At 45.9% G+C, this 461373-nt stretch carries 426 protein-coding genes, 1 pseudogene, 1 riboswitch and 2 other annotated features (1 of these 430 only partly in view); of the genes and pseudogenes, 73 read left to right on the top strand and 354 right to left on the bottom strand.

Annotated elements, in window-relative coordinates; translation table 11 throughout:
- The first annotated feature begins 156 nt into the window (after window positions 1-156).
- Window positions 157-843 (top strand): response regulator transcription factor, encoded by a 687-nt coding sequence (locus MKY01_RS19175; RefSeq protein ID WP_036613325.1) that lies wholly within the window; start codon window positions 157-159, stop codon window positions 841-843.
- Window positions 828-2294, top strand: coding sequence for a HAMP domain-containing sensor histidine kinase (locus MKY01_RS19180; protein ID WP_339283172.1), 1467 nt, complete (start codon window positions 828-830; stop codon window positions 2292-2294). Before MKY01_RS19175 ends, MKY01_RS19180 begins: the two co-directional genes overlap by 16 nt.
- Window positions 2295-2390: 96 nt before the next feature.
- Here MKY01_RS19180 and MKY01_RS19185 read toward each other — a convergent pair whose 3' ends face one another.
- A complete protein-coding gene (locus MKY01_RS19185) occupies window positions 2391-3203 on the bottom strand; it encodes an ATP-binding protein (RefSeq protein ID WP_339283175.1) in 813 nt (270 codons plus the stop codon).
- 525 nt (window positions 3204-3728) lie between these two features.
- Between MKY01_RS19185 and MKY01_RS19190 the strand changes: the two genes are divergently transcribed.
- Window positions 3729-3881, top strand: a complete 153-nt coding sequence (locus tag MKY01_RS19190) for a DUF1540 domain-containing protein (protein WP_074095586.1) — start codon at window positions 3729-3731, stop codon at window positions 3879-3881.
- Window positions 3882-4083: 202 nt separating this feature from the next.
- Complete coding sequence (locus MKY01_RS19195) at window positions 4084-5541, top strand: 4-hydroxyphenylacetate 3-hydroxylase N-terminal domain-containing protein (protein ID WP_127549544.1); 1458 nt, start codon at window positions 4084-4086, stop codon at window positions 5539-5541.
- A gap of 21 nt (window positions 5542-5562) precedes the next feature.
- On the opposite strand, the gene MKY01_RS19200 is transcribed toward MKY01_RS19195, so the two are convergent.
- From MKY01_RS19200 to MKY01_RS19210, 3 genes are read right to left on the bottom strand one after another with little or no spacing between them, the layout of a single operon-like run.
- Window positions 5563-6129: a nitroreductase family protein gene (locus MKY01_RS19200; RefSeq protein WP_100527275.1), complete on the bottom strand. Its 567-nt coding sequence runs from the start codon at window positions 6127-6129 to the stop codon at window positions 5563-5565.
- 52 nt (window positions 6130-6181) lie between these two features.
- Window positions 6182-6988, bottom strand: a complete 807-nt coding sequence (locus MKY01_RS19205) for a hypothetical protein (RefSeq protein ID WP_127549546.1) — start codon at window positions 6986-6988, stop codon at window positions 6182-6184.
- A gap of 5 nt (window positions 6989-6993) precedes the next feature.
- Entirely contained in the window at window positions 6994-7446 is a 453-nt protein-coding gene (locus tag MKY01_RS19210; RefSeq protein WP_017687802.1) for a flavodoxin, read from the bottom strand.
- 227 nt (window positions 7447-7673) lie between these two features.
- Here MKY01_RS19210 and MKY01_RS19215 point away from each other — a divergent pair, with 227 nt between their 5' ends.
- The 3 genes from MKY01_RS19215 to MKY01_RS19225 all read left to right on the top strand — a co-directional run bounded on the left by MKY01_RS19215 (window position 7674) and on the right by MKY01_RS19225 (window position 9808).
- Window positions 7674-8537 (top strand): class I SAM-dependent methyltransferase, encoded by an 864-nt coding sequence (locus tag MKY01_RS19215; RefSeq protein ID WP_017687801.1) that lies wholly within the window; start codon window positions 7674-7676, stop codon window positions 8535-8537.
- Between the two features lie 2 nt (window positions 8538-8539).
- Window positions 8540-9271 (top strand): RNA pseudouridine synthase, encoded by a 732-nt coding sequence (locus MKY01_RS19220; protein WP_127549548.1) that lies wholly within the window; start codon window positions 8540-8542, stop codon window positions 9269-9271.
- Window positions 9272-9463: 192 nt separating this feature from the next.
- The gene (locus MKY01_RS19225) at window positions 9464-9808 is read left to right on the top strand and encodes an MGMT family protein (RefSeq protein ID WP_036613313.1); all 345 of its coding nucleotides are present in this window, start codon (window positions 9464-9466) and stop codon (window positions 9806-9808) included.
- A 104-nt stretch (window positions 9809-9912) separates the two neighbouring features.
- Here the strand turns inward: MKY01_RS19225 and MKY01_RS19230 are convergent, their stop codons facing one another.
- From MKY01_RS19230 to MKY01_RS19345, 24 genes are all read right to left on the bottom strand, one after another.
- A complete protein-coding gene (locus MKY01_RS19230) occupies window positions 9913-11424 on the bottom strand; it encodes a DHA2 family efflux MFS transporter permease subunit (protein WP_339283182.1) in 1512 nt (503 codons plus the stop codon).
- Window positions 11421-11867 carry a MarR family transcriptional regulator gene (locus tag MKY01_RS19235; RefSeq protein WP_036613308.1) on the bottom strand — a complete coding sequence of 149 codons (447 nt, stop codon included), beginning with the start codon at window positions 11865-11867 and terminating at the stop codon, window positions 11421-11423. The genes MKY01_RS19230 and MKY01_RS19235 overlap by 4 nt, the downstream gene beginning before the upstream one ends.
- A 275-nt stretch (window positions 11868-12142) precedes the next feature.
- Window positions 12143-12583: a MarR family transcriptional regulator gene (locus MKY01_RS19240; RefSeq protein WP_315371381.1), complete on the bottom strand. Its 441-nt coding sequence runs from the start codon at window positions 12581-12583 to the stop codon at window positions 12143-12145.
- A gap of 228 nt (window positions 12584-12811) precedes the next feature.
- Window positions 12812-15274, bottom strand: a complete 2463-nt coding sequence (gene gyrA, locus MKY01_RS19245) for a DNA gyrase subunit A (protein WP_339283185.1) — start codon at window positions 15272-15274, stop codon at window positions 12812-12814.
- A gap of 12 nt (window positions 15275-15286) precedes the next feature.
- Complete coding sequence (gene parE / locus MKY01_RS19250) at window positions 15287-17266, bottom strand: DNA topoisomerase IV subunit B (protein ID WP_282320949.1); 1980 nt, start codon at window positions 17264-17266, stop codon at window positions 15287-15289.
- A 76-nt stretch (window positions 17267-17342) separates the two neighbouring features.
- On the bottom strand, window positions 17343-18332 hold the full coding sequence (locus tag MKY01_RS19255; protein WP_036613298.1) for an ABC transporter permease: 990 nt from the start codon (window positions 18330-18332) through the stop codon (window positions 17343-17345).
- Window positions 18325-19290 carry an ABC transporter ATP-binding protein gene (locus MKY01_RS19260; RefSeq protein ID WP_339283187.1) on the bottom strand — a complete coding sequence of 322 codons (966 nt, stop codon included), beginning with the start codon at window positions 19288-19290 and terminating at the stop codon, window positions 18325-18327. The genes MKY01_RS19255 and MKY01_RS19260 overlap by 8 nt, the downstream gene beginning before the upstream one ends.
- Window positions 19291-20163, bottom strand: a complete 873-nt coding sequence (locus tag MKY01_RS19265; protein ID WP_305955651.1) for a GDSL-type esterase/lipase family protein — start codon at window positions 20161-20163, stop codon at window positions 19291-19293.
- Window positions 20164-20463: 300 nt separating this feature from the next.
- Window positions 20464-21279, bottom strand: coding sequence for a CAP domain-containing protein (locus tag MKY01_RS19270; RefSeq protein WP_339283189.1), 816 nt, complete (start codon window positions 21277-21279; stop codon window positions 20464-20466).
- Between the two features lie 316 nt (window positions 21280-21595).
- Window positions 21596-22054 carry a GNAT family N-acetyltransferase gene (locus tag MKY01_RS19275; protein ID WP_017687788.1) on the bottom strand — a complete coding sequence of 153 codons (459 nt, stop codon included), beginning with the start codon at window positions 22052-22054 and terminating at the stop codon, window positions 21596-21598.
- On the bottom strand, window positions 22044-23231 hold the full coding sequence (gene purT / locus MKY01_RS19280; protein ID WP_339283191.1) for a formate-dependent phosphoribosylglycinamide formyltransferase: 1188 nt from the start codon (window positions 23229-23231) through the stop codon (window positions 22044-22046). Before purT ends, MKY01_RS19275 begins: the two co-directional genes overlap by 11 nt.
- 252 nt (window positions 23232-23483) lie before the next feature.
- Entirely contained in the window at window positions 23484-24506 is a 1023-nt protein-coding gene (locus tag MKY01_RS19285; RefSeq protein ID WP_282320947.1) for an NAD(P)/FAD-dependent oxidoreductase, read from the bottom strand.
- A 62-nt stretch (window positions 24507-24568) separates the two neighbouring features.
- The gene (locus MKY01_RS19290) at window positions 24569-25558 is read right to left on the bottom strand and encodes an ABC transporter substrate-binding protein (protein WP_339283193.1); all 990 of its coding nucleotides are present in this window, start codon (window positions 25556-25558) and stop codon (window positions 24569-24571) included.
- A gap of 131 nt (window positions 25559-25689) precedes the next feature.
- Window positions 25690-27330 (bottom strand): AraC family transcriptional regulator, encoded by a 1641-nt coding sequence (locus MKY01_RS19295; protein WP_339283195.1) that lies wholly within the window; start codon window positions 27328-27330, stop codon window positions 25690-25692.
- Between the two features lie 210 nt (window positions 27331-27540).
- Window positions 27541-29391, bottom strand: a complete 1851-nt coding sequence (locus MKY01_RS19300) for an ABC transporter ATP-binding protein (RefSeq protein ID WP_036613270.1) — start codon at window positions 29389-29391, stop codon at window positions 27541-27543.
- The gene (locus tag MKY01_RS19305) at window positions 29388-31160 is read right to left on the bottom strand and encodes an ABC transporter ATP-binding protein (RefSeq protein WP_036613268.1); all 1773 of its coding nucleotides are present in this window, start codon (window positions 31158-31160) and stop codon (window positions 29388-29390) included. The genes MKY01_RS19300 and MKY01_RS19305 overlap by 4 nt, the downstream gene beginning before the upstream one ends.
- Before the next feature lie 324 nt (window positions 31161-31484).
- Complete coding sequence (locus MKY01_RS19310; protein WP_339283197.1) at window positions 31485-33479, bottom strand: dynamin family protein; 1995 nt, start codon at window positions 33477-33479, stop codon at window positions 31485-31487.
- The gene (locus MKY01_RS19315; RefSeq protein WP_339283199.1) at window positions 33367-35172 is read right to left on the bottom strand and encodes a dynamin family protein; all 1806 of its coding nucleotides are present in this window, start codon (window positions 35170-35172) and stop codon (window positions 33367-33369) included. The genes MKY01_RS19310 and MKY01_RS19315 overlap by 113 nt, the downstream gene beginning before the upstream one ends.
- A gap of 308 nt (window positions 35173-35480) precedes the next feature.
- The gene (locus tag MKY01_RS19320) at window positions 35481-35753 is read right to left on the bottom strand and encodes a hypothetical protein (protein WP_017687779.1); all 273 of its coding nucleotides are present in this window, start codon (window positions 35751-35753) and stop codon (window positions 35481-35483) included.
- A 23-nt stretch (window positions 35754-35776) separates the two neighbouring features.
- Window positions 35777-36472 carry an endonuclease III gene (gene nth, locus MKY01_RS19325; protein ID WP_036607558.1) on the bottom strand — a complete coding sequence of 232 codons (696 nt, stop codon included), beginning with the start codon at window positions 36470-36472 and terminating at the stop codon, window positions 35777-35779.
- A gap of 163 nt (window positions 36473-36635) precedes the next feature.
- Complete coding sequence (locus MKY01_RS19330) at window positions 36636-39374, bottom strand: S-layer homology domain-containing protein (protein ID WP_339283201.1); 2739 nt, start codon at window positions 39372-39374, stop codon at window positions 36636-36638.
- Between the two features lie 72 nt (window positions 39375-39446).
- Window positions 39447-40127 (bottom strand): GerMN domain-containing protein, encoded by a 681-nt coding sequence (locus tag MKY01_RS19335; protein ID WP_339283203.1) that lies wholly within the window; start codon window positions 40125-40127, stop codon window positions 39447-39449.
- 35 nt (window positions 40128-40162) lie between these two features.
- Window positions 40163-41572, bottom strand: a complete 1410-nt coding sequence (locus MKY01_RS19340) for an N-acetylmuramoyl-L-alanine amidase family protein (RefSeq protein ID WP_339283205.1) — start codon at window positions 41570-41572, stop codon at window positions 40163-40165.
- Window positions 41573-41830: 258 nt separating this feature from the next.
- Window positions 41831-43237 (bottom strand): N-acetylmuramoyl-L-alanine amidase family protein, encoded by a 1407-nt coding sequence (locus MKY01_RS19345; protein WP_339283207.1) that lies wholly within the window; start codon window positions 43235-43237, stop codon window positions 41831-41833.
- 276 nt (window positions 43238-43513) lie between these two features.
- Between MKY01_RS19345 and MKY01_RS19350 the strand changes: the two genes are divergently transcribed.
- From MKY01_RS19350 to MKY01_RS19360, 3 genes are all read left to right on the top strand, one after another.
- On the top strand, window positions 43514-44188 hold the full coding sequence (locus MKY01_RS19350) for a response regulator transcription factor (RefSeq protein ID WP_036607568.1): 675 nt from the start codon (window positions 43514-43516) through the stop codon (window positions 44186-44188).
- Window positions 44173-45270, top strand: a complete 1098-nt coding sequence (locus tag MKY01_RS19355) for an ATP-binding protein (protein WP_127549572.1) — start codon at window positions 44173-44175, stop codon at window positions 45268-45270. The genes MKY01_RS19350 and MKY01_RS19355 overlap by 16 nt, the downstream gene beginning before the upstream one ends.
- A 180-nt stretch (window positions 45271-45450) precedes the next feature.
- Window positions 45451-46794 carry a serine hydrolase domain-containing protein gene (locus tag MKY01_RS19360; RefSeq protein WP_339283210.1) on the top strand — a complete coding sequence of 448 codons (1344 nt, stop codon included), beginning with the start codon at window positions 45451-45453 and terminating at the stop codon, window positions 46792-46794.
- Window positions 46795-46993: 199 nt separating this feature from the next.
- On the opposite strand, the gene leuD is transcribed toward MKY01_RS19360, so the two are convergent.
- The 5 genes from leuD to MKY01_RS19385 form a co-directional block, all read right to left on the bottom strand.
- On the bottom strand, window positions 46994-47596 hold the full coding sequence (gene leuD / locus MKY01_RS19365; protein WP_036607574.1) for a 3-isopropylmalate dehydratase small subunit: 603 nt from the start codon (window positions 47594-47596) through the stop codon (window positions 46994-46996).
- 31 nt (window positions 47597-47627) lie between these two features.
- Complete coding sequence (leuC, locus tag MKY01_RS19370) at window positions 47628-49049, bottom strand: 3-isopropylmalate dehydratase large subunit (protein ID WP_036607575.1); 1422 nt, start codon at window positions 49047-49049, stop codon at window positions 47628-47630.
- 372 nt (window positions 49050-49421) lie between these two features.
- The gene (locus MKY01_RS19375; protein ID WP_282320939.1) at window positions 49422-50879 is read right to left on the bottom strand and encodes a glycoside hydrolase family 1 protein; all 1458 of its coding nucleotides are present in this window, start codon (window positions 50877-50879) and stop codon (window positions 49422-49424) included.
- A 45-nt stretch (window positions 50880-50924) separates the two neighbouring features.
- Window positions 50925-51764 (bottom strand): PRD domain-containing protein, encoded by an 840-nt coding sequence (locus MKY01_RS19380; protein ID WP_282320938.1) that lies wholly within the window; start codon window positions 51762-51764, stop codon window positions 50925-50927.
- Between the two features lie 36 nt (window positions 51765-51800).
- Complete coding sequence (locus tag MKY01_RS19385) at window positions 51801-53699, bottom strand: beta-glucoside-specific PTS transporter subunit IIABC (protein ID WP_100527258.1); 1899 nt, start codon at window positions 53697-53699, stop codon at window positions 51801-51803.
- Window positions 53700-54060: 361 nt separating this feature from the next.
- On the opposite strand from MKY01_RS19385, the gene MKY01_RS19390 reads away from it, so the two are divergent.
- A complete protein-coding gene (locus MKY01_RS19390) occupies window positions 54061-54981 on the top strand; it encodes a LysR family transcriptional regulator (RefSeq protein WP_315371254.1) in 921 nt (306 codons plus the stop codon).
- Between the two features lie 234 nt (window positions 54982-55215).
- On the opposite strand, the gene MKY01_RS19395 is transcribed toward MKY01_RS19390, so the two are convergent.
- The 4 genes from MKY01_RS19395 to MKY01_RS19410 all read right to left on the bottom strand — a co-directional run bounded on the left by MKY01_RS19395 (window position 55216) and on the right by MKY01_RS19410 (window position 59208).
- Window positions 55216-55401 (bottom strand): hypothetical protein, encoded by a 186-nt coding sequence (locus MKY01_RS19395; RefSeq protein WP_017687767.1) that lies wholly within the window; start codon window positions 55399-55401, stop codon window positions 55216-55218.
- 91 nt (window positions 55402-55492) lie between these two features.
- Entirely contained in the window at window positions 55493-56314 is an 822-nt protein-coding gene (locus MKY01_RS19400) for a carbon-nitrogen family hydrolase (protein WP_315371255.1), read from the bottom strand.
- Window positions 56315-56387: 73 nt separating this feature from the next.
- Window positions 56388-58010 carry an AraC family transcriptional regulator gene (locus MKY01_RS19405; protein WP_339283216.1) on the bottom strand — a complete coding sequence of 541 codons (1623 nt, stop codon included), beginning with the start codon at window positions 58008-58010 and terminating at the stop codon, window positions 56388-56390.
- 202 nt (window positions 58011-58212) lie between these two features.
- Window positions 58213-59208 carry an ABC transporter substrate-binding protein gene (locus MKY01_RS19410; protein WP_053061609.1) on the bottom strand — a complete coding sequence of 332 codons (996 nt, stop codon included), beginning with the start codon at window positions 59206-59208 and terminating at the stop codon, window positions 58213-58215.
- A gap of 261 nt (window positions 59209-59469) precedes the next feature.
- Between MKY01_RS19410 and MKY01_RS19415 the strand changes: the two genes are divergently transcribed.
- The 7 genes from MKY01_RS19415 (at window position 59470) to MKY01_RS19445 (ending at window position 66897) form a co-directional block, all read left to right on the top strand.
- Entirely contained in the window at window positions 59470-60678 is a 1209-nt protein-coding gene (locus MKY01_RS19415; RefSeq protein WP_339283219.1) for a pyridoxal phosphate-dependent aminotransferase, read from the top strand.
- A gap of 64 nt (window positions 60679-60742) precedes the next feature.
- Window positions 60743-60957 (top strand) — a binding site (T-box leader).
- A gap of 82 nt (window positions 60958-61039) precedes the next feature.
- Complete coding sequence (proB, locus tag MKY01_RS19420; protein WP_339283221.1) at window positions 61040-62143, top strand: glutamate 5-kinase; 1104 nt, start codon at window positions 61040-61042, stop codon at window positions 62141-62143.
- Window positions 62144-62201: 58 nt separating this feature from the next.
- Window positions 62202-63449 (top strand): glutamate-5-semialdehyde dehydrogenase, encoded by a 1248-nt coding sequence (locus MKY01_RS19425; RefSeq protein WP_339283223.1) that lies wholly within the window; start codon window positions 62202-62204, stop codon window positions 63447-63449.
- Window positions 63450-63485: 36 nt separating this feature from the next.
- Window positions 63486-64346, top strand: a complete 861-nt coding sequence (proC, locus tag MKY01_RS19430) for a pyrroline-5-carboxylate reductase (protein WP_076317455.1) — start codon at window positions 63486-63488, stop codon at window positions 64344-64346.
- Window positions 64343-65566 (top strand): 2,3-diketo-5-methylthiopentyl-1-phosphate enolase, encoded by a 1224-nt coding sequence (locus MKY01_RS19435; protein ID WP_339283226.1) that lies wholly within the window; start codon window positions 64343-64345, stop codon window positions 65564-65566. Before proC ends, MKY01_RS19435 begins: the two co-directional genes overlap by 4 nt.
- Window positions 65563-66240, top strand: a complete 678-nt coding sequence (locus tag MKY01_RS19440) for a 2-hydroxy-3-keto-5-methylthiopentenyl-1-phosphate phosphatase (protein ID WP_315371259.1) — start codon at window positions 65563-65565, stop codon at window positions 66238-66240. The genes MKY01_RS19435 and MKY01_RS19440 overlap by 4 nt, the downstream gene beginning before the upstream one ends.
- Before the next feature lie 3 nt (window positions 66241-66243).
- Complete coding sequence (locus MKY01_RS19445; protein ID WP_315371260.1) at window positions 66244-66897, top strand: methylthioribulose 1-phosphate dehydratase; 654 nt, start codon at window positions 66244-66246, stop codon at window positions 66895-66897.
- Window positions 66898-67048: 151 nt separating this feature from the next.
- On the opposite strand, the gene MKY01_RS19450 is transcribed toward MKY01_RS19445, so the two are convergent.
- The 25 genes from MKY01_RS19450 to MKY01_RS19570 form a co-directional block, all read right to left on the bottom strand.
- Entirely contained in the window at window positions 67049-68344 is a 1296-nt protein-coding gene (locus MKY01_RS19450; protein WP_339283229.1) for a multi-tm2 domain protein, read from the bottom strand.
- Window positions 68345-68381: 37 nt separating this feature from the next.
- Complete coding sequence (locus MKY01_RS19455; RefSeq protein WP_339283231.1) at window positions 68382-68834, bottom strand: hypothetical protein; 453 nt, start codon at window positions 68832-68834, stop codon at window positions 68382-68384.
- Window positions 68827-69327 carry a sigma-70 family RNA polymerase sigma factor gene (locus MKY01_RS19460; RefSeq protein WP_152416945.1) on the bottom strand — a complete coding sequence of 167 codons (501 nt, stop codon included), beginning with the start codon at window positions 69325-69327 and terminating at the stop codon, window positions 68827-68829. The genes MKY01_RS19455 and MKY01_RS19460 overlap by 8 nt, the downstream gene beginning before the upstream one ends.
- A gap of 247 nt (window positions 69328-69574) precedes the next feature.
- Window positions 69575-70279: a DnaD domain-containing protein gene (locus MKY01_RS19465; RefSeq protein ID WP_339283233.1), complete on the bottom strand. Its 705-nt coding sequence runs from the start codon at window positions 70277-70279 to the stop codon at window positions 69575-69577.
- A 20-nt stretch (window positions 70280-70299) separates the two neighbouring features.
- Complete coding sequence (gene asnS / locus MKY01_RS19470) at window positions 70300-71595, bottom strand: asparagine--tRNA ligase (protein ID WP_017687752.1); 1296 nt, start codon at window positions 71593-71595, stop codon at window positions 70300-70302.
- 101 nt (window positions 71596-71696) lie between these two features.
- The gene (locus tag MKY01_RS19475) at window positions 71697-72902 is read right to left on the bottom strand and encodes an acetate kinase (protein WP_036671987.1); all 1206 of its coding nucleotides are present in this window, start codon (window positions 72900-72902) and stop codon (window positions 71697-71699) included.
- Window positions 72899-73771 (bottom strand): 3-hydroxyacyl-CoA dehydrogenase NAD-binding domain-containing protein, encoded by an 873-nt coding sequence (locus tag MKY01_RS19480; RefSeq protein WP_017687750.1) that lies wholly within the window; start codon window positions 73769-73771, stop codon window positions 72899-72901. The genes MKY01_RS19475 and MKY01_RS19480 overlap by 4 nt, the downstream gene beginning before the upstream one ends.
- A gap of 133 nt (window positions 73772-73904) precedes the next feature.
- Window positions 73905-75407 (bottom strand): AAA family ATPase, encoded by a 1503-nt coding sequence (locus MKY01_RS19485; RefSeq protein WP_036671989.1) that lies wholly within the window; start codon window positions 75405-75407, stop codon window positions 73905-73907.
- Window positions 75400-75927 (bottom strand): hypothetical protein, encoded by a 528-nt coding sequence (locus tag MKY01_RS19490; protein ID WP_036671991.1) that lies wholly within the window; start codon window positions 75925-75927, stop codon window positions 75400-75402. The genes MKY01_RS19485 and MKY01_RS19490 overlap by 8 nt, the downstream gene beginning before the upstream one ends.
- Window positions 75928-76229: 302 nt before the next feature.
- A complete protein-coding gene (locus MKY01_RS19495; RefSeq protein ID WP_047843541.1) occupies window positions 76230-76760 on the bottom strand; it encodes a DUF5590 domain-containing protein in 531 nt (176 codons plus the stop codon).
- A gap of 37 nt (window positions 76761-76797) precedes the next feature.
- A complete protein-coding gene (locus MKY01_RS19500) occupies window positions 76798-78105 on the bottom strand; it encodes an amidohydrolase (RefSeq protein ID WP_036671995.1) in 1308 nt (435 codons plus the stop codon).
- A complete protein-coding gene (locus MKY01_RS19505) occupies window positions 78092-78745 on the bottom strand; it encodes a redox-sensing transcriptional repressor Rex (RefSeq protein WP_076317448.1) in 654 nt (217 codons plus the stop codon). Before MKY01_RS19505 ends, MKY01_RS19500 begins: the two co-directional genes overlap by 14 nt.
- A 219-nt stretch (window positions 78746-78964) precedes the next feature.
- Window positions 78965-81826: an ATP-dependent DNA helicase DinG gene (gene dinG / locus MKY01_RS19510; RefSeq protein WP_339283234.1), complete on the bottom strand. Its 2862-nt coding sequence runs from the start codon at window positions 81824-81826 to the stop codon at window positions 78965-78967.
- A 142-nt stretch (window positions 81827-81968) separates the two neighbouring features.
- Window positions 81969-82616: a tetratricopeptide repeat protein gene (locus tag MKY01_RS19515; protein ID WP_339283236.1), complete on the bottom strand. Its 648-nt coding sequence runs from the start codon at window positions 82614-82616 to the stop codon at window positions 81969-81971.
- 93 nt (window positions 82617-82709) lie between these two features.
- Window positions 82710-83093, bottom strand: coding sequence for an aspartate 1-decarboxylase (gene panD / locus MKY01_RS19520; RefSeq protein WP_017687742.1), 384 nt, complete (start codon window positions 83091-83093; stop codon window positions 82710-82712).
- Window positions 83086-83982 carry a pantoate--beta-alanine ligase gene (panC, locus tag MKY01_RS19525; protein ID WP_076317445.1) on the bottom strand — a complete coding sequence of 299 codons (897 nt, stop codon included), beginning with the start codon at window positions 83980-83982 and terminating at the stop codon, window positions 83086-83088. The genes panD and panC overlap by 8 nt, the downstream gene beginning before the upstream one ends.
- Window positions 83979-84857, bottom strand: coding sequence for a 3-methyl-2-oxobutanoate hydroxymethyltransferase (gene panB, locus MKY01_RS19530; RefSeq protein ID WP_036672039.1), 879 nt, complete (start codon window positions 84855-84857; stop codon window positions 83979-83981). Before panB ends, panC begins: the two co-directional genes overlap by 4 nt.
- Window positions 84858-85201: 344 nt before the next feature.
- Window positions 85202-86179, bottom strand: coding sequence for a biotin--[acetyl-CoA-carboxylase] ligase (locus MKY01_RS19535; RefSeq protein WP_036672005.1), 978 nt, complete (start codon window positions 86177-86179; stop codon window positions 85202-85204).
- Complete coding sequence (locus tag MKY01_RS19540) at window positions 86166-87464, bottom strand: CCA tRNA nucleotidyltransferase (protein ID WP_339283239.1); 1299 nt, start codon at window positions 87462-87464, stop codon at window positions 86166-86168. The genes MKY01_RS19535 and MKY01_RS19540 overlap by 14 nt, the downstream gene beginning before the upstream one ends.
- Before the next feature lie 62 nt (window positions 87465-87526).
- On the bottom strand, window positions 87527-88687 hold the full coding sequence (gene bshA / locus MKY01_RS19545) for an N-acetyl-alpha-D-glucosaminyl L-malate synthase BshA (RefSeq protein WP_036672009.1): 1161 nt from the start codon (window positions 88685-88687) through the stop codon (window positions 87527-87529).
- Between the two features lie 99 nt (window positions 88688-88786).
- A complete protein-coding gene (bshB1, locus tag MKY01_RS19550) occupies window positions 88787-89485 on the bottom strand; it encodes a bacillithiol biosynthesis deacetylase BshB1 (protein ID WP_076317443.1) in 699 nt (232 codons plus the stop codon).
- Complete coding sequence (mgsA, locus tag MKY01_RS19555; RefSeq protein WP_017687735.1) at window positions 89482-89922, bottom strand: methylglyoxal synthase; 441 nt, start codon at window positions 89920-89922, stop codon at window positions 89482-89484. Before mgsA ends, bshB1 begins: the two co-directional genes overlap by 4 nt.
- An 11-nt stretch (window positions 89923-89933) precedes the next feature.
- Window positions 89934-90737, bottom strand: a complete 804-nt coding sequence (gene dapB, locus MKY01_RS19560; protein WP_036607633.1) for a 4-hydroxy-tetrahydrodipicolinate reductase — start codon at window positions 90735-90737, stop codon at window positions 89934-89936.
- Window positions 90738-90817: 80 nt separating this feature from the next.
- Complete coding sequence (locus MKY01_RS19565; RefSeq protein WP_017687733.1) at window positions 90818-91342, bottom strand: tetratricopeptide repeat protein; 525 nt, start codon at window positions 91340-91342, stop codon at window positions 90818-90820.
- Between the two features lie 50 nt (window positions 91343-91392).
- On the bottom strand, window positions 91393-91722 hold the full coding sequence (locus MKY01_RS19570; protein ID WP_017687732.1) for a nucleotide pyrophosphohydrolase: 330 nt from the start codon (window positions 91720-91722) through the stop codon (window positions 91393-91395).
- Window positions 91723-91893: 171 nt separating this feature from the next.
- Between MKY01_RS19570 and MKY01_RS19575 the strand changes: the two genes are divergently transcribed.
- On the top strand, window positions 91894-92763 hold the full coding sequence (locus tag MKY01_RS19575) for a YitT family protein (protein WP_036607636.1): 870 nt from the start codon (window positions 91894-91896) through the stop codon (window positions 92761-92763).
- Between the two features lie 120 nt (window positions 92764-92883).
- Here the strand turns inward: MKY01_RS19575 and MKY01_RS19580 are convergent, their stop codons facing one another.
- The 55 genes from MKY01_RS19580 to MKY01_RS19850 all read right to left on the bottom strand — a co-directional run bounded on the left by MKY01_RS19580 (window position 92884) and on the right by MKY01_RS19850 (window position 140849).
- Window positions 92884-93753: a sporulation protein YpjB gene (locus MKY01_RS19580; RefSeq protein WP_282320923.1), complete on the bottom strand. Its 870-nt coding sequence runs from the start codon at window positions 93751-93753 to the stop codon at window positions 92884-92886.
- A gap of 66 nt (window positions 93754-93819) precedes the next feature.
- A complete protein-coding gene (locus MKY01_RS19585; RefSeq protein ID WP_091018277.1) occupies window positions 93820-94446 on the bottom strand; it encodes a DUF1405 domain-containing protein in 627 nt (208 codons plus the stop codon).
- A gap of 113 nt (window positions 94447-94559) precedes the next feature.
- On the bottom strand, window positions 94560-95444 hold the full coding sequence (locus tag MKY01_RS19590; protein ID WP_127549609.1) for a menaquinol-cytochrome c reductase cytochrome b/c subunit: 885 nt from the start codon (window positions 95442-95444) through the stop codon (window positions 94560-94562).
- A 21-nt stretch (window positions 95445-95465) separates the two neighbouring features.
- The gene (locus tag MKY01_RS19595) at window positions 95466-96137 is read right to left on the bottom strand and encodes a cytochrome b6 (RefSeq protein WP_017687726.1); all 672 of its coding nucleotides are present in this window, start codon (window positions 96135-96137) and stop codon (window positions 95466-95468) included.
- Window positions 96138-96152: 15 nt separating this feature from the next.
- Window positions 96153-96692 carry a ubiquinol-cytochrome c reductase iron-sulfur subunit gene (locus MKY01_RS19600; protein ID WP_036607648.1) on the bottom strand — a complete coding sequence of 180 codons (540 nt, stop codon included), beginning with the start codon at window positions 96690-96692 and terminating at the stop codon, window positions 96153-96155.
- Window positions 96693-96884: 192 nt separating this feature from the next.
- Window positions 96885-97307, bottom strand: a complete 423-nt coding sequence (locus tag MKY01_RS19605; RefSeq protein ID WP_282320922.1) for a DUF2487 family protein — start codon at window positions 97305-97307, stop codon at window positions 96885-96887.
- Window positions 97308-97460: 153 nt separating this feature from the next.
- Window positions 97461-97640, bottom strand: coding sequence for an IDEAL domain-containing protein (locus MKY01_RS19610; protein ID WP_017687723.1), 180 nt, complete (start codon window positions 97638-97640; stop codon window positions 97461-97463).
- 23 nt (window positions 97641-97663) lie between these two features.
- The gene (locus MKY01_RS19615; RefSeq protein WP_036607653.1) at window positions 97664-98170 is read right to left on the bottom strand and encodes a gamma carbonic anhydrase family protein; all 507 of its coding nucleotides are present in this window, start codon (window positions 98168-98170) and stop codon (window positions 97664-97666) included.
- A gap of 44 nt (window positions 98171-98214) precedes the next feature.
- A complete protein-coding gene (locus MKY01_RS19620; protein ID WP_127549613.1) occupies window positions 98215-99333 on the bottom strand; it encodes a hypothetical protein in 1119 nt (372 codons plus the stop codon).
- Between the two features lie 235 nt (window positions 99334-99568).
- On the bottom strand, window positions 99569-100168 hold the full coding sequence (locus tag MKY01_RS19625; RefSeq protein ID WP_076328398.1) for a histidine phosphatase family protein: 600 nt from the start codon (window positions 100166-100168) through the stop codon (window positions 99569-99571).
- A gap of 43 nt (window positions 100169-100211) precedes the next feature.
- Window positions 100212-100847 (bottom strand): zf-HC2 domain-containing protein, encoded by a 636-nt coding sequence (locus MKY01_RS19630; RefSeq protein ID WP_036607660.1) that lies wholly within the window; start codon window positions 100845-100847, stop codon window positions 100212-100214.
- Window positions 100844-101437, bottom strand: a complete 594-nt coding sequence (locus tag MKY01_RS19635) for a sigma-70 family RNA polymerase sigma factor (protein ID WP_036607662.1) — start codon at window positions 101435-101437, stop codon at window positions 100844-100846. Before MKY01_RS19635 ends, MKY01_RS19630 begins: the two co-directional genes overlap by 4 nt.
- A 726-nt stretch (window positions 101438-102163) precedes the next feature.
- Window positions 102164-103258: a prephenate dehydrogenase gene (locus MKY01_RS19640; protein WP_074095636.1), complete on the bottom strand. Its 1095-nt coding sequence runs from the start codon at window positions 103256-103258 to the stop codon at window positions 102164-102166.
- Window positions 103259-103284: 26 nt separating this feature from the next.
- Entirely contained in the window at window positions 103285-104385 is a 1101-nt protein-coding gene (hisC, locus tag MKY01_RS19645) for a histidinol-phosphate transaminase (RefSeq protein ID WP_282320920.1), read from the bottom strand.
- An 86-nt stretch (window positions 104386-104471) separates the two neighbouring features.
- Entirely contained in the window at window positions 104472-105278 is an 807-nt protein-coding gene (gene trpA / locus MKY01_RS19650; protein ID WP_076250004.1) for a tryptophan synthase subunit alpha, read from the bottom strand.
- Window positions 105275-106474, bottom strand: coding sequence for a tryptophan synthase subunit beta (gene trpB / locus MKY01_RS19655; protein ID WP_047843556.1), 1200 nt, complete (start codon window positions 106472-106474; stop codon window positions 105275-105277). Before trpB ends, trpA begins: the two co-directional genes overlap by 4 nt.
- Window positions 106471-107172 (bottom strand): phosphoribosylanthranilate isomerase, encoded by a 702-nt coding sequence (locus MKY01_RS19660; protein ID WP_036607903.1) that lies wholly within the window; start codon window positions 107170-107172, stop codon window positions 106471-106473. The genes trpB and MKY01_RS19660 overlap by 4 nt, the downstream gene beginning before the upstream one ends.
- A gap of 35 nt (window positions 107173-107207) precedes the next feature.
- Complete coding sequence (trpC, locus tag MKY01_RS19665; protein ID WP_036607671.1) at window positions 107208-107996, bottom strand: indole-3-glycerol phosphate synthase TrpC; 789 nt, start codon at window positions 107994-107996, stop codon at window positions 107208-107210.
- On the bottom strand, window positions 107986-109026 hold the full coding sequence (gene trpD / locus MKY01_RS19670) for an anthranilate phosphoribosyltransferase (RefSeq protein ID WP_339287214.1): 1041 nt from the start codon (window positions 109024-109026) through the stop codon (window positions 107986-107988). Before trpD ends, trpC begins: the two co-directional genes overlap by 11 nt.
- Before the next feature lie 68 nt (window positions 109027-109094).
- Window positions 109095-110663, bottom strand: coding sequence for an anthranilate synthase component I (gene trpE / locus MKY01_RS19675; protein ID WP_036607674.1), 1569 nt, complete (start codon window positions 110661-110663; stop codon window positions 109095-109097).
- 730 nt (window positions 110664-111393) lie between these two features.
- Window positions 111394-111771 (bottom strand): chorismate mutase, encoded by a 378-nt coding sequence (aroH, locus tag MKY01_RS19680; RefSeq protein ID WP_036607677.1) that lies wholly within the window; start codon window positions 111769-111771, stop codon window positions 111394-111396.
- A gap of 5 nt (window positions 111772-111776) precedes the next feature.
- The gene (gene aroB, locus MKY01_RS19685) at window positions 111777-112871 is read right to left on the bottom strand and encodes a 3-dehydroquinate synthase (protein ID WP_282320916.1); all 1095 of its coding nucleotides are present in this window, start codon (window positions 112869-112871) and stop codon (window positions 111777-111779) included.
- A 1-nt stretch (window position 112872) separates the two neighbouring features.
- On the bottom strand, window positions 112873-114042 hold the full coding sequence (aroC, locus tag MKY01_RS19690; protein WP_017687707.1) for a chorismate synthase: 1170 nt from the start codon (window positions 114040-114042) through the stop codon (window positions 112873-112875).
- A gap of 178 nt (window positions 114043-114220) precedes the next feature.
- Window positions 114221-115015, bottom strand: a complete 795-nt coding sequence (locus MKY01_RS19695) for a protein-glutamate O-methyltransferase CheR (RefSeq protein ID WP_127549785.1) — start codon at window positions 115013-115015, stop codon at window positions 114221-114223.
- Window positions 115016-115040: 25 nt separating this feature from the next.
- On the bottom strand, window positions 115041-115484 hold the full coding sequence (gene ndk, locus MKY01_RS19700; RefSeq protein WP_282320915.1) for a nucleoside-diphosphate kinase: 444 nt from the start codon (window positions 115482-115484) through the stop codon (window positions 115041-115043).
- A gap of 154 nt (window positions 115485-115638) precedes the next feature.
- Window positions 115639-116613: a polyprenyl synthetase family protein gene (locus MKY01_RS19705; RefSeq protein WP_017687703.1), complete on the bottom strand. Its 975-nt coding sequence runs from the start codon at window positions 116611-116613 to the stop codon at window positions 115639-115641.
- A 343-nt stretch (window positions 116614-116956) separates the two neighbouring features.
- On the bottom strand, window positions 116957-117577 hold the full coding sequence (locus MKY01_RS19710; RefSeq protein WP_017687702.1) for a flavin prenyltransferase UbiX: 621 nt from the start codon (window positions 117575-117577) through the stop codon (window positions 116957-116959).
- Entirely contained in the window at window positions 117578-118444 is an 867-nt protein-coding gene (locus tag MKY01_RS19715) for a UbiA-like polyprenyltransferase (protein WP_047843561.1), read from the bottom strand.
- Window positions 118437-119165 (bottom strand): demethylmenaquinone methyltransferase, encoded by a 729-nt coding sequence (locus MKY01_RS19720; RefSeq protein ID WP_036607690.1) that lies wholly within the window; start codon window positions 119163-119165, stop codon window positions 118437-118439. Before MKY01_RS19720 ends, MKY01_RS19715 begins: the two co-directional genes overlap by 8 nt.
- Window positions 119166-119180: 15 nt before the next feature.
- Window positions 119181-120044, bottom strand: a complete 864-nt coding sequence (locus MKY01_RS19725; RefSeq protein WP_282320914.1) for a heptaprenyl diphosphate synthase component 1 — start codon at window positions 120042-120044, stop codon at window positions 119181-119183.
- A 101-nt stretch (window positions 120045-120145) separates the two neighbouring features.
- Window positions 120146-120697: a hypothetical protein gene (locus MKY01_RS19730; protein ID WP_339283244.1), complete on the bottom strand. Its 552-nt coding sequence runs from the start codon at window positions 120695-120697 to the stop codon at window positions 120146-120148.
- A gap of 121 nt (window positions 120698-120818) precedes the next feature.
- Window positions 120819-121040 (bottom strand): trp RNA-binding attenuation protein MtrB, encoded by a 222-nt coding sequence (mtrB, locus tag MKY01_RS19735; protein WP_017687697.1) that lies wholly within the window; start codon window positions 121038-121040, stop codon window positions 120819-120821.
- A 169-nt stretch (window positions 121041-121209) separates the two neighbouring features.
- Window positions 121210-121482: an HU family DNA-binding protein gene (locus tag MKY01_RS19740; protein ID WP_024630670.1), complete on the bottom strand. Its 273-nt coding sequence runs from the start codon at window positions 121480-121482 to the stop codon at window positions 121210-121212.
- Between the two features lie 217 nt (window positions 121483-121699).
- Window positions 121700-122686: an ABC transporter permease gene (locus MKY01_RS19745; RefSeq protein WP_017687695.1), complete on the bottom strand. Its 987-nt coding sequence runs from the start codon at window positions 122684-122686 to the stop codon at window positions 121700-121702.
- The gene (locus tag MKY01_RS19750) at window positions 122683-124200 is read right to left on the bottom strand and encodes a sugar ABC transporter ATP-binding protein (RefSeq protein WP_076250000.1); all 1518 of its coding nucleotides are present in this window, start codon (window positions 124198-124200) and stop codon (window positions 122683-122685) included. Before MKY01_RS19750 ends, MKY01_RS19745 begins: the two co-directional genes overlap by 4 nt.
- A gap of 112 nt (window positions 124201-124312) precedes the next feature.
- Entirely contained in the window at window positions 124313-125410 is a 1098-nt protein-coding gene (locus MKY01_RS19755) for a sugar ABC transporter substrate-binding protein (RefSeq protein ID WP_036672016.1), read from the bottom strand.
- Window positions 125411-125626: 216 nt separating this feature from the next.
- Window positions 125627-127105 carry a stage IV sporulation protein A gene (gene spoIVA, locus MKY01_RS19760; RefSeq protein WP_036607700.1) on the bottom strand — a complete coding sequence of 493 codons (1479 nt, stop codon included), beginning with the start codon at window positions 127103-127105 and terminating at the stop codon, window positions 125627-125629.
- Window positions 127106-127559: 454 nt separating this feature from the next.
- The gene (locus MKY01_RS19765; RefSeq protein ID WP_339283245.1) at window positions 127560-128339 is read right to left on the bottom strand and encodes a hypothetical protein; all 780 of its coding nucleotides are present in this window, start codon (window positions 128337-128339) and stop codon (window positions 127560-127562) included.
- 46 nt (window positions 128340-128385) lie between these two features.
- Window positions 128386-128736, bottom strand: coding sequence for a 2Fe-2S iron-sulfur cluster-binding protein (locus tag MKY01_RS19770; RefSeq protein ID WP_076249998.1), 351 nt, complete (start codon window positions 128734-128736; stop codon window positions 128386-128388).
- Window positions 128737-128753: 17 nt separating this feature from the next.
- On the bottom strand, window positions 128754-129371 hold the full coding sequence (locus MKY01_RS19775) for a hypothetical protein (protein ID WP_339283246.1): 618 nt from the start codon (window positions 129369-129371) through the stop codon (window positions 128754-128756).
- Window positions 129372-129454: 83 nt separating this feature from the next.
- Window positions 129455-129634, bottom strand: a complete 180-nt coding sequence (locus tag MKY01_RS19780) for a DUF2768 family protein (protein WP_036607705.1) — start codon at window positions 129632-129634, stop codon at window positions 129455-129457.
- Between the two features lie 173 nt (window positions 129635-129807).
- Window positions 129808-130083 carry a stage VI sporulation protein F gene (locus tag MKY01_RS19785; RefSeq protein ID WP_017687687.1) on the bottom strand — a complete coding sequence of 92 codons (276 nt, stop codon included), beginning with the start codon at window positions 130081-130083 and terminating at the stop codon, window positions 129808-129810.
- Window positions 130084-130186: 103 nt separating this feature from the next.
- Complete coding sequence (locus MKY01_RS19790) at window positions 130187-131227, bottom strand: NAD(P)H-dependent glycerol-3-phosphate dehydrogenase (protein ID WP_339283248.1); 1041 nt, start codon at window positions 131225-131227, stop codon at window positions 130187-130189.
- Complete coding sequence (gene plsY, locus MKY01_RS19795; RefSeq protein WP_036607711.1) at window positions 131220-131843, bottom strand: glycerol-3-phosphate 1-O-acyltransferase PlsY; 624 nt, start codon at window positions 131841-131843, stop codon at window positions 131220-131222. Before plsY ends, MKY01_RS19790 begins: the two co-directional genes overlap by 8 nt.
- Window positions 131844-131854: 11 nt before the next feature.
- Window positions 131855-133177 (bottom strand): ribosome biogenesis GTPase Der, encoded by a 1323-nt coding sequence (der, locus tag MKY01_RS19800; protein WP_017687684.1) that lies wholly within the window; start codon window positions 133175-133177, stop codon window positions 131855-131857.
- A gap of 185 nt (window positions 133178-133362) precedes the next feature.
- Entirely contained in the window at window positions 133363-134577 is a 1215-nt protein-coding gene (rpsA, locus tag MKY01_RS19805; RefSeq protein ID WP_036607712.1) for a 30S ribosomal protein S1, read from the bottom strand.
- Between the two features lie 142 nt (window positions 134578-134719).
- A complete protein-coding gene (locus tag MKY01_RS19810; protein ID WP_036607713.1) occupies window positions 134720-135307 on the bottom strand; it encodes a lysophospholipid acyltransferase family protein in 588 nt (195 codons plus the stop codon).
- Window positions 135304-136008: a (d)CMP kinase gene (gene cmk, locus MKY01_RS19815; protein ID WP_339283250.1), complete on the bottom strand. Its 705-nt coding sequence runs from the start codon at window positions 136006-136008 to the stop codon at window positions 135304-135306. The genes MKY01_RS19810 and cmk overlap by 4 nt, the downstream gene beginning before the upstream one ends.
- 103 nt (window positions 136009-136111) lie before the next feature.
- Window positions 136112-136336 (bottom strand): hypothetical protein, encoded by a 225-nt coding sequence (locus MKY01_RS19820; protein WP_036607715.1) that lies wholly within the window; start codon window positions 136334-136336, stop codon window positions 136112-136114.
- 63 nt (window positions 136337-136399) lie between these two features.
- The gene (locus MKY01_RS19825; protein WP_315372454.1) at window positions 136400-137053 is read right to left on the bottom strand and encodes a flagellar brake domain-containing protein; all 654 of its coding nucleotides are present in this window, start codon (window positions 137051-137053) and stop codon (window positions 136400-136402) included.
- Window positions 137054-137201: 148 nt separating this feature from the next.
- Window positions 137202-138548: a germination protein YpeB gene (ypeB, locus tag MKY01_RS19830; protein ID WP_036607717.1), complete on the bottom strand. Its 1347-nt coding sequence runs from the start codon at window positions 138546-138548 to the stop codon at window positions 137202-137204.
- Between the two features lie 121 nt (window positions 138549-138669).
- The gene (locus MKY01_RS19835; RefSeq protein ID WP_164783335.1) at window positions 138670-138840 is read right to left on the bottom strand and encodes a hypothetical protein; all 171 of its coding nucleotides are present in this window, start codon (window positions 138838-138840) and stop codon (window positions 138670-138672) included.
- 114 nt (window positions 138841-138954) lie between these two features.
- Window positions 138955-139650: a glutamic-type intramembrane protease PrsW gene (gene prsW, locus MKY01_RS19840; RefSeq protein ID WP_017687676.1), complete on the bottom strand. Its 696-nt coding sequence runs from the start codon at window positions 139648-139650 to the stop codon at window positions 138955-138957.
- Window positions 139651-139693: 43 nt separating this feature from the next.
- Window positions 139694-140308, bottom strand: a complete 615-nt coding sequence (locus MKY01_RS19845) for a genetic competence negative regulator (RefSeq protein WP_017687675.1) — start codon at window positions 140306-140308, stop codon at window positions 139694-139696.
- Between the two features lie 187 nt (window positions 140309-140495).
- The gene (locus MKY01_RS19850; protein ID WP_036607724.1) at window positions 140496-140849 is read right to left on the bottom strand and encodes a hypothetical protein; all 354 of its coding nucleotides are present in this window, start codon (window positions 140847-140849) and stop codon (window positions 140496-140498) included.
- Between the two features lie 94 nt (window positions 140850-140943).
- On the opposite strand from MKY01_RS19850, the gene MKY01_RS19855 reads away from it, so the two are divergent.
- Complete coding sequence (locus tag MKY01_RS19855; protein WP_076249993.1) at window positions 140944-141840, top strand: polysaccharide deacetylase family protein; 897 nt, start codon at window positions 140944-140946, stop codon at window positions 141838-141840.
- Window positions 141841-141885: 45 nt separating this feature from the next.
- On the opposite strand, the gene MKY01_RS19860 is transcribed toward MKY01_RS19855, so the two are convergent.
- From MKY01_RS19860 to MKY01_RS19870, 3 genes are read right to left on the bottom strand one after another with little or no spacing between them, the layout of a single operon-like run.
- Entirely contained in the window at window positions 141886-142683 is a 798-nt protein-coding gene (locus tag MKY01_RS19860) for a metallophosphoesterase (protein WP_339283254.1), read from the bottom strand.
- Between the two features lie 29 nt (window positions 142684-142712).
- Window positions 142713-143165: a hypothetical protein gene (locus MKY01_RS19865; protein ID WP_315372560.1), complete on the bottom strand. Its 453-nt coding sequence runs from the start codon at window positions 143163-143165 to the stop codon at window positions 142713-142715.
- Window positions 143162-143755, bottom strand: a complete 594-nt coding sequence (locus MKY01_RS19870; protein WP_339283256.1) for a type II CAAX endopeptidase family protein — start codon at window positions 143753-143755, stop codon at window positions 143162-143164. Before MKY01_RS19870 ends, MKY01_RS19865 begins: the two co-directional genes overlap by 4 nt.
- A gap of 335 nt (window positions 143756-144090) precedes the next feature.
- Window positions 144091-144321, top strand: a binding site (T-box leader).
- Between the two features lie 199 nt (window positions 144322-144520).
- Between MKY01_RS19870 and serA the strand changes: the two genes are divergently transcribed.
- Window positions 144521-146116 carry a phosphoglycerate dehydrogenase gene (gene serA, locus MKY01_RS19875; RefSeq protein ID WP_047843574.1) on the top strand — a complete coding sequence of 532 codons (1596 nt, stop codon included), beginning with the start codon at window positions 144521-144523 and terminating at the stop codon, window positions 146114-146116.
- A 195-nt stretch (window positions 146117-146311) separates the two neighbouring features.
- On the opposite strand, the gene MKY01_RS19880 is transcribed toward serA, so the two are convergent.
- The 45 genes from MKY01_RS19880 to MKY01_RS20100 all read right to left on the bottom strand — a co-directional run bounded on the left by MKY01_RS19880 (window position 146312) and on the right by MKY01_RS20100 (window position 202753).
- Entirely contained in the window at window positions 146312-150856 is a 4545-nt protein-coding gene (locus MKY01_RS19880) for a collagen-like repeat preface domain-containing protein (RefSeq protein ID WP_339283258.1), read from the bottom strand.
- 194 nt (window positions 150857-151050) lie between these two features.
- Window positions 151051-152448, bottom strand: coding sequence for an ATP-binding protein (locus tag MKY01_RS19885; protein ID WP_255319938.1), 1398 nt, complete (start codon window positions 152446-152448; stop codon window positions 151051-151053).
- Window positions 152449-152503: 55 nt separating this feature from the next.
- Complete coding sequence (locus MKY01_RS19890) at window positions 152504-153220, bottom strand: response regulator transcription factor (RefSeq protein WP_036607918.1); 717 nt, start codon at window positions 153218-153220, stop codon at window positions 152504-152506.
- Between the two features lie 139 nt (window positions 153221-153359).
- Complete coding sequence (gene ccsA / locus MKY01_RS19895; RefSeq protein WP_339186697.1) at window positions 153360-154622, bottom strand: cytochrome c biogenesis protein CcsA; 1263 nt, start codon at window positions 154620-154622, stop codon at window positions 153360-153362.
- A complete protein-coding gene (locus tag MKY01_RS19900; RefSeq protein ID WP_127550939.1) occupies window positions 154619-156292 on the bottom strand; it encodes a cytochrome c biogenesis protein ResB in 1674 nt (557 codons plus the stop codon). Before MKY01_RS19900 ends, ccsA begins: the two co-directional genes overlap by 4 nt.
- 14 nt (window positions 156293-156306) lie before the next feature.
- On the bottom strand, window positions 156307-156834 hold the full coding sequence (locus MKY01_RS19905) for a redoxin family protein (RefSeq protein ID WP_017687661.1): 528 nt from the start codon (window positions 156832-156834) through the stop codon (window positions 156307-156309).
- Between the two features lie 134 nt (window positions 156835-156968).
- A complete protein-coding gene (locus MKY01_RS19910; RefSeq protein WP_339283260.1) occupies window positions 156969-157718 on the bottom strand; it encodes a pseudouridine synthase in 750 nt (249 codons plus the stop codon).
- 196 nt (window positions 157719-157914) lie between these two features.
- Window positions 157915-158733: a serine protease gene (locus MKY01_RS19915; protein WP_339283262.1), complete on the bottom strand. Its 819-nt coding sequence runs from the start codon at window positions 158731-158733 to the stop codon at window positions 157915-157917.
- A gap of 63 nt (window positions 158734-158796) precedes the next feature.
- Window positions 158797-159330 (bottom strand): spore maturation protein, encoded by a 534-nt coding sequence (locus tag MKY01_RS19920; protein WP_017687658.1) that lies wholly within the window; start codon window positions 159328-159330, stop codon window positions 158797-158799.
- Between the two features lie 6 nt (window positions 159331-159336).
- On the bottom strand, window positions 159337-159963 hold the full coding sequence (locus MKY01_RS19925) for a nucleoside recognition domain-containing protein (protein WP_036607746.1): 627 nt from the start codon (window positions 159961-159963) through the stop codon (window positions 159337-159339).
- A gap of 31 nt (window positions 159964-159994) precedes the next feature.
- Window positions 159995-161182 carry a D-alanyl-D-alanine carboxypeptidase family protein gene (locus MKY01_RS19930; RefSeq protein WP_339283264.1) on the bottom strand — a complete coding sequence of 396 codons (1188 nt, stop codon included), beginning with the start codon at window positions 161180-161182 and terminating at the stop codon, window positions 159995-159997.
- A gap of 162 nt (window positions 161183-161344) precedes the next feature.
- Entirely contained in the window at window positions 161345-162148 is an 804-nt protein-coding gene (locus MKY01_RS19935) for a sigma-70 family RNA polymerase sigma factor (RefSeq protein WP_076251194.1), read from the bottom strand.
- Between the two features lie 66 nt (window positions 162149-162214).
- The gene (locus tag MKY01_RS19940; RefSeq protein ID WP_339283266.1) at window positions 162215-162835 is read right to left on the bottom strand and encodes a lytic transglycosylase domain-containing protein; all 621 of its coding nucleotides are present in this window, start codon (window positions 162833-162835) and stop codon (window positions 162215-162217) included.
- A gap of 63 nt (window positions 162836-162898) precedes the next feature.
- The gene (locus tag MKY01_RS19945; protein ID WP_127550950.1) at window positions 162899-163114 is read right to left on the bottom strand and encodes a hypothetical protein; all 216 of its coding nucleotides are present in this window, start codon (window positions 163112-163114) and stop codon (window positions 162899-162901) included.
- Window positions 163111-163485 (bottom strand): hypothetical protein, encoded by a 375-nt coding sequence (locus MKY01_RS19950; RefSeq protein ID WP_051449827.1) that lies wholly within the window; start codon window positions 163483-163485, stop codon window positions 163111-163113. The genes MKY01_RS19945 and MKY01_RS19950 overlap by 4 nt, the downstream gene beginning before the upstream one ends.
- Before the next feature lie 78 nt (window positions 163486-163563).
- Complete coding sequence (locus MKY01_RS19955; RefSeq protein ID WP_036672268.1) at window positions 163564-163950, bottom strand: hypothetical protein; 387 nt, start codon at window positions 163948-163950, stop codon at window positions 163564-163566.
- 136 nt (window positions 163951-164086) lie between these two features.
- On the bottom strand, window positions 164087-164653 hold the full coding sequence (locus MKY01_RS19960) for a sigma-70 family RNA polymerase sigma factor (protein ID WP_127550955.1): 567 nt from the start codon (window positions 164651-164653) through the stop codon (window positions 164087-164089).
- Window positions 164654-165250: 597 nt separating this feature from the next.
- A complete protein-coding gene (locus MKY01_RS19965; RefSeq protein WP_127550957.1) occupies window positions 165251-165667 on the bottom strand; it encodes a Na-translocating system protein MpsC family protein in 417 nt (138 codons plus the stop codon).
- Window positions 165668-165901: 234 nt separating this feature from the next.
- Complete coding sequence (locus MKY01_RS19970) at window positions 165902-166099, bottom strand: hypothetical protein (RefSeq protein WP_127550959.1); 198 nt, start codon at window positions 166097-166099, stop codon at window positions 165902-165904.
- A complete protein-coding gene (locus tag MKY01_RS19975; protein WP_127550961.1) occupies window positions 166068-166391 on the bottom strand; it encodes a hypothetical protein in 324 nt (107 codons plus the stop codon). Before MKY01_RS19975 ends, MKY01_RS19970 begins: the two co-directional genes overlap by 32 nt.
- Window positions 166392-166550: 159 nt before the next feature.
- Window positions 166551-167465, bottom strand: a complete 915-nt coding sequence (locus MKY01_RS19980; protein ID WP_339283270.1) for a hypothetical protein — start codon at window positions 167463-167465, stop codon at window positions 166551-166553.
- 15 nt (window positions 167466-167480) lie between these two features.
- Window positions 167481-167876, bottom strand: a complete 396-nt coding sequence (locus MKY01_RS19985; RefSeq protein WP_036672279.1) for a hypothetical protein — start codon at window positions 167874-167876, stop codon at window positions 167481-167483.
- Complete coding sequence (locus tag MKY01_RS19990; protein WP_076251180.1) at window positions 167873-168433, bottom strand: hypothetical protein; 561 nt, start codon at window positions 168431-168433, stop codon at window positions 167873-167875. The genes MKY01_RS19985 and MKY01_RS19990 overlap by 4 nt, the downstream gene beginning before the upstream one ends.
- 13 nt (window positions 168434-168446) lie before the next feature.
- On the bottom strand, window positions 168447-169238 hold the full coding sequence (locus MKY01_RS19995; RefSeq protein WP_127550969.1) for a hypothetical protein: 792 nt from the start codon (window positions 169236-169238) through the stop codon (window positions 168447-168449).
- 16 nt (window positions 169239-169254) lie between these two features.
- Window positions 169255-170208, bottom strand: coding sequence for a hypothetical protein (locus tag MKY01_RS20000; RefSeq protein WP_076328292.1), 954 nt, complete (start codon window positions 170206-170208; stop codon window positions 169255-169257).
- Window positions 170209-170211: 3 nt separating this feature from the next.
- Complete coding sequence (locus MKY01_RS20005; protein ID WP_339283271.1) at window positions 170212-171288, bottom strand: hypothetical protein; 1077 nt, start codon at window positions 171286-171288, stop codon at window positions 170212-170214.
- Between the two features lie 13 nt (window positions 171289-171301).
- The gene (locus MKY01_RS20010; RefSeq protein ID WP_339283273.1) at window positions 171302-171634 is read right to left on the bottom strand and encodes a hypothetical protein; all 333 of its coding nucleotides are present in this window, start codon (window positions 171632-171634) and stop codon (window positions 171302-171304) included.
- 22 nt (window positions 171635-171656) lie between these two features.
- Entirely contained in the window at window positions 171657-173423 is a 1767-nt protein-coding gene (locus MKY01_RS20015) for a hypothetical protein (protein ID WP_339283274.1), read from the bottom strand.
- 59 nt (window positions 173424-173482) lie between these two features.
- Complete coding sequence (locus MKY01_RS20020; RefSeq protein WP_339283275.1) at window positions 173483-174616, bottom strand: hypothetical protein; 1134 nt, start codon at window positions 174614-174616, stop codon at window positions 173483-173485.
- 16 nt (window positions 174617-174632) lie between these two features.
- Window positions 174633-179288, bottom strand: a complete 4656-nt coding sequence (locus MKY01_RS20025) for a hypothetical protein (RefSeq protein ID WP_339283276.1) — start codon at window positions 179286-179288, stop codon at window positions 174633-174635.
- A 45-nt stretch (window positions 179289-179333) separates the two neighbouring features.
- Window positions 179334-185132, bottom strand: coding sequence for a hypothetical protein (locus MKY01_RS20030; protein WP_339283277.1), 5799 nt, complete (start codon window positions 185130-185132; stop codon window positions 179334-179336).
- A 101-nt stretch (window positions 185133-185233) separates the two neighbouring features.
- Window positions 185234-186370, bottom strand: coding sequence for a hypothetical protein (locus MKY01_RS20035; protein WP_339283278.1), 1137 nt, complete (start codon window positions 186368-186370; stop codon window positions 185234-185236).
- Window positions 186371-186383: 13 nt separating this feature from the next.
- Complete coding sequence (locus tag MKY01_RS20040) at window positions 186384-188303, bottom strand: hypothetical protein (protein ID WP_339283280.1); 1920 nt, start codon at window positions 188301-188303, stop codon at window positions 186384-186386.
- 11 nt (window positions 188304-188314) lie between these two features.
- Complete coding sequence (locus tag MKY01_RS20045; RefSeq protein ID WP_076251166.1) at window positions 188315-188725, bottom strand: hypothetical protein; 411 nt, start codon at window positions 188723-188725, stop codon at window positions 188315-188317.
- An 18-nt stretch (window positions 188726-188743) separates the two neighbouring features.
- Window positions 188744-189160: a hypothetical protein gene (locus MKY01_RS20050; RefSeq protein WP_339283281.1), complete on the bottom strand. Its 417-nt coding sequence runs from the start codon at window positions 189158-189160 to the stop codon at window positions 188744-188746.
- Window positions 189160-192300, bottom strand: coding sequence for a M23 family metallopeptidase (locus tag MKY01_RS20055; protein WP_339283283.1), 3141 nt, complete (start codon window positions 192298-192300; stop codon window positions 189160-189162). Before MKY01_RS20055 ends, MKY01_RS20050 begins: the two co-directional genes overlap by 1 nt.
- Window positions 192301-192315: 15 nt before the next feature.
- Complete coding sequence (locus tag MKY01_RS20060; protein ID WP_339283285.1) at window positions 192316-193653, bottom strand: hypothetical protein; 1338 nt, start codon at window positions 193651-193653, stop codon at window positions 192316-192318.
- Window positions 193654-193768: 115 nt separating this feature from the next.
- The gene (locus MKY01_RS20065) at window positions 193769-194419 is read right to left on the bottom strand and encodes an S-layer homology domain-containing protein (RefSeq protein WP_036672295.1); all 651 of its coding nucleotides are present in this window, start codon (window positions 194417-194419) and stop codon (window positions 193769-193771) included.
- A 23-nt stretch (window positions 194420-194442) separates the two neighbouring features.
- Window positions 194443-198297, bottom strand: coding sequence for a hypothetical protein (locus tag MKY01_RS20070; RefSeq protein WP_339283286.1), 3855 nt, complete (start codon window positions 198295-198297; stop codon window positions 194443-194445).
- 67 nt (window positions 198298-198364) lie between these two features.
- On the bottom strand, window positions 198365-198697 hold the full coding sequence (locus MKY01_RS20075; protein ID WP_223199730.1) for a hypothetical protein: 333 nt from the start codon (window positions 198695-198697) through the stop codon (window positions 198365-198367).
- A gap of 20 nt (window positions 198698-198717) precedes the next feature.
- The gene (locus MKY01_RS20080; RefSeq protein ID WP_339186672.1) at window positions 198718-199197 is read right to left on the bottom strand and encodes a hypothetical protein; all 480 of its coding nucleotides are present in this window, start codon (window positions 199195-199197) and stop codon (window positions 198718-198720) included.
- Between the two features lie 128 nt (window positions 199198-199325).
- The gene (locus MKY01_RS20085; RefSeq protein WP_339283287.1) at window positions 199326-200147 is read right to left on the bottom strand and encodes a hypothetical protein; all 822 of its coding nucleotides are present in this window, start codon (window positions 200145-200147) and stop codon (window positions 199326-199328) included.
- A gap of 255 nt (window positions 200148-200402) precedes the next feature.
- On the bottom strand, window positions 200403-201041 hold the full coding sequence (locus tag MKY01_RS20090; RefSeq protein ID WP_339283288.1) for a hypothetical protein: 639 nt from the start codon (window positions 201039-201041) through the stop codon (window positions 200403-200405).
- The gene (locus MKY01_RS20095; protein WP_339283289.1) at window positions 201025-202116 is read right to left on the bottom strand and encodes a glycosyltransferase; all 1092 of its coding nucleotides are present in this window, start codon (window positions 202114-202116) and stop codon (window positions 201025-201027) included. Before MKY01_RS20095 ends, MKY01_RS20090 begins: the two co-directional genes overlap by 17 nt.
- A complete protein-coding gene (locus MKY01_RS20100; RefSeq protein ID WP_253501509.1) occupies window positions 202094-202753 on the bottom strand; it encodes a hypothetical protein in 660 nt (219 codons plus the stop codon). The genes MKY01_RS20095 and MKY01_RS20100 overlap by 23 nt, the downstream gene beginning before the upstream one ends.
- Window positions 202754-202943: 190 nt before the next feature.
- Between MKY01_RS20100 and MKY01_RS20105 the strand changes: the two genes are divergently transcribed.
- The 4 genes from MKY01_RS20105 to MKY01_RS20120 all read left to right on the top strand — a co-directional run bounded on the left by MKY01_RS20105 (window position 202944) and on the right by MKY01_RS20120 (window position 204911).
- Window positions 202944-203684, top strand: coding sequence for a GT-D fold domain-containing glycosyltransferase (locus tag MKY01_RS20105; protein ID WP_127550998.1), 741 nt, complete (start codon window positions 202944-202946; stop codon window positions 203682-203684).
- Window positions 203685-203868: 184 nt separating this feature from the next.
- Window positions 203869-204138: a hypothetical protein gene (locus tag MKY01_RS20110; RefSeq protein WP_036607821.1), complete on the top strand. Its 270-nt coding sequence runs from the start codon at window positions 203869-203871 to the stop codon at window positions 204136-204138.
- A 175-nt stretch (window positions 204139-204313) separates the two neighbouring features.
- Window positions 204314-204541, top strand: a complete 228-nt coding sequence (locus MKY01_RS20115; RefSeq protein WP_076328272.1) for a hypothetical protein — start codon at window positions 204314-204316, stop codon at window positions 204539-204541.
- Between the two features lie 181 nt (window positions 204542-204722).
- Window positions 204723-204911: a hypothetical protein gene (locus MKY01_RS20120; protein WP_339283291.1), complete on the top strand. Its 189-nt coding sequence runs from the start codon at window positions 204723-204725 to the stop codon at window positions 204909-204911.
- A 24-nt stretch (window positions 204912-204935) separates the two neighbouring features.
- Here MKY01_RS20120 and MKY01_RS20125 read toward each other — a convergent pair whose 3' ends face one another.
- From MKY01_RS20125 to MKY01_RS20205, 17 genes are all read right to left on the bottom strand, one after another.
- On the bottom strand, window positions 204936-205703 hold the full coding sequence (locus tag MKY01_RS20125; RefSeq protein ID WP_339283293.1) for an N-acetylmuramoyl-L-alanine amidase: 768 nt from the start codon (window positions 205701-205703) through the stop codon (window positions 204936-204938).
- Entirely contained in the window at window positions 205700-206125 is a 426-nt protein-coding gene (locus MKY01_RS20130; RefSeq protein ID WP_036607828.1) for a phage holin family protein, read from the bottom strand. Before MKY01_RS20130 ends, MKY01_RS20125 begins: the two co-directional genes overlap by 4 nt.
- Window positions 206126-206286: 161 nt before the next feature.
- Window positions 206287-206769, bottom strand: coding sequence for a GerW family sporulation protein (ytfJ, locus tag MKY01_RS20135; RefSeq protein ID WP_036607830.1), 483 nt, complete (start codon window positions 206767-206769; stop codon window positions 206287-206289).
- Between the two features lie 147 nt (window positions 206770-206916).
- The gene (locus tag MKY01_RS20140; protein WP_339283295.1) at window positions 206917-207648 is read right to left on the bottom strand and encodes a DUF2953 domain-containing protein; all 732 of its coding nucleotides are present in this window, start codon (window positions 207646-207648) and stop codon (window positions 206917-206919) included.
- A 377-nt stretch (window positions 207649-208025) separates the two neighbouring features.
- The gene (gene scpB / locus MKY01_RS20145) at window positions 208026-208682 is read right to left on the bottom strand and encodes an SMC-Scp complex subunit ScpB (RefSeq protein ID WP_127551004.1); all 657 of its coding nucleotides are present in this window, start codon (window positions 208680-208682) and stop codon (window positions 208026-208028) included.
- Window positions 208651-209451: a segregation/condensation protein A gene (locus tag MKY01_RS20150; RefSeq protein ID WP_127551006.1), complete on the bottom strand. Its 801-nt coding sequence runs from the start codon at window positions 209449-209451 to the stop codon at window positions 208651-208653. The genes scpB and MKY01_RS20150 overlap by 32 nt, the downstream gene beginning before the upstream one ends.
- 104 nt (window positions 209452-209555) lie before the next feature.
- Complete coding sequence (ribE, locus tag MKY01_RS20155; protein ID WP_017687651.1) at window positions 209556-210023, bottom strand: 6,7-dimethyl-8-ribityllumazine synthase; 468 nt, start codon at window positions 210021-210023, stop codon at window positions 209556-209558.
- A 102-nt stretch (window positions 210024-210125) separates the two neighbouring features.
- Window positions 210126-211358, bottom strand: a complete 1233-nt coding sequence (locus MKY01_RS20160) for a bifunctional 3,4-dihydroxy-2-butanone-4-phosphate synthase/GTP cyclohydrolase II (protein ID WP_076318983.1) — start codon at window positions 211356-211358, stop codon at window positions 210126-210128.
- A gap of 32 nt (window positions 211359-211390) precedes the next feature.
- Window positions 211391-212059, bottom strand: a complete 669-nt coding sequence (ribE, locus tag MKY01_RS20165; protein WP_127551008.1) for a riboflavin synthase — start codon at window positions 212057-212059, stop codon at window positions 211391-211393.
- 61 nt (window positions 212060-212120) lie between these two features.
- Window positions 212121-213224, bottom strand: a complete 1104-nt coding sequence (gene ribD, locus MKY01_RS20170) for a bifunctional diaminohydroxyphosphoribosylaminopyrimidine deaminase/5-amino-6-(5-phosphoribosylamino)uracil reductase RibD (RefSeq protein ID WP_164783406.1) — start codon at window positions 213222-213224, stop codon at window positions 212121-212123.
- Between the two features lie 323 nt (window positions 213225-213547).
- Window positions 213548-213716, bottom strand: a riboswitch (FMN riboswitch).
- A gap of 168 nt (window positions 213717-213884) precedes the next feature.
- The gene (locus MKY01_RS20175) at window positions 213885-215192 is read right to left on the bottom strand and encodes a hypothetical protein (protein ID WP_339287218.1); all 1308 of its coding nucleotides are present in this window, start codon (window positions 215190-215192) and stop codon (window positions 213885-213887) included.
- Window positions 215193-215303: 111 nt separating this feature from the next.
- The gene (locus MKY01_RS20180; protein ID WP_017687646.1) at window positions 215304-215735 is read right to left on the bottom strand and encodes a peptidylprolyl isomerase; all 432 of its coding nucleotides are present in this window, start codon (window positions 215733-215735) and stop codon (window positions 215304-215306) included.
- A 248-nt stretch (window positions 215736-215983) separates the two neighbouring features.
- Window positions 215984-217315, bottom strand: a complete 1332-nt coding sequence (lysA, locus tag MKY01_RS20185) for a diaminopimelate decarboxylase (RefSeq protein ID WP_017687645.1) — start codon at window positions 217313-217315, stop codon at window positions 215984-215986.
- Between the two features lie 103 nt (window positions 217316-217418).
- Window positions 217419-219086 carry a spore germination protein gene (locus MKY01_RS20190; RefSeq protein WP_036607848.1) on the bottom strand — a complete coding sequence of 556 codons (1668 nt, stop codon included), beginning with the start codon at window positions 219084-219086 and terminating at the stop codon, window positions 217419-217421.
- Window positions 219087-219110: 24 nt separating this feature from the next.
- Window positions 219111-219539: a stage V sporulation protein AB gene (locus MKY01_RS20195; protein ID WP_026080996.1), complete on the bottom strand. Its 429-nt coding sequence runs from the start codon at window positions 219537-219539 to the stop codon at window positions 219111-219113.
- Complete coding sequence (locus tag MKY01_RS20200; RefSeq protein WP_036672319.1) at window positions 219520-220176, bottom strand: stage V sporulation protein AA; 657 nt, start codon at window positions 220174-220176, stop codon at window positions 219520-219522. Before MKY01_RS20200 ends, MKY01_RS20195 begins: the two co-directional genes overlap by 20 nt.
- Window positions 220177-220765: 589 nt before the next feature.
- Window positions 220766-221674 carry an AraC family transcriptional regulator gene (locus tag MKY01_RS20205; protein ID WP_339283298.1) on the bottom strand — a complete coding sequence of 303 codons (909 nt, stop codon included), beginning with the start codon at window positions 221672-221674 and terminating at the stop codon, window positions 220766-220768.
- Window positions 221675-221782: 108 nt separating this feature from the next.
- Between MKY01_RS20205 and MKY01_RS20210 the strand changes: the two genes are divergently transcribed.
- Window positions 221783-222712, top strand: a complete 930-nt coding sequence (locus MKY01_RS20210) for an EamA family transporter (RefSeq protein WP_339283300.1) — start codon at window positions 221783-221785, stop codon at window positions 222710-222712.
- 86 nt (window positions 222713-222798) lie between these two features.
- On the opposite strand, the gene sigF is transcribed toward MKY01_RS20210, so the two are convergent.
- The 11 genes from sigF to MKY01_RS20265 all read right to left on the bottom strand — a co-directional run bounded on the left by sigF (window position 222799) and on the right by MKY01_RS20265 (window position 231448).
- Entirely contained in the window at window positions 222799-223554 is a 756-nt protein-coding gene (gene sigF, locus MKY01_RS20215; RefSeq protein WP_036607856.1) for an RNA polymerase sporulation sigma factor SigF, read from the bottom strand.
- A 14-nt stretch (window positions 223555-223568) separates the two neighbouring features.
- A complete protein-coding gene (gene spoIIAB / locus MKY01_RS20220) occupies window positions 223569-224024 on the bottom strand; it encodes an anti-sigma F factor (protein ID WP_036672324.1) in 456 nt (151 codons plus the stop codon).
- A complete protein-coding gene (gene spoIIAA, locus MKY01_RS20225) occupies window positions 224021-224374 on the bottom strand; it encodes an anti-sigma F factor antagonist (protein WP_017687636.1) in 354 nt (117 codons plus the stop codon). The genes spoIIAB and spoIIAA overlap by 4 nt, the downstream gene beginning before the upstream one ends.
- Window positions 224375-224518: 144 nt before the next feature.
- Window positions 224519-225640 (bottom strand): D-alanyl-D-alanine carboxypeptidase family protein, encoded by a 1122-nt coding sequence (locus MKY01_RS20230; RefSeq protein ID WP_235193874.1) that lies wholly within the window; start codon window positions 225638-225640, stop codon window positions 224519-224521.
- A 304-nt stretch (window positions 225641-225944) separates the two neighbouring features.
- Window positions 225945-226769 carry a purine-nucleoside phosphorylase gene (locus tag MKY01_RS20235; protein WP_036607861.1) on the bottom strand — a complete coding sequence of 275 codons (825 nt, stop codon included), beginning with the start codon at window positions 226767-226769 and terminating at the stop codon, window positions 225945-225947.
- A gap of 129 nt (window positions 226770-226898) precedes the next feature.
- Window positions 226899-227789, bottom strand: coding sequence for a tyrosine recombinase (locus tag MKY01_RS20240; RefSeq protein ID WP_036607863.1), 891 nt, complete (start codon window positions 227787-227789; stop codon window positions 226899-226901).
- A gap of 75 nt (window positions 227790-227864) precedes the next feature.
- Window positions 227865-228107, bottom strand: a complete 243-nt coding sequence (locus tag MKY01_RS20245; RefSeq protein ID WP_017687632.1) for a DUF4227 family protein — start codon at window positions 228105-228107, stop codon at window positions 227865-227867.
- A gap of 158 nt (window positions 228108-228265) precedes the next feature.
- A complete protein-coding gene (locus MKY01_RS20250; protein ID WP_036607866.1) occupies window positions 228266-228733 on the bottom strand; it encodes a Fur family transcriptional regulator in 468 nt (155 codons plus the stop codon).
- A gap of 107 nt (window positions 228734-228840) precedes the next feature.
- Window positions 228841-229470, bottom strand: coding sequence for a stage II sporulation protein M (spoIIM, locus tag MKY01_RS20255; protein ID WP_017687629.1), 630 nt, complete (start codon window positions 229468-229470; stop codon window positions 228841-228843).
- Window positions 229471-229631: 161 nt separating this feature from the next.
- The gene (locus MKY01_RS20260) at window positions 229632-230852 is read right to left on the bottom strand and encodes an endonuclease Q family protein (RefSeq protein ID WP_339283302.1); all 1221 of its coding nucleotides are present in this window, start codon (window positions 230850-230852) and stop codon (window positions 229632-229634) included.
- Between the two features lie 2 nt (window positions 230853-230854).
- The gene (locus tag MKY01_RS20265; RefSeq protein WP_127551024.1) at window positions 230855-231448 is read right to left on the bottom strand and encodes an NUDIX hydrolase; all 594 of its coding nucleotides are present in this window, start codon (window positions 231446-231448) and stop codon (window positions 230855-230857) included.
- A 122-nt stretch (window positions 231449-231570) separates the two neighbouring features.
- Between MKY01_RS20265 and MKY01_RS20270 the strand changes: the two genes are divergently transcribed.
- Window positions 231571-231705, top strand: a complete 135-nt coding sequence (locus MKY01_RS20270; protein WP_100527202.1) for a Z-ring formation inhibitor MciZ — start codon at window positions 231571-231573, stop codon at window positions 231703-231705.
- Between the two features lie 141 nt (window positions 231706-231846).
- Here MKY01_RS20270 and MKY01_RS20275 read toward each other — a convergent pair whose 3' ends face one another.
- On the bottom strand, window positions 231847-232980 hold the full coding sequence (locus tag MKY01_RS20275) for a M20/M25/M40 family metallo-hydrolase (RefSeq protein ID WP_127551026.1): 1134 nt from the start codon (window positions 232978-232980) through the stop codon (window positions 231847-231849).
- 305 nt (window positions 232981-233285) lie between these two features.
- Between MKY01_RS20275 and prli42 the strand changes: the two genes are divergently transcribed.
- Window positions 233286-233387 carry a stressosome-associated protein Prli42 gene (gene prli42, locus MKY01_RS20280; RefSeq protein ID WP_017687624.1) on the top strand — a complete coding sequence of 34 codons (102 nt, stop codon included), beginning with the start codon at window positions 233286-233288 and terminating at the stop codon, window positions 233385-233387.
- 26 nt (window positions 233388-233413) lie between these two features.
- Here the strand turns inward: prli42 and lipB are convergent, their stop codons facing one another.
- The 5 genes from lipB to lpdA all read right to left on the bottom strand — a co-directional run bounded on the left by lipB (window position 233414) and on the right by lpdA (window position 239307).
- The gene (gene lipB / locus MKY01_RS20285) at window positions 233414-234121 is read right to left on the bottom strand and encodes a lipoyl(octanoyl) transferase LipB (protein ID WP_076251122.1); all 708 of its coding nucleotides are present in this window, start codon (window positions 234119-234121) and stop codon (window positions 233414-233416) included.
- A gap of 111 nt (window positions 234122-234232) precedes the next feature.
- Window positions 234233-235678 (bottom strand): dihydrolipoamide acetyltransferase family protein, encoded by a 1446-nt coding sequence (locus tag MKY01_RS20290; RefSeq protein ID WP_036672332.1) that lies wholly within the window; start codon window positions 235676-235678, stop codon window positions 234233-234235.
- Between the two features lie 47 nt (window positions 235679-235725).
- Window positions 235726-236712, bottom strand: coding sequence for an alpha-ketoacid dehydrogenase subunit beta (locus tag MKY01_RS20295; RefSeq protein WP_017687621.1), 987 nt, complete (start codon window positions 236710-236712; stop codon window positions 235726-235728).
- A gap of 2 nt (window positions 236713-236714) precedes the next feature.
- Window positions 236715-237743 carry a thiamine pyrophosphate-dependent dehydrogenase E1 component subunit alpha gene (locus MKY01_RS20300; protein ID WP_017687620.1) on the bottom strand — a complete coding sequence of 343 codons (1029 nt, stop codon included), beginning with the start codon at window positions 237741-237743 and terminating at the stop codon, window positions 236715-236717.
- A 139-nt stretch (window positions 237744-237882) separates the two neighbouring features.
- The gene (lpdA, locus tag MKY01_RS20305; protein WP_339283305.1) at window positions 237883-239307 is read right to left on the bottom strand and encodes a dihydrolipoyl dehydrogenase; all 1425 of its coding nucleotides are present in this window, start codon (window positions 239305-239307) and stop codon (window positions 237883-237885) included.
- 230 nt (window positions 239308-239537) lie between these two features.
- On the opposite strand from lpdA, the gene MKY01_RS20310 reads away from it, so the two are divergent.
- Complete coding sequence (locus MKY01_RS20310) at window positions 239538-239849, top strand: DUF2627 domain-containing protein (protein ID WP_036607881.1); 312 nt, start codon at window positions 239538-239540, stop codon at window positions 239847-239849.
- A gap of 63 nt (window positions 239850-239912) precedes the next feature.
- Window positions 239913-240260 carry a potassium channel family protein gene (locus MKY01_RS20315; protein WP_036607883.1) on the top strand — a complete coding sequence of 116 codons (348 nt, stop codon included), beginning with the start codon at window positions 239913-239915 and terminating at the stop codon, window positions 240258-240260.
- An 8-nt stretch (window positions 240261-240268) separates the two neighbouring features.
- Here the strand turns inward: MKY01_RS20315 and MKY01_RS20320 are convergent, their stop codons facing one another.
- Window positions 240269-240481, bottom strand: coding sequence for a hypothetical protein (locus MKY01_RS20320; RefSeq protein ID WP_076318970.1), 213 nt, complete (start codon window positions 240479-240481; stop codon window positions 240269-240271).
- A gap of 177 nt (window positions 240482-240658) precedes the next feature.
- On the opposite strand from MKY01_RS20320, the gene MKY01_RS20325 reads away from it, so the two are divergent.
- Window positions 240659-241258 (top strand): thymidine kinase, encoded by a 600-nt coding sequence (locus MKY01_RS20325; RefSeq protein ID WP_017687615.1) that lies wholly within the window; start codon window positions 240659-240661, stop codon window positions 241256-241258.
- A 121-nt stretch (window positions 241259-241379) separates the two neighbouring features.
- Here the strand turns inward: MKY01_RS20325 and MKY01_RS20330 are convergent, their stop codons facing one another.
- From MKY01_RS20330 to MKY01_RS20350, 5 genes are all read right to left on the bottom strand, one after another.
- Window positions 241380-241856 (bottom strand): hypothetical protein, encoded by a 477-nt coding sequence (locus MKY01_RS20330; RefSeq protein ID WP_017687614.1) that lies wholly within the window; start codon window positions 241854-241856, stop codon window positions 241380-241382.
- A 534-nt stretch (window positions 241857-242390) separates the two neighbouring features.
- On the bottom strand, window positions 242391-243041 hold the full coding sequence (locus MKY01_RS20335; RefSeq protein WP_221822108.1) for a hypothetical protein: 651 nt from the start codon (window positions 243039-243041) through the stop codon (window positions 242391-242393).
- A 393-nt stretch (window positions 243042-243434) separates the two neighbouring features.
- Window positions 243435-244472, bottom strand: a complete 1038-nt coding sequence (locus tag MKY01_RS20340) for an NAD(P)/FAD-dependent oxidoreductase (protein ID WP_047843595.1) — start codon at window positions 244470-244472, stop codon at window positions 243435-243437.
- Window positions 244473-244631: 159 nt separating this feature from the next.
- Window positions 244632-246605, bottom strand: coding sequence for an AraC family transcriptional regulator (locus MKY01_RS20345; protein ID WP_127551791.1), 1974 nt, complete (start codon window positions 246603-246605; stop codon window positions 244632-244634).
- Window positions 246606-246793: 188 nt separating this feature from the next.
- On the bottom strand, window positions 246794-248755 hold the full coding sequence (locus tag MKY01_RS20350; RefSeq protein ID WP_339283307.1) for an AraC family transcriptional regulator: 1962 nt from the start codon (window positions 248753-248755) through the stop codon (window positions 246794-246796).
- A 206-nt stretch (window positions 248756-248961) separates the two neighbouring features.
- Here MKY01_RS20350 and MKY01_RS20355 point away from each other — a divergent pair, with 206 nt between their 5' ends.
- A complete protein-coding gene (locus MKY01_RS20355; RefSeq protein WP_339283309.1) occupies window positions 248962-249774 on the top strand; it encodes a hypothetical protein in 813 nt (270 codons plus the stop codon).
- A gap of 265 nt (window positions 249775-250039) precedes the next feature.
- Here MKY01_RS20355 and MKY01_RS20360 read toward each other — a convergent pair whose 3' ends face one another.
- The 26 genes from MKY01_RS20360 to spoIIIAA form a co-directional block, all read right to left on the bottom strand.
- Window positions 250040-250996 carry a GGDEF domain-containing protein gene (locus tag MKY01_RS20360; protein ID WP_339283311.1) on the bottom strand — a complete coding sequence of 319 codons (957 nt, stop codon included), beginning with the start codon at window positions 250994-250996 and terminating at the stop codon, window positions 250040-250042.
- 415 nt (window positions 250997-251411) lie between these two features.
- Window positions 251412-252221 (bottom strand): sporulation transcription factor Spo0A, encoded by an 810-nt coding sequence (gene spo0A / locus MKY01_RS20365; protein ID WP_036614349.1) that lies wholly within the window; start codon window positions 252219-252221, stop codon window positions 251412-251414.
- 195 nt (window positions 252222-252416) lie between these two features.
- Window positions 252417-253745: a SpoIVB peptidase gene (gene spoIVB, locus MKY01_RS20370; protein ID WP_036675010.1), complete on the bottom strand. Its 1329-nt coding sequence runs from the start codon at window positions 253743-253745 to the stop codon at window positions 252417-252419.
- 120 nt (window positions 253746-253865) lie between these two features.
- Window positions 253866-255584, bottom strand: coding sequence for a DNA repair protein RecN (gene recN, locus MKY01_RS20375; RefSeq protein ID WP_036614354.1), 1719 nt, complete (start codon window positions 255582-255584; stop codon window positions 253866-253868).
- Window positions 255585-255861: 277 nt separating this feature from the next.
- Window positions 255862-256311 (bottom strand): transcriptional regulator ArgR, encoded by a 450-nt coding sequence (gene argR / locus MKY01_RS20380; protein ID WP_017687604.1) that lies wholly within the window; start codon window positions 256309-256311, stop codon window positions 255862-255864.
- A gap of 84 nt (window positions 256312-256395) precedes the next feature.
- Entirely contained in the window at window positions 256396-256881 is a 486-nt protein-coding gene (locus tag MKY01_RS20385; RefSeq protein ID WP_036614357.1) for a hypothetical protein, read from the bottom strand.
- An 84-nt stretch (window positions 256882-256965) separates the two neighbouring features.
- A complete protein-coding gene (locus MKY01_RS20390; protein WP_127551269.1) occupies window positions 256966-257811 on the bottom strand; it encodes a TlyA family RNA methyltransferase in 846 nt (281 codons plus the stop codon).
- A 22-nt stretch (window positions 257812-257833) separates the two neighbouring features.
- Entirely contained in the window at window positions 257834-259741 is a 1908-nt protein-coding gene (gene dxs, locus MKY01_RS20395; protein WP_036614362.1) for a 1-deoxy-D-xylulose-5-phosphate synthase, read from the bottom strand.
- Between the two features lie 282 nt (window positions 259742-260023).
- On the bottom strand, window positions 260024-260947 hold the full coding sequence (locus tag MKY01_RS20400) for a polyprenyl synthetase family protein (RefSeq protein ID WP_100527187.1): 924 nt from the start codon (window positions 260945-260947) through the stop codon (window positions 260024-260026).
- Window positions 260922-261179, bottom strand: a complete 258-nt coding sequence (gene xseB / locus MKY01_RS20405; RefSeq protein ID WP_017687599.1) for an exodeoxyribonuclease VII small subunit — start codon at window positions 261177-261179, stop codon at window positions 260922-260924. Before xseB ends, MKY01_RS20400 begins: the two co-directional genes overlap by 26 nt.
- On the bottom strand, window positions 261169-262533 hold the full coding sequence (gene xseA, locus MKY01_RS20410; RefSeq protein WP_127551271.1) for an exodeoxyribonuclease VII large subunit: 1365 nt from the start codon (window positions 262531-262533) through the stop codon (window positions 261169-261171). Before xseA ends, xseB begins: the two co-directional genes overlap by 11 nt.
- 10 nt (window positions 262534-262543) lie before the next feature.
- Complete coding sequence (gene folD / locus MKY01_RS20415) at window positions 262544-263401, bottom strand: bifunctional methylenetetrahydrofolate dehydrogenase/methenyltetrahydrofolate cyclohydrolase FolD (RefSeq protein ID WP_036675001.1); 858 nt, start codon at window positions 263399-263401, stop codon at window positions 262544-262546.
- A 117-nt stretch (window positions 263402-263518) separates the two neighbouring features.
- The gene (gene nusB / locus MKY01_RS20420) at window positions 263519-263971 is read right to left on the bottom strand and encodes a transcription antitermination factor NusB (RefSeq protein WP_017687596.1); all 453 of its coding nucleotides are present in this window, start codon (window positions 263969-263971) and stop codon (window positions 263519-263521) included.
- A gap of 222 nt (window positions 263972-264193) precedes the next feature.
- Window positions 264194-264427 carry a DUF2273 domain-containing protein gene (locus tag MKY01_RS20425; protein ID WP_017687595.1) on the bottom strand — a complete coding sequence of 78 codons (234 nt, stop codon included), beginning with the start codon at window positions 264425-264427 and terminating at the stop codon, window positions 264194-264196.
- A gap of 14 nt (window positions 264428-264441) precedes the next feature.
- Complete coding sequence (gene amaP / locus MKY01_RS20430) at window positions 264442-264981, bottom strand: alkaline shock response membrane anchor protein AmaP (RefSeq protein WP_017687594.1); 540 nt, start codon at window positions 264979-264981, stop codon at window positions 264442-264444.
- A 146-nt stretch (window positions 264982-265127) separates the two neighbouring features.
- Window positions 265128-265538 carry an Asp23/Gls24 family envelope stress response protein gene (locus MKY01_RS20435; RefSeq protein WP_017687593.1) on the bottom strand — a complete coding sequence of 137 codons (411 nt, stop codon included), beginning with the start codon at window positions 265536-265538 and terminating at the stop codon, window positions 265128-265130.
- Window positions 265539-265755: 217 nt separating this feature from the next.
- Complete coding sequence (gene accC, locus MKY01_RS20440; protein WP_036614375.1) at window positions 265756-267099, bottom strand: acetyl-CoA carboxylase biotin carboxylase subunit; 1344 nt, start codon at window positions 267097-267099, stop codon at window positions 265756-265758.
- A 55-nt stretch (window positions 267100-267154) separates the two neighbouring features.
- Window positions 267155-267619, bottom strand: a complete 465-nt coding sequence (accB, locus tag MKY01_RS20445; protein ID WP_076251231.1) for an acetyl-CoA carboxylase biotin carboxyl carrier protein — start codon at window positions 267617-267619, stop codon at window positions 267155-267157.
- A 139-nt stretch (window positions 267620-267758) separates the two neighbouring features.
- On the bottom strand, window positions 267759-268589 hold the full coding sequence (locus MKY01_RS20450; protein ID WP_282320865.1) for a SpoIIIAH-like family protein: 831 nt from the start codon (window positions 268587-268589) through the stop codon (window positions 267759-267761).
- 66 nt (window positions 268590-268655) lie between these two features.
- Window positions 268656-269294 (bottom strand): stage III sporulation protein AG, encoded by a 639-nt coding sequence (gene spoIIIAG / locus MKY01_RS20455; RefSeq protein WP_036614381.1) that lies wholly within the window; start codon window positions 269292-269294, stop codon window positions 268656-268658.
- Between the two features lie 15 nt (window positions 269295-269309).
- Complete coding sequence (gene spoIIIAF / locus MKY01_RS20460) at window positions 269310-270140, bottom strand: stage III sporulation protein AF (RefSeq protein WP_282320864.1); 831 nt, start codon at window positions 270138-270140, stop codon at window positions 269310-269312.
- A gap of 31 nt (window positions 270141-270171) precedes the next feature.
- Complete coding sequence (gene spoIIIAE, locus MKY01_RS20465) at window positions 270172-271362, bottom strand: stage III sporulation protein AE (protein ID WP_036674993.1); 1191 nt, start codon at window positions 271360-271362, stop codon at window positions 270172-270174.
- A gap of 20 nt (window positions 271363-271382) precedes the next feature.
- Window positions 271383-271772 (bottom strand): stage III sporulation protein AD, encoded by a 390-nt coding sequence (gene spoIIIAD, locus MKY01_RS20470; RefSeq protein WP_017687586.1) that lies wholly within the window; start codon window positions 271770-271772, stop codon window positions 271383-271385.
- Between the two features lie 31 nt (window positions 271773-271803).
- Window positions 271804-272007, bottom strand: a complete 204-nt coding sequence (gene spoIIIAC / locus MKY01_RS20475) for a stage III sporulation protein AC (protein WP_017687585.1) — start codon at window positions 272005-272007, stop codon at window positions 271804-271806.
- A gap of 29 nt (window positions 272008-272036) precedes the next feature.
- Window positions 272037-272555 (bottom strand): stage III sporulation protein SpoIIIAB, encoded by a 519-nt coding sequence (gene spoIIIAB, locus MKY01_RS20480; protein WP_036614389.1) that lies wholly within the window; start codon window positions 272553-272555, stop codon window positions 272037-272039.
- Window positions 272548-273552 (bottom strand): stage III sporulation protein AA, encoded by a 1005-nt coding sequence (gene spoIIIAA / locus MKY01_RS20485; RefSeq protein ID WP_036674989.1) that lies wholly within the window; start codon window positions 273550-273552, stop codon window positions 272548-272550. Before spoIIIAA ends, spoIIIAB begins: the two co-directional genes overlap by 8 nt.
- Before the next feature lie 263 nt (window positions 273553-273815).
- Here spoIIIAA and MKY01_RS20490 point away from each other — a divergent pair, with 263 nt between their 5' ends.
- Window positions 273816-274565 carry a 2-phosphosulfolactate phosphatase gene (locus MKY01_RS20490; RefSeq protein WP_076251020.1) on the top strand — a complete coding sequence of 250 codons (750 nt, stop codon included), beginning with the start codon at window positions 273816-273818 and terminating at the stop codon, window positions 274563-274565.
- An 86-nt stretch (window positions 274566-274651) separates the two neighbouring features.
- On the opposite strand, the gene MKY01_RS20495 is transcribed toward MKY01_RS20490, so the two are convergent.
- The 5 genes from MKY01_RS20495 to MKY01_RS20515 form a co-directional block, all read right to left on the bottom strand.
- Complete coding sequence (locus MKY01_RS20495; RefSeq protein WP_036614392.1) at window positions 274652-275905, bottom strand: aspartate kinase; 1254 nt, start codon at window positions 275903-275905, stop codon at window positions 274652-274654.
- A 190-nt stretch (window positions 275906-276095) separates the two neighbouring features.
- On the bottom strand, window positions 276096-276653 hold the full coding sequence (efp, locus tag MKY01_RS20500) for an elongation factor P (protein WP_036614394.1): 558 nt from the start codon (window positions 276651-276653) through the stop codon (window positions 276096-276098).
- Window positions 276654-276946: 293 nt separating this feature from the next.
- A complete protein-coding gene (locus MKY01_RS20505; protein ID WP_036674988.1) occupies window positions 276947-278020 on the bottom strand; it encodes a Xaa-Pro peptidase family protein in 1074 nt (357 codons plus the stop codon).
- A gap of 39 nt (window positions 278021-278059) precedes the next feature.
- Complete coding sequence (gene aroQ / locus MKY01_RS20510; RefSeq protein ID WP_036614400.1) at window positions 278060-278503, bottom strand: type II 3-dehydroquinate dehydratase; 444 nt, start codon at window positions 278501-278503, stop codon at window positions 278060-278062.
- A gap of 76 nt (window positions 278504-278579) precedes the next feature.
- Window positions 278580-279158 carry a YqhR family membrane protein gene (locus MKY01_RS20515; RefSeq protein ID WP_074095698.1) on the bottom strand — a complete coding sequence of 193 codons (579 nt, stop codon included), beginning with the start codon at window positions 279156-279158 and terminating at the stop codon, window positions 278580-278582.
- A gap of 213 nt (window positions 279159-279371) precedes the next feature.
- Here MKY01_RS20515 and MKY01_RS20520 point away from each other — a divergent pair, with 213 nt between their 5' ends.
- Window positions 279372-280364 carry a DUF1385 domain-containing protein gene (locus tag MKY01_RS20520; protein ID WP_062835280.1) on the top strand — a complete coding sequence of 331 codons (993 nt, stop codon included), beginning with the start codon at window positions 279372-279374 and terminating at the stop codon, window positions 280362-280364.
- A 5-nt stretch (window positions 280365-280369) separates the two neighbouring features.
- A complete protein-coding gene (locus MKY01_RS20525; protein ID WP_036614407.1) occupies window positions 280370-280702 on the top strand; it encodes a hypothetical protein in 333 nt (110 codons plus the stop codon).
- Window positions 280703-280763: 61 nt separating this feature from the next.
- On the opposite strand, the gene MKY01_RS20530 is transcribed toward MKY01_RS20525, so the two are convergent.
- From MKY01_RS20530 to mntR, 3 genes are all read right to left on the bottom strand, one after another.
- Window positions 280764-281765, bottom strand: coding sequence for a patatin-like phospholipase family protein (locus tag MKY01_RS20530; protein ID WP_076327966.1), 1002 nt, complete (start codon window positions 281763-281765; stop codon window positions 280764-280766).
- Between the two features lie 91 nt (window positions 281766-281856).
- Window positions 281857-283467: a family 10 glycosylhydrolase gene (locus tag MKY01_RS20535; RefSeq protein WP_339283319.1), complete on the bottom strand. Its 1611-nt coding sequence runs from the start codon at window positions 283465-283467 to the stop codon at window positions 281857-281859.
- A 210-nt stretch (window positions 283468-283677) separates the two neighbouring features.
- On the bottom strand, window positions 283678-284106 hold the full coding sequence (gene mntR, locus MKY01_RS20540) for a transcriptional regulator MntR (protein ID WP_036614415.1): 429 nt from the start codon (window positions 284104-284106) through the stop codon (window positions 283678-283680).
- 192 nt (window positions 284107-284298) lie between these two features.
- Between mntR and splB the strand changes: the two genes are divergently transcribed.
- Entirely contained in the window at window positions 284299-285369 is a 1071-nt protein-coding gene (gene splB / locus MKY01_RS20545; RefSeq protein ID WP_076327968.1) for a spore photoproduct lyase, read from the top strand.
- Window positions 285370-285515: 146 nt separating this feature from the next.
- On the opposite strand, the gene MKY01_RS20550 is transcribed toward splB, so the two are convergent.
- From MKY01_RS20550 to adhE, 17 genes are all read right to left on the bottom strand, one after another.
- Complete coding sequence (locus tag MKY01_RS20550) at window positions 285516-286229, bottom strand: cytochrome c biogenesis protein CcdA (RefSeq protein ID WP_017687570.1); 714 nt, start codon at window positions 286227-286229, stop codon at window positions 285516-285518.
- A 49-nt stretch (window positions 286230-286278) separates the two neighbouring features.
- On the bottom strand, window positions 286279-287082 hold the full coding sequence (locus tag MKY01_RS20555) for a metal ABC transporter permease (RefSeq protein WP_017687569.1): 804 nt from the start codon (window positions 287080-287082) through the stop codon (window positions 286279-286281).
- A gap of 52 nt (window positions 287083-287134) precedes the next feature.
- Window positions 287135-287893 carry a metal ABC transporter ATP-binding protein gene (locus tag MKY01_RS20560; RefSeq protein WP_036614907.1) on the bottom strand — a complete coding sequence of 253 codons (759 nt, stop codon included), beginning with the start codon at window positions 287891-287893 and terminating at the stop codon, window positions 287135-287137.
- 99 nt (window positions 287894-287992) lie between these two features.
- Window positions 287993-288982, bottom strand: coding sequence for a zinc ABC transporter substrate-binding protein (locus tag MKY01_RS20565; RefSeq protein WP_339287220.1), 990 nt, complete (start codon window positions 288980-288982; stop codon window positions 287993-287995).
- Between the two features lie 313 nt (window positions 288983-289295).
- Entirely contained in the window at window positions 289296-291356 is a 2061-nt protein-coding gene (metG, locus tag MKY01_RS20570) for a methionine--tRNA ligase (protein ID WP_084650513.1), read from the bottom strand.
- 417 nt (window positions 291357-291773) lie between these two features.
- Window positions 291774-292025, bottom strand: a complete 252-nt coding sequence (yidD, locus tag MKY01_RS20575; RefSeq protein WP_339283321.1) for a membrane protein insertion efficiency factor YidD — start codon at window positions 292023-292025, stop codon at window positions 291774-291776.
- A 2-nt stretch (window positions 292026-292027) separates the two neighbouring features.
- The gene (locus MKY01_RS20580) at window positions 292028-292492 is read right to left on the bottom strand and encodes a Fur family transcriptional regulator (protein ID WP_017687564.1); all 465 of its coding nucleotides are present in this window, start codon (window positions 292490-292492) and stop codon (window positions 292028-292030) included.
- 338 nt (window positions 292493-292830) lie between these two features.
- Window positions 292831-295086, bottom strand: coding sequence for a stalk domain-containing protein (locus MKY01_RS20585; RefSeq protein WP_339283324.1), 2256 nt, complete (start codon window positions 295084-295086; stop codon window positions 292831-292833).
- Window positions 295087-295361: 275 nt separating this feature from the next.
- Window positions 295362-296990, bottom strand: coding sequence for a beta-N-acetylhexosaminidase (nagZ, locus tag MKY01_RS20590; RefSeq protein WP_339283326.1), 1629 nt, complete (start codon window positions 296988-296990; stop codon window positions 295362-295364).
- A gap of 28 nt (window positions 296991-297018) precedes the next feature.
- On the bottom strand, window positions 297019-298650 hold the full coding sequence (locus MKY01_RS20595) for a response regulator (RefSeq protein WP_339283327.1): 1632 nt from the start codon (window positions 298648-298650) through the stop codon (window positions 297019-297021).
- Window positions 298647-300482, bottom strand: coding sequence for a sensor histidine kinase (locus MKY01_RS20600; RefSeq protein WP_339283328.1), 1836 nt, complete (start codon window positions 300480-300482; stop codon window positions 298647-298649). The genes MKY01_RS20595 and MKY01_RS20600 overlap by 4 nt, the downstream gene beginning before the upstream one ends.
- A gap of 32 nt (window positions 300483-300514) precedes the next feature.
- Entirely contained in the window at window positions 300515-301345 is an 831-nt protein-coding gene (locus MKY01_RS20605) for a carbohydrate ABC transporter permease (protein WP_339283330.1), read from the bottom strand.
- Window positions 301345-302229, bottom strand: coding sequence for a sugar ABC transporter permease (locus tag MKY01_RS20610; RefSeq protein ID WP_282320858.1), 885 nt, complete (start codon window positions 302227-302229; stop codon window positions 301345-301347). Before MKY01_RS20610 ends, MKY01_RS20605 begins: the two co-directional genes overlap by 1 nt.
- Window positions 302230-302280: 51 nt before the next feature.
- Window positions 302281-303648: an extracellular solute-binding protein gene (locus tag MKY01_RS20615; protein WP_339283332.1), complete on the bottom strand. Its 1368-nt coding sequence runs from the start codon at window positions 303646-303648 to the stop codon at window positions 302281-302283.
- A gap of 189 nt (window positions 303649-303837) precedes the next feature.
- Window positions 303838-304590: a pyruvate formate-lyase-activating protein gene (pflA, locus tag MKY01_RS20620; protein ID WP_076215706.1), complete on the bottom strand. Its 753-nt coding sequence runs from the start codon at window positions 304588-304590 to the stop codon at window positions 303838-303840.
- 89 nt (window positions 304591-304679) lie between these two features.
- On the bottom strand, window positions 304680-306938 hold the full coding sequence (pflB, locus tag MKY01_RS20625) for a formate C-acetyltransferase (protein ID WP_076327975.1): 2259 nt from the start codon (window positions 306936-306938) through the stop codon (window positions 304680-304682).
- A 786-nt stretch (window positions 306939-307724) separates the two neighbouring features.
- On the bottom strand, window positions 307725-310337 hold the full coding sequence (gene adhE, locus MKY01_RS20630) for a bifunctional acetaldehyde-CoA/alcohol dehydrogenase (protein ID WP_339283335.1): 2613 nt from the start codon (window positions 310335-310337) through the stop codon (window positions 307725-307727).
- Between the two features lie 430 nt (window positions 310338-310767).
- Here adhE and MKY01_RS20635 point away from each other — a divergent pair, with 430 nt between their 5' ends.
- Window positions 310768-311484 carry a Crp/Fnr family transcriptional regulator gene (locus MKY01_RS20635; RefSeq protein WP_339283336.1) on the top strand — a complete coding sequence of 239 codons (717 nt, stop codon included), beginning with the start codon at window positions 310768-310770 and terminating at the stop codon, window positions 311482-311484.
- An 87-nt stretch (window positions 311485-311571) separates the two neighbouring features.
- Here the strand turns inward: MKY01_RS20635 and MKY01_RS20640 are convergent, their stop codons facing one another.
- The 6 genes from MKY01_RS20640 to MKY01_RS20665 form a co-directional block, all read right to left on the bottom strand.
- On the bottom strand, window positions 311572-312285 hold the full coding sequence (locus tag MKY01_RS20640) for a hypothetical protein (RefSeq protein ID WP_017687552.1): 714 nt from the start codon (window positions 312283-312285) through the stop codon (window positions 311572-311574).
- 197 nt (window positions 312286-312482) lie between these two features.
- Entirely contained in the window at window positions 312483-313214 is a 732-nt protein-coding gene (locus tag MKY01_RS20645) for a hypothetical protein (protein WP_127545613.1), read from the bottom strand.
- A 194-nt stretch (window positions 313215-313408) separates the two neighbouring features.
- Window positions 313409-313705, bottom strand: a complete 297-nt coding sequence (locus MKY01_RS20650) for a helix-turn-helix domain-containing protein (protein WP_074096966.1) — start codon at window positions 313703-313705, stop codon at window positions 313409-313411.
- A 331-nt stretch (window positions 313706-314036) separates the two neighbouring features.
- Window positions 314037-314765, bottom strand: a complete 729-nt coding sequence (locus MKY01_RS20655) for a trehalose utilization protein ThuA (protein ID WP_017687549.1) — start codon at window positions 314763-314765, stop codon at window positions 314037-314039.
- A 24-nt stretch (window positions 314766-314789) separates the two neighbouring features.
- Window positions 314790-315758, bottom strand: a complete 969-nt coding sequence (locus tag MKY01_RS20660) for a sugar phosphate isomerase/epimerase (RefSeq protein ID WP_339283337.1) — start codon at window positions 315756-315758, stop codon at window positions 314790-314792.
- A gap of 201 nt (window positions 315759-315959) precedes the next feature.
- The gene (locus tag MKY01_RS20665) at window positions 315960-317072 is read right to left on the bottom strand and encodes a Gfo/Idh/MocA family oxidoreductase (protein ID WP_339191531.1); all 1113 of its coding nucleotides are present in this window, start codon (window positions 317070-317072) and stop codon (window positions 315960-315962) included.
- Between the two features lie 190 nt (window positions 317073-317262).
- On the opposite strand from MKY01_RS20665, the gene MKY01_RS20670 reads away from it, so the two are divergent.
- The gene (locus tag MKY01_RS20670) at window positions 317263-318081 is read left to right on the top strand and encodes an AraC family transcriptional regulator (protein WP_017687546.1); all 819 of its coding nucleotides are present in this window, start codon (window positions 317263-317265) and stop codon (window positions 318079-318081) included.
- Window positions 318082-318106: 25 nt separating this feature from the next.
- Here MKY01_RS20670 and MKY01_RS20675 read toward each other — a convergent pair whose 3' ends face one another.
- Both MKY01_RS20675 and MKY01_RS20680 read right to left on the bottom strand, forming a co-directional pair.
- Window positions 318107-318421 (bottom strand): hypothetical protein, encoded by a 315-nt coding sequence (locus MKY01_RS20675; protein WP_036674958.1) that lies wholly within the window; start codon window positions 318419-318421, stop codon window positions 318107-318109.
- A gap of 32 nt (window positions 318422-318453) precedes the next feature.
- Window positions 318454-319392, bottom strand: coding sequence for a Gfo/Idh/MocA family oxidoreductase (locus MKY01_RS20680; RefSeq protein ID WP_100527167.1), 939 nt, complete (start codon window positions 319390-319392; stop codon window positions 318454-318456).
- A gap of 199 nt (window positions 319393-319591) precedes the next feature.
- Between MKY01_RS20680 and MKY01_RS20685 the strand changes: the two genes are divergently transcribed.
- Both MKY01_RS20685 and msrA read left to right on the top strand, forming a co-directional pair.
- On the top strand, window positions 319592-320203 hold the full coding sequence (locus MKY01_RS20685; protein WP_036614914.1) for a VTT domain-containing protein: 612 nt from the start codon (window positions 319592-319594) through the stop codon (window positions 320201-320203).
- A 181-nt stretch (window positions 320204-320384) separates the two neighbouring features.
- A complete protein-coding gene (gene msrA / locus MKY01_RS20690; RefSeq protein WP_339283339.1) occupies window positions 320385-321347 on the top strand; it encodes a peptide-methionine (S)-S-oxide reductase MsrA in 963 nt (320 codons plus the stop codon).
- 103 nt (window positions 321348-321450) lie between these two features.
- On the opposite strand, the gene MKY01_RS20695 is transcribed toward msrA, so the two are convergent.
- The 3 genes from MKY01_RS20695 to MKY01_RS20705 all read right to left on the bottom strand — a co-directional run bounded on the left by MKY01_RS20695 (window position 321451) and on the right by MKY01_RS20705 (window position 324314).
- Window positions 321451-322686, bottom strand: a complete 1236-nt coding sequence (locus MKY01_RS20695; protein WP_339283340.1) for an MFS transporter — start codon at window positions 322684-322686, stop codon at window positions 321451-321453.
- Between the two features lie 81 nt (window positions 322687-322767).
- Window positions 322768-323376 (bottom strand): TetR family transcriptional regulator C-terminal domain-containing protein, encoded by a 609-nt coding sequence (locus MKY01_RS20700; RefSeq protein WP_339283342.1) that lies wholly within the window; start codon window positions 323374-323376, stop codon window positions 322768-322770.
- A 137-nt stretch (window positions 323377-323513) separates the two neighbouring features.
- Window positions 323514-324314 carry a lipid II flippase Amj family protein gene (locus tag MKY01_RS20705; protein WP_036614460.1) on the bottom strand — a complete coding sequence of 267 codons (801 nt, stop codon included), beginning with the start codon at window positions 324312-324314 and terminating at the stop codon, window positions 323514-323516.
- Window positions 324315-324705: 391 nt separating this feature from the next.
- Between MKY01_RS20705 and MKY01_RS20710 the strand changes: the two genes are divergently transcribed.
- Window positions 324706-325176 carry a DUF2188 domain-containing protein gene (locus MKY01_RS20710; protein ID WP_339283343.1) on the top strand — a complete coding sequence of 157 codons (471 nt, stop codon included), beginning with the start codon at window positions 324706-324708 and terminating at the stop codon, window positions 325174-325176.
- A gap of 125 nt (window positions 325177-325301) precedes the next feature.
- Here the strand turns inward: MKY01_RS20710 and MKY01_RS20715 are convergent, their stop codons facing one another.
- Window positions 325302-326036: a YitT family protein gene (locus MKY01_RS20715; RefSeq protein WP_282320852.1), complete on the bottom strand. Its 735-nt coding sequence runs from the start codon at window positions 326034-326036 to the stop codon at window positions 325302-325304.
- A 949-nt stretch (window positions 326037-326985) separates the two neighbouring features.
- Between MKY01_RS20715 and MKY01_RS20720 the strand changes: the two genes are divergently transcribed.
- The 4 genes from MKY01_RS20720 to cysK all read left to right on the top strand — a co-directional run bounded on the left by MKY01_RS20720 (window position 326986) and on the right by cysK (window position 330223).
- A complete protein-coding gene (locus MKY01_RS20720) occupies window positions 326986-328023 on the top strand; it encodes a nucleotide-binding protein (RefSeq protein ID WP_083677397.1) in 1038 nt (345 codons plus the stop codon).
- Window positions 328020-328253, top strand: coding sequence for a hypothetical protein (locus MKY01_RS20725; protein ID WP_017687536.1), 234 nt, complete (start codon window positions 328020-328022; stop codon window positions 328251-328253). Before MKY01_RS20720 ends, MKY01_RS20725 begins: the two co-directional genes overlap by 4 nt.
- A 467-nt stretch (window positions 328254-328720) precedes the next feature.
- Window positions 328721-329104 carry a hypothetical protein gene (locus tag MKY01_RS20730; protein WP_127545591.1) on the top strand — a complete coding sequence of 128 codons (384 nt, stop codon included), beginning with the start codon at window positions 328721-328723 and terminating at the stop codon, window positions 329102-329104.
- Between the two features lie 162 nt (window positions 329105-329266).
- Window positions 329267-330223 (top strand): cysteine synthase A, encoded by a 957-nt coding sequence (gene cysK / locus MKY01_RS20735; RefSeq protein WP_127545588.1) that lies wholly within the window; start codon window positions 329267-329269, stop codon window positions 330221-330223.
- Between the two features lie 481 nt (window positions 330224-330704).
- Here the strand turns inward: cysK and MKY01_RS20740 are convergent, their stop codons facing one another.
- Window positions 330705-332669 carry an ATP-dependent DNA helicase gene (locus tag MKY01_RS20740; RefSeq protein ID WP_339283346.1) on the bottom strand — a complete coding sequence of 655 codons (1965 nt, stop codon included), beginning with the start codon at window positions 332667-332669 and terminating at the stop codon, window positions 330705-330707.
- A 205-nt stretch (window positions 332670-332874) separates the two neighbouring features.
- On the opposite strand from MKY01_RS20740, the pseudogene MKY01_RS20745 reads away from it, so the two are divergent.
- Window positions 332875-334365: pseudogene (locus MKY01_RS20745) on the top strand (catalase); the annotation flags it as partial.
- Between the two features lie 654 nt (window positions 334366-335019).
- Complete coding sequence (locus MKY01_RS20750; protein ID WP_339283347.1) at window positions 335020-336396, top strand: right-handed parallel beta-helix repeat-containing protein; 1377 nt, start codon at window positions 335020-335022, stop codon at window positions 336394-336396.
- A 137-nt stretch (window positions 336397-336533) separates the two neighbouring features.
- On the opposite strand, the gene MKY01_RS20755 is transcribed toward MKY01_RS20750, so the two are convergent.
- The 3 genes from MKY01_RS20755 to MKY01_RS20765 form a co-directional block, all read right to left on the bottom strand.
- A complete protein-coding gene (locus MKY01_RS20755; protein WP_339283349.1) occupies window positions 336534-336815 on the bottom strand; it encodes a DUF6809 family protein in 282 nt (93 codons plus the stop codon).
- Window positions 336816-337280: 465 nt separating this feature from the next.
- Window positions 337281-337892 carry a hypothetical protein gene (locus MKY01_RS20760; protein ID WP_339283351.1) on the bottom strand — a complete coding sequence of 204 codons (612 nt, stop codon included), beginning with the start codon at window positions 337890-337892 and terminating at the stop codon, window positions 337281-337283.
- A gap of 132 nt (window positions 337893-338024) precedes the next feature.
- Window positions 338025-338177 (bottom strand): hypothetical protein, encoded by a 153-nt coding sequence (locus tag MKY01_RS20765; protein WP_339283352.1) that lies wholly within the window; start codon window positions 338175-338177, stop codon window positions 338025-338027.
- A gap of 256 nt (window positions 338178-338433) precedes the next feature.
- Between MKY01_RS20765 and MKY01_RS20770 the strand changes: the two genes are divergently transcribed.
- The gene (locus MKY01_RS20770) at window positions 338434-338592 is read left to right on the top strand and encodes a hypothetical protein (RefSeq protein WP_339283353.1); all 159 of its coding nucleotides are present in this window, start codon (window positions 338434-338436) and stop codon (window positions 338590-338592) included.
- A 235-nt stretch (window positions 338593-338827) separates the two neighbouring features.
- Here MKY01_RS20770 and MKY01_RS20775 read toward each other — a convergent pair whose 3' ends face one another.
- Window positions 338828-339334 carry a hypothetical protein gene (locus tag MKY01_RS20775; protein WP_339283355.1) on the bottom strand — a complete coding sequence of 169 codons (507 nt, stop codon included), beginning with the start codon at window positions 339332-339334 and terminating at the stop codon, window positions 338828-338830.
- Window positions 339335-340283: 949 nt separating this feature from the next.
- Between MKY01_RS20775 and MKY01_RS20780 the strand changes: the two genes are divergently transcribed.
- The 3 genes from MKY01_RS20780 to MKY01_RS20790 all read left to right on the top strand — a co-directional run bounded on the left by MKY01_RS20780 (window position 340284) and on the right by MKY01_RS20790 (window position 342421).
- On the top strand, window positions 340284-340703 hold the full coding sequence (locus MKY01_RS20780) for a T9SS type A sorting domain-containing protein (protein WP_307415100.1): 420 nt from the start codon (window positions 340284-340286) through the stop codon (window positions 340701-340703).
- 15 nt (window positions 340704-340718) lie between these two features.
- Window positions 340719-341141, top strand: coding sequence for a hypothetical protein (locus MKY01_RS20785; RefSeq protein ID WP_339283357.1), 423 nt, complete (start codon window positions 340719-340721; stop codon window positions 341139-341141).
- A gap of 758 nt (window positions 341142-341899) precedes the next feature.
- Window positions 341900-342421, top strand: a complete 522-nt coding sequence (locus MKY01_RS20790; protein WP_339283358.1) for a GNAT family protein — start codon at window positions 341900-341902, stop codon at window positions 342419-342421.
- A 351-nt stretch (window positions 342422-342772) separates the two neighbouring features.
- On the opposite strand, the gene MKY01_RS20795 is transcribed toward MKY01_RS20790, so the two are convergent.
- The 7 genes from MKY01_RS20795 to MKY01_RS20825 form a co-directional block, all read right to left on the bottom strand.
- A complete protein-coding gene (locus MKY01_RS20795; protein ID WP_339283360.1) occupies window positions 342773-343267 on the bottom strand; it encodes a hypothetical protein in 495 nt (164 codons plus the stop codon).
- Window positions 343268-343539: 272 nt separating this feature from the next.
- Window positions 343540-343869, bottom strand: coding sequence for a hypothetical protein (locus MKY01_RS20800; protein WP_339283361.1), 330 nt, complete (start codon window positions 343867-343869; stop codon window positions 343540-343542).
- A gap of 175 nt (window positions 343870-344044) precedes the next feature.
- The gene (locus MKY01_RS20805; protein WP_339283363.1) at window positions 344045-344440 is read right to left on the bottom strand and encodes a hypothetical protein; all 396 of its coding nucleotides are present in this window, start codon (window positions 344438-344440) and stop codon (window positions 344045-344047) included.
- A 71-nt stretch (window positions 344441-344511) separates the two neighbouring features.
- The gene (locus tag MKY01_RS20810; RefSeq protein ID WP_339283364.1) at window positions 344512-344949 is read right to left on the bottom strand and encodes a hypothetical protein; all 438 of its coding nucleotides are present in this window, start codon (window positions 344947-344949) and stop codon (window positions 344512-344514) included.
- Window positions 344950-345059: 110 nt separating this feature from the next.
- Window positions 345060-345545 carry a hypothetical protein gene (locus tag MKY01_RS20815; protein WP_339283366.1) on the bottom strand — a complete coding sequence of 162 codons (486 nt, stop codon included), beginning with the start codon at window positions 345543-345545 and terminating at the stop codon, window positions 345060-345062.
- A 395-nt stretch (window positions 345546-345940) separates the two neighbouring features.
- Window positions 345941-346540, bottom strand: coding sequence for a pentapeptide repeat-containing protein (locus MKY01_RS20820; protein ID WP_339283368.1), 600 nt, complete (start codon window positions 346538-346540; stop codon window positions 345941-345943).
- A gap of 12 nt (window positions 346541-346552) precedes the next feature.
- On the bottom strand, window positions 346553-347773 hold the full coding sequence (locus MKY01_RS20825; protein ID WP_339283370.1) for a WXG100 family type VII secretion target: 1221 nt from the start codon (window positions 347771-347773) through the stop codon (window positions 346553-346555).
- A gap of 652 nt (window positions 347774-348425) precedes the next feature.
- Here MKY01_RS20825 and MKY01_RS20830 point away from each other — a divergent pair.
- Window positions 348426-348989, top strand: a complete 564-nt coding sequence (locus tag MKY01_RS20830) for a DUF4879 domain-containing protein (RefSeq protein ID WP_036614488.1) — start codon at window positions 348426-348428, stop codon at window positions 348987-348989.
- Window positions 348990-349191: 202 nt separating this feature from the next.
- Here MKY01_RS20830 and yaaA read toward each other — a convergent pair whose 3' ends face one another.
- The 5 genes from yaaA to MKY01_RS20855 form a co-directional block, all read right to left on the bottom strand.
- Window positions 349192-349944: a peroxide stress protein YaaA gene (yaaA, locus tag MKY01_RS20835; RefSeq protein ID WP_339283371.1), complete on the bottom strand. Its 753-nt coding sequence runs from the start codon at window positions 349942-349944 to the stop codon at window positions 349192-349194.
- 214 nt (window positions 349945-350158) lie between these two features.
- Window positions 350159-351037, bottom strand: a complete 879-nt coding sequence (locus MKY01_RS20840) for a prohibitin family protein (protein ID WP_081746030.1) — start codon at window positions 351035-351037, stop codon at window positions 350159-350161.
- Between the two features lie 352 nt (window positions 351038-351389).
- Window positions 351390-351671 (bottom strand): DUF3139 domain-containing protein, encoded by a 282-nt coding sequence (locus MKY01_RS20845; protein ID WP_339283373.1) that lies wholly within the window; start codon window positions 351669-351671, stop codon window positions 351390-351392.
- Between the two features lie 62 nt (window positions 351672-351733).
- Window positions 351734-352093 carry a hypothetical protein gene (locus tag MKY01_RS20850; RefSeq protein WP_339283375.1) on the bottom strand — a complete coding sequence of 120 codons (360 nt, stop codon included), beginning with the start codon at window positions 352091-352093 and terminating at the stop codon, window positions 351734-351736.
- 256 nt (window positions 352094-352349) lie between these two features.
- Window positions 352350-353024: a hypothetical protein gene (locus MKY01_RS20855; protein ID WP_339283376.1), complete on the bottom strand. Its 675-nt coding sequence runs from the start codon at window positions 353022-353024 to the stop codon at window positions 352350-352352.
- Between the two features lie 399 nt (window positions 353025-353423).
- Here MKY01_RS20855 and MKY01_RS20860 point away from each other — a divergent pair, with 399 nt between their 5' ends.
- From MKY01_RS20860 to MKY01_RS20875, 4 genes are all read left to right on the top strand, one after another.
- Window positions 353424-354194 carry a hypothetical protein gene (locus tag MKY01_RS20860; RefSeq protein WP_339283377.1) on the top strand — a complete coding sequence of 257 codons (771 nt, stop codon included), beginning with the start codon at window positions 353424-353426 and terminating at the stop codon, window positions 354192-354194.
- A gap of 321 nt (window positions 354195-354515) precedes the next feature.
- Complete coding sequence (locus MKY01_RS20865; protein WP_339283378.1) at window positions 354516-355451, top strand: LytTR family transcriptional regulator DNA-binding domain-containing protein; 936 nt, start codon at window positions 354516-354518, stop codon at window positions 355449-355451.
- A 138-nt stretch (window positions 355452-355589) separates the two neighbouring features.
- Complete coding sequence (locus tag MKY01_RS20870; protein ID WP_076328011.1) at window positions 355590-356435, top strand: ABC transporter ATP-binding protein; 846 nt, start codon at window positions 355590-355592, stop codon at window positions 356433-356435.
- Window positions 356432-357142 carry an ABC transporter permease gene (locus tag MKY01_RS20875; protein ID WP_339283380.1) on the top strand — a complete coding sequence of 237 codons (711 nt, stop codon included), beginning with the start codon at window positions 356432-356434 and terminating at the stop codon, window positions 357140-357142. The genes MKY01_RS20870 and MKY01_RS20875 overlap by 4 nt, the downstream gene beginning before the upstream one ends.
- Before the next feature lie 123 nt (window positions 357143-357265).
- On the opposite strand, the gene MKY01_RS20880 is transcribed toward MKY01_RS20875, so the two are convergent.
- From MKY01_RS20880 to MKY01_RS20905, 6 genes are all read right to left on the bottom strand, one after another.
- A complete protein-coding gene (locus MKY01_RS20880; protein ID WP_339283383.1) occupies window positions 357266-358153 on the bottom strand; it encodes a cell wall hydrolase in 888 nt (295 codons plus the stop codon).
- A gap of 277 nt (window positions 358154-358430) precedes the next feature.
- Complete coding sequence (locus tag MKY01_RS20885; RefSeq protein WP_036614537.1) at window positions 358431-359648, bottom strand: MFS transporter; 1218 nt, start codon at window positions 359646-359648, stop codon at window positions 358431-358433.
- Window positions 359649-359761: 113 nt separating this feature from the next.
- Window positions 359762-360577: a carbohydrate ABC transporter permease gene (locus tag MKY01_RS20890; RefSeq protein WP_017687488.1), complete on the bottom strand. Its 816-nt coding sequence runs from the start codon at window positions 360575-360577 to the stop codon at window positions 359762-359764.
- A 49-nt stretch (window positions 360578-360626) separates the two neighbouring features.
- Complete coding sequence (locus MKY01_RS20895) at window positions 360627-361499, bottom strand: sugar ABC transporter permease (RefSeq protein ID WP_017687487.1); 873 nt, start codon at window positions 361497-361499, stop codon at window positions 360627-360629.
- Between the two features lie 3 nt (window positions 361500-361502).
- On the bottom strand, window positions 361503-362777 hold the full coding sequence (locus MKY01_RS20900; protein ID WP_339283384.1) for an extracellular solute-binding protein: 1275 nt from the start codon (window positions 362775-362777) through the stop codon (window positions 361503-361505).
- Between the two features lie 228 nt (window positions 362778-363005).
- Window positions 363006-364208 carry an LLM class flavin-dependent oxidoreductase gene (locus MKY01_RS20905; protein ID WP_282320829.1) on the bottom strand — a complete coding sequence of 401 codons (1203 nt, stop codon included), beginning with the start codon at window positions 364206-364208 and terminating at the stop codon, window positions 363006-363008.
- Window positions 364209-364875: 667 nt separating this feature from the next.
- Between MKY01_RS20905 and MKY01_RS20910 the strand changes: the two genes are divergently transcribed.
- Window positions 364876-365748, top strand: a complete 873-nt coding sequence (locus MKY01_RS20910; RefSeq protein WP_339283388.1) for an AraC family transcriptional regulator — start codon at window positions 364876-364878, stop codon at window positions 365746-365748.
- A gap of 257 nt (window positions 365749-366005) precedes the next feature.
- Here the strand turns inward: MKY01_RS20910 and MKY01_RS20915 are convergent, their stop codons facing one another.
- The 6 genes from MKY01_RS20915 to MKY01_RS20940 form a co-directional block, all read right to left on the bottom strand.
- The gene (locus MKY01_RS20915; RefSeq protein WP_339283389.1) at window positions 366006-366926 is read right to left on the bottom strand and encodes a hypothetical protein; all 921 of its coding nucleotides are present in this window, start codon (window positions 366924-366926) and stop codon (window positions 366006-366008) included.
- Window positions 366927-366934: 8 nt separating this feature from the next.
- Window positions 366935-368302: a nucleotide sugar dehydrogenase gene (locus MKY01_RS20920; protein ID WP_036674926.1), complete on the bottom strand. Its 1368-nt coding sequence runs from the start codon at window positions 368300-368302 to the stop codon at window positions 366935-366937.
- 152 nt (window positions 368303-368454) lie between these two features.
- The gene (locus MKY01_RS20925; protein ID WP_036674925.1) at window positions 368455-369258 is read right to left on the bottom strand and encodes a response regulator; all 804 of its coding nucleotides are present in this window, start codon (window positions 369256-369258) and stop codon (window positions 368455-368457) included.
- Window positions 369259-369532: 274 nt separating this feature from the next.
- Window positions 369533-370933, bottom strand: coding sequence for a glycosyltransferase (locus tag MKY01_RS20930; RefSeq protein ID WP_174806433.1), 1401 nt, complete (start codon window positions 370931-370933; stop codon window positions 369533-369535).
- 22 nt (window positions 370934-370955) lie between these two features.
- Complete coding sequence (locus MKY01_RS20935) at window positions 370956-372164, bottom strand: HEAT repeat domain-containing protein (protein WP_036614555.1); 1209 nt, start codon at window positions 372162-372164, stop codon at window positions 370956-370958.
- 26 nt (window positions 372165-372190) lie between these two features.
- A complete protein-coding gene (locus tag MKY01_RS20940) occupies window positions 372191-374416 on the bottom strand; it encodes a hypothetical protein (protein WP_339283391.1) in 2226 nt (741 codons plus the stop codon).
- An 856-nt stretch (window positions 374417-375272) separates the two neighbouring features.
- Here MKY01_RS20940 and MKY01_RS20945 point away from each other — a divergent pair.
- Both MKY01_RS20945 and MKY01_RS20950 read left to right on the top strand, forming a co-directional pair.
- The gene (locus MKY01_RS20945) at window positions 375273-376517 is read left to right on the top strand and encodes a DNA polymerase IV (RefSeq protein WP_127545487.1); all 1245 of its coding nucleotides are present in this window, start codon (window positions 375273-375275) and stop codon (window positions 376515-376517) included.
- Window positions 376514-376855: a YolD-like family protein gene (locus tag MKY01_RS20950; RefSeq protein WP_047843669.1), complete on the top strand. Its 342-nt coding sequence runs from the start codon at window positions 376514-376516 to the stop codon at window positions 376853-376855. Before MKY01_RS20945 ends, MKY01_RS20950 begins: the two co-directional genes overlap by 4 nt.
- Before the next feature lie 215 nt (window positions 376856-377070).
- Here MKY01_RS20950 and glsA read toward each other — a convergent pair whose 3' ends face one another.
- The 9 genes from glsA to MKY01_RS20995 all read right to left on the bottom strand — a co-directional run bounded on the left by glsA (window position 377071) and on the right by MKY01_RS20995 (window position 388023).
- Window positions 377071-378012, bottom strand: coding sequence for a glutaminase A (gene glsA / locus MKY01_RS20955; RefSeq protein ID WP_282320826.1), 942 nt, complete (start codon window positions 378010-378012; stop codon window positions 377071-377073).
- A gap of 143 nt (window positions 378013-378155) precedes the next feature.
- Complete coding sequence (locus MKY01_RS20960; RefSeq protein ID WP_100527131.1) at window positions 378156-378638, bottom strand: GNAT family N-acetyltransferase; 483 nt, start codon at window positions 378636-378638, stop codon at window positions 378156-378158.
- A gap of 259 nt (window positions 378639-378897) precedes the next feature.
- A complete protein-coding gene (locus MKY01_RS20965; protein ID WP_036675050.1) occupies window positions 378898-380133 on the bottom strand; it encodes an OFA family MFS transporter in 1236 nt (411 codons plus the stop codon).
- Between the two features lie 180 nt (window positions 380134-380313).
- Window positions 380314-381114, bottom strand: coding sequence for a LytTR family DNA-binding domain-containing protein (locus MKY01_RS20970; RefSeq protein ID WP_047843671.1), 801 nt, complete (start codon window positions 381112-381114; stop codon window positions 380314-380316).
- Between the two features lie 10 nt (window positions 381115-381124).
- Window positions 381125-382786 (bottom strand): sensor histidine kinase, encoded by a 1662-nt coding sequence (locus tag MKY01_RS20975; RefSeq protein ID WP_282322139.1) that lies wholly within the window; start codon window positions 382784-382786, stop codon window positions 381125-381127.
- A 542-nt stretch (window positions 382787-383328) separates the two neighbouring features.
- A complete protein-coding gene (locus MKY01_RS20980) occupies window positions 383329-384882 on the bottom strand; it encodes a sugar hydrolase (protein ID WP_339283394.1) in 1554 nt (517 codons plus the stop codon).
- A gap of 13 nt (window positions 384883-384895) precedes the next feature.
- Window positions 384896-385732: a carbohydrate ABC transporter permease gene (locus MKY01_RS20985; RefSeq protein WP_017687468.1), complete on the bottom strand. Its 837-nt coding sequence runs from the start codon at window positions 385730-385732 to the stop codon at window positions 384896-384898.
- Window positions 385729-386607 carry a sugar ABC transporter permease gene (locus MKY01_RS20990; protein WP_036614579.1) on the bottom strand — a complete coding sequence of 293 codons (879 nt, stop codon included), beginning with the start codon at window positions 386605-386607 and terminating at the stop codon, window positions 385729-385731. Before MKY01_RS20990 ends, MKY01_RS20985 begins: the two co-directional genes overlap by 4 nt.
- Window positions 386608-386691: 84 nt before the next feature.
- Entirely contained in the window at window positions 386692-388023 is a 1332-nt protein-coding gene (locus MKY01_RS20995) for an extracellular solute-binding protein (protein ID WP_339283395.1), read from the bottom strand.
- Between the two features lie 131 nt (window positions 388024-388154).
- Between MKY01_RS20995 and MKY01_RS21000 the strand changes: the two genes are divergently transcribed.
- Together MKY01_RS21000 and MKY01_RS21005 are read left to right on the top strand one after the other, a co-directional pair.
- Window positions 388155-389963, top strand: coding sequence for a sensor histidine kinase (locus tag MKY01_RS21000; protein ID WP_339283397.1), 1809 nt, complete (start codon window positions 388155-388157; stop codon window positions 389961-389963).
- Window positions 389964-389970: 7 nt separating this feature from the next.
- Window positions 389971-391551, top strand: coding sequence for a response regulator (locus MKY01_RS21005; RefSeq protein WP_339283399.1), 1581 nt, complete (start codon window positions 389971-389973; stop codon window positions 391549-391551).
- Between the two features lie 531 nt (window positions 391552-392082).
- Here MKY01_RS21005 and MKY01_RS21010 read toward each other — a convergent pair.
- From MKY01_RS21010 to MKY01_RS21025, 4 genes are all read right to left on the bottom strand, one after another.
- The gene (locus tag MKY01_RS21010) at window positions 392083-392370 is read right to left on the bottom strand and encodes a stage VI sporulation protein F (protein WP_339283400.1); all 288 of its coding nucleotides are present in this window, start codon (window positions 392368-392370) and stop codon (window positions 392083-392085) included.
- A 115-nt stretch (window positions 392371-392485) separates the two neighbouring features.
- Window positions 392486-394531 (bottom strand): ATP-dependent DNA helicase RecG, encoded by a 2046-nt coding sequence (gene recG, locus MKY01_RS21015; protein WP_036674906.1) that lies wholly within the window; start codon window positions 394529-394531, stop codon window positions 392486-392488.
- Between the two features lie 10 nt (window positions 394532-394541).
- On the bottom strand, window positions 394542-395405 hold the full coding sequence (locus MKY01_RS21020; protein ID WP_339283403.1) for a DegV family protein: 864 nt from the start codon (window positions 395403-395405) through the stop codon (window positions 394542-394544).
- A 28-nt stretch (window positions 395406-395433) separates the two neighbouring features.
- Complete coding sequence (locus tag MKY01_RS21025) at window positions 395434-397242, bottom strand: DAK2 domain-containing protein (RefSeq protein WP_339283404.1); 1809 nt, start codon at window positions 397240-397242, stop codon at window positions 395434-395436.
- 637 nt (window positions 397243-397879) lie between these two features.
- Here MKY01_RS21025 and rpmB point away from each other — a divergent pair.
- A complete protein-coding gene (gene rpmB / locus MKY01_RS21030) occupies window positions 397880-398068 on the top strand; it encodes a 50S ribosomal protein L28 (protein WP_017687459.1) in 189 nt (62 codons plus the stop codon).
- Between the two features lie 194 nt (window positions 398069-398262).
- Here rpmB and spoVM read toward each other — a convergent pair whose 3' ends face one another.
- From spoVM to MKY01_RS21125, 19 genes are all read right to left on the bottom strand, one after another.
- Complete coding sequence (gene spoVM / locus MKY01_RS21035; protein WP_017687458.1) at window positions 398263-398343, bottom strand: stage V sporulation protein SpoVM; 81 nt, start codon at window positions 398341-398343, stop codon at window positions 398263-398265.
- Window positions 398344-398510: 167 nt separating this feature from the next.
- Entirely contained in the window at window positions 398511-398762 is a 252-nt protein-coding gene (locus MKY01_RS21040) for a hypothetical protein (RefSeq protein WP_047843680.1), read from the bottom strand.
- A 3-nt stretch (window positions 398763-398765) separates the two neighbouring features.
- Entirely contained in the window at window positions 398766-399425 is a 660-nt protein-coding gene (rpe, locus tag MKY01_RS21045; protein ID WP_017687456.1) for a ribulose-phosphate 3-epimerase, read from the bottom strand.
- A 1-nt stretch (window position 399426) separates the two neighbouring features.
- Window positions 399427-400335, bottom strand: coding sequence for a ribosome small subunit-dependent GTPase A (gene rsgA / locus MKY01_RS21050; RefSeq protein WP_339283406.1), 909 nt, complete (start codon window positions 400333-400335; stop codon window positions 399427-399429).
- Between the two features lie 61 nt (window positions 400336-400396).
- Window positions 400397-402607, bottom strand: a complete 2211-nt coding sequence (pknB, locus tag MKY01_RS21055) for a Stk1 family PASTA domain-containing Ser/Thr kinase (RefSeq protein ID WP_339283408.1) — start codon at window positions 402605-402607, stop codon at window positions 400397-400399.
- Window positions 402604-403380, bottom strand: a complete 777-nt coding sequence (locus MKY01_RS21060; RefSeq protein ID WP_036614606.1) for a Stp1/IreP family PP2C-type Ser/Thr phosphatase — start codon at window positions 403378-403380, stop codon at window positions 402604-402606. The genes pknB and MKY01_RS21060 overlap by 4 nt, the downstream gene beginning before the upstream one ends.
- A gap of 7 nt (window positions 403381-403387) precedes the next feature.
- Window positions 403388-404428 (bottom strand): 23S rRNA (adenine(2503)-C(2))-methyltransferase RlmN, encoded by a 1041-nt coding sequence (rlmN, locus tag MKY01_RS21065; protein ID WP_017687452.1) that lies wholly within the window; start codon window positions 404426-404428, stop codon window positions 403388-403390.
- Between the two features lie 252 nt (window positions 404429-404680).
- A complete protein-coding gene (gene rsmB / locus MKY01_RS21070) occupies window positions 404681-406159 on the bottom strand; it encodes a 16S rRNA (cytosine(967)-C(5))-methyltransferase RsmB (RefSeq protein WP_339283410.1) in 1479 nt (492 codons plus the stop codon).
- Window positions 406156-407109 carry a methionyl-tRNA formyltransferase gene (gene fmt / locus MKY01_RS21075; protein ID WP_339283411.1) on the bottom strand — a complete coding sequence of 318 codons (954 nt, stop codon included), beginning with the start codon at window positions 407107-407109 and terminating at the stop codon, window positions 406156-406158. Before fmt ends, rsmB begins: the two co-directional genes overlap by 4 nt.
- A gap of 12 nt (window positions 407110-407121) precedes the next feature.
- Window positions 407122-407610: a peptide deformylase gene (def, locus tag MKY01_RS21080; RefSeq protein ID WP_017687449.1), complete on the bottom strand. Its 489-nt coding sequence runs from the start codon at window positions 407608-407610 to the stop codon at window positions 407122-407124.
- Window positions 407611-407726: 116 nt separating this feature from the next.
- Complete coding sequence (gene priA, locus MKY01_RS21085) at window positions 407727-410276, bottom strand: primosomal protein N' (protein ID WP_036614614.1); 2550 nt, start codon at window positions 410274-410276, stop codon at window positions 407727-407729.
- A gap of 3 nt (window positions 410277-410279) precedes the next feature.
- The gene (gene coaBC, locus MKY01_RS21090; protein ID WP_074095764.1) at window positions 410280-411515 is read right to left on the bottom strand and encodes a bifunctional phosphopantothenoylcysteine decarboxylase/phosphopantothenate--cysteine ligase CoaBC; all 1236 of its coding nucleotides are present in this window, start codon (window positions 411513-411515) and stop codon (window positions 410280-410282) included.
- Between the two features lie 300 nt (window positions 411516-411815).
- Window positions 411816-412028: a DNA-directed RNA polymerase subunit omega gene (rpoZ, locus tag MKY01_RS21095; RefSeq protein WP_036614619.1), complete on the bottom strand. Its 213-nt coding sequence runs from the start codon at window positions 412026-412028 to the stop codon at window positions 411816-411818.
- A gap of 157 nt (window positions 412029-412185) precedes the next feature.
- On the bottom strand, window positions 412186-412758 hold the full coding sequence (gmk, locus tag MKY01_RS21100) for a guanylate kinase (protein ID WP_017687445.1): 573 nt from the start codon (window positions 412756-412758) through the stop codon (window positions 412186-412188).
- 13 nt (window positions 412759-412771) lie between these two features.
- Entirely contained in the window at window positions 412772-413032 is a 261-nt protein-coding gene (locus tag MKY01_RS21105) for a DUF370 domain-containing protein (protein ID WP_006209218.1), read from the bottom strand.
- Window positions 413033-413083: 51 nt separating this feature from the next.
- The gene (locus MKY01_RS21110; protein WP_076211386.1) at window positions 413084-413983 is read right to left on the bottom strand and encodes a YicC/YloC family endoribonuclease; all 900 of its coding nucleotides are present in this window, start codon (window positions 413981-413983) and stop codon (window positions 413084-413086) included.
- 19 nt (window positions 413984-414002) lie between these two features.
- Window positions 414003-415892, bottom strand: coding sequence for a bifunctional homocysteine S-methyltransferase/methylenetetrahydrofolate reductase (locus MKY01_RS21115; protein ID WP_047843687.1), 1890 nt, complete (start codon window positions 415890-415892; stop codon window positions 414003-414005).
- A gap of 214 nt (window positions 415893-416106) precedes the next feature.
- Window positions 416107-416940, bottom strand: coding sequence for a diaminopimelate epimerase (gene dapF / locus MKY01_RS21120; RefSeq protein ID WP_339283414.1), 834 nt, complete (start codon window positions 416938-416940; stop codon window positions 416107-416109).
- A gap of 182 nt (window positions 416941-417122) precedes the next feature.
- Window positions 417123-419981 (bottom strand): calcium-translocating P-type ATPase, SERCA-type, encoded by a 2859-nt coding sequence (locus tag MKY01_RS21125; RefSeq protein ID WP_339283415.1) that lies wholly within the window; start codon window positions 419979-419981, stop codon window positions 417123-417125.
- A gap of 356 nt (window positions 419982-420337) precedes the next feature.
- On the opposite strand from MKY01_RS21125, the gene MKY01_RS21130 reads away from it, so the two are divergent.
- Both MKY01_RS21130 and MKY01_RS21135 read left to right on the top strand, forming a co-directional pair.
- Entirely contained in the window at window positions 420338-422110 is a 1773-nt protein-coding gene (locus tag MKY01_RS21130) for an NFACT RNA binding domain-containing protein (RefSeq protein ID WP_339283417.1), read from the top strand.
- 205 nt (window positions 422111-422315) lie between these two features.
- Window positions 422316-422762 (top strand): GNAT family N-acetyltransferase, encoded by a 447-nt coding sequence (locus MKY01_RS21135; protein WP_339283419.1) that lies wholly within the window; start codon window positions 422316-422318, stop codon window positions 422760-422762.
- Between the two features lie 143 nt (window positions 422763-422905).
- Here MKY01_RS21135 and MKY01_RS21140 read toward each other — a convergent pair whose 3' ends face one another.
- The 8 genes from MKY01_RS21140 to MKY01_RS21175 all read right to left on the bottom strand — a co-directional run bounded on the left by MKY01_RS21140 (window position 422906) and on the right by MKY01_RS21175 (window position 431197).
- Window positions 422906-423775, bottom strand: coding sequence for a PHP domain-containing protein (locus MKY01_RS21140; protein WP_339283421.1), 870 nt, complete (start codon window positions 423773-423775; stop codon window positions 422906-422908).
- A gap of 66 nt (window positions 423776-423841) precedes the next feature.
- Entirely contained in the window at window positions 423842-424765 is a 924-nt protein-coding gene (locus MKY01_RS21145) for a selenium metabolism-associated LysR family transcriptional regulator (protein WP_036614641.1), read from the bottom strand.
- Window positions 424766-424897: 132 nt separating this feature from the next.
- Window positions 424898-425335: a hypothetical protein gene (locus MKY01_RS21150; RefSeq protein ID WP_017687436.1), complete on the bottom strand. Its 438-nt coding sequence runs from the start codon at window positions 425333-425335 to the stop codon at window positions 424898-424900.
- Between the two features lie 165 nt (window positions 425336-425500).
- Window positions 425501-425764, bottom strand: a complete 264-nt coding sequence (locus tag MKY01_RS21155; RefSeq protein WP_026080981.1) for a YlbG family protein — start codon at window positions 425762-425764, stop codon at window positions 425501-425503.
- A 30-nt stretch (window positions 425765-425794) separates the two neighbouring features.
- Window positions 425795-426232, bottom strand: coding sequence for a YlbF family regulator (locus MKY01_RS21160; protein WP_036614642.1), 438 nt, complete (start codon window positions 426230-426232; stop codon window positions 425795-425797).
- A 152-nt stretch (window positions 426233-426384) separates the two neighbouring features.
- Window positions 426385-428103 carry a helicase-associated domain-containing protein gene (locus tag MKY01_RS21165; protein WP_339283423.1) on the bottom strand — a complete coding sequence of 573 codons (1719 nt, stop codon included), beginning with the start codon at window positions 428101-428103 and terminating at the stop codon, window positions 426385-426387.
- A gap of 36 nt (window positions 428104-428139) precedes the next feature.
- Window positions 428140-429834: a DNA repair helicase XPB gene (locus MKY01_RS21170; protein ID WP_339283424.1), complete on the bottom strand. Its 1695-nt coding sequence runs from the start codon at window positions 429832-429834 to the stop codon at window positions 428140-428142.
- A gap of 193 nt (window positions 429835-430027) precedes the next feature.
- Window positions 430028-431197, bottom strand: a complete 1170-nt coding sequence (locus MKY01_RS21175) for a M20 family metallopeptidase (RefSeq protein WP_076318910.1) — start codon at window positions 431195-431197, stop codon at window positions 430028-430030.
- Window positions 431198-431407: 210 nt separating this feature from the next.
- Here MKY01_RS21175 and MKY01_RS21180 point away from each other — a divergent pair, with 210 nt between their 5' ends.
- Both MKY01_RS21180 and ftsW read left to right on the top strand, forming a co-directional pair.
- On the top strand, window positions 431408-431755 hold the full coding sequence (locus MKY01_RS21180) for a YugN family protein (RefSeq protein ID WP_036614650.1): 348 nt from the start codon (window positions 431408-431410) through the stop codon (window positions 431753-431755).
- Window positions 431756-431768: 13 nt separating this feature from the next.
- A complete protein-coding gene (ftsW, locus tag MKY01_RS21185; protein WP_127545425.1) occupies window positions 431769-433058 on the top strand; it encodes a putative lipid II flippase FtsW in 1290 nt (429 codons plus the stop codon).
- A 128-nt stretch (window positions 433059-433186) separates the two neighbouring features.
- Here ftsW and MKY01_RS21190 read toward each other — a convergent pair whose 3' ends face one another.
- The gene (locus MKY01_RS21190; RefSeq protein WP_017687428.1) at window positions 433187-433549 is read right to left on the bottom strand and encodes an Asp23/Gls24 family envelope stress response protein; all 363 of its coding nucleotides are present in this window, start codon (window positions 433547-433549) and stop codon (window positions 433187-433189) included.
- 184 nt (window positions 433550-433733) lie between these two features.
- Here MKY01_RS21190 and cax point away from each other — a divergent pair, with 184 nt between their 5' ends.
- Window positions 433734-434804 carry a calcium/proton exchanger gene (gene cax, locus MKY01_RS21195; protein ID WP_036674882.1) on the top strand — a complete coding sequence of 357 codons (1071 nt, stop codon included), beginning with the start codon at window positions 433734-433736 and terminating at the stop codon, window positions 434802-434804.
- A gap of 186 nt (window positions 434805-434990) precedes the next feature.
- On the opposite strand, the gene MKY01_RS21200 is transcribed toward cax, so the two are convergent.
- The 5 genes from MKY01_RS21200 to MKY01_RS21220 all read right to left on the bottom strand — a co-directional run bounded on the left by MKY01_RS21200 (window position 434991) and on the right by MKY01_RS21220 (window position 440063).
- Window positions 434991-435284, bottom strand: a complete 294-nt coding sequence (locus MKY01_RS21200) for a YlaN family protein (RefSeq protein WP_036614657.1) — start codon at window positions 435282-435284, stop codon at window positions 434991-434993.
- A 225-nt stretch (window positions 435285-435509) separates the two neighbouring features.
- Entirely contained in the window at window positions 435510-435755 is a 246-nt protein-coding gene (locus MKY01_RS21205; RefSeq protein WP_036614658.1) for an HPr family phosphocarrier protein, read from the bottom strand.
- 96 nt (window positions 435756-435851) lie between these two features.
- Complete coding sequence (locus tag MKY01_RS21210; RefSeq protein ID WP_076328038.1) at window positions 435852-436967, bottom strand: aminopeptidase; 1116 nt, start codon at window positions 436965-436967, stop codon at window positions 435852-435854.
- Between the two features lie 111 nt (window positions 436968-437078).
- The gene (locus MKY01_RS21215; RefSeq protein WP_339283425.1) at window positions 437079-437969 is read right to left on the bottom strand and encodes a hypothetical protein; all 891 of its coding nucleotides are present in this window, start codon (window positions 437967-437969) and stop codon (window positions 437079-437081) included.
- 102 nt (window positions 437970-438071) lie between these two features.
- Entirely contained in the window at window positions 438072-440063 is a 1992-nt protein-coding gene (locus MKY01_RS21220; RefSeq protein WP_315372640.1) for a sensor domain-containing diguanylate cyclase, read from the bottom strand.
- A gap of 465 nt (window positions 440064-440528) precedes the next feature.
- Between MKY01_RS21220 and rpsD the strand changes: the two genes are divergently transcribed.
- The 3 genes from rpsD to MKY01_RS21235 all read left to right on the top strand — a co-directional run bounded on the left by rpsD (window position 440529) and on the right by MKY01_RS21235 (window position 446747).
- The gene (gene rpsD / locus MKY01_RS21225) at window positions 440529-441128 is read left to right on the top strand and encodes a 30S ribosomal protein S4 (protein WP_017687421.1); all 600 of its coding nucleotides are present in this window, start codon (window positions 440529-440531) and stop codon (window positions 441126-441128) included.
- 188 nt (window positions 441129-441316) lie between these two features.
- Complete coding sequence (locus MKY01_RS21230; protein ID WP_282320805.1) at window positions 441317-443422, top strand: methyl-accepting chemotaxis protein; 2106 nt, start codon at window positions 441317-441319, stop codon at window positions 443420-443422.
- Between the two features lie 229 nt (window positions 443423-443651).
- Entirely contained in the window at window positions 443652-446747 is a 3096-nt protein-coding gene (locus tag MKY01_RS21235; RefSeq protein WP_282320804.1) for a transglycosylase domain-containing protein, read from the top strand.
- Between the two features lie 238 nt (window positions 446748-446985).
- On the opposite strand, the gene acsA is transcribed toward MKY01_RS21235, so the two are convergent.
- Complete coding sequence (acsA, locus tag MKY01_RS21240) at window positions 446986-448710, bottom strand: acetate--CoA ligase (protein WP_339283429.1); 1725 nt, start codon at window positions 448708-448710, stop codon at window positions 446986-446988.
- Window positions 448711-449008: 298 nt separating this feature from the next.
- Between acsA and MKY01_RS21245 the strand changes: the two genes are divergently transcribed.
- Complete coding sequence (locus tag MKY01_RS21245) at window positions 449009-449641, top strand: GNAT family N-acetyltransferase (RefSeq protein WP_282320802.1); 633 nt, start codon at window positions 449009-449011, stop codon at window positions 449639-449641.
- 135 nt (window positions 449642-449776) lie between these two features.
- Here MKY01_RS21245 and MKY01_RS21250 read toward each other — a convergent pair whose 3' ends face one another.
- The 4 genes from MKY01_RS21250 to MKY01_RS21265 form a co-directional block, all read right to left on the bottom strand.
- Window positions 449777-450472, bottom strand: coding sequence for a 5'-methylthioadenosine/adenosylhomocysteine nucleosidase (locus MKY01_RS21250; protein ID WP_091014256.1), 696 nt, complete (start codon window positions 450470-450472; stop codon window positions 449777-449779).
- Between the two features lie 119 nt (window positions 450473-450591).
- Window positions 450592-451605 carry a catabolite control protein A gene (ccpA, locus tag MKY01_RS21255; RefSeq protein ID WP_036614690.1) on the bottom strand — a complete coding sequence of 338 codons (1014 nt, stop codon included), beginning with the start codon at window positions 451603-451605 and terminating at the stop codon, window positions 450592-450594.
- A 92-nt stretch (window positions 451606-451697) separates the two neighbouring features.
- Window positions 451698-452045 carry a bacillithiol system redox-active protein YtxJ gene (ytxJ, locus tag MKY01_RS21260; RefSeq protein WP_036614693.1) on the bottom strand — a complete coding sequence of 116 codons (348 nt, stop codon included), beginning with the start codon at window positions 452043-452045 and terminating at the stop codon, window positions 451698-451700.
- A 122-nt stretch (window positions 452046-452167) separates the two neighbouring features.
- Window positions 452168-452581: a hypothetical protein gene (locus MKY01_RS21265; RefSeq protein ID WP_017687413.1), complete on the bottom strand. Its 414-nt coding sequence runs from the start codon at window positions 452579-452581 to the stop codon at window positions 452168-452170.
- 276 nt (window positions 452582-452857) lie between these two features.
- On the opposite strand from MKY01_RS21265, the gene MKY01_RS21270 reads away from it, so the two are divergent.
- Complete coding sequence (locus MKY01_RS21270; protein ID WP_036674874.1) at window positions 452858-453382, top strand: type 1 glutamine amidotransferase domain-containing protein; 525 nt, start codon at window positions 452858-452860, stop codon at window positions 453380-453382.
- Window positions 453383-453502: 120 nt separating this feature from the next.
- Here the strand turns inward: MKY01_RS21270 and ptsP are convergent, their stop codons facing one another.
- The 4 genes from ptsP to aroA all read right to left on the bottom strand — a co-directional run bounded on the left by ptsP (window position 453503) and on the right by aroA (window position 459126).
- On the bottom strand, window positions 453503-455263 hold the full coding sequence (ptsP, locus tag MKY01_RS21275) for a phosphoenolpyruvate--protein phosphotransferase (protein WP_036674873.1): 1761 nt from the start codon (window positions 455261-455263) through the stop codon (window positions 453503-453505).
- Window positions 455260-457140 (bottom strand): glucose PTS transporter subunit IIA, encoded by a 1881-nt coding sequence (locus MKY01_RS21280; protein WP_036674872.1) that lies wholly within the window; start codon window positions 457138-457140, stop codon window positions 455260-455262. Before MKY01_RS21280 ends, ptsP begins: the two co-directional genes overlap by 4 nt.
- 196 nt (window positions 457141-457336) lie before the next feature.
- Window positions 457337-457771 carry a CoA-binding protein gene (locus MKY01_RS21285; protein ID WP_017687409.1) on the bottom strand — a complete coding sequence of 145 codons (435 nt, stop codon included), beginning with the start codon at window positions 457769-457771 and terminating at the stop codon, window positions 457337-457339.
- 59 nt (window positions 457772-457830) lie between these two features.
- Window positions 457831-459126 carry a 3-phosphoshikimate 1-carboxyvinyltransferase gene (aroA, locus tag MKY01_RS21290; protein WP_339283432.1) on the bottom strand — a complete coding sequence of 432 codons (1296 nt, stop codon included), beginning with the start codon at window positions 459124-459126 and terminating at the stop codon, window positions 457831-457833.
- Between the two features lie 105 nt (window positions 459127-459231).
- Between aroA and MKY01_RS21295 the strand changes: the two genes are divergently transcribed.
- A complete protein-coding gene (locus MKY01_RS21295; protein WP_017687407.1) occupies window positions 459232-459537 on the top strand; it encodes a rhodanese-like domain-containing protein in 306 nt (101 codons plus the stop codon).
- A 136-nt stretch (window positions 459538-459673) separates the two neighbouring features.
- Here MKY01_RS21295 and MKY01_RS21300 read toward each other — a convergent pair whose 3' ends face one another.
- Together MKY01_RS21300 and gndA are read right to left on the bottom strand one after the other, a co-directional pair.
- The gene (locus MKY01_RS21300) at window positions 459674-460183 is read right to left on the bottom strand and encodes a shikimate kinase (protein WP_036614703.1); all 510 of its coding nucleotides are present in this window, start codon (window positions 460181-460183) and stop codon (window positions 459674-459676) included.
- Window positions 460184-460775: 592 nt separating this feature from the next.
- Window positions 460776-461373: the 3' end of an NADP-dependent phosphogluconate dehydrogenase gene (gene gndA / locus MKY01_RS21305; RefSeq protein WP_036614715.1), read on the bottom strand. The gene runs 812 nt beyond the window's last position; 598 of the gene's 1410 nt are visible here — the last part of the coding sequence; the start codon falls outside the window, past its right edge; it ends in the stop codon at window positions 460776-460778.

Here is a 461373-nt window from a genome sequence, read left to right on the forward strand (position 1 = left end):
CTTCTTGGAGTGAATCATATCAATTGAATGTGTCAGGAAGAAGTCAAGATAAGATAAGTCCCATATTTTTTTGAAATCCGTAATACAGGATTGGCTTTACGCTCTGGCTCATGTAAAATCAGTACAAGTTTACAAAGCGAAAGGAGAACGCTTTTTTTGAAATCCATACTTATCGTCGAGGATGAGCAAGCTATTGCACGAGTATTGGCTGCTTATCTGAGAAAAGCAGAATTTGAAGTTCATCATGCAGCAGATGGACCGACTGCACTTACCCTTTTTGATACCGTAACGCCTTCCCTTGTATTACTTGATGTGATGCTGCCAGGAATGGACGGATGGGATCTGCTGCGAATTATTCGTGAAAAAAGTGCTTGTCCCGTGATCATGCTAACTGCACTGGATGACATTTCAGACCGTCTCAACGGACTAAATGCCGGTGCTGACGATTATATGAGCAAACCTTTTGTACCGGAAGAAGTGGTTGCCAGAGTTAATGCGGTGTTGCGCCGTAATCCACATTGGACCTCAGGTGGCGAAGAGAAGCGTTCTTTTGGAAATCTCGTCATTGATCTTGCTGCCAAGCAGGTGCTGCTGAACGGTGCAGAGGTTGCACTCACACCTCGTGACCTGTCGTTACTGTTCTTCCTGTCCGATTATCCGAATCGTACATTTACCAGAGATCATCTTATTGAACAGGTATGGGGGATGGACTATGATGGCAGTGATCGTGCTGTGGATCTATCGATTAAACGACTACGTCAAGCCCTCTCCCACTGGTCGCCAGAGACGGGAGAAATTCGGACGTTGCGAGGAATGGGGTATCAATTTTGGATCGCCAACTGAAACAGAAGAAACCCAAACGAACGATATCCATTCTGTCACACTGGACACTGCGATATTTTCTCATTTTGTGCATTGGTTTCACGATTATTGCGGCAGGGGCACTCTACTGGATTCGAACAACTTCCATTGAGAAAAGCCTCAAAACCGCAGAACTGCTTGGTCTGGAGATTGCCGATCGAGTGACCAGTGAGAATAATATGCTTCGAGTTCCACCCGATCTGGACAGACTGGTAACCAAGCGAGAGAAACTATTCAACACAGATAATTATTTTTGTGTCATGATCTTGGACAATAACAATCAATTGATCTTTTCCCAGCCTAAAATGGAGCAAAAAGATGTGCATTATCGACTGTCAGACGACTATCTTGAACCGCGAAACAACAAATATGCAGGTGTAACGGTCAACATATCCGAGGGCGATCAAACCTTGGGCAAAGTGTGGGTCATGCAGTCCAAACAATCCATTACATTTGGTCCAGAGACGATATGGCTCGTGGCTCTAATCCTCGGAGGACTAATCCTCTGTGGATGGTTTACAATCTATCTCCTGTCCAAAAAGTTATCCAGACCGATTCGTCAGGTCGCCTATGCCGCTGAACAGATTCGAGGTGGCAATTATGATGTGAGTCTTGACTTGAATACACGAGAACGTGAGATCAATGAACTTGTAAATTCATTTCGCGATATGGCCACTCGTCTCCAACAACTTGAAGAATGGCGTACACTTTCGCTGGCAGGGGTAAGTCATGAACTCAAGACACCGGTAACTTCCATCAAGGGGCTCGTTATGGCAGTACGTGACGATGTTGTGAGTCCACAGGAAGGTAAAGAATTTTTGGATATCGCTTTGAAGGAATCTGAACGCATGGAGCGAATGGTCGCAGATTTGCTTGACTATAACGCCATGGCTGCAGGAAGTGTTACCGTTCGAAAGGAACGGACGGATCTGAAACTGTTGGTCGGTGAGATCATCTATCAGTGGAAGATTGCGTACGAGGACAAAATGCCAGAGGTTCAGCTGCACGCACCTCCAATTAACTTTTTTACCATGGGGGATGCTCTCCGCATTCAGCAGATCATTGTCAATTTACTCAATAACGCACTTCATGCCACAGCTCCTGAACAGAAGGCTGTCTTCGATATTTATCTAAGTACAGAAGAACAGATGCTGTACGTTGATGTTAAAGACCACGGCACAGGCATCGCAGCCGAAGAACAACCCAAAATCTTCGAACGGTTCTATCGTGGAGAACTCAAAAAACGTCGTAACCGCGGTCTGGGTCTAGGATTAACATATAGCCGCCTACTCGCTCAGGAACAGGGCGGTGAACTGACACTTGTCTCCAGCAACCCGGAAGGCAGTATATTCAGATTAAGCCTGCCACGCTGGACTGCAACACAAGAAGCTATGAATACAGAAAAAGCATACGGAGCAGCCGTTAAGGTGTAACGCACCTCGCTAACATGACAACTAGCCCAGAAATCCATTCAGGAGACTGGGCTAGTTCAACGTTGTTCTTTGTTGCTTTATCCAGAACGGAAGCAATCAACACTCTAATACACGTGGTCTGTATTCATCGTAAGCATCCGAGATCAGTTGCTTATGAAGTGCACTACTGGCAATGATTGCTTTCCGCTTTGCTTTCAGAACGATCTGCTCTATATCCGCATAACTGCACCCAGTCAAGCGTTCACATATGTAATCTTCCAGCCGAGTCTCCTGTTCAAATGCCCCTACCAATTTGCTGATATACAATTTGCGACTCGAATCATCAGGCATACCGTAGGTCATCTTCGTATCAAACCGCCGCCAGATGGCGTGATCCAGCTGGGTTTCCAGATTCGTCGCAGCCACCAGAATACTGTCCCCATCGAATTCGTCCAGACATTGCAACAACGTATTGACGACACGAGCCATCTCTTTCACTTCATCATTGCTCTCACGTGTCCGGCCTATGGCATCAAATTCATCCAGAAATAACACACAGGGATTCATTCGTGCATATTCGAATAACTTACGTACGTTACTCCCCGTCTCACCAAGATGGCTATGAATGATCGCATCTAATCTCACAAGAACCAATGGCAGATCAAGGCGCTCCGCCAGATGTGATGCCGTTAATGTTTTTCCCGTACCGGGAGGCCCGAACATGACCATTTTGTTGGGGATTGATACATCATGCTCTCTGAACTTCTCTTTCATGCCCAGAATGGTGACAAATTCATTAATGATGCGTTCATTTTCAGCGGAAAATACAATATGCTGGGCTTTGCGTCTACACTCTTTCGGCGTGTAAAAAGCAGCCATATCGATCCCTTTCGCGCGGGGAATCCGGTTCATATGGTTTATTTTGCTCATGTATTCACATGCTCCTTCATTTATAGTTTCAGTCCATGATTCAAGTTATATAAGTTGAACTAATGAATATTTACACTGACCACTTCGTTGACAGAACAACCTTCCGATCGCTGTTATCCCCAGATTTTTTAATTATTTCCCTAGAGGGGAAATCCGGGGATAAAGGCGAACGCTCCGCTTCTTCAGCTTCTTTCTGTCCTCTCCGTTTTCGTGTAAATGTTTAGTTCAATTTACATAGAATCAATTAGACTTTTAATCGTAATTATTACTATTAAATAATAACACACTACTGCCTTTTTGCAAATATAATCACAGCACGTCCACTATTTTGCCACAGATGGGGGCATTTGGTTGCAAGCATCAATAAAATTTGCTATTCTAAGTATGCATCGTTGTGTATAACGCAAAAAAGCCCTCCGAATTTCGTGAGAGCAACAAAATTTTCCAGATTAACAAGCGGCAACTTGTTATATCCGGATTCTTTATACCAACGACTGTAATCCAATTAAAGTGAGGTTAACAATCATGGCAAAAGACGTATTGTGTGAAGTTAATTCCTGTCGTCACTGGGCTCAAGAGAACAAATGTAACGCTTCTTCGATCTACATTGTGAGTCACAGTTCCAAAGAAGCAAGTCAGTCTGCTGAAACAGACTGCAAGACTTTTGAAGTAAAATAAGTAATTTCAATTGATCCACTTAAAGGAGCCCTTACCGGTTCCTTTTTTCTTTGTCTATTGTAACAAGAATGATAATTATTATCAAGCCCTATTCTGTAAAAATCCTTCTCACCTCTTCAATGCACATTGGACAGATGACCTACGTACACTACGTAAGAAGTCAGTATGCCCATGAACGATTAGAACCAAGAGGTGAATAACAATGCCTGTTAAAAGTGGCACACAGTATCGCGAACGAATTGATGCACAGTCCGTCCCTTGCTGGTACAAAGGTAACCTTATTACTGGAAAACGCTCTGAACATGTAGCATTTGCTGGTTTAATGGAGACTCAGATGTACATGTATGATCTGCAATCTGATCCTAAATTTGCAGAAACGATGACGTATGCCTCCCCGGCAGACGGCAAACCTGTGGGCATATCCTTCCTGCCTCCAACCAGTGCCGACGACCTCCGTAAACGACGCGAAGGGATGAATATCTGGGCAAATGTGCATCATGGCTTTCTTGGTCGCTCACCCGATTACATGAATACAGCCATAATGTCCTTTTACACAGGTGCCGATCTCCTGAACGAACTATCTCCCCAATATGCAGAAAATCTCAAAAATTATTATGCGTACTGCCGTGATCATGATATCACGTTATCCCATGCCTTCATTCAGCCATATGCCAGCAAAATCTCAGGGCAATTGGATGCTACTGAAGATGCTATTGCCGCAAAGGTCGTGGATCGCACCGAGGAAGGTCTCATTATTAGCGGTGCATTCATGATGGCTACACAAGCTGCCACTTCGGATGAGATATTTGTCTATCCGTCACCTTCACCCGCCCCATTTGATGACGAAAATCCATTTGCATTCTCTTTTGCTGTCCCCAATGATCTTCCAGGAATCAGTCTGGTATGCAGGGACACCTACGCAGCCAAATCTCACACCAACTATCCCCTGAGCTCCAGATATGAAGAAATGGACAATATCGTCATCTTTGACCGGGTGCTCGTTCCGCATGAACGAATATTTTTTGCAGGAAGTGAGGAAATGTCCTCGCGTCTCTTCAGTGGTAGTAACTTTCATATTCACGCAGGTCATCAGGTATTGTGTCGTTATATTGCCAAGACGGAATTTGTTCTCGGTACAATCCAGCTTCTCACGGATACGCTGGATCTGAATACGGAAGCACATGTTATAGAGAAATCTGCACGTGTGTTCGCAGGTCTTGAATCGTTAAAAGCATTGGCCTTGGCCGCGGAGGCAGGTGCAATACCAGACGGAAGAGGATTTGTATTACCTGCACCCAAACCTTTGATGGCAGCCAATCTCCTCTTTCCGAAACTTTATCCTGAGATGATTGAAATTCTGCAACTCTTGGGTTCGAGCGGGGTGATTATGATCCCTCAGGAAGAAGAGTTTCAATCCGATATAGCTCCTTCACTGAATATATATCTGAAAGGGAACGATATGGCTTCTCACGAACGCAACGCTCTGTTCCGCCTGATCTGGGAGCTTGGATCTGGTTCATTCGGGGGCAGACAGACCCAATTCGAACGATTCTTTTTTGGCAATGTCCTTACCGTATCCAATCGGTTGTTCTCCGTCTACAACAAAGATCAGACGAATCGTCAGCTCGTTCGTGATTTTCTATTCAACACCAGCAAATAAGAGAACTAATGAATCAATTTTTTAGACCAGATGGTCATATACCGTCATCAGTTCAGAGGCTGGTCTGCTTGCATCCATATCCCGCAATGCAGGCTGGTCTCCGTAACCGATATGGAATACCCCCAGCACCTTCTCTTCACTTGTCAAACCCATTAAATTCATAAACACAGGATGTTGTTGATAATCATTGATCTTCCAGACCGCATTCAATCCCTGTTCCGCAGCCAGAATACTAAAGCGTTTGCTCCAGGCTTTGGCAGGCAGAAGATCATCCTCACGGGCATTTTTAGGCGCCACGACAACCAGATGGGTAGGGATTGCTTCCGTGTATTGATATGTAGCCCAATCGCCGTAGCGATCAGCCAGATGGGGTGGATAGCTCTGTCTGACCGCTTCCAGATAAAGCTGTCGTCCTTCGCCTGCAAACAACATAAACCTCCAGGGTTCTGAACTCATTACATATAATGAAGGATCTGCTTCATCAAGCAACTTTCGTATAACCGACTGGGGTACTGGCAACGGACTGAATTCGCAAGTTCCTGCACGTCTCTTGCCGCTGCTTATATCTTGACCTAGACCGGTAGACATGGCAACTTTCCCTCCTCTATCTGCATGATATATTGTTATCCTTCAACTGTCTTCACATCAACCATGTTTTCTTCGGTTCAATGGCTTCCGTTCTCCAGCGATCTACCTCTTCGTGTATGCGCACTTTATCACGCGTCGTAAACTGTTCTGACTCCGCCACTTCTGCTTGCGGCATGCTGTCACGTATCAAGCGAATGTAGTCCATGGAACGTATCAGAGACTGGCGTCCAGGGATGTACCTTATTTTGCGTCCTTCCAACAAACAGTATATCTCGATCATACCCGGTAATTTTCCGAAGGCTTCCCAGCAGAATGCACTGACCATATGCTGAAATGCCTCAACTACGTTTGGATCATGGACAACCATATATTTCTGAATAAGCAGCGAATCCCAGCCTTCTGGCTGCCAGGCCGCCTGAAATATCATCGACAAATGCATGGATAATGAAGGTAACTCCGTTCTCCACTGTTCAAAAAGAATGGCTGGATGCTTCAGATCATCGTTCATTGCAATGGCGAGTGACAATTCATCCGTAATCTTGTTCTTCACATCCCAGTAATGGAGAACAGATTCGAAACCATCCGTCTTTCTGGGCCACCACTTCTCAAGTAAATACTGTACAGGTACCTCTTTGCGAACATCGGGGTCGAGACTGTAAAAGGCATTGACTGCATGGCTCACCGCATATTGTACACGGTGCCTCCATTGCAGTGGAAGACGCTGCTCAGACACTGGTTCAGGGCGGATGAATCGGTGTGGGCTGCGCAGCATTTCTTCCAATCTGTAATCTTCAAGCAGACGTTCAGGAAGGTCATTCCTTCCGACTGGCATCGCTGCCTGAACATTATGTCTTAACATGATCTTTAGGATACCTGTAATCCGGCAGCAGCGAAGCGTTTGCCAAAGTCACGGCATGTTTCTTTCTCCTGCTCAAGCGGACTATATTCAATTTTCAACATCTCTGGAGATACCTCCGCCCCACGCTCCTGCAGCTTGGCAGCCGCGAGATCAACTGCACCGCAGAACTGCTCATACGAGGTGTCACCACTTCCAAACACCGCAGCTCTCTTACCACTCAAGTCTAGTTCATCCAGCTCCTCATAGAAATCAAGGAATTCATCTGGCAACTCCCCGTCTCCCCAGGTGTACACACCGATCATGAATCCGTCATAGTCCAATACATCAGATGCATTACAATCCGTTACGGATTTCAGGTCAGCCTCGTGGCCTCCCTGTGTAATTCCTTCCACGATCAGTTCTGCAATTTCTTCTGTATTTCCTGTCATGCTCGCATAAGCCACTAACAATTTAGCCATCTATTTTTCCCTCACTTTAATTTGATCATGTTATATTCTCTCTATGAAGAAAGAATGAATTTTGGATTAACAAAATCATATGTGATAATGATTATCATTGTCAAATTAAATTTTTGGTTATCTTTGTTTTTCAGTATATGGCGCACTCCCGTCCCCCAACTGGCGTACAAGCCCTTTTTTGTTGTACAATAGTATCCAAATGACTTTTGAAGGATGGATAAATCATTATGTACGTAGCTAAGAATTGGAAGGACTATGAAGTAATCGATACAGGAGGCGGCGAGAAACTGGAGCGTTGGGGAGATGTGATTTTACGCAGACCCGATCCACAGATTATCTGGCCCCTTGAGCAAGAAACCAATGAATGGCGTCAGGTGCATGGTCACTATCATCGCAGCTCTTCCGGTGGCGGTAACTGGGATATGAAAAAGCCCATTCCCGAGCGTTGGACGATCGGATACGAAAACCTGAAATTCCACATTAAACCTACCAGCTTTAAGCACACTGGTCTGTTCCCTGAACAAGCCGCCAACTGGAGCTGGATGATGGATAAAATCTCCAATGCAGGACGCCCTATTTCTGTCTTGAACCTGTTTGCCTATACAGGCGGAGCAACGGTAGCTGCTGCTTATGCAGGCGCATCTGTTGTGCATGTGGATGCAGCTAAAGGCATGGTTCAATGGGCCAAGGAAAATGTTCAATTATCCGGACTGGCTGATCGCCCTGTTCGTTTTATTACAGATGATGTATTCAAATTTGTACAACGGGAACAACGTCGCGGAAATCGTTACGACGCCATTATTATGGACCCTCCTTCATATGGCCGTGGCCCTAATGGAGAGACATGGAAACTGGAAGAGAACCTATATCCTTTCCTGAAGTCGTGTATGACGATCTTGTCGGATAATCCATTATTCATGCTGGTTAACTCCTACACTACAGGCATTTCCTCTACGGTTCTGCGCAACATGTTGACCATGACGATGTCTGCTCAGTACGGTGGTGACATTACTGCAGGTGAAATTGGTCTGCCGATCACACGTAGTGGTCTTGATCTGCCTTGTGGTATTCTGGGCCGTTGGGAGTCTTAATCATGTCAGAACAACGGCATGACCACGATGCGATTCCGATTCTGTTCGAAGACAACCATCTGTTAGGCATTACGAAGCCGGTCAATGTACCTACCCAGGAAGATTCATCAGGTGATCCGGATTTGCTTACATTGCTCAAGCAGGATCTGAAAGAACGATACAACAAACCTGGCAATGTTTATCTCGGGTTAGTACACCGACTTGATCGTCCTGTTGGAGGGGCAATGATTTTTGCCAAGACTTCTAAAGCAGCTTCGAGATTGTCCGAGACTGTGCGGGGACGTCATTTCCGTAAAATATATGCGGCTGTTGTACATGGCAAGTTACCTGCACAGCAGGGAACGTTAAAACACACGCTCCTGAAAGATGCACGTACAAATACCGTTACTGTTGTACCTAAAGGTACGGCTGGCGGTAAGGATGCCGTTCTGGATTACCGTGTTATCGGCGAGACAGACCGTTACAGCCTCGTCCATATCGAACTGCACACCGGCAGATCTCATCAGATTCGGGTGCAAATGAAAGAAATCGGCTGTCCTCTGTACGGGGATCAGAAGTACGGCGCAAGCGTGAATAAACCCGGGCAACAGATTGCTCTATGGTCTGCGATTGCTGCTTTTCCTCATCCAGTTACTAAGGAAGAAGTTATTCTGCAATCTCTGCCTGCAAGAGAATTCCCCTGGGCAGAATGGCCCGCTGCCGTGTACCAAAAAGCTTTTGGACAACCTCAATAAGTACGTGTTCAAAAGACTGGTTTTCAGTACCGATACGATGGGATCAGAAGCGGTATTATCGAACAACCTCTATAAGTGCACAGGATCAGGTTACATCTGTCCATACAACGTGTCGTTCAGATTCTGTATATGAACGACACGTTTTTTCATATTTTCAGCTATATACCTAAGATACAGAGAGGAGACATCATGATGACCCCGTTTACCAAACAAGTCGTTGCGATCATCGCAGCGATTCCTGAAGGTAAAGTGATGACTTACGGTCAGATTGCAGCCCATGCCGGAAGTCCAAGAGCCGCGAGACAAGTCGTACGTATTCTGCATTCGATGAGCCGCAAGGAACGTCTGCCCTGGCACCGTGTCGTCAATGCAAAAGGCGAAATCTCCATACCGGACGAACACTCGCGCATGATGCAGGAAACAGAACTGATTAGCGAAGGTGTGGAGTTTCAACTGAACGGAACCATTAATCTCAAACAGTTCGGTCATGAGCCCGATCCTGTATTTCTTATCGATCCAACGATCCAGCCCGAATAATAAAGTACTCTCCTCCTATCGCGCACACCAAAAAAGAGAACTCAGGCAGTTAGGGTTACCCCTTCGACTGCTAGAGTTCTCTTTTTGGTTTTATCTGATATTCGTTATGCTGTAGCCGTCGCTTTTTCCTGTTCTACAGTTACAGGTTCAACAGCTGGTTTTGTTTTCCGAATAAAGAACGCCATGATCAAAGCAACCACGGTCATTCCAGTAGCCACGATGAATGCATAGTTAACACCGTAAATCGTTGCATCTGCTGTAGCTGCTAACATCACTGTCTTATTATTAGGGTCAACTTGGCCAGCAGCCACTGCATCCGCCAGATGTGTTTTGAGCTTACTACTCATGATAGTAACCAGAATGGCTGTACCGATCGCACCGGCAACTGTACGCAATGTATTGGACATCGCTGTACCATGCGCGTTCAGACGTTGAGGCAGTTGATTCAGACCTGCTGTCTGGATTGGCATCATCAGCATCGACATACCGAACATACGAGCCGTGTAGATAAACATCATGTAGCCGTAGGTAGTATCGATTGCCAGACGACTCAGTCCAAAAGTTGTAATTGCCGTAATCGCAAGACCTGCAACCGAAAGCCAGCGTGCGCCCACTTTATCAAATATGCGACCTGTAATTGGAGACATAATCCCCATCAATATCGCACCGGGCATCATCAGAAGTCCTGATTCAATCGGTGAGAATCCACGAATGTTTTGCAGGAAAATAGGGAGCAGGATCATACCAGCAAACATCGCCATGGTCACGAGCATATTGATAATCGTTGTTAATGTGTACATGTTGTACTTGAAAATACGGAACTCAAGGAGCGGATGATCTGTTGTCAGTTGACGAATAACGAACAGAATCAGGGATATCGCACCTACAACGAGGCATCCAATGACAATTGCACTGCCCCATCCATCGGTACCCGCATCACTGAATCCGTAGAGCAAACTACCAAAACCAAGTGTAGATAAAATAACGCCTGGATAATCCAGTTTAGGTCTGGACTGACGTGTTACGTTTTTGACAAAAGCAATACCAATTGCCGTTGCAATAATAGAGAATGGCAAGATGATGTAGAACAACAATCTCCAGGAATAATGCTCGACCACATAACCTGAAAGTGTAGGCCCAATCGCAGGAGCCAGAATCATCGCAATCCCCATGGTTCCCATGGCCTGACCGCGTTTCTCAATCGGGAAGATGGTCAGGAATACAACGGTCATCAGAGGCATCAGGATACCTGCACCTGCCGCTTGAATAACACGACCTACCATCAAAATGGTGAAGGTTGGACTAAGACCACAGACTAATGTACCTATGGTAAATAGAGTCATGGCTGTAATGAAAATTTGACGCGTTGAAAATTTGGCAATCAGATATGCCGTAATTGGAATCAGCACACCGTTCACAAGCATATAACCCGTAGTTAACCATTGGGCTTTGTTTGGCCCGATGCCGAGGTCATCCATGATTTTAGGAAGCGCTACGTTCATCAGGGTTTGGTTCAGGAATGCCACAAAGGCACCAATTAACAATGCCGCTACAATAGGGCCTTTCTTGATGTTGTCCATCGCTGAGGATGGAGCTGCAGCAGTAGTCGTACTCATATGTTGTTCATCTCTCTTCCTTCTAACTTTTCAATCATTTGACTATGAATTCTAAGTAGGTGCTCAAGGTCTTCCTTCGATATATCCAGAATGGGTGACACTCTTTCCATCCACAAATGGTGCGTTTCCTGTTGGGCCTGTTCCCCTTTATCCGTAATCTGAAGCTTAACGGATCGGCGGTCAGCATCCGAACGTGTCCGAACGATATACTCGCCTTTGACGAGCCGCTCCACAACAGCGCTCATGGAACTGCTGCCCATATGGCATAGCTCAGCCACTTCGTTGATGCCAATGGAAGGACGCTCCCTCAGGATGGATAACACCATAAACTGGATCGAAGTCAGCTCGATCTCCTTGTTTTCATTCCAAAATGCTCGAAAAAGCATTTGATTCACTTGGCGGAACGAATTAATAATATAGAATACTTCATACGTATCAGTCATTGTTTCACCCTTTTACTTTTGGAATATAATATTTCGTACACGAAATATCAGGGGAACAATTATTTATTATAACAAAAATATTTACATAGTCAACTCTTTACATATGAATTTACAAAAATAATATTAGGACATACTAACTGTGTTACATCCATGCCTTTACTCAACTAACCTGGACACAGTGTGTAGCATATGTAATTTGTAAATAAAATAACCATAGGGCTCCTGCATGAAACGAGCAGGCACTCCTATGGTTATTCATAAGAATCAGCATGGTATCATACCGAAGTAGATAAGGCAGGCTCTTTGGTCTTGGGTGTTGTCATTTTGCCTAACAGATATACCAGCAATTGTTGATTGTGCATCGAAATGTTACTGAGAACAGAGTTCATGAATTCATTACGGATGGTGATTCCCCGCGCTGTCTCCATTCTTCCTTTCTCTGATAGAGATACCCACACAATGCGTCGATCCTGATTATCCCGATTCCTGCGAATCAGATCATTCTTCTCCATTCGATCGAGCAGCATGGTTACAGCAGCTGGCGTAGTTGACAGATAAGGAATCAGATCCGAAGGTTTCATCTTCTGATGGTCTTCGAGTACCTCCAGAACAGCCAGCTGAGCCTCCGTTAATGAGGGTGCCAGCTCTTGATCCATATGCAATTTATAATCTTTGGTCAACCTGGACCAGCACTTGGCAAAATCGGAATTATACATCTTCCATCGCTCCTCTCTGCAACCGGTTATCACTTCACCTGCTTAAGTTTTCGCGCTCCAAAGCCGCATTCCTGCTGCCTTTTTTCAATTTCCTAGCGATCGACCGTAATCGACGAAGGTTGTTAAACTTCGCATGAATACCCTCTTCTAATCCGCCTTTGAACAACAAAAAAAGACTCCTCGCATGACAGGATTAGCTGTTCTGCGAAAAGTCTCGTTTGTTTGTTTTTATGAAGATGATGCTGGTTGATTCTCGTTGAAGTCCCTTAGAAGTTCAACGATCTCGTCCTGTTTGTCCACATGAACGATTAGCTTGCCAATATGTTTGCGCTCTGTAATCGGAACACCTTCCGAAGAGATCGGGAACACTTGGCCTTCTTTGGTCATTACAGTGATCTTACGTTGCTCTTTGCAATAAAACGCTCCAACAATACGGCTACCATTCGGTTTCACACGTTTGCCTTCTTTGAACTCGAATGTGGCAAGCCCCTTGCCTCCACGGCTCTGTATAGCGTAATCCAGAAGTAATGATCGTTTACCATATCCCAGATCGGACAACACGGCAACTTCACCTTCATCTCCTTCTACCCATAGAGCGGATACAACTTCATCTGTATCTCTTAACTGAATACCACGAACACCACCGGATACACGTCCCATTGGATTAACCTCATCCTCTCGGAAACGAATCGCCATGGCTTCTTTTGTAATCAACATAATATCTTGACCACCTGTACTTAGATGTACAGATAACACTTCATCGTCCTTGCCAACTTTACAAGCCGCAACTGCACCGGAACGTTTGGTAACGTAATCCTTCAGCTCCGTTCGTTTCACCTGTCCTCTTCGCGTAACGAAGACCAGACTGTGATTTGACTCTTCAAAGGATTTCACAGCAAGCACACTTGCAATACGATCATCTTTAGCAAGGGGAATGACATTCACAATGGCTGTGCCTGGATCTTTCCACTTGAATTCAGGTACCTGGTGAACAGGTAACAGGAAGTACTGACCTTTCCTCGTAAAGACAAGCAAGTTCTCAAGCGTATTTACTTCCAGAACCTGAGCGATATAATCGCCGTCTTTTACACCACTTCCGCTTCGTTCACCACCAGAACGTGTAAAGGACTGCATGCCTGTACGTTTCACATATCCCTCTTTGGATAACGTAACAAATACATCTTCCGCATTCACAAGTACTTCGAGATTAACCTTAAGTTCTTCCACTTCACCCTGGATCGCAGAACGACGGTCTATGCCGTATTTCTCACGAATCTCCATCAATTCCTTGCGGATGACTCCGATGAGCTTGCGGTCACTATCCAGAATGGATTGTAATTGTGCAATCTTTTTCATCAGTTCACCGAGTTCCTTCTCCAGAGAATTGATCTCCAGATTCGTCAAACGGTACAATTGCAACGTAAGGATGGAATCCGCTTGGCGTTCCGTGAATCCAAACATCCACATCAGGTTGTTTTGGGCATCTTGACGGTTCTTCGACGCTTTGATGGCCGCAATGACCTCATCAAGGATGTTAAGTGCTTTTACCAAGCCCTCGAGCACATGCGCACGGTCTTGCGCCTTCTCCAGCTCAAACCGGGTACGGAATGTTACAACCTCCCGCTGATGGGCAATGTAAGCCTCGAGAATCGATTTCAATCCTAATTGATGAGGTGCTTTATTCACAATCGCAACCATATTAAAATTATAGGTGACCTGCAGGTCGGTTTTCTTCAGCAAATAAGCCAAAATACCTTGTGCGTCCGCTTCTTTTTTCAACTCAACCACGATTCGCAGACCTTCACGTCCGCTCTCATCACGCACTTCGGCAATACCTTCAACCTTCTTCTCAAGTCGGATGTTCTCCATTGCTGTAACCAGACGAGATTTCACGACCTGATAAGGAATTTCGGTAATGACGATCTGCTGTTTGCCACCGCGCATGTTTTCAATCTCGGTTTTGGACCGGATATAGATCCGTCCCTTACCTGTGCGATAGGCATCCAGAATGCCGTCACCGCCCATAATCAATCCGCCTGTTGGAAAGTCAGGACCCTTCATAAACATCATGATTTCGTCCAGCTCAATCGACGGTTTCTCCATCACAGCGATCGAAGCATCAATGACTTCACGTAAATTGTGTGGAGGAATCTCCGTTGCAAATCCGGAGGAAATACCGCTGACACCATTAACCAGCAAGTTCGGATAACGGGATGGCAATACAACCGGTTCTTTGGCCGTATTATCAAAATTATCCTTAAACAGAACCGTCCGTTTCTCGATATCGCGAAGCATCTCCATCGCGATGGGCGACAAACGGGCCTCCGTATACCGCATCGCCGCTGCCGGGTCATCATCCTGTGATCCCCAGTTACCATGACCGTCCACGAGCATATGGCCCATTTTCCATGGCTGAGCCATCCGCACCATGCCCTCATAGATGGATGAGTCACCATGTGGATGATAATTACCCATTACGTCCCCAACGGTTTTGGCAGACTTGCGGTAAGTCTTGTCAGGCGTATTACCTGAATCGTACATGGCGTATAGAATACGCCGTTGTACTGGCTTCAACCCATCCCGGACATCCGGAATGGCTCGATCCTGAATAATATATTTGGAGTAGCGACCGAAACGGTCCCCAACGACCTCTTCGAGAAAGGCCGGCATAAATTGTTCTGATGGACTCATTCCAAGCACCTTCTATTCTTCGTACTCTGTAAAGTCGACGTTCTCTACAATCCAGCGTTTCCGCGGATCAACCTTATCACCCATGAGCGTAGATACACGACGTTCTGCTTTTGCTGCATCAACAATCTGTACCTTCAGCATCGCACGAGTTTCCGGATTCATTGTTGTCTCCCACAGTTGATCCGGATTCATCTCACCAAGACCTTTATAACGTTGAAGCTCAACATTATTACCGAATTCCTTCATATAATTCGCCAGTTCTTCATCCGTCCATGCATATCGAACAGTCGCAAGCTTACCAGACTTACGAGTAAGTTTGTACAATGGCGGCTGAGCAATATATACTTTGCCTGCATCAATTAAAGGCTTCATATAACGATAAAAGAAGGTCAACAGCAGCACCTGAATATGTGCGCCGTCCGTATCCGCATCGGTCATAATGATAATTTTGGAATAATTGCTGTCTTCAACTGCAAATTCGGTTCCTATGCCCGCACCGATCGCCGCTGTAATGGCGCGGTATTCTTCATTTTTGAGAATGTCGGCCAGCTTTGATTTTTCCGGATTGAGCGGTTTTCCCTTGAGCGGCAGAATAGCCTGAATCTTCGAGTCACGTCCCTGTTTGGCAGAACCACCTGCGGAATCCCCTTCGACAATAAATAACTCATTTCGGGTAAAATCCTTTGATTGCGCCGGCGTTAGTTTGCCGTTCAGGTTGGAACTTTCGCTACGTTTCTTGCCTGTGCGCATATCATCACGTGCTTTGCGGGCTGCTTCTCTGGCTCTGGAGGCTTGGACCGCTTTGCGAATTAACGTTTGCGCTACCTGCGGGTTTTCTTCCAGAAACCGTTGAATATTCTCGGACACGACCGAATCCACTGCACTTCGAGCGGAAGCGCTACCGAGCTGATCCTTGGTCTGACCTACGAACTCAACCTCTGACATCTTGACACTGATGACGGCCATCATACCTTCACGCAAATCATTACCTTCGAGGTTTTTATCTTTTTCCTTAATCATGCTGGTACGCCGCGCGTAGTCATTCATTACACGAGTGTACGCAGCCCTGAATCCGGTCTCATGTGTACCGCCACCCCGAGTAGAGATCGAGTTCACGAACGAAGCCAGCGTTTCAGTATAACCCGCGTTATACTGGATTGCCACTTCGACTTCAATGTCATCCTTCTCCGCATAGAAGTGAATAACATCATGCAGCACATCTTTATTTTCGTTAAGAAAAGCAACAAACTGGCTTGCTCCACCTTCATACATGTATTCATCCTGATTGCCCGAACGTTCATCCTTGAGCACAATTCTCAGACCCGAATTCAGAAAAGCAATCTCCTGAAGCCGTTCTGCCAATGTATCATAATTAAATTGAATACCGCTCTGGAACACCCGAATATCCGGTTTAAATGTAACTTTTGTACCTGTCCGATTGGTATTGCCTAACACTTCGAGACCGGAGACCGGTTCACCGACATGTTCAATCCCTTTTTTGTCCTTCCAATACTCGAATCGCTGACGATGAATCTTGCCATCACGGAAAATCTCGACTTCAAGCCACTCGGACAATGCGTTTGTAACTGACGCACCTACACCGTGCAAACCGCCTGATTTTTTGTATCCTGATCCACCGAACTTTCCGCCTGCGTGCAAAATCGTAAACACGACCTGGGGAGTAGGAATCCCTGTTTTATGTATACCTGTCGGAATTCCCCTTCCGTTATCCTGAACCGTAATAGAACCGTCCTTATGCAGCGTGATATCGATTTTGGAGCAGAATTTGGCGAGATGTTCGTCGACAGCGTTGTCGACAATTTCCCATACCAAATGATGTAAACCTGAAGTGCTGGTGCTGCCGATGTACATCCCCGGCCGTTTCCGTACCGCTACCAACCCTTCAAGTACTTGAATGTCGTCCGCGTCGTAGCCTGAAGACCCCTGTCCTCCGCCTGTCGAACCTGCCGACATATCGATTTGCTCGACCATTCATGCTCCCCCTTCTTAACTTGCAACTAAAAAAATGCCTAAAATGCAAACAGATGTTTTCTTATCCTTGTCCATTTTAATTCAAGATATCCCGTTTCGTAAAGACAAGGAATGACACAATGAGTGAAGCAATGCCCCAAACACTAAGCACAATAAGGGAAAAACCTAAATTCATACCCTCGATTGGAGGTAACCCGCCAGACAAATAATTCGGAAGTTCGAGGTTAACCATGAACAAATACTTCGCGGTCTGCCAGGACGCTGCCATACTGGTCAAGATTGTTCCTGCAATCAAAGCGGCCATCATGATAACGATACTTGCAGCAGTACTGCGCACAAGCACAGATACCATAAATGCAAGCATAGCCACAATTACACTCACAAACCAGATCAGTCCTGCCTGCATAAGCATGTACAGCCACTGGTCTACAGCATGCACTGCCGACATATCGACATCTGTTCCCACAACTTTGAATCCTGTGAAGATTGGCATGTTGAAGCCTTTATAACCAAAGACCGCACCCGATATGACATAACATATAATGTAGGCTGATACCACTATGATCGAAACAAACATAATCAGCGTAATTAATTTACTCAAAAGCACTTTCCAGCGTCTAACCGGACGCGTTAAAAGCATTTTAATCGTACCTGTCGTACGTTCACCAGAAACAAGATCTGAAGCAATAGCCATGATTAACAGTGGAATAAACAATCCAACCGCGTTGTTCATGAACTCCCGCGTAAAGGTGACACCGCCCGGTTCTTTGGGATTGATGTCATTCTCAAGATAATACTGCATCTGCTGGATGTATACTGTTCTATATTTTTTGTACTCTTCAGGTACCCGATCGCTACCGAGCGAATTTTGATTGTCTGTGATGGCCTGTTGCAGTTCAAGACGCCAATCGCCGCCAAACTTGTCGCGATTATTCTCCGCAGATTTCATCTGGGCATACGTAAACATCGGTACGAGGACCGCAAGTACAATAAATATAATATAAAGCCGTTTTTTCTTCACCATCTTAATCGTTTCATTGCGGATCAGCGGCATGATATTACTCAATGGATTCACCTTCTGTCATTTTTAAGAATAGTTGTTCAAGCGTAGGCTGAATCCGCTGTACCCCTTCAACCTGAATACCTGCTTGAACCATCTGCTGCACCAGATCAGGAATTCGATCTTCATGCATCTCGGCAACCACAGCGTTGGGACCAAGTCCCGCAACAATGGTATCATCCATCACATCCGCAGGTCGACCTACCAGAGCAATGCCTGCATCCTGTAACATCTTTTTGCCTTGCTCCAGTGGTGAAACGTGCCATATAGCCAACTTCGAATGATCTTCAATCAGTTCGCTTACACCTCCAACAGCAAGCACACGCCCAGCACTGATAATGGCTACTCTGTCACAGAGAAGCTGGATCTCACTTAACAAGTGACTGCTGACAAATACAGCCATACCTTCACTGGCAAGTTGCTTAATAAAGACACGAAGTTCCTTAATGCCTTTTGGATCAAGACCATTCGTCGGTTCATCCAGAATGAGCAGACGCGGTCGCCCAAGCAGCGCTTGTGCAATACCGAGCCGTTGACGCATACCCAATGAGTACGTTCTGACTTTATCGTGAATCCGCTGATCCAGACGCACAATATCTACAACTTCCTGAATTCGTTCATTGTCCACACCTGGTTGCATGCGAGCGAAATGCTCCAGGTTCTCCCACCCTGTCAGATATGTATATACCTCCGGATTTTCAACAATGGAGCCTACATACTTCAAAGCACGCTCAGGGTCCCGATTCACATCATAACCACAGACTTTAATTTTTCCTTCTGTTGGTTTGATCAGATCGACCAGCATCCGTATCGTAGTTGTTTTGCCGGCACCGTTGGGACCGAGAAATCCGAAGATTTCACCAGGTTTTACGTCAAATGTAACGTCCTTAATGATCCATTTGCGTCCGATCCGCTTTTTCAGATTCTGTACGGATAGGACGGAATCATACTGCTGGTCTGCCATTTAATTTCCGCTCCCTTCTGCCGGTGTATCTGCCTGAAATTCCTGTGCAATCCGAACTGCAATTTGTTCATAACCTTGTCCGTTGGGATGGAAATGATCTGACGAGAGATACTCCCCCAGATGATTTTCAAACAAATCGAATGTAGGGACCAGTGTCATCTTGTCCTCGTTGTTCAAAATAGCCAGTGCAGCATCGTTCCATGCAGCAACCACTGCATTACCCGGCTTCTCCAGTTCCTTCACATCGCCAAATGGATTGTACAGCCCTATGTACGCAATCTGTGCATCGGGATTAATTTCTTTGACTTTCTTCAATATCTCTTGAAGGCGCTTCGACGTTTCCGGTAAAGCCGCAGCCAGCTGCTCTGCTGTTGGCGGATCTTCCCCCTGTAGAACTTGTCCTCCCTGGAACAAATCATTTGCGCCGATCGAGAGCAAAATAAAATTGGATTGTTGCAGGACATAACGCACGCCTTGCTCATCGAGTTTTTCCAATAAAGCATCTGTTCTCAAACCGTTTACACCCAGATTATTAAGAACCTGAACGTCATATCCTTTATCTTTAAGCAGATTCCCTGCACGTCTCACAAAACCGAGTCCTTCATCATCGCCCGTGCCTCTTGCCAGAGAATCACCGATGACGGCCATCCGAATCTTGCCATCTTCCACGACAGCCGGTTCCCCCTCGATATCCTTAGATGGAGCAGTTGCCTCCTGGCCTGTCGTTAATGCGGAATCTCCCTCGGGGAAAATCACGTCTTTTATGGCGTATCCAAATCCAAATAACAACAACAAAGTTGCCAAGATGGATACTGTACTAACAGTTCTCCAGATCCAGGGTGCTGAATCCAGGCTTTTTTTCTTTTTCATCATCACATCTCCACTCATGTACACCAGTTCGGGTGCTTTATAATTTTATAATTTATAATGACTTTACATTAAGGCGTGTCTGAAAATCCGATTACTTCGGAGTTTTCAGACACGCCCTGATGATGCTATTCCTAAATAACATAAATGTTCTGTCGTTAATTTGCAAACTTTGGCGCTGCATTCGCAGAATTCATTTTTTATATGTCATTTTACGGAAAAAAGGTTATGCCATACACAGATATGAACTGTGTACTGGCATAACCTTGTGGAAAAGAAAATCATACTTTCTTCATTATAAATCGATTACTTACCGATAAACTCTTGTGCCCAGTACCCGTTGTAGAAACCTACACCGATATGCGTAAAGTTTTTGCTCAGAATATTGGCACGGTGACCTTCACTATTCATCCAAGCTGTAACCACTTCCTGTGGTGTTTTTTGTCCTTGGGCAATGTTCTCACCTGCATAGCTGTAAGTTACTCCGAATTGTTTCATCATATCAAACGGAGAACCATACGTAGGTGACTGGTGATCAAAATAGTTGTTGTTACTCATATCTTTTACTTTAGCAACAGCTACTTTGTCCAGAAGTGCATCTGAAGTCAGTGCGTTCAGACCTGCTTTAGCACGCTCAGCGTTCACAAGTTTTACAACTTGAGTAGCAAAGTCGGATTGTGTGCTTTCGCTACCATTATTACTTGTATTGTTACCTGTATTACCTGTGTTACCCGTGTTTGAAGGATCTTTAGCCGGTGTAGTTTCCGGTTTTTGTTCTTGAGCTGGTTGTGTTGGTTTAGTCGGTTGCTCAGGCTTAGTTGTAGGCTCAGCAGGTTTTGTTGTTGGTTGAGTTGGTTTTGTTGTCGGCTCAGCAGGTTTCGTCGTTTGATCAGGCTGCGTAGCAGGTTTCTCTACAATTTGCCCCTCGGATACGGTGTATCCATTTTGTTTGAGCCATTTCTCAATGTAAGCTTTCAAGCTGTCTGTGCTTGTAATTTTGTACGTTGTGATAGTCTTATATGTTGAATCTGCAGCAGACGCGGAAGCAGGAAGCATTACCCCTACGGCCAGTACGGCTGTCAGACTACTCGTTACGACAGTTTTCATCCATTTCTTTTTCAAATTCATTCATCTCCTTAAGATTAGTTATTACAACTTTGTAATTAATACTCTAGCAGTATATCAATTCGACAGGAGATTGTGAACCTATAAAATATGGAAAAGTAACTTTTTTGTCATTTTTTAGAGTGTTACAGATTTGTCTGAGGGCTTATCCTGTAAGGCTCTACCCCCGTTGACAAAATCATAAAAAAAAGACATTCGGACTAAAAATGCTAGTCGAATGTCGCTTCACCATCTATTTATCATTCACCACACAAGAATGTGCAGATCAGGATATCATGAGAATTTCCATGCAATAGAAGAAACTTTATTTGTACTATAGAAGAACTTTACTGAACCGATAACCTCTCTTCTGAAAACCAATGTGCTCATAAAAAGAGTACGTTGTTGAAGTCACTTCACGGTTTGCACCCGTGACAAACAGTTGTTTACCACCTTGCTGTCTGCCCCAATCTTCGGCACGAGCCATCAGACGACGGCCAATCCCACCACCACGATGTTCTTGACCTACAATCAGGGAAGTAATTTGTGCGGCAGGTTCTGGATAGGCATGACTTTGCACACATTGCAAGCCAATCACACCAATAATTTGTTCATCCACTTCGGCAACAAGCATGCATGCGTTTGGATTGGTTTCCAAACATTCAATACGTTCTTTCATGACATTGGTTGTTGTCGGATAGCTGACCTCTCGCATCAGTCCCGTTACCGCTTCAGCATCTCGTAGTTCACACTCTCGGATCATCAGTACAGGGGCCTCAACATTATTGGACATGATTTACCTCCACTTTCAGCATATTAGCGGCTTGCACCGCTGTTTTACGAGCTTCTTCCACATCTTGACCAGCACTTAAAGCTACAGCCATTCGGCGTCCTACTTTGGTCTCAGGTTTGCCAAATACACGAATCTGAGTACGAGGAAGAGCCAGTGCTTCTTCAATCCCGCCTACAGTAAAGTCAGATGTTTCATCATTAGCCTTCAGCGTTGCTGAAGCTCCCGGTGTCAACAGATGTACACCTGTGACCGGAAAACCAAGAATTGCACGTACATGCAGCGCAAACTCAGAACTGTCTTGCGTCACCATTGTAACCATACCTGTGTCATGTGGACGAGGAGATACCTCGCTGAACACAACACCATCCGATGTGAGGAACAATTCCACTCCAAACAGTCCATACCCGCCAAGTTCATCCGTGACGGATTTGGCAATATGACAAGCTTGCTGCCATTGCTCAGGAGTCATTGCATGAGGCTGCCAGGATTCGACATAATCCCCATCCTTCTGAATATGACCAATCGGAGGACAAAATACGGTGCCTGATACAGACCTAACGGTAAGTAATGTAATCTCACTGTCAAATTGCACAAAGCTCTCCACAATAACACGAACGGATTTGCCACGAGCCCCCGAAAGAGCAATGTTCCAGCAATCCTCCACGTCGCCCGGTGTTCGGCATACACTCTGCCCTTTGCCGGAAGAACTCATTAATGGTTTAATGACACAAGGTGTGCCAAGCTCACGTACGGTTTCCTGAAGTTGTTCCAGGTTGTCCGCAAAAAGGTAATCAGCTGTCGGAAGTTTCAATTGTTCGGCTGCAAGCCGACGGATGCCTTCGCGATCCATCGTTAGACGTGCAGCTCGGGCAGTAGGTACTACACAAAATCCCTCTTCCTCAAGCTCCAGTAAAGCTTCTGTTGCAATAGCTTCAATCTCAGGTACGATGTAATGAGGTTTTTCTTTACGGATCAATTGTTTCAAAGCTTCGGCATCCAGCATGTCGATGCAGTAAGACCGGTGCGCGACCTGCATTGCAGGTGCGTTCTCATAACGATCAACAGCGATCGTCTCTACTCCCAGTCGTTGGGCCTCAATAACGACCTCTTTTCCCAATTCTCCACTGCCTAGTAGCAGCATTTTTTTGGCTTGAGCCGTAAAAGGAGCACCCCACATGTTCTTTCCAATCCTCCCAAAGAGAAATCTTCTATATCTGTCTCTCTATTTTCGGGGTTTTGGTTAAAGATTGCAAGAGTGCTCCCTATTTTTCTTGTGAATTTTACAAGATTTTTTGTGTTTTTTCGATCAAATTTTACAATTATCGCTTACAGATTCGTCAACCTTTCCATTCTTCCCAGAAATAAGGATATGTTGAAACAGCAGATTTTAATACTCCAGTGAACATGAATAAGCAAACAAACCCCAAGTTTAGAACCTTGGGATTTGTTTGTTTTTTTCTCTGAAAATTTCATTATGGGAGGAGACGTACGCCATCATGGGAGCATCTGGAGTCAAGTATTTTTTCGCACTATTTACAGCTAAAATCGCATCGTTGAAGGCTCCGGCAATAAGTCTGACTTTGCTATCGTGAGTTGCACAATCCCCTGCAGCAAAAATACCCGGGAGGTTCGTATTCGCATGTTGGCTCATTAGAACCATTCCATCGTCCATTTCTAAGCCACAACTGGCAAGATCACTTAAATTGCTTTTATATCCATGACTAACTACGACTTCATCCACATCTAACAATACATTTTCCTGACTCTCCATATGCGTAATTACAACCTGATGGATACGTTCACCATGATTATGAAGCCGTGTGATGCTATATGGTGTTCTGACATCCGTTACATTGTTCATCTCGCTAACATTGCGTTCCATTGCACGAAACTCATTTTTTCGGTGGACGACCACTACGCTCCGTGCAAGTTGAGCAAGTTCAATTGCCCAATCTACTGCACTGTTGCCTCCTCCTGAAATGAGCACACGCTTCCCGGAAAAATGTTCTGGATTTTGCACGGTGTAATGAAGATTCTCATGCTCATATTGAATCGGCTCCTGAAGCTCCAATTTCTGAATTTCTGCGATACCGCGGCCTACTGCGACAATGATTGTACGCGTATAGTGGATGTCGCCTTCAGCAGTATACAGAGCCAAAATATCGTTGTCCAGTCGAGCGAACCGATCTACTTTGCAATTCAATTCAACCGTTGGATTAAAGGTATTCGCCTGCTGAACCAGATACTCAATCAACTTTGAACACTTCATTGGTGGCAGGCCACCCACATCCCAAATAGTTTTTTCGGAATAGGTATGCAGAAAACCACCAAGTTGGTCTTTGCCGTCAATGATCTTAACTCTCATATCACGCATCCCGGCATAAAAGGCCGCATATAATCCTGCCGGTCCGCCTCCAATGATGGTTACATCATAGATATCTTCTTCATTCATTTTGGACACATCCTGTTATTTAGTAGTGAATTTAGAGATATGTGTAACATGAACCGTTTGCTTTATTTATTTTTCTCTTCAAAAACAGCTACAATGTCATCAATAACATACTGATCAGCCAGTGGAGACATCCCCAGATTGAGCCATTCTTTACCACCAACCATGTACACATGATCATTTTTGACTGCTTTCAGATTTTTCCATAGTGAAGTTGCCAACATCTCTTCAAATTTCTTCTTAATTTCAGGATTCTTATCGTCATCCAGTTGAACGATCAAGTGATCTGCATCGTATTCAGGCAACACTTCCATGGATACGGACATGGCAACTTGATCTTTCGGGAAATTCGGGAGCGGATTCATACCCAGACGCTTGTGCACGAAGTTTCCACGGTCAAGGTTCTCCCCGTGAAGGACGATTTCTTTTTCCATGACTCGAATATAGAGAACTGTTTCTTCTCCGATCATCTCGTTTAATTTGTCGGCTGCAACTTTTTCCTTCGCTACCAAATCTTCAATAACCTTTTCTGCCTGTTCTTCTTTGTCCAGAATTTTGGCAATATCACGCAATTCGTCCCGCCAATCATCACGTTGTGGAAGAAGTACAGTCGGTGCAATCAGAGAAAGCTGATCATAATCCTTTTCGGACCACCAGTCAGGAGCTATAATCAAATCAGGCATTGTCTCCATAACCGCTTCAAAATTCGGCGTTCGTGCGATGCCCATTTTCATGGTATTCGCGAATGGCTCTTCCAAATAAGAAGGATGATCCTCGTGATAGTTCTGCACAGCAACAGGTACGATGCCAAGTGCATACAAAAACTCCGGATATACAAGGGACAGACCCACTACTCTTTGTGGTTCAACCGGGATTTCAATTTCTCCCATCTTTGTAGTCACTTTTTTTACCTGACTTGTTTCTGTTGTGGATGTATTGGCAGAACCAGTCTTCTGTCCTTCGCTCGTGGCCTCATCTTTCCCCGCTGTACCGCAAGCCGCAATAATGAGCACCAACATCATGGTGCATAGTACCGTTAACCATCTGAATCTCATTCTTTATGTACCCCCTATATGGCATTTAGTTATGACAACGTCTAATTAATAATAATTATCATTATCATTTGATATAGGAGTAAGTATATTAAAATATGTTCAGGTATGATATTGACTATTCAGACTTTTTGCTATGGACGATCTTGCCATAACTTTAATATTTCATCCAACATAAGCTCATGAGTAAACGCAGTGTAGTCCAGCAGGACGCTCGACAAAAGGATATCCATTCTGCCATTCTGTACCGCTAACAACTCAAGCCATTCTTCAGACTTACGTACAGCAGACCATGTCTGCCTGGATGTCTCATCATCACCCACAATCAATAATATTCTTTCCACGTTGAGAACAGATAACTCCTTAATGGTTACTGTGCCCCGTTCCCAATAAGTCTCAACTCCTTCGGGACCCTCCATTTGCATATCAACGTAAAAAACGGAAGCAATGCTCCTTGGGCCTAACATCTGCAACGCTTCACCATAAACTTTGAGTACAACTAATCTGTCTTTTCGTATGAAATCCTCAAGCTGGCCCTTTATGGTCGTTGCCTTCTCTTCATATCTTTGAAGCCATACCTCTGCAATATCAGACCTGTCCAAAAAGCTTGCAACATATCTCAAATGCTCTCTCCAATCTCCTTTTTCCCACGGGAGGTCACACACAGGAGCAGTGGAATGAAGCTGTCTTTGCAAATCCTCAGACTCCGCCCCAACAGTAATAATATAATCAGGTTTAACTAATCGAAGCTGTTCCAGCCAGGTGGTCTCACTCTCTGCGAGTGGCATAACTTTGTCCGTTTCATATTTACGTCGGTAATAGTATGTCCACGGATGACTTGCCGGCGCGGCACAGGGAATGATCTGCAATGCAAGCAGTATACCAATGCTCACAGAATGAACTGCAGCAATTTTTTGTTTGCTATTACGTATAAACGCTGCTGGTGGAATGCCAGAGATTTGCTTGAATTTACGCCGGAAATACGTCTCATCCTGATAACCCACGTACGATGCCACATCCTTGAGTCGATAACTGTGATCATTTCTCATTAAGATCTGGGCTTGTTTAATTCGGTATAGCGTTAGATAGTCCACTGGACTATAACCATACCTTTTCTTGAATAAACGCATGAAATGTCGAGGGCTCATTCGTGCCACATTTGCTAATTCCTCAATGGTTAATCTCTTCGAATAATTCTGCTCCATGTAACCTTTGACATGTTCAATTGGTGAAGCCAGGTCCGTCTTTTCGGTAAGGGCCACGTCGTAAAACATGGTATACAACAGTTCCTGAAAACGAATCTGACCATAGTACCTTTGCAAACCATCCTTCTTCAACGTGTGGTGGTAAATCATCTGACAGATCACGCCAACAGCAACGGGTGAAGATGAGCTGACCTCGCCATTTACTTCATTACGTAAAAGTTGCTTCATCATTTCAAGGGCTGTTCCACCCTCCTGCTCCAGTGCGTACATGACATCAAAACTCATGTGATACATGCCTCTTTCATCCAACGAATGCACATTTGCCTCAACCAGTTGCCCCGGGAAGCCTACATACAGTCCGCCCGCCTTTAATTCAATGAAACTGCCATCTATCTTTAACCACCCTTGCCCACTGGCTACAAATAATAACATGTATGTTTCAATGAAGTGTTTCCTCAGAAGCCACTCCGTCGCTGGATCACTTGTATAATTCACGTGAAGGAGCCTAAAATTCATATGATCCAGGTGATCCAAATGCTCTGAATTTATTTCGTTGTTGTCCATCTGCATTGATCTCCCTCCAGCCATGAACGATTGTATTGATTTCATTCTTCAAAAATATAACATACCACACTAACGAATAAAAAAAACACTCCGGCTATCCTCTAACCTGTCTTCAATGAATAAGATGCGCTTATTATTGAAAGATCAGGCTATAGAACGCCAGAGTGTTATAAGTTCATATGTGTTCAGACGCTTCACAGGCGTCCGAAGGTTTCATCACAAAAATCTGTATTGAGCTTCAATTAATCCATTATACACGCCTTGTTTTTGGATAAGCTGCTCATGGTTACCCTCTTCTTTAATTTCACCATGATCCAGGACGATAATGTTATCTGCATTCCGGATGGTTGAGAGACGGTGAGCGACCATAAAGGACGTTCTTCCCTGCAACAGCACCTTCAACGCTTCCTGGATTTTAAGCTCTGTCTCCGTGTCAATACTGGCTGTAGCTTCATCCAGGATCAGTATGCGTGGATCAGCAAGCAGCGCACGGGCAAAGGATAACAGTTGTCGCTGTCCCATGGATAATACGTTCCCGCGTTCCTCTACTTCAGTATCATATCCGCCAGGCAGCTTCATGATGAACTCATGTGCATTGACTGCTTTGGCTGCGTCCTCCACCTCTTCATTCGTTGCGTCCAGTCGTCCAAATCGAATATTGTCACGAATCGTACCCGAGAAGATGAAGGTATCCTGTAATACAATGCTGATCTGGCTGCGTAAACTCTCTACCGTTACATCCCGCACATCCTGTCCGTCAATGGTGAGACGTCCGCCGGATATATCATAGAAACGACTGATCAGATTGATGATCGTACTTTTACCTGAGCCCGTATGACCAACAAGTGCAATCGATTGTCCCGCAGCCGCTGAGAAGCTGATCCCTTTTAGCGCCTGTCTGCCCTTCTCGTATTCGAACACCACATTTTCGAATGCGATATCTCCTTTAATAGAAGGAAGTGGCTTGGCACCTGGTTTATCCGCAATACTTGGTTTTTCATCCATGAATTCGAAGATACGCTCCGATGATGCCATTGCAACCAGCAACTGATTGTACATCTGTCCCAGACGGTTGATTGGGTCCCAGAAGTTGCCGACATAGTTGGCAAAAGCGACAAGTAATCCCACGGTCAACTGACCTTCCTGAATCAGGTAAGCACCAAACCAGAAAAGGATTAACGTACCGAATCCGCCGGTAATCTCAATCAGCGGTCCAAAGCCCTGGTTCATCGCTGATGCTCTATCCCATGACTTTTTGCTGGACAGGTTCATGTTGTCAAAATATTTCATGTTCTCTTTTTCCTGTGTGTAAGCCTGAGTCACTCGAATCCCCTGAATGGATTCATTCAAGTGGGAGTTTATCCGAGAGTTCTTCATGCGCACATCCTGCCAAGCCCGACGGATCAGCACCCGCAGTTTGGTCGAGATGATAAACATGATTGGCACCGTAATGATCACGGCAAGACCCAGTTTCCAGTTAATCAACAGCAAGATCACAATGATCCCGAGCAACTGTACGCAGTCGATCATGACGTTCACTGCACCATTGGTGAACAGATCCTGAAGGGAGTTAATATCATTCGTAACACGCACCAGTACGGAACCTGCCGGTCTTTTGTCAAAAAAGTTAAAGGACAGCTTCTGGATATGCTTGAACAGATCCGAGCGAAGATCATAAATAACGCGCTGTCCGATAATGTTTGTCAGTTTGATCCGGTACGTATTGGCTGCCCATTGAATCAGATACAACACAAATATGGAGCCAGCGATAAGATAAAGCATGGTCATACTTGGCAACCCCGTTGCCGGTGCGATGGCACGGTCAATCGCCAGACTGATCAGAAAAGGTACGGACAATTTTGTAATGGTACCCAAGATCATCATTAGAATAACGAGTGGTAACAGTTGTTTCGCATAAGGTTTCATGTATGCAAATAAACGTCCGAACTCTTTCCAGTTAAACGGTTTTTCAATAATTTCATCATCCTGATACACAAATCGTTCATTCAGTTTCTTCTCAGAGGCCACTTTTGCCTCGCGCCTGTCTGCTATCGTTTCTGCACTCATGAATTCACCTGCTCCCCAGCCTCCCGCTTACCGCGGGCAATATAATCTGCATATTGAATTTTATAAACATCCTGATATGGTCCAGGCACTTCAATGAGTTCGGTATGTTTGCCACGTTGTACCACGCGACCTTCATCGAGCACCAGAATCTCATCTGCATGTCGTAGTGAAGATATCCGGTGTGCAATAATAAATGTCGTTCTGCCGCGCATAACTTCCTGGAAACCGGACTGAATCTCGTGTTCTGTCTCCATGTCCACGGCGCTGGTTGCATCATCAAGTACCAGAATTTTTGGATTTTTCAGCAAAGCCCTTGCAATCGCAATCCGCTGTTTCTGTCCACCCGATAATCCCATGCCGCGCTCACCAACCACCGTGTCATATCCGTCCGGGAACTCCATAATGAAGTCATGAGCCTTGGCCAGCTTCGCTGCACGGATGATCTCATCCATGGTGACGTTCTTAAGCCCGTAGGAAATATTATTGCGAATGCTGGATGAGAACAGGAATGTTTCCTGGAAAACAGAAGCGATCTGACTCCGCAAACTGCGAATACCTATGTCTTTAATGTTTTTGCCATCTAGCTTGATCGTTCCCGAGTTGACGTTATAGGCACGCATCAGAAGCTGAATGATGGTCGATTTACCTGACCCTGTTCCCCCGAGGAAACCGATTACAGAACCGGGTGCAGCGTCAAAATTAATATCGGTTACTGCTGGCATTTTGTTGCCGTAGGCAAAGGTAACGGATTCAAATGTCACATGGCCGTTCACTTGGTCTGCCTCCACAATGACCGGATCTTGCGTTTCTTCCACGTCCACTGGCGTATTGAGCAGTTCGAGCACCCGTTCACCTGAAGCTTTGGATTGCGTATAGTTGTTGATATGGAACCCAAGGTTCCACATTGGACCGATTATGTACCAGATCAAACTGAAAAAGGCAACGAGTTCACCGAGTGTCAGCGTCTTCTGTATAACCATTCTTCCACCGATCACCAGCAACAGCACGATACTCACCGAAGCAAGAATCTCCATGATCGGAAAATAGCGACTCCACAATGTTGCGGCATGAATCTGATTTGTTTTGTAACGCTCATTACGTATGGAGAATTTCTCCACTTCATAAGGCTCACGTGCAAAGGATTTTACCGTACGTACGCCAGTAATATTCTCCTGTACCGCTGTTGTCAGTGAACTGAGCGCCAGCCGCATCTCCTGAAACGCAGGGTGAATTTTGGATTCGAATCTCAGCGCAACGAAGGCAAGTAATGGGATGCATATGAGCGTGAACAACGTAAGCTGCCAACTCATGGTCATCATCATGATTGCGCCAAATACGACCATGAAAACCATGTTAAGAATCTGGGCGAAACCAAATCCGATAAAGTTACGGATGGCTTCCAAATCTCCCGTGAGGCGGGACATCAGATCACCTGTCTTGGCCGTATCATAATAACGGAAGGATAAAAATTGAAGCTTTTCGTAACATGCATTACGAAGTCTGTACGCCAGGAAGTTACCCAAGCGTCCTCCAAAAAAGCCATGTAAAAACTGCATTCCCGCTTTCAAAATAACTACACCTAACACAGTCAAGGCAATTATGGGAACGTCTTCAAAAGTTCGCGGAACAATGATGTCATCAATCAGTATCCTCAGCATGTACGGATACACCAACCCAAGTGCGGTCGCTAAGGCGAGGAACAAGATTGATACAAATAAATACGTTCGCTTTTCCCAAAAAAAGGTTTGCAGTTGCCTAAGAACATCCATGTTTCTCCTCCTCTTATGTCGTTCAAAAATACTATGAACATTTATGAAGTTTATCACCGTACCCCATTCGCGGCAAAGCGAATAACAGACCATATTCTGCCTGCTTTCAGCTTATTGACGCATTAACGAAGGTAAATACCCACCTTTCAATCAAATGTTTGAATATTCTCTTTATTTCAGGTTGTTCGTACCAAAAAAAGGCTCCCTATATGCCTTTTCGGCAGGGGCCCTTTTGGGTTGATTTTCGCAACATTTTCAATGTGTTGCTGTATCATTCATTTTGTTTTACAAAGACTTCCAGAGAATACGCGTTATGCCGTGATTTTAACTGCGTTCAATCTGTTCCAGTTGGTTAGACAAGCTGGTCCATTGCTCCGCCGGAATTCCGCTCTCCAGTGTATCTTGAATTCCACTTACCGCCTCGTCCAGACGTTCTTCCAACTGACGGGATTGGTGTTGCAAGGATTGACAAATCTGGTTGTCATAAAACTGAATCAGTTTGTCTTGCGCAGCAGGAAGAACTTCAATGATCATCTGTTTGAGGACAGGATCAAGTTCCTCCTGTAATCGCTGACGTCCATCTCCTTCGAAGAACTGTTTCGGATTGCGGAAATAATTCAAATAGCTTTTCCATCCAGACGGTTCTTCCAGACGAACTTCTTCAAGCACAGGTGTACTCCAGCGTTCGTTCAGTGGCAGTGACACATCCACGCCCCCTGATAACTGCCTAACCTCATCTATACATTCCGTAACTTGCTTCATCAGCCAGGTCTGACCCGCCTGTTCAAGTCTGAGGGTGGTAGCAAGCAGTTCCTGCTCCAGTTCAATGGCAATCATACGTAACAGTTCACGTCCACAGGCTGCAAAAGCCATCTTCAGATTGCCCCGATCCTCCCGAAGTACGGATGGATGGAATGCTTCTGCCATGAATAAACCAAGGCGATAGGCAAGCCGCTGCCGCACATGGAAGAGTAATTCTGCTGTTTCCTGTGACAGTTCTTCCTTCATGGATCTTGCTGCAAGTTGCTGTATGCGTTGACGTGACTGTCCCTGAATAGTCCCTAGTTCATCCCGCCGCTGCTGCAATACTTCTTCACCCTGAGCCGCATCCTCTGCACGATTCTTCAGCCGCTGAATCACACGTGCCATCTCTTCGGAAGCTCCACCTACAGCAAGATCGGCTAATTCTCTGCCTGCAAATTGGTTAAACTCTTCCTCAAAACGGTTAAAACCAGATTGCTCAAGCAGCTTCGAATCCCCTTCCATCTTGCCTTCCATCGCCAGTATGCTGGATACCGGGAAGAGTCGTGGTGCCCGAATTCCATTACTGCGCAGTTGGGTACTCACATGATCGAGAACCTGCTCCAGTTCTTCCTCAGAGGAAGACAAGTCACTGGCATTCACAACAAAGAACATCTGATCCATGGCAGAACTATCTTTAACACGTCCCAACTGATTCAGGAACTGTCGATCTCCTTGTGAGAAAGCATGGTTGTAATACGTTACAAAAATGAGTGCATCCGCATTCTTCATATAATTGAAGGTTACACCCGTATGACGAGCATTCACGGAGTCCGCTCCTGGTGTGTCTACCAGTACAATGCCTTGTTCAGTCACATCGCAACTGTAATAGAGATCGATACTGTCTACAAAACAGGACTTCTTCTCGTTTGCGACAAAGTTACGATAACCGTCCAGATCCACCAGCACATCCTGACCTAACTGGTCCGCTGTTTCTTCCCAGCCGGCTGCCGCTGCCTGCAAAAAGCTGTAATGCGGGCGCCCCGCCGGATGCACATCCTGTGGTGAGAGGGAGCGTACTCGCTTCTGCCACTCCGCTCCAGGCTCACCCAGTCCGAGCAATCGGAAGGAATAGCCGAGATCTTCCTGGAAGGCTTCCCGGGTCTTCATCCGGACCCGGGCTGTTCCATGCTCCGCGCCCCCGGCAGGAGCCATGATTCGGTTAATCGCCGCTGTTGTTGGATGCGGCGAGACGGGTAGTACAGCTTCGCCCAGCAACGCGTTGGCGAAGGAGGATTTGCCGGCGCTGAATGCTCCGAACAGCGCCAATGTGAACGTGCCGCCCGCAAGCGAAGCCGCGCGTGCACGCAGATCCCGTACCGCCGACCCCATGGCGGGGTACGGCTCTACCAGCGCAGCAGCGGCTTCGAGTCGTGCCGCTGCTGCGTCCAGGCGTCGGCGTCGTTCAGCGCCAGCCGACGACGATGGCCCAGGCACCGCCGCCGCGACTGCGCGCTGCGCTGGCGGTGCCTCTGGCGTCTGTGGGCGCGCGGCCCACAGACGTTGACGTGCCCGCATGCGAACCGGGAGCTTCGCCCGGTTCAGGCACCGCGGGCACGTGCGGGCCCTTCACCTCCGGCAATAGCCCGGAGGGGAGGGGGCCCGCATAGGGCAGCAGGCTGCGCAGCCCTGCTGCCTCTGCGGCGGCGCTGCGCTGGAGCGCCGTGTAGCGCGCCGCCGCCGCGGATTGCGCCAGCAGCGCTGCGCGGCTGGCGTCCAGAGCCTGGAGCGCGGCTTCGCCTCGCGCTGCCAGCGCCTCCAGCATGCGGTCGGCCAGCATCATGGCCGACTTGCGATAGCGGGCCTCAATCTCGCCCCGCACATCTTTACTGAACTGAATCACATACTCTGGAGATACCTCTGCACTCGCACTGCGTTTCATCTCCAGCAGTGCCTCATCTACAGCAGGCAGTTCCGTATTGAGCGACTGCTCCCACTCCGCTCCCCATAGCTGATGGGATTCACCCAGCTGTCTAAGCATTGTACGAATATGTACCTCAACTTGTCCGGAAGCCTGATCCTGCAATAACCGCACCAGTTCAGAAGCACGACGTTGTTTCTCCTGCTCGGTTTTGCCACCTGAGAACAATAAGCCTACCCTGAAACCTGGTTTGCGGCTCTCCAAATAGGCGGCAGCCGACGCACGAATATCCGCAGGAGTAAGATTTGCATTTGCCAGAAGAGGTTCCAGCTCTGCCCGGAATTTCTCACGCACTCGCGAAGGCCCGGTACGAATGTCTGCTGCTTGTTGATCAAGAAGCTCCAGCTCTCGTTCCAAGCGTTCAATTCCTTCCTTGCCACCAATCTCATCCAGCAGGGAATTCTCTTCGTCTTCACGTTTCTCGGCTTCTCTCGTCAAGTGTTGCTCCGTTACATGACTGGCCGAACTTGCCAAACTGTGCGTAATTAACGCTTCCTTCTCTTGCATCATGTGTCCAATGAGTTCCGGAAGCACATCCCACTGGTTATAGCGATGCTGCTTGTCGCGGAGGGAAGTAAACAGCAGTCCGTCATATCTAACTTCCCAGGCCGCAAATATAGCTTCGACACCTTCGGTATATTGGTCAAAAGAGAGCTCACGCTCCCGATGCTTGTCGATCTGGTTCACGATCAAAAACAACGGTTTGCCCCAATCCGACAGACTCTTGGCAAATGAAAGGTTTGTCTCGGACTGGACATGGTTATAGTCCATGACATAGAACACCACATCGGCCAGATGGAGCGCTGAATGGGTTGCGAGACTATGTCCGCGATCTGTTGAATCCACACCTGGTGTATCCAGCAGGACAGCATCATCTTTCAGCAGAGGAATATCATCCCATACCTCAATTGAGCTATAAGCTCCACCATTTTTGCAATACGCCTCCAATTCCTCTGGAGAAACTTCAAGTGTTCCTGCTCCATTGTCAGCGCTTACGTTTGGAGTAGTATAAATAAGCGCTCTTGGCTTACCATTACGTATGGATACCACATTTGCACTTGTTGGCACGGGACTTGAAGGCAGCACCCGCTTACCGCATAAACTGTTGATGAGACTCGATTTGCCTGCAGAGAAATGACCACAGAACGCAATCGTCAGATGTTTCATTTCCGCCTTGCTGATTAAATCCGTTATAGCCTGTACAGCCGTATGGTCCCCTGTCTGCTCCATCGCTTCACGCAGCGGAAGCAGAGGTTTGGCCATTTCTTTTGGGTAATCTGTTCTGGACATGACTGGCCTTCCCCCTGGCTCCTCTAATTTGACATCCGTTTCGACGTCTATCTCTTTTACAACATTTATTTTAACATTATCAAGTTTGAATTTGAACGGTTGGAATTGAATATACATAAATGAACGTATAAGTCCTATAATCTAAAAAAAATAAAACCGAACAAGTCGGTTTTATCTGTAATACGTTTTATACTTGGTATTTAGTAAATGCTTACGCCAAGTGTCTGTTGCATGAATGCGATGCGATCATCTTAACCACAACGATCATCATGACATTAATACAACAGAACCAATAGTGTAATCACTTCTTATGAAACTGCGTTCTCCATGGAAGGCAGCAAGATTTCAAATACTTGTCCATGTTGCAGAATTGTAATGTCTCTGCCTTTGTCTCTCATAACAACAACTTCTGGTTTAACGGACATACGCTCCAGATAATGTTCAGGCACGTCGCCAGAGTGGCTTACTGTGATGCCTTCTACTTCTTTTTCTTCATTTTCAGCCATTTCCTGTTCAACGATTTGTTCAAAGATATCGGAGAAGGCCTCAAAATTGTCAGTGTACACGGAAATGCATTTCATGATTATTCATCCTTTTCTGCTCATTAATTTATTTTTCGTTTTCGGGTGGTGACACGTTCCTTATCTTTCCTGATTTGGGACGTTTTCATACGTTTTTTCCCTTCCCTGCATATGTCCAGCAATGGACAGATATGACACGCAGGGTTCTGTGCCTTGCAATGGTAGCGTCCAAAAAATATAAACCGGTGGTGAGTTAAAGTCCACTCGTCCCGGGGTACGCGCTTCATTAGTTTCTTTTCGACTTCAAGTACGGAGTCATCCCAACCTGCAAGCGCCAGCCGCTTGGATACACGTTCAACATGAGTATCTACCGCAATTGCCGGTACTCCAAACGCATTGGAAACAACTACATTCGCGGTTTTCCGCCCGACACCTGGTAGCGTCACAAGCTGATCATGTTCCTGCGGTACATCACCGCCATACTGCTCTATTAAAATTCGGCACATGTTCTGAATATGCTTGGCCTTGTTCCTGTACAAACCGATTCGCCGAATATCCTGTTCCAACTCTTCGAGAGGAACTGCCAGATAATCTGCAGGGCTTCTGTACTTCTGGAACAAATCTGCGGTTACCTTGTTCACCGTTTCATCGGTGCACTGGGCAGACAAAAGGACAGCTACCGTCAATTCAAATGCATTGCTGTGATTTAATTCGCAATGTGCATCAGGAAACATTGCTTCCATAGTTTCGAGTATATGTCTAACCGTCGCTGCATTCATGAAGAGCTACCTCCCACAAAATGACTCCACTCTGCGGAGCCTTACTTCGAAGCTTCATCCGAGTACTTTGCGGGGACCTCAAAAAGCTTGCAAAAAAAACGTCTTGATGCGGGAAAGATCCCGTATCAAGACGGTCATTCTTTTGATCCTCGAAAAGAAACGATTACTGTTTTTGAATCTCCAGAATAACATTGTTCAGGAGATACAATACAATATTATCATTATCTCTGAGAGATTGCACGCTTAAAGTATTGTCACCCTGGTGAACAAATACACTTGATCCGAGTGCAAAACGATAGTTTGTGTCTGCTGTCGTTTCCCGTTTAACCAAAATCTGGTTACCAACGCCATCATAAGACCAGAATTGTTTGCTCATGACAGTTAGTACTCTGAAGCGTGTGGAATTATCCGTATCTTTTGTCATTTCCACACGATCTCCGACCGTAAGACTAGTCAGTGAAGTTAATGTGGAGCCAGATTTTACGACTTTAACAGAACCGCTAACAGGCACGGTTTCAGTCTGGCCGTTAAACTGTTTGAGTGTTACAGATGAAGCATCCACCGCTGTAACTTCAGCCAGCGTACGCTTCACGACTTGAACCGCTTTTGGCGTAGCTCCTTCAAACGTTACATTAATCAGGTTGCCTGCTGTCAGTTGTGAAGGCGTGATCGTCTGACCACTCTCTCCTGTCAGTACGGCTTGATCCACGTAGAACTGACTTGTCAACAGATCGGATTTTACTCGAATACGACTATTTGCTTCCAAGGCAACCACTTCGAATTGAGCCACAGTGTTCAGTGAAACCTTCTGAACTACATCCTGATTTGCTCCAAGCGTTACGGTCACTTTGTCACCAATCTTCAAATCTCCCAGACTTGCGCCCGATTTGTTATAGATCTCAACCGTAGGTAAGGTAGTATAAGGCACTGTAATCGTCTGATTACCAGACAACACACTGATTTTTCTGCCCGTTGTGTCAATGTTGCTGATCGTACCTTCGTACTTGTAAATCACTTTAACGGACAACGCACGTGTTCCCACATAGGTCAGATCCAATTTGCGACCATCATTTAAAATCGACTCCAGACCAGCGAGTGTAGGTTTGGTCGTATTGTAGTCCAGTTTGGTTTTTTCGTCCAAAGTAAATACAAACGGTTTTTTGTTGTTGTCCAGTACGGTAAGTACCTTTGTTTTGCTGTTGTAAGATACAACCGTTACTCCGTTCATAGGTTCCATTTGACGTCCAATCACCTGAATACGTGTTACCTGATCGTCAGAGTTCAATGACAACTCTACCTGATCACCGTTCGTTGCATCTGTGATGAGATCATTTAGCGTTGCATCCTGAATACCATTAATAATAACTTCCGGCTTTTCAGTCAGTAGTTTCGCCTCAAGGGAACCCCCTTCACGTTTGAACGTTAACGTGGACTGGTTGCCACCGATCTCAACCAATGTTCCTCGCACAGATTGCTCCACACCTTGAGACAATGTGATAGTTTGCAAAACACTGTCCTTTACGGTGTATTTCACGGCACTGCCAGCTTTGAGATCAGCCACTGACATGATACGGTTTTGATATGTGATAAGCAGATTGTCATTGTATGCAAACTGTTCTGTTGCACCCGCTGCATTGACAAGTTTAATCGTTTTGCCAGAAGTGGATACTTCAGCAACTACGCCATTGTCACTCTTGTTAACAATGCCGGATTTCACACGAATAGCAACTGTTTTTTTGTCAGCCGAGAACGTCTCACGCTGTACTTCGATGATGCTATCTGCCGTAATATCGGACAGTTTGATTGCATTACCATTCTGATCGATGAATGCAGTTGCCTCATCATAACTGTACGTTTCGTAATTCTCGCCCACAAAGATACCAATTTTATTACCAGACAATGAACGTGCAAATGTACCTTCAACACTTTCCACCTGCGGTGTAGCATCCACAACTTCCACATAGGAAGCCCCACCTGCCGAACCTACAACCATAACTTTCGTATACAGCTTCACATCTGTGGCGGAAGCACGAGTCTCACTGTCTTTCGTAAAGTAAGGCGTACTGCTGTTCACTGCGAAGTTAACGGCTTTGCCGTCCACAACCAGCGTGATCTGCCCATCTTTCAATCCTGTGACATAACCCGTGGATGTGTTCGGGTACGTTGTATCCGTTAACGATTCACCACGACTAAAGAAGGTAGCCAGTTGAGCACGGGTTACGGAACCAGTTGGATTGAATTTGTTGCCTTCCACACCTTTGGCCAGATCCAGGCTAACAGCCAGATTGACATAACCTTTACCACTTTCGGAAATACTTGCATTATCAGCAAATCCGGTAGATTGATTGTTTTGTGCCTTCGCTTCAGCATCCTTGTCCAATGAACGGATTAACAATTTCGTAATCCATTCCCGTGAAGCCGGCTTTTGACCCCAGGAGGTCTTGGATACATCCACCGTTGATTCTTCCGTTTTGTCAATCAGTCCCAGTTGAAGTGCCAGCGCGACATATGGCTTGAAATAATTTCCCACTTCCATGTTTGTCGGTAATGCCGCAGCCGTGTCGGTATTCAACTGGCCCTCTTGATTCATAAAACGGATTGCCATCGTTACAGCTTCTTGCTGTGTTACCGCGTCTCCTGGACGGAACAGGCCGTTGTTACCGAGAAGAATACCTTGATATGCCAGTTTGTACACATGTTTCTCAGCCCAGTATCCGGCCTTGATGTCACTGAACAAACCAGTTGGTGCAGCCGTATTTGTTATTGCAGCAGTCTGACCCTGCCCCGTTTCTGTTGATTCTGCTGCCATGGTAGCTCCGCCGGCGCTAAGGGCCATCATGCCTGCAAGCACGGCTGATACTACTTTTTTAGAGTGTGATGTATGGTTATATTTAAAAGTCACCTATGATTCCCCTCTCTCATGTAAAACGACCCATATTCCGTGGATTCACGGTACAAGAGCATGCTGTACAGCCTATTCGGATCTTGTCATTGGATGTTCAAGATCCACATGGCCCATCAGACTCTCAATCTGCTGACCATCCACCAGTAAATCAAGTGATTTCACTTCATCAAACTGGAAGAACGTTTGTTTTAGAGCATCCAGCGCATAAGATTCTCCACCTGCTCCAAGACGTGCCGTATCTGGCATATGAATATCCAGCGTAAGAGCTCCATCCTTGAACTGAACAGACTTCAATTCAATTTCTTTAGACCACAGCGGAACCAGTTTAGCGTCTTTGCTCTGTTGCAGTGATTCAAAGGCAGCCTTATATTTGGCATCATCCGATGCGTATGAAATCTCAGCCGAAGCTTTGTGCAACTCCAGTTCTTCTTCATCCGTATAGAATACAGTGATTGTTTTCTTTTCATTACTTTCGGAAGTTGCCGGCTTCTCCGTAGACGTTTCGCTTGGCGGAGTAGTTGTAGTCGCTTCCTCTGAGCTGCCTTCCTCCGTGGATTCTGTAGGCGTTGTATTCTCTTCAGGCTCAGCAGTTACCGGTTCGGTAATTGTTTCACCTTCAACCTCGGTTACATTGTTTTCAGTTCCTGCGCCTTGCGTCTGATTCGGAGCAGCTGTTGGCTTGCTTCCACATCCAGCAGCAACTGCCATAACCGTTACCAGCAAGGCTGCAATCCATATTTTCTTGTTCATTCTAACTCCGCCTCCTCAACATAAGGGCTTGTCCCTTATTTAATTCCCAGATACTCCTTGATTCCTGCAACAATCCCTTTGGCAACACTGTTCTGGAAACTCTCAGTGAACAGGGCTGCTTCGTCACTCTTATTGCTAAGGAATCCACCTTCCAGCAGAACTGCTGGCATTGTCGTTTCACGGGTCACATGGAGACTTGCCGTTTTCACTCCACGATCTTTCAGTCCGGAAGACTGTAAAAGATACTTGTGCATCACTGTAGCAAGTGCTTTGCTGTTGGAGCGTGTATAGAATGTCTCTACACCGTTCGCAGCAGCAGGGCCACTGTTAGCATGAATGGAGATGAAAATATCCGCTTTTATGTCTTGTGCAATCTTCACACGTTCTTTCAATGCCAAAAATGTATCATCGCTGCGCGTTAACACAACGTCAATTTTGGATTCTTTTTTCAACAAGGCTTCCACTTTCAGAGCCATTGCCAGATTGAAGTCTTTTTCACGTTTACCAGTTACACCGATTGCCCCAGGATCTTGATCTCCGTGACCTGCATCAATAACGACAACTTTTTTGCCATTATTACCAACTGGAGGAGCAGGTGTACCACTTTGATTCTCGAGGTTAATCATAACCAGTCCAGAATCATTTTGCACACTGTACCCTTTTGAACTGGACAGATCTATTACAAAACGAATTGTAGATGGACTGTTGCTGTATAACGAGTAACGAATCTTCGACACATCCGGATAGCCGCTAACGACGAGTTGTCCATTCTGGTTGCTGTCTAGAGCCTGTCCTTCACTGAACGAATCAGCAAATGCGGTATTCGGCAAGTCTATAACGATTCGATCTGGTCCTGTCATCGTGAAGACGTTCGGCTTCGTACTTCCGCTTGTTGCAATCATGAAGCGGTTGTCGCTGAAGCTGATGCCGTTCACCAGTACAAGACCTTCTTGATCCGATCCTCCGCCTTCATTGCCAGAGTTCGGAGGTGTGGTTGTCCCGTTTCCGGAACCTGAATTCTGGGTAACTAATGTTACCGTCTTCGTGGTATTGTTCCAACCCACCTTAAGACCCATTTCCTCACCAATAAATCGGAGAGGTACGAGCGTAGTACCATTTTTCACGAGTGGCGGGGCATCCAAGTTTACGTTACTGCCGTTCACCGTTGCCGTCTTCTGTCCAACAATCATCTGCATGGCAGTGTTGTCTTTGCTAATAGTCACTGTTTGAGTTTGCTGCTTCCACTCCACGCTATATCCAAGATTTTCGGACACAACCCGGATCGGAACCATCACCTTGCTGTTGATAATTTCCGCTTTTGTATCCGATGGCTGTACGATTTCTTTTCCGTCTAGGATAATTTTCGTGTCTGTTGCTGCGTGACTATAGCCCGGGAATACGAGCCCAAAGACAAATAACAGTACCAAAAAACCGAACTTCTTCATCCTTCACCCCTACCATTCTCATATTTTTTTGCCGCATGTTGTCATTTTCCAACTCCGACTGACCGCTTGGGCATTACCAGACACCTATTAGACGCCCCTCGCTCTCAAAAGTTGCGAATATATTCCAACATAACAGAAAAAAAACGTTGTCAGATCAAGCTTTTTTTACATTTTAATGTCTTCTTTTTTCCTTATTTATCAAATATACATCTCTAAACAACGTAATACCCTAACCTTCATATTTGCGCACAATTCAATTTACAGTCCCAAAAATTCAACAATTCCGTCCACAATCGCCTGTGCACATTTGTCCTGGTATTCTTCCGTGAGCATGACTGCTTCATCTGTAGGGTTACTTAGAAAACCAAGTTCAAGTAACACAGCAGGCATGGTTGTTTCACGCGTCACATGCAGACTAGCCGTTTTAACCCCACGATCCTTGAGTCCTGTTACCGGCAACACATATTTGTGAAGAGTGTCAGCCAAAGTTTTGCTTTCTTTACGACTATAGAGCGTTTCAATGCCGTTTGGTACCGGTGTAGTGAATTTGTTTCCATGAATGGATACAAAAACATCTGCCTGATTCAATTCAGCAATATCCACACGCTGTTTGAGCGAAAGTTCTGTATCATCCTGGCGTGTAATGACCGTTTGAATATTTGGGTATTTTTGAAGGGTTGCCTGTACCTTCAGTCCTACAGCCAGATTAAAATCCTTCTCATAAGCTCCTGACAAACTCACTGCACCCGATTGACGACCACCATGTCCCGGATCAATGACCACAATCGTTTTGCCATCATTGGTAGGTAATGCCGGTTGGCTTGTCGGTTCTCCACTCGTGGCTGTCAGGTCAACGAGCAAGACATTGTTATCTCCAACAGACCATTTGGCTGTAGCCGTCTGATTCAGATCCAGAACGACACGCACGGTGGAAGGCGATTTACTGAACATGGCATACCGAACTTTGGAAACTATTGATGAATCCGTAACGAGAATCTGTCCACTCCCATCCGGGTTAGAGGCTTGTCCCTGAATGAATTCCTCAGAAAATGTCGCTGAAGGCAGATCAACAATAATTCGATCTGGCCCACCAATACTGGATACTTTGGGGCTAATATTACCGTTTGTTGCTACAATCAAGCGATCTCCGCTGAAGCTGATGCCTTGAAGCTCTGTCAAACCATCCGGGACAGGTGCCTCGACGGGGTCACTGTCACCTTCCGTTTCAACTACGGGAGGAATACTAAACAGGCTTACTGTCTTGGTTCCATTGTCCCAGCCAACACGCAGACCCATACCTTCCCCAACAAAGCGTAACGGAACAAGCGTAGTTCCCTGTTTGATCAGTGGGGGCGAATCCAAGTTCACCACGTTTCCATTCACTGTAGCTGCATCTTTGCCAGCCGTCATTTGAATCATGCTGTTTCCTTTTTGAACCTGGACTGACTGAGTTTCCTTCTCCCACTTCACCTTATAACCCAGGTTCTCGGATACAATTCGAATTGGAACCATGACCGTTTTCCCGATATTCTCTGCAGGTGCACCCGTCTGCTGGTTAATGGTTACACCGTCGAGTACAATCGAGGGCGTGGTGTCTGCATGGGCCATGATTGGGAATAAACATAGGAACAGAAGAAAAACGACTGCTGCCGACCATTTTTTCATACCTCATCCACCATTCTTTTTGTCTTTTGAACATCCGACCTGATACTCTGCAGCGTAACATCAATGACAATATGTAACCTTCCATAATCTACTAATCAGTTTATCAGATATTGTCTGATCATCCGGTTACAACGTTGTCATATTTAGTCGGAAACTGAGTGGCAAGAAGGTTACTTTCTCCATTCGTCCAGTACCCGAAATCATATGGAAATTACATTTCTGATCCATTTTTGCTATGCTGAGTTCAAATACTTGAATACAGGAGATTGAGACTTGATGCCTAAAATACTGATCGTGGACGATGAAGCAGATCTTCGAAAGCTACTGACTGATTATTTTGAAATTAACGGATATTCTGTGATGACGGCCAAGGACAGCAGGGAAGCGCTGCGGAAAGTGGAAAAACAACCCGATCTCGTTTTGTTAGATATCAACATGCCTGAACAGAACGGCCTTCAATTATGTGAAAAAATTCGCGACTTTGTCTCTTGCCCGATCTTATTCTTAACGGCTCGAATCGAAGATGCTGATAAAATAGCGGGATTTCGTGCCGGAGGCGATGACTATATCCTGAAACCTTTCAGCATTCGCGAGTTGGGCGCCAGGGTCGAAGCACATATACGCAGGGAACAACGAATCCAAACTAAATCTTCGGTAAGGTTTAACAATGAATTGGTCATTGATTATACGGCCAGGGAGCTCTACTACCTGGATAAGCGAATTTCACTGCCCAAAAAAGAGTTTGATATTGTCGAATTGCTGTCCACGCATCCTGATATGGTGTTTGGAAAGGAACGCATATACGAAAAGATTTGGGGCATGGACGAGCAAGGTGACAGTAACGTCATCGCAGAGCATATACGGCGAATTCGCTACAAATTAAAGGAATACGGCTGTGATAATCAAATCGAGACCGTTTGGGGAGTAGGGTACAAATGGCCAAGTTCATGACTAGACTCCTGTTTTTAAAGCGATTGTCCTTGCTACAATCTTTTATGCTGTTGTGTGTGGTCACACTCATTGCCGTGCTTGCCGTTATAACTATGGAGTTTGCTTGGGCGGAGAACCTGCGGCTGCGTTTCGGAGAAACGGATTGGGTGATGCCCTCCCTCGTCACGGCGGTTCTGCTCACCGTAGCGACTGGTATTGTCACCATGGCCGTTCTATTTTACAGATGGAAGCTAAAACGTCCGCTGGAGCTATTAAAACGAGCATCCAAGAACATTTCGGCCAACGATCTAGACTTCCGCATTTCCTATGACAGCCAGGATGAGATGGGCGAGCTGATCGCGCTATTTGAAAACATGCGCTCACAATTGGAAAAAAACCTTAAGACACTTTGGCGTTCGGTTGAAGAGCGCAAGCAGATCAATGCTATTTTTGCCCATGATCTGAGAACACCCCTGTCCGTGTTAAAAGGAAACGCCGAGCTTCTCTCCACCTATCTTCCTGAGAAGAAGTTGTCGGAAGAAAAGGTGCTGGACTTGATCCATACTATGAACCTTCACATCTTGCGTCTGGAGAGTTATGCAGAGGCCATGAACTCCATTCAGAGGCTGGAGGATGTGCCGTTGAACATCCAATCGATGGATACGATTTCATTGACGGCTTTGCTGGATGGCAGCGCTGAACAAATCGCGAAACAGTTCGGTATACGTTTCGTCTCATCCGTGGAATATGATAATGCCTCAGTACATGTAGATCCCTATCTCGTCATGCAGATTTTCGAGAATATAGTGGCTAATGGGGCGAGATACGCAACCAGTCAAGTGAACGTCCATTATGACGTTCAGGGAGGCATTATGAAGATTACCGTCTCAGAGGACGGTACTGGTTTCTCTGACGAAGCCCTGAGTAAGGCTATACTCCCTTTTTACCGAGGCGAAGTATGGGATGCGAGCGAACATCGCGGGCTGGGCCTTTACGTTTGCAAGGTGTTTTGCGAAAAACATGAAGGTAGTCTTCAGATTGCAAACGGTCCTAACGGAGGTGGAAGCGTCACGGCAAGTATTGGGACCCAAGTTGATAAATAGTTGAAAATGATCTGATAACATCTCCTTATCTTGAATTCAAGGAGTGTTATCATGCTAAAACTAAAAAAAAGAATGTATATCACAATTAGCTGTTTGTTGTTATGTACCGGGTGGGCGTCCCCCTTATCCGCCAATGAAGCCAGAGACAGGACAGAAGTGCTGCAGGAGATCGACGAATATATGAATCGGAGCATGAAGGCCAATTACATTAAGGCTGCTTCACTGGCGATTGCCAATAACGATGAGGTCTTTTACGCAAAAGGCTACGGGACATTGGCGGACGGCCAGAAGGTTACGGGCAACACCCCTTTTCCCATTGCTTCACTAAGCAAGTCCTTTACTGCATTAGCCGTTCTGCAGCTGGTGGACAAGGGTCAGATCGACTTGGATGCGACTTACGCTTCCTATTTTCCAGAGCTTTCTCCACAGGACCCCCACGTTCTTGATATCACGGTCCGTCATTTACTGAATCAGACAAGTGGTCTCAATGACAAGATTAATCCCGATATGACAAAGACTCCGCAATTCCAATCACTGGCTGAAGCGAACCAATTATTAAACACGGTTCAACTTGCCCATTTCCCCGGAACAGCCTACAGCTATCATAATCCCAATTACGTGCTTCTGGCGAACCTCGTGGACAGTGTTAGCGGAGAGCGCTTTTCGGATTATCTGAAAAAACATATTTTTGAACCGTTAGGAATGAATCATACCTTCAGTGTCAATACAACGCAGCAATTCTATGAGAATAATACTATCCCGCTAGGACATTACCTGAGCTTGGGACGCGCTATAAGTCAATCCGAACCGCTTTGGTTCATTGAGGGTCCCGCCGGCATCGTTTCAACCGCAGAGGACATGTCCCTATGGATGCTTTCCCAATATAATGGCCGCCTCGTTTCCCCTGTGCTGATGAAACAATATCATGCCTCAGGAGCGATCGGTCCGTACGGCATGGGCTGGCTTGCAAACCAAGATGCGTCTAACGGCCAAACGATCTCCCACAGCGGCATTTTCTGGACCTACAAGTCCGAAGAACAGGTTTATTTGAACGAGCAAATGGGCATTGCCGTAATGTTTAATTCTGGTATAAACGCTTATGTGAATTACTCTTCATTTATTGATGGAATAGCGGACATTATGAGGGGGCAGGAACCCCAAACCTCTTTTGTAAACGGTCGGAATATGGAAACGATTATGATTGCACTGATCATCGCTACTCTTGCATGGGGCATCTACGTCTATTTTCGCATACTTCGGAAAAACCACCGCCTAACGATCAGCAAATTGATTATGATCACGGTTGGTAGACTGATCCCGGTTCTAATTCTCTTATCTCTGTCCCCCTTGGTTACGTTTATCGGCGGAGGACGTGTGCTGCCTTGGTTTGGCATCTGGACTACCCTATCAACTCCAATCATATGGCTTATGGTATGGTCACTTGTGAATTTCGTGCATTTGGCTTGTTATATCTACGTCTATTTTCAGAATACAAAAAACGACCCATTGGAGCTACCTCAGTAATCGATTTTTAGGTTCCTCTATTTAGTCGGCTGTTATAGTATCTGTTGAAGTATTCGGTCAAGAAAAATCAGGAGTTCTATGTATAGCTGACTTATTGAGCTAATTTAGCTTCTGAAATTACAAAAAGCTTCTGTCTCACCGATGGGAACAAGGTCCCTTTGGCGAGGCAGAAGCTTTCTGTTATGCAATACTTTAACGATTAACCGAACAGTTTTGCCGCGTGGCGTTGTTCGTAAGCAGCGATCTCATCATCATGTTGAAGAGTCAGACCGATATCATCCAATCCTTGCAACAGGAATTGACGACGGTGCTCATCCAGATCAAAATCGATATGCAGTCCGTATGCATCAGTAATCGTTTTGTTTTCCAGATTTACATTCATCTCATAGCCTTCATGTGTCGCTGTACGTTGGAACAAGTCTTCAACTTGCTCTTCTGACAGCTTGATTGGCAAAATTCCGTTCTTAAAGCAGTTATTATAGAAGATGTCTGCATAAGATGGAGCGATGACACAACGGAATCCATAGTCCAAAATCGCCCATGGCGCATGCTCACGGGAAGATCCACAGCCAAAGTTAGCACGTGAGATCAGGATGGATGCCCCTTCATAACGAGGTTTGTTCATTTCGAAGGAAGCATTATTGTTGCCCTCTTCATCAAAACGCCATTCATAGAACAAAAATTGTCCAAATCCGGTACGTTCAATCCGTTTCAGGAACTGTTTCGGAATGATTGCGTCTGTATCTACATTGACCCGGTCTACCGGTGCAACGATGCCTTGTAATGTTTTGAATTCTTCCATATTAAACGTTCTCCCTTCTGTCTGTTATAGATTAGATCGCTGCTTCTGTTTTGAAATTCCAGTCCCGTACGTCCACAAAGTGGCCCTTAACCGCTGCTGCTGCTGCCATTGCCGGAGATACCAGATGCGTACGTCCTCCGCGTCCTTGGCGTCCTTCAAAGTTACGGTTGGACGTCGAAGCACAACGTTGACCTGGCTTCAATACATCCGGGTTCATTGCCAGACACATACTGCATCCCGCATCACGCCATTCAAATCCAGCTTCCGTAAAGATTTTATCCAAACCTTCTTGTTCAGCCTGAATTTTAACACGTCCTGAGCCTGGTACAACAATTGCTGTAACCTGACTGGATACCGTGTGACCTTTAGCCACTTGTGCTGCTGCACGCAGATCTTCGATCCGTCCATTGGTGCAAGAACCGATAAATACATAATCAATTGGAATCTCGGCGATTGGTGTTCCCGGTTCAAGTCCCATATATTCAAGCGCTTTTTCAGCCGCTTTACGTTCGTTTTCTGTAGGCAGTTCAGCCGGAACAGGAACTTTCGAAGAAATGTCGGTTCCCATACCTGGGCTTGTTCCCCATGTCACTTGCGGAATCAATGTCTCCACATCAATTTCAACCACATGGTCGAACTCGGCACCTTCATCTGTTACAAGCTGTTTCCAACCTTCTACAGCTTCATCGAATTTCGCATCCGCTGGTACGTATTCACGTCCACGCAGATATTCAAATGTTGTTTCATCCGGAGCGATCAATCCCGCTCTTGCTCCACCTTCGATGGACATGTTGCAGACCGTCATACGCTCTTCCATGCTCAACTCACGGATGGATTCGCCTGTGTACTCAATAACATAACCTGTTGCAAAGTCTGTACCGTATTTGGCGATGACTGCGAGGATCATGTCTTTTGCGGTTACACCCGGGTTACGTTTGCCGACAAAACGAACTTCCATCGTTTTGGCTTTTGCTTGTTGCAAACATTGAGTTGCCATAACGTGCTCAACTTCACTTGTTCCGATTCCGAATGCCAGTGCGCCAAACGCACCGTGTGTGGACGTATGACTGTCACCACATACAATCGTTTTACCCGGGTGAGTCAGACCCAGTTCAGGTCCCATAACGTGTACAACGCCTTGATCAATCGTGTCCAGATCATACAATTTCACGCCGAAATCACGGCAGTTTTGCGAAAGTGTATCAATTTGTTGTTTGGAGATAGGATCTGTAATGTTGAAACGGTCTTTCGTTGGAACGTTGTGGTCCATTGTCGCAAATGTCAGTTCAGGGCGACGAACTTTACGTCCGCTGAGACGAAGGCCTTCAAATGCCTGTGGAGAAGTTACTTCGTGCACCAGATGCAGATCGATATACAGAATGCTTGGTTTGCCTTCTTCTTGATGAATTACGTGATTTTCCCAAATTTTCTCAAACATCGTTTTTTTACTCATCATTTTCACCTCATTATAAGTTCGGTCCTTGGAAGAGCCTCGTGTTTTCTTTAAAAAGTGAAGCTCTTGAATGACATAAATATATCACCCCGTCCTTCATTGTTCCAAGATATAATATCTATAGATGTAATAGGTTTAACCTATAATGTGAGAAAGACAAATAAACCACTGCTCATCGCAGAGGTTTTAATTGATAACAATTATCATTATCAGATAAGTCTTATACTACGTTTCCGCTGCTTCGCTGTCAATGCTTTTTATCTAGAACATAAAAAACAGCCCTGAATCCAGAGCTGCTTTGCTAGTTTCTGTTATGAAATGAAAATTATCATATCAACGCCTTCTATAGAGAGTACTTGTCCGACTACTGTATTACAAACCGTTATTCGCAATCACATCTTTGTACCAATAGAAACTCTTCTTGCGTTTTCTCTCCAGTGTTCCATTGCCGTCATTATCCTGATCTACATAAATAAAGCCATATCGTTTCTCCATCTCTGAAGAAGAATAACTTATCAGGTCAATCACTCCCCAACTGGTATAGCCCAGCAGTTCAACACCGTCCAGAATCGCCTCATGCATCTGTTCAATGTGAGAGCGGAAATAATCAATACGATAATCATCCTGAATGCTACCATCAGCTTCAATCGTGTCTACCGCTCCAATTCCATTCTCAACGATAAACAAAGGCACCTCGTAACGGCTGTACAGTTCATTTAGTGAGATGCGCAGACCTACCGGGTCAATCTGCCAGCCCCAATCATTCGTTTGCAGATACGGGTTCTTCACCCCTCCAGTTGTATTGCCACTCACCTGCTCCAATCGGTCGCCATCCACACTTGATACCAGGGACATATAATAACTGATTGAGATAAAGTCCACAGTGTGTACTTTCAGAATCTCTTCATCCCCCTCAAGCATATCCAGGTTAATCCCTTTTTCGGCAAAAAATCTCTTCGTAAAGTATGGATACGCTCCCCGCACCTGTACGTCCGTAAACATAAGATTGAATTGATTATCCCGGGAAGCAACGAGTACGTCTTCGGGATTACATGTATGAGCGTATGTTGTCAGTTTGGTAAGCATACATCCGATCTGGGAACCGGGAATGATCTCATGACAGTATTTCACTGCGAGCGCACTCGCTACAAATTGATGGTGCAACCCCTGATATACGGCCTGCTCCACATTTTCGAATCGCTCCGGAACAATACCACCACTCGTAAACGGATGACGAACAATGCTGTCAATTTCATTAAATGTAATCCAATACTTCACTTTGTCCTTATAACGGGTAAACACGGTTTTGCAAAAGTGAACAAAATACTCGACGACTTTCCGATCCGTCCATCCACCATGGTGATTCACCAGATACATCGGCATTTCATAATGCGATAACGTAATCAAGGGTTCGATCCCTTGTTTCAGCATGCCATCAATAACACGGTCATAGAACTGCAACCCGGCTTCATTCGGCTCAGTTTCGTTGCCATTAGGGAAAATTCGGGTCCATGCAATGGATAGTCGCAACGTTTTGAGACCCATCTCCCCAAACAGGGCCAGATCCTCCTCATAGCGGTGGTAAAAATCAATGCCTCTGCGTTTCGGATATTCTCTGTCCGAGGTAGACTCCATCGCAGTTTTGATCTGTTCTTCATTGATCGCATTATGTTTTTTATACTCACTCTTGGCTACACCTTTTCGATAGATAGCAATGTCAGCTGTAGACAGACCTTTGCCATCCACATTCCACGCTCCTTCTGCCTGATTGGCAGCAATCGCTCCTCCCCATAGAAATTCTTCTGGAAACGTTCTTGTTGTATTGGTCATTGTGTATTCCTCCTTGGATTATCTCTGTGACTCTTTCATTCTTGCTCAATTGCGACTCATGACCCGATTGATATGAATAATCAAATACATCATCTCTTCATTGGAGATCGTATGTTCAAAGCGGGCTTCAATATAATCCTTGATTAGCAGTACGCAGGCTTCTTCCTGCGGATATTTATTCGCGATCTGCTCAAAGAGCTCATGATCCTGCGTGTTTAATGTTTTATGTTCAAAAAGTCGTTGAATGAAAAACTGCAAATGGGTCAAAAAGCGTGAATAGTTGATGCTGTGTGTATCCAGCTCCACTTGATAGTGAATTTTGATAATATTGAGTACATCCTTGACGGTATTGGTCATCATCATGACCTGATTCATATTGTCATCATTCTGCTGCGCATTAACGAGATGAAAGGCAATATTCGCCGCTTCCTCTTCAGGTAGGGAGAGTCCAAGCTGTTTTTGAATGAGAGACAGGCCATGCAACCCGATACTGAACTCCTGCGGATAGAACTTTTTCACTTCCCACAACATTCGGTTCTGGATCGTCATATTGTCCTTGAATCGCTTCATGGCCATATACAGGTGATCTGTTAATGAGACATAGAGATGATCACTCAGATGGCGGGACAATGTATGTTTGGCGTGGGAGATGATTTCATCAGCCAGAATCAGATATTCTTTTGGCGTTTCCTTCATCAGGGCGGTGAGATCCGAAGAGATCGTTTCATTTTCAAGGACATAGATCTTCTCGATCTCATCCTCCCCTACGACATCTCCCGGTTTGCTCCTGTAGCCGATGCCCTTTCCCATCACAATAATTTCCTTGTCATCCTCACCACGTCTGGCAAGAACAATGCTCGAATTCAATATTTTTATGACTTCCATATCAGGCAGCCTGCCTTTCATTCATATTTCAGCGAGTTATAACACCGTAATTAATGGTTTCCCCGGTCCTGTTGTCGCCGCAGTTTCATTGCCCAGTATCTCCAGATAATCTGATGAATTGGTCACAATTACAGGGGTCGTCGTGTCATAACCTGCGGCTTGTATAGCTTCAAGATCAAATTCAATCAGGAGTTGACCATGAGAGATCTGTTCTCCTTCATTCACTTTTACATCAAAATGCTGGCCTTTCAGTTTCACCGTATCCAATCCGACATGAATCAGAATTTCTACACCTTCTACCGATCTCAGACCGATGGAATGTTTAGTGCGGAACACCGTCTCAACGGTACCATCAAACGGGGCAAACACCTTGCCAACACTTGGCTGAATGGCCATACCTTGTCCCATGGCTTCTTGCGAGAAGGCCTCGTCCTTCACCTCTCTTAATGGCAGAACTTTACCTTCCAATGGAGCAAAAACGATCTTTTTCGATTTGATCCCTTTGGATGGCTGGATTTCAGATTCGCCTCTCGCTTTGTTTGTAGGACTGCCTGCTATCGACACTGCTGTTGGAACAACATCCTGAAATCCAATGACATATACAGCGACAAACGCGACAATGGCAGAGATCAGCATGGTAATGATCGCATAGATAATATTCATATGATCTTCACTGATAAACATAGGCATAGATGCAATCCCCGGACCCACGGCAGCATATGCCTTGAGATTCACAATACCTGCGAACAACCCAGCGACTCCGGCGCCGATCATGCAGGCAAACAGCGTTTTCTTGAGCCTTAAATGTACACCGTAGAGAGCAGGTTCCGTGATACCGAATACACCTGAAATTCCTGCAGACAAAGCGACTTGTTTCAGCTTGATGTCTTTGGTTTTGAATGACACCGCCAGTGCGCCTGCTCCCTGCGCCATATTGGATGCCAGCATCGCGACCAGCACCAGTGTTTCATATCCAGGTGAAGCCAAGGCTGCGAAAATAATGGGATAAAATACTTTATGCATACCGAACATGACAATCAGAGGCATCAGTATAGCCATAATGACAACGGTCAACCATCCAATCTTATCCTGAATCCAATAGATCAGGTTGGACATTCCCGTTCCGAGATACATCCCCAGAGGTCCAAGTACAATCAGGGCAACTGGAGCAACAATGAGAATAACAATCAAAGGTTTAAGGAAAATTTTGACTGGTCCTGGTGAGATCTTGTCCGCGAACTTTTCAATGTAAGACATGAACCAGACCGTTAAAATAATCGGTACCACGGATGTCGCATATTGAACGGATGCAACAGGTATGCCAATAAAGGACACCGGATCTTCACCGCCAAGTAGACCAATCATATTCGGGTGTAACATGATTCCACCAAACAGAACGGCAACAAAGGGGTTCGTTTTAAATCTATTTGCACTGGAATAGGCCAGTAGAATCGGAAGAAAGTAAAAGGCAGCATCAGACATGACACTCAAAACGGTATATGTCTGGCTCTCTTTAGACATCAGGCCGGTCACGGTCGCCAGTAGCAAAAGTGCCTTAAGCATGCCCGAGGCAGCAATGGCTGGGATAATAGGTTGGAAAATGCCTGCAATGACACTGGCAAAAGTATTAAACAGTCCTTTGGGGCTATAATCCGCTTTTTGTTTCTCCTGAATTTCGTTTGATTGCCGAGTATCCATCATCTTGGCAAGTTCATTGTAGACGTACGCGACGTCATTACCGATAATAACCTGATATTGTCCGCCGCTATTCACTGCGCCAATAACACCATCAAGGCTCTTAATTTCTTGGGTCTTCGCCATATCCGGATTCTTCAGGGTAAGTCTGAGCCTGGTAGAGCAATGAATTAACGTGTTGATATTATCATTGCCACCGACCAGCTCCATAATCGATTGGGCTAATTGTTTGTAATTCATGGTGCACCTCCGTTTCTTGATGGGAACAAAAAAAGACCTAAAAAGGGTAGGAAAAGAGAAACTCTTCCCACCCAATCTAGGTCTTGCCTGCCGAACAGTAACACGCCATCGTTGGATGAATGTTATTCAATTATATGAACGAAAAAGAATATGAACATTTGAAATGGTTCTGTGCTAACACTTGAAACTGGTACACATGAAAACGTTGATTTTGTTTTACCCGGGTAAGTGGTTCTTATTAAGCGTTTTCAAAATTAGTATAGCAACTCTTCTGATGGAGTGCAAGCGGTTAAGCGAAATTAATGATTTCTTCATCTGTAATGATATAATGGTGGCATAACGAAAGGAATGACCGATGACGATGGAATTCAGACAACTTCAATATACGCTACAAATTGCGGCCGAACGCAATTTCTCCCGGGCAGCAGAGAAGCTACATATTGCCCAGCCTTCATTAAGCCAGCAATTATCCAAATTGGAAAAAGAATTGGGTGTGCTGCTGTTTCAGCGTAATACAAGTACCGTGGAGTTAACCCATGCGGGTGTTACGTTTGTCGAGCAAGCCCAGAAGATCGTAGATGCTGTGGAGCTATTGCGTCAGGAAATGTCCGATATCTCCCAGCTTCGCAAAGGTAAAGTCGTTGTAGGCAGCATGCCGATCACGGGCTCACACTTGCTCCCACATGTGCTTCCTGCGTTCCAACAAGCTTATCCCGAGATTGAGGTTACCTTATTGGAAGACTCCGGGCTTACGCTTGAGAAATTGACAGCAAGCGGCAAAGCAGATCTTAGTCTGTTATCTCTTCCTTTACAAGAGCCAAGTCTCGCCTACGTTGCCATTGGAGAGGAAAAGATTGATCTGGCAGTTCCCCCGAATCACCCTTTGGCATGCAGGGCAGATCCGGAACATCCGCTTCCTGTGCGAATTGAAGAGCTTCGGGATGAACCCTTTGTTGTGTTGAAAAAAGGTCAGGGCTTTCGCAAACTTACATTCGATCTCTGTGAGCAGGCTGGTTTTGATCCCCAAGTTGTGTTTGAGAGCACCAATATTGAAACCGTTCAGTCGCTGGTCGCCACTGGTATGGGCATTACACTGGTTCCACGCTTTATCGCCCGTGCGCCGCGCAGTGAGTTCGTGCCTGTGTATGTGCCACTTGCTGAGCCTACTCCTAGCAGAACACTTGTTGTGGCTTATCGTCAAGGAAGAGTGTTGTCGAAGGCAGCCGAAGCATTCATCCATACGTTTCAACAAACCGTGACCGAACTGTCAAAGGGAGACTAAAAAATTTCTCCTATGGGTATGGGTACATTTCATACTGAAACAAAACAAAGGCTTGACCCTTATGGGCCAAGCCTTTGTCATATACTCGTTTCCCGCATCCGCAGGATAGAGTTCTTACATTGCAATCACAGTAACTGGTTACAGTACAATGTTGCTTGTTAAGTTGTTTAGCTACAATGCTAATTTATAATGTTAACGTAGAAACGTACATAAGAAAACTTCATGTCTGGCGGTTTATTTACGCAAATTACGATCGCTTGTCAGCCTGTTTTGCTGATTCATTACACGGCCTTCGTCCTGAACAGTTGAATCAGGGGGTGATAGCCCTCCTGCTCCATTCTCTAAGAATGCCCTTAAGTGATCTTCCCTTGTGTTATCCTGTTCCAGTCTCCTGAGCGTATCTTTCACATGGTTGTCCATTGATTGATCATCCTCCTTGGTGACGGGATAGTTATCATTACCCGCGTCCTGGAAGAATAAACACTTTTTCTGAAGAATTTTATTTCAGTTTTTATTTTTTGCCAAAATAAACGCCAGGTCGACGGTCTTCAAATACGGGAATCCGTCCGCGAACCTCATCTACCAGAGATGGACGAATAATTCCGGTCACGATCTCTTCCCCTTCGCCACCTTCAGCCACAATCTCACCCCAAGGATCAATGATGAGGGAATGTCCGAAAAATTCGGTCTCTCCCCCTTTACCTACACGGTTACATGCGATCACATACATCTGGTTCTCAATCGCTCGTGCCGTAAGTAACGTACGCCAGTGGTGCAGACGAGGGTTCGGCCATTCGGCGGGTACAATCAATGCTTTGGCCCCGTTTAGAGCAAGGGTACGGGCAAGTTCCGGGAACCGGATGTCATAACAGATCGAAGCACCCGCTGTAAGACCGTTCTGCAATTCAAAAATTTCAGGTTCCGCACCTGGCTGTAAATATTTCTCCTCGTCCATCAGACGGAACAAATGTAATTTATCGTATCGTGTTACCTGTTTTCCTTCACGATCATAAGCGTACATTGTATTGTATATTTGACCATCCCGTTTTTCGGCAATCGAACCGCCAACGATGGAAATTTGATGTTTTTGAGCAAAAGCAGACAGCCATTCCCGTGATTTCTGGCCTTCCGGGTCAGCGAGTTCATGAATTTGAGTCAAAGCGTATCCGGTATTCCACATCTCAGGTAACACAGCCAGCCCCAGATCCGGATATTGTTCTACCGCACGCTTAAGCAACATCTGCATATGTTTATGATTGGCCTCAGGGTCTCCGAGCTGAATATCGCCCTGAATCAGGGCTACACGCATTTCTCCCTGTTGTTTTTCTGTCATGACAAGCACTCCTCTGAACCGTAATACCTGCTATCATAGCTTGATCCTCCTGAGGACTGCAAGCCTGTTTTTGTTATGAACTTGCACACAACAACTCAGGGAGCAGGGTCAACAATCGATCACTCGTGAGCGCATCACCCACATTCCATGTTGACTCCTCCACAGGATATACCCGTCCATTCTGCACAGCCGGAAGGGCCTGCCAACTGGGACTTTTCAGCAGCATCTCTGTAGCCTGTCTTGCCACAACTTCCTCAGGCAGCATAACAAACACATGATCTCCCGCGTACTGACGTACCGCTTCAGCCGAGATTTCCTTATAGGCTCTGCCTGCCACAAGTGCTTCCTTCACTTTGGTAACTGGCCTGAATCCCATTGGATGATATAACATAGGCGCCAGACCGATATTGCCCATAACAAATAATCGTGCACCCCGATGGTATGTAAATACGGATGCCGTTTCCCCCTCTTCAATCACAGTATGGATCTTCGCCCACATCTGCTCGGTACGCTCCGCATAGGAGGTTAGCCATTGTTCAACCTGCGGTTGTCTGCCAAACCAGCTGCCCAATCTGCGCATTCGTTCTTCCAACGTGGCATGTGAATTGTAAGCAAGCGTCGGTGCAATCCGGTAAAGTTGTTCATACTGTTGTTCATTACTACTATCAAAAATAATCAAATCCGGCTTCATGATAACAGCAGCTTCCACATTAACCGGAGCGACCGCGTCATATGTCCGATCTTCCAGCAACTGAATACCCAGCATCAGCAGATCCCCAGCGGAATCTCCGTAATACATAATTCGGTCCGGATTTACTGGAATATTCACATCATGACCCAACCAATCCTGTACCAATCTCTGCTGCTGAATCGATCTGTCATATTGACGAGGAGATAATCCCGTCATTTGGCGAAAACGCCTGCTGAAATAATACTCATCCTTAAACCCCACGCGACTCGCAATATCCCGAAGTGGTTCATCTGATTTGCGAAGCCAGTCCTTGGCATGTTTGATGCGTACATGATTCACATAATCGAGCGGCTTGTGACCCGTGAGTTGTCTGAAAAGGGTCGTATATTGTACAGGTCTGATCTCCGCAAGTCGTGCCAGTTTCTGTACAGTGATTTCTTCAGCATAATGGTCGTCCACATACTGAATCGTACTGTGTAGCCTTGCTTCCATACTCTGTTCCGTCTTTGGAGAAGTGTACCGGGTAATGATCATCTCCATCCATTTTTGGAACTGTGCATTCAGATGGCTGTATTCAGCATCTGTTTTATAATTCCGAATAACATACATCTGCTCCAGCAGCCCACTTAACGGAGCATAGGGATAGCCATTCAATTGGTTTCTGTGTTCAAAAACAGTGCGTGTAAAGAGCTCAGGATCACCCGTCAATACATGAATAACATCAAAAGCCATTATGATATATTTCAATTGCGAGTCATTACGATGTTCAATCTGGTACCCCTCTCCCGGAGAAAGCGGATAAACACATCCCGTAGCAAACGGAAAATGTTCATGTCCAATATATAAACGCCCATCCCCTTCTTCACAGATCAGGAACGCATGTTTCTCGCAAGCAACTTCCAACATCACCTGTTCAGGTGCTTCAATTCGTCGTACCAGATGATCCAGCCGAAACATGAATGCTGAGTAGAACAACGCTCCCCCATCGGCATCCAAAGCCTGCATGTCGGTTCACCTCGTTTTTCTAAAATGAGAATAATTATCAATCATTCTGTATGGTCTGATTATAAGCGAGAGATTGTTAATAATCCAGATATGAGTTTATTCAGCAAAAAAGAGCGTTCAACGAAATGTTGAAGGCCCCTTTTACTTTTTTTATAACTGCATTACTCAAAGGTGTTACTGCTGCCTCACTAGCTCGTCACCATTATTGAATCATCTGTTTTGGCAGCTCTTGTAACAGCCACTCCCTCGAAAGAGCATCACTAGAAGCTTTTACGATATTAAAACGATATACTTTTCCTTCTTTCACCGCAGGCAGGTTCTTCCAGATTGTACTATCCAGCAATTCCTTGGTGGATTGTTTCGCATCGTCGGTCACAGGATCCAGAATAAATATCCGATCACCGGCAAATTCAGATAATTTTTCAGTCGAAATCTCTACAAATCCCATGTCTTCATCCAATACTTTCTGGATTTCCGCGGTTGGCTTCAGCCCGTCTTTTCCGTATAACAACTGTGGCAATCCTGCACCCGCCATGACAAACAGACGATTCCCGGGATACATGGTGAATACCGAAGCGGTCTCCCCTTCTTTTAATCCGTTCTCATGAAGTTGCGTCCACATCTCTTCCGTCGCTTTTTGATGAGCTGTAACCCATTCCTCCGCTTCTTGCTTCTTATTCAACAAATCGCCAAGGATACGCATGCGATCTTCTATTAAACCAAATGAATCAAATGTAACCGTGGGTGCAACCTTTGCGATCTGATCATATTGAGCCTCGTCACTGTTGGAAAAAATAATCAGATCGGGATTCAGGTCTAACGCCTTTTCCACACTGATCGGAAATCCTACATCTTCTGCCTGAGCAACCTGATCATCAAATACGGTTCCCTCTTGACGAAGTATGCCGACAGGAACAACACCAAGCGCGAGTAGATCCCCTGTAACTTCTCCATGATAGATAACTCGCTTCGGATTTACAGGAATCTCAACTTCGTGGCCAGTCCAGTCTTTGAATATCCGGGTCTCGCCCTCATTCGTCTCTTCCGTTGCAGTTTGGGTCTCTGTGGTTTCTGTGGCTGCTTTGGAATCATCTGCGCCAGCAGCAGGTGTTGCAGCCTGATTTCCACAAGCCAGTAGCAGGATGGATAACCATGTGATCGTTAATAATACTCCCGTATTTCGTATGCCCTTTTTCATTTCTATTTCTCCCCCTATATCATGTGCGTTGTGCTATAAATTAATGATATTGATTATCATTATCGGATATTATCATAAAACATGGTTTCTCTCAGCTCAATGGACAAAACTAAATGAGCACTTTCAGTTTTGTACAATACTCCGCTCTTTGCTCCTATGTACTGTATATTCAAGTGCATTTCCCTCTATACAGCTCGGGATTGGCGTGATAAATTAATGAGAACTATTTGCCATTTTTAATAAACCGGAGTGATGAATCTAATGACCCATTCAGACCATATAACTGCTCGTTCAGCTTTTAAGATACCGACTTCTGATGTGATGACACAGCTGCCAACGCAATTTTTTGCTACCCTTGTTCAAAATGTAAATCGTGAAATCGCAAGTGGACATGACGTGATTAATCTGGGTCAGGGGAACCCGGATACACCTACACCACCTCATATTGTGAAAACACTGCAAGAGTCGGCTGAGAATCCCCTCTACCACAAATACTCCCCTTTTAGAGGGCACTCTTTCCTGAAGGAAGCTGTCGCCAAACGTTATAAGGAAGATTACAATGTTGATCTGGACCCCGAGACTGAAGTAGCCATTCTGTTCGGAGGCAAAACCGGATTGGTTCAGTTACCTCAGGTTCTGCTTAACCCCGGCGATACCGTTCTCGTTCCAGATCCCGGCTACCCGGATTACTGGTCTGGTGTTGCACTCGCCAAAGCAAACATGTCATTTATGCCTTTGCTCGAGTCCAACGCATTCCTGCCGGATTATGAAGCTGTTACAGCCGAAGATCGGGAGAAGGCCAAGCTGATGTTCCTGAACTATCCTAACAATCCAACGTCAGCAACGGCACCACTTTCGTTCTACGAAGATACGGTTGAATTTGCCATTCAAAATCAAATTGTTGTTGCCAGCGATTTTGCTTACGGTGCGATTGGATTTGACGGACATCGTCCCGTAAGTTTCCTGCAAGCCCCTGGTGCCAAAGAAGTGGGCATTGAGTTCTATACGTTATCCAAAACATACAATATGGCTGGATGGCGTGTTGGATTCGCACTCGGCAATGCAGAGATTGTCTCTAAGATCAATCTGCTTCAGGATCATATCTATGTCAGTCTCTTCGGTGGAATTCAGGCTGCGGCAACGGAAGCACTTACTGGCTCACAGGAATGTGTTGCCTCACTGGTTTCACGCTACGAATCGCGTCGCAATACGTTTTATGACGCTCTTTCCTCGATTGGCTGGCAAGCTTCGAAACCCGCAGGTTCATTCTTCAGCTGGTTGCCTGTACCTGCCGGTTATACCTCCGCTTCATTTGCAGACTTGTTACTGCAAGAAGCCAAGGTGGCCGTAGCCCCAGGTATTGGTTTTGGTTCGCATGGCGAAGGCTATGTGCGCGCAGGACTGCTAAGTGATGAAAACCGATTACGCGAAGCTGTGGAGCGGATTGGCAAGCTGAATTTATTCAAGTAATTTACAGGACCATAACCCCTTTGCATATGCCAAGTTTCCATGGTATGTTATAAGAAATATTGAACGAAACGTGATGACGGGACCAGTAAGAGAATATCAGTCGCGCCCAGAGAGTAAATTCCACCCTGCTGAAAGAATTTACCGTGACTCTTCTCTGAAACCTACCCCTGAGCGGCCTGTTACGTACAGGACAGTGCCTTCTGTTACAGGGCATGAAGCCGGATGATCTAATCATCAATAAAGGTGGTACCGCGGAAGTAACGAACTTTCGTCCTTTTTAACTAAAGGGCGGGAGTTTTTTTTGTACCCGCTAAAGCCTGCTCCAGAAGCACTTATTAATCATGTTTAAGGAAGTGAAACCATGACTTCACGTATTGTAGTTAAGATTGGAAGCAGCTCGCTTACAACGGAAGAAGGCGGTCTGGATCGCAGTTCGATCACTTTTTTTGCCAGAGAAATTGCAGCATTGGCTGATCAGGGCCATGAAGTGCTTTTGGTCACGTCTGGAGCGGTAGCGGCCGGATTCCGGGAGATCGGTTATCCTCAGCGCCCCAAACTGCTACATGAGAAACAAGCCGCAGCAGCCGTTGGGCAGGCATTACTGATGCAGGCATATCAACAGGCTTTTGCAGCGCACCGCGTTACTACGGCGCAAATTCTGTTAACTCGTACAGACTTTCACAGTCGTAAACGCATGGGTAATGCAGGTATGACTGTGGAGGAACTGCTCAATCAGCGAGTGATTCCGATTTTTAATGAGAATGATACGGTGTCGGTGGACGAATTGAAGTTTGGTGATAACGATCTGTTGTCCGCATTGGTTGCAAACCTGGTGAAGGCACAGCATCTGATCATTCTTACCGATACCAACGGCCTGTACACCGCAGATCCGCGTAAAGATCCTTCTGCCATGCGTTACGACCGTATCCCCGAAATCACGGCTGAGATCTATGCTTTTGCCGGTGGTTCAGGATCAACGGTTGGTACAGGCGGAATGCGATCCAAAGTCGATGCAGCCAAGGTTGCTACACGTGGAGGCGTACCTGTATTTGTGGGAAGTGTTAAAGAACCCGGAGATATGCAGAAGGCAGTTGATGGCACGGGCAAAGGAACTTACTTTGAGACACGACTCGCTTCGCTATCCCGTAAAAAGCAGTGGCTTGGCTTCATGTCTACTCCGCTGGGAACAGTCGTTGTGGATGATGGTGCTGAAGAAGCCCTTGTCCATGGGGGGCACAGTCTTCTACCTGTAGGGGTCAAGCGGGTACTGGGAACTTTCCATGCAGGAGACGTCGTAGAGGTCATTGGTATGGATGAAACCTTGCTCGGTCGCGGTATTGTCAATTATGATGATGACCAGCTTCGACTCATTGCCGGACTTCCCAGTGGTGAAGTGATGAAACAACTCGCTAGCATCCACAGACTTGAAGTTATTCATAGAGACGAATGGATTACGTTAAAATAAACATGAAGCTATATAGTGGTTGGAATACTCAACTTTATATATATGAGGAGGAATTACGATGAGTGAAGTCAGAGAAAAAGCCAGCAAAGCCCAAGCAGCGGTTCCACAGCTGAACCGATTGAATACAGAACAGAAAAATACGGCCCTGCGTGTCATGGCAGATGCTTTGATTAAGGGAACGGATTCCATCATTACGGCAAACGCCGAAGATCTGGCACGCGGCAGAGAACAAGGCACGCCGGAATCCATGCTGGATCGACTCGCCCTTAATAAGGAGCGGATCGCAGGCATTGCTGAAGGGTTACGTCAGATTGCAGATTTGCCTGATCCAGTCGGCGAAGTGTTAGAGACATTTACCCGTCCAAACGGATTACATGTTGAAAAATTAAGAGTGCCGATTGGCCTGATTGGCATCATCTACGAAGCTCGTCCTAATGTAACTGTAGACGCAGCCGGATTATGTCTCAAAACAGGTAATGCAGTGCTTCTGCGCGGCGGTTCCTCTGCCCTGTCCTCCAATCGTAAAATTGTGGAGGTGCTGCATCAGGCACTCACAACGACAGACATGCCTGCTGATGCTTTGCAACTGGTTGAAGATGCAGATCGTGCTTCCGTAGATGAGATGCTCAAGTTGAACGGACTGCTGGACGTTATCATTCCACGCGGCGGTGCTTCCCTCATTCGTAATGTGGTTGCCAATGCAACGGTACCTGTCATCGAAACTGGGGCGGGCATCTGCCATACCTATGTGGATGAATCAGCCGATCCAGTTATGGCAGCCGAAATTGCCATCAATGCCAAGGCACAACGTCCATCCGTATGTAACTCCATGGAAACGTTGCTACTGCATGCCGCATACGCGGAAGAGCATCTGCATGCTCTTGCCGAGCAATTCCGTGAGGCCAATGTGGTCTTGAAAGGTTGCGACACGGTGCGCCGTCTTGTTCCTTCTGCCCTTGAGGCAACCGAGGAAGACTATGCGACCGAGTACAACGACTACATTTTAAATATCCGGGTGGTCGAGAACCTGGACGAAGCGATGCAGCACATCGCACATTACGGAACCAAACATTCCGAGTGTATCGTAACCCGGGATACAGCCCATGCAGAGCGCTTCATGCATGATGTGGATGCAGCAGCCGTCTATCACAATGCGTCCACACGTTTCACCGACGGATTTGAATTTGGCTATGGAGCCGAAATCGGAATCAGCACTCAGAAACTGCATGCTCGTGGACCGATGGGACTACCAGCACTGACATCAACCAAATATCGGATTACAGGCAATGGACAGATTCGTCAATAATATCCCAGCACCAGTTATATAGGAGGAACGATAAATATGAGTCAAGAGCAACAGACGTTACTACAACAGAAGATTACTTTCCACGGAGCAGGCGCGATGGCTGAAGCCATCGTGCGCGGACTGATCTCCCGCCTAGTCGTTCGTCCTCAGGATATTACGATGCTGAACCGCAGCAACCAGAAACGTCAGGAGGAGCTCAGTACCCGTTATGCTGTACATACCGGAACTGCCTCGCAATCCTTGGATCACCTTGCCTCCACTCCGGTCATTGTACTCTGTATGAAACCCAAAGATGCTGCCGCAGCGCTACGCGAGCTTGGTCCGCTGTTATCACCTGATCAACTGATCGTATCTGTCATTGCCGGATTATCAATCCGCACGATGCAGTCCTTGCTTGGTCGTAAACAACCGATCGCGAGAACCATGCCGAACACATCCAGTACCATTGGACTCGGTGCAACCGGGCTTGCCTTCTCTACGGAGATTACGGATGAACAGCGTAGTACGGTGATGACCATGTTTGAAGCGGTTGGTATCGTAACCATCGTACCTGAAGATAAACTCGAAGTGCTCACTGGGATTTCCGGAAGCGGCCCTGCTTATGTATACTATTTAATGGAGGCCATGATTGCGGCAGGTATTCGTGGTGGCTTATCCAGCCAGCAATCTCGTGATCTCACTGTTCAGACGGTGCTTGGCGCATCACGAATGGTACAACAAACCGGTTTGGAACCGATGAAACTTCGTAGTGATGTGACATCCCCGGGAGGGGCGACCCAAGCAGCACTGAAGACGCTGGACGAAGGAGATTTCTTTGAAAATGTAATCGCAGCCGTCAACCGCTGTGCAGAGCGCTCACGGGAGATGGGAGCTGCTTTGGAAGGGGATTTAAAATGAATAACATGTGCACAGCCACATATCGTCTGCATGATGATCATGCAGACTTTCGCAAGAAGGCTCAGTCTATCGCGATTGGCATGACCGTGGGTAGCTGGACGGAGTTGCCGCAAGCCCAGCGTGAAGCGATGCAGAAACATCTGGGTGAAGTAATCAGCGTAGAAGTAAATGAAGCTGAAGGAATGGCTGCGGGGGAGCGTTACGCCGATATTACCATCGGATATCCTGATGTTAACTTCAGCCGTGATATCCCTGCCCTGCTCGTGACGGTCTTTGGCAAAATCTCAATGGATGGCCGGATCAAATTAACAAAGCTTGGTTTCTCGGATGGCTTCCTCAGTGCATTCCCGGGACCCAAGTTTGGACTGAATGGTGTTCGTGATCTGCTTGGTGTACATGATCGTCCACTGTTAATGAGTATCTTTAAGTCAGTTATCGGACTGGATGCAGATGAACTGCGTGAACAATTTATTCGTCAGGCCCTTGGGGGCGTTGATTTGATCAAGGACGATGAGATTCTGTTCGAAAATAAATTGACACCTATCGAAAAAAGAGTCGAGGTCTGCATGAAAGCTGCCGAACAGGCACGCCAGGAGACCGGCAAGAAACTTCTGTATGCAACCAATCTTACAGGACCTACATCTCGTCTGAAGCAACAAGCTGAACGCGCTATTGGTGCAGGAGCCAATGCCCTGTTATTCAACGTATTGTCTTACGGATATGATGTGCTGCATGAACTCAGCAGTGATCCTGACATCAATGTGCCAATTATGGCTCACCCTGCTCTTGCAGGTGCACTGTATCCTTCACCACATTACGGCATGTCCGCTTCGGTTGTACTAGGCCAGTTAATGCGTCTTGCGGGTGCCGATCTGGTGCTCTTCCCTTCTCCTTATGGTTCGGTTACGATGCCGAAGGAAGAAAATATGGCGATCACAGAGCAATTACTGACAGCCGATCTGCCAGTACGAACCAGTATGCCAGTGCCTTCAGCCGGTATCCATCCAGGCCTTGTACCGCTCATTTTGCGCGACTTTGGCACGGATGTCATCGTTAATGCTGGTGGCGGTATTCATGGACATCCTATGGGCACTGAGGCAGGTGGACGTGCATTCCTGCAAGCCATTGAGGCAGCTCAACGTTCCATTCCACTCGCGCAGTATGCAACCGAGCATCCGGAGCTGAAAAGTGCATTGGATCTGTGGGGGGGCGAACGATGAGAAGTGATAAAAAAACAGTCATTTTCTGTGACTTTGACGGTACGATTACGCTCTCGGACAATATTGTCGCAATCATGAAACATTTCAAGCCTGAGGGCATTGAAGCGATTATGAAAGATACAATTGAGCAAAAAATCTCGTTGCGTGAAGGTGTTGGAGCCATGTTTGCTCTGTTGCCTGCATCGCAGAAAGATGAAATTGTGGAATTTGTGCTTGGACAAGCGGGGATCCGTGAAGGATTCAGCGAGTTTCTTGACTACGTTCGCAGCGAAGGGATCGAATTCAATGTGACCAGCGGTGGTATGGACTTTTTCATTGAGCCGTTACTCGCACCATTTCATATCCCGCAGGATCATGTCTATTGCAACGGAGCTGACTTCTCGGGTGAAACCATTAAGATTGAATGGCCAAATCCCTGCCAACCTCCTTGCGAGAACGGCTGCGGCATGTGCAAAACAACAGTGATTCGTACCTTCCCGGAAGAACAATACAATCGAATCCTTATTGGAGACAGTCTCACAGATTTTGAGGGTGCCAAAATTGCCGATCTCGTCTACTCCCGCTCCATTTTGACGGATAAATGTATTGAACTTGGTGTGGACCATGTGCCATTCGTTACCTTTTACGATATCATCGAAGATATGAAACAGAAGCAAACACAAGGAGTGCTGTAAACGATGGGCTTTGAAAAGATTACATTGGAACAAAAACGTCAGGTCCTTGAAGAACTGGCTGATATTAAAGCGTTGTTTGCCGGTCGTAACTGGTTCCCCGGAACAAGTGGCAATCTGTCGATGCGTGTAGGAGACTTTGACCCGGAGCAATTTTATTTTGCGGTTACCGCCTCAGGCAAAGACAAATCTCTTCGCACTCCGGAAGACTTTCTTTTTGTGGACAAACACGGCAAAGCAATTGAAACAACAACGTTGAAACCAAGTGCCGAAACGTTGATTCACTGTGAAATCTATCGTTTGACTGGTTGTGGTGCTGTATTCCACGTGCATACTGTGTTTAACAACCTGATCAGTGAATTCTTTGGAGCAGATGGACACGTACCGATTCAAGGAATTGAATTGATCAAGGCTTTCAACATCTGGGAAGAAAATGCGGAGATTCGTGTACCCGTCCTGCCTAACTTTGCAGATATTCCATCTATCGCTGAATTGGTGCCAGGTGTACTTGATGCCAACGTACCAGGGATCTTGCTACGTAACCACGGTATATATGCGTGGGGCAAGGATGCTTTTGAAGCGAAACGTCATCTGGAAGCGTTTGAGTTCTTGTTCGAAGTGATGTACCGTCAACTTCTGCTGAAGGGCGCTACGAAATAGCAATCATTTATTCGAAATCAAAGTTGCACAACCAAAAACACGCCAGAGGCTGATATACATAGCCCTTGGCGTGTTTTTATGTTGTTGGATAACAGCGATTAGAAGGTTGCTCTGTCATCGTAGTGTCAGTGTAAATAATCTTTAGGTCACTCTACAGTCGATCATCCCGATCCTTGAATAAAAAGAGACTGTCTGCTCCCTCATCATTTTGATGAGCAGCACTTTGGATACCCGTCCCCCGTTGCTTGCCAAACAGCAGTTTCAAACCGCCAAAAATGAGCAGCAAGGATACGATGACGGTGTTTAAATAGGAACGTATCTCATACGTCATAAATGCATTAGGGAAGAGCTCATTCAGCTGTGGAATGACAAGACGGATCGTCAGGTAATATAGACCCAGCGCGGCAATCCCGAATCCAATCAGACGCTGATGGCGGGCCCAGTCCTTGAAGATTGGTTGATCAACCAATGGTTCGCGTCCATAACGACTGGAGCACTGGAGCCCGTCAAAGAAGCTGTAGAACCAGATCAACGGAATCATGAACAGAAACACCGATAAGTGAAGCAGGTCCAGAACATAGATGCTACCCAGGAACAGGAACATCAATTGCATGCCTCTTTTCTGCAATCCCAGATAGAGATGACCTGCACCTGGAAAAGCGGATAGCAGCGTTGCAAGCACTTTGCTACGTCGTCCGGCTACTCTGCCCATCTCCAATTCTTCGAATAATGTCCGATCCTGCAATATCTCACCAGCCTGCTTACGGTGGACATGCTGCACCGCGTCAAACATGCAGTATACCCATATTACAGGCAGTATGAGTAGGAACATCAAAAATACCGATTCATTCGTGATCGAAGCTACAAAAACCATCATGGCAAATGAACCAAAGAACGCCATCAAGAACGACAAACCGCGATGCAACAATCCCAGATGAAGGTGGCCCAATCCCGGAACAAATGAGAGCAAAATGGTGAAGAATCGTTCACCCTCACTGCCTTTTCGGTACATGGGTTGACCATAGGGGCCCTCAGGATGGCCATATTCACCACCTGGATGTTGATGATGCATCTCATCTTCATTCATCCGCTCCAAAGGATCTCCCTGACCAGCGAATGGTCCTTGTTGATAGGCTGCTCCTTGATTTTGAGCTCCGTAATGTGCCCCATAACCTTGGTAGCGAGCATCACGTGGAGATGGCGATCGGAGCAGAAGTATGCTGATATCCAGCATACTGACTCCCCAGAAGAACATGGCACATAGTGCACCAAAAATCATCAAGTCCTGTTGACCAAACGCCCATGCCAGCATGAATGAGCCAACAGCTGTTCCGAAGAAAAGCAATGGATAGATCACGGCTCTTGCGGCTCGACCCCAATACATAAAACCAAGACCGGGTATCAGGTTTAATAGAAATGCGAGTAATTTGTTACGATCTGAGTGCACAGTCGTCATCCTTTCTTTTCAGGCAATGCGAAACCATTTATGGTTTAGGCTTGAGGTTATCCAGCCATGAAGTGGCTGCCTCCGTCCATTTCTCGGTAAAAGACCCTCTGTGGTCGCCATCCTGGAACTTGTGATATGGTGCTACCTTGTCAAAAAGTCCAGACGAGAGGAAGATCAATGTCAAACAGGCCGCTACTGCGTAATGGAACACTTTATGATCAAGCCAGCGCCGGTTTCGTCCAGCACGGGATTTGCGTTGTACCTTGGGTGATTGAATGCCCTCAATCCGATGCATGACTGAATCCGCAAACCCTGTTGGGTCATGTAGCGGAGGCAGTTCTCCATGGATACCAAGCGCTTCCAGATAGATGTCCATCGCATCCGGATCTTCCATCAGAAACTGTTCCATTTGGTTCGCTTGAGTTTCACTCATGTGGCCTTCAATATAATCAGTCCATTGCGCAGCGGTATACTTCTCCTGTTTACTCACGCCATTCATCCTCCTTCCAATGTTTTCGAATCCACTGCCGTGCACGATACAAGCGGGATTCCACGGTCTTCACAGCCACCTGTGCATCACTGGCAATCTGCTCATAATTTTTTTCGCTTAGATAATACGCAGTGATAATGTCACGATGCTGAGCAGGCAACTGATTAATTCGTTCGCGAAGTTTATCCTGACGCTCTTCACGAACGAGACGGGTAAGAACGTCTTCATCCCGTCCGGGCATATTGATTATTTTTTCTTCTCCACCCAGATCCTCAGCAGTTCGTCTGCCCAGCTTGCGTTTGGCATCAATCGCTTTGTGAAAGGCAATTCGGGTTAACCACGTTTTGAAACCTTCAGAACGGTAGTCGGGGAGAGACTTATACATCTGTATGAACGCCTCCTGAGCTGCATCCTGTGCTTCCTGATCGTTCCTGAGTACGGAATAGGCCACATGGTATACATGCTGGCTATACTTATCAATCAGAGTACGCATCTGGGATGTATCTCCTTGACGGATTTGTTCGATTACGCGCGCTTCATCAATAACTCTCCCCTCCTCTCCAATACAATAGACGACAGCTTGTGTGTTAACCCCTGCGTGATCTATCAAATTTTTGTAAAACAAAATGAAATCATTGCCTGAAAGGTTGATGTTGCTGATCACTCATCCAATCTTTAATCCAAAAAAAACAGGCACAGAATGACTTCTGGCCTGTTTCTTGTCCCTGCCTACGCTGGAATTAACGTCCACCATTACGAAACCGCTGTGTGTACGCCTTCGCGTCTTGAACGGTCTTAACACGATTGCGACTCCACTCAAGCAGTATTCGATCGATATACCGGAAATGTACTTTGCCTGCAAAAACCGCTTCCTTCAGAGCCATTAGAATCAATTCCTCTTGATAACGGTCCTGATCCAACCAGCCGGATATCGTCTCGCACTCCATTGGAGAGAGCGGACGTCCAAATTCTTTTTCAAAGATGGAGAACATGTTCCGTTCTTCCTCTTCTTTTTGAACACTGTTCGAATCTTGACGTGCTGAATTGCTACTCTGCTGCTCCGCACGGAATGCGGCTACTTCTTCAGCAGTGCACTTTGCAAGCTTGGCATATAATCCATGTAAATCATATCGCTCGTACTGGATGTCCCGTTCTTCGTCACGGTGCTCGTCAATAGCAATATACCCATCCCTCATCAGACGTTGCAACATTCTGGCAATGCCTTCAGGTACAAGTCCCATGCGCGCCGCAAGCTCTTCAAGCGTGGGAAACTCATTGAACTCTGCCTGACGGAACCCTAGCAGTTGAATCAGAAGAAGCACTTCTGCATCTGATAGGCCAAGCTGGTGATAAAAACGTAACAAGGCATACGGCAGATGGGCTGTACCCGAAGTCATGCCATAAGCTGCTCCATCCAACCAAGCTTTGGATGTGGTGTCTTCCATAGATGCTCCTCGGTTAAACATTAAGGGTACAGACGATAGAGCATACGTGGGAATGCGATTGTTTCACGTACATGATCCAATCCACAGATCCATGCTACCGTCCGCTCCAATCCCAAACCGAAACCGGAGTGAGGAACCGATCCGTATTTACGCAAATCCAGATACCATTGGTAAGCTTCATCCGAGAGATTGTGCTCCTCAAAACGTTGTTGCATCAATTCCGGATCATCGATACGCTGCGAACCGCCAATAATCTCTCCGTAGCCTTCTGGTGCAATCATATCAGCACAGAGAACAACTTCTGGGCGATTCGGATCTGGTTTCATATAGAAAGCCTTGATTCCAGCAGGGTAATGCGTGATAAAGACAGGTGTATTGTACTTCTCAGCAATAGCTGTTTCGTGTGGTGCACCAAAGTCTTCTCCCCAAGGAATATCAAAGCCTTGTCCATGCAGGAATTCAATCGCTTCATCATACGTAATACGCGGGAATGGAGCTACGATGCCTTCGAGTTTGGATACGTCACGACCGATAGATTCAAGTTCTGCACGGCAGTTTTTCACCACGGATTGAACAACATGAGCGATAAATTTCTCTTGTACGCGCAGACTTTCCTCGTGATCTACAAATGCCATTTCCGGCTCAATCATCCAGAACTCAATCAAGTGACGACGTGTTTTGGACTTCTCTGCGCGGAATGTTGGACCAAAGGAATATACTTTGCCCAGAGCCATGGCTGCGGCTTCCATATACAATTGACCACTTTGTGTCAGATAAGCATCTTCATCAAAGTATTTGATGTGGAACAGGTTCGTTGTTCCTTCCGCAGACGATGGTGTCAAAATCGGAGGATCAACTTGTGTGAATCCGTTACCATCAAAGAACTGCTGAACAGCGCGAATAATCTCTGCACGAATCACCATAACAGCACGTTGCTTCGTAGAACGAAGCCACAGATGACGATGATCCATCAAGAAATCGACACCATGCTCTTTAGGCGTAATTGGATAGTTTTCAGTCAGGTGAATGATCTCAACCCCTGTAACAGTCATCTCGTAACCGGACGCACTGCGAGGTTCTTCACGAATAATACCTGTAACATACAAAGAGCTTTCTTGAGTCAGGCTCTTGGCATTGTTCCAGATCTCTTCACTAACTTCACTTTTCACAACAACCCCTTGGATATATCCGGTTCCATCACGTAGCTGCAAAAACTGAATTTTACCGCTGGAACGTTTGTTGTTAATCCAGGCACCGATTGTTACGGTTTCGCCCACATGCTCGTTCACATTACGAATTACACAATTCGTATTCATGCCCATATCTCCCCTTGGTTCCTGAATTTGAAAATGCAGCGGGCAGGCTTATGCCTGTCCTCTGCACTTCCTTGTCATTCTATATTTACTTTACAGTTAGATTACTGAGAATTCAATACGATTCGGTGTGTATCACGTGCAATTACCAATTCTTCGTTTGTTGGCACAACGAGAACTTCCACTTTGGAGTTCGCTGTTGTAATCCGGCGTGGTTCGCCAGAACGAATGGCATTCAACGCTTCATCCAGTTCAACACCCAGATAAGTGAGTTGCTCACATACTTTTTGGCGAAGTACAACGGAGTTCTCACCTACACCAGCCGTAAAGACGATCACGTCTACACCGTTCATTGCAGCTGCATATGAGCCGATGTATTTACGCAGACGGTATTCGTACATTTCAAAAGCAAGCGTGGAGTTGGCATCGCCATTCTCCATACCTTCCGTAATCTCACGCATGTCACTGCTGATTCCGGAGATCGCAAGCAATCCACTGTGTTTGTTCAACATGGAGTTCACTTCACTTACGCTCAGTTCTTCCTTGTTCATTACATAAGGTACGATGGCTGGGTCAAGGTCACCAGAACGCGTTCCCATCATCAATCCTTCAAGCGGAGTCATACCCATCGAAGTATCAACGGATACGCCACCTTTAACTGCTGTTACACTACCGCCGTTACCGACGTGACAAGTGATAATTTTCAGATCTTCCACTGGACGATCCAGATATTCAGCAGCTGCCTTGCTTACGAAATCATGGGAAGTACCATGTGCGCCGTAGCGACGTACTTTATATTTTTTGTAAAGTACACGCGGAATAGCATACAGGTAAGCTTTTTCAGGCATCGTCTGATGGAATGCTGTATCAAAGACCATAACTTGTGGCACACCAGGCATATTTAATTCAGCCGCACGAATACCCATCATTGCTGCAGGGTTATGAAGTGGAGCCAAGTCGAACAAACGACGAATTTCAGCTTTGGCAGCATCATCTACTAATGCAGATTCTTTAAATGCTTCACCACCGTGAACAACACGGTGTCCAACAGCTTGAATTTCACTTACAGAATCCAGTACACCATTTTCTTTGTGAGTCAAAATATCAATGACTTTACGGATCGCTGTTGTATGCTCCAGAATCTCACTAACTTCTGTAACATCCTCACGGCCTGTCGGTTTGTGTGTCAAGATGGAGGAATCCATTCCGATCCGTTCTACCAAACCTTTAGCCAGTACAGATTCGTCAGTCATATTATACAGTTGATATTTGAGCGAGGAACTCCCCGCATTAATTACGAGTACTTTCACAGTCGGTCACCATCCTTGTCGTACTTGAAGAATCCTTCGCCTGTTTTGGCACCCAGGTGTCCTGCACGCACCATTTTCTTCAGGACTGTAGAAGGACGATATTTCAATTCTCCGAATTCACGGAACATTCTTTCGAGTGCAGCTTCAACAGAATCCAATCCGAAACGGTCAGCCATTTCGAGTGGTCCATGTTGGAAGTTGTATCCGATACGCATTGCATCATCGATATCTTCAGCAGATGCAACACCTTCTTGCAATACATGCAACGCTTCGTTAATCAGCAGGCAGATCAAGCGGGAAGTTACGAATCCAGGTGATTCATAGATCATGACTCCTTTTTTGTCCGCTACTTCTTCAACAAAACGTCTGGTCTCTTCGAATGTTGTATCCGAAGTTTTCAGTCCACGAATAATCTCTACAAGATCAACCCGGGATACCGGGTGAATAAAGTGCATACCAATAACACGCTCTGGGTATTTGGTCGAGCTTGCAAGCTCGGTCAAACTCAGCGTGGATGTATTACTTGCCAGAATGACATTGCTTGGACAAACTTGGTCCAGTTGGCTGAATACTGCTTTTTTCGCATCCAGATCTTCTGAAATTGTCTCAATGACCATGTCGCAAGTTCCAAGTTCAGCTAAATGAGCTACCTTGGTGATACGGGAAAGAATTAATTTCTTCTCCGCTTTTGTAATCGCCCATTTCTCCAGTTGTTTATCCAGATTGGTTTCGATCATGTCATATGCATGATCCAGCTTTTGTGTTGTATGCTCCACGAGAAGCACATCAAGTCCTTTGGCTGCGAGCATCTGGGAAATACCTTGTCCCATCGTACCGCCGCCGACAACTCCTATTTTTTTGAAAAACATGGTTCTGCTCCATCCTTTCGGTTCTCTATTTCTCTATTGTACCCTGTTCGCCGAAAATTACAAATTTCGACCCAACATATAATAATATCTTAGCACGAGTGAAATGTAAAAAAAAATAACCAGCATAAATAAATTATGCTGGTAGAAGGGCACTGTCACGAAATTGACAACGAAATTGTTCGCCAGACAAAACTTCCTCACGAATCAAGATGTCGAGTGAATTGTCGAAAATTGTCCTTTGCTCTTCAAGCAACTGCTTTGTCTGTTCCATCAGTTCTTGCAGAATTAATTTATTCTCTCGCATCAGTTCCTCGGTTGTGACCATATCCATGTTCACAATCCCAAGTGAAGTCAACCCCGAAGCCATCATCGTCTGTACAACATTGGTTGCCTGATCAAAGTCATTGCGTGAACCTGTGGAACGACCACCGTAGTACATTTCCTCCGCAGCTGCTCCTCCGAGTGCAATCATGATCTGCTCTTCCAGAAAGCGCTTCGTATAGAGGAACTGTTCCTGTTGCGGGTTATGACGTACATATCCCAGCGCCTGACCACGCGGACTAAGTGCCACCTGACTAACACTACCTGGACGAACGAGTTCAGCCATAATGGCATGTCCCAACTCATGAATGGCGACCCTTTTCTTCTCTTCCACGCTGGACTCACGGTCTGTCTTCTCACCCATCATGACTTTATCAATAGCCAGGGACAGATGCCGCTGTTCAATGTTTAACAGCCCGTCTCTCATGGCGTATATTGCTGCTTCGTTCATCACACTTTCGAGCTGTGCACCGGAGAAACCATATGATTCTTCTGCTGTTTTCTCCAGATTAACTTCCTTCAACAGAGGTTTGTTCACCGCATGCAGTTCCAGAATATGCTTTCTGCCCTTTTTGTCAGGCAAGTCCACTTGAATGTGGCGGTCAAAACGTCCCGGTCGCGTCAGGGCGCTATCCAGCATCTCTTTACGGTTCGTTGCAGCGATAACCAGAATTCTTGGCGTATCGGAAGAATAGATTCCATCCATTTCCGTCAGGAGCTGATTCAGGGTCTGATCATATTCACGCTGTTGACCACCCTCACGTTTCCCCCCGATGACATCGATTTCATCGATAAAGATAATAGCGTTTTCCTTATTTTCCTTGGTGGCACGGGTTCTCGCGTCCTTGAACAAATCCCGAATTCTGCTGGCACCCACACCAACATACATTTCCACGAACTCACTACCCGATGCTGCTACAAAAATAGAATCGGTGTAATGGGCAGCAGCCTTGGCCATCAACGTTTTCCCTGTCCCTGGAGGGCCCGTCAGCAAGATCCCTTTTAACGGGCGAATCCCGAACTTCCGGATTTCTTCATGTTTGATCAGAAAGTCAAGCGCTTCACGCAATTCCTGCTTAGCACTGTCTTGTCCGCCAATTTCTTCAAAAGTAAGCTTGGAAGGTCCTTTTTTCTTCCGTTTACGTTCCTGTGCAGCGCCTACTGTAATCCCGCCACGCATTTGCATCATGAACAGCAAAGCTCCGACAAGCACTGCTGCAATCAGGATCGGAACAATATTAACACCAGTAAAAGCAAGGAAAATAATCAATACGGGAAAAAATCCGATGGCAACTTCTTTTGTCCACTTAGGCATTAGGCCACACTCCTATCTGACCGGGCACACGCGGCAGAATAATAAACTTGCTGGCATCTCCGTCTCTGAGACTGACATATACATTGTTGTCATCCATCGCTGTATTTACCTTAATTCCATTCGTCGCCATCTTTGACAACGTTGGTGTAATCTCGGTGTATTGCTTGTTCTCCATCGCCTGAGCTACGGTGAACATCGCATCACCCCACCAACTTTCCAGTGCTTCACTGGAATGATCCACAACATCCAACTTTAGTGAGCGTGTTCCAATCAGGGTCTGTCCTTCTTTGTGAATATATTGTACCAGTCTGCCCAAATCAACATCAGGTTGCAGATCAAGTTTCAATTGTACGTCATTGCGGTTAATAGTTAATTGAACGTCATTGACTCCATCGTACTGGGTTACCATTTTTTCAATCGGATTCTGCACAGCCACCTGACGATATACAAACCAACCTCCAAACAACACAACGGCTGAAATGACGGCAGTTATAGCAATAGGCAATACTTTTAGCTTCAAGTGAATTACCCCTCCCAGATTTTGGCCCAACCTACTGGCTTATTGGTATATACGAATATGTGTACATTGACTCCTGCGAGAATTTCGACAGGATTATTTGTTTTTGAATGTAACTTTGAGTACATATCTGAGTATATCACATCGTATATACAATTTCGAAGGCGAAAATATGAATAAATTATTAATTTTAACTATTTAAATCAAATATGTTTACAGACAACACAAAGAACCGGTTCAGTCGGATATCCGTCTGCCGGTTCTTTCATTTCTTTAATTCTCTAGTTATCTCACTCTATCTTGTTCTAGCTGTTCGGGAGTGTGTAGACCAGGTCCACCTGTTCTCCGTTGCTAAAACGATAAAAGCGATAGTGGTTGTGCGTACCATCTTTATAATACACTTGCCACACATATATTCCATTCACAACTCCGGGCATGATTCGTTTAATCTCACCGGCAGGAACTTCAGAACTGAAGCGATTGCGTATCTGCGCTTCGGACATGCCATTCTGCAGCAGCTCACTGTGTACAGCGTTTGCACCCTTAACCGGCTGATTGTTTGCGTCGAACTTAACCCAGACCATAACATCCTGGTTATCCTTGTTTTTGCCGATCAGGGTCCAGTAGATGTTGTCAGAGCCTTCTTTGTCTCCCCAGATGTACTTACGCAATTCATCATAGGATGTAATGCCCAGTTGCTCCTGTGCTGCCTGTATGGCGAGCGCTTCTTCCTTGCGTTGGTCCTGCGTGACATGGACGTAATAACGCTGAAGTCCAAACAGAATCAGAACCAGTGCAAGCAGCGAAATCCATATCCACTTCTTTTTTTTCTTCAAAAGCCGAACTTCCTTTCCCTATGATGCTGTCCTGCAATTAACGAGCAAGCAGACCATCAAATGCCAATTGAGACTCACGCAAAATGCGTTCTTCATCCAGCGTCAGACATTCGCCATGTTTCACCACTTGTTTTCCATCCACCCATACGTGCTCAACATCTTTAGCAGAAGCCGAGTAGATTGTATGTGAGATCAGGTCTGTATGTGGATAGAAATGTGCCTGTTCAATGTCCAAGGCGATAAAGTCAGCCTTCATGCCGACCTGGAGTGCTCCGGTATTGTTCAAGAAGATAGATTTGGCACCGTATGACGTTCCGAGTAATAACGCTTCGCCTGCTGGCACTGCCGTCGGGTCACCAGATACACCTTTGTGGATCAATGCAGCCAGTCTCATTTCCTCGAACATATCCAGGTTGTTGTTGCTTGCCGGTCCGTCTGTTCCGAGTGACACGGTAACTCCTGCTTTCAGCAACGCAGGTACCCGCGCAACACCGGAAGCGAGTTTCAGGTTACTTCCCGGGTTATGGGATACAGCCACATCATGACGGGCCAGAATCTCAATCTCTTCGTCATTCAGATGCACCGCATGTGCAACCAGGGATGGACGAGAGAAAAAGCCCAGTTTCTCCAGATGTGCCACAGGACGCAGTCCATAATCAGCCACGTTCTGCTCGACTTCACGAAGCGTTTCCGACATATGTGTATGAAGGGGAAGGTTTAGGTCGTTCGCGACCTGCACAAGCTTCTCTATGTAGTCAGGAGGGCATGTATATGGTGCATGTGGCGAGATTACGGTTGTAATGCGACCATCTGCCTGTCCATTCCACTCACGCGCAAACGCAGCCGACTCCTCCAGCTTCCGCAATTGTTCTTCTTCCGAGCACAACCCGATTACACCACGTGCCAGTGCTGCTCTAACGCCGGATTGCTCCACAACTTTGGCAACTTGATCCATGTGATCGTACATGTCCAGGAAAGCTGTAGTTCCGCCTTTCAACATTTCAAGCACCGATAGCGAAGTTCCCCAATATACGTCTTCTGAAGTCATTTTCGCTTCCATCGGCCACATTTTTTCCTGCAACCATACTTGCAATGCAAGATCGTCTCCGTGCCCTCTGAGCAACGACATCGCTGCATGACCATGCGTATTGATCAGACCCGGCAGGAAGAACAGTCCTTTTCCATCCACTTTGGTACAATTTTTGTCTTCATCCGGCAATGTCTCACCAATATGCACAATCTTGTCATTCTCAACAACCATGTATCCGTGGACCACGTTCCATGTTGTGCCGCCTTCATTAACGGCAAATTTGCCGTTGTGAATTACCCATCTATTTGTTGTCATCTTCCTCGTCGTCCTTTCCAGTCTCCAAGTAATAGGCCAAACTAAGCAGATCCGTTGTAAAGTCAGCATGGTGAATGCGGATATGCGGCGGTGTTTTTAGAATGGTTGGTGCAAAATTAAGGATCGCTTCAATTCCTGATTCAATAAGCTGATCGGCTACATTTTGGGCTTCCGTATCCGGAACCGTGATAATTCCGATGCGAATGTTTTCCATTTTAACCGCTTCCGTCAATTCATCCATTGGTTTTACCGTCAAACTGTTGATTTGACTACCTATCTTCGGTCCATATGCATCAAATACAGCAACAATCTTCATGTTGTCTTTCAGATATGCGTTGTAGTTGGACAAGGCTTGACCGAGGTTACCCGCTCCTACCAGAGCTACATTAATTTGCTGATCGATTTTGAGAATGTGACGAATTTTCTCGATCAAATAGGATACATCATACCCGATCCCTTTACGACCAAAATCACCGAAGTAAGCCAGGTCTTTACGAATTTGGGCCGGATTCAGATCCAGCCTCTGTCCAAGCTCTTGAGAAGAAACAGTAGCCACCTCACGCTGATGCAACTCGTTCAAATAACGCAAGTAAACAGGCAGACGTCGTACCACCGCTTCCGAAATTTTATCCGATTTCATTCTTGCTCCCCCTTACCAAGGCCACGATAAAATAATAGATGAAAAGATGAGCATTCTGTATAAAACTCAAAGATAAACGTGACATTTTATACAGAATGCTCCTTGTAATTTAGGTTATAAGTTCTTACGTGCAACTGCTTTAATCGGATACGGAAATATCTAATAAAGTTTAACGCCAAACGATAGTGTCATGCAATGATATAACGAACAAAACAACCATTATTTTTGTTCATTAGCAGGTTTTTCCAACCACTCAGTAATTCGTGGAACCATTTGCTCCGTGAGCATATGCTCCATTTTGGGACCAGGTAATGAATACAAAAAGAATTTACCATAATACGCTTCAATCACCCGTGTATCATAAACAATGACAATTCCTCTGTCCTTTGCTGTACGTACCAATCGGCCAAATCCCTGCTTGAAACGAATGACCGCTTGTGGCACGGACAGTTTCATGAACGGATTTTTCTTCTGTTCCTGGAGCAACTCACTCTTGGCTTCCACCAACGGATGATTCGGTGGCTGGAAAGGCAGTCGCACAATAGCGAGACAAGTTAACGCCTCTCCCGGGATATCTACACCCTCCCAGAAGCTACTTGTGCCCAGAAGTACCGTTGCTTTGGCATCTTGAAACCTGCGAGTCAATTTGGAACGACTTCCACTGTCAACGCCTTGCCCAAGCAACGAGATGTCGTTGCCAGACAGTGCCTCCTTCAGCGGATCATAGACCTGTCGCAACATCTTGTATGAAGTAAACAGAACCATCATGCGTCCACGCGTAGCAATTGCCGTCTCTGCGAGTGATTGCACCAGCATATTAACAAAGTGCGCATCACCCACACTTCCCTTCACACTTGGGAAATCACGCGGAATCACCAGAAGTGCCTGATCGCGATAGTTGAAAGGTGATGGCAACATCGACGTTAATAGCCGATTGTTCTCGGCGGCTTCCTGCAAGCCAAGCTGTTCAATCATGAACTGGAATGACTTATCTACCGAAAGCGTAGCCGATGTAAGCACAACACTTTTCTTTTTATCAAAAAATAAATCCTTAAGTTGTGCACTCACATCTACAGGTACGGCATACAGCTGGAGAGATTTGCTGCGGAATTGGCCGCTGGCTTCCATCCAGTACACCGTTTTGGCGTCATCCATACGCATGAAGAAACGTAGATTCTCCTTCAATGTGGTCAGATCTTTCAGCAATCCTGTAATGTCCGTGATCAGACTATCCGATTGATAATCATCCTGATCCTCTTTCACTTCAAGCAGCAATTTGTCCCCTTTGCGAACCAAATCGCCCAGAGTCACATAGATCTGGTTCTCCAGATCCTGCAACTCCTGCCATTTTGCAGGTTTCTGAGATGCTTTCAGACGCAGTGAAAATTGCCCCGTCTCTCCCGGTGAAGCATCACTTCGTTCAGGCAAGAGACCAAACAAGGCATCGCTCATACGATCCCACAGCTCCTTAACTTCAAGAGCGAGCGGGAACATCTGATCCACCATGGAGCCCCATTGCACCGAATTTTCATGCCCGGAAAACTGCGAACGAAGCATAGGTAGCTGACCATTACGACTGTCTTTAAATAGGCGGGTCAGTGTATGAACCAAGGTGAAATATTTCATATGCATTCCAAGATGTTTACCAGCGACATCCTCCAGATGATGTGCCTCATCGATCACAAGACTCTCATAGGCCGGCAGCAGCTGATGCGCGGCTTTCACATCCGTAAATAATTTGGAGTGATTGGTGATTACGATATCAGACAACCCTGCTTCATGTTTGGCACGATGGTAGAAGCATTTACGGAACCATGGACAGGATCTTCCCAGACATGATTCGGATTCACTCTGTACGGTCTCCCAGAAGTCCCCTCCGCGTCCGCTAAGGTTAAGTTCCTCATCATCTCCGGTTTCGGTCTGCGTAAGCCAGACGATCATCTGAGCAGCTGTGAAATAATCCTCTTTCGGTGTGGCGAATTCACGTTTATTGATTTTGTGTTCAAATTTGCGCAGGCACAGGTAATGTCCACGTCCTTTGAATACAGCAGCCTTAAACGGGAACGGAACCACTTGAGTCAGCATCGGAATGTCCCGCTCTCTCAATTGCTCCTGCAGATTGATCGTATGCGTGCTAACCATAACTTTCTGTTCTTGCTTCACACTTTCATAAATAGCAGGCAACAGATACCCTAGAGATTTACCGGTACCCGTTCCAGCTTCGATCAAGAGATGTTTCTCTTCATCCAAGGCTTGCCTTACACTGCTGAACATCTGAGTCTGCGCTTCACGCTCTTCGTAATGATCCAGTGTATCCTTCAGATTCTCCCGAACCTGGTCCATAAACTGTTCGAAGCTTACACCATCGAGGGGGTTAGCCTCCCGCTCATCGCGTGGTGCACCAATATCGGTCCAATCACTTACATTAAGAGCAAGCTGACGATAATAGGTATGTCCGTCCAGGTCCTGAATCGGCTCTGCTTCCTTCTCACTGCGCATTCCGTCCAAAAACCAACCCAAGTCACTGTCTTCTGGTGCAAACAGGTCACTGAGACGCTGAATCGTTATGAGCGGTAATTCCTTTAACTCATCCAGACACTTGAGTAGCACATAGGCTGTCGCCAGTGCATCACTGTCTGCCTGGTGAGGGCGATCATGTTGAAATCCAAATTCGGAAGACACATAACCGAGTTGATAAGAACCCAGTGATGGGAATGTGATCTTCAGAAAATCAATCGTGTCCAGAATGCGGCCAGTGAACGGCAAATAACCGCAACGGTCAAGAGCATTCTGCAAAAAGTGAAAATCAAAAGCGACGTTGTGTCCAACAAGCACCACATCATTAAGCAGCGGAACCATCTCCATCATCATCTCTTCGAGTGAAGGAGCGTCCGCCACATCTGCATCGGTAATACCCGTCAACCCCGAAATAAACGGGGGAATCGGTACACCAGGGTTCACATAAGAACTATATATTTGAGTTATGCTGTAGTCATGATCTATGATGGCAAGTCCGGCCTGTATAATCTCACCGTCGGACTGCGTGCCGGTTGTTTCGAAATCCAATACGGCAAATTTCATTGCAATGTACGGTCCCTTCCATTCCAGTCTATGTTACAGCATAGCAAAAAAAAGGGGATTTGAAAATTAACTGACAAAAAAGCGGTGTCCCCGCCGCTATGCCAAAGGAGGGAACACCGTTTTTTTGTCGCCGAATTCCCGCTTAATGAAGGGTCGTCAGCTGATTAGCATATTGCAATTTTCCCCTGTTCAACCTGCAAGCTTCCATGTTGTACAGTGGTTCGGTCAATGTCGGGTCATACTGAAGGGCCTGTGCAAAGAGTGAACATGCAGCTTCGGGATTCGCAAGCTTGACTTGAATACAGCCCAGGGCGTTACACACAAGCCCTTTCAAGCGAGGTGAACCTTTAAGGTACATGATCTGCTGTAAATGTGTTCCGGCTTCCGCCATTTGTTCCAGATTCAGATACGCCAGCGCCAGGTAAAAACGAGTTAATGCACTCTCCGGATGGTCGGTCACAACCCGGGAGAATTGCATGATCGCCTGCGGATACATCTGTAATTTGAAATAACCCTGACCTCGACTGAAACATTCCAGATGGAGTTCAGGCAGAGCGGTAACAGCTCCCTGTTCCGGTTCAAGGGAAGCAGGCTTATCCATCTCTCGCTCCCTCACCTGGCTCATCTTTTCTTCAAACATCAGCCATTCATCCAGCATCCCGTCACTCATCCGCTTAAGCAAGTTCCACTTTTGCAGCAATTCTTGTTTGTTCAGGCCTTCAGCGGAAGGATAGCTCTTGATAATTTCATCTAACATGTCGTTCATTTCTGCGAAAACATGCTGGAACATCGATGCATCCCCACCCTTGAAAAAATGGATTAGTGCAGTGACCTGTACTCATTTTTTGCTTCAAGGGCCGATTTCATTCTCCTTACCAGTCGATTACATAATTGTTGCGTGGACTTCCTGTTTCATCGTTTGTACAGGTTTATTCTGCCCATCTACAAATACAACGGTTGGTTTGTGAGTATTTGCCTCTTCTTGTGACATCATGGCGTAAGAAATGATAATGACGTTATCTCCAGGCTGTACCAGACGTGCAGCTGCGCCGTTAAGACATATGACCCCGCTTCCGCGTGGTCCTGGAATCACATATGTTTCCAGACGTGCACCATTGTTGTTGTTCACAATTTGCACTTTCTCGTTTTCCATCAAGTCGGATGTTTCCATCAAGTCTTCATCTATGGTAATACTACCCACATAGTTCAAGTTGGCTTCCGTTACCGTAGCCCGGTGAATTTTGGATTTCATCAGTGTTCTAAACATGGGACAGTACCTCCGATTTTTGCAACCTTATATTGTCAATCAATCTTGTTTTTCCGAATTTCACCGCAAGTGCAATGAGCAGATCGTCACGGCCTTGAACTTCTTCCTGATCTGTGAGCGGCTCCAGACTTGGAAAAGCCTGAATCTCGGCGTAGTCGATAACGGCAAGCGGTGAGGTTGCAATGTGCTCGCGCAGAATACGACGGATATCTGCGGCTGTAGTAGCTACACCTGTATCTGTGGCTTCCTGAGCTGCACGTAGTGCCTTCGATAGAACCAAGGCCTGTGTACGCTGTTCTGGGTTAAGGTAGACGTTACGTGAACTGAGGGCAAGGCCATCCTCTTCGCGAACAATCGGACAGGGTACAATTTCTACAGGCATATTCAAATCATTCACCATCTGTTGAATGACCGCAACCTGCTGAGCGTCTTTCATACCAAAAAATGCACGCTGTGGCTGTACGATGTTGAAGAGTTTGGAGACTACGGTCGTTACCCCGTCAAAATGTCCTGGACGTGAAGCGCCACATAAGCGCTCCGTCAGTTTTGAGACAGATACGGTCGTTTGCGTTGCCTGTGGATACATCTCTTCAACAGAGGGAATAAATACGATATCCACTCCTTGTGAGCGTGCTGTTTCCACATCTCTGGCTTCATCCCGCGGATAGCTGTCAAAATCTTCATTAGGGCCAAATTGAATTGGATTAACAAATATGCTTAATACCACGATATCGCTCTGTTGTCTGGCTGCCTGCATCAAGCTTGCATGACCTTGATGAAGATAACCCATTGTTGGTACAAGACCTACAACAGACGCACTGGACCGAATCGCTTGACGCTTCAAGCTTAGTTCCTGTCTTAACTCTGCGATTGTCCGTAATACTTTCATGAGTTACTCCCCACCTTTTCCTTGCGTTGTCCGCCGTACAGTTGATCCAGAACACCATCCGCCGCATTGAATACATGCTCTTCGGCCGGGAACGAACGATCTTTCACTTCTTTCACGTAAGCTTCGATGCTGGTTCTGATTAATGTACCCACATCTCCATAGGTTTTGACAAATCGTTTGGGCGTATACGGAGAGGCGTATTGAACCACATCGTGGAATACCAGTACCTGACCATCACAGCCTCGTCCTGCTCCAATTCCTATGGTAGGGATGGACAGTTCCTCCGAGATCGCCCGTGCAACTTCTTCCGTAACCAGTTCAAGCACAATGCCAAACGCACCTGCAGCTTCCAAGGCTTTGGCTTCGTCCATCAGACGTTTCGCATCCGCTGCATCCTTGCCCTGAATGCGGTAACCACCAATCTGATTAACCGATTGAGGTGTCAGTCCGATATGTCCAAGAACAGGCACGCCTGCTTGCACAACTGCTCTAACGGTGTCCGCTATCTCGACTCCGCCTTCCATTTTAACCGCATGGGCATGCCCCTCTTGCATCAGTCGACGGACACCCTTAAGCGTCTCATCCACGCTGCCATGATAGGTCATAAAAGGCATATCAGCCACAATAAATGTCTTCTCAGCACCGCGCACTACGGAACGTGTGTGGTATACCATGTCGTCGATGGTCACCGGAAGCGTCGAATTATAACCCAGTACTACATTGCCGAGTGAATCACCAACCAGGATCAGATCAATACCTGCTTCCTCTGCTAGGAGCGCTGTTGGATAATCGTAAGCCGTGATCATGGTAAGCGGCACGCCATCCTGCTTATATTTTTTCATTTTCACAATATTCAACGCTTGTTTGTTCGCCATTTTTTTTCATGGCTCCTTTCTTCTTTTCAAATAAACGCAACAAAAAAACCTTTTAGTTTTCCACTAAAAAGTCCCGAAAAGTCAAAAAAGAGTCACTTGCGATCGTCCCTTCTGTCTCGGTCCTCTTCGGCTCAGAGCAGAATCCAACAACTCACTTAAACGTATTTCATTCTTGCACTGCGGTCTGCTTATATAAAACACATCAAAGCAGAACAAAGGTTACTGTTACGGGAGTGCAATTCGGTCTGCATTAGCCGATATCGCCTCACGAACACAGTATACCAAAGTTCTGCTCAAACTTCACGTCTTATGTTCATTTTACCAGTGAAAATTCGACAAATTGTTTATGATTTCCAGGAAATCTCACCAGAGATGATTAGCGTATGTTCTCCATCGTGCTTCTCCACGATAAGTGCACCAGAAGGGTCAAGACCAATTGCCTTCCCTTCAATGACACCATGAGGATTCGTCACTGTAATCTCTCGATTCATCGATACGGACAGGGCCTCCCATAGAGCTGAGATCACGCCAAATCCTTCTTTTTGATACAAAAAATACAACTGTTCAAGCTCCGTCAAAATGGCAGCCGTTAGTTTGGTGCGATCAACGGATTGACCCGTCTCCATCTTGAGCGAAGTAGCGATTGTGGTCAGATCTTCCGGATAATCCTCGGGATCAAAGTTCACGTCAACGCCTATACCTGCGATACAGTATCTGACTTCATGATCTTCTACCGTAGATTCAAGCAATATGCCACATACCTTGCGTCCGTCAATCAACACATCATTTGGCCATTTGATGCCCGCATCAGCTCCTGAACAAGCTCGAACGGCACGACATACAGCCACTCCTGTTAATAAAGTTAGCTGCGGCGTATGCTGAAGTGGTAGATCAGGGCGTAACAGGACACTCATCCAGATTCCTTTACCCGGAGGAGAGAACCACTGTCGACCGAAACGTCCTCTTCCTCCTGTTTGTTCTTCCGCAATGACCACAGCGCCTTCTGCCTGCCCTTGCTCAGCTAGCTTGAGAACATCCCCTTGCGTAGACAGGGTCGAAGCCAACAAAACAGCCTTACGGCCAAATACGGTTGTATCCAGGGCCAATTGGAGGCCAGTAGCGTCAATGCTATCCGGCTTCGTTACCAGACGGTATCCTTTGCGGGATACCGCTTCAAACTCATAACCCATGTCTCGCAACTTGTTCACATGTTTCCACACAGCGGTCCGACTGATGGACAGATTACGGCTGATCTCTTCACCCGATACGAATCGTCCTTCTGCATTTAATAACATATGTAACAGATCTTCATGTTTGGTCATCTTGAACCACCCGCTTCACTTCTGCACTTAGTGCTTCATGCTGATTCACTATCGTTCCAATCGCCGTTTCTCGTAACAAATGTTTCATTAGTTGCCCCAGCCAAGGTCCGCCTTTGCGCTGCACCATTTGTAACACTTGTTCCCCTGTAATATCCAACTCTTTCAAGTCATGCACAGGGATCGATTGACTCCATTCGGCTGCAAGCTCTTGTACTAATACAACCTGCATTTCTGCCGGTTCGGACTGATTCCGCCATTCTGCTGGCAGTGCAGACTGTATTCGAAGCCAATCATCCGCCGCCTGAACGCCACAAGCCAGAACAGTAACGATCCAATCGGAACGGAGACTGACCGTATCCTTCGGCTCCTGAACGGAAGTATGAATCAACTGTTCCACCTGAAGGACCCCTGTTATACGAGAACGATGTTCATTGGAGAATGTCCACTGACGTAATAATACATCTGCTTCATCCTTGCTATAACCGCCAGCAATCAGGATGAGTGACCAACGAAGCAACACATGCTGACCTGACAATTGTTCCAAATTGGATAACAACATCTTGTTAAATCGGGTCGAGCTTACCGGCGCTTTGATATGCGCAAGGGAATCACTTCTGTATAACAGCTCCAACCCTCTTAAAGGATGCGGTCCAGACATCATTTTTACCATCTCGGTACGTACCCGTTCCATTGCTATATGTTGAAGCAGGTCTTTCTGCCTTACAAGACCCTTCCACGTGTTATGGGCAATTTTGAAATCAAATACGGAAGCAAACCGGACACAGCGGAGCATCCGCAGTGCATCTTCACCAAATCGTTCCATCGCAGAACCCACACATCTGACTCGCTCTTCCTTGATATCTGCCTGTCCACCGAACGGATCAACGATTGTCCCAGTGACGTCCATAGCCAGAGCGTTCATCGTGAAGTCGCGCCGCTGTAAGTCTTCCTTGATATCCTGAACAAATTGAACCGCAGCAGGTCTGCGATTATCCTGATATTCGGATTCTGTTCGAAATGTGGTCACTTCAAAGTAATAACCGCCTGAACGAACGGTAACCGTACCGTGTTGTAAACCTGTAGGAATACAATCGTCAAACAGTTCCATGACTTGCTCAGGAGAAGCAGATGTCGTGATATCCATATCGTCCACAACACGTTCCAGCAATTCGTCACGAACGCAACCACCTACCCAATATGCCTTGTAGCCATGTTTGTTTAATGTTGTGAGTACATTCTCACTTTGCATTGCCATTTCACGATCTACCTGTGTCCATTGAACCACCACATATCACCTCTTCTCTTGCCTGTTGTGGTATGCACAGTATGATTTCGTCTAAGAAATGATTAACCGCAAACCGGCTTCAGATTCGGAACTTCCCTTCCCAACACCCGGTAATATATCTGTTCATATTCATGCCGAATAGCATCATTGCAAAAGTCGTGATGCGCGCGCTGAAGACATGCTTCCCTGAACTCAGCAGCCAAACGATCGTCCGTCAACAAACGAATGGTGTTCTCGGCCATGGATTGTGTATCCCCAATCGCGGATAAATAACCTGTCTTACCATGTAAGACCAGTTCCGGAATTCCTCCGGCCTGTGAACCGATCGTGGGTACGCCACAAGCCATTGCTTCGAGCGCCACAAGTCCGAAACTTTCCTTCTCCGATGGAAGCATCAACACGTCCGCCATGGAGATGACCTGAGCAATGTCATCCTGTTTGCCAAGGAAATGAACTTTATCATTCAAGCCGAGATCATTAATCTTCCATTGCATCTTCGGCAAATCAGGTCCTTCACCAACAAATAACAGTTTGGCAGGAACCTGCTCCTGTACCTGACGGAAGACCTCTACCACATCCTGAGTTCTTTTCACCGGTCGGAAATTGGAGATGTGCATTAATATTTTTTCGTCAGGCGTAGCAAAGTCTCTTCGCAGACTGGCAGCATCCCGCGGATAATATATTCGTTTGTCAATAAAATTATAGGTTAGATCGATTGGACGCTGAATATCCAGCAATTCGACCGTTTCTCGAATCAAATCTTGTGATACGGCAGTAACCGCGTCACTTTCATTAATGGCTAGACGGATCAGATCCTTCAGAGATTCATCCTGAGCCAGAACCGTAATATCCGTTCCATGTAACGTGGTAACCACTTTAAGGCCGTCCCCTACCATTTGTTTCGCCAGAAAGGCACATACTGCGTGTGGCACGGCATAATGAACATGCAGCAGATCCAGCTGCTGTGACTTAGCCACCTGAGCCATCTTTGTTGCCAGTGACAGGTCATACGGAGGGTAACGGAAAACATAATAATCATTTACTTCAACTTCGTGATAAAAAATATTTTTCTGGAACGTACCCAGTCTGAACGGGATACTGTTGGCAATAAAATGAACCTGATGCCCCTGTTCGGCAAGTAATTTGCCCAGTTCCGTTGCGACAACGCCAGACCCGCCGAGGGACGGATAACAGGTGATGCCGATTTTTAGCTTTTTATCCATCCTGTGGACGCTCCTTTGATCTCCCGCTTCATGCAGGTTGATATAATGCAATGGAATAATGAAACCCTTCGTTTCATTAAACGTAAAATGTGAAATCGCTTATTGGGCACCCGGGCCAAATTGATGAACCACGTAAGGTGTAATTGTAGCAAAACCTTCTGCAAACGGGATGAGACTGCGTTGTCCGAGCAAGGAATCGCGGGCTCTTACACGTTCAATATACCCTTGATTCAATGGCGTCGAGACCGCTCCGTCTCTCAGTTCGAATTGGGAACGATAAGAGAGCAGTGATGCTTCTTTTTGCTCATAGTGTTCCGTAATATCGACAATCAAATCCGTAGGCCCGATGTCATTAATAAAGTAAAAATAAAGTTCCTTCACCTGCAAGGCAGGCATGTCCGGCATATAGTTGCGAAGCTTAGCGTTAAATACAGCCTCCTGCACAAGCTTACTGCAATTGACATGATCCGGATGACGATCTTCCCAATACGGAGCAAACACCATCCGAGGGGCATGACGCCGTATCTCAGCCGTCACCGCCTGTACATGTTCAGGCGTAAGATATAAGCCACGATCAGGAAGCCCCAGATTCGTTCGACACGAAAGACCGAGGACGCGGGAGGCTTGCTCCGCTTCCTCGGTTCTGCGCTCTACTGTTCCGTTGGAAGACATCTCAGCACGAGTCAGATCACACACGCCTACTTTCAAGCCGGCAGCGGTATGTTTGGCAATCGTTCCACCCATACCAATCTCCGCATCGTCTGCATGTGCTCCAAAGATGAGAATATCCAGACTCATTCGGAATCACCCGAATTCAATCCAGCCTCCGGCTTGTATTTATGTACCAGCTCTCTCCAGGCAAAATCGCCACGATCCAGAGCCTTGACCAGAATCTCAGCGGTTGCGATATTGGTGGCAAGTGGAATTCCTTGCACATCACAAAGACGTAGCAACGCATTAATATCCGGCTCGTGAGGTTGTGCCATCAGTGGATCGCGAAGGAAAATAATCAGATCCATCTCATTTTGCGCAACCAAAGCTCCAATCTGTTGATCTCCGCCCAATGGGCCTGATTCGAATCGATGAATCTTCAGAGACGTTCCTTCCATAATACGAAGGCCTGTTGTTCCTGTAGAATATAATTGATGGTCCGTAAAAACAGGCTCATATGCCGTCACGAAGTTAACCATCTCTTCTTTTTTACGATCATGGGCGATAAATGCTATTTTCAACATGACAATCTCCTTTAGTCGATAAAGTGGTCAAATCCGTAGATCATTCCTGTATACTCCATAACCTTTTGCACACCAATCTTAACACCAGGCATATAACCTGCGCGCTCGTAGGAGTCATGCCGAATTTTGAGTGACTGTCCATAGTCTCCGAAAACAACTTCCTGCTGCGCGAATACACCAGGCAATCGTACACTGTGAATTCGGAAGCCATTGTAATACCCGCCGCGTGATCCTTCAATCGTTTCTTCTTCATTCGGATTACCTTGACGAAGTTCTTCCCGATTGGCAGCAATCAGTTCCGCTGTTTTGATCGCAGTTCCTGAAGGAGCATCCAGCTTCTGATCTCCGTGATATTCGATGATCTCCACATTTGGCATATGTTTGGCAGCCTGTGCTGCGAATCGCATCATCAAAATGGCACCAATCGAGAAGTTAGGGGCAATAAGCCCTCCAATTCCTTTGTCCTGGCACTGCTTGTCCAACTGTTCGATCTGCTCCGGCGTGAAGCCAGTAACACCCATGACAGGTCTGACTCCATGACGGATCGCGATCTCAGTATGTGCAAACGCAAATTGTGGTACTGTAAAATCAACCATAACCTGAGGTTTTGTTTCGGCAAAAGCCATTTCGATATCATCAGTCACCAGCACCCCACACTCTGGCAAACCAACAAGGGTTCCTGCATCCGTGCCTGCTCCGGAGCGGTTGACAGCCGCTGCAAGCTCCAATTCCGGGTCCTGAAGTACCAATTTCACAACTTCACGGCCCATACGGCCAGCCGCTCCGATCACGGCAACTCTGATTACTTCACTCATATTGACTGCATCTCCTCACTATGTTGGATCATATCGTAGAATCCATTTCAACTCGAAAGAAATCTTTGCAAAATGAATTCTTATTGAATGGATTTCATACGTTGCTTGATTTCCTGTAACATCTGATGCAGTTGCCCATTCTGCGGATCCAGCAAAATTGCCTCACGCAGCGCCTGAATTGCATAGTCAAATTCATTCAAATCACTGTAAGCCAGCGCAAGCATAACATGAGCTTCCACTGAGAGCGGATCAAGTTTGACCGCTTCTTGCAGAAGCGTAGACGCTTCCACATAGCGCTCCTGTGTTGCAATACCCGCCTGCTCCAACAGCAACTTCGCTCTGGAGGTCAATTGTTTTGCTTCCAACGTCTGCAGATGCAAAATATACTCTTCTGTTCCTGGCGACAATTCAACCGACTTGCGCGCATATTCAAGCGCTGGAACCAGATGTTTGCTGCGGGCGTGTGTAATGGAACAGCGATAATATAACTCCGCATGTTTTGGATGAGCGTGAATGGCTGACTCGAACCAACGAATCGCCTGCTCAAAATCATTTTGCAATATACAGCGGTAAGCCTGCTGCATATATTCTTCCGGTTTCATCATTAAGCTGACCCTCCCCGATCGGGTGATGGTACAGCATATGTAATCTACGCCTAATCGGTGTTTTTGGGAGTCCACCGATTGGCATCGCGGGTGTTAAATTTATGCATGACTTTATCGTGCGCCTCAGCCAGATCAATTCCCAGTGAGTTCGCAAAACAAATCGTGATAAATAAAATATCTCCAAGCTCAAGTTCAATGGAATTGGCTGCTTCGGAAGATTTCTTCGGCTTCTCGCCGAATTCATGATTCACTTCCCTGGCGAGCTCCCCAACCTCTTCAGACATCCGGGCCAACATGGCCAGAGGACTGAAGTACCCCTCCTTGAACTGGGAGATATACTGATCAACCTCACGCTGCATTTCTGCGATGCTTTTCTCCATGAGAACGGATTCTCCTTTGAAATGATGTCGTATTTGTTCCTAATAATATCAGTTATTTAGATTCACTTCCACCATCATCAGCGACAAATCATTTTTAAAGAATCAATAAACAGGTATACTAGATGGGAATGATTGCTTCTTCATTCTAATTTATCTACAGCGAGGGATCTTATGAGCACTGCCAAAACCTGGATACAAGTTAAACTGGTTCTTCCCATCGTACTGGGTACAGCCTTATATGCCTTTGGGCTCCTCTATTTCATTATCCCCAACCAGCTTATGGAAGGTGGCCTCACCGGGGTTACGGTGCTGATCAATTACGCTTTTGGCATCTCACCTTCACTTACAACCTTGATTCTGAATGTTCCCCTCTTTCTGATTGGGCTCAAAATTTTGGGCGGCAGACAGATGATCTATACGGGTATCGGAATCGGGGCACTGACCGTTTTTCTATGGTTGTTTGAGAAGTTGATTCATCTGGGCTGGATTGAACCATTACATACCGAGAATGACCTCCTGCTCGCAGCCCTATATGCAGGTGTCACCCTTGGAGCCGGCCTTGGCATTGTATTCCGTTGGGGCGGAACGACGGGCGGTTCAGACATCATTGCCCGTATTCTGAACCGCAAGTATGGATGGAGCATGGGCCGAGTATTACTGGGCATCGACTTTGTCATTATCGGGCTCTCTCTCATCTACATCCCCAAAGAAAAAATTCTGTATACGCTTGTAGCTGTATTCATCGCCTCCAAAGTCATCGACTTTATTCAGGAAGGTGCATATTCTGCCCGGGCATTTATGATCATTAGTGACCATGCACCCGAGATTGCGGACCAGATCACACGGGATATGGATCGTGGCGTCACCCTCATTCCAGCCATTGGCGCGTACTCTAAACAGGCCAAACACATGGCCTACTGCGTGATCTCCAGGCAAGAGTTCAGGCGATTGCAGACCATTGTACGTTCCATTGACCCGAGAGCTTTTGTCATCATCAGCGATGTTCACGATGTACATGGCGAAGGTTTCAAAGAAAGCTGATATAACACAGAAACTACAAAAAAACCTCTTTTACATGAAGAGCCGTTAGCGTGGCTACTCATGCGGAAAGAGGTCTTTTTTTATATACCACTTATAGACCAGGATCAAGTTCATGTTCTATTAACGCCGAAAAGGAAAAATCCCCTGCTGCTGCGCACGATATTTACGATATCCGGCGTAACTAAGCGTTGCCACAATGACCGAACTGATGAGCAACCCGGCCGCCCTGCGATCAGGGCCCTGTACAAATGGTACGAAAGCACTCTCATCCTTCTCCCGACCAAATAACTGGTTCACCAGTTCCTCACCATGGCCCACCATGCTCTTTAACTGAGCCAGATCTGGCTGCTTTGCATTGGTAAGCCCTTTGGTATGAGATAACCAAGCGTCCATCTGAGCAATTTCATACGGTTCACGGCGAATCAGTGCGGCAGGACGAATCGTCTCATAATGCTCCTCCAGAACGGTGTAGCGGTTTGCCAGTACGGCCGCAGTTTGCCCTTGATTTGTAGCAGCGGATAAAGCGTCCAGATCGTTTTTCACGATTTTATAATACTGAAGCCATAAAGGCTTGGTTGGATTCGCGAGACTATCTGCTGCAAGTCTGAGTTTGGCTGAGGACTGCTGAAGAGAAGCATCGTCATTTTTCACCTTCACAACGGCTTGTTTCACTTCAACTATGGTTTCGGACAAGGCGTGTATGCCCTCGACTGTTGTTTGTCCCTCAAAGGAGATATGCTCCAGACTTTTACTGATACGCAGAATGCTTCCTCGCACTTCTTCAATATTATTCTCGAGCGCCTGCCGATACAATATGGCTGCTTCCTCGTTCAGTTGTGCAATTGAATTGCTTGTGGACACTTGCTGATCTGAATTCGAATTCAATGCTTCACTTTGCGCGGATACACGATATGCTAAGTTCGTCCACAGCATTATAGCTATAAACGATACCACCAATAAGCCAGTTTTGATCCCAAACGTTCTCTTCATGGACATCCCTCCCACCACCAATGTATGGCGGGGGACAGTTCATTAGAACAAGCTCAAGATCGGATATCAGGTTCGTTTCGCCTGTCTTAAGGCCAGCCACGCGCACAGAATGCTTACCAGTGTCAGTCCGAATGTGAAATTACGCACACCATCTACATGATCATAGAGGGAAGCGGGTAACCAAGGGTAAATATCATATGTATAATCCATCGTATCGTTCAACAGCGTCCAAAGACCTGCAACGACAAGGGAAGCCCAGCGGAAGCCGAAAAAGCGTACATAAATAAGAGCTTCAATGGCCATCGCACTATGCGAAGCAATCAACATCCAGTCTTGCCAGTGCTGTGTACCACCTTGCATCCAGCCAGCGAAAATAATGGACACCGCCCACACGCCATATTTCACAGATGTGACCACGGCAAGCGCCTGAATCACATGTCCGATCCGTTTGATAATGATGGACCGTGGTGGGTACAACACCCATAACAACGCTAAAGTAAAAAACAAACTCGCTGTTGGGCTATCCGGCACAAATACGATCTGCCACACCGGTTGCTCAGCCAGCGTCAATTTCATTTGCTCTCCGTACCAGATGTATCCGTATACCGTTCCTACCGCATTACACCAAAATAATAGCCACAGGAAATAACGATTGGTTAGAAATTCCCTACTCCAGAAATACGATAAAGCCACATTCCCTGCCCCTTCCTTCATCAATATTGTGCACGATACAGTGCTGTCCAAAAAAAACACTTCAAAAAAAACCTGACCGCATAAACGATCAGGTTTCATTGGTTATTTCGATTTTACTGTTCTGCTTTCTGTTTCGCAAGCCATTCGGTCAGATGAGTAATCTCTTCATCCGTAACACCTTGAGCAATAGCTTGATTGTACATCGCAGGCATCTCGTTATAACCATCTTTAATAATGGTCAGAATCTCTTCTTGGCTATGCTTGTCACCGACACCCCGAAGTGAAGGTCCACTTGCGCCCTTCATATCAGCCGCATGGCAACCAATACATCCAGCCTTCTTGTACGTTTCCATTGCAGGATCATCCTGTTCCACGATCGCAACTTCTTCTTGCTGTCCAGGTGCATTGGAAACGGGTGGGAGCCCCTGTTCACGCCTCTCCAGCGCTTCTTCTTCACGTTGAATATGTTCAGGCTTCTGTCCACTTGCTTCCAACTCATGCTCGTAGTGCGTCCACGCTACATTTGTCAGGTAGAATACAGAAATGACCGACAAAATCATCAGTGATGAAGCAATTGGGCGTTTATAGAAACGCCGCTCCTTGCCTGTATCCAGGAATGGTGCCAGTAGCAAAGCTCCAAAAGCAACTCCGCTGACTCCCAGTACCCCGAGCAGAACGTAATCGCCCGATGCGTATGGATACTTCAAGTACTGATACAGAAAAAGGAAGTACCAGTCCGGCATAGGAATTACGGATGCGCTCGGATTGGCCGGATAGCCTAAAGGTGCAGGTTCTGAGATCGTGAGAACCAGAATCCCCACCAATACAACGACACCAACCATCCATTCTTTCAGCAGGAAGTTGGGGATAAAGGCTTCTGATTTGCCGGGATACGCCGTGTAATCAGGAGGGGTAATAAATCCCGCCCCTTTACGGACCCGTGAATCACCGACAAAGATAACCTTTTCCTCATCATCCTTCTTATGTCCGTGAGCCATTGCTATTCCTCCCTTCTCAGTTTATAGTGGTCCCGAAATGCCCTGTCTGCGGATCATGATAAAGTGTCCGACCAGAAGCACCAGAAGCACAGCGGGGAGGAAGAATACGTGCAGGGCAAAGAATCGGGTTAGTGTCTGTGCACCAACAATCGTACCGCCTTGCAGGAATTCTTTAATAATCGGTCCCAGCCAAGGAACCGTATTGGCAATCTCCAGTGTTACTTTTGTTGCAAAATAGGCTTTGTTATCCCATGGCAACAAGTACCCTGTCAGCCCCAGGCCCAACATGACGAAAAAGATCAGCATGCCGACAACCCAGTTCATTTCACGCGGTGCCTTGTAAGAGCCTGTAAAGAACACACGCATCGTATGTAAGAACATCATTACGATAACCAGACTGGCTCCCCAGTGGTGCATGCCGCGAACAATTTGGCCGAAGGCTACTTTGGTCTGCAGGTACTCCACACTAGCGTAGGCATTGATAATATCAGGTACATAATACATGGTCAGGAACATGCCTGACAGAATCTGAATAACAGTAATAAAGAACGTCAATCCACCAAAGCAGTACACGAATGCGGAAAAGTGATGAGCCGGATTTACATGCTCTGGAACTTCATGATCCGCAACGTCCCGCCAGATTGGCGTGATGTCAAGACGCTCGTCAATCCAGTCATAGACATTTTTAAACATCTGCGTTCACGCCTCCTAATTCACTCGGGTGTTCGGAACAATGTCGCCCAGATATACCCAACCCTGCTCTTCCTTGACTACGTACTCATCCAGCGGTTTGGGGGCTACGGCAAGATTCTTCCCTTCCTTGTCATAGTGCGCGCCATGGCAGGGGCAATGATACTCGTCAGGGTATTGCTTGTCACTATTCCAGCCTACTGTACATCCCAGATGTTTACAGATAGGTGAGAGTGCATAAATTTTACCCTGCTCGTCTTTGCGAATCCACGCCACTAACGATGCATTACTCAGATACCAACCATCCTGTTGTTTAAGTTCAAAGGTGAATTCTTGAGGCTCATTCGTAATTTTGCTGATTTCAGCTACTTTGACAGAGGTGCCTTCTCCCTTATGTTGCAAAATCGGGTCCACCGCAAAACGGACCATAGGAAGGATTGCACCGGCGGCCATGTAGGCTGTAGCTCCACCAAGCGTGTACGTCAAAAACTGCCTGCGTGACATCTCCATGCGGCTTGGCAATTTCAATGAAGCTTCGTGGTCATGCTCACTGCTCATACTGTCTCCAACCCCCTTTTTCAGCCAACTCTCTCAAACGTTTTCATTTTCATAAATTCCACGACTTACTAGAACATACATAATCATATAGTAGCCCTAGAACACCGTCAAGAATTTGTCACACATTTTTAAGGTTCAATTGTAAGCGTTATTAAAAAATTGTTGTAAAATTGTCACATTTGTCGCTAAAAACTATTTTTTCCACAACTCTCGTATCTTTTCCCCTATAAATCTCGCAATCCCTTCTTCTCCGACCTCATGAGTTAAGACGGACCGACTCAAAACCAGATCAGCAGCTGGAATTTCCATGCCATCCAAATGACCATCCGATGACATAATAACCACATATTTGAATCCTGAGGATTTAAGCTGTTCGGACAAGGAATTTAATGTCATTGACAATTCCGAATTAGCATAATGAAAGGCTGGATAAGTCATGATTCTCCCTTTGAAAGGAATTTCGACCAGATCCAGAAAATCTCTCAGCCGCTCCAACGCCTCGGTAGCTTCAACTGGCGACTGCTCACCGCTAAGAGCTGTGTATGGAATAAGGCATGTATCCAGATAGAGTTGCAGTTCAGCCCAGCTGTCTTGAGTCATCTCACTGAATTTCAATTCCCTATATCCCCTCTCTATCCATTTTATTCCCATATTATATATGACTATATCTTATAAATCCAGACATTCATTTCGGAATTACACATATCAAAAAAAGGAAACACGCATCTGCGCATTCCCTTTTATCTCAGAAAGGAACTATTTTGCTAATCAGTTTATGGTCCTCAGTTCATCCGTCAGACTCCGGAAAGCTACTTCGTCTCCGGTAGCTAACGCTTTATCGATTTCCAAATAGAGCTTCTCGCTGCGCTGTTTGCGAAGCGCTTCGTCCCAAACCATCTCAGCTGCCAGCCCCAACATGACTTCATACGTAACTTTCATTTTATCCAATAGGATGCACCTCCAAAACGGATTTAAGAGCTCCTATATTCTTTTCCTTTGGTAACATAACCCAGTGAAGTTCTGGACATCCGCTCCAGATCGGCATCAGTCAGCTCACGTATCACTTTGGCAGGTGTCCCCAAAGCAAGAGTATAGGGCGGAATTTTACTATTCTCAGTAACAACAGAACCGGCTCCAATCAGCGTATATTCGCCAATATCGGCTCCATTCAGCAGAATGGCTCCCATGCCGATTAATGATCCTGTTCCAATACAACAACCATGAATGATCGCTGTATGTCCTACTGAGACATCATCTCCCACAATCAAAGGTTGATCAGTATTGACATGACCGACAACGTTATCTTGAATATTACAGCGCTTTCCAATGATAATAGGAGCCAAATCAGCCCGCAGGACTGCATTGAACCAGACGGAAGACTCTTCTCCCATTCTCAAATCACCGATCAGTTTTGCACCTTCAGCCATATATACCGAAGGATGTAACTGAGGTTGTAGACCTTTGTATGGAATTATCATTATTATCACTCCTTAATTTGGGAGTGATTTTAGCAACTTGTCCTTCACTTGTCAAACATAATAGGCGTAATGTCTCCTGAGATGGAGCGACAGGATGCAGCAAGACGTGTGCCCCAGGCTGTCATTTGTATAGTCCTGCCTTCCTCATGTTCCCCAATACGGACCATGCCAAGATGCAACATCATTTTAACAATTCTGTTATCATAAATGGCCTCGGCCGTATCATAGTAAAACGGCTGAATGAACGGACCGATCTGACGAAACAGCGACTCGGCGGTTGACCATTCTTGGGCACATTCGCCTGTCCAATACACAATAGAGGACAGATTGGGAATAGCACCTTTATACAATCTTAACCAAAAGCTAAATAGCTGTATCATTTCGGCTGTTTTCTCAGCTCCCAGCTTGTCTTCTCCAGCTGGTGATAACTTCAGCGTGCCTTGCTCCTCACGAACCAGCCGATGGTGAAATGCATAGTCGTAGAGAAGTGCGAAACGATCCGGGTAATCCTTGAAGGAACGGCCATATCCGAATCTCCATCCACCTTTGCCCACCAATTCCTCACTAATGTGCAGATGCTCCATAATCTGCTGTTGAGAGCGACGGTACATCATGCCTTCAGCGTTAAGGGCAATTTCGTGCTGCTGGACAAACTGCAGGAACAACTTGAGATCATCCGCTAAGAGATGATACTCATCCCGATACATGGGTGGCTCCGTTGTTTTGGTAATCCCTGCTCGCAGATGTGTGGATAACACATCCCTGAATCTTAATTTCAGATCCTGGGGTACCTGATACAAATACCTGGTCTGCTGCGTTGTCCCATTGAACAACCATCCACTCTTATTGAAGCGAACGATGAGATCACGTGGACTCGCGCCAGCCTCACTCTCCTTTTTGTCCATCGATTGACGGGCTATGGCAATGAGTTCTTCCATACCATAATACTGGCGAGGATCAAACAACAAGTTGTTCAAAAAGCGCTGATCTGCTTGATTCAGTTGACGTACCTGCTGCTCAAAAAAGGGTCTGCTGCCCAATGTAGTGAGAATACTCTGGATGAGTTCATGTTTGGAATTGGGCTTGCATTCACATTGGTAATAGTCTGCTATTCGATTAAGCTGGCCAATATCGGCAAAAGTAAGCATATCCGCTAGATTCATGGGTCCATCGCCTCGCCCGTTAACTACTTCGACTACTGATTCAGAGCCTGAAATAGTTTGGTTTTGTAAACATCGTTGACGGAATTCCCATAATCTAAACCTCTTTTTGGAAATCTTTTATGTTTTAAACCATACTATGCCCCGAGTTGGTCAATCAGAAGAAAAATGAGAGGTTTGAAATCATATAAAGTCTTTATTTCCCCATAAAACGCAAAAAAAAACAACCCAAGTTGGATTACTCAGGTTGTTTCGCTGTGTCCAAAGACAGATGTCGTGTGCAATTATATAACAGTGGACTCCAGTCATCACGTTCCTTTTCCAGGATCGTCAGTGACAGGTTTCCAATCCGTTCTGTATACCGATCTTTAAACAAAGCTGTTAAAAGGTTGGCTAAGAAAGCTCCGTGAGTGACAATGAGTACGTTTTGGTCAGAATAGGCCGACCATAGATCTTCCAGAAACGCCAGTGCACGAATCTGGATATCCGCTATCTGCTCCTGTCCCAAGTCTAATGTCTCCCAGGCTTGACCCCAACGGGCAACCCGTTCTTCTGAAGTCAGACCTTCAATCTGACCAAAAGCCCTTTCTTTCAACCGTGCGTCTGGCTTGAGCAAAGGTACATTCAACAGCTTGGAGATAATCTCCCCTGTTTCCTGTGCCCGCGATAATCCACTTGTGATGATATAGTCCCATTGGTATTCTTCCGTCAGCAGACGTCTTCCCAGGCGCTCTGCCTGTTCACGACCTTCTCCATTCAGAGGAATATCCGTCTGACCCTGTATACGGCCCGCCGCATTCCAGTCTGTAAGACCGTGACGAATAAGCCCGATTCGCACTTACATCCCTCATTTCTCCACACGGCGAACGAAAGGTTATTACCTATGCACTCGCACCTTGTTTGCGTTTATTCGTTGTTCGATGCATACGTCCAAGAGAAAATAACGCCATTCCTATTGCAAGTAAAGAGAGGGCCATCCAATACTGCGGATATGCAGGTCCCATGCTCACAACAAAAGGTTCTATGATACTTCCTCTGTCCGCTCCAGTCATGTTGTACTGATACATTCCAGAGGACGATGGTCCGCTTCCGGCAACCCCTGTCTCCAGGATACCCGTAGTAACAACTTTGGTTTGCTCAGCTTCTGATACATCTGGCTTAAACATTGCCATATACAGAAAGCTACATAAAAAAATAGCCAGGAACGCGGCAATCCACAGAGACATATGCTTGCGGATCACAGCAGAGAAACGATTAACCTTTACCTCTTCCGGCAGTAACCATGGAGACTCCGCGTAGATCCGGTCCATAACGTTACGGTTCACTCTCTCTGCTTGTTGTTCTGTCACTGGAACCGGAATGCTGTGCAGCAAGATCTGAGCTTCTTCCCAGACCTCAAACTGCTCGGAGCACTCTTCACAACCAGCGAGATGAGCATGAAATGCAATCCGCTGAGGATGAGTTTCCGGCAAGTCCCAGACCAGTGCAAACAGTTCCTGGGCTTCATTGCAATTCATCGGTTCTTCATCCCTTCATATGGCTCGTACACCGGTTCGAAGAAATAAGGTTCCAATTGAGTTTTTACGCTTGATCTTGCTCTGAATAATAGCGATTTCACAGAACTGACGCTCTGCCCAAGAATATTCGCGATCTCTTGGTAGTCTAGTTGATCATACTCACGGAGTATAATCGCAGAACGCTGCTTCTCCGGCAAATTGTTAATCGCATCCCTAACCAGCATCACCCGCTCGCTGCGTAGTACAGCATACTCCGGTGTATTCTCCGAAGGAGCAACGGGAACAATCCCGCTCTCTTCAAGTGGGACATTTCCGCTACGCTGTTTGCGAAGCTCACTCAGTACCGTATTTCTCGCAATGGTATATAACCATGTTGAGAATGAGGCATCCACCTCACGGAAAGAGTGCAGACTGCGGAACGCCTTATAGAAAGTCTCAGAACAGAGATCTTCCGCAAGCAGCTCCATATTGGAACTTTTCAACATATGATATACGAAAGCCAGTATTTTACGCTGATAACGACTCATCAGCTCGGAATATAACTCCAGGTTACCTTCCTTGATCTCTCGAATCAACTGGGAATCCGTCATTTGAGTGCGACCCCTCCTCGCCCATCCATGTGCTTCTCCCCGTTCGACTCTATCCATGTATTACCGAACAGGCACAAAAAAGTTGCGGTTCTCACCGCATATAAAAAGCGTTCAGCGCCATAACTGGCCTTCCCGCCAAATTCCCCTATGTAATGGCAATTTCCCCAACGTTTCTACATTAACAGTATTTATTGTACAACGGTCTGCATCATCCTGGCAAATCCATTGGCATCCACAAAACCCGACCTGTCATTCATATGCGGTCATTTTCACGTTCATGACTTCATTTTGAGCCTTTTTGGTAACCCTTGCTTATATAGACGGACGATATACTGAAAAGGTTACAAAAATGTGATATTTATTGGATCTAAGGTATCCTAACAGATTAAGGAGGGAGATGTAAATAGAGGATGTAAGTCCAAGTGTAACTATTCACATATCAATGCCTTTCCCAAAACTTTTTAAGACAAAAAAAAGACCGCTTACATAAGCGGCCATTGCTCACGTGGAGCAATACAGTTATTGGATAGGAGTGGAGAGAAACCATACTGTACCCTTATTATATGTATACGTTTTCATTTTGTCAACACTTTCAGTAAAATTGTTTGAATTAATTATATCTTTCGGTAAATAAGGATAATACATCCTTTTTTTCTGTGACTGAAAATCAAATAACAACTCCAATATAACCTCACAAAAAAGAGGGCTTTCGCCCTCTTTCTCGTCTTATATCCACACTTGATAGCCTAAGGAATCCAATAACGTCTTGGCTCGTTCCATATCTTCTTCCTGACGGAAAGACAGACGCATAATACCCGGCACATCCACCCGGTTTTCGATAATCTCCAAGTTGCTCAAGTTGATATCATTCGCCCCAAGCTCAGTTGCTATCTTACCGATCATACCCGGTGCATCCTGGACATCAGTATACAGATCAAATAACGGCGAAATCATGCCTTTGCGTCGTTCTGGTAATATACTGCGGAACTCGCGGGCCTGACGGAATGCCTCCTCTATGCCTTCACCGTTCTTATGCTCCAGCATATCCGTAAAGGCCGTCATCTGGCTATTCCAGTCCTTTAGCAAGCCCAGCAGTACATCACGGTTGCTAAGCAAGATATCTCTCCACACAATCGCATCACTGGACGCAATCCGGGTAATATCCCGAAAACCGCCTGCAGCCAGCATTTTATACAGTGGATTCGACTCATTATATTCACGCACCTGATTCACAAGCGCAACAGCAATAACATGTGGCAGATGACTAATCGCCCCCACGATGTCATCGTGCAGCAGAGGCTCCACACGCACGATCTGTGCCCGCGTATACGCAAGCAGCTCAGACAGCCTGCTGTAGGCTTCCTCAGGTACATGTTCTGAAGGGGTTAAGACATAGTATGCATTCTCAAACAATACAGCTGAGGCCGCATCTACGCCTGCACGCTCCGACCCTGCCATAGGATGACCACCAATGAAGTAAGCGTCAGTCAACCGCACATGCTCGGCACAAGCGGCAATGGAAGCTTTAGTGCTTCCTACGTCCGTGATGATACATCCTTTTTTCAATGGCAGCTTGGAGAGCTTTTCGAAATAGGATTCAAGCAAACCTACGGGAACGCACAAAAAAATAAAGTCGGCATCCTCTACCGCTTCTTCCAGAGAGAGCGTAGCATCATCCACTACACCGCTCGCTATGTACTTGTCCTTCAGTTCATCCAAGTGGGCGTAGCCCATCACGGTTACACCTGGCTTGCCTTTGAAGCAGAGTGCCAGTGAACCGCCGATGAGTCCTACACCAATCATTGCAATTTTTAGTTTCATGGGTCCTCACTCTTTCATCGCCAGTATTAAGGGCGTGCTACCGCCTTCTCAGCCAGCGTGTTCTCCAGTGCCGTGACAAATGCACGGTTCTGTTCTGATGTTCCGACGGACACACGAATGTAAGTTGGGTATACGTGGAATCCTGAGCGAACGATAATGCCTTGTTTGAGCAAGGATTGGAACGCAATTGCCGAAGGCATATTCAGGTCAACCATAATGAAATTACCCTGTGAAGGGAAATACGACAACCCGAGCCGTGTAAATTCATTTTGCAGGTAATCCCGATCCGTTGCATTCCGCTTCGAGCACTCTTGAACAAAATCCTGATCCAGTAGTGCAGCTTTTGCCGCAACCTGTCCAAAACGGGAGGTGTTAAACGGTTCACGTACACGGTTAATCAAATCAATAATTTCGGGACGTGCAATACCATATCCGATCCGAAGCGAAGCCAAACCGTAAATTTTGGAGAATGTCCGCAGGATGACCAAGTTCGGATACCGTTCGATCAATGGTATACTTTGCGGGTATGCTTCATCGGTTACGAATTCATAATAAGCTTCGTCCAGTATGACCATCACATGAGCAGGCACACGGTCCATAAAGGCTGTAAGTTCCTGCTCGGAGATGATCGTACCTGTCGGATTATTTGGATTACACACCCATACTGCTTTGGTTTTGTCGTTAATTTGCGCGAGCATCGCGCTCAGATCATGCGTGCCATCTTTCAGAGGCACTTCGATGGACACGGCACCCTCAATATCTGCATTGCTTTTATATACAGAAAATGTTTGATCTGCCATGATGGTCTCGTCACCCGGCAAGAAGAAAGCTCTCGTGATCAAAGCAATAATCTCATCGGAACCACAACCAAATATTAAGTTGTTCCGTTCAACGCCAAGATGCTTGGCAAGAACTCCCGTCAGCTCAACCGAGCTACCGTCTGGGTATATGCTTATATTAGTCATTTCTCTCGTAATGGCTTCCAGGGCGGCAGGAGAACTGCCGTACGGGTTTTCGTTGGAGGCCAGCTTGATGACTTGTTCAAGCCCCAGTTCACGTTTCACTTCTTCAATCGGTTTGCCCGGCTGGTACACAGGCAGATTGACAATCTGGGATTTCGGTTTCAACCCGACCGCCTCCTGTTATTGAAATAATGTTAGACACGAATCAGCGTGCACCTTACGTGTCCAAAAGATGTCCTTTCAGGACATCTCTATCCCTTTAATTGTGCCACAAAGTTGCGAATTTGCAACAGTCCCGCTGCACGCGTATCCGGATTTTCAAGCAGAGGAATCGCATCTTCCACCTGACGAACAATGGCACTACCTACAACAACGCCATCGCAGATGCGGGAGAAATGTGCCACCTGCTCATGACTGGAGATACCAAAACCCACCGCTACAGGGAGGTCTGTCAGACTTTTCACCGTCTCAATAAAGCTCTCTACGCCATCAAAGAAAGAAGCTCTCTCTCCGGTTACCCCAAGGGATGATACACAATAGATAAAGCCCCTCGCGCCCGTTACAATCCGCTCAATCCGGGCATTAGATGTAGGTGCAACAAGCGGCACCAGATGCACACCAGCACGATTTGCGCGTTCTCGCATCTCTTCCGCTTCCTCAATTGGCAGGTCCGGAATGATCATGCCACTAATATCGTGTTTGACCAATTCATCAAAGAATACATCCAGGCCTGTCTGCAATACCGGATTATAATAAGTGAACAGTACAAACGGCAGTTTCACACCTGCCTTACGAGCTTTTGCAGCGGTTTCCATCACAGTACGAATGGTAATCTGGCTTTTCAGCGCACGTTCGGAAGCGCGCTGAATGACTGGGCCATCTGCAAGCGGATCGGAATAGGGAACACCCAGTTCCAAAATATCCGCTCCAGCCTGTTCAAGCTCCTTGATGATATCAATCGTTGTGTCCACATCCGGGTCTCCCACGGTTAAAAATGGAATAAGTGCCGTACGATTCTGTTCCTTCAATTGCTGGAAGGTCTGGTCCATCAGATTCATCCCAAGTCACCTCCCGTGTATTTCATGATGGATTCAACATCCTTGTCTCCACGTCCCGACAGACAAATGACTACAATATCATTTGCTGTAAGTTCAGGCGCCAGTTTGACAACTTGGGCAACCGCATGTGCAGACTCCAGAGCAGGAATGATTCCCTCCGTCCGACATAGGAGTTGCAGGGCATCCAGTGCTTCCTGATCCGTGATCGGTACATATTTTGCCCGTTCAATATCCTTGAGATAGGAATGCTCCGGACCAACACCCGGATAATCAAGTCCGGCCGAGATGGAATGCGCTGGCTGAACCTGTCCATACTCATCCTGCAACAGGTAACTCATAGAGCCCTGGAATACACCATGCGTGCCTTTGGTCATCGTTGCAGCGTGATACTCGGTTTCGACCCCTTTGCCTGCGGCTTCAACACCAACAAGCTTCACATCCTGATCACCGATAAATGGATAGAACATACCGATCGCATTACTTCCTCCACCAACAGCGGCTACAATTACATCCGGCAAACGCCCTTCGATCTCCTGAATCTGACGACGGGTCTCATCACCAATCACACGTTGGAAATTCCGCACCATCATCGGATATGGATGAGGACCAACCACTGATCCGAGCACATAGAACGTATCCTCTACATTGCTGACCCAGTAGCGAAGTGCTTCATTACCAGCATCCTTCAGTGTCCGTGTTCCGGACGTCACCGGAATTACTTCTGCTCCGAGTAGCTTCATCCGAAATACGTTTAACTGCTGACGTTCTGTATCTTCTTCGCCCATAAATACTTTGCATTCCAGTCCAAGCAATGCGGCTACGGTTGCGGTCGCAACGCCATGTTGACCTGCACCCGTTTCGGCAATAACTTTCTTTTTGCCCATCCGTTTGGCAAGCAAACCTTGTCCAATGGCGTTATTAATTTTGTGCGCGCCTGTATGATTGAGATCTTCACGTTTCAGATAAATTTTCGGTCCGCCCAATCGGCGTGACAATTGCTCTGCATGATACAATGGCGTTTCACGTCCAGAATACTCGCTTAACAGATAGTTCAGTTCCTTGTTAAATTCCTCATCTTCAGAGAAGTGGCTGTATGCCTCCTCCAACTCAATAAGTGCGTTCATTAGTGTCTCAGGTACAAAGCGGCCTCCGAAGTGACCGAAACGCCCGTGTTGATCCGGCAATTGATGTGTCATGCCTGCTTCACCCTTTCTACGAATGCTGTAATTTTGGCAATATCCTTCACACCTTCAGTCTCCACGCCGCTGGATACATCGACGCCGAAAGGTGTATATGTCTGTATTAGTTGTTGTACATTGTCCGGCTGCAACCCTCCTGCAACGAACAGAGCAATTTCGCGACTTTTTGCCCATTCAGCATAGGCAGGGATTCTCTCCCAGGCAAACGTTTTCCCGGAGCCCCCTCCATATAGAGGATCATGGGTATCAAGCAATATCGCATCCACGTATTTATCATAAGTATCAAGAGCCCTTATGGCTGCATCATCAGCTTCCGGTCCCGTTTCATCTTTGGGAAAAGAAAAAACTTTGAACACTGCGGCATTCCACCGCTGCTTCACCTGCTGGCAAAATTCCGCAGTCTCCTGTCCATGCAGTTGAATAACATCCAGCTGAGCAATGTCCATAATGTGTTCCAGTTCTTCGAGCGTAGGATTCACAAATACACCCGCAAGCTTCGGCCGATCATAGGTAGACCATTCGAACAACACCGTTCTTAATGCAGCAGCCTGCTCGGGTTCGATTCGGCGGCGTGATTTGGCAAAAACAACACCAATGTAATCCACAGGCAAGTTTATCATCGATTTTAGCACTTCAACGTCCTGAAGTCCACATATTTTTACGGCCGCTGGCAGCGGGTTTCTCAGTTCTGACATACTGTCGCCTGTGCCATCGTGTAAGGAAGTATTCATCATTTGGGTCCCATCAGATCATATACAGCCGCCTCGACATCATCCTTGCGCATGAGATGCTCACCTACGAGAATACCATGAACACCGGCCTGGATCAGAGGTACTGTTGATTCTGGTCCGTCAATACCACTTTCGCTAATCAAGGTAACGCCACTTGGAATCAATTCCATCAAATCCAGTGTCGTGTTCAGGCTGGTTTCGAATGTTTTCAAATTACGATTGTTGATGCCCACAAGTGTTGCCTGCGGAATCTCCAATACCTGCTCCAGTTCTGTTCGATCATGGACTTCAATCAAGGCATCCAGCCCCAAACTTTTGGCAAATTCCAGATATTGACGAATCTGTTCAGGTGTCAGAATACTGGCAATCAGCAATACCGCGTCCGCACCCAGCAATCTTGCCTCGGCAATCTGTCGTTCATCTATAATAAAATCCTTGCGCAATAGCGGAATGTTCACTGCTTGATGGATAGCCTGCAAGTACTCGTTGCTGCCTTGAAAATACGACACATCTGTTAATACGGAGATGCAGTCTGCACCCGCTCGCTCATAAGCAGCAGCAATCTCTACCGGATGAAAATCCGGACGAATTAACCCTTTGGATGGCGAAGCTTTTTTCACTTCAGCAATAAGGCCAAGTTTGCGATTGCGTCCGCTTGATAATGCTTTTTCAAACCCTCGAGTTGCGGGTAGTTGTTCGATTTTTTGGATAGCTTCATCCATGTTAAATGTTTGTGCAAGAACTTCAACTTCTTTATGTTTGGTTGCAACGATTCGATCAAGATACATGACTATACGCCTCCGTTGTATGAATTAACTGTTCAAGCTTCCCGGCAGCTTTGCCCGAATCTACCGCTTCTGCGGCAAGTGTCACCCCTTCAGCAATGCTATCTGCAAGACCGGATACATAGATGCACGCTCCGGCATTCAACAGAACGACATCACGATAGGCACTCTGCTCACCCTGGAAGATCCTCTTAATAATTTCGGCATTCTGTGCCGCATCTCCTCCAAGTACCGCTTCAAGCGGATGTAGAGACAAACCCATATCACGTGGATCAATATCATAGGTGTGCACTTCACCATTGCGAAGTTCAGATACCTGAGTTGGTGCCGAGATACTGATTTCATCCAGACCATCATGGCTGGCCACAACCAACGCTCTTTTGAGACCAAGACGATTCAGTACTTCAGCAATCATCGGCGTCCGGGAACGATCATACAGGCCAAGCAGTTGGCAATCTGCTCCCGCAGGATTCGTTAACGGTCCGAGCATATTGAAAATGGTACGAACCCCCAGCTCTTTTCTTGGTCCTGCTGCATGTCGCATGGAAGGGTGATATACCTGGGCAAAACAGAAGCAGATTCCGATATCATCCAGACATTGTCTGGCCTGCTCCCCGTTCAGATGGATATTTACACCGAGTGCCTCTAATACATCTGCACTACCCGCTTTGCCTGAAGCTGAACGGTTGCCATGTTTGGCGACCCGAACCGAGACGGCCGAAGCAATGATCGCGGATGCTGTGGAAATGTTGAATTTGTGAATACCCGATCCACCTGTTCCACACGTGTCCAGCAAGCCGCTGCCATCCGTTAGAATTCGTCCGCCCTGACCACGCATGGCTTCAGCAAAACCGGTGATCTCATCTACCGTTTCACCCTTCATCCGTAGCGCCATCAGCAAACCTCCGATTTGAGCCGGCGTTGCCTCACCTCTCATGATCGAGTACATCAAATCTCTTGCTTCGGCTTGCTCCAGATGGCTGCCCTCTAGAATCTTCGCCAGGCCATTTTTCATGCCTTCCTCACGAGTAATCTCAGCAATAGGGGTTACAGGGCTCTCATTCATTATTGGGTTTATGTTCATCTCCGGTCTCTCCTCTCTCAGTTCTTAGCGGCCGCTGGTGTGACAAAGTAGTCTGCATTCGCCAGTCTCAACGTGCTGTCCTTTTCTTTGGCAGGAAACATTGCTTCTGCTGTTCGAATCGCCTTGAGCAATGCTTTAGCTTTGTTAACCGTTTCCTCATATTCATTCTCAGGCACAGAATCCCATACGATTCCCGCTCCGGCCTGTACATACGCTTTTCCTTTTTTAAAAATAATCGTACGAATCGTAATACAGGAGTCCATGTTACCCGAGAAACCAAGGTATCCGATTGCTCCTGCATAAGCTCCACGTGCCTCTTTCTCCAGTTCCGCGATAATCTCCATTGCACGCAGTTTCGGTGCTCCGGATACAGTACCCGCTGGCAAGCAAGAGAGGAATGCATCGAAGAAATCCTTATCTTCTCTAAGCTCGCCCGTAACGTTGGATACCATGTGCATAACGTGAGAATACCGTTCAATCTCCATGAACATGTCACACTTCACACTGCCGAAACTGGATACCCGGCCCAGATCGTTACGCCCCAGATCAACTAGCATCAGATGCTCCGCGCGTTCCTTCTCATCCTGGAGCAGATCAGCAGCGAGTGCACGATCTTCCGCTTCTGTTGCCCCTCTTGGACGTGTACCTGCAATCGGTCGTGTCTCCACACGATTCCCGTCCACCTTGACCAGCGCTTCTGGCGAAGTACCCACGATAATCTCATCATCCATTTTGAGGTAATACATATAAGGTGATGGATTCAGGGTCCGAAGCACACGATACACGTGAAGCGGAGAAACTTCCGTATCAATGTGGAAACGCTGGGATAATACCACTTGAAAAATATCACCTGCGCGAATGTAATCTTTGGCTTGCTCTACATTACCGATAAATTGCTCCTTCGTGAGGTTGGAGCGAATATCCCCCAGTTCCACGTCTCCCGGAATGGAACGCGGATTCAGGTTCTCTCCTGGTCCTTGCTGCTGCAAACGTTCTGCGGCCTGCTCCAGCTTCTCCGAAGTCACTGCATACGCTTGACGTATCTCGTCATCCGTTGCACCGTCCTTGACGTGTACATTACCGACGAGCAGCATCTGCTGCTTCACATGGTCAAACACGATAATCTGGTCACAGAACATAAAGCGAATGTCATCCATATTCAGGTCATCCAGCGCGTGAGCTGGAAGTTTCTCATAATAGGACAGCAGATCATATCCGAAGAAACCAATTGCCCCACCTGTGAATGGTGGCAGTTCATCATCTTTTGGACTGCGATACTTACGCAGCAGTGCTTTCAGTTCTTCGATCGGTTTACCTGGCAATTCACGAGTCTTCCCTGCTTCTTCTACAACAATCCGGCCCTTCTTGGCCGAAATCATCAGGAACGGATCTGTACCGATGAACGAGTATCTCGCCCATTGGATACCGCCCTCTACACTTTCCAACAGGAATGCCCGGTCGTTGTCAGCATAACGGCGGAATATTCGAATCGGAGTCTCCATATCTGCCAGAATCCGTTTGACTACCGGAATCAGATTATACTCATTCGACATTTTCAGTACTTGATTAACGTTTGGCGTTATCATCAGATCACGTCCTTTCAGATTTAGGTAAGTTCAACTAAAGAGGTTTACACTGAGCACTCCGATGACAGAACAACCTTCCGATCGCTGTTATCCCCAGATTTTTTTGATTCCCTTTCTAAAGGGAAAATCCGGTGATAGCGTATGCTTCCGATGTAGCTTTCTTTCAGAAAGCTTTTAGGCGAACGCTCCGCTTCTTCACGTTATTTCTGTCCTCTTCGTTTTTGTGTAAAAGTTTAGTTGAACTTATAGGGGGAGAAGAAACAATTCAATGTACAAAAAAACCTCTACCATCAGGTAGAGGTTTGGTTATAAGCTGTATTTAACAGGGTGATGCTTCATAAATAACAAGTCCCTATACTTCGCTGTCGGATTATTCACAGGTCGCTGAATTGATGCACCTCACATCATCCAAATCGGGAAAATAAATTAGTTATAACACTTCAACTACTCATTCCAATATTACGTAAAATATAGGAGAGTGCATTGATTGTGTTTGTACAAAAATATATCAAAACAAAAGATGTCCTATGACACGTTTGTTTTCCCTGTTCCTGTTACCTATTCCGTAGCACGACGTACCGTGAATCAGTTGACCGGTTTCTGTTGCCCCGGTTACCACCCACTGGACTCTGCTATATACTCCACTAGCTCAGCTGCTCTCAGCTCAATCTCTACTCTACTCAACTGGTTCTCACTATACATCATTATGATCGGTTTGACAACCCACTACTTAAGAACCAGAAGGTGTTGCCAAATCCGGACGTAATGCCTGTGCACCGTTCAGATATACATGGTTGATTTCATTCTGAGCCTTGTTTGTATTGACATGCACCATGAAACGAATGCACTGCGCCAAGGCACCTTTAACAGGAACCTCCAGTGCACACATTAGTGGTACGAGTTCCCAGCCATCCAGTTGGCGAATAGCTTTTGCCGGGAAAGCAGCATCCAGATCCCCAGTTAACGTAATCCACACACTGCAGATATCTTCCGGTTGGATCTCATTGCGATCCACGATCTCCTGCAACAATACTGCCGTTTCCTTCAAAATCTGTTCTTCGTTGTTCTGCGTGACTGTTGTAGCCCCGCGAATTCCCCGTGTGACCATCGCTGTTATTCTCCCTTCCTGAGCATTTCAATGACGTCCCGAACTGCCAACACAGGTACGTCCTTCACAATTCTTGCAGCCCCAATCCGATCAGGAATGATAAACACCATATGACCTTCACGGAACTTTTTGTCATGCATCATCGCTTCCATTAATGCATCCGTGTCGAGATGCGCAGGCATCGTTGTTGGAAGGCGAAGTGAACGCAACATGCGGACCGTATCTTCATAGAGCCCTGCTGGCGCACCAAGCTTCTCACCAAGCAATGCTGATCCAGCCATACCGATCGAGATCGCTTCTCCGTGCAGAAATTCTCCATAACCGGCAATCGCTTCAATGGCATGACCAATCGTATGTCCCAGGTTCAACAACGCACGTTCTCCATTTTCACGTTCGTCTCTGGATACAATCTCCGCCTTAATGCCACATCCACGTTCCAAGCCGTATCCAAGTGCTTCCGGATTAAGCGCAAGCAGTTCTTCCGCATGTTCCTCACACCAATGTGCAAAAGCCTCATCACGGATCAGCCCGTGCTTCAGCATCTCTGACAACCCTGCCGATACATCTCGTGGCGGCAAGGATTGAAGTGTGTCCACATCATAGAGCACTAGCTCGGGCTGGTGGAATGCACCAATCATATTTTTGGCCAGCGGATGATTGACAGCCACCTTGCCGCCTACACTGCTGTCATGCGCCAAAATCGTTGTAGGTACTTGAACAAACTTGATTCCACGCATATATGTAGCGGCAACAAAACCAGCCAGATCACCTACGACACCACCACCTAAGGCCAGAATCGCAGAACTCCGATCCAGTTTGCCTTCAATAGCAACGGTCATCATATCCTGGTACACCGAAAGGGATTTCGATGTTTCACCAGAGGGTACAACCGCCGATACGACTGTATAACCAGCCGTACGCAGCGTTTGCTCCAAACCTGACAAGTATTTGGGAGCCACATTTTCATCTGTAATGATGAGTAACGGACTTTTTTTGGTCAACCCATATTGCTCAAAATATTGAGGGGCTTGTGCCAATAGACCGCTGCCAATCAGAATCGGATATGAGCGTTCCTCCAACTGTACCGTCAGCTGACGCATATTAGTAATTCTCCAGTTGAGCGTTATAACTAGCAACATTGGCACGGATCTCTTCCATGGAATCCCCGCCGAATTTCTCCAGGAATGCTTTGGCAATTTCCCACGCTACAACATGCTCCATAACCACACTCGCTGCTGGTACAGCACAAGCGTCCGAGCGCTCAACCTGAGCCGTAAATGCTTCTTTTGTATCGATATCGACACTTTGCAGTGGCTTATACAACGTTGGGATCGGCTTCATCACACCACGTACAACGACTGGCATACCGTTTGTCATACCACCTTCGAATCCACCCAAACGGTTGGTTGCCCGGTGGTAGCCGCGCTCATCCGTATGCATGATTTCATCATGTACCTGTGATCCTCGAATGACTCCGGCTTCGAATCCGATACCAATCTCTACACCTTTGAATGCATTAATGGACATTACGCCTTGAGCGATTCGTGCATCCAGTTTGCGATCGTATTGAACATAACTACCAAGACCAATAGGTACACCTTCAACGATACATTCCACTATTCCTCCGATGGAATCACCTTCTTGTTTAATCTGGTCGATGTAGGCTTCCATCTTCTTCTCTGTCTCAGCATCCGTAACACGTACAGAGGAAGCTTCTGTCACTGCGATCAGTTCATCAATCGGAAGGTCCTGATATGGAGCTTCGATCTCTCCAATGCGAAGTACACGTCCAGCTACCTTGATTCCGAATTCAGCCAGGAATTGACGTGCAATGGCACCACATGCCACACGTACCGTTGTCTCACGTGCACTGGAGCGCTCCAGTACGTTACGCAAGTCTTTAAGATTATACTTGAGCCCACCGTTCAGATCAGCGTGTCCGGGACGTGGACGATGAACGCGACGTTTCTCTTCGTCACTGCCTTCAATCGGCTCAATATTCATAATATTCTGCCAATGTTTCCAGTCGTTATTTTGAACAACCAGCGCTACCGGAGCACCTGTTGTATATCCGTGACGGATACCACCAACGAAATTCGCCTGATCCTTCTCGATCTGCATCCGGCGTCCACGGCCATATCCCTTTTGGCGGCGGTGAAGCTGGAAATTCAGTTCTTCAAAATCAATTGTCAAATTACTTGGCAATCCTTCAATAATAGCGGTCAATTGGGGTCCGTGCGTCTCCCCTGCGGTTAAATAGCGTAAACTCATAATACGTTCCCCCTTTAAACTGTTAAACTTCACATTGCTAAAATCCCATAATTTCTTTGCTTATTATAGTATAGCTGACCGGCTTTGACAAGAAAGTCGGCTCTTTCTTGTACTTGGTATACAAATAACCGCCTGAACACATGTACATGTGCTTCAGACGGCTGAACAACCATTATCATTATTTTTTCCGATAGAAGAATGTCTCTGCTGTCTCCAGACCATATTGTCCCGGGGAGAAGATCTGCTCCGTACTACCCACAAACAAAATACCGCCTGGACGCAAACTTGCTGCAAATTTGTGATACAACAGGTTTTTGGCTTCCTCGGTAAAATAGATCATGACATTTCGGCACACAATCAGATCGTAACCATCGTCAAAACGGTCCACCAGCAAATTTTGTTTCATGAACTTGATCGAATTTTTGAGTTGCTCATCAATACGGTATACCAAGCCATCCTGCTTGAAGTAACGGTTCGCCGTTTCCTTTGGCACATCCTTAAGCGAGCGTTCCATATAACGCCCTTCCTTGGCTTTGGCCAATGCACCTTCATCCAGATCACTTGCCGTAATGGAGCTGTCCTTCAAAATGCCCATCGTGTCCAGAATCATGGCAAGTGTATAAGGTTCTTCACCTGTTGAACAGGCCGCACTCCAAACTTTAGCACGACGCTTGGACCCCAGCAGCTCAGGCATGATCTCGTCCCGTAGCACTTCCCAACGATTGGGATTACGCCAGAATTCCGACACGTTAATCGTCATACGATCAAGGAATTCGTAAAACAATGATTTATCTTTCTGCATAGCTTCAAAAAAGTTAGAAAATGTATGAAACCCGTTTTTGTTGCGAAGTGTGGTCAGCCTTCTTTTCATCTGGCCTTCCTTGTATTGAGCAAGATCAATGCCTGTGCTCTCTTTGATTTTACGAATGAATCCGGTGTAATCCGGGTCTAGTAGTTGTTCTTGCTCCAGCATCGTGTATCACCCTTTTGGCTAATAATTACAACCAGGCTGCGATGCTCTTGTCGTATACCACCAGTTCATCTGAAGCAAAGAAATTTGTTGCTTCACGGGAAGCACTTTCCGGTGAATCTGCCCCATGAATCAGATTATGTGGTGTGTGGCTGGCGAAGTCTCCGCGAATGGTACCCGGAGCTGCTTCCTTCACATTGGTTTTTCCGATGACGATGCGCGCAAGCGCCACAATATCGTCGCCTTCCCACACCATGGCAAATACAGGCCCCGATGTGATAAAACGAACCAGATCATCGAAAAATGGTTTACCCTCATGTTCAGCATAATGGCGTTTTGCCTGATCCTCAGACATCTGCACCAATTTGCCTGCCACCAACTTAAATCCTTTGTCTTCCAGACGGCTAATAATTCGACCGATCAATCCACGCTGCACACCATCCGGCTTCACCATCAAAAATGTACGATCCATCAGCTCACTCCTCACTCACGGTTCAAAGTTAATCACTATGTAAACGCAATCCCTCTGATTGTAACATACATGTCCAAATCCTCCCAATGAGGAATCTCACAGTTCTGTTCATCTTTGGGTATGAGTAATCTGAGAGTCGAAGGTCATACATTGTTTAATGTGTACGTTTAACCACAAAATGAGCGATATCACGCAGGTTTTTGGTCGTCTTGATGTTAGGTAGCTGATCGAGAGCATCGAGCGCTTTCTTCATATATCGGTCAGCAAGGGCTTCAGCTTTAGCAATTCCTTGACTTTGGCGAATCATTCCAATTGCATCCGATGCACTTGCTCGTCCTTCTTCATGCTGGACACGGGAAATCTCCTTAAGCAAAGGTTCCCGCAGATCGGATTCTTCCAAGGCATAAAGTACAGGAAGAGTGATATTTCCTTGCTTCATGTCACTGCCAGGTGGCTTGCCAAGTTGTTTCTCGGTACCTACCAGATCAAGTACATCATCTTGAATCTGGAAAGCCATCCCCACATTGTATCCGTACGTATACAGCAGGGAAGATACATGCTCAGGCGCACGTGTAGCCAATGCCCCTAACTGACAACTAACTGCAATCAGAAGTGCTGTTTTGCGGCGAATCCGCAGCAGATAGTTACGAACACTTTGTCCCGTATTGAAAAAGTCGCGAATTTGCTCCATCTCACCAATGGACATCTGTACCATAGCTTTGGCAAGGATACGATGAATCGCTGGATCGGATAATCCGGCAGTCATTTCAAGTGCCTTACCGTAGATATAGTCTCCAGTGTACATGGCAATCCGGTTATCCCATTTTGACTTCACCGTGGGTTTGCCTCGGCGTGTCTCCGCATTATCAATGACATCATCATGAACGAGGGATGCCGAATGGATGAGTTCCAGCGGAACCGCAACCAGCTTCAGACGTTCAATGTCGTATGTACCAAATTTCCCACCAAGTAACACAAAAACGGGCCGCAACCGTTTTCCTCCTGCTTTGAGCAAATGAAGTGACGTTTCACTCAGCAGCTTCTGTTCTCCTCGAACACTGCGATACAATTCTTTCTCAATGTAATCCATGTCCTTTTTTAACAACCCGAAAATATCCAATAGTTTCATTCGTTCACCCGTATCAGCGTATTGTCAGTCCATAAATTCATGCTTACCTTCCCCTCCAGCAAGTCGGGCCTGCAGGCATTACGAAAAACCCGGCTTACCGTTCTTGCTTGTGTTGTTCTATAAGGTAATCTAACGTGTTTTTCTTCTCCGAATGTCATAGCCGACACCCGAAAATTAAACTCTGCGACTTGTTCTGAAACAAAATACAGAAGTTGCCGGAGCATGGGTCAAGACTGTGGTTCATGAAGACTCACCATCAGTGCTCACCAATACCCCGGGATTCGGGGGACAAATAAACCGAGCAACACTTTGGCAAAAAACAGCCTTGTATCGAACTCAGTCGTTATCCCCGTTCATCCGGTTCTCCCCATCTTGTAAACAGTTGATGTGGGATGCGCAAGCTATCCAGCACTTTCCCCACCAAAAACAGAATCAACTCATCCATAGTCTGAGGTTTGTAATAAAAAGCAGGCATAGCCGGTATCATTCGTACACCAAGACGAGAAAGCTTCAGCATGTTCTCCAGATGGATTGCATGAAGAGGCGTCTCACGTGGTACGAGGATCAATGTTCTTCCCTCTTTCATCATAACATCGGCTGCGCGAGACATCAGATTATCCGACGATCCCTGCGCGATGGACGAAAGGGTTCCCATCGAACATGGCATGATAATCATGCCGTCGGCCAGATAAGAACCACTTGCAATGGAGGCCCCTATATCACTCACAGGATGATAGATCAGAGAACCGGCACGGTTGCCGAATTTTTCTTCCAGCACCGCGTCCCGATTCGTCACATCCCAGTCCAATTCTTCTTTCAGTACACGCCACCCTGCATTGGATATGACCAGATGAACGTTATATTCCAAATCAAGCAGCGTTTCAATTAATCGAATGCCATATATGCTGCCACTCGCTCCGGTAATTCCGACAACCAGTCGTTTATTGTCCGGCTGCTGCACCATTTATTTCACCGCCAGATCAATCAGAGTGAACGTAAATACAATTAAACTAAGCAAACTGTTCATGGTAAAAAACGCCGTTTGAACACGGCTCATATCATTAGGCGATACAATATAGTGTTGATAGAATAGAATTCCATACGTCACCAACATGCCTGCGCCATACCACCAGCTCAGATCTGTCATCAACAATAACGCAAGAAAACCAATTGCAGTAATCACATGGAAGAACTTAGCGATCTGCAAGGATTTAACCAGGCCAAAACGGGAAGGTATGGAGTGAAGACCCTCTCCCTGATCGAATTCCAGATCCTGACATGCATAGATAATATCAAAGCCCGCTGTCCAGAACACAATCGTAACGTACAGCACAATCGCTGTCCAATCCATCGTTCCTGTTACAGCTACCCAGCCACCAAGTGGTGCCAAACCAATCGTCATTCCGAGAACAATGTGGCATAACCATGTGAATCGTTTGGTGTACGAATACAGTACCAACATAAACACAGCAATAGGTAACAGCTGCATCGATAATACATTAAGATTGGATGAGGCCCAGAATAACAATATAAATGAGATAATGACAAATATAACAACTTCCCCATTTTTCAACAGTCCTGCCGGGATGGCTCTCATCGCGGTACGCGGGTTTTTGCTATCAATCGCTTGGTCGATAATTCGGTTCAAACCAAAAGCCGCACTACGTGCGCCGACCATCGCAAGCAATACCCACATGATCTGCATCCAGCTTGGGAAGGTATCATTCACTACCATGGAGCCGAGGATCGCCCCCATAAATGCAAAAGGTAAAGCAAAAAGCGTGTGTTCAATCTTGATCATTTCTAAAAAGATGCGAATTTTCCTAAACATGCTGATTCTCCTTGGTTCCAATATGCAGTGCCGCGATACCTCCGGTCAGAGGGTAGGCCTGCACTTGTTGTAATCCAGTTTCTGCAAAAATGTCTGCCAGTTCCTGCCTTCCCGGGAAAATGGCCAGTGAGTCCGGTAGCCATTTGTACTGCTCAAAACTTTTAGCAAACACTTTGGCAAGATTCGGTAAAACCTTCTCAAAATAAAAATAATAAATGCCTTTGAACGGCTGCCATGTTGGCTTGGACAATTCCAGGCATACAACCATACCGCCCGGTTTGACCACACGTTTCATTTCAGACAACACTTGTCTGAGATCAGGTACATTACGCAACCCAAACCCGATCGTCACATAATCAAACGAATTGTCTTCAAAAGGAAGTGACATGGCATTTCCCTGTGTCAGGGTAATCTGTTTTTGACGTTGCACCGCATTGATCTTTGTCTGGCCGACCTCCAGCATGTTGCTACTGAAATCAAGTCCGTGCATGTGCCCCGTTTCACTTGCCTCTGCCATAGCAAGCGTCCAGTCACATGTGCCGCAGCACAAATCAAGACCGGTATCGCCTTTGGACATATTCATCTTTTTCATGGTGAATTTACGCCAAGCCTTATGCCTGCGGAAACTTAAAATATCATTCATGACATCATATTTTCCGGCTATACTCTGAAAAACCGAATGGACATATTCTTCTTTCGGTTTGGTCTCTCCGCTCCCCATTCGTCTGTCTCCCCCTCAATCTTCCCTTACTGCCGCATGTGAAGGCTGCAAATATGCCAAGTAAGGCTCTAGAATTGCATGTATCTCATGCAAGCCCATCCGCCCTTCCTCATCTTGCAACAACAGTTGAATGCGGTGTGTACACTCGCGAAGCTTGTCCAGCAAAACCTCGCCAACCCTATGCTTCAGCACCATAGTGTTCCATGCACGTGCATCCGGTTCAGATTGACGCAACACATTGCGCTCATCGTCATTACCATGCTCGTATATGTGCCAATATGCATAGCTGTGAAGATATCGTTTTGCGTCATTCATCCGCTTCAGTTCTTCCACGATCGTTTCGCAGGAGCTGAATTCGGTCAACAGGCTGTTCCATAATGACTCTTCCTTATGTTGAATCATGCCTGTAAATGAAAGAAACAGCTGCATTCTCAGCTGTACCGTTTCACGCAAGTATTCGTCAGCCGAAACGAGAAGCTTCTTCATCCGTTCATACAGCGTCATCTTGCGTGCGTTCACTCCGGATACAGCACCACTGAGTTTGCCAATCATTTCAATTCTGCCCGCTTGGGCAAGCAATTGATAAAAACGGCTACTTAAATAATCCCCGGCGAGTACATTCAACTGACGTGAACGCATCTCCTGCTCTTTCCGCTCACCGGAAATGGTATCGATTCGATCATGCGTATCCATGGCCAACTGAACGAGCGAAGTTGCAAGAGCATATAACTCTTGATGCACCTTTTCGTCTGTGCGGCCCACAAATACCTGCAACAGACGTGCTCGGCTATCCGGAAATGATGGGATTTCCGTATGTTGTCGAATCATGTCGTAATCCGTATATTTCTTTGCTAGTTGGGGTACGCGATATGAATTCATTCTCAGCCTCCGAGCCTTAACATTGTTAAACCTTTTCTGCACTACAATCTTATATATTATAGCATATGTTGAACGGGCACGCACTGAATCCTGCTATTCTATTACCCCTGACTTGTCATTTCGAATTGCTTCTTCCAGAGTTCGGTCTCCATCAAATGAAACCAGTCCTTCAATTCATCTGAAAAGGCCGCACTTTTCCAGTTCCGTAATGTTTCAATCGCATACAGAGGCCACTCTCCACGCCGAATATCAGCAGCAAGTAACAGATGTCGTTTATGCATCCATTCATCTTCTGCCATCACACGTAGCAGCACCTGATCCACGTTATCCAGACTCCGAAAGCCCAGATCTGCTACAGCTGCCATGTTCTCATAGATTTCAGTGTAACTTGTACCTGTTCCTTTAACTTTGAGGTCCAGTGTCAAAATGGACTGCTTCCATTCCACTCTTGCAATGGGCGTTGATAGTTGCATGGAGCTTAGCACATCAACCAGATTGTCATTCGTTAGCTGAACTGGATGATGTGATGCAGAGGCAGGCTGTACGTTGTCCGCGCCCCATGTACGCATATGTAAGGTTTGTATCGCAACAAGCAGAAAGACCGCCGCAACCGTTGCCAGCATTGAAGCAGTAACAATCATCCGCGGTTTCATATACGCCTCCCTGCCTTTACCTGTTAGTGTAGTCTGTCCGGTAAAGGCTCATACCTCATTGTACAATGAAAAAAAGCAGGCTATGCCTGCAATCTTCATTTGAATGTATTCAATCTGTCCATTACTCCGATTCAATCTGTCCATGCTTGGTAATCAGCGTGGCTTTGCCCCGGATTTTAATAGCTGAAGTATGGGTGGTAAATTGGGCAAACATCACTTCACCTTTGTCCAATTTTTCGGTGTGGTGAAAACGTGTATCCTGACCTCGGGTTAATCCGATCACCTGGACACCATTTTCCTCTGCCTTAATTACAATATAATCATTGCCGGTTGGATGATCCATCACGCATGTCCCCTTCTTTAGTTCGATAGCGTTAATGATGATTAAGATTGTTTCATTTGTCAACCTGCGCCTTATACGAATGAACCGTAAGAATCATCGTTAAAGGGCAAAAGAAAAGGCCGTGAACAAGTCACGGTCTTTTTGTCGACATATGGAATATGTAGAAATCTTATTTAATTCCGTCTTTGAGCGCTTTACCTGGTTTGAATGCAGGAATTTTGCTCGCAGGAATTTCGATTTCTTCACCTGTTTGCGGGTTGCGTCCTTTACGTGCAGAGCGCTCGCGAACTTCGAAGTTCCCAAAACCAACCAATTGTACTTTATCTCCGCTTTGAAGAGCCTCAGAGATTGCTTCGAATACGGCATCAACCGCTTTCGTTACATCTTTCTTGGACAATTCAGTCGCTTCAGATACGTGTGTAATCAAGTCTGATTTGTTCATTTGTTTTTCACCTCCTGTATCAATGTCCTGAATGTTATACTGTGTTTCCGTTTTATAGCGAAATATACGTTCATACGCAAAAAATCTACGTACATCTTGAGCGCTGAACACAAATCTCCGCCTGCGGTCAACAGTCATTTTCGGCAGAATGTCGTCTGAAACCACGGGCATTTCAGACGCCGAACAAATTTCATACTAATACAGACAGCCCACAATTTCAAGTCCGGTTGCGGTTTAAGACGTAAAATGTAACCGCCAGGGCAAGCACGAGAACCCCACCTTTTACAATATCATGTGTGAAATACTGTACGTTCATCATCGTTAAACCGTTCACAAGTACACCAATCAGAACCGAACCAATGAAGGTTCCGATGACATTGGGTTTACCCGCACCAAACACAGAGAAACCGACAAATACTGCAGCTACGGATTCCATTAACAACGGTGATCCCGCATCAATTTGCCCGGATCCTACTTTGGAAGCATAGATGATACCCCCGATTGCTGCAAACACTCCAGCGGCTACATAGGCGAGTGTACGCACCTTTTTCACCTTGATTCCAGACAACCGTGCAGCTTCCTCATTACCACCTGTAATGTACATCTGGCGCCCATATTTCGTATACGTCAAAAAGATATGCACACCTATTACCGCAATAAGTAACATGATAACCGATATCGGCATACCAAGCCATTTACCCTGCCCTATAAGCAGAAATGTCGGGTCCATCTCTCCCGCAGCTTTGCTCCCATCAGGGAACTGCATGTGATTGTAAATGGTATATCCCTGTGCATACGTTTTGTGAATACCTCCGATGATATACATCGTGGCAAGGGTTGCGAGCAAATCTGGAATACGCAATTTTACAATGAGCAAAGCGTTCAGTAAACCAATAACAGCGCCGATAATCAATGGCACGATAATGACGATCGCCAGTGGTTGTTGATACCAAATCATTAACGAAGCAGTAACGACGGTAGTTAATGAGACAGTCGCCCCAACCGAGAGATCGAATCCATCAACAATGAGAGATAACGTAACACCGATCGCTACAAAAGTAACGATAGAGATCGAGCCCAAAATATCGGTCAAGTTACTGTACGTAAAGAAATAAGGCAATTTAATGCCGAAAAATGCGATAACACCTATTATGACTATAATCGCCCCGTAACGGAACGCAAAATCCAGTGATTTATCCTTCATGATTGCACCTCTTGTCCACCGCTTGCATAGTATAGCAGCTGTTCTTGGTTAGTCTCGCCTCGTTTGAACTCTTTTACGATAACACCTTCGCACATGACAGCGATTCGGTCACCAATTCCCATGCCTTCATCCAGTTCACAGGTGAAATAGATTACACCCTTGCCCGCCAAAGCCAGTTCATTAATGATGCGGAAAATGTCACTTTTTGCCCCAATATCTACGCCTTTGGTTGGCTCATCAAATATAAATACATCCGCATCCGCATTAAGCCATTTACCAATGGCTACCTTTTGCTGGTTACCACCGCTTAGATATTTCACTTCCTGTTTCACGGACGATGTTTTAATTCCAAGCTGTTTCACCAATGACTCTGCGTTTAGACGTTCCCGCTTACGGCTTACGAAACCTAATGTACTAAGACGACTTAGCAAAGGTAGACTTAAATTCCGTTCCACGTTCTCCTGAATCAGAATTCCTTGTTTACGCCGCTCCTCCGGTACAGAAACAATCCCCAGAGCCGCCGCATCCGCAGGCTGAGATAGGCGGAGATTACGGTTGTTAAGCCGGATCTCGCCTCCCTCCAGCCGATCTGCACCAATCAGCAAACGAGAGCTTTCCGTTTTACCCGCGCCTACCAGACCCACCACAGCGAGGACTTCACCTCGGCTTACAGAGAGGTTAACACCTTTAACCTTCACTCCACGACGAAGCCCACGCGCCTCCAAAAGCAGTTCCCCCACGGGCGCTTCCGTCTTTGGAAATTCTTCTTCAAATGGTTTGCCTAACATCTGAGTAACCAAATCATTGATCGTCAGTCCCTTTGCTTCACCAGTAAATACATGTTGTCCATCTCTCATAACCGTAACGCGATCACAGTGACCCGTCACTTCCGCAAGACGATGGGTAATGAAAATGCAGGCTACGCCCCGCTCCTTCAGCAGATGTACAATACGGAAAAATGCATCCGTTTCTTCCTGACTCAGCGGTGCAGTAGGCTCGTCAAAAATGATGACCTTGGCATCCTGAATCAAAATCCGTGCCAGCAAAATCATCTGTTTTTCTGCAAGTGTCAGATCGGCCACTTTTTGGTGAACGGATATGTCCGCCCCTAATTGCTTCAATGCCTCAACCGCGCGCTGTTGCAGCTTCCGTGGACTTTTCCACCAACCTCCAGCAGATGAAGCCAACTGATCCAACATAATGTTCTCCGCAGCCGTCAGCTGTGGCACCAGTGCCGCATCCACTTCCTGATAGACACAGTGAATCCCACTTGCCTTCGCGTCTCCCGGAGAACTCAAATGAAGCGCTTGTCCACTTAACTGAATCGTTCCCTGATCCAATGGATAGGCACCGGACAAAATTTTCATTAACGTGCTTTTACCGGCACCATTGGCACCCAGCAGCGCATGAATCTCCCCACCTTTTACAGAGAAATCCACATCCTTCAGTGCAGGAATACCTGAAAACTGCTTGTGGATATGTTCCATTTGAAGCAGAATCGGTGCAGTGCTCATGATGTTAACCTCCAATCGTTCCCATACGGGAGTATCCCATTTCTCATCCAAACTTGCACATCTTCATTATGGTGGAAAAAGCGCGCCTTGCGGCGCGCTTCCCTTACGCTGCTTATTTAGCAGTAATTCCGTATTCACTCATCCAGTCCTTGATTCCTTGTGTGCTGCCACCCCAACCTTCAACGAACTCAGACAGCTCCGAAGTGGAGATTTGTTTATCCGGCAGAGCTTCGCGTTGAACATAGACCGGGTTAAGAACAACTGCATCTTCCGTCTCGTCCCCGTTCAATTTCTGATAAGCATAACGTACCTGGACGCGACCAATATCTGTTGGATCCACAGCCGCAGAAGCAACCCAAGGATTTTTCGGGTCCTGAATCATTTGCAGATCCTCGTCACTCATATCGATACCATACACTTTGATCTCATCACGTCCAGCTTGTTGAATCGCACGTGCTGCACCTTTGGCGAACTCATCCCATGCAGTCCATACAGCTGTAATCTCACCTTTTGGATACTGCTTGAGAATAGCTTCCATTTTGGCTTGTGTATCCAGCGCCGGATTCTGTGCAGAACCGAATGTAGCTATTTCCTTGATGTCCGGATTTGCTTTCATGAATTCACCGTATGCAATCTGACGGCGTTCCATCGGTGCGAAACCAGCTACCCATACTTTGACAATATTGCCTTGTCCATTGATATCTTTTTTCATTTGCTCCAGTGTCAGTTCAGCCATCTTCTGGTCATCCTGCGACAGGACTGTAGCTCCTGGAACACTGATAGCTGCGTCAAACACGACCACTGGAATATTTTGTTCTACTGCCTTCTTCACGCCTGGCTCTAATAGGGAATCACCGTGATCCGTGAGAATGGCATCGAACTTCTGGTTAATAGCGCTATCAAGCAAGGATACCATCTTTGCTTTGTCATTATCCGCAACAAACGTTGTCAGTTCTCCACCGAATTTTTCGATTTCTTCTTTTACACCTTGTACATATTGCTGCGAGAAAGTACCTGTATTAAACTCCATAATAAGTGCAATCCGTTTGCCGCTTAGAGGGCCTGTAACTGCTTCCGTTTTTGGTGTATCATCTGATGCACCCGAAGCTGGAGTGGCTGCCGGTTCTTTTTTGATTCCGCAAGCGGACAGCGCCAATGTAAATACTAATAACACACTCAACCATACCCATTTAGTCTCTTTTCTTTTCATCTCTGTATCCCCCTGTCCACTCTCTGTGATCTCGATCACAATAGTTGAATATTAATATAACGGCTAATCCCTAGTATGTAAATGGGTTTTAGCAATTTAAAGCTAAAACTCGCTAAGTTTTTTCGAAAGTACTATTCTTCCTATCCATTTCATCCAAAATAAAGAAATCACGTAAAAAAGACCGCGAGGGGATGCCCCTTACGGTCTTTTGATGTCTTACAGAATGATAGCGATCAAGCCACCTGAACCTTCGTTAATGATTCTTCCCAGCGTCTCTTGCAATTTGTATCTTGCATTATCCGGCATCATGGCAATCTTGCCCTGGATACCTTCTCGCACAATGGAGTGCAGTGAACGACCAAACATGTCTGAATCCCATACCTTGATCGGGTCGTTCTCGAAGTCCTGCATCAGGTATCTCACCAGTTCCTCACTTTGTTTCTCCGTACCGATGATTGGAGCGAACTCTGATTCCACATCAACCCGGATCATGTGAATGGACGGTGCCGTTGCTTTCAGACGTACGCCAAATTTGGTGCCCTGACGAATGAGCTCAGGTTCATCCAGAGCCATCTCGGCGAGAGATGGAGCAGCAATGCCATATCCGGTCGTTTTGACCATCTCCAGCGCTTCTGCGAAGCGGTCGTATTCTCTCTTCGCATGCGAGAATTCCTGCATCAATTGCAGCAGATGATCCTTACCGCGAATCTCGATGCCAACCACTTCCACGAGAATCTGATCATACAGTTCATCCGGCGCGTACAGGTCAATTTCGGCTACACCTTGCCCCATATTCATGCCACTCAGGCCTGCGCGATCAATGAATTCATATTCCATGAACTGTGCGACAACCCGATCCACGTCACGAAGTCTGCGAATGTCCTTAACGGTATCCCGTACAGAATTTTCGTAGTTGCTACGCAGCCAGTGAGTCTCATTGAGTACCATAACCCAGCTCGGCAAGTTTACATTCACTTCATGCACAGGGAACTCATAGAGCACTTCACGAAGTACACCCGTCACATCATCTTCCGTCATGGTCGCTGCACTGAGTGTCATCACCGGAATGTCGTATTTGGCAGCAAGCTCACTGCGCAATTGCAGGGCTTCTTCACTGCGAGGACGAGTAGAGTTGATGACCAGGACAAACGGTTTACCCACTTCTTTTAATTCCGCAATGACCCGTTCTTCGGATTCCACATAGGAACTGCGGGCAATTTCGGCGATTGTGCCGTCTGTTGTTACCACAACACCCAGTGTGGAATGCTCCTGAATGACTTTGCGAGTACCAATCTCGGCGGCTTCCTGGAACGGAATTGGTTCCTCGAACCAAGGCGTGGAGATCATGCGTGGACCATTCTCATCCTCGTATCCCTTGGCTCCTTCCACCGCGTAACCTACACAATCCACAAGGCGCACATTGACATCGAGTCCTTCTGCCACCTTAATCTGGACTGCGTTATTTGGTACGAATTTTGGTTCGGTAGTCATGATTGTTTTACCTGCTGCACTCTGTGGAAGTTCATCCACCGCTCGACCACGGTCAGCCTCGTTAGTGATGTTTGGCAACACAATGGTTTCCATGAATCGTTTAATAAATGTTGATTTTCCCGTCCGGACTGCGCCGACAACCCCGAGATAAATATCCCCTCCGGTCCGCTCAGCTATGTCCTTAAAAATGTCCACTTTCTCCAATGAAATCCCCTCCCTAAATTACTCCGAAGGAAAAATGCTAAAGAGCATCCGCTTCGTTTTTTCAATCAGAAGACTGAAATCCCTGCAACGGTAGAGCCGCCTTTGTGAGTGCCCGGAAGTCGTCCGCCGCCGAACGTTGCATTCTGATGAAACCGGCGAGAGCGGCGTTAACTCGTACATGCAATTGGACTAGTATCATCTTATGTATCCGTATGCGGCAATATGACGCGTATTTTTGTTTTTTTATCTTAAGGTGATGACATTAGGAGAATCCCCCGATCTCGGACTGCGCGTCTTTATTTCAATCTACTTTATGTGATCCGCGAAGCTTTTATGACGGTTATTGCTCATACTGACAAAAGAAAAAAGAGATATCCCTTATTTGGAATATCTCTTTTTGAACCATTAGAGCCATGGTGGTCATACAGCTAAATCATTTGAATTGCAACCATGCTTATTTTATGGGCTGGGCAACTGGCGCATTATTTTTCCAAGCGTAGAAAACCGATTTTACAGGTACGAAGTAGGAGTGTTCCACCAGCAAATCCCGAACATCTTCAGTCTCTGCTGGAGACACATCAGACTTTTCCACTGCCTGCATAATATCAAAAGCATAATCTACATAGACCTTGCCTTCGTCATCCATCATAAACGGTAACGCCTGACCTGAATATACACTATTCAGCGTAATGGAAGGAGTACCTGCCTGAGCAGCCTGCTCCATATTCACAGCATATAACCCCGGATACAGTTCTTCCCCGCTTGGCAGCTTATTGTTATGTACGGACTTATATTGATTAACCATTCGTTGCACATCGTTTACTTTCTGTACGGTCAGAAGATCCATCACTTTAATGGTCGGATTCACTTCTTCGTCCTGAATAAGGAAGTAAGCGCTCCCACCACTTTCAAAAGCAGTCCCCGGTATTTCATCCAGATACCCCAGTTGTTTCAACTTGGGCAGATCCACTCTGAACTTTTCATATTTTGGCGTTTCCATATCTGCATTGATGATTGGCAAAATCCCCTCATCTTGCTGAAATGCCTCGACCGCACTCTGGATGCGGCTCACGCTTTCCCGATAGGCTATCTTAGGGTCTGAATTGCTCTGGGATGGATACATACAACCACTTGCTGTAAAAGCAAACAACAGGAATAACAGCAGACCGCCCGTCTGATGTTTCAGACGCTGCCGTCTGCTTCCTTCCACACATTTTGGCTTGTTTCTAATCATTCGTGTCCTCCTTGAATAACTCATTAGAGAATCAATGTCATAACGCTCAGAACCAGTCGTCTTCCTGTTGTTGACGTTCCAGTTGTTTCCGAATGGCTGCCTTCAGCGGGTCCTCTGGAACATGAACCGATAGAGATCCACACACCTTGGCCTGACAGGACAGTCGTGTACCTGCTTCCAACAGTGAACCCAGCTTGCGCTTTTCTGCATCTGTTGGTGGATACAGTTCCGTCCGATGTTCTTCATCCACGTTCACTTTGCACATCAGGCAAGCCGCTTTACCATCACATCGGGTCGTAATCTTGACTCCAGCACGTCGTGCTGCATGCAGAAGTGTTGCCCCTGGTTTGAGCACTATCGATTTGTTCATAGGTAAAAAAGTAACTTTATAGTCCATCATTTTCCTCCCTCAACCTACTGGGGCCATGTAAAGCCAACAAGCTCTTCCACTTCGGCTCTGAAGCGGCTTGTCCAGACATTCTGTTGACTTAACAGCATCATTATAGGTTGATGTGCATCTGGCTGCTCGCGCATCTGTTTCGCAATGGGGACATAACGATCTTCACGACCTCGTAGCAGATTAAACAAAAGCTCATGCGCAAGCGGCATCAGTCGCAGGCTATATGAACCCACTTGTGCTACTGGTGCATGCGGAGCAAGTACATGTTCAATCTCAACACGGTACCAACTTTTGCGAGCCCATATTTCGAAACCACCAACCAGTTCCAGCGCACATTCACCCACCTGATAGTGGCTCAGCAGAGAAGCATACGGTCCTGTCTTATCCACTGTAGGCTCGTCAAGCATTTCCCCCGGAGCGCTACGGTGAAGTTCTTTAGCAGCAGCAACATCCGCATAGATATCAATATCTCTCGGAGCCTGTTGCAACTCCACTCCTTGAAGCAGCAACCCACAACTTCCTCCAAGTAACCATGTCTGTGGCTGTGTGTTCCAGGCTTTGGCCGTTTCCAGCAAAGCCGCGTGTAATTCCGGATAACGCTCTGTCCGACCCTCCGTATCATGCGGCCCCATAGGCTCACACTCCCCTCATCCGTGTTCATTGTGTCAGTTCTTATGATGTGCTTATGCGGATGTTATCCTTCAGGCATGGGAAATCAGGTCAGAGAAGCGATTCCACCGAACAAGCCAATCAGCATAATCAAAAATGCAATCAGAGAAAGAATCCCCCGTACAATACCTTTTGTTTTGGCACGAGCAAACGTAATCAGGAATACAGATAGTCCCATAATGAGGATGGCCACCAATGACAGCCACATCTTGTCCATTGCGCTCATAATCCAGCAGTCTCCCCTTCAGTCCGATATTCATCACTGACACTGTGACAATTGCAACCATTATAACACGAAATTCAGCTCAACTTTCCAAAAAAAAGACAAAAAAGCAAGCCGGCAGAAGCCGACTCGTCTTTTTGTCTTACTGGATCACCTGCACATGCAGGTGTGATCTATTATTTTTTCATCATCATTTTCATTAACGATTCCATACTGCTCGGATTCAATCCGCTTTTCTTGACCGCACTCACAATATCCTTAACCGTATCCTCAGATACCGGAACTTTCGCCATGGCGGATACTTGTTTGATCAATTGGCGCAACTGAGCTTCATTCTGAATCGTCGTTGGTTTCACCGTGCTTGCCAATTTCTTAACGGCACCTTCCGTTATCGTTTTACCCGTTTTCTTGTTGATTGCATTCAGTGCATCTTTGGAAATGTTGTTACCCATTCGTCTCCCCTCCTCCGGCAATACTCATGTGTATAGTATGAGTCTGCTACAGAAAAGGTGAATAAGCTTCTTATTTCACAAGGTACGTTTAGGCTGATTACAATCAGGAATGCCATTGCTCCCAGGTTTCAAGCTTCATGACTTCCATTTCAGTCTTCGGGTCACGTCCCATCAAGGCTTCAACCGCATCACGTGGCTGTCTCTCCTGGAATAAAACGTGATATAACTGATCCGCAATTGGCATTTGTACACCGTATTTTTGTGAGATGAAATAGGCAGCTTGCGTAGTTCGAATGCCTTCTACCACCATGCCCATGGACTTCAGAACATCATCCAGCTTCTGTCCCTGGCCCAACATGGAACCTGCTCTCCAGTTCCGACTATGCTGACTTGTAGCCGTTACAACCAGATCCCCGATTCCAGCAAGTCCCGAAAACGTTAGCGGATTTGCTCCCATCTCAACACCAATACGTGTGATCTCTGCCAAACCACGTGTTAGCAAAGCGGCTTTGGCATTATCACCAAATTGAAGACCATCCGACATACCTGCACCAAGAGCAATGATATTTTTGAATGCACCCGCCAACTCAACACCGATCATATCCCGATTCGTGTAAACCCGGAAATAAGCATTCATAAACAAAGCTTGGGCAGACTCGGCAGATGCCTTATCCAGTGAAGCTACAACCACCGTCGTTGGACAACGCTTCACCACTTCTTCCGCATGGCTTGGACCAGAAAGAACAACCACACGTCCTTCTTCACATTCAAGCTCTTCTGAAATGACTGTGGACATCCGTTTGAGGCTTTCTGTCTCAAAACCTTTGGTTGCATGAATGACTAACATCTCAGGCTTGTAATAAGCCTTAAGCTGGTTCGTAACTGCACGCATGGCTGATGAAGGCGCAACAATTAACACAGCTATAGCGCCTTCCACCGCAACTTCCATATCAGTTGTTGCTTGAATCCGTGTTGAAAGCTCCGCATCCGGAAGATAGCGAGTATTAGTGTGCTTGTTATTGATTTCGTTAGCTTGGTCTTCACCACGTGTCCACATCATCACATCCAACTGATTGGCGGCGAGTACACTGGCGAGAGCTGTTCCCCAGCTCCCAGCGACTAGAACAGCAACTTTTTTAGACAACTCGTTTACCCCCTCCAGGGTTTTTCGATCCCAATTTATTTTCCTGTCCTTTGGCGAGCTTCGCAATATTGGTACGATGTCTCCAGAACGCAAACAGACAAATAATCAGACTCCCCCAGAAGATATTCATTGAATATCCGGGTAATACCATGATAAAGATGGGTGTAAATGCTACAAAAATCAGAGACCCCAATGAAACATAGCGTGTCAATACAATAGACAGAATGGCGATCACCCCAGCACATAACGCAGGCAGGAAAGCAAGACTCACCAGAACACCAATGGCTGTGGCAATGCCTTTTCCTCCACGAAAATGGAAGTAAAGCGGCCAGTTATGTCCTGCAATGGCTGCTATACCACTGAGTGCAGGAATCCAGGCAGAACCGTTACTCAGCCAGATTCCAATCCATACAGCTGCAACACCCTTAAGTACATCAAGTAACAGAACAGCAATTGCTGGTCCTTTACCCAAAATACGCAATGTATTGGTAGCTCCCGCGTTTCCGCTTCCGTGCTGACGAATATCGATCCCCCGTATCGCTTTGGCAAGGAGGACACTAAAGCTGATCGAACCGAGCAGATAACTCAGTACAATCGCTGCGATTTGTAAAATCACACACTTCTCCCCTAACTTTCGTCGGACTTCTTCCGAGTAAATATGCGAATTGGTGTTCCTTCGAAGTCAAACGCTGCACGGATTTTATTCTCCAGGTAGCGCTCATATGAGAAGTGCATCAATTCCGGATCGTTCACAAAAACAACCATGGTCGGTGGCTTAACGGCAACCTGAGTCACATAGTTAATTCTCATTCTCCGTCCTTTATCCGTTGGCGGAGGGTTAATTGCAACCGCATCAGACACCACATCGTTAAGTAGATGTGTTTGTACACGTAACGAGTGTTGATCTGCTACCCTTTTCACAACCGGTAACAATTTTTGTAAGCGTTGTTTTGTGAGGGCTGACAAGAATACGACTGGAGCATAAGTCATAAACAGGAAGTGATCCCGAATTTTTCTCTCAAACTCTTTCATCGTTTTGTCATGCTTCTCTACCACGTCCCATTTGTTCACAACAAACAATGACGCTTTACCAGCTTCGAATGCATATCCTGCAATATGCTTGTCCTGTTCAATAATGCCTTCTTCACCATTAATGACAATCAGAACAACATCTGCACGCTCAATCGCACGCATCGCACGCATTACACTGTATTTCTCAGTTGTTTCATATACTTTACCACGCTTACGCATACCTGCTGTATCAATCAGCACGTAACGTTGGCCGTCTTTTTCAAAAGGTGTATCAATCGCATCCCGGGTCGTTCCAGCCACGTCACTTACAATGACACGCTCTTCACCCAGAATAGCGTTCACCAGTGAAGATTTACCCACATTAGGACGTCCGATCAGAGCTACACGAATGACATCTTCATCGTAAGTCTCTTCCTCAAGTTCTGGCAACTTCTCCACAATTGCATCAAGCAAGTCACCTACACCTGTACCGTGACTTCCGGATACGCCGATGGGATCACCGAAACCAAATCCATAAAACTCATAAATGAGCTCACTTCGTCCGATATTATCCACTTTGTTAACGGCTACAACAATAGGCTTGCCTGAGCGGTAGAGCATCTCTGCTACCTCTTCATCCGATTGCGTAATACCTGCTTTTGCATCACACATGAATACAATAACATCCGCTTCTTCAATAGCGAGCTCTGCTTGCATCCGAATCGATTTTAAGATTACATCTTCACCATCAATTTCGATACCACCTGTATCAATGATACTAAATGGTTTACCGTTCCATTCACCGATTCCATATATACGGTCACGGGTAATGCCCGGCTTGTCTTCCACAATGGCCAGTCTGTCGCCGATGATCCGATTGAAAATGGTGGATTTACCCACGTTCGGTCGTCCGACAATTGCCACAACGGGTCTTGCCATACATTCCACTCCTCCTGTCCATACTTACGATACTCATCATAGCAAAAAAGATATATCTTGGCTAACGTTTCATGCCAAATTACTCGCAATAAAAACAATCGGCGAACCCGCCTTGGGCTCGCCGATCTTGCTTTTGTTATTCAGCAAAATATGCAGTATATAACTTAGAACCATGCATTGTTAACTTATTTGAATTTGCTGAGTTTGTCTCCAAACAGTTCGCCAAGCGTAGTGCTCATACCTTGATTGTTCAAGGAAACGTTTGGATTGTTGATTTCTTCACGCGGAGCGTTGTTTCTTGAAGGTCTTTCTGATTTTTGTGGTTGAGCTGGAGCTTCTTCTGTTTCTTTGATGCTCAAGCTTACACGTTGCTCAGAAGGGTTCATGTCCAAGATTTTAACTTGAACTTCTTGTCCTTCTTTCAGCACTTCATGAGGAGTGCCGATGTGTTTGTGGGAGATTTGCGAGATATGCACAAGTCCCTCAACACCAGGAGCGATTTCAACAAATGCACCGAAGTCTACCAGACGTTTTACAACACCTGTTACGATATCGCTGGAATTGAATTTTTCGCTTGCTGTTTCCCAAGGACCTGGTTGAACAGCTTTCATGCTCAGGCTGATTTTGCCTTTTTCAGGGTCAACTTTCAGCACTTTCACACTAACTTTATCACCTTCAGACAGTACGTCGGATGGTTTTTCAACGTGTGTCCAAGCCAGCTCGGATACGTGAACCAAACCGTCAACTCCGCCCACATCAACAAATGCACCGAATTGAGTCAAACGTTGTACTGTACCTTCGATCACTTGACCTTCTTGCAAACCAGCCATTACTGTAGCTTTGTTTGCTTCGAATTCTTGCTCCAGTACGTCTTTTTGGGAAAGGATCACTTTGTTGTTCTCACGGTCGATCTCTTTCACTTTAACACGCAGTGTGCGTCCTTTGTAGTCGCTGAAGTCTTCAACGAAATGGCGTTCAACCATGGAAGCCGGGATAAATCCACGTACGCCCACGTCTGCTACCAGACCGCCTTTAACAACATCACCTACAACAACTTCGAATACGTCTTGGTCTTCAAAATGCTTTTGCAATTGATCCCATGCGTTTTCGCTGTCGATTGCACGTTTGGACAAAACGAGTTTTTCTTTCTCGTCGTCGATGCTAAGAACTTTAGCTTCAACTTCTTGTCCAACTTCTACTGCGTCAGACGCGCTGTCAACATGTAATGAAGACAGTTCACGAATTGGAATGACACCGTCATATTTATATCCAATGCTCACATAGGCTTGGTTATCTTCCAATTTGACGATGGTTCCTTTTACGGTATCTCCTTTTTTCAAGGAAACGAATTGATCCAACTCATCTTGGGTTGCTTCTTGATTTTTCATTTCTTCCGACATGTCAAATACCCTCCTCAATTCAAAAACCCCATTATATTCAAACCTGCCTGTAGCAGAGTTCAAAACACTTTCATCACTGAGTGCTCAAACTTTAGTCTCCCTCAAAAATATGGAAACATGCACTCAGCTACCGACGAAGCCATTACTTGCTTGGCACGCCCGTTTGCACCATCTCGTTAATCTTGGACATAATCTTTTCAGTCGCCTTCTCCAGAGCTTCTCCAGATGGGTCTTCCTTGAACTCGTCCAAACTTACTGGTGCTCCATATACAACTTTCATCTTACGAAAAACTTTGTAGTTACCGATAATAGCAGTAGGAATAACTGTAGCGCCACTGCGGAGAGCAAAACTCGCTGCCCCTTTTTTGCCGATACCTCCATCATTGTGACGGCTTCCCGAGGGGAAGATTCCAAGCACTTGACCATCACGCAAAATATTGAGTGAGGTTTTGATGGATTCCTTGCTGACACCTCCACGTTTAACGGGGAAAGCGCCCACGGCTTTAATAATTCGGCCGAGTACCGGAATTTCAAACAATTCGCTTTTGGCCATGAAACGTACCTGACGGCGAAGTTTGATACCAACGGTTGGAGGATCGAAGTTACTAATATGATTGGAACATAAAAGTACGCCGCCTTCTTTCGGAATATTCTCCCGTCCAACGGCCTCCAAGCGGAAAAGAATGGTATAAATGATCCGCAGTAATGTGCTGCAAAATGTGTAAATCATAGACCGATCTCTCCTCTGACCATTGTGCAATAAGATACGATTTTGTCAACCACTTCATGAATGTTCATCTCCGTTGTATCAAGGACAATAGCATCCTCAGCACAACGCAATGGGGAAATATCCCGATTCTCATCCAATCTGTCACGGGTGGCAATGTCTCGCTCCAGCTGTTGCAACGTCAGTCCTTCAGAGGGGTCCAGTTCTTTGAAGCGGCGAAGCGCACGCTCTTCCACACTGGCAGTCATGAAGATTTTCACTTCCGCATCGGGCAGTACTGTCGTTCCGATATCGCGTCCATCCATGACGACGCCCTTGCGCAAAGCCATTTGCCGCTGAGTATCCACTAATTGCGTACGCAGCCCCTCGATTTGCGCATATCGGGACACGATTCCCGTCACTTCACGGGAGCGGATTTCCGAGGTTACTTCTTCCCCATTACAGAACACTTTCTGTCCGTCGGGATCCGGTTGTAAATCAATGACCAGCTTTTGGGCTTCCTGAAGTACCTGTGTCACATCTTCCGGTGTAATACCTTTCCGAAGCATATGCAAGGTTACCGCACGGTACATTGCGCCTGTGTCGACGTATACATACGCGAGCGCCTCTGCAACCAATCGGGCCACCGTGCTTTTCCCGGCACCGGCAGGTCCGTCAATTGCAACGTTCATTTTCCCGTTCTCTGATGTGTTCTGGCTTGCCAACGGGGCATTCCTCCTCAAACGATAAACCTCAATAAAAAAACAGGCATTGCCTGCATCGTGAAAATTATACCACACTCTACACATGGATGCAAAAACAGACAAATCAACGACGGTTGTAATCATTCATCGTTTGCACTTCAATTGGCGTTCCTTCCAGGCGGTCAATGGTGGTCAAATTCTTTTTGAAGCCTGGTACCAACAGCAGCAATTGATATACCACAAGCAGGATTAGAAGGGCTGCAATCAGAATCGTAACCTTTCGTTCCATTCGCCTGGAGAAAACATAATAAAGTCGTTCATATCTGCGGGTTGCATGACGACGATTCAAGGCAATACCTCCGTTTTTTTCATTACGGTACCCGCAGTTCCCTCTCTTTATGCCACAACATTCCTATTTCGTGCGATAGTCAAGTTGCCGCTCAAAACAAAACTTGATAATTTTCTGGCGCTCCGAATCTGAAATCTGCACAAATTTCAACATGCATAGCTGTCTGCCGGTTTCCAGGGTTTTGATCCGCACAACTTCAGCTTCAAAATTCACATGTTCAATGGTTGAATTCCGGTAGGGAACCAGCAACCAGCATTTCAATTTTTGACCTTCAGCTATTGAGAAACCTGTTTCGCCGTAGATGGACAATCCACCACCGCCAATATCTTCAGTCAATCCGACAGCACGGGTCAGATCTTCACTCTGGATGGCCAATTCGAGGTTTGCATGAACACGAAGAAAGCTACGCCGTTGTATTTTGGATATATCGCTCGGAAGCGGTTTGCGGATACGGACAAGACGGACCACATCTTCCTCAAATCCCGTGATATAGGTATTAAAATAATGCCGGACCCCATCCTCCGTAATATATGAAATGGACAATTCATCTCCGAAAAAGAGCCTTTTCAGACGGCTGCTTCCTTGTTGCATTGGGACCTCAATCAGAAAACTGCTGTCATCCATATCTGCAATGCGTGATTTGTACTCTTTGTGTTCCTCTTTTTCATCTGCAGAAGCAATCTGGATGTATAAAATTTCATTTATTTTCGGAAACAAGCTGTTCACCGCCACTTTATGTATTTATCTTCGTATGTACAAGGACTATTATACCATGACCTTTCTCACATTGAACAAGAAAAAAACAGACCACATCGTGGTCTGCCGCAGTTATTCGCTCAACTTCAAATTCAAATTATCCATCTTTTTATGAGGTTGCATTGACCGGTTTGATCTCTTCAACCGCTTCTTCTATTCCTGTATTCGCATTAATGTATATCCGGTAACGAGAACCGTTAATTTTCCCTCCGAATTCATAACACAATACTTCTTTGCTGTAATCATTCTCAATCAGGGATTTGCGAACATAATTTTCTTCGAACTCCGAATTAAGCTTTTTCCGCGCCTGTTGCTCCGTAAGAGTTGCTTTCGGAATTTTGCGCATGTCATTATGTTCGTAAACAAAGTCACTCGCCTGGAAGCCGGTTACTTCGCCTGTATCCAGACCTACACGAACTGACATTTTCTCGGGATAAATCAAGGTGTCCCCTTGCTTACGCACATAAGTAAGGTTACCCAGATTACCATATTCATCGTAGTTTACAGCCTTCATATCCTTATAGCCTTTGTTCATTAGAAATTGATCTGCTTTAGCCATGGCATTCTGACGAGACACTTTTTTGGTTCCGATTGGACGCGTATCACTGTAAGAGATCAGCATTCCGCCATTACGGGTGAAATCCATCATCAGTTTGCCATTGTTGGCATGATCAATCGTGGCAGTGTAGGACTCCCAGTCTGTTCCTTTGCCGTTCTCCTGCACTTGGATTTTGCTACGATCCGCATCAGAGAATTTTGCAGCCTTGCTCTGAATCTGTTCTTTGGTCACCGGCAAGCCGTCCAGTTTCTTGACTGATCGTTTTGCATAGATGTTGGATACGGAAGGACCCCAATCAAGCTCCGGGTATTCCTGTACCTTTTTGTTTACAGTACGAAAACCATCAACGATCGTGTTGTCCATGGTTTGCTCTTGTGTTGCCATGGCAGTCTCTGCATCCATCCAGCGCAATCGGTCCGTCAGGACTTTCTGCTGCACATCCTGCAGATTCTTGGTAATCTCGGATGAATTCTGATACAGCTTTTTCAGGTTGCCCATTTCCTTCTCACTTAGCGGTTCGTTCGTCAAGTCACGCATCGACGCCCGATAGGCAAAGTTGGAAATACGCGAGAGAAACTCCTCTGTCTCGTTAAATGGCAGCATGGTGAGTGGCAGTTGGTTGATCTCATTCTGCGCTTCACTGGTGAGTCGCCATACATTCATCAAACCTTTGCGATGCATCCCCTGTGATGTAGAGTGAACCGCCAAGGTGTTGCCAATCTCCGAATGCAATTTGTCCATATGAAAAGATAAATCGTGAAATGCACGCTGATATTGATTCTCTGCCTTGATCAGAATTGCATTCTTCTCCTGATTCTCCTGATAGCCCCACACGAGCGCACCGACCAGCAGAACCGCAAATATCGGAAACATAACTGAACTTAATCGTTTATACATCGGTAGAGTCTCCTTTCTTCTAAACCACTACCTCTATTGTGGATCGAAGAAAGATCTCTTATGCATGCGATTTCCAGTCCTTACACAAGCAGTCTGCTAAAGTAGCGTTTGGGTCCTCCTTTTAATTCAGCTGAATCCCAGTTGCCATGCCCTCTTCTTCAATTTCGAACTGGTCTCTGTTATCACATAGGCACTGCTTGAATCCCGTCTCAATCCGGCCCCGATCTTTCTTGCCTCGTAATGTAAATCGTTCACCGCATTGTTTGCATCTGATTTTAATTTTAATTCTCATCACAACGATCTCCGTTTCTGTCGGTCATTCCCCGGGAGTTTATCTGTAAAAATAAAAACACACCGGAGTCATAGGCGCAATATGCGCTTTATGTCCACCAGTGTGTCCGTATTTTTATAATTTAACCTCTTCCTCCCGCTTCACAAAACGAAAAGGAGAACGGTTATTAGCTCGTGTGATTTTACCCATTGCCCCATACCACAGGCCCGCCATTAGCGGCGCTATAAACCACAACCAATGATTCACCATGGTGTTCATGATGACATCGTACAATGCATGCCAGAAAAAAGGTAACACCAGAGAAAGAACCAGATACCACCGCTTTTTCTTACCACCGATAAACTTGGCTTTACCCATATAATAACCCATGATTACCGCAAACATAGCGTGCCCTGAAACAGGGAGCAGTGCCCGAAGGAACATGGCTGAGACGGATGCATTCCCCGCAAAGGCATACAACACATTCTCAACAGTGGCAAATCCAAGTGAAACAGCGACTGCATATAAGATCCCGTCATACGGCTCATCAAATTCGGTGTGATTATAGATGATATGATAAAGTACGAACCATTTAACGAATTCCTCCACACCACCTGAGATCATAATGGCCTCAAGATAAGGATTATCCCCGAGCCACATCATCATGCCACGCTGAATAATCATCACAGGCAGTACCATCAGAATACCCATGAGGAAAACCCGCAATACCATATGAAGTGGCTCATAATCATAACGGTCTTTCAGGTAAAAGTATGTTAACAAGGCGAGACCCGGAGCAACTGCTGCCGCTAAGACCGAAAACAAAAGCACCGAAATTCCCTCCTCTGACTAAAGACGCGATTACAACTAGAGATTAATCCTGGCGTTTGAAGTGGGTGCAGATAACATCAATCGCTTGTGCAGGAATAACAACCTTACCATACTCTTCCATGACTGCTGGAGTAACTGAGGAGCCTTCGCCAAATTCAGCAAGCAAGGCAATCAATGCCGCATGTTTGGTGGAATCTACCTCATCTGGCTCCAAATGCAAGAACCACTTGTCTTTATAGGAATAAAGTCTCCCAGCATCCGTAACATGCTGACGCAACATATGTGCAGCTTCAATGAGCACTTCAAAGTCCTTGAATGCATAAACAATGGAATCGCTTTGCTCGAGTGTAACTTCCATTTCATATACTTCTTCAGGAAGATCATCTTCATGACCTAAACCATATTGTTGCGGATCATATTTTCCACGTGTGACAATGACAACCATCCCTTGAGCGGGAAGTGCGAATACTTCGACAGCGAGTGGACCTGTGGCATCAAATCCAAGTTCGGAATAGGCCTGATCCATCATTTCAGTGAACAGTTCATGAACCTTAGGTATTTCCTGCCACATATCTTCTTTTTGTATTCCGCGCTCGCTCAGATCGTCAAAGGTCAGGAAAATCCGTATCTTATCGTGACTTAGTCGTTCTATTTTCATACAGGATCTCCCCTTTATAAGCAAGTCTTATAACAGATTATGAAGCACAAAACAATATGTGCTGAAAATAAATCTATGTAGTTATGTTATCATTTTATACCTCTAAATGCACGAAGTAAAATCGACAAAAAAAGAATCATTCCACAGCAAATCAAGACTGTGGATGATTCTAATTGGAGGTTTTGGTTTATAAACCCGGTACTGTTGTGTTTGTTTGGCTTAAAATTTGCTCAACTTCATGCTTCACATCGGGATTGGTGCGAATAAAATCTTTGAGCATGCTCATATTCGCTTCTTTTTCCTGCGGTGTGATTGCTCTTGCGGTCTTTGCTGCCGGATTTTTGTGGGATTCACCATGTTGATTTTGCTTGCTTGTGAACCCGTCCATACCCGGGAAAGTCATTTCCATCATCTTATGTTTTGCCTGATCCATCATATTTCTTGATGAACCCGATGACATCATGGGCAATTTGCCTTTGGACAGCCATGAACTGGCTGCAACACCAATGACAATGCCCCAAAAAAAGGATGAAGCCTTCATTACACCAACCTCCTTCAAGTGTTAAAATCATATTTAGTGTTTGCGGTAGTGAGCGATCTCATTCCGTATAATTACAGGAAAGCGAGTTGAAATCATGTTTAGACATACCGCCGCATTGATCATTGCTGCAAGTTTGCTGTTGTCAGCTTGTGGGACAGCGGAAGAAAAAACATCTGATAATTCCACACCAGCGGGCGAATCAACTACCACGGTTCAAGAAGAGCAAGGTAACTCTAACCCAACTGAAACAGGAGAACCCGGAACTGGTGTGCCCGAGTCTTCAACGGAAGATTCAACTGCGACAGAAGAAGAACCTGAATCTTCGGAGAAGGTTTCTACAGAAGAGAAAGTGGAAAAGACGTATCATATGAATGAAAATTATTATATTAAACCAAACGATGAAGCGAGCCCAAGCAAAGTAGTCTTGTTAACTTTTGATGATGGACCCAAAGAAGAAAAAATGATTACTTCACTGATCGACACTTTAGATAAACATAACGCTAAAGCGATATTTTTCGTCAATGGATATCGGGTGAAAAGCCATCCGGAATTGCTCAAACTCATACATGATCGGGGTCAGATTGTAGGCAATCATGCCTGGGATCATGAGGATCTCAAAAAAATGTCCAACGCTGAGGCGGCAAAACAGGTTACAGATGTCCAAAAAATAGTGAAGGATACCATTGGTGAGGAACCGCAATTCTTCCGTCCACCTTTTGGTTCGGGAAATGATGCACTGAAGGCTGCTGTGAAGAAAAATGGCATGTTATATATGACTTGGTCTAATGGTTCTCTCGATTGGGATAAAAGCACCAAAGACAACCCGGAAAAAGTCATCCAAAATGTACTCGATCAGTTAAATCCCGGAAGCAATATTTTGATGCATGAGTTGCCATGGACGGTTGAAGCATTGGATGAGTTGCTGACCAAGCTCGAAAAGAAAGGTTATTCCTTTGTTGATCCGCGTGCAATTGAATTGGAAGCTCGTTAAATTGTAATTTTGCGCATTAAAATAAAACAGCCTTGATCCAATGGATCAAGGCTGTTTCTCTGTGAGTGCTTTTTCCGCGGGCACTCTTAACGTGATGATATGCATCTCCGCAGGACAACTTAGTCGGAGAGGAAGATGATTTGTACCGTATCCTCTGCTAACAAGCATTTTGCCTTCTTGGTGAATGTCCTCCGGACTTCGCTTCAGGGAGTACCACCCGTTCGATACGGGACGATACGCTTTGCTCAGGAACACAGGTCCGAAAAATGGTAAAACCAATTGTCCGCCATGTGTATGACCACTTAAAATAAGATCTGCATTTTCTTCCAAGCGAAGGGCCTGCAAAGGATCATGGACGATAGCAATTTTGCAAAAACGGTTACTGATCTGCTGTAGTAATACATCGCCCTGTTTGGAACGATAGTCTATGCCGATCAGGCTCAATCTGTCGTTGCCCCTTTGCAGATATTCTACATTATCCTGCAGGAGCCTAACGTCCGATTCCCGAAGGATTCGCGCAAGTTGAGCGGTACCAGCCCTCTTGTCATGGTTGCCATACACCGTAAATGAAGGAGCAATGTTCGATAAAATTTTCATGTTATGTCTAACTAAAGACCATGAGATTCCTTTTTCCGCAACATCCCCACCGATGAGAACCCAGTCCACCTTGTTTTTAACGTTTGCCAGATTCTTCTGCTTCAGCTTGCGCTTGTGCGTGTCGGATACATACAAAATCTTAGCCCCGTCAAAGGATGTTGGCAGATGAGGCACTTCAACCTCTTCTTCAATCATTAGATGAATATGGGCTTCACGCCACATATGAAAAAGCAGTAAAACTCCCATTAAAATGATTAAACCTGCGAGTAAAAGCATTACCACGGCAAGGGAAGGAACGTATTGAGAGCGGGTGCCCCTTCAACCCCCCACCAAACCAAACTAATCGTTAACATGACAAAAATAAAAATGAGTGAATTGACAAACCTCTTGCTCAATTTTAACCGACGTGAAGGATGTAATTCTGTCCGTGTAGGAAGCGAACCCGCTTCGGGGATCGATTCTTCCGTTGTATTTGGCGTTTTCTTGGAGCGTGATGGTGCCCTTTGAGGAAGTACTGGACTTTCCAGTTTTTCTGTATAGGGCTTGCGCTGTGATCTAGGTAAAGAAACGGAAGTAATTGGTGTGATTCCGCCAACCTCAGCAGCTGCTGCCGTTTCAGCAACGATGCTTACTTGAGAAGCCACCTGACGCTCGGATTTCTCTTTTTTATCCGATTGACGATGGCGCTGACTGCCATATGTCTTCATTCTACTTAATGGCTGATTCATGATCCCCTCCGAAAACGTATCGCTAATCCGGACACCAAATCAATAATAAAGTGACATAGTATAGGCGCCCATAATGTGCCGGACTGCAAGTAAATCCAACCCAATCCATAACTTGAGACAAACACCCAGCCTGTTGGAATCCAGTGGCGCAAATAACGAATATGGATAACTGCAAATAAAATACTTGTCCAGTAAGGACCGATGGCATGTTGGATGGCTCCACGGAATAATAATTCCTCACACACAGCAACAATGGCTGCTATACATACAATGTGCCAGATCGGACGCCCACGGAACAGCATATCGTTAATTCCACCGTCATCCATGCTTTCCTGAGGTATAACATACGACAGTACCAAGTCCATAACAAGCATTATTCCTGCAAGACCAAGACCCCACCATATAAATTGGTAATTGTCAGGCCATGCGAGTACATCTAACAAGTTTCGTTTCTGCAATAAGATCCACACAACTCCGATAATCAGTGTCAGACCTTGTGTAAAGTATAGATTGATTAAAAGCAAACGCTCGGTAAGCTGCTGTGGCTCAGCCTTCTGAATCTTGAACTTGGGAAACTTGAATTTTTTCATCGGATGCGTCTGTCCTCTTGAGTTAAATTTGATGGATAACAATTACGTTGTCCAATCGGATAGTATACTAAATGATAGCCAAAAAACCAATTAGGTTCAAGGCCTGCCCCAAGTCCTGGTTAGATGTCCGTACCATTACTTCATTAAAGCAGTAAAATTCAGTTCACCAAACAGCTTACTTTCCATCTTCTTGTGGTAGGTATATTAACTATTGTATTACTTATGGTGACTCTGTTTATGTGTGAATCTAAAGACATCTGCAAAACATTTTAAAACATTTAAGCCTATTGACATGCTCATGTCAGCCATGATACATTATGAAAAAATTAGTCACGTTAAACACGATGATGGAAAAAAGACGTTGCTTCGTCTTACAGAGAGCCGATGGTAGGTGTGAATCGGTGGCAGGCAAATGGTCTTGAGCGCTCCTGAGTTATTGCATTGAAATTGGAGTAGGTGCAATCGGTTTAGACCCGTTATCCTCTTCGGTCTTCATTGACCGCTAAGACTGTCGTTGCGAAACGGCGGTGAATTAGGGTGGTACCACGACAACTCTCGTCCCTTATTGCGCAAGCAGTATGTGGATTGAGAGTTTTTTGATTTATTTTAAAGGATATCTGTGGGATCACTCTATTTGCTTCACCTTCCCCCTCTGTTGCGACACCGCGTTGTTGGGCGGAAGAATCAACCTGGTTTTAAGGAATACCTCTTCGCTGAGGTCAGACCTTGACGATATAGATACACATACCTAAGGAGGAAGAAACCATGTACAAAGTGTTAGTGTCGGACCCAATCAGTGATCTGGGGATCCAGCAACTGGTGGATGCAAATGATGTTGTTGTTGAGAAGAAAACCGGTCTTAGTGAAGATGAACTTGTTGCCATTATTGGTGATTATGATGCCCTCTTGGTTCGCAGCCAGACTCGTGTTACAGATCGTATTATGACGGCTGGTACCAACCTTAAGGTGATCGGACGTGCAGGTGTTGGTGTAGATAACATTGATCTGGAAGCTGCTACACAGCGCGGTATCATCGTTATTAATGCACCTGATGGCAATACCATCACAACCTGTGAGCACACGTTTGCCATGATGATGGCATTGGCACGACACATTCCTCAGGCATATGCCAAGACTATTCAGGGTACGTGGGATCGTAAAACCTTCCTGGGTGTGGAATTAAGAAATAAAACGCTCGGTGTACTGGGTATGGGACGGATCGGTAGTGAAGTTGCCAAGCGCGCCAAAGCATTCGGAATGGACATTCTTGCTTACGACCCGTTCCTCACGGAGGAGCGTGCCGAGAAGCTGCAAGTGAAGCTGGCTAGTGTAGATGATATCATTCGCAATGCGGACTTCATGACCGTTCACACGCCATTAACACCGGAAACACGGCACATGATTTCACGTCCACAATTCGAAGTGATGAAAAAAGGCATGCGTATCATCAACTGTGCTCGTGGTGGAGTTGTTGACGAGATGGCACTTGTCGAAGCCATTGATCAAGGTATTGTTGCTGGTGCAGCATTTGACGTATTCGAAAGCGAGCCGCCAGCCGCTGATCACCCGTTCCTGAATCACCCAAGCATTATCGTTACGCCTCACCTTGGTGCGTCCACAGTAGAAGCGCAAGAGAACGTGGCTATCGATGTGTCGGAACAGGTGCTTCACATTTTGCGTAACGAACCGTTCAAAAACGCAGTTAACATGCCGGCTGTTGCACCAACCGTGATGAACAAATTGCAACCGTATTTCAAACTGGGTGAAACGTTGGGTAGTTTTGCAGCACAGATTACACAAAATGCAGTGCAGGAGATTCGGATCGACTATGCTGGTGAGCTTTCTGAAGTAGATACTTCTCCTCTCACTCGTTACATTGTGAAAGGGATTCTCGCCAGACATTTGGGTGGGGAAGCCAACATCGTTAACTCCATGCATCTGGCCAAAATCCGTGATCTGAATGTGGTTGTAAGCCAAACCTCAACAACTAAAGGATTTACTAACCTGATTACCGTAACATTGGTTACAACTCAGGATGCTGAGGAACGTCGTGTAGCAGGTACATTGCTTGCAGGTTATGGAGAACGTATTGTTCGTCTGGACAAATTCCCGGTAGATATCGCTCCGGAAAGTCATCAAATTTTGATCTCCCACAACGATAAACCAGGTATTATCGGACGTGTAGGAACCCTGCTTGGACAAAACGATGTCAACATCGCATCCATGCAGGTTGGACGTAAAATTATTGGTGGTGCAGCAATCATGATTCTGACCGTAGATAAAGCTGTTCCAAAAGATGTACTTGTGCAGCTTGCTGCGCTGCCTGAAATCAATACTGCTGTTGAAATTGTTCTGGAATAATCCAATATATTTCTATATGTAAAAGGAAAGACGGGACCCTCGTGGTTCCCGTCTTTTTTCATGTACTCGCTGAAATATCGGTGAAGAAGATTGCAAACAAAATATTTGTGGAATTGGAAAAGGGGTGCCCATCAACCCCATATAAACTCCGCTTCTCTTGGTCAATGGAAATAGTCTTAATACGTTATCGAACTATTAACTTAACTGAATAATGTTTAGTGTAGACCCCGGAGGAGAAAGAACGGCTGCGCCAACAAGCCCGAATAATTGTAACTGTATTGTTGAACCAGCGGTAACGGTAACCATAAAGTCAGACTGCAGCTGACTGAGAGAGAGTACTGGAGATACTACACTCGCTGGAATAGCTGTACCGTTAAGTAAAACCCGAGATTGGATAGCAAGTGCAGCTGTCAGATTTATTTTGTATGAGATATAGTAGCGACCTGCGTTGGTCAGTGTGAAGGTGTCATTAGCCCCATTGACGGTTATACCTGTGCCAATATTTTGGTTATTCGGTAATGGAACGAGTGTACCACCCAATATTACAACAATCGTACCATTAGTGTTCTCAGCAAAAGCCGAATTAGATGTTACAGTTGTTCCGGTTGCACCTGTTGCTCCGGTAACTCCTGTACTTCCGGTACTTCCGGTTACACCGACTCCCGTTGCTCCCGTTATACCTGTGGCTCCGGTTTCCCCCGTCGCACCAGTCGCCCCGGTACTTCCCGTTACGCCAACTCCCGTTGCTCCTGTTATACCTGTCGCTCCGGTTTCACCAGTGACTCCAGTTACTCCAGTACTTCCCGTTACGCCAACTCCCGTTGCTCCTGTTATACCTGTGGCTCCTGTTCCTCCAGTCGCACCAGTTACTCCAGTACTTCCTGTTATGCCGACTCCTGTTGCTCCCGTTATACCTGTCGCTCCGGTTTCACCAGTGACACCAGTTGCTCCGGTACTTCCCGTTACGCCCACTCCCGTGGCTCCTGTTATACCTGTGGCTCCGGTTTCCCCCGTCGCACCAGTTGCCCCGGTGCTCCCCGTTACGCTGATTCCCGTTGCTCCCGTTATACCTGTCGCTCCGGTTTCCCCCGTAACACCAGTTGCTCCGGTACTTCCCGTTACGCCCACTCCCGTGGCTCCTGTTATACCTGTGGCTCCGGTTTCCCCCGTCGCACCAGTTGCCCCGGTGCTCCCCGTTACGCTGATTCCCTTTGCTCCCGTTATACCTGTCGCTCCGGTTTCCCCCGTAACACCAGTTGCTCCGGTACTTCCCGTTACGCCTACTCCCGTGGCGCCCGTTATACCTGTTGCTCCGGTTTCACCAGTGACACCAGAAACTCCGGTACTTCCTGTTACGCCGACTCCTGTGGCTCCTGTTATACCTGTGACTCCTGTTCCACCCGTGACACCAGTTGCTCCGGTACTTCCCGTTACGCCCACTCCCGTTGCACCGGTTATACCTGTGACTCCGGTCTCCCCCGTGACACCAGTTGCTCCGGTACTTCCGGTTATGCCGACTCCCGTTGCTCCTGTCACACCTGTTACGCTTACTCCCGTTGCGCCAGTCAATCCCGTTACGCCTGTTGCTCCTGTTTCCCCTGTAGCACCAGTACTACCTGTTACACTTACTCCTGTGGCTCCTGTGATCCCCGTCGCCCCAGTCAACCCTGCAACACCAGTCGCTCCTGTTTCACCAGTTGCCCCGGTTCCTCCAGTTACTCCTGTTGATCCTGTTACGCTTAGTCCCGTCGCTCCTGTAATTCCCGTCGCCCCGGTCAACCCTGCAACACCGGTCGCTCCTGTTTCACCAGTTACTCCGGTTGATCCCGTTACGCTTAATCCCGTGGCTCCTGTAATTCCCGTCGCCCCGGTTAACCCTGTAAGACCTGTCGCTCCTGTTTCACCAGTTGCCCCGGTTCCTCCAGTTACTCCTGTTGATCCCGTTACGCTTAGTCCCGTCGCTCCTGTAATTCCCGTCGCCCCGGTCAACCCTGCAACACCGGTCGCTCCTGTTTCACCAGTTGCCCCGGTTCCTCCAGTTACTCCTGTTGATCCCGTTACGCTTAGTCCCGTCGCTCCTGTAATTCCCGTCGCCCCGGTCAACCCTGCAACACCGGTCGCTCCTGTTTCACCAGTACTTCCCGTTACTCCAACTCCAGTTGCACCCGTCACACCTGTCGCTCCTGTTTCGCCGGATGCTCCGGTACTTCCTGTTACTCCAACACCAGTTACACCGGTTGCACCCGTCACACCCGTTGCTCCTGCGCCCGCAAGCAATGTGTAATCCGGTGAAGTCCCCGGCGTTCCGGTTGGCGATGCCACATTTGCAATATACGTACTACCGTTAAACGTTACAACTTGACCCGCTGGATATGTCGGGGCTACAGCTGGATCGAATGGCACGATACCACTTAAACCTACGCCTGTCGCTCCTGTTTCGCCGGATGCTCCGGTACTTCCTGTTACTCCAACACCAGTTGCACCAGTTGCACCCGTCACACCCGTTGCTCCTGCGCCCGCAAGCAATGTGTAATCCGGTGAAGTCCCCGGCGTTCCGGTTGGCGATGCCACATTTGCAATATACGTACTACCGTTAAACGTTACAACTTGACCCGCTGGATATGTCGGGGCTACAGCTGGATCGAATGGCACGATACCACTTAAACCTACGCCTGTCGCTCCTGTTTCACCAGTTGCCCCAGTTCCTCCAGTTACTCCTGTTGATCCCGTTACGCTTAATCCCGTGGCTCCTGTAATTCCCGTCGCCCCAGTCAACCCTGTAAGACCAGTCGCTCCTGTCACTCCGATACTTCCCGTTACTCCAACACCAGTTGCACCCGTCACACCTGTTGCTCCTGCGCCAGCAAGCAACGTGTAATCTGGTGAAGTCCCCGGCGTTCCGGTTGGTGACGCCACATTCGCGATATACGTACTGCCGTTGAACGTTACAACCTGACCCGATGGATAAGTCGGGGCTACGGCTGGATCGAATGGTACAATGCCACTTAAACCTACACCTGTCGCTCCCGTGACCCCTGATGCCCCTGTAACTCCGGTACTTCCCGTTACTCCAACTCCAGTTGCACCTGTCACACCCGTTGCTCCCGCGCCAGCAAGCAACGTGTAATCCGGCGATGTGCCCGGCGTTCCGGTTGGTGACGCCACATTCGCGATATACGTACTGCCGTTGAACGTTACAACCTGACCCGCTGGATACGTCGGGGCTACGGCTGGATCGAATGGCACGATACCACTTAAACCTACGCCTGTCGCTCCTGTTACGCCCGATGCCCCTGTCACTCCGGTACTTCCCGTTACTCCAACACCAGTTGCACCCGTCACACCTGTTGCTCCTGCGCCAGCAAGCAACGTGTAATCTGGCGATGTGCCCGGCGTTCCGGTTGGCGATGCCACATTTGCAATATACGTATTACCGTTGAACGTTACAACTTGACCCGCTGGATACGTTGGGGCTACGGCTGGATCAAATGGCACTAGCCCTGTCAATCCCGCCCCGGTTGCTCCCGTTACACCTGATGTACCTGTGGCTCCTGTAGGTCCTGCACCTGCAAGCAATGTATAGTCTGGAGAACTTCCTGGCGTACCCGTTGGCGAAGCGACATTTGTAATGTAAGTACTGTCACCAAACGTGACGATCTGTCCAGCTGGATATGTTGGGGCTAATGCGGGATCGAATGGCACGATGCCACTTAATCCTGCACCTGTGGCTCCAGTTGCACCAGTCGCCCCCGCAGCAGCGATTAATGTGTAATCCGATGAAGATCCTGGTGTTCCTAGAGGACCAGCTACACTCGTAATGTAAGTACTACCGTTATACGTAATTACTTGACCTGCTGGATAACCCGGGGCGAGCGCTGGATTAAATGCCACGGCTCCTGTCAAACCAGCTCCGGTTGCTCCCGTTGCTCCAGTCGTCCCACCCAACAGCAAAAGAGTGTAGTCTGGAGAACTTCCGGGTGTACCCAAGGGGCCATTTACATTAGCAACATAAAGACTACCCTCGTAGCTTACTACTTGACCTTGAGCATAAGTTGGTCCCAGTGCAGGATCAAACGCCGTAATATTGTTCAAACCCACACCAGGTGCTCCTGCCGGACCCTGTGCTCCCTGTGGACCAACTGGGCCAACCGGTCCTACTGGTCCAATTCCTCCCGGTGTTCCAGTATCCCCTTTCACCCCAGGGACTCCTGGGACACCTGGTACCCCCGGGACTCCTGGCACTCCCTGTGGGCCGGCTGGTCCGGTAATCCCTCCAGTTCCAAGAGTTGTCGTCGCACGGCTTAGCGATATGGAGATCGATCGAATTAATCCCACAAGTTTATCTTTTTCTGCAGGAGGTACTTCCAGAAGCAGCGTCACACTTAACAAGTCATCCAGTAAGTTTTGCAAGTTACCTGCGAGATTAATAAGAGGAACAGGAACAACCTCTGAACCTGCAATCGTTAATTCCAATACGGCTTGTAATTCTGCCTTTACTCCGGCACGAAATCCGGATTGATTTACAAAAGTAAGTAACTGGCGTAATCCATTCTGTAATGACAGTATATTGGCTGAAGTCGGCTGACTGATTGCAGCAGGAATAGCCACAGCCAAAGAACGCAGTATGGATTCAAACTGCTCCAGTTCGCTTGTGGTTATTGGAATAAACGGAGAGCCTGCTCTAAAAGATCTGCCTTCCAGGAAAGCTTTAATATTGACCCTTTTTCGATCATCGGACATGCTTAACTCAATCCTCCTCTATCTTGCTTGCTTTTCAAGCTTATGTCACATAGGAAGGAAAATTATCTTGGACACTCTTTTTAGTCAAAAAAAGACCATTCATGTTCCACGTTGAACAAGATTAAACGGTAGTCTTCAACAAAAAAACACCCTCCTTAAGAGGGTGTTTCCGCACTTTTTGTATGAAATTCAGGCTATTTCGATGAATCCAAAGGAAATTGCAAAATAAACTCTGTTCCTTCGCCAAGCACACTATTGACGGTAATCATACCTTGATGCGCATCAACAATATTTTTCACAATCGCTAAACCAAGCCCCGTACCTACACTTTCTCCCCGAACACGAGCCTTGTCTGCTTTGTAGAATCGTTCAAAAATAAATGGCAAGTCGGATGAAGGGATACCTACTCCCTGATCCTTCACAGAAACTCTGACAAATGGAGCACGAAGATAAGTGACCCGCTCGGCTGAGATCATTACATTTTTGCCAGTAGGTGTATGTCTGAACGCATTATCCAGCAAATTCGTAAATACTTGCTCAAGTCGATCCTCATCTGCCTGTTGAAGTTCAATAGTTGGCTGTTCGAACTCAAAGTGCAGTTGAATTCCCTGTTCTTTTGAACGCACAGAGAACTTCCGATATACACGTTCAAGTAGTTCTCCGAGGTCAACTTCCTTCATCACCATGTCCGTGTGTCCAGCTTCCATCCGCGCAAGATCAAGCAAGTCTTTAACCAGTCTGCCCATCCGGAGAGACTCATCATGAATGACCTGGATCAGTTCTTCGCTCTCTTCCGGTGAGGTTGCCATGCCGTCCAAAAGGGCTTCACTGTAGCCTTGCATCATGGATAGCGGAGTTCGTATCTCATGAGATACGTTAGCCACGAAATCACGCCGCATTTTCTCCAGTCGCACTTCTTCTGTTACATCTCTTAAAACAGCCACAGCCCCTCTGACAACACTGTCAGCATACAACGGTGCCATCTGAACAGACCAGACACCTTGCTGTACGTGAACATTGGAGTTCTGGTCCCCGCCTTGCTCCATCACCATTTTGAACAAAGGAAGAAGGGGCTCAGGTACATCACGCGAAGTCTTGTCAGACTGCTCGGATTCTTGTCCTTCGTCCATTTTTGCCCAATCGAGATCATACCATGCCTGCATGATCTTCTCTCCTGGCGGATTCGTCAGAATAACTTTGCCTTCACCATCAAATGTAACCACCGCATCGGTCATGCTGCGAAGCACACTCGCCAAATGTTCCTTCTCATGGTTAAGGTTTCGAATATTATCTTCCAGTTGGGCAGCCATATGATTAAATGTGTTGGCAAGTTCACCAATCTCATCACTCGTTACCAGGGAGAGACGTGTTCCGTAGTTCCCTTTGCGAATCGCATTGGCTGCCTGAATCAATTGCTGCATGGGCTGCGTTATTTTAGTGAATAGAAACAATGCAAAAAACGTGGTTAAACTGAATCCGATAATACAGATATAGGTGAACAACCGCTTAATATCTCTGGATTCGGATTCTGCAAAGTTCGTATCAATGTAGGGCAGCAAAAAAAGACCCAGCGCTATAAGTACACAACCCACAAGGCAGATAATAGTGATCCATAACTTCCCGACCAGTGATCTCCAGAAACTAAAACTACTTCGGTACTTCCAGTTTATAACCCACACCCCACACCGTCGTAATCATGGCCGCCGATTCAGGCGATACCTTGTTAAGTTTCTCGCGAAGACGCTTCACGTGCGTATCCACGGTACGAAGATCGCCAAAGAATTCGTAATTCCATACATCTTTGAGCAATTCTTCTCTGGAGAAAACTTTGTCGGGAGATGTTGCCAGGTAGTGCAGCAATTCATATTCTTTTGGTGTAAGACTAATCTCTTCGCCACCAGCGGTTACCCGGTGGGCATCATGCTCAATAACCAGATGCGGGAACACGATGTTGTTACTCGAATTGCTCTCCTTGGAGAGATAAGCTGTCGCGGAAGCTCGACGCAAAATCGCTTTGACGCGATAAATCACTTCACGCGGGCTGAATGGTTTTACAACATAATCATCAGCGCCAACTTCGAAGCCTTGAACCCGGTTAATCTCTTCACCTTTTGCAGTGAGCATCAAAACCGGCGTTGATTTCACCTGACGAAGACGGGTACACACTTCAACTCCATCCATACCCGGCAACATCACATCAAGCAAAATCAGCCCGTAGTCCCCTGCTGTTGCTTTACGCAGTGCAGTTTCCCCATCCTCAGCTTCATCGATTTCATAACCTTCTTTTTCAAGATACATTTTCAAAAGCCTGCGGATTCTCTCTTCGTCATCCACGACCAGTATACGATTCTCATGTTCAGCCATGCCTCTCCAGCCCCTTTGCAATAACTCCTCATCACTTCTATTATGTTCGATCTGGCGAACAATATTTGAATACCCTTCAATAAAAAGGTACGTTTGTGTTTCCCGCTTCTAAACTCAACCTTTGCAATACGAATCTGTCCTAGTCAGCCCCAGCATAAGAATGTAATCCGGCAATGATCAGATTCACTCCAACCAGCGTAAACATGACCACCAGGAAGCCAAGAACTGCAAGCCATGCAGACTTCTGACCTTGCCAACCTCTGGATAAACGCAAATGCAGATACACACTATAATATAGCCATGTAATCAATGCCCACACCTCTTTGGGGTCCCAACCCCAAAAGCGACTCCAGGCAATCTGAGCCCAGATCATGGCAAAAATTAATGCTCCCAGCGTAAATATCGGAAAACCAATGGCAATCGCGCGATAACTTATCTCATCCAGATCATCGGCATCGATTCCATCCATCATTGGCTGTAACGCTTGTCCAAGTGGTCTGCGCACAAGAAGTCGTACAATTCCATACAGGATCAGACCTACAATAAGTGACCAAACTACCGTATTCAGCTTGCGCCCGGCATTTACCCCGTTCATCCAGGAAGGCGTCTCAAGTAAAGGTTTTTTCATGCCAAGAAACGGTGTCATGCTCTCCACTTCGCTATTATATGGTGCAAAAATCGGAGGCATGCGATAAATCACTTTCTCTATTGTACTATTTTCCTGTACCTCTGTGTCAATGCTGACCGTTTTCTGTACAAAAACCGCCTCGTAACCAGCTGTACGAAAGGCAAATACCGTTCCGATGAATCCGATGACTACAACGATCGTAACTAGGGTGAATTCAACCCATCCTCGTTGACGTCTTGAAGATTTGTCTTTACCACTGAAATCAACAGTACGGAGCAAATACATGAACCCTGCGGCAAAACCCACGGCGAAGAATGCTTCACCAAGCGCCGCCAACGTCACGTGAATTTTCAGCCAGATGGACTGAAGCGCCGGGATTAATGGCTGTACCTCCTGAGGAAATACAGCGGCATACGCCATAATAATAATGGTAAGTGGTAACGCAAACAAACCCAGTAATGACTTGCGGTATATGGCATATACAACAATAAATGCAACCATAATCATCATGGACAGAAAAGACATGAACTCATACATGTTACTAACCGGGATATGACCTGCCCCAGCCCATCGGGTTACAAAAAATACGATATGTGCCGCCAAGGCGACAGTCGAAGCGATAAAAGCTCTTTTACCCCAACGATTCATATGGTCCAGAGGATCACGATTACTCCATTTTTTGCCCATGACCGCGACAGCATATAACAAGAATGCAGCACAATAGAGAAAGAAAGATACGATAAATGCGTCGCTGCTGAAATCCAATAAACTCATGCCTGATTCCCCCCGTTATCCAACGACTTCTCTTCCACTTCCAGATTCATCTGTTTCAAGACGGCCGCAACTTCACGCCTGAAGCCAAACCAGTTTTTGTTGGTATGTCCACCCAATGTGAGCTGTTTATCATCAAAACGAATCCAGATGCGGCGATGATGCCAATAAAAACCCATGACCAGACCCAACATAACAATACCGGCTCCTACCCACACAAAAGGCATTGCCTTGTCCACTCTTATATTGAGATAACTTACGGACTGAATAATATCGACCTTGTCCATGCTGTCTACTTCCAGCTGTAAAGGAATCTCAGCTCCAATCAGCTGTTGGTTAATTGCATCCTGTTGAAACCGTTGTTTATCAATCTGCTTCGCAAAGTACAGATATTGTATCCCCTCTTCGGGCAGATCCGGTCCCTTGATGAGAAAGAGAAAAGCAGGTGCATTAGGTGAAGGTGATTTTGATTTGGGCTGACCATTCTCATCCAATCCAAAGTCCATAAACTTTTCTTTTACCGTGAGCTTATAAGGACCAGCTTCAAATGTTCTTTGGGTATCTACCATATCGATCTTAATTGGCCCATATACTTCACCCGTCTCTGTATTGACCAGATCAGGCGTTACGGAACGAATGGTCGGTGTTAGATCATAATCAAACTGATATGCTTTCAGACCGTTATAATTCAATGGATGATTCACGCGTACATCATGTCTGGCCACCTCAGCTAACTGAGGTTTCTTCGAGAGATCCGAACAATCTGCTGTACATTCATACAAAACAACTTTTGTTTCGAACAGTTTTGGAACGGTCTTATTCAGGTTACGGAATTGCTCGGGTACTTCGTCCTCACTGTAGAATTCAACATTAAACTGTTCATTTTGCAGATACATCGATGTATTCGGGATCTTTTTGATCTCACCTTCAGGAAAAGCGACGTGCTCGTCCAAATTCAGACCTGGAAGACCTCGTGCGAGCACCGCCAGCAAAAATATAATGAGTCCAATATGGATGACATATGGGCCCCATCGACTGAATCGTTGTTTCTCGGCGAGTAATGCATCCCCCTGGGTGTGCACGCGGTATCCTTTCTTTTTCAACGGCGTAACCGCTTTCTTAATCCAGTCTTCTGGTGCCTCTTCGATGGTACCTTGGTACACCAGACGCTGTCTTGTCAAAAATTGCGTATGCTTACGTATTCTCTGTTTATTGAGTGCTTTGTAGAGCGGTAGGACGCGATCCAGACTGCATATCACCAATGATGCCCCAATCAGCACCAGCAGTAGAATAAACCACCAGGATTCGTATGTATGGGATAAACCCAACAGATAATAGATATGACCCAACTGACCGTATGTTTCTTTGTAGTACACGGAGGGATCGATATTCAGAAATGTACTTTCTTGCGGATAGATCGTGCCAAGCATAGAACCTACAAGCGTAAAAACAATCATATAGACGGCAATTTTAACGGAAGAAAAAAAGTTCCATATGCGGTCAATGATATTAGGATTACTACGCTGTGAACGGCGCGCCATGCCATCATAACGCATTTCCAGCACTTCATCCGATTTAGCTTCAGACTCCAGCAACGGTTTCCCACATGCTTCACATAGTACAGTGCCTACCGGATTCTGGTGTCCGCACTCACATTTGGTATTTTGGAACACGAATAGACCTCCTGTCAGGGCTGCTTCGCCAGTTGCGAAATTTGAGCGTCAAGTGTGTCCAAATCAAGTTGCCCGATATGAATGGTAGAGATTTTGCCCGTGTCGGATACAAAAAATGTTGTTGGCATCGGAGAGATCCCGAAATCACGAACCGAGTTTTTCTCCCTGTCAAGCATGATTGGAAACGTAACCCCAACCTGCCGTACAAAATTATCCACGGTCATCTGGTCTTCTCCAACATTAATTCCGACAAATTGTACTCCCTGGTCCTTCCATTTGTCAGCTTGCGCCTGAAGTGCAGGCATTTCTTTAACACAAGGTTCACACCAGGTGCCCCAGAAATTGATCACCATTGCTTTTCCTTTGTACTCATCAGACGTATGAACTTGACCATCCAGGCCCAGCAGTTCAAAAGAAGGAGACTTGTCCCCTTCCTTTGGCTTGCCATTCGAGCCGGATACCGATGTGGTAATCGCATATCCGCCCAACACCAGGATCAATAACAAAATGACGATTTGCACCGTTCTTCTTGATTTCCCCATGTGCTGCTCCCCTTTTAAGTGACTGTAGCATTCGCATCTTATTGGTATAAGACAACTGTGAACATCCTATGAACAATTATAGCGAATTTCGTCACAAAACTGCGGCGGTTTTATGAAAATTATGTGTCCTCACATTACCTTTTTTTCATTTTTTTGGCTGGCTCTGATTGTGCGAGGGTAATCAGGTTGTTGACTTCCTCTTTGGTCAGATGACGTGTCAGACCACGTTTCAGGTTTTGTAGCAAAATACCACCAAACGAAATCCGTTTCAGGCGGGTTACTGGATGGTTGATTGCCTCGAACATACGTCTAACCTGACGGTTACGTCCTTCATAGATCGTAATGGAAATGATCGACTCATTGGCCGCTGTATCCACATCTTTGTACTCTACCTCTGCAGGAGCAGTCATGCCGTCATCCAGCATAATGCCTGTCTTTAATTTCTCCAGAGCTGTACCATGCGGCACACCTTTAACCGTTGCATGATACGTTTTGGGTACGTGATGCTTCGGATGCGTCAGCAAATGTGCAAACTCACCATCATTGGTAAGGATCAATAAGCCCTCTGTGTCATAATCCAGACGACCTACAGGATATACGCGTTCCTTGACACCTTTCAGGTAGTCGGATACAATTTTCCGACCTTCCGGGTCAGATGCACTTGTGATTACACCTTTTGGCTTGTTTAACATCAAGTACACTTTTTTCTCACTGCGGATCGGTTTTCCATTAACCGTAATCATATCCTCTTCGGGGTTCGCTTTTGTACCCAGTTCGGTTACGACCTCCCCGTTAACTTCTACTTTGCCGGACAGGATTAGTTCCTCGCTCTTGCGGCGGGATGCAATGCCTGCCTGTGCGATAATTTTTTGTAATCTTTCCATGTTTGTCATGTCACCTCACACTAATGATACCCATCACGCAAGGAAATCACAAGGATAATCCAAGGATTTTGTAAACTGGCGACACGAATATGCATTTTAGACTACCTTCCCCTGGAGATCGCCGCAAAAAAAAGCCTACCTTTACACGACCTGTTGAACACAGATGGTGTAAAGATAAGCCTTTTCCTCAAATCATTTAATTGGAAACTTTGCCGGTAACTGCAACCTGTTTTTTGGCAGGTTTGGTACTCTCTTTAATGAAAGTCTGCAATGTTTTGGAAGTAATATAATAGGTACGTCCACCGTATACAAATGTCATCATACCAATGACCCGGTTGTTCTGATCCAGAACAGGGCCACCTGAATTACCTTGTGCCATGGATTTCACAATACTGCCGATTCCCTTTTTACCTGGAACGTCCAAAGCTTGGGAACTAAACACTCTGCTTTTGGCTATCGTATTGAAGGTTGAAGGAAAATCTTCATCCAGGATGACAAGATCACCAGCAGGATTTTTGGGGAATCCAATCGTATAAACAACCTGGTTATCCCTTGCATTTGCAAACGTGACCGGTTGGGCGTCTATTTCCTTGTCCAGCTTCAGCAGTGCCATATCTGTCACCGGGTCTGTCTTAATAATTTTTGCCTTTACAGGCTTACCCAAGGAACCCGGACTTGCAACAGTCAGTGTACCTTCATCACCATCAGACAGTTCAGCAAAACTCTGAACGACATGATAATTCGTGAGCACTTCATCCTTTGAGATCAATATTGAGGTACCAACATCATAATATACCATATCGGGTTCATCCTGCTTAACCAAACGTACATTCACGACTGGAAAAGAATCCGCTGTGACTGCCATTTGTGCACGCAGCTGTTTATCGAAGTAACCTGTAAAATGTATCGTCTGAACGGCTTGAGCTGCCGCCAGCCCCGTTGACCCTGCGAGCATTGCAATAGCAAGCACGCCTGACATTCCGACACGGAGCATTCGTTTCCAACTCTTCTGCATGTCTCACTCTCCTCCGCTATTATTCTAGCATATCTAATATATCGGAAGGAAAGGAGATATCTTTTAACCAAAAACGAGCAAACAAATGGCGAGGGCAGCAATAAAACCAACGACATCGGAAAACAACCCTACTTTGAGTGCATATCGACCGTTCCGTATGCCTACAGCCCCAAAATAAACAGTCAGCACATATAACGTGGTGTCTGTACTCCCCTGAATCGTAGATGCCATACGTCCAATCATGGAGTCAGGGCCATGGGTTTTGATCAGATCGGTTGTAAACGCCAGAGAGCCTGTCCCCGTTAAAGGACGCAGTATTCCGAGTGGTAACACTTCGCCCGGAACACCCATCCAGGACACCAGCGGAGCAAACAGACTAATCACAAAATCCAGTGCACCCGAGGCACGAAATACGCTGATTGCGACCATCATGCCCACGAGATGTGGAATAATACTGATTGCAGTGGAGAAACCATCCTTGGCCCCATCAACAAAGGATTCGTAAACCGGGACCTTTTTGGTAAACGCATATAATGGAACAAACGCGATAATAACCGGGATGGCCCAGACGGAAATCCAGTTGATGAAGGTTAACAAAGGTGCTCATCCTTTCATGCCGGGATTGCCACTTTTCTGTATGCGCGGCGGTTTGTGTAAAGCCCTGTTTCGATACCAGCGATCGGCGATTATAGCAGCAAGTGTAGCGATAATGGTAGCCATCAATGTTGTTCCCACAATCTCTGTTGCATTGGCGGAATGATAGTTTAAGCGGATGGCGATCAGCGTTGTCGGAATAATGGTAATGCTAGCCGTATTCAGAGCCAGTAAGGTGCACATCGCAGGAGAAGCGGTTTGTTTGTCCGGATTAAGCTCCTGCAGCTGTTGCATGGCTTTGATTCCCATCGGTGTAGCCGCATTTCCTAGTCCCAGCAAATTGGCACTCATATTGGAGAGAATATAACCCATCGCCGGATGATTTTTGGGCACATCGGGGAACAGGAAGCCCACAACCGGACCGAGCAGCTTGGCAATCCGAGCCAGGAGACCCGCATCTTCAGCCATTTTCATCATGCCCATCCAGAACACAAGCACACTAATCAGTCCAAAACAGACCGTGACTCCCGTTGCCGCCCCATCAAAAGCGGCTTGCGTGACCACTTCGATATTGCCGTTGACGGCTGCAAAAACAAATCCGATTAAAATCATGAGCAGCCAAATTAGATTAATCATGGATTATATCCTCCCTTCAATGGCGATTTAGCTAAGGAGACAACAGGTGGCTTAACACGGCACGCCATGCAGTTGCCCAGGAAGAGACATCACCGATTCCACCCAGCGTTGCATCTTCTGTCTTCGGTTCAGGAGGAATATAACTGCCTTTGCGATACACGGGAATTGAGCCCACAAGTTTGCCGTCAAGTTGCATATCAATGCGACCTGCCAATCCAAACGAAGGATCTGTCGATTGTTCCTTGCCATCCGTTTCCGATTGGGCGCGACTTTCGTGTAGTATCAACTTCTTGGTCAATGAGCCTTCTTCACTTTTAGCCAGTGGGTACCAGAATCCCCGGCCCGTAACGACATCTGTATTTTGCACAGGCTGTTCTTGCTTGGCGACCTCTACTAACGGGAAGTACTCAAAACCGAAATCTAGCATCCGAGCATGATCGTTCCAATCGTTTCCGTCGTTCAGCGTTACTGCGGCGAGCTGCTGTCCGTTACGTGTAGCGGAACTGACCAAACATCTGAAAGCTTTTTTTGTGTAGCCGGTTTTCACTCCATCCGCACCTTCATACATCCGCAACATTTTATTTTTATTGTGCCAAGAGTATTCCCAGCTTTCATTGGGGTTCGGTGCGGATTTGTCCTCCGTGGCTACGATGCGTTTGAACACCGGATTGTGCAATGCATATGCCGTTAATCGTGCCAAGTCGTTAGCTGTTGAATAGTGACCTTCTGCATCCAGTCCATGAGGGTTCATAAAATGAGAATGCGTCAGACCGATTTGCTCCGCCTTTTTGTTCATTAACAGGACAAAGCCTTCTTCCGATCCACCGACATGTTCTGCGATCGCAGAGGCCGCGTCATTGCCTGAACGGAGCATGAGCCCGTACAACATGTTTTCAAGCGTCATCTCTTCACCTAACTTGAGATAGAGAGAAGATCCTTCTTTGGCAAAAGCCGTGGGAGACACTTTCACTTTATCATCCAGCTTGCTGTGTTCGATCGCTACGATCGCTGTCATGATTTTGGTCAAGCTGGCAATTCGCAGTTCTTTATCCCCGTCCTTGCTGTATAAGATCCTGCCTGATGTAACATCAATGAGAGCAGCGCTTTGCGCATGTGTAGACGGACCTTGAATCGTTGCCTGGGCTTGAGTAACCCCTAATGAAGACAACAAGAAGACAGGGATAAGCATGCATGCAATGACTTTCGTTATTTTTCGCATCAATTCATTCCTCCGGGTCACTTGGAATCTTGTACTATCTTATGTTCGGACAACTTGGAGTATGTCCCATAGGGCAAAAACAGCAAAAATCCCTCACGCTTGGATGCGGGAGGGACGTTATGTATGAGACATTATATAAGATATGAAGTGCTTAGACGACAATCAAGCCTGATCCTTTTTATCCAGCATTTTAGCTACTTTTCGCATAATTCTAGAGACTCTCATCTGGCTAATGTCTTCCATATCTGCGGTCTGGGTTTGATTAAACCCTTCAACACGATGCTTCAGTACAGTCACTTCTTTCTCACTAAGCTTGCGCTTGACCGAATCAATAACCGCATCAACGTATAACTTGTCCAGAATATCTTCTTCAATATTCTCCCCGCTATAGATGGTATCCATCAACGTCACGGATTGAGTTTGTTGATCATCAGCACCTACAGGCTCATCCAGGTATTTCACACCTTTACCCACTTGAAGTGCTTTATTGATCTTCTCTTCTTCCTCATCAAGCAACAATGCGATTTCATGTGCTGGTGGGAGGTAGCCCATATCGTGCTCAAGTCGATTGATTCGGTTAATTAATTCCGTAGCTGTGCGAGTTGGACGAATAATGCTTGCACTATCTCTCAGAAAACATCTGATTTCTCTGACAATCGCAGTAACACTAAACGAACTGAATTTTACGCCACGCCCCGTATCAAATGCTTTAACCGCTTTGATGAATCCCAGACGGCCCAGTTGAAGAATATCATCCTTCTCCACACAATGATTCTTAATAATCATTTCAGGTTTTCCAATATACTTATGAACAGAATGCCAAATCAAGTTCTCATTGACCAAAATACAATCCCCGAGGAAATGCTCATCGAGCTTACAACGTTCAATATTTTCTACGTCATCCATTGTGTAGTGCTTCTTATCTACCTGCAAATTCGTGCTAATATGTTCTGGAAATTTTCCCATTTGGATCTCCCTATGTAAAATTGATAAACGGTCTTATAGTATTCAAATTCTATTGTTAAATGATGTTTATTGACCTTTTTCGATTATTTGAAGCATCTTGTTATGATGTTCCTTCACTTGATTGTAGTACCAGGGGCGAGCCTTTCCCTTATTTACATTGCCCTCCCCCTGATTGTACGCAATGGTTGCCGTACGAATATTCCCGTCGTACTTATCCATAAGATATTCCAAGTATATAATGCTTGTTCTGATATTCGTTTCAGGCTGATGTAGCTCCTGTTTACTCACTCCAAACGATTTCGCTGTGCTTGGAAGAATCTGAAGTAAACCAATCGCTCCATGGGATGATTCACTTTCCTCTAACATCCGGCTCTCTTGCCACATCATAGCCAGAATCCAGACGGAATCGATATCCGTATCCTTCGAATATTGAACTACCCAGCTCACATACTTCAGCAGCTTTGCCCGGCTCACTGTTTTCTCATGTTGGAGTTCTATATACTGTTCAAGCATATCCGTCATTTGTATGTGCGCAGGAGCAACCGATGCATCTTTAACTTGTTTTCCCTGCTTTTCTTGCTTCATTGGTTTTACTGGCTGTACCTGCTCTGCTTCCGTTGCTTGGTATTGTGAAACTAACACCACCACGGCAACAACAATACCTATTACTCTTTCTAAAGTGAGCAACAGATTCGCCCACCTCCTTACCGAAAGCCTCTATATTATAGAAGGAATAATCTCATACCTAAGTTAGGATTGGTCTTGTTCACTTGGCTGATATACAATGATTGCGGCATATTCCAACGTGTTACTGGATGGATCAACGGTGGAGGTAAACTCCAGTCCGGTAACGAACGTGTGTGGCTTGGATAACATCCATGCGTTGATTAATTCTTCCACACCTGCAGTGCTAGCGGACACAAACGTTTTTACAGCTAAATCCGAGGCGTAGTTTAACACCTTCATTGCTCTTCACCAGATGAGTCTTGTTCCTCTTCCTTTTTCTCTTCAATGAGTTGATTAAACTCCTCTTCGGTCAGTTCATGAATCTCCAATTCGTAAGCACTTGTCAGAATGTACCCCATACCATCCGTTAAATGAACGTTATAAAATGTTTGTAGTTCTTCATGAAAGGTACCCTCTTCGTAGTTGAATCCAATAACGGCTTTTTCGTAACCAGCTACACGACCAGCAAACCATACGTTGGCTTTCGTTGTTGCGCCGGTTGGCGTCTGGATTTCATGCATATTGGTCGGCGCGTGGATATACTTTCCAATCATACTGGCTACGATTTCTTCCGTTAATTTATCATCTTTTGCTTTGATCATATGTGTCATTGAATTATTCCTCCATTAGTTAAAGTCTCGCGAATATTCTTGCCCTTACATTCTCTATACGTGTTATCGGAGCGGCAGTTAAATTGGAGCCGCAGATGAAGGATTGGTTCCGCTGCTTAGGACCATATAGTTCGTCCGCATATGGTGTACAGCCACGTCCAGATCAGCCACTCGTTTGGAGACAAAATCTTCGATGACAGGCTCCAATGGCCTGAAACCTACCGCCAAGATCGGTTTTTTATGTATATAAGCATGATGCATGATCACAATATCAGTAGAGGTCAAATGATCCATTTCCAGATTAACCAAGACAGCATCAGCCTGTACCACTACTTTCTCAATGATCAAGGCATACTCCCTGTTGCTTAAATCAGAAGCTGTCGAAGAATCATGACTTGCCCAAGCGATATCCGAATACCCCTCTAGACGTTCCACAGAAAATCCTAAAACCACCACACTAAGCATCCTTGTTCCGCCTTTCTTTCTGTACTAATCTCTCTATACGACATAAAAAAGCACCCAGTTAAGGGTGCTCTCTCTGTTCTATGTAGGTTACTGAATCTATCTTCATCAAACTTAGGCTATTAATTGCCACTTATGACTACAATGCTTCGTATTTCTCACGAATCGCTTTCCATAACTGGGATATACGTGCCTTGGATACACCTAGCATTCCTGCAATCTCTACAAATTCATACCCCGAAGTCCGAAGCTTAAAGATTTGTTTCTCACGTTCGTTCAGCCTCATATTTTCCATAATGTCTGTTACAAACTCAAAATTCTCATAAGCAAACCCAGCATGACCAAGCGCTAGTGCGATATCTGAGCCTTCCGATTCATCGCCACCCCCCTGATCTGTACACATGATCTGTACAGCGTTAACCACACTCAGATTTTTCTCAGACATGCACTTGCGGTACATGTCCTTAATTTTATTTTCGATAAGATGATCAACAAACGTCGACATTTTGGCCTTTTCTGCATCATACTTGTCCAGGGAATTAACTAATTTGATCATAATCTCCTGGGTCACATCTTCTTTCTCCATCCCGGCAAACGTTTTACCTCTAAGCTTGTGACGACACTTCTCCTGAGCTTTGTTCAGGAACATGTCTATATCCCCAATCTCAAATAAATCATCAAAACCCATAGCAGTTGTAGCAGACATTATTCATTTCCCCCATTAACTATTTAATTATCAGTAATCGTATTCTTTCTTCACAATCTATTCGCTATCCAGCATGATCTTACTCTGCATTCCCGCTTTTGCTCCCGAAATCTCATATACCATATGTAGTCTTGTTACACACAATTGAAGCTAATAAGCCTAATTACATACAAACGATCAAGAAATCTCCCTTTGATCCGCCTCCCCATTCCCATCCTATTACATTCAGAATAACAAATACGAACTAATGTTCGCAACATTTATTTATTTCGTTCGCTTATATGCCTTTTACTGACTATATACGAAGTACACGGTGAAAGGTAAAGTAGCATTTTTTACAAACAAAAAGACCAACACAGAGCGCACCACTGGAAAATACCAAAATGGTGGAATGTGTCGGTCTTGGTCTGACATCTATTTCGTCCCAATTACCGAAGATATGGCCTTCAAGTTCTTTAACAAGGTTATAGGCTTCGTCAAGATTATTAATCTATTCGATCGCCATAAGGGTAGTATAAGGAAATATGTAGGATATTGTCAACAACAAAAATTAGTTCCTAAGAACCTGTCCAGTATTCAAACGTTAGTTCATAGGTCTTAAGGCATGTTGATCTCATCATTTTTCAGCAGCACTTCAACATCCTTGTTCATCTTGAAGACTGTAATCTGCTCTGCAAAATCATGACCAAAAAATGTTGTTTCGATGTCTTCGATCTTCAGACCCATGTTGATATAGGAGAAAACGGGGTTGAAATCTTCTCTCATCCTATGTGCTAGCTTCATCTTGTATTCGGCGAAAATTTGACTTGAGTGTGATTGCATATGTTCCAGCATGAATGCTTCAGGCTTGGTGAATTTTGCTGTAAACTTTAAGATGATAAAATGATTCATGATAGAGACTCTGGTATCTACCGGCCCGCGCTCAGTAAAATCTTTTCTTATTCTGGATGCCAACTTTGCGAGCTCTCTTTCCAAGTCTTTTATCTCAATGTCCCATCCCTCCTTGCCAATCATCCTGACCCCTTCTACTGCCCCTGAACATATGAATTCAACCTAGTTTAATCAAAACTGCTTGTACAAGACAAGTTTCAATGGATGCATTAAATCAAGTCACTATCAACTTTTCATGAAAAAGGAATAGACCCCAGAACTAGGCTTGGGGTATATCACTTTATTAACTATATTTTATAATTATTCAAATAAATTAGCAGTTAGTGCTGAAAAGCTAACATTAGTTAGCGTAAACGCTTAATTTATCAGTTCATTGGTTAGCTCTATTTTGAGCAGGCTAAACGCAACCAGGTTCAAAACGACATTGGCACCATAGTCTCTTTCGATCAAATCGAACGCTTCTTCCGTTGCTCCAACCAGATCCTCCTTATCCGAGGTCATCTCGGTAGTGACAATTTCCTCATTATTCAATGCAAACGTCAGCCTGTACAGCATCTGTATTCCCCTCCTTAGAGGTCAATTCAATATTTCGCACATCGGTAAGATCAATGATATGAACCACATCGTCTGTATCTTCCAACGTAATCGATTTTCCCTCGTTCTTGTGTTTGGTGAATAGTCGGCGATATTCTTGCTTAACCTCATCCCCAGTTAACGGGATTTCGCGTACGACCTTATCCGAATCTTTCTCTTTTTGTTGTAATCTAGGATTATCTTCCATCCAGTTCACCGTTTTTTTCTTCCCACTTCCCTTGAAATAGAAATGAGCAGTAAGTTCAATATTCATCGTACACTACCTCCCGGAATAATTACGTTCTCATACTACTTTCTCTATACGTCTTGATCAGCTGATTGTTAATGCTAATCTTCTTCAATGCAGATGTGGGAAACACAAATTATTTTGTTGTTAAAAGAAAAAAAGGACAGCAGATGCTATCCTTCCGTATTAGTATTTCTTAACCGCTATACGATTACCGTATGAGTCATATATATATTGGAAGTTAGTTTGAACAGGTGTTGTTCCCAACCTGGTGATGGACTTGGCCACCAATCTTCCCTCATCATCATACTGATAGATGACATCAACCAAAGTAGGAAGCTGCACGAAGTCTAGACCATCATATCGATATATCTCACCAATCGAAATGACCAAGAATGAATCATCCTGTGCATAACCTTCTGGAGAAGCCGGCATGTTAAGTACAGGTTCTCTAACAAGCTGCTCGGTGTAGTTGTCTGTAACGACTTGTCGAATAACTCTTCCCTGATTGTCAAAAGCAAAATATGTAACCACATCCGTATAATCTACCAAATCGCTGATCGATTCCCACGGATCCATGACATTCAGGCGTTTTCGTTCCCCCCAAGTCATGCTCACATGTGTTTCTCCATCGCTGATCATATCGGCACTGTGTGTGTCAGGATGTGTGTAATAATTGGCCTCAAGCTCGATGTTGGACAACTTTTCACGTTCGTTCAGAGTCATGATAACGTTATGACTTCCATCTGTTAACATATCAGCACTGTGTGTATCCGGATGGCTATAGATCACCGTTTTGGTACCATTAAGATTAATCGTTCCATTCTCAGGATGGTTCGAAACTCGATCACCACCCACCTTTACATATTTCCCACCGCTGTATGTATAGGTCGTTGATTCATTTTGATTGCTTGAGTCTTGGCGTACCAGATATAATCTTCCTGCTTCACCTACGGTTGGAAGTTCTGTTTTCAGTCTGACCGAGACCACGTTTCCTACTGACACTGCGTCCAGCCTGCCATCAAGTGAGGCATAAGAATCCCTGGCTTGTTTAACTTCACGTTCTACTTTGGCAGCTTTGCTGTATGAAACAATATCCATGCGGTGGTCCTCCTCTCACCTTGTAGTCAAACCAACGACCTCAATATCGAAGTTGGCCACATCTGTACCCAGATTTTTTAACGACAAGTGAAGTGTTGAAGTCCCATCTACGTCCTCATATGGCAAATCAATCATATCGTAAATCCCTTCCATAAAATTTCCCGTCGAGTATTGGGCATTGTTGAAATAGAGTACCTCTGGATGTGGACCCGCACTGTTCAAAACATGAACTTCCACATTCGTCTCTCTGGACGGAATGACCCTAATCGTTTTGATCATGAATCGAGGATGTTCCATGGGAATATCAATCATGGCCTTCGCCCCACCGCCAACATACTCTACTCTTTGGGCAAACGATACCGGCAATAGCACTTTTCTCATCTCCTCCATCAGTTTCCATGTCCTGTTCAAGAGCCTTCCCTCCTTCTAGGAATATGTGTATCCGGATACCGTCGTGGACGAAGATGACTGTCAGATGTGTTGCCACTTCCGCTGTAGGACCAATCCCCCCACGTTTTCCCCACTAACCCAGCCTGTTGGACAGGAATCTTGACCTTAATACACCAATCGAGCCCCGCATAATTTTGTTTCACTTTGAGGCCTCTTATGGTATCACGAATTAAACCTACTCCACTGGACTGGGTCAAAAATTTATGCTTGAGTATCATATTTTTTTCATTAGGAACTCCCACTCTGGTTCGTGGCCCATAAATATACTTATCCGTAACGTATCCAATCAATTGATCATTATGGTTGTCCAGCATCCTCCATGTACCCCAACGGTAGATGTCAATTAATTCAGCCGTAGTGGATAACGTTCCTAATGAATAGACTATTTCCTTACCTTCAATGGTGACCGGAACAGCATCAAGATCGTATCCAATGCCATGGAGAACTGCCGCCTTACTCTGGGTATAGAGAGAACCGCTCTCGGCGGTCCCTACAACTTTCCCTTGATGTATAGCCATGTCCATCACCACCTTAATTCATTAGGACAGCAACCGTAGCGCCTGATAAGAAGCTCTGTCCACCAATCGACAGCGAGTATACCTTATATGTTTTAGTGCCCACTTTGATCTCATCTCCATGGGAAACCCCGGCAGAAGGTACCGCATAGATATCAATAAGCTCTCCCCTAGGACCTTCCACACCATTACACATAATAACTGGAGCAAGATGATAAAGAGACCCCCACCCTGGATTAACAGGAAGCATGGCAGAGTAGGCATCATAAATGTTATTCACCATCTGTTTATCTTTATCACGCAACGTCCGGATACCATTATCCCCATTGTAGCTGAGGCCAACACTCAAACTCGAGGAATCTGTCTCTGTGGCATACCTGTTCAGAATTCCGAAGTAACCCAGATTGGATATACCGGTAACCGAGTTCACATCCCCCTGCAAATAAATAATAATCCGGTTTGGTTGTACTGAAACTTGGTAATCGATTAATAGATTCGTATCAACGGCACTCGTATGACATAGGAAGTCCTTTTTCACTTCGGCTCTGCCCAAAGGAATACTACCATCTGTTGCCATCACATCTTCAGCCACACTCACGGTCAATTTATTTCCCGTAGTTCCCTTCGTGTTTCCAACCTCAAGTCTGAAAAATAGTTTATCTGAACCCGTTGTGCCCACCGATTTCAGCACGATTACACTCGCTGTCTCGTAAAAAATGGACCAGGGAGATCCCGCAATCGTTTTAAAGCCTTGAACAATATTCGCGAATAATTCATTCATCTTAACTTTGCCTGTGAAATTAGCCATTCCTCATAAACACCTCCTATATTTGGAAAAGTAACGCTCTTTGTCCACCACCAAGCAGTCTGGCACCATGGAAGAACTTCGGCCTTGAATACACAGGAGCTAGGTTCGAATTGTAGTAATAACGTCCATAGTCTGTATTCGGATAATCCTGATCTACGACATGAAAGACGTAATACTTGCCATCATTGCCAAGATCGAGGATCGATCCGTCCGGGTGCTGCGCACTGTTTTTAAATACAATGGAACGCATACCCTTGAATTCACCCCTAGCTCCTTCAGATGGATGATAGACCATGAAAGGCGTAACATAGTATCTTGAACCTACACCTGGAGAAGGGATGGACTCTGTCCCAAAATTGTACAGTGCGTACTCCGTTCCATTCCGTGAAGTCATCACGACACCTCTCGGCGTATCATATTGATCTGATGTGTTGTTATCCGAAGCAGATAAAGGCATATGTGGGAAAACGCCATAAAATTTATTGGCAATCGCCGGGTCTTCTTGCTCTAATGGCTCGCATTTACCTAGGAATATTCGTACTGGGTAAGCTCGTTCCGGGTAGTTCAGACTCTCTCCATGGATAAACAGAATATCCTCATTCGTTATTACAGACCACTTATAGTTCACATTGTACTGCACGTTATGACACAAGAATGGCGTTTCCGTCATGAATTTATCCGTGTCCACTGGCGAATTTACGAATAGATCTGGTGATGCCACATTGCTTCCCAGGTTCTTCAGTCCCCAGCGAATGTTGACTCCCCTGGCGTGTGCAATCACACACATGGTAAATCGCATGGATGTATTTTTTTTATTGGTAAGCAGCGCATTTCCCCAGTTGGCATAAGTCGTTTCGGCCGTATGTATGGTATCCCAGTAAGGATCGAGTGCATCTTTCAATGTGTTAACAAGCGTTGAAGTAAACAAGCTTAGCGTACTGGTAAACTCGTGTCTGCGAATCATGGTCATGCACTACACCTCCTTCTCGATCTCGAATAGAAGCACCCGTTGTCCGCCACCGAGAAGTAACGCTGAATCGAAGAAGTAGGGTTGACCTGCATATGCGGTACCGTTTGTTGCATAAAACTGTTGATTGGTAGCAGGATGGGCTTGGTTAAATGCATGGAAGACATAGTACCTTTCATCCTCCAAGTCCAAGATTGATCCATCTGGATACTTACTGGCATCCTTAAGTACTGCAGTTCTGATACCTTGGAACTCACCTCTGGCACCTTCTGTTTCATGCCAAACGTAAAATGGTGAAATAAAAAATCTCCCACCTACACCCGGTGAAGGTACTTGTGAACTCGTCGCAAAGTGATATAACGCATTTGGTGTTCCATTACGTGAAGAACGCATGTACCCGCGTCCTGCCCGATATTTAAGTTCATCGTCGTTGTCAATTAAACCGTGGGGGAAGTGAGAGAAAATACCGACGTTATCATTAGCAATCAAAGGATCTTCTTCTTCGAATGGTTTTACTCTTCCAAGATACATACGGAAAGGATATGCTAGATTTAAGTTTGTCTGAGGTTCACCAAAGAGAAATATATAGTTCTCTGTGATAAATAGACTCCACTTCCAGTAGACATTGACTGCTGCATTTGTGTGGCCAAAATTACTGCTAAATACAGTTGTTGAATCCATCGTATGAAATGGAATCTCTGTAACAGCTCCTAGTTGAGTGTAAAGATCAGGAAATACAGAAGATCCATTATTTTTTATCCCTGTTCTTAAAATATAATTTTTGGACACAGATGGAAAATTTCCATTTATTTGATAAGAAGATGCATTCATGCAAAGTGTAAAAAACATATTAGGATCTTTTAGATTTTTGACTGTGATCGTCCCTTGATTAGCGATACTATTTAGATTTGTATTCCACGATTTGGGCTGTGCGTAGCTATTAGTGTTGCTATAAGACCACTCCCAGTGGACATCGCCATACAAATCCTGTGTTACTGTATCGTAAAGGGTCTTAATAAACGTTGAACAATACGAGTAAAACTCATAACGACGCAGTGCACCTAACAAAATATTTTCAGCCAACTATCCCACCTCCTTAAGCACCAAATCGGATTTTCATTTCGTGAAAGATGTTCTCTTTAAGTACGGTTAACAAGACTGTTTTCACCATGTCACTTCTCTCTGTTATGAGATTCTCATGATAAGACTGCTCTTTATCCCCGGCTTCATCCTCTGACTCCACACCACTAGCAACAGCCTCATAAATTTTAGGTAGCCCTTTAAATGAAGGCAGAAACTTATGAGCCACATTATCAAACAGAATATTGCTTTCAAAAGCAAAGATTAGAATTTCAATTTCCTCTGTACTGAATGGCTCTAAATGATTGCCCATTAATTTATCCATGATGGTATGTAGTGCAAACTTCACATCCTGCACGGTCCTCGTCAAGTCAAATCACAACCTTTCTAATTTTCACTTGTTTGATGTTACCACTAGCATCATAATTAAATGCCTTCTGAACTCCTTGGCCGTCATAGATCAAGGTCTCAGTCTTAACGGTACCATCTGCATTGTAAGTAAACGATGTTTTCTTCAATAGCTGTGGATTCAAATCTACTGAGAATACTTCTTCTGACTCAATGTCACCATTAGAGAAGTAGTTATATACGACATCCAGCTCAAGTGTACTTCCTTCAAGAAAGACAAGTCTCCTCCGGATGTCCGTGTCATCGAAGGTAGCACCTCCTTGAAGCACATAATACTCTGCACCATTGTTAATTTCGCGCAGTACTCTACCCGTAATGTCACGCTGATACTCAATGGACTTGATCTGTCCGTTACTCTCAGTAACCTCCTGTCGTTCCAGATTTCCATCCGGGCTATAGAAGTGCTCAATGGTGCGGTTGATCCCTCCATCAATCTTCTCCGTATGTACTTTTCCATCTGGATAATAGGTATATTCGGTTACCGAAGTGGTGTTAATAATTGACCCACGACCAATGACAGTTACTCGGGCTTCCTTGGGCACATCAAAAGTAAACCGTATAAGCGTATCATTATATTCAATGTAATCGTCTCCTGCATCCATGCGTATTCCATCCAGAAATACCTCTGCAGAATTTGAACCAATCACATATCTGGGCACTTGAAAATCTCTAGACATCGACAACCTGCTGTTAGGAGCAGAAGTGAAATGGAATACGGATTGATGCTCCATAGTGCCTCGACTCTCAGCGAGTTCAAGACGACTCTGCATGTTGTCGAGTCTGTCCTTGAGAGCATCATAGACAACTCCGTTTTTATCTTCTTTTGAAGCCACAACTTCTTTAGCAGTTGCTTCTAATTGGACTTCCATCGCTTTGATCGTCGTATGATGTGTAGCAATTGTTGTGGTTTGCTCACCAACGGTTTTTTCCAGATCATCTACACGAATTCCCAATGCAGACATGTCATTTTCAACAGAACCCTTTGTTAAGAAATATCTGAAATCCAAAGCCGTGAGTGAAGTTGTTGGAGAAACTCCAACATCAAGTCCACCTATGATCATGGCATCCTTGGGCTCTTTTTGATCTGAGCTATAAGAGTACTCCCCATTTTCATGAAGAAAAATATAATATGTCGTATTGGCTTCAATGTCTGAAATGCTGAATGTCTGAGAAAACTGATCCACAATAACCTTGTTGATACTGGCTCGTCCTGCATTAATCGTAACTTGGACACTGTTATTTGCATCTAGGTACGTGGGGTTGGTAACACTGAGATCCTGAATGGGTTGCTTCGCTACAACTTCAATCGCTTTCTCCAACGTGTCAAATCGATGATCTATGGATGCCTCTGCTCCACGTGCTTCTTTTATCTCCGTCTCCGCAAGACTCAATCTCTTCTCATGGTCATCCTGACTCTTGGAAATGGTATTGACATCTGCTCTTGCCGTCAGAATATCCTGCTGAACATCATCCAATCGTGAGCTGTTTGAAATAACCTTAGTCTCGACATCGCCTAATCTCTGCTCATGATTTTTTACTGCGTCTCGGCTATCGTGTGCAGATTCTTCTACGAGTGTGATTCGATCACCTAGACTAAGCGCATTCCCTCTGGCTTCATCCAACTCTGCAAGATAGGAATCAATCTCATCATGCGTACGGACCCCAATATCACTTAATTCCTTATGACTCTTGGCGGATGATCGATGAGACTGGTTAATTCTTACTGACATTTGACCACCTCCATTCATGCCTTACATGATCTATACGTAATTACTCCAATACTATTAAGTCATATGTATGTCGAATACATCTGTAGCGAAAATTTGACCTGGGAAGCATACCTGTCTTGAGATTCTTCCCTTTCCATTCGCAGCCAGAATGGATAGGACGCTCCTGGCAAAATAGTAAACGCGGTGATCGAGAAGCTGAAGGACCCAGGAATGCCTTCAACATCAGGCGCAATCTGCACTTTATCCGTCCCGCTTGTGAGCGCAAAGATTACATTTTTAAAGTCTCCTGATATCATGGGGTTCTTGGCAAACATTCGAACTTCTTGTGTAACAGAACCACCTGCCGTTAAATAACCTAGAAACCTATCCGTGTTGGGATAAAGAAGCACATCGAAATCTTCTCCTGTTTCAGGATTCGATTCTTTGTAATATAAATCTGGTGTAACCTCAAAATACATTAGGTCTCCCTTGTATAACTTTATAGAATCCATCGCCTGAAACCGATTTCCATCCGGAAGCCTAATCCCGAAATTGCCCTCAAACGGATATGGATATGGATCCATGTTAAAATGTACAACCGTTTCTTCAGATCGGCATACCCTAGACTCAAGCACAACACCATTCTGATCGATTAAATCAACCACAGTTCCTTTGGTTAGATTGTCTACGGTAATAGATGTTCCTTTGTTGATTCGAATATACTGAATATGCATGGGGTGATCCCCTTCACCCTTCAGATAAAGACCAATTTTAGGGGCTCCCACCAGTTCTACAGAACCAATGATGTTCCAAATCACCCCATCATCCGACCAATACGCCGTATAATAGTTATAATCTCGAATCAAACGTATCCACGGGTAAGTCTTAAGCAAAGGCTTTGGCAAGGACATATCCAAAAACTCTTCAATCTCCATGTAGTTATGTTCATCTACAAACACGATAACTCCACCGTAACATCCCTCTGTATCGGGATTGTAACTGTTCTTCACATCCATGACGAATTGCTTCATATCTGTCAAAGGTTTATAGAACATATACAGCGGATCTTGACCATGTTTGAGCACCAGGCTGCCACTACCCGCTTCATAGCGAGTAGCATCGTTAGGGAGTACTTCCCATTTGGAATCCAGGTTGGAGCTTACGAACGCATCCTCATAAATCCTGCCTGACTCTTTCAACCTCACAACACCCATACAGAACCTCCTTTCTTTACGTGAATAGCCAGATACGTTTACCGATCACACACATCTTGGGCCTTGCTTTCCAAACTTCCAGCAAACATTTAATAAGCGCTTCAACACACTTGTCTCCACCACCACCTTCGCAGTAAGGAATGACGTAGACGTCATCACATATCCAGTTGGTCAGCTCCATCCAGTCCAGATTAGCATATTCGTAACTACGCGTACCCACTTCCTGAAGTGAGGTGAACACCCATTTGAACTCATGTTTGCCTTTGGGCACTGGATGTGAAAATGTATAGTATCCACCCTCTTGGGTGAATGTTTTGATAAGCTCATCGTCAATGAAGAAATCCAGTTGACAATCAAATGGCTCAGGTACCCACACCCATCGTTCGTAGGCTTTGAAGTCATGCACCCGGAAGGTGGTTAGATATCGTTTTCCTGTCCAATCGCTGATTTGCCCCTTCTGATCTGTTGTAATCTCCACCTTATACTTGCTATATGGCTTGGGAGCCAGATCATTCAGTTCGAAGCCACGATACCCATCCCCGTAATACTTTTCATCCCATAACACTTTTCCGTCCTCGCGGGTAATTTTCACGCGCATATTACTGTTATCGCAGCCACCCATCCAGATCGGTTTATTATTCCAAACTTCAAAGTGAGTCACTTCTGCCCAGGATGGATCAACTTTGATGATATCATCAATATTCAGTTTCCCTCCCCAGATCATGGCGCCATCTCCCGGGCATCCTCGCTCGAATCGAACACGAACTTCATACTTCCGCTTCTCATCTGAGGTATTTTCCACTTCAATAGAGATGATCTGGTCCTCTTCAGTTGTTACTTCTCGTGGTGGAATTAATAGTTGACCGTCCTCATAAGTTTCAATGACAATTTTGGTTCCTCGACAAGCCCTATCTCTATTCTCGTATAATCGAATAACGTCGAGCCAGGCATGACTGCCACCATCTGGCGCAGTCGTATCTGGTCCAGGTGGATTCCATGAATCTTCTCCTGGATGGGGAGATTTATCCTTTAGATATATCCCCCCCTTCGCATCAGTGCAATAAGCGCCCCAGGTCTCTGTAAAGCTCCCATTACTAAGCGTGAAACCACCAGCATCAAGACCCGTGGCGTTCGATGAGCCCTTATTTTTATGGAGTGTGTATGTAATGGTATATTTAGTTCCAGGTTCTAGGTTAGTTGGAATTTGGATGCTTTCACCTGTTTGGTTACCTGCTTCTACTTTCAATTTTCTAAGAAGGCTTTTTGCCCCAGTCTTAGTATTTGTCAATTCAACATCTACATAGGTTTTATTATCATAAATAGAGTAATTAACTAGTTTATCTCCGTTTTTACCGTTAGGATCTTCAGTTCGAATTTGAAGGTTCTTAATGGATGCATGATAAGGAATCCCTTTTGAATCTTCATCTTCGTCTTTCAAGGTATCCGTAAGTCCAATACACAAGGTATAAGTACCCGGCTCCTTAACAGTCACTTTTTTGTTAAAAGGTATTGCATCCTTCCACTGCTTATCAGTAATGGATTTGTAGTTAATTATTCCTTGGTTGTACCCTAAATTTTTCTTCTCATCTAAGATGACTACACCTTTTTTCGCCTCTACTTGTGTACCTTTGTAATACTGGACACGAAATCTGGCTTTCTCATCTCCATCAAATAGATAACACATATAATCGAAACTGATTTCAAAGCTTCCATTACAATAAAATTCAACGTAAACTTTTCTGGTGTGTTCACTTCCAAAATCTGAATCTTTATTACCTGGTCTGGTATTACGGACATCTATTGAGTAATAATTTAAATTTTTACCCGGCTCTTTTATTCCTGCTTCTGCTTTGAAAGTAGAATCTTTAAGCGTTCTTAATCCATATACCTTTAACTTTTGAACCGGGTATACAGTGAGATATTCCGAGAATTGAATCGTCCCAACGTCGGAAACAACAAAATCTCGTTTAATGGCTTTATTGTTCGTAACACCTATCGCATATGCTCCACCAGATCCTGAGAAGACCTGTCCCTGATTATAAGCCTTCCACAAAGCATTACGATCAGACTTACCTGAATAAAGCTTTTGCCCGTATTGAATGTCATGATTCTTGAACGAAGCTGGATAACACTCTTCTCCAAAAGGATTTTTAACTGCTATTCCTGATTGATCATTACCGGTACCATTCCCTCCGGAATTTGCTGATCCATTTTCTGCTCCGCCTGTACTACCATTACCTGGTGCATACGCCTTACCATCCCGGTAAATCCAGCGGAAACTGTGACTCCCCGATGGTAATGGATACATACAATTTGTTCCATCGTCTCCATTGGATTGACTCCCTGTCCAGACTGAAACACCATCAATTTGAAGTTCCAGTTTCTCGCCGGTGTCAAATTCCCCTCCATACTGCCAGCAGATATATCCTGAGTTGTCTAACTGTGCTTCAAACTCGCATATGAAATCCTGATCATGACCTTGGGCCCACATCACGCCATCTCCGACTACAACTTCTTTCCAATCCCAACTCCCTATGAACCTCAATGCCTCATCATAGTTGCCTTCGTCATTAAATATCTCTTCAAACACGTTCTCATCTCTTGTACCTCCTTTATCAGGATTGTACGCGGGGTCCATTGCAGGATAAATACGCATATGCTCTTTTACACTAAACTTGGCACCAGGGTTCAACTCCGCCTTATACGTAATCGTATCTCCATGTTGTTCTGTCCTTGCACCAGCATCCGTAACATCCCAGTTCCTTGTCACATCAACATATGAGCCTAGCGGAGATAAGGTACGATATGTATTGCCGGTGTTGTTTCCATAGGTGAACGGTTTATCCATCTCATATATGAGTGGTTCTTCGGTCAAGCGATCTCGAATATAAAACTGTATTAAATTAATACCAGCCTCCAAAGGGATTCGTATCTGATCTCCGTGACTTTGCATGGTTGTATAATGTTCTAACATGCCGTTGACTGTTACCTCGAACGCTTCAGTAGTCCTCAATTGATGTGAGTAACTGAATAAAAACCAGCCATCATCATCTAAAATCACCTCTGTTTGGGCAATCATATCACCTTGCTTTGGTTCATCCAGACGCAATGTATCATTGTGACGAATCCAACTGGGATTTCCCGACATTGTCCATTGATAATTCCCAATCCCTTGTCCATAAAGACTGGGCTCCCAGTGATCAATTTCTTGAGGTGGACAAATGACCTCAACTACCCCTTTCAGGTCAATGGTCGTATCATGCCCTGCAACAATTTCATACTCAATCTTGGCCAGGTCGGTTTCCGTTTCTGAATATTCTCCATTTAGTATCCACTCCACACCATGCACTGATCGAGCATAGCTGCCATGATCTCCATCCCCGCGCTGGGTACGTTGAAGCATTTTATCGTCGAAAAACAACTCATAATCATGATCAGGATAGGGCTCTTCATCTACACCCATTTTGTAGGCAAATGAGATACTTCCGTTACATTCGTTGTCCAAATCCATTATCATAGTTTTCTTTCGTAAGTCATCTGCAATAAATTGACCTTGAAAATGCGCTTGTGCCACACTTTGTGGGGATCTTACTACCCAATTACCGTACTCATGTACATGCTCCCCATCCAAATCATAATCCAGAGGCGCAGGCGGCTTGCGTGTATCCACAATCTCAACGACTTCAACATCCTTGATATAGATACCATTGTTCTGCCATACTTCGGGTCTCATTTTGCGGATTAACCAGTCGAACTTGTACATCTGTCCTGGCTGCAACGTAAATGCAGCTTCTTGCCATCCGCTATTCTCGCTCCATTCGCCCCCAACTTGCTGCCCATTAATATAGAACAGCATGCCATTACCGCGCTTGGCACTAGCCAGGTACTTGAACCTAATCTGTCCATAACGCTTCACACGCCAGTTAAATGTGATTTTGGATGAGTTGCCAATCTCCAGAAGCCCTAAATCCAGTTTTAAGATCATCTCTGATCCAGATTGTTCATTTCGGCCTACGGAGTGGACAGCTACCCATTCCTGATCCTCCGTCGATGATACATATCTGAAGAAATCAGGGAATTTATTCGAGAACGGGACGTCCTTTTTCATTGAAAAGAGCGGAATCTCATATACGGTTGCATCAAAATGATTAAAGTAATTCCCACTAAAATGATGGTAGTAGGGTGCCGGACATACGGGCAATGATACACCATGATGACTACCGCCAGGCTTCTGAGCATTTTCAAGAATCTTGTGAATACAATCTTTAATCATCTGCAGTACTCGCTGATATTGTGTTTTATCTGGAGGCTGCTGTTGTTCTACCCACCATTCAATCCTGCGATACATATTCCACAGTGCTTCACGGCAGCGTACACTCGCATACCACGACTTATCTTTCAGATATTGCTCAATGATTTGATCAATACTATTTTCCAGTGCATCCAATTGAACCGTCTGCCATCGTCCTATCTGACCGTAACCTGGATCACCCAGAATAGGATTATTTTCTTCACCATGCCGGTCCGTTTCACTCCTCGGTGCATTGGGACTCTGCGGTAAATACGCAGGGTTATTGGGGTTGCCGTAACTTTCGTCCGCAATCTTCGCTCTCATATTGGCGAACAATACACCTTTCTGTGACTTGGAGAACAAACCAAATGTATGACCCATACCAATCACCTCCCAATCTCTCTATACGACAAAAAGAGCACCGAGTTAATCGGTGCCCGTCAGATCATATTGCAATTTCGAATCTGTGTAGATCTGGAGTTTATTTTTCATGACCGACACGGACAATGTATACCATTTATCCTTCTCCCACTTAAAGGGTTGCATCGGAGAACCCACTGCAGTTGGATTGCCAGCAACGATTTTATATAGCTGCATCGGCGTTCTCATATCCAGACTGTTATCGCTATCTCCTCCGTGAACCATAAACATCCAATAATTATTTTCATCGAAGTATTTGAAAATAATTCCTGCGCCATTCCCATCCGTACTTGTATCCACCTTGAAATCAATGGAGAACTTATACGTCTCAGCCAGGAAATTATTGCGGTACCATCCACTGATGTCCTTCGTATCTGCCTTAGAATAAAACTTTCCAAGCAATTGATCCCGATCCCAATCGCCTTGACCGAATTTAGTCCAATCGTCAGACTGGGATAATTCCAGCGCATCCATATCCTTGGAATACGGATAGTACACATTAAATGGATCATTCGGATCATAGTCCTCCGGCACACCCAAACCACCTTCCCAATCTTCAGGATCCATCCCTCGATCGAGCAGATCTTCCGAGTAATCGAATATGAGACCCTGTGCCATGGTGTCCATCATCGGAATGTAAGCATCAGCGGATTCCCGTTCAGCCACCGGATGATCAGTCAGTGTGAAGCTCTCACGTGGTTCCATCTTGGCTTCGTGATACATTTCCATAAGATGAGCTGTTCTCTCGGGAAGGAACGCGTGCAACTGTTCCAGATACTCTGCTCTTTTCTCAGGTCTTTCAGCGAAAATAAAACCTGTGATGACTTGAGAACAGCGTTCTTCAAATGAAGCCATGAGAGAATCAGGATCTTCAATTTCAGACAATCTGGCGTTTGCTGTTCCAGTCGGCCACTCTCTTTCTATGCTAGATTCACGTTCCTCTGTTATCCCTTCAAAATCATCTTCACTAAGATAACCCGGGTCTATTAACTTACTGCCAAAACTCTCGCCGTCATTAACAATGTAACTTGTGTATGGCAGACTATTTCCGTAACTTAACTCCTCACTGGAGAAAGCAAACCTCTGGAGTGTGGTACCATATATCCCATCAAAATGCTCACCGGCTCGCTCATCCCCAACGCCACTTTCCATTTCATGTAAATGACCATATCGATCTATTTTCTCCGCTGCGAATTGCTCCCAATCCAGAGTCGTGCTTCTTAACAAGTTCATTCCAGAATCCAATTGATGGTTATACGCGTCATAAGAACTTCTGGAGCTCATGAACGAATTATCTTCAATATGAACGTCTCTCGTTTTAAGGTAAGCATATTCGCTTCGGATCAGGTCTAGCTGTTTATATTGGAAGCCAACCAGTTCCATGTCCAAAATGGATTCATTAAATTCCTTGTTTCCGTAGAACATGTCCTGATCCAACGATCCATTTCGCAGTTTCACTACATCATTGATCGTCTCATGGGTATGCGCCCATCTTTCAGCTTTTACCCCCAAAAGGTTGTCATGAAGGAATGCTGACCTATCCTCTTTATTTAACTCAAGCGTTTGGATCAAATCAGCTTCATTACCGTTTTTAAACGCATGAATTTGCTCATCAATAGTGGAATCTTTGGCATTTTTCAGACCGTACATGTTCTCTTCCAAATATCCATATTGCGGTTTGTCGGCGAGCAGATTCTCTTCCATATTGCCGTACTGGGGTTTGTCCACTGAGAGTAAAATCTCTGTTGTTCCATACTTCAAGTTTGTTCCACCAACAATCTCAACTGGAACATCACCGTACTTCAGATTCGTTCCGCCAACAATCTCTACAGGTATATCTCCATAAGTGAGCCCCGTCCCACCCACAGATTCCACTGGAACATCTGCATATTTCAGATTTGTACCGCCTAGTGGTAACGTGAGGTCAAGGTAACCATTTTGCGGTTTATCCGCTATAAGTTGTTCTTCAAGATTAGCAATCTTTTCAATCGTGCTATCAGTTGTCTCATGAAGGTAAGCGTCATGAGTATGCTTGTATGCAAGAATCACATCATTATCCAGTGCTGAATCCTTTTTACTCTTTATCGAATCATAGATCAGTTCGACCAAGTCAGTATCTCTGATACCTTTACCACCGTACCAACCCTCACCATGCAATTCACTCAAGCGTAACTTGACAACTTCACTCTCAATTTCATGAACTGATGCCTCTTTCACGATTCTTGTAAAATGGTTATCTTCAAGCATGAGGGATAATCTGTTCATGTTATCCGAAATGATTTCAACGTTCAATTGTCCTTTGCGCATGATTGAATGAGCCGTCAGCATATCGTCAAGATTCGCAGATTTCATTACAGTAGTGGCTAGAGATATCTCATCTTGCACCGATCCATATCGATCTACCCTAATCGCTTCAGAAGTAATATTTACCAACGTGGATTCCCATGCTTGCCGCGTACCTGCGTTAAACTCAATATCCATCGCACCTTCTCTTGCCCACGATGAACCAAGCGTATATCCAATCTCAGCTACTCCATCTCGATATTTCGAGCTGCTTATGGAATAATCCTCGCTGAGCAGCGCAGATCTCCATTCCAAAGTCGCCAGTGAGTAATCTATATCAATAGCTGCCTGACGTGGTTCAATCATGCCAATAGAATAGCTCTCATTCAAATACAACTGTCTGATCTTGGCTGTGCCTATGGAGTACTCACCACTGATTAAACCTTCTCTTATTGGATTAGTAGCCATAAGTTGTTGATCATACGAGTATCCCTCACGAGTCTTTGACGTTCCGATAGCATATTCGCTGTTCAAAAGCATCTGGCGCAAGTTCGTGCCACCCATGGTGTATTCATCATCAATTATTCCATATCGATACCGGGAAACCCCGCCCATATTAAATTCGGTATGAATCACACTCTCACGGTTCATGTTGGAACTCACGATATGATGGTCGAGAGCCATTCCGTCCCGTTTATATTTTGCGCCTATTCCGTACTCATCAAAGGTTTGTCCTCTGCGTTCAACTTGACTTCCTTCATACGCTGGGTCATCCGGGAATAATCCCCCTCCAGGATTCAGGTAACCTAATGAATCTTCAAACTCAATAATAGCCGGTCTTGCATTAAAATCTGCGCCGTAAATGACTTCCGTAATTTCGCCATGCTGATCTTCCTTTACTTTCACTCCCTCGAAAACGTCTGTCTCTAGAGTAGAATTACGTCTGTTCAGTTCAGCCGATCGAGATTCATCCTCAAGTACTGTTATGCTCAAATCTTTGGATGCTTCTGAGAGTTCCGTCCCTATATCACCAAGCTGAGATTCCTTCGCACCTTCGAAATTAAAGGAAATGATGCCTGATCTGCTTCCTTCTTTATCAGCTGTTAAGATCCCACAATCGATTAACGCATCTACCCGCTCTCTAACCCCAGCCAAAAACGGTTCATCAAAATAAACCGAAGCGTCTGCATTATTCACAGCTTCCATCATCATTTCCAGGATGACTGCCGGACTGTTCTCCAAGATCTCCCCTACGATAAATTCCTCGTCCAGATATCCAGGGTATGCTTTATTCCCCAACCATCCTCCACCAACCAATTTGTCCAAAAGCTCATCCCGAATCATGGTTGGTCGACTATTATCTCGGATGGATTGCAGGGTCGTTTCCAGATGTAACTTTTTACGGTCTCTATGTGATACAAGTGGTTTCTCTGTCAGATGTACATGCTTCTGTTCGTCGTTCTTTCCATACGAATTTAGCTTTTCGAGCATGGTAGAACGAAATAATTCTTTGTCAGCCAAATGGTCCTCAGACTCAGGTAACCACAAATCATGAGCCAACGCTCTTTCTGCCGTTGTTGAACCAGCCGTATAACTTTCAAAGGATGCTTTTCTTTCTGCACCTTCTTCGCTGTTCGGGATGAACAAATTCCTTTTTTCTGTTTTTGCAGTATGGAAGTTATCCTCAATATAGCTGTCTAATTTGTTTTCCCTTTCACCAAGTGATTGCTTGTTGAGTATTTCAAGAGCCTCTGCAGTCACTCGTTTGCCTAACCTACTCTGCCTCTCTACATACCCAGGAACCTTACTGATCCTTCTGCTCTCCTGCAAATCTCTGAAAACAAAACCGTGCTCCTTACTTTCACGATAAGCCTGTTCTGCATGACGGTCCACCTCACTATGAACCACATAAATTCGTCGTGCCTTAGGACGATCATGCTCAATATACATTTTCTCCACATAAACTCTTCGCCCCGTAGTCAAATCACCTATGACGTTCATATCTTCTGCTTGATCTCGAACAGCCCAAGGAAATTGCCTTTCCACATCCGTAATAGTCCCTAAATCTCTGGATGCCAAAATGATACCGGATGCTGTAGTTGCCGGATGTTTGTCTATAATTCTGTGAGCTTGGAGCGGATGCCACAGGGTATCACTCGGACGAAAGACTAACGCATTTCGATGTTGCTCACGGCTGCTATGACTGAGATCATCATGAAAGTATAGTTGCTTGTCGACTTCTCGCGTACTTCTCATTTCGGTATGTAGAACAGTCGGGTATTGACGATCCTTCAGTTTGGCAAGTACATTCTCGTGAGTTGTCATTTCATTCTTAATAACCCTCGTAGCCTGATTCAGTTGTGAAAGAAACATATTCTCTTCGATGTCTCTAATTGTTTGAACAATTTTGCCTGTAGTCGTTCCACCAAACGTTTTTGCTCGCACAGCTGTTCCCAGTGTATGCATGAGTGTCAATTGTGAAATGTTATCCACTCTTTGGGCTAACGGCAACGTCCGATCAAGGTGCATATACTTTATTTCCTGAAATCTACGAATATAAGCAGTCGACATATCAGAGAGAATGGATAATTGCTGATGATCATCTACCCTTTTCCCAATCATGGCAGCTTGATCAGCAAATGTTTCTTTATAATCATCACGTAAACCTAACAGGTCCTGATATAGAATTTCCACATCTTGTTTGCTTACTTTCCGGGACTGGAGACTTCTCTCAAGTTCTGTACTTCTGAAGTGGTCTTGAATGGCTTCTAACAAAAATTCATTTTGTGTGGATCGTCCAATGATCTTCTCCACATTCTCGAAAACTTCTGCCACATCCATATCTGGTTTATCGTTTCGAACAGAGTGTATCAATTGCTTAATCACCAGTTCAGAACTGCTATCTTGCTCTGCACTATCTGCATAATCCGCAATCATCCCAAATTCACTAACCCTGAAACTGATTTTTCCAGGCTCCAGCTTATCCAAGTTCTTCACAAAGTTACGAGTTAGACCCAAATTACGGACAATCTTTAGCTCTTTATCGTTATCTACGCGCCAGCCCTCTGACACATCTTCAGGAATGAATGAATCCTTTAATCCTCCGGGCCTGTGGCCTTCATCGTGATGATCCATCTCCAAAGCTTCAATTAAAGCAGACCGCTGCATTTCAAACGAAAATTCCATGACATCGCCTTGCTTGGTAGCTGAGCTCGATCCTTCCATGGAACTGTGTAAAAGTCCTTCTGTATCCTGTTCAGCATCACTTAGAACAATAAATCGTTCTTCTCCTTCCAGATCCTTGCGAATCGCTTCCACAAGTTGATGATTAAATCCATGAGAGATCGATCTTGCCATGTAAAAATCAAGCATCAGGACACTTGGATACCGGCTGTAAGGCATGTATATAAATCGATAATCCTCAGGCCTGCTTCCTGTAGTTCCGACTGTAAACAGGTAACCGTACTGAGTTGTCGTGTAATCTATAACGGTGAAATCAAACTTATTGACTACTTGACTCACGTCACTGCCCCCTTCCAACTAAAAAAAGGGAACCCCTGAGTGGAGTCTCAGAAAGTTCCCTCTCACTGAATCTATACGACTCAGCTTTGATTCAGTTTAACTTACGCCGTATAACGGACTTCCTTCAGAATAGCCACACCCATACGTTGGTTGGCAGACAGATTCATGAAATTCTGCGCTGTATCGGTATCGAAGTAACGATACACTTCTTGGTCCCAAGACTTGCCTTCCACATCAATAATTAACTCATCCAGGTGAAGGATATTATGCTTCGTAACCGCGATGCAGTTGTCGAATTGACCGCGGTAGCCCTCGTAAGGGTGAACCACGTAGATCGGAGACAAGTGATATTTGGATGTCCATTTGGACGCCTGGAAGCCTTGAGGCTCCAGTTCCAACCCCGTATCCCCCAATTCCGGATCTTGATAAGCTTTCCCCTTCGGTGGAGCTTGAGTAATAAAGGAAGGATAGTGCTGCTGGAATTCAATACCTGATTTGGTTTTCAACATCTGAAGTGTGTTGTTACCTGCAGAAGTATATTGACCGTAGTAATACGTTCCTGTTGTTGCAATCTGAGAGATATCTGGTTCTTCGATTACTGCTCCAGCTGTCAGCATTACATTTCCGTCTACGTCATTCAGGTTGTATTTGAACGGTTTTAATGCACCTGCATACAGGAAGGATTTTTTGTAATCAAGGAAGTTTACTGCTGGGTCCGCAACGAGAACCATCGCCAAACGATTGTTCATGACATTTACATACATGTATACAGGTTTTTCTTTATTCCGATCCGTTGGTGTATAGTTTTCCAGTGCCCATTGGTAGAGTACCGGATGTCCTGTTAGCTTGAATGTAGGGCGAGTGGTAACTGGTAGTGTAGTTGGTTCGCTGCCTTCCAATCCTTCAAGCAGCTGAACAGTCAACGTACTATGCTCCTCATAGGCTGGAACTGGTGCAACGACGCGTGGTACCAGAGCATGATTAATGAAACTTACATAGAAATGTTTAGCAATCGGTGTTGCTTGTGTTCCAATGGTCATGATCCCGCGAAGAATAAGTTCCTGAATACGGTCACTACTGTCCTTTTCTTCGTAAAATACTTCCCACAGATTTTGTTCCTGAGACTCGCCTGCAGTGGATTCAAATGGGAAACTCTTAAACCCTGTAACTTCCTCTTTCAGTTTTGTCAACACGTCCTGTGAAGTAGTGATTGTTTCTACATATTTAAAATTTGCCATTATGTAATCCTCCTTATTTTATCTCTTTCAAAAATGCAATCGTAATTACATCTGGTGATGGGGAATGCTTGAATAGATTCAACGGACTCTTGATACTGAAAAACTTGTAAACCTCTGTCCACGTACCCAACGCAGGTTTGGAAGGATCTTTCAGAATTTCTGTATCTACGATTAATTCATCGCGATTGACCAAATTATGGTCGTATATCGCAACTACACCGTCCATATAACCTCGGTATCCTTCTGCCTGATGCACAAGGTAGATTGGGCTCGCGTGATACTTTCCTGTCCAGAGGGATTTCTGGAACCCATCTGTATCTACAATCAATTTAGAAAGGCCTGGGGGAAGTTTACCCACAGAAGGATAGTTCGGAAGATGCGAAATAAATGCCGGGTAATACCGCTGGAACAAGACATTACTGCGTGTCTTCAACATGGACATGGAGTCCATACCATTTGAAGTGTACTCACCGTATTTGGCATAGATATCCGGATTAAGATCCGTGAGAATATCATTTTTCGTATAACCTGTCATATCTGTTCGCAGATCACCCATGCCAACGGTGACACCAAAGTTTCCTCCATGGTCGTAATCATTGAACGGAACGATCTTGCCTATGTATCCAAAACTGCGGTAATAGCTATGAATATTCGGTGAAGGATCACCTTCCAGAACAAGAACTACTCGATCATTGTTTACCGATAAAGTGTAAGCTACCAGGTAATCCGGTCTGCGTTTTTTGTTAGGCAACCATGACGTGGTAGAATGTCTGCCGTGGAAAAAGCGAGCTGCCGGACTTACGATCTCTGTCTTGCCATCATAGTCCAGCTTCCACTTCGTGGACGGTGGGATGAATGTTTTGACAATCATATCTGTGTTCCACATCTCGTAAATGGCTTGTGCCTTGGCTTGATCTATAACTGTAGGTGTTAACCCCGGTTTAACCGTAGCTGGATCACAAGCTCCTCTATATGTAGTCGTTGAATCTCCACTTGTGTTTATACCTTCAAACTCTTCACCATAATAAATATTAATATAGTTCCAATCATTCGTTGGTTGTTCCAACATTACAGAGTACTCTCGCACAGGAATTCCAGTTGGTACAGTTGGCGTACCTTTAATCACTACTCTAGAAGGCACATCATGAACGGGATCCGCAGTATAATATCGCTCAGTAAACGTGTATTTTGATTTACCAGGTTCCACAATACTAGACTTCAAAGAAGTCCAGTCTCCGTAATAGTCAAAATATCTTACATATTCCCACTGATAAGCTGTCTTAAGACTGTAGTTCCAGTCATCAGGAAGCTCCGTAACTAACTCAAATTCATTCCAGTCGTCCAAGTAAACTACGTCACTTGTACTAAGCGTTTGCTTCTGCTTTACAATGTAGGCAGTAACACCATCAGGTTTAGTGAGATCTGTTACCAATGTAGCTAGCTGATTAGGAACGTCTACAAAAATATTAGCTCCTGTCTTATCCGTATAAGAAAACTGAACAACTTGAATCTTTCTGCCGGTCTTGTAATTACCGTAATCCTTTTCTCTAACTGTGGGACGGCTACCACCTTCGACAATTTGATCCCAATATACCGAACTCACTTCATAAAGGAAACCATCATCTTCAACAGCTGGTGTTCCATCTTTAAACTTAAGTTTACTGTAGTCAGGAATTTTAACCACATCATACAAGTTACCATCCGTATGAAGGTACTTCCCTTGGATATTAGGCCGAGTTTTAGGGGTATAAGTTACCCAGTAATCTTGCTCTGCCTCATAGACTTTCTCCCAGCGATTGGCGTCAATCCCGCCCTCTACTCTGGGAATATCAGCACCTACGATTTCATCGGCCAGCGTGTTGATCAACTTTTGTGCTTCCGACTCTCCGTCAATATAAGCGGCAAAGTTCGTCTGCGGTTTTTGCAGTGCCATCGTCACCCTCCTTATCTCAAAAATTTGATGTTGTACCAGACCGACTTGGCTTCAGCCACCGCGTTAAAAAAGTCAAACGTGATGGTCGTTCCCGCCGGAATCGGGTAGACAATTCCGAAACTGTTACCCATGGAAACCGACTCGGGAAGTTCCTTCGTATAGATGGTACGACATACCTTCTCCGTCCCAATCATCAGCTCCCAGTAATCGCCGACACAGTAGTGGCTCGCAGCAAATGCAATGCTCAGAAACTCTGTGTCATACGCCAAGGTGAACGTATCAGACTTGGTGGTCTTCGCCGCCGGAATGTCCAACATCTGTCCCCGAATGAACGGGATCGTCTTTTTACTGAAGTGTGGGTACGGCAGCTCGCGCACTTTGTCGATGACGCCACCCGCGATGTAAGATACATTAAATGCCATGGAACCACCTCCTACATGTTATATACGACTTACGCTCGTTCCAGTTAAGCGTCCTTCGTCATCATAATTTAGACCAATATTGTAAGTGAACATCGACTCTCCACTCGGATCATATGTACGGGCCGTCACCTGCGTTAGCCTGAAATACTTGTAATAATCATAATCCGGGTGGGAATAGCCCACCCCGGAAGGAAAGTCTTCCTCATCCTCTGAGCCAAACTTCATCCAGATCGAAACCTTCCATGCCGATTCATACAAGAGGTCTGCTCCAGTCACCCGGTCCGGGTCCTGCATGTGCTCCCGATATAATGTAACGGAAGGTTCACCTTCAAGGGGAGAAACATTCGAATTGGAGATACTGCTATATCTGCGAAGCTCCCGATGGATTAGATCCAGCACGGGAAATACAATATTTTCATTCACAATGCCGGCCATTACACCATCACTCCCTTTCTTGCCCACATCATATCAATGACCTGTAACATGCCACGGTCAACCGAATAACTGGTTTTAATACTTTTAATCGTATATACAGCTCGTGTGGTGGTCGTTTTATCCGTCACAATAACGTTGTCGAGCAGATCAAGCGCAGGATTCGCAGGAATGGATACCTGAAGCGTACGGCACATCCGTTTCATATCAAAAAAAGCTCGTTCTGCCACCTGTCTCTTGGCTTCAACCGTCTTCGCCCAAGGAACGGCCAGCACCATGGTTCGAATTTCTCCTTTGAGTTCGAGTAAAATCTCCTTGTCTACGAAACTGCTCTGACTATCATTCGAGTCGATAACTACGATGTGACTTCTTCCTCTGGACCAGTCTGTAGATTTGGTTATGGAGATCAGATTGTCATTCTCGGAAAACTCTGCCACGACCGGTTTGTCATAATTCAAGCGCTCCAGTCGGTACGTACCATAACGGTCACAGTAGCTTCGATACGGAATCTCCGAGATCACCTCCTGAACAGCTTCCGTAACTTTGGCAGACCATTGCTCAAACGTCCTGCCATACTCCTCAATAAATGGATTAAGCCATCCATTCGGTGTCAGCACTGTACTTGCATCCTTGACTTCAAACTCACCTTCTTGACCCGGTACGGGGACAATGACCCTACCCGTCTTCTGATTTACCTCAATCAGATAGGTCTCGTCAATCACGTAGTCAGGATAAGAGCGATCCTCACTGGTAGCCCGCCAACCCACCATACCTGCATGTTTAACGAGATCTAGTACTACCGTAGATTTGACCCAAGCCGGCTTTTCAAATTCTACAGGCTGAGCTGGTGTTGGTGTAACTGCGGGAGTGGAGGTTGCTGTAATGGTCCAGCTTGCCGGGTCTGCAAGCATCTCCTGATAAAAGGTCCATACCTTGTTCACCCAATTCTCCCGATCCTGACTCCAGGTCATGGGAGCAATGTCTCCACCATTATGGAAATAAAGTACATCCGCCTTGGAACTCACTTTTTTCCCTCTGGAAGCCAGCGCCTTGGACATCCGTTCTGCTCCGCGCTTCATTTGCTCCTGAATTCCCTTGTAAAGGGGATTGCAAGCACTTTTACTAGGACAGCCATATCCAAGAATAAAGCTTCCATTTTCTTCTGTGCCCTTCCCTTGTGTTCCCAAAACAGTCTCGTGCCTGCATATTGCAAGCAAAAACTTATGATCAGGTACACCATACGCCGCAGCTTGGGCCTGGGCAGCCTGAATAATGGATGATGTACGGTCCGTGCCAACTGCTGCAGGCGGCACCGGATCTGGCACATTGTCAATCTCTTCTACCTCTGGATAGGCTTTTTTCTCGGAAATGACTTTCTCGATAATGCGCTTGTACATATCTCGGGCCGTAATCTCCAGCGTGGAGCCTTCGCCATTGATGTCCACCTTGTCAATCAGTCCCGTAAATACCCGCATCATGTGCTGACCATATCCCATATATATGCGTATCGGTGTATTTTCACTCAGAACCCCGATATGGAATCCGTTTGCAAAATAAGACCATGGAGACGGTACACCACCAAGCTCAGGAAAATAAGCAGGATTATAATCCGGAGAGAAGAATCCTCTTGGATTGGAGATGGTCAGCCGTGCTTCCCGGGCTTCAGAATCAAACTGATCATCGATTTCGGCACTAATGATATTGGGAAGAACCTGCGTGTCCATATAGACAAAAGACCCGACCTGAATAACATCCGTCTCTGTCCTTCTATTATTAATAAAATCTCCGTAGCTGTTCGTTTGATAATATCCTTTAGATGGATCTAGCCCTTCTTCACTCTTTTGATTCTTCAACGGAGCAGGCGACAACTCTTGTATGCGAATATAATCAATGGCGAACTTTTTATACTTCTTACTCGAAGCAGGAACAGACCCGGTTGGGACAGCGGGGTTTTGTTTCCCCCCATAGGTCACCTTAATCTTGATACTCTTGGCTTTTGCAGGGATCACAATATTATTCAATTCCGTCAGTTTGGTCAGATCATATGCCCCGTTAAACTTATTCACATAGGCATACGTTTTACCATCGATCACCACGGCGAAAGAATCCCCTTCCGCATCGCTAAAATTAGTCCCCATTCCAATACTAAGCAGCCCTTGCGTGGGCATACTCAGTTTTGTCACGTTAATCTCAAATTCAGCTACGGCGGCTTTGCCTTCAAAGGTGTATAGCAATTTTCCTCCTGAATCAAACATAGTCCAGCCCGATTCAATCTTGGCATAATCCGAAAATTTCAATCCGGTTGTATAAACGTTTTTCTCATGCCAGTTTCGCTTGTCGAACTTCTCATTCAGTTTGATCTCTCCGGGATATCCTTCAACCTGAACCGGCTTTACATCAGTAAATGTTGTTTTCGCATTTCCGTGTAACTTGCGCTGGCCCTTGAAATACAATTCAGGATTAACTGGCTTGCCTCCCTCTCCGGTTCTCGTTGTTGGATTGACTCCTTCCCAAATTTCAAAATGTAGATGTTTTCCCTTGCCCGCCGCACGTTCAGCCGGGGACACCTTATGCCCACCGGTATATACGCCACCTGTATTGCCTAGCGTTCCAATGACAGCCCCTTGAGCTACTTCATCATCCACCGAACAGAGAATTTCTTTCAGGTGAAAATACTTGGTGATTACACCATTAGCATGTCTAATATTTACGGCATTACCAGCACCTTCTGTTTTATTCAAGGATGTTCGGACTACTTTTCCGGCCCACGCAGCCAAAATTGGCGTCCCGATCTTTTCTGACAAATCGATGCCTCGGTGAATTTTTGACGCGCTATCACGAGGACTACCAAATTTATCTGTCACAGGAGTAGTAATAAACGTTTTACCTTTGATCGGGAAACAAATCTCCTGAGCATCCGCTTGAGTCGAACCGCTATATATACCATTACTCGACTCATCCACCCAAACGGATTCTGTACTGATGATGGGTATCTGCTCGTTAACGATATGCCTGAACTCTTCCGTCCGTCCCGGGATAAAGGCCAACCGATCTACTTCGACACGGATATTGGGAAGCGCTCCTTCCCCCAGCTTCAGACGTTGGGACAGCACATTCATAACCTCATCCGAAATTGGAATCATATTGTAATCTCCCCCTTACTTGAATCGCTCGATGGTCCATTTCATGAATCGGTCCAGGAAAGCTGCGGCTTCAGCCCGTGTCATAGCGGAATTTCCAAGGAACCATATCTCTTCCTCGTCCGTACCACCTACAGGTCTTCCCATATCCGTGACTTCCGCTGCACCATCCACCTTTTTCTTGATAGGAATGCCATTAATTAGTGGATCATTGTTCGCAAATGTTTCGTCTTCCATTTCCGAGACGGCTATTTTCCAGAAAGCGTCTTTGGACTGCTCTACCCGCTCATTTTTGTCCCGATAATATATGGCCGAATCTTTGCCAACGTCTGCGAACCTCTCGCTCACATCTTTGAGATAATAGAACGTCACTTCGTCGCCTTCTGAGAAAGGTTGATTGAAAACAACCGTATGGTTGTCAATTTCCGAATAAGCCGGTGTTTCTTGGACTTTATCTTTTTTTTCGTCTTTGAATTTCACTGTAATTTTAAGTTTCTTTTTACCTGCCGGATAATTGCCGTTAAGTCTAAAAACTCGTTGTCCCTGAAATGCCGTAATAGGCTGATTAATCCCCGTCGTTGGTGCTTTCATGTCCGTAAATCTGGCATAGAACACCTTGCGTAACTTATTAATCAGATGAAAGGCTTCTCCCCGCTGTATAATGGCATTAGGAAAGAAACAATTGTTGTATGCTGGTTTGAGGGTTGTCGCTTTGATATCTTCACTCTTGAATTTGTTATTCTTCGTCCAATAATTGAACTTGCAAGTGACACCGTTCAGATTAAAAGGAAGGAACACCGAGCCCCCAGGGCTGACACAATATACATCCGTTCGGTAACCAATAGCCTTTGTTGCAATTTTGGTTACCGCCGCGGCATCCCCCATGGTATCACCCCATACCTCGGAAGGAATACTGAGTCTGCGAAGCGGTTGGCCTGCAGCATACAAATATTCCTGATGATTACGACTGAATGGATCGTAGAAATAGGTCGTCGCTGCACTAAGTTCAGCTCTGGGCAGATCTCCAGTCCAGGACACGGGTGGCCTTTTCCAAGCACTGTCTAGCAACGGTTCTCCATAACTACAGAAGGACACCACCTGTCCTGCTTTCACACCGGTATACAACTCCACATCGGTTAATCCCTTACTATTGGTTTCAGCCGTTTGGTAGATCGTTTGAACACCATCAATAAACACATACAGTGGATTGTCATCTGTTGGTTTAATCAGCACAGGCAGACTAAATGAGGTTTGCCCCGCTTTCCCTTTGATTTCTTCATATACAAAAGGCTTGCCTTCCTCAAACTTGTTGTAGTTAATCCCGGCCACAAAGACTTCACCATCTTCCAAAACCATATTCGTGGCTTCCATGACATCGTTATAGAACCAGTCCCCTTCGTTTACATCAACCCATTTTCGTATGATAAACACCTCCTATCTTTAGAATAGACAGAAAAGAGAGTAGGTCACCCTACTCTCGAATTGTTCGTTCCAGCAGACGCTTGGTTCGCATCAGGAAAGTAACAAACTCTGCTCTGGTTATAAAGTTTTCCGGTCTGAAATATAGAATTGGGGTGCCATCCAATTGTGTTACAACCGTCAGCCCCAAATCAGCCAAGCGTTCAATGGAATCTCTTGCCCAGTGGTCCTTTCCTTCTGTCGTCTGTAAATCCTGAAACTGTATTGCACTCTTACGGTCATAACCATCTTTTTTGATCAGGGTCATGGTCAATTCGACCTTGTACCCCTTTTGATCTTTATCCATCGTATCCTGATGGTAGAAAATAGGGTCAACTTTGATGGACTCTACAACACCAACATAAATATTGCCCTTCTCATCATAAAATTTGTGTGTCCAGCCTACGTACATGACGTAGTCGTGATAGGATTGTTTATCTTTAAACAAGATGTTAATGATGGCCTTGTATGAAGACACGCCCATCTGATGAAAATGCGAGGGAGCATTAATCATTTTAATTTCCCTCACTTGCGGATTGGGCGATGGTGAAGAGTACGGATCAATAATTCTTCCGTTCACTGGCTCGAACTTCATGCCTGTATCTATATACAGCTTTCTTTTATACCGGTCATTAACTAAGCCAAACGGGTCTTGCTGCGTCATATCAGATGCCCTCCTTACCTATTTTATCTGGGGATATGATTACTTCCCATTCCCGCACCAACATTGCTGGCCATTCGGTTTGCAATACCAGGACTGTTCTGCCGTAGTGTCTTGTCCAACGTAGATGTAAGTCTCTCCACATCTTTTGTGCTGCCTGTCATATTATCGATGTTCACATGAACCGTAACATCCCCCGAGCCAACCATCACACTTTTATGTGTATTGTTCGTCGTCATGTAGTCAAAGTAATCCATGACCTTAAGACCTGCTGGAATGTTGAAAGAAGATATCGGTTTATCCATTTTTTTGCTAATTTCATACAAATTTTTGGACTGTTCTACACCCAATGCCTGGATTTGTTTAAAAATCTCCATATATTCATTTGATCCTGGTTTAAACAAACCACTATTCAGCAGATTCTTCCAATCTTGCTTGATCGAACTTATTTGTGAGTTCATTTCAGATGCACGGGATTTGTTCAATGCAATTAATTCTGGTGCATCTTCCTTCCCCCCATTAGCCGTAAGAAGATCATACATTCGTTTATCATAATCCAACTGCGTCAACTCAAACTGATCATTCATCTTGCGTCTAAGCTCATCAATCTGGCTGTTTTTAACACCATTCAGTTCAAGCTCTGATTGTGCCTTCTGCTGTTTCTTCTCATTGATCTCCAGGCCCAGTTCATCTTTATCCTTACCTTCAGCCATCTTGTCGTACGTCTTCTGTAAACTTGCAATGGCCTTATCGAAGAACTTGATATTCTCTTGCAAATATTTCTCCATTAGCGCGCGCATCTGACCAGAATCTTCGCGAACACCACTAATCAACAGACGGGATCGAGTGACTTGGTAATTGGTTTCGTTATCACTTGTCGATTTGTTAAGCTGCCGATTAATCTTGGCGATCATTTCATCAATACCATTGCTTTGCGGCTGTGGCCTATAACCGTTAGCAATAGTTCCTATTCCACCCGCAGCAGGAATATACTGCATTTGAGGTTGAATGTATTGTATCTGCGGTTGTTGTTGTTTGTTGTCCCCAGGCGGTTTTCCAGACTCTTTATCCATTTGAATCTGGGCTTCTTTTTTCTCCTGCTTATAGTTGTATTCCTTGCCCAGTTTCTTCTCAACTGCATCTCCGCCGTCTTCGCTCCATACCGCCTTAAATCCCTTCCAGTAGTCCCCGAACTTGTTATTCGTTGCATTGTTACCAAATAGGCTGCTGATTCCTCCCTTAACAACTGCATCCATTCCAAGGTTAAGGCCTTTCCACACTTTACCTACAACTGAAGACTGCTCCATATCTTTAAAATCCTTGGCCAGTTCCTCTTTATTTGTTGCACGAATACTTTGCTTCTCCGCTTCTGACTTACCCATATTACTCAGCGGATCAACAAGACCGGACACTACATCCACAGCAGTCATGGCAGCCCCAAGATAAGGAACGGCTTTTAGGGGTTTCAGTATAGACTTACCGAACTTGCCGAGCTTTGCTAATTTCCCTGGAATGTCTCCTTTTTTCTTACGCTCGCTTGTAATATCACGTTGGGTAAGGATATCTCCAGGGGTTCCATCAGGTTTATCTGGACCTCTTAGTACGTTCCCGTCCTTGTCACGAATAGGTGCATGACCGTTAAAAAATGCTTTTTTACTACCGACTTCTTTCATATCTTCGAATCTCTGTTTTATCCCTCGTCGCTTCGGCTTGTCCTTCTTCTTCTTCTCTGAACCAAAATCCATAACTTCCTCAATCTTTGATTTAGCCATATCCTTAATAACGTCATTGATAAAATCTTGATGTCTCTCTAAAAAAGGCTTGTTTGCTGAGTCTTCCTTGTCATCCTTAACAGGGGATCCAGGGGATCCAACACTTCCTGCACCTTGAGTAACTAACAATCCTCCTGGACCACTCATCATACTCGCGAGCTGAACCTGTTCAAGTTCCTTCAGTTTGGATATGTATGCTGTAGCATCGATCATGCCTTGTCTAAAAGAAGCATTTAACTCATTGACTTCGGTTCTCAATGTGGAGAGAACATCATTCAATAGAGTTGACTGTTTACGCAACTTCTGGATCTCGGATTCGTACCGTTGAACATCGGTTGAACCGTATGTAAACTCAGCATTAAGGAAATACAACTTATTTCGTAGTTCAACCGCATCGAGGTCCATGTCATCCATCGCCATCATCAAAACTCTAGCTTGGTGTTCAAGTTGCATCATTGCTCTACTCGTGTCATCCAACTCTCGCCCTAGAAACTCAAGGCTTCGCTTCGTCTTTGCAATCTGAATATCGAGTGAATGCATTTCTTCTCGCAACAGAAGAAGTTCTCGACTATACGTTTTGACTCGCTTCTCAGCTTCGTCACGTTCTTCTGCATGAATGGAAGAAGCCGCTGTATCCCCATCTTGTATAGCCTGATTGTACATTTTATGTTGATGATCTCGGTTAGTCCGAGCCTGAAGTACCTCACCTTGCTTGGCTGCGGCCCTACTTTGAATTTCTGTTCTGCGATGATCCAGAGTCTGTAGACGACTCTGCTGTCTGCCCATTTCTTGCGCTACACCAGCACGTTGCACATCCCTGACTCGAAGTGGCTCGGGAACGTTGCTCCCCGTATTTTCGACTTCCCCTGGATCCGCATTTGTAGCACGGTATCGCTTCTGATCGCCTTCATTCATCACTTCACCGAACTTATCCCACGCAACCTGAACACCGACTTCATCCATAATTCGGTTAAGCAATTCCATATGATCAACAATGCCACCCGTACGATCTCCAATTAACCGCATGACTGCGATAAGATAATCGCCCAGCTCGGCAAATTCCTCTTTCAACCCTTGCATCGCCTCATGTGTTGCAATCTGAAATGCGATTTCGATCTCTCGTTGTCGGAATTGAAGGTTGTCTCTACTACCGGTGCGCTGATGGATCGACGCGTTTGCATCCGTAGCCTTCACTTGTTCAGCAAGAAGATCGAATCTAACTCGATTCGATGCAAAGCCCTGCTGAGGATGATCTCCTTTTGACTGAACCAACAATCCAGCCTTGCTAATCCAGTTGGCTAATGCATCCTCTTGTGCAAGCGTTCCATCAGGATTACCAACCATTGGAAGGGTTTGACGCATCATATCCATCAAGTCCTGAATGCCAACATCCAACATCGTTGAAGCTCTGATCATCATGTCTGTGACTTGGGACAGATCAAAGCTACTGCTTCCCCATGCCGGAGTAACAGCTTCCAGACCTGTTGCCGTCTGTTCTACATCCATATTGCCCACTGAATACAGCTTGGCTACTTCTTCAGCAAACGCTACAGCTTCAGATGAATGATCATAATTACGAGAACCAATGCGATAGGCAAGACCTACATCTTCCTGATCCATACCATGTTGCAGTGCAATTTGTTGCAGATTTTTGACCGTTCCGGTTTGTGTGAATTGCCCACTGTCATTTGTTGTGCCAGACGATCTAAGCTCCATATTTTGGTCGGCCCGGCTCATCTGTTGATCCATCTGCTGCGACGAGTCAAGGGATTTCTTGAGTAATGTTGTTGAATACCCCTTGGTTTCACCTGCTGAAATATATTTCATCGTATTCATCACGGAGTCTATCAACCCCTGCGAGCCAGCTGCAGATACATCCTTCATTTCACTGAACGCTCCACGATAAAAGTGCTCCAAATCGGTAGTCAGTGTTTCAATCATTTGCGACTGCATATCACTTCTGATTGTCTCCACTCGTCTAATCAGTGTGCTAACGCCTGAAGCGGAACTCTCTTTCAGTACTGCGTTTTGTCCAGTTAATTGATCCTTATCCGTTAATATTTCTTGTGTTAAGGAATGTTTATCTCCTTGTCCTTCTGTTTCAGTCAAAAGAATCACCGCCTTTATGCATAAATCCCGTTCTACCTTCATTTAGGCAAAACGGGATATCTCTCTCTTATCCTCCGAGCGCTTGTGCAAGCATACCGATATCATCTTCTGATATCTCCGTGTAATCCTCGTCATTGAAGGTTCTTTTACGTCTGACGGTCCCATCTTCTTCAACTTCCTCGCCCCCACCGCCACCGAACATGCGAAGAGGTGCTGTCATAAGTTCAACCTCAAATTGAATATATTTCTCGGCTGACTTGCACAGCTCCGCAACCTGAGGGAGTGTGTACTCCCAAATCTCCCACTTGTTCAGCCCACAGTGTTTATGGAGGGTGAAGAAGATTTCTCCCCAGTGAACAGGTTCCTGTGTTTCCGTATCACGGATTTCGGTTCCCTCCAAAGACTCCCCCTCGGTGCGTTCTACTTTTTTAAACCATTGAGTCCAATGAGCAAATCAATGACTTTGCGAGCTGTGTTCAGATCAAGGTACTCATCCAGATACTCTCGATTGATGGTATACTCACCATGCTCATCTTTGGTAACGATATGTGGATAGTTTTTGAATGCCATTGCCAATACATCAAATAAATCCTGCTGCCGCTTTTCATCCAGTTCATCATTCTCAGTCGGAATGAAGTTAAGAATAATGGCATCGATATTCACCGTTTTTAGCAACTTCATCAGACGGCGGGCATCCTTCAGGTTACATGGCGGAATACGATATTTCCGTCGATCCCGCAGCGTAATAATCTCATCATCTTCAAAGAATGCACGCTCAGCAGCTTCCACTTCCTCCGGAGTCACCCGTTTGTTTTCCGGATCATCTTTGATTCGTTTCGCCGCTTCCTCATTCAGCTTTTCCGCAAGCTCACGCTCGGATTTTTCTTGTTCTGTTTCCATGAATTTAAAGACCTCCCCAGGACATTCTCCCCCATATAATAAAAAGCCTGGCAAGGCAAGGCTCTGTGAAGGGGAGGACACAGATGCCGTTTGATACCTTGCCAGGAGCAATCAACCTTATTTAGATATTAGATCTTGCTTGGTGCGCTGAAGCGTTTGATACTGCCGATTTTTCCATCAGCACGTTCAGGGTCAAGAATCTGCAAAGAGATTGCAGATGCAGAAGCGGCAGCGCGCTGGGCATTGATGCTGAATGTACCTTTTGCACGGCACATGTACAGCTCGGTTTCAACACCTGCATACGAACCATCTTTTTGCTGGAACGTCCCGTGATGAACGACAGAGATTGGGAATGGTACTTCGTCAACCAACAGGTCAACCATGTCTACAGTTTCTTCACGTTTGTAGTTCAGCACAATCTCCTTATCGATATGGACCGCATTCAGGATGACTACACCATTTGCTTCGTCGTAGAAGAACGCATTTGGTTCCACGGCTGTTCCTTTAGTAGTGAGTTGTTTCAGCAATGTGTTGGAATCTTTGAGACGAACCGTGATGCCACCGTTGCTTCCATAGATTTTACTTGCATATTTTGGCTTGGCTTCAGCAAAGCCAGAATTGGATACGCCTGCCGCCACTGTAGACTGCTCATTCAGCACCCATACATAAGACTTCACTTGCTCTTGTACCGTTGAACCCATCATCAGCTGGATCGCATCCAGATCGAACTTGGCGTCTGTTGCCGATACTTCAATCGATTTGGACTTCACCAGTACATCAATGGCGAACAGACCGTCACCACCAAAGATGTCCTCAAGCTCCACGTTAAGGTCAATTTTCAGATCTTGCAGAGTACCCAGGGTAACTACCTCAATTTCGCCCATCGGATCTTTTGGAAGGCGTTTAGCCATAAACGTACCTACACCTTTGATAATCATTTTTTTAGCCATTGAACAGTCCACTCCTTAGGATAGTATGTAATTTTAGCTACTGAGACTTGCTTAAGCCGGGATCAGGTTAATTGACTTGATGATCGGGAGATCCATTTCGTTTAACCCGTCTGGCTGTTCGCCGTCTCTGCTTTTTATAGTGTAGAACGCTATCTTCAATCCCTAACGATAATGTAAACGAAATATATTGAAGCACGATTAGCCCCGTCATCTTTGCAAAAGGAAAAGGCCTATATACGATCAAAGAAAAGACCCCTACATTAGAGGGGCCATTCTGTTTGGCAAAGCATCTATAATTTGCGCTACCTGTTCTGCACGTTCCTTGATCTCAAAATCATCGGCAGTAACCAGATGAACATGCGAGCAATATTTGCCATGCTCATAGATTCTCTCGGGTGTAATGAAGACAACGTCAGCAACAGCTTCCATCTTGTGTTTGTGCTTCTCGTACTGATCCGGATCAGTCAACGAATCAAATACGACTAGATCAGGATATGCTGTCTCGACAGAACTTGCCAGCCGGCTATCGTTCACCCAGTAGATCACGCGATCACCCTGAAACAGCGTACGGACATTCTGGCCCACACGGGCTACAACAAAGTTTGGAATCTCCGGATATGGATACTCCAAGGCATCAACCTGATAGAACTCATCACTGGAGTTGATATATATTACATTGTAGCCTACTTCCGCGAGTGCTTTTAACAGCCGTTGTGGTCGACGCCCGAATCGTTCACTATGGAAATCGATCGCAGGCAGATATACAATCGTTGTATCCGTGTTTGGGGTATATGTCGTAACATTGAACTCCGTCGCGTCAATCTCTATTTCTTCAAGCTCAATTGTCGGTGTAGTCGGTTGGCTACCAAACATTCGTTTAAATATATTTCTCATTTCTCATACCTCCTATGACCTGATTAATCATCTTCACGGCATCCATTGCCCTGCCATCCCAGCTATTAGACTTAGCCACCCTTACTCTTGCCGCAATTTTGGAAGCACTATTCTCACGAATCGCTTTCTCCAACATCAATCCACAATTATGCTGATTCATAAAGTAAGTTACATCGCTGTACTTATGAACAATTTCCTCCATACGCGTTGTCAACACAGGTTTGCCCGCTGACAAATATTCGTAATACTTGATTGGATCGCAGCCACGGATCATCTCTGTCAGCTTGAATGGCACGATACAGACATCGAATTGAGCAATGTAGGCGGGAAGCACCTTATAATCTTTGTGCGGAAGACAAGTCACATTGGGATGCACAATATTTTTTTGATAGAGGGCATTGTTTCCAATCAAAACAACATGATAACCTTTATCTGCAATAGCGGTAATCAGCGAATAATCCACCCACGATGCCATTGCACCGTGGAAACCCACAATCTTTTGCCCTTCATGAACATCGGGGAAGTCCGCCGGTTTGGGCAGAATTGCCCGCGCTTTCTCAAAATGTTGGTAATCTGCCCCGTTAGGGCACATAAAGATTGGTTTTCCGTCATGTTTATGTGCCTCGTACATCACCTTGGCAGTCGTGGCAATAAGATCTGCACGGTCAAAACATTTCGGGATGTAGGATTTCCACACAGCAAACTCATCAGCCGAATTATCCAGGTAATCAAATACGGTAAAATCAAACTTCCGTCCATCCGAATAATTGTACTGACCTGGATTCGAGAACCAGAGTACCTTCTTTCCTTTCACCAGGTGATCGTAGTTCACACCTTTCTGCACAAGGAACAGATCCTCATTTAACTTTTCAATCGGGCGGGTCTGCTTTCTGTAGGTTTCTTCATTGATAAAGATAGCCCGTATACCTGGAATATTAGAGAAGGCGGTCATCAATTGCTGAGGACGTTGGAACAAGAGGTTCCAGTCAAGTGCGGGCGGGTAGACAATGGTCATTTCTATACTTTCAAAAACCGGATTTTCTCGTTGTTTTCTACGAAGCAGCCAATTGAGCAATCAACTCCACCCCTTCCGCATAGGCATGAACGGGACGCAACCGAGTATCTACAAACAGTTCAAACCCCAATCTTCTAGCTTGCTCACAAAATGGTGCATCTTCACCTGTTGGATGGGAACCATATCGAACCCCTGCTTCGATCACTTCACGCTTAATCAAATATACGGCACCTGTCAGTTCTACCGGGAACAAACCCGCTTTGAATTCAGATATATGTTTTCCGCCGATCATGGCATTATGAGCCTTCAACTTTGGGTGATTCCGTATAAGCATGGCGCATATATCTTTGTCATTATCCATTAACTGCCGTAGGCTACCCTCAGGAATGATGATATCCGTATCAATTGAGAACAGATAATCACAGTCCGATTTCAGAAACTCATCCAGAAGCATATTCCTCAACAACGCCAGGTGGTGATAGGAATATTGTCCACGTATATAACCATATGTTCTCCCCAGATTATGAGTCAGATAAGGAATCTGATGACAATCAAGGATATGCTCCGTCTGATCTTCACTATCATTCAGGATGTACATATAATGCTTCTGCACTGCTTGTTGCTCAAGTGATTGCAAGTGCCGTTCCATAATCCAAGCCCGGTTACGTACAGGACTACCTATAAATACGTTTTTCACAGTCCATCCCCTCTCCCTTTTTACATAGTCTAGACTGTTGCTCAATAACCTTCGCACATTGAACTAAAAAGGAGTGATTCCTCAAAAGAAGAGAGAGAACGAAGCATTTTTCCTATTCTAGTACAGAAGGAGTTGATGAATATGTATACCAAAAAAACCATTATTCACACATGGAAAGAAGGTGACAAGCATGCTGGGGAGTGTAGAATTAATCCACAACTGGTTCCAAATGGCCTCTGATGGAGAAGCCCATGCTTCTGTCCGATTTGGGGATGCTTCCAACACCATTCTGGCCCACGATACCGTTCTGACTATGGATTTCATTAAGTCTCATTACGGCTGGTTGAACGACCCTACCTATTGCGGGATAACCTTACCCAATGCAAGTGCGAGGGAAATTATCGTACACTGCCTGCGAAAAGCGGATTACGTCGGACATCTGACCCAGACAGATCACTGGTATTTCAAGCCGTTATTCGATATGTGCCTTGCATATTACAAAGTTGAGCCCAGAGAGACCTTCTATGCTTTTGAGAATAATTACATCGCCCGATTCAAGTTATTCTATGAAACATTCAAGACCATGCCTATTCTGATCTGCGGAGCCAAGGCCGAGCAATATCGAGAAGTTCTGGAGCGGAGATACGGGTGGACAAGCATCGTGGGAACGGTGGACTGCCCCTCGTGGTCTCATGTGAGCACAGCATCCAAACAAATGGAACATATCTACCAACAGACACCGTGGAAGCTTGCTCTGGTATGTGCAGGTGCACCCGGCAAGGTACTGGTTATTAAGGCCAAAGAACTGCAAACCGTAGGTGTTGACTTTGGTTCCGGAGCAGATGTTGCCATTCAAGCCGACAGCGAAAATCTGAACGCATGGGATTACAACGGATTTCCTGATTATTGGGAAGGCAGACCCAAAAAATGACCCTCTCCGGGTCTTTTTTGCTGGATAAAACTATGATTCCAAATCCGATTTTATTGACTTAGTAGCTGTTGATAATTTAAACTATCTGCCTTATTATTGTTAAGATAACTCCTAATCTAACCTGGTTTAAACTTGCATGAAGAGGAGCTCTGCTAAGATATTCAAACCGTTGGAGGGAAATGTAATGGCGTACTCGCAGTCAAAGACCGAAATTGTAGCAACTCATTTACGAACAAGATTTATGGAAGGTAACGTAGAGGGACATGAGATCGTTGTTGCCTTGATCAGTATGGTCAAAGCTGAGAAGATTAATTTAGATGAGGTTGCCCCTATTCTCTCTACAGTCTTTTTTGAACAACCACAAGGTATTCTATTGGCGCTCGAAAAAGCAAGCACTCTGATTGATGATGAATTAATTGATTCCATTCTCCACGAAGTAAACGAAAAAGCTTAATCTTACATACAAAAGGAGAGCTTATCATCAGATTTTAATTTACAACAACCAGTTATTCTCTCCACACTTTTAGATTGAATAGATTCATCACTGAGAAATTGGAATTTCTCGTTATTTTCTGTCCTCCTCTGCTTATTCTAGTAGTATTACGAAGGAGGGGACACCAATCGAGACAGTGAATAAAGCCATTTTATTTTTAACTGTTATTGAAACCATGCTTGAAGCACTCCACCATACAGAAGTAGATCAGACAGAACTTGTGGATTCGCTTGTCATGTTAGGTTTTGATCCCATTGAGATGTTGTACGAGACAAATACCATTAGATCTTTCCAAAAGATATGCAGGGCTTTCGCAGAACTCCATCTTACAGATGAGGCCCTGGACACGTTCTCAAAAGAGTAGTTACATAAGCAGAACCCCACATCACATTCGACGTGGGGTTCTGCTTTTTTTTGAATTTTGAACCCGTTTTGAACCGGATCAGCTTAACCTTCCCCATCCTGCCTCGTATAGGTCATCTAGGGACCATGGATATCTCCATCGCCCCTGTTGACTCTGACTTAATAAACGAAAGGATGGTTGTATGAGCTCACCCACACCAATATATGTGATCGAAACAAATCAACTCGCTGTTATTGGAGTCGTCGATGAATCATCGATTCAAACCCAATATGAACTTGAGTATCCTGACCATATCGTGATTATACAACATTTTTATTTTTTGAAAGATCCAGCACACTTTAACTCCTGGTTAACAAGCAGACAGGCATAACCTCTATCTGAGATGTACTTTGGGTCAGGACTTTTTACGTCTGCGCTCATCAATTAAAACCTTCAGTAACAGTAACTCTCCATAGGTTAACTTCTTCTTGCGTACCTTCTCTACCCATGCCCAATCTTCAATCACCTTGTCGTTGTAGGCATCTCCAATGTACTGATCAAGTTCATTCCAGGCCCATTGTGCGTAATTAAGAACGGTATTCATATCATCATCCTCCGTGACTGCTACTTCTTGTAGTAGGTTTAATTTTATATGTACTGCTTGCTTAAATCTTTCATATTCACCTGGTTGTTTAATCCATGGCAGCGGGCATTCCTTCCATCCAACCACTTCTTTATGTGTGAAGAAGACGGGTGGAAAGCCCCGTTCCCTGATTAGGTATACCGCGAGGTCTACAACGTTATTAAATGTATCTTCATGAATACTGCCATCCTTTTCAATGCACATCTCAATGCCTACTGTACTATTGTTCGGATATGTCCCAAGTTTGGCTAGCGCTTCCTTCGTGTATGTTGCACTCCCGCAGTGGTAGGCCAGTTCATCATCCGGTAGACTGTTATATATCGAAGTTCGATCTACCGAGAAGTGCGCGCTTGCATAACGACCTTTCACTGCTTTATTGGAATCCTGCTGTGCCAAACTTGCAAAGTATTTGCTAATGTTCTTCGCGGGCGCTCCGGGAGAAGCCGTATAATGCATCACAATTCCACGTTTCGCTTTTAATTTCAGTCCGGCCCGACTGTATTTATTCACAGGTATGTAATCCTTATTGATCTGTATCATGACATCTTCTCCTTATCTTCAACTTGATCTTCATTCCCTCGAAGCTTAAAGAGTGCTGAAGTGATAAACTTCGGTACAGGCAGGCCCAGTTTCCCCATGTTCTCCAAAATACTGATTCCTTCGGTACCAATGATGAACATTAACATCGCATCTCTCATAAAATCATTGGAATTGCCTGCAACCATATCCAGTTGATGTGCAATAATGACAAAAACAAATGTCAATGACTTACGAGCAAGCCCCCACCATCCAACCCTGCTGGATAACTCCTTCCTATACCATGCAGACAGCACCCCTGTGATGTAATCCAGCCCCACAAAGATGGTCACGGCAATAAACAGGTGATCAATTCCTCCTACCAAATACACGACTGCCGATAGCAGCCAGCCAAACAAAACCATAAACACGGTATCTCTGTGCATTAACGTTCCCCCTTTAATAACCTATTTCATGTCTAGGTTAGGCGGATCATAGACATAAGTCTCATGCAATACGGAAACCTCCGAAAAAACACTCACCATCTGCTATACAAACAGCAAAAATCCCTCACGCTTGGATGCGGGAGGGATCATGACGAAATGATTCAGCTGTAGGTTGATGGATCTGGTGTAACTGGTACACCTGTTGTATTCGTTGGTGTTGTATTCCGTTGGAACATGCCTTGAATTCGGTCCAAAACATAAGGGGTGGAGTCAATGAGTTTCTCAAACAGATGTGTGGAGTTATCGAGTGGTACAATGTGTACCCCCTGTTTACCTACCACCAGGAACGCAATAGGACGTATGGATACACCGCCGCCACTACCGCCACCAAATGGAGAAGCTACTTTAGCTGAACTCGCATGTTCAGCAGAGGTACCCGTAGCACCACTTTTGCCACTACTTTCTCCATTAACGTGAAAATCACTACCACCGGCAGCAAATCCGAATCCCACCTTACTGATTGGCAGAATCACGGTACCATCTGGTGTTTCGACTGCATCGCCAACAATTGTATTGACATCCACCATGGCCTTGATATTTTCCATTGCGGTTTCCATTAAGCCTTGAATTGGATGATCTGACATTTAAATTCCCTCCAGTTTCAATGTAAGCTAGGTTTGATCTAACCATATCATCCCCAAACTTGAAGGGACTTATGTAATAAGCATTTTAAATACACTCACCAAATCCCAACCTTACATTCCCAAAAACAGACCGACTATGATGGGTTTTTATACTGTTGTCCCACTAAGTTTCTTCTTTTGCTTCTCCTTATGCCTGCGGCGCTGTTCCTGAAGAAGCTTGAACCACATCCGCCATCCGCCTTCGACTTGAAGCACACGGGTGAGTAGTGTAACTCCAGCGATTAGGACGGCTGTAATCCGAATTTTCACTCTGAAATCGAGCTCCGTTCTAAATTCCATTTCATCAGACCATACCGGCATAACCTGAAGCACAGGTGTCTCATCAAAGCGGATCTGATAGGTGAGAAAACCAATAATAATGGACTTGACACTCCACACCCAGCCCGTCAGCACCGCTGTATATGCTGCATCACCAACGCCGATGTGGGTAGCCCAGGACAGTTGGGTCATATGTACGCGTGTAAGTGTTTGCTTCAGCCACAGCTTGAGCGCGTCCGTTGCCCTAAGCATAATTTTTACATCTTTAGCCCACTTTTTGACTTTGCGTTTGTTGACCCGCTCGCTTCCCTGGGCCTCGCCTCTCGAATGATTCATGGATTGTTCGGTCTTGACCAGAAAACCTTCCTTCATATTGCGAAAAACAATACTCGGAATCTCATAGTTAATCCGCACAATTCCATAGAGAAGACGAACATTAATATTGGCGTAATCATCACTTTTATGTTTACTGAATGTAAAATGTACATGAACATTTGAGATGAGGACTGCGGCAATCAGCAATGCGAACAACAAACCGATTCCTCCAAGCCAAATCCACACAGGCCTTACCTCCAAGCCCTCAATTCTTTTCTCGTCTAGTATGGCACTCTGAATAGGAAAAAATTCACGTCTGACCTAAAAATCCCATTTCATATTTGTTTGGAATCGGTCCGTAACCTTTTATATACACAAATTGGACTAAAGATTAGTTACACTGGTCACTCCGATGACAGAATAACCTTCCGATCGCTGTTATCCCCAGATTTTTTTGATTCCCTTCTCTAAAGGGTAAGTCCGGGGATAAAGGCGAACACTCCGTTTCTTCAGATTATTTCTGTCCTCTCCGTTATGTGTAAAATCTTTAGTTCAATTTATCTAAAATAATTCACAAAAAAACCGACTCCACTGATGGGTGTCGGTTAGTATGAGCTTGCAAATTAGAGTGAAGAATCCGTATTATCGTCTTCGTTGTCAAATTGACTTGCATCATCTGTTGGATCAGCACTTTCCGGTTCCAGTTGTTGCAAATCCAGTTTGTTGAACAACAGTTGTGTCTCTTCTTCCAGGTTTTCCGAATCTTCGAACAAGCCCGGTTCCGGAAGGTCTTTAATTGAAGCCAGTCCGAAATAATCGAGGAATGACTTGGTTGTTCCGTACAGAATTGGTCGTCCGATCGCCTCGGCTCGTCCCACTTCAATAATTAGATCCTTATTCACAAGCGTATGGATGGCCCGCTCCGATTTTACACCGCGGATTTCCTCAATCTCTACCCGTGTAATGGGCTGCCGGTACGCTACAATAGCCAGCGTCTCCAGAGCCGCTTGGGATAAGGACGTACGCGCGGGAGAGTATGCCAGTTTCTCGAAATATACAGCGTGGTCAGGCAAGGTGCCCAACTGAACTACACCCGCGATCTTGAGAATCTGTACACCTCGTCCCTGCTGTGAAAATTCATGAATCATCTCCTCAATCGCGTCCGTTACAAGTTCCACTCGCTGGTCGACGATCTCGGCGATTTGTTTGATACTCAGACCTTCTTCTCCGGACAAAAACAGTAGGCCTTCAATAATCGATTTCAATTTCGGAAAATCCATGATTCTTTGTTTCCCCTCTCCACTCCATAACAATATCCTCAAACATCCGTTCCTGATAACAGACAATCTGCTTCATCTTCATCAGTTCCAGCACCGCCAGAAAAGTGACAACAATCTCATGGCGATAGATATGCTCATCCATCAACTTGGAGAATAACAGTCTGCCTCCCGGCCCCATACTTTCCAAAGCGCCGATGACATCCCGTATCCGGTCTTTAACCGAAATCTCATCCCGTTTGATTCGAGTTACAGTTGTGCGCTTCTCAGCCTTGCGTAGCGCCTTCTGAAAGGCTGCAATCAGGTCAGAGGTGTGTAAACCCTCAACCGGATTCGATTGGGCTTCTACGGGCATATAGGGGCGCAGATCCTCGGGCTCTTTGGAAAATATAAGGCTGCGTTCCCACTCCCGTTCATGAAGATGACGCGCAATTCCCTTGTACTTGCGATATTCTATCAGACGTGCAATCAGCTCTGCACGTGGATCATAATCTTCTTCTTCCATAAAATCATAATCCTCGAAGTCCTCAATGACCGGTGGTTTGGGCAATAAAAGTTTGCTCTTGATCGCCAGCAATGTTGCTGCCATGACCAGAAATTCACTCGTAATATCCAGTTCCAGTTCCTGCATCGAATGCAGATACGCCATGTATTGATCGGTAATATCGCTGATGGGAATATCCTGGATATGAATTTCAGCCTTATCAATCAGATGAAGCAGCAGATCCAAAGGCCCTTCAAAAGTCTCCAGTTTGTATGTAACTACCGTCACTAGACGAATCCTCCCGCCAGAAAAATACAAAACCCTGCTAAGCCGTCCGAATCCGGTTTCCCGTGTTCGTCTGCGCAAAGCAGGGCACTACTATTAAATAAGCACTATTTTAGCTGTTTCGTCAAGTTTGCCATCTCAATTGCCGCCGTAGCTGCATCCCAACCTTTGTTACCCGCCTTGGTTCCGGCACGTTCAATCGCTTGTTCAATATTTTCTGTTGTAACCAGTCCAAAGATTGTAGGCACGCCAGTTTTCAGGTTAATTGCTGCTACCCCTTTAGCCATCTCGTTGCACACATAATCGTAATGCGTAGTTGATCCACGAATAACGGTTCCCAGGGTAATCACCGCATCATACTTGCCGCTCTCCGCCATTTTCTGCGCAATCAAAGGGATTTCGAACGCACCTGGAACCCAGGCTACATCCACTTCATCATCCTGAACGCCGTGACGTTTGAATGCATCGAGTGCTGCGCTAAGCAATTTACTGGTAATGAATTCGTTAAAACGTCCAACGACAACTCCATATCTGGATCCTTCTGATACTAAATGTCCTTCAAAAAATTGTGGCATTCAAGTCATCTCCCTAACGGTATAATGTAATGTAAGTAACGGAAATCCCTAAGTAATCTCTTCCATAAATTACATGGTGAACGTTATTCATCTAAAATATATTTACTGTTCGTTCTGCTCGATATCATCAAACTTGAGCATATGCCCCAGCTTGGCTTGCTTGGTATGAAGATACACCGTATTGTCCTCGTTCTCCTCCATCTGGATCGCGACACGCTCTACCACTTCAAGTCCATATCCTTCAAGGCCTTTAATTTTACGAGGGTTGTTAGTTAACAGTCTGATCTGACGAACTCCAAGGTCTTTTAGAATTTGAGCGCCAATTCCGTAATCACGCAAGTCAGCAGCAAAACCCAAACTCAGGTTTGCGTCAACAGTATCCATACCTTCCTCTTGCAGCTTATAGGCTTTGAGCTTGTTGATCAGCCCAATCCCCCGACCTTCCTGTCTCATATATAACAGTACGCCATTGCCTTCCTCGTGAATCTGTTTGAGTGCCGCATCAAACTGCGGACCACAGTCACAACGATGCGAATGGAATACATCACCTGTCAAACATTCGGAGTGCACACGCACTAGCACAGGTTTCGAACCATCAATTTCTCCTTTGACCAGAGCCACATGTTCCTTATTGTCCACAGCGTTTGTATAAGCCACCGCTTGAAACTCACCAAAGTCCGTCGGCATACGCACAGCCACTTCACGTTGAACCAGCTGCTCTTTTTCGTTACGGTAACGAATCATGTCCTGAATACTGATCAGCTTCAGATCATGCTTGCGGGCAATCTCCTGCAGATCCGGAAGTCTGGCCATCGTGCCATCTTCCTTAATCACTTCACAAATAACGCCAGCAGGGTAGGAACCACACATGATAGCGAGATCTACAGCCGCTTCCGTATGTCCGGCACGACGAAGTACACCGCCGTCTTTTGCAATCAGCGGGAACATGTGACCAGGCTTACGGAAGTCCCCGGCTTTTGCCTCAGGATCGATTAGACCTTTCACGGTAATAGAGCGTTCATGTGCCGAGATACCTGTTGTTGTATCTTTGTGATCCACAGAGACGGTGAAGGCTGTTCCATGGAAATCCGTATTTTGTTGAACCATCGGTTTCAGGTTAAGTTCGTCCGCACGTTGTTGTGTAATCGGAACACAGACCAGACCTCTACCTTCAGTAATCATGAAATTAATGACTTCAGGCGTCGCCTTTTCGGCCAAAGCGATAAAATCGCCTTCATTCTCCCGATCTTCATCATCCACAACAATGACGGGTTTACCACGCATGAGATCATATATGGCTTCTTCTATTGTGTCCAGAATGGATTGTTCTGACATTGGTCCACCTCCAGTTAATTTCTGTTCTCTATTTATGCAAATCCGTGATTGGAGAGAAAATCTTCACTGATACTGCGCGGCTTGCCAGTACCCGTCTCCCGATGTCCTCTCCCATACTGGAGCAGATGATCCACATATTTGCCCAAAATATCGCATTCGATATTAATGGTATCCCCTGTCTTTTTCACATTTAGTACAGTTTCACCAATGGTATGCGGGATAATGGAAACCGTGAATGCGGTATCCGATGTATGGACAACGGTCAAGCTAATGCCATCCAGTGTAACCGATCCTTTGGGGATCAGATATTTGAACAACTGGTGATCATCAGGCTTGATCTCAAACACAATTGCATTCTGATCACGTGTTATACTGCCAATCACTCCAGTACCATCGACATGACCCTGAACGATATGTCCGCCAAAACGACCGCCTGATTGCATGGCCCGCTCCAGATTAACTTTACTGCCAGATTGCAGCTGACTGAGATTGGTATGGCGATAGGTTTCAGGCATTACATCGGCGGTAAAACCTCCACCTTCGAGCGTTGTCGCAGTTAAGCACACGCCGTTCACTGCTACACTATCACCAATCTTCAGATCGTCCATGATGGCGGAAGCTCCGATATTCAGGACCATCGCTTCGCCTTTCCGACCAATACGCCGGATCTGACCGACTTCTTCCACCAAACCGGTAAACATGCTGCCGCCTCCCTTTTTCAAGTTATAAAGAACCTAACTTTCTACTTTCAAATCCATTTATTTATTCAGGCCACACCGGAATACCGCCAATGCTGATATTATCTCCAACTTGTTCAATCTCCAACTGATTCAATTGAATCGCCTGATTCATACGTTCCACACCCTCGAAGCGGAAGCTTCCAGGTGTATCATAACCGCCTACAATCTTCGGAGCGATAAACATGAGCAGTCGATCAACCAACCGTGCCTCCAGCATAGCTCCATTCAAGGTACCTCCACCTTCAAGCAAAATTGAACCAATGTCACGCTCACCCAACTTGCTAAGTCCGTTTAACAGATCCACACGTGGTCCAGGACCACAGCGTATAATCTCGACGCCGTAGGCTTCCAAACGTTCAGCAGCTTCAGGACTGGCTTCGTCTGTTGTCAGCACCCATGTTGGAGCAAGACCATCCTTAACCATTTTGGCACCTACGGGAAGACGTAACTTGGAATCCACTACAATGCGCACTGGACTAATGCCTTCGACTTGCAAACGGGTTGTAAGTTCCGGATTATCGGCGATTACCGTGTCGACGCCAACCATAATTCCCTGGTGCCGATGACGAAGGGCATGCACAATCTCACGAGCGGGCTCGTTAGAGATCCACTTGCTGTCTCCGCTGCGCGTTGCAATTTTGCCATCCAAAGTAGTAGCCGTCTTCAGTGTCACGAAAGGTAGACCCGTTGTAATAAACTTAATGAATTTTTCATTCATGCGTCTTCCACGCTCACGCAGTACGCCAACTTCAACTTCAATGCCTTGTTGACGAAGCATGCTTATACCCCTGCCGGATACTTGCGGATTTGGATCTTCACAACATACCACAACACGTTTCACCTTTTCATGAATCAGGCGTTCACTACAAGGTGGCGTCTTGCCATAATGACTACAAGGCTCAAGTGTAACGTATACCGTACTTCCTTCTGCATCACTGCCTGCCATGTTAAGTGCATGCACCTCTGCATGACCGGTTCCACGTTTCAGATGGCTCCCCAGGCCTACAATACGACCCTCTTTCACAACTACACATCCAACGACCGGATTAACCCCCGTCTGTCCCTGTGCTCGTTCCGCCATATCCAATGCCAGTGCCATATAAAATTCATCATTGATCATTTCCAAATCCGTTCACCCCGCGGTTTAAAGTCTTGTTTATTAAAAAATCCCCGTCGAACAATCAGTTCGATGGGGATGATGAGAGACAAATGTCACCAGCAGGAGTGAAATGGATACAGCACGCCAACACTTTGCCCAAAACTTCATTTCGGGCAAGTGAAAATAGACACATACCTTAATGAACATCAATTACAGGTAAAGAGCTTTTATAGTGCGGCATATGTATGGAACTGTCCGGCGTAACCGGATCTTCCCTGCACAGTGCAAGACATCACAAATCGTGACTGTGCAGCAATACTCCTGCTGAATGCAAACCTGTTAGGTCTGCACCTCTCCTTCTCCCATCCAGACTATACTGTCGGTTCTGGAATTACACCAGATCAGCCATCTGCCAATGGCAGACAGGTCACGGACTTTGCATCAAGTGCTGGACACATAGGTCCTTACACTTCCTGCATCACCGCCGGTAGGGAATTGCACCCTGCCCTGAAGGATTGCTTTCGTTATTACTTGGATGTTAGCACTTTAATGCCAAAAAATCAATTGTTTTTTGTTCCTTTTTGTCACATACTAACTTTTAATAAGCTAAGAAACAACAAAAAACCGCTTCCTCTCAAGGAGGCACGGTTTTTGTTTGGAGACACATTTCACATCCATCGTATCATTCTACATATCAGGAAAACACCAGCTCGCCATATGCTTTAATTCTTTGGCATTATGGAATGGAGTGCGATCAGGTTCTTGCAGGGGCGAAGTCGGAAGCGGGAACTCTCTTGCCACCCTTCTGACCCAACTTGTGGAATCGATCGCAATAGCCGAGCATTTCCAGCGTCCATTCGCTCTCGGTCGAAACGTCCCATGCAAATCTGCTTTACCCGGCATCTCTGGAAAGACACCATCCAGATATTCAACGATGACGCGCTTGTCTCTGACTTCATGACAATATACAGTCACCCATACACCTTCTCGGACCCGAACAGCATACACATCGCCAGACTGTACCTCCCCGGTACCTGCATCAGGAGATGCCTTTGGTACTTTTCCACGAACACTTCTCTTCTTCTCCAATGCCCCTAAGATCGTGTCCTTTAGAGCTGGACTCTCATCAGGCTTATCCGCAAGAGATATATTATTCAGATCAAAATCATGAAATATCTTGTTCAGGTTGTTCTCATTAATTCCGACAGATGAGTCCCACCACGCCAGAGGGGCCTGCACTTCCACCCGCACATTGGGGCGTGCGTCACGCTGCATATAAGAGGTGAATTCCGTGATCATTCCGGGATGTTCCGGCGTATCCAATATGCCAATCAGAGCTAACGTCTCAAGCAAATCACGGTAAGCATATTCCTTCTGTGTAGGCAAAAGACGTTCCTTCTTGAGCGCTACTGCTGCCTTGCTGTAACGTGTTTTGGGAGGTAATTCGCGCAGCACCGTTAACACCGCACGGAATGTCCAGCGGTCGTACTCATTGGGTATTGGAAGCTCCTGTGCGGTAGCCAGCTCTCGAAGTGCCAACACGCATCCAAAAGGATCACCGTCCAACGGGGTTCCATTGGTCATCCGCCAATACCATTGCAGCGTTGTGTCGGTTGCTTGATCTACACTTAATCCGCAGATCTTACAAGTGTTCGAAGATGGATATGGCGTATGTTCATGACTTGGCATACTGCTCGCAATAAGCTTGCCCGTAAGCAACGAGCGCCAGATCATGGGTGCTGACCACAAAGAGGATACAAAGGCCTGCGCTGCATCATTGATCGTCCATTGATTCGCAACTTTTTTCAGCTCAGTAATCGTTTCATCATGTTGCGGACGTACAAAGCGATTCGGTTCATGCCCGGCTGTCTCAAGCGCTTCTCGATCCTTTACGGATAGACTATCCGGAACGACATGGCGCGATGCCTGCAATTCTTCATCCCACAACGTGCGCTCACTATAAATTTGTTTTAACAAGCTTAGCTGAGTAACCATATCCAAGGTTTTATTCATCCTTTCTAATTATCGATTTGAAGTATGTAAAAATAAAAAAAGTGCTTCTATAAGAGAAGCACTTCATGTTTGGATCCAGTTAAGGTGAAGGTATTAAGCTTCTACAACTTCAACAGTTTCCATTTTGTCTTTACCTTCTAAAGCGTCCACGAACTCCATACCTTTAGTTACTTTACCAAATACAGTATGTTGTCCATCCAAATGTGGTTGCGGTTGGTAGCAGATATAGAACTGGCTTCCACCTGTGTTACGGCCAGCATGTGCCATAGCAAGTGTTCCGCGCTCATGTTTGTTTGGGTTAATTTCACAGTTGATTGTGTAACCTGGGCCACCTGCACCGCTACCGTTAGGGCATCCGCCTTGAGCTACAAAGCCCGGGATAACGCGGTGGAATGTAAGACCATTGTAGAAACCGGAATTAGCCAGTTTCTCAAAGTTTGCTACTGTGTTTGGAGCTTCTTGATCGAACAGATCGATCAGAACTTCTCCGCCGTTTGCCAATTTAATTTTCGCTTGTTTCGCCATATGTAAATGACTCCTTTCGTATTGACCATCGTTAATGGTGCCAGAACGCATGACCCTGGGCCAAGCATTACAGCACTTTTCTTAGTGTACACCGAAAATGTCTGGATCGCAAAAAAAACGGCAACTTTTTTCATGATTTAGCTCAAATACTCAAAAAGCAGACAAAAAAGGAAGTTCCTTTTTCATCTGCTTCAACTGCAAAATCCCTATATCTTGAATAATGCAGAAACGCATTATCTTTTGACGAATTAGCGAGTAACTGGCTGTTTTCCAATGCGCGCAGGTACCAGGTCATTCTGGATGATATCTTGATACGTCTCACGGCGTACCACGACATCCCCTTGACCGTCTTTGACAAAGACAACGGCTGGACGACGAATCCGGTTGTAGTTGCTCGCCATGGAGTAGTTATACGCACCTGTGCAAGCTACAGCGAGTAGGTCGCCACTTTCCACTTTTGGCAGGTCCAGATCCCAGATCAACATATCGCCACTCTCGCAACATTTACCCGCAACAGATACTGTTTCCTGAGCAGCCTCATTCGCACGATTGGCAAGCACAGCTTCATACTTGGATTCATACAAAGCAGGACGTGGGTTATCGGTCATACCACCATCAACGGCAACGTATTTACGCACACCTGGAATGTCTTTGCTTGTTCCAACGGTATATAGCGTTGTTCCCGCTTCACCCACGATGCTGCGGCCTGGCTCAACCCAGATCTCAGGTACGGCATAGCCGATTTGAGCAAAATGATTTTTAACGGCGTCTGTAATAGCCTTCACGTATTGTGCAACTTCAAGTGGCGTATCTCCATCGATATAACGGATTCCGAATCCACCACCAAGGTTAACCACTTTGAAAGCAACATTAAGACGCTCATATACACTTGCTGCAAATTCGGCAACACGTTGAACCGCCATCTGGAAGCCTTCAACTTCGAAGATCTGGGAACCGATGTGGGAATGCACACCGAGCAATACCAGATTAGACTGCTTGGAAGCCAAGTCAATCGCTTCAAATGCTGTACCATTACCGATATCGAATCCAAATTTCGAATCCGTCTGACCTGTAGAAATATATTCATGCGTATGTGCCTCAACACCAGGCGTCACACGAAGCAAAATGTTTACTTTACGATTTTTGTCCGCTGCTACAGCCTGCAACAGATGCAATTCATTGAAGTTATCAACAACAAAGCATCCAATCTCTGCATCAAGAGCCATTTCGATCTCTTCCAGCGTTTTGTTGTTACCGTGGAAGTGAATGCGCTCAGCCGGGAATCCTGCTTGCAGTGCAGTAAACAGTTCACCGTCAGATACAACATCCAAGGAAAGTCCTTCTTCAGCTGCAAGGGCACACATCGCCATTACACAGAATGCTTTACTTGCGTAAGCAACCTGGAAGCCCAGTCCGGAAGCACGGAATGCTTCCATGTACTCTCTGCAACGCTCACGAACCAATTGCTCGTCCACAACGTACAGGGGAGTTCCAAACTGTTCTTTCAGATCTGTTGCATCAACTCCGCCAATCTCCAGATGCCCTTGCGCATTTATTTTACTTGTACCATGTAAATACATAATCTGCATTCCTCACTTTTTATATACTGGAACAATTGATATTCCAATGATTTTACACCAGTATATCAAATTAGGCAGCGAGATGAATGGATTTTTTGGAAGATCATTTGTGTTTTTTACTTTTTTGCAGTTCCCCGTCCGGATCATCGGACATTTTGGTGTTGTCACGGGTTTTATTGAATGATGGACGTTTTTTATTTTCCAGCAGCGGAAGCCGGAATAAAAAGTTGCCCAAGGCCTTTGCATTAAACGGTATAAAAGGCCAGAGATACGAAGAATTGTACGACCGGTGAACGGTGAGCGCCAATATGAGTAATGTACAGCCCACGACCAACCCCGGAACCTTGAATATCGCAACAGCGACTAGCAGAACCAGCCTGACCAGCCTATTGGCGAGACCCAATTCGTAACTTGGCGTGGCAAACATACCGATGGCTGCGATGGCCATATAGAGCACAACCTCATTGACAAAGTATCCTGTTTTCACCGCGATATCCCCGACTAGAATGGCCGCGATTAAGCCCATAGCCGATGCCAGAGGTGTAGGCGTATGGACCGCTGCCATCCGTAATAAATCGACGCCCAGTTCGATCAGTAGAAACTGTAGAATCAGCGGTAGCTTTACATTTTCCTGCGGACCAATGAAGTCAAGTCCCATCGGTTTAATCGAAGGGTCAATAACCATCAGAAGCCATAGTGGTAGCAAAAACAACGAGATGAGAATCCCTGCAAAACGCACCCATCGTAAATACGTCCCCATCAAGGCGGTCTGTCTGTTCTCCTCCGCATGTTCACACAGGTCGAAGAAGGTCGTAGGTAGAATCATCACACTCGGAGAAGTGTCTACGAAAATGACGACTCGTCCTTCCAGCAAATGAGAAGCTGTAACATCTGGTCGCTCGGAATATCGAACGAGTGGGAACGGATTCCAACCCTTGTTGATAATCGCTTCCTCCAGCTGTTTATCGGCTGCGGGAATACCATCGATATCTACTCGCTGAATTTTTTCACGAACTGAATCGACCTGCACTTTATCCACAATATCATCAATATACACCACGCAGACATCGGTTTGTGTTCTCCGCCCTACCTGCATAATCTCAAACTTCAGTCCCGGGTCGCGTATTCTGCGACGCACCAGGGTCACGTTAGTCAGGAGTGTTTCGGTAAAGCCGTCTCTGGAACCTCGGACTACCCTTTCCAAGGAAGGTTCTTCGGGTGAACGTACTGGATAACTCCGGGTATCCATAATTAAGACCGAGCGGTCTCCTTCAACGAACATTGCGCTCATACCGGTAAGAACCTTGTTGATGACCGCACTCATCTTCTCGACTTTCTCCACCTGAATATGGGGAATGTAACATTCAAAATAAGATTTGAGAGCATGTCCGGACACGTCATCCGGCGTGAGATAGGTCAGTCTTTTCAACACTTCAAGCAAAATCTCATCCTTGGCGAAGCCGGTGATCATCAGCAACCCAACGTGCTTGCCACCCAGAACCATTTCCCTCATATTCACGTCGAAGGATTCTCCGAGCCCCAGTACCTGTTGCAGTGTATATCTATTCTCACTCATGCGTGGGGAGATATCATCGTTTTCCTGCCAATATTGTACAGATTCCTCAATGCTGTCGGACATCTCATTTTGTTTTTTCTTACTGTACGCTTTCTCCTCTTCTTCCTTCTGAATCTCATAAGCAGACTTGTGTAACATCTCTTCCGTTATACCTTCACTATTTTCCTGGCCTGTGTGCTCCGTTCGTTCATCCATCTTCCATCCTCCTATGGCCACGAGTTACCGTTGATATATAAAAAAATCAAACAGGGAACCTGTCATTTTACCCAAAATCATGGCGAGCAGTAATCCAAACAAATAAGGTTTCATGCCCAATCGTTTGGCTAGCACGGGTAGTACATTGAGTACCTCAGTGAGCGCTGCGGCCAGCAGACCGATGAACACGCCACAGAATAAACCAACGATTGGGCTGAGCAGCAGCACCCCATGCATTTTCCAGTGCCAGAAGTCCGCCACCGTCCCGAGCAGTGAACCACCAATTAGCGCCCCTTCGTACCAGTGAGTTTTGTCATACGATTGCGTAAGTTGAGCCAACCTGGGAATCATATCGAGCACCAGAATGAGCGCAATTACGCCGCTCCCTACGGCAATTCCCCCTGCAATACCCAATACAATGCTGATTGCTCCATTAAGAACGCTCATCCGCATTCATCTCCCTGCGTTCCTGCTCGTGCATCCGTTCACTTTCTTCAATCACCACATATTTATCTACATTTTGCTGGTATAGGAACATCTCTACTTCCAGCGGGGTAGGTTCCTCATTCCATTTTTTCTTGAACAAATGATTAAAAAATACTGCCATTCCGAATCCAATGCCAATGGAATACGCCACTTGGAACAGATAGGGATGTTCGTCCCGATGCCCAGTAAGCATCTCCACAATACGAATCTGTACTTCCTGCATGTTCACATCGGCATGAAAATTCATAATGGTTAAGGCCGATCCGAAGAACAGCAGCAGCCAAACCAATATGAACAGAGACTTGGAAGGTTGACCATTTCCTGCAATGACTTCAACCAACGTATGGCCTGATCCAATCAGTTCCACACTTACCTCCGGCAAGATGTTCCGAATTCGTGGAATAATCTGCAATATATCAATGAGGATCAGATTGCCATCCTCCGGTCCAGGGCGCAGCAGTTCAAGCTCCAGTAGCTTCCCCTCCTGGTCTTCAGAAGAGGTCAGTACATGTGCAATGTCTCCAAGCTTGACTGCTCTGCCCCTCTGGATGCGAATACGGCTGCGCAGACGAATATAGACCATTGGAGTGGGTGTCTGGGACATCCATAGCACTCCTTTACTGCGTAATTTAGGTTAGTATTTGAAGAATGTGCAAATTTATTACAGTCTGGTTGGAAAAAGATCGTGAGGTGGGTGGACGCTGCGGGATGGATCGGTCATTGGTCGCTGTTATCCCCGGATTTCTTGAACTCTCCTTTTCAAGGAGGAAATCCAGTGCTAAAGGCGAACGCTTCGCTCCTTTTGACCGATTCCATCCCTCCGCTACCCATCGTCCTCCCGTTTCCAAAGGTTTGTAATAAATATGCTGGAGGAGTAGGCAGGAAGGGAATTGAAAGATGAGCTTTTTGGGGTTATTTTGCGCAAAATTCTATGACTTTGGAGTTGTCTTCTGCATGCGTCTTAGACTACAGTTGTTTAGAAAATTTGGAGACAAAGGCGCACGCTTCGCTTCTTTAGGTCTAATCTGCCGCCTGCGTTGCTTATGTATCCTTAGATGAACCCTCACGCTTCGCTCCTTGTGACCGATTTGGGGCGAAACTGAGTGTGATGCATTATTTTACATATCAAAAAAGTCGCCGTATGGGCGACTCTTCGGTATTGGTAGATAGGTTCACGGATCATGAACAATAATTCAAGAATTATGTTCTTTTTCTCTTTTGTTCAATTCCCTTCTAAATCGTAAAGGGGTTGAATTCATTGTTTTGCGGAATTGGTTAATGTAATAACTCGTGCTGTTAAAACCAACCTCATAGGCAATTTGGGTGATACTAAGCTCGGAGAGTTGCAATAGTTCAATGCTTCTTTGGATGCGGTACTCTATCACGTATTGCATGGGTGTGGTTTTCAGGATTTGCTTGAAATAACGGCATGTCTCCGATCGACTTAACTGTCCCGCCTTTGCAATATCTTCAAGCTTAATTGGATCGGCATAATTGAGATTAATCCATTGCAACATGTCTTTCATTCGGTTGTTTCTGCTCATCTCTGATGGATCATGTTCAAGAGAATATCCGTTCATAATCAGCAGTTTCCACATATTAAGCACCGCAGAAGCAACATTCACTTCGTAAAAAGGAACTTGGTGCACTAACTCTTTTCTAATCCGTGAAATAACATCCAGGATCTGTTCTCCCCAAGCGTTAGCTCTTTCGATATACAGAAAAGGCAAATTAGTTGCTGTTACATATGGATGTACGTATTTTATATACAAATCCGAAGGCATGATAACGTGTGGGGACAAATTCAGACATAAATAAATGCAGTTCTCGCTCACACCGTGATCTTCGGCCATATGCATTATTCCACTGTTGATAAAAATCCCGTCACCTTTGGACAAAATCATCTTTTGATCGTTGATATGAAACAACGCCGTACCCTGAAGAACGGCAACAAACTGCAATTCATCATGCCAGTGGAGAGGAATATGTCTATGAACATTTTGAACAATGGTTGTCTCATAACAAGCTATAGATAATGTATCGGTACGGTGTTGCGTCATTTCTTTCAAATGTTGGTCAATGATAAATTCGATCTTCTGCATGGCCCTCATCTCAATATAGTTATATTTTTAAGTGTAATATTGATATAAATGTATCGTATTTCTCTTTAATATAACACTATTCTTATATTTAAGGTGAGGCGAACAAGAATGACAACTTCTGCAAAATCCAAAATTTTAGGCATCGTGCTCGTTCTGACGGGAGCCATCTGCTGGGGCATTGGGGGGACGGTATCTCAAAAATTGTTTCAGCTGGATGGAATTGAGGTCAATTGGTATGTAACTGTACGATTGTTGATTGCCGGGTTACTATTACTGGTTATTCAATCGTTTACAAATGGACGATTTCAGATTTTTGCTGTGTGGAGAAATAAAAAAACGGCTGGACAGATGATCATTTTTGGATTGGTGGGCATGCTTGCCGTTCAGTATACGTACATGGCATCCATTAAACACGGCAATTCAGCGGTGGCTACACTCCTACAGTACCTGTCCCCTGTCATGATCATGATTTACATCGCACTCCGTAAGCAGTCTGTCCTCACACGCAATGACCTTGTATGCGCCGTTCTGGCTCTCAGTGGGTGTTTTCTCCTGCTGACGAATGGCTCGCTTACGCAGTTATCTGTCTCCTCGCTCGCAGTGATATGGGGACTGTTATCTGGGGTTTCAGCTGCATTTTATACGCTGTATGCCGTGCAACTGATTAAAAAGTTCGATTCACTTGTTGTGGTCGGCTGGGCTATGATCATCGGTGGTTTGGGAATGAGTTTTATTCACCCGCCCTGGAAAATGAATTTTACTAACATCACGCTCGAAACCTACGGTTATTTGATATTTACGATCCTTTTTGGAACCATGATTGCTTTTTGGTTTTATATTGCGAGTCTCAAAAGTCTTACACCCAAGGAAACTAGCCTGCTCGGGAGTGCAGAGCCCCTTGCTGCTGTTGGAACAACCGTCATATGGCTCCATGAACCTTTTGGCTTTTATCAATGGATTGGTATGGCATGTATTCTTGGCATGATGCTGGTCATGCAGTCCAATCGTTCGGGATCTCCCCGTATTAACAACAAATAACCTCCCTCGCCATAATGCACGATAGAAGGTTGTTAGTTGTCGTATATTGGTGTATATGCGCCAATATTGTTGTTGCAATCCCAGAATCACTGCGCGATCTGGTCGCGGATGGATTGCAGTATTTTTTTCTCTAGACGTGATACCTGCACCTGAGATATTCCCAACCTGCTGGCAACCTCGGACTGGGTCTGATCCCGGTAATACCGAAGATAAACGATTAACCGCTCCCGCTCACTGAGACCACCGATGGCTTCGTTTAGCGCCAGTTTGTCAAACCAACGTTCCTGAGACTCGTCGGCAATCTGATCCATTAACGTAATGGGATCACCGTCATTCTCAAATACCGTCTCATGGATGGAGGTCGGTGGTTTGTTCGCTTCCTGGGCAAATACGACTTCCTCCGGGGTTACCCCCAGCTCTGCGGCAACTTCCTTAATCGTTGGTAAACGATCCAGATGTTTGGACAGTTCGTCCCTTTTTTTGCGGACTTTATTCGCCATCTCTTTCAGTGAACGACTGACCTTAAGGGTACCGTCATCCCGCAGGAATCGCTGGATTTCTCCGATGATCATCGGTACCGCGTAGGTTGAAAACTTCACGTCATAACTGAGATCGAATTTGTCCACTGACTTGAGCAGACCGATACAACCAATCTGGAACAGATCTTCCGGATCATATCCCCTGTTCATAAAACGCTGTACGACGGACCAGACGAGTCTGATGTTGCAGTTCACCAGCGTATCCCGTGAGACATGGTCACCCGACTGACTGAGCGCAATCAGCCGTTTGACCTCGGCATCGTCCAAATAGGTCTGTGAAGATGGTTTCACTTCAGCATCCATAAGAACACCAACCCCTAATTATACAATGCTTTCTTGGATTCAATCCTTTTTTTCATCTTGATGGAGGTGCCTCTGCCGGGCTCACTGCTGACTTCGAATTCATCCATAAAGTTTTCCATAATGGTGAAGCCCATGCCCGACCGCTCAAGTTCGGGTTTGGACGTATATAGCGGCTGCTTGGCCAGTTCAAGATCTTCGATTCCTTCACCGCGGTCTTCCACGATGATTGTGATCATGTCTTCCCGAATCTCCGCCTGGATGGACACCACACCCTCGGAGTTGTTGTTGTATCCGTGGATGATGCTGTTGGTCACGGCTTCCGAAATGACCGTTTTCAGGTCACTGAGCTCGTCCATCGTTGGATCAAGCTGGGAGATAAACGCAGCAACGGTTACCCGTGCAAACGACTCATTCTCTGACTTGGCCGCGAATTGCAGATTCATGAAATTTGTCCCTGTTCCTTCATTCATGAGACGACCTCCAGACCTGAGAGAGCAGTTCCCTCATTTTCGTATATCGGCATAATCTTAAACAGCCCCGACATTTCCAGCAAACGGTACACTGGCGAATTGACGTCACAGACAACCATCTTGCCACCTTTATTCTTAATGAGCTTGTATCTTCCCAAAATGACACCCAGACCTGAACTGTCCATAAATTGCAGATCTTTCAGGCTGAGTACGAGATGCTCGCTTTGTCTCCGCTGGATGGCTTCATCCATCTGCATCCGTACCATGTCAGCTGTATGGTGATCCAGCTCCCCGGATAATCGTACAATCAGAATCCCGCGATGGTGTTCCATTTCCACATGCAAGTTCACGTTTGCTCACTCTCCTCCCTGTCTTAGAACAAGGATTTCTACGCTTCCGAAGGCTTTTCCTGCCCCCCGACAAAACTAGAAGAAAACCCCTATTTAACTACAAAATATGTTCGAAGGATGCGTGCAACTCGCGGAAATCGCCATTTAGTCAAACAGGTTGGACGTTGTCCGCTTGAACAGCTTCCACCAGCCAGCCTTATTCACATCCTGCGGAGCCTGAATGTCGAACTCCTTAATGACGTCATTACCCTGATAAACTACCAGTTTACCTATACTTTGCCCGGCTTTGATCGGAGCTTTCAATTCTTTGGCGACCAGCAATTCATGCCGGATGTCATTGGATTTGGCTCCTTTGCGCATCAGCACACTATAATTTTGCGTGGCATTCAGAGGCAATTCGGCGACTTCCCCTTTTTCGATCTTCAGACTGCCCAGCAGATCCCCTGCCTTATAGAGAGCCTTCATCGTATATTGACTGAACGCATAGTCAAACATCGAAGATACTTCGCTGTTCCGTGTTTTGGTATTTGGTTCACCGAGTACCACGGAAACGACACGCAGTCCATCTTTGGACGCTGTTGCGGACAAGCAGAATTTCGCTTCGGATGTGTAACCTGTTTTCAAACCGTCTGCCCCTTCATAAAAACGAACCAGCTTGTTTGTATTCACCAGCCAGAAGGGCTTTTCCGTATCTTTGCGAAGGTAATCCTGATATGCACCGGTGTACTTCGTAATCCCGGAATGTTTCAGCAGTTCACGGCTCATGACGGCAATGTCATGGGCGGAAGAATAATGATTATCGACCGGAAGGCCGTTACAGTTGGCAAAATGAGTATCCTTCATGCCAAGCTCCTTCGCCCGCTCATTCATCAGCTGTACAAAGGCTTCTTCCGAGCCAGCGATCTTCTCAGCCATCGCTACCGAGGCATCATTGCCCGAAGCCATCGCGATCCCTTTTAACATATCGTCGACCGTCATTTCTTCCCCAGGCTCCAGAAAGATCTGCGAACCGCCCATGGAAGCTGCGTATTCGCTCGTTCTTACTTTGTCGGTCAGCTTCAGCTTACCCGAGTCGATCGCTTCGATTGTAAGCAACATGGTCATAATCTTTGTAATGCTCGCTGGAGGCAGCTGATCATGACTGTTTTTCTCATAAATGACCGTTCCCGTGTCTGCATCCATTAAGATCGCAGAGCGCGCCGACGGGGCCAGATCAGTTCCTCCCGCTGCCTTCGGTGTTTCTTCAGCCAATGCTGTTGATGCCATAAGGGACAGCAGGATACAAAGGGTCATGAACGATGCCATTATTCTTTTCTTCACAAGGTTACCTCCTCAAATGACTTGCTTACTGCATGTTCCATGCATGTACTGCTAATCATTGTCGGCCCGTTTCCAGTAAATTATTCCATGTAAAGCATGATTTCCCGAACTTTTATTGAAAATGTGGTCATAGCCAAAAAAAACGCACTGCACTCAAGGAATGAGTAACCGTACGTTCAACACAACAAAAAAAGGTTACCCCCCTATGATTTCTCATCTAAAGAGGTAACCTTATCTACTCAAATCTTGCTTACATTTGTGGAATAACTGCCACTACCAGCGCCAGGAACGACTCACGCACACGTTCCGTCGTCTCCATAACCTCATCATGTGACAGCGGCTGGTCCAGAATTCCAGCAGCCATGTTGCTTATACAGGAAATACCGAGTACTTCCAGGCCCGCGTGGCGTGCCACAATCACTTCAGATACAGTGGACATGCCCACTGCGTCTGCGCCCAGTGTGCGCAGCATTCTGATCTCTGCCGGTGTCTCATAGTTCGGACCGAGCATACCTGCGTATACCCCTTCACGTACGTTAAAACCTTGTGATGCAGCCGTATCCTTCGCCAGCGCACGCAAACGGCGGCTATATGCTTCGGACAGATCCGGGAAACGCACGCCCAGTGCAGCGTCATTTGGTCCGATCAGTGGATTTTTGCCTGTGAGATTCAAGTGATCCGAGATCAGCATCAAGTCTCCAGCTTCATACGACGTATTCACGCCGCCTGCAGCATTGGTTACAAGCAGGCTGCTTACACCCAGTTCTTTCATAACCCGTACCGGGAAAGCTGTCAATTCCGGACCATATCCTTCGTACATATGGAAACGGCCTTTCATCATCACGACTGGACGACCTTTAATGGTTCCGACCAATAGTTCACCTTCATGTCCTTCTACTGTGGACACTGGAAAATGCGGAATATCCTGATAAGCAATACTTACGCCATCTTCAATCAGTTCTGCCAGTACGCCAAGACCTGAACCCAAAATCAAACCGACTTCCGGCTTGATGGAGCTTTTGCTTTGAATATAAGATGCTGCTTCCGAAATCATTTGTTGGTTTAATGCTGTCATGCGATGTATGTTCCTCCTTGAGTTGAAACGATCCGTCTTATGTATAACGGCGTTTGGATGTATTCAATTTATTTTATCCTAAATCGGCCCAATGTTCCGCATTTATTTGTGAATGCCATGCGTCAAAATCTATCTTGCCCTCGGATGATGGGTTTCATAGATTTCTTTCATGGTTTTGCGACCATGATTGCCATATTGTTGTCCAGGCTGCTCCACGTGACCCAGCATGTCTTGAACCGCACGTGTATCCGCCCCATTGGCAATCAGGTGTGCTGCAAAAGAATGACGAAGGGTATGCGGCGTAATTTCTTCCGAGATTCCCGCATCCACCGCCGCTTTTTTGAGCAGCTTCCAGAAGCCCTGCCGGGTTAAACGTCTACCAGATACATTCACGAATAGTGCCTGCTCGTCCGAATCGGTTTTGAGCAACTTGTTGCGGAATTCCTCCACATATACACTTGCCCAATGTGCAGCTGGTGCACCAATGGGAAGGATACGTTCCTTGCCCGCCCCACCGCATCGTATAAAGCGCATCCCTGGCTGTACATCCCGAATGTCAAGGGCAATCAGTTCCGAGACCCTAATGCCTGTAGCATATAACAGTTCAAGCATCGCTCGATCTCTCACACCCTGCGGTGAACGAGTATCAGGCGCTGTCAAAAGTTGTTCGATCTCTTGGATACTTAACACCTGTGGTGGCGTCTTGTCCGCCTTGGGAGCTTCCACATCAAACGTAGGGTCCTGTATAATATCACCCCGTCGCATCAAAAAATGAAAGTAGGAGCGCAGAGATACGATGCTGCGGGCAATGGTTGCATTGGCACGTCCTGCCTGTTTGAGCTGACCTGCAAACAGGACGACATGTGTACGTCTGACCTGGTCGGCTTCGCGTATGCCATATTCCTTATCTGCAAATTCAATGAACTTGTCCACGTCTCGGAGATACGATTCAAGCGTGCTGCTCGACATCCCTTTATCATCTTCCAAGTATAAGGCATAGGCGTGTATCGTCTGTTTCATGTACAACGCTCCTCAACTGACAGATCTGCCGCTCTGGCAGACTGCTCCCGTATTTGCATCCCTGGCTGTTCGAAGCTACTCCCCGTACCAATAGAACAAACGGAGACGCTCTGCCATCGTAGGACGTCCTTCTCCATTACCCGGCCAATCCGTTTCCTGAAATACTTTGATTGCATTGCCAGTTGGCATCTGATACTGATCCACAGGTGAGATCCAGCCATTAAACAGATCCAGAACATGATAGAACAGATAAACTAATGCAGCAAAAAATATAATAAATCGAATAAAACGGAGCCCTCTCCGCACTGATATAATCATGGGCGCGTCCCCTCCTGATTCGAATCCGGTAATGTCCTTGAATCAGGGTATGTCCATAAACACAGGTTTATGCCATTTGGGCGAAACTCCAGATCATGTCCGGTGCCAAAAAAGCTCTCCCGTCAAAACCGCCGGTGAGAGCTTGAAGATATGCTATGTTATTCTTCATCTTTGGGTTTCTGTTCATTTTTAGCTTTGCAACGATAACAAATTCCATGAAAGTCCAGTCGGTGATCTACTACCGAAAAGTTGAATTCCCGCTCCAAACGCTCTTCAAGCGGTCCAAGCCAGTCTTCACGTATTTCATCCATACTTCCGCATTGAACACAGATTAAGTGATGATGGTGATGCTTGGATGTATCTCCGCGCAGATCATAACGCGCTACACCGTCGCCGAAGTTGATTTTCTCTACAACATGCAGCTCACTCAGCAGTTCGAGGGTACGGTACACGGTTGCCAGACCGATTTCGGGAGCCTTTTCTTTAACGAGCATGAATACATCTTCTGCGCTCAGATGATCTTCTTCATTCTCAAGAAGTACTCTTAAGGTGGCTTCCCGCTGGGGCGTTAATTTATATCCTTGGGACTGTAGTTGCTGCTTAATTTTATCAATCCGTGCTTCCATTTTCTCCCTCCCCCTAGGAAATCACTGCACACTGCAACTTAACCCACTCTTTTCATTATAGGGGGAGTGCGTAATTAAAGTCAACATTTTACACTATACGGTACACGTTAGGCCGGTAGTAACATTGGCGTGACCCAACGCATCATTGCAGGTGTAACCCATGTTTCAAAAGACGCCACGCCGAGCAGCAATGCAGCCATAACCAAAGTTAACACTATATATGAAGCAAAAGGCCTTTGTCGACCAGGTGTTCGCTGCATCAAAACACGATTACGAATGATGTATAACGAGAACGTCATCGCCGCTACACTGCAGATCAGGAGGATCGGAATGACAAATAGATTATGCGGTGCCACGGACACCAGTGCAAACAGCAACCCTTTCCAGGAATACTGTCCAACAAGGTACCCCACTGTGAATCCAATGAGCACACCTTTCAAAAAATCCAGAACCAGTATACCGGGTAGTCCAACGACGGATAAACCCAGAATAAAGATCAGACCCACCCATTTCAGATGGAGCATGGCAATGTCCCAATATGCCCCGGTCTCAGTCACTTGTGCACTGTGCTGCACGGTCATGAAGAAATTACCGAGATAACCCTCCAGATCCTGACGTTGCTCGAGAGACAATGCGTTCACCATGAGCGCGCCAAAAATGACGCCGACCAGAAACAAGACGGCCACGAATACATATAACGAAGTCTGACCTTTAAATGTAAAGTAGGAAGAGCGCATACAGGTACGAGTCCCCTTTCCGGTATCATGCTGCAAGGATTTTCATTTACATCCTCATAGTCATTCTTATGAACCGGAATGCACCTGTATGACTTCTTGTCCAGATTGGACCTCTGTAAAGCGAAAGCTATATGAGTTGAACTAAAGATTATTTACACCGGTCACTCCGAGGCTTTTTCCTGAACAGCAACCTTTCCGTACGTACCGCCACCTCCGGAGGACAGCTCCAGTTGTCCGTTCCGTGCAGCCACAATCAAGCCTGCCAGCACAGGTCCAACAACCGCAGCAAGCTCTTCCTCACGCGTGCGATGAAGTACGTTCATTTCCGTACCAAAATGGTCCAGTAGCTGGCGCAGTTTGGCTTTGCCAAGTCCCGGAATGAACTCCAGTGGCACCTGATAATGATAGGCTGGTCTGTTTGCAGGAACATGAGGACTCTCTCGATCAGAGATCGCCAGGATGCGATCCAGCACCCCCTGCACCAGCTTCAGACTGCCACAGTGCGGACAACGCTCTGCTGACATCGCTTGCTCGTCCATAATGCTGCCACATGCTGCACAGTAAGTACGGTGATATTTGCCTAGCCTTGGATTCAGTCCATAATTGGCAGCTATGCTCCTGCCGGCTTCTCCTTGAAGTGCCATACGGAATTCATCAAAAGAAGGGGCAGCAACTTGCAGCTCGTTATACTCCCGTCCAATCTTACCGAGCGAATGAGCATCCGAATTGGTCAGAAACGGTACATGATCCAACTCCCGAATATAACTGGCCATGGATGAGTCCGAGCTTAACCCCAGCTCTACCGCATCCACGAGGCGGGTATCCAGTACATCGCCCATACGGGACGCCGTACTGCCATAGATGCCTTTATGCGGTGTAAATACATGTGCAGGAACAATAAGTCCACCACGGGCCTTAATCTCCGCCTGCATCTCAAGAGCGGGCACGTAGACCCGCTGAGAACTGAGATTCACATTTTTCATATAACGTTTCATCCAGTCCGTGAAGGACTTCATCGTTTTCAAATCACGGAAGTACGCCAGCATATGGAACTCACGCATTCCAGGCTCGCGCAACTCAATCTCTGTACCCAGCAGAATGGTGGTGTCCTGGTAGGCAATACCGCCGCCCTCAATCTCGGACATGGTGCCACTCTCCAGCAATTGCTCAATATCCATCTGTACAACCGGAGAATGACAATCAATAACACCAAGCAAATGAATTCCTTTGCGATCCGATGCTTCCCGGGCAATATTCTCAAATGTCAGATCACGACTACCGCTGATTTTCACGGCCTCCCCACGTGAGGTTCGTCCGATGTGGATATGCAGGTCTGTATAACAGGGCTCCCACATCGTGGACGTTTCCAGTTGATCTTGCATCCTTAGAACCGTCCTGTCGTTCTGTAAAGGTCCCACGCGTACACGGCCATCATCGTTTTGGCATCGCTAATCTGGTTCTCGTCCATAAGCGCATAAGCTTCCTCCAGAGTTATTTCGGCAACTTCAAGGAATTCATCTTCGTCCAGCGCCATGTCCCCTGCTTCCAACTCTTCAGCGATGTAAAGATGAATGATCTCATCTGCGAACCCCGGTGACGTGTAAAACGAACGCAAATGACGCAGCGACTTGGCTACATATCCCGTCTCTTCTCGCAATTCACGTGCTGCGGCAACCTCTGGCTCTTCTCCCGGGTCCAGTTTTCCCGCAGGAATCTCCACTTCGGTGCGTCCCATTGCCTGACGATACTGATCCACAACAAGCATGCGATCCCCATTCAGAGCGAGTACAGCTACCGCTCCAGGGTGCCGGATTATCTCACGTGTAGCCGTCTGGCCGTTCGGCAGTTTAACGGTATCGACTTGAAGTGAAATCACTTTGCCCTCGAAGATTGGCTTAGTGGATACGGTCACTTCATCTAGTTTTGGATTGGCAGGTTGCGCCGCGTGGATGGATTGGGCAGATTGATTTGGTTTCATTGGTTCTTCAACTCCATATCGTAGGATTATATATTCGGTGAATGTATAATTTTCTAATTTTGGGCATATGGTGAGCGTATAGGATTCTCACAGCAAATATAAACGAATCAGGGGGACTTTCAATGAATAGTTATATGACGCCTCAATCCTTACACGTGGTAGGACAAGCACGGCAAGTACAGCTCATACTCAAACAATGGTTACGCGAGTGGGGCCCTGATGCCAAGTTAATCGATCTCCTCGCTGGACGCAAATGAATGGGTAATCGATCCATTGTTTCATTTTTGACCCTAAATTAACTCCCTTGAAATATAACATGAATTCACAAAAAGTCCGAATCCGTACAAACCGGGTTCGGACTTTTGTCTAACAACATGTGAGGTAACATGTGCTCTATATTATTTCTTGTCAGCTGCCGTTTCCTGAATAATAGCTACGACTACCTGGGATAACTTCACAATGTCTTCGGCACGAATACGTTCTTTGGTTGTATGAATATCCTCATACCCTACCGCCAAGTTCACTGTTGGAAGGTCGAATCCGTTAAAGATATTGGCATCACTGCCACCACCGGAAGCAAACGTACTTGTCTCCAGCCCAATACTGCGGATGGCACGATGTGCAAGTTGTACAACTTCGTGTTCAGCATGGAAGCCAAATGCAGGGTAAAGGATCTCACTTCTGAATTCAGCTGTTGCACCGTATTTGCGACAAGTCGTTTCCAACGCGTCACGCATCTGTGCAACCTGCAATTCAACTTTCTCCTGCACAATACTGCGAGCTTCCGCTTCAAGCTGTACAAAGTCACATACCACGTTGAGTGCTGATCCACCTTGGAATTTACCGATGTTCGCTGTTGTCTCATCATCAATTCTGCCCAGTGTCATCGCAGCAATAGCTTTTGCGGCAACCTGAATGGCGCTGATCCCGTCTTCCGGGTTCACGCCCGCATGTGCGGACTTACCATAGATGCTCATTTGAATTTCAGCTCTGGCTGGTGCAGCAACACAGATCGTGCCTACAGCTCCATTAGAATCCAGCGCATAACCGAACTCGGCATCGATATCCTTCGGATTCATGGCACGTGCACCCACCAGTCCAGACTCTTCGCCGACCGTAATGACAAATTGAATTTTACCATGTGGAATCTTGTTTTCCTGGATCACACGAATCGCTTCAAACAATGCCGCAATCCCTGCTTTGTCATCTGCTCCCAGGATCGTTGTTCCATCACTGCGGATCCAGCCATCTTCACCCAGTTCAGGCTTGATTCCCTGTCCCGGCGTCACGGTGTCCATATGACATGTGAAAAAGATCGGTGCAACCCCTTCAGTTCCTTCGGCTTCCCAGGTAATGACGAGGTTTCCTGCGCCATGTCCGGTTTGCTCCATGGTATCATCCTCATAGACATGAAGACCAAGCTCTGCAAACTGTTCTTTTAACACCTTCGAGATGTTCTGTTCATTTTTCGTTTCACTATCAATCTGCACCAGTTCCATGAACTGATCGATAACACGTTGTTGTTTAATCATAGGACTTTCCTCCCTCTCGTAGATACGGTACAATACAATTACTATGGCTTGTTTATTTTATGAGGTTGTTCAAAAAGTCTGCTTTTGATTACGAAGGATGCCTGGCGGCATCATCAGCATCGAATATGGAATTCAGCCGAAATAAGCGGGAGGCTTACGAAGTATGTTTCCTTTGGAAACATTGTGGTTGCTCACGTAGTTTTCCCTACGCTCCGCTACTCCATTTCTAGCTTCATCCCATCTTCTTGGTACTGAAAACCAGTCTTTTTGAACATACACTTTATGTTGAAAGGAGTTCTCTCATCATGCAAAAAAAGAAATGGTTCAAAATCATCATCTATCTCATGCTGATCGCCATGATCGGGTCCACCCTTTTCATAGCTCTCGAACCGTTGCTGTTTGGATAGCAACCTAAAGCCTTTCGACGACCTGTTTACAGACGTTGAAGGGCTTCTTTTTCCGTGACCCAATTAATTTGATATTGAAAAATACGATTAAAGTACGGAACAATCTCCTGCGCTACTTGCTCCACCGCATAGGACTTGCCCGTTATATCCTCCAGTGAGGTAACGCCATACTGTTCAATCCCACAAGGAACAATCCCCTGAAAACCTGCATGTTGAATGCCTGAGCTGATGTTAAAAGCAAACCCGTGACTGGTCACAAAACCGCGGCGGTGTTTGCAACGATTAAACTTGATGCCGATTGCAGCAATCTTCATATCGCCAATCCACACACCCGTGTAACCCTCTTTGCGTCCAGCTTCAATGCCCTGGTCTGCGAGATAATCCATAAGCACCTGCTCAAGTTTCCGTAGATAGCCGTGCAGATCCAGGTCTTCATCCCGACCAAGAATCAATAACGGGTAACCTACCAACTGGCCCGGGCCATGATAAGTAATATCACCGCCACGGTCAATTTGAAACAAAGAAATCCCTTGCTCACGCAACTCTTCCGGACTGAGAAGCAGATGCTCCGGATGATTTTGTGAGCCGATCGTATACGTTGGCGGGTGCTGTAAAAGTAACATCTGCTCCGCTCCCTCGCCCTCGTCCAATCGCTGCACAATCGCTTTCTGGCGGTTCCAAGCCTCTTCATAATCAAGCATTGGTATGTATGCAACATCCAGCAGCTTGCTCATGATTCCCCACACCCTTCTGCTTCAGGTTCAGTGTACAATTGAGCACCTGTCCGTAGACAGCAGGAAAAGTGCACGGCCTCCGGCACATACACTTTCCCGACAACTATTTACTTAATACACCTTGGTCTCCATGGTATATCCTTCAAGGTTTTCTTTGACACGTTGCAAGAAACGTCCGCTGATTACCCCATCCAGGATTCGGTGATCCAGCGACAGACACAGGTTAGCCATCGAACGAACAGCGATCATATCATTAATAACCACTGGTTTCTTGACAATCGACTCGAATGTAAGAATGGCTGCCTGCGGGTAGTTAATGATTGGCTGGGACAGGATCGAACCAAATGAACCGGTGTTGTTCACCGTGAACGTACCACCTTGCATATGGTCCAGCTTCAACGTACCTTCACGTGTTTTACGAGCTAGCTCATCGACTTCACGGGCCAGACCTGCAATATTTCGCTGATCGGCATGTTTGATTACGGGTGTAAGTACAGAATCTTCGGTTCCTACCGCCATGGACAGGTTAATGTCCCGTTTGACGATAATTTTGTCCACTGCCCATACCGAGTTCATGATTGGGTAGTCTTTAATCGCGTTAACGACTCCCTTCATCATGAAGGACAGATATGTCAGATTGATGCCTTCCTTACGCTTGAACTCATCCTTGAGTTTATTGCGTAGCATCACAAGATTGGTTACGTCCACTTCGATCATTGTCCATGCATGCGGGATTTCCGATACGCTTTGACGCATATTCCGGGCAATGGCATTACGCACAGGGGTAACATCGATGAAATACTCCGATCTTCCCTGGCCGCCACCTTCCACTTCGATCTGTGGAATTTTCGGACTTTCGGTTAGATGAATGCCTGAATGTCTCACAGGAACACCTGCATCGGACGCTGAGATCGCTTCTCCAGCGGTCAAACCCATTTCTCCATTTCCACGATTCACTCCGCTGAATGGAGAAGCAGACGGCATACTAGAAGGTGTATGCTGAACTGCTGCAGATGATGCTTGTGCGGACGATCCAGCCGCGTTACCTCCCTGTGCAACAAATGTCAGCACATCTTTGCGGGTAATACGCCCACCGGCACCGGTGCCTTGGATGCTTTGCAAGTTCAAGCCATGCTCTGCTGCCAAGGATTGCACTGCCGGGGAATACCGATTACGCATCGGCTGGTTCGGATCATGTCCTGCTGTATTTGACGCGGCAAGAGGAGTGGGGCTCGCATGTTGCTGCACTTGCTCCTGTTGCTGCGATACTTGTGTTACTTGCTCAGCCGCTTCTTCATCAGAAGCTGCGACCTGCATGCGGCAGATTGCTTCACCAACAGCAATCGTTGTGCCCTCTTCCACCAAAAGGTCACCCATAATTCCATCCACAGTGGATGGAATCTCGGCATTAACTTTATCAGTGATTACTTCACAGATCGGCTCGTACTGTTCCACACGGTCGCCCGGTTTTTTCAACCATTTGCCTATGGTAGCCGAGACCAGCGATTCCGCCAATTGCGGCATAATGACCTCGATCCATTTCATACGTTCAGCCATTTGATTATCACTCCAAACTTTACTTTTAAACTATCCAAAAAACGAAATTAAAACTCGGCAAGTGTACGCATTGCTGCTTTGGCTTTGTCTTTGCTCAGCATGTAGAATTTCTCCAATGTTGGGCTAATTGGCATGGCCGGCACATCAGGTCCGCAGAGACGCTGAATCGGTGCATCCAGTTCAAATAGACATTCCTCACTAATAATCGCGGCAACTTCGGCACCTACACCACCCGTTTTGTTATCTTCGTGTACGATCAGCACTTTGCCTGTCAGACGAGCGGAAGCTATAATCGCTTCACGATCCAACGGCTGCAATGTGCGCAGATCGAGAACGTGTGCTGTAATGCCTTCTTCACGCTCCAGCTCCTCAGCAGCCTGCATGACAAAATGCAGCGGCTGACTGTAACCGATCACCGTAATATCCGCACCCTCACGAAGTACGTTGGCTTTACCAATCGGAACGATGTAATCATCTTCAGGCACATCTTCCTTGATAAGTTTGTAGCATTTTTTATTTTCAAAAAAGAGTACCGGGTCCGGGTCGCGAATAGCGGCCTTGAGCAGTCCCTTAGCATCGTATGCCGAGTAGGGAGCTATAATTTTCAGACCAGGTGTACCAAAGAAAATCGATTCCGGACATTGGGAGTGATACAACCCACCGAAGATTCCGCCACCAATCGGCGCGCGTATAACAATCGGACAGCTCCAGTCATTATTAGAACGATAGCGGATCTTCGCCGCTTCACTAATGATCTGGTTTGTTGCTGGCAACATGAAGTCCGAATATTGCATTTCGGCAATCGGTTTCATGCCATACATCGCTGCACCAATGGCAACACCTGCAATAGCGGATTCAGACAATGGTGTGTCCATCACTCGCATTTCGCCAAACTGATCTTGCAGCCCTTTAGTTGTGGTAAACACACCACCTTTGAGACCTACGTCTTCACCAAGGATAAACACATTTTCATCCCGTTCCATCTCTTCTTTCATCGCGAGACGGATTGCATCAATATATTCCATCACTGCCATTCTTACCGTCCCCCTTCTTCGCTGTCCGCATAAACGTGCGTCAGAGTGTCCTCAGGTTTAGGATATGGCGCGTTGTCTGCATATTCAGTTGCTTCTTTCATTTCCAGCGCAAGCTGGGAAGCCAGATCCGCATCCCGGGCTTCGTCCCAGATGCCACAATCGATCAAGTAGTTCTTCATGCGAGGAACGCCATCTTTCTTCCAGTTCTCCTCAACTTCCTCTTTGGTCCGGTAAGCCAGATCATTATCGGAGGTGGAATGAGGTGACAACCGATACATCATCGCTTCAATCAGTGTCGGGCCTTCTCCGGCTATGGCACGGCGACGCGCTTCCTTCACTGCAGCATATACTTCTAATGCATCGTTACCATCTACACGTAGTCCGGGGAAACCGTATCCTTGTGCTCGATCGGATATTTTGCCGCTCAACTGTTTATGAATCGGTACCGAAATTGCATATTGATTGTTCTCACACATAATAATGACAGGCAATTTGTGCACACCTGCAAAGTTGGCTCCCTCATGGAAGTCACCCTGATTGCTTGATCCTTCGCCAAACGTAACAAAAGAAACAAATTCTTGCTTCTTCATTTTGGCAGCCAGCGCAAATCCAACAGCGTGCGGAACCTGTGTTGTAACCGGGCTGGAACCCGTCACAATCCGTAACTTTTTGTGACCGAAGTGACCCGGCATTTGCCTACCGCCACTATTCGGATCTTCCGCCTTCGCAAAAGCAGACAACATCAACTCACGCGGAGTCATGCCTACCGCCAGTACAAAACCGTAATCGCGGTAATAAGGTAAATAATAATCGTGATCCCGATCCAAACCAAAAGCAGCGCCTACTTGCGCAGCTTCCTGTCCTACACCGGATACGTGAAAGTTAATTTTGCCAGCCCGTTGCAAGAGCAAGCAACGCTCGTCAAACTTGCGCGCGAGCAGCATGTATTTGTACATATCCAATACTTCACCATCGCTAAGTCCCAGCTGTTGATGCCGGTGGACCGCGTCTGCAGTACCTTGTGAACTCATATGAGGTACCTCCTTTTAATCAGAGCCTGTGCCACTCTTACTACCCGATCTTATAACCTGGTACTAAGACTTGGCTTAACCTTATTATAATCCCTTTTACCCAAAAAAGGAAAGGACCTTTCTCATAAGCTTGTTTGACTTACATTCCAATGGCCTTTCCATCGACCGCCAACATGGCTTCACCCATAATTTCCGACAGAGAAGGGTGCGGATGAATGGTTTGTCCAACTTCCCAAGGTGTGGCATCCAGCATCTGAGCCAGAGAAGCCTCAGCGATCAATTCCGTCACATGGGTGCCAATCATATGTACCCCCAATATATCATTCGTCTTGGCATCTGCGATCACCTTCACGAATCCATCCCGACTTCCGTGAATGAGCGATTTGCCAATGGCCGAAAATGGGAACTTGCCTGTTTTAATATCATAGCCACGTTCTTTGGCTTCAAGCTCGGTGAATCCGATGCTTGCTGCTTCCGGGCGTGTGTACACACAGCGCGGGATACGGTGGGATTCTACGGCATGTACCGTTTTGCCCGCCAGATGTTCGACAGCGAGAATGCCTTCATGACTTGCGGCATGTGCAAGCTGCAAACCCCCGATGCAGTCACCAATGGCGTAGATGTGACCTTCACCGGTCTGTAACTGTTTGTTCACAGCGATGAACCCACGCTCCAATTTGATATCTGTATTTTCAAGTCCGATATTTTCCACATTAGCTTGACGTCCAACCGATACGAGCATTTTCTCCGCTCTCAGCGTTTCCTGTTTATCTTCACCAAGCTGCACATCAATCTGGATGCCCTCTTGATCTGTGCTATATGTTTCCGTTAGAACAGTGGCACCTGTCAGGAAACGAACACCTCGTTTGCCGAGCAATCGCTGCATTTCTCTGGCAACATCCTCATCCTCGGCAGGCAACACGTGAGCAGCTGCTTCTACTACTGTGATGTCTACGCCAAAGTCATTCAGCATGGATGCCCACTCCAGTCCAATCACACCCCCACCGACAATGATGAGTGATGCAGGAAGTTCATCCATACGCAGTGCTTCGTCGCTGCTCATTATGAATTTGCCGTCCGGTTCCAGGCCCGGCAACACACGAGGACGCGAACCAGTGGCAATGATGAGATTGGTTGGTACAACCGTATCCATCTCGCCATCTTCGAACTCTACAGCGACTGCTCCGCTCTGCGGTGAGAAGATGGATGGTCCGATGACGCGACCTTTCGCGTGTACAACCTGGATTTTATTTTTTTTCATCAAATATTGAACGCCCTGATGGAGCTGTTCGACAATTGCATCCTTGCGCGCCTGTACTTTGGGAAATACAAGTGTAGCTCCAGCTGTCTCGATACCATACGTCTCGCTCTCCTGGATTTCGGCGTATACTTCCGCACTTTTCAGCAAAGCCTTACTCGGAATACAGCCACGATGCAAACAGGTACCGCCAAGTTTGTCCTTCTCAATGATAACAACCTGTTTTCCCAGCTGTGCAGCCCGGATCGCGGCTACATATCCACCGGTTCCTCCTCCAAGAATTGCAACATCACATGTAATTGGCATCTCTCATGCTCTCCTCTATGAATCAAATTTCAATATAATTTATGATGGCTTAAATCATGGTTTAGCTTATACCCTCTATATGCCATTGTACTCTCCTTGAGCGGTCAACTCAAAGTTTGAACCAATCACACATGGACAGCCTATGCATTCCAAGCTATGATGGAATCAGGTATGATCTGTAAGCGTAACCTTTATTTAATGTCGACTTTGGCAGAAAGGGTATAATGCTCATGAATACAAGATTGGTCTTTGCGCGATTTTTGGCAATTGTTGTTCTGGTCATCCCCGGGTTAATGGCTATGAAGGGTTTTCTGATGATGAAAGATGCCCTGTTCCTATATTATGCCGAGCACGGGAACGAACTGATTTCACCAGGATTCCAGTGGCTTTCCTTTGGCGGTGGACTTGTCCTTTTTGCCGCAGGTATGAGTTTTCTGGGAGGCTGGATCTTGTTCCGTGACCGCAAGCGTAATTATGTAGGTCCCCGTTTCCGGTCCAAAAGTGTACCCGAAAAAGCAGAGACGCCCGGAAGGACTCCATGAGTCCGGGCTTTTTGTGTGTTTATACAACACACCGCCTACTTTACATAGACAGGATGGATCATCATGGTATCATTTCTAATCACGTTACAACGATTGCTCAAAGGCATTTTCCATGCGTTCAAAGACCCTAAGTTTCTGGCTCTGTTCGCGTTAACGGCAGCAACGTTGCTATCAGGCACTTTATTTTACACTCGTGTTGAAGGTCTGCACTGGATCGATGCGTTATACTTCTGTGCGGTTACCCTGACTACGGTGGGACATCCTGAATTTGTGCCAACCACCGGATTCAGCAAAGCCTTTACCGTAATTTACATGTTTGCAGGCATTGGTCTCACCTTTGCCATGATTGCCAGAATTACAGCAGGTATTCTATTCCCTCGCAAATTAAAGACAGAAGAGGACCCGGAGTAATCTCCGGGTCATTCGTATAAGGCATCCCGCAGTTTGGTAGACATACGTGATTCTTTGGAAGAAGATTTCAAGATCGTTCTACGCAAGGTAAGGTTACTTGCCTGCAGTCTCTCCGCTTCTGCGAACAGTTCTGCAAATAACGCCTGCGCCGCTTCATCTAGAGATCCCTGTTCTTTCAGGCTTTCATATCGCTCTTGAAGTGATGATAATGCTTCACTCATACTAAAACACCTCTTTTCACAACTCCTGTTAACTAGCTGCCGTAACCAATACCTTAACATTCCATATAGTAACACAAAGCTGCGCAGATTAGTTCTGGCTCTTTCCAAAGATTTTGTGGTACTCTGTAAAGGTCGCTTTTTTTGTTGAATCCCGTATGTGAGAGGAGTAGCAGCACCGTGCAAACAGGACGTATTACCGTAATTACTGGACCCATGTTCAGTGAAAAATCCGGTGAACTCATTCGCCGTTGTCAGAAATTAATACAATTTGGCCGTAAAAAGGTTGTGGCCTACAAACCAGCCGAGGATAATCGGTTTGCCCAGGACGAGATCGTAAGCCGAATTGGTTATCGACTCCCTGCCCATTCCATTCCCCGGCAATTAACCCCGGAATCCGTAGAAATGATCTTGAACCAAACCATAGATGCTGATGTTGTTGCATTTGATGAAGTACAATTTTTCAGCAGTGCCATTATGGAACTTGTCTCGGAGTTAGCGTATTGTGGCAAACATGTCATTGTGGACGGACTTAATATGGATTACCGTGGTAAGGAATTCGGATATGTCGGTGGTTTGCTTGCCATGGCAGACGACATTGAGAAACTCTCGGCTTTCTGTGCGGTATGTGGCAGCCCGGATGCAGCCTTTACGCAACGTATCGTCAATGGGGAGCCTGTTACCTTGGGTCCGGTTGTCATGATTGGCGATTCAGAAGCTTACGAGCCACGCTGTCGTTGCTGCTTCATTCCTCCTCACAAAGTTGAATGCTCATCATAATTCCTAAAAGATCGATCTTAGATATCTTCCAAAAAGGCCCCTTGGGGCTTTTTTTGTTATAGAGCAAACATTCGCACAAAAAAGCACCGCTTCGCAGCGATGCTTCCAGAGTCACTTCCCGCTAGTCACGGGAAACAAAATATTTGTTGGTCATGTAGTAAGCGTCACCACGCGACGTTTCCACCATTCCTTTTTTGGCATCCAAAAATACAATCTCTTTACACTTTGTACAGTACCATTTTGTGCGCTTGTATGGGGATTCCGTCACATAAGCCGTGCCACATTTACAATCAATCTTCATTAATAACTCGGTTGATTTATAAGCACTGGACAAGCGTTCCAGGTTATCCTGCTGCTGTGTAGGCATAATGGTCTGCTGATAATCCGATAAATGATTTTGAACCTTGAAGTCTGCTACCAATCCTGCATTCAATCCAAAAAACTCCTTGCCGATTTCGGTCACGAAGCGCTTCTCATTTCTGTAGCAATCCAGCCACTCAATAATCTGCTTATTAGACAGTGGAACCGTACCCTTGATACCGCTGTTTAAGGTGTAGGTCATGATGTATAAAGTATCGTCTTGTCTACCTGAGTACATTAGAATCCTCCTTCGAATACATTTGCTAATGTACTACAAAAACGCGCATAAATCAAAAAAATCTTATTTCCTGAGCGCATCTCTTCTTATTAAATGGGAAACATTCCACGTTCATCCGCTAAAGACTTACAAGAACTGCATACACCTGAAACATTTCCCTGTGGCGCGGCATAATGCACGACCGATTTAACGTTTTTCTTGCATATGGAACAGTAGTGCCTCCTTTCCTTTTTTGGGATATAATCCGATAGCTTAACCACGTTTTTGTTAGGTCGGAATCGTTGTAAGAAACCCGGCCATTTCATCTCGCTTCACTCTTTCTTGTTCGTCTACTTCGTAGTCATTTTTTTACTCTGGGCTAATAATCATCTCGTCTTTTTTTATGTATACGATTCCAAGTTGTGCGTGCCTATCTCATAATCTATTCGACGTTTTGAGCGTTTTTCCTGTTTTTAATCTCTACACATATAAAAAAAACCGACAGAACCTGCTCTCCTTTTTTTCGGAAGAACAGTATTTTAGTCGGTTCCAGCCTTATTTATAAAAAGTTCCCAGAACGTCCAGCTCTGATGAACGCTCAATTCGAAATGGATAGATATACCCCTGATTCATTCGGGTAAATTTGCGGCTCCACAGATCCAGTCCCGATGTGAACTGATAGGCCTGATATATAAACTTGGAGCAGTAATTGCGCTCAATACTGCGCAGATTGGTCTGCAAACGGTAGAATTTTACCTGCTTGTAATGGTCGTGTACCCACCCCGCTGCTTTCATTCCTGCCTCATTCAATCTGGAACGGAATACAATGAAACGATCTCCTTCATAAAATCGCGTCAGATACCACTCTAATGAATCAGCAAATACAGGCCCATAAGGGTGCACATGATACACCTTGCCGTCGAGACCGATAATGCCCATATGCCCGGCGTAATACGTCGATTCCGAGCTTGGCGTGTACACAATATCCCCTGGCTCTAGCTTCATCTCGCCCAACGCGTTAATAGGCAAGTCCTGATGCAGCCGTTTGGCTGCTGAACGTTCACGCCGCCCTTCAACCAACAAGCGATGAAGCGCGCCAGCCAGTGCGAGATACATTTCAGACCATTTGATCTTTTTTTTATCAGATCGTTTGAACCACCGCTGGATGAAGGCGAAACCTCGTTGTGGCTGTGATCCCTTTTTCATACGCTGCACTCCACTCTGATCTAGTTAGTGTATCTATATAAGTTGAAATAAAGTTTATTTACACTGACACTACGATGACAGAACAATCTTCCAATCGCTGTTATCCCCAGATTTTTTCGATTCCCTTTTTCTTAAGGGAAAATCCGGTGATAAAGGCGACCGCTTCGCTTTTTCAGATTTTTTCTGTCCTCTCCGTTAACGGTAAATGATTATTTCAACTTATATAGTGTTATTCTACAGTTTCTCAAGCTTATTATAGACATTTGGTAGTGTATATTCAATTCGGCAACCATTGTATCTGTTGAAATTATGCCTTCTTATTACCCATTTTATGCAGAAAAGATGACTTCGGAATGAACCCGAAGTCATCTTAATATAACCGATCGAAGACCTTTATTCTTCTACAACGCCAAGGGCTTTATTTTTCTCCTTAAAGCGACTGTTATGGGAAGAAACATAAGCCACTTTTTCCGCTTCAGGGTCCATGTATAGCTTCGCACTGTTTACCGCTAGGGCTGCATCTGTGAAAGTACCCGCAATCAGGTACAGTTTGCTACCATAATCTACAAAATCGCCTGCGCCAAACACGCCGGGAATATTGGTTTGCAATCTCTCTGTTGTAGTGACATGCCATTCGCCAAGATCAAGTCCCCAATCCCGGATTGGACCAAAGTCACTCTTCATGCCATGGTTTACAATGACAGCATCGACTTCAAGCAGTTCAGTTTCACCTGTATCCACGTGTGAGATGGTCACCTGTTCAATCACATCACCACTCATACTATGCAGTGTCTCTACCGCATATGGTGTACGGACATCTACAGAGGATTCTCTCATACGCAATACATTACGCTCCAACCCGCCAAAGCGGTCACGACGATGCACAACCGTAACTTGCTCTGCCAGGGCTTCCAGTTCATTCGCCCAGTCCACAGCAGAGTCGCCTCCACCCGAGATCAACACGCGTTTACCACGGAATGGCTCCAGTTCTTGCACGGTATAGTGCAGATTGCTAACCTCGTAACGGTCTGCACCTTCAAGCTCCAGCTTGGCCATTTTATATATACCATATCCGATTGCCATAATGACGGTACGTGTCCAGTGTTGTTCACCTGTTGCAGAAGTTAGCAGAATTGTGCCATCAGGTTGACGCTCGAATCCTTCGATCTGTTGTTCAAATACGAGGGTTGGCTCAAAAGTTCTTGCCTGTTCTTCCAATTGTTTGATCAGATCTTCACACAGAATTGGCGTCACACCCCCGACATCCCAGATCATTTTCTCCGGATAAAAGAGCATGCGACCTCCCAATCTGTCACGTGCCTCAATCAACTTGGTCTTCATATCTCGCATGCCGCTATAAAAGGCAGAGTACATGCCCGCAGGGCCACCGCCGATAATGGTTACATCATAAAGTTCCAACTGCTGATTCATATTAAAAATACCTCCGTTAATTCGATCCAGAACATCGAGTATTTGATATCGATTCTCATTATCACTTAAATCCTAGTGTAATGGTAATCTTATCAAAATACAATGGCTAAAAAACAAACATTTCTTGTACAAAAATTCTACGAACACATCTGCTCTTTACTATTGCGCTCTTGGAGCCGCCAACAACTTTTCAACGACAAAATCAAGTTGTTTATTAATTGAATAGATATCCGAATAGTAGAAGAAATCAAAATCAATCTCAATTAGGCGACCTTCTTTAACAGCCGGGATGCTACTCCATATTGGATCATCCGTAAGGTTATCTGCCCCTTCATACACCGAACGAAACACGTAGTCCCCGATATACTCAGGCAGTACTTCCATGGATAAATTGGAGCCTCCCGCTTCCGAAACTACATCAATTTTCTTTTGTACCACTTCAGGTGCTTTCATCCCCAAGTATTCATATAATGCCTGAGATCCTCGGCCATATTGCTTGCTCTCTACAACGACCATACCTTTCAAACCGCCCTCCACAATGGAAACCGTTTTGTCTAATATGCCTGCGTCTGCTAGTGTTTGCTTACTCTCTTCGACTTTACTATTAAGATTATTGATTAATGTCTCAGCTTCCTGTTCTTTGCCAAAAATACTCGCTATACTCTGGAGTCTTTCTTCTGTTGTCATTTTCTCGTATGGAATATATACCGTTGGTGCGATATCCTTTAACAAAGTATACGTCTCTTCTGAAGGAACAATGATCAGATCCGGATCAAGGTCAATGACAGCTTCAGGATTCGGTTCGAACCAGGTGCCTAGTGAATTTACACCTTCAAGCTCACTCTTGTAGGCAGCCCCGTTGAATACTTCAGATGTAGCAATTGGCTTAATTCCAAGCGCAACGACGTCTCCCTGGAGATATAGTACAACAACCCGTTTCGGATTCGCTGGAACAACTACGTCGCCCTTAACCGTTGAGACCGTGCGTGTTTCATTGTCTTTGTTCGTCTGGCTTCCTGTGTCTGATGATACTGCCGTACTGCTGTTATTGGAACTGGCACCCGTTCCTTCGCCAGCTACTGGTGTTGTTGCTGTACCCGAAGAGCAGGCTGCGAGGAGCATCGTTATGCTCAATAATGCAACCATAATCATACTGGAACTTGTTTTTCTTCTTTTCATTGGTGTAGACCCTCCGTCTATATATTGATAATGATTCTCATAATCAATATATCCCGACTTCCATCTTCGGCCAATGGACGATTCAGAGATTACCAATGGACGATCCTCTGTTCTCGCTTCTTCTCTCATCTTTCGTTGATACTGTATCGGAGAGATCCCCACATGTTTTTTGAAAATACGACTAAAATAATACACATCCGAATAACCTACTTCTGCTGCAATTTCACTCAGCGTTGCATCAGATCGCAAAAGCAGATTGCGAGCCTTAGCGATTCGGGTCTGAATTAAATAATCAATGGGACTGTGACCCGTCTGTCGTTTGAATTGCATGGATAAATGACGGGAGCTGTAGTTGAATTGTTCAGCCAGGAAATCAAGCGTGACCTGTTCCCTATAATGGTTCTGTATATAACGAAGTGTTTGTTTCACCGGGTCAGCAAGCTCTGTTTTGATCTCCTGCTCTGCCAACTGAACCATCATTTCATGAATGAATTGGTAAAATAAACTTTTTGTGTGAAGCAGATCCAGACTCCCAGATTGAATCCATGCACCCTCAAGCTCATCAAGGTAACGTAATAACCCCAGCGGACTACTCGGTGCAAATCCATATTGCAAAGAGAACGGTGCAACTTCCGGCTGTGCCAATAACCACTTTTTACGATAACTAGGAAAGGCAAGAAATGCTCTGTAATAGAGCAGAATATATTCGAAATCTTCGTTGGTTTGGATATCCAGTGAAGATCCTTTGGCCCCATGAAGCATGTAGAACCGCTCTGCCTTGTATGTTTGTCCATCCAACTGAAGCACAGCAGATCCTCGAATCGTATATATAAAACCATTTGCCGGAAGTGTGTAGGAACTCAGTTGTGCCCCTGCCTCCATATCGATTCGGCGTATATCCAGAACCTTAACAGCGGCATGATTCCAGCATTTCATCTGTTCGTCTAATTGCATCGAATACTCTCCAATCCCAACCTCATCCGGAACAAAGCCCTTACAAGGTCATCATTCTGCCACACATCCGATAACATATGCCTAGCAGAGGTTCACTAATGTACCTTTATTATAAATGATAATAATTTTCATTATCAACTGAAATTTAGAGTGGAATTGGATTTCATCTCATCAATCACTTGTTAGACTTAATTTGGTTCAGAGATCTTCGTAAACCACGCGGCCAATTCCTCTGTTTGATCCAATGTTGCAATCGGGTCAAAGTACCATGAACGATCCGGGCTCCAGATAAACACACGATCATTTTTAACCGCATCTAGTGAACTCCAGACCGGTTTCGATTTCAACTCTTCCAGGGTCAGATTATCTGCTGTTAGAATGATGTAGTCTCCGGCAAATTCAGGAATCGCTTCCGATGAAACTTCAACCAGTTGATCCTTCATTAAGATCTCTTTTTTATCTGCAGGAGGATTCAAACCAAGCGCGCTGTAGACTGCCTGACCTCCCCGACCAAAATTATCACCAAAGGCCAACGGTGCTTTATCATAGAACTGCATGACCGACACCTCGGCCTGCGGATCAATTGCCTCACTAACACGTTTCTTGGCATCTGCAATTCTTGCGTCATAATCGGCTAACCATGCCTCAGATTCTTTTTCTTTATTTAACACTTCACCGAAATAGGTAATTTCTTCGTGGGTGTTTTTCAATTCACCATAAGGTACAACCAAGGTAGGTGCAATTTTGCTAAAGGAATCAAATAAATCAGGATTACCTGTCACAATGAGATCCGGTTCAAGTTCCAACACCTTTTCTAGAGAGATGGTTTCATATTCACCAATATTCTGCACACCCTCAAGTGAGCTGATAAAATAAGGATTTTTCAGGTTCATCTCGGGTGTACCCACAGGTTTGATCCCCAGAGCGATCAAGCTTCCCAGATACAAGTCAACCACAATCCGTTTAGGTTCAGCCGGAATTGTAATGTCTCCCTTAACCGTTGAGACTATGCGGGGTTCCGATGATTTGCTTTGATTCTCCGCTGTTACTGTCTTCGTGGAACTTGACGTACTATTGCTTCCGGATGCATCCCCGCTCGAATTACTGGCAACACCTGTAGAGCAGGCACTCAGCAGTAATGTAAGACTTAATAGAATACTAAGCAGCATTCCCGTTCTTGTCTGTCTGTTCATATTTATTGACCCTCCATGCTTATATTGATAATGATTATCACCATCAGTATAAACATACCTTCCACTTCCACCTCTGAAAATGTCATTTCGCGCCACACCTGATGTCAGATCAGGCCAATATAGGGGTGCTGAGGTCTTTTCTTTAAATTGCAAAGGAGAAAGACCTGTATGTTTCTTGAACATACGTCCCAAATAATATCCATCCGGATAACCGATTCCTACAGCGATCTCATCCAACGTGGCGTCCGTTTGCAGCAACATCTCCTTGGCTTTGAACAAACGAAACTGAATCAGATAATCAATGGGACTATATCCCGTCGACTGCTTGAACTTGCGTGACAAACTTCTTGGGCTGCTGCCAATCATTTCTGCTAAAACATGAAGTGTAAGTGGCTGGGTGTAGGAAGACTCTACAATTTCAATGACTTTGCTAACCTGATCCAACATACTTGGATAGCGATTGGATACACGAGGAATCTGTGATGAGATCTGCTCCACAAATGCATAGAACAAACTCTTGGCCTGAAAGTGCTGAACAGGGTTCTTTTGATCCCACAAAAAGTGCATCTGTTTCAATTGTTCATATAGAATGGTTGGCATATCGGGGGTAAAGCCATAGTTCATTTGGAACGGATTGATACGCTCCATTAACCTTCCCAGATCGTTTCTCCCTCCACTAGGCAGGTTTGCTTTGTACATCAAGTAATATAGGCGCAATCCGGATTCGCCTGCTCGAATCATCAACTTACTCCCTTTTCCCCCATGGAAAATATAAAAGCGACTCACTTCATATGTTTGATTGTCAATCGTCACTCCAGCATCACCCTGAATGGTGAGTACAAAGGTACTTGTCGGAAATTTGTATTTCATCTCTTCATATGCCTCTAATTCAATGTAACGGATATCTGTTATGCTCACCGCAGCATAGTTCCAGAGGATATAATAATCATTCCACATTTTGCTAACCCATCTCCGTCTACATAAATTGTGTCTGTACTCTACTCACTTATTGATAACCATTATCAATTATTATGATGAAGTACGCAATACAACCGACGCAAAATGAATCCATTGCGAGGAAACAAGAGCTATTCAAATCTTTCTCTTAAAATCCGATATATGTAAATAGAACCATGATAAAGTGGAGAAGGAGAACAGAGGATATGAATTCAATCTCATCTGCAACCAAAAGCAGTTTCACTCCCGGGAATCAAGTCTCCAATCGGGATAAAGAAATTCAGGGACTCATGCAGCAGAAGATCCGGCTCAATGAAGAAATGCAAGGTGTAAAAACCAATGACGAGTTGGATACCAAAACCAAAGCTCAGCGAATAAAATCCTTAACAAGCTCCATTTCCCAGATCGACAGCCAGATTGCCCAAATTAAAGCTGAAGAATTGCAAGAAAAGAACAAATTAAGACAGCCCGAAAAGGCTCAACAGCAACAACCCAAACCAACCGACGAGGCACAAGCCCCTTCACTCGATCATCTGATCAAGCATAGTCAGACTTATGATCAATTGGGTAAGCTGGTCGGTTTGCGTGATCGCATGCAGGGCTCCATTCAGACCACCGAAGGAGAAACCCGCTTTGACCGACTTGTTCTCGAGATCAATCCTCCCGCAAATGATCTCGATCTAGGCAAATCAATGATGTTGGAAAATTCAGAACGCACCGTCTTTCAGGCAAAGCGAGAGACCGTCCAGGACATCAACTCCCAGTTAAATAAGGTCAATCAGAAGATTGGGGAACTGGTGGAAGAGATCCATCAGCCCGCACCTATAAAAGGAGTACAACCACCTATCTCTGCAACATCTGGAGAAGAAGATCAGGAAGTAAATGAAGGAAAGAAAACGGGAAGTAAGGAGCACCCATCAGATGGCGGAGCCACAGATCAGGAATCAGGAAATGGTCCGCAAACTACAGCTTCTACATCTCCTGCTGCTTCATATCCATCCGTCGACATTCGAATCTGAGTGCGCATTGATCAAACATAAATTTATGTATACATAATGGGTTTGAAGGTTAAAGTGGTTCGTTCGCTACACAACCTTTGACTCGCATCCAATGATAGAACCGCTATTACAGGTGACTAACTCCTGATAAATAGCGGTTTTTCTGTATTTTAACGTTATGAGTATAGAAGCGAAGCCTCAGCTTCCGAAGAAGCTTTCTTACAGAAAGCTTTTAGACCCACATCTTTAGATTCTCTCTGTCCTCTACGTTCTCGTAATTTTATGTCTAGCACGGAGTAGTGGCGGTATCATTTGCACAGATGATACTTCCAGCAATCGCTTTACAACCTTTTTTGATGCGTGTGGCCTCATCAATTATCTGATCTATGTTTTCATATTTTCGCTTGTTATTGGTTACAACGGCGATGGATACCGACACGAGAGGAATGGGCCGATTTAGCCCGGAACGTCCTTCCCCCAGAACATATTGATGATGCCAATCATGTTCGTTGTAGAATGTCCTTTTCATTTCCTCAAAACCTAAGATGACTTCCTCACTAATATATTTGTAATCATGGTGATTCAGGATCGTAATAAAATCATCACCACCGATATGTCCAAGAAAAGCTTCAGGGGGAACAAATAGCTTGCGAAGCAAGTTAGCTGTCGCCTGAATAAGCTGATCCCCCATTTTGAAGCCGTAGCTATCATTGTAGGATTTGAATTGATCGAGATCAACGTACAGTACGCTAAATTGGTCCATCTGAAGAGCCTGAGACAGCCTTTCATCTATAATATGATTACCAGGAAGACCAGTCAGCGGGTTCATAAAAATCGCCATTTCAGCCCGTACATCAGCAACAGCAAGTAGCAAACGCCGAATACTCACAGCTCCAAAGAAACTTTCTCCTGACGTGACCAACACAAGATCATATATTTCCCCTTCATCTCGGTCCATGGCTAGAACACTGACATCTGTAATCTGTTCTGAATAATCCACGACCAGTGCCTGTGTGTTCATCACCAGTTCTACAGGACGTCCCATATATAGATTATAGCCATACTGGGTGCCAATCTGCTGAAAGAATCGGGGCCGCATCATTAATGACACATCCTTCTCCCCCATAACAGCTATACCTTCCAGACTAGGATTGGACTTGAAAAGATGATAGACGATATCACATTTTGTATCAGATTGTACTACAGGAATTGGTTCAGCAATCTCGCCTATTTGCGTAAACATACTATTCTACTCCTCTGTTCGTAGCATCTTATCCGAACTTTTCAAATATATATGTAGGTCTTTGTCAATGGTCACATCGTACCACTTTCTACTTGAAAAAGCGTTAACTGAGAGTAAAAGTTTATGAATTATTTCCTTTTCTAAACTTTGCTATAGTGAGCTTATTTTAATGCTTGATCTCAAAATTTTGAAGCAATCATGCAACACTAAATTTCATCATCATGTTCTGTGTTATTTCGTTATGCAAAAATACCGTCATTTACTGGATATCTTTAATCCAATAAATGACGGTATTCGTTGGCATATATTACAGAAGTTTATCGGCATGAAATGAACGAATTCAGATATAGGCCGCCTTGGTTAGAATCAAATTTGAATCCAAACTATACTTGCCAGCTCACTACTCCTGACCCTTTCAGCTTACCTTATGCTCAATTCTCAGCTTGTCAGCAACCATCGCGATGAACTCGCTATTTGTTGGTTTCGACTTGCTGATGTTGATTGTATAACCAAACAAGTGGCTGATGCTGTCGATGTTACCACGAGTCCATGCCACTTCAATCGCATGACGGATCGCACGTTCGACGCGGGACGGCGTGGTTTTGAATTTTTCGGCAATCGCCGGATACAGTGTTTTGGTGATGGCTCCCAAAATTTCGATATTGTTATACACCATCGTAATCGCTTCGCGCAAATACTGATATCCTTTAATATGCGCAGGAACGCCGATTTCATGTATGATGGACGTAATATTTGCATCCAGATTTTTGTGTTTGCCCATTGGCACAACATTGGATGATTTCATGAACATGGATGATCCGCTACTTGTGGACATCGCCGTCTGTGTTCCCACCAGTTGACGCACACGATTCGCAAGCACTTCCATGTCAAACGGCTTAAGAATATAATAAGAAGCTCCGAGTTGCACGGCACGCTGTGTGATATTCTCTTGTCCGAATGCCGTAAGCATAATGACTTTAGGCTGTGGAGACAGGTTCAGGTCGCGCAAGCGCTCAAGCACACCCAGTCCGTCCAGGTGAGGCATGATAATATCCAGAATCAATACATCCGGCACATCCCGAGTTTGCTCCAGCAATTGCAGTACTTCTTCTCCATTGTATGCAATACCGGTTACTTCCATATCTTCCTGCTCAGATATATATTCGGCAAGCAAATTCGTAAATTCACGATTATCATCGGCCAGCAATACCTCAATTTTTTGCAAAACGGTATCCTCCTTTAAATTAAACATCGTTTCGTACATTTCCTTACACGTTTAATTTTCGACACAGCCAGTTAAATTCCTCCTGTCGAAAATTATTTTTCTTTATTTTTTTTTCTTGATCCTATATAATAAATAATTTATTTCATTATCCGATATATTATGTTTGCTTTCGACAAAAAAGAACCTCAGGGCTGTTTAGCCAGCCTTGAGGTTCTTATCGTTTTCCTTTTTCATCATAACGCCAGCATCTTGTAACATCCATTCAATGAAGCAACCGTAACCCGATTTTGGATCATTCACGAATACATGAGTAACTGCACCGATCAATTTACCATTTTGTACAATGGGGCTGCCACTCATCCCTTGAACGATACCTCCGGTCTTATCCAGTAGTTTCGGGTCCGTAATTCGAAGTACCAGACCTTTTGTTGCTGGTTCAGTTTGATCTGCCACATGAACAATGTCAATGGAGAAGCGTTCAACTTGTTGACCGTCAACCACGGTAAGTATTTCGGCCGGTCCTTCCTTTACTTCATGAGAAAAAGCGACGGGAATGCCTTTCGAATACAAACTGTGCTCAGGATTTCCGGACATTTTACCAAAGATACCAAAAGCCGTATTACGTTCAATATTGCCCAAAATTTTGCTTTCCTTGAGGAAATGAGCACGTTTTTCACCCGGATCACCGGTCTCACTTTTAGAAATGGACGTCACATTGGATTGAACGATCTGACCACTACCCACAACAATAGATGTTTGTGTGTTCATATCTGTAATGACATGGCCCAGTGCGCCATATACGCCCTGATCGGGAGCATAGAAGGTAAGTGTGCCAACACCGGCTGCAGAATCACGAATGTACAATCCAAGCCTCCACGCTTGATCCTCGGAGTCATACGCCGGAGTTAATCGTGTCTTCACCGTTTCCTTACCACGTTTTAACACAACATCAATACCTTTTTTACTTTTCCCTGCAAGTTCAACGGCTTCAGAGACACCTGCTACGCCATCCAGACGTTTTCCATCCATATGCGTAATCAGATCTCCGAGCTTAATGCCCGCTGTTTCTCCGGGCGATACACGCTCATCCTGACCGGAACGGACCAGATGATGTCCAACCACCAGAATGCCTGCCGATTTAACCTTGACGCCAATCGTTTGTCCCCCGGGTACAACACGCAAATCCGGTATCACATTCACATGGACTGTTTTGACCGGAATTTTACCCCACAACTTCAACGTTAATTTGGCATGTCCCGTCTGTTGAGGGTGAAGATGCAAAGGTTGTTGCCTGGTAACATGCATCGCTGCCTGATCATCCAAACCAACGATATCAGGACGATCTACAACGGCGCTTGAAACAGCAGGTACAGCGAGCCGGACATCCGCTTGCCTGCCAGCAAACACCTGCAATTCATCCGGCAGTGAAGCATAACTTTGCACAGGCTGAATGGCCTGGCTAATCACACAAAGAAAGAAGGCAAATAAAAGACCTAGCAATTTCTTCCTGAGGGGGGAATTCAATGGCTGTCACACTCCCTTTGCTTCTTTCGCTTGACGAAAGGTGGTCGCCAATTGCGTACCTATAAGATAACCTCGCCCCCAGGCTTTTATTACTGTCAATCATTACGCCAGCCGTCCGTTTCACCCTTTTTTGGCTTCCGCCAAATTCAGCATTTCCTGTGCGTGATGCAGCGTTTTTTCTGTAATTTCCACGCCGCCCAGCATACGTGCCAATTCCTTCACTCTGCCTTCGTCTGACAGCGATTCCACCTGCGTCATTGTCCGTCCATCGTAGACATGTTTCTCAATGAGATACTGATGATCTGCCATACAAGCCACTTGTGGTAAGTGAGTTATTGAGAAAACCTGACAAGTCGAAGACAAACGGAACAGTTTTTCCGCAATGGATTGAGCTGCTCTACCGCTAACTCCGGTATCAACTTCATCAAAAATCAACACAGGTATCCGGTCATGTCGCGCAAAGATACTCTTCATCGCCAGCATCATTCTGGACAACTCACCACCTGAAGCAATTTTGCCAAGTGGTCGTAATGGCTCGCCCGGGTTTGGTGAGATCAGGAATTCCGCATTGTCCGCACCATGACGATTCAGACGGATACGACGTCCATTCCATTCAATCCCCTTTGGATCTTCGAAAGGAGTAATTTGAACACGCAGTGTAGTCCGCTCCATTTGCAGATCCTTGAGTTCGCTTTCAACCTGTGCAGCAAGTTCCTCGGCGCATTGTTTGCGAACCTTGCTGAGCTCTTCAGCAGACTCCATCACAAGGTTAAGCATTTTGTCACGTTCAGCTCGCAATTTCTCCAGCCGTTCGTCCTTGTTCTCCAGTTGGTCTGTTTCATGGCTAATCTGATCATAATAACTCAGAATAAGTTCAACACTGTCCCCGTATTTCCGTCTGAGGCCAGAAATCAGATTCAGCCTTTGCTCCACTTCTTCCAGCCTTGCCGGATTAAATTCAATCTTCTCCCGGTAATCCCTTAACTGAAATGTCGCATCTTCCAATTGATAAAATGCAGATTGCAGCTGTTCTACGATTGGTTGCAGTCCTTTGCTATCATATCCAGAAATGTCTTCAATTCTTGAAAGAGCAATGCTCACAGCTTCAAGTCCGCGTTGACCACTGAGCAGATCATATGCACCAGCAACACTGTCCATCATTTTCTCACTATGGGATAGTTTGACCCGTTCTTCCCCGAGTAATTCATCCTCGCCTTGTGTAAGGCTTGCTGCTGCGATCTCCTCAAGCTGAAAGCGATACATGTCCAAGAGTTGATATGCCCGCTGACTGGACTCCTGAAGGGCACGCAGTTCTTTTTCCGCCGTGATAAACTTGCTGTAGCGCTCCTGGTACTTCGCTTTGATCGGTCCGATGACTTCCGAGCCATAAGTATCGAGAAGCCCCAGATGGCTCTCAGCGCGTAGCAAACTCTGATGTTCATGTTGTCCATGAATATTGATCAGCTTCTCGCCTACTTCCCGCAGCATGGTCAGATTGACCAATTGCCCATTAATGCGGGACGTACTTTTCCCTTGAGTATTCAACTCACGTCGTATAACCAAATGCTCTTCAGGCTCACAATGGATACCCAATTTCTCTAATGTCTGCCATACCGGATGACTCTGCTCCATCTCGAACAAGGCTTCCATCTCTGCCTTCTCACATCCGTACCGGATCAGATCAGCTGAACTGCGTCCACCGGCAATTAAGCCAAGTGCATCTATAATAATCGACTTACCTGCACCCGTTTCCCCTGAAAGTACATGGAATCCCGGATGGAATACAACGTCCACTTCTTCCACCACAGCCAGATTACGAATCGATAACGTAACTAACATCTGCAAAAACACCTCCGGATGACTAACTCAGATATTATGTTTTTGAACCATTGATTCAAGAGGTTGTTCAAAAAGTCCGCTTTTGATTACGAAGGATGCCTGGTGGCATCATCAGCATCGAATATGGAATTCAGCCGAAATAAGTGGGATGCTTACGAAGTATGTTTCCTTCGGAAACATTGCAGTTGCTCACGTAGTTTCCCTACGCTCCGCTACTCCATTTCTAGCTTCATCCCATCTTCTCGGTACTGAAAACCAATCTTTTTGAACACGCACTTTAAGCAATGTAACCCATGATCCGCTCAATAACGGTCACACTGTTACCTTCAGTCCGGCAGATAATCAGAATGGTGTCATCTCCACAGATCGTGCCCATGACTTCATTCCACTCAATATTATCAAGCAAAGCTGCAATGGAGTTGGCTGTTCCTGGCAAACATTTCATCACAACCAGATTGTTTGTGTGATCAATGTGCAAGAAGTTGTCAACGAGTGCACGCTTCAACTTTTGAATCGGATTATATCGTTGATCTGTCGGTAAAGAGTACTTGTATCTTCCATCATCCATCGGAATCTTGATTAACAGAAGTTCCTTGATATCCCGGGATACCGTCGCCTGAGTCACCTGAAAACCTGATTTGCGTAGTGCTTCAACCAGATCATCCTGGGTCTCAATTTCATTTTGACTAATGATTTCACGAATCTTGATGTGCCTTTGTCCTTTCATATATGCCTCCAGTTAGATGTATTGCAATAAAGCAGCATTTGTAATTCGCCGCAGACTTTGCCCTGCAATGTTCATTCTTTTATATTAGTCCAGATCATCCCCATCATACACATCTTCCTGATAGTCCATGAGCCTGATTAACTTAATATCGGAATCCTCCACGTCAACATACAGCAATCCTTCACAGCCAGGATATAACAACAGATAATTGAGGAAGCGATCCCTTAGCGCAGGGCCGGTCATATCGATTGGCTGTCTGCGACGAGACGTTTTCACGAGGTATCTGAGATCCTCACGTTCTGCAACATAATCAATGAATAATCTGCTGTAATAAACGGATTCATTGGCCTCAAAAGCCAGAGGGACTTTCATTTTCCCACCGATGACTTCGTAGCCCTGTGCTTCAAGCAAATCCAAGGCCGGGGAATCTTGAATCTTCACGTTCAGTTGCATTCCAGACAAGCTTACCGGCGTCGGTCGGTTCACCCAATTACGCAAGCCAAAGAACAGCCACAAGATCAAACAGACAGCAAGTACACCTATAAAGATTGTGTCATATTGACCATCCATTATCGCTCACCTCGAAGACATATTCGAGGTTCAGTAATGATTTCCCTTTACGTCAATCACCTTTCCAGCGAAAAGAAACCCATCTTATGATGAGTTTCCCGTAAATGTATGAGCTGCTTCCTTTGCAACTTGCTCCGCAAGTGCGTCAAGTGAAGCTGGATCGATCTCTGGTTGTGTTGCCTCTGGTGCTTCCAGACGCCAATGTGCGAGAAATTCTATATTACCTTCTCCACCCGTTATCGGTGAAAAAGTTAAACGCTGCAGATGTAAACCAAGTTGACTGGAAAAATGAAGCATTGTCTGCAATACATCCTTGTGTACCTTCGTATCACGTACCACACCGGACTTGCCTACTTTTTCACGCCCTGCCTCAAATTGAGGTTTAATCAATGCAACGATATCTGCAGGTTGTTTCAAAAGAGCCAGAAGTGGCGGCAATATGATTCGCAGTGAAATGAACGACACATCAATGCTCGCAAAGTTCGGCACGGGTCCCGTCAGATCTTCAGGAGTCACATAGCGGAAATTAGTTCGTTCCATAACAGTAACCCGCTCATCATTACGCAAAGACCAGTCAAGCTGATTATAGCCCACATCAATAGCGTAGACGTGAGATGCGCCATGCTGAAGTGCACAGTCCGTAAATCCACCAGTGGATGAACCAATGTCGAGCATGACAAGTCCATTCATATCAAGGCCGAAATGACGGATCGCTTTTTCGAGCTTCAATCCGCCTCTGCCGACATAGGGATGTACCGAGCCTTTAACTTTCAGCTCGGCTTCCCTTGGAATTTTCATGCCCGCCTTTTCGATCGGCTCATTATTGGCATATACCAGTCCAGCCATGATTGCAGCTTTTGCCTTCTCACGACTTTCATAATAGCCCTGCTCAACCAGCAGAACATCAATTCGTTCTTTCGGGAGTGACATGTCTGTCTCCTATCATGTAAATTTACGAAGGAAAACGTGTTTTTGGTATGCCGTAAGATGATTGAACAGCCATCTTGCGCAGTTCAGCACATACATTTTCAACGGTAAGACCCACTTCCTCACGTTGTTCCTTAATACTGCCATGCTCGATGAAGCGATCCGGAATCCCCATCAATTGTACATGAACATCATGTAGTCCCTGTTCTGCATAAAACTCCAGAACTGCACTACCCATGCTGCCTGCCTGGGATGTTTCTTCAAGTACAATCAATTTGGTGCCTCGAACAGCTAAATCACGCAACATTTGCTCGTCAAGAGGTTTCAGGAAGCGAGCGTTGATTACGCCTGCTGTGATACCTTCCCGCTTCACCATCTCTGCTGCTTCTTCTGCAAGCTGCACCATCGAACCTGAAGCGATGACAGCATATCCCTCGGATGGACGCAGTTGCTCCCATGATCCGATTGGAATCGGAACAAGTACATCATCCAAAGGTACACCGACCACATTGTTTCGTGGATAACGGTAAGCAATCGGACCTTCATTATAATCAAGCGCCGTTTTCATCATATGACGCAATTCATTTTCGTCTTTTGGCATCATCAGAACGATATTTGGAATATGGCGCATAAATGCCACATCGTATACCCCTTGATGTGTTTCCCCATCCGGACCAACAAACCCGGCACGGTCAATGGCAAACATCACGTTGGCGTTATGACGGCAAATATCATGTACAATCTGATCATAAGCACGTTGCATAAACGTAGAATACACGGCAAAGACCGGCTTCAAACCTTCCATAGCCAGTGCAGCACACATGGTCGCCGCGTGCTGTTCTGCAATACCTACGTCAATCATGCGATCGGGAAATTCCTTACTGAACGGAATAAGACCTGATCCTGTAGGCATTGCTGGCGTTACAGCTACGACCCGCTTATCCTGCTTCGCAAGATCAATTAACGTTTGACCAAACACTTCCGTGTACATCGGTTTTCCGACTGCCTTCAGCACTTGCCCAGATTCAATTTTGTACGGAGAAATCCCGTGCCACTTGTGCGAATCGGCTTCTGCTGGCTGATAACCTTTGCCTTTGGTCGTGAGAACGTGAACGAGCACAGGGCCATCAACGTTATCTGCCTGTTTGAAGGTTTCGATCAATTTGGGAATATCATGCCCATCAATCGGTCCCAAATACGTGAAGCCCAGTTCTTCGAAAAGAACACCTGGTACCATCATATATTTGACACTATCTTTGATCCAGCTTGCCGATTTGGCCAAACGGTCCCCAATAGCAGGAATTTTTTTAAGCATGCCCTCGACATCATCTTTTGCTTTCAGATAATGACGATCCGAACGAATCTTGCTCAAATATTTATGCATGGCCCCAACGTTTGGAGCAATGGACATTTCATTATCATTCAGAATAACCATCAGTTTTCTCTGCTCATGACCGATATGATTGAGGGCTTCAAAAGCCATACCACCTGTAAGCGCTCCATCACCAATCATCGCGATAACTTGGTTGTCCTCACCCTTCAGATCACGTGCAAGGGCCATCCCCATCGCAGCAGACAATGAAGTACTGCTGTGTCCAGCTTCCCATACGTCATGTTCACTTTCGTTGCGTTTGACAAACCCGCACAGACCGTTATGTTGACGCAATGTATCAAAGCGATCCATACGCCCTGTCAGGACTTTATGCACATAAGCCTGATGCCCTACATCAAAAATCATTTTGTCTGCTGGACTGTTATAACAGTAATGCAGGGCTACCGTGAGCTCAACCACGCCTAAGTTGGGTGCGAGATGCCCACCTGTAACAGACAGTTTCTCAATCAGAAACTGCCGGATCTCTGCCGACAAAAGGGCAAGATCATCCTGAGACATCGACTTTAGATCACTGGGTTGTTTAATTTGTGGAAGCAGCACGAGAATCTCCCCGCTTTCCTAGATTGTTTAGTTATTGTTGTAAATCGATATATACATTATGAATCAAATGACATTAAATCATTATAACATAAAAGAACAAGAATCATAATTTACTGCACTATACTCCCGATAACGAGCATTCTCGCCAGCAAGTTATTTAAAATTCTTCTCCATATGTATTCCCGCATCCACTCGGGACAGCTCTTTCCATCTACTCGGAAAAAGGACATTACATTCATTACACGGCTATACAGGTTTTGAAACAGACCGCTCCGTCAGAATCTAATGGTCTCGACTCATCAGATAATCTGCAATTTCCAGCAATCTGGATGCATCAGGTAACTCGGCTCTTTCAAGTGCGTCTTTGGCAGATTGGGTAAGGGATTTCACTTCATCTACAGAAGCTTCCATGCCAATAAAATAAGGATATGTTACCTTCTGCTGATTCACATCGCTCTGTGTTTTCTTGCCCATCTTCTGCTCGTCACCCGTCAGGTCAAGAATATCATCCTGAATCTGAAATGCCAGCCCCAGATCACGGCCAAACACACGTAAGGCTTCCAATTGTCCCTCCGTTGCTCCACCAATTCGTGCTCCAGCAATGAGTGAGAAAACAATCAGATCACCCGTTTTGTGCAAATGGATATATTGGAGCTGTGAAAGATCGGTCATGCCTTGCTCGCCTTCCATATCCGCGACTTGACCGCCGACCATACCTCTTGCTCCAGCAAGTTCGGACATGTCCTCTACGATGGACAGCAACGCATCTGCCGCTACACCGCTACGGCGTCCAGCTTGAACAATGCTATAAAAAGCATGAGTTAGCAACGCATCGCCCGCCAATATGGCTGTTGCTTCACCATATACCTTATGATTCGTTAATTTTCCCCTGCGGTAATCATCATTATCCATAGCAGGCAGGTCGTCGTGGATCAGTGAATACGTATGAACCATCTCCACGGCGCAGGCTACCGGCATTGCAGCTGTACGCTGTGCACCGAAGGCTTCCGCCGCAGCAACGACCAGAAGAGGACGAAGGCGTTTGCCTCCGGCCATAAGTGAGTACTGCATCGCATCCGTCAACGATTGGGGTACATCCCAGTGATCGGGAAGCGTATGTTTCAACGCTTCTGTCACCTCAGCTGTGACCTCTTCGAGGTATGCTTGAAACGAAGGACGATTACTCATGGACTTCACCGCTCTCATCGTCAGCAGTTCCGAAAGGCTTCTTGCGAAGCTCTCCATCTTCTTCTACGATCATCTCGATCTTGCGTTCCACTTGTTCCAGCTTCAGACCGCAAAGTTGCGAAAGTTTCATCCCGCGTTGAAACAGATCGATGGCCTGTTCCAACGGAACATCACCATGTTCCAGCTGACCTACGATGTCTTCCAATGCCGCCATTGCCTCTTCAAAATTCAATTCCGGTTCATTCGCCATGGGTATTGTCGTCCTCCTTCATTCCCCAAACCTGACAGTCCAGCTGTCCGTCTGTTAATTTAATCTTAATTGAATCTCCAGGCTGTACATCCTTCGTCGACTTGATCAATCGCTGTTCTTGCTCGTCATAGACAAGGCTGTATCCCCGTGACATGACTTTAAGCGGGCTAAGCGCATCCAGATGCCGCACAGATGATTTCCACTGTTGCTGCTTCGATCTGGCTATAGACCTGATCGCAAGTTCAAGTTGTCTGCGTGCTGCCGCATTCTCACGGCGTGCTGCATTGACCTGCTCACGAGGATTGAACCGTTGCAGTGCTGCCCGCAGACGCTCCTGCTTCTCTCCTGTCCATTTCATACGTGTATCGACTGTTCTCAAAAGCCGTTGGTGCATCATATCCAGTCGTTCCGTATGCTGCATCAAGGTACGTCTTGGATGCACCAGTACTGGCGAACGCTGTAATCTTGCGAGCCGTTCACGATTATGTACAGCACGCTGACGTAAGCTGTGCTGTAACTGGCGCTGACGTTGTCCGATCTGATCAAGCAACTCAGCTCGATTAGGTACAGCTAATTCAGCAGCTGCTGTAGGTGTAGCCGCACGCAAATCGGCTGCAAAATCAGCAATAGTGAAGTCCGTTTCGTGCCCAACCGCAGAAATGACAGGAATACCCGAAGCAACTATTGCTCTTGCCACAATCTCCTCATTAAAGGCCCACAACTCCTCCAGTGAACCGCCTCCGCGTCCAACGATAAGTACATCGGCTTCTCCCATCCGGTTCAGGTTGCCAATCGCTTTGACAATGGAAGGTGCTGCACCCTTCCCTTGAACCAGAACAGGATATAAAACAACTTTGGCAGAAGGGTATCTGCGCTGGAGTGTGATCATAATGTCTCGCACCGCCGCTCCCGTCGGTGAAGTTACAACCCCTATAGTCTGTGGATAACGAGGGATCTGTCTTTTTCGAGAAGGTGAAAATAACCCTTCATCCTCAAGCTTTTTCTTCAGCTGTTCGTAAGCTAGATACAGACTTCCAATTCCGTCCGGTTGCATATGGGTAGCATAGAATTGATACTGCCCATCCCGTTCATACACCGAGACATTACCACGGGCAATAACCCTTGCACCCTCCTTCGGTACAAAGGGTAATCGCTGGTTATGGGACGCAAACATAATTGACTTGATCCGGCTGTCCTTGTCCTTCAATGTAAAATACATATGGCCGCTGGAGTGATGTGTGAAATTCGAAATCTCCCCGCGTAGCCAGACGTCCGACAGGACCTGATCCGATTCCAGTTTCATCCGGATGTATCGGTTCAGGTCTTTGATGGAGTAGATCTTTTGATCTGCCACAGACAAAACCCTAGGCCAATCCGTGAGCGCGCTTGGCAGCGATCAATGTATTTTGCATCAGCATTGTGATTGTCATCGGACCAACACCGCCAGGAACGGGTGTAATTGGACCAGAAACTTCTTTCACACTCTCGAAATCAACGTCTCCTGCCAGTTTGCCATTATCCAAACGGTTCATGCCGACATCGATAACAACAGCACCTGGTTTCACAAAATCAGCATCCACAAAATTAGCACGGCCGATGGCTACAACTAAAATGTCCGCCTGACGTGTAATTTCTTTCATGTTGGCTGTACGGGAATGACACATGGTTACCGTCGCATTCTCACGTTGGAGCAACAGCGATACCGGTTTGCCAACGATGTTGCTTCTTCCGATAACCACTGCATGTTTACCGGACATTTCCAGTCCAGTACGTTTGATCAGTTCAATTACACCCGCTGGGGTACATGGAAGCAGACTATCGTCTCCAATTACGAGATTACCAACATTGACTGGATGGAATCCGTCTACGTCTTTATCCACGGCAATTGCATCAATAACCGCTTTCTCTTCGATGTGTTTCGGTAGTGGAAGTTGAACCAAAATTCCGTTAATGGATTGTTGATTGTTCAGCTTGTCCACCAGCGCAAGCAGATCTTCTTGGGACGTATCTGCATCCAACCGATGCACTTCGGAGTAGAAACCGAGGTCGTGACATGCTTTTTCTTTATTACGCACATAGACTTGGGATGCCGGATCTTCCCCGACGAGCACAACAGCCAGACCAGGTACTACCCCCTGTTCGCTAAGCTGTTTTACTTCTGTTGTCATGCTTGCGCGGATCTCTTGGGATACTTCTTTACCGTTAATAATAGATGCTGTCATTGTACTCTCTCTCCCTTATGTGAATATAAATTTAGAGGTTGTTCAAAAAGCCCGCTTTTGATTACGAAGGATACTGAAAACCGGTCTTTTTGAACACACACTATAATTAATCATAACTTAAGATAATTTTGCTTTAATCGCGTCAACTTCCTGAATCATGCGTCCAAGTACACCATTGACGAACTTGCCGGATTCTTCTGTACCAAAATATTTGGACAGTTCAATCGCTTCATTGACCGATACCTTTGCCGGAATGTCATCACGAAACACCATTTCATACGTAGACAGTCGTAGAATCTGGCGATCTACACGTGATAGACGGCTGATCTGCCAACCTTTCAAATAATCCACAAGCAGCCCGTCAATGGCTTCCTTATTGTTCCAGGCTCCTTGTACAATCTCAGTAACATAAGTACGCATTACATCTGCATCGCGAATAACTACTTCGGTTTCATTATCTTCAGCAGCTTCATTGATTAACATGTTTACAGCTTCTGCTGCACCTACCTCATTCATTTCCATCTGATACAGACTTTGTACTGCAATTTCCCTTGCCAAACGTCTTTTCATGTCCTGCCTCCTGCAGCGCTCCGTCTGGAGCGTCATCATGCTTATTTTATAATCCATGCAACCATCTCATCAAATCCTGTATTGGATTGATCGATGACTTCCACGGTATTGTTATTGTTATCCCTTTTCACAAAAAAACCTGCAATACGTTTCCTCCAAAAAACGGGCAACCTAAACTACAGCTCTATTTTCGGAAGAAACATATTGCAGGGTTCAGGTAGGTCACTTAAACGGACGCCAGCGATCGCCCAGCCATTGCCCCCACTCCCTCCAGGGGATGGACGAACCCAGCTTCGAATCGCTTCGTCTGCCTAACGTATAACCGATGAACACCAAGAGTGCAAAGAACAACATATCCCAAAAACCGATCCATACATAAAGAAATCCAAAAAAGATGCCGCCGATAATTCCGGTAATTCGGCCTCTGTGACTATCCCAAATCTCTTTCCACAGCATCAGTGAAACTCACCTCATTCCACTCGACTCTTGTAGTTAGGCGACTGGGTTACATTAGCGATATACACCGTGACAAAAGAAACCGGGATGCCCGTAATCTCTTGTACATGATCATGTATCGCCTTTTGCAGATCAGAAGTCAGCGCAGGAATAGGTGTCTCACCATCCACTACTGCACGGATCATAATCTCCAGTCCTGACTCAACCACACGTATGCGTGCCTTGACATCACGTACTCCCCGGAAACGGGAAGTTGCCTTCAAACAGAGATTCTCAATCGTCTCCATCGAAATCTGTACATCACCAAACTCAGTACGTTGATCTACAGACGGCAACGATGCACGCTCACGCCGAACCGAGATGTAGAAAAATCGCAAACTCAGGATAAACAAAATCGCTGCTGCAATAACCGACGCAACAATAACGTTTTGTTCCTGCTGGTAATTCAATTCGTAAGGCAGCACACCGCTAATCAGAAGAATGACGGCTGCCGATATTGCTCCAACGCTTATGCTGTATATAAACAACAGAAGCCGATCCAGTATTTTAGCCACGAACTGCACAGCCTCCCTTGCTCACTAACATTACTTAACCTGTTCACTAGCAAAAAATCAGATCCTCATCTAGCTTTCGCTATAATGAAGACCTGTCCAAGACGGGATAACCCCCGGCAGATGATGCCGGGGGAATCTGTCTTCTTTTATTTTACGCGCTGACTGTTCAGGTCGATCTCTTCCACTTTCTCGGTGCTCTTGAACTGAACGTCATGAATGTGCACATTCACTTCATTCACATTCAATCCTGTCATGTTCTCGATGGAACGTTTCACGTTCTGTTGAATCTCCGTAGCTACTTGTGGCAGACGGTATCCGTACTCGATAATTACGGAAACATCAACTGCAGCTTCACGTTGGCCCACTTCAACTTTAACGCCTTTGGAAAGGTTTTTGCGACCAAGCAATTCAGCAAATCCGCCAGCGAATCCGCCACTCATGCCTGCAACACCTTTCACTTCAAGGGTCGCCAATCCAGCAATCACTTCAATAACTTCAGGTGCGATCTGGATTTCACCGATATCCGTTCGTTCAAATTCAGTCGGTAGTGTACTCATAACTGTTCAACACACCTTTCGCGAGATAAGTTTGCGGCCATCCGTCAGGGCGCTGGACTCAGGTTAATCAACCTTCAGAACCCTTCCGGTCCGGCTTTACCGGAACTCCTGCAAACATCCGCGAGGTGCGGGCTTATCCTTTGCAGGAGACATGCGCTCTTATTATTCATACTATATCATTTGGGCTACATTATGACAAACAAGCCCAATATACCTTTTAAATCTCGTTTTCCTCAAGAAATTTGATATCAAAGTCACCGCGAATGAACGTTGGGTGCTCCAGCAATTTCTGATGGAAAGGAATAGTTGTAGATATGCCTTCAATCGCAAATTCCCCAAGCGCACGTTTCATCTTGGCAATCGCCTCTTCACGATTCGCTCCCCACACGATCAATTTTGCGATCATGGAGTCATAGAAAGGTGAAATGGTATAACCCGGATAAGCAGCACTATCTACACGAACGCCAGGTCCTCCCGGTGCAAGGTAGAATCCGATTTTGCCTGGTGATGGCATAAAGTTACGGTCCGGATCTTCTGCATTGATACGACATTCAATGGACCAGCCATTGATAACCACGTCTTCCTGACGGAATGAGAGTGGGTTGCCTTCAGCTACCGAGATCATCTCACGGATCAGATCCACGCCAGTAACCATCTCAGTTACCGGGTGCTCTACCTGAATACGCGTATTCATCTCCATGAAATAGAACTCGCCATTCGGGCTGAGCAGGAACTCCAATGTACCCGCTCCCGAGTAATCCACAGCAAGGGCAGCCCGTACCGCAGCTTCACCCATCAGTGTGCGCACATCTTCGGAGAGAATCGGACACGGAGCTTCTTCTACCAATTTCTGGCGACGACGCTGAACCGAGCAATCACGCTCTCCCAAATGTGCTGCATTTCCGTGTTTATCAGCAATGATCTGAATTTCCACGTGTTTCATACCTGTCAGGAATTTCTCCAGATATACACCTGCATTGCCAAATGCCTTTTGTGCTTCCTGCTGAGCAGCGGTAATCTGCTTAATCAGCGTTTCTTCATCTTCGGCAATACGAATTCCCTTACCTCCGCCACCAGCAGTAGCTTTGATAATGATAGGATATCCGATATCTCTAGCAATCATGATGGCTTCATCCATATTTTCAACAAGGCCGTCTGATCCAGGAATAACAGGTACTCCTGCATCTTTCATCGTCTGTTTGGCAACAGCCTTGTCTCCCATTTTGGTAATGGCTTCGGGTGAAGGCCCGATGAATGTAATATTGCAAGACTCACAAATTTCCGCAAAATCAGCATTCTCCGCCAAAAAACCGTATCCAGGGTGGATTGCATCACATTCCGTCAGCGTAGCTACACTCATCAGGTTTGTGAAGTTGAGGTAACTGTCCTTAGACAGTGTCGGTCCGATACAATAAGCCTCATCTGCAAGACGAACATGCAGAGAATCCTTGTCCGCTTCCGAGTAGACGGCTACCGTTGAGATACCGATTTCACGGCAGGCACGAATAATACGTACCGCAATCTCTCCACGGTTCGCAATCAGTATTTTTTGAAATTTCATTTCGTTTTGTCCTCCTTCGAAGCTCATGCGGTTAGCTGTTAACCAGCTATAACGGTTATTCCGGTTTCACCAGGAAAAGGGGCTGCCCATACTCGACCAGCTGTCCGTTCTCAACCAGCACTTCAACGATTTCTCCCTTGATGTCCGCATCAAGCTCGTTCATCAGCTTCATAGCTTCGATGATACATACCGTTGTTTTCTCAACAACTTTATCACCAGCGCTCACAAAAGGACCCGCTTCCGGCGAGGAAGCTCTGTAAAAAGTACCTACCATCGGAGATACAATTTTATGTAAATGACTTGTAGTATCGACCTGCGGTGCAGCTTCACTTACCACTGCTGCCGGCTGTACTTGCGGAGCAGCAATCATTTGCGGTTGCACAGCAGTTGCTTGAACATACTCCGTTTTGCCCGGTTTGCGGATTGATAACCGTGATCCTTCATTTTCAATTTCCAACTCTTGAACGGAACTTTCATCTACCAGTTTAATCAGTTCTTTGATTTCACTCAATTTAAACATTTCCATTATTCACTCCTTCGGCATCATGCCAGTCTCACTAGGACGGTCATATGGCTTTATGTATTATATCATAATCATTAAAAATGGAAAGAGCCCGAGAGTACAACCAGCTCCCGGGACTGCATTTCCATGATTTGGATTACTGTTCTGTGACGTATTGCACGCTGATTTTGTTCTGTGAAACCGCCAATTCTTTCATAACCAGATCCACAATGGATACCGCCTGTTTTACATCCAGTTTGTCACTGAGGACCACAACTTTATACTTGTCGGCATCTTCTTCAACGATCGCATTAGCAAACTGTTGAGAGAGCGTCTCTTCAATGCCAGTGATTTTAGCTTCTTTTTCTTCCAGTGTACGGAGTTGCTCGGTTGCTTTGGCATTCTCCTCTGGCGTTTTGCTCAGATCACCTGCCACGGTCATCAGTTCCTCATACTTACGATTGTTGCTTTCCTCACGTTGCCACTGGTAGTTCTGGAACTGGCTGCTCGCAGATGCTGTCGTATTCTGCTCTTCCATTTCCTTGAGGACTTCCTCATCTGTCTTGGTTGCAGTGCCGCCTGCCTGACCGTCTGTCTCCGGTGTAGTTGTTGCGCCTTTGTCGGTCTCTTTGTTGGTTTCTTTGCCTGTCTCACCCTTATTCTCGCCTGGTTCGACAGCAGGTGTTTTCTCTGTATTTCCAGCTTCTTTACCTTCCGTAGCCGCTGGTTCTTCCACAGCGCCAGCCGCACTTGGATCATTTTCAACTTCGCCGCTATTCACCACTTCATTTACAACCAAACCTTCTGTAGGATCAAGAATGCCTGCCGTCTCCTTTGCTTCCCCTTGTTTGATTCCATCCACTTGCTGACTGTCAGCCACCGGCGCGTTGACTGGACCGGAATCCTCAGTGAACAGATAATACGCGGACAAAATGACCATCAGACTCAGCATGGAAACGAGCCATACCGTTTGGCGTTTGTTATTCATTAGAACTTCCTCCTCAAATTGGCTTCAATCTTATGAGAATTGAATCTTGTGATTCAACACATCAGATTAGTCTTGTTTGCGCGGTACAACCGAGATCCGGTAGGCTGCCACATTCAGTCCTTTTTCCACAGCATCGGTTATCAGGTCCTTCACAACCTTGTTCTCTGCACCCCTCGCAACCACAAGCACCCCACGGATCTGCGGTTTGAGCTTTTTGGTCACTATAGGTGTCTGATCCCCTGCTATTTCGTAAGTAATAATCTCGCCATCACGGGTATATTGCGTCATATGCCGTTTGCCCCCGCTAGCATCGGTTTCTTCGGTAAGTTGCTGAGAATCCTTCACGTTCCGCTGAACGACCAATTCTTCTGTGGAATCCACGGTAACCATCACATCAACCGTTCCCACACCAACAATGTTTTCCAGCACACCTTTGATTTTGTCTTCAAATGCAATTTCGATCGCCTGAAAAGGATTCTGTTCCGACGGATCACTCTGTATGGATGCCATGGATGTTGCCGGGTCCGGTGGTTCCCGACCGATATTTTCGGAATCAATTTTTTTGACATTGACGAAGGAATTGAACAGCATGATTCCCACCCCGATCAAACCCAGGATAATCAGCCAGCGGAAGGTTTGACTTCGCCTTGCCCCACCCTCTCCGCCACCCATCCAGGTTTCCATCTTTTTGAACCATTGTTTCATCGGACACCCTCCTTCTCAGAGCACTCCAGCACGTTTTGGTTCTGTCACTTGAACGTTGTTTGCATCAACATCCCACTTTTCAGTCAACAATGTAATAATCTGCACCGCATGTTCGGACCTTGTGGATGTCTCACCTTGCTGCTTCGTCTCATCTGCTTGATCACGTATAACAGGCTCGGAAGATGCTTCATTTCCATCACGTTGCCCTCTACTCACATCAATCTGTACATCAGGCACTTCAATCTGACCGATCTGGATGGGCTGCTGTATTTGATGTGATTTATCCTTCTCGACTTCTGTGTCTGTTCCAAATATGGGTTGTGTGTTAGCAGCGACTTCTTGCTGCCCTGCCTTCACTTCTCCTTCTACACCCTCTCCGGCCATCTCGACCAACACACGCTGGATCACAGGCAGTTCGACTGATGAGGCAGCTTCCATCTCCGTTTCATATTTACTCATGGTCAGCTGTACCTCTACGGACCGCACCTTGGCTCCTGTTGTTTCTTCAATCTGACCTTTCATGACATTAGCCAGTTCTTTGGCTGTCCATTGTAAGGATTGTTCCTGTTCATTGGATTGTAGCCGTTTGCCCTGAGCTAATATCTGTTCGAGTGTCGCATTCCCATTCGATGGAGCATCCATTGCAGACATTGCCCGTTTCAGTTCGCCAACCGGATCACTTTTGAGCAGCTTGGTTATGGGTGATAAAAGGGTCAGCAGGATGAGAAGGCTCAGCACAAGCTTGACATAACGTTCCATGGATCGATTGGGCAACAACATATCCACAAAAGTCGCCAGCAGAACGATCATAATCAATTCCTGGAGCCAGTTGCTCAGCCACCCCATCCTTTCCACCACCTTTCTTGCCAACATACATTCAGCGCATCATGACAGTCAGATTGCCCGCGGTCAGCAAGATGGTAATGGCCAGGAAAAACATCAGCCCGACGGCTGCCAGCGCCGCAAATACGTAGATCATGCTCTTGCCGATGGCCTGGAGGCATCCTACAATCGGGGTGTCTCCTAGCGGTTGCATAATGGCACCAGTTACGTTGTATATCAAGGCAAGAGCCAGAATCTTGAGTGCCGGAAAGGCACATAGAAACAAAATGATGATCACTCCGGTGAGTCCAATTGCATTTTTGACAAGTAAAGAAGCTGTAATTACCGTATCCGTCGCATCCGCAAATGTTCTGCCCACAACAGGGACAAAGTTGCCTGCGATGTATTTGGCGGCCTTCAGGCTAACTCCATCCGCTACGGAGCCCGATGCTCCCTGAACCGAGATTACACCCAAAAACATCGTCAGCAGGATACCCAGCAGTGCCACACTAATATTGCGCAGGAGGTCTGCCAGCTGTGTCAGCTTGTACTTGTCAGACAATGAACTGACGAGATGCAGAACAGCTGAGAAGAAGAGTAACGGGAATACCAGCAAGTGAATCAACGTACTCACCAGATGAATCATGAAAATGATGAGTGGATGTGTCACCGAGACGGTGATGACATTACCCATGGACGCAAGCAGTGTGAATAACAAGGGAACCATGGCCATCATGAAGTTGATCATGCCGGTTATAGCATCCTTGGCGTATCCAATCGCCACACTGAAGCTGTTAATCGCAATAATGATGATGACCATATAACAGATGGAATAGGCGATTTTGCTAATATTATTTTTCTCAAATGCAGTCTGAAGTGTCTCCAGAATCATGCTGAGTACACTTAACATCACAATCGTGACCAGAAGTTTGCCATTATATAAAATTTCATGCAGCATGAAGGTTCCTATCGCTACAAACACCGATTTCAGGCTGAACCCTTCATTGCCGGGGATTAACATATCCATGAAGGAAGGGGTCTTCCCATCCGGGAAGAAACCACCGTATTGTTGCATCAGTTGATCCCAGTATTTCTCCACCTGATCCTTGGGAAGGTGATCGGCCTGTTGCTCCATCCACTCACCGGAAGGCGAGGTTGCAGTAACCTGTCCCAGGATACCAAACAGAAAACAGAGCATCAGCACAACCGTAAGGCGCCACTGCGGCTTAAGATGCATTGATTTCATATGAAGTCCGCACGCCCTTTCTACACCGGCATCAGCTTCATGACGGTTTCGATAATAATGCTGATGATCGGTATAGCAAGTACAAGGATCAGTACCTTACCAGCCAATTCGATTTTGGACGCAATGCTTTCCTGGCCTGCATCCCTGACAATCTGTGCGCCAAATTCAGCGATGTACGCTATGCCAATAATTTTCAGCACCGTTTTCAGATAAATACTTTCCATGCCTGAATTCTCGGCAAGCCGCTTCAATACTTCGATGACTGCTCCGATTTTGCCAATCAACAACATGAAGATGACAATGCCGGTTGCGGCAGCAATCAGAAAGGCAAACATCGGTTTCTGTTCCTTAATGACCAGAATAAGCACTGTTGCGATGAGCGCCAAACCTACAACTTGGATAATTTCCACAGGTCACCACCATCCGGCTTCATGACCGATTTCATTGAAAAAGAAATATCGATTTGATCTCTTGTAGCAGGCTGTCCAGCATACGGACCACCATGAACAATACAACGACAAATCCGATTACGGTCACCCAGTGAGCCATATCTTCCTTTCCCATTTGTTTCAGTACCGTGTGAATCATGGCGATGATGATTCCGATACCCGCAATTTGAAAGATTGCGTTCACTTCTAGATTCATGACCTTGGCACCTCACTATCCCGGCTATTTCAGAAGATCAGAATGACGATTAACGCTCCGACAAGCATCCCGAGGCTTCGGCTCATTCGTTCATATTTCATTTGATCGGCCTGGGCGCGGGATTCCTCATGCATTAGTTGTTGAATGGCTAACGATATATGTTTGGTCTGATCCTGACGGTCACTTGTGCCAAGGCTGAAGCTTAATTGCAGCATCACTTCCTTCTCGTCAGCCTTCATGGCCGATCTTCCCCACGCCAGATCCACGCCTGACTGCAGACTTTCCCGGGCAGTGAGTCCATGAGGAGGTTCCATCTGTGTAGCTGCATGAAGAAACAACGTCTTTACAGGTTCTTTGGTCTGTGCTCCCATCTTGCCCATGGCATCGGGAAGTGGAGTGAGCCCATAGTTAATCTCCGTCATTAGTCGCTGGAGGGCTGCAATGAGTTCTCGCAACTGTCTCGGTCTTAATGCATACTGTCTGGCCTTGTAAAATCCGGCGAGGGTGCTGGCTAACAGAATAATTACCGCACCAAACATGTTAACCAAAGGCTTCACCTCCTGCCCCGGTCTGCTGCAACCCACGCATTTTGCCATCAGCCAGCCGAAAGGTCATGCCCCGGCTCGTCCGTTGCAACTGGACATAACGTTGAAACATCTGCTCCGTAATTAAGGTTCTGAGGGCGGGTCTGGCCGACAGCTCCGATAGGTCACGGCCATGCGCAGTCGCAATCACTGAGACTCCTGCATGCAGGGCTTCCATCACAGCCTCGGCATCCTCCGGACGACCGATCTCGTCCACAATCAGGACATCGGGCGACATGGAGCGAAGCATCATCATCATGCCCTCAGCCTTCGGACAACCGTCCATCACATCTGTTCGGGGACCTACGTCGAAGCCAGGTACTCCTTTGTAGCTACCAGCGATTTCGGACCTTTCATCCACAATGCCCACTTTCAGACGTGGACGTATTCCCTGAACCAGTTCAGTTCCCCCTGTAAGCTTTGTACCACTACTAATTTGTCTCGCCAGATCTCGCAGCAACGTCGTTTTCCCTTGTTGTGGTGGTGATAGGATCAACGTGTGCAGGACCTGTCCGCTCTTCATATCGAGAAGATAAGGAAGAATACGATCAGCCACTCCATGTACCTCACGGGCTACCCGAACGTTAAACCCGTTGATGTCACGCAGGTATTCGACACGCCCACCGCTTAGTACCGTTCGTCCAGCAAGCCCGATTCGATGTCCCCCAGGTATGGTGATGAACCCTTTGCGCAGTTCCTCTTCCAATGTATAAAGTGAATGGTTACTGATCAGGTCCAGCAACCTGTGCGTCACTTCTTTCTGAGGAACATACGCTTCTTCAGGATTCCCGGTCGGACAACCTTGAGGTGTCAGGAAGTGGTATGTGTTGCCTGCATTAATCTCCAGGGGTCTGCCTTCACGAATACGTACTTCCTCCACTTGTTCCAATAGAGCGGGTGGCATTCTTCCGAGAATGGTTCGGATCGGTTCCGGAAAAAGTTCCCTCCAGTTCACCTTCATGAGTAGGCTCCTCCAACCTTGAGATCATTTGGTTCACAATTCTGGCGCTTGTTCATATCTCAAGTTTATGCCTGTACATTTAATTTATGACGCTGAAATCTATCAATTCTTCAGAATACGGTTGAGAGTTGAAACCATAGATGCACCTTCTGTTCTAGGCACCCGTCTAGATGTGCATGCATATAGTAATTGCAGATAGGTAAGTTCCATTCCGGTTCAAAACAGAACTACCGATCCCCAGATACAGAAAGGAGTTGTGGGGAGTGCGAGTTGATGTCGTTGGCAATGTGAATGAAGTACGTACCATTGATATTGCAGGGCGAAGTGCAGTTGTCATTGATGTATTGTGTACGACCAGTACGATTGTTACGGCTCTGGCGTATGACGCTTCGGCTGTGATTGCCGTAGAGACCGTTCCACAAGCCAAACAAATGGAAGTGAAAGATTGCATTCGAGGCGGGGAGCGTTTTGACAAAAAAATCACCGGATTCGAAGTGGGGAATTCCCCCTATGAATATATGACTGCAGGCATTGCAGATAAAACAATCATTCTAACCACAACCGATGGAACACGAGCTTTGATCAAGGCTTCCAAGGGGAAACATGTATTCGCTGGTTCATTTCTCAATGTGCAGGCTGTTGCAGCAGCTCTATGTGAACTTCAACGAGATGTATTGCTGTTATGTGCGGGGAACCAGGATGAATTTGCTCTGGAGGACGGCTTGTGTGCTGGATGTATCATCGATGAACTGCACCGTCAATCCTGTTCTCCCCTTCAACTTAACGATCTCGGCATAGTGCTTCATCAGGCGGTATCCCAACGTAGTGAGAGCATCCCGGAGTTGGTGCAGGGGTCTGTTAGCGGGCGGAGGCTTGAAAAGTTAGGCAGGGTTCATGATATTTCGTATTGTTCTCAATTAAACCTGCTGGATTGTGTTCCCGAGATGGGGGAGGGGAACCGCATGCAGCCTTATAGAGGCATACGCGGGGGAAAGATGTTCAAGTTGATGTGAGAATTGCCATGAGAAAAACAAAAAAAGGTGTACTGCTGCCCGTTGGCAACAGTACACCTTTGCTAATTTACATACATTGAAGATACTTATCTGCGATCTTGAGGTCCACCGATAACGGCTTGCTCGGCAGTGTCGAGATCATATGCTGTATGCAATGCCTTAATGACGTCATGCAGCTTATCTCCGTCAATAACACAAGATACTTTGATCTCGGAAGTGCTCACCATCTTGATACTCACGCCTTCAGCCGAAATGACTTTGAACATCTTCGCAGCTACACCAGGATGACTGACCATGCCTGCGCCAACAATGGAGATTTTAACGAGGTTCTCCTCAGATGTAACTTCACGGTAAGGCAAGCGGCTGTGAAGGCCTTCAATGACACGTAATGCGTTCTCACGATCAGACAGCGCCACAGAAAACGAGAAGTCCGCTTTGCCATCCATCACTCCGCTCTGAACGATAATGTCCACATCCAGCTGATTGGATGCAAGCGCACCAAATACTTCGGCCAGAACTCCTGGTACATCCGGCACACCCAGAATACTGATGCGAGCCACGTTTTTGTCATAGGCAATACCACTAACCACTACGCCTTGTTCCATTGCTGCTTCCTCCTTCACAACCGTTCCTTCATTATGGTTAAAGCTGGATCTTACGATTAAAGGTACACCGGAATGCTTCGCGTACTCTACTGCACGCGGATGCAACACCGCTGCTCCCAAATTAGCGAGCTCCAGCATTTCGTCATACGATATTTCCTTCAGCTTGCGCGCAACCTTAACGATCCGCGGGTCCGTAGAATAGATTCCGTCTACATCCGTATAGATTTCACACGCATCAGCCTTAATTGCTGCCGCCAGCGCTACAGCTGTTGTATCCGAACCACCACGACCGAGCGTTGTGATCTCGCCGTCTTCCGTCATGCCCTGGAAGCCTGCAACAATAACAATGTTGCCCTCGGCAAGTGCTGCATTCACACGGTCAGGTTGAATATCATGAATACGTGCTTTTCCGTGAACCGGCTCTGTGCGGAATCCCGCTTGCCAGCCCGTAAACGATACTGCCTTACGTCCAAGCGCTTGAATAGCCATCGATAACAAAGAGATCGAAATCTGTTCTCCTGTCGTTAAGAGCATATCCATCTCACGAGCAGGCAGTTCACTATTCAGTTGTTTTGCCTGATCAATCAAATCATCTGTTGTATCCCCCATGGCCGAAACCACAACTACACACCGATGTCCTTCATCAGCTTTTTCTACAACACGTCCGGCCACACGCTTCATGCGTTCTGTATCTCCGACCGAGCTGCCCCCAAATTTCATGACGTACAATGACAACGCAAATCCACTCCCTACCTTGTGCAGTATGCATAATTAATGTCCATCGTCATTATTCTCTACGAGAAATGACTTTAACCCAGTATATTACGAAAGCGCCTGATAGGCTAATCTTTTTTCGAAAAAACCCTCTGCCAAAGGAATGGCAAAGGGTTGTTAATAACCTTTTTTAGCTTACAAGCTGTGAAAGTTACGCACGGGAAGAGTATTTACCTTCACGTGTGTCAATCAGGAGAACGTCACCTTCGTTAATGAACAAAGGAACCTGTACGTTCAAGCCTGTTTCCACTTTTGCATTTTTGGTAGCGCCTTGTGCAGTGTTACCTTTAACACTTGGCTCAGTCTCGATGACTTTCAACTCAACGCTTGTTGGCAAGTCAATTCCGAGAATTTCACCTTGGTAGCTAACAATCTTAACGACCATGTTTTCTTTCAGGAAGTTCAATTCCCATTCCAGTTGTTCACTAGTCAATGTGAACTGATCATATGTTTCGTTATCCATGAACGTGTGCTCTGTACCGCTTGCATACAGGTAGGATACGCCACGGTTTTCAATAATGGCACGACCAATCGTTTCGCCTGCACGGAATGTTTTTTCAACGGTGTTACCGTTACGCAGGTTTTTCAATTTGGAACGTACAAAGGCAGCGCCTTTACCTGGTTTAACGTGTTGGAAATCAAGTACGGTATAGATATCGTTATCTACTTGCACGGTCAAGCCTGTTTTAAAATCGTTTACTGAAATCACAAAAAATCCCTCCTGATATGGTTAAAAAGTAGGTGATATAAGACGATGGGTTAATGTTATATGTAAAATGAGCCCAAGAATGGCCACCTCGTTCACTTCGATTGCAGTACCATCCTCCGATCGCTGTTATCCCCAGATTTTTTTGATCCCATTATCAATGGGAAAATCCGGTGATAAAGGCGAACGCTTCGCTTCTTCAGATTGGTTCTGCACTCTTCGCTATGGTGAAATTTCTTATTTTCAATTTAAATAATAACACATTAAAAATCGTCTTATATCCCTGTGGCTGTAATTTAGCCGATTACGGTGAACTTCTTGTCCGACTTCGTGAGAATATGAATACCCGTCTCGGTAATCACTACGTCATCCTCGATACGCACGCCGCCAAGCCCGTCAATATATATACCCGGTTCAACGGTAACGACCATACCCGGTTTCAATACATCGTCGCTAAGCTTGGACAAGCGAGGAGCTTCGTGAACTTCCATACCCAGACCGTGGCCTGTGCTGTGTCCGAATTGATCTCCATATCCGTGACCTGCAATGATATCACGAGCCAATGCATCTGCTTCCCGTCCGGTCATGCCCGGTTTCAGGTTCTCCAGCGTATGTAACTGAGCTTCCAGTACAATGTCATAAATTTTGCGCAGTTCAGGTACAGGTGTACCTGTTGCAATGGTACGTGTCAGATCTGAACAGTATCCGTCCAAAAGTGCACCAAAGTCAAATGTAATTAACTCATTTTGTCCGATGACCTTGCTGCTCGCTACACCGTGAGGCATAGCAGAACGTTCACCCGATGCTACAATGGTGTCAAACGAAGAGGACGTTGCTCCATGTTTGCGCATGAAAAACTCCATCTCCAGATCCACTTCCCGCTCCGTCATACCTGGTTTTGCAAACTGCAAAACGTGGCTGAACGTGGCATCCGCCAGATCTGCTGCTCTCTGCATGACCGCGATCTCGTCTTCATCCTTGAACATACGAAGTTGTTCCACGATCCCGGATACAGCTTTCAGTTCGATAGATTGAAGTGCTTCAGCATAAGCGGAATGCGTGCCAAATGTGACACTATCCTGCTCGAAGCCCACTTCTTTGATATTCGCGGATGTCAGCAATTCGCGCACTGTATCCATCGGCTTAGCTCCATGCTCCACAACGGTAAATCCTTTGGCTTGTTGAGGCGCTTGTGACATATAACGGAAATCAGTCAGCAGATATGCATCCTGTTCCGTAATCAGCACATATCCCGCCGAGCCTGTAAAACCCGTCATATAACGACGGTTAATCGGGTTTGTAATCAGCATTGCAGTGAGTTCATGCTCACGCATGGCTTCACGCAACTTATTTACTCGTTTGTTTTCCATCGGTAACCCTTCTTTCTCTCACATTCCCGGGTTCCCGGCTCAGGTTTGTTTGTCCAGATGACGCACAAGAGCCAGCAATCCCAGTTCATAGCTTACTTCGCCAAATCCGGCAATCTGCCCGATTGTTTCCGCTGCAATCACTGAATGATGTCTGAACGCTTCGCGTGCATGAATGTTGGATAGATGTACTTCCACCGTAGGGACTTTAACAGCATTGATTGCATCACGTATAGCATAGCTATAATGGGTAAATGCTCCGGCATTCAGTATTATTCCGTCTGCCTCACCCATCGCTGCATGAATGCGGTCAATGATGTCCCCTTCATGGTTCGATTGATAAAAAGCGATGGAGACGCCAATTTCATCAGCCTGTCTGCGAATTTTGTCCTCAATATCCTTCAGACTAAGCGTTCCATAGATGCCCGGTTCGCGTACACCAAGCATGTTCAGGTTCGGACCATTGATCACAATAATTCGTTTCATCGCTGCTCCACCCTCTCTGCAAATAACCATCTGCTATTTTAACACAGGCATTGCCGGATTGAGAAGCTTTTTTGCGCTATGCCCCCGCTTGCTCCGGCTCGCGTTTACGTTCGTCCGTGTACTCCATGGCTACCGTGTAACCAATGAACAGCCCCCACAGCAAAAAGAAACAGAGTTCCGTGATGATTGAATCCCACGTTAAACCGTTCAAAGGTTTCATCATCCCCAGTTTTGGTCCGACCAGTATAAAGAGAATCAGCCACCAGACGATTCCATATACCATGCCGGGTAACGGCCCTTTCAGTTTTCTAATCGTGAACGTGTAGAGTAAGGATGCCAAGATGGAAAAGACGATAAAAAACAGCCAGCCTGTCAAATGTCCTGCTGCGGTATATATATATTCATGTTTGAAAAAAGGCTCGGCCAGAAATCCGACAGGTACAATCGTAAAATGCAACAGATAGAATAGCCAATGCAGCCCGCCCCAGATAAAACCGGCAAAAAAGCCAAGCTCTAACGCAAAGGAAAATGGCTTGGTGTAGTAGTGTGCTTGGCCTTGCCTCTGTGTAGGGCGCCTGCCCTTGTCTTTTTGCTGCCGCTCATTGGGACGTTGACCTTCATCTTGTGATGTATCTTCATGCTTACGTTCTGTCATCGATATTCTCCTTCATTCCGTTGATAATCCCGCATTATGCCTCGAATTTCCACTCCGATTCTACGAGGTAGTATGTTCAAAACAGGACAATCTTAACAACATCCTTCAAGGTTTGACTCACAAACTAGAAATTGGTCTCAAAATTCGATACAATAGGGTTATTAAACTGCCTTTGATCGCGAAGGCCTAGAACAGAATAGGAAGGTGAATAATTTGCCTCAACAATCCAAGCCTGTCAGCTATGGGGGGCAAGCTGTCATTGAAGGCGTAATGTTCGGTGGGAAACATGTCAACGTTACAGCTGTTCGTAGAAAAGACGGCGAAATTACGTATCTGGAAGTTCCCAAGCAAGACAAGTCCTGGGTCACGAAATTGCGGCGGATTCCTTTATTACGCGGAATTGTCAGCATTATAGATTCAAGTGTCAAAGGTAGCAGACATCTCAATTATTCTGCTGACGCCTATGCTGATGATGAACTGGAACCGGAAGAGAAGGCCAAGCAAAAAGAGAAAGAAGGTTCGGGCTGGAGCCTAAGCATGATCATTGGTGTGACCGCCGTCGCCATCCTTTCATTCCTTTTTGGTAAAGTTGTGCTCACATTGCTTCCTGTTGTTATCGAGAATTTTCTATTCAAAAATGCATTCGACAATCAGTTTTTGCATAATTTACTGGAAGGCGGCATTAAGCTGATCCTGTTACTCGCTTATCTGTGGTTAATTTCACAGACGCCGATGATTAAACGTCTCTTCCAGTATCATGGAGCGGAACACAAAGTAATCAGCGCACATGAAGCTGGTGAAGAACTGACACCGGAGAACGTGCAAAAGTACAGCCGACTGCACTACCGCTGCGGAAGCAGTTTCATTATGTTGACTGTCATTATTGGAGTGTTTCTATACTCCCTCTTCACGTACGATAACCTCTGGGAACGGATGGGTCAGCGTCTATTGTTATTGCCAGTTGTGCTAGGCATTTCTTTTGAACTCTTAAAGCTCACGAATTCGGTACGTGATATTCCTGTACTGCGTTATCTCGGATACCCGGGATTGTGGCTGCAATTGCTGACAACAAAAGAACCGACCAACGAACAGGTAGAAGTCTCCATTGCTTCGTTTAACCGTATGCGTGAGTTGGATGCCAAGCTTGCTAATGTCTCTGCTACGTCAGAAGTACCTGTTGCAACACTCGATCCTGTGAAAGGGTGAATGATATGAACAAGCAGGCAATCTTATTTTGGACGTTCATCGCACTAGCTGCTGTTGGAGTCTTGACTTGGCTGGGGAACGCTAGTCCATCCAGGATCATTATTCCTCTGGTCGTGTTCGGAGCCGTATTCCTGCTGTACAAATATCCGCCTCGTCGCTGGGCAAGCAAAACCAAATCACCAAAGATTAAGCCATCGGCACGAACCATGGCAAAAGTCAATGCACAGTCCAGTGCCAGAAAGAGCAGCGGCTCTTCAAAGAAACGCAAGGATTATCCTTTCCAAGTGATTCAGGGACAAAAAGGGAAAAGCGATGAAGATATACCGAAATTTCACTAAAAGGTACTGAAAATACAAAAAAGCAGTTCTCCCAACATGCGGAGAATTGCTTTTTTCACGTTTATACAGGAATCAGAGGTGGAGCTTCTGCTTGTTTCTTGCGCAATTCTTTTCGTTGTTTGTCCAGCTGTTCATCATACATTTTCATATTCCATCCGTTGAAAAATTCGTTCCCTGCAGTTGCGCCTGATCGATATAAGGCTGTGCTATCCTGTAACGTTAAATGAAATTGCGTCGGTTTAATGCCAAGCGTTGGTATCTTCACTGTCCGAAACCGGTTAATCTGTTCGATATAGCGTTCATCATGTGCTGTGAGCATCGTCTCCACAAGGGCCTGAAGCATGCTTAGCGGTCCTTTAATCCGGGCGGGTTCTACTTCCGTCTTCCCCACCATTTTGAATCCAACAACCGGAATAACGTCTCCTCCTCGTTCCGAGCGATCACCATCGAAGAGCCACAACGGAAAATTGCTAAGCAATCCACCATCCACGACATAAACAAACTGATCTTGAAAAGGAAGTCCTTTGGAGAATACTGGTGATTTGCGTATGACTACCGGATCGAAAAAATACGGGATACTGCAACTCATACGTACCGCCTTTGCAACATCCAGCTTCCCAGGGTCAATGCCGAACCGCCGAATATCGTCTGGTAACACCAGAATGGTCCCATTGGATATATCGGATGCGGTAATAAGCAACTTACCTTGTGGCAAGTCAGCGAATGTGCGAATCCCTTTCTGCTCCAGCATCTTGCGAATCCATGATTCCAGCGCCTCTCCCGAATATAGTCCTTTCTTCAAGAACAGCCTCGCTGCGGGGCCAATCCATCGGGTATTAAATATGGGGGAACGACGCAGCAATGAAACAAAGGGGGTATTCTCAATAATGACTTTCATCTCCTCGGCCCTGTAACCGGCCGCTAGCAGAGCAGCTACAATGGAACCGGATGATGTGCCTGCCACTCGATTAAACTGGATGCCGCAGTCTTGAGCACCCTGCACAGCACCTGCAAGTGAGATCCCTTTGACGCCTCCACCTTCAAACACCGCGTTAATTAACATAACAAAAAACCCCCGTTCTCCAGGCAGCCACGTTTCTACTGCCACTCTATGAGAACAAGGGTTTGTCTTATCACTGTATTGTTAAAATGTTTTATAGACCATAGTAGGCTTTTAATTTGGCAATCAAGCCGAGAGGGTTCTTCGTCAAGTACTGTGAACTAAAGAAAATATCCCCTTTGACCGAACCATACTTCTTGTTGTAGTTCAGCTGATCGATGATCTCCTGTGATGTCTGCCAGCCAATCTCTGGCGTACCTAACTTATAAGGAGAGTGACCGATATACAATTTTACATTTGTGTTAGCCACTTCATTCGCCCACCAGTCCACGACTTTGTCGTATCGGGCTACGTTCAATGTCATACTCCAATATACCTGAGGGGCAACATAGTCAATCCACTCCTGATTAATCCATGTCCGCACATCTGCATTCATGCTGTCATACGCGGTTACTCCTGCTTTGGTATCAGAGCCTGTCAGATCAACGGATTTATTACGCCATACACCAAATGGACTAATTCCATATTCAACGTTAGCTTTCACGCTGTGAATGCTCTGCCCGAGCTGCTTAACGAACTGATTGATATTGTCCCGACGCCATTCAGCACGGTCTTTAGTATTTAATGTGTTGTAAGTTTTGAAAGCTGCATCATCATTAAAACTCACATTGGACGGATAGAAATAATCATCCAGATGTACACCATCAATATCATACTGATTGACCACTTCCATGATCGTATCGATAATATGCTGTCTGGCTTCCGGGATACCCGGGTTAATGTACATTTTGCCGGATGCATTCACAATCCAGTCGGGATGAAGCTTCGAGATATGGTTTGCAGCCAAGTTTGATGTACTTGCTGAGTTCGTTGCTCTAAACGGATTAAACCAGGCGTGGAACTCCAGGCCCCGTTTGTGTGCTTCCTCAACCATAAACGCGAGGGGATCATAACCTGGATCTTTACCTTGTGTTCCTGTCAATACGCTGTTCCAAGGTACCAGACCTGAAGGATAGATGGCATCCCCATTGGCTCTCACTTGGACAAATACGGCATTAATGCCCATACCTTGCAACGTATCTAGCTGTTTCGTATACTCCTGTTTTTGCTTCTCTACATTTCCCTTGGCACCAGATGTAGGCCAGTCTCCATTCACAGTGGAAATCCAGGCTCCCCGCATCTCTTCAGAAGCTGGTACAGTGCCCGTGCCTCCAGGCTCCGCTGGGGTTACCGGAGTTGGTTCAGGAGTTGGGACTGATTCGTCTCCTGTGTACAGATCAATGGTCTGGGTAGCCTGATTCCAGTTCACTCGAATGCCCAGGTTCTCACTGACGAATCGAATGGGTACCATGACCCGACCCTGTTTCAATTCGACCGATGCATCCAGACCAACTACAGCGTTATCCACCGTCGCCTGCTGGCGTCCGCTCGTCATAGAGATGACCGAATCGGATTTCTTAATGGTCACGGTACGAGTAGCTTGAGACCATAGAACAGACGCACCCAGTCCTTCGCTAATAACACGCAGAGGCACCATCGTTACATTTACTTTGGGCAAGATGTAGGGTGATACATCCGATTCCAAACGGTTGCCGTCTAGAAAAATAGCGATTTCCTTCTGCCCGGCCGCTTGTGCCGTCATACCTGCTGTCTGTAATCCAAGTACAAAAATGAGCAGCAGCATCAATCCTTTACGAACGTTCATTAGTGCAGTCCTCCAAAATCATTATAAATTTGCGGTAAATTCTACTAGTTTAATAGACGCTCCTACCGTTCGTTTAGTTGCGAAAATCACCAAATTATGGTGTGATTGCACACAAAAAAATGCTTCCTGCCATTGAAACGGCAAGAAGCATCCTTTGAATCACGGGATACGATTCGTTGTATATCACCATGTGTATTCCACTGCTGAAACTTAAGATTCTGTATTACTCATGACATCCTGAAGGTTTTTAAGGTCACGCAACCGGCTCTCATCCTGACGGAAGTATTCAACCAAGGACTCGATGCATGTAATGGAGTCCCAGCTCAGATGATGTTCAATGCCTTCAACATCATTGTAGATATTTTGTTCCTGAACACCAATCGTTGTCAAAAATTGTTCAAGCAGATGATGGCGCTCCATCAAACGTTTGCCCATCTTTTTGCCTTTTGGCGTAAGCACCAGTCCGCGGTACTTTTCATAGATCAGATACTCGTCTTTGTCCAGCTTTTGGATCATCTTCGTCACCGATGAAGGATGTACTTCCAGTCCTTCAGCTATATCAGACACACGAGCATAGCCCTTTTCATCAATTAATTTGTATATACGCTCCAAATAATCTTCCATACTGGGCGTTGGCATCTGCTTCCCTCTTTTCTCTCTGACCGGCCCCTATTCGTGCCTGGTCCCTATCTTATAATGATACATGTTATCAATACGCATTGGCAAGTCCTGCACAGTTCGGAGCGCGCTGTTACACAAGTAATTGGCAGGCGTGACTTCTCCCCAAACGAGGCAAACTAAGCAAAGTTCCGCAACGAAAGGAGTGATTTCGTGAGTACAAGTGTAGCCTCACCGCCAGTTCGTAAAGCAAAAGGTACTAAACCCTTTATTCCCGATTTGGTGTATTTTGAACCCGGTGCGCTGGAATATGATAAAGGCAAACGGATTATGGAATGGGTCACATCCAAAAACATCCCTTATCAAATGACCACATCCCATAACCGAATCACAAACCTGCCCGGTGAAACCGAACAAGAAAAGTATCGGATGGCAAAGCGTACTCTGGTCGTTGGTGTACGCAAAACACTTAAGTTCGACCAGTCGAAACCTTCAGCGGAATATGCCATTCCCATCTCTACAGGCTGTATGGGGCACTGCCATTATTGTTATCTTCAAACTACACTTGGTGCGAAACCTTATGTCCGTGTCTATGTTAATACCGAGGAGATCATTCAGGCTGCAAAAGGATACATTGAAGAACGCGCGCCAGAAATCACACGATTTGAAGCTGCCTGTACGTCTGATCCCGTAGGACTCGAGCATATCACGGAGAATTTAAGTGACTTGATCCGTTTTATGGCGGAAGAAGAATATGGGCGCTTGCGCTTCGTAACCAAATATCATCACGTTGATCCGTTGCTGAACCTTAAACATAACGGCCACACCCGTATCCGGTTTAGTGTCAATTCGGATTATGTCATCAAAAACTTTGAACCGGCTACCTCCAGATTTGAGGAACGCATTGAAGCTGCTGGTAAAATTGCACACGCCGGTTACCCCCTGGGCTTCATTATCGCTCCGATCATGTGGTATGAAGGCTGGGAAGAAGGATACTCGGATCTGTTGCAGAAGCTGGCAGATACGCTTCCAGAAGAAGCAACCAAGGATCTTACCTTTGAGATGATCCAGCACCGTTTTACCAAAACGGCCAAAGCAACCATCGAGAAACGTTATCCTAAAACCAAGTTGGAGATGGATATTGAGAAACGTAAGATGAAATGGGGCCGCTGGGGTCAGTACAAGTATGTGTATAAGGATGACCAGCAAGATGCGCTGCGCGAATTCATTACGGAACGGATCTTTGAACATTTCCCACTAGCCAATATTGATTACTTCACCTAAACGAACAACAGGATTGCCCAAAATCATATGCAGTTAAAAACATTCCTAACAAACGATTAAAAAGCAGGTTACATGACCCAGATTGACTCTGGTAACATGTAGCCTGCTTTGTCGTGCATTTTTAAATTCAAATTCAGTTCATCCGTTTAAATGATCATCCAGTCTGGTGTAATCTGCTGCAACCAGATCGTAATCTTCGTCATCTGATCTGTAAAAAGCAATACCCCAAGGAACAACATTAATGCTCCCCCGACTTTCATCATGACATTGGAATACCGTAAGATCCAGCGTGTCGAACCGATGAAAAAGGCCAAAATGAAAAACGGTATGGCAAACCCTGCCGTATAACCTGTAATCAACGCCAGCCAAGTTGTGGGCTCACTTGCAGCCATAGCAATGATTGTTGCCAGAATGGGACCAATACACGGCGACCAGCCTGCTGAGAAACCGATGCCAAATATAAAAGAGCCCAGATAGCCTGCTGGTTTCCATTTCATATCCAGCTTGCGTTCCTTCATCAGAAACTGTGGCTTGAACACACCAAGCAAAAATAACCCCATAAGCATAATCAAAATCGCAGACAATTGCCGAATCAGTTCTCGGTTATCATTGAAAAATTGGCCAAACAGTCCAGCACCCAGGCCAAGCGAATAAAATACAGCCGAGAAGCCTAAAATAAACGCCAGCGTGTGCGTCATCGTCTTAAAACGGACTTCTCGCTGATTGCGGTCATCCTTCAATTGTTGCACCGTCATACCTGTAATGTAGGAGAGGTATGATGGGTACAACGGAAGACAACATGGTGATATAAATGAGACCAAACCTGCTACAAAAGCCATCCATACATTAACATCAGGCATGAAGCGGATGTCTCCCTTCCCCGGGCTCTCGTGCTTGTTCGTTTAGCCGTCAGGCTCGGAACCCTTTTTTTCCAATCATCGTCAGAATCAGCATCATGATCAGCAATAATACAATCGTTGCTCCAGGTGCGAGGTTCCAGATACCTGCTACAACCAGTCCAAGGACTACGGCAATTTCGCCAATCACCACGGACAAAATAATGGCGGATTTGAAACTTCGGGCCATCAACAGGCTGACTGCTACCGGAATCGTCAATAGTGCTGACACCAGAAGCGCACCGACAATCTTGATCGCCGTGCTTATGACAAGTGCTGTCATCACAGTGATTAACATGTTCAGAATTCTCACAGGCAACCCTGTAACCGCTGCCGCATCTTCCTCAAAGCTGAGCAGGAAAAATTCCTTATGTAACAATGCCACTACAATCACCACGATAAGCGTAACCACACCTACGAGCTTCAGATCCGTAGCGTCTAATGTATATATACTGCCGAACAAATAACTCATGACATCTGCATTATATCCTTTGCCCAGCGTAAAGAACAAGGAAGCAAGAGCCACGCCACCGGACATGATAATGGCAATCGATAATTCGGCGTAACTCTTGTACGCTTTGCGCAATTTCTCTATCGCAAATGAAGCAAGCACGGCAAATATCAAGCCCACCGCAATGGGATACACTTCAATCAGGAATCCAAGTGCAACACCGGCAATGGTCACATGAGACAAGGTGTCTCCGATCATGGATAACCGCCGCAAGACCAGGAACAGTCCGATTAACGGAGCGGTAATGCCAATTAACAATCCACCCGCCAGGGCACGCTGAAAAAAATCACTCATTAATATTTCCAAAACAAACACGACTCCTTCGGCCTTACTCTAATCTAATGGACCATAAATACGGCTAGCGTACCTGTGCAGTGGTATGTTGCAGATTGGTCTCAGCACAATCCTGTACCTCATGCGAATGACGGACATGAAAATTAATTTTGCCATTCGTTACCACAGCTTCAGAACCCAGATAACTCTCCATCCGATCCATATCATGAGACACCATTAGAAAAGTCATTCGGTGATGTTCATGCATATGCGTAATCAGTTCAAAGAAACTGGCCTGTGATTCAGCATCAATGCCTACGGTAGGTTCATCCAGAATCAACAGATCAGGGTGATTGATAAGCGCTCGTGCCAAAAATACACGCTGCTGCTGTCCGCCGGACAATTGACCAATACGTTTGTTCGCCAGATCCTCGATCCGCATGACCTGCATCGCATCCGTGCACTGTTGCTGACATTTGCGAGACATACGACGGAACATGTTTTTGTTATTATACAAGCCGGACATGACCACTTCACGAACGGTCGCAGGAAACAACGGGTTAAATGCATTCTTTTGAGGCACATACCCGATTCGGTCCCAGTCCTTGAACCTGCGGATCGACTGTCCGAATAGTTTGATATCTCCCTGCGCAGGAGGAAGAAGTCCTACCAGCATGCGCAGCAATGTCGTTTTACCCGCCCCATTGGAACCGATAATCCCGACAAAGTCCCGTTCCTGGGCCATAAAATCGAGATTCTCAATCACTCGCTGGTCCCCGTAGGAAAATGATAGTTTCTCGATCTCTATAATTGGATCATGACATAGTGGCATGATTTGCTGCATGGCAAAGCCGCCCTTCATTATATATAAGAATCCCATAGCGTCCTAAGAGCCTTCACCGTGAACGGTAAAGACTCTTCGATCTGAATTCTTCATTATATCTTATTTTAATGCGATCAGCAGATTTTGCAAATTTTTCTCCATGAGGGTGAAATAATCATCCCCGTTTGTTGCCTGCTCCTTGGTCAATCCCTCAACCGGATTAAGGACCATGGTCTCCACTCCTGCTTCACTTGCCAGTGTTTTCGCCAATTTGTCAGATACCAGCTCTTCGAAGAAAATGTATTTAATGCCCTCATCTTTAACCAGTTTCGCAAGCTTCACAATATCCTGTCCTGTCGGTTCAGCATCCGGGGAAAGTCCCATAATGGCATGCTGGGTTAATCCATAATCACGTGCAAGGTAGCCAAACGCTTGGTGCGAGACTACAATTTCGTTGTTTGGTACGTTAGCCAATTCATCTGTAAAACGCTGATCCAGCGTCTCAAGCTTCTTACGAAGCTCTTCATAACGTTGTTCGTAACCTGCTTTGTGATCAGGGTCTGCCTCAACCAGACTATTTTTGATGTTTTCAGCCATGATCATGGCTGATTTCGGACTAACCCACGTATGTGGATCAATATGATGATCAGCGACATCTTCACTGGTAGCCTCATCTGTATGTTCATCTGCATGCTCGTCTTCGTGCTCTTCACCGTGACCGTGCCCATCATCACCCTCAGCAGTTAACAGTTTAACCCCTTCGCTAACGGCAACAGACTTCACCTGTGTATCGCTATTCAGCGACTTCAGGAAATTTGGCACCCATCCTTCCAGTCCAGCTCCATTATAGAGAAACAGCTGTGCCTTGGACGTATTAACAATATCCTGACTCTTCGGAGTCCAGTCATGTGGCTCTACTCCCGTTGGCAGCAGGTTAATAACATTGGCATCCTCACCACCGATTGCAGTCGTAAAAGCATATACAGGATAAAATGTCGTCACAACGTTTACCTTGCCTTCCACAATCTTCGCACTATTGGAACTATCCTGCCCACAAGCTGACAATACCAGCAAAGTGAGAATAAGCAAACCCGTCCACAGTAACTTCATGTTGCCTCTTTTGCTCGTCTTCCCTATCCGGTTATCCTGAGCTTGATGTTGCACTTTATAAAATATCATTATGATTCACTCCGCATCTCTTAATCGTAAACATTACTGAAAGAATTATAGGTAACCTGAACCTACTTGTCAAGCTATCCCGTCCTATTCATTCTTTCCTGAAGTACGGAGTTCATAACAGTATATGCTCGTTCTCTTCCCGTCAGATACGAATTATATCAACAAAAAAAAGGGACCCGAATTATATCGGGCCACCTTGTGTCATTTTTATGACAGACTTTGAATCAATTTCATAACTCAATTCTTATTTCACTTGTGCGCCATTAGGCATGTTGTCTGGCACTGTAGCCAGTGTAAGCTGGTCGCCATGGGATGCTGCAAGGATCATACCCTGAGACAGTTCACCACGAAGTTTCACCGGTTTGAGGTTGGTCACACAGATGACTTTGCGTCCAACCATCTCTTCTGGCGAATAGAACTTCGCAATTCCAGATACGACCTGGCGCTGCTCATAACCCAGATCAAGCTGCAATTTCAGCAACTTATCTGCTTTTTTAACCGGTTCGCAGGCAATGACTTGCGCGACACGCAGTTCAACTTTGGCAAAATCGTCAATACCGATCTCTTCCGTACCTTCAGGTGCGGTTACCGGTTCAACAGGTGCTGAAGCTCCAGCATCTGCTTGACTTGCTTCAGGCTGTGCTGCTTTTTGGCCACCAGTCATTGCTTCGGAGATATAAGCAATTTCCTGTTCGGAATCCAAACGCGGGAAGATTGGATCACCTTTTTGCAATGCGTTTCCAGTTGGAACCAGACCCCATTGCTTGGCTGTATCCCAAGCCGTAAGTTCACCTTCCTGAATGCCGAGCTGTGCCCAGATTTTATGAGGAGCACGTGTCAGGAACGGTTGCAACAGAATCGAAGCAATTCGCAAGCTTTCGATCAGGTGAGCCATAACGGATGCCAATTCATCGCGTTTTGCTTCATCACGAGCCAGCGCCCATGGCTGCGTCTCATCAATATATTTGTTGGTGCGGCTGACAAACTGGCTGATCGCTGTCAGTGCTACGGAAAACTGCAGGTTTTCCATCGCCTGTTCCACTTTTTCCACTGTAGCATGGCCTGCTTCTTCCAGCGAAGCATCAAATTCCGTTACATTTGAAGCAAACGCAGGGGCTTTGCCTTCAAAATATTTGTCTACCATGGCAACGGTACGGTTCAACAGGTTACCCAGATCGTTTGCGAGGTCGGAGTTAACACGCTCTACGAAGCTCTCCGGTGTAAACGTACCATCGGAACCAAACGGTACTTCACGTAGCAGGTAATAACGCAGTGCATCGAGACCGTAACGGTCAATCAGGGTAACCGGATCAACGACATTGCCTTTTGATTTGGACATCTTGCCATCCTTCATCAACAACCAGCCATGTGCAAACACTTTCTTCGGCAAAGGCAAGTCCAGCGCCATCAACATAATTGGCCAGTAGATCGTATGGAAACGAACAATTTCTTTCCCTACCAGATGTACATCCGCAGGCCAGAACTTGTTATACAGGGATGCATCGGATGAACCGTAGCCCAGTGCTGTAATATAGTTGGACAACGCATCAATCCACACATAAACCACGTGTTTTGGATCACCTTTAACTTTGACGCCCCATTCAAATGTAGTCCGCGATACGGCCAAATCTTCAAGACCTGGCTTGATGAAGTTGTTGATCATCTCGTTCTTACGGGATTCCGGCTGAATAAAGCCCGGGTTCTCTTCATAATATTTCAACAAACGATCTGCATATTTGCTCATACGGAAGAAGTAAGATTCTTCTTTGACCAATTCAACCGGGTGTCCGCTATCCGGGCTCTTGGCCGAGATAATCTCACCATTCTCATTCTTCTCTACATCCACCAGTTGAGTCTCCGTGTAATACGTCTCATCCGGAATGCTGTACCAGCCTTCGTACTCACCTTTGTAGATATCTCCCTGTTTCAGCAAACGGTCAAAGATATCCTGAACAATGGTTTTGTGACGTTCTTCGGTTGTACGGATAAAGTCGTCATTGGAAATGTCCAACTTGTTCCACAGTTCCTTGATCCCCACAACGATATCGTCGATAAAAGCTTGCGGTGTCTGTCCTTTCTCTTGTGCCTTGCGCTCAATCTTCTGGCCATGTTCATCGGTTCCTGTCAGATAATGAGCATCGTAACCGCGTAGACGCTTGTAACGAACCATCGCATCTCCCGCTACAGTTGTATACGCATGCCCAATATGCAATTTGTCACTCGGATAATAAATCGGGGTTGTCAGATAAAATGTTTTTTGGTCAGCCATGAATGACTTCTCCTCCTTCAAATGTTCCTGCTTCATGTGATCCCTTCGTCCAAAACAACTAAAAAAGAACACAAAAAACTCCCGCCCCTATGGGACGAGAGTTGCTCTCACGTGTTACCACCCAAATTCCCCATGTTTTTCACAAAACACAGGCTCTGTCGGTCCTTCGACCGCCCATTAACGCTGGATCACGCCTCAGCCTTACGACAGCAGCTCTGAAATCACTGTCTGCACGCTCGAAAGAGGTTCCTCCGGGACCATATTCCATCCTCCTCCCAGACCGGTTCTCAGCTCATCCGGCTCTCTGCACTGGGGGTGTGTCTGTACTTATCCCTTCACTGGAAATCATATAGGAAAAATATACTGAAATGCGGACCCCTTTGTCAAGTGGACAGCATACTCAAGTTCAATCCTGGCCTGCTTCCATACCACCCGAATACTTCAGGCAACATGTTACTCTGATACCATCATGGATTTCTCCGCCTTTTGTGGCACCAGATCTACACCGCCTGGATGAAACGGGTGACATTTGGCAATACGTTTCGCTGTTAACAACGAACCTTTGAGCGCACCGTGCACTTCAATCGCCTCCATGGCGTAAGCCGAACAGCTCGGATAGAACCGACATGTTGGCGGTGTTAATGGAGAGATATAGTTGCGGTACACCCGAATGGGTGCCTGAGCAATTCTGCGCGATAACTTCATGGTCAGTGCTTCCCATGAGCGTGCGTGTGTCCCGATGCCGCTTTGGCCGGAGCATGCTCTGCACAGTCCTTACAATATCCAAATACCTCGAACTTGTGGTCTACAACCTGAAATTGCTCAGGCGCATCTGCAAGCTGCATCGGGCAAAAAATAATAGGATATGTCTTCTGACACTTCAGACAGATCATATGATGGTGATGATGATCTTCACTACAGTGCGCTTTGAATTTAACGCCATCTTCGAAGATGACCTGTTCCAGTACACCCAGTTCCTGCATTACCCGCAAATTCCGATATACTGTGTCAAAACTCAGTCCGCTGTATGTCTTACCCATATATTCATAGACGTCCTTGGGTGTAAGATACCCGGGAGACTCAGCAAATAACCGGGCCAGTGTTTTCCGCTGATCGGTAATGCGAAGCCCCTGTGAGGACATGGTTGAAATAATCTGTTCTGTCGACAGCATGATCTAAAGCACCTCCTGTCATACGAGCATTTTGCATCATTCATAGAGCGACAGTTTATTCGGCAAAAGCAAAAACTTTTGCTTTCTTGTATACCTCTAATAATGCATCAAATTACGATTAGAGTCAACGAAGACACCGGGTTAGGTCATTCCAACATCACATAAAAAGGACTCCATGCACATGCATTGCCATTAGTCTAGCTTGAGCTAATGACAGTACATTTTGATGGAGTCCCTTCCTGACGGTTCAGATGATCAATCGTTCGGGCGACTTTTGGGGTGAACGGGTATATATGATATAAGCTTTCACTCCAAACCGTCCGTGCATGTTCATGTTATTACTTTTCAGCCGGAAGCGGCGTGAACAGCAGGTTAACAGGCAAGTTACTTCCTGGTGCCGCCGAGAAGAGAATGGTTACACTCTCGCCGTACGAACCTGTGCGATACATAACGCTTTGCTCATTAGGTGCAGTTACAGATTTACCTGTGGAAATCTGAACGACCTGTCCATTCACGAGTGCCACACCTGAATATCTGCCTCCACGAGGGTTGAATGAAATCAAAGTGCGCGGAGCAACATTATTCAATGTAATTTTGTACAATACACCAAAGTTACCTGCGTTGGACGCTTCAGTGAAAGCCATAGGGTCCGTTCCCACAAGATTTGGATCACTTGCATTGTCTCCAAGTGGAAGACGTGCAGGTTTCGACCCTACTTCTTGATCATACGTAATGATCCGTGTTGCATTTGGATAGGTACCACGGTTGTGAACTCCATCACGATCCAGAACCGGCAGGCTCGACAACACTTCCATCGGGTCCTTGTTTTCTTCAATCATGATAATGTTGTAATCCAGTTCATAGTCACTGAATACATCCGAATACAAGGAAATGACTTGTCCCTGTTTCATCGGAAGAACGCTCAGATCATTAAGAATCAGCTTGCTTTCTCCTGGCTGGATGTACACTTTCTTTTGTCCGGTACCATTCTGCATGGATTGGAACCAACGGTCAATGGACAGCTTTCCAGCTACCGTTGCAAAAGGAGACGGTCCTGCAAAGCCCATGTTTTGCTGGTCAATGGACGCCGTGTATGCGTTGTTGTTTGTCGCTACAACATACATTTTCACGCTTTTGCCCGTGTTGTTCACATGGTGAATCATGAAGCGTGTCTGTCCAAAGGAAGATTCCTTGTACACAATGCCTTCCGTATTCACGGTTTCCGGGCTGTTACTGCGGATCAGCAGACTTGGTTCATCATAATAAGTGAAAGGTATTTTCTCCAATGCCGGTACTCCACCACCGTCAAAAGTGAACTTCTCACCGACTGGTGTGAACAATTGATTAAAGTCAGTCACACTATAAAGTGTTTCTCCCGTAATATTGATCATCTTGGTATAGCTATCGCTAGCACCATGTTTATCGGTAACTGTAATCGTTACGGTCTTCGGTCCTGGAACAAAGAATGCAAGTGCATTGTTATCCCATTCGGTTTTTACAATTGCATTCTCATCATCTGTGCTTTGATCAATATAAGTGATTTTCTCACCCATTTTGTATTCTTCTTTATCTGTCGTAAACATTGCGACAGGTGGCAGATTCGGTCTTTCAACCTTAATCGTAACCGAATACGGATCGCTCCATTGACCACTTGAATCCTGGACCGCATAGGTTACTGTGTATACACCTGGTTGGTCGAATGAATCCTGACGGCCTGTCCAACGCTCATCTACAATGCTGAGTCCCTTGGGAGAGCTGGATCTGGTTGTGTAGGTTACCTGGTCTCCGGCAAAAACCTCTTTTTGTACCGTGAAGCTTGCCACCGGTTTGGTACTCAGATTCAATACAACCGTTTTGGCAGATTGATTTACTTTATACGTAATGTCCAGAGCCTGTGTAATTGAAGTCAACGGCACCATGAACGTATTTTTTTGTTGATAAGCCGCGCCTTTCATCGTTCTGGACACACCATTAACGGTATAGATCTTGCTGTTTGTTTTGAAACGCAGCTCATCTTCACCACTAATAATGATCGTTTCTTTAGTTGTGTTATCATATTTGACATCATAGCCAACCCGATCAACGAGAGCACGGATCGCTACATAGGATACACCATTTTTTACAGCCATCGGCTGTCCAGCAAGATATGTTTTGCCATCTTGCATCATTTTATTACTGTTCATATAAAGAGTGAGGTCTCCACCCCGGCCTCCAGCAACAGATGAACCGCCTGCAGATGGTTGCTCCACTTCTACTGGTGCAGGTGCTGGTGTTTCCTCAGCTGTACCTTCTTCGTCCATAGGTTCAATTACCGGCTCAACAGGAGTCGCGTCTGTTCCTGTAGGAACATCTGTCTCAGGAGGGTTCACTTCTTCAGTTGTTTCATTATTTGATGTTGGAGTGTTTGTTCCGGATTTCACTTCGGATTCCGCGATGGTCTGTTCTTTCTTCACAACCTCCACGGATTTAACTTTGGCTGTATTCACTGATGTAGTATCGCTCTGATCTGCTGATTGTGCATTGGCAGGAATCACTGCAAACGCCTGAAACACAGCAAAAGCGGTAAGTATGGACAATTTCTTCTTCAAATTCATTCTTTGTCTTTGGCTCCTTCTGCTCCCATTTTATAAATATCCCCCTCAAAAAGTCATATTATTAGACGCTTGGAACCGGGAAAAGTTGCTAAAAAGTTAAGAGGAGAATTGTAAACTTTTAATAGAAGGAAAATACTATGAAAATAGTTATCTATCAATTATCTTTTTGGCATTCATATCCCAAAATTAACCAATAGAGAATTCCAACAAAAAAATCTCTCCAGGAGATGGTCAATTAGCACCATATCGCAGAGAGATGTAAGGATTAAATAGGTCTAGCGCAAACGGACAGGTAGACTTCCTGTTGGTTGCAGTCCACCGGTTAACACATGGGACAGTACCCGAACAACTGCAGGTGTATTCTCATATGTACATACATAACTACCCGGCCTCGAGATCTCCAGCAGATCATATGGATTGCGTAGAGCAATTACAATCAGCGAATGATTTTTACTAAGCTTTTCAACCAAAAACTGTTGCCCTTTCGGAAGATGACCTGCCGATGTGTACGTACATACGATAACTTGTTCACTATCTGACACATCAGCCAATATCCGATCTGTTTCATCATAAGTGGGCTGCGTTGTAATTTTGTGCTCACGAACTCTGCCTCGCAGCTGCGATAACGCCATACCCAACGATTCTGTATGGGACCATGGTTCATCCACCTCTGTCCGTTGCACAACCTCAGGCCAGATGACATATACGCCCTTCTCTGGGTCCAACGGCAACAGCCCATCATTATGAACGATGGTAATACTGCTTGAAGCAATCTTGAACAACGTCAATTCGTTGGGCTCAGTGGGTTTAGTGCAATCAACAGGTTCGACATCGGTTGCTTCGACCGTTTCACTCGCTTTCGGCGAAACCAGATGATCATTCTGCTGCCCACAGCGCTTTTTTTTCCATGTCATAATGCGTTCAACCGCCTGATGAATAACCTCTTCCGAAATGCGCCCCGTTCGAACTCCTTCCACAATGGCTTCCAGCGCAGCAACCTGATCTTGCAAGGTATGACTCACCAGAATCAGATCTGCTCCTGCTTCCACAGCACGAACGGCAGCTTCAGCTACCCCATATGGCTTGGATATTGCATGCATTTCAAGACAGTCTGTAATAATAATGCCTTCAAAACCCATTTCCTCACGTAGCAGACCCGTTAACACCTTATGTGACAACGTAGCCGGAATGGGCTCGGGCTCAATCGAAGGGAACATCACATGAGCTGTCATAATAGCATCAACTCCGGCCTCAATCGCCTTGCGGAACGGTAACAACTCCATCTGTTCCAGCCTGTTTCGATCATGAGGTACCGTAACCATACCAAGATGAGAATCTACGGCTGTATCTCCGTGTCCCGGAAAATGTTTGGCAGTAGCAGCTATGCCCTGTGATTGATATCCGGTGATGGCTGCTACGCCATGAGCGGCCACACTTTCAGCATGTTCACCATACGAACGCACACCGATAACCGGGTTAAGCGGGTTGTTATTCACGTCGACCACTGGTGCAAGGTTCATATCAATACCGATGCTTTTTAACTCACGACCCAGAATTTGAGCACACTCCAGAGTATATTCCGCATTGCCTGTCGCACCAAGCGCCATATTACCCGGCACTTGGGTCATTCCCTCTTGGTCAATCCGTGCAACCATGCCACCTTCCTGGTCCACCGAAATCATGAGTGGTAGAGCCCCTGCTTCAGCAGCCATCTCTTGCAGTTCGGCGGATAGCCGTGTCAATTGATCTACACTTTCGACATTACGCCGGAAATAAATGACACCCCCGACGTGATAGTCACGGATTAAACGAGTAATCTGTTCATCTGCGTGCTGACTGTGAAATCCACACATCAACAATTGTCCTACCTTTTGCTCCAATGTCAGATCATTCAAGGGTTTCATTTGACCTCTCCTCCCGTTTCCCTTGGTACTACAAACCCAATTGTTTACTCTGCCTGTACTCTGAGGGTTTCATGTGAAAGTGTTTATGAAACACCTTGGAGAAGTAACGGCGCTCCTTGAACCCTGTTGCTTCCCCAATCGCTGTAATGCTCCATTCGGTTGTACTCAACAATAAAGCGGCACTTTCCATCCGTTTCTGCGTCATGTATTCCACAAAAGTAACACCCATTTGAGTTTTAAATAGCTGGCAAAAGTATCCTGGGCTGATTCCAAGCCAATCTGCGACTTCATCTATTCCCAAGTCCTCTTGCAGCCGTGCGTCCATATACTCACATGCAGACAAGATCAGTTCCGATACGGAAGGACGTGGCTGCGTTTGTTTGCCCTGACAGGCATGGGTAACAACCTCTGCAAGTTCAAGGAGTTCCCTCATGGATACGGCCCCTTGCAGTGCATTCCAATAATTCACTTCGTGCTCTTCAGCGAGGGCCTGTACTTCACGCAGTTCCCGAAGCATGTGCACAAGCATAAACCGAAGATTGGTTTCATCTATCCTGTTGAAGGATTGTCCTGAATTCCCCATTTGCTGTTTAAGCCGATCCAATACATCACGTAACCCCTGCTTGTTCCCTTGACGAATCCACCGAGTAACAAACTCCAGATCTTCTCTTGTAATCCATGAGTTAGCCCCTTTGGAGGCCGTATGATCATACGATAAGGTGGTTTCGGAACAACTCGCCTTTAACACCCCGTCTTCACTTTCCGAATGGGACATCAGTATTTTTTGACAATGCCGGTATCGCTCCAGAATTTGACTTTCCAGGTTCACGGGTACAGCATCCTGAACAACCCTAACCTTCACACTTGAATCCAAGAATAATATTTCATTTAATTCGAGACACAGTTGATGGGCCAGTTCCTCTGAGCGACGTTTCCACTCACCTGATGCCTCCAGCAAGATGCACCACTCCCCTTTGCGGGTCGAAAGAATCTGACAGTCCTCCGTAATTCGATCTGCCACTTCCCTAAGTCTGGAACTTATGGTCTCATGCCATCGTTGATGCTGAAGCTCGGACCAGCCGATAGAATGGCGAAAATAACCGACCGCATCCACCAGCAGCAACGTATACGGTGTAGCAGTTGTTATGAATTCAGGAACAGAGGCAGGATAGACAACCTTCAACGGTGCTTCTCCTCGCAACAGGTCAATCAATTGTTTGTGTCTGATCCAGCTTTCCATCTCTTGGCTGCGATAACGTTGCGATTCGTTTTCCTGACGTCTCTTCTGGATCTGCCCGGCAAGTTCACGCAGTTTATGTTCCAGATTCAAATAATCAATTGGCTTACATATGTATTCATGTACGTTATACTTGATAGCGGTTCGAGCATATTCAAACTGCTGATACCCGGTCAGTAAAATAATCTCACACGTTTCACCCTGCTCTCGCAGCAAACGAATAAGTTCCAATCCATCCATAGACGGCATTCGAATATCACACAAGAGAATGTCCGGATGACTTTCTGTTACTTTCCCCAGCGCTTCTACACCACTTCTCGCTGTACCTGTGATTTCAATCCCCATCTCTTCCCAGGGTAAAATGTAGTTCAGATTCTCCAGAATCGGCAGCTCATCGTCAACCAGCATTGCAGTCAGATTCATCCGGCTTCCTCCTGCTCATATAATGGAATAATGCATCGAATAACTGTGCCATACCCCGGTGCTGAACATATAAATATGCCATACCCGGCCCCGTATTGAATACGAATTCGATCTGCCACACTTCGTAATCCCAATCCCCTGCGTTCCGTTATGGACGATAATGATTCCGCCCCTTCCGCGAGCATATCTTCCGGCGTATCTTCTGCCATATACTCAAATCGTGCGAGCATTTCCTGGGGAATACCGATCCCATTATCCTCAACACATAACACCAGATGACCCCGTTCTGCATATGCGCTTATCCGCAATACACCTGGATAGGTGATCCCCTCAAACCCATGTTGAATACTATTTTCCACCAGAGGCTGAAGGGTAAGCTTAAGCAGAATTGAGCTGTATAGATGGGGTGGAATGTCAATCTCATAGGTGAACAAATCACTGAATCTGTACTGTTGAATCTCCAGATAACTCTGCAAATGCCTTATTTCCTCACCCAGCGGAATCTCCTCCTGATCCTGAATGCTGATACGAAGCATATTGCCAAGTCTGGTCACCATCTCGCTTACTTTGCGGCCCTCCCCACGCAGCGCTAATCCATTAATGGATTCCAATGTGTTAAACAGAAAATGAGGTTTGATCTGGGCCTGTAGTACACGCAGTTCCGCTTGGGCCTTCTGCTCTTGCTCTGCCCGAACACGACGGAATAATCCCCCGATCCGATCCAATAGTTCATTGAACCCTTGCGCAAGCAGCTGCATTTCATCGAATCCTTTTCCTTCCACCCTCGCATTAAAATCACCATCATCCACACGACGCATAAACCTTACAAGTACAGCAATGTTACCCGTAATGCGATTCATGAAAAAAAGATTAAAGATCATCGCTGCGAGCAGGCATGACAGAATAATGATGACAGACCAACCGGCAAAGGCATTGGTTTCCGCAGATAAGGCTTCCCATGAAGTCACACTGACGAGGCTCCAGTTATAGTTCTTCAGATGATATTGCGAAATGATGCTCTCTTTGCCGTCAAAGACCGTTCTGACACTGCTAAAACCAGGACCGTAACGGCTGGATTCAGCACCAAGGTTTTGCATGTTCTCACCGTTATATATACCTGCAGGATCATAGACGATCAGTCCTTCTTTATTAATTAATAGGAACGACGTATCCTGTGCTGAATCGCTGATCTGCAGGTGACGGAAGATCCGGTCGATCTCTCCTTTTTTGATCTGAACAACAAGCACGCCGATATTTTGAAAATAACTGAGTTCTTTGACCAGTCTGATCTGGGTGAAGACAGGTTCTACCCCGGTTAATTCGGGATATTCCAGAGGTGCGAGCCATTTAGGCACACCATTAAGTTGCTGAATTTCGTTGAATAAGGGATGCACTTTGAATTGCTGAAAAGGAAGGGCTTGAAAGTTTTCTTTGGTGAAAATGGAGACAATCTGGTTGTTCTCGGAAGAACGCAAATCATATAAAAAGGCATAACTAATGAACGGATAATTATATAGAAGGGAACGGAAATTGCGCTGGCTGGCATTCAGGGATAACTGATTACCGGTTCCCAGATCCTGCTTGGTCGGATCTTTGGCATTCAACGCCATTTGAAAAACCGATGTCGCTATCCCGTTGTCGGTCACATTATTAATCTGCTGAAATACATTCTCGATATTGTAGCTGATGGCCTGAAGCGCATATTCGGCCTGTTGATTGTATTTTTTCTCAATCGTATGTGATGTGACCAGAAACATGCCAATGCCCAGCGCACACATCGGTACAATAATCAGTAGCAGAAATGCCAAGGCCAGCTTCATTCGCAAGTTCATATCCCGTTCTCCCTATTCACTGGTTCATGGTATTAACCTTTGACACCACCTGCAGTTACTCCTTCTATAATTTTCTCCTGGAGTATAGCGTAGATCACAAGTACAGGTACAACGCTGTATACAATACCTGCCGACATCTGAGCATAGTTCATCTGATATTGATCCCGAAACTGGACCATGCCCACTGGCAGCGTACGCAATTTATCGGTGGATAAAAAATAGTTGGCGAGTAAAAATTCGTTCCAGTTGCCGAGGAAATTAACGATAAAAACCGTAACAATGGCTGGAACTGTAAGAGGTATCACTATTTTAGCAAAGATACCCGGGGCCCTCAAGCCGTCCATGACCGCCGCTTCCTCAATCTCCCCAGGCAGAGAACGCATAAAAGCCGCCAGGATAATAATTGTAAAGGGGATCGCATTGGCCACATAGGGCACGATCAATGCCAGATGTGTATCCAATATGCCCATTTTGCGTACAAGCAGATAAATCGGCAGCATAAGTGCATTGTTAGGAATAAGCATACCCGCCAGAATCAGGCTGTACAGAAACAGGCTCCATCTCCGGTGTCTCATCCGGGTTACGGCAAAAGCAAACATGGCGCCGAGGACAATCGTACACGCCGATGATAAAATCGAAATGTACAGGCTGTTCCAGAAATACGTGCCAATCTTGGCATTCACCCAGGCCTCCACGTAATTGTTAAACTCCCATGTTGTAGGCAAACCGAATGGATTCAGGGCGATTTCATTGTTATCCTGCTTGAAGGAAGAGAAAATTACAAATAAAAAGGGAAACAAAATCGCGATCAAATACAACATTAACAACACATGAGGTATACTGCTTTTTATGCTTTTCGCCATCAATATTCCACCTTCTCGCCCCGCCTCGCCACCAGCAGTTGATACACCACAGTGAGCACAAGCGTCAGAGCAAAGATCAGCACTGCAATGGTATTACCATAACCATATTTGAAGTTGGTAATTGCATATTTGATCATATATGTCGCCAGAACCTCAGTGGACCCAGCGGGCCCACCTTTGGTCATGACAATCACGATGTCGGCTGCTTTCATGGCACCTGCGATGGACAACATGATCACCACCGAAATGATCGGCCGGATCAGCGGCAACGTAATTCGCATTGCACGTTGTACCGCCGTTGCACCATCGATTGCGGCCGCTTCATCCAGATCACGGGGAATCGCCAGTATGGCCGCCAGCACCATGACAATGTAAAATCCCGTCCACTGCCAGGCATTGGTCACCAAGATGGACAACATGGCAAATCGGTTATCCGATAACCAGTAGATTGGATCGATTCCCAGCACATGAAGCATTTTGTTTAATAGCCCGATATTCGGTTCATAGATGAATCCCCATAAAATACCGATAACGGCTGTCGACATGATGGATGGTAAAAAAACAGCGGTTTTATACAGACCTTTCAGCCTTTTCACATTGGCAATCAGAAGCGAAAACAGGACGATTAGGGGTACCTGAATCAGTACCGAAAATCCGATGAAAAAGCCGTTATTACGTGTGGAAATCCAAAAACGTTCATCGGTCAGTGCCTTCACATAATTGGATAAACCCACAAAACGTGGCTCAGCCGATACCCCATTCCAACTCGTCAGACTGTAATACAGGGAGCTACCAATAGGGTATAGAAAGAACATTACAAACAGAATTAGGGCTGGCATTACAAACAACGTATAGATTAACGGGCTGCGGAGTGAAGTATTCATGGTCAGCCTCCTTCAGTCACTTCAACGATCGCAGTTTCGACTTGAATTCGTTTATTCCACTGAGGCGTTTGCTTCCTCTTGCACCTTTTGCAGCTCTTCTGCCATTTTCTCTGGCGTCGTCTGCCCACCAATCAACTTCTGAATCTGCAGATTGCTGATCTCTGTCGTCACATCGGCCTGAACAAGTGCATCAAATGCCGGGAACGACGTCTTGGACGCATTAAGCACAGCCACAATTTCTTTCATCAGATCATCGGTAATGCTATCGGTCAGCACTTTCTCGTCCAGCTTCATGGCAGGCAACACACCGTCTTCCACAAGGCCGCGGATCTGCATATCTTCATTGTAGAAATCTTTGATAAAAGCTTTCACTGCGTCCAGCTTCTGCGGGTCATCCGCCACTGCTGCCGAGAACCCGTATCCATTGTTCACATCACGCATCAAAGACGTCTGATCTCCTGCTCCGTTCTCTACCGGAGGCATATTGAAGAATCCAACCTTGCCAATGAGCGATTCACCGCTCTGACCTTCCTTAAATACAGATGATTTCCATGTTCCGTCATACATTAATACCACTTCTCCACTTGTAAATTGCGTGGTATATTCGGCATACTCAAAGCCCAGTTCACCTTTTTTGAAATAACCCTTATCCACCCATTCCTTATGTTTGGCAAAACCTTGCACAACACCCGGATCGGTCCACTTCGCTTCACCTGTTGCAAACTTTGCGGTAATCTCCGGCCCGGCATAGCGGGACCACAGATGGTTGGTTAACATAAGCGGCACCCAGCCCGCCTTAGATGCGGAAGCAAGCGGCACTTTGCCATCAGCCTTGATCTCAGCCAGTATATTGTCCAGTTCAGCCATGGTAGTTGGGGCTTTCCATCCTTTTTGTTCGAAGTACTCTTTATTATAGAAAAAACCTTCGCCCGAACCGCCAATCGGCAGTCCATATACTTTGCCTTCATACGTAAACGGTTCAAGGGATGTAAACTGGTCCTGAATGCCCAGCTCTTGCAGGATTGGGGTCAGATCAAGCAGCATACCTTCCTTGGCATAAACTTTGGAATCCGGGCTACCGAACAGTTCAAATATATCCGGCGGGTTACCTGCCGCCATCTCTCCGCGAAGCTTTTCCTTACGATTCACATCGGATTCGACACCATCCAGCGTAAAGGTCAGATTGGGTATCTCTCCCTCAACTTTGTCCACAACATCCTGCAGAATGGCCAGTCTTTTCTGTTTGTCGGCTCCCACCTGCGTGTGGCGGAGAAGCATTTCAACCGGTTCCTTACTTGTTTCCTCCACAGGTGTATTGCCTGCGCCTTGCTGTGGCTCGTTACTTGAGCTTGCACATCCCGCCAAAGTCCATGAAGTGATAAGCAATAATGAAAGCAGTAATGTCATTCTTTTTTTCATCTGGTTGACCCTCCTCAAGATATTGAGCATTTGGCTTTACACTCTGATTATAAAAAGCCGGAGCTTACATCGTAAGGATGACAATTCATCAATGGAGGGATAAAATCCTTCACTGGACAAAAAACAGCCCCTGCGAAACATGTTCGCAAGGACTGCTTGGTTGAGTGTTTTTACTATATAAAGGTTAGATCACTTACCTGAACAAGCCACGCCAGCCGTTTCCTGGCGACCTTGTTCGATCAGGCGATACGCCCGCTCCACTTCTTCTTCACTTGGTGAAGGAACTCCATCCAGTGGATATACTTTGCCGAGCGCCTCCCATTTGTAGATCCCCATCTGATGGTATGGAAGAATTTCGAACTTCTCGACGCCATTTAATGTTCCAATAAACCGTCCGAGGTTAAGCAAATCCTCTTCCTCGTTATGAATGCCAGGCACATACACGTGGCGTATCCACATTTTCCGACCTTGCTCCGATAACCACTTGGCCGTTTTCAACGTTCTCTCGTTGGATTTGCCTGTCAACTTGATATGTTTCTCATCATCAATATGTTTGAGGTCCAGCAGAACCAGGTCTGTGTGATCCAGGAGATCGTGAATCCGTTCCGGTTCGTTAAATCCGTTGCTGTCCAGTGTCGTATGCAATCCCCAGCGCCGCTTCACTTCCTTGAAGATTTCGGCTACAAAGTGAGCCTGTAACGTTGGTTCTCCACCAGATATCGTAAGCCCGCCTCCGGAGCTGCGGTAGTAAGACAGGTAAGGCTCAATTTCAGCCAGTACCTCCTCAAGCGTCATTTCTTTTCCACCATCCAGCGCCCAAGTATCAGGGTTGTGGCAATATTGACATTTGAGTAGACATCCTTGCATAAAAAGCACAAAGCGGATGCCTGGGCCGTCAACCGTCCCGAAAGTTTCGAGTGAATGAATATGTCCGTTAACCATGCTGCCTCTTCCTTTCTGTATCCGCATCCGCTGTGCGTTTAATATGATTTGGAATACCTTGCTCTAGCGGTCTTCTACTAGCAAATTACTTACATCGAGCCATGGAACGTACGGTTGATGACATCCAACTGTTGTTCACGAGTCAATTTAATGAAGTTAACGGCATATCCGGATACCCGTATAGTCAGTTGTGGATAGCTTTCCGGGTGATCCATCGCATCAATCAATTGCTGACGATCAAATACGTTAACGTTCAGGTGATGAGCGTTTTGACCGAAGTAACCATCCATCATCGCAGTCAGATTGGATTTACGTGTAGTCTCCTCTTTACCCAATGCTTTTGGCACGATGGAGAAGGTATTGGAAATCCCGTCAAGACTGTGTTCATAAGGCAATTTGGCTACCGAGCCAAGGGATGCCAGTGCACCTTTTTTGTCACGACCATGCATTGGGTTTGCACCTGGAGCAAATGGTTCACCTGCTTTACGACCATCCGGTGTAGTCCCTGTTTTCTTACCATATACCACGTTGGAAGTGATCGTCAGAACGGATTGTGTTGGAACTGCGTTACGGTAAGCTTTGTGCTTGCGAATCATGCCCATAAAGTTCTCGACCAGTTCAACAGCAATGCTGTCTACGCTGTCTTCATTGTTACCGTAACAAGGGAAGTCTCCTTCGATTTCGAAATCAACAGCGATGCCTTGTTCGTTACGAATTGGTTTTACTTTGGCATATTTGATCGCACTCAGTGAATCTGCTGTAACCGACAGACCAGCGATACCGCAAGCCATCGTACGTACAATGTCACGGTCATGCAATGCCATTTCGATACGCTCATAGCTGTATTTATCGTGCATGTAGTGAATGACGTTGAGGGTGTTCATATACAGCTTAGCCAGCCACTCCATCATTGGTTTGAAGCGTTTCATAACCTCATTGTAATCCAGCACTTCGCTAGTAATGGCAGGATACTCAGGTCCAACTTGTGCTCCGGATTTCTCGTCACGACCACCGTTGATCGCATACAGGAGAGCTTTTGCCAGGTTGGCACGAGCGCCGAAGAATTGCATTTGTTTCCCGATCTTCATCGCCGACACACAGCAAGCAATACCGTAATCGTCACCGTAGATCGGACGCATCAGATCATCATTTTCATACTGGATTGAGCTGGTTTCGATGGATACTTTACTGCAATAATCTTTGAAAGCTTCTGGAAGTTTCGTTGACCAGAGAACAGTCAAGTTTGGTTCTGGTGCAGGACCCAGGTTGTGCAGTGTATGCAGGAAACGGAAACTGTTTTTGGTTACACGTGTTTCGCCATTCACGGACATACCACCGATGGACTCAGTCACCCATGTTGGATCTCCACTGAACAGTTCGTTGTAATCCGGTGTACGCAGGAATTTGACGATCCGCAGTTTCATTACAAAATGGTCAACCAATTCCTGAGCCTGTTCTTCGGACAGAATCCCTTCTTGCAGGTCACGTTCAATGTAGATATCCAGGAAAGAAGATACACGTCCCAGTGACATCGCAGCACCGTTCTGTTCTTTGATCGCAGCGAGATAACCGAAGTACAACCATTGGAACGCTTCTTTTGCTGTTGTCGCTGGCAAGGAAATATCGAACCCGTGCATATCGCCCAATTGTTTCAATTCTTGCAATGCACGAATCTGTTCAGACAATTCTTCCCGCAGACGAATGACATCTTCATCAATAACATCAACTTCGAGTGCATTCAGTTCGCCTTTTTTGTTACGAATCAGGAAGTCTACCCCGTACAAAGCTACACGACGATAGTCACCGATGATCCGGCCACGGCCGTAAGCATCTGGCAGACCTGTAATAATTCCTGCTTTACGCGCTGCACGCATGTCGGAAGTATAAGCATCGAATACACCCTGGTTGTGTGTTTTGCGAATGTTTGTAAATATATCAATGACGCCCTGTGGCATTTCAAAGCCATATGCCTCACATGCGTCAATCATCATGCGAATTCCGCCTGTTGGTTGAATGGAACGTTTGAACGGAGCATCGGTCTGAACGCCGACAATCTGCTCTTTGGATTGATCCAGATAACCGGGTTGGTGAGAAATAATAGTACCTGGTGTGTTCACGTCAACGTCAAGGACACCGCCGTTATCCCGTTCTTTTTTGGTCAGATCAGATACGATCTCCCACAATTCTTTGGTATTCTGGGTTGCACCTGCGAGAAATGCTTCGTCGCCGTAATACGGAGACAAGTTGTGTGCCAGAAAATCATTCACATCTACGGATTTGGTCCATGTTCCTTTGGTAAAGTTTCTCCAGCCTGTTTGTTGTTTGACATCTTTTTCAATCACCGACATCGTAATCCCTCCACTAATTTGGATTTCTGGACACATAACATCTTGCTTCATTCGTAGCATTGTGTGCCCAGAGCCGCGATTAATGTGAATTGTTTCACATAAACCGGAACATGTTCTCTCTACTTGGGAACCGGAACCGCGGGATGAATGTTTTTCTTACATTTTCAGTATACGACTTGGGGCTTTCATCATCTGTGATTTTTGTCACAAAGCCAGTGAACTAACTCACTCCACCTGCGCTGTGTCCCATTGACCCCTGTAAATTCACACTTAGCCACTGCGCGGGCAGAACAACTTCCGATCGCTGTTATCCCCGGATTTTTTCAATTTTATATTTCAAAGGGGAAAATCCGGGGATAAAGGCGAACGCTCCGCTTCTTCTGTTTTTCTGCCCACTCCGTTATTGTGTGAACATCTGGCTCAAACAGCCACGTCACGGATTCCGTGTAACCTCTCTAGAACCCTTTGCTCCTCTATGCTCGGAGCAAACCAAATCTTAGAATACTCCTGAAAAACAGATGCTCGCTCTTCTGTTTTTCTGCCCACTCCGTTATTGTGTGAACATCTGGCTCAAACAGCCACGTCACGGATTCCGTGTAACCTCTCTAGAACCCTTTTGCTCCTCTATGCTCGGAGCAAACCAAATCTTAAAATACTCCTGAAAAACAGAGGCTTCACTCTTCTGTTTTTCTGCCCACTCGTTATTGTGTGAAAGACGGCAATCGGGGCTCCCCTCTCGGGGAACCCTGATCTTCTTGCCGTAAAGCACGCTTTGTTCTAAATTTATTATTCAAACTTTCCGTAGAAAGCGTTGCGGTATACATCAGCCAGTTCAGTTACCAGCGGCAACTTCGGATTGGCGGTTGTACATTGGTCTTCGAAGGCACGGTCTGCCAGATAATCGACATGTGCTTCAAAGTCTTTGGCATCGAATCCGATCTCTTGGAACGATTCTTCAATACCCAAGATTTTGTTCAGTTTACGGATGGCATTGATAAGACTGGTTACGCCTTCTTCTGTCGTACGAGCAGGCAATCCCAGTATGCGGGCAATTTCGGCATACCGCTCATCCGCTACAAAGTGCGAATATTTCGGGAACGATGCAAATTTGGTCGGTTTTTTTGCGTTGTAACGAATGACGTGTGGCATCAGAATGGCATTGGTGCGTCCGTGTGCGGTGTGATACTGACCGCCCCATTTGTGCGCCAAGCTGTGGTTAATGCCCAGGAATGCGTTGGCAAACGCCATACCTGCAATCGTGGAAGCATTATGCATTTTTTCACGTGCCAGTTTATCTCCTTGCAGCGCAGATTGCTCCAGGTATTGGAATACCAGTTGGATTGCTTTGATCGCAAGTCCATCCGTGTAATCATTTGCCATAACAGATACATAAGCTTCAATCGCATGCGTCAGTACGTCCATTCCTGTGTCGGCAACCGCTGTTCTAGGCAGGGAATATACGAATTCTGGATCGACAATCGCTACGTCTGGTGTCAGCTCATAGTCGGCCAATGGATATTTGGTGTTACCTTGATTTTTATCTGTGATAACCGCGAACGATGTCACTTCAGAACCTGTACCCGATGTGGTTGGGATCGCTACAAATTTCGCTTTTACGCCGAGACGTGGATATTTGTAGATCCGTTTGCGGATATCCATGAATTTTTGTTTCAGATCGTTGAAGTCCGTGTCCGGATATTCATAGAACAACCACATGGCTTTGGCAGCATCCATCGGTGATCCACCGCCGAGTGCGATAATGCAGTCTGGTTGGAAGCGGCGCATCATTTCGGTTCCGCGATCTACCGTTGTTGTCGATGGATCTGGCTCTACATCGGAGAATACTTCGATCGCTACTGGCATTTGGCGTTGACGCAGATAGTGTTCTACCTTTTCAACATATCCAAGCTTCACCATCATGGCATCCGTAATAATGGCCACACGTGTGATGTCAGGCATTTTGGCAAGATACTGTGTTGCTCCTTTTTCGAAGTAGACTTTGTTCGGCACTTTGAACCATTGCATATTCACGGTACGGCGAGCCACCCTTTTCACATTGATTAAGTTCACAGCGGTTACGTTGGAAGAAGTCGAGTTACGTCCGTATGATCCGCATCCCAGTGTCAATGAAGGCATGTTTGTGTTGTAGATATCCCCGATGGCACCGTGTGTGGATGGTGAGTTCACAATAATCCGTCCGGTTTGCAGACGATCTGCGAATTTGCCGATCACTTCTTCATTTGTGGAGTGGATAACCGAGGAGTGACCCATGCCGCCAAAAGCAACCACTTCTGCTGCACGTTCAATGCCCTCTGCTGCCGTTTTAACTTTGTAACAAGCCAGTACCGGGCTTAATTTCTCAGCCGACAATGGGAATTTGGTACCTACCCCTTCAATCTCGGCCACGAGAATTTTGGTGCCTGCTGGAACTTCAATACCGCACAATTTCGCAATGCTTACCGCAGATTGACCAACAATCGCCGGGTTCACCGCACATTTCTCGGTATTAATCGCACCTGCTGTCAATTTTGCTGCTTCATCTTTGTTAACAAAGTAACAGCCATTTGCAATCATTTTTTTCTTCACTTGATCAAAGATCGGTTCTTCAATGATGACCGCTTGCTCGGAAGCACAGATCATGCCGTTATCGAAAGACTTGGACAGGATCAAATCCGTTACTGCCTGATTGATATCCGCGCTTTTCTCGATAAAGCAAGGTACGTTACCCGGTCCTACGCCCAGTGCAGGTTTACCACAGCTGTACGCTGCACGTACCATGCCTGATCCGCCTGTTGCCAGAATGAGAGCCACATCATTGTGATTCATCAGTTCGTTTGTACGATCCATGGAAGGATCATCAATCCACTGGATACAATCTGCTGGTGCACCATGTTTCACAGCCGCTTCCAGCAGGATTTTGGCAGCTTCCCGGCTACAATTCTGTGCAGATGGGTGGAAGCCAAAGATGATTGGGTTACGCGTCTTGATGGAAATCAATGCTTTAAACATCGTCGTTGATGTTGGGTTGGTAACTGGTGTAATACCCATGATGATGCCGACCGGCTCCGCAATTTTCTGGAAGCTTTCATACTCGTTATCTTCAATCACACCTACGGTTTTATCGTACTTGATACTGTGGTACACATATTCTGTTGCAAATATATTTTTGGTGATTTTATCCTCATATACTCCGCGGCCTGTTTCTTCTACGGCCATCTTGGCGAGCATCATGTGTTTATCCAGACCCGCAAGCGCCATTGCTTGCACAATCCGGTCAATCTGCTTCTGGTCCATCTTCATGAATGCGGCGTGTGCTTTATTCGCTTTGTCGATTAACGTTTGAATATACTGACCTGCTGTCGGTTCTTTTGCTGGGGCGACTTCGTTCTTTACAGCCATCTCCCTCATCCTCCTAAAGGTTCGTATTAGTTTGTCTCTCTCGTTTACATTCACATCGTAACATGACAATAAACTTAATTATGTGATTTTTTTCACAAAGTATAACAAATTTAATTTAAGTTTTGTAGTGTCCTTCATACGACCATTTTCACTTCCTATTTAAAATATAGAGCTGTAAAATTCATCCTCTCCATTAAAAGTGAATTTTATCACAATGTTTGAAATTTCGTCATTTTTGCCCCCTTTCCTTCCCCCTCAAACGGTAAGATTAGGTATATACTGAACTTAAAAATTGAACCACCGCAATTTGTACCGTCCTTCCTCCCGGCCGAGATGACCCTGATCAGGACGGCAACGGTTTGCGGCGAACCTCGGAGGCTACTGCTTACTACAGAAGGTCGTCCGATGGACATGAAGGGGAGATAGACTTATGAGAGAACTAACAACTGTACTGGAAAAGCGCGGTAATACTAACTGTTTCTCGGAAGCAAATTTCAACCATCTGCTGGTTACCATGAAAGATAGAACCTATTTGGAAGGTACACATCTGTACTGGGAAGGCGACATCTCTGACAAACTTTATTATATGAAACGGGGCCGTGCCCAGATCACCAAATCCACGGATGAAGGCAAGGAACTGATCATGTACATGTATCAATCCGGTGATATGATTGGGCAGGCTGATCCCTTCTTTGGCTCTAAACACAGCTTCTCAGCGGAAGTATTGGAGGACAGTGAGATCGGTGTACTGGAACATAAAGACCTGGAAATGTTAATCTGCCAGCATTGTGACTTCGCGATCGATTTTATGAAATGGATGGGCATCCACCACCGGTTGACACAGACCAAATTCCGGGATCTCATGTTATATGGCAAACCGGGTGCACTTTGCTCCACCCTCATTCGGTTGTCGAATTCGTATGGTGAGCCTCATGGAGAGCATGTCATTATTCACAAAAAAATTACCCACACGGACCTGTCCAATATGATTGGAGCCACTCGTGAAAGTGTAAACCGCATGTTAAGCGACCTGCGTAAGAAAGATGGGATTGAATATGACAATGGCATGATTGTCATCAAAGATCTGAAGATGCTACAAGGAATCTGTCACTGTGAGCTTTGCCCGAACGAGATCTGTCGTATTTAATATTTGACTATGCTGATCGGATCTTGCTTATATATTTAATGAAAAAAAGCCCAGTTCTCTAAAAAGAGATTGGGCTTCTTGGTATACTTAGGATGCATTGGTTAATTCAAGCTTAACCGCATCACGTGGATTCAATTTCATGTCCAGACCATTTTCCATTAATTCTTTGTCATTCACCATAATGACCCACCGCTCATTCATACGAGGCGTGACATTCTCGACCGAAACGACAAATTTGTTATTCTCCGACATTCTTACAATGCCGCTGGACTTCAACACATCACGAACTGTGCACTCTTGAACGTAGACGCCGGCATATTGACGATTAAGGGTTGGCATAATGTTTCCACCGCTAACCTTGAGTAACGTTGTCTGATATGCAACGCCATCCCCCCCACTGTCAGCGGCTTTCACGTAAATGATCACTTCATCTTTGGCATGAAGCTCCATGTCCCAATCTTCCTGTTCAATATCCTTGCCGTTTAATTTGACAGCCCAGCTAAGCGAAGAATCCAGAGAAACTTCACCGACGGATTGAATCCGTTTGCCATCTGCCGTAAAATCAACCAGTCCGCTATTGAGTAATGCTTTTTTGAGTGTCAAACCCTCACTAAAATCTCGCTTAATGGACTTTGTTGCATCAGGCAAAAACGTACTGCCATCTACAGCCACTGTGATTGTATTCGCTGTTTCTGTCTCCTTGACAATTGGCTGCTCAGAAGGCTGTGTCTCACTACAACCAGCCAAGATCGCCAGTAGGAGCAAACATACACCTATGTAACCGGGGATTTTCTTCATCATGTAGGTAACACCACCCTGCGTAAAATCATTCACCCTGTTGTCCATAACCTCTATTATGGCACAACCTTCGGCAAAAAAAAGTGTCAAAGCCGTTACTTTTATAGGCTACCGCCTGCAAATAAGGCTTGTACAAGAAAGAGAGCCTGCACACAGGCTCTCCAATCTATATCATTTTTATGTTCTAATTGGTTACGTTATCATTGGACACTAGCCTGCATGTATGTCCGTCCTCCATCGCCATCTTTCAGATATGGATTAAGCCCGAAGAACTGCTCCTCAGATACGTATACACCTGTCAGCAATCGCCCTTCAAGCAATCCACCGTCAACCTGCACGCAACATGAAGGTGCGTCTACATACTCCTGATACAACGGAATCTGCCCATATTGTTGATGGACCTTAAATACCTTGCCTTGCTCATGCAAAGGCCGTTCCGAGAAATAGGTAGGCACAATATAACGGGCAATGACATCCAGCTCCTGCACGCTATAAAAGGGTTCATCACCAAGCCATGGCGCAAACATTCGAATCTTCTCATATTGAGACCAGACAACCGCCTGAATCAGCATTTCTGCCTCAACCAACCGACCTTCTCCCACATCTAAAGCCAATTGCTTAGCATGCATAGTTTCTTCCATCTGAGACATCGTTGAATCAGGTTGTCCCAGCTCACATCCGATACACTTCCAGCCCCTGGACGTTTGAATCCATTTTTGCAGCACCGCCGGAGCTAATTTCGGACCATCGCTGTTCACAGAATGCGTATTCACTTCGGCAAGATCATCCTTAACCAAACGGGAATATGCTGTGCGCTTAAACAACTCTGCAGCTTTTTTGTAAATGAGATGGACCTGAATGGATGCGCTCTCAAGTTCTGCAATATCTTTTTTGCCGTAGCGTACTTCACGGGATAAGCTTTCTTCTCTCATGACAAGTGGGCCTCCTTCGCTCCGGCCGTCTGTGGCCATTTTCTATAGATTATACTACAACTCATGACAACATGTGCATAGCCCAAGAGAAAAACGCCGAACAACATAGTACTTAAGACAAAAACCCCTGATTTCCACAGAAATCAGGAGTCTATGTCATTCATGCAACAAAAGTGGGTGATATTGCTTATGCGTTAGTCAACCCACTGCTCAGCCCAGTCTTGAATTTGATTCATGACAGGCTGGAGCGCTCTACCTTTATCCGTCAGTTCATATTCAATACGAACTGGCGTCTCGGGATAGACGTGACGAACCAGAATACCTTCACTCTCCAGATCTTTCATCCGTTCGGATAACATCTTATCACTCATGGATGGAATCAGATTGGAGATATCCTTGAATCGCTTCGAACCACTCATCAATGTTTGAATAATTAAACCATTCCAGCGCTTGCCCAAAAAAGAAAACGCCGTCTCAAAACGCGGACACATCCGCAAGTCTTGACCTTCCACATTAATCACCTCTTTAGAGATCACTCAAATCAACTTACATTTTGTTAGTATATTTCATAATAACATATTTAAGCTTCAAAGAAAACGCCTGCAACTAAAAAGTTTAAATTTTAGAAGCATATCATCCAAAATGGATCATACATCCCAGTATACATTACACGCTACGTCGTCACCATGGGAAATATCGTATAACTTCCCCATAGTACTATCTTACCCAAAAAGAACCCAGCTGCCACAGTCATCAATGACTCGGAGAAGGGTTCTTTTTGAATAAAACTTATAATTTCCATTACACGATTGAGTTAGTGAATTAGACCAGCACGCCACCAAATGGTCTTACAGGTTCGCTCTTGCCAAATTCCGGCTTAAAGCTGCGGGCAGGATATGCCCATTTCACAGCATTGCTGATCACTCTTAATATTTCAGGTTTGTAATAGGTCGGATACGTCTCATGACCTGGTCGGAAATAAAAGATTTTACCTTCACCACGCCGGAACGTACATCCGCTCCGGAATACTTCCCCACCCTGGAAGTTGCTCACAAACACCAGTTCATCCGGTACTGGAATATCGAAGAATTCACCGTACATCTCTTCTTTTTCCAATACAATCTTGCCTTCGATGCCATCCGCAATCGGATGAGATGGGTTAACACACCATACAATTTCCTGCTCGTCAGCTACACGCCACTTCAGATCGCAGCTTGTTCCCATCAGCGCTTTGAATGGTTTGGAGAAATGACCTGAATGGAGCACAATCATTCCCATCCCGTTCAGCACTCGCTGCGCAACCTTCTGTGAGATCTCATCGCTTACGCGATCATGTGCCATATGTCCCCACCATATGAGCACATCTGTGGAATTCAGCACTTCATCACTTAATCCATGTTCAGGCTGATCCAGTGTAGCTGTACGAATAGCAAAGCCTTCGCCGCCAAGTCCGTCAGCCAGTGCTCGATGCAGACCATCCGGGTAGACTTCCCTTACTTCATCGTGAATTTTCTCATGGACAAATTCATTCCAAATGGTGACGTTGATCATATTCAATTTCCCCCTAGTGTAGCTCTAAACCCACCACATGTCGCCCAGCGGTTCTTCGATCAATACTTGCTGGAGATTTTGCACGGCTTTAGAGAATCCTTCTTCAACCGACATCAGACCGTCTTCGTGCTCAATACTTACTACATAATCATATCCGACCAGACGCAAGGCACTCATAATGTCTGCCCACGTCTTGTTATCATGTCCATAACCAACCGAGCGGAACTGCCAAGCCCGATCCAGCATATTGGTATAGTCCTGCATATCCGTTACACCGTGTTTGTTCACGTTGACCGGATCAATCGTTGTATCTTTTGCATGGAAGTGATGGATGGCTCCTTCACGTCCCAAGATGTGAATTGCCTGAACCGGATCAATACCTTGCCACCACATGTGACTTGGGTCCAGATTGGCTCCGATCACATCACCTGCTGCTTCACGCAGTCTCAGCAAGGTTGCTGGTGTATGAACGGAGAATCCACCGTGCAGCTCCAATCCAACTTTTACGTTACGATCTGCTGCAAATTTACCCCACTCTGTCCAGTAAGGGATCACTTTGTTCTCCCACTGCCACTTCAGGATCTCCTGGAAGTCATTTGGCCATGGTGCAACAGGCCAGTTCGGATATTTAGCATCCTCATGGTCTCCTGGACAACCGGAGAATGTATTCACTACAGGTACTTCCAGCTTCTCAGCCAGTTCTACCGATTTAACAAAATCATCGTGAAATCCTTTGGCAATATCCTTTTGCGGATGTAGCGGGTTACCATGACAGCTGAGTGCACTGATCGTCAAACCACGTGATTCCACTGCATTTTTGAAGTTTTTCAAGGCTGTAGGATTGCTTAACAACTCATCTGGCTTACAATGTGCATTGCCTGGATGTCCGCCTGTTCCGATCTCTACTGCTTTTAATCCCTTGGATGCTACATAATCAAGAGCATCCTCCAATTTACGTCCTCCGAATAGTACCAAAAATACGCCGAGTTTCAAGTGCGATTCCTCCCTGGATTAGATATCGTATGATTGCTGAATTCATGAATATTGAACTGTATACAATTACCGTTCAGATCACATGCCTGTTTGATTAGTGTGGAAAATCGAGAGTGTTTCTATCCTGAAATTGAACGTAAGAATACTGGTTATTCTTCACCACTTGTAAGAGCATCAAGCTTCGAACACTTTTTTCTCGGACTAGTGTGATTCCACGGTTTCAACCTCAGTTTGAACTGTGCGAGTTACTGCAAAAGAATCATAGTTGCTCTCCAGATGTATATGCTTGCCTTCAAGTGAAGAACGCTGGAATGAATGCATGGCTTCCAGTACGTGATAAGCAAGCTTGCCACTGGCTTTGTGTTCCCGTCCGGCACGAATGGATTCAACCATTTCGGTTACGCCGATGCCTCGTTCATTTTGTCCACTTTCGAAGACTGGTTTGACCGTCTCCCAAGTGTCTTGACCGTATCTGCGAACCTTCACTTCCCCGTTAAAATAATTGGGGTCCGGTACACTAAGCGTACCTTCTGTACCATAGATTTCAATACGTGGCAGATCCGAAGCTCCGCGAATATCGAAACTGGTGATCATGGTTGCAATGGCACCCTCTGCAAAATCAATGGTTCCTGCCAAGTGGGTAGGCGTCTCTACTTGCAGTGCTGTGCCTTCCTTCGGCCCAGAGCCAATCTTGCGATCTGCAATCTGTATGCCTGCCGAGGCGCTGATTCTGCGTATCGGTCCAAGCAACGTAATCAGAGCGGTCAGGTAGTAAGGTCCCATATCAAACATCGGTCCGCCACCTGCGACATAAAAGAACTCCGGATTAGGATGCCAAGCTTCTGGTCCTCCACCCATAAAGAATGAAGTCGCTGCAACCGGCTTGCCAATGAGCCCATCCTCAATGGCTTTACGAGCTGTCTGTATGCCTGAACCAAGGAAGGTATCCGGTGCAGAACCAACATACAATCCCTTTTCCTCAGCCAACTCAACAACTTTGCGACCATCCTCAAGAGAAATTGCCAGCGGCTTCTCGGCATACACATGTTTGCCTGCTTCGAGTGCAGCCAGATCGGTCATGGCATGACTGCCAGGAACCGTAAGGTTCAACACAAGTTCAATTTCGTTATTTTGCAGCAACTCATCTACATTGTAAACGTTTGCGATATTAAATTCATCTGCCCGTTCCTGAGCGCGTTCACGAATCAAATCCGCAACAGCCACGACTTCAATGACCGGGTTGTTTTTGAGATTTTCCAAGTAGATGGCGCTGATGTTACCACACCCGATGATGCCTGCTTTCATTTTCTCCACTGTGACGTTCATCTCCTTACGCATGGTGAAAATCTGCGTTTGAATGGTTGAGATACATATGTTTTGTTGGATGTTTCCTGTTCCTTAAATCTAATACTATGGTATTCCGTTTCAGCTTCAATTAAAATGAATAATATGATTGAAACATGAACTATCTGGTCATAATTTTCAAATTGCAAGGAGTATGCCCATGCCGACAGATCAATCCTGCCAAGTTCTTACAGCAGGCTTTTCATTTCATCGTAAACCCTACGCTATGGTGCAGCCTGAAGGTGTGAAGAACTACCTGTTAAGACTGCAAACAGACGGACGTTGCCGTGCACGCATAGACGGGGACATGTCCCTGGTGGATGCGGGCGATCTGCTTCTTTTTGATCCTGATGAACCCTATGAGTTGAGAATAGACAATGAAACCAATCCGATGGGAGAACGACTGGTGGAGAGTGGTGACTATCACATCTTCTTTAATGGTTCCTGGGTGGATGAGTGGTGGAAACGGCACAAACGGCCGACCCGGATCAAAGTCGAACTGACGGAAAGTCTTTTGGTCCTGTTTCGACAGCTCGTACTGGAACAGCGCCGCATCTCCAATCCTTATCCGGAAATTTCAAGTTATTATATGCGAATTTTATGTCTCGAAGTGGATCGTCTGCTCGCGGAGCATCCAACGATAACCAACACCAATTATGTGGCTTATGAGATCAAAAACTACATTGAAGAAAACGCTTCCTCTTTATTCAAGCTCGATGATGTGGCAACACATATTGGCATTAGTGTCTCACGGGGTGTACATCTCTTCAAAGAAGCGTTTGGCAAAAGCATCATGCAATACACACTTGACGTACGGCTGAACATGGCCAGGGAACGGATTATTTTCAGTCCAATGACTCTGGAGCAAGTGTCTGAGTCATCCGGCTTTAACAACTATACCTATTTTCATCGGGTATTCCGTTCCCGGTTCGGCATGTCCCCGAAGGAATTCCGCGTCATTCACCGGGAACAGATGTAATCATATTAGTATACGTAAGTTGAACTTATTTGCGCGCGGCTATGGCCTCGGATACAACCATCGCCAGATCTTCATTGCCAAACATGGACAACACGCCAAGTACCGTATCATCCGGAATCTCACCGGCTTCCTCCTTGGATACAATCAGCTTCTGCACCTGCTGCAAACGCTCGTTGCTCTGCTGATCCGGGTAGGCTTGCCGGTACATCTCTTCCGGGTCCAAACCATTATTGACACACCACTGGGCAAATACGAGGATCATCATCTCTTCTTCCTGTTTATAGGTTTCTACAACAGCTTCCTCGATCTGTTTATTACGTTCCTTTTCATATTCATCCATAACTTGTATTCCTCCGTATGTGTATTCTGCAATTATTTGCGAATCAATTGTTCCGCCAGTTCATGACTGTCCATGACATGACTTGCACTGATCAGGCAATCATCAGGTGAGTCCAGACAAGCCAGGAAATTGTCAACTGCTCCGCTAAAACCTCTGCGTGCTAACACGGTGTCCCAGCTCCCGAACGTTTCTTTGGTTTCCAGACTCCCCTGTTCCATGTAGCTGATCGTGTCCATGTTCACCACTTCAACAGATCGTCCACCACCATGCAATTCGATCTTCTCCAGATCTGCCCCAGCTTCACGCACCATATCGAATCGACCGTAGGCTGTTCTGCCCAGCTTGGCCGTTCCGGTTGCATGCAGCAGTCTGTCCAGATCATTCTTCCGAATCCATTGATGAAGCAACTCCACATTATGATCCGAGTACCACAACATCAGATCCAGTATATGGATGAGATCATCATAGATAGTTTCTGCCGCAGGACGATCCTGAATGCCTGTACGATGTTTGGTCACTGTCAAGGATTCAAAACCTTTTCCACCCTGCATCCATTCTTTCGCTTTTTGGTACATCGGTGCGAATCTGCGGTTGAAGCCTACTGCGAGTAGCAGCCCTTGTGCCTCGGCAAAAGCAGTCATCTCTTCCGACTCCCGAATCGTATAGGATAACGGTTTGTCTACGTACACGGCTAATCCCTGTTCCAGACATTGCATGACAATGTCAAAGTGCGCTTCCGTTGCTGTATGTACAAACACCGCATCCAGATCCCAGGACAACAGTTCTTTCAGATCCGTTGTTCCCCGTTCTAATCGATACGCCTCCTGAACGGCTTTGACCGGTTCCGGAGATCGGTTCATAATGCCTACAATCTCCACGTTCGGATGAGCTGTTAACAGCGGCAAATATACTTTACGTGCAATATCGCCGAGGCCGATAATTGCAACTCGTTTACGTTGGGTTGTTTCCATGATGATCATTCCACCTTCAGTTCGGTTCTATATTTCCACGTCCTATAGTGTAACCCTTCGGACAGCAACTTGCCAGTGATTGCAGCACACTTCGCACGAATTGTTCAGACAATGGGCGAACGTGGTAAACTTAGGAGGAACAGCAGTACAGATCGGGACACGACCAGACCTGCCTGATCTGAAAGGAGCGTTTGGGATTTTGCGAAAATGGTTATGGCTTCTGTTATATGTTTTACTTGCAGGAGTCACGTTTATTTACAGATATGAACTGCTGGCCTGGACCGATCTTCATCAGTCCATTCCGCTGTTACTCGCCATGGCAACATTGTTTGCTCTTGTGCCTGTAATTCCTTATAAGTTTGTTATTATCGCCTTTGGTTACAGTTACGGTACCACCACGGCAGCCTGGATATGCTGGCTTGGCACCACACTTGCAGCCATGCTCGTGTATGGCGGAGCAAGAACCATCTTCAGACATCAGGCGAGATCGTACCTCGAACGTATTCGGGGTCTGAACCGTTTTACCACATGGATGGAAGCACATCCGTTCATGGGTGTCATGTCGATGCGACTGTTGCCGATCGTGCCTCAGATGGCCGTTAATATCTACGCAGGTATAACGTACACGCCATTCTGGGTCTTCATGCTTGCCACGGCCATTGGGAAAATGCCAGCGATTTTTGTATTTGCCTATGCAGGTGCACAAGCTGAAACCTCAATCTGGTTGAGCTTGGCCATCCTTGCCGGATATCTGGTGTTCATGGCCATTGTATTGCTCTTATTTCGCTTTCGGTCACGCAACAAAGCCTGAATTCAGAATTCGCAAACCGTTCAGATTCAGCTTGTTTTCATTCCGGCTTGGTTGGCTTGCCAATTCAGGATATAATAGAAGAGCAAGCCTAATGCTTGTGTAACAAGTTTTAATAAAACGGTAGATTGCTGGAGCTCGAACACGAGCGCTAAATCTTCATCAGAAATGGAGTGACTATAGCATGGAACAACATTCAAGTGAGTTAGCAACTTTTGCAGGCGGATGCTTCTGGTGTATGGTATCCCCCTTTGAAGAACTGCCCGGTATTCATAAGATCGTATCGGGTTATACAGGAGGACATACCGAGAATCCAACATATGAAGAGGTCTGCTCGGAGACAACAGGACATGTAGAGGCTGTGCAAATTACGTTTGACCCTGCCATCTTCCCTTATAAGAAACTGGTTGAACTGTTCTGGCAGCAGATTGATCCTACGGATACAGGCGGGCAATTCCATGACCGTGGATCTTCCTATCAGACGGCCATCTTCTATCACAGCGAAGAACAGCGCAAGATTGCGGAAACTTCCAAAGCGGAGCTGGGACAAAGCGGACGTTTTGACAAACCAATCTTCACACCCATTTTGCCAGCCAAACCGTTCTATGAAGCGGAAGAACATCATCAAAATTATCACCGGAAGAACCCTGCCCATTACAAACGCTACAGCAAAGGTTCTGGACGTGTAGATTTCATCGAACGCAACTGGACCGGTAACGTGGATAAAGACGGGCTGAAAGAGCGTTTGACGCCGATTCAATATGAAGTTACGCAGAACAGCGCGACCGAGCCTGCATTCCATAACGAATTCTGGGATCACCACGGTGATGGTATCTATGTGGACATCGTATCTGGCGAGCCATTGTTCAGTTCTACCGACAAATACGACTCCGGCTGCGGCTGGCCGAGCTTCACACGTCCATTGCGTGACCACAACGTGAAGGAAAAAACTGATCTCAGCCACTTCATGATTCGTACCGAAGTGAGAAGTCGTGAAGGCGATTCCCATCTGGGTCACCTGTTCAACGATGGTCCTGCCGAAGCAGGTGGAATGCGTTATTGCATCAACTCTGCGGCACTTCGTTTTGTACCCAAAGAAGACTTGCAAAAAGAAGGATACGGTGAGTACGCCGTCCTTTTCCAATAAGTTATAATGCAAATACAAAAAGAGCAGTGGGATGATCCCGCTGCTTTTTTGTTGTACATTCTTGTTTTAATAGACGAACTATTGTTGCACAAGAATGCATTGATTAGGTTTGGCTCGAAGAGATTTCCGAATTCAATTGATTGGCAGGAGCCGTCTGATCATTACGAAATTGAATTCGCATCGCTGGAACAATACCCAGGATCATCACGGTAACCGAGATTGCGTAGACGATAAAAATGGATGTGCTGTTCATCAGTACACCTGCCATGGAAGATCCAAGAAGCATACTTCCTATGAATAAAGGTGTGATGGTGCCGTTCACTCTCCCGATCAAATGCTCATCGATCCGAGTGACCAAGTATGTGGAGATGATGACGTTGATGAATGCCATACTGATTGAGCTTAAGAAGCTGATCAAAAGGGTCAACCAGAACCAACTGGATAACACTTCCCCCATCGTGGCTACAGCCAGACACAGCACACCTACAAGCAGAGTTAAGGTCTGGTTCAGCTTGGCACTTACAGCAGCCGCAATACCTCCTCCAATCAATAAACCTATTCCGGACGCTCCAGAGAGAAACTGTAACGACGTTGCTTCAAGTCCCAGACGTTCGGTGATCAGAAATATTCCAAGTGGGCTGATGAGACCCGCAGAAAGCCCTATACAGATGAATACCAAACTAAGCATTTTTAACGAGCGAGATCGAGCAACATATTGCCACCCCTCTTTGATATCCGCTAATAATGAGGTATTTGTTTTCCGCTGGGTGGCGTCTTTAGGCAGAAATGTGAGTAGAAGCGCAGAGATGAGGAATAAAGTGAGTAATGCGTACATGGATGCCTGAATGCCCATTGCAGTGTATATAAACGTTCCGACGATTGGTCCGAGAATTAAAAACAACGATTGACCACTCTGGGTGATAGCAATTGCAGACTGCAAATGTTCTCCCTTTACATTTCGCCTCACAATCTTTAGAGAGGATGGTTGAGAAAACTGGCTAACGATAGAGGATACAAACGTGGCTACGTATAGAATCTGCCAATACCCAGAAGATAAAACGCCAATAATCATGACAATAGACAACGCACTCAGAATATCCCCCAGTATCATCGTACGTTTGGGATTCCAGCGATCAGCAAGTGCACCGCCTATGATGGAGAAAACAAAAATCGGGGCATATTCAAGTACGGTAATCAGCGAGACAGCTATTGGACTTCCTTGAGTTCGATCCATTACATAATAGAGGATTGCCATATTCCGGATCCATATCGCCAGATTTTGCAGCAGATCAGACCCTGTAACGATTAAAAAAGCTTTGTTTCTGAACAATGTGTTCATTCGCCATCTCCTCTTTTAAACCGACTGTCCGGTTTATTAATATTTAAAAAGAAAAACTGACGTTACATCAGCTTTTCATGGTTAACGTTGTTGAATTCCTGCCAGTAGACCGGCCATGCCTTTGTGGTAAATACGACGAATATCCGTCAGGTCCTTCTCATAATAGAGTGTAGTCAATCCGCTAAACAGACCGTAGATAATGTGCATTACATCCTGTGGGTCATCCGGTTTTAACTCCATATCTTCCATCCCTTTAGTAATAATGGACTCGTATGTCGCATACGGAATTCGGATCAGGGAAAGCATCTCATCAAGCATCTCCTGACTGACGACCTGACCCGAGACAAACTCGTTAATGGCGTGATTCAGCGGGTTAGCCAAATCATCCACGTAATGATCAGCAAGTCCGTACAATTTGTCTATGGCAGTCTTATACCCGGATTCTTTGTCCAGCCAAGCATCCATCCAATCTTCATTGTTAAGCTTGATTAGATACATGAATAACTCTTCTTTGCTTTTGAAATGATAATAGATGCTGCCTTTACTCCGATTGTTAATCGTACATATGTCTTCCATGGAAGTTGCACTATATCCCTTTTGGGCAAACAGTTCCTTGGTATTACGTGCAATGTCTTTCTTTATCTGGGTAACATCTTTTCTTCGTTTAACTTCGATTGGAAAAACCTCCATAAATTAAACCGACTATTCGGTCTAATAGTATCACAGCACAAATACCCCGTCAATTCAATTTGCTCAGGCACCCTCTCATTTGCTGTTTCAAAAGGATGTACAAGAGAGTGCCTGGCTACAATTCAGGAAAGAAGTCGTCACATCATACTTACGATCCAACCGATCCAATACGCAAATGGAATTAATAACAACTGTGCCAACAGTGTACCGAATAAACGGGATACGAGCATGCAACCATAAATCTGATTCATGCGATCCAAACGGATCTCGCCACGTAATGATTTGTCACTGAGCAGGGAAATCCGTGGATCAATCAGGATGGTTAGCAAAATAGTCGCTATTCCGTTAATTAACCCGGTTGATTGGGATGCAGCTACAGCCTGCCCTGGGTAAAGGTACGCTGCGTATAAGCTGGACAGGACACCTGTGGTATAGATTGCGGTTACCGCTACATTAAGCAGCATTAACCGTCTTGGCATCCCATGTTGTACCAATCGTTTGGCCATCTTCCAGGATGGCGGGGTGATGTAATACGTTGCATTTCTAATCTTGCTTCGCTTCAGCATACCGCGAACCATCGCAGGGATGGAACCGGCTGCTTCAAAATGTACAACCATTCTTGATGAGAGCTTCACCATGGTTGGAAAACACAATATGGCTAATGCCGTTCCAATTGTTGCCGCACCCATTAACCAGTGCAGCTGCGCCGCAAAGTGTGGATTGGTTCCACGTGTTGCAGTATCCACTAGATTACCTACCATCGGACCCTGGGCCATATTCGAGGTTCGAGAAACCAACAACAAGATCCCTGCCAATGAAATGGCCAACGCGATTCTGCGTGTGCGTAATCCACCGAGGCGGAGCGCGTATGACAAGCTGTCTGCGGCATGAATCAGCATAGTGAACAGCATAGGGATTGCCAGACTAAGACTAAACATATGTATGTACTCCTTTATATTCCTGTTATTGAACTTATTTCTTTCATGGACAGCATTATACTCCTCTGGCTTGCAAAAGTATAGGAACGAGATCCTTTTATATAAGTTGAACTAAAGAATGTTTACACTGGGACACTCCGATGACAGAACAACCTTCCGATCGCTGTTATCCCCAGATTTTTTGATTCCTTTTAGAAATGGGTAAATCCGGGGATAAAGGCGAACACTTCGTTTCTTCAGGTTTTTTCTGTCCTCTCCGTTTCGTGTGAATGTTTATTTCAATTTATATAGATCATCGGTAAATGCACTTACGACCTCTGCTGTTCATCGTTTATCCCTCCCCTCACAGGGTAATATACAACTAATCCATCATTGTATAGGAGGGGTTTATATGCCTTGGAACAAACACGACTATCCGGTATCCATGAAGAACCTGGAACCACGTGTCAGAAACAAAGCAATTGAAATCGCGAATGCTCTGCTTGATGACGGGTATGAGGAAGGGCGCTCGATTGCCATAGCGACAGCTAAGGCAGAAGAATGGGATGAGAACCATCCCGCACCGGAAAGTTCGAAATCGGACTCCACATCTTCTTCCGATAACTCCAACTCTAAAAAGTCGTCTTCCACGGATCGTCGTCATTCCGAGCCCGTCTCTTCGTCCAAAAGTCATGACAACATCCATGTCGTGCCTACTGACTCCGGTTGGGCGATCAAAGAAGAAGGAAAGTCTACCTATCTGTCCACATTTGATACTAAGGCAGAAGCTGTAGATAAGGCCAAAGAACTGAGTAGCAAACAAAATATTCGAGCGATTATCCATAATCAGGATGGTCAGATTGCTTCTTCGATCAAACCCTGAATGAATCGGAAAACAACAAAATCCCTTTTGCTGCTGAAGAGCAATCAAAAGGGATTTTGTATGAACTTTAACTATCAAGACCTGAATATGATGCATACAGGTTATGGTTGTTCTGAAACGTATGGTTAATTGGATACCCCTCTAGCCACCGTAGTCCGTTGTGAAATAGCAGCAGCGTTAACTGCCTTGGCTGCAGCCGATGGCATCGGCAATTTCACAGCCGAAGTTGTAACCACGGTTCCGCGAGCCGGAACACTAACGACGTACGTGATGACTTTGCTGGCAATCCATACGGCCAGAATCGTATATAAAGTTTCTTTTACCGGAAGAAAGAAAAGCGACAATCCCAATACAAAAGCATCGCTGACAAAGAAAACTGTTCCCAGCTTCCATCCCTTCCAGCGGCTAACCAGCACGGCGAGAATATCGTCTCCACCTGTCGCTCCACCGAATCGAAGCACGATCCCAGCGCCTACCCCTGTCAATATACCGGATAGAACTGCCGGAATCCACAGATTTCCGTTAAACGACAATACCAGTGTGGAGTATCGTTCAAAGCCGTCATAGAATAGGGAAAATGCACCGACGCCAAGCAATGCCTGAATCATGAATTTCCAGCCTTTAAGGAACCAAGCCAGGATCATGACCGGAATGTCCAGTAACAACATACCGATAGCAGGTGATAAGCCTGTTGCGTATTTTCCGAGCAGGGCCAGACCAACAAATCCGCCCTCCGATAAATGATTCTGAAAGTTAATGTGATAATAAGCAAAAGCTAAAATAAATGTACCGAGTAGCATAATGACGAATTTGATCGCCTCTGTTTTAACGTGTTGTAAGGTTAACGATGTTCTCTTCATTCAGGTTCCCTCGCAGTTTGTAGGTTGGTTTTTTATACCGACCGTACCCTGCAAAAGGTAAGCCTGGAAGAAATCATCGTGTACGTCCTTCGAATATTCATTCCAATCCCCTCTTTCGCAGAGTCAGCCGTTTTTTTGAACCGGTTGGTGTACTCTACAAGGGGCGCTATGTGTATGAGAGATCGTAACGTTTCCAGATCGTCCTTGGGGAGATTGTCCTTCGGGAACTCATGGTATCCTGATCCTTTCTGTTCTGTTGTGGTTAGCTGTGCTCAGTTAAACTGAAAAATAACTACAATGCATAAGCTTGAACATTTAATTGTACACTTACACTTGGATTACAGTACCCTCTTTTGATCGCGGTTATCCCCGGATTTTTGGAATTCCATTTTCCCTCTGGGGAAAATCCGGTGATCGCTTATGCTTCCGAAGCTGCTTTCATTCAAAAAGCTTTCAGGCGAACGCTTCGCTTCTACAGATGGGTTCTGCACTCTTCGTTCCTGTGTAAATTGTAAATCCAACTTACAGCAGTTGCAAGTTCATTCAGTTTAAACACCAAAGCTAACTTGCTTGTTCTTCTATTATATAACACCAACGTGACCGGGTCTAAACAGTAGACCCCTCAAAAACAGGCATAAAGCAGCCTTTGGACTGCTCCAGCAGTCATACGGCAACACCAGGATAAGCAATGCTTGCTAATGGTGCAACCTGCTCCTTTATTCTATGACCAAAGCTTCCAAAAATAACTGTCAGTCACCCAACTGTGACAAATTGGGGCCTTTTTTTATTTTCTTGCGCTTTTTAAAGGAATCATTTTCCTTTCACACATACACTATAGCAAACGTAATCGGCTTATTCTTTGTCCAGTTCAGACGTTTCCAGACTTACTCTGCTTTTTATGGTATAATATAACAATTGAATCCCACTACCGTTTAAGCGAGGCGGATTGATGAAAACGTTAAAGCCAAGAGTCTTTATTGGCTGCTCGCTGGAAGCGAAGCCGATTGCAGCCGCAGTACACGAAAACTTACGTTTTTCAGCCGAAGTTACCCCTTGGTATTCCGGGGTTTTTAATCCAAGCAGCTATACCATGGACGATCTGGAAGTAGAGGTCCGTACGACTGACTTTGCCATTTTTATTTTTCATCCGGATGATATATCCAAAATTCGCGGGAAGTACTACGCGTCGGTCCGGGATAATACAATGCTGGAAATGGGTCTGTTTATGGGTCGTCTAGGACGAAAACGTATTTTTTTCATTCTTCCTGAGGATATTACAGACATTAAGGACACAACCAAGGTCGAAGGATTGCGTATGCCCACAGATCTGCTGGGGTTAAATCCACTCGTATATGAAATCCGTTCTGACGGAAAGTGGGCACCAGCCGTGTCCGTGGCATGTTCCAAAATCGCAGACAGTATTGAGGAACAAGGACGCTGGAGTGATCCAGAATTGGAGAACATCATTGAGGAGCATAAACGCACTGAGGGAGAAGCAAGGTTACAACTGCTTAAGTTGCTGCGGTTCTTTAGGGAATTGCTGCGTACCCGCAAAGCAGATGCCAAGATGCTGGAGCGAATGAGCGATGCCTTGCGTACTGCCTTTGTCTCTCATCCTCCATTCGCTGTACGTGGCACAGCCATATACCGTACAGATGACAGTGGTTACATTGAGCAATTATGTGGTAATGTTGGAGAACCGGGGAGAAAGTATGACTTGTCCGCTAACGACGACAAACAACCGGATGATCCCAAGCGCATTCTGGTGATTGATTCTTACCGGGAGAATAAAATCAAGATTAACCTGTATGATGATTACCTTGAGAAAGAGTATCTGCTATGCTATCCTGTAGCCAAGAGGTATGTAATCACCGTTCACATTATTGGACATATTGAAGCGGATGAGGCGGTATTTCAGCAGATTGACCTACAGAATCGTCAACTGTTCAACGCCATCAACGATTTGTTAGGAGGCGAACCGGAATGAAACCGGAAACGAAAAAAATAAGCAAGCGCTGGGGCAGCGAAAAAAAGGTACGCCTCAGTTCTGCGCCCGAATCATCACGACCGGTTCCGGAACCCAAGGAAGAAGATCGTTTCCACAAGCCGGCCGTACCGCTAACTACCATTGGGCCCTCCCTGAAGGGCAAGGAAAGGCCTTATAAGGTCATCCTTGAAAAAGAGGCGTTCTACGAAAAGCCTCAATATCTTGCTTAATTTCTGAACACATCATCAAACCTGCCGCTGAATCGGCAGTATTCCATAGGCCCCGCCGCCCAAGGCAGGGGCTTTTTTGTTGCTCATTTTCGCTAAAATAAAACTGCTTCTACTCGTTGACCTGGTGCCATCGTGTTGCGGCAAGTCATTCTGAAATCCTTATTGTAATTCACTGCTTTAATTCATTGCTTGTAATTACTTCTGTAGCAGACTGCATTGCATAAGGCTTATTTGGTTTATGGCCTTAGGTTTCCTGCAAAACCCATAAATTATACCTTATTTTGGAGCAGGCTTGTCCCTAAATCCCTAGCCTCACTCACTATCTGTACCTTTAGGAAAATGCGATAATGTCTGCTTCCAATATTTCTCGGTTGTATTGTGTATCTCTATTACATATATTGATTATAATATAGGAACACATGTTCTGTAAATATAAAATTCCAATTAAAGGTTAAGGAAGTGAACATATGACATCCTCAACTTCCGCCCCATCCCCTGCGGATGAAGACCATCGTCTGATTAAAGGTCTGGTTGTGCGTACGCTTTTGCTGGATGTACTTGAACGAGATATTCTCACACTGGATACGTTGCTGCTGAAGATGCCCGAAGTCTACATTCTGTCGCTGACCCGCATTCAGAACAATGTGCTCAAGGAGATGTTGGCCCTTCGTAAACAGATGAGAACCCGCGGTGTCAAAGTACTGGAAGAGAAACGGGAAGCCGAGGGTATCGAAACTCTGTATATGTGCAGAGGGTATTGGCAACGGTTCTATATGCTGTGGACATTCGCACGCAATGAAGTCAAAAAAGAACTCAGTCGGCATCTGCAGATGGACTTGGCACAGACTTGATACAACTCTGACAATATAGAACCCATTCCCCAGCAAAACAAGTTGACCACGGAAGGTTACGTTCATTAAGATGGAATAGAGATATCCAACCATTCCAATAAGGCATGATATAGTTTCACCGGATATACTCTCAACGTCTTATCAATCAAGGAGCTGTACTTCATGGATTTGAATACACATTCGATTAAACAAACACCCGCACATACAGGCATTGCCGCAGATGTAACAGAACTGATCGGCCAGACACCTGCCGTTAAACTGAACAGACTCACAGGCAGCAACTCTGCTGATGTATACGTGAAACTGGAATACTTCAACCCAAGTGGCAGCGTCAAAGACCGTGCCGCCTACAACCTGATCGTTCAGGCTGAACTTGCGGGACACTTGCTCCCTGGTGCTACCATTATTGAACCGACGAGCGGCAATACCGGGATTGGTCTTGCGATGAATGCCGCCGCCAAAGGATATAAAGCCATTCTGATTATGCCGGACAATATGTCCAAGGAGCGCATCAACATTCTGAAAGCCTATGGCGCAGATGTGGTGCTCACCCCTGCTGCGGAGCGGATGCCTGGTGCAATTCGCAAAGCGAAAGAACTTCAAGCAGACATTCCAGGAAGTTTCATTCCGCAGCAATTCGAAAATCAGGCGAACCCGGACATTCACCGGATCACGACGGCTCCCGAGATTATGCAGCAGATGGAAGGCAGGCTGGATGCTTTCATCGCTACGGCGGGAACCGGCGGAACCATTACTGGCACCGGGGAAGAACTGCGTAAGCAGTTACCCGATATCCGTATCTATGCGGTGGAGCCCAAAGGTTCTCCGGTGTTGTCCGGTGGCGAGCCCGGACCACACAAGCTCGTCGGTACAAGTCCGGGGTTCATTCCGGACATCCTGAATACCGACGTGTGGGATGCCATCATCCAGGTGTCCGATGAGGACGCACTGGATACGATGCGGCAGCTTGCTGCTCGGGAAGGGCTGTTGCTCGGCCCTTCCTCTGGCGCTTCGGTGTGGGCCTCCCTTCGCATCGCGAAGGAACTGGGGCCGGGGCACCGCGTGCTCTGCATTGCGCCGGATACCGGGGAACGGTATCTGAGCATGGGTATTTTTTAACACAGCATAAATCTGTACACATCAAAAAGGGGCTTCCATCTCCCATAAGTCATGAGCATGACAGAGGCCCTCCCTTATTAGCGCTCATTGGTCATTGTTCTAATGAACCTGACACACGCTATTCGCTCCTATTTGCGCAGGTCTGACGTGTAACGAATCACAGCGACGTTATTCCTCCAAATTCGGTCGATTCACAGGCTTAAAAGCTATTTTCGACGGGATAACGTTACTGAGATTCGTTAGAATTTACATCTCTTCATTATCACCCTAATAAGGTGCGGTAGGTTCGGTAGAATGTTGGAGCGATTGGGAGCGAGGGAAAATCCCTCGAAAAAAAGGGAAGCGAATTACATTAGAGGAACCATCAAAACAAAAAAAGCCCTTGCTCACTTACGGATGGTGAATCCGCAGAGAACAAGAACTTATTTTGGCAAGAAACCTTATCATCAAAAATAAAGCAAGAATATTTAACGTAAGCTGGTTAGTGTGTCAGGGTTGTCCATTCCACACCTTCGGGAAGCAGAGCCGCAATGCGGTCTTTGGCTTCCTTTTTGGTATACAGCGATTCATCGAGAATGACCGCAGAACCGGAATCTGTGCTTGTCCGAATCAGACGTCCGAGACCTTGCTTCACACGTAAGAGCATATACGGAAGATCGATCTCTTCGTATGGTGCTGCCGACGCACTGCGTTTTGCATTGAAGACAGGGTCCTGTGGTGGATACGGAAGCGACCAGATCATGACATTGGATAATGACGGACCTGGAACGTCCAGTCCTTCCCACAGATTAACGGAGCACAACACACTCTCCTCATCCTGCTGGAATGCCGAGATCAGATCACTGATCTCCCGGTCGCCCTCATACATAAAGCGCAAACCTTCTGCTTCAGGTACATGAACGATGTCCTGCTTGAACGCACGTAGCTCTTCCATCGTACGGAACAGAACCAGCGCACGTCCTCCACTCTCCTGAAGTAACGACACCGCATCACGCATGCGATTTTCGTTCTCAGGGTGACCCGGTATAGCTTCATCGGTAATTTTCATCTTCATTTTGTCCGCATAATCATACGGAGAAGCCACCGAGAATGATACAAAATCATCAATGCCCAGGCTGTCCGCCACATAACGGAATGAACTGTCCACAGATAACGTGGCAGAGGAGAACACGATTGGAATACCTGTGTTGAACACACGCTCGTTCAGCATTTCCTTCACGGTACGCGGCATGATCGATAAGGTCGTCTCATCCTCGCTCTCTTCCGCCCAACAGATGTAACCATCTTCCTTGCGGAACAAGGCAAGCGCAGACTGAATCATATCGAGATGTTCTTCCACGACACGCATCTGGTAACCATCCAGCGAGAACAATCCGCTCTCAAATACCAGTTCTTCGCCGATTGCATCCAGCACACTCGTCAGACGTTCAATCTCACGTAGCAGTGGCGGCTCTACCCGAACTTCTTTCCGTTCCGAACCAGGGATCGCGACCGTATACGTATCCAGCAACGCAAACAGTCGCTCACTGCTCTCAATCGCTTCATCCACACACTCCGCGAGGGATTCACGAATCTCTCCTTCTAACAGGCGAGTCACCAATTCCTCGAAAATGCGGTGTTTCAATTTGTAGCTCAGTGCGTTCAGGGCTGCTTCTTCCAGCAAATGTCCTTCATCAAATACAACTGAGCTGTGGTCAGGCAGCAAGGGCAATTGTCCCTCGCGTTTGCGCGCATCATACGTCCACACATGCTCCATGTAATAATCATGGGAACAGATGATGATGTCTTTGGAACGTCGGTAATGGTCACGCGACAGCGTCAGGCCGCAACGTTGTCTTTTAGGACAAACAAAACAATCCTGGAACGGGTCCCAGTTGATTTTGTTCCACTGACGATCATTCAGATGTGGATACTGCTTGCGGTCACCATACGGATGGAAGGCCTGAAGTGTACCCGGCGTGTTCACAAAATCCGGCAGACTCTCATGCACTTCTTCAATAACAGGCGCATCTTCATCCACAAATCTCATCGCACTTAGTTTGTTCAGACAGACGTATTGATCCGGTGACTTGCCCAGACGTGCGTCCACTTCCAAGTCCAGATGTGCAGCCAGCTTCGCAATATCTCCACCGGGCTTCACAAGCTGTTCAATCAAGGACTCATCGGCACAGGCGATCACCGCCGGTTTGCCCGTATAACGTGCATAACAGACCGCGTAGAGCAGATAGACTAACGTCTTGCCTGTTCCGACACCGGCCTCCGCCATAATGGTATTTTTATCTCCATAGGCCCGTTCGAGCTGGTACGCCATAAAAATCTGTTCATCCCGTACCTCGAAGCCGAACTCTGGCAAAATATCGTAAAAAACATCGGCAACCCATTCCCCGAGACGGGATACAAAAGGTTCAGCCGGATCATATGCAAAAGGATAACGTTGTGTAGACAATCCTAGGTCAGCCTCCATTCTTAGACGCGGTCCTCTTTCATTTTCCGTTCAAAAAAGGCCGCAGGGCAAAAGTTAATTATCTCACGCGATGAAGCGGGTGACAAGCTTTTTTTACGAGATTATTTGCGAGGTTTAATGTATAGAACCAATTTTCAGGGAAAATATATACAGGAATCCACTTTAAGGAAAGGCGGTGCTCCACTCCATGAATCATCAGTCTTCACAACCAGAGCATTCCTCAGACAAATCAGCTGAGACATTAACGGATCGACAAGGGCATCCCATTACGGACAATCAGAATGTACGAACCGTTGGCAGCCGGGGACCGACTACGCTGGAGAACTATCATTTTCTCGAAAAGATTACTCACTTCGACCGTGAACGTATTCCGGAACGTGTGGTCCATGCCCGCGGCGCTGGCGCTCATGGCATATTTGAAGCGTATGGAACAGCCGGGAGTGAACCAGTATCGAAGTACACACGTGCACGTCTGTTTCAGGAAAAAGGCAAACAAACGCCCGTTTTCGTTCGCTTCTCTACCGTTATACATGGCGGACATTCACCGGAGACACTGCGGGACCCGCGCGGATTTGCTGTAAAATTCTATACCGAAGATGGCAACTGGGATCTGGTGGGTAACAATCTGAAAATCTTTTTCATTCGTGACCCGCTTAAATTCCCGGATATGGTACACACCTTCAAGCCAGACCCGTTGACCAATGCACAGGATATGGAGCGGTTTTTCGATTTTGTATCGCTAAGTCCTGAAGCTACCCATATGGTGACATTCCTCTTCTCTCCATGGGGCATTCCAGCGAATTATCGGCAGATGCAAGGGTCGGGTGTTAATACATACAAATGGGTCAATCAGGAAGGCACGGGCGTACTCATCAAATACCACTGGGAACCGCTCAATCAAGGGATACGCAACCTGCTGCAAAAAGACGCGAGCGAGATTCAAGGACAGAACTTCAATCATGCGACATTGGACCTGTATCACGCTATTGAAAAAGGGGAGTATCCCGAATGGGAGCTGTGCGTTCAAGTGATGGAGGACGGCGAGCATCCGGAGTTGGATTTCGACCCGCTGGACCCGACCAAGTTGTGGCCGCAGGAGCAGTTTCCTTTTCTACCTGTTGGCAAAATGACGCTGAATCGTAATCCCGAGGATTATTTCAATGAAGTGGAGCAAGCAGCGTTTGGCACAGGTGTATTGGTAGACGGGCTGGATTTCTCAGATGACAAGTTGTTGCAGGGACGCACCTTCTCTTATTCAGATACCCAGCGTCACCGGGTGGGTGCGAATTATCTGCAACTGCCTGTGAATGCGCCGAAAAACCGGGTGGCAACCAATCAGAGCGGCGGGCAGATGCAGTATCAGGTCGATCGGGCACCGGGTCAGAATCCACATGTGAACTATGAACCTTCCTCGCTCGGTGGACTAAAGGAAGCGGCGCCACGTGGTAAGGAGCATGAACCACTGGTGGAAGGCCGACTTGTTCGTGAGAAGATTGAGCGTACGAATGACTTTGGTCAAGCCGGTGATACGTATCGGGCGTTCGAAGATTGGGAGCGAGATGAGTTGGTCAGCAACATGGTCGGGGCTTTGGCGCAATGCAAACCGGATATCCGGGAGCGCATGATCTCTCATTTTACCCAAGCCGATGCCGATTATGGTCGTCGTGTGGCTGAAGGGCTGGCCTCTGTTCCAACCGATGATAGTGCCACAGTCCAACCGAAACATGAACCAAGTGTCGAGCAAGCAGAGAAACGCAGTCGTGAGACGGACGGATATTAAGGTGGATGGACAGCGTTTGGATCGCTGAGTCTGACACTGTTGGTACATTTGGGTATTTTGAGTAAGGAGATTACGTTCTGGATTAAACATAGCCCTGATCGTCAAGTTGCCAATTGCAGCTGCTATCAGGGCTTTTTCATGACTAGTTTGAGTATAATCTTCACTTCAGGATGTAGGCTTCTATTTATTTTAGGTTGAATGAAGTTCATAGGAGTGGATCATAAGTAAAACTGGTACTCTGAGGATGGAAAAGCGTACTTCTCTACGTTCATTTCAGATGATTCTTCGTTAAATGAGAGCTATCACCCAATGGAAAGATTACATAATTCACGTGATATTACAGGCATTGGAAGCTTGCAGGCCTGACCTGCCTGCATGTACCTCCATCTGATCAGATGATTATTGATGATAACGATTACAACATTTACCATAAAGCTGTGTCCTAGAGATTACATCTAACCAGCCGGCATGATCTATCTCATAGGTAACGTCTGGTACACGGCTACCACATGCTCTTCATTCTATTCCCAATTAACCAAGGAGGTCTACGTAATGAAATTATTCCCATCCACATCTACTCATGTATCTGCACGATCTGCACGTTCTCTGAAAGAACGCTCCCTCAAATCCAAAATGGCCCATATCTGTCTGAGCGCCGCGTTCCCTCTATTATTAATTGGTGGTGGATCGGTTGGTGCAGCAGAACTGATCGAGAGCAGCTTGCAAAATCCCTCTGAATCGGTGGCGACTTCTAATATCGCACTTGCTGCGGGTGATCTGTATGTGTCTCCTAACGGCTCAGCCAGCAATCCGGGTACGATCAACAGTCCAACGTCACTGGCTAACGCATTGACCCAGATCGCACCGGGCAAAACGATCTATCTACGCGGCGGTAACTATAACTTCTCCCAGACCATTACCATTGAACGTGGCAACAGCGGTACATCGAGCCAACGTAAAAACCTGGTGGCGTATGGATCGGAAAAACCGGTCTTTGATTTCTCAGCCCAAGCCTTCGCTTCCACCAATCGTGGACTGCAAATGTTCGGAGACTACTGGTTCGTCAAAGGGCTTGAGGTGAAAGGTGCGGGCGACAACGGCATCTTCATCGGAGGTAGTTACAACCGTCTGGAGCAGATCGAAGCTCATCACAACCGGGATACGGGTATTCAGATGGGACGTTATGCTTCCACAGCCGCCAAGAGTGAATGGCCAGCATATAATGAAGTGATTCGTTCATACTCCCACAACAACTATGACCCGGATGACGGCGAGGATGCAGACGGTTTTGCGGCCAAACTGACCGTAGGCCCGGGCAACGTCTTCGAAGGTTGTATTGCAGCCTATAACGTGGACGATGGCTGGGATCTGTATAGTAAAACAGATACAGGCGCCATCGGCGCGGTTACGATCCGCAACAGCATCGCCTACGCCAATGGCGCAACCGCAGACGGCACTTCTACCTCCAACAGTGATGGCAACGGCTTCAAGCTCGGCGGTGAGAAGATTGCGGTAAATCATATCGTCGAGAACAACATTGCATTTAATAATAAAAAGCACGGCTTCACCTACAACAGCAATCCCGGTTCGATCCAGATGAAAAATAACACCTCCTGGAACAATGGGCAAAGCAACTTTGCCTTTGATGTAGGCACCCACATCTTCACCAACAACCTGTCCTTCCAAGGCGGCGCCAGTGACAAAACAAGCGGAACTGACGTCAGCAGCACCAACGTCTGGTGGAAGAACAAAAAAAGTGAGAACGCCAAAGGCCTGCTCGCCAGCGCAGCCGACTTTGTCTCCCTCGTCCCTTCAGTAACACGTAGCGCAGATGGAACGCCTGTCCTGGGCAATTTCCTCAAGCTTGCGGGTGGTAGTGATCTGATTGGCTCGGGTACACCAGCGGGTAAGAATATTGGTGCGCGGTAAGTGGTAGGTAATAAAATAAAAGAATAATTTAAAAGCAAAATCCCCTCCCCCATGCCAGCCTGATCGGTGGTAATGGAGGAGGGGATTTTTGAATTGTTGTGTATTGTCTGCCGCTGGCTTATGAAGTAGGTAAATACTCACGGTTTAGCTAAAACCTCAATCATCAGTCTGCCGCCTGTGCGAAAACCTTGCTCAAACGCTGCTTCCACATACATGGATGTGGACTGTCCGATCAAGTCGATCAGTTTCTCCAAAGCATCGTATTCGTTCTCGGTAAGCTGTGTTTTGTAGTCCTGCATCAGGTCCGATATCTGGCGATTGATATCCTGATACTCGGCATGCTCAGGATGAATTGACTCATCCAACCGCAGGTTTCCGTGAAACAAATCTTCGATCAGGTTTGACATGTTATCCTTCATGGTAGGTTCACCTCAAACAGATTGTATATCAAGGTATGAGGTGAGATGTGAATTTAGCGGGAAATGCGCTAGTATTTTATTGAGTCAAAATTAAAGTTAAACCATGCCTCAAACACCAAATGAAGCTTATCTTGCTATAGTCGCATATATAGCAACTATGAATGAGGCGAGTGGGACATTTCAACGGCTATATTGATTAAGTTGGCTGACTATCATCAGACCAGTACAGATTATCTTTTGAATCGGACGGATGTAATAATGCCTTAACCATCAAAGTGGTTCGGCTCGAGTTTTACATACCCGAGGCCATGTCCTTTCATACTGGAAGAAAATCCAAAAATAGTACCTTATTAATGAATGCATCTTTCAAATTTTTTATAGGTGTTCGTCCGTAAGGATCATTAGCTATAAGATCGAACTTTTATAAATGATTGTCGGCGTATCGATCCTCTTATACTAGCCAAACTATTTTTCGCTAACACTAGAATGTGGATTCTTAATGTATTGCCAAGGGACAAGCCGATTTGTTCCCTCTTCTCTCCTGAACCAAATTGTCGCAGGGTCAACAGGTACGATATCAATCACATCATTACAGCGCTCGTTTAGAACTACTTCACCAGCACAAGCCCCACGTACCATAATCATCATCCGCTGAATTGTATCAAGCTTATCTAACGATCTTCCATGCTGATAACCAGGTGAAGGAAGTGGAGAATCCAGTAAGTTCTTGATTGCATCCAAAGCCCTCTGCCCATTCTTATCGTCACTACCATTCTGCTTCTTTGCTGTAAATGTAAGCGGTGTGCCACCCATGCGCAGAAAGTTGTAGAGCGCATGCGAAATATCAGGATGAACAGATACAAGAATCTCAAGTAGTTCCTCTGCTGTGTGATTATGTAGTTTGGTCAGATCAATATTATGAGCACTCTGGTACTTTTTCGGGAGCCAATTGAATATATCCCATCCGTTTGACGATCTTGGTGAGGTCATCCTACCAAAACCCATCATCTGACGCTTTACAGCAGTCGGAAGAACCGAATTCGCAAATGAATAAATGGCTTTATGATACCATTTCAATGTTTCACCTCCAGACATAAAAATAGAAGGCAGGAAAAGTTTCCTTACCTTCTAAAGTTCTTCATACTTCTATGAATTTATAATATCATCGACTTACTATGGCTTTACTACGGATTTAATTATTCATATTGTCTAGATGTTTAACTTAAAAGCGAACACCACATAACCAAATCCCTCCTTGTTGCGCTTAAACTTCTCGTAATCGACATCTCTAGGCTGACGGTGAACCCGTGGGTTATACGTTGCTGCGTTGATCTGATCGATTGGCTCTATTCTGATGTTCATTCCCATCACCTCAAAAACCTCAAAATATTTTCTTTCCCTACTAAAATAGCCGTGAGTGCATACCCGTATAAGATTACGAGCAAAAATAAGCAACTTCCTTTGCACCTTTTCGCCCTATCAGTACGACCATTAGAGTGAATGGGTTACTGCTCATAAATTTGTCCATTTCCCTAAAAAATATTTAAATGTCGCCAGCAACCGGATCGTGGGATAGACCGATAGATAAGGTGACAAACCACAAGGAGGAATTACCACCATGACAATTATTGAAATGATTTATGAACTTGCGAAGATTACCCTCGAAAAAACAATTCCGGCGATGTGCCCTGTGTTTGCAGCATACATTCCTGTTCATGTGCAAATTGTGAAAGGAAGACAACAAAAAAGGACAAACCCTAAGGCTCGTCCTCGTTGATTTTATTTAAATATTGCTTGTTCTCAGTGCATTCTCCAAGCGGGCGATCAAGTCGCTGTATTTTTCTTTGGTCGCTTCATCCGTTTCGATGTTTACAAATCCTTTTACAGACCTCCAAAGGTTAAATGCGTTCGACTTCTCAATACTTGAAAGTAATCAAAATTAATCACCACTTCCAAAGATATCATAATCATTTTTTGGAAGTTCCACCAAGCGGATTTGTGTTGAGTTGGTTTCACCTGTGGGATTGCTCCATAAGTTCTCTTTCTCTTTCTTTAACGGCCTCACGTGCTATTGCTTTTAAATTTTCTTTACTTGTTGCTTCATTAATCAGTTGAGGCAACTCTTCTTTTTTAAATAACTCAACAGCAGCGATCACTTTGTCATGCATTATCTGCTTCAATTTGTCTGAAGCAACTTGTTCGTTTTTTAGGCTCATAATATAAAATACGATGGCAATACTTCCTAAGCCAGAAAACTCATTAATTTTCTTCAATATAGATTCTGACCAAGGCACTGGTATTACAGGTATGATCATGAATGCCAGCACTGCAATAAACATTAAAATTTTTTTTATGAATTCAAATTTTAATGGGTCATTGGCCTCATTTGCTTTGTATTCTAAGAAATCTTTTATAGCAAACATTAAAGCAGCTATAGAGAAACCCATCAGAAAGGCAGGTTTTAACTCTACTAAGCTTATAGTACTCAAAAATGCTAAAATAATTAAAGAGAATGCCATGTACTTTGTTATAGATTCTGTCTGTATATGTAGACCTCCTTACGTGCAATGTGATAACAGGGTTATTTTAACTCCTTTGGGCATTTTGGTCTACTACAATTTCTCTGTCTTCTTTCTGGGACGGATGCGCTACTTCTTCCGTCTTCTGCTGCTGTCCAATATAATTCCTCCTAATGAAAAAAAGCCGATCCATGAAGGAACGACTTTAAATGTGATATGTATGAAGTTGGTGTTACGTCCTAAAAGCATGCGCCCGAAACGGTCAAAGCAAACACGCTGCGCTCTTTGCTTTAAATGCATACGTACTATGTAACTGTAGAGGAAGAACAAGACTATTTTACTGAGATTACATTATTGAGTCAAAAACACTATGCTTCATTATTGTAGTATAGCTTTTCGTTGGCTCCTGATCTCGTCTATTTTCTCACTTTATTGATTAAGAATCCAAAACGTGAATGTACCAAACACGCAAACAAGCGACACAGGATACAGTATCCATTTGCTTACCCGATCTTTATACGCGATAACCCAGCAGATGATACCAATCCACACAATTAATAGTTGCCAGAAATCCAACAATCGACACCTCCCCTAAAACTAATTCGGTATCTGAATTGAATCACCTTCATAAGTTAACAGAAAAGGCGAGAAGAGGAACGCCCCAGTCATATGCCACTATTGCAGGTGTGCGTTTCATTCGCGCCTTTTTCTATGCTCCTAATGTATCACGGAAAAATGGTCATGTGGGGTTCAACATGGTCTCAAAATATGTTCACCTTTGGCTCAAATTCGGTTCAAAAAATGAGATGTGAATACATTTAGAACAACTAAAATCCAAACTCATCTTTTTTATGGAAGAATATTGCTTAAAATAGAAAAATAAGATAAATTTATGTTAGACGTACACATACATATGACATCCATAAAATTTAAAGAAGAGGCGTTCTATTTGAATTTAGCAAAAAAAGTAACATTATTATCTTCTAGTTGTGTACTGGCATTAGCATTAGGGGGCGCAACAGGTGCACTGGCTGCACCAATTCAAGATTCTGGTCAGACTTCTACTGACCCAATAATTGTTCCCTACGTTAACTGGTCTGGTTCGGCCTACCTAACTACCAATGCTTATAGTAACGTCACATCATCCAACAACTTTTTTAATGATTCGCCTACTGTGACAAATGATGCAAACAGTCCAGGAACTATTACCGTTAGGATTGTAAACTCATCTGGCGAACAAGTAGGAAGCACTAAAACAATTTCTGCTGGAAAATCTGCAAATTTGGATTCAATACCTTGGAATAGCGGAACGTATACCCTTCAAGCAAAAGGAAGCAAAGCAGGGTATTATAATATTTCAATTGATTAAGGAGCTGGAATAAGTATGGTTAATAGTAAACTAAAGAAAGTTAGTATGTGGGGTGCGATTTTAGTTACGTTAACCATTATTTTTGTTTGTTCTTATCAAGTCTATCAAAACGTCGATACCGTTCATAATTACTTCTCTCCTAAAACCAGTTCAGTTCTCGCTATCGATGCAGAATCTGATGAATGGAACAGTGTTAAATTTGATGGAAAAGATTCTGTTAAATTCGATAGTGTTTTCTGGGATAAGACAATCATTAATGATGCAAATAGTGAAGGTAACGTGCTATTGAGAGTTAAAGATGAAAAAGGAAATATTGTAATTGATGAATTTCAGGTATCTCCTGGAACAAGCAAAAACTTAAAAGATCTTAGCAAAGATCAAGAATATTTCTTTGAGGTCAAAGCCCAACAGGGACAATTCATTATTAATGCAATCTAAAAAAAGAGGACTCAGATTTTTCCTGAGTCCTCTTTTTGTTTTAAGCTTTAAAATTCAGCATCATCTTGCTCGAAGAAGCCGATAAGCTTCAAGGTATTTGCGACACTCTCCAGACCTTCATCGATTTTACGCTTGATTGCGCTGTCACTAAAGGTGAACGAAAAAAAGTGTATCGTTAATCGTTGATATGAGTTGCTTTAATCCCTGTCTATTATTAACTTTAAAATTCATATTATCTCTTTATTGTTACGCCACCAATCGTTGGAATCATTACAGATTGAGGCACGCCCAGTAAATATTCACCGAAGGTAAGAACATATGCGTCAGCTCTGTCAGGTGACTTTAATCCGCGCTTCTTCATATCCTTCTTGCTTTCAAGCAGTATTTTCCCCTTACTGGTCATTGACCATTTCCTTGCGGTCAATTGAGAAGTCAACGTATCATATAGTACCGCAGATCCATTGTTCAATTGCTCATGTTTTCAAAAGCCCCATAATATACGCCCACATCTTCGAGCCTAGGTTTCCATAAATGTTCATCCAAATATTGCTCAAATTTACTAGGGATTTGAATATCCATTAATCGCCCATAATGTTGAATAACGAAATAGGAATGTTATACTTGCTGTACAAAAACTTAATTGCAATAAATTCAGTATTTATTCAACGGAACTAGAACAAACTATCGTAGTACAAATTATAGTTTACAGAAGCAGATTCGTAGTATCTTGCATTAAAGTTGATTGGAGGAAAAGATTCATGAATATAGTAATTGAGAAGTTAAAAGATACAGATATTGAAAGCTTGTATGAATTCGAAATTGAAAACAGAACTTTTTTCGAGGAAATGGTACCGTCTCGAGGAGATGATTATTACATACCTGAGGTTTTTAAAGTAAGGAATGAATCTCTGCTTGATGAACAAGTCAAAGGACTCTCCTTTTTTTATTTAATAAAAGACGAAAATAACTCGATTCTTGGAAGAATAAATTTAGTTGATATTGATGATTCAGATAAAATAGGATTCCTCGGCTATAGAGTGGGACAAATCCACACTGGAAAAGGTGTTGCTAAAAAAGCATTAAAATTATTACTCAATACAATAGTTGATTTAGATATAAAAGAAGTTAAGGCAAAAACAACCACCAACAATATAGCATCTCAAAAAGTTTTAGAGCAAAACGGATTCGAGCATACAGAAACTAGTGATAAAGAATTTGAAATGAATGGGCAAATGTTAAAATTCATTAATTATACATGGATAAATAAATCATTATTTTAATCACCCATCGGACGCGACTGTTTAAGCTGAAGACTATAAGCCAAATTCCTCGTTCAAGATACTGAGGGGTTAGGCTTTTTTTGTCTTTTAATATTCCTTATATTGTGAATTTCGCGTTCTTGATGTTATTCCATTGGGAAACTCATTGAGTATTGCAGATGAATTGGTTCTTACGCGCATTTAGTAAAACAAACTAGGTATATGTAATGGATCTATTAATTACTTACTTGATATAGTATTAACCGTTGACTCGCACACGTTTTTCCGAATTCGCTATACTGCAGTAACTTTTGAGCAATGAAAAGTTTCACTTTTCTCCGCAAAATATTACAGATCTATTGTTCATACCATTCATTCAATGAATTTCAAATTGTTGATACGCTCGATCTTTTGACCCAAAACTAAAACCTCAATATATTTTTCTTTTAACCACTCTAATGCTACTTGCCCTTCTTCTTTTAAGATAACGCCTCGCTGGCTTTTATACTGAAAGATCTCTTTTGCCCATAACAATAGTATCTTTACATATTCTAACGTCTCAATTTCACATGTACTGTCCTCTTCCTCTTCATCTTCTTCTGCAAAGATATCTTCAAAAGTTGTAAAAGACTGGTCAGATCTTATTAAGTTCACATTCCCTCCTCCCTCGTATAACGTTATTTTCCCTTTCAGTACTTCGATTAAGTTTCCGATCTCTTCCTGGATCGTTGCGAAGTCTCCAAATATATCCGATCCCAAAGAATTACTAATCAGATAACCATTCTTTAACGAAGAATCGATGCCTAAGTCCACGATAACTTCGTTGAAATCTTCTTTATATTCAATGGTATACCTATATTTAATCATGTTCGTATCTCCAATCAGTTGTGTCCAAGTCATTTCTTAAAAAACGCAGAAGAACCAAGGTAACAAAAAAACAGAGCAATCATAGTGATATCTAACCATAATCGACCTGTTCGATGTAACAGAGTAACATTAATTAGGGATGAAACCAGAGCCTTTTCCTGCGTACAACTCAATTGATGAAGTAGTTATACAGATATTATGTTATTGATTGAATGATGGATTCACTCTGCACTGGGTAGTCCCATCAAACTGTAACATGACGAATAACCTATCTATCCTATAAAAACAACAGCATCTTTGCGTTGAAATGCCAGGGGCAATTTATTTTGAAGAATTGTTATTCTTTCAAACATTTTATCCCTTTTTTCCTCAGTTAAGTTTTTTACCGCCCAATCTTTGATTTGAATTAGTTCCTCAATAATTGACGGTACATCTTCTTCCTCTACATCAACACCTGATGAAAAAAGGGCTGTCCATTGTAACCCTAGTGCTTCAATCGCAGGTTGCCAAAATTCTTTAAAAAACGATTCTGTAGCAATGGGAACAAAGAAACTCTGTTCAAAATCATTTTGCGGTTCATATATTACAGCACTGACTGACATGCACTTATTCACCTCCAAAAGTAGCACTAAATTTGTAGTCTAACAAAAGAACAGATTAATCATGGTGATATCTTGACCACGATCAACCTGCTGTATTTGTTGAATGATGAATCAATACATATTAAGTAGCCTCTACTTAAATTTCTATAAAGATATTAAACAATCTTCACATACTTTATACAATGGCTTTAAAAGGAGCATGACCTGTTTCAGCATTTCTTAATAAAGTCGGTTTTCTAAAACGCAAACTGGTTTCCAGCTTGAAGATAGCGGTATCTCCTTCAATTTCTATAAAAGATATATTAATCCATATAGGAGCTTTCGGAAAAAGCCCTCCTAAAACCCCAACAACATCTTCTAACCATAGTTTTTTACCGCCAACATTCTCTTTAGATAACACAAGACGTTTCATCATTTCATCGCCACCATCTAACATTTTCCCCTGTTCCTCAACCGGCTCTATGATAAACTTAACGATATCGCTCGTAATGTTTTTTGCCTTTTTTATCTTATCAACGGCTTTAGATAAATTAGTCGAAAAAATTTCCTCATTCATTTGAGTAATCAACATATCTCCTCCTATTCGAACCATTGTTAAAGTCTTTTATAGGGCCACCATTTGAGATGATACATGGACATGGATTACTTATTCTCAAAATCTTTAACTTGCTCAATCTTTTGTGAAAAATCGCAAGCTTTTTGAAAATCTTCTTTCATATAAAGTTCAATTAAAGCATTCGCCTCTTCCTCCCAATCGGGACCATACTGTAAAAGATAATCTGTGCACCATTCATAGTAAAACAGGTTGGATGGATTCAACCAAATCAATCTTTGATATATCTTCATTACACAAGAAATCGGCAGAAAAAAATGAGTAAGTTCGTAATTGATTGCTTCCAATAAATGATCTGAGTTGTCCGTATGATCTATTTCAGATAGCAATTTATTGTATAATGAGTCTACAGTCTCTCTCGTTGTCTTTAATTCTGTCTGATCTAATGTCGACCAATTCTGATCAATCCACTGATGCAATGTTTCCACTGTTTTTTGTAAAGTCAAAGCCATCATCCTTTTACTCATTAGACCCCATCTTGCCCTCTAGAACCCTTCTGATAAAACACACTTCCTTGTTCACCAATGGACGCTTATATTTCAAGCGAGTGATAGGATAACATATTACCCTCCGGGAGTCAGTCTCTAGGATTCCGATAACACCAATCCGGATCATATGGTACGGATTTAAGTTTTTGTATGTCATCCAAGCTATACACCCAATCGTTGTCTGCTATCCAGAAATAATCATAAGGCTTCAGTTTGAGATATTCATAAATAAAATGAAGTATTAACTCTTGGTTACCATAGATATCTTCAATATGCCCGACCTGGCATAGGGGTTCAAAAGGATCTAAACCTAAATCTTCGTAATAATAAAATTCATTACTCGGACTACTTATGCTGTGAATATGGAAAATCAATGAGGCTTCATTGTCATCTGAAAATGACTTACGGTTAATATTAAGCGTTGTATATAAAAATTCTCCTTCATTTGTATACGTTTTGTTGTTATAGAAATAAAGAGCAGATTGCGAATGAAAAGCTGCAACAATCGTATCAGCAAGGAGTTGTTCTGGAGAATATTTATCTTTCTGCGTTAAAATAACAGCTGAAGTGCCCATGAGATTGTAATCTCCTCCCTCAAACTGGAACCAATCAAAGTTTTAATAAACATTAAGATTCAAATGTGGTTCTATTAGGGAAAAATCCATTTTCTCTAATGAAACAAACGGATAACCTTTGTGCTGCTCTATCGAAATAAAATTTTGTTGCAATTTATTCCAATTTTCGATTAAAAGAGTCTTCCTCAATTTTTTTTTGAAAATCCTCTAGGTTCACACGCCATACAATTGTATTCTCAGAGAAGTGAGTAGATTTGTTCTCACTGTAATGTTGTATTGCAGCATCCCCCTTCTTTGTTATCTACAACATGGCCGGAAAACGAAGATAACACAAACAGGTCAATCAACATGGTACCTAACTAAGATCAACCTGTTTAATGTAATGAAATAAGTATTTAAGATTCACATTTTTCTAAAAACCATCTCCTAGCTTCTTCTTTTTCTAACAACACTGGTTTTTCCGGAGTGCCAATATTTATACTCTGAAAAAAAGCTTCTTCTATCCCTTTAATGCTCTTTAGTGTTACTCCGTTTAACAACGTATTTTTAAATGTCGATACACTTATATCTACATTTTCTAGTCTTGTATTTCTAAAATCGGTTAAATGGAAAGATACATTAATCAGATTACAATCAACTAAACATGCGTTATTAAATGTTGCTTCCCAAAAATCACCTTTACTAAATCTACTATTTTTAATGATGCAATTGGAAAAATCCGTATACCTGAGATCAGATTTATAAAAATCGCATTGAACTAAAGATGCATTGATAAAAGTTGATGAGGCTAATAATGATGAATGAAAATCAATATTTTCCAGTTTGAGATTATCAAAAGTGCAATCTATTAAATAGGATTGTTCAAGTAATACATCAGATAAGTCAAAAACTCTTAAATCAACTTCATCTAACTTTAACTGCTCACCTTCATCACCAATTGTCTCAACCCACTTTTTATGCAAATCAAACATATTGATAATATCTTTTTCTTCCATTTTTCCACTCCTTTAGGGGAACCATAATATTCTATCTGCTATTCCTTCTTTATCAATTGCTTTCTTCAGTTGTTCAATATGCTCAGGCACCATTTTTTTCGTATCAATAATTACGTCATGCCCCTTAGCAAATTCTTCATGTATTTTTTGCATACCATTTTGAATAGTAAAAGCACCCTTTTTAGGATTGGTTATAGGTATTCCGTTCCTACCACTTGGATATGATTCAAAACTCTTCACGTCCCACTTTATGCCCGTAGTGGTATCAATGAACTCTGCGCCCTTATCTGCTTGTGGATCACGTATTATTCTCCCTAAATCACCTCTTGCTTCTAATTGTAATCCAACATCTCTTTCATTTATATTTTTGGGTTCTATTTTCCCACCACCAGAAGGATCTCGAGCCAAATCATCCAACTCTTTGTGATTCCTGCCTCCAGTATAACTATCTTTAACCATCCCTTTAATATTACTATCTTTCCTCACTTCAGCCGCTTCCAAATTCTTTTTAATCTTCGCTACAGCTGGATGAGAAGAAGGTACGCGAAACGGCCCTTTGCCACCCGGCATACTGCCGCGAACCATCTGAAATGCCATAAATAGCTGGCTGAACTTCAGAGAAGTCAACATGATCTGAGCATACTTATCGGATACAGGCTCGCCTGTGAAGGGATGAATTCTATTTTCAAAAGCTTTGATCTGCATCGCATAAATATCTTCCCCGGGCGCTTCAGCATCCGTAGCTTGCATCCGATTGATATCCAAATGCCCCTGATCCTTCTTATATGCCTGAAGGGCTGCCTGATCCGTAACACCATTCTCGTTCACAGGCATCCACATCAGCTTCCCATACACATTGACTTGCGCCATCCGGTAGCCTTTATCCTCCGTACTCGCATCATTACCCAAGGTCTTCATCATTACTCCCGCACCCACAGCGCCAACAGCACTTCCAAGACTCACCTTTTCAGCATCGACATTCTCAAATCGCGTAGCGATCTCCTTGAGTTCCTTGGAGATGCCCACCATACTCTCCAGTGCTTTATCCAATATAGGGCGCGACTGTTCAAACTCATAGTAGAATCGCTCCTGCGTCGCCCCCGTCCACATCATCTGAACGAACATGATCTGTCTCGTCAGTTCACTGCGAATATGCTCCAACTGTTGTCTGGCCTGATCCACCTGATTCGATACGTGATGTAACTGTTCAGGGGTAACTTTAATGGTATTCATCCATTTTCACCGCTCATCTAAGATATGATACAACTATGTTAGCAGAAGTTTAATGGCAATTACATCCGGCTAACCTCCTGATTTCACTGCATGAATCCACGCTCAGAATGATTTATATCCGTCCCTCAGCCCCATAACATTTCTCTGCAGGTGTATACATGTTCCTGAGGGTTGTCCTTCAATTTGATGACTACAGGATACTGCGGCATTTTACTGCGATCAACAGCAGACTTTAACAATTCATGGCATTAATGAATAAACTTGACTTGTGCCGACGAATAGGTGTACTATATGTTTGTATAAATGGAATATATTACAATTTAAATATTTATTTTGGAATCTTATATTATCAAGATGGGTATCAGAGCCTATCATAACTAAGATATCAATGCGTATAAATGAGTTTTACATTTTGTCTGCAACACATAATCATTGGCAGGCATTCATTTTACATATACATTCCTACTTCATAGAGTTTTCTAGCCTGTAGAGTTCTACCTCCTTAAATTCTTTTTCAGTAAAGAAAAAAGGGGAAGAACCATCTTTAAAAGAGAGGAGGGCAAGAGGCTTTAATCTGCAAGCAGGTCTATTTGTCGTAACCGCATGTTTTTGTTAAAGAATACCCATATCAAGAAAGGTGGAATTTATTGCTATGAGAAAATTGATTAGTTTAGCTCTTATTCTTGTTCTAATGCTTTCATTTAATGTAGCTGCCTATGCAGACGGTGATGTGACTCAAGCCAAACCTATGACAAAGGAAGAAATTATTAATTCCAAAGAATTCCGTGAAGCTGTGAAAGCGGCTAAGGCTGAATTTGAATCGCAGAAGGCAGATAATGCGGGTGGTCCAGTTCTGTTTGCGCCTGCTCCGAAAGTATCTCACATTAATGTATATGGTGTCGTATCTCCGAATGGCGGCCAAGAAATTTACGGCTTCAATAACAACCCGCTCTCCACGACCAATGATCATGGTGGGGCTTGGATTCAGTGTATTACTTTCCAGATCGGTTATGACAGCAGTCACTACGGCACACTCGCCGGCAATACAATGACAAACAACTGGTCTGAAGCTATTGATCTGGACGGTGACCGTGTCGTAGATGCTTGGGCCTATTCTTGGGTTTATGAAGCGCCTACTACAGGCGGACAATTTGTAGGAACGGTCTATTCCATTAATATTCCAACACAGTGGACCGCTTGGATTAATGTTCGTTAACAGGAAGGATGTAATATGAATATTGGAGGAATTGGCTATCCTGGTTCTATCATGAGGAATACGGGAAATAAGCCCAAAAGCTCATCAGCTTTGGACATGGATTTGATTCTTGATCAGACGCAGGGATATACATCCCCTGCGTCTTTTCTCATTGTGACCTTAAGGGTCGACTTTGTATAGGAACCCACCGTTGCACTGTAGGCTACTTTCCCTCTGCTTGTATGAATACATACGTACTCTCGTCGGATCGCTCTTCTGAAAAGGCAAAGTTCAACCGATCAAAGTTTCTTACGTCCTTCACATCTGTAATCTTATGCTCTGCCATATAACGTACCATTTCACCTCTGGCCATCTTAGCCCAGGTTGCCTTTTCAACAAGCTTCCCATTGACCATTTGTCCGAATACACATGTAATGAACCGGGTTTCCTCACTCAGAAAAGGCAAAATATTTTTGCTATACTCTTTGGAAGCCAGATTTAGGATGTAGTTGCTTTCTGATTGAAGCTGATCTGCGAGTTTGCTACCCCAGAATTGATAGAGCGATTTGAAGCCTGGACCTTGTAGCTTGCCCTGCATCTCCAACCGATAAGGAGTAACGCCATCCAAAGGCCGTAACATGCCATAAAAACCGGATAATATACGTAAATGCTGCTGAAGATACGCCAGTTCCTCATTTTGAAAAACACCCGGAGCCATATATTGATACTGAATGCCCTCATAGGCATAGATGGCTGGCGTAAGATTTGCCTTTATATTCATATTCTGAATCCGTTCCACGTTCTGTTCGGCGATTGCATCGTTACACTTCCACATCGCTTTGAGTTCGTCATAGGATAACTCTTGAAGCAGATTCAATAGCTGTTCTGACTCGTTTATAAACTGTGGCATCTGCGCGATAGCCATAAGATCGGTATCAATCTTCATCTTTTTAGCTGGTGATATGATAATTCTCATCGTGCTGATCCATCCTTAATCTACCGTTGTTTTTGTCGTTATCCATTGTACAGGATTGGACAGGCGAATCCAATGCCATGGCTTAACTAAATCCCTCATAGTACCTTTGAAAAGACTCAAAATGAACAAGTCAGCCCACGATTGGACCGGCTTGTTCATTAGAATTCAACACATTCAATTGATGAGAAAGCAAGGCGTGCATTTCAAACCGCTATTAGGGAGATACGCTCCCCGCGCCGCTATTTTGCTCTGTTTTTGTAGTCGGCAATTGAATCATTGGCGTATTTGACCCACTTACATATGGAAGGGCTCCATCCCATTTCTTGATGGTTTCATATTCAACGAGTTGACTCGATAATGATTGTTGAAGCTCTTTATTTGCTTTAGCTTGACCTTCTGCTTCGATCAATAGTTTGTCTGCATTACCCTGCGCTTCCACGCGCTTACGATCTGCTTCTTTCTTGGCGATCTCCAGTTCAGTCGTTTTACGTTCCAGTTCTTGAGAAGCTTCGACACGCTTATCGATTGCTTCCTGCGTCTTAGCATCAGGTTGAGGAACACCTACAGTAACGTTGGATACAATAAAGCCTAATTCTTTAACGTCATCAGAAAAACGTTGTTGCACGTCTACCCCTGCTTCGGATGACTTTTCACCATACACATCAATGACTGTAAACTTGGAGATACCTTTACGAGCTGCGTCACGGAAACGTGTTTTGAGATATGTATCCTCAATTTCTTGAATGCTAATTGGCCCAAATGTATTAAAGATAGAAGATACTTTACTTGGTTCTACTTGGTAGTTGTAAGCAAAATCGATTGTGATGTTTTTCCCGTCAGAAGTAGCAATCTGAATATCTCTGTATTCCACCGTTTGAATTCGGATAGGATATTTCGTCACTTTATCAAACGCTCCAACGAGTTTCCACCCTTGACTCAGTGTGCTATCTTTTACGCCTCCATTTGGTGAATAAACGACCCCAACATATCCATTAGGAATTCGTGTTAAAAAGAAGGTCACCATTAGCACTCCCACAATAATAACTAATGCAACCGCAATTGCCCCTACCCTAAACGTCTTTGAATTTTTCATCACCATTCTCCTCTTGTTTGAATTTATTGTATTTCTTCAGAATTCTACTACCTATTTTATTGAATAGCGGGAACATTAATGACCATAGAATAAATGCTAGGATAAAAATTAAAATGATTCCCCCAATAAATGGCATATCCGTCCTCCCCTCTATGGATGTAACCGAGTACAAATTTATAAATGGTAACTAATTATATCCTTCTTTATATATACTTTGTAAATTCGTATTAGGTTTCAAGGATGTTTAGCGCTTGAACTACTATTAGGTAAAGTAAAGAAGAAAAGGGTGAGTGGTTGACGTCCAGTACCCAGTTATTCCTATCAAGGAAGGGATCATCAATTCATCTGGGTATTATGGATCAGGCCATAGTTGCACCCATTGCTCTTCTCTCTGGGTGTATACAACTTCCTGTGGATTGTCCTTCAATATGACGACTACAGGATACTGTGGCATTTTACTTCGACGAGCGGTGATGCTAATAATATCATGTTCATCCATACCCTTTTCAACGATTAAATACGTTCTTAAACCATCTTCAAGATCCTTCATATCATTCTTATAGGAGCCATACCATGTGACTGAAGCTACAACTATTAGTGCAATTACAATCAATGCTCCCTTTAGAAATTTCATTTTATTCACCTCACTTTAGCCTGTAGTTTGTAATTCTATTAATATTCCGCTTTTTATCACCATCATTTGGTAACCACTATCTTTTCCGATTTTCCTTCCCAATCCATCTGAACTATAAATTCATCCTCATCCAAAAATGGGGACATCCCTTCAGCTTTTCCTCTGATTACAGTATTAAAAGGAACTTCTCCTGTAGAATGAATATTTTCGCTCATAAATTTGGTTTTAACTTTTTCAATTAATGAAGGATTATCTCCTAAGTACCTAATTTCATATTCATAGCTTGCTACATCGCTATTACTTTGAACTGTACATGAGACACGCCAATTCTCACTCTCTCCTGTATATGAAGTGACTTTGTTTGAACAAGCGGATGCTGTCAATAGAAGAAGAAAAAGCAAAAAAAACGATATCCTCTTCATAATAAATCCTCCTTTATAGTCAAGCTATAGTAAATACTAAATTAGCAAAATAAGAGATCATAATAAATTACATCTAGAGAAAATGAAGAATTATTTTAAATTTCAAGAAGATTATGGTCACTATTTTTGCAGTAGCTCTCATCTTTTCAAATATTAATCCTGTTATGGCAACACAGGACGAACCAGACTTTGACACAAGCAAATATACTATTGTAAAAAAGACTGTCGCATTTGTATGACAATCTGCCAAAGTGATCTATAACACTCCGTTCAAGCCACCGAATAACCGCCCTAGAACATCAAAATATATGATGATGAAAGACATTATTATAGATATTGGTAGTATAATCAAAAATTTAAGTCTTTTCGTAGGAACAATAAATAATAAAATAATGACCATGATTAGATATATTCCCATAAGTATTGGGATCAAATAGTAATGAGTATGCTCGGGCAAGTAAGCGTCCCGCAATTGATACCCTTCGGACAGTAGAGCTGTGATTGGAAGGGATAACACTAGACTAGGTACAGTTCCATTGCCTCGTGCATACCACATCACATAAGCACACATCGGAGATACTACTGCACACATCCCCCAAAAAATAATTTCTTTCATTGGAACGAAATGTAGAAAAAACACGGTGTATAGATAATAAACAGTTAGTAGCGACAAAAAAAAGAAGAATACCTTAACTGCTGCTAGTTTAGGAGAATAACTAAAAACTGATATGAGTGTGGCAACAAAAATCCAAATACCTAGACGCCCACCGATATCGTCAAATATGGGGTTAATCCCCTGAGCATCCACAAGCTTTGCCGCTAAACCTAAAATCAATCCGATCGTTATCGCACATACAATTGAAAAAACTTTTTGTTTAGTAGTTGATTGGTTTTCAGCTCTAATTTGACTTAACTCTTTATGTATTCCCACTTCAATCCTCCAAATTCCATAATTCCTATATTCTAACACAACCGATCCAGCCTGTAGAATCTGTTCGATCTGTTCCTCCGATAAATTTCATTTTTATTCTTCTGAAATGGTTCTATGTATCCACTCATAACCGACCCTGGTCCTTACCGAACAGAAATCCCCACTTTGTCGCATGGGTCCTTATATCTAAATCACTATATCCACTCGTCAATCTTCTATTACCTGAAGTTAGGTCGTTATTCTCATTATCTCAATGCTCCATTTTGCTATGATTATTATTACTTTGACCGTAAATCTATTCCACCAATACCATATCAGGCCATATTATTTTCAGATAACAACTAGGTGGGTTGATGATCTTATTTAATTTTATTTTAGAGAGAAAGGGTGTCTCATCCTATGTTTATTGTTCAATTACTGCTCGCTATCGCACTTCTGGGTAGCTCAGGTAGCTCAAATCATGCCACTTCTACACAACTAGAAATCAATCAAATACAGCCTATGGATGCTTCTCCTGAACAAGTCATGGAAACCGGTTTAGAACCTTTCCGGTCCGAACGCAATTATAATGGATGGGAGCCAGAACTCAATCAATTCGAGCAGGCCGCCAGCAGTCTTCAGAACAGGCTATTTGAAAGTGTTGTGTCACCGATCCTATCCAAACCTGGCGATACAGGAATATTTGATTATGGCGGGAATCTGAAATTACTAAAGTCTGTGCCTCTGAATACACGTTTTGAACGTGGCCCACTAACCATTCATATTGTTCATGCCCAATTATTAGAGGCTAGTGACATTCCTGAGGATTCACAGAAAAACATTTCCATTCTAAATCGAGAAGATATCGGTTCCAAGATCACTTATATCAATATCCTCTACACCGTGGAAAATACAACTGATCAGAATATCGGTTTTTACGGCTTAAACTCCGTTCATCCAAACACGGGAAAGCCGATCTCCGCAGATCGCAATTTTATGAGAAAATCATATGTCTATAATCAGTATGATGGCGTAGTTATTGATAATACCAATTACGGTTTGGTATATACTGATGACCCTGATAAGTTGGAATCCATTGAACTTGTGTTCAACAAAGTCTATGACTACGATACTGGAAAAACCATTGTAGAGCCCACTTCGTTGAACATTCCTTTTGCTGTTCAAGAGTAGTGTCAACTAGCTCCATCGCTCATTATGACAAAACTACTACTCTAAAAACCACCCTAATTCATTGAACTGCACCTCCAATTGGTAGTTGTGTCTAACAATTGGGGTGCAGTTCATTCATTTGGAGTGGTTTTTTGTTTATATATCCATGGTATCCAATCGCTTTTCGTATGCAATGCTGCTACGTCCAACCGATTTCTGGAGGCTCATTATTCATATGCCTGATCGAGGATCTAAATTATTTCAATTGAAGCTGACAAAAAATTACTTCAACATTATAATTGTTACATATTATCCAAAAGCAGTGATGACCAGGAGGACAAGATGCAATTTCAACCAGTGTATCATGATGGGAAACTATTTTTACCCAAAATCGAATTAAATATGGCATGTAACCAATCGATTGGCATTATAACAGACTTGAAGCGAAAACAGATTTTAATGAATCAACTGCAGGATCGTTCCCAATATTACATACTTCGAGCTCAACAAAACGAGTATACACAATTAACGGTGGAAGAATTAATCACTTTTCTAATCAACGTAACAGAGCGGAATGATCGTGTCACTATGTTATTGGATTATTTCGCTTTGAAAGAAGAACAGAAGGTAAAAATCAAGCATCTAAGCCCATCAAAAAGAATGTATGTGACGTTGCTGCGCGTTTATTTTGCACATCAGCCTACACTGGTACTGGAGGAACCCTATTTTTATTTGGAAGAACAAGATCGTCGCCAGTTTAAACGGATTTTAGATGATCTTTCGAAACAAATACAGATTTTAATTTTAACTTCTAATTTAGAGGATGCTATGATTTCCTGTGATTCAATTTATCGTCTGAATGAATCCGGATTTCATCTATTGGATATTCGTGATTCAGAAGAGGATAAGCAATCAGTACAGGAACAAGATCGAGCCAATATAACCTTGCAGAAGATTTATACGAAAAAAAATGACAAAGTGATTTTATTTAATCCGCCTGAAATTGATTACATAGAAAGTATGGATGGTTCAGTTCTTGTTCATGTAGGTGGAGAAAGTTTTATCTGTGCGCTGACGCTGACCGAGCTCGAGCAGAAATTGTTTAACTTCGGATTTTTTAGATGTCATCGATCCTATATTGTTAATCTACAGAAGGTAAGAGAGATTATTACATGGACGAAAAATAGCTACAGCTTGCGATTAAATACAGGACAAGATGCGATTGTTCCGTTATCTCGTTCAAAATTACAAGAATTAAAAACACATCTTAACATTTGATTTCCAGGGAAATATCGATTCAATCCAGCAACTAATGGTACCGTTCAGCCGTTGACAGCTACATTTCGGCGGATTTCGATGGTTGGAGGCATGTAATCTTTATATGCTTAAGTCATCAACTCCAAGGAAGTGATATGCATGGATGTTATCCGAGTAGAACGTATTCGAAAAAGATTTAAAAATAAGAATGCATTATCAGAAGTATCTTTTTCAATTCCAAAAGGTGAAATTTTAGGTTTCCTGGGTCCAAGTGGTTCTGGAAAAACAACTTTAATTAAGATTTTAACTGCGCAATTAAATCCGACAAGTGGACAGGCAACTGTATTTAACCAGCCAGTGGAGATGATGCATCAGTCTGCACAGAAGATGCGCTTTGGTATTTTGTCAGATAACAGTGGTCTATATGAAAGATTATCGATAGATGAAAATCTAGAGTTGTATCGCCAATTATATGACCTTCCTAAAACTTCGATCGATACAGTATTGCAGTTTGTAAACTTAAGCGAAGAACGCAAAAAGAAAGTCATCCACTTATCGAAAGGGATGCGTCAGCGTGTTATGCTGGCATGCGCAATTATCCATGAGCCGGAATTATTATTTTTAGATGAACCTACTTCAGCTTTGGATCCGGTAAACTCCACACATATTTATAAAGGGCTACGCTACTTAAATGAGAAAGGGACAACAATTTTTCTAACGACACACGATATGTCAGAAGCAGAATTGTTATGTGACCGTGTAGCGATTTTGTATCAAGGAGAAATCCAAGCTATTGGCTCGCCTAAGGCGCTTAGAAAACAGCATCGGGAAAACGTCGTTTGTGTAGAATTGGTAAACGGGGAAACCTACGAGCTCCCGATGAATGAAGGAACGGCTGAGCAAATTGCCGATTGGATGAAGCGAGGCTTAATCGAGCGATTGGAATCGAAAGAGCCAAGTTTAGGCGATATCTTTATTAAAGTGACAGGAGGTGAACTGTTATGAGTATCTCGTTAAAACGTGCGCGAGCAATATTTGTAAAGGACTACAAAGAGTTTTCACGCAATTATGGCATTTCCATCATGTTGCTTGTTCCGATTCTATTCGCATTTCTTTTTCGCACTGCAGGCCCTTCTTTCCCTGGGGCAATAGGTTTTCTTCTAAATATTTCGTTTGTGCTCTTAACCTCTTTCGCACAAGCATGTTTGATCGCGGAAGAAAAGGAACGTAACACCTTACGATCATTAATGATGACTCCAGCCACAACGATGGATGTATTAGTTGGTAAAAGCACCTTAGTTTTTGTCATGTCTGCTATTGTTCTGGCTATTGCTACGTATATATTAGGCTATGAGCCAGCTAGTATATGGGCATTTGCAATTGCAATCATTCTTTCAATAATTCTATACACAGCAGTAGGAACGATATGTGGTTTATTCTCTAAAACGGTCCTTGAAGCTTCATTAGCAATCATTCCTGCAGCAATGGTATTTTCTGCTCCTCCTGTTGCAACAATCTTGTTTGGAGATTTCCCGATTTTTAAAATGCTGGATTATACACCAAGCATTCAACTTGTGACTTTGCTAAATATACCCCATACAGGCTTTACAATTGGAGACCTCTTAAAACCTCTCCTCATTATTTTGATATGGACGGTTGTATTAACGATTGTGTCTGTTATTTTGTATCAACGGCGGTTAAAGGATGAGTAGCCACTCCTCGCCTACACAACCAAAATATAAAACAAACCCCGGTAACACGTCTGCATTCAGCAGCGTACGGCCGAGGTTCATCATTATCATTTCAAATATTACACTACATATCTTTACTTAAACTCATCTCGTAAAATCATGCTGACCAATGGTCAGCAGCGTCGGCCTGCTCTTACTCCACACTGAAGTGGCAATCTTCGGATTGTAATAATACAGCGCTCCGTTCGTCGGATCAGCGCCATTCAATGCCTTACGAGCAGCCCTGTAAGAGGTCTGGGTTGGTTTGGTATTAAACTGCCCATCATCTATAGCCGTGAATTGCCCTTTCTGGAAAATAACCTTCGAAATAGACGACGGGAATTCACTCGAATGTACCCGATTCAACACAACCGCTCCTACAGCGACTTGCCCTTCAAAAGATTCTCCGCGCGCTTCACCATGGATCAGCTTCGCCAACTGGCGTAACGTCTCGCCTTCGGCTTTGGCCTTTTTATTCAGTCTGTTCAGTGTCGCCGGACCTGCAACTCCATCTGCACTTAGTCCCTGCGCCTGCTGGAACTTGCGGACAGCACCTTTGGTGATGGTACCATAATATCCAGTCATTCCGGCGTCAAAGTACCCCAGATCGCTTAATTGCTCCTGCAATTGCAACACATGCTCGCTACGAACGCCCTGTTCCAGCTTCTGTGCTCCCGCAGAAGGAGCTGCCACGGTCAAGCCCAGAGTCAATGCGCAGGCACCGAGAATCATACTGACCCGCCCTGCTCTTTTGCCAGCCGTGTTCCCCTTCCCATGAGTGACTTTCCGACTGACAGTGATAGGTTCCATGTTGTCAGCAAACGTTAATGGATTCAGCCCCTCATTCGTGCTATCAACTGTAGTCCGTTCATTACTGATCATATGGCTTCCCACCTTCATCTCTTTCATCTCACTCACGCTATCTAATTCACTTATCATATTCTTTTCATTGATTTCATTCGCTTGATCCATTTCAATGTTGTTCTTCATCATTCCATTAACCTCCACTTTTCTGAATCCAGATCCCACTTCTTTCCCCTGAATCCTCACGGTTGGACATCCCGAGTGTCATTATAGGATATAGAAAAAACGAAGTCTATCGGACCGATGACGCAGTGAAAAAACGACACTGAACATAACAAAAAGAGGCATGAGCCCATGGTCACACCATGGTCATGCCCCTTCTTGTATCAACCATATACCGCTTGTCCAACCCGTTTTTCCGTAGGCAGGCAGACCTGTACAAAAGTTGCGTTGTATTTATTGACAATTACTCAGCAAGTTCCTGACCCTTCGTTTCCCGGCCCCAGAACAGTACAGCTGCTGCGCCAATGAGGATTGTCACGAAGAAAATCGTGAAAATTAGGCTGATTGCCACTTCGCGTTGAACCAGCATACCGACCATTAATGGAGCCAGTACGCCACCGATTCGGCCAACCGATGTGGCAAGGCCAACACCTGTCGAACGAACGGAAGTCGGATACAATTCTGGGCTGTAGGCGTACAGACCACCCCAGGCTCCCAGATTGAAGAAGGAAAGACAGATTCCTGCGGTCAGGATCGTAGCTTCCGTTGTAGCCAATCCAAACGCAATCGCACTGAATGCAGTCAAGGTAAGATACACAACCAGTACGAACTTGCGACCGTAACGTTCAATAAAGTACGCAGCGGTGAAGTAACCTGGCAACTGTGCAATCGTCATGATCAGCACGTATTGGAAGCTTTTAACCAACGTGAATCCTTTTGCCATCACAACCGAAGGTAGCCACAGAAACATTCCATAATAAGAGAAAATGACGGTAAACCACAAAATCCAGAGCATCAACGTTGTACGGCGATGTGGTGCTGACCAGACGGTAGCCACTTTCTCGCGGAACGTGATTTTATGAAGCTTGGTATGATTCTTGTACCGCGGCGGGTCCTGAATGGCACGACGCAGATACAGTGCATAGAACGCCGGAAGCGCACCAATGGCAAAAGCAATTCTCCATCCGTACTCCGGAATGACAAAGTTGGCAATGAGCGCCGATACAATCCAGCCTCCTGCCCAGAAACTTTCCAATAATACAACGGCACGTCCCCGTTCGGCTGTAGGCATCGACTCCGATACCAGTGTGGATGCCACGGGCAGCTCTCCACCAAGTCCAATACCCGCAACCAGACGCAGTGCACACAATACCGCAAATCCAGTCGCCAATGCAGACAGACCGCTTGCAATCGTAAAGATTAACAAGGTCCACATCAGAATGGCCTTCCGTCCAAAACGGTCCGCAAGTGCACCTGCAAGCAAAGCTCCTAGCGCCATACCGATCGAGTTAATACTCGTAAGCACGCCGACTTGTCCGGGACTGAGACTCCATTCCTTGGCAAGTGCAGCCACGATAAAGGAGATCATACCAACTTCCATCGCATCAAACAGCCAGCTCATGCCGGCACTGAACAGCAGCTTGCGCTGCTTGGGATTCCGCAATACTTCCAGTTTGCTCATCACTTATAGCTCCCTTGATCTCTATGTAGTCATTCTGACACTAAATCATTATTATGCAGAATGCTCCAGAAATCAATGCAAAATAAGCTTTTCCTTCCGATTTCTGCGATACCTCACCCCTTGAGTGAACCCGCTGTCAGACCTGCTACAAAGTAACGCTGGAGCAGAAGGAACAGCACGATCATCGGAATGGCCGTTACCAGCACACCTGTAAGCATCATCGGGTAGTTCGTCACGTATTCCCCGCGGAACTGCATAAGTGCGAGCGGTAAAGTGAGCTTGGACTTACTGCTGAGCATCAGCATCGGAATAAGCAAATCATTCCAGACCATGACGAGCAGGAACGTAGCCGTTGCCGCCAGCGAAGGCGCAGCCAGTGGCAGTGCAATCCGGGTATAGAGTCTCCATTCACTTGCTCCATCCATACTGCCTGCTTCCAGAATCTCCGAATTGAGCATGCGCATGAAACCTGTCAGCATAAATACTGAGACAGGCATCAGCATTGCCGCGGATACGACAATCAATCCCGTGAGACTGTCCGACCACCCGAGTGTACGCGTGAGAGAATAGATCGGCAGCATACTCACTTGGGAAGGAACGATCAGACCTGCTACGAACAGAGCAAACACAATTTTGCCTACACTGCCGCCCCAGCGGACAATGGCGTAAGCAATCATGCTGCTCAGCAACAACTCAATTGCAACCGTACCAAGCGTCACGACCAGACTGTTCCCGAAATATTGCCACATCGGCTGATTGCGGAACATGCCGGTGATGTTATCCCACGTAAACGGGTCCGGCCAGCTGAATGGACTGGTGAAGAAGTTGCTGCTTGTTTTGAACGAAGATACAAATACAAAGTACAGCGGCACAAGGATCAGCAGCGCGTACACCAATAGGATCAGGCGATTGAACCATTTTAAAAACATGTGAACTCCCTTCTGCCTCGATTACAGGATGAATGCTCCAACATCAACCTCAATAACTTACCCGGTCGGCACGCAGTGCCTTGAACTGCAACAGCGTCAAGAGCGCGAGCAACACCAGGAAGATCATGGAACCGGCAGAAGCCAGACCAAATGAATAGCTGCCAAAGGCGGTATGATAGATATATGTTGTCAAAATTTCAGTTGCGTAGTTCGGCCCTCCGTCCGTCATTGTGAAAATGAGGTCAAATGCCTTGAACGACTGAATCGTCGTATAGGCCACAACAATTGTTGCCGAAGGTGCCAGCAGTGGCCAGGTCACGGTACGAAATACCTGCCATTTGCTACCGCCATCCATGCGAGCCGCTTCATACAGTTCTGCCGGGATGCCTTGCAGACCTGCGATGAATACAATCATCATCTGTCCGGCATGGGCCCAGACTTGTACCGCAGCGATGGAATAGATGGCGATCTTGGGATCACCAATCCAGTTACGAGCGATGCTGCTCATGCCCGCTTCATTCAGTCCATAGTTGATTAGTCCGATAGATGGATCATACATAAATGCCCAGATCAGTCCAACCGATACGGAGGACAGAATCGCAGGCAGGAAATACAATGCCCGAAGCACAATGCGTGTCTTGGTATTGCGTACCAGGAGCAGCGCCAAGACAAGTGATATAAAGGTTTGTGCAATAACAACCGTTAACATGAACTCCACGTTATTACCAAAGGCTTTGCGGAATACGATGCTGCTGAGACTGTCCTTGTAATTATCCAGCCCTACAAATGCATACGACGGGGATACCCCATCCCAGTCCGTAAAGGAATAGAACAGCCCCGTCAATGTAGGAAATACGAACAATCCAACGTACAGCAGCAACCCAGGGATCAGAAATAGGGATAGCTGAAGACGGTTTTTCATCGTTTATTTCCCGATATGCTGATCAATGATCGCTTGTGCCTGCTGTGCTGCTTCTTCTGGAGAAGTGCCGCTCAGTACAGACTGGATGGAGTTGGTTACTGCTTTTTGATTGTCTCCGTTCAGGATGGTGAACCGTGGCTGGAACAAGGTTTTTTTGCTTGCCCATTCTCCGGCTACCTGAAGCTCAGGCGTGTCGTACTTCACATCATTCACCGTTACATTTTGTCCAGTCTGGTTGGCATACTCGCTCGCCACTTCCGGATTGCTCAGGAATTCGAGGAACTTCTTCGCTTCTTCCGGATGTTTAGACTTGCTGTTCACGGCGAGCATGAATGTGGTCGTATGCACCCCTTCATACTTCGCTTGATCTGCACTTACTGTAATTGGTGCAAGCAGTTTTTGCTCCAGATTAGGATTCTGCTGCTTGTTCTGAGCCAACTGATATGATCCACTTGCGAGCATCGCTGCTTTCTCTTGAATAAACAGCGCTCCAGCCGCAGGGTCTTTCGTACCCAGTGCATCCTGCTGGAAGTAACCTTTATCGTTCAGTTCCTTGATTTGAGTCAATGTTTTCACCCAAAACTCATCCGTCAGTTTGGCTTCGCCAGCTTCTACTTTGGTAAAAATGTCGTCACTCGGTGCATTGTTCATCACCATCGTATTCATGAATTGCCCTGGGCCAATGTCCGCTCCGGCAAAGGCAATCGGAATGATACCATTGTCTTTCAGCTTCTGGCAAAGTGCCAGGAAGCCTTCCCAATCGGTTGGTGGCGTCAAGCCGTATTGTTCAAACAGTTTTACGTTATAGATTGGATCGTTATATACGAGTTGATACGGAATCGCATATTGCTTGCCATCGTGCTGTCCTGATTCAATCAGCTTTGAATTGTAGGCCGACAGAAACGATGATCCGGTCAGATCCGTGAACAAGCCGGCTTTGGTGAAAGCTTCGAACTGTGCACCTGGGAAGGAGGCAAATACATCTCCTACCGAACCGTCACTGATTTTGGATTGTACGGTGGATTGGTATTGATCGGAGGGCAGTGTCTGCATCTCCACGTTGATGTTCGGGTTTTCTTTTTCAAATGCGTCAATAGTCTTGTTGAGTGCTTCGGAATCTTCTCCACGCCAGTGCATGAAGCTGATTGTAACTTTACCTGAACCCGAGGAGCCGTTCTCTCCAGATGACGCGTTATCCCCGCCGCCGCAAGCTGAAAGCAGGATGGACATCACCAGCATACTGACAAGCGGCAGGATCAATTTTTTATTTTTTTTCATGAAAGACGACCTCCTGAGGATGATTAATGTAAGTTGCACGAAAGTTTTTACACGGGGCACTTCGAGTGCAGTACCATCTTCCGATCGCTGTTATCCCCGGATTTCTTTGAATCATTTCTTTCAATGGTTAAAATCCGGGTATAAAGGCGAGCGCTCCGCTTCTTCAGATCGGTTCTGCCCTCTCCGTTAAAGTGTAAAAAAAGGGCTCTTACTTTAGTTGGTAGTAACTTAGTTAGTAGTAACTTGATGCTGCTTCTGTCTTGTTTTCCATTTCTCGCGAATGATCGGCATCACGGTCCGTCCGAAGATTTCGGCTTCTTCCAAGTGCGGGTAACCGGACAAAATGAAGGTTGTTACGCCCAGATCACCATATTCCATCAAACGTTCTGCGACTTGTTCGGCTGTACCTACAATAAGGATCGCACCGCCGGAACGCACAACGGACAAGCCTGTCCACAGGTTGGGTCCTACGACAAACTGCTGCTTCTCGGACAGCTCCCGTAGCTCGTTCTGTCTGCGTTGGTTGGTTGCATCCGTCTCGGCAAAAGCGGCTTTGGCTTTCTCAATCGCTTCTGGTGGTACTTTGCTAATAATCTCCCAAGCCGCTGCCCATGCTTCTTCTTCGGTATCCCGAATGAGTACCTGAGCACGCATGCCGTAACGGAGCTGACGATCTTGTCCCGTTTCCTCTTTCACCTGCTGACGAATGACCTCAATCTCTTCGATCTGCTCCTGAATCCAGTCATGGGGTTCACCCCACATGAGGAACGTATCCGCATGTTCAACAGCGACCTTTTTCGCAATCGGTGAACTTCCTCCTAGATAGAACGGTGGATGTGGATTTTGCACCGTCTCCGGCATGCCTACCGGTCCTTTGAAATTGTAATACTGGCCGTTGAATTCAGGATTGGGATCACTGGGTGCATCTGCGCCAGATTTTGAACCACTTCCGGCAAACTCCGTCAAATTCAGTCCCGTCGATTGGGTCCATGAACGCTTCATGACTTCCATATACTCGCTCGCCCGCACATAACGCTCATCATGCGCATGTGCCAGTGGATCGCCGAGTTCCTCCAGATCTCGAACAGAACTGCCTGTCACCACATTGATCATGGCGCGACCACCAGAGAGCTGATCCAGTGCCGCTCCCATTCGTGCAGCGAGTACGGGTGTAACCAATCCCGGGCGAATGGCGACAAGGGGACGCAATGTCTTTGTGTGACTCATCACAGCTGAGCCGACCACCCACGCGTCCAGACAGGCTCCCCCTGTAGGAATCAGTACAAATTCGAATCCTGCCTTCTCCGCCGTCTGTGCCACATCAACCAGATAATCCAGACTCGGTTCCCGCTCCGGAGCAACCCCTACATACTTACCATCCCCTGCTGTAGGCAAAAACCATCCAAACTTCATATCTTCCTGTTCGCTCACAAAAGTCAATCCCTTCTATGATAAATTGCTCTAAAAATGTTTCACTCAAGCACTTCGGTTACAGAAAACCTTTCGAGCACTCTTGTCCCCAGATTTCTTCTCATTCCCCTTTCACGGGGAAATCCGGTGACAAAGGCGCACGCTTCGCTTCTTCAGGTCCTTTCTGTCCCCTCCGTTGTCGTGTCATTCTTTAAATTGATTTATTAGACATATTCAGAATCAAATACCGATTAATTAACTTGGTTTAATAGGTATGGACATCATAACAATTGATTTGTCTGTGAGCAATGTCATTTCGCGGCAATTTTATTTTGTCATTTTGTGGTCTTTTCTCAGATTTAGGTCTTCCTGATCTTGAATATATATAAAACCCACCTGTATAATAGGTTTAAATACATGTTCAAAAAGTCTGGTTTTCAGTACCGAGAAGATGGAATGAAGCTAGAAATGGAGTAGTGGAGCGTAGGAAAACTACGTGAGCAACCACAATTTTTCCAAAGGAAACATACTTCGTAAGCCTCCCGCTTATTTCGGCTGAATTTCAGCTTCGATGTTGATGATGCCACTAGGCATGATTCGTAATCAAAAGTGGACTTTTTGAACTACATCTATAAGCGAAACTTTTAGAATGTACAAACGATACTTATATAATAAAGAGGTGTTCCTGATGACCGAGAGCATGAAGGAGGACCACCATGAGTTTTTGGATATTATTTTCTTCACTCCATCTGAATTCGAGAAAGCTGGTGGCGCCTGGCCGATCCGCATCGGCCGTAATATAGCCAAGACCAACTATCATATTGGCCCGCGCACTACACCTTATTATTATTTGCTATTTGTGCTGGAGGGGGAAGGTACATTCATACAGAACGGACAGCGTCACGCCCTTCGTGCCAGGGATGCGTTCTGTCTGTTTCCACATGTTACCCATGAGTACTGGACGGACCCCGAGGATACGTTGCAGAAAATATTTATTGCCTTTGATGGTGCACATGCAGCCGAGCTACTGTCTCGAATTGGACTTACACCCGACTCACCGTACCGTTCAGGTGTACTGACCCCCGAGACCGCAAGTGCGATGCGCGCGTTCATGGAGGATGTTCGCAAACCGCAGGACGGAGCGAGTGATCTGGGACGACTCACCCGGTTTCTAACTCTATTCGACCGGATTGCCCGCTCCCCCGCAACCAAAGGATTGCAACCGGATTCAGCCACACCTTGGCTTCAGAAAGGTAAGGAATACATGGACATTCATTTTGCAGGCGGCATCTCCGTGGAAGGTGTGTCCGCTCATGCGGGTGTGGATCGAACCCATTTTGCCAAACAGTTCCGCAAAGCCTTTGGTCTGTCCCCTGTGCAATATATCCAGCAATTGAAAATGACCCAAGCCAAACGTCTACTCGTGCAGACGCCGCTAAGCTTAACTGAAGTGGCTCATTCCGTAGGTTACCCGGACTTGTTCTCCTTCTCTAAAGCGTTCAAAAAGCAAGTTGGTCTGCCGCCCAATCGCTATCGCACAGCGGAGAGCACGAAAGAATGAGGGAGCGACTTTCCCTCCTCAGCCTATACTCCATGCCTCATGCACCACGCCTTGTGTGCTGTGCGTAAGATGTTGCCTCTACCAAAGTACAACGGACTCCTGAGTTTCATATGCTGCACATCATAGTGCTGCCAAACCCATTACGAAATCCACCACCAAAAAGGCAAGCCCCATCTACCCGGGACTTGCCTTCTTTCTATACTATAGTCTTGATTGCACGTACCTGAAACCAACAACTTTTTTACGCTGACCTAACACTATTCCTTCTCCTCATTCTTGCGCGCAAGCGGAATACCGTTCTTCTTGGCATACCATGCTTCATAATGATGCACAGCCACACCTGCAAATGAAGAATGGGAGGTACCGAGATCGAACACCTTTGCCATCTCTTCATTCATATTGCTAACCGGTTTACGGAAAAAGGTCAGGTGATCACCCTCGTGTGTATCCGCGAGTTCCGCTCCAATCCAGACTTTCTTGCCGAGATCATCCGCTTCGTCCAGTTCTTCCTTGGACAGATCATACATCTGCTGCCCACTATCCCGGTAAGCCATAATGGCCACCGCATCAAAGTGGGAGATCACCCAGCGACTGAATGTACCTCCTTCAGCCGACTGACGGGCATCAAGCCAGAACGGAATGGCAGCGCTCATGTACAGTCCGGCATCCTCGCCGGCTTTTGTCCAGGCCTTCATGTTGTTCTGCCACTCTGCAATGACGCTGCTCTCCTCGTTCTCCCAGCGCTTCAACTGATACGGCTCCACATCCAGTTGAATGCCTTCGAAGCGTTCATTCTTGGCCGAAGCTGCATTGTATGCTCTTACTCGCTCGATAAAAGCAAGTCCTTCATCCCGCTTCTCCTCATAGGCCCAGTCTGCATGACCGTTAAGTCCATGCACTTCAATCTCAGCCTGTCGGGCAGCCGCAATGAATTTGCGGTATGTTGCGTCAGGCACCTCATCCTGGATTTGCAGGAAGATGGTATCAACGCCCTGTTCTTTGGAGAAAGCAATAATCTCAGGTGTCTGCTCTGCAATAATGGACGCGTCCCACAGCCAGGTCGCTTTGTGTTCCTCTGCCGAGAACCATTTGAACATCCAGGACAGAAGCAGCAGGCACAACACCACAGCCAGAATAGCCCATTTCGCCATACCCACCAGCTTGCCCCGTTGCCTCATATATTTCCTCAGACGAGCAACGCTTCACTTGGTTCAAGCACAGGATGCTGTACCGAGTGACCAATTTTGTAGATATGCGGATGTGTGTACGAACGGAACGCATTACGTGTATCCAGAATCGGCACACCCATCTCGGCAATATCAAAGTAAGGCAAATCGCTGTGGTTGGTGATCAGCACGATGCAATCGTACTTCTTGAACTGCTCCAGATTGAACGCTTCACTGTGTACGGTCTCGCCATGTTTGTCCTGGAAGGAATCCGCATGTGGATCGTAGTAGCTAACGTTAGCTCCACTTTCCTTGAACAGTTCATATACTTCCAGTCCTGGTGATTCACGCAGGTCGGCAATATTCGGCTTGTACGACATGCCAAGGAGCAGAATATTTGATTTACGTACGGATTTAGCGTATTCGTTCAGAATTGTTGACGTTTTGTTCAATACATAATATGGCATGTTGTCATTGGTGGATTGCGCCAGCTCAATGAATTTGCTATAGAAACGGAAGCCTTTGGCCTTCCATGACAGGTACATCGGATCAAGCGGGATGCAGTGTCCACCGATGCCTGGGCCTGGATAGAATGGCATGAAACCAAATGGTTTCGTCGCCGCCGCGTCAATAACTTCCCAGATATCGATGCCCATGCGGTCACACATCATCGCCATTTCATTTACAAAGGCAATGTTTACACTGCGGAATGTGTTCTCCAGCAGTTTGGACATCTCAGCCACTTTTGGTGATGATACCGGTACTACGGTTTCTACATATTTTCCATATAGCGCTGTTCCGAGCTTCAAGCAAGCTTCAGTTGTGCCCCCGATTACTTTCGGCGTATTAAATGTTGTGAAACGTCCGTTCGACGGGTCCACACGCTCAGGCGAGAAGCAGAGGAAATAGTCTTTACCTGCTTCTTGTCCGATCTTGTCCAGCTGCTGCTGGATCAGTTCTTCGGTTGTACCTGGATAAGTGGTGCTCTCCAGCGTAATCAGCATGCCTGGTTTCATGTGCAGTTTGATCTGATCCACAACGGTCTCGATGTAAGACGTATCCGGGTCCTGATTCTCACTAAGAGGTGTCGGTACGCAGATACTGAGGGCGTCGATCACACGCAGCATGCTGTAATCTGTCGTTGGCTGGAAACGACCGCTTTGCATTACTTTTTTCAACTCATCAGACGAAATATCGTGAATATAGGAATCTCCTTGATAGATACTTTCTACTTTGGACGCATCCAGATCAATTCCGATTACCGTGAAACCTTGATTGACCATTTCCACGGCAAGTGGAAGTCCTACGTAACCGAGCCCGACGACGCCGAGTACAGCTTCTTTATTTTCAATCGCATTCAGTAATGTGTGGAATTGTTGATTCTCCATGATATTCCCTCCGGGCAGTGTATTTGGTGGTGCTTAAAATCCATATAAATAGATGAGTGTCTGTGCTCTAAATGTTGCTCTAATCTATCTGATTCATAGTAAAAAAAGCTCTTACTTTGCACTTCACACAATCAGCTTATTCAAGCCGTCTTCTAATGCAGGCAGCGTCTGATTCGGGCATCCAGCTCTACAGGCGAGAACGGTTTAGTCATGTAATCATCGACTCCGCTGCGGAAACATTGACTAATCGTCTGCTCGACACGCTGTTCGGTCAACACGACAATTTTGGGTGGCTGCTCCATCTCCAGATTCTGAATATGATGGATGAACGGCAGACCATCGATGCCATACAGATTCAGTTCGGTGAGCACCAGATCTGGTGTGACTTTCTCGATCAACTCCAGTGCAGCCAGTCCATCAACGGCTTCATAGGTTTCGTATCCCTGCATCTTCAACCGCAATTGCAGGAATTCGCGTACCGTCGGATCGTTGTCCACAATCAAAATTCGTTCCGGCTCGTCCGCCGTATTGTCCAGCGTGTAGATATGAATCTCCGACGAATCTACGAGCTTCGAGGACTCAGCCATATGCTGAATAGTTGCCTTCGAAGGGCGCTCCCCTTCCGGGAAACTGGCCAGTGTAATCTGTGGATCGGCACCGGGTACAGTCTCTTGCAACTCATGTTTGATCCGAAGTCCTTCATAATGAACTTCATCCAGTGACAAACCTGGCAGCAGGACGGCAATCGCTTGGGTAGCCCCATCCTTCCACACCTGGAAGGCAGACTCACTCGTTTGTTCCAGATGTGTCCTGACCTGCTGCTCAGGTTGAGAGTTTCCTGCACAATGGATGAACATTAAGCCGCATGTTTCGGCACCCGTTTCCTTCAATCCCTGTTCTACACTTCGGTACACATTAACGGCAGCCTCACGCTGCAATGTCGCCGTATTTGGCATGTTCTTTTCCACCCTTCTCCTCGATTATCTATAAGTCCAAAAAATATTATTTACACTGACACTCCGATGACAGAACAGCCTTTCGATCACTGTTATCCCCAGATTTTTTGATTCCATTATACAAGGAGAAATCCGGGGATAAGCGTATGCTTTCGATGCAGCTTTCTTTCAGAAAGCTTTTAGGTGCACGCTTCGCTTCTTCAGACTTTTTCTGCCCTCTCCGTTATCGTGTAAATGTCTAGTTGGACATATAATTGCTTTGATTATTCTTTAATCAAGCAGCTTCGCTTGTTTTCTTCTCATCCTCGGACCAGCTTTGACGTGTCATGGTACCCCATGAGTTGTTGTTTTGCATGAACTGCACATGTCCCTGCAATCTCCACAGTACGCCAAGCTGGTGGTAACCCACGAATTTCAGCGCGGAGTAGACGAGCATTTTGACCAGATCGGAGAGTTTGTTGTAACGTTTGAAAGCAATCTCCTCCAGGACAAGTGCGCCTACACTCAGCAGATAACCACTCACAAAGTTCAGCAGTCCGAACAGAACCAGAATCGGCCATTGCGTCATATCCAGAAGGACATATCCAGCGAGAGCCAGAAGTCCGGTAATCCGGAAATACGGGTTGAGCGCTTCAAAAAGGACGTTATATGGCATGGTCACCATACCCATAACCTTATATTTTGGATTGAACAACATGCCACGATTCTCGATCATGTTCTTCAGATTCCCGCGGCCCCAGCGCTTACGCTGACTGGACAAGATCCGGTAGGAATCCGGTGCCTGCGTCCAACATACGGCCTCAGGACAGAAGGCAATGCGGTACTTCAATTTGTTTTCCAGCATGTAACGGTGAAGTTTGATGATGATGTTCATGTCTTCCCCAGGATAACCATCCCGGTATCCACCCACGGCGATTACAGCGTCCTTACGGAACATGCCGAAGGCACCGGAGACAATGATCAGACCGTTCATGTGACTCCAGCCAATCCGTCCGCCCAGGAAGGCTTTGAGATATTCAATCGACTGGAACATGGGCCAGATCTTGCGTGGCAGCGATACATCTTGCACTGCCCCGTTTTCAATTTTGCAGCCATTGGCGATCCGTACATCTCCACCGATGGCTACCGTCTCTTCCGGATTCTCCATATACATCCGTGCCATGCGGATCAGGGCATCCTTCTCCAGCAACGAATCAGCATCGATGGAAGAGATCAACGGATAATGGGACAGGTTGATCCCGGCATTGAGGGAATCGGCCTTACCGCCGTTTTCCTTATCAATGACATACAGATCCGGGAACTCCGGGTTATGGTAGATCCCACGAATTTTCTGACAGGCGATCTTGCCCCGAATCTTCGTATTGGGTACTGGCTTCAGACGATATTCTTCCAACAGGATATTCAGTGTCGCATCACTGGAGCCATCATTCACAACAATGACTTCATACGTTGGATAATTCAGCGTCATCAGGCAGTTCACATTTTCAATAATCGTCAGTTCCTCGTTGTATGCCGGTACCAGCAGAGAAACGGAAGGTACCAGTTCCGAGCCTGACAATGTATTGTATTTGGAATAATGCGACCGCCGGAAGATCGTCCAGATGTTACGGAACGATAAGGCCAGAATGGAAAAATAGAGCGTATTTACAAAAACAACATAGTAGATTGCGACCATGCCGTAGATTAATAGTAGATCCCTAAGCAGTGTAATCCCCTCCTACCGTAGCGACACCTGTGCGTTTCTTGCTGGTTCTGTTCTCTCGTACAGGGCCAAAATAGCGATCGTACAGCAGTCTTTTTTTGTTATGTGCAATCATCTGCTCTACAGCTCTGTCATCGGTTCTCGTGTGCTGCATGGTACTCTCAATCTGCTGCATCGCAATCTCGCGCTCAGCAACTGTACCTTGCACCGCAGCCTGACACAGCGCTTCGAATCCCGGTTCACCGAGCTTGCTCAGACTCTCCGCACTGTTATATCGAACTCTCCAGTCTTCATCCCGAAGCGCTTTGCGCAGCAATGGAATGCTGCCAGATGCATGCTTGTAACCAAGCGCTTGTACCACTTCGGCGCGAACTTCCGGATCGGGGTCCTGGATCAGCTTCAGGATTGTCTCATCCCGGAGTGCCGGACTTGCGCTAAGATACAGCTTCACCGCCTCGGCACGTACATCCTGATGTTCTGCGCCTACCAGTCTGTCGAGTGCAGGCATCACTTCAGGTACAGCCTGTCCCCACATGGCAACCAGTCCGACTTTGACAAAATCAGGATTCCGGTCTTCCAGCAATTCAATTAGAATTCTGCTCGTATCCAGACTCGTTTCGAGCAGAATATCTGCTGCCAGATGGTGAATGGACTTACCTTTGGTTAACAGCAAAGCGAGCATGTCTTTCAGTTCACCTTGCCGAGTCGTACATCTGGAGATGGATCGACCAATCATAATGGCCATCGGGCCCGGTTTCTCATCCTTCAGTAATTCCATCAAACCCGGAACGGCTTCGGGACAACGCATGCCACCCAAGCGATAAGCTGCATCAATCTGGCGACCATAACGCAGACGGCCCAGTTCCTTCAGATCATGCTCTACGAATCCTGCTTCACGGCACAGTGCGATTAATTTGTCGCGATACTCACCCTTGAACTGGTCGATCCATTCAATCAGTCTGTCCTGAATGACTCTGCGTTCCAGCGGAGCCAGTTTGCCTGGTGGCAATCTGAGTGGACTATTCTCAGTCAAGGCTGTTTGCAGATAGGTGAAATAGTCACGCTGCTTCAATTCATAAAATGCCGTCTTACGTCGTTTGCCATTGTGGGACATTTTCATGGCAAACAATACGATGACGCCTACAACAACAAGTGCGATACAGATGTACAAAAACAGATAGGCCAAAGCCAAACTTGGAAACATGTGAAAAGGTCCTCCTTTATACTCATTTATTCGATCTGAAAACTAGGAATTTTTTCATAATTCTTCTTCATTTTTTCGTAGCTTAGCTTCAGGCGTTCACTATACTGCACCTGCTCCCAAGGCTGCCAGCTATATACCGGCAATGTCTTCAGATCCAGGGTCGTCTGTTCACCCCCAGGCCAAGATACTTTCTTCGTGGCGCGGTCCGTTAACCACGGAATGAGGGTAACGCCTTCCACAGCAACTGTGGAGAACTCACGTCCATTCTTGAGCGGTCCATAGTCGATCGCTTGTAGCGAACTCGGATCACCGAACCCAAGCAGCATCCAGGGAATTCGCATCTCCACTTGATTGCCATTATACTGCCATGCCGTTAATGAATCCGTATCGGGCTGGTCGGGAGCCGTCGTTCCCCGCTTCAATGTTCCGACCTTTTCATTCATGAACGGTTGAGCAGATCGGGTATCCGGCGGTGTCATCCTTAGGCTGACTGCCAGATTCCATGGGTGGAACGAAACTGCGGAGTCTGACTCCTGATCTGGCAGCATGTCGTATCCATCCTTGCCATACAGACGCTGATTAAAGTCATAATCCTTGGCAATCTCCACCTGTGATTCTTCATCCTGCCCCAGTGTAATCACTGTCTCGAGACCATCACTGAGTGTCCGCCCCGGGAGTAACTTATCAGGCTGACTGCCTCCAGCAAGTGTATCTGTGCCAATTCGCAGCACTGTCTTCTCCGGGTCAAAAGGTTGATCCAAGGTCAGCCCAATATACAGATAAGCTTCATCATGGGTCATCTTCATTTCCTGAATGCCGTCCACTTGGCCCTGCCAGGTCTTGACCTCTTCATCCTTCAGATCATCCCAGTCATCCAGTGATCCGTCGATGGTCAACTGTTCCTGTTTACCAGGGTCCATGGCAAGCAGACCAAACATTTTCTCGTTTGTCAGTACGTTCAGCCAATATGCACGGCGATCAGCCGGGATTTCCAGTGGCATCGTGTTCCATGTTTTTTTGAACCATTCATCCTGCCACATGAACACAATCGCTCCCGAGTATCCTTCATCATAGATATCCTGCGTCAGTGACGCGTCAATATCTCCCTGCTCTACTTCGTTATGTCCACCCTGATTCCGTCCTCCCATACCCAGATGGGAAATACCAAGAGAAGAGGGTACGCCATACTCTGTAATCATTACAGGCATATCGGAAAACTCGGCTTTCAGCTTGCGCAGATAACTTTTGTACGTGTTGTACTCACCGTTCTCATCCTTGATGGTTTGGAGCGTTTTATCGATATGGAACAGATCCGGGTAATACGGGTACACATGGTAGGCTGCAAAATAACCTCCCTGCCACGCCTCCGGCTGAATATGTCGGGCATCCACACTGACGAGATCCTCTTCATACAGCGGCTCGCCGGGATGATCCAGCACATCGGTCGTTACCCAGTTGGTGAAGGTCATCGGATGTTCCCACCCATACTTCTTCTCCAGGACCGCCGTATGATCCAGCAGCTCTGCCAGCCAGTTCTCGAACGGTGACGCTTCTGGACTCGCCGAGAAATGAACTCCCTTGTACTGCGGCACGTCCGCATGTTTTGCGTTTGTGTTGTCTACCATTGCCGGGTCCCATTCCGTCCCCACATGCCAGGCCATCAGGTATTTTCCTGCATTCGTTTTGTATTTGCCGCTGGACTCTCCCTGCTTGGCAGGAATGTCCGCATCGCCATAGACAGCAGATACGGCCTTTTCAATCTCCTGCTTGAACGTCTGCTCAATATGGGCTGCATAGGCATCCTGTTTCTCAATCAGCTCTTCTTCAGGTGACCATATGCCCTGTATAAAATATAACGGTTGCTCCCGGCCGCGGTTATATTCGACTAATGCGGAGTAGAAAATCGGTTCGTGAACCGTGTATACCCGGATTACATTGGCTCCCAGATCCTCGATCTGCTGGAACCACCGCAAGTAATCCTCTTTGGTCAGCGGGAATTCTCCCGGGTAATGCCCCGGTGAAGTTGCGCCCAGGTTGACACCTTTGACGAACATCTCCCTCCACGTTCCATCTGGCCCGTATTCCATGAACCGGTCTCCATCGGTCTTGAATTTCATCTCCGTGCCGTTCTCCGCTGTGTACGTAACGAGCTTGGGTTGCATATAGTGCCATCCGGCAAATATCCCGCCAGTCACCACCACTGCTCCTGTCAACACCGTTAATAACCAGCGTCTTCGTCTTTGTCTGCTCATGTCTTTAGATTGCTCACCTCTCTATTATGCATCCTGCTTCAACACCGAATGGTCCAACATGAAGCATAGGAATCATTCCGCTTCGGATGTCCGCTTGGTAGAGATGTCAGCGGTGTAGTTCTCACTATAGCGCTAAGACTCTGCATTTGTAACTAGGCTGATGGAAGCAAACATGAAATGGAACATTCTGCCCATGATTCGTAAAAAGGTCCATCAACTACCACTCGGAAGCCTCTGGGATACCTCTGATTCCCAAACACTAATAATTGCTCGAATTGCATGGATTAGATGCCTGCTGATCTTGCACTTCTGGAACCTTTATTGTTATGTGCAACGCGGGTACAGGCATCGTTTTACGTTTGAACACATACCCCATTAAACGCGAGTCATATGTTAAAGTTGCGGACCTTTTTACAGTATTAACCATAAAGATTACAAAATTGATACTATAGTCCGATAACGCATCAGCGATATTCCGCGTCACATCAAGGTTTTCTGAAAAATGCAGAAAACCAAAAAAGGACGTCAGTCCCCCTCTATAGGACTGTACCCATTTATAACCCTTTTACAAAAACCTAAATGAACGCCCGGTCATCACCCAGAGGTCACAGATCTCTCACATTAAATGTAAAAAAGCACATCTTATTTCCTAATTTCTGCCTCTAATATGGCTAACCCATAATTGTGTCCAATTTGCAAAATAATTCCGGTTGCCGCATTTCGAATTGTCAGATATGCTTATAAAACAAGAACACTTGTTCCGTACTGTAAATAAACTGTTAATTATCGATGTTCAAATGAAAATAATTGCTTCTTAACATAAGAGCTTAGCATCACGAATAAGGAGAGAAGTCTTATGCCCCGCCAAGACAGACGTGTCATCATGCTGGCAGACTGCCAGTCATTCTATGCCAGTGTGGAGAAGTCTGCACATCCGGAATACAAGGACCGCCCCCTCGTAGTCGCGGGAGATCCGGCGCGCCGTTCGGGTATTATTCTTGCGGCCTGTCCACTCGCCAAGTCCTATGGAATTACGACAGCAGAACGACTGGGCGAAGCGCTCGCCAAATGTCCGGATGTTGTTGTTGTTCGCCCCCGGATGGCCGAGTACATTCGGGTGTCCCTTCATATTACGCGTATCCTTCAGTCTTACACCGATCTGGTGGAACCCTATAGTATTGATGAACAGTTCCTCGATGTCACCGGAAGCCTGGATCTGTTCGGCAGCCCCGAGACGATTGCGCGCAGCATTCAATCGAGGGTGATGGATGAGACGGGTGTGTACATTCGAATCGGTATCAGTGATACCAAGGTCGTTAGTAAGATGGCCTGTGATCTATATGCCAAAAAACTCCCTGGCGGAATCTGCACGTTGCCTCGCAAAGATCTGCCGTCCACCATCTGGCAGAAGCCTGTACGAGACATGTTCATGGTTGGTTCCCGCATGGCGCAGCATCTCTACAAGATGGGGGTTCACACCATCGGTGATCTGGCCCAGACCCCACTGTCCCGACTGAGAGAACGTTGGGGTGTGAATGGCGAGGTACTGTGGCGTATCGCCCGCGGTATTGACGATTCCCCGGTCAAACCCGGGACATATGCTCATCAGCAGCAGGGAATCGGACATCAAATGACGCTGCCTCGGGACTATGACTCCTGGGAAGATATCAAAGTGGTACTGCTTGAACTGGCGGAACTCGTCAGTCGACGTTCCCGGGACAAATCACTCATGGGCCATGTCGTCTCGGTTGGATGTCGCGGACAGGATTATGATCGACCAACCGGTTTCTCCCGCCAGATGAAGGTGAATGAACCCACCAACATTACGGATGAAGTATACGATGCGGCAGCAGCTCTGTTCCTGCGCCATTGGGACGGATTACCCATCCGCCGCATCAGCGTGTCATTGACCGGACTTGTACCCGATTCCGAAGTGCAACTGTCCTGGTTTGATGACCGCGAACGCAAAAGAGAACTGGAACGTGCCACGGATGATATCAAGCGCAGGTACGGAGATACTGCCATTATGCGGGCATCTTCCCTCTGCTCGTCCGCGCAAGCCCATGAGCGTTCTCATAAAATTGGAGGTCATTATAAATGAGTAAAAAATTGCAGCAAAACGGTATCTTCGAGTCCTCACGCATGATGCTCCCCGAACACCGGGAAGCCTACATTCTTCATCAGGAACAACTTGCTCCTCGTACCCGCCCATCTCTGGATGCCCAGGCCGCGGAAGAAATGTCCCGTTTGCTCAGCAACTCGATGATGCTTGGAGATAGGGTCACTATTACCGTGTTTCACGAACATGATGATATTCGTTACACGGGGCAAGTGCTTCGACTGGACCGTCCGGCTCGTACCCTCAGACTGCTGATGGAAGATGGGTCCAGGGATATTCAGATGAACCTCATTACAGATGTGGCCCTAGCCGATGACTGAAGGGAGATATACACACCCCGATGTTGCGGATGTTCCATGATAGGTGCAGCATTGCCGTTGCCATGCAGGACTGTCTTCCTACACTCCCTGGTGAATACCAAAAGTAGCCGACGAGACATATCCAGACCATTCACTTCGTTCTAAAGAAGCAAAATATCGGATACGTGATTCATCGGCTACATATGAGGGTATAGTTTCTTTTTTCAAAAAACTTCTTAGAAAAAGCTCCAGTCGAACTCCTTGGACAGACGCTCGAGCAGATGCACGCCGGCAATACTGTTGCCTTTGCGATTCAGAGCCGGGCCAACAAGACCTATGCCGAATTGTCCCGGTACAAGGGTCAATATCCCTCCGGATACTCCACTTTTGGCGGGCAAGCCGACCTCGATGGCAAATTCGCCTGATGCATTATACATACCACAGGTGGTCATGAAGGTTTTGGCAATCTGAACATAGCGACGAGGGATGAGTTCTACTCCCGTAATTGGATCTGTTCCATTATAGGCCAGAACGAGTGACATTCGAGACAGATCTGCACACGTCACTTCAATGGAGCAATGACGGAAATACACGGCAAGCACGTCTTCAACGTCATCCTTAATGACCCCGTTGTGCTTCAAAAAGTAGCCAAGTGAACGATTCATATGACCGCTCTCCGATTCGGACTGAAACACCTCTTCGTTATAGCCCAGCTGATCATTATTCGCCAGTTTGCGGAAAAACTCCAGAATGCGGCGTGATTTCTCTTCCTTACAGTCTCCTCCAACAAGCGAGGACACCGTAATCGCACCCGCATTGATTAATGGATTAAACGGGATTCCGGGTTCGACTAGTTCAAGCTTGATCATCGAATCATAATCGTCGCCTGTCGGTTCTTTTCCTACATTAAAGAAAACTGCTTCTTCCCCATGATCCATCAGGGCCAGAATAAGGGTAAATACTTTGGAGATACTTTGCATCGTAAATGGAACACCGCAATCCCCTGCCGACACATGGTTCCCTTCGGCGTCCATGATATGTATACCGAGCTCATCCTGAGAGGCTTTCACAAGCTCCGGGATATAAGAAGCCACCTTACCTTGCCCGGTGTGCAAACGACTGGTCTCCAGCCACTCCGGCAGTAATGCATTCAGACGTTCCATGGTTGAATTGCTCATATGTCATCTCCTCCACATCTCTATATAAGCAAGCATCTTGCATGAAATGTACATGGGTGAACCCATGCACCATGATGATAATGAGTTCCAGCCATCTCATGCAAGATGTCCTGTATTATCTGATTACCCTCAGAACAGTTCCTTTACCGCTTCGTTTGAAGATTTAACTCCAAAATCTCACCAGGAAGACCATCGTAATCACCTGTCCAGGTGGATACAAAGTTCTGTCTGGTCAAGATCCGGCGGGAAGCAGCGTTACCCGGATCGATAACTGCATAGAGGGATCCAATCCCTGCGGCTTGTGCCTGAATAATCAACCGTGACGCTATGGACGTGCCTTGACCTTTGCCCCAATGTTCAGGCAGGATCATGTAACCTATCTCAGCCTTGGTCGGGTCCTCCTGATCCGGAATCAATTTGGCATATGCCACACCGGCACCATCTTCACTAAATACCCGGTAATGTCCGCAAGTGGAACGCTCATTAAAATCCAGCATGGACTCGAATTGTGATCTCGCCTCTTGCTCCGGTATTGCACGTTCTGTAATCTGTTTCATTACTTCCATATTGGAAACCAATGCATAATAATCATTAAAATCAGGTTGTGTGTATTTAATGAACTTCATGATATGCCTCCTCTGGGGTACATAACTTATCTTGGTCTTGTTGAATTCACCTAGAGTATAACAGATGCGAATGCTGGAATGCACACAAGGCAACACGCTTGCAGCCAGCCAGATGATCCGACAGGCCAACAAGTCAGCAATCTGACAACTGTAGATACCAAAAAGCGGCCTCAACTGGAGACCGCTTTGTTTACTTTGTTTTTAATTTGCTTTTTAAGATGAAGAAATCTCCTCAGTTCCGTACTTCCAGTGCATGTTGTTAGCTTGCCCGTGATGAAGGGTTAAGGTTCATCTGTTTTTCACGTTGACGAGCACGACGACCTTCACCTGGAGGGGTGATGATCAGTGCGAGCAACAGCGAGACAGCGCAGAGTACAGCAATCACGATGAAGGTTAGATGGAAGCCGCCCAGCAAGGCGCTGATGAATGATCCTGCCAAGGCACCAAATCCAAATCCCTGATAGATCACACCATAGTTTTTGCTTTGATTTTTCAGTCCGAAGTAATCGGCCACAATCGCCGGGAATACCGTAATGTTACCGCCAAAGCAGAATGCAACGGCCGCCACACAGGCGAAGAAGATCCCGAAGGTCAGTGGAACCAGACTAAGTGTCATGACAGCTACGGCTGTAACCAGCAACGCACCAGCGATGACTTTCATTCGTCCTACTTTATCCGACAGCGCACCGAGAATAATACGTCCTGCCGTGTTAAAGATTGCAACCATGGCCACTGCGTTTGCAGCGGTAGCTACATCAAGACCTGCAAGCTGTACACCGATATCTTTGACAATACCGATCAGGTACAGACCGCTCATACACGCCGTGAAGAAAATAACAAACAGCATATACGCTTCTTTTGTACGCAGCATCTCTTTTACCGTATAGTCATGACGTGCTACGACTTGTTTGGATCCTTCCTTGCTTGCCGGAGCCTGTTCACGAACAACCGCTTCACGGATCAGGAATGATCCCGCAACCACCAGAACCAGAACGATAATGCCCCAGTACATAAATGCCTGAGCAGGACCAACGGCACCAATCAATGCCGTGTTCACATATTTGAACAATAAACTACCAGTACCAAAGGCGCCGACCGAGATCCCCGAGATTAGACCTTTACGCTCCGGGAACCATTTGATCAGATTAGACAGCGACGTAATGTACGCCGTACCATCTGCAAAACCAACAACAAATCCAGCCAAAATGTACAGCAGTGTTAGCGAAGTGACTTGGGAACTCAGAATAAGACCCAGCCCAAGCACAACCCCGGCTACACGGATCAGGCGCTGAAGACCCCAACGTTCCTGCAACCGACCTGCAAACAATGTGGCAAATGCCAAAGCAAAACTGGTAATTGAAAAAGTTATGGCGACCGAGCTGACGTCCCATCCGAAACGATCAGACAACGGTTGATTAAATAAACTCCAAGTATAGATGGTTCCAAGACCCATTTGTACAATGATGGTCCCCAATACAATAAGCCAGCGGTTCATTTTTGTAGGTGCAGAAGTTGATTCAGGTGTTGATGAAACGGATGAAATGGTTGCTTTCATCGTGATCTCCCCTTTGCCGATGTCATATACATGAATGCGTTCACAAGCTAATCATACATGAAAGGGGATTCATCACACCGTTTTGAGCATGAGTTGCATCAGATGCGGAATGAAATGCTTCTAGATGCGCATGAGTTGCCTGAATTCTTTGACCTTCCCACGACTCACGGGCACTTCAGCTTCCAAATCGCGCAGGCGGAGCAGATACGTATTGTTGAACCAAGGTACAATTTCACGGATTTGCGACAGATTTACGACGTACGAACGGTGGCAGCGAAAGAACGTATCCTGTGGCAGACGGCTGTGAAAATCCGATATGCTCACTGGCATGGTGAACTCCCCATTTTTGGTATATACCTTCGTCACTTTCTCTTGTGCTTCCGCATAGTAGATATCTGCCGTATCCGTAACAATAATATTGTCATTCCGCAGCAAATTAATTCTTCTGTCTGTATGGGAATTCGTATCTCGTTCTCGTACCAGTTCACCATGCGCAGCAGATCCGTCCGCCGTAGGGGCTGGTCCATCCTCAACATGTTGCTCCACCGGCGCATGATCACGTTTGAATGCAAGTTCCAGCTTATGGAGCATTGCAGCAATTCGTTTTTCGTCATACGGCTTCAGAATATAATCAAATGCCTCCAACTCAAAGGCTTCCGCTGCATGTTCCTTATATGCCGTAGTAAATACAATGTAGGGTTTCGTTGCAAACTTTCCAATATGATGGGCCAGCATCATACCGTCCAGCGAGGGAATATTGATATCAAGGAAAATGACATCTACTTCTTGTTCCTGCAAAAATTTCAGTACATCTAGCCCGTCTTCAAGGCGGTCCACCACTTCAATCTGACTATGTTCCTGGATTAAATAATTCAATTCCTCACTCGCCAGAATCTCGTCTTCCACAATAAGAGCTCTCATTGATCCATCATCACCTTGTTACGACATCTCCTTTGGGCACATCAAATAAAATATCCGTTCCTTGTTCCAGCCTTGTAATGGTTACACCTTGTCCGTAGATAAGCTTGACCCGGCGATGCACATTATATAGCCCGATCTGGTTACCAGGCATGCGGTCATGGTAAACACGTTCAATTATATCTGCACTGATTCCTGCTCCTGTATCACTGACACTGATTCGCACAAACTCCGGATAATCCTGTACCCGAATTCGAACAGTCCCAGGTCCTTTGACCTTGAGAATGCCATGAATAATTGCATTTTCGACGAGCGGCTGGATAACAAGACTCGGAATATGCACCGCGACCTCATCAATGTCATAGATCACGTTAAGTCGGCTACCAAAGCGAGCTTTCTCAATCTCTACATAATTACGGACCTGCTCCAGTTCCTTATGAATATCGATTAACTCATCCGACAGCTCCAGATTGTAGCGCATGTACCCGGATAGGTTCACAATCAGCTCCCGAGCACGATCCGGTTTGGTTCGGATGGACGATGCAATCGCATTTAGCGCATTAAACAGAAAATGAGGATGAATGGTAGTCTGTAATGCACGCAGCTCTGCTTTGTTGGCAGCAGCCTTGATCTCTTCTACCCGAGATACCTCCATCTGGGTCGAGATGATCTGCGATAGACCTACAGCCATTGTTTGTAATGGATACGTAATTTTGTACGCTTTGCGATAATAGATTTTGAGCGCACCTGTAATGTCTCCTCGTTCTTTGAGCGGAATGATTAACAGCGAGTGGATATCGGGTGTTTTTTCATCAATCACATCATTACTGATCGTAATCTCCCCGCTGGATATCGTCTTCTTGGTCATCTCACTTATAATCTCATTACCGATATGATATCGTTCTTCACCAAATCCTACATACGCCAGTACATTCCGGGTATCCGTAATTGCAACCGCATCGGCCTGAATATCCTCCTGAATAATCCGGCAGATTTTGCGCAGAGAATCCTCATCAATCGAACGGAAATAAGGCAAAGTTTTGTTTGCAATCTCCAGTGCCAGCTTCGCCTGACGAGCTGCAATCATCTCTTTTTCCCCTTCGACACTCTGTACCAAGAGCACAATCAGCCCAATGTTGACTTCACCCAGAATCATAGGCAACGCAATCTGCGAGACAATATCGGCACCCAGTGGATCGGGATAGGAAAATAGCAGGATTAATAACATCGTGAGCGCTTCACAGATCATTCCAGCACCAATACCGATGATCCATCGCTTGGGCTTGGGCGTGTACTTATGTATATATCCGGAGACCAGACCCGCCAGGATACTTGTGATCAGACACGGTATAGCTGTGACTCCATCCATATCGATCAAATACCGATGTACCCCGGAGACAATACCCGTAACAATACCCACAGGCGCTCCGAACAAAATACCACCCGATAACACGGCGATGATCCGCACGTTCACCAGTGAACCTTCAACATTAATGCCCGTATATGTCCCAAAAATGGCAAAAGCACAGAATAACAAGGTAACCGCAATAGACTCCTGCCACCTTAATTTCCCCTTTTGCAGAATCTGCCTAAACCTTGGCACCCTCGACAGAAAGAATAAAAATATAATCAACAGCGCCGCCCGTTCAAATAAACCCAGCAGCATCGTAAACATTTCCAATCGTACTTCCTCCACATCTGTTTGAAAAATAAAATGCATATCGACACAGCCACGCCTTTTTGAAAGAACATCCAGGACATTAATCCATAAAGCTCGTATGCAACAGTTTACCGCTCCCCCCGGAGGAAAGCAAAGTCCATCCTGTGAAAAAACATCAACAAGACAGCACCATGCATGCATATGATAGTTCATCCCTTAACTTCTATGAAAATATCCGACTCCAGAAAAACCTAGGTTATAATTAGTTGTCATGTTATTCCAATTATTCCCGATCGCTCATCGGCGATTGTCCTGCGAATAATCTTAAGCATCTCAACTCTGGCACTCATCGTTCAAGTCTACAACCTTAAAGGAAACCCATATAACTTTATTTTAATATTCGTATTTATCGCTTCATTAATAGCCAACTCGTTCTTTTAACGTTACGAACAAAAACAGATAAAAATAAAAACAATAGGCCATGGCAGGCTCTATACTATCTGAAACTAATCCAAAAAGGCCAACCAGACGTACCTGATTGACCTCAAGTCCAAAATTCATGAAAAATTTCGCCTGATAAAATAACTTGACGTGCAGCTCCAAGCATGGCAATAACTGTTGACCAAATTGCTACCATAAGGAGAATACGTATTGTCGTCCGGGTCGTAGAGCTCCCAGAAGGTGTCCGCCCCATCTTTTAGCATGCCGCCCCAATACCTTCGGATCTGCTCCAGTGCCTTCTCCTCTTCCCCGCACATTATTAATGCATCAACATAATGATGAACCATGTACGGCGTGGTCATGCCAATAGCTTCTTCGTTACTCATTAACCGATCAATTAATTGCCGGGAAGCTGGAGCATCCATTATCTCAGCCAGTACCATCCATACTTGCGATGCCCAGGATACCTGTCTTTTTTCACCACTGACGAAAAAGCCCTGCTCACCATCCCACAGATATGTGAGGGCTGCTTGCTCAGCGTCTTTGATGTGTGCGTTAATCCATTGCTCATACTCCGGCAACTCTAGTTCTTTGGCAATCGACCTTCCCCTTTTCATACTATAGATGAGAACTGCCTGAGCACCGGCCTGTTTATTTAGTTCTTCATGCCAGTCCAGAAAACAATACCATGTATCGTCATCCCTTACGATGCCCCGCTCATCAAGTCGTTTAAGCCCAATCTCAATCTGTTCTCTAGCCACCGGCCAAAGTTCTTCCAACGTTTCCCTGTCCTTGGTAGCTTCAAAATAGTCCCATAATGTCGCAATAAAGAACAACGCATAGTCATATAGGTAAATGTCGTCCACGTACGGTTCTGGTTGTTCGTACAAACAGGCTCCTACCTGGCCGCCTTCCAGTCTCGTTCCGGCAAAGAGATAGAGACAGCGCTTGACGAGATCATTACAGCCGAATGTTTCATAATTGACGAGGGCCTGAAGGCGAAGATCTCCGATCCATAAACGTCGATCGCGCTTCGGTCCATCTTCGAATACCATCTGCATGCAATCCCGGAGTGTCTTCACGGACACGCGATCTATTTCCAGCAGCTCCGTGTCGATACCTTCAGGCAATTGAGGTACTGCCCCTATGTCTGCTGAGGTCACCGTCAAGCAATATATATCGTTAATTCGAATATCGTAACGGATCGACGTTTCTACCACCTCGATTTTCAGATACCGAAAGGCATACCGACGGTCCAGTGTTAGCGTGCCAGGTAACACGTCCACATTCACGATCTCATCTTGAAGCCATGAACGGCTAAGCCAACCCGAATATTCTGCAAAATCCTCACCGACCTCACAGGGCATTTCTCCAAATGTGAGCTTCAACCTGAGAGGTGCATCTGCATTACTGCGCTCGTTAAGAAGCGACAAGGACAGATAACCGACGAGATGCTCCCCGAAATCCAGCGTAACACTGTCTCCCTTGCACAGCACTTGATCCGATAAGTGTTCTGCTAAGCCTATTGGTTCGATACGCCATCCCTGAAAAGCTGACGCATCCGGAACTGCGCTCACGATATGTTCCGGATAGACCTTTTGCTGGCGAAGCTCCGGCATCAGACCCTGCGCTTTTTCCAGCCAGGCTGTGTTTATCACTTTTTCACTCATTGCAGTGCCCTCCTTATCCTTTGACCGCCCCAACGGTCATACCACCGATAAAATATTTTTGCAGGAACAGAAACGCCAGCAGCAACGGTAGCGCGCACAGAAAGCACGCTGCAAACAGGACATTCCACTGCGTGGGATTTTGCTGATCGCCCAAAAATCCGAGCATGGCCAGCGGTAACGGTGAATCTCCTGCGCTGGAAATAAAGATCATATTGAAGAAATAATCGTTCCAGATCCAGACACCTTGCGTAATAATGACCGAAACCGTTACCGGAATGAGTAAGGGGAACACGACGGTCCAGAACCGTTGGAATAATCCCGCCCCGTCGATGTGCGCCGCTTCTTCTACCTCCTCAGGCACACCGCTTCGAATGAAGCCCGTGTACAGGAAAGTTGAAAACGGCAGACTGCACGTAATGAACATGAAAATAGGCGTATATTGATTCGTTGGGATATGAAGCGCATTAATCATTTGCACGATCGGTATCAATACCATTTGCGCAGGTACCACAAGTCCGGACAAAAAAAACAAATACATGAACTTACTTAGCTTTGTCTTCAAACGGGCCATCGGGTAGGACGCCATTGCCGCAAACAGGACAACGAACACGACCGATACGCCGGTTAACACCACGCTGTTCCATAGCGCTTCCGGAAAGTGCATGCGGTCGAAGGCAGCCTTGTAACTTGCAAAGGACATCTCCCGGAACAGGACCAGCGGATTTGTGTTGTTGCTTGGATCTCGGAGTGATGTCGAAAAGGCAATAATTAACGGAATCAGGTTTAACGCCATCACCAACAGCACAACGACCTGAACGGACCCTTTCCCCAAAACTTTACGAAGCGTCATGCCGACACCTCCCGTTTGTTCATTTTCAGGACAAAAACAGCGGTAATGACGATAATTACGGCAAAGGAAATGACACCAAGAGCCGAAGCTTTACCAAAGAGTTGTTCGGTAAATGCCATCTTGTAGATGGTATAAATCAGCGTGTTGGTAGCCGTGCCGGGACCGCCATTCGTCATGATAAACGGGAAGTCGAACGCTTTGAGTCCATTGATCAAACTTAACGTCACGTTGATTGTAATTGCTGTTGCCAGTAATGGAATCTTCACATGGCGCAGCAATCTCCATGAGCCGCAGCCATCAATCCGTCCGGCCTCCAAAAGGTCGCTTGGAACAGTCTGTAGTCCTGCAAGGAAGATAATCATTGTCGTTCCGATCGTCTTCCAGATTTCCACGAAGATAATAGAATACAGCGCGGTCGAGTAATCACCCAGGAAATTCAGTTCATTTGCGATACCCAGTTTATCGAGAAAGGAAGAAATCAGCCCGTAATCCGGCATATAGACGTAACTCCACAAAAAGCCGACGACAATCGCACTGAACAATGTGGGAATATACGCCAGGGAACGGTAAATCCCGGTTCCTCTTATTTTCATATTTAACAGCAAAGCCATTGCCAAACCGATGATATTGCCAGCTATGACGGTGACGAATGTATAGATCAGTGTATTTTTTAAAGAAATGCCTAGGATGTCGCTCCGGAACAATTCCTTATAGTTGTCGAAACCGATATAGTTATAGGCTTGGGCGTACCCGTTATAGTCCGTTATACTGTACTGGAACAACCGCAGGATCGGGAAGATCCAGAAGGTCAGGTAGAAGATCAATGCCGGCAAAGCAAACCAGTACATGGACTTTTTCATTACAGTAGAGCTCATCCTGCTCCATCCTTTCCAAGAGGGCCTGCGGCAAGGGAGAAGGACAATCATTCTCCCCTTTACAGCAGACAGCATCGTTTTGTTCTAGTTTTTCCACAGCTCTCTAAACTTGGTTTCCATGGCGTTTGCCACATCTTCTGGTGTTGTTTTCTGTCCAGCAATAATCTCGGCAAACTTTGCTTGCATGACGTCCGATACTCCTGCTGGCCACATCTGGTTGCTGAAGTAGATGGAATTTCCAGTTTGTTGATAATTGTCATTCACTTCCTTGAACAATTCATTTTCAAGTTCTACGTCCTTATAGACGCTGATGGAACTGTTGGCTTCCACAAATGCTTTGAACAGATCGGATTCACCATCAAACAGGTAGTTCAGTACTTCCTTGGCTGCATCCAGGTTTGCCGATTTGGCGTTCAAAGCGTATCCGGCAGATGTTGCAGCAGATACAAACACCGGCTGTTCCGGCTCGTTACCTGGCAATGAAGCGAATCCGCGAGTAAAATCGGTAGCGCCTTTGGACGTCATGGAGGCATAATCCCATGTTCCCGTAAAGGTCATGGCTGCTTTCCCGTCGATAAACAACTGTGCAGATTGGGCACTGCCAATACCAAGCGAGTTTTTAACGACGTAGTTGTTATCATAGAGCTCTTTGTATTTCGATATCGTTTGAACCCACTTTGGATCAGTCAGCGATTTTTCGCCGTTCTGCAGTTTGACATCAAAATCCAGCTCATTCGGATACACGACATTGGCCGCAATCGGATACATACCGAATTGGATCATCCAAGGGTCCTTGTCACCCATCGCAATTGGTGTTACGCCCGCTGCCTGCAACTTTTGGCATAAGTCCAGAAACGAAGGCCAATCCTTCGGAAACTCGGAATATCCCGCTTGTTGTAACAACTCCTTATTGTAGTAAACGCCCAAGAAGTCCAAACCTTCGGCCACCCCGTAAGGTTTACCCTCATAGGACATATCTTCCTTCGCTCCTTGGCTGATGTTGTCCCAGAACTTCAGATCTGACAGATCTGCAGCGAAACCAGCCTTTGCAAAATCAATGACACCGCCAGCCGCATTCTTCGGGAAAATCCAGAAAATATCCGGTCCCTGTCCAGCCGCAAGCTTGGTTCGAACAGATGTATTGTATTGATCATCAGGCAACTTTTGTACTTCCAAGTTAATGTTCGGGAACTTCTCTTTGACTAGGCGCGGCAAGGTCTCCAGCTCAAAATCCTCTCCCTCGGATGCCTTGTTTCCCGAAAGCATCATCGTCAGCGTAATTGGCTTTCCTGAATCATCTGTACTCCCGTTATTGGTATCCGTACCGCCCCCCTCCTCGCTACTGGAGCTGCATGCGCTCAGAAACATCATGAGCAGTACCAAAGTTAGGGACCACAGTCGTTTTCTTTTTTTCATCTTGTCATTCCCCCAATTCATGTTTATTCTTGCTTTGTGCACATTCTCATCATACGGTGGGCAAAAGTGCATTTGCTTTGGCTCGTATGGTGCACTATTTTTAGAATTGACAAATGGCGGGAGGAGCACGTATGATTCTGTTCAACATCAAAACTAAACTTTTTCTGGTCCTCGTCCTCGTATCGATCGTGCCAATTATCGTTGTTTCTGTCAGTTCCTATCGCAGTTACACGAAGCTGGTGAATGAGCAGACCTCTCTCGTGACGTCGACAACTATAGGCAATTCGGTCAAGAGCATGGAGGAAATTTTGCAGAACATCGACCGGATCTCCGTCACACTCCTTCAGCAGTCTTCCAATGCAACCGCTTACAGCACTGTGAGTGATGAACTAATCAAGTTGAACGGTACCAACGATCAATATGAAATCTTCATGATCCGCAGCAAATTGAAACTGATCTTTGAAAACATTCTGCTTGGTTACAATTACATCAATGGTTTGTACCTTTTCACACCTGATGGCAAATGGATAAGCTATGGCAGTAGCGGCACAGACCTACGCCTCGATTATGTCGCACTTCGCGATGAGTGGTATCTGGATACGATCCAGCGCAAAGGCGATTTGTATATTGGTGAAGTTGGCGTCAAACCTTACATCATTAACGCCAAGGAATCCATTGGCTTCTCCAGAGCCCTCTACGATCCCAACAACAACGAGTTCCTAGGCGTGTTTATGCTGGATTGCAGTATGAACATTTTTGACGGTCTAAAACGTAATCCGGCACCAAGCTTGTCCAATCTATATCTGGCGAACGACGCTGGCGAGATCCTGTACTCCAGCGACGGAAGTAGAGTTGGCACTCCTCTCTCCGATACTCTGGCTGCGGCAACGCATCAAGTCGGCAACAGTTCACAGTACAAATCAATCCAAGATAACATGATGACGGTAATCCAGAAAGTTCCCGGCCGCAATTGGAACGTGATTGCCAACATCTCTATGGATCGGCTGTATGAGGAGTACAACATCTCACAAAAGTTGCTGTTATACGTGGCCGTAAGCTGTGCCGTCATTTTCCTTCTACTTTCCTTTTTCTTGTCCAACCTGATCACCAAACCCATCATCGAATTGACCAAACTGATGCGCAAAACCAAATCTCATCGTTTTGTGACCATCAAGCCTCAAGTAACAAGGCAAGTCGACGAGATTGGAATCCTTTACCATGAGTTCAACAAAATGATGAAAGACATCGATACGCGTATCCGAGAAAGTTACCAGAATAAAATCCTCATGCTGGACTCCCAGATGAAGGCATTGGAAGCACAGATCAACTCCCATTTCCTCTACAATACGCTGGAGTCGATTAATAGCATTGCCGAGATCGAAGAAGTTGAGAGTATTGTGGTGATGACCAAGTCACTCGGGGACATGTTCCGCTACAGCATCAAAACGGACAGCGAGCTGGTCGTGGTCAGCGAAGAACTTCAGCATGTAGAAAACTACATGGCCATCCAGCAGATTCGGTATGGTGACAAGTTCGCGTTCAACCTGAATGTGGACCCGGAAATTCGGAGTCGTCGCATGCTGAAACTTCTGTTGCAACCACTCGTGGAAAATGCCATCTATCACGGGTTGGAGAACAAACGTGGGAAGGGTACCGTTACCATTACCGGGTTGTTTCAGGGGGACAGCATCGTGTTCGAGATCTGGGATGACGGCGTGGGCATGTCCTCAACACAAGCGGAGGAACTTCGACAATTGCTCCAGCAGCCACCTGAATTCATCGCCGTTGGTCAAAGGCATAAACAAAGCATCGGCATCAAAAACGTGCATTCACGAATTGCTTTGTATTACGGAGAGGATTACGGCCTTTCGTTTCATACCGATTTGAATACAGGAACTCGAATTACACTCGAAATTCCGGCCAATTGGGAAAAGAGGTGACCAAGAGATGTACACGTATATCGTTGTGGACGATGAACCCTTGATCCGCAAAGGTTTGTTAAAAAAAATCGGGAATTTTGAGCACTCGCTTGAACTCTTAGGCGAAGCAGATAACGGCGCAGACGCCTTGGCTTTGATTGAATCGTTCAAGCCGGACATTATCTTTACGGACATGCGCATGCCTGAGGTCGACGGCAAGCTGTTGATCAGGACAGTATGCCAGCAATATCCGCGCATTAAGTTAATTGTCATTAGCGGACATACCGATTTTGATTATATGCAGGAGGCAATCTCTGCGAAAGTTGTAAATTACCTGCTGAAGCCTTTTAGCCGGGACGAGATCCACGGTACGCTTCACCAAGCCATCCAATCCATCGAACAGGAGCGCTCTCTTCAGCGGGAAGTCGTTCTAAGAGAAGTAGAAACGGAGCAGATGAAAAGGGATACAGACATGCAAGCCTTCCTGAATTATGTGCTGGCTCCCCATTCATCCATCAAAACACCTGTGTTCCGCTCTGCGGAATTTGCCGCCATCATGGCATCTGACCAGTTCATTTTATTGACGATTTATGGTCCTCAACCGCTTACAGCACAGCAACTACCTACCTTTTCGAATGGCCTGTACATTCCTCATCCACAAACGGATCAGGTACTGTTTTTCCTGATGCATGATCTGGATTACTCAGGCCAGCTTGATTTGCAGAAAATGGCGGAACAAACTGCGAGTATCATTTTGACCAAATCTGAAACTACGGATTGTTGTGTGGGGATCAGCTTGCCTCATACAGGCATTGGTGGGGTCCGAGAAGCTCATCATCAAACGATCCTTGCGTTGGACGAACGAGCCTTTACCGATTTTGGCAAATGTTACGTATTTTCACGGGAGCAAATTCCTTTACATCAACTGAAGTGGGCTCGAACATATGAACTGTTATTTTTTATAGAGAGCGGGAATGTGCCGAAGGTGGAAGAGCTCATCACCGATTTCTTTGCTTTCTACATACGCCAGCCTGACGCTTTGCTTGCCCACCTGAAAGAGCAGTGCAGAGACATTATCACGGAAACCAAACGGCTGCTGAGTAACTATATCCAGAACGGAGGCAACAGTAGCGCCTCTTCCAGCTTGGAGGCCGTCCTGAACGTCTCGTTCGATATGGAGTGCATTAGGCATTACATGGTAAAGGTGCTGACGGAAACAGCTCTTCTGCTTAAGGAAGACAACCCCTACGCATCAGATCAAGTGATCGACAACGTCAGGACATATATCGATAATCACTATACCAAGGATTTAACGCTGGAATGGGTATCGTCCCTGTTCTACCTGAACCCGAGTTACCTCAGTCATTTATTTAAAGAAAAGACATCCGAGAACTTCACTGATTACGTAAACAGACTACGGATCAGGCAAGCCAAGCAGCTCTTAACGAGCACAGACGATAAAATCTACCGGGTTGCCAAACAGTTGGGTTACGACAATCCAAAATATTTTTTTCGGGTGTTTAAAAAATTGACCGGTAGGACTCCAGAGGAATACCGAAAGCAACACAAATCCTTCACCGCAAAAAACAAGGAACCAGGCCATGCATGATGGCCCAGTTCCTTGTTTTCGTTGTTGTGGCTCTTATCGATCATTCGGCAGGTACTGGCCTTCTTCCATCAGCCCATATTCCTTGAAGCTCGCAAGTACTAAGATGGTCGATTTAACCAACATAACATACTCAATGAAAATTTTGTTTTTGCGGTAACACAAGCCAGGTCATGGGTCATTTCGATAACTACAACGAATATTCAACCGAGTACTGCCACAAGGCTTGTCCCTGGTTATTCAATCAAAAGGGCGTTCCATAAGTCATCTTCCTGACTTATAGAACGCCCCACCCACTAAAATTACTTCATAAACATTCGATGTAATTTGGTTTTGTAAAATAAATCAATTTACACAACAACGGAGAGGACAGAAATAACCTAAAGAAGCGAAGCGTGCGCCTTTATCACCGGATTTTACCCTTGGAAAGGGTCAATCAGAAAATCCGGGGATAACAGCGCTCGGAAGGTTATTCTGTCATCGTAGTGCCCTCGTGTAAACGAATGTTTTTTCCACCCACATTACATCGAATCCCTACCTAAACATCCCCCACAGCTTAATCAAATGAAACGTATTGTTCGGATCAATCTTCTGCGCGAGCACAAACGCAACAAACTGCTCCTCCTGCGCCGGAGAGAAATTCTCATTCAAAATGACTGCCGAAGACTTGACCAACCTTCTGACCTTGGCCTTATCTTGCAGATCAGACTTGGTCACGCCATCAATCAACTTTTTGATACGCTCTTTGACAGCGGGATTTTTCATCTTTAATTTGATCCGCTCCACCAGCTGCGGACTAATTCCATATTGTTGATAACCCAAAACGCATAGCACCTCCCAAAAGAATGAACTCACTTCTTATTCATATGTCGGGAGGGCTTGTACACTTGTCTTTTTTTACAAAGGTAATACGAAAAACCAGCTATCAAGGCAAGCTTTAGTCAATCAGATCACCCTTGAATACTTGCTGTTGCTGTAGGAAATCACGCAGAGGTGCATAGTCCATAGAGGTCCAGAAGGTCGCATCCTCAATTAAATGGGTCACGTCATCTCTGGCTTGTTCGAGCACAGCAAAATCGGCAACCATATCGGCAAGACGGAACTCGGGTAGTCCGCTCTGTTTGGTACCAAAGAAATCACCCGGACCCCGGAGATCCAGATCCCGACGAGATACCTCGAATCCATCCTCGGTTTCCGTCATGACCTTCATGCGTTCCTGTCCAACCTCCGTCTTGGGATCAGCAATGAGTACACAATAGGAAGCATGCGCACCACGACCGACCCGACCACGAAGCTGATGCAGCTGGGAGAGACCGAAGCGGTCCGCGTCCATAATGACCATCAACGTGGCATTTGGCACATCGACCCCAACCTCGACAACGGTGGTGGAGACAAGCAACTGAATATCATTGCTATAAAAGTCCCGCATCATCTCTTCTTTCTCCGCAGCCGTCATCCGGCCATGCAACAGACCTACACGATATTTTGGAAAGTTCTGCTGCATCTGCACATGCAGATCAATGGCATTCTGCACATCCAGCTTCTCCGACTCTTCAATGAGCGGACAGATCAGATAAGCCTGACGTCCCTGATCCACTTCTCTCGAGATAAAACCGAGCACCCGCTCCATCATATCGTGTTTGACCCAATACGTGGAGATGGGAATCCGCCCTTTCGGACGCTCTGAGATCGTGGATACCTCAATATCCCCAAAAGCTGTAATGGCCAGTGTCCGCGGAATAGGCGTTGCCGTCATCGTTAACACATCCGGATTATATCCTTTGCGTCGTAAAACGCTGCGCTGATTCACCCCGAAGCGATGCTGCTCGTCCGTCACCACAAGACCCAGATCACGGAAGAAAACATCTTCCTGAATCAGGGCGTGTGTACCCACCACAATATCAATCATGCCCATTTGCAATGAGGCGATCAGATCTTTACGTTTGCGTCCATTTACACTGCCCGTTAACAGCCCTACGGTTACTCCAAACGGTTCAAACAGCTTTTGCAGTGAGCGCATATGCTGCTCCGCCAGAATCTCCGTAGGCACCATCAGAGCCCCTTGGAAACCGGATCGAACAGTCGTGTATAGCGCAATTGCCGCAATAACCGTTTTACCCGATCCGACATCACCCTGTAATAACCGATTCATTGCATAGGGCGAACGCATATCATGCAGAATTTCAAGCTCCACCTTTTTCTGAGCATCTGTCAGTTCAAAAGGTAAACTGCGTACAAACTCACGAATCGTCGTATTGTCCGTGGTATGCACTACACCATCCATGCGATTCCGGTTGAGCGCGCGATACGCCTGCATTTTCAACTGGAACAGAAACAGCTCTTCATACACCATCCGGTGTCTGGCCTGTTGACCTTCCCGGTTGTCCTGTGGACGATGAATTCCCGAAATCGCTTGTTTACGAGGCATCAAGCTGTATTTCTTCATCAAGGACTGAGGCAGAATCTCAGGAATCATATCTCCGAATTGAATTAATCCCTGATTGATCGTTTTCCGCATCCATTGTTGCGTCAGCTTGCCAGTTACCGAATATACAGGTTGGAGTGTACCTGAACGCCCATCGCCTTTATCGGGGAACTCCGAGTCAGTCACGGTCATCTGCATGCGTTTTTGTTCCCATTTTCCCGTAATTACAATCTCCCGATTGGGGGTTAGTTGTTCTTTGAGGAAATGGCGATTGAACCAGGTGGCTGTAATCATCCACTCTTCCGTCATGATCTTACAGGTAAGACGGGACTTTTTACCGTATCGTTGTAATACAGGAATACCCATCACCTGTCCCTGGACCGTAATCTTGTCCCCATCCTTCACTTCACTAAGTGAACGCAGACGATAATCCTCGTAACGGAACGGATAATATTCAAGCAGGTCTTTAACAGTAGAGATGCCAAAGGCGTGAAGCTCTCCCTCTTTGAGAGCACTCACGCCGTTAATTTGCTTAACTGATATTTCTTCCAATTTCATGTCTAATCCCTCATTCCGGAACAGGCCACATAAAGATCGCAATGACACCAGGTCCAACATGGCTGCCTATTACGGCTCCAATATTGGTATAGATCACTTCATTCAGTGTAAAATGACCCCGTAGCTGCTCTGCACAAGCGATCGCTGATCCCGGGTCAGCGGTATGACCTACCGCCAGGTTCACCCGTTTGCCTGCAAGATCCTTCTGGAACAGCTCAATAATGCGTGCCATTGCTTTTTTATGACCTCTGACTTTCTCAACTGCGTAGATAACGCCTTCTTCATCAATAGACAGGATCGGCTTAATGTTAAGCAACGTTCCCAAGATGGCTGAAGCTTTGCCAATCCGACCGCCCTTTTGCAGATACTCCAAAGTATCTACAAGAAAGAACAACTTGCGAGATTGTTGCATCCCTTCAATAGCAGCAGCGATTTCGACTGCTGACTTGCCCTGTTCGGCAAGTTCAGCAGCCTGTACTACCATCAGACCGTATCCATACGAAGCTGACTTCGAATCCAGCACGGTGATGTCACCCTCACGCTCCAGCAAAGACTTGCCAAGCATGGCCGATTGATAGGTACCACTCATGCCGGATGACAGGTGGATCGATACAATCGGGCGTTCCGGGTTTTCATCAAGAAGTGATTGGTAGACATTCATGAAATCGGTTGGAGATGGCTGTGAAGTTGTTGGCAACACAGATACCTTCTTCAACTTTTCGTAGAACTGTTCCGAAGTCAGATCAACGCCATCTGCATAGGTCTCTTCACCGAACAGAACACGTAGCGGAACAATATGAATTCCGTATTTGCGAATGAGTTCTTCGGGAATATCTGCCGTACTGTCTGTTACAATCGCAACCTTGTGGCTCATGACTCTCCTCCTCTTCGCTAGAGTGCTATTAGGACTCTACGGAGAACAGATAATAATACACCGGCTGTCCTCCAAGATGTACCTCTACCTCAGCATCAGGATACTGTTCTTCAAGCCATGCAGCGAGGGCAGCAGTAACCTCAGGGTCAGCTTCGTCCCCTTCAAGGATCGTCACCACTTCATCTCCACTCTCCATCATCTGTTTGAGCAGACCTTCACATGCTTGAAGCATGGTTTCATCCGTCGCTACAATTTTGGAGTTATGAATACCGATATAGTGCCCCGCCTTGATATCCAGTTCATCATATTGCGTATCACGAACTGCATGAGTCACTTGACCCGACTGCACCCGGCTAATGGCCTCCAACATTTGGTCACGGTTTGTTTCCGCAGACTCATCTTCCTGGAAAGCAAAAGCAGCAGCCATTCCCTGTGGAATGGTCTTGCTTGGAATAACCGTAATCCGGCGCTCATCTTCAAGCAATTCACGAGCCTGCTCGGCAGCCAGTACAATATTCGAGTTATTCGGGAGTATAAATACCTGCTCCGCAGCAATGGAACGAACGGCTTTTACAAAATCCTCAGTACTCGGATTCATCGTCTGTCCTCCGGACAGAACAACATCAACGCCAAGACTTTGGAAGATCTCTGCAATACCGTCACCGGAGGATACCGCAATAAAACCATACGGTGCCATCTCATCTGCAGGAAGCACAGCCTTTTCCATACTGCGCGCTGCCTCAGGTGGGATCTCTGCAAACAATTCAGGTGATGGAGCAATGTCCATGCCTGCTGTCAGGAGATCCCGATGCTGTTCACGCATATTGAGAATATGAATCTGTGTAATCTCACCATAATGCAGCGCCAGGTTTAATACATCGCCTGGTGTCTTGGAATGGACATGAACTTTGATGACTTCATCGTCGGCAATGATAATGATCGAATCTCCATTAACTGACAACGCTTTCCGGAATGCTTCATCATCAAATGCCACTCCTGCGTTCTCTCCAAGCTCACGATTAATGAAGAATTCCATATCATACAGGAATTCAATATCTTCCGTTTCCAGTCTCGCCTGAGCAGACAATGGCATCTCCGGTGCAATCACCTGCTGTGCAGGCTTCTTGATATCCACTTCTGTCGGTGCAGCCGGTTTCAAAGCAGATGCTGCCACGGATGGGGTTACTTCTTTGTTCAGCGAAGTACGATTCCCTCCGTCACTTTGCAGCAATACTTCCATAAAGCCCTCGTAGATATATACAAGCCCCTGACCACCTGAATCCACAACACCAACCTGTTTCAGTACAGGCAGTAATTCCGGAGTCATTGCCAGTGCTTCTTTTGCTTTTAACAAAACTTCATTCATTAATTCAGTAATATCATTCGTCCGTCTTGCGTAGTAGTTGGCATGTTTCGCCGCTTCCTTGGCTACGGTAAGAATGGTCCCTTCAACGGGCTTTACGACTGCTTTGTAAGCTGCGTCAACACCGTTCTGCAGGGCTGCTGCAAATTGGAGCGTATTCAGTTCCTCATAGGGAGCAGCTGAACGACTAAAACCACGGAACAATTGCGACAGAATAACTCCTGAATTCCCCCGTGCGCCCATAAGCAGGCCTTTCGATAGAATACCGGCAGCTTCGCCGATGGAGGCAGAACTTTTTCTTTTAATCTCTGCGACTCCTGCACTCATTGTCAAATTCATGTTCGTTCCCGTGTCACCATCCGGCACAGGGAAAACATTCAGGGAATTGACGTGCTCTGCATGCTGTCCAAGTTGTTCCGCTCCGGCAAGTACCATTGCGGTGAAATCTGTTCCATTTAAAGAACGTATACTCAAGTGAGAATTCCCCTTCCTAGCTTGATACACGAACACCTTGCACCAAGATGTGTCTGGTCTGTTCATGCGCTAACGCGGACTGCGTTATTCTTCGTCCATACCTTGTCCGGCACAGGCATACAATACAACATGTCAGCCGGATTAACGGTCTGGGCGGCCGGGCTACCAATATCCTGCACTCTCTGCACCCCTAACTTCGGGGCATACGGATATGCACCGGTATCAAGAGCCGGCATGAATGCCGCATGGAGACTGGTGCCAATGATGGAATGCCGCAGCTCACAGCGTTGCCAAAAAGCAGACCACCGACCTCTAAGTACGGTTTATTCTCCGACTTCCTCGCGGCAACACCCTGTTCACCACTGTATTATGGACTACTCAACATTGTACTATATTAGACAGGAGAAATAAATAAAGTTTTTGGATCAGTTGACGAAGCTTTTTTAATTATGATATTATATTCAAGTATTGTTTTATGCAGGTTAAGTAATGGAAATGATCCGGTTCATGCCGGCTTAAACAACGCCATTAGCTACTGAAACCTGATCTTTATGATCAGGAAGAACAATTTAGTCCTTATGGAATGACTTTTCGTTTCTGAAGGCAACTGGTTATTTTAGGATAGGAGGTGTAATCTATGTCTCGCAAATGTTATGTGACAGGTAAGAAACCGGGCACCGGTAACCACGTATCCCACGCTAACAACCGTAACCGTCGTACTTGGGGCGTAAACGTTCAGAAGGTCCGCATTCTCGTTGACGGCAAACCAAAACGTGTATACGTAAGCACCCGTGCACTGAAAGCCGGTAAAGTGACTCGCGTATAATCACGCAAAGCTACTATAAATCGGGTAAGCAAAAAGCACCTTGTTCCTTGCAGGTGCTTTTTTGGTATTCAAAAAAGGGATTCTTGAATACGCTCATTAACATGTGAATGGCCGCCGCATGGCGCTTCGCAGGTACGAATTCCAGATAAGCCTGAGCCAAAGCGGCGGTATTCCCTGTTACCTTATCAATCGGATCAGTGCTTTTGAAACGTATTAAGAATCGCCTTTACAAACCCTCCCAAAAACTTCGGCAGTTTGAATGTGTAAAATTTCATAATTCACCCTCCCCATCATGCTCATGCGTCCGCCGTATCCTATGCTTCAGGCCTTCTTTACCTCAAACACGACAAAAAAGGCTACATGAGAAACCTGCTCATGTAACCATATTTATGCGGAACCTTCGATCCCTATTCCACAATGACAAGCCCGAAGATCAGGTCATTTACGTTTGGGCAGGAATATATTGATAGGCAGCGATCATGAAAACACTCAGTAAATAATACAGTATGCCGAAAATGACAAAAGTAACCCGATGTCCCGTACGATCAAATTTGCGGAAATACATAATAACAACGCCTACCCCGATTAATGACGTAATAGCATTAAACGGGGATTGAATAACCGCAAACAAAGCAAGCACAAGTCCCGTCACGAGACTCGCAGCCATCGTCCACAGTGTCTCCTTGAGGGTCATAGATCAGCCTCCGTAGCTACGGCGAATTTCAGTAATCGCGGCAGCACGATCCTCACGTCCAAATACGGCACTTCCGGCAACGAGCACATCTGCTCCAGCTTCCACCACAAGAGGGGCTGTATCGGCAGCAATTCCGCCATCTACTTCGATATGTACATCATGGCGTCCCTTTTCGTTTAACCAAGTACGAATCTGCTTGATTTTGTTCATCGTACCCGAGATGAATGCCTGTCCGCCAAAGCCAGGATTGACCGTCATGACAAGAACCATGTCCACATCATCCAGAACTTCGAGAATGGCAGATGCTGGCGTTCCTGGATTAAGGGCAACTCCTGCCTTCACTCCTTGCTCCTTAATTAGATGAATAACGCGGTGCAAATGCACACAAGCCTCAGCATGAACGGTAATTACCGCTGCACCCGCTTTGGCAAATTCCTCAACATAACGCTCCGGATTCTCAATCATCAAATGCACATCGAGCGGCAAGCTTGTATGTGGAGCGATTGCCTTCACAATCGCAGGTCCAAGCGTAATATTAGGGACGAAATGACCGTCCATAACGTCAACATGAATCCAGTCTCCTCCTGCAGCTTGAGCTTCTGCAACTTCCGCACCAAGGCGGGCAAAATCAGCTGATAATATCGATGGGGCAATTTTAATCATGTTAATACCTCCGCTTCTTATCTTTCATTTCGTTCAGGAACAGCACATAGTGCTGATATCGGCTTTCGGAGATCAGACCTTCCTCCTTGGCCGCAAGCACACGACAGCCTGGTTCATGTGTATGGGTACAACCTCGGAATTTGCACTGATCTGCAAACTGGGCGAATTCGCGGAAACAAGTGGAGAGTTCCTCCACACCGATCTCCAGAAAGTCCAGTTGGCTGAATCCTGGCGTATCCGCAACAAATCCACCATTATCCAACGGAATAAGCTCCACGTGCCTAGTGGTGTGTTTCCCTCGTCCTAGACGCATGCTGATCGCATTTGTCTCCAGCGTCAAGCCCGGCATCAATGCATTTAACATCGAAGACTTGCCTACACCGGATTGTCCGGAGAATACGCTGATCTTACCAGCCAGTCGGTCTCTGAGCAATTCACTGCCTTCACCGGTACGTGAACTTGTGGAGATCACTTCATAACCAACCTGCTCATACAATGCTTTCACTTCAGCAACAGTGTCTTTGGTTGGATCAGCCAAATCCAGTTTGGTCAACACAATGAGTGCATCCAGCCCCGCCTGCTCGATATGAACAAGGAACTTGTCCAACAGGTTCAGGTTCATATCCGGTTCCTTCACAGAGAACACAAGAACAGCCAAACTTACATTGGCTACAGGAGGACGGATAAGTTCCGTCTCACGCTTCCGGATTTCATCTACCGTTCCTTCTCCGTTCTCTGTCAACATGTAGCTGACGCGATCACCTACAAGCGGTGACGTTCCCCGCTTTCTGAAGATACCTCTGGCTCGACATTGAACGGCGGAACCTTCAACCGAAGGAACCCCGTTGTCTTCCACTGGCATGACATAATAGTAACCGCTTAGCGCTTTAACGATGATACCTTCTGGCATAGCTCCGACGCCCTCCTTTAGATGGTGGTACATTTACTCCAGACGCCAGCATAAGCCGCCCTTATGGACGGCTTGATGCGTTAATGACTTCCTTTTTCTTCTCTTTTTCCTTGCCGTGCCCCTTACCATTATTCATGGCAGAAGTGTCCTCATCTACGCTGTCACCCTCACCGTCTGCCGGTGTGGACTCAGGTTCACCTTCCTGATTGGGATCAACACTTCCCTCATCAACGCTACCTTCACCTGGATCAGGCTCATTTTCTGGCGGCGTCTCAGTGCTTTGTTCCGGGTCAATGGAAGGTACGTTTACTGTTCCATTTTTGGCTTCACTGTAGGAGACAAGATACGTATCCAGGAACTGTCCATCACGATATACGGACACAGCCCCATTTTCATTTGGAGCGAGCACAAGTGGAATGGTCAAGGTCTGGGTTGAGTTCACGGTGCGTGTTCCCCATTCCTGATTCTTGCCACGTGCGTCTTCATATGTGATACGGATTTTACTGTTTTTGCCCTCTTCTTTGGGTGAGACATTGATATTAAAAGGATATTCCAGCGCTTCTGGCGGATACCCTGTACTGATAAAGATTGTAATCTTATCACCAGGACTAACCTCTGCGCCAGCTTCCACAGGCCATTGCTGCGTCACTTTGCCCTGGTCCACCGTATAACTTGATTCTTCCTGCACCTGAGCAAGTACAAGTCCAACTGATTTAAGTTTTTCTTCGGCTTCACTGCGGGTATGATTTTTCAGATCAGGCATTTTGACCGTTTCAGTGCCTTTACTTACGGTTAACTCAATCTGAACTGTCACAGGATCGAATTCCTCATTCACACCCGGTGTCTGGGAAATAACAGAACCTGAAGCCACATCATTGGAGAACTCGTCTTTCCGCTGAATCTGATCTTCCTTAATGCCAAGCGCAGTCAACTTCTTGACAGCCTCATCATAAGTTTCTTTTTTGACATCAATCATCTTCACCAGTTCTTTTTTTGCACCAACACTGATCTGGACCTCGGAACCTTCTTTGACAACATCGCCTTCTTTTCTGCTCTGTTCATAGACGATACCGGGTTCGACACCTTCCTGATACAGACGGATGACCTCATCACTGACGACGAGTCCTTTCTCCTCAAGCATTTCCCGAGCTTTTTCTTCTGTCTGGGTGATCACGTTAGGCACGGTTACTTCAGGTACAACCAGCATACCCTTGACATACCATACAACGCCCACCATGGCGATTAGAATAAGAACGGTTAATGAAATGAGTAGAGCTGGCTTCTTCCAGCTCTTAGCTTTTGCTTTACCCTTGCCAGTTTCTTCGTCAGACTCCATCACAGGCACTGCACCCGTCGATGTAACTCCGCGCGGTTCAGGCTTGATCGCTGGCATAACGCGAGTCTGATCTATATCATCCTCATCCGGAAAATCAATCTTCGTTTCATTTCGTCTCTCCGGCATCAGGCAAGTTTCCAGATCGGTCTGCATTTCTTTGGCCGACTGATAACGTTCCTGCGGATTTTTACGCATGGATTTTAAGATGACATTTTCTACACTTTGCGGAATCAATGGATTGAATTTGCGTGGTTCATCGAACTCTTCCTGCAAATGCTTCAATGCCACACTGATTGGACTTTCACCCAGAAACGGAAGTTGCCCGGTAAGCATCTGGTAAAGTACGATCCCAAGAGAATATAAGTCCGATTTTTCACCAGTAACGATGCCTTTGGCATGCTCCGGTGAGAAATAATGTACAGAACCAACTACAGAACCCGTCTGCGTAATCGTTGTAGACGTAACGGCACGGGCAATCCCGAAATCCGTGACTTTCACGCGGCCATTCCGGCCAATTAATATATTGTGGGGTTTGATATCCCGATGAATGATTTGATTATGATGTGCATGATCAAGAGCATCTGCAATCTGGGAAGCGATTCGCACCGATTCGTCCACCTGCAGAGGGGCGCGTTCTTTAATAATTTCATTCAAGTTTTTGCCTTCCACGTACTCCATGACAATATAATGAACGTCATCTTCCTGCCCCACGTCATAAATGCTAACTACATTCGGATGAGACAGCGATGCTGCCGACTGTGCTTCCCTGCGGAAACGGCGAATAAACTCTTCGTCATGCACAAACTGTTGTCTAAGGACTTTGATCGCTACATTCCGGTTCAACAGAAGATCCTGGGCTTTGTACACAAGAGCCATGCCGCCACCGCCGACACGCTCAATCACTTCATAGCGTCCGCCTAGCTGGTGCCCAATCATGACTCACACCCCGTTTCCGTATCCACGGAACCTTCCCTCTGCAACTCGAACAAAGCAACCGTGATGTTGTCGTCTCCCCCAGCAAGTAAAGCCAACTGAAGCAGTCGGTCTGCACGATCTTCCAATGCCAGTTCCAGATTGCCGGCAACCTGAATAATCTGCTCATTGCTGACCAGGTTACTGAGACCATCACTGCACAGGAGAAGAACTTCGCCTTCCTCCAGCTTGACGGTATCCAGATCTACCTTCACCTCGGCATCTGTTCCAAGCGCACGAGTTAGTACGTTGCGACGTGGATGATGGGACACATCCTCTTTGCTAATCTGACCATTTTTGAACAATTCATTCACCAGTGTATGGTCCTCGGTTAGCTGGATCACAGCTTTGTTCGCAATTTTGTAGGCTCTGCTATCACCGATGTGTCCAATAACACCTTCCGTATCGTTCAATAAAGCCGCAACCACCGTTGTTCCCATGTTGTGATACTTGTCATCTGTTGATGCCGTGCGGAAGATAACTTCGTTGGCATGCAAAATAGCATCGCTGAGAGCCGCAGACAGAGACGCATGTGACAGACCTGGTTCCAGTGTTCCCAGATCTTTCACCAACGTCTCTACTGCCAAGCGGCTTGCCGTATCCCCTGCAAGATGTCCACCCATGCCATCGGCAACAATACCCAGAATATATCCTGTATCGAGATTACGAATCCAGGCTGAATCTTCATTCACCGAACGCACTCGTCCGATATGGCTCACATGAACTGTTTTGATCAAAACGTTCTCACCTCAACTCCATATGCTTTGCACGAAGCTGACCGCAAGCGGCAGCAATATCATGTCCCTGTTCACGACGAATGGTTACATTAACACCCTGTTCCGAGAGAATCTTCTGAAAATTGAAAATGTCGCTTCTCGATGTTCTTACGTATTTGCGTTCAGGTACATGGTTAACCGGAATCAGATTCACGTGGCACAACATGTTCTTAAGCACACTTGCCAGTTCTGCTGCATGCTCTGGCTGGTCGTTTACCCCACCAATAAGTGCATACTCGAACGTAATTCTCCGACCTGTTTTGGCCAGATAATAACGAAGGGACTCCATCACGTCTTCAAAAGGAAAACGACGGTTAACCGGCATCAATTTCGAACGCAGTGCATCATTTGGTGCATGGATCGAAATGGCGAGGTTAATCTGTGTATCTTCATCTGCAAACTTGTAGATGTTCGGAACGATTCCGCTCGTGGATACCGTGATGTGACGCTGACCGATGTTCAGCCCTTTTTCATGAATCATAATGCGTAGGAAAGTCATCGTAGCTTCATAGTTTTCGAAAGGTTCACCCGAACCCATGATCACAATGCTGCTGACACGCTCGTTGCGTTCATCCAGAATTTTCTGAGCCTGCACAACCTGTGCAACAATCTCCCCAGCCGTAAGGTTACGCTTGAGTCCACCCAATGTGGATGCACAGAACGTACAACCAATACGACAACCAACCTGTGTGGTTACACAGATGCTGTTCCCGTAGTTATGCTTCATAATTACTGTCTCAATGGCATGATCATCATGAAGACCAAAGAGGAATTTAACCGTTCCATCCTTGGATTCAAACTTGGTAATTTCCTTAAGCGTTACGAATTCAAATTGCTCTGTCAGTTTTTCACGCAATGGCTTGGACAGATTGGTCATTTCACTGAAATCATTCACGCGTTTTACATAAATCCAGTCAAAGATTTGGCCACCGCGAAACGCCGGCTCCCCATTCTCAACAGCCCATTGCTGCAGTTGTTCCAGAGAATAATCATATATAAAAGGTTTCATTTTGTTGTCAACACCTATTCCTTCTTTTCTTTTCGTTGGCTTCCTTCTTTTCGTTCCATTCGTCCTATTCTATCACAAAGACCACGTTACATCCATGTATACCCTTGATATCTGTACTTCATGCATTATAACATCTCAATGCCGCCATCGCACCCTGTCATCACATTCTCTGACAATTATATCGAAGTCCCATCACAAAGAAATCCGCCGAAGTTCCCCTCGGCGGTCATACTTCCGTGCTCTATTAAACTGTTATTCCACTGTTTTTGTCAACCGTGCGATGAAAAATCCGTCACTGTGAGCGTATTGTGGCAAAATCTGAATACCACCGTTCACAACCTTCAAGTTCGCTGTCTCCGATTCAGACCAGACGGATGCTTCTGCTGGGCTGTATTCCGGATGTCGATTCAAGAAGTCTGCAACCATATCCTCATTCTCAGCAGGCTCAATCGTACACGTGCTATACACCAGAATACCACCTGGTTTTAACAACGGTGCAACATGATCAAGCAATTCACGCTGCAAGCCTGCGATATCTTCGATATCTTTTACGGTTTTGGTCCATTTCACATCAGGCTTGCGGCGAATAACACCCAGACCTGAACATGGTGCATCCAGCAAAATGCGGTCAAACGACGCTTCCGGATACCGTTCATTCAGGTCTAGCGCATCTCCAGTTACAGCATCGATACAAGTCAGACCGAGACGCTCCGCCTGATCCAGGATCAGCTGGCGCTTGTGAGCATGTACATCATTCGCGACAATACGACCGCGATCCTGCATTTTCTCAGCCATGTGAGCTGTTTTACCACCTGGAGCTGCGCAACAATCCAATACAAGTTGGTCTACTTCTGGCGCAACTGCTTCAGCGACAAGCATGGAACTTTCGTCCTGTACAGAGAACAACCCGTCCCGATACCAGGACGTTAGAGCCATGTTTCCGCCACTACGTACAAGAATTCCATCGGAACTCAGCTGAGAAGCTTCAACGACTGCACCTGTACTGGTCATCTCATGCATCAGTTTCTCCCGTGTGGTCATTGTTGTGTTGACCCGGACACTCACCGCTGGCGGCTCATTATTCGCACGACAGATCGCTTCCGCTGTCTCTTCGCCGTACTGGGCAATCCAGCGTTCAACCATCCATAACGGGTGGGAATGCTCCAGTGAAATACGTTCGGCAACGGGCAGATGTTCTGGAATACGAAGTTCATCCCGATTGCGGATCATATTGCGGAGCACTCCATTCACCATACCCGAGATTCCCTGATGGCCCAGTTTCTTCGCCAGATTAACCGCTTCGCTCACCACGGCATGCTCCGGAATACGATCCAGGTATATCATCTGATATACGCTGATTCGCAGCAGGCTACGAACCCATGGTTGCAGTTTGGATACTCCTTTGGCGACGTAACGTTCCAGAAAATAATCAAGTGTATTCAATCTGCCGATTGTTCCATACACCAATTCGGTAGCTAGTCCAGCATCTGCGGGGCTTAAATCCGCCTCTTTCAGACGACGGTTCAACTCCAGATTACTGTATGCTCCATCTTGCTCAACAGCACTCAGAACCTTGACTGCCAATGTACGAGCAGATGTTTTGGGTTGCTGGGAGCGAGATGCACCACCCGATTTACCCGAATTCGGACGACGGTTTCCTTCACGTCCGGATGAATTCCCATTAGCTTGCTGGCCCTTTCCTGACGAACGACCTGGTATATTACCGCTCATCGCAGCACCGTTCCAGGTTTCAGTGTACCACCGCGAGCAAAGTCAGCGGCCTGCATCACCTTTTTGCCTGCAGGTTGCACTTCAGTCAACCAGAGAGACCCATCCCCAGTGCGAACTTCAATCCCTGCCTTGTTCAATTGCAGCACGGTTCCCGGCTCTGCTTGTCCAGCATCCGAAGAAGTTGCCAGATCCACCTGATCGGGGTTAGCCGTTGCCCAGACTTTGAAGACCTGATCATCCCACATCGTAAATGCACCGGAGAACGGCACAAGACCACGAATCTGATTGAACAGTTGGCGTGAAGTACGACTCCAGTCCATTTTCTCGTCATCCCGAGTCAGATTGCGAGCATATGAAGCCTCGGCATCATCCTGAGGGACCGCCGTTGTCTCGCCTGCAATCAATCGTGGCATTTCTGCCTGAAGCAGTTTGGAACCAGCCTCACTTAATTTATCAAACATCGATCCTGATGTATCTTCATCCGTAATTGGCAGTTCCACACGCGAGATCATATCTCCGGTGTCCAAGCCTTCAGCCATATACATCAATGTGACTCCTGTCACGGATTCCCCGTTAATAATGGAACGTTGAATCGGTGCTCCTCCCCGATATTTCGGTAAAAGAGAGCCATGCACGTTCACACAACCACGAACAGGCATATCCAGCACAGCTTTGGGCAGAATCTGTCCAAAGGCCGCGGTTACGATCAGATCCGGCTTCCATTCAGCCAAGCGGGCTACGGCTTCCGGATCACGCAATTTAACAGGTTGAAACACCGGCAGACCGTGGCGTTCTGCCGCGGCCTTAACCGGTGTTGGCGTAAGTACTTTTTTGCGTCCCTGTGGTTTATCAGGCTGAGTCACCACACCCACCACATTGTACCCCTCTGCAATCAGCATATCGAGAGAAGGAACTGCAAACTCAGGTGTTCCCATAAAAACAATATTCAAATCGATCACTCCTTAATTACGACGCGGTCCCGTTTGATCGGCTGCAATTTCGTACACTTTCTCGGCGACATCCGTAAAGAGTACGCCATCCAGATGATCAATCTCATGCTGGAATGCACGGGACAGCAAGCCACTACCCGTAATAATCAGCTCTTTACCTTCACGATCCAGACCTTTAACTGTAACGGTCTCGAAACGACGAACATCACCATTAATTCCAGGGATACTCAGACAACCTTCAGGTCCAAATTGTTCTCCCTCACTTGCAATGATCTCCGGGTTAATCATCTTGATCAGCCCTTGCTCATCACCTGCGTCGATAACAATCAGACGTTTCAAAATACCGACCTGTGGCGCAGCAAGACCCACACCTTCCGCATCGTACATGGTATCAGCCATATCATCCAGCAATTTTTGTACATTTGGTGTAATTTTGGTTACTTCTTTGGCTCTCTTGTGGAGCACCTCATCTGGTTCTTGCACGATAATGCGAATCGACATGTTGTAAGCACCTTCCTAATCCTCATCATAATTTCAGGACGATATCTGTATTTTTGGGGTATTCATTTTAATCTATGTTTATACCGCTTGTTTACATCCGCATTGCTGCAAAATGCTTACATTAACATTTGCGGGTCTACATCCAGACTAATAAGCAATTTTTGCGCCTGAACATCATCGTCCATGCGCCGGGCCGTAGCCAGAGCGAGTCCTATGGCGTCTACATCCCCCCGCCATTTTATCATACATTGGAATCTGTATCTATTCTTGATCCGAGGAATCGGAGACGCTACCGGCCCCAGTACATCAAAGGCATCATTGCTGAATCGATCCAGACTGCCGAGCCATCCAGCCGCATTAGCCTTCTCTTTCAGTATTCGCGTATAGTTCTCGGCAAGACGAATCAATACCGGAAGTTGCTCATGCGAAAAGGTCACCAGAATCAGGCGACAGTATGGCGGATATTGCAAATTGCGACGGTGCAGCAATTCCTCACGTACAAACGACACATAGTCATGCTGACTCGCATGGCCAATGGAGTAGTGTTCCGGCGTATAGGACTGAACAAACACCTCACCAGGCAATTGGTGCCGACCCGCTCGGCCAGCTACCTGTGTTAGCAACTGAAACGTTTTTTCCGCAGCACGGAAATCAGGTAAATTCAACGCTGAGTCCGCTGTTATCACGCCAACCAGGGTTACATCCGGGAAATCAAGACCCTTCGCAACCATCTGGGTGCCCAGCAATACATCCGCCTTTTTCTCACGAAACTGTTTCAGTAGCTTCTCGTGAGCCCCTTTTTCCGTTGTTGTATCCACATCCATCCGAATGACCCGAATACCCGGGAAGAGCTTGGCAAGCTCTTCCTCGACTCGCTGTGTACCTGTACCAAAGTATCGAATATGCTCACTTCCACAGTCCGGACACACTTCCGGAGCCGCTTCCGCATACCCGCAGTAATGACAACGGAGATTATTCGAGCGCTGATGATACGTCAATGAAATATCACATTCAGGACAACCTGCCACATATCCACAACTTCGGCACATAACAAAGGTCGAATATCCACGGCGATTCAGCAGAAGCACCGTCTGTTCACCACGTTCCAAGCGTTCCTCCAGCCCTTTGTGCAAAGCCCTGCTGAACATGGAGCGGTTGCCATCCTTCAACTCTTCACGCATATCAACGATCCGCACTTCAGGCAGCTTGTTACCCAGTGCCCGCGTTGGCATCTCCAGTAAGAGTGGTGCAAAATCATCATTACTCTGCGAGCGTGCAGCGTAATAACTTTCCAGCGAAGGTGTCGCTGAACCCAGAACAACCACCGCCTGATGCTGCTGTGCTCTTTTTACCGCTACATCACGAGCATGATATTTCGGAGTTTCCTCCTGTTTGTAGGAAGTCTCGTGTTCTTCATCCATAATGATCAACCCAAGCCGACTGAATGGAGCAAATACAGCTGAACGTGCCCCAATTGCAACCTTCACCTGACCCTCACGAATCTTGCGCCATTCATCATAACGTTCACCGCCAGACAGACGACTGTGCATAACAGCAACTTGGTCTCCAAATCGCCCTTTAAAACGTTCTACCATCTGTGGTGTGAGCGCAATCTCGGGCACCAGTACGATAGCCTGCCGATCCTGTTCGATGCATTGTTGAATGGTTTGAAGATAGACTTCCGTCTTGCCACTTCCCGTAACACCATGTAACAAAAACACCCCATGGCGTTGTTCCTGCAATCGGCCATTGATATTGTCGTAGACAAGTTTTTGCTCATCGGTCAGAACCAGCGGTTCAGTCGCTTTGAACGTCCTGCCCTGATAAGGGTCACGGAAGACCTCAACGTCCTCGGTGACAATCAATCCCTTTTCCTCAAGCCCTTTAATCGTTGCGGCCGATACCTGTAGTGTAGATAACACTTCTTTCATCGGCATGGGCAGCAGTTCTTTCATTTCCAGCAAAAAAGTCAGAATCTCCTTCTGCCGCTGTGCTTTCGCCGGGAATGAAGCAAGTGCTTCCTGAGCAGCAGCAATATCTACAGCCAGATCAACGGACTTCATCGTTTTTTTATTTAACTTGTCCTTGATGGCCTGACTTTCCAGCAGTACACCACCAAGCAATAATTTCTTAATTAGTGCAGCATGATTGGGATATTTTCGACTCAGTTGTTGCAGCGGTACCTGACCCCGACTTTTGACAAAACGGATGATATCCTGCTGTACTTTCTCAGTCGTAGACTCTTCTCCCCAAACAAATAACACCTCATCATCCGGTTGTGCACCCGCCATCTGTCCATCAAGTGCATCTCCCAGCGAGATGTATCGCTCTGCTTTCCCTTTCAATGCCGTCGGCACCATGACCTGCAATGACAAAATCCGGTTACTGGCATAACGTCCACTCATCCATTCGGCCAACTCAACCAAATCCTTTGACAACGGGGGAACAATGTCCAGTAACTCCTGAATCTGCTTAAGCTTGAATGTTTCCTCTCCGGTACGCGGCACAAGATCAATCACGAATCCCTGCACCGTCCGATGACCAAAAGGCACACCCACCCGGCTGCCAATCTCGATCCATTCTCTCATCGATTCAGGTACCAGGTAATCAAACGGCCGATCTGTTTCCTTCACGGGAACATCGACTATGACCTTGGCAATCTCCATATCCTAATTCCTCCCGGCAATGCGCTCCGCCGCAATCCGGAGCAACCGATGAGCCACATCGTCCTTGGCCATCACTGGAAGCTCCTCCACCAAACCTTCCCGGTCATAGATATGTACCGCGTTGGTGTCTGTTCCAAATCCTGCACCCGTGCGGGTTACATCATTGGCTACGATCAGATCACAGTTTTTCCGTTCCAATTTCTCACGTGCATACATCTCAACTGACTGAGTCTCCGCAGCAAAACCAATCAAAAACTGATGGGTTTTCTGTTTGCCCAGTGTTTCAAGAATATCTATATTTTTAATAAGTTCGAGCGACAGCGTGTCGCCTTTCTTCTTGATCTTCTCGGTGTAAACTTCCTTTGGACGATAATCGGCAACTGCCGCCGCCTTAACCACGATATCAGCATCGTCCCACTCGCGTGTTACCGCTTCATACATATCCTGTGCAGACTGTACAGGGATCAACTCCACGTTCTCCGGTGGCTTGGATTGGGTACTGCCCATAACCAATTTCACATCTGCCCCCAGATCACGCGCAGCTGCGGCTATGGCAAATCCCATTTTGCCAGATGAATCGTTCGTAATGTATCGTACTGGGTCAATGCGCTCAATCGTACCTCCAGCCGTAACAACAACCTTCTTGCCTTGTAACAATGGAGCTTGTCCCTGCCGACTAATGCCTGCAGACTCTCGCTGTTCAAAGAAACGTTCTACCACATCCACAATGCTCTCCGGTTCTTCCAGACGTCCCTTACCCACATATCCACACGCAAGCAGACCTTCACCCGGTTCAATCATCATAGCGCCCCGTTCAACAAGCAGGTTCATATTATGCTTTACAGCTGGATGATCATACATATGTACATTCATCGCTGGTGCAATCATGACAGGGGCTGTCGTCGCAAGAAGAGTTGTTGAGAGCATATCATCTGCCATGCCATGCGCCATCTTGGCAATCACATTGGCTGTTGCCGGAGCAACCAGAACAAGATCAGCCAGATCGGCCAGATGAATATGAGATACGACTGCTGGCTCACGCTCATCAAATGTATCGGTGTATACGGTATTTCGGGTCAACGTTTGCAGCGTCAATTCGGTAATAAACTGTGTAGCGGAAGCTGTCATAATAACATGAACATCCGCTCCCTTTTGCACAAGTCTGCTGCATAATGTTGCCGCTTTGTAAGCGGCTATGCCGCCAGTCACACCAAGCACGATTTTTTTACCGTTCAACATGTTTATTTCCCCCGATATTTATACGACGTCTAGGGCGCGTCTGAAAACTCCGAAGGAAGCAGATTTTCCCGAATTTTCGTTCCAAGCAAGGAAGTTTTCCGCAGGCGTGCCGGGGCACGTCAAGGGAAAGTGACGCAGCAGGGGGCGAAAAGGCGGTAAAAGATGCACTTCAGCGAGTTTTGAGACACGTCCTAAGTAAGATTCCGTTAAAATATGCTTATTCGTAAAAAAATAACAACCTCGCGGTTGTCAATTAATCCGGCTTACGCCGTATGCAGTTGAAGAGCAGCCGCAGGCGGCTTACTCTTCTTCTTCGTCCTGTCCTTTGATGACAACGAGCAGGTCTCCATAGATTTCTTCCAGTGCAACGCCAACTTGTTTATGGGATCTCGCACCTCTTAAATCCGTTTTTTCACCTTCACGTAGCTGTCTAGCCCGGCGGGAAGCAGCAACAACAAGGGAATACTTGCTGTCGACTTTGTTCATCATTTCATCAATAGAAGGATACAGCATATTAACAAACACCTCTTCGCATTAGTATAATCGCAAGTTGCCGCCTGACAGAACTGATGTGGCATGTCTTCACACCCGGGCATTCCGAGAAGGAGTGCTTCAGTATATGATATGACAACTGCCCCACTTATATCGCATTCTGCAGCGGCAAAAGGGATTATTTATTGATCTTACAATGTTCGGCGATTATGATGCTTTCTATTCTCTTGCACGCCAAATCAATTTCATCATTAACAACAGCGTAATCATACTGCTCCAGCAGACTGATCTCATCAACCGCCACGGACATCCGGTGATCAATGGTCGCTTGGCTTTCGGTACCACGGCCCTGAATGCGATCTTTCAGCTCGTCCAATGAAGGAGGAAGCAGGAAAACAAAGATCCCTTCCGGGAATTTCTCTTTCACTTTTAACGCGCCTTGAACCTCAATCTCCAGAATGATGTCGCGGCCTTCGTTAATCGTTTTCTCTACAAAATCACGCGGTGTTCCGTAATAATTACCAACATACTCCGCATGTTCCAACAATTGATCTTCAGCAATCATGTTCTGGAACTCTTCATGACTTCTGAAGAAATAGTTCACACCATGTTCTTCACCAAGACGAGGCTGACGGGTTGTTGCCGATACGGAATAGATCAATTCCGGCACCCGTTTGCGCAAAGCGCTACATACAGTACCCTTCCCGACCCCAGATGGGCCGGACAACACTACCAGTAATCCCTTAGACATATTACACTCCATTTTATTCGTCGTTATCATCATCTTTCGAAGAAAGACGATGGGCGACCGTCTCAGGCTGAACTGCAGACAAAATGACATGATCGCTATCCGTAATAATTACGGCACGAGTACGTCTTCCGTACGTTGCATCAATCAGCATGTGACGATCTCTTGCCTCTTGTATAATTCTCTTGATCGGCGCCGATTCCGGACTCACGATGGATATAATCCGGTTCGCCGATACGATGTTACCGAATCCAATGTTAATGAGTTTGATTGCCATAATCAGGTTCTTCCCCCTATACATGCGACTCTTTTGCCGAAATGTGGCCGTTCATTCGATATTCGCCGCTTGCTCACGAATCTTCTCCAGCTCCGCCTTCATCTCGACAACACGATTCACCAGAGCCAAATGGTTGGCTTTTGATCCAATCGTATTGACTTCCCGATTCATCTCTTGAATTAGAAAGTCCAACTTACGACCTACGGGCTCATCACTCTTCAGCAGTTCCCTGCTCTGTCCAAAGTGACTCTGTAGACGCGTAAGCTCCTCTTCTATGTTAGAACGATCGGCAAACATTGCAATTTCCATACCCAATTTATGCTCATCAAAAGGGAAAGAGCCTTCTTCCTGCATTTCCGTAAGCCTTTGTCTTAGCTTGTTGCGATAATCACTTACCACAGTCGGTGCAAGATCAAGCATTTCGGTATGCAGTGACTCCAGACGGGTAATCCGCCGTTCCAGATCACTGGCCAGATGAAGACCCTCGCGAGCGCGCATCTGTTCAAGGCTGGACAGAGCCTCTTTCAATCCTTCCTGCAGAACTCGCTCCCATTCGTCCTTCTGCTCTTCGGGAATGGAACTTGTCCCATCCGAATGAACCATGACGTCCGGCAGACCAAGCATATCCACAATACTTGGTTTGCCCTGCATTCCATATTGGGTCTCCAGTTGCTCTGCAGCCTGCAGATAGGCCCTGACCGTCTGTTCATTCAGAACAGCGGGAAGAGCCTGGTCTTCCTCTTTTTCTTTCATTACATAAACATCAATCCGCCCACGTTTCAAACGACTCTGTACGATCTTCCTCAAACCGTCTTCATAATACGTCCACTCTCTTGGCAGACGCATCATCACTTCGCAATAACGATGATTAACAGATTTGATCTCTAATTGTACCTTATAGCCGCCAAAATGAAAGGCGGATTGACCGTATCCGGTCATACTGAATGACATCGGCATCACATCCGTTTTACTATTGTAATTGATTATTAGGGTTGAAACAAGTAGGACATTGATGCTCCGACTTCTCCCATACGTATTGAGTCAGTTCGGCCGTCATGCCGTAGAACATAAACGGTGTCATGAGATAGATGCCTTTGAAATGCGCTGTTGCTACGTCCAGCAGTTCTTTGGCAATTTTTACTCCCATCGCACGGCCTTCTTCGCCTTCCAGACCTGCCATACGGGAACGCACTTCATCCGAAAGCTGGATTCCGGGAACCTCGTTGTGCAGATACTCTGCATTCCGTCCACTCGCTAGCGGCATTACACCTACAAAAATGGGCACATCCAGATGTTTGGTCGCTTCGTGCATTGCTACAATCAACTCAGGATCATAGATCGGTTGTGTCATGATGTAATCAGCGCCAGAGGTAATTTTCTTCTCCAGACGTTGTACAGCTTTCTCCAAATATTTCACATTGGGATTAAATGCTGCTCCGATTACAAAACCAGCTTTTTGCTTCAGTGGTTTACCTGAGAAAGCTACTCCATCGTTCAACTGTTTGATCATGCGTATGATTTCAAAAGAAGTCAGATCGTATACCGAGCTCGAACCAGGCAGATCGCCAAATCTTGCAGGATCTCCTGTTACAGCCAGTACATGATTAATACTCAAAGCATCAAACCCCATCATGTGGGACTGCGTTCCAATCAGATTCCGGTCACGGCAGGCAATATGCACCAGTGGACGAAGGCCCGTGCGATCCTGAACGAGGTGACCCAGCGCCATGTTGCTCATGCGTGTAACCGCGAGTGAATTATCAGCCAGTGTCAGGGCATCGGCTCCGGCTGCTTTTAGTGTCTCGGCACCTTTCATGAACTTGGCAATGTCCAAGTCACGTGGCGGGTCAAGTTCAACGATAACGGTGTGACGATGCTTGACCAGATCAACGATCGTAGGCTGTCCGCCACGTCCGGAACGCTCATCCACATTTTCATGCAACACAATACGCGGTTTGGATTCTGACGGATCAGGCTCCAGAATAGGCGAAGGCACATAGTCAGCAAGCGCCTCTTTCATAGCGGTGATATGATCAGGTGTCGTACCACAGCAACCACCGATAATACGAGCGCCCAGTTCAGCAAATTGCACTGCCGTCTGACCAAAGTACTCCGGAGTCGCACCATAACGGAACTCACCATCTACATAATCTGCTGCACCCGCATTCGGGTAGACGGACATTGGAATACCAATTCGTCCCGAGACGGTTTCCATGGCACGCATAATTCCGTTTGGACCTGAGCGACAGTTAAAACCAATGACATCCGCGCCCTGCTCCCGCATAATCCGGAAGGCTTCAGGCATTGTATATCCGTCCAGTGTGTGTCCTACATCCTCTACCGCGAACTGTCCAATTACGGGCAGATCACTTAGCTTGCGCGCTTGCAAAAGGGCAATATCCATTTCCTCGATATCATAGAAGGTCTCAAGCAAAATGCCATCCACGCCTTCATCTAGCAGTGCAGAGATCTGTTGTTGATAAAAGCGTTTCAGTTCACTCGTTGACACGTTCGTCCGCTTGCCACCTCGAATGGAACCAACTGCACCAAGCACATAACCGGTATCTCCAGCTACCTCTTTGGCGATGCGTACGCCGGCACGGTTCACGTCCTCCACCTTGGACTCCAGACCGAACTTGGACAACTTGTCGTAATTGGCAGAATACGTATTTGTTTCAAATATTTCTGTACCTGCATCCCGATAACGGCGATGTACATCCGCCACTACTTCAGGTGAAATCAAGTTTAATTCTTCATATGAAATCCCCACCGGGAACCCCATTTGGTACAGAAATGTTCCCATGGCCCCATCTCCAACGAGAACCCGTTCCTGCATAACTTTGCGCAAATCCGCCTTCATCCCATTTCCCCCCGCCTAGCTGTGATCATTTACATACTAATGTAACACAAAAAACGCTAAAAAACGAAGAAAAACACAGGTTTTTGATGAGTATCCAGCTCATATGGACTTTCTTGCCATACAGCCCCCAATATGTCTCTGTACAGGAGACACGACCTATCCTTTTTGACAAAAAAAGAGGCCCGCAGGCCCCTTTGGTTAAACCTTTCACTTTTTATGAAGTGATTCCTTTAAAAACAACTTCAGCAGGTCCAGTCATGTACACATGATTGTCAGCTTCATTCCACTCAATGTGGAGATCCCCACCCTTGAGGCTGATGACTGCTGTACGATCTGTATGTCCATTCAGGACAGAGGATACCAGTGTCGCACAAGCTCCGGTTCCACAAGCTAGTGTTGGACCCGCTCCGCGTTCCCATACACGCATGTCCACATATCCACGGTCACGAACTGTGGCGAATTCCACATTGATTTTTTTTGGAAACATAGGGTGCACTTCAAGAAGTGGTCCCCAAGTCGTGAGGTCAAAATTCACAGCGTCATCTACATAGATAACCGCATGCGGGTTACCCATGGATACGGCAGTGAATTTGAACGCATGTCCATTTGCTTCAATGTAGTGATCAACCACTGGGTTGGCATCCACCGTTGTAGGCACTTGAAGACCGTTCAGGATCGGCTCACCCATGTCGACACGTACCGTTTCCACTTTACCATCATGAATGTTGAGACTCACAGGTTGTACCCCTGCACCAATCGTTTCAATGGTGATCTGCTCCTGGTTCACGTGACCATGATCGTATACGTATTTGGATACACAGCGAATGGCATTACCGCACTGTTCTGCTTCCGAACCGTCCGAATTCATGATACGCATCTGAAAGTCCGCCTTCTCCGAAGGGAGTATATAAACCAGGCCGTCCGCACCGATGCCAAAGAAACGGTTGCACCATTTCACAGCCAACTCTGCCGCATCTGCCGGAAGCTCCTTTTCACCAAATACAACGATAAAATCGTTACCAAGTCCATGCATTTTCGTAAATTCCATAATCTTGCCCACTCCTTTTGGCAGTCTACTGCCAAAGCTATATTCTTGCTCTTCTACAGGATTACCATAGAAATTCATATTCAGCATTTACACAAAAAAGCTATCCTGCAAAATGCCAAAGCTTCCGCTTTGAATCATTTTGAGGATAGCATACCGAAATAGGTAGGGAAAAGGTATTGATTTTATGCCGAAAACTTTGTACTTTTCGGTACGAAGCGGCCAGTACCACCCATACGGCGGCGATTACGACGACCACCCCAGACGCTGCCTGCGCCCATAAGAAACGTTGGAATGCCTGCAGCAACGATACAGATCGCCCATTCACGCAAGCCAAGCGGTACGGTTTTGAAGATCGGCTGTAACGGTTCAACGTACATGACAACCAGCATCAGTACAACCGATGAAATCACCGCAAGAACCAGATATTTGTTCTGTAAAGGATTCCGGTGGAAGATGGACCGCGAACTACGGCAATCAAAGACATGAATAAGCTGCGCCAAAACGAGTGTAGCAAAAGCCACAGACTGTGCCTTGATCAGTTGACCCGGATTATCCGGTGCAGCCTGAAGGGTAAGCCAGAACGCTCCGAGTGTGCATAACCCAATCAACACACCCCGGCTGACGATTTTCCACCCCAGTCTGCGGGCAAAAATGTTTTCCTTGGCGCCACGGGGTTTGTGTTCCATCAGATCTTTCTCAGGCTGATCTACCCCCAGCGCCATTGCAGGCAAACCATCCGTTACGAGGTTAACCCACAGAATCTGAATAGGTACGAGTGGTAGCGGCAGGCCCATCATCATCGCAAAGAACATCGTCAATATTTCGCCCACGTTTGATGCCAGCAAATAACGGATAAACTTGCGAATGTTCTCATAAATATTACGGCCTTCTTCAATGGCAGCCACAATGGTTGAGAAGTTATCATCACTCAGAATGAGTGCCGAAGCTTCCTTCGTGACATCCGTTCCTGTAATGCCCATCGCTATGCCGATATCTGCAGCTTTGATCGCCGGAGCATCATTGACTCCATCACCCGTCATCGCGACGACATGCCCTTTGCGCTGTAACGATTTCACGATGCGAAGCTTGTGTTCCGGAGATACCCTTGAGAACACATATATGCCCTCTACCTGTTTATCCAGTTGCTCGTCTGTCATGCCTGCCAGTTGCTGACCACTTAACGAAGCCCCTCCACGTGGAAGAATCCCGAGTTGATGCGCAATGGCTTCTGCCGTTGTTCCATGATCACCTGTGATCATGACGGTACGAATGCCCGCTTTGCGGCATGTGGCAATCGCATCTCGCACTTCACGACGCGGTGGATCAATCATACCTGCAAGTCCTACGAAGACAAGCTGACTTTCGGCGGCATGTTCGTCAGCCACTTTTTCTTCCGGCCGCACTTCACGATAGGCCATTCCAAGGACACGTAGTGCCGCTCCGGCCATGCTCTCGTTAGCTGCCATCACTTTCTGCCGCAGTGTTCCAGTGAAAGGTACAACCTTGCCTTCCCACAAAATATAACTACAGTGTCCGATCAACACATCCGGGGCACCTTTGGTATAGATCATTCGGCCCCCCTGATGATGAACCAGGACCGACATGCGTTTACGCTCCGAATCAAACGGGAATTCCTGCTGGCGGGCATACAACTCTTTGAGTCCGGCAGGAGTAAGCCCCATTTTGGAGGCCAGTGTGACGAGTGCCCCTTCCGTCGGATCGCCTTTCAGTTCCCAAAATACATTATCTCGTTGAACGGTTTCTTCTTGGAGTTCACCTTTTTTCGTGTTTTTCTTGCTTTCCTTTTTGGTATCCTTGCCTTTTTTCTTGCTCCCCACCTCGCTTGAAACACTTTCCACAATACTCGCATTGTTGCAAAGCGCGCTGATCTGAAGCATTCTGCGTAGCGACTGGTCACTCTTCAGTTCCACCGTACGACCGTTCTCCAGCATCTGCCCTTCAGGTGCATAACCATCCCCGGTAACCTTGATGTTACGTCCCTCCAACCACACATCCGTTACCGTCATCTTGTTCTGAGTGAGCGTGCCAGTCTTATCCGAACAGATTACAGATGCACAGCCCAGAGTTTCGACAGAAGGCAGTTTGCGTACAATGGCTTTACGTTTGATCATACGCTGCACGCCTAGTGCGAGTGCAATGGTTACAATAGCCGGCAGACCCTCCGGTATGGCAGCCACCGCGAGGCTGACCCCCGCCAGAAACATGCCAACGGCTGGTTGTCCGTGCAATATACCTGCGACGACAACCATAATGGTTAATCCCAATGCGACAAAAATCAGAATTTTGCCCAATTGCTCCAGCCTGTGCTGTAACGGTGTTTCTTGCTCCTCCGTATTTTGGATCAGATCGGCGATTTTGCCCATCTCCGTCTCCATCCCCGTACGGATAACCACACCTTTGGCTGTACCACGAGTGACCATGGTACCCATAAAACCAATATTCTTCTGATCACCCAGCGGAACGTCCTCGTCCGCAATCGGAAGGCAGTGTTTGCTTACAGGAACCGATTCCCCGGTAAGTGCCGACTCCTCGACATCCAGACTGTTCGTTTGCAGCCAGCGCACATCCGCGGGTATACGGTCCCCACTCTCCACCATGACAATATCTCCGGGGACAAGTTGTTTGGCGGCAAGGTGTACTTCCTGGCCTGAACGAAGCACTTTGGCAAGAGGTGCAGACAACTGTTTCAATGCACGAAGAGATCGTTCAGCCCGGAATTCCTGTACAAACCCCAGAATTGCATTCAGTACGATAATAGCCACAATCGTTACCGCATCCAGATACTCACCCAGTAATCCGGATACCAACGTTGCTCCCATTAACACCAGCACCATAAAATCCTTGAACTGATTCAAGAGCAATGTAATTGGAGAAATGCGTTTCCCCTCGCTCAGCTCATTCGAACCGACCACTTTCCTCTTCTCTGCTACAGCTTCATCCGTCAATCCTTCCTGCGGGCTGACGCCAAGAGTGTTACGAAGCTCTTCATCACTAAGTTGATGCCACTTGGTATGTTCCATGCTTCAAGTTTCCCTCCCAGTCTGTATTTCATCTGCAAAATAAGCTCACATGACTCACCGGCGCGCTGGTCGACAGGCTGTACACTATGCCGGACAAACTACCTGCTCTATATGTATTCGGACAGGTCTGTGATTAGCACCCGGAAGGTGAATCCTTTCCCTGATGGACAGAATAGGCTAAAATAAAAGTCTGCGATGTTCTGCGCAGTACCAATTCCAGCGTTCAACAGGCAAGCAACGAAGAATCTGTAGCCAGTCCTTGTTTTTTTACATACCTGGTTGCACGTTTCAGTTATATAGATGAAGCATTTGGCATGATAAATGCAGATGCTCGATAGAGAGAGGAAGTGGAAAAAATGGCATTGGACGGCATTGTGACACGGGCCATTGTTCATGAACTGCAAGGCTGCATTGGTGGACGTATCAGCAAAATCCATCAGCCGAATGGCCATGACGTAGTTCTCACCCTGCGTGCTCAGCGCGGAAATAGTAAATTGCTTGTTTCGGCAAGCCCGACATATCCCCGTGTGCATTATACGGAAAAGACATTCCTTAACCCTACGGAAGCACCCATGTTCTGTATGTTGCTCCGCAAGCACTGTGAAGGTGCAATCATTGAGGAGATCCGTCAGATTGGCATGGAACGTATTATCCACATCAATGTGCGCCAGCGTGACGAACTGGGGGATGTATCCGTTAAACGGATCATTATTGAATTGATGGGGCGTCACAGTAACATTATTTTGCTTGATCCCGTTACAGGAACGATTCTGGATGGTATTCATCATGTGACTCCTTCCATCAGCAGCTACCGGGTAATCATGCCCGGATTCGCGTATACCGCCCCACCCGAGCAACATAAAAGTAATCCGCTCGAAGTGAGTCGTACAGCATTCGAGGACAGCTATCATGCCGCTGAGGAAGATGCATCACGCTGGCTTGTGAACTCCTTTAGCGGTCTTAGCCCGTTAATTGCGGGAGAGATTGCTACACGTGGGATTGCTGCTGAAGGCCCAGTGAGCACTCAGGCTGTGGTGGAGGGTGAGAGCCAAGTTGAGGCTGGTGCACTCTGGAACGCTTTTGAAGCCGTGATGGGGCCTGTCAGAGATCATATCTACACGCCTGTAACCGGAATGAACGCCAAAGGCAAAATGATTTTCTCGGCCGTTCATCTTCAAAGCATTCAGGACTTGGAGAAAACCTATGACACGATGAGCAAGTGCATGGAGGATTACTACGGAGACAAGGCTGAACGGGACACGGTTAAACAGAGAGTAAGTGATCTGCTCCGTTTTCTGCAGAATGAGCGAAGCAAAAACATCAAAAAGCTGGACAACCTGAACAAGGATCTGCTGGAAGCGGACGATGCGGACAAGTTCAGACTATGGGGTGAGTTGCTGTTTGCCTCCCTGCATCAGGTTCACAAAGGGGACAAAAGCGTCGAGCTTGTGAACTTCTACGATGAAGACCAAGCCAACATTACCATTCAGCTTGATCCACTGCTCACACCGTCTGACAACGCACAACGTTATTTCAAGCGGTATAACAAATACAAGAACAGTCTGGCTGTGATTCATGAGCAGCTTGGCAAAACCAAAGACGAGATTGACTATCTCGATAACCTGTTGCAGCAGCTGTCCATTGCATCCATGAACGATATTGAGGAAATACGGGACGAGCTTGTACAGCAAGGATACCTTCGTGACCGTAATAAAAAGGGTAAAAAGAAGAAGAAAAGTGACCGTCCAACCGTACACCAGTTCACCTCCTCGGAGGGAATTGATATTCTTGTGGGCAAAAACAACCTGCAGAATGAGTATGTGACCAACCGTCTTGCTTCTTCCAACGACACTTGGCTGCATACCAAAGACATTCCAGGTTCACATGTCGTTATTCGCAGTACGGACTTTGGTGAAGCTACATTGGAAGAAGCAGCACAACTTGCTGCCTATTTCAGCCAGGCCAAGGAGTCCAGCAGTGTGCCTGTGGATTACACGTTTATCCGTCATGTGCGCAAACCAAGTGGTGCGAAGCCTGGTTTTGTGATCTATGATCATCAGAAGACGTTGTTTGTCACGCCAAATGATGAATTGATCAAGAGTCTGCCATCCACGATTAAAAATGGATAGTATGCTTAGCTCATAAGGTGCGATGTAACAGTAACAATAGAAAAATCCCCTGACCATTAACGGTTCAGGGGATTTTTATGGTTGTACTACTTGTTTGAATGATATGTGAAGCTCAGCCTATTTATCATTTCCTTTGAATATTAATTCATTTATATGTATAATAATTCAATTCTAAGAAATATAAATACTGTTAAGGAAGTGTACCGTGACCATACATATCAGAGAAACTCAACCTGATGATCTGAAACCCCTGATGGCATTAATGCATGACTATGTGGTGGGATTCTACAACAACCCTTGGCCTGGTCATCAATCCATCCAGCTTTTGATCAACAACCTGCTTAATCAGCAGATCGGTGCTCAATTCGTGGCAGAAGAGGACGGGAAGCTTATCGGATTTTCCACCCTGTTCTTTACCTACAGCACGATGAAAGCAGAACGTGTCGCCATCATGAATGACCTATTTGTTACGGAAACATTCAGAGAGGGCGAAGCAGAAGTCAAATTATTTGCACACTGTCAGCAATATACGCGGGACCATGGATGTGCATATATGTCTTGGATCACAGCAGTGACCAATGAGCGGGCACAGCAATTATTCGAACGTCTCGGGGCTACACGTGGCGCTTGGGTAAACTATTCAATAACATAGACTCTTTTGAGAACAAAAAAAGGGACATGCAAACATGAAGGTTCAGCCCTATCATGCTTGCATGTCTCTTACTCCTTCGATCTTAAAATGTATCCAGTAATACAGAATTTATTATAGTCAGATAGAGCGTTGCAACGTCTCGCTTACTCTCCCCTTTGCTGTGAAGCAGCTGCCTTCAGCCTTTCCAACACATCAACTGTTACGGTCTTGCTACCAAGATCCCCGTGGAAAACAACACCTTGCCGTTTACCATGATAATCAGATCCACCTGTTTCAATGAGGTCGTATTCCTTGGCCAGCTTACCATACCTGCGTTCCTCTTCTGGGCCATGGTCCGAATGAAACACCTCAATGCCATCTGGATGAGAGTCTTCGATGATACGTCGCACCAACTCATCATCGTTATAGAGACCCGGATGGGCAATCACAGCGGCTCCACCTGCGGCTCTGATCCACTCACACGCATCCTCTGGTGCAACGCGGGGTACAGATACGAAGCCTGGCTTGCCTTCAGCAAGATACTGATCAAATGCATCCCGCATGTCAACAGCGTAGCCTTTTTTCACCAGCACATCGGCCATATGAGGTCTGCCAATACTCTCATCCGGCTCTAACGGTCGTCCCAGCTCATCCAGTACCTCCTGCCAGCTTATATCAAGCCCGAGTTCTTGCAGCTTGGCGATAATCAGATGATTCCGCTCATCTCGCGCTTCTCGTATTCCGGCCAACCGTTGCAGGAATATCTCATCCTCCGTATTAACGTAATAGCCCAGTACATGAATATCTTTGCCGCCAGCCCGGGTGCTGATCTCCACTCCGGCAACAACATCAATATCGTACTCTTTTCCCGCTTGCTGTGCTTCCGCTACACCAGCTACTGTATCATGGTCCGTTAGGGCAACCGCAGATAGCCCTTTTTGTTTGGCAAGCTTCACATTATCAGCAGGTGGCTGCATTCCATCGGAAGCCTGACTATGCGTATGAAGATCACAGCGTCCTTGGCGCTGATCCATGATCAACAGCTCCTTTGTGTAAATTGATTATGATTTAATCTTATCTACCATTGATGTTGCCAACTATTATGCCTTCCCCGTCTTATGTACCGACTTAGGCTGCTCCTGCTGACGCAGATAATTCAGGAAAGCGACTGCTGACAGGGGCAACAAGGACGATTTTAGATGGATGGCATAGAACTGCCTTTTGAATTCGAGTCCGCGGATATCCACAATATGAACAAGTCCCAGAGCCAGTTCATGCTGCACCGAAGAAGGAGATAACATCGTAATACCTACCCCTGCCTCCACGGCCGATTTTACCGCTCCTGTACTGCCAAGTTCCATCACCACATTCATATCCTGTGGATCAATCTTTTTCTTTTGCAATTGGTCTTCCATCACCTGACGAGTACCCGAGCCCTTCTCACGCAGCACAAAAGGATAATTCATTACATCCTCAATATTCACTTTGCTACGCTTAGCCAAATCATGTCCGGCAGGTACAATCAGTTTCAGCTCGTCCTGCATGACAGGCTCCACAATCATGTCCGGGTGGTGCACTGGCGCTTCAATCAGACCAAAATTAAGCTGGTGCTTCAATATATCATCCATAATTTGCGTTGTATTCATCACTTTCATGACAATTGAAATATCGGGATACTGAAGTGCAAATGGTCCGAGCATGCGTGGAAGCACATATTCCCCGATCGTTAAGCTGGCTCCCAGCTGGAGTCGGCCCTGTAACATCTGGGTAAACGCCGACATCGCTTCGTCCGTCTGTCTGACCAGCTCTACACTCCGTTTCGCATGAGGTAATAAAGTCCGGCCAGCCTCGGATAATTCTATTTTTTTGGTGGAACGATGCAATAACTTGGTGCCAAAATAGTCCTCCAATGATTGAATCTGCATCGTTACTGCCGGTTGAGTCATATGTAATGCTTGTGCAGCAGCCGAGAAACTCCCCTTCTCTGCTACCGTATAAAAAATATGCAATTGGTGAAAATTCATATCTTCGCCCCTCTTCGATTACACTCTCTACATTGTAGCCGATTTCCCGCTTGGCAACAAAAAAAGCATGCAGCTTGTCTGCATGCAATAATCCTTGAATCTATGATTTCAACATATTGAATCTACTCGGGCTTACTTATGCTTGCGACTATTTTTGACCAACGTCATTCTTCTTGAATGTCTTAACCATGAATAATATGATTTCAGGTCCCTCAACTCAATGGTCTCCGACATACGTCCCAGAAACGTAACTACAATCATTTTGTGCAGCGGGTTGCCCGCAATATCATATTCTCCTTCAAGTTCGGAAAATTCGGCGACCACCACCAGATCCTCATCAATCAGGTAGACGTCCTGTTCATTACGGTAGTATGGTGTTATACGGTCCTGCTTCAGACACTCCCATAACCACGCCGCAATATGGTCATCATCACTACGTGCAGGCTCAATACGGTCTGCATACCGCATCTTGGCATGATGGGTAATGACGATGTCGGCCACTTTCTTGTCTCCAAGAGCCACGAAAAACGGCTCGTAGGTGCTCCAACGTTGCATCACCTTATCACGCATGGGAATCACTCTCCACCAGATAGGACTTTCTATCTATTTATTACCAAATATATTACAACATTAGTCCCGCAACCTCAAGGCGTAAGTTTAACTTTTTTTCACAATAGCCAATTTGTGTATAATTCAAGAAAAGAGCGACCCCAAAGGGTCCCTCCAGTTTCTCTTCTATATTCCGTAAAAGCTCGTTTTGTCCATCGTTTTGCTGGCATACTCGGTTTTGATCTCATTACGATACGAGCGTTCGATCTTGCGCACATAGGAAAGTCGCTTCACATTTTTCATCGTATCATCTGCCCGTTCTGCATTAACATACATGACTACATAATGCATACGGCGGGAGATATAATGCACGGTGCCATATTTTTCGAGATTACGGGCAGCCTTCAAATCACTGACCCAAATAATGAATCCTGTCCTTTCCGCAAACATCATCGTTCCCCGCCCTTCTATAATGATTACTTAACTGCAACCACACTTGCCGCCACTACCGCAGCCGCCCTTCGGATTCGGGTCATTGCTCGGTACTTTAATGGTCGTTGACACTGCAAATGCAATGGTCTCTGACATCTGGAATAACATATCATCCAGGGACTTCTCTGCCTGTTTGAAGCGGATTACCGCCTCGAAATTTTCCAACTCCTGTTCCAGAGCCTTCACCTGGTCTTTTGCTGCATGATAATCCGGGTGAAAATGACCGAAACGCTGTGTTTCTTCAAACAATTCCTTCTTGGCATTCAGCTTCCGAATCCCCATCTGAATCTCAGGGGTAGTCTCGACTTGCTGCTTCCAATATAAATAATCCGATACTTCGGCAGATTGGTTAATCATGTCGCCCAGTTCATATGCGCCCGTTAACACTTGGGCCATATCGACCGTGTTCATTTCCGCTACGCTCATGAAATATTCATCCTATCTATATATAAAGTTCTACTTAACGTAGACTACCTCATCATAGCATATCCATGAATAGTTAAGAAGAGTTTTTCCTGCAATTAGAAATAGGGGGAACTCGAAAATTCGCCTTTCAACCTGATATTCACGTGAAATAGTCAGGTTATGACATCATCTGGCAGGATAAGACGCATTGTATCCCAATCTGACGGGGAGAATGTACGCCATTCCGTCTCTGATGTATTTTCACTTGAATCCAACATGCACCAACCGCTTAAAGTCCATTGTTCATGACCCTCTACCTGATGTGGAATGAGGTATTGCGTACGATTTTCCTGTTGTATCCCCAGCTTGGTCTGCCACTCAATGGCTTTGGCAGCAATCTGTCGGGCGGTTGAACTATGATATCGACGCCACTCCTTGTACCAGGTCTCCGGTATCTCCTCAAATCCCAACAGAGAGAACTTCTTCTCAATAACAGAATGATCACGCTCCAACCCATGCAGAGATGCAGGGACATCAACCAGACCTTGATTATCGGGTGTGTAGAAAGAAGAATATACACCGCTCAACATATCTTTCTCTAATAACTTCGGATCATCTGCGGAGCCTGTACTTTCCTCTATTACCTCCATACTTCTATCTACAATCAATGGTGCAGCATTCGTCTCCTTGCCCCAATCTGCTAACGCAATACGTACATTCTCTGGTATGCCTGTCAGCGCATATTGATCCAGAAACTCTATCACTTCATGTAATTCATACCCTCTGGCTAAGGCCGAAATGAATCGCTCTCTTGTCATACGGTAAATGGACATTCGATCACGCGTCACCCGTTCTGCGCATTGCTCCAGCATCCAGATCACATCAGGCCCTGCTTCCGGCGGTACCAACACTTCGAAATCAGGCTGCATGTAAAATCCACACGGCTCCGCCTCACTTACCATCTCTTGTTCTCGATATAACAGGCTATGCGGTTCGATCAGCCAACGGAATGCCAGCGCTCCCGACTGATCTTCTCCTACTTCACCATAACCCCAGCCGGCCAGTGCGTATAGCCAGCCCCTGATCCGTGGTTTCAATTCCGAATTCTCTATATGGCACCATATGTTTTTTTCTGGAGCAAACACTGCCAATTGATAACGGAAATGCTGCAACGCGGGTTCAGCTTCTCCGTATCTTTCCATACACGCTTGATATACCTCCCGATGCATCTGTCTCCACGAGAGCTTCAACCATGTTTGTAATCGATGATCTACAATCTGAATTTGGCTATCTGACTTCTGAATGAGATTCAGACTGAGCAGTAGATCGAGAAGGATCGCTACGTGGGTCGGATACAAATCCGAATGTTCATATCGGATGCCCAGACCTTCAAAGTCTGTCGAAGATAACACCGTGATCACACTTAATTTTTGAACACTTTTCTTATGTATAGTGCCCTTCCCTGTCAAAGGAAGTCCTTCTCTTTCAATCCACGCGATCAGATGAAGAAGCTCCGCAGCAGTATCCGGCTTTCCTTCCTGTAATACATGAGCATGCTGTGCCATCTGTTTAACGGTTATGCCCACTTTTTGTGCGTAAGCAATCGTCAATGTTTCCATCAACGAAGCAGGAATATAGAATAATTGCTCTCCCCAACTCTTATATACAGATTCAATCCATCTTTGCTGCCTAAGGTTGGCGAATGAAGATTTGGCTTCTGCGACACTTAGTCCTTCGATGGCCCACTGTTCTCGTGGCAGGAGGGAGGAAAAAGGCTGACCGGCATGTTTGTGAAAAATTGCACCAAGCACTTTTTGTTCCACCAAAGCAAGCTTTGACCATGAATCAAGGTTCAGTACCACAGGCTCATCTATTGCTTCAAATGAAGACATATCCCAATCCCTCCTCTTTTCGCGAGTATAAATGAACTATTCGTTCTCATGAACGATAGCATATTCATATCCCTGCTCCACCAAGAACATCTGACGGTTTAATGCAAACTCCTGTTCCTTACTATCCTCTGATACCAACGCATAGAAATATGCTTTGTTTTCTCCAGCTTTTGGTCTCAAAATTCTCCCCAAACGCTGTGCTTCTTCCTGCCTTGACCCGAAACTCCCGGATATCTCAAGCGCAACAGCAGCATCAGGCAAATCCACAGCAAAATTGGCAACCTTGGATACCACAATTGTTTTAATCTCTCCACGTCGAAAAGCGGCAAACCACTTGATTCGCTCTTGCTGTGACATGGTACCCGAGATCAAAGGTGCTTCAATTTCCCGGGCAATCAACTCAAGTTGATCCAGATATTGTCCAATCACTAGCGCAGGCAAATCCCGATGACGTTCCAGCAATCGCTTAACTACATGTACCTTCGCCGGATTCTCGGCAGCCAATCGAAATTGATGTTTAACCTCGGCTTGCAGATAATTTGATCTTAGTTCCGGGGAAAACGGGATACGTATCTCCTGACATTGTACATCGGCAATCCACCCTTGCTGCTCCAATTGTTTCCAAGGCATATCATAGAGCTTCGGACCAATCAACGAAAACACATCCTGTTCACAGCCATCCTCTCGAACCAATGTGGCCGTTAATCCCAGCCTTCGCGTAGCTTGAATATCCGCAGTTGCACGAAACACTGGTGCTGGTAGCAAATGTACTTCATCATATATGACCAGCCCCCATTGCCGCTCATTGAGCAGTTTGATGTGGGTAAAATCAGCATCCTTTGATTTCCGGTGTGTAAGAATCTGATATGTAGCTACAGTCACAGGTTTCACCTGTTTTTTCTGACCGGAATACTCACCGATCTGTTCGCTGGTAATCGTGGTTTTGTCTTGAATTTCCTGAATCCACTGTCGCACAGACGTTGTATTAGACGTCAAAATAAGGCATTCACATTGAAGCCGCTCCAGCACGGCCATGCCAATGACTGTTTTTCCTGCCCCGCAAGGAAGTACGAGTAAACCGCTTCCTCCCATGCCCTCACTGCCTTCAAATGCATCCACAGCCTCTCTCTGGTAAGAACGCAGCGCAAACCGCTCAGAGTGGTCCCCCGGATCATTAGACCGCCAATCAAATGAAAGCTTGGTTCCCTCCCGATATCCCACGTAATCAAGTACGGGGTAACCCAATCGTGTTAATTCCCTTTTTAATAACCCTCGCTGTTCTCCTGGGAGCAGAAGTTCATGAGCGTCCTTACGTTCCATGCGAAAGGCAGCTATTGTTTTCAATCCACTTAATTCATCCAGCAACCGCTCATCCTCACTGTAAAGACGCATTCTGGTGTGATCTGCTTCGGAATGCAGCTTTAATTTGCCATACTGATCCATGATTCTCCGAACATCCTGTATCAGTGCAGCAGGCACGTTCCAGCGGGATACCAGCTCCAAACTTGCGATGACCTGATCTGCATTCCATCCCAGCGCAGCCGCATTCCAGAGCGATAACGGAGTGATTCGGTAGGTATGAAACGCTGCTGGTGTCTTAACCAGTTCTGAATACATCCCAAGCTGCTCTCTTGCTCTTTCGAATCCGGGGTGACCAACTTCCAGCAAAACTGTAAAATCTCGCTGAACGATACAAGCATCTGTCCTTACCGTATGTTCTGTTTCTTCCATTTGGAGCCTTCCTCCTATCACAAAAAAGTCCAGTTCCGGCAACTTCCGAAAATGAACCTCTATAAAGTGCACGTTCAAAAAGTCTAGTTTTCAGTACCGAAAAGTGGACTTTTTGAACAACATCTATAAAATCCACAAAAAAAACATCCTGCCCATACCTCGGTATGAACAGGATGCCCAACTGCATCTAAAGTCATTCGGCTGTGTAACCTTTAGCCATGGCGATAAATAATCTCACGGCCGTCTGCATCGCGTCTTCATCAAAATCAAACATCGGATGATGATGCGGATAGATCGCATTTTTATCCGGGTTACCTGCTCCAACAAACATAAAGCACCCTGGAACCTTCTGCAGATAATACGCAAAATCTTCCGCTGGCATCAGCATCGGGGATGCTTGCACTCGTTCTGCCCCAAATAATTCTGTAGCCTCTCTGAAGAAACGTGCTGTCTCTTGTTCATCATTCACCACAGGCGGATATCCCATAATATATTTCACTTGCGTCTCTGCTCCATATGCTGCCCCTGTCTGGGCTACCATGGTAAGCACGCGCTCTTTCATCCCGTTTCGGGTCTCTTCATCAAACGTTCTTACCGTACCGCTCATTTTGCATTGCTCTGCAATTACATTCTGAGCCGAGCCCGCCTGCATTGTACCAATGGTCAGCACCGCGGGTTGCAATGGATCAACCGAACGACTGACAACGGTCTGAAGCTGCATCACAAGCGCAGAACCCGCGATAAGACTATCTATCGTGGATTGTGGCATCCCGCCATGTCCACCTTTGCCTTTGATCTCAATGTAAAAATCGTCCGCCGCCGCCATCATCGGTCCTGCTTTACTGGCAACAACACCTACAGGCAGCGGAGTCCACAGATGAATGCCATATATGACATCCACGCCTTCAAGCGCACCATCCGCAATGACCTGAACTGCACCACCCGGAAGCAGTTCTTCTGCTGGCTGGAACAAAAAACGAATCTCGCCTTGGATCTCCTGCTTGTGACGGCTGAAATACAATGCCGTACCGAGCAAGATTGAGATATGACCATCGTGGCCGCATGCATGCATTGCTCCTGCTTGTTGTGATGCATACTCGATATTCTTCTCATCCTGAATTGGCAGTGCGTCCATATCAGCTCGCAACATGACGACAGGACCCGGCTTGTCCCCACGAATGGTACCGATGACCCCGTGGCCACCAACATGACGCCTCACTTCAACGCCAAAGCTCTCCAACATATCCGCTACAAAAGAGGATGTCTTCTCCTCATGAAAGGAAACCTCTGGATTGCGATGAAGGTGACGCCGCCATTCCACCATGTGGATCTGCAGATCTTCCCACCATATATTATTAGTCATGTCTCTCCACCCTTTCAATCTTGAACGGGACTTGGATCAAGCCCGAACCTTCCTCTTCAAACCTATTGCTGTATATTGTAGCAGAATTGGAAGAAAACCGATACGAAACGCCTTTGGAAAGCTTGCACGGGAAGGGGAAACATACTATCATGAACTAGAGAAATACTCGAGAAATTATACTCGGAAGCTTATGAGGAGGATCAAACGCTTATGATTTTTGAGAATACAGGCTTGGATGGCTTGAAGAGCGACTTGGCATACCTGGATGAGAGCGCCGAGAAAGTCGGATTTGTCCGGTGGCAATGGGAATATTACCGTGCTACATATGACTACAAAATTGAAGATGAACTAACCAACTCAGAATACTTTGTACGCATTAATACCCGCGCTGTGGAAGGCAAATTGGAAAAACCGGATACCGTTCTTGCTGTTGAAGCAGTATACCTTGGCAAAGCCACTTTCCCTCACGGCCTGGATTATGACTCTTCCGTTCCGCAACCAGTCGTGAAGCTGGCAGCCCAAAAATTACAGCAGCTTAAAGAACTGCTGGAAGCATAGGCTGGGCCAAACGATGAAACAACAAACGGCCCAAACGAAAACGAAGAGAGGCACGCCGGATTTTCAACTGCTAATCCTCACTTTATTGTTGGTGGGCTTTGGACTGGTGATGGTATTCAGCTCCAGTTCCAGCATTGCAATCGCAAGCGAAAAATTTAACAATGATGCCCTTTACTTCACGAAAAAACAACTTATGTGGGCGATTATCGGTCTATTTGGCATGTTTTTTGCCATGAATATCCGCTTCAACAAGTACAAAAAGCTCTATGCACCATTTTTTCTGTTCACTACGGTACTGCTTCTCATTGTGTTGGTCGCAGGTAAGAAGGTAAACGGTGCCCGAAGCTGGATTGAAATTGTCGGCTTCAGTCTTCAGCCTGCCGAGTTTGCCAAAATTGCTATTATTCTGTACCTCTCTGCTCTGATTACCAAAAAAGGCGAGAAATTTAGAGTTCTCAAGACAGGGTATTTTCCCGTCCTGTTCATCGTTGGATTCATCGCAGGACTGATTATGTTGCAACCAGACTTCGGTACCACCTTCATCCTGGTGTCCACCTGTGGTCTCTTGATCTATGCCGGTGGAGCCAGTATGAAACATATCCTGGGTTCGATTCTCTTGGTTGTACTCGGTGGAGCACTGGCGTTCGGAGCGAACTCCCTGTTTTCTTCCATGTCTCCTTCCGACACAACGACTGCTGCAACAGCAGTGACTGCGGAGCAGAACTACAAGATCGGACGTATTCAAGCTTTCTTAAATCCATTATCCGATATTAATGGCGGAAGTCTTAACCTTTACCGTTCCCTTGTTGCCATTGGTGATGGTGGCATGACAGGTTCCGGGATTGGACAAGGTACGATGAAGCTGCATTATTTGCCAAACGCGTATAATGACTTTATTTTCTCCGTAATCGGGGAAGAACTCGGATTCATCGGAAGTGCCTTATTCCTGCTTGTTTACCTGTACTTCATCTGGCGAGGAATCATTGTCTCTCTTCGCTGTCCCGATCCATTCGGAACATTGGTCGGCATAGGTATCATGGGACTGATCGCGATTCAGGCATTTATCAACATTGGTGGTGTAACTCAGACCATTCCGGTGACGGGGGTCACGCTTCCATTTATCAGTTATGGGGGTACCTCACTCTTTGTGATGATGGTTGCCATGGGCATTCTGCTCAGTATCTCACGCACCAACAATCTGGACGTGATCAAGGAAGAGAAAACGAAGTCCGTAACTGTACAGACACAGACTCGTACCTCTCCTGCTCTTCGTTCACGGGAGTCCATCCGTCGGATTCGATAAAAAACAACACAAAAAAGGCTGTGCACCTAATGGATGCGCAGCCTTTTTCTGTGTACTCGGTACAATTCTGTCTATCAAGATGAAGAACAGGTCAATATCGTTCTGTCCTCCATTGCGGATTGCGATTTCTACAGATCGTCGCCTTTGAAAGATACGCCTTCTACCTTTACATTGACTTCAACCACGCGTAATCCGGTCATGGTCTCTACCGCTTCTCTTACATTCTGCTGAAGCATACGGGAAACTTCATGAATCGGGGTTTCGTACAGGACGATGATGCGCAGGTCAATGGCTGCTTCCAGCTGGCCGACCTCAACGCTCACGCCTTTCTGTACGTTTTTACCGCTGAGTCGCTTCGCCCAGCCCTCTGACAATCCTCCAGACATTGCGGCAATTCCGGGTGTTTCCATTGCAGCCATTCCGGCAATTTTTGCAACCACGTCATCGGCAATCCGGATGTTTCCGCTCTCCAGTTGAAGTTGTTCTGCCATGCCACATCCTCCTTCACTTCGTTACTCGTATTTTAAATCCTTTCCACCCCAAAAAGCAAATTAAACTCAAAAAGATGCGTTTACAACCTACCACCATTTGGTTATATTGAAATATGAAAATAATCTCATAAGCGATTTACAGTGTAATTCAAAAACAAAATAATTTATAACCGAGGTGTTTGTTGTGAGAAACCGGATTTCATCCATTTTGCTGATTGCGTTCTTTGCACTCAGTGCCATCGCCCACTACTTGAAATGGGATTCGATTCTACAGTTCGTGATATCAGCCATTTCGGTTATTTTTGTGGCCGGTTTTTTAGGCAAAGCCACCGAAAATGTGGCCCACTACGCCGGACAGCGGCTGGGAGGATTCTTGAATGCCACCTTCGGCAATGCTGCCGAATTGATCATCGCCATTTTCCTCGTCAAAGAGGGACTCTTCGACATGGTCAAAGCTAGTCTGACAGGTTCTATCATCGGAAATCTGCTATTAGTGCTCGGGTTAAGTATTTTTGCCGGAGGACTCAAGTTCAAAATTCAGAATTATAATGTTTCACTTGCAGGTCTGAATGGTTCCCTGATGATTGTTGCCATCATTGCCCTGTTTATTCCGGCAGTCTTTCTCAATACACATTCCATTACACAGAAAGACACCAATACACTTAGTCTCATCGTGGCCGGATTGCTCATCCTCGCGTATATTGCGTGGTTGCTATTCTCCATGGTGACACATAAGAACTACCTCGCAGACGTCACTGAGGATCGCGATGAAGAGCTACCTCATGAGCATGCTCCGGCATGGTCCAAGAAAAAATCAATCCTCTATCTGGTGCTCGCAACAGTCATGGTTGCCTTCGTCAGTGAATGGCTGGTGGGCACGCTCGAAGTCTTCACTTCGGAATTTGGACTTAGCGAACTGTTTGTCGGTGCATTCCTTGTGGCCATCATCGGTAATGCGGCCGAACACAGTGCAGCCATCATGCTTGCCATGAAAAATAAAATTGGAGCCGCCGTTGAAATTGCCGTCGGCAGCAGCTTGCAGATCGCACTCTTCGTTGCTCCTGTACTGATTTTTGTCAGCTACTTCACAGGCAGAACCATGGATATCGTATTCACAACGATTGAACTGGTCGCCATCGGCGTATCCGTATTTATTGCGAAGTCCATTACCCAAGATGGTTCAACGAATTGGTACGAAGGTTTACTCCTGCTCGTCGTATATATCATACTCGGTGTATCCTTCTTCCTGGTGTAACTAGGCCCTCACGTAGCCATGATTAAAATATACAAGCCACAAGAGGCAGCCCGAATTTACATCTGGTGCTGTCTCTTTGTTTGTATACGCCTTCCGGCTGGCTTGTATCCCCATCCCGTTCAGACGCACAAAAAAAGCATGCATAAACGCCTGCATGCCTTCTATTCTGACCCGCGCATTTGCAGGCTATTGCTCATTCTTCTTGTTCAAGGCTTCATATAAAATTGCCAAATTCCGCTCAAGCGCGCTAACCAGCTGCTTACCTGCACCTTCTGGAAGGAGCCCTGCACGAACAGCAAAATCAACTTCTTTGGAGAACCCATACATCTGTGTATCCAATACTTCCTCATAGAGAGGGCAGTAGCGGGTAGCCAGATTCTCCATCTGTACTTCAATAAGCTTCTGTATTTTATCTGCATCTTCTTGAAGAAGACTGATCGCTTTCAAACTCAGCTGGTCCTGCAGATCAGATGAAGTCATGCATTTTTCCCCCCTATGTCCCAAAAATCGCGTAAAGACGTTCTACCTCTAATATTAGACGAAATGAAGAGCTAATACAAGAACCTGACCAAAATAAGCCCGCAAAGTTAAGCCTTTTGTTGAAGCTTAATCCACCTGTTCCAGTCACGTCCAGACGAGTATTCAGATCATTCCATGCCAAAAAACACCCCTGCCAAAAAAGGCAAAGGTGCTTCTTGAGAGCTATTACTCAGATGCGATGCTTACATTCAGTCCATGCTTGGCAAATACTTCTGACATGGCTGCTTTTGCTTCAACTGCATCTGGACCATGAACATGCAGTTCATAGCTGTGCGTGCTGATCAGCGTTGTAAACAATCCGAGAATACTTTTTACATCGATATACTTGTTCTCCGAATGAAGCACGATTGAAGAAGTAAACTTGCCTGCTGTTTGAGCAATTTCTACTACAGCCGCGTTATTACTCGACATAGGAATCCCTCCGTCTTTTTACTATTGGTATCATCTATTAATTACCACTACATGATACCGTGAATCCGCTTTCCTAGCAACAGCAAAATCCTGTTCCTACTTCAAACGGTCCGGATTCAAGCATTCCAGCTCAGGAATGACAAAAATACCGTCTTTACGAATCAGCACATCGTCAAAATAAATCTCCCCGCCGCCATAATCCGGACGCTGGATTAATACGAGATCCCAGTGGATAGACGAGCGGTTGCCATTGTCGGTTTCTTCATACGCCTGACCTGGCGTAAAGTGTAAGCTGCCTGCGATTTTTTCATCGAACAGGATGTCTTTCATCGGATGAAGAATATGCGGGTTAAATCCAATCGCGAATTCACCGATATGACGAGCACCCTCATCCGAATTCAGGATTTCATTCAAACGCTCTGTATCGTTACTTGTCGCTTCAACAATTTTGCCATCCTTGAACGTGAACTTGATATTTTCAAAAGTCACTCCATTGTACAGGGTTGGCGAGTTATAACTAATCGTTCCGTTCACGGAATTACGCACAGGGGCACTGTACACTTCGCCATCCGGGATATTTTTTTGGCCAGAACATTTCTCTGCACCGATATCTTTAATGGAGAAGCTCAGCTCTGTTCCTGGTCCGGTGATACGAACTTTGTCCGTCCGCTTCATCAGGTTAGCGAGCGAGTCCTGCGCTTTGTCCATTTTGGCGTAATCCAGGTTACATACGTCGAAGTAGAAATCTTCAAACGCTTCTGTACTTGTATTGGCGAGTTGCGCCATACTTGCGTTAGGGTAACGCAGTACAACCCATTTCGTATGTTTGACACGTTGTTCACTATGTACCGGGTGGGAGTACAATGAATTGTACATTTTCATTTTTTCTTCCGGCACATCGGACAGATCATTCACATTTTCTCCCGCACGAATACCGATATAACAATCCATCTGTTTCATACGGTTCAGATCAATCTCTGCCCATGTTTTCATCATTTCTTCTGTGGCATTTTTCAGCATCGCACGCTGTACGGTTTTATCAGTCAACTGTACAAAGACGTTACCACCTTTTTTGCCTACCTCTTCAATAATGGCGTTAATCAGATCACGTTCCGATCCAATCATCTCAACCAATACATTTTCACCAGGCTGTACATCTACTGAATAGCCCACCAGGTTTGCTGCAAGCTTTTGAATTCTTGGGTCTTTCATCTTGGTAAAATCCTCCTGTCATCTGCCATACTTGAATTGAACAACGGTAAATTACGATACTATTGTAGCACGCGAACAGTCATCCCGTCAGTAGGCAGTCCCTCACTTCGTTTATTGATATGACTTGAAGTTAACATCGGTGACAAGGGCTTCTTTGTTACTTTTACGGTTGTTGTCCGTGTAACTCATCTGACTTTCAGAGGATAAGCGAAGAGGCAGACTGCTCTTCCGATCTACCGTGAGATGATATACCGTCTGCACGCTCGCTTGTTTCATCATCTGTTGCATCGTGGTTTCACCCTGTTTCCAAACTTTCTCCAGATCCTTCTCAAGCTTCTCCTTACGCGTCCCTTTCACCGTAGCTGCCTTATGCATATATTCTGCCCGAATGGCGTTCATCTCGTCGTTTAGCTGGGTTACAGCCCATGATTTGGCGTCTTCCGGTGCAAGTTCAATCCGTAATGTTCTGGTTCGACGACCAGCACCATACTCGGATTGAATGGTTTTGTGCATCCCATCGATCTTCTCCAATTGGGCAATTGGATTAAAACGAGAAAGAGACCCACGCAGCGGCTCATGCTGCGCTGACAATGCCATCCATTGCCCTTGTTTCCGCTCGAAAGAGGCGCTAAACCCACTGGGCTGTCCATTATTTTTTACGGCAGTTGCTTGAATGCCTGTCCCCACAGCAGTTACTTCTCCAGGTAATCGGGTCTGAAGGGTCAGACGATCATGATTCTCCAGCTTGCCTTCGAATTTGAACTGATTCTCAAACAGCCCACTGTTTTCCCGTCGAAGTCCTGCCTCTCCTTCAAAACTCAACGTTTCTTTTCCCGCTATCCCCGATAAAGCCAAGGAAAAGACCTCTTCAGGCGTTTGATCTCGCTGGATTAATCCACAACCCGGAACACCAATAATCACGATGCTCACAAATAACCATAATGTACGTACCGAATGGCGGTTAAACATGTCTATCTTCACCCTTCCATGAACTTTCTCCATAGATTGCCCCGCCCGTATACGCTTATACTTCCTTCTATACACATCTTGATTCTCCCATGCACAAAAAAAAGAGAACGACTCCGCAATTGGAATTGTTCTCTCTTAACGTGTTACATCCTGTTCCTCTACAACGATTCTGTTCCGACCACCATTCTTGGCGCTATACAAAGCCATATCAGCCCGATAAAACAAGGACTCTACACTGACCTTTTCATCCATCCAACTCCACTCTGCGATGCCACTGGATACCGTAACGGGCGGTCTGGTCTCTTCTGCGACTCTCTTTCGAATCACTTCCGCATAATCTAACGCCTGCCTTACACTCACCTGTGGCATATAGATCGCCAGTTCTTCTCCACCCCATCTGGCGCAGACATCCTCCGAGCGAACAGAGCTGGTGACGATCTCACTCACTTGCTTCAATACTTGATCCCCCGTCTGGTGTCCGAATGTGTCATTCACCTGTTTGAACTGATCAATATCCACCACAATGAGGGAGCCACAGAATTCATGAGCCTGTCGCTCGTGAATCACACTGTCCAGATAATGCCTCACGTACAGGCCTGTCAACATATCCAGATTAGCCAAGCGCCGAACCTCGGCATGCAGCGTGGCATTTGACAGGGCAAGCCCGATATGAATAGATAACATCTGCAAGAGCCTATAGTTATCATATGAAAAGTAGTGCTCTCTACTGTGTCCCAGCAAAATGGCCCCCTTCACTTCACCATTGACTCTGATCGGTGATGCAATCAGTGACATGGATCCGGTATCTTCCATGAAAAAGGAGGACACTTTATCAAATTGCGCATAATTGGCTATAATAAGAGGTTCCTCTGTTCGATAGACCAAACCTGCGATACCGTAGTCTACAGAAAAGGATCGGTGAAAAACATCTTTCACGTTAGATGACATGACTTCGAAGTCATTTGTACTGTCATTGAGTTGAAGAATGCAACACGTTTCAGCCTGGAATATTTCCTTTAACTCTTGTTCGGATAGTTGATAAATCTCCGAAAGATGCAGACTCTTGTTCAGCCGCTGTGTAAGATCATTAATTAAACGAAGTTCCTGAATTAACATATTGGATTGTTCATGCAACTTGGCGTTCTCAAAGGCCGTTCCTGCAGTGTCTACCATCATCGTAATCAATTGCAAGTCCGATTCTTCCATAATCTCTTCATTCATTTCGATATGGAACACACCGTATATGCCTTGTTTGCCTTTCAGCGGAATCCCTACATCTACAATGCGGTTCTCTGCATCATGTGAGCGAGCAACGATCAGCTTACCTTCCATAAATGAACGCACACAAATATCTTCTCCTCGCTCGTGGACAAGCAACGGTTTAATCCGTGGATCAGAGTTGCTCTGATCCTGAGACATATACAATTTGATATAAGTGGCCGGGTACAAGTAATCCATACTGTCAAATACCTCATCCAATATGGCCTCGACATCCATTTTGTCATGCATTCGCTGAACAATCTGAAAGAGGATGGACCTCCGGTGTTCCTCACGAGCTGTTTGTTCATGAGCATGTAACAGGTCCGTCATAAATATGTATTCGAATCTTCGGTAAAAGCAGGTGTGATAATGCAATGCCTCAGATTGAACCACAGCTTCAGACGTTTCATATCCATTGGATTCATAGATCACAGCAGTGAATACGGCAAACATATCCTTGTTAGTTCTGGAGAATAAGGGATGTGTTATTATAAGATATTCTCCGTGTTCGCTTGTCCCTTTAAGGGACAGGGCCTGTCTCTTATCCAAACATTCCAATACCAGCCTGCGTGCATTTACGCCCGGATCAGCTTCATGATCGCTATCGAATCCTATGCAATCACCTTCCGTGTTCCACACGCTGTAAAAGGTTGATGGTCTGGCCAGCCTTGAACCCACTCTGGAGTTCCAGTCACTGTATGCCTGCTCTAGCAAGCTGCCCAAATATGAAAAATCAAAAGGTGTGATATCCATTTTTTGCATCCACAACACATGCTCTTCATGAGAACGAGGAGCGGCAAAAGATGCGGAATCGCCCGAACTTCGTGAATTCAAGCTGGCAGGTAAACTTCTTAGATGTTCTAACATGTCAGGCGCTCCTTTGCACCGTTTTTGCATCCACCAGGATGCATTAATCTGCAGACGTTATCGCAAACCTGCAAATTCGTTGCGATAACCTTGTTACATAAAGATGATTTAAAGTTAAGATACAATCTATTTTACTCTGTTTAAACCATTTTTGCATCCATATTTCAGAAAATTGTCCCATTATTTTAGGCCCAATGACCTATCGACAAATTTAGACGTTTTTTTGCTTTTATTCTGCGCTTGACTTTGTTTCTCTTAAACTGTAATATAAATTGTTGATGAAGACTACTAATGGGTCTTTAAATTTGGGCATTACCGGTTGTGTCACCCTCATTCTTTTTGTTGCTTTCAGGACAGCGGCTGAACTTTCCTGATCGTTCTATGCGTGGCCAAGCCCGCATCAACAAATTGGAGCGCAAACAGAGCCCTAATATGAACTTTAACTAAAAAGGAGCTACTTTAAACATGGCACGTTACACTGGTCCTAAATTTAAATTGAGCCGTCGCCTCGGCATTTCCCTTAGCGGAACAGGCAAAGAATTGAAACGTCCTTTCCCTCCAGGTCAGCACGGAGCTAACCAACGCAGAAAAATCAGCAACTACGGTATGCAATTGCAAGAAAAACAAAAATTGCGCCACATGTACGGTTTGGGCGAGAAGCAATTCCGCACACTGTTCTCTAAAGCTCAAAAAATGCAAGGTATTGCCGGTGAGAACTTCATGTTCTTGCTTGAGTGCCGCCTTGACAACCTCGTTTACCGCCTTGGGTTTGCTAACTCCCGCGCTGGAGCGCGTCAGTTGGTAGCACACGGTCACGTAACTGTAAACGGTAAAAAAGTCGATATCGCTTCTTACCAAGTAAGCACTGGCGATGTAATCGGCTTGCGTGAGAAGAGCCGCGCTCTTTCTTCCATTAAAGAAGCTTTGGAAGGCCGTTCGCATCTTCCAGCATACGTTGAATACAACGAAGCAGCTGTAGAAGGTAAATTCATCCGCTTGCCTGAGCGTGCTGAATTGTCCCAAGACATCGATGAAAAACAAATCGTCGAGTTCTACAACCGTTAATCGTTGCAATCACATTAAAGTTTCAACCCAAACAGCTGTCGAGATTTTCTCGGCAGCTGTTTTTCTATGCTTTTTTTTAATTATCTTCATTATAGGAACGTAAATAACGATATAAAATATAGACTCCCTTCAGGAGAAGCACACATCCATATATACATCACAAGAATGACATCGAGGGGGATTAAAACATGCATTTTTTTCGCAATCGCAAGCTCGCTGTTAAGCTTGGACTTTTACTCGGGATCGTATTACTCTGTTGTATTGGAGCCCTGATTGCATTTAACACCAAGTCCATTTACGACAAAAGCCTCCAGTACGGCGAAACCGTTGCTGGACAGGCAGCAAACCGGGCTACTAATGAGTTTATGACTGACATTAATCAGGTGAAAAACACGTTGGACACCATGAGTACCACGTTATTGGATGCCGCTCAGAACGGATCACTCAACCGTGAAGAAGTCGTCAGACTCCTTGAACAATATCTGAAGAAGGACGAGAAAGTTTTTGGCTTTTATACGGGCTGGGAACCAAATGCCTTTGATGGAAACGATGCGGAGCACATCAACAAAAAAGAATATGATGATGCTACGGGTCGATTCGTTCCATACGTTATACGTGATGGCAACTCCCTGCATTTTGAACCTATGCCTACTTATCAGGGAAGCGGTGAAACTAGTACTTACTATCAACAGCCAAAGAAAACCAAATCCATCTATTGGTCCGAACCTGTGACCTACACGGTTGGCGGAAAAGAAACACTGCTCGTTTCGATTGTCCTCCCTCTATTAGATGAAAACAAAACTTTTCTGGGCATTGTGGGGGCTGACTTTACCATTGATCGTTTTCAGCAAAATATAGCATCACTTAATCCGGATCAGGGTTATGCCATGCTTATTACTAGCGAAGGACAGATTGCTGCACACGGCTCCAAACCGGAGCTGGCTCATGAAGGAGCCGTAATTCCATCTGAAATGAAGACAGTCATTCAGCGTATACAGTCTGGCGAGTCTCAGTTTTACGCTACAGACCCTGAAGTAGGTGAAGAACTATTTATTGCCGAGCCTGCCAGGTTACAAGGAACAGATTCAAACTGGTACCTTGTATCGGCGCTGCCAAAGAGCCATATCCTTCAACCCTTCTATGACAGCTTGAACTGGTCCATACTGATTGCCGCAATGGCAGTACTTCTGCTTGCAAGTGTGGTTACCTACACCATCATCTCCATTGTTAGACAGTTGAATCAAGTTAATATCGTCGCTGGACAGCTGGCTGGCGGAGATTTGACACAAAAGTTACCTGTACGATCCAAAGATGAATTTGGCATCATGGCGGGTCATATGAATCAGATGATGGATACCCTGCGTCATACCATATCGGTTATATCCGAACATGCTTTATCTGTCGGCTCCACCTCTCAACAGTTGACCGCAGGTGCCGAAGAAACAGGTAAAGCAGCCGAACTGATTGCATTAACAGGAGTCGAACTTGCAGATAAAGCAGGTAAACAGGTGCAGGAGCTGCAAGAGTCCTCCCGTTCCATGAATGAAATATCTGCAGGGATCGGAAGAATTGCAAAGGCCGCCTCCGATGTATCCGATTCATCGCGAACTGTGGCCGAACGAACAACCATCGGAACTGATAAGATTCAGTCCGCTATGCGTATGGTCGATAGTGCCACTTCTTCTGTGCAGACGTCGATGACCGCACTGGAGAATTTCCGCCAACGTTCGGAAGAGATTGGCCATATTACAGGCATGATCACGGAAGTTAGCCGTCAAACCAACCTACTTGCACTTAATGCTTCCATTGAAGCATCGCGAGCAGGTGAACACGGGCGCGGGTTCGGTGTTGTTGCTTCCGAGATTCGTAATCTGGCTGAACAATCCAGAGTATCAGCAGCGCAGATTGCAGCGTTAATTCATAGCGTTCAGCAAGAGGTCCTTTCTCTCGTTGAAAATATGGAACATGGGAATGCCGAGGTGAGCCATATAGCGGAAGTGATTAATGAAAGTGGTGAACTATTCCTCTCGATTTCATCACAGATTTCAGATGTTAATGAGCAGATTGAGCATGTCTCAGCCATTGCGCAGCAGATGTCAGCTGGATCACAACAGGTTGATGCCACGTTAGTGCAACTCAAAACCATTGGTCATGAGACAGCAGATCACGCAACTCGTGTCGCCTCTGCCTCTGAAGAACAACTCGCATCCATGGAAGAGATTACAGCGGCATCTGCCTCACTGGCTAATCTTACCCAGGAACTATTAGAGCTGATTCAACGATTCAAAACCTAATGTAGAAGACCTCCATTACGACACATCATTCAGGCCACCCTATGCACCTCAGCATGGAGGTGGCCTGCTTATTATGGCTTACAACTCATGAAATGTGCTTCAATATCGCATGATATATAGCATAATGCATGGCAGAATGGCAAATTTCGACCATTACTTGTATTTCTCAGGCATGCAAACCCGCCTTTTTATGCTATAATAAGTGCTGTTAAAAGGAGGAAGACACTGAATGGTTGATGTTAATAAGAAAAAGCCCGATGAACAGCCTGTACGCAAACGTAGCTTTGCCCGCAGACTGGGAAGTTTCGTCAAATGGATGGTTGTCCTTGGATTTATGGGGGCACTATTTGTAGGCGGTGCTTTGATGGGATACGTCAGTTCCATTGTGAAAGACGAGCCTGTCCGTTCAAGGGCCCTGATTGAACAAAAAGTCAGCGAAAACTCCATCACAGGCTTTGCTTACTTTGCCGACGGCAGTCCGATCGGTCAATTACGTACGGAAGAAGACAGGCGTCCGGTCACTACGGACCAGATCCCACAGAAGGTTATTGATGCTGTCATTTCGATTGAAGACAATCATTTTTACGAACATAAAGGTGTAGACATGAGCGGAACACTGCGTGCCGTGAAACAGAAAGTGCTGAAAGAATCAGTACAAACCGGCGGTAGTACACTGACTCAGCAATTGGCGCGTCGTGTGTTTTTGAATCTGGATCGCACGGAAGATCGGAAAGTGAAAGAAATTTTGCTCTCACTCCGACTCGAACGTTTCCTGACCAAAGACGAGATCATGACAGCCTATCTGAACAAAGTTCCTTTTGGTAATGGTTCCAGCGGATACAACGTTTACGGAATCAAAGCGGCAGCCAAAGGATTGTTCAATATTAACGATCTGGAAAAAATCAACATCGCTCAAGCTGCTTATCTTGCTGGATTGCCACAACTCCCCTCCTCTTACTCCGCTTTTAACGGTAAAGGTGATTTTGTAGAGGAGAATTTTGACCGCGCAATCAACCGTCAGCATCTGGTACTACGCCGTATGCTTGAACTGGGAAAAATCAATCAGACCGAGTATGACAAAGCTCTTGCTTTTGATATCAAAAGCTCTCTCGCTCCGAAGACCATCAAGGCTTACAACACTTATCCATATCTTATGATGGAAACAGAACGACAAGCTGCACAGATTTTGATGAAACAGTTGAATTCCGACACAGCTGAATCTACAGACAAAGCTACGGATGCAGACACACCTCAGAAGGAAAGCAGTGCATTATTAGAGGAAGCTCAGACGCAACTGCGGACAGGTGGATATCGTATATACACGACCATCAACAAAAGCATCTACAAAACGATGCGTACCATTGCGGAAGATGACAGCAATTTCTCAGCAGATGATCCTGTCAAAGGAAAAGAACAAACTGCTGCTATGCTGATTAATCACAAAACCGGTGCAATTCTAGGGATGATTGAGGGTCGGGATTTCCAGGATGAACAGATGAACTACGCAACGCAGATGATACGCCAGCCAGGTTCAACGATGAAACCTATAGCCGCTTATCTTCCTGCGCTAGATGAAGGTCTTGTTCAGCCAGCTTCAATTATTGATGACTCACCGATCATTCTCAAAAATGGTCCGAGCGGATACCACATTGCCAAGAATGCCAACAACCGGTATCAGGGACTGGTCACTGCCCGCAGAGCTCTGAATTATTCTCTCAATATACCGGCTCTGAAGTTGTTTAATGAAGAAGTAGGGATCGAGAAGGCTTGGACCTTCGCCAAGAAACTGGGGATTACCACCATTCAGAAGGAAGACTATCAGGCTCAGACCGGTGTTCTCGGTGGTCTCCAATACGGTGTAACCGTTGAAGAATTAACCAGTGCCTATGGTGCTATTGCCAATAATGGTGTATATAACGATTCTTACATGATTAGCAAAATTGTAGATTCCAAAGGAAACATTGTCTATAAACACGATACTGAACCTGTCCAAGCCTTCTCGGAGCAGACAGCATACCTGATGACCGATATGCTGCGGACCGTTATTACAGAAGGAACGGCAGATAAAGTACGTGAAAATTACAAATATTCCAAGAGTGTGCCAATCGTAGGTAAAACAGGTTCCACTCAAAACTACGCAGATGTCTGGTTTGAAGGTTATACCCCAGATGTCACACTTGGCGTGTGGGTTGGATACAAACAGCCCGTGAATACGCTGGAAAGTAAATCACAGAGAAAACGTGCGCAGCAACTGTGGTCGAAAATCCTGAACGAAGTGATCGATACGCAAAAAGATCTGTTCGTTACGGATTCATTCAAAAAACCGTCTGGCATCGAAACGCGCACGGTGTCTGCATACAGTGGCAAGTTGCCAACATCCATGACTGATAAATTTGTTACGGATATTTTCAACAGCAAGTTTGTGCCGAAGGATAGCGATGACGGTGTAGCCAAAGCCAGGTACATTACTTACAATGGTGTAAACTATATTCCGCGTGACGGAACACCTTCGGACATGTTGAAGGAAAAAACAGTAATCAAGCGTAAAAAACCAATCTCGGATCTCATCAAAGAATTGCAAAATGCATTCTCACGTATGAGTCGACATGAGTCACTTGCTTATTATCTTCCTGAAGATGCTGGTGCAGACATGCCAACCCAGATTGATCCAAGGACAGATAACGGCAAAGCTCCTGATGCACCAGGCAACGTACGCATCTCAACCTCAGGTGACAGAGCTGTCATTACATTTAATGCCACACCTGAAAATGATGTCGTGGGTTATCGTCTGTACCGTTCTGTAAACGGTGGAGGATTCCAGAACCAGGGTCAGGTTGTCCTGACTGGTGAATCCAGATCATTCGCTGCATATGCAGCGCAAGGCGGTAACTTCGCCTTCTATGTAACGGCAGTGGATGTTGCCGGCAGAGAGTCTGCTCCTAGCGCTACAGTAAATAGTGCTGGTGTAGCTCCCCCTGTGGAAGAAGAGATTGATGAACCGATTGAAGTTCCAGGTACAGTCGTTACGCCGGGAGAAACGCAGACCGATAATACAACAACGACAGCCCCAGGCACACCTGGTCAAGTCAGCGTATCTGCCCTCACTCAAGGACTGCGTATTCAATGGGCGTCCAGTCCAACCGCAGATAGTTATACTGTATATTACAGTGAAACAGGCTCGGCTCCTTACACCAAAATTGGAACAACAGCGGGAAATACCATGGATTATGGAGTACCCGCATCGACCAGTGGATGGTTCAAGGTATCTGCCAGCAACAGTGCGGGTGAATCCGAACCTTCTGCAGCCCTACATTTTCAACCCTGATTCAGGCATAGCGTTCCAAAACAAGCCGCATCCTCAGACTGTATCTGAGTGTGCGGCTTTTTATTTGTATTTACAGCAGCCAAAAAGCCTGCTTCATGCCATTGGCATAAAGCAGGCTTTTACAATCCATTTTAATGGGTAGAGTCACTATATTTGGCTTCGTAGAGTATTAACTTCTCCCCACTACTCAATGTATCGGTATCGATAGCACCACATTGATGATCCTAGCACTGTCGCGTTAGTCTTCAATGGTGGATAGATCTCCTGTTGGCAGATCAAGCTCCCAGGCTTTCAGGACACGGCGCATGATCTTTCCGGAACGAGTCTTGGGCAGTTTATCCTTAAACTCAATCTCACGCGGAGCAGCGTGGGCAGACAGGCCCTCTTTAACAAAACGATAGATCTCTTCTTTCAGCTCCGGTGTCGCCTCATATCCTTCACGAAGCGCCACAAAGGCCTTGATGATCTCCCCACGTGTCACATCCGGCTTACCGATTACACCCGCCTCAGCTACCGCAGGATGCTCCACGAGCTTGCTCTCCACCTCAAAGGGGCCGATACGCTCGCCTGACGAATTAATCACATCATCAATACGTCCCTGGAACCAGAAATATCCTTCTTCATCCATATAAGCGGAGTCACCGGATACATACCAGCCCGTAAGCCTGAAATACTCCTCGTATTTCACCGGGTTATTCCAGATCTTCGCCATCATGGATGGCCAAGGTGCCCGTATGGCCAGATTACCCATACTGTACGGTGGTAATTCCTGCCCGCGATCATCAATAATCGCTGCTTCGATTCCAGGCAACGGACGTCCCATGGAGCCAGGCTTAATCGGCATTCCGGGATAGTTACAGATTAGCTGTGCACCTGTTTCCGTCATCCACCATGTATCATGAATCCGCTGACCATAGGCTTTCCATCCCCAACGAACAACCTCCGGATTGAGCGGTTCACCAACAGACATGACATGACGGAGACTGCTCAGATCATGCTGGGCAATGGTCTCTTCTCCCGCTCCCATCAGCATACGAAAGGCCGTTGGTGCACTGTACCAGATCGTGACTTTGTTCTTCTGGATGGTGCTGTACCAATCTTGAGGACTGAAACGACCACCCCGTATCACATTGGTCACTCCGTTGAGCCATGGAGCAAAGCTACCGTAAGAGGTGCCTGTCACCCAACCAGGGTCAGCAGTGCACCAGTATACATCATCCTCGCGTAAATCCAAGACAACCTTACCTGTATAATAGTGCTGAATCATGGCATTTTGAACATGGTACACCCCTTTGGGTTTACCCGTAGAACCTGAGGTATAATGAATAAGCAAACCATCCTCACGATTCAGCCACTCTACTTCCATCTCATCCGAAGCGGCAGACATCTCTGCATCAAAATCGATGAGTCCTTCTTCAGTCTGCGCGCCCCCACCCACAATAAATATATGTTTGAGTTCGGGCAATTCGGTACGTTTGATGCGCTTCAGTAATTCCGGAGTGGTAACCAGTGCTACTGCTCCGCTATCCTCCAGCCGATCCTTCACAGCCGTTTCCATAAAAGCTTCGAACAACGGGCCCGCGATGGCTCCAGCTTTCAATATGCCTAGAAGACTAAAATACAGCTCAGGACTTCGAGGCATAAAAATAAACACTCGTTCCCCTTTGGCAATGCCATATTTGCGGAGAACGTTCCCGAACCGACTCGACTGTTCACTCAGATCAGCAAAAGTATAGGACTCTTCACGTGAAGCATCGCTATACAATAAAGCGGTTTTTCCGCCCCTTCCTTCCAGTACATGACGATCAATCGCTTCATGCGCCATGTTTACTTTTCCGCTGGCGTGCCACGTAAAGTGCCTTTCCACCGATTCCCAATCGAACCGGCTTCTCGCCTCCGTGTAATCGCCCAGATTAGATTCAGACACAACCGTTTGCAGCATCTCACCATGTGCTTGACTCATGCTTGCCAGCCTCCTTCAACTCGACATTTCGATTCCCGTTAGGGGTCACTTCTCATTGCCTTTGTGTTGACTGAACTTCCAGTTAGCGCTTACATTAGTAGAGAGAACTTCTCATCATGTACTTGCTCGGCCAAACAGATGTTAACTATACTGTATTGAATTGTGAACATTTTTTGTCTACGCAATTATAGCAAATCTTTTCAATTGTCGTCTATGGCTTTTCAATTTTTTGGATTTTTGCTATAGCGTTCTTTTTGAAGAACAACCTCTATAGGTAGGAAAGAGAGGAGCATGAACCATGGAGCATATCAAAGAACATCATATGCGTTCCATCTTCAAGTCCGGCCACCGAATTACTGTTGAAGGCCCCGTGCAGGCCGAGGAGATAACCCGTCTTGCCTTCCATCCGGATCTGGATGCCTTTCGGCGCCCAACGGAGCAGCAGGAAGCTCTGGCTGAGATCGCAGCATTACCTGAAGGGCGAATTATCATTGCACACGAAAATGAAACGATTATCGGCTATGTAACCTTTCACTATGCGGATGATTGTGAACGCTGGTCCGAGGGTAATATGACTGATCTGATTGAGCTTGGGGCAATCGAGGTTGCGGACAACTATCGCTCGCTTGGCATTGGACGTGAGATGTTGCTTACCGCTCTGGAAGATAAATACATGGAGAACTACATTATTTTCACCACAGAATATTATTGGCATTGGGATCTGAAGGGCAGCGGACTAAACGTATGGGATTATCGCAAAATGATGGAGAGGCTGATGGAAACGATCGACATGACCTGGTATGCAACAGACGACCCCGAAATCTGTTCACATCCTGCGAACTGTTTGATGGTACGTATCGGAAGTCAGGTGCCCATCACATCGGAAGAACAGTTTGATCGGGTACGCTTCCGCCATCGGTTCATGTACTAATTCGATGATCTGTTCGAAAAACGATATACATAACAAAAACCGCCTCTTGCAGCGTTGCTCCATACCTCATGGAACAGCTAATCGAAGGCGGTTTTTCATTGATTTTGGTTTGCATTGCAATCGTAATTTATGCCATTACATATTTTCTAACATATGCTCCACAATACGGTGTGAACGCTGAGAAGATTCCACGGTAAATTCAGCAAAGTTAACATGCGCAGAACCATCCGCTTTATCTGACATCCCACGCAGGACAACAAACGGTACTCGATTCATGTAACAGACCTGAGCAACTGCAGCCCCTTCCATCTCCGCACATGCACCGTCCATTTCGGTATATAACATGTTAACCGTATCTTTATTTGCAATAAATTGGTCTCCAGATAACACTTTACCGATCAGGTAATTGGCTCCCTGAGCTTTACATGCTTCTTCAGCCAGTGTAATAAGCGAAGCCTCGGCAGGGAATGCAGATGTCTCCTGGTAAGGAATAACCCCGCGTGCGAACCCCAATGGCGTTACATCCATGTCGTGCTGAACACATACAGACGATATAACCATATCTCCGATGTTCAGATCGGGGTTAACTGCACCCGCAACACCTGTGAAGATAATGCGATTAACTTGAAAACGATCAATCAAGATCTGCGTTGTAACCGCTGCATTTACTTTACCTACGCCGGATTTGCACACAACAATATGCTTGCCCAGCCACTCGCCCGCAACGTATGTAATGCCGGTTTGTTTGACAGTCTCAAGCTGCTTCATACCTGCCAGCAAAAGCTCGACTTCCTCATCCATCGCTCCGATAATACCAATCGTTTCACGCATCTTCTGATACCCCCTGTTTTCATTTTTAAACTAATTCAGCACAAAAGCTCCGTCTCCGGAGCTTTCGCATATCCACTATGTAGAGAGAATGACTTCTCCCTTACTGTATATAATCCCGATTAAACTACATCTGCGTGACTTACAGACAGACGAAGAATCGTTTCATGCGGCAAAATAACCCGTGGGTTCTCCACATTTTCTTTCTTCATCAACTTGGTCAGCAAACGCATCGCTACTGCGCCAAGGTCGTACATTGGCTGAGCCACTGTTGTCAACTGAGGACGCACCATGGAAGCCATACGGATGTTATCCACACTAATAATGGAGAAGTCATCCGGTACTTTCAGACCGTCATCCTGAATGCTGTGAATGGCACCAATGGCCATTTCATCTGTAGCAGCAAAGATAGCTGATGGTTTTTTCTTGAGTCCAAGGAAATATTTCATTGCTTCCACACCGGATTCATATCGATAGTTACCAATTCGAACAAGATCCTCCTGGTATTCAATCCCCGCTGCTTCCAGTGCTTTTTTGTATCCTTGGAAACGGGCATATCCATTCGCAGGATCTTGCAGTGTACCACTGATCATCGCAATTTCCTTGTGTCCATGACGAATCAGAGTGTTTACCGCATCAAACGCAGCCGCCTCATGGTCAATATCCACCGAAGGGAATGTGCCCTTCTCATCACTCGTTGCACAAAGTACGATCGGCACAGCCGCAGACTGGAACGCCTGAATGTGTTCGTCCGTTACTGTTCCACCCATGAAGAGCAGTCCGTCTACTTGTTTTTCGAGCAACGTGTTGATAACACGAATTTCTTTTTCTTTCTTCTTATCTGCATTACACAAAATAATATTGTAGTGATACATATTCGCAATATCTTCAATTCCGCGGGCAATCTCCGCGAAGGTTGAGTTCGAAATATCTGGAATAACGACCCCGACCGTGGTTGTCTTCTTGCTTGCCAGACCTCTGGCTACCGCATTCGGACGATATCCCAACCGTTCGATGGCTTCATATACTTTTTTCCGCGTTTGCGGTTTGACATTAGGGTTATTATTAACTACCCGTGATACCGTTGCCATAGACACTCCAGCTTCACGTGCCACATCATAAATGGTTACCGTCACAGTACTTCTCTCCATTACCAGTAAATTTTCATACCATTTTCATTAAGATTTATATTACGACAAATTTTTGCATTAATCAATTAAAATAGGCTTTAGGACTCACTCAAAACATTCGTAAGTGTGGTTCTAGTAATATCTGAATGGGAAGTATGCCATACAGGAATTCCCTTTTTAATCAGGATCGCCTGTGGAGATTCGTGCTTAACACCCAGCTTGTCTGCTACTTCATTGGATACCGGGCGATCTTCCACAACATAGATGATGCCATATTTCACTTGTTCATTGGCATTGTTAAGCAAATAATCGTTCATCTCCTGATAAGCGTTTGAGCTGATCGGACAGCGCGTGCTATGCTTAAACAGAAGCAAGGGTTGATCCTTGGTAGCCTCCACTGCGGAGTTTAGCTGTTCAATACTTGTCATTTTAGTCATGTCAGCCATTAGATATACATCCCCCTTTACCAGGAATACCGCTATGTTGAGCGTTTTCACTCTTCGATATCTTAACAAAAAGTGCGCGAAAAAGCCAATTTTCATGAAAACAAGCATTTTACACGTCAAAATTAGACAGCATTTGAGAAGTACTCTTGCCACACAAATCCGGATAATTGGCTCAGTCTGCGCTCCGTGGTCTCAATCCACGCTGCATCACCAGACTTCGTTGCGTAACCCATAATGTCCAGCAGCAGATTGATACGCTCCTCCACTGCTTGCTGCATTCGATATTCCATCTCCCGATCGGTCGCATCCGGCCAGGCCAGCAGTAGCTCATGAAACAGGTCTGCCAGTTCATTACGTTCACCAAAAGATACGTCTTGCTTCACGGGCTGTTCACCCAATGTGTTAATGCATTCTGTTAAGTCCGGCTTGACCGGCGGAAGCACTTCATATGATACACAGTCTGTACACGCAAATACGGGTACGTTTCGAATCTCCACTTTTTTGGCGTATACCACTGTTCTTAATTCCAACTCCATTACATGTCCACATCTGCACGACTTGCGCACAACCATCACCTCATTCGTTCTATACTCTATATAAGTACCATTCGACCTATTTCGGCTCAAATCCTGCTATAAACGAAAGGTTGCACAAATTACCACTCCCTCCAGATGAAGGTTGTCGAATGCAGGCAGTTACTGACTTGTAATCGCTTCCTCCAAACTGAATATGCACTTCCATGAAGTCCCTTGGAGAATCTGTTACAATTAAAGACGAAACAGATCTAATCACCGCAAAAAGGAGAGATGGACATGAGATTAACTGGTAAAAAAGTCATCGCTCTGGTCGATGAAGAATTCGAAGATTTGGAATTGTGGTACCCTGTACATCGGGTTCGTGAAGAAGGTGCAGAAGTGCATCTTGCCGGAGAGAAAAAAGGAAAAACCTATATTGGCAAATATGGTGTGCCTGCTGAAGCCGAATACAGTTTCGATGAACTCGACAGTTCAGATTACGATGGCATTCTCGTGCCAGGCGGTTGGGCGCCGGACAAGCTGCGTCGTTATCCCAAAGTACTGGAGCTTGTGAAGGAAATGAATGCAGACCGGAAACCGATTGGACAGATCTGTCATGCGGGCTGGGTGCTGATTTCTGCCAAAATTCTGGACGGAGTTACAGTAACCTCTACACCAGGCATTCGGGATGACATGGAAAATGCAGGTGCCATCTGGAAAGATGAAGCCGTTGTTGTTGATGGACATATCATCTCAGCACGTCGTCCGCCTGACCTTCCCCCTTATGGCAAGGCATTCTGTGATGCACTCGCTGACAAGTAAAAATAACCCCATTGTGCTCTCATGCACAGTGGGGTTATTTTATATAACAAGGGTTACAACAAATAATTATCACAAATGTAAATATATTAATTTAAAGGTATTTATATCCAGTTTCCCTAATTACGATGCGTTCGAACCACTTTGTTCATCCGGACTTCCCGTGGAGTCATTAAAGACTTGCAGTCGCTCCTCAATATCTCCGCTGGTCCGTAAGGCGAAGCACTTTCGCGCTTCTTCTTTGGCGGTAGATGCTGTTGTGTTCAGCACTCTGTGCTTCACACGTAACAAGGATTGTGGAGACATACTCAAGTGACGAATGCCAAGCTCCAACCAAAGCGGAATGGCACGTTCGTCCCCTGCCATCTCTCCGCACACACTGACATCAATTCCAGCCGTATGAGCCGCATCTGCTGTCGCACGAAGCATCCGCAGAACAGCCGGATGATAGGGGTGATACATATGAGCAATCTGCTCATTCATTCGATCTACTGCCAGTACATATTGAACCAGGTCGTTCGTACCAATACTGAAGAAATCAGCTTCCTCTGCGAGCAGATCAGCAATCATCACCGCTGCAGGAACTTCGATCATAATTCCCACCTGAATGTGAGGGTCGTATGATAATCCCCGCTCGTCCAGATCGGACATCGCCTCACGAAGAATCTCATTGGCCTGCTGAAGTTCTTCCACCGAAGAGATCATCGGATACATGATTTTGACATTTCCGGCCGCGCTGGCACGCAGAATGGCTGTAAGCTGTGTTTTGAACAGATCCTTGCGGTCGAGACTAATCCGAATGGCACGGTAACCCAGAAACGGATTGTCTTCCTCCGGCAATTCAAAGTAATCGAGTTGCTTGTCACCACCGATATCCAGTGTACGAATAACAACCGATTGTCCTGCTGTTTTCTCTGCCACAAGACGGTACACCTCATACTGTTCTTGCTCACCAGGGAAAGTTGCACGGTCCATATACAAAAACTCTGTTCGGAACAAGCCCACACCTTTGGCTCCTTGTTTCAAAGCAAGGTCCAATTCCTTCACCGAACTGATATTGGAAGCCAAGTGCAAAACGGCCCCATCTTTGGTTACGGCATCCACGGTAGCAAGGACTTGAAGTTGTTCCTTTTTCTTCAGTTGTTTGCTGCGAAGCATGGTATACCGTTCAATTGTCTTGCGATCCGGGTCTGTAAATACCAAGCCATTGTCACCATCCACCACAAGCATATCCCCTGTCTCTACCGGCATGCCAAGACTCGCTTCCAGACCGGAAACGAGAGGAATGCCAAGGGCACGAGCCATAATCGCAGAATGTGATGTTTTCCCGCCAATCAAGGTCACAATGCCTAGTACATGGGTGGGATTCAGATGCGCCAGTTGAGATGGCGACAGTTCTTTGGCAACGAGTACATACGGCTGGGTATCCGAAGGAAGTGTAATCTCCGGTGCACCGAGCAAATGCTTGAGCAGACGGTTACCCACATCCTTGATGTCAATGGCCCGCTCCTTCATATACTCGTCTTCCAGCAAGTCAAACATCGTGACAAAATGGTCAATGGCTTCTTTGACCGCCACTTCTGCTGCCTTATATTGACGCTCAATAATGCCGCGAATTTCGTTCATGAATACCGGATCTTCGAGGATTGCCAGATGTGCATCAAAGATACTGGACTCCTCTGGACCAACAACTTCCTTGAACTCATTTTTGATATATTCGATCTCATCCTTTGATGTCCGTATGCCCTCATACAGCCGTTCGAACTCTTGGGCGAGATCCACCGAATCCATCTTCTGATCCGGCAGATCCCATTCCCAACTGGGCAGGACAAATGCTTTGCCGATGGCTATGCCTGCAGCTCCGTTGATGCCTTGTATCTTCATTCTACCCCTCCAACGTTCCTGTCATAGAGCACCACGGACATAACGGATGCCTGACCTTTCTTAACTTGCTTAAATGGAGCAAAACTCCATGATTTTACACGATCTGGATTCGTAATTACCATTGGTGTTGTTAGTGACGCCGCTTGCTCGCGGAGTACTGCCAGATCAAACTTGATCAACAACTGCCCCGGCTCCACCGTATCGCCCTCCTGAACAAAAGCTTCAAAATGGCCTTTCAACTGAGAGGTATCGATGCCGATATGCAGTAACACTTCAAGCCCCTCACGGGTAGATATACCCAAGGCATGCATGGTCGGGTACAAGTGCATAATCGTTCCGTACACGGGTGAGACCAGCTCTCCCTTTTCCGGAACAAAGGCTACACCATCACCGACAAGCTTGGCTGCAAAGATCTGATCCGGCACCTCTTCAATCGGGAGCATTTTACCCTGAACGGGGGCACAGAACAGAACCTGTTGCAGATCTCTTTCCAGCAGCTTCGCGATTTCTTCCCGAATCAATTCCGAGTAAGTCCCGAATACCACCTGTACGTTACCGCCACCCAGCTTAATCAGTCCAGCGGACCCCATACTCTTCATGGCACCCGTGTCAATCAGGCGGTCATCATGCACAGTCAGACGAAGACGTGTAATACATGCTTCAACCTGTACAATGTTACTCTTCCCGCCCAATGCTTCGAGGATTAAAGGTGCCTGATAAGGAATGTTACCTACCCAATCTTCCAGCATGGAGCCCTCTTCACGTCCTGGTGTTGGAATCTTGAACGTACGAATCGCCCATCGGAACAGGAAGTAGTAAACCAGCCCATATAGTATGCCAATCGGAATGAGCTTCCAAGCATTCTCCGATAGATGGAAATTGAGTATGTAATCAATAATACCTGCGGAGTAAGAAAATCCATGCCGGATATCAAGCCAGTAACTAATCCACATGGCAACGCCGGACATCACTGCATGCACGATGAACAGATATGGTGCCGCGAACAAAAAAGCAAACTCAATCTGTTCCGATACCCCGGTTAGAAAACAAACGAGTGCCGATGTCAGAAAAGTTTTCTTGATTTTTGGTTTCAGATCTTCCCTGGCTTCCTGAATAATAGCAAAGGCTATTGCCGGAATGGCAAACATCATGATGGGAAACAAACCCGCCATAAAGAATCCTGCTGTTGGATCACCTGCAAAAAATCGGGGCAAATCCCCTTGCACAATGTTACCATCAGGCGTTTCAAACGTCCCTAACTGGAACCAAAACACATTGTTAAGCAGGTGATGAAGCCCAAAAGCAACCAGCACCCTGTATAACACTCCGTAGATGAATAGTCCAAAACCCCCGAGACTGTATTCCCAGGTAGCAATGCCGTTCAATCCATGCTGTAGGATCGGAGCGAGCCATAACATAAAACAGGAGAACAATGCCGAACAGAGTCCGACGATGAGCAAAACAAACCTTGAACCTCCAAAAAATTGTAAAATTTCAGGCAGTTTAATGCTTTTAAACCGATTATGCATCCCACCGGCAAGCGCGCCGAGTATGATTCCGATTAAGGAAGCGGGCTGAACGGTGCCATCCCCGAAGTTCCGAGTCACCTGATCATATATCACGATACCAGCCAGAGCAGCAAGTCCCGCTTGTCCGGCCTGGTTGGAGAGTCCCAGTGCTACACCGACAGCGAACAGATACGGTAAGAAATAAAAAATACCGTGTCCGGCCACGGTAGACACTTCACCGACAATATCCAATCCCCAGGCGTCCCAAGGCAGACTGCCAACACTGAGCAAAATTGCGGCGGCGGGCAGGACCATTGTAGGCAGCATTACCGCTCGTCCGAGCTGCTGCAAGGATCCGAGCCAATTCATGGCGACCTCTCCTTTCTATCCTAGATGGTAAGCTTTACGCAACGTTTTGTCAAAGCAAAACAGTAACCAATTGGTAATTAATACGGCAAAAATAGAACAGAAAAAATCCCGTCAACTTCAAGTTAACGGGATTCATCCTATAATCATTCAATTGGTTCAGATCAGGAGATCATTCGATCACAGGTGAACGAGCCTCTCAGCCGCGTCCAGCGCCGCGCAGAACGATGGAATCCTCTACCTTGATACAACGATTCGTTACCGCTGTCATGCCGTTCTCTGCAGCAATCTGGACCGCTTCATCACTATGGATGCCAAGCTGCAGCCACAGTACATTTGCTTTGATGGCAGCGGCGTCACGAGCGACATCCGCGCAAAACTCTTCGCGACGAAACACATTGACAATGTCTACCGGCTCTGGAATATCCGCGAGTGTGGCATATACCGTCTCGCCAAGGATTTCACCTTGCACCTGTGGATTAACCGGGATGATGCGATAACCTCTGCTCTGCATGGCTTCTGCCACCATATAGGAAGTGCGATCTGATTTGTCTGATAAGCCGACGACTGCGATGTTGCCTGCCTTGCGCAAAAGTTGTCCAATTTCTTCACGAGTAGGGTTGTTAAATTCCATGTTCAAGCACCATCCTTTTCTGATTATAGTGCGTGTTCAAAAAATAGGTTTTCAGTTATTTACTCTTTTACCCATTGAACCGAGGCGCCAAGCGCCTGCAAATGATCGAAATATTGCGGATAAGACTTGGCTACATGGTGTGCATCCCGAATACGAAGCGGTTCCTTGGAACGCAGACCAACGACAGTGAGCGCCATAATTACGCGATGATCGTAGTGAGCGTTAATCTCAACGCCGCCTTCAACGCCTTCTGGACGTCCATGTACGATAATCTCAGCTTGACGCTCTTCAACGTTCGCTCCTGCCTTCCGCAGTTCGTTCAAATAATCGGTGATTCGGTCACATTCCTTGTAACGCAGGTTCTCTACATTATAGAACCGTGACGTGCCTTCCGCAAACACAGCTGCGGCTACCATAGCCAAAACGGCGTCCGTCGCGGCATCCCCGTCGAATTCGATCGCTTTCAGTCTGCCATTACCTTGAACATGTACAACATCGTTCTCATGTGTCAATGGCACTTCCATCATGCGCAGCACGTCAACGATGGCACGTTCACCCTGTTTGCTCTGCTCCATCAGGCGCAGAATTTTCACATCAGACTGTGTAACCGCTGCTGCGGCAAGAACCGCTGCTGAGCCGGGATAATCCCCTTGAACTGTGTAGGTCGTTGGTTGGTAAGCCTGTCCACCTGGTACACGGAAGGACATGTAATCATCACTTGCATGGATAACGATACCTGCCTGCTCCAGTACTTCCAGGGTCTGTCCGATAACGACCTTGGACTTCAGGTCATTCAGTACTTCGATGGTGCTGTCTTCTGCAAGCAAAGGTGTAACAAACAGTAATGCACTCAGATATTGGGAACTGACGGAGCCGGATACACGAATGTGTCCACCCTTGGCATTGCCACCCTTGATTGTAATTGGCAAGCGTCCTTGTTCGTGCTGTACATCAACACCCAATTGACCAAGCGCATCGATCAGGTCATCATGGGGGCGTTTGCCCAGCGAATCCGGGTACGTATTCACAAATGTAACGTCAGGGCAGAGCGCTGTAACGCCCATCAGGAAACGAAGTACAGCACCCGCATTCCCTACATTCAATTCACGCACATCACGGGGATGACTGCCAAAACCCTGGATCACAATCTTGTTGTCGTCTTCTTCAAGTACTGCCCCCAGATCGCGAATACATCTGCGCATGGCGTCACTGTCTTCGCTGTGTGCCGGGAAATGGATGGTACTTGTGCCTTCTGCCAGCGCAGCAGCCAGCAAATAGCGAGTCGTGTAGTTTTTGGAGGACAGAGCCCCGATTTCCCCGTTCAGAGTGGGGGTTGGTTTAACAATAACGTCCATGGATGAAATTCTCCTTCATTGATTATATTGTGGCCAAATTGACATTCCGTGCATCGCTTGGGTATCATTATAGCGTTAAGTCCATACAGAAAAGAGGACCTGAATATGACACAAATAGCTGAAATTGAAACGTCTGAGCTTCGCCGCCGTTTACAGGCGGGAGAGAAGTTGCAGATGATAGACGTCCGCGAGGACGATGAAGTCGCGCAAGGCATGATCGAAGGAGCCAAGCATATTCCGCTTGGACAGATTCCGGACCGGCTGTCTGAGATTGAGAAGTCAGGCGAGATCGTGATCATCTGTCGTAGCGGTTACCGCAGTGAGCGTGCATGTGAATATCTGCAGCAACTGGGATATGAAGGCTGTACAAACATGGTCGGCGGTATGCTTCAGTGGCAACAGGAAGACTAGAGAAGCCCGGAGAGAAGCGAAGTCATTTGTAACCTTGTGACCTCAGCTCTGCTCCACTCCCAGAAACGGGCCTATACGGCCCGTTTTGTTATATCTGCCACCACCTATCAACCATCAAACTTCGATGATAACAAGCTTAGACGCGGTAATGCGCTAAAATTAAACGAGTCACTTCAGCAGCGGATAACTCGGTTGTATCCACCGTATAATGTGCGAACCGGTATGCGTCTTTCCGTTCTTCCATAATTGCCTGAATACGTTCCTCTGCATTGCCTGCGAGGAGTGGGCGATTGTCACAGCCACTAACACGCTCTACAATCACTGCCGGATCAGCAGTCAAGGCAACAACCCAACCATTTTTCAACATCACGTCACAATTATCCGAACGTAGCACCACGCCACCTCCGGTCGCTATGACCTGTGACTTCTTCTCCAGCACCGAACACAACATGCGGCTCTCGGCGTCACGGAAATACGTCTCTCCCTTGCCAGTGAACAATTCCGGAATCGTACAGCCTTCCTCTTTTTCCACCGCGGCGTCTACATCAATCAATCGATAACCAAGCTCGCGTGCAAGCATGTCAGCGACGGTTGATTTGCCGGTTCCCATCATACCAATGAGAATAATATTGTTAGACTTGCTCAAGGTGTACACTCCTTTAATTCAAGCAATTCGTGAGCACTTTTGTCCTATCATAACACAGCCCTGCGGACTGGGAAAGACCATCTCCTTACCGACTTCCTTTCGACCATCCGCAAGTACTTCCAAGACAGATTAAGTAACTCCCGGCATCTAAGCCTACGGCAGATCACCCTTAAGCAGTTTTGAGCCTCCAAACATCTCAATCAGTAATCATCCAACAACCTAACGAACTCCTATGAGCTTATTTACGTAAAATAGGAGCAGTTAAACTTCTAACGAATCTCAGTAAACTTATTTCAAAAAATCACCGTCAAAACCTCGACATCTCGCTGCGAATTATTGAAATAGAGCCATCTGAGTTCGTTAAAAAATAGAACCGGCTCATTTTGCCAAAATAGAGTGTCTCCTGTTCATTAGGTCTAGAACCAGCTACATATCTTCTCCATAAACACTATTACTGTATAACACAGTAAAAAAGAGGCCTAGCATAAACCGGCAATCACCGGAACGCCAAACCTCTTTTGAGCCCCTTAGCAGGCCAAAGCTCCTGTTTAAAGGCACTTTGGCCAAATCTAATAGACTTGTATATGTGGTACTACTCCATCCAATTGTGGTGGAAGCTGCCTTCTTTGTCCACACGTTTGAACGTGTGAGCACCGAAGTAGTCACGTTGAGCTTGCAGCAAGTTTGCTGGCAGACGCTCTGTACGGTAGCTGTCGTAGTAAGAAAGAGCGCTGGAGAAGCCAGGTACCGGAACACCTTGTTTTACAGCAGCCGCTACAACTTCACGCCATGCGCCTTGATAAGACTCAACGATGTTTTGGAAGTAAGGATCCAAGAGCAGGTTTTTCAGCGCTGCGTCTTTATCATAAGCTTCCTTGATGTTTTGCAGGAACTGCGAACGGATGATACAGCCACCACGGAAGATCATGGCAATGTTGCCGTATTTCAGATCCCAGCCATACTCGTCGGAAGCTGCACGCATTTGTGCAAATCCTTGTGCGTAGGATACGATTTTACTTGCAAAGAGGGCTTTACGCACGCTCTCGATAAATGCTTTTTTGTCACCGGAGAACGCTTCAGTCGCTGGTCCATTCAGAATTTTGCTAGCTGCTACACGCTCGTCCTTCATCGCAGACAGGAAACGGGAGAATACGGATTCTGTAATCATGGACAATGGAACGCCGAGATCC

Origin of the sequence: Paenibacillus sp. FSL R5-0486 (genome assembly GCF_037975155.1) — a bacterium.
Lineage (GTDB): Bacteria > Bacillota > Bacilli > Paenibacillales > Paenibacillaceae > Paenibacillus > Paenibacillus amylolyticus.

What these genes read in the sequence shown, in the direction of transcription:
- MKY01_RS19995 (WP_127550969.1), bottom strand. Translation starts at nt 169,238, where the DNA reads ATGGCTAATTTCACAGGCAAAGTTAAGATGAATGAATTATTCGCGAAT.
- MKY01_RS20775 (WP_339283355.1), bottom strand. Translation starts at nt 339,334, where the DNA reads ATGGCATTCTCTTTAATTATTTTAGCATTTTTGAGTACTATAAGCTTA.
- pflA (WP_076215706.1), bottom strand. Translation starts at nt 304,590, where the DNA reads ATGGTTAACGGACATATTCATTCACTCGAAACTTTCGGGACGGTTGAC.
- MKY01_RS19640 (WP_074095636.1), bottom strand. Translation starts at nt 103,258, where the DNA reads ATGAAACTAAAAATTGCAATGATTGGTGTAGGACTCATCGGCGGTTCA.
- spoIIM (WP_017687629.1), bottom strand. Translation starts at nt 229,470, where the DNA reads ATGCGCTCTTCCTACTTTACATTTAAAGGTCAGACTTCGTTATATGTA.
- MKY01_RS20845 (WP_339283373.1), bottom strand. Translation starts at nt 351,671, where the DNA reads ATGAAATTTCTAAAGGGAGCATTGATTGTAATTGCACTAATAGTTGTA.
- MKY01_RS20190 (WP_036607848.1), bottom strand. Translation starts at nt 219,086, where the DNA reads ATGGATGAACGAACGGAGCACACAGGCCAGGAAAATAGTGAAGGTATA.
- MKY01_RS20015 (WP_339283274.1), bottom strand. Translation starts at nt 173,423, where the DNA reads ATGTCAGTAAGAATTAACCAGTCTCATCGATCATCCGCCAAGAGTCAT.
- MKY01_RS19975 (WP_127550961.1), bottom strand. Translation starts at nt 166,391, where the DNA reads ATGAATATTGAACTTACTGCTCATTTCTATTTCAAGGGAAGTGGGAAG.
- MKY01_RS19860 (WP_339283254.1), bottom strand. Translation starts at nt 142,683, where the DNA reads ATGGGAGTTTTACTGCTTTTTCATATGTGGCGTGAAGCCCATATTCAT.
- ccsA (WP_339186697.1), bottom strand. Translation starts at nt 154,622, where the DNA reads ATGAGTTTATTGGATTTCAGCAGCGACGCATTTATCGTATCTTTCTTT.
- dinG (WP_339283234.1), bottom strand. Translation starts at nt 81,826, where the DNA reads ATGAAATTTGCCGTATTGGATTTCGAAACAACCGGCACGCAGTCCGAC.
- aroA (WP_339283432.1), bottom strand. Translation starts at nt 459,126, where the DNA reads ATGGACGTTATTGTTAAACCAACCCCCACTCTGAACGGGGAAATCGGG.
- gyrA (WP_339283185.1), bottom strand. Translation starts at nt 15,274, where the DNA reads ATGAGTCCATCAGAACAATTTATGCCGGCCTTTCTCGAAGAGGTCGTT.
- ytfJ (WP_036607830.1), bottom strand. Translation starts at nt 206,769, where the DNA reads ATGTCAGATCATCCAATTCAAGGCTTAATGGAAACCGCAATGGAAAAT.
- purT (WP_339283191.1), bottom strand. Translation starts at nt 23,231, where the DNA reads ATGTGGGGTGCTCCTTTTACGGCTCAAGCCAAAAAAATGCTGCTACTA.
- trpB (WP_047843556.1), bottom strand. Translation starts at nt 106,474, where the DNA reads ATGACACATCAATTGCCGGATCAACACGGGCGTTTCGGTCACTTCGGA.
- MKY01_RS19630 (WP_036607660.1), bottom strand. Translation starts at nt 100,847, where the DNA reads ATGAATTGCAATGAAGCCCAGGAACTGTTTGCACTGGTCTGGGACTTG.
- MKY01_RS19315 (WP_339283199.1), bottom strand. Translation starts at nt 35,172, where the DNA reads ATGTCCAGAACAGATTACCCAAAAGAAATGGCCAAACCTCTGCTTCCG.
- MKY01_RS19435 (WP_339283226.1), top strand. Translation starts at nt 64,343, where the DNA reads ATGAATAACATGTGCACAGCCACATATCGTCTGCATGATGATCATGCA.
- MKY01_RS20980 (WP_339283394.1), bottom strand. Translation starts at nt 384,882, where the DNA reads ATGAGTGAAAAAGTGATAAACACAGCCTGGCTGGAAAAAGCGCAGGGT.
- MKY01_RS20890 (WP_017687488.1), bottom strand. Translation starts at nt 360,577, where the DNA reads ATGTTTTTAAAATGGTTCAATCGCCTGATCCTATTGGTGTACGCGCTG.
- MKY01_RS20040 (WP_339283280.1), bottom strand. Translation starts at nt 188,303, where the DNA reads ATGGCACTGCAAAAACCGCAGACGAACTTTGCCGCTTATATTGACGGA.
- MKY01_RS19375 (WP_282320939.1), bottom strand. Translation starts at nt 50,879, where the DNA reads ATGACCAATACAACAAGAACGTTTCCAGAAGAATTTCTATGGGGAGGA.
- MKY01_RS20970 (WP_047843671.1), bottom strand. Translation starts at nt 381,114, where the DNA reads ATGAGAGCTCTTATTGTGGAAGACGAGATTCTGGCGAGTGAGGAATTG.
- MKY01_RS20895 (WP_017687487.1), bottom strand. Translation starts at nt 361,499, where the DNA reads ATGAAAAACCGTCTTCAGCTATCCCTATTTCTGATCCCTGGGTTGCTG.
- MKY01_RS21220 (WP_315372640.1), bottom strand. Translation starts at nt 440,063, where the DNA reads ATGTTAGAACATCTAAGAAGTTTACCTGCCAGCTTGAATTCACGAAGT.
- MKY01_RS19710 (WP_017687702.1), bottom strand. Translation starts at nt 117,577, where the DNA reads ATGGTGCAGCAGCCGGACAATAAACGACTGGTTGTCGGAATTACCGGA.
- MKY01_RS19865 (WP_315372560.1), bottom strand. Translation starts at nt 143,165, where the DNA reads ATGAATCAGCCATTAAGTAGAATGAAGACATATGGCAGTCAGCGCCAT.
- MKY01_RS20585 (WP_339283324.1), bottom strand. Translation starts at nt 295,086, where the DNA reads ATGAATTTGAAGAAGAAATTGTCCATACTTACCGCTTTTGCTGTGTTT.
- MKY01_RS19620 (WP_127549613.1), bottom strand. Translation starts at nt 99,333, where the DNA reads ATGAATCTAGCGGATATGCTTACTTTTGCCGATATTGGCCAGCTTAAT.
- MKY01_RS19460 (WP_152416945.1), bottom strand. Translation starts at nt 69,327, where the DNA reads ATGCGTACTCTGATTGATAAGTATAGCCAGCATGTATACCATGTGGCC.
- MKY01_RS20615 (WP_339283332.1), bottom strand. Translation starts at nt 303,648, where the DNA reads ATGAAAAAAAGAATGACATTACTGCTTTCATTATTGCTTATCACTTCA.
- ribE (WP_017687651.1), bottom strand. Translation starts at nt 210,023, where the DNA reads ATGCCACAATTTTTTGAAGGACATTTAGTATCAGAAGGATCCAGATAT.
- der (WP_017687684.1), bottom strand. Translation starts at nt 133,177, where the DNA reads ATGGCAAGACCCGTTGTGGCAATTGTCGGACGACCGAACGTGGGTAAA.
- bshA (WP_036672009.1), bottom strand. Translation starts at nt 88,687, where the DNA reads ATGGATAAAAAGCTAAAAATCGGCATCACCTGTTATCCGTCCCTCGGC.
- MKY01_RS20815 (WP_339283366.1), bottom strand. Translation starts at nt 345,545, where the DNA reads ATGGGCACTTCAGCTGTTATTTTAACGCAGAAAGATAAATATTCTCCA.
- MKY01_RS21140 (WP_339283421.1), bottom strand. Translation starts at nt 423,775, where the DNA reads ATGGATCAGCGCCAAGGACGCTGTGATCTTCATACGCATAGTCAGGCT.
- MKY01_RS19440 (WP_315371259.1), top strand. Translation starts at nt 65,563, where the DNA reads ATGAGAAGTGATAAAAAAACAGTCATTTTCTGTGACTTTGACGGTACG.
- rpsA (WP_036607712.1), bottom strand. Translation starts at nt 134,577, where the DNA reads ATGTCGGAAGAAATGAAAAATCAAGAAGCAACCCAAGATGAGTTGGAT.
- rpmB (WP_017687459.1), top strand. Translation starts at nt 397,880, where the DNA reads ATGTCTCGCAAATGTTATGTGACAGGTAAGAAACCGGGCACCGGTAAC.
- MKY01_RS20360 (WP_339283311.1), bottom strand. Translation starts at nt 250,996, where the DNA reads ATGTTTACGCAAATAGGCGAGATTGCTGAACCAATTCCTGTAGTACAA.
- MKY01_RS21215 (WP_339283425.1), bottom strand. Translation starts at nt 437,969, where the DNA reads ATGGAGAAAGTTCATGGAAGGGTGAAGATAGACATGTTTAACCGCCAT.
- MKY01_RS21285 (WP_017687409.1), bottom strand. Translation starts at nt 457,771, where the DNA reads ATGGAATTTAACAACCCTACTCGTGAAGAAATTGGACAACTTTTGCGC.
- MKY01_RS20525 (WP_036614407.1), top strand. Translation starts at nt 280,370, where the DNA reads ATGAACAAGCAGGCAATCTTATTTTGGACGTTCATCGCACTAGCTGCT.
- MKY01_RS19405 (WP_339283216.1), bottom strand. Translation starts at nt 58,010, where the DNA reads ATGCAGGCTTTGGATGCCGATGGGGGAGCGTTGTTCTACTCAGCATTC.
- proB (WP_339283221.1), top strand. Translation starts at nt 61,040, where the DNA reads ATGACTTCACGTATTGTAGTTAAGATTGGAAGCAGCTCGCTTACAACG.
- spoVM (WP_017687458.1), bottom strand. Translation starts at nt 398,343, where the DNA reads ATGAAATTTTACACATTCAAACTGCCGAAGTTTTTGGGAGGGTTTGTA.
- MKY01_RS21265 (WP_017687413.1), bottom strand. Translation starts at nt 452,581, where the DNA reads ATGGAGTTGGAATTAAGAACAGTGGTATACGCCAAAAAAGTGGAGATT.
- MKY01_RS20695 (WP_339283340.1), bottom strand. Translation starts at nt 322,686, where the DNA reads ATGAACACATTGTTCAGAAACAAAGCTTTTTTAATCGTTACAGGGTCT.
- MKY01_RS19210 (WP_017687802.1), bottom strand. Translation starts at nt 7,446, where the DNA reads ATGGCTAAATTGTTAGTGGCTTATGCGAGCATGACAGGAAATACAGAA.
- MKY01_RS19385 (WP_100527258.1), bottom strand. Translation starts at nt 53,699, where the DNA reads ATGAATTACAAACAATTAGCCCAATCGATTATGGAGCTGGTCGGTGGC.
- ftsW (WP_127545425.1), top strand. Translation starts at nt 431,769, where the DNA reads ATGAAACAACAAACGGCCCAAACGAAAACGAAGAGAGGCACGCCGGAT.
- MKY01_RS19425 (WP_339283223.1), top strand. Translation starts at nt 62,202, where the DNA reads ATGAGTGAAGTCAGAGAAAAAGCCAGCAAAGCCCAAGCAGCGGTTCCA.
- panC (WP_076317445.1), bottom strand. Translation starts at nt 83,982, where the DNA reads ATGAAAGTATTACGGACAATCGCAGAGTTAAGACAGGAACTAAGCTTG.
- MKY01_RS19950 (WP_051449827.1), bottom strand. Translation starts at nt 163,485, where the DNA reads ATGACACATATGATCAAAGCAAAAGATGATAAATTAACGGAAGAAATC.
- MKY01_RS20090 (WP_339283288.1), bottom strand. Translation starts at nt 201,041, where the DNA reads ATGAGAAATATATTTAAACGAATGTTTGGTAGCCAACCGACTACACCG.
- MKY01_RS19720 (WP_036607690.1), bottom strand. Translation starts at nt 119,165, where the DNA reads ATGGGGAGCGGAGAGACCAAACCGAAAGAAGAATATGTCCATTCGGTT.
- MKY01_RS19320 (WP_017687779.1), bottom strand. Translation starts at nt 35,753, where the DNA reads ATGAAATGCATTTCCGTGTACACTGACAATTTTGAGGCCTTCTCCGAT.
- glsA (WP_282320826.1), bottom strand. Translation starts at nt 378,012, where the DNA reads ATGAGCAATTCAACCATGGAACGTCTGAATGCATTACTGCCGGAGTGG.
- MKY01_RS20400 (WP_100527187.1), bottom strand. Translation starts at nt 260,947, where the DNA reads ATGAGAGCGGTGAAGTCCATGAGTAATCGTCCTTCGTTTCAAGCATAC.
- MKY01_RS19980 (WP_339283270.1), bottom strand. Translation starts at nt 167,465, where the DNA reads ATGGATATTGTTTCATACAGCAAAGCTGCCAAAGTAGAACGTGAAGTT.
- MKY01_RS20725 (WP_017687536.1), top strand. Translation starts at nt 328,020, where the DNA reads ATGAAACCGGAAACGAAAAAAATAAGCAAGCGCTGGGGCAGCGAAAAA.
- mgsA (WP_017687735.1), bottom strand. Translation starts at nt 89,922, where the DNA reads ATGTTGAAAATAGCATTTATCGCCCATGATCGTAAAAAAGAAGAGATG.
- serA (WP_047843574.1), top strand. Translation starts at nt 144,521, where the DNA reads ATGTACAAAGTGTTAGTGTCGGACCCAATCAGTGATCTGGGGATCCAG.
- MKY01_RS20390 (WP_127551269.1), bottom strand. Translation starts at nt 257,811, where the DNA reads ATGTCACTCCCGAAAGAACGAATTGATGTTCTGCTGGTTGAGCAGGGC.
- ribE (WP_127551008.1), bottom strand. Translation starts at nt 212,059, where the DNA reads ATGTTTACCGGTTTGGTGGAAGAAGTCGGTCAGATCCGGCGTATTGGT.
- argR (WP_017687604.1), bottom strand. Translation starts at nt 256,311, where the DNA reads ATGAAAGGACAAAGGCACATCAAGATTCGTGAAATCATTAGTCAAAAT.
- MKY01_RS20290 (WP_036672332.1), bottom strand. Translation starts at nt 235,678, where the DNA reads ATGGCTGAACGTATGAAATGGATCGAGGTCATTATGCCGCAATTGGCG.
- MKY01_RS19515 (WP_339283236.1), bottom strand. Translation starts at nt 82,616, where the DNA reads ATGTTCCAGCATGTTTTCGCAGAAATGAACGACATGTTAGATGAAATT.
- MKY01_RS19970 (WP_127550959.1), bottom strand. Translation starts at nt 166,099, where the DNA reads ATGCTGTACAGGCTGACGTTTGCATTGAATAATGAGGAAATTGTCACT.
- MKY01_RS19745 (WP_017687695.1), bottom strand. Translation starts at nt 122,686, where the DNA reads ATGAAGGATAAATCACTGGATTTTGCGTTCCGTTACGGGGCGATTATA.
- MKY01_RS21130 (WP_339283417.1), top strand. Translation starts at nt 420,338, where the DNA reads ATGGCATTGGACGGCATTGTGACACGGGCCATTGTTCATGAACTGCAA.
- MKY01_RS19705 (WP_017687703.1), bottom strand. Translation starts at nt 116,613, where the DNA reads ATGAAACTATTGGATATTTTCGGGTTGTTAAAAAAGGACATGGATTAC.
- MKY01_RS20020 (WP_339283275.1), bottom strand. Translation starts at nt 174,616, where the DNA reads ATGGGTGTTGTGAGGTTGAAAGAGTCAGGCAGGATTTATGAGGATGCG.
- scpB (WP_127551004.1), bottom strand. Translation starts at nt 208,682, where the DNA reads ATGGATTTTCCGAAATTGAAATCGATTATTGAAGGCCTACTGTTTTTG.
- MKY01_RS20655 (WP_017687549.1), bottom strand. Translation starts at nt 314,765, where the DNA reads ATGATCAACGTCACCATTTGGAATGAATTTGTCCATGAGAAAATTCAC.
- aroH (WP_036607677.1), bottom strand. Translation starts at nt 111,771, where the DNA reads ATGGTCACACGGGGAATTCGCGGGGCTACAACAGTCACGCAGAACAAC.
- rsmB (WP_339283410.1), bottom strand. Translation starts at nt 406,159, where the DNA reads ATGAGCGGTAATATACCAGGTCGTTCGTCAGGAAAGGGCCAGCAAGCT.
- lipB (WP_076251122.1), bottom strand. Translation starts at nt 234,121, where the DNA reads ATGAGCAAGCTGCTGGATGTTGCATACATACCAATGCTTGATTATGAA.
- MKY01_RS20210 (WP_339283300.1), top strand. Translation starts at nt 221,783, where the DNA reads ATGACAACTTCTGCAAAATCCAAAATTTTAGGCATCGTGCTCGTTCTG.
- MKY01_RS19785 (WP_017687687.1), bottom strand. Translation starts at nt 130,083, where the DNA reads ATGGGTAACAACATTTCCAAAGATGCACTGAATGCAATCAACAAGAAA.
- MKY01_RS20765 (WP_339283352.1), bottom strand. Translation starts at nt 338,177, where the DNA reads ATGAACATCAGAATAGAGCCAATCGATCAGATCAACGCAGCAACGTAT.
- MKY01_RS19965 (WP_127550957.1), bottom strand. Translation starts at nt 165,667, where the DNA reads ATGATTGGCAAGGAGGGATGGGACATTGAGATAAAAGACTTGGAAAGA.
- MKY01_RS19360 (WP_339283210.1), top strand. Translation starts at nt 45,451, where the DNA reads ATGAATCGGAGCATGAAGGCCAATTACATTAAGGCTGCTTCACTGGCG.
- MKY01_RS19395 (WP_017687767.1), bottom strand. Translation starts at nt 55,401, where the DNA reads ATGGACAACCATGTGAAAGATACGCTCAGGAGACTGGAACAGGATAAC.
- MKY01_RS20700 (WP_339283342.1), bottom strand. Translation starts at nt 323,376, where the DNA reads ATGGAGGTTTTTCCAATCGAAGTTAAACGAAGAAAAGATGTTACCCAG.
- bshB1 (WP_076317443.1), bottom strand. Translation starts at nt 89,485, where the DNA reads ATGAGTCTGGATATTCTCATCTTTGGAGCACATGCAGACGATGCGGAG.
- MKY01_RS20505 (WP_036674988.1), bottom strand. Translation starts at nt 278,020, where the DNA reads ATGGAAAACAAACGAGTAAATAAGTTGCGTGAAGCCATGCGTGAGCAT.
- MKY01_RS20605 (WP_339283330.1), bottom strand. Translation starts at nt 301,345, where the DNA reads ATGGCGAAAAGCATAAAAAGCAGTATACCTCATGTGTTGTTAATGTTG.
- MKY01_RS19390 (WP_315371254.1), top strand. Translation starts at nt 54,061, where the DNA reads ATGGAATTCAGACAACTTCAATATACGCTACAAATTGCGGCCGAACGC.
- MKY01_RS20205 (WP_339283298.1), bottom strand. Translation starts at nt 221,674, where the DNA reads ATGCAGAAGATCGAATTTATCATTGACCAACATTTGAAAGAAATGACG.
- parE (WP_282320949.1), bottom strand. Translation starts at nt 17,266, where the DNA reads ATGGTCGAGCAAATCGATATGTCGGCAGGTTCGACAGGCGGAGGACAG.
- MKY01_RS19750 (WP_076250000.1), bottom strand. Translation starts at nt 124,200, where the DNA reads ATGAGCACTGCACCGATTCTGCTTCAAATGGAACATATCCACAAGCAG.
- rpsD (WP_017687421.1), top strand. Translation starts at nt 440,529, where the DNA reads ATGGCACGTTACACTGGTCCTAAATTTAAATTGAGCCGTCGCCTCGGC.
- trpA (WP_076250004.1), bottom strand. Translation starts at nt 105,278, where the DNA reads ATGAATCTGATGGACCAGACCTTCCAGCAATTGAAGGAACAGAATCGT.
- MKY01_RS21020 (WP_339283403.1), bottom strand. Translation starts at nt 395,405, where the DNA reads ATGAGCCACAAGGTTGCGATTGTAACAGACAGTACGGCAGATATTCCC.
- MKY01_RS20180 (WP_017687646.1), bottom strand. Translation starts at nt 215,735, where the DNA reads ATGGCGAAACAAGCGAAAATTAAATTGGCAAACGGCGGAGAAGTTCTG.
- asnS (WP_017687752.1), bottom strand. Translation starts at nt 71,595, where the DNA reads ATGAATACGAATTGTGTAATTCGTAATGTGAACGAGCATGTGGGCGAA.
- trpE (WP_036607674.1), bottom strand. Translation starts at nt 110,663, where the DNA reads ATGATAACGCCAAACGTTAATCAAGTACTGAAAATGTCGAATGAGTAT.
- gmk (WP_017687445.1), bottom strand. Translation starts at nt 412,758, where the DNA reads ATGTCTAAGGGATTACTGGTAGTGTTGTCCGGCCCATCTGGGGTCGGG.
- spoIIIAC (WP_017687585.1), bottom strand. Translation starts at nt 272,007, where the DNA reads ATGAATCTAGAAGTGAACGCAATCTTTCAAATTGCGGGTATCGGAATC.
- dapF (WP_339283414.1), bottom strand. Translation starts at nt 416,940, where the DNA reads ATGGAATTTACGAAAATGCATGGACTTGGTAACGATTTTATCGTTGTA.
- MKY01_RS20600 (WP_339283328.1), bottom strand. Translation starts at nt 300,482, where the DNA reads ATGAACTTGCGAATGAAGCTGGCCTTGGCATTTCTGCTACTGATTATT.
- prli42 (WP_017687624.1), top strand. Translation starts at nt 233,286, where the DNA reads ATGCAAAAAAAGAAATGGTTCAAAATCATCATCTATCTCATGCTGATC.
- MKY01_RS20310 (WP_036607881.1), top strand. Translation starts at nt 239,538, where the DNA reads ATGAATACAAGATTGGTCTTTGCGCGATTTTTGGCAATTGTTGTTCTG.
- MKY01_RS19695 (WP_127549785.1), bottom strand. Translation starts at nt 115,015, where the DNA reads ATGCTGGAGCAAGAACAACTACTAGACCCGGATTACACCGGATTCATT.
- MKY01_RS20330 (WP_017687614.1), bottom strand. Translation starts at nt 241,856, where the DNA reads ATGTACTCAGGTAGACAAGACGATACTTTATACATCATGACCTACACC.
- MKY01_RS20875 (WP_339283380.1), top strand. Translation starts at nt 356,432, where the DNA reads ATGAGTATCTCGTTAAAACGTGCGCGAGCAATATTTGTAAAGGACTAC.
- MKY01_RS19990 (WP_076251180.1), bottom strand. Translation starts at nt 168,433, where the DNA reads ATGGCTATACATCAAGGGAAAGTTGTAGGGACCGCCGAGAGCGGTTCT.
- MKY01_RS20055 (WP_339283283.1), bottom strand. Translation starts at nt 192,300, where the DNA reads ATGATTCCAATTTCGGATGAGGTTATGAATGTGCTGTCCCAACGTCTG.
- MKY01_RS20350 (WP_339283307.1), bottom strand. Translation starts at nt 248,755, where the DNA reads ATGTGGAATGATTATTATATCCTCTGGAACTATGCTGCGGTGAGCATA.
- MKY01_RS19595 (WP_017687726.1), bottom strand. Translation starts at nt 96,137, where the DNA reads ATGTTTAAAAATGTCTATGACTGGATTGACGAGCGTCTTGACATCACG.
- MKY01_RS19845 (WP_017687675.1), bottom strand. Translation starts at nt 140,308, where the DNA reads ATGAAAATAGAACGACTAAGTCACGATAAGATACGGATTTTCCTGACC.
- MKY01_RS20580 (WP_017687564.1), bottom strand. Translation starts at nt 292,492, where the DNA reads ATGCTGTCGACAGAACAGATTATTTCAACCATGTCCTCACAGGGGCTT.
- MKY01_RS19580 (WP_282320923.1), bottom strand. Translation starts at nt 93,753, where the DNA reads ATGAAGAGAACGTTTGGGATCAAAACTGGCTTATTGGTGGTATCGTTT.
- MKY01_RS20910 (WP_339283388.1), top strand. Translation starts at nt 364,876, where the DNA reads ATGACCGAGAGCATGAAGGAGGACCACCATGAGTTTTTGGATATTATT.
- leuD (WP_036607574.1), bottom strand. Translation starts at nt 47,596, where the DNA reads ATGGAAGAATTCAAAACATTACAAGGCATCGTTGCACCGGTAGACCGG.
- MKY01_RS19300 (WP_036613270.1), bottom strand. Translation starts at nt 29,391, where the DNA reads ATGAGTGCAGAAACGATAGCAGACAGGCGCGAGGCAAAAGTGGCCTCT.
- spoIIIAF (WP_282320864.1), bottom strand. Translation starts at nt 270,140, where the DNA reads ATGGGGTGGCTGAGCAACTGGCTCCAGGAATTGATTATGATCGTTCTG.
- MKY01_RS19880 (WP_339283258.1), bottom strand. Translation starts at nt 150,856, where the DNA reads ATGTCCGATGATCGAAAAAGGGTCAATATTAAAGCTTTCCTGGAAGGC.
- MKY01_RS19355 (WP_127549572.1), top strand. Translation starts at nt 44,173, where the DNA reads ATGGCCAAGTTCATGACTAGACTCCTGTTTTTAAAGCGATTGTCCTTG.
- MKY01_RS19635 (WP_036607662.1), bottom strand. Translation starts at nt 101,437, where the DNA reads ATGACGGATTCCCAGTTGATTCGAGAGATCAAGGAAGGTAACCTGGAG.
- ytxJ (WP_036614693.1), bottom strand. Translation starts at nt 452,045, where the DNA reads ATGGCTGACATGACTAAAATGACAAGTATTGAACAGCTAAACTCCGCA.
- MKY01_RS21235 (WP_282320804.1), top strand. Translation starts at nt 443,652, where the DNA reads ATGGTTGATGTTAATAAGAAAAAGCCCGATGAACAGCCTGTACGCAAA.
- MKY01_RS19660 (WP_036607903.1), bottom strand. Translation starts at nt 107,172, where the DNA reads ATGTCAGAACTGAGAAACCCGCTGCCAGCGGCCGTAAAAATATGTGGA.
- MKY01_RS19890 (WP_036607918.1), bottom strand. Translation starts at nt 153,220, where the DNA reads ATGGCTGAACATGAGAATCGTATACTGGTCGTGGATGACGAAGAGAGA.
- aroB (WP_282320916.1), bottom strand. Translation starts at nt 112,871, where the DNA reads ATGCGTCAGCTGACGGTACAGTTGGAGGAACGCTCATATCCGATTCTG.
- MKY01_RS21250 (WP_091014256.1), bottom strand. Translation starts at nt 450,472, where the DNA reads ATGCGTGAAACGATTGGTATTATCGGAGCGATGGATGAGGAAGTCGAG.
- MKY01_RS19485 (WP_036671989.1), bottom strand. Translation starts at nt 75,407, where the DNA reads ATGCCTAAGTGGACAAAAGAAGTTGCCATCGGATTTTTTCCCGTATTG.
- MKY01_RS20885 (WP_036614537.1), bottom strand. Translation starts at nt 359,648, where the DNA reads ATGAGCAAACTGGAAGTATTGCGGAATCCCAAGCAGCGCAAGCTGCTG.
- MKY01_RS20125 (WP_339283293.1), bottom strand. Translation starts at nt 205,703, where the DNA reads ATGATACAGATCAATAAGGATTACATACCTGTGAATAAATACAGTCGG.
- acsA (WP_339283429.1), bottom strand. Translation starts at nt 448,710, where the DNA reads ATGAGTCAAGCACATGGTGAGATGCTGCAAACGGTTGTGTCTGAATCT.
- MKY01_RS20610 (WP_282320858.1), bottom strand. Translation starts at nt 302,229, where the DNA reads ATGAATACTTCACTCCGCAGCCCGTTAATCTATACGTTGTTTGTAATG.
- MKY01_RS20025 (WP_339283276.1), bottom strand. Translation starts at nt 179,288, where the DNA reads ATGGGTCATACATTTGGTTTGTTCTCCAAGTCACAGAAAGGTGTATTG.
- MKY01_RS19730 (WP_339283244.1), bottom strand. Translation starts at nt 120,697, where the DNA reads ATGAAACCGCGGATGATTGTTACTGCTTCAATGCTGGCAACGGTTGCG.
- MKY01_RS21230 (WP_282320805.1), top strand. Translation starts at nt 441,317, where the DNA reads ATGCATTTTTTTCGCAATCGCAAGCTCGCTGTTAAGCTTGGACTTTTA.
- spoIIIAE (WP_036674993.1), bottom strand. Translation starts at nt 271,362, where the DNA reads ATGAAATCAATGCATCTTAAGCCGCAGTGGCGCCTTACGGTTGTGCTG.
- MKY01_RS20850 (WP_339283375.1), bottom strand. Translation starts at nt 352,093, where the DNA reads ATGAAGAGGATATCGTTTTTTTTGCTTTTTCTTCTTCTATTGACAGCA.
- MKY01_RS19285 (WP_282320947.1), bottom strand. Translation starts at nt 24,506, where the DNA reads ATGAATGAAGAAGATATCTATGATGTAACCATCATTGGAGGCGGACCG.
- MKY01_RS19575 (WP_036607636.1), top strand. Translation starts at nt 91,894, where the DNA reads ATGAGCACTGCCAAAACCTGGATACAAGTTAAACTGGTTCTTCCCATC.
- MKY01_RS19415 (WP_339283219.1), top strand. Translation starts at nt 59,470, where the DNA reads ATGACCCATTCAGACCATATAACTGCTCGTTCAGCTTTTAAGATACCG.
- MKY01_RS19480 (WP_017687750.1), bottom strand. Translation starts at nt 73,771, where the DNA reads ATGTTTTTCAAAAAAATAGGAGTTGTCGGCGGCGGTACGATGGGACAA.
- MKY01_RS20985 (WP_017687468.1), bottom strand. Translation starts at nt 385,732, where the DNA reads ATGACGCTTCGTAAAGTTTTGGGGAAAGGGTCCGTTCAGGTCGTTGTG.
- MKY01_RS19590 (WP_127549609.1), bottom strand. Translation starts at nt 95,444, where the DNA reads ATGGCTCACGGACATAAGAAGGATGATGAGGAAAAGGTTATCTTTGTC.
- MKY01_RS20260 (WP_339283302.1), bottom strand. Translation starts at nt 230,852, where the DNA reads ATGCAAGATCAACTGGAAACGTCCACGATGTGGGAGCCCTGTTATACA.
- MKY01_RS20965 (WP_036675050.1), bottom strand. Translation starts at nt 380,133, where the DNA reads ATGAACCGCTGGCTTATTGTATTGGGGACCATCATTGTACAAATGGGT.
- MKY01_RS20515 (WP_074095698.1), bottom strand. Translation starts at nt 279,158, where the DNA reads ATGACAGAACGTAAGCATGAAGATACATCACAAGATGAAGGTCAACGT.
- MKY01_RS19220 (WP_127549548.1), top strand. Translation starts at nt 8,540, where the DNA reads ATGTCAGAACAACGGCATGACCACGATGCGATTCCGATTCTGTTCGAA.
- MKY01_RS19265 (WP_305955651.1), bottom strand. Translation starts at nt 20,163, where the DNA reads ATGATGAAAAAGAAAAAAAGCCTGGATTCAGCACCCTGGATCTGGAGA.
- rpe (WP_017687456.1), bottom strand. Translation starts at nt 399,425, where the DNA reads ATGATTAAAATTGCCCCATCGATATTATCAGCTGATTTTGCCCGCCTT.
- MKY01_RS19570 (WP_017687732.1), bottom strand. Translation starts at nt 91,722, where the DNA reads ATGGAGAAAAGCATCGCAGAAATGCAGCGTGAGGTTGATCAGTATATC.
- MKY01_RS20425 (WP_017687595.1), bottom strand. Translation starts at nt 264,427, where the DNA reads ATGCTGTGGAAAGAGATTTGGGATAGTCACAGAGGCCGAATTACCGGA.
- MKY01_RS20435 (WP_017687593.1), bottom strand. Translation starts at nt 265,538, where the DNA reads ATGAGTACACTACCGACTGAATTTGAACGAACGGATATCGGTGAAATC.
- MKY01_RS20245 (WP_017687632.1), bottom strand. Translation starts at nt 228,107, where the DNA reads ATGATTATATCAGTGCGGAGAGGGCTCCGTTTTATTCGATTTATTATA.
- MKY01_RS20840 (WP_081746030.1), bottom strand. Translation starts at nt 351,037, where the DNA reads ATGAAAAATTCAAAGACGTTTAGGGTAGGGGCAATTGCGGTTGCATTA.
- MKY01_RS19850 (WP_036607724.1), bottom strand. Translation starts at nt 140,849, where the DNA reads ATGAAGGCTTCATCCTTTTTTTGGGGCATTGTCATTGGTGTTGCAGCC.
- coaBC (WP_074095764.1), bottom strand. Translation starts at nt 411,515, where the DNA reads ATGTTGAACGGTAAAAAAATCGTGCTTGGTGTGACTGGCGGCATAGCC.
- MKY01_RS19350 (WP_036607568.1), top strand. Translation starts at nt 43,514, where the DNA reads ATGCCTAAAATACTGATCGTGGACGATGAAGCAGATCTTCGAAAGCTA.
- MKY01_RS20275 (WP_127551026.1), bottom strand. Translation starts at nt 232,980, where the DNA reads ATGATTAAACAACAACGTGTTATCGATCAGTTCATGGAACTGGTGCAG.
- MKY01_RS21105 (WP_006209218.1), bottom strand. Translation starts at nt 413,032, where the DNA reads ATGGCAATCAAACTCATTAACATTGGATTCGGTAACATCGTATCGGCG.
- MKY01_RS19195 (WP_127549544.1), top strand. Translation starts at nt 4,084, where the DNA reads ATGCCTGTTAAAAGTGGCACACAGTATCGCGAACGAATTGATGCACAG.
- MKY01_RS20550 (WP_017687570.1), bottom strand. Translation starts at nt 286,229, where the DNA reads ATGCCTGATGTTAATGTATGGATGGCTTTTGTAGCAGGTTTGGTCTCA.
- nusB (WP_017687596.1), bottom strand. Translation starts at nt 263,971, where the DNA reads ATGAAAAGACGTTTGGCAAGGGAAATTGCAGTACAAAGTCTGTATCAG.
- ypeB (WP_036607717.1), bottom strand. Translation starts at nt 138,548, where the DNA reads ATGTATAAACGATTAAGTTCAGTTATGTTTCCGATATTTGCGGTTCTG.
- MKY01_RS21180 (WP_036614650.1), top strand. Translation starts at nt 431,408, where the DNA reads ATGATTTTTGAGAATACAGGCTTGGATGGCTTGAAGAGCGACTTGGCA.
- MKY01_RS20340 (WP_047843595.1), bottom strand. Translation starts at nt 244,472, where the DNA reads ATGAATCAGCAGTTGGAACTTTATGATGTAACCATTATCGGCGGTGGC.
- mntR (WP_036614415.1), bottom strand. Translation starts at nt 284,106, where the DNA reads ATGCCAACGCCCAGTATGGAAGATTATTTGGAGCGTATATACAAATTA.
- MKY01_RS20790 (WP_339283358.1), top strand. Translation starts at nt 341,900, where the DNA reads ATGAATATAGTAATTGAGAAGTTAAAAGATACAGATATTGAAAGCTTG.
- MKY01_RS20705 (WP_036614460.1), bottom strand. Translation starts at nt 324,314, where the DNA reads ATGTTTAGTCTTAGTCTGGCAATCCCTATGCTGTTCACTATGCTGATT.
- MKY01_RS21125 (WP_339283415.1), bottom strand. Translation starts at nt 419,981, where the DNA reads ATGGAACATACCAAGTGGCATCAACTTAGTGATGAAGAGCTTCGTAAC.
- MKY01_RS19190 (WP_074095586.1), top strand. Translation starts at nt 3,729, where the DNA reads ATGGCAAAAGACGTATTGTGTGAAGTTAATTCCTGTCGTCACTGGGCT.
- MKY01_RS20935 (WP_036614555.1), bottom strand. Translation starts at nt 372,164, where the DNA reads ATGTTTCCAAGTTTGGCTTTGGCCTATCTGTTTTTGTACATCTGTATC.
- MKY01_RS20595 (WP_339283327.1), bottom strand. Translation starts at nt 298,650, where the DNA reads ATGAATCTGACTGCAATGCTGGTTGACGATGAGCTGCCGATTCTGGAG.
- MKY01_RS20940 (WP_339283391.1), bottom strand. Translation starts at nt 374,416, where the DNA reads ATGAGCAGACAAAGACGAAGACGCTGGTTATTAACGGTGTTGACAGGA.
- MKY01_RS20230 (WP_235193874.1), bottom strand. Translation starts at nt 225,640, where the DNA reads ATGGCATCAACAGCATTGGCTGAAGAAACACCGAAGGCAGCGGGAGGA.
- MKY01_RS20715 (WP_282320852.1), bottom strand. Translation starts at nt 326,036, where the DNA reads ATGAAGAGAACATCGTTAACCTTACAACACGTTAAAACAGAGGCGATC.
- MKY01_RS20060 (WP_339283285.1), bottom strand. Translation starts at nt 193,653, where the DNA reads ATGGTTTTGGAAGATGGTGAAGTCTTTGTGGCCGGGATTAACTACAAC.
- MKY01_RS20240 (WP_036607863.1), bottom strand. Translation starts at nt 227,789, where the DNA reads ATGAAACAGACGATACACGCCTATGCCTTATACTTGGAAGATGATAAA.
- MKY01_RS20050 (WP_339283281.1), bottom strand. Translation starts at nt 189,160, where the DNA reads ATGGCCGGCATTGTGAATGAAAATATTGTATTTCCCGTGCTGGATCTA.
- MKY01_RS20565 (WP_339287220.1), bottom strand. Translation starts at nt 288,982, where the DNA reads ATGAAGTTACTGTGGACGGGTTTGCTTATTCTCACTTTGCTGGTATTG.
- MKY01_RS21200 (WP_036614657.1), bottom strand. Translation starts at nt 435,284, where the DNA reads ATGACTTCATCTGATCTGCAGGACCAGCTGAGTTTGAAAGCGATCAGT.
- MKY01_RS20640 (WP_017687552.1), bottom strand. Translation starts at nt 312,285, where the DNA reads ATGATGAAGAAAATCCCCGGTTACATAGGTGTATGTTTGCTCCTACTG.
- MKY01_RS20865 (WP_339283378.1), top strand. Translation starts at nt 354,516, where the DNA reads ATGCAATTTCAACCAGTGTATCATGATGGGAAACTATTTTTACCCAAA.
- MKY01_RS20830 (WP_036614488.1), top strand. Translation starts at nt 348,426, where the DNA reads ATGAGAAAATTGATTAGTTTAGCTCTTATTCTTGTTCTAATGCTTTCA.
- MKY01_RS20675 (WP_036674958.1), bottom strand. Translation starts at nt 318,421, where the DNA reads ATGGATGAATATGAAAAGGAACGTAATAAACAGATCGAGGAAGCTGTT.
- leuC (WP_036607575.1), bottom strand. Translation starts at nt 49,049, where the DNA reads ATGAGTAAAAAAACGATGTTTGAGAAAATTTGGGAAAATCACGTAATT.
- MKY01_RS19235 (WP_036613308.1), bottom strand. Translation starts at nt 11,867, where the DNA reads ATGACTGATACGTATGAAGTATTCTATATTATTAATTCGTTCCGCCAA.
- MKY01_RS20175 (WP_339287218.1), bottom strand. Translation starts at nt 215,192, where the DNA reads ATGGTTACTCAGCTAAGCTTGTTAAAACAAATTTATAGTGAGCGCACG.
- yaaA (WP_339283371.1), bottom strand. Translation starts at nt 349,944, where the DNA reads ATGAGAATTATCATATCACCAGCTAAAAAGATGAAGATTGATACCGAT.
- MKY01_RS19535 (WP_036672005.1), bottom strand. Translation starts at nt 86,179, where the DNA reads ATGACCAAACATGAAGATCTGTTACATATGTTATTAAATGCAGAAGGA.
- MKY01_RS20800 (WP_339283361.1), bottom strand. Translation starts at nt 343,869, where the DNA reads ATGTCAGTCAGTGCTGTAATATATGAACCGCAAAATGATTTTGAACAG.
- adhE (WP_339283335.1), bottom strand. Translation starts at nt 310,337, where the DNA reads ATGGCTGTAAAGAACGAAGTCGCCCCAGCAAAAGAACCGACAGCAGGT.
- MKY01_RS21145 (WP_036614641.1), bottom strand. Translation starts at nt 424,765, where the DNA reads ATGAATTTTCACCAATTGCATATTTTTTATACGGTAGCAGAGAAGGGG.
- MKY01_RS20795 (WP_339283360.1), bottom strand. Translation starts at nt 343,267, where the DNA reads ATGATTAAATATAGGTATACCATTGAATATAAAGAAGATTTCAACGAA.
- MKY01_RS19445 (WP_315371260.1), top strand. Translation starts at nt 66,244, where the DNA reads ATGGGCTTTGAAAAGATTACATTGGAACAAAAACGTCAGGTCCTTGAA.
- MKY01_RS20045 (WP_076251166.1), bottom strand. Translation starts at nt 188,725, where the DNA reads ATGGCATTTAATGTATCTTACATCGCGGGTGGCGTCATCGACAAAGTG.
- MKY01_RS20900 (WP_339283384.1), bottom strand. Translation starts at nt 362,777, where the DNA reads ATGAAAAAAAATAAAAAATTGATCCTGCCGCTTGTCAGTATGCTGGTG.
- aroC (WP_017687707.1), bottom strand. Translation starts at nt 114,042, where the DNA reads ATGAGTTTACGCTATTTAACCGCAGGGGAGACGCACGGACCCCAATTG.
- xseB (WP_017687599.1), bottom strand. Translation starts at nt 261,179, where the DNA reads ATGGCGAATGAACCGGAATTGAATTTTGAAGAGGCAATGGCGGCATTG.
- MKY01_RS21155 (WP_026080981.1), bottom strand. Translation starts at nt 425,764, where the DNA reads ATGTTTGCGGAAAGGACAGGATTCATTATTTGGGTCAGTGATTTGAAG.
- spoIIIAG (WP_036614381.1), bottom strand. Translation starts at nt 269,294, where the DNA reads ATGAAACAATGGTTCAAAAAGATGGAAACCTGGATGGGTGGCGGAGAG.
- panD (WP_017687742.1), bottom strand. Translation starts at nt 83,093, where the DNA reads ATGTTTAGAACACTGATGAAATCCAAAATTCACCGGGCTACGGTAACG.
- cysK (WP_127545588.1), top strand. Translation starts at nt 329,267, where the DNA reads ATGGATTTGAATACACATTCGATTAAACAAACACCCGCACATACAGGC.
- MKY01_RS20755 (WP_339283349.1), bottom strand. Translation starts at nt 336,815, where the DNA reads ATGAAGGATAACATGTCAAACCTGATCGAAGATTTGTTTCACGGAAAC.
- MKY01_RS19500 (WP_036671995.1), bottom strand. Translation starts at nt 78,105, where the DNA reads ATGACAACAAATAGATGGGTAATTCACAACGGCAAATTTGCCGTTAAT.
- MKY01_RS20870 (WP_076328011.1), top strand. Translation starts at nt 355,590, where the DNA reads ATGGATGTTATCCGAGTAGAACGTATTCGAAAAAGATTTAAAAATAAG.
- MKY01_RS19565 (WP_017687733.1), bottom strand. Translation starts at nt 91,342, where the DNA reads ATGATGAAACCGGAAGAATATATGCAGCAGGCTTACCGCTGTATATTG.
- MKY01_RS20975 (WP_282322139.1), bottom strand. Translation starts at nt 382,786, where the DNA reads ATGTTTACGATGCTGCTGGGTTTATTTGAACGGGCGGCGCTGTTGATT.
- MKY01_RS19465 (WP_339283233.1), bottom strand. Translation starts at nt 70,279, where the DNA reads ATGGAAGACACCACATCCAAAGCTTGGTTGGATGGAGCAGCTTATGGC.
- MKY01_RS21245 (WP_282320802.1), top strand. Translation starts at nt 449,009, where the DNA reads ATGGAGCATATCAAAGAACATCATATGCGTTCCATCTTCAAGTCCGGC.
- MKY01_RS20560 (WP_036614907.1), bottom strand. Translation starts at nt 287,893, where the DNA reads ATGCAGCAAATCATGCCACTATGTCATGATCCAATTATAGAGATCGAG.
- MKY01_RS20065 (WP_036672295.1), bottom strand. Translation starts at nt 194,419, where the DNA reads ATGACGCAGCAAGACCCGTTTGGCTTAGTTAATGACCGGTATAAAAGA.
- MKY01_RS19910 (WP_339283260.1), bottom strand. Translation starts at nt 157,718, where the DNA reads ATGGAAAGATTACAAAAAATTATCGCACAGGCAGGCATTGCATCCCGC.
- MKY01_RS19290 (WP_339283193.1), bottom strand. Translation starts at nt 25,558, where the DNA reads ATGAGATTCAGATGGTTAACGGTACTATGCACCATGATGTTGGTGCTC.
- panB (WP_036672039.1), bottom strand. Translation starts at nt 84,857, where the DNA reads ATGGCGAACAAACAAGCGTTGAATATTGTGAAAATGAAAAAATATAAG.
- MKY01_RS21190 (WP_017687428.1), bottom strand. Translation starts at nt 433,549, where the DNA reads ATGGCAGAACAACTTCAACTGGAGAGCGGAAACATCCGGATTGCCGAT.
- MKY01_RS19835 (WP_164783335.1), bottom strand. Translation starts at nt 138,840, where the DNA reads ATGAGAATTAAAATTAAAATCAGATGCAAACAATGCGGTGAACGATTT.
- MKY01_RS20265 (WP_127551024.1), bottom strand. Translation starts at nt 231,448, where the DNA reads ATGAAACCAAATCAATCTGCCCAATCCATCCACGCGGCGCAACCTGCC.
- sigF (WP_036607856.1), bottom strand. Translation starts at nt 223,554, where the DNA reads ATGGATGCTGAAGTGAAACCATCTTCACAGACCTATTTGGACGATGCC.
- MKY01_RS20105 (WP_127550998.1), top strand. Translation starts at nt 202,944, where the DNA reads ATGCTGGGGAGTGTAGAATTAATCCACAACTGGTTCCAAATGGCCTCT.
- MKY01_RS19295 (WP_339283195.1), bottom strand. Translation starts at nt 27,330, where the DNA reads ATGCAGATGGACAACAACGAAATAAATTCAGAGCATTTGGATCACCTG.
- MKY01_RS19765 (WP_339283245.1), bottom strand. Translation starts at nt 128,339, where the DNA reads ATGATTAGAAACAAGCCAAAATGTGTGGAAGGAAGCAGACGGCAGCGT.
- MKY01_RS20750 (WP_339283347.1), top strand. Translation starts at nt 335,020, where the DNA reads ATGAAATTATTCCCATCCACATCTACTCATGTATCTGCACGATCTGCA.
- nth (WP_036607558.1), bottom strand. Translation starts at nt 36,472, where the DNA reads ATGAATGCAGCGACGGTTAGACATATACTCGAAACTATGGAAGCAATG.
- MKY01_RS19200 (WP_100527275.1), bottom strand. Translation starts at nt 6,129, where the DNA reads ATGTCTACCGGTCTAGGTCAAGATATAAGCAGCGGCAAGAGACGTGCA.
- MKY01_RS19780 (WP_036607705.1), bottom strand. Translation starts at nt 129,634, where the DNA reads ATGAGCGCAATGGACAAGATGTGGCTGTCATTGGTGGCCATCCTCATT.
- spoIIAB (WP_036672324.1), bottom strand. Translation starts at nt 224,024, where the DNA reads ATGAATGAAGGAACAGGGACAAATTTCATGAATCTGCAATTCGCGGCC.
- MKY01_RS19310 (WP_339283197.1), bottom strand. Translation starts at nt 33,479, where the DNA reads ATGCGGGCACGTCAACGTCTGTGGGCCGCGCGCCCACAGACGCCAGAG.
- MKY01_RS19400 (WP_315371255.1), bottom strand. Translation starts at nt 56,314, where the DNA reads ATGACAGAAAAACAACAGGGAGAAATGCGTGTAGCCCTGATTCAGGGC.
- MKY01_RS20990 (WP_036614579.1), bottom strand. Translation starts at nt 386,607, where the DNA reads ATGAGCTCTACTGTAATGAAAAAGTCCATGTACTGGTTTGCTTTGCCG.
- MKY01_RS20960 (WP_100527131.1), bottom strand. Translation starts at nt 378,638, where the DNA reads ATGAAGTTCATTAAATACACACAACCTGATTTTAATGATTATTATGCA.
- MKY01_RS20000 (WP_076328292.1), bottom strand. Translation starts at nt 170,208, where the DNA reads ATGACCATGATTCGCAGACACGAGTTTACCAGTACGCTAAGCTTGTTT.
- MKY01_RS20320 (WP_076318970.1), bottom strand. Translation starts at nt 240,481, where the DNA reads ATGAGTGAAGCATTATCATCACTTCAAGAGCGATATGAAAGCCTGAAA.
- pflB (WP_076327975.1), bottom strand. Translation starts at nt 306,938, where the DNA reads ATGTCGGTGATTGAAAAAGATGTCAAACAACAAACAGGCTGGAGAAAC.
- MKY01_RS20945 (WP_127545487.1), top strand. Translation starts at nt 375,273, where the DNA reads ATGCCCCGCCAAGACAGACGTGTCATCATGCTGGCAGACTGCCAGTCA.
- MKY01_RS20925 (WP_036674925.1), bottom strand. Translation starts at nt 369,258, where the DNA reads ATGCCAAATACGGCGACATTGCAGCGTGAGGCTGCCGTTAATGTGTAC.
- MKY01_RS19930 (WP_339283264.1), bottom strand. Translation starts at nt 161,182, where the DNA reads ATGCGAAAAATAACGAAAGTCATTGCATGCATGCTTATCCCTGTCTTC.
- MKY01_RS19725 (WP_282320914.1), bottom strand. Translation starts at nt 120,044, where the DNA reads ATGAATTCATATCGCGTACCCCAACTAGCAAAGAAATATACGGATTAC.
- yidD (WP_339283321.1), bottom strand. Translation starts at nt 292,025, where the DNA reads ATGAAGTTATCGCGCAGAATTGCTCAGGCACCCATTCGGGTGTACCGC.
- MKY01_RS19915 (WP_339283262.1), bottom strand. Translation starts at nt 158,733, where the DNA reads ATGCAGAAGAGTTGGAAACGAATGCTCCGTGTCGGAATGTCAGGCGTG.
- MKY01_RS21280 (WP_036674872.1), bottom strand. Translation starts at nt 457,140, where the DNA reads ATGAATTGGCTCGGATCCTTGCAGCAGCTCGGACGAGCGGTAATGCTG.
- MKY01_RS19955 (WP_036672268.1), bottom strand. Translation starts at nt 163,950, where the DNA reads ATGCTTAGTGTGGTGGTTTTAGGATTTTCTGTGGAACGTCTAGAGGGG.
- accB (WP_076251231.1), bottom strand. Translation starts at nt 267,619, where the DNA reads ATGTTTAAATTGAGTGAAATCAAAGAACTGATTAAACTGGTAGATGAA.
- MKY01_RS21165 (WP_339283423.1), bottom strand. Translation starts at nt 428,103, where the DNA reads ATGTCTTCATTTGAAGCAATAGATGAGCCTGTGGTACTGAACCTTGAT.
- pknB (WP_339283408.1), bottom strand. Translation starts at nt 402,607, where the DNA reads ATGATTGGGCACCAGCTAGGCGGACGCTATGAAGTGATTGAGCGTGTC.
- MKY01_RS19740 (WP_024630670.1), bottom strand. Translation starts at nt 121,482, where the DNA reads ATGAACAAATCAGACTTGATTACACACGTATCTGAAGCGACTGAATTG.
- MKY01_RS20085 (WP_339283287.1), bottom strand. Translation starts at nt 200,147, where the DNA reads ATGGCTAAAAAAATGATTATCAAAGGTGTAGGTACGTTTATGGCTAAA.
- MKY01_RS20270 (WP_100527202.1), top strand. Translation starts at nt 231,571, where the DNA reads ATGAATAGTTATATGACGCCTCAATCCTTACACGTGGTAGGACAAGCA.
- def (WP_017687449.1), bottom strand. Translation starts at nt 407,610, where the DNA reads ATGTCGATTCGCATTATCGTGCAAGAACCAGATGAGGTGCTCCACAAG.
- MKY01_RS21110 (WP_076211386.1), bottom strand. Translation starts at nt 413,983, where the DNA reads ATGTCATTCAGTATGACCGGATACGGTCAATCCGCCTTTCATTTTGGC.
- MKY01_RS19410 (WP_053061609.1), bottom strand. Translation starts at nt 59,208, where the DNA reads ATGAAAAAGGGCATACGAAATACGGGAGTATTATTAACGATCACATGG.
- MKY01_RS20930 (WP_174806433.1), bottom strand. Translation starts at nt 370,933, where the DNA reads ATGGTCGCAATCTACTATGTTGTTTTTGTAAATACGCTCTATTTTTCC.
- rlmN (WP_017687452.1), bottom strand. Translation starts at nt 404,428, where the DNA reads ATGAAACCTTTTATATATGATTATTCTCTGGAACAACTGCAGCAATGG.
- MKY01_RS20235 (WP_036607861.1), bottom strand. Translation starts at nt 226,769, where the DNA reads ATGACAGCATTAAACCAACAAATGATTTCGGAAGCAGCATCTTATATT.
- MKY01_RS19945 (WP_127550950.1), bottom strand. Translation starts at nt 163,114, where the DNA reads ATGAAGGTGTTAAACTACGCCTCGGATTTAGCTGTAAAAACGTTTGTG.
- lpdA (WP_339283305.1), bottom strand. Translation starts at nt 239,307, where the DNA reads ATGCCAATTACATGTGATGTTGCAATTCTTGGAGGAGGAACCGGTGGA.
- MKY01_RS20920 (WP_036674926.1), bottom strand. Translation starts at nt 368,302, where the DNA reads ATGGAGAATCAACAATTCCACACATTACTGAATGCGATTGAAAATAAA.
- MKY01_RS20805 (WP_339283363.1), bottom strand. Translation starts at nt 344,440, where the DNA reads ATGTTGATTACTCAAATGAATGAGGAAATTTTTTCGACTAATTTATCT.
- MKY01_RS21040 (WP_047843680.1), bottom strand. Translation starts at nt 398,762, where the DNA reads ATGACCCTCAAGGAGACACTGTGGACGATGGCTGCGAGTCTCGTGACG.
- MKY01_RS20295 (WP_017687621.1), bottom strand. Translation starts at nt 236,712, where the DNA reads ATGGCAGTGATGGAATATATTGATGCAATCCGTCTCGCGATGAAAGAA.
- MKY01_RS19240 (WP_315371381.1), bottom strand. Translation starts at nt 12,583, where the DNA reads ATGTATAATTCCGATTTTGCCAAGTGCTGGTCCAGGTTGACCAAAGAT.
- MKY01_RS20810 (WP_339283364.1), bottom strand. Translation starts at nt 344,949, where the DNA reads ATGAGTAAAAGGATGATGGCTTTGACTTTACAAAAAACAGTGGAAACA.
- MKY01_RS20355 (WP_339283309.1), top strand. Translation starts at nt 248,962, where the DNA reads ATGAATTCAATCTCATCTGCAACCAAAAGCAGTTTCACTCCCGGGAAT.
- MKY01_RS20250 (WP_036607866.1), bottom strand. Translation starts at nt 228,733, where the DNA reads ATGGAAGCACGGATTGATAAAATTAAGCAGCAACTACAGTCCCAAGGA.
- ptsP (WP_036674873.1), bottom strand. Translation starts at nt 455,263, where the DNA reads ATGAAGATACAAGGCATCAACGGAGCTGCAGGCATAGCCATCGGCAAA.
- spoIIIAA (WP_036674989.1), bottom strand. Translation starts at nt 273,552, where the DNA reads ATGAAGGTGAACTGGAGGGAACTTTTTCCGGAACCGATCCGAACCATT.
- MKY01_RS19855 (WP_076249993.1), top strand. Translation starts at nt 140,944, where the DNA reads ATGTTTAGACATACCGCCGCATTGATCATTGCTGCAAGTTTGCTGTTG.
- MKY01_RS20645 (WP_127545613.1), bottom strand. Translation starts at nt 313,214, where the DNA reads ATGAGAGAAGAAAGCTTATCCCGTGAAGTACGCTACGGCAAAAAAGAT.
- msrA (WP_339283339.1), top strand. Translation starts at nt 320,385, where the DNA reads ATGGAACAACATTCAAGTGAGTTAGCAACTTTTGCAGGCGGATGCTTC.
- dapB (WP_036607633.1), bottom strand. Translation starts at nt 90,737, where the DNA reads ATGAGTGAAGTAATCAGAGTTGCCGTGATCGGAGCGGCTGGCCGTATG.
- MKY01_RS20710 (WP_339283343.1), top strand. Translation starts at nt 324,706, where the DNA reads ATGCCTTGGAACAAACACGACTATCCGGTATCCATGAAGAACCTGGAA.
- mtrB (WP_017687697.1), bottom strand. Translation starts at nt 121,040, where the DNA reads ATGGATCATCCAACCGGCAATGATTATATTGTAATTAAGGCAGAGGAA.
- recN (WP_036614354.1), bottom strand. Translation starts at nt 255,584, where the DNA reads ATGTTAGTTACGTTATCGATTCGTAATCTGGCTGTGGTGGAAGAAGTG.
- MKY01_RS19615 (WP_036607653.1), bottom strand. Translation starts at nt 98,170, where the DNA reads ATGATAATTCCATACAAAGGTCTACAACCTCAGTTACATCCTTCGGTA.
- MKY01_RS20720 (WP_083677397.1), top strand. Translation starts at nt 326,986, where the DNA reads ATGAAAACGTTAAAGCCAAGAGTCTTTATTGGCTGCTCGCTGGAAGCG.
- MKY01_RS20450 (WP_282320865.1), bottom strand. Translation starts at nt 268,589, where the DNA reads ATGAATAACAAACGCCAAACGGTATGGCTCGTTTCCATGCTGAGTCTG.
- MKY01_RS19935 (WP_076251194.1), bottom strand. Translation starts at nt 162,148, where the DNA reads ATGGGAAAATTTCCAGAACATATTAGCACGAATTTGCAGGTAGATAAG.
- MKY01_RS20345 (WP_127551791.1), bottom strand. Translation starts at nt 246,605, where the DNA reads ATGCAATTAGACGAACAGATGAAATGCTGGAATCATGCCGCTGTTAAG.
- MKY01_RS21205 (WP_036614658.1), bottom strand. Translation starts at nt 435,755, where the DNA reads ATGTCGAGTAATAACGCGGCTGTAGTAGAAATTGCTCAAACAGCAGGC.
- MKY01_RS20130 (WP_036607828.1), bottom strand. Translation starts at nt 206,125, where the DNA reads ATGCACAGAGATACCGTGTTTATGGTTTTGTTTGGCTGGCTGCTATCG.
- MKY01_RS19600 (WP_036607648.1), bottom strand. Translation starts at nt 96,692, where the DNA reads ATGAGCAGTGAGCATGACCACGAAGCTTCATTGAAATTGCCAAGCCGC.
- MKY01_RS19960 (WP_127550955.1), bottom strand. Translation starts at nt 164,653, where the DNA reads ATGTCTGCTACAACTGCTATGGGTTTTGATGATTTATTTGAGATTGGG.
- MKY01_RS19225 (WP_036613313.1), top strand. Translation starts at nt 9,464, where the DNA reads ATGACCCCGTTTACCAAACAAGTCGTTGCGATCATCGCAGCGATTCCT.
- MKY01_RS19260 (WP_339283187.1), bottom strand. Translation starts at nt 19,290, where the DNA reads ATGGCAGACCAGCAGTATGATTCCGTCCTATCCGTACAGAATCTGAAA.
- MKY01_RS19275 (WP_017687788.1), bottom strand. Translation starts at nt 22,054, where the DNA reads ATGTCCAATAATGTTGAGGCCCCTGTACTGATGATCCGAGAGTGTGAA.
- aroQ (WP_036614400.1), bottom strand. Translation starts at nt 278,503, where the DNA reads ATGAAACGAATTATTGTGATCAATGGTCCGAACCTGAACATGCTTGGT.
- MKY01_RS19770 (WP_076249998.1), bottom strand. Translation starts at nt 128,736, where the DNA reads ATGGACTATAAAGTTACTTTTTTACCTATGAACAAATCGATAGTGCTC.
- MKY01_RS21170 (WP_339283424.1), bottom strand. Translation starts at nt 429,834, where the DNA reads ATGGAAGAAACAGAACATACGGTAAGGACAGATGCTTGTATCGTTCAG.
- MKY01_RS19870 (WP_339283256.1), bottom strand. Translation starts at nt 143,755, where the DNA reads ATGAAAAAATTCAAGTTTCCCAAGTTCAAGATTCAGAAGGCTGAGCCA.
- ndk (WP_282320915.1), bottom strand. Translation starts at nt 115,484, where the DNA reads ATGGATCGTACATTTTTGATGGTGAAGCCGGATGGTGTGCAGCGTGGA.
- MKY01_RS19380 (WP_282320938.1), bottom strand. Translation starts at nt 51,764, where the DNA reads ATGGAAGTCATAAAAATATTGAATTCGAGCATTGTTCTTGCCAGACGT.
- MKY01_RS19505 (WP_076317448.1), bottom strand. Translation starts at nt 78,745, where the DNA reads ATGAAATCGGATAAAATTTCGGAAGCGGTGGTACGACGTCTGCCTGTT.
- MKY01_RS19715 (WP_047843561.1), bottom strand. Translation starts at nt 118,444, where the DNA reads ATGTTTAGGAAAATTCGCATCTTTTTAGAAATGATCAAGATTGAACAC.
- MKY01_RS19215 (WP_017687801.1), top strand. Translation starts at nt 7,674, where the DNA reads ATGTACGTAGCTAAGAATTGGAAGGACTATGAAGTAATCGATACAGGA.
- MKY01_RS20785 (WP_339283357.1), top strand. Translation starts at nt 340,719, where the DNA reads ATGGTTAATAGTAAACTAAAGAAAGTTAGTATGTGGGGTGCGATTTTA.
- folD (WP_036675001.1), bottom strand. Translation starts at nt 263,401, where the DNA reads ATGACAGCATCTATTATTAACGGTAAAGAAGTATCCCAAGAGATCCGC.
- MKY01_RS20160 (WP_076318983.1), bottom strand. Translation starts at nt 211,358, where the DNA reads ATGTCAGAACAATCCATTCTGGACACAATAGAAGAAGCCATATATGAT.
- MKY01_RS20120 (WP_339283291.1), top strand. Translation starts at nt 204,723, where the DNA reads ATGAGCTCACCCACACCAATATATGTGATCGAAACAAATCAACTCGCT.
- MKY01_RS19230 (WP_339283182.1), bottom strand. Translation starts at nt 11,424, where the DNA reads ATGAGTACGACTACTGCTGCAGCTCCATCCTCAGCGATGGACAACATC.
- nagZ (WP_339283326.1), bottom strand. Translation starts at nt 296,990, where the DNA reads ATGAAACCCTTGAATGATCTGACATTGGAGCAAAAGGTAGGACAATTG.
- MKY01_RS20200 (WP_036672319.1), bottom strand. Translation starts at nt 220,176, where the DNA reads ATGTCCCAGACACCCACTCCAATGGTCTATATTCGTCTGCGCAGCCGT.
- MKY01_RS19205 (WP_127549546.1), bottom strand. Translation starts at nt 6,988, where the DNA reads ATGTTAAGACATAATGTTCAGGCAGCGATGCCAGTCGGAAGGAATGAC.
- MKY01_RS20080 (WP_339186672.1), bottom strand. Translation starts at nt 199,197, where the DNA reads ATGGAAACAGAACAAGAAAAATCCGAGCGTGAGCTTGCGGAAAAGCTG.
- MKY01_RS20680 (WP_100527167.1), bottom strand. Translation starts at nt 319,392, where the DNA reads ATGGAAACAACCCAACGTAAACGAGTTGCAATTATCGGCCTCGGCGAT.
- MKY01_RS20950 (WP_047843669.1), top strand. Translation starts at nt 376,514, where the DNA reads ATGAGTAAAAAATTGCAGCAAAACGGTATCTTCGAGTCCTCACGCATG.
- MKY01_RS20035 (WP_339283278.1), bottom strand. Translation starts at nt 186,370, where the DNA reads ATGGCAAATTTTAAATATGTAGAAACAATCACTACTTCACAGGACGTG.
- MKY01_RS20880 (WP_339283383.1), bottom strand. Translation starts at nt 358,153, where the DNA reads ATGATGAAGAACAACATTGAAATGGATCAAGCGAATGAAATCAATGAA.
- rsgA (WP_339283406.1), bottom strand. Translation starts at nt 400,335, where the DNA reads ATGCCAGAAGGTATCATCGTTAAAGCGCTAAGCGGTTACTATTATGTC.
- MKY01_RS19305 (WP_036613268.1), bottom strand. Translation starts at nt 31,160, where the DNA reads ATGGATGTTCTTAGGCAACTGCAAACCTTTTTTTGGGAAAAGCGAACG.
- MKY01_RS21295 (WP_017687407.1), top strand. Translation starts at nt 459,232, where the DNA reads ATGACACAAATAGCTGAAATTGAAACGTCTGAGCTTCGCCGCCGTTTA.
- recG (WP_036674906.1), bottom strand. Translation starts at nt 394,531, where the DNA reads ATGAAATTGGAAGAAATATCAGTTAAGCAAATTAACGGCGTGAGTGCT.
- MKY01_RS19905 (WP_017687661.1), bottom strand. Translation starts at nt 156,834, where the DNA reads ATGGGGAAATCAAGAAGAACGGTGCAAATCGTCATTTTGTTATTGATC.
- MKY01_RS21150 (WP_017687436.1), bottom strand. Translation starts at nt 425,335, where the DNA reads ATGCGTGATAAGGTGATGCAACGTTGGAGCACCTACGAGCCGTTTTTC.
- MKY01_RS19340 (WP_339283205.1), bottom strand. Translation starts at nt 41,572, where the DNA reads ATGAAGAAGTTCGGTTTTTTGGTACTGTTATTTGTCTTTGGGCTCGTA.
- MKY01_RS21175 (WP_076318910.1), bottom strand. Translation starts at nt 431,197, where the DNA reads ATGACTAATAATATATGGTGGGAAGATCTGCAGATCCACATGGTGGAA.
- MKY01_RS19775 (WP_339283246.1), bottom strand. Translation starts at nt 129,371, where the DNA reads ATGGGGCCGCATGATACGGAGGGTCGGACAGAGCGTTATCCGGAATTA.
- trpC (WP_036607671.1), bottom strand. Translation starts at nt 107,996, where the DNA reads ATGTATCTTGATCGAATCGTTGCAACCAAACATAAAGAAGTTGAAGTT.
- rpoZ (WP_036614619.1), bottom strand. Translation starts at nt 412,028, where the DNA reads ATGCTGTATCCTTCTATTGATGAAATGATGAACAAAGTCGACAGCAAG.
- MKY01_RS20650 (WP_074096966.1), bottom strand. Translation starts at nt 313,705, where the DNA reads ATGTGTCCGCGTTTTGAGACGGCGTTTTCTTTTTTGGGCAAGCGCTGG.
- accC (WP_036614375.1), bottom strand. Translation starts at nt 267,099, where the DNA reads ATGAAATTTCAAAAAATACTGATTGCGAACCGTGGAGAGATTGCGGTA.
- MKY01_RS20530 (WP_076327966.1), bottom strand. Translation starts at nt 281,765, where the DNA reads ATGTTAATTAACGCGGTGTTTGAAGGTGGAGGCGTCAAAGGGATCTCA.
- MKY01_RS20300 (WP_017687620.1), bottom strand. Translation starts at nt 237,743, where the DNA reads ATGAGTTCACAAGGTACTGCAGACGCGGTCCACCGGCATCAACAGCTG.
- MKY01_RS20195 (WP_026080996.1), bottom strand. Translation starts at nt 219,539, where the DNA reads ATGCGGATGAGCGTTCTTAATGGAGCAATCAGCATTGTATTGGGTATT.
- MKY01_RS20335 (WP_221822108.1), bottom strand. Translation starts at nt 243,041, where the DNA reads ATGAAAAAGGGATCACAGCCACAACGAGGTTTCGCCTTCATCCAGCGG.
- MKY01_RS20385 (WP_036614357.1), bottom strand. Translation starts at nt 256,881, where the DNA reads ATGGATGGTCAATATGACACAATCTTTATAGGTGTACTTGCTGTCTGT.
- lysA (WP_017687645.1), bottom strand. Translation starts at nt 217,315, where the DNA reads ATGTATTTACATGGTACAAGTAAAATAAATGCGCAAGGGCATCTGGAG.
- MKY01_RS20860 (WP_339283377.1), top strand. Translation starts at nt 353,424, where the DNA reads ATGTTTATTGTTCAATTACTGCTCGCTATCGCACTTCTGGGTAGCTCA.
- MKY01_RS19335 (WP_339283203.1), bottom strand. Translation starts at nt 40,127, where the DNA reads ATGAACAAGAAAATATGGATTGCAGCCTTGCTGGTAACGGTTATGGCA.
- MKY01_RS21210 (WP_076328038.1), bottom strand. Translation starts at nt 436,967, where the DNA reads ATGAAAGACCCAAGAATTCAAAAGCTTGCAGCAAACCTGGTGGGCTAT.
- MKY01_RS20825 (WP_339283370.1), bottom strand. Translation starts at nt 347,773, where the DNA reads ATGAATACCATTAAAGTTACCCCTGAACAGTTACATCACGTATCGAAT.
- MKY01_RS20670 (WP_017687546.1), top strand. Translation starts at nt 317,263, where the DNA reads ATGCCGACAGATCAATCCTGCCAAGTTCTTACAGCAGGCTTTTCATTT.
- MKY01_RS21160 (WP_036614642.1), bottom strand. Translation starts at nt 426,232, where the DNA reads ATGAGCGTAGCGGAAATGAACACGGTCGATATGGCCCAAGTGTTAACG.
- MKY01_RS20535 (WP_339283319.1), bottom strand. Translation starts at nt 283,467, where the DNA reads ATGAACGTTCGTAAAGGATTGATGCTGCTGCTCATTTTTGTACTTGGA.
- MKY01_RS20770 (WP_339283353.1), top strand. Translation starts at nt 338,434, where the DNA reads ATGACAATTATTGAAATGATTTATGAACTTGCGAAGATTACCCTCGAA.
- MKY01_RS21000 (WP_339283397.1), top strand. Translation starts at nt 388,155, where the DNA reads ATGATTCTGTTCAACATCAAAACTAAACTTTTTCTGGTCCTCGTCCTC.
- MKY01_RS19755 (WP_036672016.1), bottom strand. Translation starts at nt 125,410, where the DNA reads ATGAAAAGAAAAGAGACTAAATGGGTATGGTTGAGTGTGTTATTAGTA.
- MKY01_RS21005 (WP_339283399.1), top strand. Translation starts at nt 389,971, where the DNA reads ATGTACACGTATATCGTTGTGGACGATGAACCCTTGATCCGCAAAGGT.
- MKY01_RS19925 (WP_036607746.1), bottom strand. Translation starts at nt 159,963, where the DNA reads ATGATTAATCTAATTTGGCTGCTCATGATTTTAATCGGATTTGTTTTT.
- proC (WP_076317455.1), top strand. Translation starts at nt 63,486, where the DNA reads ATGAGTCAAGAGCAACAGACGTTACTACAACAGAAGATTACTTTCCAC.
- MKY01_RS20915 (WP_339283389.1), bottom strand. Translation starts at nt 366,926, where the DNA reads ATGAGGCAACGGGGCAAGCTGGTGGGTATGGCGAAATGGGCTATTCTG.
- metG (WP_084650513.1), bottom strand. Translation starts at nt 291,356, where the DNA reads ATGAAGCAGGAACATTTGAAGGAGGAGAAGTCATTCATGGCTGACCAA.
- MKY01_RS20110 (WP_036607821.1), top strand. Translation starts at nt 203,869, where the DNA reads ATGGCGTACTCGCAGTCAAAGACCGAAATTGTAGCAACTCATTTACGA.
- MKY01_RS20820 (WP_339283368.1), bottom strand. Translation starts at nt 346,540, where the DNA reads ATGGAAGAAAAAGATATTATCAATATGTTTGATTTGCATAAAAAGTGG.
- MKY01_RS21270 (WP_036674874.1), top strand. Translation starts at nt 452,858, where the DNA reads ATGAGATTAACTGGTAAAAAAGTCATCGCTCTGGTCGATGAAGAATTC.
- priA (WP_036614614.1), bottom strand. Translation starts at nt 410,276, where the DNA reads ATGGAGATTGCCAAGGTCATAGTCGATGTTCCCGTGAAGGAAACAGAT.
- MKY01_RS21115 (WP_047843687.1), bottom strand. Translation starts at nt 415,892, where the DNA reads ATGAAGGCGGATTTGCGCAAAGTTATGCAGGAACGGGTTCTCGTTGGA.
- MKY01_RS19185 (WP_339283175.1), bottom strand. Translation starts at nt 3,203, where the DNA reads ATGAGCAAAATAAACCATATGAACCGGATTCCCCGCGCGAAAGGGATC.
- MKY01_RS19345 (WP_339283207.1), bottom strand. Translation starts at nt 43,237, where the DNA reads ATGAAAAAATGGTCGGCAGCAGTCGTTTTTCTTCTGTTCCTATGTTTA.
- MKY01_RS19810 (WP_036607713.1), bottom strand. Translation starts at nt 135,307, where the DNA reads ATGATTTACACATTTTGCAGCACATTACTGCGGATCATTTATACCATT.
- MKY01_RS20730 (WP_127545591.1), top strand. Translation starts at nt 328,721, where the DNA reads ATGACATCCTCAACTTCCGCCCCATCCCCTGCGGATGAAGACCATCGT.
- MKY01_RS20315 (WP_036607883.1), top strand. Translation starts at nt 239,913, where the DNA reads ATGGTATCATTTCTAATCACGTTACAACGATTGCTCAAAGGCATTTTC.
- MKY01_RS20635 (WP_339283336.1), top strand. Translation starts at nt 310,768, where the DNA reads ATGAGAGAACTAACAACTGTACTGGAAAAGCGCGGTAATACTAACTGT.
- MKY01_RS20995 (WP_339283395.1), bottom strand. Translation starts at nt 388,023, where the DNA reads ATGAAAAAAAGAAAACGACTGTGGTCCCTAACTTTGGTACTGCTCATG.